The 451,450-nt window shown below is 60.2% G+C and carries 436 protein-coding genes, 3 tRNA genes and 1 pseudogene (2 of these 440 cut by a window edge); 256 read left to right on the top strand and 184 right to left on the bottom strand.

Translation table 11 applies throughout. The features are described 5' to 3' along the window. Together carB and carA are read right to left on the bottom strand one after the other, a co-directional pair. On the bottom strand, positions 1-911 hold the beginning of the coding sequence (gene carB / locus GbCGDNIH8_RS11820) for a carbamoyl-phosphate synthase large subunit (protein ID WP_072573341.1). It extends 2,368 nt beyond the left edge of the window; only the first 911 of its 3,279 coding nucleotides appear in the window; the start codon lies at positions 909-911; its stop codon lies off the left edge, out of view. A gap of 95 nt (positions 912-1,006) precedes the next feature. Beyond that, positions 1,007-2,353: a glutamine-hydrolyzing carbamoyl-phosphate synthase small subunit gene (gene carA / locus GbCGDNIH8_RS11815; protein ID WP_072573340.1), complete on the bottom strand. Its 1,347-nt coding sequence runs from the start codon at positions 2,351-2,353 to the stop codon at positions 1,007-1,009. A 110-nt stretch (positions 2,354-2,463) separates the two neighbouring features. On the opposite strand from carA, the gene GbCGDNIH8_RS11810 reads away from it, so the two are divergent. The 11 genes from GbCGDNIH8_RS11810 (at position 2,464) to GbCGDNIH8_RS11760 (ending at position 14,294) form a co-directional block, all read left to right on the top strand. Then, positions 2,464-2,919 (top strand): GatB/YqeY domain-containing protein, encoded by a 456-nt coding sequence (locus GbCGDNIH8_RS11810; protein ID WP_072573339.1) that lies wholly within the window; start codon positions 2,464-2,466, stop codon positions 2,917-2,919. Positions 2,920-2,951: 32 nt separating this feature from the next. After that, positions 2,952-4,802: a DNA primase gene (gene dnaG / locus GbCGDNIH8_RS11805; RefSeq protein ID WP_072573338.1), complete on the top strand. Its 1,851-nt coding sequence runs from the start codon at positions 2,952-2,954 to the stop codon at positions 4,800-4,802. 54 nt (positions 4,803-4,856) lie between these two features. Next, positions 4,857-6,818, top strand: a complete 1,962-nt coding sequence (gene rpoD / locus GbCGDNIH8_RS11800) for an RNA polymerase sigma factor RpoD (protein ID WP_072573337.1) — start codon at positions 4,857-4,859, stop codon at positions 6,816-6,818. 37 nt (positions 6,819-6,855) lie between these two features. After that, entirely contained in the window at positions 6,856-7,428 is a 573-nt protein-coding gene (locus GbCGDNIH8_RS11795; RefSeq protein WP_072573336.1) for a GNAT family N-acetyltransferase, read from the top strand. 60 nt (positions 7,429-7,488) lie between these two features. Then, positions 7,489-7,926: a pore-forming ESAT-6 family protein gene (locus GbCGDNIH8_RS11790; protein ID WP_081369004.1), complete on the top strand. Its 438-nt coding sequence runs from the start codon at positions 7,489-7,491 to the stop codon at positions 7,924-7,926. A 174-nt stretch (positions 7,927-8,100) separates the two neighbouring features. Further along, positions 8,101-9,540, top strand: coding sequence for a UbiA family prenyltransferase (locus GbCGDNIH8_RS11785; protein WP_253736042.1), 1,440 nt, complete (start codon positions 8,101-8,103; stop codon positions 9,538-9,540). Positions 9,541-9,542: 2 nt separating this feature from the next. Further along, positions 9,543-10,880 carry an FAD-binding oxidoreductase gene (locus tag GbCGDNIH8_RS11780; RefSeq protein WP_072573860.1) on the top strand — a complete coding sequence of 446 codons (1,338 nt, stop codon included), beginning with the start codon at positions 9,543-9,545 and terminating at the stop codon, positions 10,878-10,880. Next, positions 10,877-11,620, top strand: a complete 744-nt coding sequence (locus GbCGDNIH8_RS11775; RefSeq protein ID WP_072573334.1) for an SDR family NAD(P)-dependent oxidoreductase — start codon at positions 10,877-10,879, stop codon at positions 11,618-11,620. Before GbCGDNIH8_RS11780 ends, GbCGDNIH8_RS11775 begins: the two co-directional genes overlap by 4 nt. Positions 11,621-11,637: 17 nt before the next feature. After that, on the top strand, positions 11,638-12,573 hold the full coding sequence (locus tag GbCGDNIH8_RS11770) for an NAD-dependent epimerase/dehydratase family protein (RefSeq protein ID WP_072573333.1): 936 nt from the start codon (positions 11,638-11,640) through the stop codon (positions 12,571-12,573). A 3-nt stretch (positions 12,574-12,576) separates the two neighbouring features. Then, on the top strand, positions 12,577-13,881 hold the full coding sequence (locus GbCGDNIH8_RS11765) for an NAD(P)/FAD-dependent oxidoreductase (RefSeq protein ID WP_072573332.1): 1,305 nt from the start codon (positions 12,577-12,579) through the stop codon (positions 13,879-13,881). Further along, positions 13,878-14,294, top strand: a complete 417-nt coding sequence (locus GbCGDNIH8_RS11760) for a GtrA family protein (protein WP_072573331.1) — start codon at positions 13,878-13,880, stop codon at positions 14,292-14,294. Before GbCGDNIH8_RS11765 ends, GbCGDNIH8_RS11760 begins: the two co-directional genes overlap by 4 nt. Before the next feature lie 75 nt (positions 14,295-14,369). Here GbCGDNIH8_RS11760 and GbCGDNIH8_RS11755 read toward each other — a convergent pair whose 3' ends face one another. Next, positions 14,370-14,954 carry a regulatory protein RecX gene (locus GbCGDNIH8_RS11755; protein WP_072573330.1) on the bottom strand — a complete coding sequence of 195 codons (585 nt, stop codon included), beginning with the start codon at positions 14,952-14,954 and terminating at the stop codon, positions 14,370-14,372. A gap of 116 nt (positions 14,955-15,070) precedes the next feature. Between GbCGDNIH8_RS11755 and GbCGDNIH8_RS11750 the strand changes: the two genes are divergently transcribed. The 3 genes from GbCGDNIH8_RS11750 to cysE all read left to right on the top strand — a co-directional run bounded on the left by GbCGDNIH8_RS11750 (position 15,071) and on the right by cysE (position 18,138). Continuing rightward, entirely contained in the window at positions 15,071-16,267 is a 1,197-nt protein-coding gene (locus GbCGDNIH8_RS11750) for an aspartate aminotransferase family protein (RefSeq protein ID WP_095206460.1), read from the top strand. A gap of 2 nt (positions 16,268-16,269) precedes the next feature. After that, a complete protein-coding gene (argF, locus tag GbCGDNIH8_RS11745) occupies positions 16,270-17,214 on the top strand; it encodes an ornithine carbamoyltransferase (protein WP_072573329.1) in 945 nt (314 codons plus the stop codon). 81 nt (positions 17,215-17,295) lie between these two features. Continuing rightward, positions 17,296-18,138: a serine O-acetyltransferase gene (gene cysE / locus GbCGDNIH8_RS11740; protein WP_072573858.1), complete on the top strand. Its 843-nt coding sequence runs from the start codon at positions 17,296-17,298 to the stop codon at positions 18,136-18,138. A gap of 59 nt (positions 18,139-18,197) precedes the next feature. On the opposite strand, the gene GbCGDNIH8_RS11735 is transcribed toward cysE, so the two are convergent. Then, complete coding sequence (locus tag GbCGDNIH8_RS11735; RefSeq protein WP_157692646.1) at positions 18,198-18,383, bottom strand: hypothetical protein; 186 nt, start codon at positions 18,381-18,383, stop codon at positions 18,198-18,200. A 329-nt stretch (positions 18,384-18,712) separates the two neighbouring features. On the opposite strand from GbCGDNIH8_RS11735, the gene GbCGDNIH8_RS11730 reads away from it, so the two are divergent. The 3 genes from GbCGDNIH8_RS11730 to GbCGDNIH8_RS11720 all read left to right on the top strand — a co-directional run bounded on the left by GbCGDNIH8_RS11730 (position 18,713) and on the right by GbCGDNIH8_RS11720 (position 20,966). Continuing rightward, the gene (locus GbCGDNIH8_RS11730) at positions 18,713-19,015 is read left to right on the top strand and encodes a metal/formaldehyde-sensitive transcriptional repressor (protein WP_072573327.1); all 303 of its coding nucleotides are present in this window, start codon (positions 18,713-18,715) and stop codon (positions 19,013-19,015) included. A gap of 157 nt (positions 19,016-19,172) precedes the next feature. Then, positions 19,173-20,126 carry an Hsp33 family molecular chaperone HslO gene (gene hslO / locus GbCGDNIH8_RS11725; protein ID WP_072573326.1) on the top strand — a complete coding sequence of 318 codons (954 nt, stop codon included), beginning with the start codon at positions 19,173-19,175 and terminating at the stop codon, positions 20,124-20,126. 120 nt (positions 20,127-20,246) lie between these two features. Next, positions 20,247-20,966 carry a hypothetical protein gene (locus GbCGDNIH8_RS11720; RefSeq protein WP_072573325.1) on the top strand — a complete coding sequence of 240 codons (720 nt, stop codon included), beginning with the start codon at positions 20,247-20,249 and terminating at the stop codon, positions 20,964-20,966. 24 nt (positions 20,967-20,990) lie between these two features. Here GbCGDNIH8_RS11720 and mtnC read toward each other — a convergent pair whose 3' ends face one another. From mtnC to GbCGDNIH8_RS11695, 5 genes are all read right to left on the bottom strand, one after another. Beyond that, a complete protein-coding gene (gene mtnC, locus GbCGDNIH8_RS11715) occupies positions 20,991-21,686 on the bottom strand; it encodes an acireductone synthase (protein ID WP_072573324.1) in 696 nt (231 codons plus the stop codon). Positions 21,687-21,719: 33 nt separating this feature from the next. Continuing rightward, positions 21,720-22,259, bottom strand: a complete 540-nt coding sequence (locus tag GbCGDNIH8_RS11710) for a 1,2-dihydroxy-3-keto-5-methylthiopentene dioxygenase (RefSeq protein ID WP_072573323.1) — start codon at positions 22,257-22,259, stop codon at positions 21,720-21,722. Positions 22,260-22,288: 29 nt separating this feature from the next. Next, positions 22,289-22,933 (bottom strand): methylthioribulose 1-phosphate dehydratase, encoded by a 645-nt coding sequence (locus GbCGDNIH8_RS11705; protein ID WP_072573322.1) that lies wholly within the window; start codon positions 22,931-22,933, stop codon positions 22,289-22,291. Positions 22,934-22,969: 36 nt separating this feature from the next. Beyond that, complete coding sequence (locus GbCGDNIH8_RS11700) at positions 22,970-23,236, bottom strand: twin-arginine translocase TatA/TatE family subunit (protein ID WP_072573857.1); 267 nt, start codon at positions 23,234-23,236, stop codon at positions 22,970-22,972. Between the two features lie 178 nt (positions 23,237-23,414). Next, positions 23,415-23,909, bottom strand: a complete 495-nt coding sequence (locus tag GbCGDNIH8_RS11695) for a CHAP domain-containing protein (RefSeq protein WP_253736040.1) — start codon at positions 23,907-23,909, stop codon at positions 23,415-23,417. Between the two features lie 385 nt (positions 23,910-24,294). On the opposite strand from GbCGDNIH8_RS11695, the gene GbCGDNIH8_RS11690 reads away from it, so the two are divergent. The 7 genes from GbCGDNIH8_RS11690 to GbCGDNIH8_RS11660 all read left to right on the top strand — a co-directional run bounded on the left by GbCGDNIH8_RS11690 (position 24,295) and on the right by GbCGDNIH8_RS11660 (position 30,246). Then, entirely contained in the window at positions 24,295-25,020 is a 726-nt protein-coding gene (locus GbCGDNIH8_RS11690; protein ID WP_072573320.1) for a GcrA family cell cycle regulator, read from the top strand. Positions 25,021-25,226: 206 nt separating this feature from the next. Continuing rightward, a complete protein-coding gene (locus tag GbCGDNIH8_RS11685; protein WP_025318397.1) occupies positions 25,227-25,436 on the top strand; it encodes a cold-shock protein in 210 nt (69 codons plus the stop codon). Positions 25,437-25,663: 227 nt separating this feature from the next. Then, the gene (locus GbCGDNIH8_RS11680; protein ID WP_081369002.1) at positions 25,664-26,374 is read left to right on the top strand and encodes a class I SAM-dependent methyltransferase; all 711 of its coding nucleotides are present in this window, start codon (positions 25,664-25,666) and stop codon (positions 26,372-26,374) included. A gap of 146 nt (positions 26,375-26,520) precedes the next feature. Then, entirely contained in the window at positions 26,521-27,423 is a 903-nt protein-coding gene (gene coxB, locus GbCGDNIH8_RS11675; protein WP_072573855.1) for a cytochrome c oxidase subunit II, read from the top strand. Positions 27,424-27,458: 35 nt separating this feature from the next. After that, entirely contained in the window at positions 27,459-29,054 is a 1,596-nt protein-coding gene (ctaD, locus tag GbCGDNIH8_RS11670; RefSeq protein ID WP_072573319.1) for a cytochrome c oxidase subunit I, read from the top strand. A gap of 32 nt (positions 29,055-29,086) precedes the next feature. Then, a complete protein-coding gene (locus GbCGDNIH8_RS11665) occupies positions 29,087-30,040 on the top strand; it encodes a heme o synthase (RefSeq protein WP_072573318.1) in 954 nt (317 codons plus the stop codon). A 5-nt stretch (positions 30,041-30,045) separates the two neighbouring features. Then, entirely contained in the window at positions 30,046-30,246 is a 201-nt protein-coding gene (locus GbCGDNIH8_RS11660) for a hypothetical protein (RefSeq protein WP_157692645.1), read from the top strand. 71 nt (positions 30,247-30,317) lie between these two features. Here GbCGDNIH8_RS11660 and GbCGDNIH8_RS11655 read toward each other — a convergent pair whose 3' ends face one another. The 8 genes from GbCGDNIH8_RS11655 to GbCGDNIH8_RS11620 all read right to left on the bottom strand — a co-directional run bounded on the left by GbCGDNIH8_RS11655 (position 30,318) and on the right by GbCGDNIH8_RS11620 (position 39,698). Beyond that, positions 30,318-31,244 (bottom strand): Tim44 domain-containing protein, encoded by a 927-nt coding sequence (locus tag GbCGDNIH8_RS11655; RefSeq protein WP_072573316.1) that lies wholly within the window; start codon positions 31,242-31,244, stop codon positions 30,318-30,320. A 116-nt stretch (positions 31,245-31,360) separates the two neighbouring features. Next, positions 31,361-32,692: a TldD/PmbA family protein gene (locus GbCGDNIH8_RS11650; protein ID WP_072573315.1), complete on the bottom strand. Its 1,332-nt coding sequence runs from the start codon at positions 32,690-32,692 to the stop codon at positions 31,361-31,363. Further along, entirely contained in the window at positions 32,689-33,969 is a 1,281-nt protein-coding gene (locus tag GbCGDNIH8_RS11645; RefSeq protein WP_072573314.1) for a M16 family metallopeptidase, read from the bottom strand. The genes GbCGDNIH8_RS11650 and GbCGDNIH8_RS11645 overlap by 4 nt, the downstream gene beginning before the upstream one ends. Then, positions 33,969-35,417: a threonine synthase gene (gene thrC, locus GbCGDNIH8_RS11640; protein ID WP_072573313.1), complete on the bottom strand. Its 1,449-nt coding sequence runs from the start codon at positions 35,415-35,417 to the stop codon at positions 33,969-33,971. The genes GbCGDNIH8_RS11645 and thrC overlap by 1 nt, the downstream gene beginning before the upstream one ends. A 92-nt stretch (positions 35,418-35,509) precedes the next feature. After that, positions 35,510-37,018 carry a carboxypeptidase M32 gene (locus tag GbCGDNIH8_RS11635; RefSeq protein ID WP_072573312.1) on the bottom strand — a complete coding sequence of 503 codons (1,509 nt, stop codon included), beginning with the start codon at positions 37,016-37,018 and terminating at the stop codon, positions 35,510-35,512. Next, on the bottom strand, positions 37,015-37,722 hold the full coding sequence (locus tag GbCGDNIH8_RS11630; protein ID WP_157692644.1) for an SURF1 family protein: 708 nt from the start codon (positions 37,720-37,722) through the stop codon (positions 37,015-37,017). The genes GbCGDNIH8_RS11635 and GbCGDNIH8_RS11630 overlap by 4 nt, the downstream gene beginning before the upstream one ends. Before the next feature lie 62 nt (positions 37,723-37,784). Further along, positions 37,785-38,630 carry a cytochrome c oxidase subunit 3 gene (locus GbCGDNIH8_RS11625; RefSeq protein ID WP_072573310.1) on the bottom strand — a complete coding sequence of 282 codons (846 nt, stop codon included), beginning with the start codon at positions 38,628-38,630 and terminating at the stop codon, positions 37,785-37,787. Positions 38,631-38,828: 198 nt separating this feature from the next. Further along, complete coding sequence (locus GbCGDNIH8_RS11620) at positions 38,829-39,698, bottom strand: diacylglycerol/lipid kinase family protein (protein WP_072573309.1); 870 nt, start codon at positions 39,696-39,698, stop codon at positions 38,829-38,831. Between the two features lie 200 nt (positions 39,699-39,898). Between GbCGDNIH8_RS11620 and GbCGDNIH8_RS11615 the strand changes: the two genes are divergently transcribed. The 6 genes from GbCGDNIH8_RS11615 (at position 39,899) to GbCGDNIH8_RS11590 (ending at position 45,841) form a co-directional block, all read left to right on the top strand. Continuing rightward, entirely contained in the window at positions 39,899-40,711 is an 813-nt protein-coding gene (locus GbCGDNIH8_RS11615) for a UDP-2,3-diacylglucosamine diphosphatase (RefSeq protein ID WP_072564000.1), read from the top strand. Between the two features lie 79 nt (positions 40,712-40,790). Further along, positions 40,791-41,861, top strand: a complete 1,071-nt coding sequence (locus GbCGDNIH8_RS11610) for a glycosyltransferase family 4 protein (protein ID WP_081369001.1) — start codon at positions 40,791-40,793, stop codon at positions 41,859-41,861. A gap of 45 nt (positions 41,862-41,906) precedes the next feature. Next, on the top strand, positions 41,907-42,620 hold the full coding sequence (locus GbCGDNIH8_RS11605; protein WP_072573307.1) for a lysophospholipid acyltransferase family protein: 714 nt from the start codon (positions 41,907-41,909) through the stop codon (positions 42,618-42,620). Beyond that, positions 42,620-43,888 carry a 3-deoxy-D-manno-octulosonic acid transferase gene (locus GbCGDNIH8_RS11600; RefSeq protein WP_072573854.1) on the top strand — a complete coding sequence of 423 codons (1,269 nt, stop codon included), beginning with the start codon at positions 42,620-42,622 and terminating at the stop codon, positions 43,886-43,888. Before GbCGDNIH8_RS11605 ends, GbCGDNIH8_RS11600 begins: the two co-directional genes overlap by 1 nt. Continuing rightward, positions 43,888-44,910 (top strand): tetraacyldisaccharide 4'-kinase, encoded by a 1,023-nt coding sequence (gene lpxK / locus GbCGDNIH8_RS11595; protein WP_408874711.1) that lies wholly within the window; start codon positions 43,888-43,890, stop codon positions 44,908-44,910. The genes GbCGDNIH8_RS11600 and lpxK overlap by 1 nt, the downstream gene beginning before the upstream one ends. Before the next feature lie 10 nt (positions 44,911-44,920). Beyond that, positions 44,921-45,841 (top strand): lysophospholipid acyltransferase family protein, encoded by a 921-nt coding sequence (locus GbCGDNIH8_RS11590; protein WP_072573305.1) that lies wholly within the window; start codon positions 44,921-44,923, stop codon positions 45,839-45,841. On the opposite strand, the gene GbCGDNIH8_RS11585 is transcribed toward GbCGDNIH8_RS11590, so the two are convergent. From GbCGDNIH8_RS11585 to hslV, 7 genes are all read right to left on the bottom strand, one after another. Next, on the bottom strand, positions 45,825-47,240 hold the full coding sequence (locus GbCGDNIH8_RS11585; protein ID WP_253736038.1) for an ATP-binding protein: 1,416 nt from the start codon (positions 47,238-47,240) through the stop codon (positions 45,825-45,827). The genes GbCGDNIH8_RS11590 and GbCGDNIH8_RS11585 overlap by 17 nt on opposite strands. Then, complete coding sequence (locus GbCGDNIH8_RS11580; protein ID WP_072573304.1) at positions 47,237-47,956, bottom strand: response regulator; 720 nt, start codon at positions 47,954-47,956, stop codon at positions 47,237-47,239. Before GbCGDNIH8_RS11580 ends, GbCGDNIH8_RS11585 begins: the two co-directional genes overlap by 4 nt. Then, positions 47,956-48,498 carry a MarR family winged helix-turn-helix transcriptional regulator gene (locus tag GbCGDNIH8_RS11575; protein WP_072573303.1) on the bottom strand — a complete coding sequence of 181 codons (543 nt, stop codon included), beginning with the start codon at positions 48,496-48,498 and terminating at the stop codon, positions 47,956-47,958. Before GbCGDNIH8_RS11575 ends, GbCGDNIH8_RS11580 begins: the two co-directional genes overlap by 1 nt. Before the next feature lie 216 nt (positions 48,499-48,714). Continuing rightward, entirely contained in the window at positions 48,715-49,539 is an 825-nt protein-coding gene (locus tag GbCGDNIH8_RS11570; RefSeq protein WP_072573302.1) for a TIGR01459 family HAD-type hydrolase, read from the bottom strand. Between the two features lie 22 nt (positions 49,540-49,561). Further along, positions 49,562-50,020, bottom strand: a complete 459-nt coding sequence (locus GbCGDNIH8_RS11565) for a SufE family protein (RefSeq protein WP_072573301.1) — start codon at positions 50,018-50,020, stop codon at positions 49,562-49,564. Positions 50,021-50,086: 66 nt separating this feature from the next. Next, complete coding sequence (hslU, locus tag GbCGDNIH8_RS11560; RefSeq protein WP_072573300.1) at positions 50,087-51,403, bottom strand: ATP-dependent protease ATPase subunit HslU; 1,317 nt, start codon at positions 51,401-51,403, stop codon at positions 50,087-50,089. A 6-nt stretch (positions 51,404-51,409) separates the two neighbouring features. Continuing rightward, the gene (gene hslV, locus GbCGDNIH8_RS11555; RefSeq protein ID WP_072573299.1) at positions 51,410-52,000 is read right to left on the bottom strand and encodes an ATP-dependent protease subunit HslV; all 591 of its coding nucleotides are present in this window, start codon (positions 51,998-52,000) and stop codon (positions 51,410-51,412) included. 102 nt (positions 52,001-52,102) lie between these two features. On the opposite strand from hslV, the gene hisB reads away from it, so the two are divergent. The 8 genes from hisB (at position 52,103) to GbCGDNIH8_RS11515 (ending at position 56,939) form a co-directional block, all read left to right on the top strand. Next, positions 52,103-52,693, top strand: coding sequence for an imidazoleglycerol-phosphate dehydratase HisB (gene hisB / locus GbCGDNIH8_RS11550; RefSeq protein WP_072573298.1), 591 nt, complete (start codon positions 52,103-52,105; stop codon positions 52,691-52,693). Between the two features lie 13 nt (positions 52,694-52,706). Continuing rightward, positions 52,707-53,114, top strand: a complete 408-nt coding sequence (locus GbCGDNIH8_RS11545) for a hypothetical protein (RefSeq protein WP_072573297.1) — start codon at positions 52,707-52,709, stop codon at positions 53,112-53,114. Further along, on the top strand, positions 53,111-53,770 hold the full coding sequence (hisH, locus tag GbCGDNIH8_RS11540) for an imidazole glycerol phosphate synthase subunit HisH (protein ID WP_072573296.1): 660 nt from the start codon (positions 53,111-53,113) through the stop codon (positions 53,768-53,770). The genes GbCGDNIH8_RS11545 and hisH overlap by 4 nt, the downstream gene beginning before the upstream one ends. Next, positions 53,767-54,348, top strand: coding sequence for a GNAT family N-acetyltransferase (locus tag GbCGDNIH8_RS11535; RefSeq protein WP_072573295.1), 582 nt, complete (start codon positions 53,767-53,769; stop codon positions 54,346-54,348). Before hisH ends, GbCGDNIH8_RS11535 begins: the two co-directional genes overlap by 4 nt. 16 nt (positions 54,349-54,364) lie before the next feature. After that, positions 54,365-55,093, top strand: coding sequence for a 1-(5-phosphoribosyl)-5-[(5-phosphoribosylamino)methylideneamino]imidazole-4-carboxamide isomerase (gene hisA / locus GbCGDNIH8_RS11530; RefSeq protein WP_072573294.1), 729 nt, complete (start codon positions 54,365-54,367; stop codon positions 55,091-55,093). Between the two features lie 138 nt (positions 55,094-55,231). Next, positions 55,232-56,008, top strand: coding sequence for an imidazole glycerol phosphate synthase subunit HisF (gene hisF / locus GbCGDNIH8_RS11525; protein ID WP_072573293.1), 777 nt, complete (start codon positions 55,232-55,234; stop codon positions 56,006-56,008). A 6-nt stretch (positions 56,009-56,014) separates the two neighbouring features. Then, entirely contained in the window at positions 56,015-56,497 is a 483-nt protein-coding gene (locus tag GbCGDNIH8_RS11520; RefSeq protein ID WP_072573292.1) for a phosphoribosyl-ATP diphosphatase, read from the top strand. Between the two features lie 55 nt (positions 56,498-56,552). Beyond that, entirely contained in the window at positions 56,553-56,939 is a 387-nt protein-coding gene (locus tag GbCGDNIH8_RS11515; protein WP_072573291.1) for a histidine triad nucleotide-binding protein, read from the top strand. A 21-nt stretch (positions 56,940-56,960) separates the two neighbouring features. Here the strand turns inward: GbCGDNIH8_RS11515 and uvrC are convergent, their stop codons facing one another. From uvrC to GbCGDNIH8_RS11495, 4 genes are all read right to left on the bottom strand, one after another. Next, complete coding sequence (gene uvrC, locus GbCGDNIH8_RS11510; protein ID WP_172822953.1) at positions 56,961-58,895, bottom strand: excinuclease ABC subunit UvrC; 1,935 nt, start codon at positions 58,893-58,895, stop codon at positions 56,961-56,963. A 392-nt stretch (positions 58,896-59,287) separates the two neighbouring features. Further along, the gene (locus GbCGDNIH8_RS11505; protein ID WP_072573290.1) at positions 59,288-60,067 is read right to left on the bottom strand and encodes an SDR family oxidoreductase; all 780 of its coding nucleotides are present in this window, start codon (positions 60,065-60,067) and stop codon (positions 59,288-59,290) included. 135 nt (positions 60,068-60,202) lie between these two features. Further along, positions 60,203-62,404 (bottom strand): excinuclease ABC subunit UvrB, encoded by a 2,202-nt coding sequence (uvrB, locus tag GbCGDNIH8_RS11500; RefSeq protein WP_072573851.1) that lies wholly within the window; start codon positions 62,402-62,404, stop codon positions 60,203-60,205. Positions 62,405-62,464: 60 nt separating this feature from the next. Beyond that, the gene (locus GbCGDNIH8_RS11495) at positions 62,465-63,133 is read right to left on the bottom strand and encodes a phosphatase PAP2 family protein (protein ID WP_072573289.1); all 669 of its coding nucleotides are present in this window, start codon (positions 63,131-63,133) and stop codon (positions 62,465-62,467) included. 92 nt (positions 63,134-63,225) lie between these two features. On the opposite strand from GbCGDNIH8_RS11495, the gene GbCGDNIH8_RS11490 reads away from it, so the two are divergent. After that, positions 63,226-64,209, top strand: coding sequence for an alpha/beta hydrolase (locus GbCGDNIH8_RS11490; RefSeq protein WP_072573288.1), 984 nt, complete (start codon positions 63,226-63,228; stop codon positions 64,207-64,209). Here GbCGDNIH8_RS11490 and GbCGDNIH8_RS11485 read toward each other — a convergent pair. From GbCGDNIH8_RS11485 to rpsF, 9 genes are all read right to left on the bottom strand, one after another. Next, positions 64,195-65,910, bottom strand: a complete 1,716-nt coding sequence (locus tag GbCGDNIH8_RS11485; protein WP_072573287.1) for a methyltransferase domain-containing protein — start codon at positions 65,908-65,910, stop codon at positions 64,195-64,197. The genes GbCGDNIH8_RS11490 and GbCGDNIH8_RS11485 overlap by 15 nt on opposite strands. Continuing rightward, positions 65,907-67,235 carry a UDP-glucose dehydrogenase family protein gene (locus GbCGDNIH8_RS11480; protein ID WP_172822989.1) on the bottom strand — a complete coding sequence of 443 codons (1,329 nt, stop codon included), beginning with the start codon at positions 67,233-67,235 and terminating at the stop codon, positions 65,907-65,909. The genes GbCGDNIH8_RS11485 and GbCGDNIH8_RS11480 overlap by 4 nt, the downstream gene beginning before the upstream one ends. A 217-nt stretch (positions 67,236-67,452) precedes the next feature. After that, positions 67,453-68,247: an ABC transporter ATP-binding protein gene (locus GbCGDNIH8_RS11475; RefSeq protein ID WP_072573286.1), complete on the bottom strand. Its 795-nt coding sequence runs from the start codon at positions 68,245-68,247 to the stop codon at positions 67,453-67,455. After that, positions 68,244-69,023 carry an MlaE family ABC transporter permease gene (locus GbCGDNIH8_RS11470; RefSeq protein ID WP_072573285.1) on the bottom strand — a complete coding sequence of 260 codons (780 nt, stop codon included), beginning with the start codon at positions 69,021-69,023 and terminating at the stop codon, positions 68,244-68,246. Before GbCGDNIH8_RS11470 ends, GbCGDNIH8_RS11475 begins: the two co-directional genes overlap by 4 nt. Then, a complete protein-coding gene (gene alr / locus GbCGDNIH8_RS11465) occupies positions 69,020-70,225 on the bottom strand; it encodes an alanine racemase (RefSeq protein ID WP_253736037.1) in 1,206 nt (401 codons plus the stop codon). The genes GbCGDNIH8_RS11470 and alr overlap by 4 nt, the downstream gene beginning before the upstream one ends. After that, entirely contained in the window at positions 70,209-71,732 is a 1,524-nt protein-coding gene (locus tag GbCGDNIH8_RS11460; RefSeq protein WP_072573284.1) for a replicative DNA helicase, read from the bottom strand. Before GbCGDNIH8_RS11460 ends, alr begins: the two co-directional genes overlap by 17 nt. Positions 71,733-71,899: 167 nt before the next feature. Next, entirely contained in the window at positions 71,900-72,472 is a 573-nt protein-coding gene (rplI, locus tag GbCGDNIH8_RS11455) for a 50S ribosomal protein L9 (protein ID WP_072573283.1), read from the bottom strand. 10 nt (positions 72,473-72,482) lie between these two features. Then, the gene (gene rpsR / locus GbCGDNIH8_RS11450) at positions 72,483-72,758 is read right to left on the bottom strand and encodes a 30S ribosomal protein S18 (protein WP_011632915.1); all 276 of its coding nucleotides are present in this window, start codon (positions 72,756-72,758) and stop codon (positions 72,483-72,485) included. A gap of 6 nt (positions 72,759-72,764) precedes the next feature. Then, the gene (gene rpsF / locus GbCGDNIH8_RS11445; protein WP_072573282.1) at positions 72,765-73,229 is read right to left on the bottom strand and encodes a 30S ribosomal protein S6; all 465 of its coding nucleotides are present in this window, start codon (positions 73,227-73,229) and stop codon (positions 72,765-72,767) included. Positions 73,230-73,548: 319 nt separating this feature from the next. Between rpsF and fabD the strand changes: the two genes are divergently transcribed. From fabD to mltG, 5 genes are all read left to right on the top strand, one after another. Beyond that, entirely contained in the window at positions 73,549-74,511 is a 963-nt protein-coding gene (fabD, locus tag GbCGDNIH8_RS11440; RefSeq protein WP_072573281.1) for an ACP S-malonyltransferase, read from the top strand. A gap of 84 nt (positions 74,512-74,595) precedes the next feature. Continuing rightward, positions 74,596-75,333, top strand: a complete 738-nt coding sequence (fabG, locus tag GbCGDNIH8_RS11435) for a 3-oxoacyl-[acyl-carrier-protein] reductase (protein ID WP_072573280.1) — start codon at positions 74,596-74,598, stop codon at positions 75,331-75,333. A 239-nt stretch (positions 75,334-75,572) separates the two neighbouring features. Continuing rightward, complete coding sequence (locus GbCGDNIH8_RS11430; protein WP_011632909.1) at positions 75,573-75,812, top strand: acyl carrier protein; 240 nt, start codon at positions 75,573-75,575, stop codon at positions 75,810-75,812. A gap of 58 nt (positions 75,813-75,870) precedes the next feature. After that, positions 75,871-77,166, top strand: coding sequence for a beta-ketoacyl-ACP synthase II (fabF, locus tag GbCGDNIH8_RS11425; protein ID WP_072573279.1), 1,296 nt, complete (start codon positions 75,871-75,873; stop codon positions 77,164-77,166). Beyond that, positions 77,129-78,418, top strand: coding sequence for an endolytic transglycosylase MltG (gene mltG, locus GbCGDNIH8_RS11420; protein ID WP_081370207.1), 1,290 nt, complete (start codon positions 77,129-77,131; stop codon positions 78,416-78,418). Before fabF ends, mltG begins: the two co-directional genes overlap by 38 nt. Before the next feature lie 12 nt (positions 78,419-78,430). Here mltG and GbCGDNIH8_RS11415 read toward each other — a convergent pair whose 3' ends face one another. Continuing rightward, a complete protein-coding gene (locus tag GbCGDNIH8_RS11415) occupies positions 78,431-79,270 on the bottom strand; it encodes an SDR family NAD(P)-dependent oxidoreductase (protein WP_081368999.1) in 840 nt (279 codons plus the stop codon). A 135-nt stretch (positions 79,271-79,405) separates the two neighbouring features. Between GbCGDNIH8_RS11415 and gmk the strand changes: the two genes are divergently transcribed. After that, a complete protein-coding gene (gmk, locus tag GbCGDNIH8_RS11410; RefSeq protein WP_072573278.1) occupies positions 79,406-80,047 on the top strand; it encodes a guanylate kinase in 642 nt (213 codons plus the stop codon). A 14-nt stretch (positions 80,048-80,061) separates the two neighbouring features. Then, entirely contained in the window at positions 80,062-80,526 is a 465-nt protein-coding gene (locus tag GbCGDNIH8_RS11405; protein WP_072573846.1) for a GNAT family N-acetyltransferase, read from the top strand. 110 nt (positions 80,527-80,636) lie between these two features. Here GbCGDNIH8_RS11405 and GbCGDNIH8_RS11400 read toward each other — a convergent pair whose 3' ends face one another. From GbCGDNIH8_RS11400 to GbCGDNIH8_RS11385, 4 genes are all read right to left on the bottom strand, one after another. Next, positions 80,637-81,227 (bottom strand): hypothetical protein, encoded by a 591-nt coding sequence (locus GbCGDNIH8_RS11400; protein ID WP_157692643.1) that lies wholly within the window; start codon positions 81,225-81,227, stop codon positions 80,637-80,639. An 11-nt stretch (positions 81,228-81,238) separates the two neighbouring features. After that, a complete protein-coding gene (locus GbCGDNIH8_RS13000) occupies positions 81,239-85,102 on the bottom strand; it encodes a beta strand repeat-containing protein (RefSeq protein ID WP_157692642.1) in 3,864 nt (1,287 codons plus the stop codon). Between the two features lie 160 nt (positions 85,103-85,262). After that, a complete protein-coding gene (locus tag GbCGDNIH8_RS11390) occupies positions 85,263-85,712 on the bottom strand; it encodes a DNA polymerase III subunit chi (protein ID WP_072573275.1) in 450 nt (149 codons plus the stop codon). Then, positions 85,712-87,181, bottom strand: a complete 1,470-nt coding sequence (locus tag GbCGDNIH8_RS11385) for a leucyl aminopeptidase (RefSeq protein WP_072573845.1) — start codon at positions 87,179-87,181, stop codon at positions 85,712-85,714. The genes GbCGDNIH8_RS11390 and GbCGDNIH8_RS11385 overlap by 1 nt, the downstream gene beginning before the upstream one ends. 226 nt (positions 87,182-87,407) lie before the next feature. Here GbCGDNIH8_RS11385 and cysQ point away from each other — a divergent pair, with 226 nt between their 5' ends. The 7 genes from cysQ to rsmA all read left to right on the top strand — a co-directional run bounded on the left by cysQ (position 87,408) and on the right by rsmA (position 96,321). Beyond that, the gene (gene cysQ, locus GbCGDNIH8_RS11380) at positions 87,408-88,172 is read left to right on the top strand and encodes a 3'(2'),5'-bisphosphate nucleotidase CysQ (RefSeq protein WP_072573274.1); all 765 of its coding nucleotides are present in this window, start codon (positions 87,408-87,410) and stop codon (positions 88,170-88,172) included. Continuing rightward, positions 88,165-89,178 (top strand): L-threonylcarbamoyladenylate synthase, encoded by a 1,014-nt coding sequence (locus GbCGDNIH8_RS11375; RefSeq protein WP_072573273.1) that lies wholly within the window; start codon positions 88,165-88,167, stop codon positions 89,176-89,178. The genes cysQ and GbCGDNIH8_RS11375 overlap by 8 nt, the downstream gene beginning before the upstream one ends. A gap of 85 nt (positions 89,179-89,263) precedes the next feature. Next, complete coding sequence (gene lptF, locus GbCGDNIH8_RS11370; protein ID WP_253736036.1) at positions 89,264-90,427, top strand: LPS export ABC transporter permease LptF; 1,164 nt, start codon at positions 89,264-89,266, stop codon at positions 90,425-90,427. Then, the gene (gene lptG / locus GbCGDNIH8_RS11365) at positions 90,428-91,540 is read left to right on the top strand and encodes an LPS export ABC transporter permease LptG (protein WP_072573272.1); all 1,113 of its coding nucleotides are present in this window, start codon (positions 90,428-90,430) and stop codon (positions 91,538-91,540) included. Positions 91,541-91,585: 45 nt separating this feature from the next. Beyond that, positions 91,586-94,060: an LPS-assembly protein LptD gene (locus GbCGDNIH8_RS11360; protein ID WP_172822952.1), complete on the top strand. Its 2,475-nt coding sequence runs from the start codon at positions 91,586-91,588 to the stop codon at positions 94,058-94,060. Between the two features lie 55 nt (positions 94,061-94,115). Continuing rightward, a complete protein-coding gene (locus GbCGDNIH8_RS11355; protein WP_072573271.1) occupies positions 94,116-95,468 on the top strand; it encodes a peptidylprolyl isomerase in 1,353 nt (450 codons plus the stop codon). Further along, complete coding sequence (rsmA, locus tag GbCGDNIH8_RS11350) at positions 95,461-96,321, top strand: 16S rRNA (adenine(1518)-N(6)/adenine(1519)-N(6))-dimethyltransferase RsmA (protein WP_072573270.1); 861 nt, start codon at positions 95,461-95,463, stop codon at positions 96,319-96,321. Before GbCGDNIH8_RS11355 ends, rsmA begins: the two co-directional genes overlap by 8 nt. A gap of 58 nt (positions 96,322-96,379) precedes the next feature. Here rsmA and GbCGDNIH8_RS11345 read toward each other — a convergent pair whose 3' ends face one another. Further along, positions 96,380-96,616 (bottom strand): DUF1127 domain-containing protein, encoded by a 237-nt coding sequence (locus GbCGDNIH8_RS11345; RefSeq protein WP_072573269.1) that lies wholly within the window; start codon positions 96,614-96,616, stop codon positions 96,380-96,382. 161 nt (positions 96,617-96,777) lie between these two features. Between GbCGDNIH8_RS11345 and GbCGDNIH8_RS11340 the strand changes: the two genes are divergently transcribed. From GbCGDNIH8_RS11340 to GbCGDNIH8_RS11330, 3 genes are read left to right on the top strand one after another with little or no spacing between them, the layout of a single operon-like run. After that, positions 96,778-98,580, top strand: a complete 1,803-nt coding sequence (locus tag GbCGDNIH8_RS11340) for an aminopeptidase P family protein (RefSeq protein ID WP_072573268.1) — start codon at positions 96,778-96,780, stop codon at positions 98,578-98,580. 1 nt (position 98,581) lies between these two features. Continuing rightward, a complete protein-coding gene (locus GbCGDNIH8_RS11335) occupies positions 98,582-98,908 on the top strand; it encodes a DUF952 domain-containing protein (RefSeq protein ID WP_081368994.1) in 327 nt (108 codons plus the stop codon). Positions 98,909-98,960: 52 nt separating this feature from the next. Next, positions 98,961-99,797: a universal stress protein gene (locus GbCGDNIH8_RS11330; RefSeq protein WP_072573267.1), complete on the top strand. Its 837-nt coding sequence runs from the start codon at positions 98,961-98,963 to the stop codon at positions 99,795-99,797. Between the two features lie 3 nt (positions 99,798-99,800). On the opposite strand, the gene GbCGDNIH8_RS11325 is transcribed toward GbCGDNIH8_RS11330, so the two are convergent. After that, positions 99,801-100,439 (bottom strand): class I SAM-dependent methyltransferase, encoded by a 639-nt coding sequence (locus GbCGDNIH8_RS11325; RefSeq protein WP_072573841.1) that lies wholly within the window; start codon positions 100,437-100,439, stop codon positions 99,801-99,803. Beyond that, entirely contained in the window at positions 100,436-101,404 is a 969-nt protein-coding gene (gene ubiA / locus GbCGDNIH8_RS11320; protein WP_081368993.1) for a 4-hydroxybenzoate octaprenyltransferase, read from the bottom strand. Before ubiA ends, GbCGDNIH8_RS11325 begins: the two co-directional genes overlap by 4 nt. Between ubiA and GbCGDNIH8_RS11315 the strand changes: the two genes are divergently transcribed. Further along, complete coding sequence (locus GbCGDNIH8_RS11315; protein WP_072573266.1) at positions 101,403-102,152, top strand: 16S rRNA (uracil(1498)-N(3))-methyltransferase; 750 nt, start codon at positions 101,403-101,405, stop codon at positions 102,150-102,152. The genes ubiA and GbCGDNIH8_RS11315 overlap by 2 nt on opposite strands. A gap of 49 nt (positions 102,153-102,201) precedes the next feature. Continuing rightward, positions 102,202-103,590, top strand: coding sequence for a glutamate--cysteine ligase (locus tag GbCGDNIH8_RS11310; protein WP_072573265.1), 1,389 nt, complete (start codon positions 102,202-102,204; stop codon positions 103,588-103,590). Here the strand turns inward: GbCGDNIH8_RS11310 and GbCGDNIH8_RS11305 are convergent. The 3 genes from GbCGDNIH8_RS11305 to GbCGDNIH8_RS11295 all read right to left on the bottom strand — a co-directional run bounded on the left by GbCGDNIH8_RS11305 (position 103,587) and on the right by GbCGDNIH8_RS11295 (position 107,334). Then, positions 103,587-104,519, bottom strand: coding sequence for an SGNH/GDSL hydrolase family protein (locus tag GbCGDNIH8_RS11305; RefSeq protein ID WP_157692641.1), 933 nt, complete (start codon positions 104,517-104,519; stop codon positions 103,587-103,589). The two genes, GbCGDNIH8_RS11310 and GbCGDNIH8_RS11305, sit on opposite strands and share 4 nt — an antisense overlap. 237 nt (positions 104,520-104,756) lie before the next feature. Beyond that, positions 104,757-106,205 (bottom strand): metalloprotease TldD, encoded by a 1,449-nt coding sequence (tldD, locus tag GbCGDNIH8_RS11300; protein ID WP_095206457.1) that lies wholly within the window; start codon positions 106,203-106,205, stop codon positions 104,757-104,759. A 16-nt stretch (positions 106,206-106,221) separates the two neighbouring features. Beyond that, positions 106,222-107,334 (bottom strand): COX15/CtaA family protein, encoded by a 1,113-nt coding sequence (locus tag GbCGDNIH8_RS11295; RefSeq protein WP_081368992.1) that lies wholly within the window; start codon positions 107,332-107,334, stop codon positions 106,222-106,224. 151 nt (positions 107,335-107,485) lie between these two features. On the opposite strand from GbCGDNIH8_RS11295, the gene GbCGDNIH8_RS11290 reads away from it, so the two are divergent. Then, positions 107,486-108,241: a TVP38/TMEM64 family protein gene (locus GbCGDNIH8_RS11290; protein WP_081368991.1), complete on the top strand. Its 756-nt coding sequence runs from the start codon at positions 107,486-107,488 to the stop codon at positions 108,239-108,241. Here the strand turns inward: GbCGDNIH8_RS11290 and GbCGDNIH8_RS11285 are convergent. After that, the gene (locus GbCGDNIH8_RS11285; protein WP_072573262.1) at positions 108,192-108,452 is read right to left on the bottom strand and encodes an usg protein; all 261 of its coding nucleotides are present in this window, start codon (positions 108,450-108,452) and stop codon (positions 108,192-108,194) included. The genes GbCGDNIH8_RS11290 and GbCGDNIH8_RS11285 overlap by 50 nt on opposite strands. Positions 108,453-108,740: 288 nt before the next feature. Here GbCGDNIH8_RS11285 and groES point away from each other — a divergent pair, with 288 nt between their 5' ends. From groES to GbCGDNIH8_RS11270, 3 genes are all read left to right on the top strand, one after another. Continuing rightward, complete coding sequence (groES, locus tag GbCGDNIH8_RS11280) at positions 108,741-109,031, top strand: co-chaperone GroES (RefSeq protein ID WP_025287479.1); 291 nt, start codon at positions 108,741-108,743, stop codon at positions 109,029-109,031. A gap of 85 nt (positions 109,032-109,116) precedes the next feature. After that, positions 109,117-110,751 carry a chaperonin GroEL gene (groL, locus tag GbCGDNIH8_RS11275; RefSeq protein ID WP_072573261.1) on the top strand — a complete coding sequence of 545 codons (1,635 nt, stop codon included), beginning with the start codon at positions 109,117-109,119 and terminating at the stop codon, positions 110,749-110,751. Between the two features lie 332 nt (positions 110,752-111,083). Beyond that, positions 111,084-111,287 (top strand): cold-shock protein, encoded by a 204-nt coding sequence (locus GbCGDNIH8_RS11270; protein WP_011632878.1) that lies wholly within the window; start codon positions 111,084-111,086, stop codon positions 111,285-111,287. 122 nt (positions 111,288-111,409) lie between these two features. On the opposite strand, the gene GbCGDNIH8_RS12995 is transcribed toward GbCGDNIH8_RS11270, so the two are convergent. The 3 genes from GbCGDNIH8_RS12995 to GbCGDNIH8_RS11255 form a co-directional block, all read right to left on the bottom strand. Further along, entirely contained in the window at positions 111,410-111,940 is a 531-nt protein-coding gene (locus GbCGDNIH8_RS12995) for a hypothetical protein (RefSeq protein ID WP_157692640.1), read from the bottom strand. A gap of 92 nt (positions 111,941-112,032) precedes the next feature. Continuing rightward, a complete protein-coding gene (locus tag GbCGDNIH8_RS11260; protein ID WP_072573259.1) occupies positions 112,033-112,452 on the bottom strand; it encodes a tellurite resistance TerB family protein in 420 nt (139 codons plus the stop codon). Between the two features lie 46 nt (positions 112,453-112,498). Beyond that, positions 112,499-115,405: an ATP-dependent DNA helicase gene (locus GbCGDNIH8_RS11255; protein ID WP_072573258.1), complete on the bottom strand. Its 2,907-nt coding sequence runs from the start codon at positions 115,403-115,405 to the stop codon at positions 112,499-112,501. Between the two features lie 150 nt (positions 115,406-115,555). Here GbCGDNIH8_RS11255 and GbCGDNIH8_RS11250 point away from each other — a divergent pair, with 150 nt between their 5' ends. The 4 genes from GbCGDNIH8_RS11250 (at position 115,556) to GbCGDNIH8_RS11235 (ending at position 123,186) form a co-directional block, all read left to right on the top strand. Further along, positions 115,556-117,172, top strand: coding sequence for a lysine--tRNA ligase (locus tag GbCGDNIH8_RS11250; protein ID WP_072573257.1), 1,617 nt, complete (start codon positions 115,556-115,558; stop codon positions 117,170-117,172). Further along, on the top strand, positions 117,144-119,216 hold the full coding sequence (locus tag GbCGDNIH8_RS11245) for a putative bifunctional lysylphosphatidylglycerol flippase/synthetase (protein WP_081368990.1): 2,073 nt from the start codon (positions 117,144-117,146) through the stop codon (positions 119,214-119,216). Before GbCGDNIH8_RS11250 ends, GbCGDNIH8_RS11245 begins: the two co-directional genes overlap by 29 nt. Before the next feature lie 149 nt (positions 119,217-119,365). Continuing rightward, positions 119,366-121,465 (top strand): glycogen debranching protein GlgX, encoded by a 2,100-nt coding sequence (gene glgX, locus GbCGDNIH8_RS11240; RefSeq protein WP_072573256.1) that lies wholly within the window; start codon positions 119,366-119,368, stop codon positions 121,463-121,465. Between the two features lie 137 nt (positions 121,466-121,602). Further along, positions 121,603-123,186 (top strand): APC family permease, encoded by a 1,584-nt coding sequence (locus GbCGDNIH8_RS11235; RefSeq protein ID WP_072573255.1) that lies wholly within the window; start codon positions 121,603-121,605, stop codon positions 123,184-123,186. Between the two features lie 4 nt (positions 123,187-123,190). Here the strand turns inward: GbCGDNIH8_RS11235 and GbCGDNIH8_RS11230 are convergent, their stop codons facing one another. Continuing rightward, positions 123,191-124,426: an MFS transporter gene (locus GbCGDNIH8_RS11230; protein WP_072573254.1), complete on the bottom strand. Its 1,236-nt coding sequence runs from the start codon at positions 124,424-124,426 to the stop codon at positions 123,191-123,193. Positions 124,427-124,479: 53 nt separating this feature from the next. On the opposite strand from GbCGDNIH8_RS11230, the gene GbCGDNIH8_RS11225 reads away from it, so the two are divergent. Beyond that, a complete protein-coding gene (locus GbCGDNIH8_RS11225; protein WP_072573253.1) occupies positions 124,480-125,772 on the top strand; it encodes a DNA recombination protein RmuC in 1,293 nt (430 codons plus the stop codon). Positions 125,773-125,916: 144 nt separating this feature from the next. On the opposite strand, the gene GbCGDNIH8_RS11220 is transcribed toward GbCGDNIH8_RS11225, so the two are convergent. The 9 genes from GbCGDNIH8_RS11220 to cysC all read right to left on the bottom strand — a co-directional run bounded on the left by GbCGDNIH8_RS11220 (position 125,917) and on the right by cysC (position 133,832). Next, positions 125,917-126,681 (bottom strand): AraC family transcriptional regulator, encoded by a 765-nt coding sequence (locus GbCGDNIH8_RS11220; protein WP_253736033.1) that lies wholly within the window; start codon positions 126,679-126,681, stop codon positions 125,917-125,919. Positions 126,682-126,770: 89 nt separating this feature from the next. After that, on the bottom strand, positions 126,771-127,421 hold the full coding sequence (gene ureG / locus GbCGDNIH8_RS11215) for an urease accessory protein UreG (protein WP_072573252.1): 651 nt from the start codon (positions 127,419-127,421) through the stop codon (positions 126,771-126,773). Then, complete coding sequence (locus GbCGDNIH8_RS11210; RefSeq protein ID WP_072573251.1) at positions 127,418-128,128, bottom strand: urease accessory protein UreF; 711 nt, start codon at positions 128,126-128,128, stop codon at positions 127,418-127,420. The genes ureG and GbCGDNIH8_RS11210 overlap by 4 nt, the downstream gene beginning before the upstream one ends. Beyond that, complete coding sequence (locus GbCGDNIH8_RS11205; RefSeq protein ID WP_072573250.1) at positions 128,121-128,657, bottom strand: urease accessory protein UreE; 537 nt, start codon at positions 128,655-128,657, stop codon at positions 128,121-128,123. Before GbCGDNIH8_RS11205 ends, GbCGDNIH8_RS11210 begins: the two co-directional genes overlap by 8 nt. A gap of 31 nt (positions 128,658-128,688) precedes the next feature. Then, positions 128,689-130,398 (bottom strand): urease subunit alpha, encoded by a 1,710-nt coding sequence (gene ureC / locus GbCGDNIH8_RS11200; RefSeq protein WP_172822951.1) that lies wholly within the window; start codon positions 130,396-130,398, stop codon positions 128,689-128,691. After that, the gene (locus tag GbCGDNIH8_RS11195; RefSeq protein ID WP_072573248.1) at positions 130,398-130,703 is read right to left on the bottom strand and encodes an urease subunit beta; all 306 of its coding nucleotides are present in this window, start codon (positions 130,701-130,703) and stop codon (positions 130,398-130,400) included. The genes ureC and GbCGDNIH8_RS11195 overlap by 1 nt, the downstream gene beginning before the upstream one ends. 19 nt (positions 130,704-130,722) lie before the next feature. Next, positions 130,723-131,025: an urease subunit gamma gene (locus GbCGDNIH8_RS11190; RefSeq protein ID WP_072573247.1), complete on the bottom strand. Its 303-nt coding sequence runs from the start codon at positions 131,023-131,025 to the stop codon at positions 130,723-130,725. A gap of 75 nt (positions 131,026-131,100) precedes the next feature. After that, positions 131,101-131,823, bottom strand: coding sequence for an urease accessory protein UreD (locus GbCGDNIH8_RS11185; protein ID WP_081368989.1), 723 nt, complete (start codon positions 131,821-131,823; stop codon positions 131,101-131,103). Between the two features lie 131 nt (positions 131,824-131,954). Then, a complete protein-coding gene (cysC, locus tag GbCGDNIH8_RS11180; protein WP_081368988.1) occupies positions 131,955-133,832 on the bottom strand; it encodes an adenylyl-sulfate kinase in 1,878 nt (625 codons plus the stop codon). Positions 133,833-134,042: 210 nt separating this feature from the next. Here cysC and msrB point away from each other — a divergent pair, with 210 nt between their 5' ends. The 16 genes from msrB to dnaQ all read left to right on the top strand — a co-directional run bounded on the left by msrB (position 134,043) and on the right by dnaQ (position 153,049). Beyond that, the gene (gene msrB / locus GbCGDNIH8_RS11175; protein ID WP_072573245.1) at positions 134,043-134,471 is read left to right on the top strand and encodes a peptide-methionine (R)-S-oxide reductase MsrB; all 429 of its coding nucleotides are present in this window, start codon (positions 134,043-134,045) and stop codon (positions 134,469-134,471) included. A gap of 100 nt (positions 134,472-134,571) precedes the next feature. Further along, positions 134,572-136,773: an amylo-alpha-1,6-glucosidase gene (locus tag GbCGDNIH8_RS11170; protein WP_072573244.1), complete on the top strand. Its 2,202-nt coding sequence runs from the start codon at positions 134,572-134,574 to the stop codon at positions 136,771-136,773. A gap of 22 nt (positions 136,774-136,795) precedes the next feature. Next, the gene (locus GbCGDNIH8_RS11165; RefSeq protein ID WP_072573243.1) at positions 136,796-137,458 is read left to right on the top strand and encodes a class II aldolase/adducin family protein; all 663 of its coding nucleotides are present in this window, start codon (positions 136,796-136,798) and stop codon (positions 137,456-137,458) included. Between the two features lie 79 nt (positions 137,459-137,537). Further along, positions 137,538-137,759, top strand: coding sequence for a hypothetical protein (locus GbCGDNIH8_RS11160; protein ID WP_011632856.1), 222 nt, complete (start codon positions 137,538-137,540; stop codon positions 137,757-137,759). A gap of 526 nt (positions 137,760-138,285) precedes the next feature. Further along, positions 138,286-140,082, top strand: coding sequence for a tetratricopeptide repeat protein (locus GbCGDNIH8_RS11155; RefSeq protein WP_081368987.1), 1,797 nt, complete (start codon positions 138,286-138,288; stop codon positions 140,080-140,082). Further along, complete coding sequence (locus GbCGDNIH8_RS11150) at positions 140,075-141,478, top strand: tetratricopeptide repeat protein (protein WP_072573241.1); 1,404 nt, start codon at positions 140,075-140,077, stop codon at positions 141,476-141,478. The genes GbCGDNIH8_RS11155 and GbCGDNIH8_RS11150 overlap by 8 nt, the downstream gene beginning before the upstream one ends. 27 nt (positions 141,479-141,505) lie before the next feature. Continuing rightward, positions 141,506-144,070: a glycosyltransferase family 2 protein gene (locus tag GbCGDNIH8_RS11145; protein ID WP_081368985.1), complete on the top strand. Its 2,565-nt coding sequence runs from the start codon at positions 141,506-141,508 to the stop codon at positions 144,068-144,070. Positions 144,071-144,112: 42 nt separating this feature from the next. Then, the gene (locus tag GbCGDNIH8_RS11140; protein ID WP_157692639.1) at positions 144,113-144,805 is read left to right on the top strand and encodes a response regulator transcription factor; all 693 of its coding nucleotides are present in this window, start codon (positions 144,113-144,115) and stop codon (positions 144,803-144,805) included. 263 nt (positions 144,806-145,068) lie between these two features. Continuing rightward, on the top strand, positions 145,069-145,986 hold the full coding sequence (locus GbCGDNIH8_RS11135) for a YihY/virulence factor BrkB family protein (protein ID WP_072573238.1): 918 nt from the start codon (positions 145,069-145,071) through the stop codon (positions 145,984-145,986). Positions 145,987-146,016: 30 nt separating this feature from the next. After that, positions 146,017-147,381 (top strand): MFS transporter, encoded by a 1,365-nt coding sequence (locus GbCGDNIH8_RS11130; protein WP_072573237.1) that lies wholly within the window; start codon positions 146,017-146,019, stop codon positions 147,379-147,381. Beyond that, positions 147,381-148,637 carry an arsenic transporter gene (locus tag GbCGDNIH8_RS11125; protein WP_072573236.1) on the top strand — a complete coding sequence of 419 codons (1,257 nt, stop codon included), beginning with the start codon at positions 147,381-147,383 and terminating at the stop codon, positions 148,635-148,637. Before GbCGDNIH8_RS11130 ends, GbCGDNIH8_RS11125 begins: the two co-directional genes overlap by 1 nt. Before the next feature lie 134 nt (positions 148,638-148,771). Then, entirely contained in the window at positions 148,772-149,518 is a 747-nt protein-coding gene (locus GbCGDNIH8_RS11120; RefSeq protein ID WP_072573235.1) for a PRC-barrel domain-containing protein, read from the top strand. Between the two features lie 20 nt (positions 149,519-149,538). After that, a complete protein-coding gene (locus tag GbCGDNIH8_RS11115) occupies positions 149,539-150,810 on the top strand; it encodes an MFS transporter (RefSeq protein ID WP_081368982.1) in 1,272 nt (423 codons plus the stop codon). Positions 150,811-150,840: 30 nt separating this feature from the next. Continuing rightward, positions 150,841-151,695 carry a shikimate dehydrogenase gene (locus GbCGDNIH8_RS11110; protein WP_072573234.1) on the top strand — a complete coding sequence of 285 codons (855 nt, stop codon included), beginning with the start codon at positions 150,841-150,843 and terminating at the stop codon, positions 151,693-151,695. Between the two features lie 40 nt (positions 151,696-151,735). Next, a complete protein-coding gene (gene coaE, locus GbCGDNIH8_RS11105; RefSeq protein ID WP_367593386.1) occupies positions 151,736-152,359 on the top strand; it encodes a dephospho-CoA kinase in 624 nt (207 codons plus the stop codon). A 12-nt stretch (positions 152,360-152,371) separates the two neighbouring features. After that, complete coding sequence (gene dnaQ / locus GbCGDNIH8_RS11100; protein WP_072573233.1) at positions 152,372-153,049, top strand: DNA polymerase III subunit epsilon; 678 nt, start codon at positions 152,372-152,374, stop codon at positions 153,047-153,049. 11 nt (positions 153,050-153,060) lie between these two features. On the opposite strand, the gene rpe is transcribed toward dnaQ, so the two are convergent. From rpe to GbCGDNIH8_RS11085, 3 genes are all read right to left on the bottom strand, one after another. Then, complete coding sequence (rpe, locus tag GbCGDNIH8_RS11095) at positions 153,061-153,735, bottom strand: ribulose-phosphate 3-epimerase (RefSeq protein WP_072573833.1); 675 nt, start codon at positions 153,733-153,735, stop codon at positions 153,061-153,063. 38 nt (positions 153,736-153,773) lie between these two features. Then, complete coding sequence (locus tag GbCGDNIH8_RS11090; RefSeq protein ID WP_253736031.1) at positions 153,774-154,682, bottom strand: AAA family ATPase; 909 nt, start codon at positions 154,680-154,682, stop codon at positions 153,774-153,776. Between the two features lie 93 nt (positions 154,683-154,775). Then, the gene (locus tag GbCGDNIH8_RS11085) at positions 154,776-155,651 is read right to left on the bottom strand and encodes a phosphoribulokinase (RefSeq protein WP_072573831.1); all 876 of its coding nucleotides are present in this window, start codon (positions 155,649-155,651) and stop codon (positions 154,776-154,778) included. Positions 155,652-155,960: 309 nt separating this feature from the next. Between GbCGDNIH8_RS11085 and GbCGDNIH8_RS12990 the strand changes: the two genes are divergently transcribed. After that, complete coding sequence (locus GbCGDNIH8_RS12990; protein ID WP_157692638.1) at positions 155,961-156,242, top strand: hypothetical protein; 282 nt, start codon at positions 155,961-155,963, stop codon at positions 156,240-156,242. Positions 156,243-156,270: 28 nt separating this feature from the next. Here the strand turns inward: GbCGDNIH8_RS12990 and GbCGDNIH8_RS11080 are convergent, their stop codons facing one another. Beyond that, positions 156,271-157,515, bottom strand: coding sequence for a UbiH/UbiF/VisC/COQ6 family ubiquinone biosynthesis hydroxylase (locus tag GbCGDNIH8_RS11080; protein ID WP_253805629.1), 1,245 nt, complete (start codon positions 157,513-157,515; stop codon positions 156,271-156,273). Positions 157,516-157,800: 285 nt separating this feature from the next. Between GbCGDNIH8_RS11080 and GbCGDNIH8_RS11075 the strand changes: the two genes are divergently transcribed. The 7 genes from GbCGDNIH8_RS11075 (at position 157,801) to GbCGDNIH8_RS11045 (ending at position 164,910) form a co-directional block, all read left to right on the top strand. Continuing rightward, complete coding sequence (locus GbCGDNIH8_RS11075) at positions 157,801-158,139, top strand: P-II family nitrogen regulator (protein WP_025287441.1); 339 nt, start codon at positions 157,801-157,803, stop codon at positions 158,137-158,139. 183 nt (positions 158,140-158,322) lie between these two features. Further along, on the top strand, positions 158,323-159,645 hold the full coding sequence (locus GbCGDNIH8_RS11070; protein ID WP_095206456.1) for an ammonium transporter: 1,323 nt from the start codon (positions 158,323-158,325) through the stop codon (positions 159,643-159,645). Between the two features lie 124 nt (positions 159,646-159,769). Further along, on the top strand, positions 159,770-160,252 hold the full coding sequence (locus tag GbCGDNIH8_RS11065) for a MarR family winged helix-turn-helix transcriptional regulator (RefSeq protein ID WP_072573230.1): 483 nt from the start codon (positions 159,770-159,772) through the stop codon (positions 160,250-160,252). Positions 160,253-160,258: 6 nt separating this feature from the next. Then, the gene (locus tag GbCGDNIH8_RS11060; protein WP_072573229.1) at positions 160,259-162,283 is read left to right on the top strand and encodes an FUSC family protein; all 2,025 of its coding nucleotides are present in this window, start codon (positions 160,259-160,261) and stop codon (positions 162,281-162,283) included. Then, positions 162,280-162,474 (top strand): DUF1656 domain-containing protein, encoded by a 195-nt coding sequence (locus tag GbCGDNIH8_RS11055; RefSeq protein ID WP_072573228.1) that lies wholly within the window; start codon positions 162,280-162,282, stop codon positions 162,472-162,474. The genes GbCGDNIH8_RS11060 and GbCGDNIH8_RS11055 overlap by 4 nt, the downstream gene beginning before the upstream one ends. 16 nt (positions 162,475-162,490) lie before the next feature. Next, the gene (locus tag GbCGDNIH8_RS11050; protein WP_072573227.1) at positions 162,491-163,411 is read left to right on the top strand and encodes an efflux RND transporter periplasmic adaptor subunit; all 921 of its coding nucleotides are present in this window, start codon (positions 162,491-162,493) and stop codon (positions 163,409-163,411) included. Next, on the top strand, positions 163,408-164,910 hold the full coding sequence (locus GbCGDNIH8_RS11045) for an efflux transporter outer membrane subunit (RefSeq protein ID WP_072573226.1): 1,503 nt from the start codon (positions 163,408-163,410) through the stop codon (positions 164,908-164,910). Before GbCGDNIH8_RS11050 ends, GbCGDNIH8_RS11045 begins: the two co-directional genes overlap by 4 nt. A 33-nt stretch (positions 164,911-164,943) precedes the next feature. On the opposite strand, the gene GbCGDNIH8_RS11040 is transcribed toward GbCGDNIH8_RS11045, so the two are convergent. Then, positions 164,944-166,041, bottom strand: a complete 1,098-nt coding sequence (locus GbCGDNIH8_RS11040) for an alkene reductase (protein WP_072573830.1) — start codon at positions 166,039-166,041, stop codon at positions 164,944-164,946. A 270-nt stretch (positions 166,042-166,311) separates the two neighbouring features. On the opposite strand from GbCGDNIH8_RS11040, the gene GbCGDNIH8_RS11035 reads away from it, so the two are divergent. The 5 genes from GbCGDNIH8_RS11035 to modC all read left to right on the top strand — a co-directional run bounded on the left by GbCGDNIH8_RS11035 (position 166,312) and on the right by modC (position 173,090). Next, positions 166,312-168,972, top strand: coding sequence for a DNA translocase FtsK (locus tag GbCGDNIH8_RS11035; protein ID WP_072573829.1), 2,661 nt, complete (start codon positions 166,312-166,314; stop codon positions 168,970-168,972). Beyond that, the gene (locus tag GbCGDNIH8_RS11030; protein WP_072573225.1) at positions 168,965-170,404 is read left to right on the top strand and encodes an MFS transporter; all 1,440 of its coding nucleotides are present in this window, start codon (positions 168,965-168,967) and stop codon (positions 170,402-170,404) included. Before GbCGDNIH8_RS11035 ends, GbCGDNIH8_RS11030 begins: the two co-directional genes overlap by 8 nt. A gap of 116 nt (positions 170,405-170,520) precedes the next feature. After that, positions 170,521-171,270 carry a molybdate ABC transporter substrate-binding protein gene (gene modA / locus GbCGDNIH8_RS11025; RefSeq protein WP_072573828.1) on the top strand — a complete coding sequence of 250 codons (750 nt, stop codon included), beginning with the start codon at positions 170,521-170,523 and terminating at the stop codon, positions 171,268-171,270. A 33-nt stretch (positions 171,271-171,303) separates the two neighbouring features. Further along, entirely contained in the window at positions 171,304-172,005 is a 702-nt protein-coding gene (gene modB, locus GbCGDNIH8_RS11020; RefSeq protein ID WP_072573224.1) for a molybdate ABC transporter permease subunit, read from the top strand. Continuing rightward, positions 172,005-173,090 (top strand): molybdenum ABC transporter ATP-binding protein, encoded by a 1,086-nt coding sequence (gene modC / locus GbCGDNIH8_RS11015; RefSeq protein WP_072573223.1) that lies wholly within the window; start codon positions 172,005-172,007, stop codon positions 173,088-173,090. The genes modB and modC overlap by 1 nt, the downstream gene beginning before the upstream one ends. Positions 173,091-173,166: 76 nt before the next feature. On the opposite strand, the gene GbCGDNIH8_RS11010 is transcribed toward modC, so the two are convergent. Then, positions 173,167-173,340 (bottom strand): DUF1328 domain-containing protein, encoded by a 174-nt coding sequence (locus GbCGDNIH8_RS11010; RefSeq protein ID WP_025287430.1) that lies wholly within the window; start codon positions 173,338-173,340, stop codon positions 173,167-173,169. 155 nt (positions 173,341-173,495) lie between these two features. Between GbCGDNIH8_RS11010 and GbCGDNIH8_RS11005 the strand changes: the two genes are divergently transcribed. Together GbCGDNIH8_RS11005 and typA are read left to right on the top strand one after the other, a co-directional pair. Continuing rightward, positions 173,496-174,005 carry a hypothetical protein gene (locus GbCGDNIH8_RS11005; protein ID WP_157692637.1) on the top strand — a complete coding sequence of 170 codons (510 nt, stop codon included), beginning with the start codon at positions 173,496-173,498 and terminating at the stop codon, positions 174,003-174,005. A gap of 226 nt (positions 174,006-174,231) precedes the next feature. After that, positions 174,232-176,049: a translational GTPase TypA gene (gene typA, locus GbCGDNIH8_RS10995; RefSeq protein ID WP_072573220.1), complete on the top strand. Its 1,818-nt coding sequence runs from the start codon at positions 174,232-174,234 to the stop codon at positions 176,047-176,049. Here typA and GbCGDNIH8_RS12985 read toward each other — a convergent pair whose 3' ends face one another. Further along, positions 176,050-176,199 (bottom strand): hypothetical protein, encoded by a 150-nt coding sequence (locus GbCGDNIH8_RS12985; protein WP_157692636.1) that lies wholly within the window; start codon positions 176,197-176,199, stop codon positions 176,050-176,052. A 163-nt stretch (positions 176,200-176,362) separates the two neighbouring features. Here GbCGDNIH8_RS12985 and GbCGDNIH8_RS10990 point away from each other — a divergent pair, with 163 nt between their 5' ends. Beyond that, positions 176,363-176,611, top strand: a complete 249-nt coding sequence (locus GbCGDNIH8_RS10990) for a hypothetical protein (RefSeq protein ID WP_072573827.1) — start codon at positions 176,363-176,365, stop codon at positions 176,609-176,611. 85 nt (positions 176,612-176,696) lie between these two features. Continuing rightward, entirely contained in the window at positions 176,697-178,115 is a 1,419-nt protein-coding gene (locus GbCGDNIH8_RS10985) for an AmpG family muropeptide MFS transporter (RefSeq protein ID WP_072573219.1), read from the top strand. On the opposite strand, the gene queC is transcribed toward GbCGDNIH8_RS10985, so the two are convergent. After that, a complete protein-coding gene (queC, locus tag GbCGDNIH8_RS10980; RefSeq protein WP_072573218.1) occupies positions 178,037-178,795 on the bottom strand; it encodes a 7-cyano-7-deazaguanine synthase QueC in 759 nt (252 codons plus the stop codon). The genes GbCGDNIH8_RS10985 and queC overlap by 79 nt on opposite strands. 40 nt (positions 178,796-178,835) lie before the next feature. Between queC and GbCGDNIH8_RS10975 the strand changes: the two genes are divergently transcribed. The 7 genes from GbCGDNIH8_RS10975 to glnT all read left to right on the top strand — a co-directional run bounded on the left by GbCGDNIH8_RS10975 (position 178,836) and on the right by glnT (position 185,435). After that, positions 178,836-179,615: a HesA/MoeB/ThiF family protein gene (locus GbCGDNIH8_RS10975; protein ID WP_072573217.1), complete on the top strand. Its 780-nt coding sequence runs from the start codon at positions 178,836-178,838 to the stop codon at positions 179,613-179,615. Beyond that, on the top strand, positions 179,602-180,000 hold the full coding sequence (locus GbCGDNIH8_RS10970; RefSeq protein ID WP_072573216.1) for a hypothetical protein: 399 nt from the start codon (positions 179,602-179,604) through the stop codon (positions 179,998-180,000). Before GbCGDNIH8_RS10975 ends, GbCGDNIH8_RS10970 begins: the two co-directional genes overlap by 14 nt. 11 nt (positions 180,001-180,011) lie before the next feature. Beyond that, positions 180,012-180,845 carry an SH3 domain-containing protein gene (locus tag GbCGDNIH8_RS10965; RefSeq protein WP_253736030.1) on the top strand — a complete coding sequence of 278 codons (834 nt, stop codon included), beginning with the start codon at positions 180,012-180,014 and terminating at the stop codon, positions 180,843-180,845. Positions 180,846-180,961: 116 nt separating this feature from the next. Then, the gene (locus GbCGDNIH8_RS10960) at positions 180,962-181,855 is read left to right on the top strand and encodes a class II glutamine amidotransferase (RefSeq protein ID WP_072573215.1); all 894 of its coding nucleotides are present in this window, start codon (positions 180,962-180,964) and stop codon (positions 181,853-181,855) included. Beyond that, positions 181,855-182,544, top strand: a complete 690-nt coding sequence (locus GbCGDNIH8_RS10955; protein ID WP_072573214.1) for a protein glxC — start codon at positions 181,855-181,857, stop codon at positions 182,542-182,544. Before GbCGDNIH8_RS10960 ends, GbCGDNIH8_RS10955 begins: the two co-directional genes overlap by 1 nt. A gap of 1 nt (position 182,545) precedes the next feature. Continuing rightward, entirely contained in the window at positions 182,546-183,892 is a 1,347-nt protein-coding gene (locus GbCGDNIH8_RS10950; protein WP_072573213.1) for an FMN-binding glutamate synthase family protein, read from the top strand. A 235-nt stretch (positions 183,893-184,127) separates the two neighbouring features. After that, positions 184,128-185,435, top strand: coding sequence for a type III glutamate--ammonia ligase (gene glnT, locus GbCGDNIH8_RS10945; protein ID WP_072573212.1), 1,308 nt, complete (start codon positions 184,128-184,130; stop codon positions 185,433-185,435). 57 nt (positions 185,436-185,492) lie between these two features. Here the strand turns inward: glnT and GbCGDNIH8_RS10940 are convergent, their stop codons facing one another. From GbCGDNIH8_RS10940 to GbCGDNIH8_RS10910, 7 genes are all read right to left on the bottom strand, one after another. Then, positions 185,493-186,443: an MYG1 family protein gene (locus GbCGDNIH8_RS10940; RefSeq protein ID WP_072573211.1), complete on the bottom strand. Its 951-nt coding sequence runs from the start codon at positions 186,441-186,443 to the stop codon at positions 185,493-185,495. A gap of 59 nt (positions 186,444-186,502) precedes the next feature. Next, positions 186,503-189,247: a hybrid sensor histidine kinase/response regulator gene (locus GbCGDNIH8_RS10935; protein ID WP_157692635.1), complete on the bottom strand. Its 2,745-nt coding sequence runs from the start codon at positions 189,245-189,247 to the stop codon at positions 186,503-186,505. A gap of 257 nt (positions 189,248-189,504) precedes the next feature. Beyond that, positions 189,505-191,460, bottom strand: a complete 1,956-nt coding sequence (gene shc / locus GbCGDNIH8_RS10930; protein ID WP_072573209.1) for a squalene--hopene cyclase — start codon at positions 191,458-191,460, stop codon at positions 189,505-189,507. Positions 191,461-191,464: 4 nt separating this feature from the next. Further along, on the bottom strand, positions 191,465-192,709 hold the full coding sequence (gene hpnE / locus GbCGDNIH8_RS10925) for a hydroxysqualene dehydroxylase HpnE (RefSeq protein ID WP_072573208.1): 1,245 nt from the start codon (positions 192,707-192,709) through the stop codon (positions 191,465-191,467). A 66-nt stretch (positions 192,710-192,775) separates the two neighbouring features. Next, positions 192,776-193,654, bottom strand: coding sequence for a LysR family transcriptional regulator (locus tag GbCGDNIH8_RS10920; protein ID WP_253736029.1), 879 nt, complete (start codon positions 193,652-193,654; stop codon positions 192,776-192,778). A gap of 141 nt (positions 193,655-193,795) precedes the next feature. After that, complete coding sequence (locus GbCGDNIH8_RS10915; protein WP_072573206.1) at positions 193,796-194,542, bottom strand: DUF2076 domain-containing protein; 747 nt, start codon at positions 194,540-194,542, stop codon at positions 193,796-193,798. A gap of 140 nt (positions 194,543-194,682) precedes the next feature. Further along, positions 194,683-195,105 (bottom strand): ketosteroid isomerase-related protein, encoded by a 423-nt coding sequence (locus GbCGDNIH8_RS10910; protein ID WP_072573205.1) that lies wholly within the window; start codon positions 195,103-195,105, stop codon positions 194,683-194,685. 87 nt (positions 195,106-195,192) lie between these two features. On the opposite strand from GbCGDNIH8_RS10910, the gene GbCGDNIH8_RS10905 reads away from it, so the two are divergent. The 6 genes from GbCGDNIH8_RS10905 to GbCGDNIH8_RS10880 all read left to right on the top strand — a co-directional run bounded on the left by GbCGDNIH8_RS10905 (position 195,193) and on the right by GbCGDNIH8_RS10880 (position 202,069). Next, positions 195,193-196,050 (top strand): glycine--tRNA ligase subunit alpha, encoded by an 858-nt coding sequence (locus GbCGDNIH8_RS10905; protein ID WP_011632802.1) that lies wholly within the window; start codon positions 195,193-195,195, stop codon positions 196,048-196,050. 131 nt (positions 196,051-196,181) lie between these two features. Next, positions 196,182-196,436 (top strand): type II toxin-antitoxin system VapB family antitoxin, encoded by a 255-nt coding sequence (locus tag GbCGDNIH8_RS10900; protein ID WP_072573825.1) that lies wholly within the window; start codon positions 196,182-196,184, stop codon positions 196,434-196,436. Further along, complete coding sequence (locus GbCGDNIH8_RS10895) at positions 196,433-196,858, top strand: type II toxin-antitoxin system VapC family toxin (protein ID WP_072573204.1); 426 nt, start codon at positions 196,433-196,435, stop codon at positions 196,856-196,858. The genes GbCGDNIH8_RS10900 and GbCGDNIH8_RS10895 overlap by 4 nt, the downstream gene beginning before the upstream one ends. A 5-nt stretch (positions 196,859-196,863) precedes the next feature. Further along, complete coding sequence (glyS, locus tag GbCGDNIH8_RS10890) at positions 196,864-198,918, top strand: glycine--tRNA ligase subunit beta (protein ID WP_072573203.1); 2,055 nt, start codon at positions 196,864-196,866, stop codon at positions 198,916-198,918. Between the two features lie 13 nt (positions 198,919-198,931). After that, positions 198,932-201,601, top strand: a complete 2,670-nt coding sequence (gene ppdK, locus GbCGDNIH8_RS10885; RefSeq protein ID WP_072573202.1) for a pyruvate, phosphate dikinase — start codon at positions 198,932-198,934, stop codon at positions 201,599-201,601. 147 nt (positions 201,602-201,748) lie between these two features. Then, positions 201,749-202,069, top strand: a complete 321-nt coding sequence (locus GbCGDNIH8_RS10880) for a hypothetical protein (protein ID WP_157692634.1) — start codon at positions 201,749-201,751, stop codon at positions 202,067-202,069. Positions 202,070-202,079: 10 nt separating this feature from the next. Here the strand turns inward: GbCGDNIH8_RS10880 and GbCGDNIH8_RS10875 are convergent, their stop codons facing one another. Further along, positions 202,080-202,799, bottom strand: a complete 720-nt coding sequence (locus GbCGDNIH8_RS10875) for a 2OG-Fe dioxygenase family protein (RefSeq protein ID WP_072573200.1) — start codon at positions 202,797-202,799, stop codon at positions 202,080-202,082. A 172-nt stretch (positions 202,800-202,971) separates the two neighbouring features. Between GbCGDNIH8_RS10875 and GbCGDNIH8_RS10870 the strand changes: the two genes are divergently transcribed. The 5 genes from GbCGDNIH8_RS10870 (at position 202,972) to GbCGDNIH8_RS10850 (ending at position 206,670) form a co-directional block, all read left to right on the top strand. Next, positions 202,972-203,160: a twin transmembrane helix small protein gene (locus GbCGDNIH8_RS10870; protein WP_011632795.1), complete on the top strand. Its 189-nt coding sequence runs from the start codon at positions 202,972-202,974 to the stop codon at positions 203,158-203,160. Between the two features lie 212 nt (positions 203,161-203,372). Continuing rightward, positions 203,373-204,122, top strand: a complete 750-nt coding sequence (locus GbCGDNIH8_RS10865) for an electron transfer flavoprotein subunit beta/FixA family protein (protein WP_072573199.1) — start codon at positions 203,373-203,375, stop codon at positions 204,120-204,122. 3 nt (positions 204,123-204,125) lie between these two features. After that, the gene (locus tag GbCGDNIH8_RS10860) at positions 204,126-205,055 is read left to right on the top strand and encodes an electron transfer flavoprotein subunit alpha/FixB family protein (RefSeq protein WP_072573198.1); all 930 of its coding nucleotides are present in this window, start codon (positions 204,126-204,128) and stop codon (positions 205,053-205,055) included. A 124-nt stretch (positions 205,056-205,179) separates the two neighbouring features. Continuing rightward, entirely contained in the window at positions 205,180-206,094 is a 915-nt protein-coding gene (locus GbCGDNIH8_RS10855) for a 3-hydroxybutyryl-CoA dehydrogenase (protein ID WP_072573824.1), read from the top strand. Positions 206,095-206,238: 144 nt separating this feature from the next. Continuing rightward, the gene (locus GbCGDNIH8_RS10850) at positions 206,239-206,670 is read left to right on the top strand and encodes an EF-hand domain-containing protein (RefSeq protein ID WP_216634451.1); all 432 of its coding nucleotides are present in this window, start codon (positions 206,239-206,241) and stop codon (positions 206,668-206,670) included. Between the two features lie 62 nt (positions 206,671-206,732). Here GbCGDNIH8_RS10850 and GbCGDNIH8_RS10845 read toward each other — a convergent pair whose 3' ends face one another. The 9 genes from GbCGDNIH8_RS10845 to GbCGDNIH8_RS10805 all read right to left on the bottom strand — a co-directional run bounded on the left by GbCGDNIH8_RS10845 (position 206,733) and on the right by GbCGDNIH8_RS10805 (position 212,912). After that, on the bottom strand, positions 206,733-207,182 hold the full coding sequence (locus tag GbCGDNIH8_RS10845; protein ID WP_253736028.1) for a Cu(I)-responsive transcriptional regulator: 450 nt from the start codon (positions 207,180-207,182) through the stop codon (positions 206,733-206,735). A 20-nt stretch (positions 207,183-207,202) separates the two neighbouring features. Continuing rightward, positions 207,203-209,389, bottom strand: coding sequence for a heavy metal translocating P-type ATPase (locus tag GbCGDNIH8_RS10840; protein ID WP_072573197.1), 2,187 nt, complete (start codon positions 209,387-209,389; stop codon positions 207,203-207,205). A 5-nt stretch (positions 209,390-209,394) separates the two neighbouring features. Beyond that, positions 209,395-209,601, bottom strand: a complete 207-nt coding sequence (locus tag GbCGDNIH8_RS10835) for a heavy-metal-associated domain-containing protein (protein WP_072573196.1) — start codon at positions 209,599-209,601, stop codon at positions 209,395-209,397. 143 nt (positions 209,602-209,744) lie between these two features. Then, positions 209,745-210,233, bottom strand: a complete 489-nt coding sequence (locus tag GbCGDNIH8_RS10830; RefSeq protein WP_072573195.1) for a molybdenum cofactor biosynthesis protein MoaE — start codon at positions 210,231-210,233, stop codon at positions 209,745-209,747. Between the two features lie 6 nt (positions 210,234-210,239). After that, positions 210,240-210,503, bottom strand: coding sequence for a molybdopterin converting factor subunit 1 (gene moaD, locus GbCGDNIH8_RS10825; protein ID WP_011632786.1), 264 nt, complete (start codon positions 210,501-210,503; stop codon positions 210,240-210,242). A gap of 65 nt (positions 210,504-210,568) precedes the next feature. Beyond that, positions 210,569-211,063 carry a hypothetical protein gene (locus tag GbCGDNIH8_RS10820; protein WP_081368975.1) on the bottom strand — a complete coding sequence of 165 codons (495 nt, stop codon included), beginning with the start codon at positions 211,061-211,063 and terminating at the stop codon, positions 210,569-210,571. Between the two features lie 91 nt (positions 211,064-211,154). Further along, positions 211,155-211,730, bottom strand: a complete 576-nt coding sequence (gene mobB, locus GbCGDNIH8_RS10815; protein ID WP_072573193.1) for a molybdopterin-guanine dinucleotide biosynthesis protein B — start codon at positions 211,728-211,730, stop codon at positions 211,155-211,157. After that, on the bottom strand, positions 211,727-212,350 hold the full coding sequence (gene pgsA / locus GbCGDNIH8_RS10810; protein WP_072573192.1) for a CDP-diacylglycerol--glycerol-3-phosphate 3-phosphatidyltransferase: 624 nt from the start codon (positions 212,348-212,350) through the stop codon (positions 211,727-211,729). The genes mobB and pgsA overlap by 4 nt, the downstream gene beginning before the upstream one ends. Positions 212,351-212,408: 58 nt before the next feature. Then, complete coding sequence (locus GbCGDNIH8_RS10805) at positions 212,409-212,912, bottom strand: MarR family winged helix-turn-helix transcriptional regulator (RefSeq protein ID WP_253736027.1); 504 nt, start codon at positions 212,910-212,912, stop codon at positions 212,409-212,411. 341 nt (positions 212,913-213,253) lie between these two features. On the opposite strand from GbCGDNIH8_RS10805, the gene GbCGDNIH8_RS10800 reads away from it, so the two are divergent. The 7 genes from GbCGDNIH8_RS10800 (at position 213,254) to GbCGDNIH8_RS10770 (ending at position 220,189) form a co-directional block, all read left to right on the top strand. Next, positions 213,254-214,276, top strand: a complete 1,023-nt coding sequence (locus tag GbCGDNIH8_RS10800; protein ID WP_072573190.1) for an aspartate-semialdehyde dehydrogenase — start codon at positions 213,254-213,256, stop codon at positions 214,274-214,276. Between the two features lie 204 nt (positions 214,277-214,480). Further along, a complete protein-coding gene (gene sdhC, locus GbCGDNIH8_RS10795) occupies positions 214,481-214,912 on the top strand; it encodes a succinate dehydrogenase, cytochrome b556 subunit (RefSeq protein ID WP_072573189.1) in 432 nt (143 codons plus the stop codon). Between the two features lie 28 nt (positions 214,913-214,940). Continuing rightward, positions 214,941-215,339, top strand: a complete 399-nt coding sequence (gene sdhD, locus GbCGDNIH8_RS10790; RefSeq protein ID WP_072573188.1) for a succinate dehydrogenase, hydrophobic membrane anchor protein — start codon at positions 214,941-214,943, stop codon at positions 215,337-215,339. Positions 215,340-215,449: 110 nt separating this feature from the next. Continuing rightward, entirely contained in the window at positions 215,450-217,261 is a 1,812-nt protein-coding gene (sdhA, locus tag GbCGDNIH8_RS10785; RefSeq protein WP_072573187.1) for a succinate dehydrogenase flavoprotein subunit, read from the top strand. A 20-nt stretch (positions 217,262-217,281) separates the two neighbouring features. After that, entirely contained in the window at positions 217,282-218,064 is a 783-nt protein-coding gene (locus GbCGDNIH8_RS10780; RefSeq protein ID WP_072573186.1) for a succinate dehydrogenase iron-sulfur subunit, read from the top strand. A gap of 75 nt (positions 218,065-218,139) precedes the next feature. Next, the gene (locus GbCGDNIH8_RS10775) at positions 218,140-218,799 is read left to right on the top strand and encodes a fused DSP-PTPase phosphatase/NAD kinase-like protein (protein WP_072573185.1); all 660 of its coding nucleotides are present in this window, start codon (positions 218,140-218,142) and stop codon (positions 218,797-218,799) included. A gap of 88 nt (positions 218,800-218,887) precedes the next feature. After that, complete coding sequence (locus GbCGDNIH8_RS10770) at positions 218,888-220,189, top strand: MFS transporter (RefSeq protein ID WP_072573184.1); 1,302 nt, start codon at positions 218,888-218,890, stop codon at positions 220,187-220,189. A 65-nt stretch (positions 220,190-220,254) separates the two neighbouring features. Here GbCGDNIH8_RS10770 and GbCGDNIH8_RS10765 read toward each other — a convergent pair whose 3' ends face one another. Both GbCGDNIH8_RS10765 and GbCGDNIH8_RS10760 read right to left on the bottom strand, forming a co-directional pair. Then, on the bottom strand, positions 220,255-220,884 hold the full coding sequence (locus GbCGDNIH8_RS10765) for a 2OG-Fe(II) oxygenase family protein (protein ID WP_072573183.1): 630 nt from the start codon (positions 220,882-220,884) through the stop codon (positions 220,255-220,257). 136 nt (positions 220,885-221,020) lie between these two features. Further along, entirely contained in the window at positions 221,021-221,293 is a 273-nt protein-coding gene (locus GbCGDNIH8_RS10760) for a hypothetical protein (RefSeq protein WP_072573182.1), read from the bottom strand. A gap of 102 nt (positions 221,294-221,395) precedes the next feature. Here GbCGDNIH8_RS10760 and zapE point away from each other — a divergent pair, with 102 nt between their 5' ends. From zapE to GbCGDNIH8_RS10710, 10 genes are all read left to right on the top strand, one after another. Then, entirely contained in the window at positions 221,396-222,535 is a 1,140-nt protein-coding gene (gene zapE / locus GbCGDNIH8_RS10755) for a cell division protein ZapE (RefSeq protein ID WP_072573181.1), read from the top strand. Between the two features lie 196 nt (positions 222,536-222,731). Next, a complete protein-coding gene (gene mdh, locus GbCGDNIH8_RS10750) occupies positions 222,732-223,685 on the top strand; it encodes a malate dehydrogenase (RefSeq protein ID WP_072573180.1) in 954 nt (317 codons plus the stop codon). A 160-nt stretch (positions 223,686-223,845) separates the two neighbouring features. Next, positions 223,846-225,042: an ADP-forming succinate--CoA ligase subunit beta gene (gene sucC, locus GbCGDNIH8_RS10745; protein ID WP_072573179.1), complete on the top strand. Its 1,197-nt coding sequence runs from the start codon at positions 223,846-223,848 to the stop codon at positions 225,040-225,042. After that, the gene (gene sucD, locus GbCGDNIH8_RS10740) at positions 225,042-225,917 is read left to right on the top strand and encodes a succinate--CoA ligase subunit alpha (RefSeq protein WP_011632769.1); all 876 of its coding nucleotides are present in this window, start codon (positions 225,042-225,044) and stop codon (positions 225,915-225,917) included. The genes sucC and sucD overlap by 1 nt, the downstream gene beginning before the upstream one ends. Positions 225,918-226,081: 164 nt before the next feature. Next, the gene (locus GbCGDNIH8_RS10735; RefSeq protein WP_072573178.1) at positions 226,082-228,973 is read left to right on the top strand and encodes a 2-oxoglutarate dehydrogenase E1 component; all 2,892 of its coding nucleotides are present in this window, start codon (positions 226,082-226,084) and stop codon (positions 228,971-228,973) included. Between the two features lie 166 nt (positions 228,974-229,139). Beyond that, positions 229,140-230,471, top strand: coding sequence for a 2-oxoglutarate dehydrogenase complex dihydrolipoyllysine-residue succinyltransferase (gene odhB / locus GbCGDNIH8_RS10730; RefSeq protein ID WP_072573821.1), 1,332 nt, complete (start codon positions 229,140-229,142; stop codon positions 230,469-230,471). Between the two features lie 12 nt (positions 230,472-230,483). Further along, positions 230,484-231,875 carry a dihydrolipoyl dehydrogenase gene (lpdA, locus tag GbCGDNIH8_RS10725; protein ID WP_072573177.1) on the top strand — a complete coding sequence of 464 codons (1,392 nt, stop codon included), beginning with the start codon at positions 230,484-230,486 and terminating at the stop codon, positions 231,873-231,875. A 32-nt stretch (positions 231,876-231,907) separates the two neighbouring features. Further along, positions 231,908-232,867, top strand: coding sequence for a 4-hydroxythreonine-4-phosphate dehydrogenase PdxA (gene pdxA, locus GbCGDNIH8_RS10720; RefSeq protein ID WP_072573176.1), 960 nt, complete (start codon positions 231,908-231,910; stop codon positions 232,865-232,867). A 54-nt stretch (positions 232,868-232,921) separates the two neighbouring features. Beyond that, the gene (locus GbCGDNIH8_RS10715; protein ID WP_072573175.1) at positions 232,922-233,668 is read left to right on the top strand and encodes a pyridoxine 5'-phosphate synthase; all 747 of its coding nucleotides are present in this window, start codon (positions 232,922-232,924) and stop codon (positions 233,666-233,668) included. Between the two features lie 43 nt (positions 233,669-233,711). Continuing rightward, entirely contained in the window at positions 233,712-234,503 is a 792-nt protein-coding gene (locus tag GbCGDNIH8_RS10710; protein WP_072573174.1) for an SIMPL domain-containing protein, read from the top strand. 32 nt (positions 234,504-234,535) lie between these two features. Here GbCGDNIH8_RS10710 and GbCGDNIH8_RS10705 read toward each other — a convergent pair whose 3' ends face one another. Continuing rightward, positions 234,536-235,438 (bottom strand): tyrosine recombinase XerC, encoded by a 903-nt coding sequence (locus GbCGDNIH8_RS10705; RefSeq protein WP_072573173.1) that lies wholly within the window; start codon positions 235,436-235,438, stop codon positions 234,536-234,538. Between the two features lie 2 nt (positions 235,439-235,440). After that, positions 235,441-236,118, bottom strand: coding sequence for a hypothetical protein (locus tag GbCGDNIH8_RS10700; RefSeq protein WP_157692633.1), 678 nt, complete (start codon positions 236,116-236,118; stop codon positions 235,441-235,443). A gap of 130 nt (positions 236,119-236,248) precedes the next feature. On the opposite strand from GbCGDNIH8_RS10700, the gene GbCGDNIH8_RS10690 reads away from it, so the two are divergent. From GbCGDNIH8_RS10690 to GbCGDNIH8_RS10645, 11 genes are all read left to right on the top strand, one after another. Beyond that, positions 236,249-238,477: a primosomal protein N' gene (locus GbCGDNIH8_RS10690; protein WP_072573170.1), complete on the top strand. Its 2,229-nt coding sequence runs from the start codon at positions 236,249-236,251 to the stop codon at positions 238,475-238,477. 214 nt (positions 238,478-238,691) lie between these two features. Further along, positions 238,692-239,315 carry a F0F1 ATP synthase subunit delta gene (locus GbCGDNIH8_RS10685; protein WP_408874710.1) on the top strand — a complete coding sequence of 208 codons (624 nt, stop codon included), beginning with the start codon at positions 238,692-238,694 and terminating at the stop codon, positions 239,313-239,315. Continuing rightward, complete coding sequence (gene atpA / locus GbCGDNIH8_RS10680) at positions 239,315-240,850, top strand: F0F1 ATP synthase subunit alpha (protein WP_072573169.1); 1,536 nt, start codon at positions 239,315-239,317, stop codon at positions 240,848-240,850. The genes GbCGDNIH8_RS10685 and atpA overlap by 1 nt, the downstream gene beginning before the upstream one ends. A 19-nt stretch (positions 240,851-240,869) precedes the next feature. Continuing rightward, a complete protein-coding gene (locus tag GbCGDNIH8_RS12760; RefSeq protein ID WP_095206454.1) occupies positions 240,870-241,766 on the top strand; it encodes a F0F1 ATP synthase subunit gamma in 897 nt (298 codons plus the stop codon). A 27-nt stretch (positions 241,767-241,793) separates the two neighbouring features. After that, on the top strand, positions 241,794-243,224 hold the full coding sequence (gene atpD, locus GbCGDNIH8_RS12755; protein ID WP_095206453.1) for a F0F1 ATP synthase subunit beta: 1,431 nt from the start codon (positions 241,794-241,796) through the stop codon (positions 243,222-243,224). 4 nt (positions 243,225-243,228) lie between these two features. Then, positions 243,229-243,636: an ATP synthase F1 subunit epsilon gene (gene atpC, locus GbCGDNIH8_RS10670; RefSeq protein ID WP_072573168.1), complete on the top strand. Its 408-nt coding sequence runs from the start codon at positions 243,229-243,231 to the stop codon at positions 243,634-243,636. 232 nt (positions 243,637-243,868) lie between these two features. Then, the gene (locus GbCGDNIH8_RS10665; protein WP_072573167.1) at positions 243,869-244,732 is read left to right on the top strand and encodes a rubrerythrin family protein; all 864 of its coding nucleotides are present in this window, start codon (positions 243,869-243,871) and stop codon (positions 244,730-244,732) included. Between the two features lie 3 nt (positions 244,733-244,735). Continuing rightward, a complete protein-coding gene (locus GbCGDNIH8_RS10660; protein WP_253736026.1) occupies positions 244,736-244,972 on the top strand; it encodes a DUF3311 domain-containing protein in 237 nt (78 codons plus the stop codon). Positions 244,973-244,987: 15 nt separating this feature from the next. Beyond that, positions 244,988-246,493, top strand: coding sequence for a monocarboxylate uptake permease MctP (gene mctP, locus GbCGDNIH8_RS10655; protein ID WP_072573166.1), 1,506 nt, complete (start codon positions 244,988-244,990; stop codon positions 246,491-246,493). A 75-nt stretch (positions 246,494-246,568) separates the two neighbouring features. Beyond that, complete coding sequence (locus GbCGDNIH8_RS10650) at positions 246,569-247,597, top strand: isocitrate/isopropylmalate dehydrogenase family protein (protein WP_072573165.1); 1,029 nt, start codon at positions 246,569-246,571, stop codon at positions 247,595-247,597. A 76-nt stretch (positions 247,598-247,673) separates the two neighbouring features. Then, on the top strand, positions 247,674-248,144 hold the full coding sequence (locus GbCGDNIH8_RS10645; RefSeq protein WP_072573164.1) for an MmcB family DNA repair protein: 471 nt from the start codon (positions 247,674-247,676) through the stop codon (positions 248,142-248,144). A gap of 13 nt (positions 248,145-248,157) precedes the next feature. Here GbCGDNIH8_RS10645 and GbCGDNIH8_RS10640 read toward each other — a convergent pair whose 3' ends face one another. After that, positions 248,158-249,228, bottom strand: coding sequence for a bifunctional heptose 7-phosphate kinase/heptose 1-phosphate adenyltransferase (locus GbCGDNIH8_RS10640; RefSeq protein WP_157692632.1), 1,071 nt, complete (start codon positions 249,226-249,228; stop codon positions 248,158-248,160). Positions 249,229-249,503: 275 nt separating this feature from the next. On the opposite strand from GbCGDNIH8_RS10640, the gene GbCGDNIH8_RS10635 reads away from it, so the two are divergent. The 8 genes from GbCGDNIH8_RS10635 to nusG all read left to right on the top strand — a co-directional run bounded on the left by GbCGDNIH8_RS10635 (position 249,504) and on the right by nusG (position 255,391). Further along, positions 249,504-250,319: a lipid-binding SYLF domain-containing protein gene (locus GbCGDNIH8_RS10635; protein ID WP_072573162.1), complete on the top strand. Its 816-nt coding sequence runs from the start codon at positions 249,504-249,506 to the stop codon at positions 250,317-250,319. Between the two features lie 85 nt (positions 250,320-250,404). Beyond that, entirely contained in the window at positions 250,405-250,905 is a 501-nt protein-coding gene (locus GbCGDNIH8_RS10630; protein ID WP_072573161.1) for a YcgN family cysteine cluster protein, read from the top strand. Then, positions 250,902-251,678 (top strand): M48 family metallopeptidase, encoded by a 777-nt coding sequence (locus GbCGDNIH8_RS10625; RefSeq protein WP_081368973.1) that lies wholly within the window; start codon positions 250,902-250,904, stop codon positions 251,676-251,678. Before GbCGDNIH8_RS10630 ends, GbCGDNIH8_RS10625 begins: the two co-directional genes overlap by 4 nt. Positions 251,679-251,827: 149 nt before the next feature. Further along, entirely contained in the window at positions 251,828-252,487 is a 660-nt protein-coding gene (gene eda, locus GbCGDNIH8_RS10620) for a bifunctional 4-hydroxy-2-oxoglutarate aldolase/2-dehydro-3-deoxy-phosphogluconate aldolase (protein ID WP_072573160.1), read from the top strand. Positions 252,488-252,491: 4 nt separating this feature from the next. Next, a complete protein-coding gene (edd, locus tag GbCGDNIH8_RS10615; protein ID WP_072573159.1) occupies positions 252,492-254,321 on the top strand; it encodes a phosphogluconate dehydratase in 1,830 nt (609 codons plus the stop codon). Between the two features lie 201 nt (positions 254,322-254,522). After that, a tRNA-Trp gene (locus GbCGDNIH8_RS10610) sits at positions 254,523-254,599 on the top strand. A gap of 56 nt (positions 254,600-254,655) precedes the next feature. After that, positions 254,656-254,850 (top strand): preprotein translocase subunit SecE, encoded by a 195-nt coding sequence (gene secE / locus GbCGDNIH8_RS10605; protein WP_025287364.1) that lies wholly within the window; start codon positions 254,656-254,658, stop codon positions 254,848-254,850. Between the two features lie 10 nt (positions 254,851-254,860). Continuing rightward, the gene (nusG, locus tag GbCGDNIH8_RS10600) at positions 254,861-255,391 is read left to right on the top strand and encodes a transcription termination/antitermination protein NusG (RefSeq protein ID WP_072563791.1); all 531 of its coding nucleotides are present in this window, start codon (positions 254,861-254,863) and stop codon (positions 255,389-255,391) included. 64 nt (positions 255,392-255,455) lie between these two features. Here the strand turns inward: nusG and GbCGDNIH8_RS10595 are convergent, their stop codons facing one another. Beyond that, positions 255,456-257,321, bottom strand: coding sequence for an ABC-F family ATP-binding cassette domain-containing protein (locus GbCGDNIH8_RS10595; protein ID WP_072573158.1), 1,866 nt, complete (start codon positions 257,319-257,321; stop codon positions 255,456-255,458). A gap of 179 nt (positions 257,322-257,500) precedes the next feature. Here GbCGDNIH8_RS10595 and ndk point away from each other — a divergent pair, with 179 nt between their 5' ends. Then, positions 257,501-257,923: a nucleoside-diphosphate kinase gene (ndk, locus tag GbCGDNIH8_RS10590; RefSeq protein WP_025287362.1), complete on the top strand. Its 423-nt coding sequence runs from the start codon at positions 257,501-257,503 to the stop codon at positions 257,921-257,923. A 128-nt stretch (positions 257,924-258,051) separates the two neighbouring features. Here the strand turns inward: ndk and GbCGDNIH8_RS12980 are convergent, their stop codons facing one another. From GbCGDNIH8_RS12980 to purM, 3 genes are all read right to left on the bottom strand, one after another. Next, positions 258,052-258,213: a hypothetical protein gene (locus GbCGDNIH8_RS12980; protein WP_157692631.1), complete on the bottom strand. Its 162-nt coding sequence runs from the start codon at positions 258,211-258,213 to the stop codon at positions 258,052-258,054. A 118-nt stretch (positions 258,214-258,331) separates the two neighbouring features. Continuing rightward, complete coding sequence (gene purN, locus GbCGDNIH8_RS10585) at positions 258,332-258,955, bottom strand: phosphoribosylglycinamide formyltransferase (protein WP_072573157.1); 624 nt, start codon at positions 258,953-258,955, stop codon at positions 258,332-258,334. Beyond that, positions 258,952-259,995: a phosphoribosylformylglycinamidine cyclo-ligase gene (gene purM / locus GbCGDNIH8_RS10580; RefSeq protein WP_072573156.1), complete on the bottom strand. Its 1,044-nt coding sequence runs from the start codon at positions 259,993-259,995 to the stop codon at positions 258,952-258,954. Before purM ends, purN begins: the two co-directional genes overlap by 4 nt. A gap of 170 nt (positions 259,996-260,165) precedes the next feature. Here purM and GbCGDNIH8_RS10575 point away from each other — a divergent pair, with 170 nt between their 5' ends. The 8 genes from GbCGDNIH8_RS10575 to GbCGDNIH8_RS10540 all read left to right on the top strand — a co-directional run bounded on the left by GbCGDNIH8_RS10575 (position 260,166) and on the right by GbCGDNIH8_RS10540 (position 269,556). Then, the gene (locus tag GbCGDNIH8_RS10575; protein WP_081368972.1) at positions 260,166-260,780 is read left to right on the top strand and encodes a CDP-alcohol phosphatidyltransferase family protein; all 615 of its coding nucleotides are present in this window, start codon (positions 260,166-260,168) and stop codon (positions 260,778-260,780) included. A gap of 127 nt (positions 260,781-260,907) precedes the next feature. Continuing rightward, positions 260,908-262,104, top strand: a complete 1,197-nt coding sequence (locus GbCGDNIH8_RS10570; RefSeq protein WP_253736025.1) for an AI-2E family transporter — start codon at positions 260,908-260,910, stop codon at positions 262,102-262,104. Positions 262,105-262,150: 46 nt separating this feature from the next. Continuing rightward, positions 262,151-262,891: a P-loop NTPase family protein gene (locus GbCGDNIH8_RS10565; protein WP_072573155.1), complete on the top strand. Its 741-nt coding sequence runs from the start codon at positions 262,151-262,153 to the stop codon at positions 262,889-262,891. Between the two features lie 10 nt (positions 262,892-262,901). Continuing rightward, positions 262,902-265,184, top strand: a complete 2,283-nt coding sequence (locus tag GbCGDNIH8_RS10560) for an RNA degradosome polyphosphate kinase (RefSeq protein ID WP_072573154.1) — start codon at positions 262,902-262,904, stop codon at positions 265,182-265,184. Positions 265,185-265,450: 266 nt separating this feature from the next. Then, a complete protein-coding gene (locus GbCGDNIH8_RS10555; protein ID WP_072573153.1) occupies positions 265,451-266,155 on the top strand; it encodes a TetR/AcrR family transcriptional regulator in 705 nt (234 codons plus the stop codon). 86 nt (positions 266,156-266,241) lie between these two features. Further along, positions 266,242-266,613 carry a hypothetical protein gene (locus GbCGDNIH8_RS10550; protein ID WP_072573152.1) on the top strand — a complete coding sequence of 124 codons (372 nt, stop codon included), beginning with the start codon at positions 266,242-266,244 and terminating at the stop codon, positions 266,611-266,613. A gap of 133 nt (positions 266,614-266,746) precedes the next feature. Then, complete coding sequence (locus tag GbCGDNIH8_RS10545) at positions 266,747-268,774, top strand: copper resistance system multicopper oxidase (protein WP_072573151.1); 2,028 nt, start codon at positions 266,747-266,749, stop codon at positions 268,772-268,774. Then, positions 268,771-269,556 carry a copper resistance protein B gene (locus GbCGDNIH8_RS10540; protein ID WP_081368971.1) on the top strand — a complete coding sequence of 262 codons (786 nt, stop codon included), beginning with the start codon at positions 268,771-268,773 and terminating at the stop codon, positions 269,554-269,556. The genes GbCGDNIH8_RS10545 and GbCGDNIH8_RS10540 overlap by 4 nt, the downstream gene beginning before the upstream one ends. 71 nt (positions 269,557-269,627) lie before the next feature. Here the strand turns inward: GbCGDNIH8_RS10540 and GbCGDNIH8_RS10535 are convergent, their stop codons facing one another. Beyond that, entirely contained in the window at positions 269,628-270,110 is a 483-nt protein-coding gene (locus GbCGDNIH8_RS10535) for a glycine zipper domain-containing protein (RefSeq protein WP_072573814.1), read from the bottom strand. Between the two features lie 220 nt (positions 270,111-270,330). On the opposite strand from GbCGDNIH8_RS10535, the gene GbCGDNIH8_RS10530 reads away from it, so the two are divergent. Beyond that, positions 270,331-270,849 carry an SRPBCC family protein gene (locus GbCGDNIH8_RS10530; protein ID WP_072573150.1) on the top strand — a complete coding sequence of 173 codons (519 nt, stop codon included), beginning with the start codon at positions 270,331-270,333 and terminating at the stop codon, positions 270,847-270,849. A gap of 87 nt (positions 270,850-270,936) precedes the next feature. Here GbCGDNIH8_RS10530 and GbCGDNIH8_RS10525 read toward each other — a convergent pair whose 3' ends face one another. Beyond that, on the bottom strand, positions 270,937-271,257 hold the full coding sequence (locus GbCGDNIH8_RS10525) for a TIGR02300 family protein (protein ID WP_072573149.1): 321 nt from the start codon (positions 271,255-271,257) through the stop codon (positions 270,937-270,939). 121 nt (positions 271,258-271,378) lie between these two features. Here GbCGDNIH8_RS10525 and aroA point away from each other — a divergent pair, with 121 nt between their 5' ends. From aroA to GbCGDNIH8_RS10460, 13 genes are all read left to right on the top strand, one after another. Beyond that, positions 271,379-272,737 carry a 3-phosphoshikimate 1-carboxyvinyltransferase gene (gene aroA, locus GbCGDNIH8_RS10520; protein ID WP_072573148.1) on the top strand — a complete coding sequence of 453 codons (1,359 nt, stop codon included), beginning with the start codon at positions 271,379-271,381 and terminating at the stop codon, positions 272,735-272,737. Continuing rightward, a complete protein-coding gene (cmk, locus tag GbCGDNIH8_RS10515; RefSeq protein WP_072573147.1) occupies positions 272,734-273,363 on the top strand; it encodes a (d)CMP kinase in 630 nt (209 codons plus the stop codon). The genes aroA and cmk overlap by 4 nt, the downstream gene beginning before the upstream one ends. Positions 273,364-273,617: 254 nt before the next feature. Beyond that, positions 273,618-275,333 (top strand): 30S ribosomal protein S1, encoded by a 1,716-nt coding sequence (rpsA, locus tag GbCGDNIH8_RS10510; protein ID WP_072573146.1) that lies wholly within the window; start codon positions 273,618-273,620, stop codon positions 275,331-275,333. A 150-nt stretch (positions 275,334-275,483) separates the two neighbouring features. Next, positions 275,484-276,434, top strand: coding sequence for a signal peptide peptidase SppA (gene sppA, locus GbCGDNIH8_RS10505; protein WP_072573145.1), 951 nt, complete (start codon positions 275,484-275,486; stop codon positions 276,432-276,434). Between the two features lie 65 nt (positions 276,435-276,499). Then, complete coding sequence (locus GbCGDNIH8_RS10500) at positions 276,500-276,823, top strand: integration host factor subunit beta (RefSeq protein ID WP_072573144.1); 324 nt, start codon at positions 276,500-276,502, stop codon at positions 276,821-276,823. A 50-nt stretch (positions 276,824-276,873) separates the two neighbouring features. Continuing rightward, the gene (locus GbCGDNIH8_RS10495) at positions 276,874-277,209 is read left to right on the top strand and encodes a LapA family protein (protein ID WP_072573143.1); all 336 of its coding nucleotides are present in this window, start codon (positions 276,874-276,876) and stop codon (positions 277,207-277,209) included. A gap of 56 nt (positions 277,210-277,265) precedes the next feature. Continuing rightward, a complete protein-coding gene (gene pyrF / locus GbCGDNIH8_RS10490) occupies positions 277,266-277,988 on the top strand; it encodes an orotidine-5'-phosphate decarboxylase (RefSeq protein WP_072573142.1) in 723 nt (240 codons plus the stop codon). A gap of 6 nt (positions 277,989-277,994) precedes the next feature. Beyond that, positions 277,995-278,624 carry a phosphoribosylanthranilate isomerase gene (locus tag GbCGDNIH8_RS10485; protein WP_072573141.1) on the top strand — a complete coding sequence of 210 codons (630 nt, stop codon included), beginning with the start codon at positions 277,995-277,997 and terminating at the stop codon, positions 278,622-278,624. Between the two features lie 44 nt (positions 278,625-278,668). Then, on the top strand, positions 278,669-280,390 hold the full coding sequence (locus GbCGDNIH8_RS10480) for an NAD-dependent malic enzyme (RefSeq protein ID WP_072573140.1): 1,722 nt from the start codon (positions 278,669-278,671) through the stop codon (positions 280,388-280,390). 150 nt (positions 280,391-280,540) lie between these two features. Continuing rightward, entirely contained in the window at positions 280,541-281,764 is a 1,224-nt protein-coding gene (gene trpB / locus GbCGDNIH8_RS10475; RefSeq protein ID WP_408874678.1) for a tryptophan synthase subunit beta, read from the top strand. Beyond that, positions 281,761-282,597 (top strand): tryptophan synthase subunit alpha, encoded by an 837-nt coding sequence (gene trpA, locus GbCGDNIH8_RS10470; RefSeq protein WP_072573138.1) that lies wholly within the window; start codon positions 281,761-281,763, stop codon positions 282,595-282,597. The genes trpB and trpA overlap by 4 nt, the downstream gene beginning before the upstream one ends. Before the next feature lies 1 nt (position 282,598). Next, on the top strand, positions 282,599-283,516 hold the full coding sequence (gene accD / locus GbCGDNIH8_RS10465) for an acetyl-CoA carboxylase, carboxyltransferase subunit beta (protein WP_072573137.1): 918 nt from the start codon (positions 282,599-282,601) through the stop codon (positions 283,514-283,516). A 45-nt stretch (positions 283,517-283,561) separates the two neighbouring features. Continuing rightward, positions 283,562-284,854, top strand: a complete 1,293-nt coding sequence (locus tag GbCGDNIH8_RS10460) for a bifunctional folylpolyglutamate synthase/dihydrofolate synthase (RefSeq protein WP_072573136.1) — start codon at positions 283,562-283,564, stop codon at positions 284,852-284,854. Between the two features lie 57 nt (positions 284,855-284,911). On the opposite strand, the gene trxA is transcribed toward GbCGDNIH8_RS10460, so the two are convergent. The 6 genes from trxA to tsaE all read right to left on the bottom strand — a co-directional run bounded on the left by trxA (position 284,912) and on the right by tsaE (position 294,060). Continuing rightward, positions 284,912-285,238, bottom strand: coding sequence for a thioredoxin TrxA (gene trxA, locus GbCGDNIH8_RS10455; RefSeq protein ID WP_072564527.1), 327 nt, complete (start codon positions 285,236-285,238; stop codon positions 284,912-284,914). A 104-nt stretch (positions 285,239-285,342) separates the two neighbouring features. Then, a complete protein-coding gene (addA, locus tag GbCGDNIH8_RS10450; RefSeq protein WP_072573135.1) occupies positions 285,343-288,822 on the bottom strand; it encodes a double-strand break repair helicase AddA in 3,480 nt (1,159 codons plus the stop codon). Next, positions 288,819-291,746 carry a double-strand break repair protein AddB gene (gene addB, locus GbCGDNIH8_RS10445; protein ID WP_072573134.1) on the bottom strand — a complete coding sequence of 976 codons (2,928 nt, stop codon included), beginning with the start codon at positions 291,744-291,746 and terminating at the stop codon, positions 288,819-288,821. Before addB ends, addA begins: the two co-directional genes overlap by 4 nt. Before the next feature lie 8 nt (positions 291,747-291,754). Continuing rightward, the gene (locus GbCGDNIH8_RS10440) at positions 291,755-292,501 is read right to left on the bottom strand and encodes a nucleotidyltransferase family protein (RefSeq protein WP_072573133.1); all 747 of its coding nucleotides are present in this window, start codon (positions 292,499-292,501) and stop codon (positions 291,755-291,757) included. A gap of 9 nt (positions 292,502-292,510) precedes the next feature. Beyond that, positions 292,511-293,569 (bottom strand): aminoglycoside phosphotransferase family protein, encoded by a 1,059-nt coding sequence (locus GbCGDNIH8_RS10435; protein WP_081368969.1) that lies wholly within the window; start codon positions 293,567-293,569, stop codon positions 292,511-292,513. Further along, entirely contained in the window at positions 293,566-294,060 is a 495-nt protein-coding gene (tsaE, locus tag GbCGDNIH8_RS10430) for a tRNA (adenosine(37)-N6)-threonylcarbamoyltransferase complex ATPase subunit type 1 TsaE (RefSeq protein WP_072573812.1), read from the bottom strand. The genes GbCGDNIH8_RS10435 and tsaE overlap by 4 nt, the downstream gene beginning before the upstream one ends. A gap of 145 nt (positions 294,061-294,205) precedes the next feature. Between tsaE and GbCGDNIH8_RS10425 the strand changes: the two genes are divergently transcribed. Genes GbCGDNIH8_RS10425 through GbCGDNIH8_RS10410 form a run of 4 tightly spaced genes read left to right on the top strand, consistent with a single transcriptional unit; the run spans position 294,206 to position 297,712 of the window. After that, entirely contained in the window at positions 294,206-295,258 is a 1,053-nt protein-coding gene (locus GbCGDNIH8_RS10425) for an NAD(P)/FAD-dependent oxidoreductase (protein WP_072573811.1), read from the top strand. A gap of 59 nt (positions 295,259-295,317) precedes the next feature. Continuing rightward, on the top strand, positions 295,318-296,175 hold the full coding sequence (locus tag GbCGDNIH8_RS10420) for a gamma-glutamyl-gamma-aminobutyrate hydrolase family protein (protein WP_253736024.1): 858 nt from the start codon (positions 295,318-295,320) through the stop codon (positions 296,173-296,175). Between the two features lie 12 nt (positions 296,176-296,187). Next, entirely contained in the window at positions 296,188-296,880 is a 693-nt protein-coding gene (locus tag GbCGDNIH8_RS10415) for a fumarylacetoacetate hydrolase family protein (RefSeq protein WP_072573132.1), read from the top strand. 19 nt (positions 296,881-296,899) lie between these two features. Beyond that, the gene (locus GbCGDNIH8_RS10410) at positions 296,900-297,712 is read left to right on the top strand and encodes an exodeoxyribonuclease III (RefSeq protein ID WP_072573810.1); all 813 of its coding nucleotides are present in this window, start codon (positions 296,900-296,902) and stop codon (positions 297,710-297,712) included. 69 nt (positions 297,713-297,781) lie between these two features. Here the strand turns inward: GbCGDNIH8_RS10410 and GbCGDNIH8_RS10405 are convergent, their stop codons facing one another. Continuing rightward, entirely contained in the window at positions 297,782-298,474 is a 693-nt protein-coding gene (locus tag GbCGDNIH8_RS10405; protein WP_072573131.1) for a response regulator transcription factor, read from the bottom strand. 307 nt (positions 298,475-298,781) lie between these two features. On the opposite strand from GbCGDNIH8_RS10405, the gene GbCGDNIH8_RS10400 reads away from it, so the two are divergent. Further along, positions 298,782-299,282 carry a L,D-transpeptidase family protein gene (locus GbCGDNIH8_RS10400; protein WP_072573130.1) on the top strand — a complete coding sequence of 167 codons (501 nt, stop codon included), beginning with the start codon at positions 298,782-298,784 and terminating at the stop codon, positions 299,280-299,282. 144 nt (positions 299,283-299,426) lie between these two features. On the opposite strand, the gene GbCGDNIH8_RS10395 is transcribed toward GbCGDNIH8_RS10400, so the two are convergent. Together GbCGDNIH8_RS10395 and phaR are read right to left on the bottom strand one after the other, a co-directional pair. After that, positions 299,427-299,981, bottom strand: a complete 555-nt coding sequence (locus tag GbCGDNIH8_RS10395) for a helix-turn-helix domain-containing protein (RefSeq protein WP_081368968.1) — start codon at positions 299,979-299,981, stop codon at positions 299,427-299,429. A 206-nt stretch (positions 299,982-300,187) separates the two neighbouring features. Next, positions 300,188-300,916, bottom strand: a complete 729-nt coding sequence (gene phaR / locus GbCGDNIH8_RS10390) for a polyhydroxyalkanoate synthesis repressor PhaR (protein ID WP_081368967.1) — start codon at positions 300,914-300,916, stop codon at positions 300,188-300,190. Between the two features lie 207 nt (positions 300,917-301,123). Between phaR and GbCGDNIH8_RS13230 the strand changes: the two genes are divergently transcribed. Beyond that, a complete protein-coding gene (locus tag GbCGDNIH8_RS13230) occupies positions 301,124-301,663 on the top strand; it encodes a hypothetical protein (protein ID WP_253736023.1) in 540 nt (179 codons plus the stop codon). Then, positions 301,593-302,708: an alpha/beta fold hydrolase gene (locus GbCGDNIH8_RS10385; protein WP_253736022.1), complete on the top strand. Its 1,116-nt coding sequence runs from the start codon at positions 301,593-301,595 to the stop codon at positions 302,706-302,708. Before GbCGDNIH8_RS13230 ends, GbCGDNIH8_RS10385 begins: the two co-directional genes overlap by 71 nt. A 9-nt stretch (positions 302,709-302,717) precedes the next feature. Here the strand turns inward: GbCGDNIH8_RS10385 and GbCGDNIH8_RS10380 are convergent, their stop codons facing one another. Then, the gene (locus GbCGDNIH8_RS10380) at positions 302,718-303,605 is read right to left on the bottom strand and encodes a prephenate dehydratase (RefSeq protein ID WP_072573129.1); all 888 of its coding nucleotides are present in this window, start codon (positions 303,603-303,605) and stop codon (positions 302,718-302,720) included. Beyond that, entirely contained in the window at positions 303,602-304,366 is a 765-nt protein-coding gene (locus GbCGDNIH8_RS10375; RefSeq protein ID WP_072573128.1) for a 3-deoxy-manno-octulosonate cytidylyltransferase, read from the bottom strand. The genes GbCGDNIH8_RS10380 and GbCGDNIH8_RS10375 overlap by 4 nt, the downstream gene beginning before the upstream one ends. A gap of 169 nt (positions 304,367-304,535) precedes the next feature. On the opposite strand from GbCGDNIH8_RS10375, the gene GbCGDNIH8_RS10370 reads away from it, so the two are divergent. Genes GbCGDNIH8_RS10370 through GbCGDNIH8_RS10345 form a run of 6 tightly spaced genes read left to right on the top strand, consistent with a single transcriptional unit; the run spans position 304,536 to position 311,510 of the window. Continuing rightward, complete coding sequence (locus GbCGDNIH8_RS10370) at positions 304,536-305,009, top strand: c-type cytochrome (protein ID WP_157692630.1); 474 nt, start codon at positions 304,536-304,538, stop codon at positions 305,007-305,009. Positions 305,010-305,016: 7 nt separating this feature from the next. Continuing rightward, positions 305,017-305,859 (top strand): inositol monophosphatase family protein, encoded by an 843-nt coding sequence (locus GbCGDNIH8_RS10365; protein ID WP_072573126.1) that lies wholly within the window; start codon positions 305,017-305,019, stop codon positions 305,857-305,859. A 12-nt stretch (positions 305,860-305,871) separates the two neighbouring features. Then, positions 305,872-307,719, top strand: coding sequence for an extracellular solute-binding protein (locus tag GbCGDNIH8_RS10360; RefSeq protein WP_072573125.1), 1,848 nt, complete (start codon positions 305,872-305,874; stop codon positions 307,717-307,719). Between the two features lie 7 nt (positions 307,720-307,726). Then, on the top strand, positions 307,727-308,812 hold the full coding sequence (locus GbCGDNIH8_RS10355) for a microcin C ABC transporter permease YejB (protein WP_072573124.1): 1,086 nt from the start codon (positions 307,727-307,729) through the stop codon (positions 308,810-308,812). After that, positions 308,812-309,900, top strand: coding sequence for an ABC transporter permease (locus tag GbCGDNIH8_RS10350; RefSeq protein ID WP_072573123.1), 1,089 nt, complete (start codon positions 308,812-308,814; stop codon positions 309,898-309,900). The genes GbCGDNIH8_RS10355 and GbCGDNIH8_RS10350 overlap by 1 nt, the downstream gene beginning before the upstream one ends. Further along, the gene (locus GbCGDNIH8_RS10345) at positions 309,897-311,510 is read left to right on the top strand and encodes an ABC transporter ATP-binding protein (protein ID WP_072573122.1); all 1,614 of its coding nucleotides are present in this window, start codon (positions 309,897-309,899) and stop codon (positions 311,508-311,510) included. Before GbCGDNIH8_RS10350 ends, GbCGDNIH8_RS10345 begins: the two co-directional genes overlap by 4 nt. On the opposite strand, the gene ygfZ is transcribed toward GbCGDNIH8_RS10345, so the two are convergent. Next, positions 311,498-312,328, bottom strand: coding sequence for a CAF17-like 4Fe-4S cluster assembly/insertion protein YgfZ (gene ygfZ / locus GbCGDNIH8_RS10340; RefSeq protein ID WP_072573121.1), 831 nt, complete (start codon positions 312,326-312,328; stop codon positions 311,498-311,500). The two genes, GbCGDNIH8_RS10345 and ygfZ, sit on opposite strands and share 13 nt — an antisense overlap. 93 nt (positions 312,329-312,421) lie before the next feature. Here ygfZ and GbCGDNIH8_RS10335 point away from each other — a divergent pair, with 93 nt between their 5' ends. From GbCGDNIH8_RS10335 to GbCGDNIH8_RS10320, 4 genes are read left to right on the top strand one after another with little or no spacing between them, the layout of a single operon-like run. Next, positions 312,422-313,372, top strand: coding sequence for a glycosyltransferase family 9 protein (locus tag GbCGDNIH8_RS10335; protein WP_072573120.1), 951 nt, complete (start codon positions 312,422-312,424; stop codon positions 313,370-313,372). Then, on the top strand, positions 313,372-314,415 hold the full coding sequence (locus GbCGDNIH8_RS10330; protein ID WP_072573119.1) for a glycosyltransferase: 1,044 nt from the start codon (positions 313,372-313,374) through the stop codon (positions 314,413-314,415). Before GbCGDNIH8_RS10335 ends, GbCGDNIH8_RS10330 begins: the two co-directional genes overlap by 1 nt. Then, on the top strand, positions 314,415-316,172 hold the full coding sequence (gene asnB / locus GbCGDNIH8_RS10325; protein WP_072573118.1) for an asparagine synthase (glutamine-hydrolyzing): 1,758 nt from the start codon (positions 314,415-314,417) through the stop codon (positions 316,170-316,172). The genes GbCGDNIH8_RS10330 and asnB overlap by 1 nt, the downstream gene beginning before the upstream one ends. A gap of 58 nt (positions 316,173-316,230) precedes the next feature. Next, entirely contained in the window at positions 316,231-316,485 is a 255-nt protein-coding gene (locus GbCGDNIH8_RS10320) for a hypothetical protein (protein WP_072573117.1), read from the top strand. Here GbCGDNIH8_RS10320 and hpnD read toward each other — a convergent pair. The 4 genes from hpnD to hpnA are packed head-to-tail and all read right to left on the bottom strand — an operon-like array spanning position 316,482 to position 320,330. After that, complete coding sequence (gene hpnD / locus GbCGDNIH8_RS10315) at positions 316,482-317,330, bottom strand: presqualene diphosphate synthase HpnD (RefSeq protein ID WP_072573116.1); 849 nt, start codon at positions 317,328-317,330, stop codon at positions 316,482-316,484. The two genes, GbCGDNIH8_RS10320 and hpnD, sit on opposite strands and share 4 nt — an antisense overlap. Then, on the bottom strand, positions 317,327-318,169 hold the full coding sequence (gene hpnC / locus GbCGDNIH8_RS10310) for a squalene synthase HpnC (protein WP_072573115.1): 843 nt from the start codon (positions 318,167-318,169) through the stop codon (positions 317,327-317,329). Before hpnC ends, hpnD begins: the two co-directional genes overlap by 4 nt. Further along, entirely contained in the window at positions 318,166-319,299 is a 1,134-nt protein-coding gene (locus tag GbCGDNIH8_RS10305; protein WP_072573114.1) for a glycosyltransferase, read from the bottom strand. The genes hpnC and GbCGDNIH8_RS10305 overlap by 4 nt, the downstream gene beginning before the upstream one ends. Beyond that, positions 319,296-320,330, bottom strand: a complete 1,035-nt coding sequence (hpnA, locus tag GbCGDNIH8_RS10300; RefSeq protein ID WP_072573113.1) for a hopanoid-associated sugar epimerase — start codon at positions 320,328-320,330, stop codon at positions 319,296-319,298. The genes GbCGDNIH8_RS10305 and hpnA overlap by 4 nt, the downstream gene beginning before the upstream one ends. Before the next feature lie 248 nt (positions 320,331-320,578). On the opposite strand from hpnA, the gene GbCGDNIH8_RS10295 reads away from it, so the two are divergent. Together GbCGDNIH8_RS10295 and mmuM are read left to right on the top strand one after the other, a co-directional pair. Then, a complete protein-coding gene (locus tag GbCGDNIH8_RS10295; RefSeq protein ID WP_301335564.1) occupies positions 320,579-321,529 on the top strand; it encodes a lysylphosphatidylglycerol synthase domain-containing protein in 951 nt (316 codons plus the stop codon). 33 nt (positions 321,530-321,562) lie between these two features. Next, positions 321,563-322,501 carry a homocysteine S-methyltransferase gene (mmuM, locus tag GbCGDNIH8_RS10290; RefSeq protein ID WP_253736021.1) on the top strand — a complete coding sequence of 313 codons (939 nt, stop codon included), beginning with the start codon at positions 321,563-321,565 and terminating at the stop codon, positions 322,499-322,501. Here the strand turns inward: mmuM and GbCGDNIH8_RS10285 are convergent. Further along, positions 322,492-325,098 carry an MMPL family transporter gene (locus GbCGDNIH8_RS10285; RefSeq protein WP_253736020.1) on the bottom strand — a complete coding sequence of 869 codons (2,607 nt, stop codon included), beginning with the start codon at positions 325,096-325,098 and terminating at the stop codon, positions 322,492-322,494. The genes mmuM and GbCGDNIH8_RS10285 overlap by 10 nt on opposite strands. 308 nt (positions 325,099-325,406) lie before the next feature. Between GbCGDNIH8_RS10285 and GbCGDNIH8_RS10280 the strand changes: the two genes are divergently transcribed. Next, positions 325,407-326,678 (top strand): OpgC domain-containing protein, encoded by a 1,272-nt coding sequence (locus tag GbCGDNIH8_RS10280; protein WP_072573110.1) that lies wholly within the window; start codon positions 325,407-325,409, stop codon positions 326,676-326,678. 21 nt (positions 326,679-326,699) lie between these two features. On the opposite strand, the gene GbCGDNIH8_RS10275 is transcribed toward GbCGDNIH8_RS10280, so the two are convergent. Then, entirely contained in the window at positions 326,700-328,373 is a 1,674-nt protein-coding gene (locus GbCGDNIH8_RS10275; protein ID WP_072573805.1) for a stimulus-sensing domain-containing protein, read from the bottom strand. Between the two features lie 83 nt (positions 328,374-328,456). Beyond that, positions 328,457-329,158: a response regulator transcription factor gene (locus GbCGDNIH8_RS10270; RefSeq protein WP_072573109.1), complete on the bottom strand. Its 702-nt coding sequence runs from the start codon at positions 329,156-329,158 to the stop codon at positions 328,457-328,459. A gap of 80 nt (positions 329,159-329,238) precedes the next feature. Between GbCGDNIH8_RS10270 and GbCGDNIH8_RS10265 the strand changes: the two genes are divergently transcribed. After that, entirely contained in the window at positions 329,239-329,961 is a 723-nt protein-coding gene (locus GbCGDNIH8_RS10265; RefSeq protein WP_072573108.1) for a HugZ family pyridoxamine 5'-phosphate oxidase, read from the top strand. 85 nt (positions 329,962-330,046) lie between these two features. Here GbCGDNIH8_RS10265 and GbCGDNIH8_RS10260 read toward each other — a convergent pair whose 3' ends face one another. Further along, positions 330,047-331,567 (bottom strand): catalase, encoded by a 1,521-nt coding sequence (locus tag GbCGDNIH8_RS10260; RefSeq protein WP_072573804.1) that lies wholly within the window; start codon positions 331,565-331,567, stop codon positions 330,047-330,049. Positions 331,568-331,663: 96 nt separating this feature from the next. Between GbCGDNIH8_RS10260 and GbCGDNIH8_RS10255 the strand changes: the two genes are divergently transcribed. The 3 genes from GbCGDNIH8_RS10255 to GbCGDNIH8_RS10245 all read left to right on the top strand — a co-directional run bounded on the left by GbCGDNIH8_RS10255 (position 331,664) and on the right by GbCGDNIH8_RS10245 (position 334,192). Continuing rightward, a complete protein-coding gene (locus GbCGDNIH8_RS10255; protein ID WP_095206451.1) occupies positions 331,664-332,617 on the top strand; it encodes a LysR substrate-binding domain-containing protein in 954 nt (317 codons plus the stop codon). A gap of 92 nt (positions 332,618-332,709) precedes the next feature. After that, on the top strand, positions 332,710-333,300 hold the full coding sequence (locus tag GbCGDNIH8_RS10250; RefSeq protein WP_072573106.1) for a DUF4412 domain-containing protein: 591 nt from the start codon (positions 332,710-332,712) through the stop codon (positions 333,298-333,300). 196 nt (positions 333,301-333,496) lie between these two features. Further along, complete coding sequence (locus GbCGDNIH8_RS10245) at positions 333,497-334,192, top strand: pirin family protein (protein ID WP_072573105.1); 696 nt, start codon at positions 333,497-333,499, stop codon at positions 334,190-334,192. A 69-nt stretch (positions 334,193-334,261) separates the two neighbouring features. On the opposite strand, the gene polA is transcribed toward GbCGDNIH8_RS10245, so the two are convergent. Genes polA through GbCGDNIH8_RS12975 form a run of 3 tightly spaced genes read right to left on the bottom strand, consistent with a single transcriptional unit; the run spans position 334,262 to position 337,615 of the window. After that, positions 334,262-337,081: a DNA polymerase I gene (gene polA / locus GbCGDNIH8_RS10240; protein WP_072612697.1), complete on the bottom strand. Its 2,820-nt coding sequence runs from the start codon at positions 337,079-337,081 to the stop codon at positions 334,262-334,264. 22 nt (positions 337,082-337,103) lie between these two features. Beyond that, positions 337,104-337,361 carry a zinc-finger domain-containing protein gene (locus GbCGDNIH8_RS10235; RefSeq protein WP_081369058.1) on the bottom strand — a complete coding sequence of 86 codons (258 nt, stop codon included), beginning with the start codon at positions 337,359-337,361 and terminating at the stop codon, positions 337,104-337,106. Next, positions 337,358-337,615, bottom strand: coding sequence for a hypothetical protein (locus GbCGDNIH8_RS12975; RefSeq protein ID WP_072573103.1), 258 nt, complete (start codon positions 337,613-337,615; stop codon positions 337,358-337,360). Before GbCGDNIH8_RS12975 ends, GbCGDNIH8_RS10235 begins: the two co-directional genes overlap by 4 nt. Between GbCGDNIH8_RS12975 and GbCGDNIH8_RS10225 the strand changes: the two genes are divergently transcribed. The 4 genes from GbCGDNIH8_RS10225 to GbCGDNIH8_RS10210 all read left to right on the top strand — a co-directional run bounded on the left by GbCGDNIH8_RS10225 (position 337,614) and on the right by GbCGDNIH8_RS10210 (position 339,577). Further along, a complete protein-coding gene (locus tag GbCGDNIH8_RS10225) occupies positions 337,614-338,621 on the top strand; it encodes an alpha/beta fold hydrolase (protein WP_072573102.1) in 1,008 nt (335 codons plus the stop codon). The two genes, GbCGDNIH8_RS12975 and GbCGDNIH8_RS10225, sit on opposite strands and share 2 nt — an antisense overlap. Before the next feature lie 76 nt (positions 338,622-338,697). Further along, positions 338,698-338,774 (top strand) — tRNA-Arg (locus GbCGDNIH8_RS10220). 143 nt (positions 338,775-338,917) lie between these two features. Next, complete coding sequence (locus GbCGDNIH8_RS10215; protein WP_072573101.1) at positions 338,918-339,211, top strand: hypothetical protein; 294 nt, start codon at positions 338,918-338,920, stop codon at positions 339,209-339,211. Between the two features lie 111 nt (positions 339,212-339,322). Further along, on the top strand, positions 339,323-339,577 hold the full coding sequence (locus GbCGDNIH8_RS10210; RefSeq protein ID WP_025320086.1) for a DUF3297 family protein: 255 nt from the start codon (positions 339,323-339,325) through the stop codon (positions 339,575-339,577). 37 nt (positions 339,578-339,614) lie between these two features. On the opposite strand, the gene GbCGDNIH8_RS10205 is transcribed toward GbCGDNIH8_RS10210, so the two are convergent. Together GbCGDNIH8_RS10205 and thiS are read right to left on the bottom strand one after the other, a co-directional pair. After that, positions 339,615-340,448, bottom strand: coding sequence for a thiazole synthase (locus tag GbCGDNIH8_RS10205; protein ID WP_081368962.1), 834 nt, complete (start codon positions 340,446-340,448; stop codon positions 339,615-339,617). 68 nt (positions 340,449-340,516) lie between these two features. Then, positions 340,517-340,729 carry a sulfur carrier protein ThiS gene (gene thiS, locus GbCGDNIH8_RS10200; protein ID WP_072573801.1) on the bottom strand — a complete coding sequence of 71 codons (213 nt, stop codon included), beginning with the start codon at positions 340,727-340,729 and terminating at the stop codon, positions 340,517-340,519. Between the two features lie 145 nt (positions 340,730-340,874). On the opposite strand from thiS, the gene aroQ reads away from it, so the two are divergent. The 8 genes from aroQ (at position 340,875) to GbCGDNIH8_RS10160 (ending at position 347,646) form a co-directional block, all read left to right on the top strand. Continuing rightward, positions 340,875-341,390 carry a type II 3-dehydroquinate dehydratase gene (gene aroQ, locus GbCGDNIH8_RS10195; RefSeq protein ID WP_072573800.1) on the top strand — a complete coding sequence of 172 codons (516 nt, stop codon included), beginning with the start codon at positions 340,875-340,877 and terminating at the stop codon, positions 341,388-341,390. After that, positions 341,387-341,872 (top strand): acetyl-CoA carboxylase biotin carboxyl carrier protein, encoded by a 486-nt coding sequence (gene accB / locus GbCGDNIH8_RS10190; RefSeq protein WP_072573100.1) that lies wholly within the window; start codon positions 341,387-341,389, stop codon positions 341,870-341,872. The genes aroQ and accB overlap by 4 nt, the downstream gene beginning before the upstream one ends. 10 nt (positions 341,873-341,882) lie before the next feature. Next, the gene (accC, locus tag GbCGDNIH8_RS10185; RefSeq protein ID WP_072573099.1) at positions 341,883-343,235 is read left to right on the top strand and encodes an acetyl-CoA carboxylase biotin carboxylase subunit; all 1,353 of its coding nucleotides are present in this window, start codon (positions 341,883-341,885) and stop codon (positions 343,233-343,235) included. A gap of 79 nt (positions 343,236-343,314) precedes the next feature. Further along, positions 343,315-343,995, top strand: a complete 681-nt coding sequence (gene aat, locus GbCGDNIH8_RS10180; protein WP_072573098.1) for a leucyl/phenylalanyl-tRNA--protein transferase — start codon at positions 343,315-343,317, stop codon at positions 343,993-343,995. Further along, positions 343,985-344,695 (top strand): hypothetical protein, encoded by a 711-nt coding sequence (locus GbCGDNIH8_RS10175; RefSeq protein ID WP_072573097.1) that lies wholly within the window; start codon positions 343,985-343,987, stop codon positions 344,693-344,695. Before aat ends, GbCGDNIH8_RS10175 begins: the two co-directional genes overlap by 11 nt. After that, complete coding sequence (locus GbCGDNIH8_RS10170; RefSeq protein ID WP_072573096.1) at positions 344,692-345,324, top strand: hypothetical protein; 633 nt, start codon at positions 344,692-344,694, stop codon at positions 345,322-345,324. Before GbCGDNIH8_RS10175 ends, GbCGDNIH8_RS10170 begins: the two co-directional genes overlap by 4 nt. Beyond that, the gene (locus GbCGDNIH8_RS10165; protein WP_157692627.1) at positions 345,321-346,199 is read left to right on the top strand and encodes a protein-methionine-sulfoxide reductase heme-binding subunit MsrQ; all 879 of its coding nucleotides are present in this window, start codon (positions 345,321-345,323) and stop codon (positions 346,197-346,199) included. The genes GbCGDNIH8_RS10170 and GbCGDNIH8_RS10165 overlap by 4 nt, the downstream gene beginning before the upstream one ends. Next, positions 346,192-347,646 (top strand): APC family permease, encoded by a 1,455-nt coding sequence (locus GbCGDNIH8_RS10160; RefSeq protein ID WP_072573095.1) that lies wholly within the window; start codon positions 346,192-346,194, stop codon positions 347,644-347,646. Before GbCGDNIH8_RS10165 ends, GbCGDNIH8_RS10160 begins: the two co-directional genes overlap by 8 nt. Here GbCGDNIH8_RS10160 and bcp read toward each other — a convergent pair. Together bcp and GbCGDNIH8_RS10150 are read right to left on the bottom strand one after the other, a co-directional pair. Then, positions 347,612-348,079, bottom strand: coding sequence for a thioredoxin-dependent thiol peroxidase (bcp, locus tag GbCGDNIH8_RS10155; protein WP_072573094.1), 468 nt, complete (start codon positions 348,077-348,079; stop codon positions 347,612-347,614). The genes GbCGDNIH8_RS10160 and bcp overlap by 35 nt on opposite strands. A 96-nt stretch (positions 348,080-348,175) precedes the next feature. Continuing rightward, positions 348,176-351,211: a bifunctional [glutamine synthetase] adenylyltransferase/[glutamine synthetase]-adenylyl-L-tyrosine phosphorylase gene (locus GbCGDNIH8_RS10150; protein ID WP_253736019.1), complete on the bottom strand. Its 3,036-nt coding sequence runs from the start codon at positions 351,209-351,211 to the stop codon at positions 348,176-348,178. Between the two features lie 44 nt (positions 351,212-351,255). On the opposite strand from GbCGDNIH8_RS10150, the gene GbCGDNIH8_RS10145 reads away from it, so the two are divergent. From GbCGDNIH8_RS10145 to rocD, 3 genes are all read left to right on the top strand, one after another. Next, entirely contained in the window at positions 351,256-354,555 is a 3,300-nt protein-coding gene (locus tag GbCGDNIH8_RS10145) for a YhdP family protein (RefSeq protein ID WP_172822948.1), read from the top strand. A 52-nt stretch (positions 354,556-354,607) separates the two neighbouring features. Continuing rightward, a complete protein-coding gene (locus tag GbCGDNIH8_RS10140; protein ID WP_253736018.1) occupies positions 354,608-355,159 on the top strand; it encodes a nucleoside 2-deoxyribosyltransferase in 552 nt (183 codons plus the stop codon). A gap of 110 nt (positions 355,160-355,269) precedes the next feature. Beyond that, positions 355,270-356,505: an ornithine--oxo-acid transaminase gene (rocD, locus tag GbCGDNIH8_RS10135; RefSeq protein WP_072573092.1), complete on the top strand. Its 1,236-nt coding sequence runs from the start codon at positions 355,270-355,272 to the stop codon at positions 356,503-356,505. Between the two features lie 46 nt (positions 356,506-356,551). Here the strand turns inward: rocD and tyrS are convergent, their stop codons facing one another. Continuing rightward, positions 356,552-357,796, bottom strand: a complete 1,245-nt coding sequence (gene tyrS / locus GbCGDNIH8_RS10130) for a tyrosine--tRNA ligase (protein ID WP_072573091.1) — start codon at positions 357,794-357,796, stop codon at positions 356,552-356,554. A gap of 35 nt (positions 357,797-357,831) precedes the next feature. Here tyrS and GbCGDNIH8_RS10125 point away from each other — a divergent pair, with 35 nt between their 5' ends. Next, positions 357,832-359,037: an anhydro-N-acetylmuramic acid kinase gene (locus tag GbCGDNIH8_RS10125; protein ID WP_072573090.1), complete on the top strand. Its 1,206-nt coding sequence runs from the start codon at positions 357,832-357,834 to the stop codon at positions 359,035-359,037. Here GbCGDNIH8_RS10125 and GbCGDNIH8_RS10120 read toward each other — a convergent pair whose 3' ends face one another. Further along, positions 359,038-359,703 carry an alpha/beta hydrolase gene (locus GbCGDNIH8_RS10120; protein WP_072573089.1) on the bottom strand — a complete coding sequence of 222 codons (666 nt, stop codon included), beginning with the start codon at positions 359,701-359,703 and terminating at the stop codon, positions 359,038-359,040. 226 nt (positions 359,704-359,929) lie between these two features. Here GbCGDNIH8_RS10120 and GbCGDNIH8_RS12970 point away from each other — a divergent pair, with 226 nt between their 5' ends. The 7 genes from GbCGDNIH8_RS12970 (at position 359,930) to GbCGDNIH8_RS10090 (ending at position 366,521) form a co-directional block, all read left to right on the top strand. After that, complete coding sequence (locus GbCGDNIH8_RS12970) at positions 359,930-360,133, top strand: hypothetical protein (protein WP_157692626.1); 204 nt, start codon at positions 359,930-359,932, stop codon at positions 360,131-360,133. Positions 360,134-360,171: 38 nt separating this feature from the next. Continuing rightward, complete coding sequence (locus tag GbCGDNIH8_RS10115) at positions 360,172-361,353, top strand: cysteine desulfurase family protein (protein ID WP_072573088.1); 1,182 nt, start codon at positions 360,172-360,174, stop codon at positions 361,351-361,353. Further along, positions 361,353-362,564 carry a cysteine desulfurase family protein gene (locus GbCGDNIH8_RS10110; protein ID WP_072573087.1) on the top strand — a complete coding sequence of 404 codons (1,212 nt, stop codon included), beginning with the start codon at positions 361,353-361,355 and terminating at the stop codon, positions 362,562-362,564. Before GbCGDNIH8_RS10115 ends, GbCGDNIH8_RS10110 begins: the two co-directional genes overlap by 1 nt. A 54-nt stretch (positions 362,565-362,618) precedes the next feature. After that, positions 362,619-362,948, top strand: a complete 330-nt coding sequence (locus GbCGDNIH8_RS10105; RefSeq protein WP_025318566.1) for a ferredoxin family 2Fe-2S iron-sulfur cluster binding protein — start codon at positions 362,619-362,621, stop codon at positions 362,946-362,948. 6 nt (positions 362,949-362,954) lie between these two features. Beyond that, complete coding sequence (mnmA, locus tag GbCGDNIH8_RS10100; RefSeq protein WP_072573086.1) at positions 362,955-364,082, top strand: tRNA 2-thiouridine(34) synthase MnmA; 1,128 nt, start codon at positions 362,955-362,957, stop codon at positions 364,080-364,082. Beyond that, positions 364,073-364,147, top strand: a tRNA-Met gene (locus GbCGDNIH8_RS10095). The genes mnmA and GbCGDNIH8_RS10095 overlap by 10 nt, the downstream gene beginning before the upstream one ends. A gap of 235 nt (positions 364,148-364,382) precedes the next feature. Further along, a complete protein-coding gene (locus GbCGDNIH8_RS10090) occupies positions 364,383-366,521 on the top strand; it encodes a TonB-dependent siderophore receptor (protein WP_072573085.1) in 2,139 nt (712 codons plus the stop codon). Here the strand turns inward: GbCGDNIH8_RS10090 and GbCGDNIH8_RS10085 are convergent. Then, positions 366,499-367,503: a LysR family transcriptional regulator gene (locus GbCGDNIH8_RS10085; RefSeq protein ID WP_253736017.1), complete on the bottom strand. Its 1,005-nt coding sequence runs from the start codon at positions 367,501-367,503 to the stop codon at positions 366,499-366,501. The two genes, GbCGDNIH8_RS10090 and GbCGDNIH8_RS10085, sit on opposite strands and share 23 nt — an antisense overlap. Here GbCGDNIH8_RS10085 and ilvD point away from each other — a divergent pair. Next, on the top strand, positions 367,497-369,353 hold the full coding sequence (ilvD, locus tag GbCGDNIH8_RS10080; protein WP_072573083.1) for a dihydroxy-acid dehydratase: 1,857 nt from the start codon (positions 367,497-367,499) through the stop codon (positions 369,351-369,353). The genes GbCGDNIH8_RS10085 and ilvD overlap by 7 nt on opposite strands. Before the next feature lie 88 nt (positions 369,354-369,441). Here the strand turns inward: ilvD and GbCGDNIH8_RS10075 are convergent, their stop codons facing one another. From GbCGDNIH8_RS10075 to GbCGDNIH8_RS10045, 7 genes are all read right to left on the bottom strand, one after another. After that, positions 369,442-371,094, bottom strand: coding sequence for an OFA family MFS transporter (locus tag GbCGDNIH8_RS10075; RefSeq protein WP_072573082.1), 1,653 nt, complete (start codon positions 371,092-371,094; stop codon positions 369,442-369,444). Next, positions 371,060-371,389, bottom strand: coding sequence for a formate dehydrogenase subunit delta (locus GbCGDNIH8_RS10070; RefSeq protein WP_072612695.1), 330 nt, complete (start codon positions 371,387-371,389; stop codon positions 371,060-371,062). Before GbCGDNIH8_RS10070 ends, GbCGDNIH8_RS10075 begins: the two co-directional genes overlap by 35 nt. A 91-nt stretch (positions 371,390-371,480) precedes the next feature. Then, positions 371,481-372,350 carry a formate dehydrogenase accessory sulfurtransferase FdhD gene (gene fdhD / locus GbCGDNIH8_RS10065; protein WP_072573080.1) on the bottom strand — a complete coding sequence of 290 codons (870 nt, stop codon included), beginning with the start codon at positions 372,348-372,350 and terminating at the stop codon, positions 371,481-371,483. A gap of 57 nt (positions 372,351-372,407) precedes the next feature. Continuing rightward, entirely contained in the window at positions 372,408-375,251 is a 2,844-nt protein-coding gene (gene fdhF, locus GbCGDNIH8_RS10060) for a formate dehydrogenase subunit alpha (RefSeq protein ID WP_072573079.1), read from the bottom strand. 17 nt (positions 375,252-375,268) lie between these two features. Next, complete coding sequence (locus tag GbCGDNIH8_RS10055) at positions 375,269-376,825, bottom strand: formate dehydrogenase beta subunit (protein ID WP_072573078.1); 1,557 nt, start codon at positions 376,823-376,825, stop codon at positions 375,269-375,271. Further along, complete coding sequence (locus GbCGDNIH8_RS10050; protein ID WP_072573077.1) at positions 376,822-377,289, bottom strand: formate dehydrogenase subunit gamma; 468 nt, start codon at positions 377,287-377,289, stop codon at positions 376,822-376,824. The genes GbCGDNIH8_RS10055 and GbCGDNIH8_RS10050 overlap by 4 nt, the downstream gene beginning before the upstream one ends. Before the next feature lie 233 nt (positions 377,290-377,522). Further along, positions 377,523-378,437 carry a LysR family transcriptional regulator gene (locus GbCGDNIH8_RS10045; RefSeq protein WP_072573076.1) on the bottom strand — a complete coding sequence of 305 codons (915 nt, stop codon included), beginning with the start codon at positions 378,435-378,437 and terminating at the stop codon, positions 377,523-377,525. A 51-nt stretch (positions 378,438-378,488) separates the two neighbouring features. On the opposite strand from GbCGDNIH8_RS10045, the gene pqqA reads away from it, so the two are divergent. From pqqA to pqqE, 5 genes are all read left to right on the top strand, one after another. Then, positions 378,489-378,674 (top strand): pyrroloquinoline quinone precursor peptide PqqA, encoded by a 186-nt coding sequence (gene pqqA, locus GbCGDNIH8_RS13150; protein ID WP_072573075.1) that lies wholly within the window; start codon positions 378,489-378,491, stop codon positions 378,672-378,674. A gap of 135 nt (positions 378,675-378,809) precedes the next feature. Continuing rightward, entirely contained in the window at positions 378,810-379,742 is a 933-nt protein-coding gene (gene pqqB, locus GbCGDNIH8_RS10035) for a pyrroloquinoline quinone biosynthesis protein PqqB (RefSeq protein WP_072573074.1), read from the top strand. 44 nt (positions 379,743-379,786) lie between these two features. Next, the gene (gene pqqC / locus GbCGDNIH8_RS10030) at positions 379,787-380,506 is read left to right on the top strand and encodes a pyrroloquinoline-quinone synthase PqqC (RefSeq protein ID WP_253736016.1); all 720 of its coding nucleotides are present in this window, start codon (positions 379,787-379,789) and stop codon (positions 380,504-380,506) included. 5 nt (positions 380,507-380,511) lie between these two features. After that, a complete protein-coding gene (pqqD, locus tag GbCGDNIH8_RS10025; protein WP_072573072.1) occupies positions 380,512-380,829 on the top strand; it encodes a pyrroloquinoline quinone biosynthesis peptide chaperone PqqD in 318 nt (105 codons plus the stop codon). Further along, positions 380,826-381,950 (top strand): pyrroloquinoline quinone biosynthesis protein PqqE, encoded by a 1,125-nt coding sequence (gene pqqE, locus GbCGDNIH8_RS10020; RefSeq protein WP_072573071.1) that lies wholly within the window; start codon positions 380,826-380,828, stop codon positions 381,948-381,950. The genes pqqD and pqqE overlap by 4 nt, the downstream gene beginning before the upstream one ends. 78 nt (positions 381,951-382,028) lie before the next feature. Here the strand turns inward: pqqE and GbCGDNIH8_RS10015 are convergent, their stop codons facing one another. Beyond that, on the bottom strand, positions 382,029-382,382 hold the full coding sequence (locus GbCGDNIH8_RS10015) for a hypothetical protein (protein ID WP_216634450.1): 354 nt from the start codon (positions 382,380-382,382) through the stop codon (positions 382,029-382,031). Positions 382,383-382,446: 64 nt separating this feature from the next. Beyond that, complete coding sequence (locus GbCGDNIH8_RS10010; RefSeq protein ID WP_072573069.1) at positions 382,447-383,121, bottom strand: hypothetical protein; 675 nt, start codon at positions 383,119-383,121, stop codon at positions 382,447-382,449. A 414-nt stretch (positions 383,122-383,535) separates the two neighbouring features. On the opposite strand from GbCGDNIH8_RS10010, the gene GbCGDNIH8_RS10005 reads away from it, so the two are divergent. From GbCGDNIH8_RS10005 to GbCGDNIH8_RS09990, 4 genes are all read left to right on the top strand, one after another. After that, positions 383,536-385,338: a methanol/ethanol family PQQ-dependent dehydrogenase gene (locus GbCGDNIH8_RS10005; protein WP_072573068.1), complete on the top strand. Its 1,803-nt coding sequence runs from the start codon at positions 383,536-383,538 to the stop codon at positions 385,336-385,338. Between the two features lie 205 nt (positions 385,339-385,543). Next, entirely contained in the window at positions 385,544-385,975 is a 432-nt protein-coding gene (locus GbCGDNIH8_RS10000) for a c-type cytochrome (protein ID WP_072573067.1), read from the top strand. A 66-nt stretch (positions 385,976-386,041) separates the two neighbouring features. Further along, entirely contained in the window at positions 386,042-386,905 is an 864-nt protein-coding gene (locus GbCGDNIH8_RS09995) for a substrate-binding domain-containing protein (RefSeq protein ID WP_081368955.1), read from the top strand. A gap of 33 nt (positions 386,906-386,938) precedes the next feature. Then, positions 386,939-387,490 (top strand): PQQ-dependent catabolism-associated CXXCW motif protein, encoded by a 552-nt coding sequence (locus tag GbCGDNIH8_RS09990; RefSeq protein ID WP_072573066.1) that lies wholly within the window; start codon positions 386,939-386,941, stop codon positions 387,488-387,490. Positions 387,491-387,516: 26 nt separating this feature from the next. Here the strand turns inward: GbCGDNIH8_RS09990 and GbCGDNIH8_RS09985 are convergent, their stop codons facing one another. From GbCGDNIH8_RS09985 to GbCGDNIH8_RS09965, 5 genes are read right to left on the bottom strand one after another with little or no spacing between them, the layout of a single operon-like run. Further along, on the bottom strand, positions 387,517-388,155 hold the full coding sequence (locus GbCGDNIH8_RS09985) for a hypothetical protein (RefSeq protein ID WP_072573065.1): 639 nt from the start codon (positions 388,153-388,155) through the stop codon (positions 387,517-387,519). Positions 388,156-388,169: 14 nt separating this feature from the next. After that, a complete protein-coding gene (locus GbCGDNIH8_RS09980; RefSeq protein WP_072573064.1) occupies positions 388,170-388,991 on the bottom strand; it encodes an ABC transporter permease in 822 nt (273 codons plus the stop codon). Continuing rightward, on the bottom strand, positions 388,988-389,788 hold the full coding sequence (locus GbCGDNIH8_RS09975) for an ABC transporter ATP-binding protein (RefSeq protein ID WP_253736015.1): 801 nt from the start codon (positions 389,786-389,788) through the stop codon (positions 388,988-388,990). Before GbCGDNIH8_RS09975 ends, GbCGDNIH8_RS09980 begins: the two co-directional genes overlap by 4 nt. After that, on the bottom strand, positions 389,764-390,756 hold the full coding sequence (locus GbCGDNIH8_RS09970; protein WP_172822947.1) for a YVTN family beta-propeller repeat protein: 993 nt from the start codon (positions 390,754-390,756) through the stop codon (positions 389,764-389,766). The genes GbCGDNIH8_RS09975 and GbCGDNIH8_RS09970 overlap by 25 nt, the downstream gene beginning before the upstream one ends. Next, entirely contained in the window at positions 390,741-391,988 is a 1,248-nt protein-coding gene (locus GbCGDNIH8_RS09965) for an ABC transporter substrate-binding protein (protein ID WP_253736014.1), read from the bottom strand. Before GbCGDNIH8_RS09965 ends, GbCGDNIH8_RS09970 begins: the two co-directional genes overlap by 16 nt. Before the next feature lie 222 nt (positions 391,989-392,210). Between GbCGDNIH8_RS09965 and GbCGDNIH8_RS09960 the strand changes: the two genes are divergently transcribed. From GbCGDNIH8_RS09960 to GbCGDNIH8_RS09950, 3 genes are all read left to right on the top strand, one after another. Beyond that, complete coding sequence (locus GbCGDNIH8_RS09960; RefSeq protein ID WP_157692625.1) at positions 392,211-393,242, top strand: ABC transporter substrate-binding protein; 1,032 nt, start codon at positions 392,211-392,213, stop codon at positions 393,240-393,242. A gap of 68 nt (positions 393,243-393,310) precedes the next feature. Continuing rightward, a complete protein-coding gene (locus GbCGDNIH8_RS09955; RefSeq protein WP_072573060.1) occupies positions 393,311-394,018 on the top strand; it encodes an ABC transporter permease in 708 nt (235 codons plus the stop codon). Beyond that, positions 394,009-394,773: an ABC transporter ATP-binding protein gene (locus tag GbCGDNIH8_RS09950; protein ID WP_072573059.1), complete on the top strand. Its 765-nt coding sequence runs from the start codon at positions 394,009-394,011 to the stop codon at positions 394,771-394,773. Before GbCGDNIH8_RS09955 ends, GbCGDNIH8_RS09950 begins: the two co-directional genes overlap by 10 nt. Here the strand turns inward: GbCGDNIH8_RS09950 and GbCGDNIH8_RS09945 are convergent. Further along, positions 394,766-395,143 (bottom strand): c-type cytochrome, encoded by a 378-nt coding sequence (locus tag GbCGDNIH8_RS09945; RefSeq protein ID WP_072573794.1) that lies wholly within the window; start codon positions 395,141-395,143, stop codon positions 394,766-394,768. The two genes, GbCGDNIH8_RS09950 and GbCGDNIH8_RS09945, sit on opposite strands and share 8 nt — an antisense overlap. A 195-nt stretch (positions 395,144-395,338) precedes the next feature. Between GbCGDNIH8_RS09945 and GbCGDNIH8_RS09940 the strand changes: the two genes are divergently transcribed. Further along, entirely contained in the window at positions 395,339-395,776 is a 438-nt protein-coding gene (locus GbCGDNIH8_RS09940; RefSeq protein ID WP_216634449.1) for a hypothetical protein, read from the top strand. Between the two features lie 72 nt (positions 395,777-395,848). Here the strand turns inward: GbCGDNIH8_RS09940 and GbCGDNIH8_RS09935 are convergent, their stop codons facing one another. Next, positions 395,849-398,254, bottom strand: a complete 2,406-nt coding sequence (locus GbCGDNIH8_RS09935) for a TonB-dependent receptor (RefSeq protein WP_072573058.1) — start codon at positions 398,252-398,254, stop codon at positions 395,849-395,851. Between the two features lie 216 nt (positions 398,255-398,470). Here GbCGDNIH8_RS09935 and GbCGDNIH8_RS09930 point away from each other — a divergent pair, with 216 nt between their 5' ends. Both GbCGDNIH8_RS09930 and GbCGDNIH8_RS09925 read left to right on the top strand, forming a co-directional pair. Further along, complete coding sequence (locus GbCGDNIH8_RS09930; RefSeq protein WP_072573057.1) at positions 398,471-400,018, top strand: HAMP domain-containing protein; 1,548 nt, start codon at positions 398,471-398,473, stop codon at positions 400,016-400,018. Positions 400,019-400,126: 108 nt separating this feature from the next. Continuing rightward, a complete protein-coding gene (locus GbCGDNIH8_RS09925) occupies positions 400,127-400,831 on the top strand; it encodes a response regulator transcription factor (RefSeq protein WP_081368953.1) in 705 nt (234 codons plus the stop codon). An 18-nt stretch (positions 400,832-400,849) separates the two neighbouring features. Here the strand turns inward: GbCGDNIH8_RS09925 and GbCGDNIH8_RS09920 are convergent, their stop codons facing one another. Next, positions 400,850-401,953, bottom strand: coding sequence for a S1C family serine protease (locus GbCGDNIH8_RS09920; protein ID WP_157692623.1), 1,104 nt, complete (start codon positions 401,951-401,953; stop codon positions 400,850-400,852). Positions 401,954-402,171: 218 nt separating this feature from the next. Between GbCGDNIH8_RS09920 and GbCGDNIH8_RS09915 the strand changes: the two genes are divergently transcribed. After that, complete coding sequence (locus GbCGDNIH8_RS09915) at positions 402,172-402,702, top strand: hypothetical protein (protein ID WP_072573054.1); 531 nt, start codon at positions 402,172-402,174, stop codon at positions 402,700-402,702. Between the two features lie 171 nt (positions 402,703-402,873). On the opposite strand, the gene GbCGDNIH8_RS09910 is transcribed toward GbCGDNIH8_RS09915, so the two are convergent. The 8 genes from GbCGDNIH8_RS09910 to GbCGDNIH8_RS09875 all read right to left on the bottom strand — a co-directional run bounded on the left by GbCGDNIH8_RS09910 (position 402,874) and on the right by GbCGDNIH8_RS09875 (position 410,721). Beyond that, on the bottom strand, positions 402,874-403,392 hold the full coding sequence (locus GbCGDNIH8_RS09910; protein ID WP_157692622.1) for a hypothetical protein: 519 nt from the start codon (positions 403,390-403,392) through the stop codon (positions 402,874-402,876). Positions 403,393-403,674: 282 nt separating this feature from the next. Beyond that, entirely contained in the window at positions 403,675-404,376 is a 702-nt protein-coding gene (locus GbCGDNIH8_RS09905; protein ID WP_072573052.1) for a carbonic anhydrase, read from the bottom strand. A 152-nt stretch (positions 404,377-404,528) separates the two neighbouring features. Continuing rightward, complete coding sequence (locus GbCGDNIH8_RS09900) at positions 404,529-405,974, bottom strand: ATP-binding protein (protein ID WP_072573051.1); 1,446 nt, start codon at positions 405,972-405,974, stop codon at positions 404,529-404,531. Beyond that, positions 405,971-406,726 carry a response regulator transcription factor gene (locus GbCGDNIH8_RS09895; protein ID WP_072573050.1) on the bottom strand — a complete coding sequence of 252 codons (756 nt, stop codon included), beginning with the start codon at positions 406,724-406,726 and terminating at the stop codon, positions 405,971-405,973. Before GbCGDNIH8_RS09895 ends, GbCGDNIH8_RS09900 begins: the two co-directional genes overlap by 4 nt. Positions 406,727-406,806: 80 nt before the next feature. Further along, entirely contained in the window at positions 406,807-407,904 is a 1,098-nt protein-coding gene (locus GbCGDNIH8_RS09890; RefSeq protein ID WP_072573049.1) for a sulfate/molybdate ABC transporter ATP-binding protein, read from the bottom strand. A gap of 49 nt (positions 407,905-407,953) precedes the next feature. Beyond that, positions 407,954-408,763 carry a sulfate ABC transporter permease gene (locus GbCGDNIH8_RS09885; RefSeq protein WP_072573048.1) on the bottom strand — a complete coding sequence of 270 codons (810 nt, stop codon included), beginning with the start codon at positions 408,761-408,763 and terminating at the stop codon, positions 407,954-407,956. Continuing rightward, positions 408,760-409,686, bottom strand: a complete 927-nt coding sequence (gene cysT, locus GbCGDNIH8_RS09880) for a sulfate ABC transporter permease subunit CysT (RefSeq protein ID WP_072573047.1) — start codon at positions 409,684-409,686, stop codon at positions 408,760-408,762. Before cysT ends, GbCGDNIH8_RS09885 begins: the two co-directional genes overlap by 4 nt. Positions 409,687-409,695: 9 nt before the next feature. Beyond that, positions 409,696-410,721, bottom strand: coding sequence for a sulfate ABC transporter substrate-binding protein (locus GbCGDNIH8_RS09875; protein ID WP_072573046.1), 1,026 nt, complete (start codon positions 410,719-410,721; stop codon positions 409,696-409,698). A 79-nt stretch (positions 410,722-410,800) separates the two neighbouring features. Between GbCGDNIH8_RS09875 and GbCGDNIH8_RS13075 the strand changes: the two genes are divergently transcribed. Together GbCGDNIH8_RS13075 and GbCGDNIH8_RS09865 are read left to right on the top strand one after the other, a co-directional pair. Next, positions 410,801-411,022 carry a hypothetical protein gene (locus GbCGDNIH8_RS13075; protein WP_072573045.1) on the top strand — a complete coding sequence of 74 codons (222 nt, stop codon included), beginning with the start codon at positions 410,801-410,803 and terminating at the stop codon, positions 411,020-411,022. A 48-nt stretch (positions 411,023-411,070) separates the two neighbouring features. Continuing rightward, complete coding sequence (locus tag GbCGDNIH8_RS09865) at positions 411,071-411,814, top strand: hypothetical protein (protein WP_157692621.1); 744 nt, start codon at positions 411,071-411,073, stop codon at positions 411,812-411,814. Positions 411,815-411,897: 83 nt separating this feature from the next. Here the strand turns inward: GbCGDNIH8_RS09865 and eat are convergent, their stop codons facing one another. The 11 genes from eat to GbCGDNIH8_RS09805 all read right to left on the bottom strand — a co-directional run bounded on the left by eat (position 411,898) and on the right by GbCGDNIH8_RS09805 (position 422,808). Further along, complete coding sequence (eat, locus tag GbCGDNIH8_RS09860; RefSeq protein WP_072573043.1) at positions 411,898-413,277, bottom strand: ethanolamine permease; 1,380 nt, start codon at positions 413,275-413,277, stop codon at positions 411,898-411,900. Between the two features lie 142 nt (positions 413,278-413,419). Continuing rightward, on the bottom strand, positions 413,420-414,220 hold the full coding sequence (gene eutC / locus GbCGDNIH8_RS09855) for an ethanolamine ammonia-lyase subunit EutC (RefSeq protein ID WP_072573042.1): 801 nt from the start codon (positions 414,218-414,220) through the stop codon (positions 413,420-413,422). Continuing rightward, entirely contained in the window at positions 414,213-415,613 is a 1,401-nt protein-coding gene (locus GbCGDNIH8_RS09850) for an ethanolamine ammonia-lyase subunit EutB (protein ID WP_072573041.1), read from the bottom strand. The genes eutC and GbCGDNIH8_RS09850 overlap by 8 nt, the downstream gene beginning before the upstream one ends. 138 nt (positions 415,614-415,751) lie before the next feature. Then, on the bottom strand, positions 415,752-416,732 hold the full coding sequence (locus GbCGDNIH8_RS09845; protein ID WP_072573040.1) for a bile acid:sodium symporter family protein: 981 nt from the start codon (positions 416,730-416,732) through the stop codon (positions 415,752-415,754). A 373-nt stretch (positions 416,733-417,105) separates the two neighbouring features. After that, complete coding sequence (locus GbCGDNIH8_RS09835) at positions 417,106-417,582, bottom strand: hypothetical protein (RefSeq protein ID WP_072573038.1); 477 nt, start codon at positions 417,580-417,582, stop codon at positions 417,106-417,108. A gap of 21 nt (positions 417,583-417,603) precedes the next feature. Next, positions 417,604-418,209, bottom strand: coding sequence for a septal ring lytic transglycosylase RlpA family protein (locus GbCGDNIH8_RS09830; RefSeq protein ID WP_072573037.1), 606 nt, complete (start codon positions 418,207-418,209; stop codon positions 417,604-417,606). Positions 418,210-418,691: 482 nt separating this feature from the next. Beyond that, positions 418,692-419,489, bottom strand: a complete 798-nt coding sequence (locus GbCGDNIH8_RS09825; RefSeq protein WP_072573036.1) for a mutator mutT family protein — start codon at positions 419,487-419,489, stop codon at positions 418,692-418,694. Positions 419,490-419,492: 3 nt separating this feature from the next. Beyond that, positions 419,493-420,779, bottom strand: coding sequence for a class I SAM-dependent methyltransferase (locus GbCGDNIH8_RS09820; RefSeq protein WP_072573035.1), 1,287 nt, complete (start codon positions 420,777-420,779; stop codon positions 419,493-419,495). Beyond that, on the bottom strand, positions 420,776-421,744 hold the full coding sequence (locus tag GbCGDNIH8_RS09815; RefSeq protein ID WP_072573034.1) for a glutathione S-transferase family protein: 969 nt from the start codon (positions 421,742-421,744) through the stop codon (positions 420,776-420,778). The genes GbCGDNIH8_RS09820 and GbCGDNIH8_RS09815 overlap by 4 nt, the downstream gene beginning before the upstream one ends. 58 nt (positions 421,745-421,802) lie before the next feature. After that, positions 421,803-422,468: a S24 family peptidase gene (locus GbCGDNIH8_RS09810; RefSeq protein WP_072573033.1), complete on the bottom strand. Its 666-nt coding sequence runs from the start codon at positions 422,466-422,468 to the stop codon at positions 421,803-421,805. A 91-nt stretch (positions 422,469-422,559) separates the two neighbouring features. Next, positions 422,560-422,808, bottom strand: coding sequence for a hypothetical protein (locus GbCGDNIH8_RS09805; RefSeq protein ID WP_072573032.1), 249 nt, complete (start codon positions 422,806-422,808; stop codon positions 422,560-422,562). A gap of 155 nt (positions 422,809-422,963) precedes the next feature. On the opposite strand from GbCGDNIH8_RS09805, the gene GbCGDNIH8_RS09800 reads away from it, so the two are divergent. Together GbCGDNIH8_RS09800 and GbCGDNIH8_RS09795 are read left to right on the top strand one after the other, a co-directional pair. Further along, on the top strand, positions 422,964-424,040 hold the full coding sequence (locus GbCGDNIH8_RS09800; protein WP_072573031.1) for a quinone-dependent dihydroorotate dehydrogenase: 1,077 nt from the start codon (positions 422,964-422,966) through the stop codon (positions 424,038-424,040). Beyond that, complete coding sequence (locus GbCGDNIH8_RS09795; RefSeq protein ID WP_072573030.1) at positions 424,037-424,903, top strand: TIGR01459 family HAD-type hydrolase; 867 nt, start codon at positions 424,037-424,039, stop codon at positions 424,901-424,903. The genes GbCGDNIH8_RS09800 and GbCGDNIH8_RS09795 overlap by 4 nt, the downstream gene beginning before the upstream one ends. Positions 424,904-424,932: 29 nt before the next feature. Here the strand turns inward: GbCGDNIH8_RS09795 and GbCGDNIH8_RS09790 are convergent, their stop codons facing one another. Continuing rightward, the gene (locus tag GbCGDNIH8_RS09790) at positions 424,933-425,547 is read right to left on the bottom strand and encodes a YqgE/AlgH family protein (protein WP_172822946.1); all 615 of its coding nucleotides are present in this window, start codon (positions 425,545-425,547) and stop codon (positions 424,933-424,935) included. Positions 425,548-425,762: 215 nt separating this feature from the next. Here GbCGDNIH8_RS09790 and GbCGDNIH8_RS09785 point away from each other — a divergent pair, with 215 nt between their 5' ends. Then, on the top strand, positions 425,763-426,245 hold the full coding sequence (locus GbCGDNIH8_RS09785) for a peroxiredoxin (RefSeq protein WP_072573029.1): 483 nt from the start codon (positions 425,763-425,765) through the stop codon (positions 426,243-426,245). Positions 426,246-426,254: 9 nt separating this feature from the next. Here GbCGDNIH8_RS09785 and rnhA read toward each other — a convergent pair whose 3' ends face one another. The 3 genes from rnhA to ispH form a co-directional block, all read right to left on the bottom strand. Beyond that, positions 426,255-426,728, bottom strand: coding sequence for a ribonuclease HI (gene rnhA, locus GbCGDNIH8_RS09780; protein ID WP_072573028.1), 474 nt, complete (start codon positions 426,726-426,728; stop codon positions 426,255-426,257). Then, positions 426,718-427,677, bottom strand: a complete 960-nt coding sequence (locus GbCGDNIH8_RS09775) for a homoserine kinase (RefSeq protein WP_072573791.1) — start codon at positions 427,675-427,677, stop codon at positions 426,718-426,720. Before GbCGDNIH8_RS09775 ends, rnhA begins: the two co-directional genes overlap by 11 nt. A 104-nt stretch (positions 427,678-427,781) precedes the next feature. Beyond that, entirely contained in the window at positions 427,782-428,747 is a 966-nt protein-coding gene (gene ispH, locus GbCGDNIH8_RS09770; RefSeq protein WP_072573027.1) for a 4-hydroxy-3-methylbut-2-enyl diphosphate reductase, read from the bottom strand. A 417-nt stretch (positions 428,748-429,164) separates the two neighbouring features. Between ispH and GbCGDNIH8_RS09765 the strand changes: the two genes are divergently transcribed. From GbCGDNIH8_RS09765 to GbCGDNIH8_RS09755, 3 genes are all read left to right on the top strand, one after another. Then, positions 429,165-429,476: a hypothetical protein gene (locus GbCGDNIH8_RS09765; protein WP_157692620.1), complete on the top strand. Its 312-nt coding sequence runs from the start codon at positions 429,165-429,167 to the stop codon at positions 429,474-429,476. Positions 429,477-429,599: 123 nt separating this feature from the next. Further along, on the top strand, positions 429,600-430,436 hold the full coding sequence (locus GbCGDNIH8_RS09760) for a pentapeptide repeat-containing protein (protein ID WP_172822944.1): 837 nt from the start codon (positions 429,600-429,602) through the stop codon (positions 430,434-430,436). Positions 430,437-430,471: 35 nt separating this feature from the next. Further along, positions 430,472-431,284 carry a DUF1194 domain-containing protein gene (locus GbCGDNIH8_RS09755; protein ID WP_072573789.1) on the top strand — a complete coding sequence of 271 codons (813 nt, stop codon included), beginning with the start codon at positions 430,472-430,474 and terminating at the stop codon, positions 431,282-431,284. Here GbCGDNIH8_RS09755 and GbCGDNIH8_RS09750 read toward each other — a convergent pair. From GbCGDNIH8_RS09750 to GbCGDNIH8_RS09725, 6 genes are all read right to left on the bottom strand, one after another. Further along, positions 431,192-431,716, bottom strand: coding sequence for a hypothetical protein (locus GbCGDNIH8_RS09750; protein WP_072573025.1), 525 nt, complete (start codon positions 431,714-431,716; stop codon positions 431,192-431,194). The genes GbCGDNIH8_RS09755 and GbCGDNIH8_RS09750 overlap by 93 nt on opposite strands. A 137-nt stretch (positions 431,717-431,853) precedes the next feature. Then, positions 431,854-432,369, bottom strand: a complete 516-nt coding sequence (locus GbCGDNIH8_RS09745; RefSeq protein WP_072573024.1) for a F0F1 ATP synthase subunit B family protein — start codon at positions 432,367-432,369, stop codon at positions 431,854-431,856. Positions 432,370-432,384: 15 nt separating this feature from the next. Beyond that, entirely contained in the window at positions 432,385-433,023 is a 639-nt protein-coding gene (locus tag GbCGDNIH8_RS09740; RefSeq protein WP_172822943.1) for a F0F1 ATP synthase subunit B family protein, read from the bottom strand. 25 nt (positions 433,024-433,048) lie between these two features. Further along, positions 433,049-433,273: an ATP synthase subunit C family protein gene (locus GbCGDNIH8_RS09735; RefSeq protein WP_011632568.1), complete on the bottom strand. Its 225-nt coding sequence runs from the start codon at positions 433,271-433,273 to the stop codon at positions 433,049-433,051. A gap of 53 nt (positions 433,274-433,326) precedes the next feature. Then, positions 433,327-434,082, bottom strand: coding sequence for a F0F1 ATP synthase subunit A (locus tag GbCGDNIH8_RS09730; RefSeq protein WP_072573022.1), 756 nt, complete (start codon positions 434,080-434,082; stop codon positions 433,327-433,329). 16 nt (positions 434,083-434,098) lie between these two features. Continuing rightward, positions 434,099-434,509 (bottom strand): AtpZ/AtpI family protein, encoded by a 411-nt coding sequence (locus tag GbCGDNIH8_RS09725; protein ID WP_072573788.1) that lies wholly within the window; start codon positions 434,507-434,509, stop codon positions 434,099-434,101. Between the two features lie 180 nt (positions 434,510-434,689). Here GbCGDNIH8_RS09725 and GbCGDNIH8_RS09720 point away from each other — a divergent pair, with 180 nt between their 5' ends. Beyond that, positions 434,690-435,250: an ankyrin repeat domain-containing protein gene (locus GbCGDNIH8_RS09720; RefSeq protein ID WP_367593384.1), complete on the top strand. Its 561-nt coding sequence runs from the start codon at positions 434,690-434,692 to the stop codon at positions 435,248-435,250. Between the two features lie 39 nt (positions 435,251-435,289). Here the strand turns inward: GbCGDNIH8_RS09720 and GbCGDNIH8_RS09715 are convergent, their stop codons facing one another. From GbCGDNIH8_RS09715 to GbCGDNIH8_RS09705, 3 genes are all read right to left on the bottom strand, one after another. Continuing rightward, positions 435,290-439,861, bottom strand: a complete 4,572-nt coding sequence (locus GbCGDNIH8_RS09715; RefSeq protein WP_072573021.1) for an AAA family ATPase — start codon at positions 439,859-439,861, stop codon at positions 435,290-435,292. Between the two features lie 13 nt (positions 439,862-439,874). Further along, the gene (locus GbCGDNIH8_RS09710; RefSeq protein WP_072573020.1) at positions 439,875-440,501 is read right to left on the bottom strand and encodes a DsbA family protein; all 627 of its coding nucleotides are present in this window, start codon (positions 440,499-440,501) and stop codon (positions 439,875-439,877) included. Positions 440,502-440,608: 107 nt separating this feature from the next. Next, on the bottom strand, positions 440,609-441,160 hold the full coding sequence (locus GbCGDNIH8_RS09705) for a DUF721 domain-containing protein (protein ID WP_081369056.1): 552 nt from the start codon (positions 441,158-441,160) through the stop codon (positions 440,609-440,611). On the opposite strand from GbCGDNIH8_RS09705, the gene GbCGDNIH8_RS09700 reads away from it, so the two are divergent. Then, positions 441,159-442,313: an A/G-specific adenine glycosylase gene (locus GbCGDNIH8_RS09700; RefSeq protein WP_367593398.1), complete on the top strand. Its 1,155-nt coding sequence runs from the start codon at positions 441,159-441,161 to the stop codon at positions 442,311-442,313. The two genes, GbCGDNIH8_RS09705 and GbCGDNIH8_RS09700, sit on opposite strands and share 2 nt — an antisense overlap. Here GbCGDNIH8_RS09700 and GbCGDNIH8_RS13145 read toward each other — a convergent pair. From GbCGDNIH8_RS13145 to GbCGDNIH8_RS09670, 6 genes and pseudogenes are all read right to left on the bottom strand, one after another. After that, positions 442,291-443,610: pseudogene (locus tag GbCGDNIH8_RS13145) on the bottom strand (peptide MFS transporter); the annotation flags it as partial. The gene GbCGDNIH8_RS09700 and the pseudogene GbCGDNIH8_RS13145 sit on opposite strands and share 23 nt — an antisense overlap. Positions 443,611-443,775: 165 nt before the next feature. Next, positions 443,776-444,186: a hypothetical protein gene (locus GbCGDNIH8_RS13070; RefSeq protein WP_172822942.1), complete on the bottom strand. Its 411-nt coding sequence runs from the start codon at positions 444,184-444,186 to the stop codon at positions 443,776-443,778. Between the two features lie 104 nt (positions 444,187-444,290). Then, on the bottom strand, positions 444,291-445,430 hold the full coding sequence (locus GbCGDNIH8_RS09685; RefSeq protein ID WP_072573017.1) for a site-specific DNA-methyltransferase: 1,140 nt from the start codon (positions 445,428-445,430) through the stop codon (positions 444,291-444,293). 70 nt (positions 445,431-445,500) lie between these two features. Further along, the gene (locus GbCGDNIH8_RS09680) at positions 445,501-446,130 is read right to left on the bottom strand and encodes a ribonuclease HII (RefSeq protein ID WP_072573785.1); all 630 of its coding nucleotides are present in this window, start codon (positions 446,128-446,130) and stop codon (positions 445,501-445,503) included. A gap of 196 nt (positions 446,131-446,326) precedes the next feature. After that, positions 446,327-446,842 carry a DUF1697 domain-containing protein gene (locus GbCGDNIH8_RS09675; RefSeq protein WP_072573016.1) on the bottom strand — a complete coding sequence of 172 codons (516 nt, stop codon included), beginning with the start codon at positions 446,840-446,842 and terminating at the stop codon, positions 446,327-446,329. A gap of 130 nt (positions 446,843-446,972) precedes the next feature. Further along, positions 446,973-448,172, bottom strand: a complete 1,200-nt coding sequence (locus GbCGDNIH8_RS09670; protein ID WP_253805628.1) for a PA0069 family radical SAM protein — start codon at positions 448,170-448,172, stop codon at positions 446,973-446,975. 111 nt (positions 448,173-448,283) lie between these two features. Between GbCGDNIH8_RS09670 and GbCGDNIH8_RS09665 the strand changes: the two genes are divergently transcribed. Both GbCGDNIH8_RS09665 and GbCGDNIH8_RS09660 read left to right on the top strand, forming a co-directional pair. Beyond that, positions 448,284-449,723 (top strand): chloride channel protein, encoded by a 1,440-nt coding sequence (locus GbCGDNIH8_RS09665; protein WP_072573014.1) that lies wholly within the window; start codon positions 448,284-448,286, stop codon positions 449,721-449,723. Continuing rightward, positions 449,720-450,406 (top strand): DJ-1/PfpI family protein, encoded by a 687-nt coding sequence (locus tag GbCGDNIH8_RS09660; protein ID WP_072573013.1) that lies wholly within the window; start codon positions 449,720-449,722, stop codon positions 450,404-450,406. Before GbCGDNIH8_RS09665 ends, GbCGDNIH8_RS09660 begins: the two co-directional genes overlap by 4 nt. A 4-nt stretch (positions 450,407-450,410) precedes the next feature. Here GbCGDNIH8_RS09660 and moaB read toward each other — a convergent pair whose 3' ends face one another. After that, on the bottom strand, positions 450,411-450,941 hold the full coding sequence (gene moaB / locus GbCGDNIH8_RS09655; RefSeq protein ID WP_072573012.1) for a molybdenum cofactor biosynthesis protein B: 531 nt from the start codon (positions 450,939-450,941) through the stop codon (positions 450,411-450,413). A 193-nt stretch (positions 450,942-451,134) separates the two neighbouring features. Between moaB and GbCGDNIH8_RS13310 the strand changes: the two genes are divergently transcribed. The 3 genes in view from GbCGDNIH8_RS13310 to GbCGDNIH8_RS13220 are tightly spaced (at most 9 nt apart) and all read left to right on the top strand, a layout consistent with a single transcriptional unit that may run on beyond the window. Continuing rightward, a complete protein-coding gene (locus tag GbCGDNIH8_RS13310; RefSeq protein ID WP_072573011.1) occupies positions 451,135-451,329 on the top strand; it encodes an oleate hydratase in 195 nt (64 codons plus the stop codon). Then, the gene (locus tag GbCGDNIH8_RS13225; RefSeq protein WP_072573010.1) at positions 451,239-451,433 is read left to right on the top strand and encodes an oleate hydratase; all 195 of its coding nucleotides are present in this window, start codon (positions 451,239-451,241) and stop codon (positions 451,431-451,433) included. The genes GbCGDNIH8_RS13310 and GbCGDNIH8_RS13225 overlap by 91 nt, the downstream gene beginning before the upstream one ends. A 9-nt stretch (positions 451,434-451,442) precedes the next feature. Then, positions 451,443-451,450: the start of an oleate hydratase gene (locus GbCGDNIH8_RS13220; protein ID WP_253736010.1), read on the top strand. The gene runs 139 nt beyond the window's last position; 8 of the gene's 147 nt are visible here — the first part of the coding sequence; its start codon is at positions 451,443-451,445; its stop codon lies beyond the right edge, outside the window.

Here is a 451,450-nt window from a genome sequence, read left to right as displayed (position 1 = left end):
ACGCGGGGGTTCATTTCGATGACCACCATGCGTCCGTCAGCCGGGTTTACACCGAACTGGACGTTGGAGCCGCCCGTATCGACGCCGATCTTGCGCAGACAGGCGATGGAGGCATCGCGCATGCGCTGGTATTCGCGGTCGGTCAGGGTCAGGGCCGGGGCTACCGTCACGCTGTCGCCGGTATGCACGCCCATCGGGTCGATATTCTCGATGGAGCAGATGATGATGCAGTTATCCGCGCTGTCGCGGACCACTTCCATCTCATACTCTTTCCAGCCGAGCACGCTTTCCTCGATCAGCACCTCGGTGGTGGGGGAGGCATCGAGGCCGGAGGTGACGATCTGTTCGAACTCCTCCTTGTTATAGGCGATGCCGCCGCCCGTGCCGCCGAGTGTGAAGCTGGGGCGGATCACCGCCGGCAGGCCAACATGGGCCAGCCCCGCACGGGCTTCTTCCAGCGTGTGGGCGATGACACTGCGTGGGCTTTCAATGCCGATTTCATCCATGGCATCGCGGAATTTCAGCCGGTCCTCGGCACGGTCGATCACATCGGCCTTCGCGCCGATCAGTTCCACCCCATGCCGCTCCAGCGCGCCGTTGGCATGCAGCTGCATCGCGGTGTTCAGCGCAGTTTGTCCACCCATGGTGGGCAGAATCGCGTCCGGCTTTTCCTTGGCGATGATGCGCTCGACCACATCCGGGGTGATCGGCTCGATATAGGTGGCATCGGCCAGATCGGGGTCGGTCATGATCGTGGCGGGGTTCGAATTCACCAGAATCACCCGGTAGCCTTCTTCGCGCAGCGCCTTGCAGGCCTGTGCGCCGGAATAGTCGAACTCGCAGGCCTGACCGATCACGATCGGCCCGGCGCCGACGATCAGGATGGAGCGGATATCTGTACGTTTCGGCATGGCCGGAATTCTCCTTTCCGCCCGCTTCGGAGCCGGGCGGCGAACCCGGCAGGCAGGGCCGGGCTATCCTGAAAAAAGGGGCGCAGGCTCGGGTCTTACGACCCCAGCATGTCCACGAAACGATGGAACAGATGATGGCTGTCGCTGGGGCCGGGGCTGGCTTCCGGATGATATTGCACGCTGAAGCAACGCTTCGACGGCGCGGCGATACCCTCGTTCGATCCGTCGAACAGGCTGACATGCGTGACCTCCACCCCCTCAGGCAGGGAGGACGCATCCACGGCGAAACCATGATTCTGGCTGGTGATCTCCACGCGACCGGTTGCCAGTTCCTTGACCGGCTGGTTGGCCCCGCGATGCCCGAGATCGAGCTTGTAGGTTTTGGCCCCCAGCGCCAGAGACAGCAGCTGGTGGCCAAGGCAGATGCCGAAAACCGGCTTGCCAGCGTCCAGCACGCCACGAATGGCAGGCACGGCATAGGCGGCTGTTGCGGCCGGATCGCCAGGGCCGTTGGACAGGAACACGCCATCCGGATTGTGCCGCAGGATATCCTCGGCGGAGGCGGTGGCCGGCACGACCGTCACCCGGCATCCGGCATTGGCGAGGCTGCGCAGGATGTTGCGCTTCGCTCCGTAATCCACCGCCACGACATGATGCTTCGGCGTGGGCGCGGAGAAGGCTCCGGGCCAGGACCAGGTGCCTTCGGACCATTCATAGCTCTGGGTGCAGGAGACGTCCTTCGCCAGATCCAGCCCTTCCAGTCCGGGCCATGCGGCGGCGGCTTCTACCAGGGCGGCAATGTCGAAATGCCCGTCCGCAGGAAAGGAGATGATGCCATGCGGCGCGCCCAGATCACGGATGCGCAATGTCAGCGCGCGCGTATCCACACCTGAAATGCCGGTGATGCCGCGATGCTGAAGCCAGGCGTCAAGGCTGCTTTCCGCCCGCCAGTTCGAGGCGGCGGTAATGTCTTCCTTCACCACCAGCCCGCGTGCGGCGATGGTGGCGGCCTCCATATCATCCTTGTTGGCGCCGACATTGCCGATATGCGGGAAGGTGAAGGTGATGATCTGTCCGGCGAAAGACGGGTCGGTCAGGGTTTCCTGATATCCGGTCAGCCCGGTGCTGAAGCAGATTTCAGCCGGCTGCGTCGCCTGTGTCGGCGCGCCGAAGCCGCGTCCCCAGAACAGCGTGCCATCGCTGAGCGCCAGCACGGCGGTGGCCCCTTCCGGAGGCGCTTCCATCAGCGTGGTGCGGGCCGGGGCGCCGGGAATATCCTCCAGCGTAATGCCGAGCGACTCGATCAGTGCGGGCCAGTGGCGCGCGGGGATCGAGCGGGACTGACGCCACTTGCGAAGGGCTTCCGTGCCCACGCCAAGCCTGCGTGCAGCGCCGTCCGCGCCGCCCAGGCGTTCGATGATATCGTCTACACTGGTTGTCATGCGTGCTAATATAGGGCACCCAAAGGCGCTTGGGAAATAATTTCCCACTTTCGACATAATTTTTCTCACTTCCCGATTTCGGGAAATCAAATACCAGATGGAGGCCCGCCATGGCCCTGCGCGATGACTTCATGGACCAGATGAAAACCGCGATGAAAAGCGGCGATACGGCGCGTGTCGCGGCCATCCGGCTGATCATCGCCAAAATGAAGGAGCAGGATATCGAGGCACGGGCCAAAGGGGAAACAGTAGATGATACCGCGCTTCAGGTGATGATGCGCGGCATGATCAAATCCCGGCGGGAGAGCGTGACCCTCTATCTTCAGGGAAATCGCCCGGAACTGGCGGAAAAGGAAGAGGCAGAGATCGCGGTGATCGAAAGCTTCCTGCCGCAGGCCATGGATGAAGCCGCGACGGCGGCGGCTGTCGATGCGGCGATCGCGGAAAGCGGCGCAAGCGGTGTAAAGGATATGGGGAAAGTCATGGCGGTGCTGCGGGGGAAATATGCGGCGACCATCGACATGGCGTCCGCCGGGGCGCTGGTGAAAGCACGTCTGAACGGCTAAAGCCGGAACCTCCTGCAAGGGGGCGTGCCGGAATGGCTTTGTCGCCTGATTTTCTGGATGAGTTGCGGGCGCGGACGCCGATTGCTTCGGTGATCGGTCGTCGCGTCCGGCTGAGCAAAGCCGGACGCAACTGGAAAGGCTGCTGCCCTTTCCATGGTGAGAAAACGCCCTCTTTTTACGTGTATGACGACCATTTCCACTGCTTTGGCTGTGGTGTGCATGGGGATGTCGTCAGTTTCGTCATGCAGTCGCAGGGGGCCGGTTTTCTGGAGGCGGTGGAGCAGCTTGCCGCCGAGGCCGGGCTGGATATGCCAAAGCCGAGCCGGGAAGAAGCCCGGCAGGCCGAGGCCCGTGCCGGGGTGCATGAGGTTCTGGCGCAGGCCGGTGACTATTATGCGACGTTGTTATTACAGCCGGAGGGTCAGCGTGGCCTGACCTATCTGCTGGAGCGGGGATTGAGCGAGGCGACGATCCGCCGCTTCGGTCTGGGCTGGGCGCCCGCGCGGGGTAGTCTGACGGCGGCGATGGCCGGAAAGGGGATCACCCCGGAGCAACTCGCCGAGGCCGGGTTGCTCCGGCTGGATGAGGATGGTCCGACTCGCCGTCCGTGGGACCAGTTTCATGAGCGGGTCATGTTCCCGATCCGTGACCGGCGCGGCCGGATTATCAGCTTCGGGGGCCGTATTCTGGGCGATGGACAGCCCAAATATGTGAATGGCCCTGAAACGGCGGTCTTTTCCAAGCGGCGGTCACTTTATGCGCTGGATCTGGCGCGGGAGGCAGTGCGTGGCGGCGCGGCATTGCTGGCTGTCGAAGGCTATATGGATGTCATCGCCCTGCATCAGGCCGGGTTCAGCGGCGCCGTGGCCCCGCTCGGCACGGCGCTGACGGAGGAGCAGCTTGATGCGTTGTGGCAGCTTTCCCCGGCGCCGATCCTGTGCTTCGACGGGGATGCGGCTGGTGCGCGGGCCGCGCTGCGGGTGGCGGAACTGGCGCTGCCTTTGCTGACGACCGAACGCACCCTGTCTGTGGCGAGGCTGCCCCCCGGCGAAGATCCTGACAGCCTGATCCGCGCGCGTGGGTCGGATGCATTCTCCGCTGTGCTGGACGATGCACGCAGACGCAGCTTTGCCGATGCGCTGTTCGCCATGCTGCGGGAAGGGCAGGCGCTGGACACGCCGGAGCAGCGGGCCGTGTTTCAGCGCCGCCTGAACGATGCCGCTGCCCGCATTGCAGACAAGACGCTGGCGGCTGAATACCGCTCGGCCCTGCGTGAAAAATTTTACGCGCTGCGCCGCCCTGCCGCAGGTGCTCGCAGAGGGGGAAACTATGGCGGAGGAAGCCGGTGGAGCGGCTGGCAGTTCACTCAGCCCGCGCCGAACCGTCTGGACCCGGCTCTGGCTGCGGAAATGGCCGGGATCGAACGTTTGCGTATTCTGACCGCCATTCTGCTCAGCCATCCGTCGCTGCTGCATGATGTGGAGGAAGCTTTCGCCACGCTCGACCTGCCGGACTGGCTGGACAGGCTGCGCCGGGCGATCCTTGCGATCCCGGATCATACGGACCCGCTTGACTCGGAGGGGCTGATAGACCACCTGCAACGCTCGGGGCTTGGTCGGGAGGTGGAGCGTGTTTTCGCGCCTCATCCTTTTCCGCTTCCAAACTGTGCGGTTTCCGGCGGCGCGGTGATGCCGGCGGAGGCCGAGGCGGCATGGTGGCACATTTTTGGCTTTCTGCATCAGGATCGTCTGGATCAGGAAGTCATGGCGGCGCAGCGTGCGTGGGATGAACATGGGGACGAGCAGAGCCAGCGGCGGCTGACGGCGCTGGTTCAGGCACGTGATAAGATAAGGCGAGGCGAATCGGATGATCCCGAGGCATAAGCCGCGGTTTCCGTGTCGGGCTCGCCTGTGATGTGTTGAGGAGTGGTTTGATCGATGGCAACGAAGCAGGCTGCTACCGCGGAGAGCGCGTCGTCAGAACAGGATGTGGAAACGACCCTGCTCGACACGCAGTCCGCATCGGTGAAACGCCTGATCGCGCGTGGCAAGGAGCGGGGGTACATCACCTTTGACGAGCTGAACGCTGTCCTGCCATCGGAGCAGAACAGCTCCGAACAGATCGAGGACGTGATGGCCAATCTCAGTGAGATGGGCATTCAGGTCGTCGAGGGTGAAGAGACCGAGGAAAGTGGCGAGCCCGCCGCCCGTGCCGAACGGGCGGAAGAAACCGAGGATGAGGAACGCTCCGGCAATGTGGACGAGGAAAGCCTCGGCCGCACGGATGACCCTGTCCGCATGTATCTGCGCGAGATGGGCAGCGTGGAGCTGCTGTCGCGTGAGGGCGAAATCGCCATCGCCAAGCGTATCGAGGCCGGTCGCGACATGATGATCGGCGGGTTGTGCGAAAGCCCGCTGACATTCCGCGCCATCATCACCTGGCATGAACGTCTCAAGGCCGGTGAGATGCTGCTGCGTGACATCATCGATCTGGAAGCCACCCAGGGCGGTCCGCCGCCCGGTGTGGAAGGCGGAGAAGAAGGGGCCGAGGAAGGCGAGGCAGATGCCGAAGCCTTCGCCCCGCCGCCCCCGCCTGAAGAATCCGAGGATGGAGACGATGCCGACGGTATCGGCATGTCCCTCTCTGCGCTTGAGGAAAAGCTGAAGCCGGAGACGCTCCAGCGGTTCGAGGAAATCGAGGCGATCTATAAAAAATTGTCCAAGATGCAGTCAAAGCGTCTCGACAGCTTTACCTCCGGTGAGGAGGTGACCGCCCGCTCGGAAAAAACCTATGAGAAAATGCGTGATGAACTGGTCGCCAAGGTCAGTGAGGTCAGGCTGCATAACGGACGGGTGGAGGAGCTGGTCCTTCAGCTCAAGCAGCTCAACCAGCGTCTGACCGGATTGGAAGGACAGCTGCTGCGTCTGGCGGAAAGCTGCAAAGTGCCGCGTGACTCCTTCCTGGAACAGCACCGTAATCATGAGCTGGAGCCAAACTGGCTGGAGCGTGTCTCCACCCTGCCCGGCAAGGCATGGAAGAATTTTTCGGCCCGTTACCCGCAGGAAGTGGGCCTGATTCGTGGCCGGATCGGTGAGGTGGCGGCAGATGCCGGACTGCCGATCCCCGAATTCCTGCGTGTTTACAAGACCGTCAATCGCGGTGAACGCGATAGCGCCCGCGCCAAGAAGGAGATGATCGAGGCCAATCTGCGTCTGGTGATCTCTATTGCCAAGAAATACACCAATCGCGGCTTGCAGTTCCTTGATCTGATTCAGGAAGGCAATATCGGCCTGATGAAGGCGGTGGACAAATTCGAATATCGCCGTGGCTATAAGTTCAGCACCTATGCGACATGGTGGATCCGTCAGGCGATCACACGTTCCATCGCCGATCAGGCCCGCACCATCCGTATCCCGGTGCATATGATCGAGACGATCAACAAGCTGGTGCGCACCAGCCGCCAGATGCTGCACGAGATCGGGCGTGAGCCGCAGCCGGAGGAACTGGCTGAAAAACTCGGCATGCCGCTGGAGAAAGTGCGGAAAGTTCTGAAGATCGCCAAGGAACCGATCAGCCTGGAAACCCCGATCGGTGACGAGGAAGACAGCCATCTGGGTGATTTCATCGAGGACAAGGCGGCGATCATTCCACTGGATGCTGCGATTCAGGCCAATCTGCGTGAAGCAACCACCCGCGTTCTGTCCAGCCTGACCCCGCGTGAGGAACGTGTGCTGCGCATGCGCTTCGGGATCGGCATGAATACAGATCACACGCTTGAAGAAGTCGGCCAGCAGTTCAACGTGACCCGTGAACGCATCCGTCAGATCGAGGCCAAGGCGCTCCGCAAGCTGAAACACCCCAGCCGGAGCCGCAAGCTGCGCTCCTTCCTGGACGATTGATCGGCTGGAGGGTGTCCTGTGGCGGGGGCATGGCCGGATGAGCGGTTCCGAACCCGTCATCCGCGCGCATGTGACGGTGACGTTTCTGCGGATGGACCGCCCGCCTGCCGTCCCGGCGCCTGCATTGCCTGAGGGGGTGCGCGTCGTTCGGGTCATTTCACCCGACCTTGCATTCTACCGCTTTCTCTATGCGACGGTGGGGGCGCCCTATCTGTGGTGGTTGCGGCGGGTCATGCCGGACCGGGATCTGGCGGCGCTGTTGTCCGATCCGCATGTCGGGGTGTTCGTCCTGGAAGCAGACGGGCAGACAGCCGGCTTTTATGAGCTGGATGCGCGCTATGCGCCTGCTGTCAATCTGAGCTATTTCGGCTTGATGCCGGGCTGGGTGGGGCGTGGGCTGGGCCATGCTTTTCTGCGGCATGCGGTGGATATGGCCTGGGCGAGCGGTTCCACGCGCTATGTCACGGTGAATACCTGTAACGCTGATCATCCACGGGCATTACCGTTGTATCGCCGGGTCGGATTTCACCCCTACCGCCAGATGGTCGAGCGCTGGAACATTCCCGTCCGATTGGGCATGGTGGTCCCGGAGCATCTGCAACAGGGCTGACCGAGAGGGCGTTAGACTTTATCGTCAGGACTGGAAAATAACATCAGGGAGACGCCGACCATGACTCTGACCCGTCATGTCCTGCCCGCTTTTGTCGCAGGACTGTTCAGCATCGGTGTGGCACAGGCCGCTGATGCCCCTTCCGCTGCCCCTGCCGCGCCTGCCCCCGTGGCTGATATGAAAGTCGTGCGTCTGGCTGCGGCCAATCAGCTCGGTGTGTTGGAATATTGCCAGTCACGGGGGGATATCGGTGCGGAGACCCTGGATATTCAACGAAAAATCATCGCCATGCTGCCTCCCCCTGCCGATGCGGGTGAAGCTGCCGCTGAACAGACCGGGAAGGCTGGCACTGTTTCCATGGGTGGTCAGACAATCTCGATAGAGGATGCGGCAAAGCGGCAGCAGACCACGCCAACAGCTTTGTGTAAGCAGATGGAGATAATGCTGAAACAGAATATGGCCCAGATGAACAGTCAGATGAACGGGCTGAAAAAATGAAAATGCAGGCTGGCAGGCGGGGTATCCTGCCCCCAGCCTGCCATAATGCGTGGCATGCGGCGGTTTCTGTGACAGGCGTCGCTTCCACTGGATAACGGGCAGGTTTAGAATGCTGCCGGACAGGTTTGCCTGAAAAATTCCGTGGGTTCGTATATTTCAATGCAAGAGGCTTACTTGGATCAGGATATTTCAATTCCTCTTGTACTTGACCTTGATGGAACACTCATTGCCACTGATTCACTGCATGAATCTCTGCTGCAACATCTGAAAAATACCCCTTCTGATCTTGTCAGGCTTCCGCTGTGGGTGATGGCCGGTCGTGCGCAGTTCAAGCAGCGCTTTGCCGAGGTACTGACCCAGGAGGATATCGATGCGCTTCCTGCGACGCCCGGTATCATTGAGCTGGCGGAGCGGGAGGCGGCGAGGGGACGTAAAATTGTCCTGGCAACGGCTGCCAATCGGGCTATCGCGGAGAAAATAAGCGCCCGGTTTCCTTTTATTTCGGAGATTCTGGCCTCTGATGATCGGGGCAACCTCAAGGGAGCGGCCAAGGCTGCTGCTCTGACAAGCCATTATCCCAATGGTTTCATCTATGCGGGTGATTCCGAAGCGGATCTGCATGTGTGGCGCTCTGCCCGGGCTGCTGTCATCGTTGAACGCGGCAAGCGCCTCAGAAGCAAGGTTCAGCCTGATACGCCCGTGCTAGCCCATATCCGCCCTTCCGGCCAACGCGCGAATGTGCTCCGGCGGGCGGCGCGGCTTCATCAATGGGCCAAAAACGCACTGGTTTTTGTGCCGCTGGTGCTGGGGGGACAAATTTTTTCGGCCCATGCGTGGGGGGCGGCAATACTGGCCTTCATAGCGATGGGGCTGCTTGCTTCAGGCACATATATTGCCAATGACATGTGGGATCTGGCTGAGGACCGTCGCCACTGGTCAAAGAAAAAGCGTCCGCTCGCCAGTGGGCAATTGCCCCTGGATGACGGCCTGTTCCTGCTGATGCTCTGTGGATTGGCCGCTCTGCTGTTTGCCGCTGCCGACGGTGTCGGTGCTATCGTGACTCTTGCCATTTATCTGGCCCTGAGCCTTGCTTATTCCTATAAATTCAAGCGTGAGCCGATCGTCGATGTGCTGCTACTGGCTGGCATGTTTACAATGAGGCTTGTGCTGGGGCAGGTGGTGACCGGTGTTGCATTGGCACCATGGCTGCTGGTGTTTTCCATGTTTATTTTCCTCTCCCTGTCGCTGGTGAAGCGACATACCGAGGTGATGCGCATGGTGCAGCATGGTCACCGGAAAGTGCTCGGACGTGGCTACCTGGCCGGGGATGCGCCGCTGATTCTGGCGCTCGGTGTGGCTTCCAGCATGGGGGCGGTCGCGATCATGGTGCTGTATCTGATCGACGAAGCGTTTCAGGCCAGTTTTTATCGTCACCCCGCCATGTTATGGGGTTTTCCCATGATCATTTTTCTGTTCCTGGGCCGCATCTGGCTGTTGTGCCAACGTCAGGAACTGCAGGATGATCCTGTCGCCTTTGCTTTGAAGGATCGTGTGTCACTATTCTATGGCGCGACCGCAATAGCCCTGTTTGTGGCTGCCATTGTGCCGGTCTGATGATGGCTGCTTCCCCTTTCACGCTTCGGACGGATATCTGCTCCTGGGGGCGTGTGGTTCGTGAGCCGCATTATGTCGCCCGACCGGCCTTTCCTGCCGATTTGTCCGGTCTGACAGGACCGGAAAGTGACAGTTCCAGTCTGCTGGCGATCGGGTTACGCCGCTCCTATGGTGATACGCCGCTGAATGCGGGCGGTCGCCTGATCGATATGACCGGGCTGAACCGGTTTATCCATTTCGATGCACAAAACGGGATTGTGCGGGCTGATGCCGGCATGAGTCTGTCCGATCTGCTACGCTTCATTGTGCCAAAGGGCTGGTTTACCGCGACCAGCCCCGGCACGCGGTTCGTGACGCTCGGTGGCGCGGTTGCCAATGATGTGCATGGCAAAAATCACCATTCTGCCGGTTCTTTCGGTTGCTCTGTGCGTGCGCTCGGTCTTTTGCGAGGCAACGGAGAGCGGCGTGTGCTCGATGCCAGAGGTGATAATGGGCTGTTTGCGGCGACGCTCGGGGGGCTTGGCCTGACAGGGGTGATCGAATGGGTGGAATTGCAGCTCTCCCCGATTGCCAGCGCGTGGCTGGATGTGGAAACCATCCCTTATGAGAATATCGATGCTTTCTGGGATCTGGCGTCCGAGAGCGCAGGCGGTTTCGAACATACTGTGGCCTGGATTGATTGCCTGGCACGTGGCCCGCATGCAGGCCGCGGCATCTTCACGCGCGCCAACTGGCGGCGGGATGGACGGCTTGACCCGCATGATGATCGCAGCTGGAAATCCATTCCGCTGGATGCACCCGGTTTCGCCCTGAATCGCTTCAGCGTGCATGCCTTCAACGCATTGTACTACCGCGCCCATCAACGCAAAGCCGGAAAACAGGTCCAGCATTACAGCCAGCATTTTTATCCGCTTGATGCCATCCGCAACTGGAACCGGCTGTATGGCGCGCGCGGCATGCTGCAATATCAATGCGTCATTCCGTTCGAGACCGCCCGTGCGGCTATGCCCGTGCTGCTGGATGCCATCGCAAGCAGCGGGGAGGCGTCTTTTCTCGCCGTGCTCAAGACGTTCGGTGAGAAAGTCTCACCAGGGCTGTTATCGTTTCCTCGCCCCGGTGCCACTCTGGCGCTGGATTTTCCCTTCCGTGGCGCCGGGACTTTGGCCACTTTGCTGCGGCTGGATGAGATCGTCCGGGAAGCGGGCGGGGCGCTCTACCCGGCGAAAGACGGGCGGATGAGCGCCAGCATGTTCAGACAGTCTTTTCCCCGGCTCGATCAATTTCTTCCTCACAAGGATCCGGTCATGACGTCCAGTTTCTGGCAGCGTGTGTCGCAATGAGAGCGCCCAAGCGGATTCTGATTTTGGGCGCAACCTCTGCCATGGCACAGGAAGCGGCGCGTCTCTGGGCGGCGCAGGGCGCCCGTATCGGGCTGCTTGCCCGTGATGAGGGGCGTCTGGCCGTGATTGCCGATGATCTGGCCACGCGGGGAGCCTCCGAAATCGTGACGGTTTCCTGCGACTGTGCAAAGGCGGAGTCTGTTGCCGCGCTCGATGACATTGCGGCCCGGTTTGGTGGGCTGGATATCGTGCTGCTCGCTTATGGAGTGCTCGGTGATCAGACAATGCTGGAGCGGAACCCGACTGCTTTGGTCGATCTGCTGCAGGTGAATTTTGTCAGTGCTGCCTTGTGGTGTCAGGCAGCGTCCAATCTGCTTGAGAAGCAGACATTCGGTAGCCTGGTTGTCATCGGCTCGGTGGCTGGGGATCGGGGACGGCAGTCGAACTATGTCTATGGCGCTGCGAAAGCAGGGCTTGGGGTGCTGGTGCAGGGTATTGCCCATCGGCTTGCTCGCAGCGGTGCCCGCGCTGTTCTCATCAAACCGGGTTTTGTTGATACGCCAATGACGGCAGGCTTTTCCAAAGGACCGCTCTGGGCCAGTGCAGAGCAGCTTGGAAAAATCATTGCAGGTGCTGCAGAAAACGGCAGGACCATTGTTTATGCACCGGGATTCTGGCGTTTGATCATGTTGGTTATCCGTTCGGTACCTGCCCGTATTTTCCACAAGACCCGCCTGTAAAGGGACGACCCTTGAATATGACACGGACGATTATCGTCACCGGAGCCGCCGGTCTGGTGGGACAAAATCTGATTCAGCGTCTGGTGGCCCGCCAGGCTGGCCGGATCATTGCCATCGACAAGCATCCGTCCAATACCGCGTTGCTGCGCAAGCTGCATCCCGGGATCGACGTCATTGAGGCTGATCTTTCAAAAGATGGGCCGTGGCAGGATGCTTTTTCAGGTGCGGATGCGCTGGTGCTGAATCATGCTCAGATCGGTGCCCTGACGGAGGAGCCTTTTATCGCCAATAATATCACGGCGACAGAGAAGGTCATTGCTGCCGCTCAAAAAGCAGGAATCAGCAATGTCGTGCATATTTCCTCGTCGGTGGTGAATTCCGCCGCACGGGATTTTTACACGGAATCGAAAAAGGCACAGGAAAAGCTGGTTGTCGAAAGCGGCCTGCCTGTCACTATTTTGCGCCCGACCCTGATGTTCGGCTGGTTCGATCGGAAGCATCTGGGCTGGCTGGCCCGTTTCATGAAAAAAGTGCCGGTTTTCCCGATTCCGGGGAATGGGCGCTATCTGCGCCAACCGCTATTTGTCGGTGATTTTTGTGACATCATCAGTGCCTGTCTTGAGAAACCGCATCATGGCTCTGCTTTCAACATCACCGGGCTGGAGCGTATCGACTATATCGACCTGATGCGTGCCGTAAAAACAGCTACGGGCGCAAAGGCGCGGATCGTGACGATTCCTTATGGCCTGTTCTGGCTGTTGCTCAAGATCTATGCGCTGGTGAACAGCAATCCGCCTTTTACCGCCAGCCAGTTGAAGGCTCTGGTGACGCCGGATATTTTTGAAGTCATCGACTGGCCCGGTATTTTCGGGGTGCATCCAACGCCCTTGAGCAAGGCGTTGGAGGTGACCTTCCGCGATCCGACCTATGCGCAGATTGCTCTGGAGTTCTGAGAGATGGCACGTGTTGCAGTTGTCGGTGCAGGTGCCATGGGATTGGCGGCGGCCTATCATGCGGTCAAAGCCGGTCATGATGTTACCGTCTATGAAGCGGATGCGGTGCCGGGCGGTATGGCGGCGCATTTCGATTTCGGCGGCTTGTCTCTGGAGCGCTACTATCATTTTGTTTGTAAATCGGATCAACCGACTTTCGATCTGATGCAGGAGCTGGGTATCGGCGATCAAATGCGTTGGATGCCGACCAGCATGGGCTATTTTTTTGAGGGCAAACTGAGCGAATGGGGTACCCCCGTCGCCCTGCTCAAATTTCCCGGCCTCACGCTGATTGAAAAATTCCGCTACGGCCTGATGATGTTTCTGGCAACCAGGCGAAAAGCGGCCGGATCACTGGAAAACATTTCTGCGAAGACATGGATTGAGGCATGGTGCGGCCGGAGTGTTTATCAAAAACTGTGGCGCTCCCTGTTTGATTTGAAATTCTATCAGTACGCTGACCCTGTTTCTGCGGCATGGATCTGGACACGCATCAAGCGTGTCGGCACATCCCGTCGTTCCATCATGCAGGAGGAGCTTGGCTATATCGAGGGCGGCTCCGAAACGCTGATTGCAAGGCTGGTGCAGGCCATAGAGACAGGCGGCGGCAAAATCCGCCTGCGTGCCCCGGTGGGGAAGGTTCTGACCGAGCAGGGCCGGGTACGCGGTGTGGTCGTTGCGGGTGAGGAAATAGCATGTGATGCCGCCATTCTCACTGTGCCCACGCCGTTAATCCCGGAGATGGTGCCTGATCTGCCGGACCGGCAACGGTACGCGGATATTCTGAATATTGGCGTGGCCTGCCTGATCTTTAAATTGCGCAAACAGGTCACGCCTCATTTCTGGGTCAATGTCGTCGATCCGGAGATGGGTATTCCCGGCTTTGTGGAGTTCTCCAATCTGCGTCCGACCGGTGATACGATTGTGTATGTGCCTTACTACATGCCGGTTGATCAGCCCAACTGGGCGCGCGCGGATGATGATCTGCTGAACGAGGCGTTTTCCTATCTCAAGCGGGTTAACCCTGCACTGACGGACAGTGACCGCATTGATGCGCGTGTTGGCCGTCTGCGCCATGCCCAGCCTGTTTGCCCGCCCGGCTTTGCCAGCCGGATTCCGCCTGTCCAGACACAGGTGAAGGGGCTTCAGATTGCGGATACCTGTTTCTATTACCCGGAAGATCGCGGCATTTCGGAAAGCGTCCGCTATGGCAGGCTGATGGCGCAATCTATCGAGGCCTCCATCGAGGGACAAAAAGGCGCGCTATGAGCCAGCAATTCCTGCGCTTCCTGTTGACGGGTGGCGTCGCGGCCCTGGTTAATCTTGGTTGTCGCTATCTTCTGAATCTCGTGATGCCGTTCTGGGTGGCCGTGCCGATTGCCTATCTGTTCGGCATGATCACGGCCTATGTTCTGGCACGAATGTACGTGTTCGATGAGTCGGGACGCTCCCGCGCTTCAGAGTTCAGGCGGTTTGCGGTCGTGAATGGATTTGCGTTGTTTGTTGTCTGGGGTGTGAGCCTTGCTCTGGCAAAGGTTTTGTTTCCCTGGGTGGGGCTGACATGGCATGCGGATGATATTGCCCATTTCATCGGCGTGCTGTCGCCTGTTGCGATTTCGTATGTTGGGCACAGGCACTATACGTTTTCGAAGAAGGCTGTTGCCACTTCTGACGGAGTATAACAGCACATGGTAAGTGCAGTTATGCTGCATCAGATGGGTATTGTGCACTCAAGTGATTTCCTGTCGACGCATTCTTTAAATCCCTGAGCGCAACGCATCCAGTAAAGCCTCCGCTTCATCGCGTTCCATACCCAAAGCCTGTTGGGCAGTCCTTCCATCGAACCCGGCTCTGGCCATGGCGGCCAGCGCACGTTGCCGGGCCTGCGGTGTCGGTCCCTCTGCCGCAAATGGCCCCAGTTTTCTGCGTTTCGTCAGTCGCACCGCAGCAGCAAGTTCAAGCGCAGGATCATCCGGCAGGCTTTGTGCCACCAGCTCTGACGGCACTCCCTTTGCTACCAGATGAGCGGCGACGGCGCGGCGGGAGCGGCCGGCGCGGGTCAGGCTGCTGGTGCGGGCGGCGGCAAAGGCGGCGTCATCCAGCACGCCGCTGCGTTCCAGACGCTCAATGACCTTCCGGGCCGCCTGTTGCGCCTGATGGATGGCGTCGGGCAGCGCGGAATGATCCATATCCGTCCCCTCCATCATGCGCGCCCATCGCTTGATCCGGCGTTCCAGCATGCGGGCTACCCCCGTTCGCGTGGCCGCGAACCGGCTGAGATAGCGCAGAGCCGCTTCATATAACGCAGCTTCGTCAGGCAGCAGAGGAGCATGTAAGGACATTGGCTTTATTGGCTTGCGAAGGGTTCGGCATCCGATATGCGGTCAGAATAATTGACTTACCCACTCAAGGTGCGGAAAATCGGAGTTTAAAAACCGAAATATCAAGGACTCTGTTGGTGACCTCCGCCCTGATGCCGAATTACAACCGTGCCGATCTCGCTTTCGAGCGGGGAGAAGGCGCATGGCTGACGGCAGTGAATGGCCGACGATACCTCGATTTCGGAGCGGGGATTGCTACTTCTTCGCTCGGACATGCGCATCCCGGCCTGACCGGTGCTATCGCGGCGCAGGCGGCGAAGGTCATGCATGTCTCCAACCTCTATCGCGTGCCGGAGGCCGAACGTCTGGCCGAGCGTCTGACGGCGCATTCCTTCGCGGAGGCCGCATTTTTCTGCAATTCCGGGGCCGAGGCCAATGAAGGGCTGGTCAAGCTGATCCGTCGCACCCAGAGCGAGACCGGGCATCCGGAACGCTGGCGGATGATCTGCTTTCAGGGAGCATTCCATGGTCGGACTCTGGCCATGCTCTCTGCCACCGGCAATCCGAAATATCAGGCGGGTTTCGGTCCGGCGGTCGATGGGTTTGATCAGGTTCCTCCCGGCGATATCGCCGCGGTGCGGGCGGCCATCACGCCGGAAACGGCGGGTATCCTGATTGAGCCTATTCAGGGTGAGGGCGGTATCCGTGTGATCGCGCTCGATTTCCTGCGTCAGCTTCGGGCGCTGTGCGATGAGCATGGGCTGTTGCTTGGTTATGACGAAATTCAATGTGGCATGGGGCGCACCGGTCGGCTCTGGGCGCATGAATGGGCGCATGATGCCGCGCCGGATGTCATGTCCTCCGCCAAGGGGATTGCGGGCGGTTTCCCGATGGGGGCCGTGCTGGCGCGCCACGAACTGGCGCGTCATCTGACGCCCGGCACGCATGGCACTACCTATGGTGGCAACCCGCTGGCCTGTGCTGCGGCCAATGCCGTGCTGGATGTAGTGTTGGCTCCCGGATTTCTGGATGCTGTCCAGCAACGCGGGCAGCAGCTGCGCACCGGGCTGGAGGCCATTGTTCTGGATTACCCACAGATCTTCAAGGATGTGCGCGGCAAGGGCCTGTTGCTTGGCCTGCTCTGCGGTCCCGCCAATACGGCCGTACAGGAAGCGTTGCGTAAAAATGGTTTGCTGAGTGTGGCAGCCGGAGAAAATGTGCTCCGTCTGGCGCCTCCGCTGGTTGTGACGGAAGCAGATTGCGATGCGGCCCTTTCGATCATTCGTGAGACGGCCGCAACACTTGCGCGTGAAATGGTGGGGGCTGCATCATGAGCATGTCCGCCAGAATTGCTGCCGGAGCCGGTCCGGACGCTTCCTGTGTCCGGCATTTTCTGGATCTGAAAGACATTGAGCCGGATGCACTGCGCCGCATGCTGGATGCTGCCGCCGGGTTCAAGCGCGCCGATACGTCCTCCCGCCCGCTGGCAGGGCGCACGCTGGCGTTGATTTTCGAAAAACCCAGCACCCGGACCCGCATCAGCTTTGAACTGGCCATGCGTCAGCTTGGCGGTGATGTCATCATGCTCTCGGGCAAGGAAATGCAGCTCGGTCGTGGTGAGACGCTGGCCGATACGGCACGGGTGCTGTCCCGCTATGTTGATGCGGTGATGCTGCGTACCGGATCAAGCACGAAACTGCATGAGCTGGCGCGCCATGCTGCTGTTCCGGTCATCAATGGCCTGACGGAGCTGTCTCATCCCTGTCAGATCATGGCCGATATCCTGACATTCGAGGAGCATCGCGGCCCGATTGCCGGTAAGACCGTTGCCTGGATCGGGGATGGCAATAATGTGGCTCATAGCTGGATCGAGGCCACGGCGCGGTTCGGGTTCAGCCTGCGTCTGGCCTGCCCTGATACACTCCAGCCGCACGCTGATATCGTTGCCTGGGCGCGGGATAATGGCGGGGATGTGACGCTGGTGGCTGATCCGAAAGAGGCGGTCGCCGGTGTGCAATGTGTGGTGACGGATTGTTGGGTCAGCATGTCCGACGATCCTGCAGGCCGTCATGAAAAGCTGCGCCCCTATCAGGTGGATGAAGCGCTGATGGCGCTGGCGGCGCCGGATGCGTTGTTCATGCATTGCCTGCCCGCCCATCGGGGGGAGGAAGTCACGGATGGCGTGATTGATGGCCCTCATTCCGTGGTGTTCGATGAGGCTGAGAACCGTCTTCACGCCCAGAAAGGCGTGCTGGTCTGGGCCATGGGAATGCTACGATAGTATGAAGGCACGCCGTAGGCTCTGGCAGGAAAAGGGTAGGCTTCCTACGTTCCCTGCAACGATAGCATCCAGTGAGACATGATGTCCTCAGCCACTGCCGCCTTATGCCGCCGGGTTGCCGCCGGTTCGATCCATGTCGAGGAGGCGTGGTTCAACCTGTGTCGTGAAGCGCGGGAAATTGCCCTGGCCGATCCGGCTATGTCAGCCGGGCTGGAACGTGCCTTGCTGGTGCATGGATGTTTCCCGGCGGCACTCAGTGCCCTGATCGCGCATAAGCTCGGCAATGAATGGATGCCGGCGGCCCAGTTGCTGGGGCCGATCGGCGATGCGTATGAGACCGATCCCGCTCTGGTGGAAAGCGCGATCATTGACCTGACGGCAATCCGGGATCGCGATCCCGCCTGTCCGGACCTTCTCACCCCGTTCATGTTTTTCAAGGGGTTTCAGGCCTTGCAGGCGTATCGCATCAGCCATCATCTCTGGGCCCATGGCCGGGAGCATATGGCGCGGGTGTTTCAAAGCCGTATGTCGGAATGCTTCGCAGTTGATATCCATCCCGCGGCCCGGCTGGGTCATGGTATTCTGATCGACCATGCGACCGGTCTGGTGATCGGTGAGACAGCCGTTGTGGAGGATGATGTTTCCATCCTGCAGGAGGTCACGCTGGGCGGAACCGGTAAGGAAATCGGGGATCGCCATCCCAAGGTCATGCGCGGCGTACTGATCGGTGCCGGTGCCAAGATACTCGGCAATGTGACGATCGGTGAGGGGGCGAAGGTTGGTGCGGGCAGTATCGTGCTGGACCCGGTTCCTCCCTATACCACGGTGGTGGGCGTTCCGGCGCGGCCGGTAGGTCCGCCCAACAAGGGCATGCCCGCACTGACCATGGATCAGACTCTGCCCCCTCCCGAATACGTCATCTGACAGTCTCTCCGGGCCTGAACGGAAATTATCAGGCCCGGAGCCAGCCGGAGGCTCGTTTTTTAGCGGGTTGCGTGAGATGTGGGCGGGGTGGCTGCTACCCACCTGCAGGCCGGGCGGCCATCTTCCCCTACATGCCATTGAGCGCGCAGGATGGGACGGGATATCGTCTGCCCGGTTTGGAAAAGCGTTTCCGGCAGCAGCGTCAGGTGACGGTGCAGATCGTCGATATGAAGAAGGGTGCTCATCACAGACACCTCCTTTTTGCTCAAGCGGTTGCTGAAGCTCGGGAGTGTCTGGCCGCCGAAAGATCGGCGGCGCATGGTCTCAGCCCTGCGGACGCCTTGCTATCGGTGTTCCATGCACACCCGGGCATGATGTCCAGCCCGTCGGAATCGTCAGTGCAGGCGTGAAACGCCTACTGTCGCCTTCCGGGGGCTGGCTGCTGGATCGCGGGTTCATGGTGATCCCTGACTGGTTGCACATGACCGGTGAAGGCCGGTCGCGAAGTCGTGGCTGATTGCGCGACAGGAAAGCCTCGCATTCATCACGGCCTTTGGCGTATACCCATGGGGGTATGAGATCAACCCCCGAAAATATCCAGATCCCCTCCAGGGCCGATGAAAAAACCAGACTCCTGAAGCGGCTCAAGCGTATTCGCGGGCAGGTCGATGCGTTGCATCGCGCGGTTCTGGAGCAGGGTGCCGCCAGTACCAAACTGATCCAGCAGGCGACAGCCTGTCGCGGAGCGATGGATGGATTCATCGCGGAAATCATCGAGGATCATATCCGGGAGCAGATTGTCGATGCCCGGAACGCACGGGATTCATCTCGGGCGGCTGAGGAACTGATCAGGCTGGTGCATTCCTATCTCACCTGAGCCTCCTGTCTCGCCTGAGAATGGCTGATGTGCCTGCATTTCCCGTCCATGATCGTGTGTATCAGCCTCCCTGCGCTGATCGTATGGGTCGGTCGGGTGCAGAAATGCCATCACAAGACAGTAGCGGTAAGGGCAGGCAGCGCCTATTTAGCGTCTCATGTCCGATACACCCGCATTTCTGGATGGTGGACGTCCAGACGTCCCCGATATCGTCGTGCCGCGTGGTATGACGCCTTTTTTCATTCCCGATCGTCCGGTCCGTGGCCGTCTTGTACGTCTTGGCCCGTTGGCGGATGCCTTGCTGAACCGCCATGATCATCCGCCCGTTGTGGCGGAGCTGGTCGGTCAGGTGCTGGCTCTGGCTGCCGCCATGGCCGGAGCGTTGAAATTCCGCGGCTCCTTCAGCGTGCAGATCAAGGGTGACGGCCCGTTGCGTCTGCTGCTGGCGGACTGCACCGATACCGGTGCGCTGCGTGGCTATGCCCGTACTGACGGTGAAGCGCTTGAAGCCCTTCTGGCAGAGACGCCCCAACCCACTGCCGCCCAATTGCTGGGGCAGGGATATTTCGCCTTTCTGGTCGATCAGGGACCGGACAGGGAGCCTCATCAGGGGATCGTCGGCATTGAGGGGGAGACGCTCGCTGCCATGGCGCTGCATTATTTCCAGACCAGCGAGCAGATGCAGTGTCATGTGCAACTGGCCTGTCGCCAGACAGAAAATGGCTGGCGGGCTGGCGCCCTTGTGCTGGAGCAGGTGGCACGGGAAGGCGGCACGGGCGCACTGCCGGAGATAACGGAGGATCATCAGGAAAGCTGGCGCGCCGCTCTGGCGCTGGCCGGGACGCTGCGTGATTCGGAACTGCTGGATGATGAGCTGCCGCCGGAGCGTCTGCTGTATCAACTGTTCCATTCCGAAGGTGTCGCGGCGGATCGCCCGCGAGCGCTGGCCTTCGGTTGCCGGTGCAGCCGGGCACGGCTGGCAGGTGTTCTGGAAACTTTCAGCACCGACGATCTGGATCATATGACGGTTGAGCAGGATATCGTCATGACCTGTGAATTCTGTAACCTTGATTTCCGGTTCGCGCGTGAAGAGGTCCGGGGTAAAGCCTGAATAAGGATGCGCCTGGGCAGAGTGGCTGAAGCAAGTGGAAGAGATCGAATGAACGTGCAGTGTGAGACTCCGGCGATGACATCCTTCCCCCCATCTGCCTGGCGCGTGCGGAGGTATCCGATGGCGGCGCATGTTCTGCGCCTCACCGCCATGGCCGTCATGGCCGCACTGGCAGCCTGCTCCAGCGATGATGAGCCGCGCAGTTTCGCACCGCTCAATTATTCCTATCTCACCAAGCTGCGTCTGAATGTGGGTGATGTGCAGGTGACACCGGATTTCCTGCCGAAGGCGGGTGATCTTGGTCCGCAATCGCCGGTTCCTCCCGCGCAGGCGCTGGCGGAGGATCTGAGAGAGCGCATCGTGCCGGGCGGCAGCAGCGGCCGGGCCGAGGTGAAGATTCTGGATGCCTCGATTGTTCCGTCACATGGCATGCTGAACGGGGCGATGGCGGTGCATGTCGATGTCTATACTGGCAGCGGCACACGCAGCGGCTTTGCCGAGGCCCGCGTTACCAGAGCGCTGACGGATCCCGATCGTGGCCCAAATGCGTTGCAGGCGGCGCTCTACGATGTCACCAAAGGTATGATGAACGATATGAATGTCGAACTGGAATATCAGATTCGGCATTCACTGAAGGACTGGTTGCAGGATACGTCAATGATCTCGGTGCCGGGGGCTGTGCAGCAACAGACCTTGCAGGCTCCTCCCGGCGTCAAGACGGCACCTTTGCCTGAGCCTGTGGTGCCTGAGCCTCCGGCGACACCCGGTTCAGCCGCAACGGGCCCTTCTCCGACAAATTTGTCTCCGCCTGCAGGAGTCCTGACCCTGCCCAAACGTTGAAAGAGAAAGGGCGATCATCCCGCATCAGGGATGGGGCAGACCAAACTGGTGTGCGACGGCGATAAAATCCGGGGCATGGGGGTGGCGCAGGGTGGGTGCCCCCCCGTTATCTCCGGCACGGACGAGCTGGCAGGTGCGCAAACCCGCATCCAGCGCTGCGTCCAGCTCTTCTTCGATATCAGAGAGGAACAGCATGCTCTGCGGTTGCATGCCGGTATTGGCGATAATATGTCGATAGCTGTCTGCTTCGCGCTTGCCACCGATTCTGGTATCGAAAAAGCCGCCGAACAACAGCGACAGATCACCCTGATCGGAATAGGAAAACAGCAATTGCTGGGCTTCGACCGAGCCGGATGAATAGACGAACAGGTTGAGACCGGCCTCATGCCATGCGCGCAGGGTCTGTGCGGCATCCGGGTGTACCTGCGCCTGCAGGGCGCCACTGCGATATCCTTCCCGCCAGATCATGCCTTGCAGTGCTTTCAGCGGGGTGATTTTCGCATCCTCATCCATCCAGCCCAGCAATGTTTCCAGCGCCGGACGGCCCGGATATTGCGTCTCTATATCGGCCAGGATGGCGGCAACTGCTTCATCATCCGAATAGGCTGCCAGAAATCCGGCTATATTGGCTTTGGCATAGGGAAACAGAACCTGATGCACGAAGGCGATTGGTGTGGTTGTGCCTTCGATATCGGTCAGAATGGCCTTGGGAGGATTCATGGCGGGCCTTATGCAGGAGAAAAGGCAGAGCTATCAGGCAGCCGGGAAGCGGTCGGCAATCTGATCGCCCGTATAATGGGCCACCCAGCCTGTCGTATCGGTGAACACACGCAGGGCAGTGACGAAAGGGGTTTCGCCCGCATCGAACCAGTGTTTGATGCCAGTGGGAACGGAAATGAGATCACCCTGTGTGCAGTGTGCGTCATAAACCCGGTCATCGACATGGAGAATGAAATTGCCACTGCCATGCACAAAGAAACGGACTTCATCCTCGGTATGGGTATGCTCGGACAGGAATTTCTGCCGTAACGCGGGCAGGTTCGGTGTATCGGGTCGCAGGCGGATCACATCCGCACTGCCGGCACCCGTTTCGCCCATCAGCGCATTCAGATAAGGACGATAGGCGGCGAGAATGGTCGCTTCGTCATCATCGGGGGACGGGGTAACAGCACTGGCCCAGCGTTCGAAGCGAACACCGATGTTGCTCAGCTCCTGTGCAATCTGTCCTGGATCTTCGGTCCGGAGCAGCGGTGTATCCGGTATGGAGTCTGTGTAGATAGTCAGACGGCTCATCTCGTATGCCCCCGGTCAATCCAGATGTCTCAGCGCAGGCGACGGCGTTCCAGCTCACAAGCCAGCAGGAATTCGAGACCTTCCAGCCGTGCCAGAGCGGCTGCCATATCGCCCCCCCATACATAGACGCCATGGCCACGGATTAAATATCCGAGCGGTGCGCCACGAAGAAGTATCGGTTCGGCAACGCTGGCCAGTCTTTCCATATCCTGATCATTGTCCAGAATGGGTAAATCCAGCGTGATCTGGTGGGTTTTCACGCCGAATACTTTCAGCACCTCATACCCTTCCAGCCGAATGAAATCGGGCGGGGCGTCGTTTTGTCCCGGTGCCATCGACAGCACGGTGGCGGCAACGGAATGGCCATGCACGACTGCACCGGCCTGGTTGTCCAGACGATAGATCTGGCAATGCAGCAGGGTCTCCGCGCTGGGTTTAAGCCCGGGGGTCAAAGGCTTACCGGCCTGATCGACCACCATGATGTCGGAGGTCTTCAGGAAGCCCTTGTGGTTGCCGCTGCTGGTAATGGCGATGGTATCATCGGGCAGACGGACGCTGATATTCCCGGCGGTTGCCGGCACCCAGCCGCGTGCATCCATCCGTTGTCCGGCTGCAACAATGGTGACAGCAGCCCATTCCGGCGGCTGTCCGACCGACGCGACTGTCTCGGTCATGTCTATCCTCAACCCTGCCGATATAAAGCGATGTTGTCAGACATGAGATTGTGGACGAGGGGTCGTCTCATGCTGTGTGGGCTGCTGGTTCCCCAGGGATGCATTCGGGGCAGGTGGCGGCACCGCGGGATTTTTCGGATCATGCTCCATGGAAGCATCGTCCTCTTCCGCCATGCTCCGCTTGAAGGATTTGATCCCTTTGCCGAGATCGCCCATGAGACCGCTGATTTTGCCCCCACCCCCGAACAGGATGGCGACAACCGCCAGCAGAATCAGCCAATGCCAGATGCTCAGACTACCCATGATCTCTCCGAGGCGCGAACCGGTTACCGAACAGGAGATGGCGCGGACATGGCGATAACGCAAGCCATTAACCAGCGCTATATCCTTTGGGTCACTACCCAGTCGGGAAGGATCACATCATACGACAACCCTGCGTCATGCGCTATTGGACGTATGGAATGATGCGCGTGATGATGGTTCAATAGGCACTGGAGTGTGCTGTCAGCTCTGCCATCGTCATGATCTGCGCTGGATCGGCTCCACGACCATCACGGGAGAGAAAGCCGCGTACCGGATAGGGGGTGGTACCCATTGTCCCGGCCGGTGGCCACCAGACGCGCACAAGAGACCAGTCATTGTGGGGGGAGATGTCAACCACGGTCTGGCTGGTATTGACAACGCCATGAACCCAATTGGCATGTGCCACGGTGATGGTGCGGCTGCCGAGAACATCCTCGACCACCGATGCGTGGCCATGCGGCAGGCGGCGGGAGCGTGCGAAAATCATGACGGCGCCGCGCGATGGTTGATGGCTGGAAAGGTAACGGCCACCATTCTGATCCCACCAATCCGCGGCATCCCCGGATAATGCGATGCCGGAGACGGCGCGTGCAAAAGGGGCGCACTGCCATTGACTGGCCGCAATTCCGCCCCCCGGTGGCGAGCCGCCGCACGCAGTGAGCAGCAGGAGCATCGGCAACAGATAAAAAGCCGACAGCCGACCACCTGCGTCGTGCTGTCGGCTTTCCGGACACTGATCCCCTGTATTCCGGCAGGGTACTCTGTGGTGTGAGTACAATGGCTTGGTCCCCACCTGCGCCATGACATGAGGAAAGGCCGACAAGTCACGTCATGTAAAGAGAAAAACTTTCCAGAAAGCCTGTTTGCCACAGGAGGGAAAAAGTATGTCGCCAATCTGCCACAATTCTGATCCGGTTTCGTTGTGTGGCCAGGATCACCATTCTGTGTGTAGACAGAGTCGTTTAATGGAGTTTTCCACAACTTATGGCGTATGTCCCCGTTGAGAAAAACGGCAAACATACTGTATTTAGTGGCATCGAAGATCAGGAGCGCACGATATGGAGTGGAGCGACGAGGCAATCACCCTGCTCCGCGCATTTTGGGATGAAGGGCTTTCAACCGCCGAAATCGGACGGCGCATGGGTATTTCCAAAAATGCCGTGGTGGGTAAGGCGCATCGTCTCAATCTGGCGGCCCGCCCCTCGCCGATCCGGCGGGATGGGGTGGCATCCCGCCCCTCACCCGGCAGCCGGCGCTCCAGTACCGTGACGCTACCCTCCATGGCTGATCCCTCACTCGGGCATGAGCCTGCCGCTGTCCCTGCCTTGGCAGTGCAGGAAAAAACCGTTGCCGTTGTGGCGGATGAACCCGTCATCGCGATTGATGCTGCCTCTGGGCCGGTGGAACCTGCTTCTGCGCCAGTCTCTGCCGCTCCGGCGGAAGAGGTGCGTGAACCGGCAGAGGGGTCTGTGCCGGTCGTTGCAGCCGGGAGTGTTGCCAGGGAAGACAAAGTGCTTCCGTCAGTGCAGCCTGCCGCCGTTGCGGCCTCTTCTACCCCGTCTGCGCCTGCTCTTCGCCCCGCTCCGCGTGCGGTCTCCAAAGTGGCGGCCCCGGCTTTTCCCGCTGGTGGGCGGCTGGTTTCCTGTTGCTGGCCGATCGGGGAGCCGGGTACGAAAGAGTTCCGCTTCTGCGATGCGCCCGCTATGGCCGGGAAGCCGTATTGTGCAGAACATGCCGCTCTGGCCTACGTAAAAGTGCGTGACCGGCGGGATGATGCTGCCTGATAGGCAGAAAAAATCACCTCATAACATTGTTGCAGATACCGAGAGACCGACGTATCGTTTCCTCCGGCTGGTGAAGGCGTTCGATAGAAACGCTTCTGGCCAAAGAGGAAAATACGGCGTCTGTTCGGAAAATTCCGGCCCGGCGTTGACGTCAATTTCGGCGCCAGGTCCATGTGCGGGCGCCGTCTAAAGAAAGGCAGCGCGCCATGCTACACGGCACGGTCAAATGGTTTAATCCGACCAAGGGTTATGGCTTTATTGCCCCCTCCACGGGTGAAAAAGATGTTTTCGTCCATATCAGTGCGGTTCAGAGAGCCGGACTGCGGAGCCTGAATGAAGGCCAGCAACTGGATTTCGAAATCGAGCAGCAACAGAATGGTCGTGCGGCGGCTGTCAATCTGACACGCGCCGACTGATTGCGGTGGATAGATCGCGTCTGTCTTGTTCTGTCAGTGATCAGGGCATTGGCAGACGGATCTTTCCTCATACGCCTTCGGAGTAGCAGGGGGCAGGGGGGAGGCGTCCGGCAGATGGGCTGAGGGCGGTGTTTCTGTTCGGGCTTGCGCAGTTGGAGCGTGTCGCCTACCCACATCAGCACTTTTGTGGCTTACATCCGGAGCGGTGCCGCTTGTCGACCTCTCATATGAAGATTCCGCAGACCTCTGCCCAGAATGCGTCTTCCAGCTCTGGTGCCGCGGAGAATGCACGTGGGCCTCAGGCTGTGCCCCATACCAGCCTGAATGCGGATGCGGTGAGAGATGCCTACCGGCGCTGGGCCAAGGTGTACGACTCGGTGTTTGGCGGCGTGTCCGCCTATGGACGCCGCCGCGCTGTGGAGGCCGTGAACCGGCTGCCCGGTCAGCAGGTGCTGGAGGTGGGGGTTGGAACCGGCCTTGCTTTACCCCGCTATCGCCGGGACAAGCGGATTACCGGCATTGATCTTTCAACCGATATGCTGGCGTTGGGCCGGGAACGTGTGCGTGAGCAGCAGCTTGCCCATGTCGAGACGCTGCTGGAAATGGACGCGGAGGCAATGTCCTTCGCGGATAATTCCTTTGATATCGCGGTGGCGATGTTTGTCGCTTCAGTTGTGCCACATCCGGTACAGCTGATGGCGGAGATGCGCCGTGTGGTCCGTCCTGGTGGCTGGCTGCTGTTCGTCAATCATTTTGCTGCGGAAAAAGGCCCGCGCTGGTGGATCGAACGCGCCATGGCGCCTGCTTCCCATGCGCTGGGCTGGCATCCTGATTTTGCGTTCGAGGCCCTTCTGTCGCCGGAGGATCGTGCCCGTGCGGAAATTACGCCGGTGCAACCATTCGGTATCTTTACGCTCGTACAGCTCCAAAACGACTGATTTCCGGTAATAAATTGTCGTTCAACAACGGTGCTGCGGCATTTTTCTCACAAACGCTTGATCTTGGGCGGGGAGTCCTGTAGCCGATTGGCGCAAAGATGCGGCTCTCTCCGGCCGTATCCTCCAGAACCGGGATGAAACGGCCGATGGTGTCCTTCTTGCGGCGCGTTGCCGCCAATTCATTTTTAAGAAAGTCTCTCGCTGCCAGCGTGCTGGTGGCGCTTGCCCAGATCATGGCCAGTTCGGCCCATGCCCAGTCCGGCGAGACCGGTCTTGGTGTGCCGAAGCCGTGGGAAATCGGCATGCAGACCGCATACGGCCCGCTGAAAGAGCGGATCGATTCCCTGCATGATCTGATCATGGTGATCATCACCGCCATCGTCTTATTCGTGGCGGCCCTGCTTGGCTGGTGCGCATATCGCTTCTCCGCGAAACGCAATCCGGTTCCCAGCCGTACCAGCCACCATACCTGGCTGGAAATCGCCTGGACCCTGATCCCCGCCCTGATTCTGGCGGTGATTGCCATTCCGTCTTTCCGTCTGGTCTATTATGAAGACCGGACCCATAACCCTGATGTCACTCTGAAAGTGACCGCGCATCAGTGGTACTGGGAATACGGTTATCCTGATAATGGCATCGACAGCATCGAAAGCCGGGTCATTCAGGATGAAGACCTGAAGCCGGGTCAGATTCGTCTGTTGTCCGTGGATAATCAGGTTGTCGTCCCCTACGGCAAGAATGTCCGCGTCCTGGTCACCAGTGCCGACGTGATCCATAGCTTCTTTATTCCCAGCCTTGGCGTGCAGCGTTATGCTATTCCGGGCCGTACCATTGAAACATGGTTCCGTGCGGACAAGCCGGGCGTCTATTATGGCGAATGCAACCAGATCTGCGGGGCTTTCCACAGCCAGATGCCCATCGCGGTGAAGGCGGTGTCTCCGGAAGAGTTCCAGAAATGGGCGGAAAGCCAGAAGACGAAAAAAACGTCGCTCAATAATACGCCGGCCGGGCAGACCATCCCGCGGCAGTTCGCAGAAGGGGGGCGCTGATCCGTCAAGGATCGGTGTCTGAGGGAGCTAACGAAATGGCGACTGCAACATCTCATACCCATGCCGGTGATCATCACGATCACAAGCCGGGCTTTATTTCCCGCTGGCTGTTCAGCACGAATCACAAGGATATCGGGACGCTGTACCTGATTTTCTCCGTGCTGGCATCGTTTCTTGGAGCTGGGCTGTCCATGCTGATGCGTGCGCAGCTGATGCATCCGCACAGCACCCTGATCGGTGATGGGCAGCAGTGGAATGCCATCGTTACGGCGCATGGTCTGATCATGATCTTCTTCGTGGTCATGCCTGCGCTGATCGGTGGTTTCGGCAACTGGTTCGTGCCGCTGATGATCGGCGCGCCGGATATGGCTTTTCCGCGTCTGAACAATATCAGCTTCTGGCTGCTGGTGCCTTCTTTCGCCCTGCTGAGCTACGCGCTCTATCTGGGGGAAGCCGGTCCGGGCTGGACACTGTATCCGCCGCTGTCCAACAGCACGTTCCAGAGCGGTATCGGCATGGACTGCGCGCTGTTTGCGCTGCATCTGTCCGGTATTTCGTCACTGCTGGCGGCGATCAACTTCATTACCACCATCTTCAACATGCGCGCTCCTGGCATGACGCTGCACAAGATGCCGCTGTTCGTCTGGGCGCAGCTTGTGACCGCGTTCCTGCTGCTGCTGTCCCTGCCGGTGCTGGCGGGTGCGATCACCATGCTGATTACCGACCGTGATTTCGGCACAGCGTTCTTCGCCCCCGAAGGCGGTGGTGATCCGGTGCTGTTCCAGCATCTGTTCTGGTTCTTCGGTCACCCTGAAGTGTACATCATGATCCTGCCCGCGTTCGGGATCATCAGCCACATCGTCTCCACCTTCTCCCGCAAGCCGGTCTTCGGTTATCTGGGTATGGCCTATGCCATGGTGGCGATCGGCGTGGTGGGCTTTGTCGTGTGGGCGCACCACATGTTCGTCTCCGGCATCAGCGTCGATACCCGCGCCTACTTCATGGCGGCGACGATGATCATCGCCGTGCCGACGGGCATCAAGATCTTCTCCTGGATCGCCACCATGTGGGGCGGTTCCATCGAGATGAAGACCCCCATGCTCTGGGCCGTTGGCTTCATCTTCCTCTTCACCGTCGGTGGCGTTACGGGTGTGATGCTCTCCAATGCCGGTGTCGATCAGATGCTGCACAACACTTATTATGTGATCGCGCATTTCCACTATGTGCTTTCACTGGGCGCTGTGTTCTCCATGTTTGCCGGCTTCTACTACTGGATCGGCAAGATGACGGGCCGTCCCTATCCGGAATTCTGGGGCAAGGTGCATTTCTGGGTGACGTTCATCGGTGTGAACCTGACCTTCTTCCCGATGCACTTCCTGGGCCTGGCCGGTATGCCGCGCCGTTATCCGGATTATCCGGATGCCTTCGCGGGCTGGAACTATGTGGCCTCGATCGGCGCCTATATTTCCGGTTTTTCCGTGCTGATCTTCCTGTTCGTGGTGTACAAGACCTTCACCTCGAAGGAACATCTGCCTGCGAATTACTGGGGTGAGGGTGCGACGACCCTGGAATGGACCGTCAGCTCTCCGCCGCCCTTCCACACCTTTGAGGAACTGCCGCGCGTCAATTGACGCACGGTTCCCTCGGGACGGATGAAAGACGTATGAGCGACAGTGCGTTTGTCAATGGCGGCAGGGAGGTATCCTCCCTGCCGCTTTCCGCTCCACTGCCTGGCATGGCCTCGGCAGCGGATTGGGTGACCCTGCTCAAGCCGCGGGTGATGAGTCTGGTCGTGTTTACCGGGCTGATCGGCATGCTGGTGGCCCCGGGCTCACTGCACCCGGTTCTGGGTGCCATTGCGATCCTGTGCATCGCGGTTGCGACCGGAGCCTCCGGTGCGATCAACATGTGGTACGACCGCGATATCGACGCGGTGATGCGCCGGACCAAAAACCGTCCGATTCCGGCAGGCCGGATCGAGCCGGGCGAGGCTCTGGGCTACGGTATCGTGCTGGCGGTCGGGTCGGTGCTGGTGATGTGGCTGGCAACCAATGTTGTTGCCGCTGCGGTTCTGGCCTTCGCGATCTTTTTCTATTCTGTGATCTACACGATGTGGCTGAAGCGGAGCACGCCGCAGAATATCGTCATTGGGGGCGCCGCAGGTGCCTTTCCGCCGGTGATCGGCTGGGCGGCGGTGACCGGCACGATTGATCTGATGCCAGTGATGATGTTCGCCATTGTCTTTTTCTGGACGCCTCCGCATTTCTGGTCGCTCTCTCTCTGGGCGCAGATGGATTATGAGCGGGCCGGGGTGCCGATGCTGCCGGTGGTGGCGGGGGCACGTAAAACCCGTCAGCATATCATGGCGTATACTGTGCTGCTGTCAGTGATCGCGGTGCTGCCCTGGGCGCTTGGTGATACCGGACGCGTTTACGGACTCTCCGCCGTCGTGCTGAGCATCGGCTTTCTGGTGCAGAGCTGGCGGGTGCTGCGGGACAGGCAGGATGAGGCCGGGCTGAGCCTGACCAAGGATGCGCCTGCCCGTGCCGCGTTCAAATACTCCCTGATCTATCTGGCGGTGCTGTTTTTGGCACTGGCCGTTGATCGTTTCGTGTGATCGGCATGGTGAATTTTCCCCCGCGTCTGACGCAGGAGCAGTCTGATGAGCTTCGTCGGAAACGGCGGGGCCGTAATCTGGCGATGCTGATCGTGCTGTTCGGGATGTCCTTCCTGTTTTACGCGATGGCGATGGTGAAGATTGCGCATCAGACGCCGCATGAGTCAGGCAAGGTTCCGGCCGGAATGGCTTCTCCGGCAGGCTGACAGAAAGCGGAACTCTCCGGCTGATAAAAAAAGCGCCCTCGACGGGGCGCTTTTTCTTTTTTTCCGCGCTGTTATCGCGTCTGTTGAATGGCAGAGAGAATCCATGGTCCACCCGGGCTGCGCACGAAGGTCCAGAACTCCGTCGCAATCTGCGGCTGCGAAGCATCACCTTCTACCACCCGGCCACTGGAATCGTAGGTCGCGTCGATCATGGAGAAACGCATCGCGACGGTCGCGTATTCCAGCGCGCCTTCCCGCCACGCTTCCGACAGGTCGCCCTTCTGCAAGGTGACGTTGGTAACGGTATTATGCAGGCCACGGCTGGCAAGGGCGGTCAGTTGCTCGTTGAAATAGCCCACCATTTCCGGCGTGCTGATATTGCCGAGCTGCTGAAGATTGCGATCAGTCCAGGCCGCCTGGACCTCTTTCAGCAGGGATTCGAAGCGCTGGTAATCTGCCTGGGAAAGCTGGATCGGCTGGATGCTGCCTTGTCCTCCACCCATCGGGCCACGATCAGCCTGATTGCCGGTGAAGGGGTTGGTCAAGCCGGCACCTGCCGGCGCCATGGCAGGTGCATTCCCACCAGCGAAGCGGCGCCACAGGAAACGCACCACTACCACGATCAGGAAGATCTGCAACAACAGGCCGAAGAAGCTGAAAATCCCGCTTATACCGCCGAACAGCCCATGGCCCATCAGCAATCCACCGATCCCTGCGCCGATCAGCCCGCCAAGCAGGCCGGAGGTGAAGGCAGAGCGCCGGGACATAGCAGGCTGCATGGGCCGTATGCCGGGAGGACTGTTATAGGAGGGGCGACTGGGGGCAGTGTAGCTGCGCTCCATCGGCGCGGCATAAGGTGCCACCGGGGTAGAGCGGGGCGCAGAATAGGTCCGGCTCCCCCTGCTGCCCATTGATGACCCTCCCCCGGCCCTCGCCTGTGCCAGAACAGGCGAGAGGATCAGCGTGGCGGCCAGAAAAACCGGCAAAGCTTTGCGCATCGTAGGTCCGTTCCGAATCATCATGTCCCTAATATAGGGGCATTTTCCCGAAACTGTAGCGGAGGCACGAAAATCGCTACGGATTCAGGATGAAGGCCGCGTGCACGGGCTTTTTTTCAGGCTCCGGCGACCATCATGCCGTCGATACGGACCGTCGGCGCATCGACCGAGCCACGGAAGCGCAGATCATCCGCCGGCGTCAGCTCCGCAAACATGGAGAGCAGATGTCCGGCAATAGTAATCTCCGCCACCGGTTCGGCGAGTGCGCCGTTGCGGATCATGAAACCGGCACAGCCACGGCTGTAATCACCGGTGGTCAGGTTGACGCCCGGCCCCATGGTTTCAGTGATGTACAGCCCCTCGCTGATATCGGCCATCAGCGCCATCGGGCTGAGCATGCCGGCTTCCAGATAGAAATTGCTGACCGCAGGGGAGGGGCCGCCACCAGTACCACGCGCGGCATGGCCGGTAGTATGCAGCCCAAGCTGGCGGGCGCTGCGCAGATCGAGAATCCAGCTTGTCAGCACACCATCCTCAATCACTGACAGCGGCTGCACGGGCTGGCCTTCTCCATCGAAAGGCCGGGACCGCAGCCCGCGTCGGCGGGATGGGTCGTCACGAATGACGATGCCGGGACGGAACAGGCGCTGCCCCAGACGATCCTGCAAAAAGCTGCCGCCACGGGCCACTGAGGCGCCATTGATGGCGCCGGCGAGATGACCGATCAGCCCGTTTGAAACCCGTGGATCGAAAATCACCGGCATCCGCGCTGTCTTGACGCGGCCCGGATTCAGACGGGCGACGGCTTTTTCTCCGGCGGTCCGGCCGATCAGTTCCGGCTGCTCCAGATCGCTGAAATGCACGGCTGTGCTGTAATCGTAATCCCTCTCCATTCCGGTTCCGGTGCCAGCCAGAGCGGTGGCGGAGAAGGAAAAGCTGGTGCGGGCATAAGCACCACGAAAACCGGCGGAGGTGCCCAGGGCAATGTCCGTCTTGCCATAGCCAGCCTCGCAGCCTTCGGAATTTGTGACACCGTTGACGGCCAGCGCGGCTTCCTCGGCCCGACCCGCCAGTGCGCCGAGCGTATCGGCATCCGGTTCGGACGGATCATAGAGATCGAGCAGGCTGGCATCCGCCGGAGAAAACGCCTCGCCCAGACCAAGATAGGGATCTTCCGGCACAACCCTTGCCATGGCAACGGCCTGTTCCGCCAGCCGTGCAAATCCGGATGGGTCGAGTGCGCTGGAGGATACGACCGCCGCACGTTGCCCCACCATGACGCGCAGCCCCAGATCCCGGCCTTCCGAGCGTTCCACATGCTCGGTTTTCCCGAGACGCCGCTGGACGGAAAGCGAGGTGCCCGCTGCGATCAGCGCATCCGCGGCGTCTGCACCCGCGCGTTTCGCATGGGTCAGAAGCTGATCGATCAAATCCAGATAAGTAATCATGCTGCCAGCGATCCAGTGATACGGGTCAGGTCAGGAACATGGCCCGCTGGTCCAAGCGTGGCCAGAGTAGGACTGGCGCGGAACAGGGAGGCTGCGACACGCCGGACATCGTCCAGCGTCACGGCGTCGATTTTCGCCACGGTTTCGGAGGTTGGCACCAGCCGTCCGAAAATCTGGTACTGGCGGGCAATCTGTTCACAGCGGCTGCCGGTGCTTTCCAGTGACATCAGCACGGATGCCTTCACCTGCGCACGGGCACGCTGAAGCTCCTGCTCGGTCACATCGTTCTGCACGCGCAGCAGCTCGGCGAGCGTGACTGGCATCAGCTCTTTCGCTTCCTGCTCGCCCGTGCCGGCATAGATGCCGAACAGGCCGCCATCGAGGAAAGGCAGGCTGAACGTATAGACGGAATAAACCAGCCCCCGTTTTTCACGGATTTCCTGAAACAGGCGCGATGACATGCCGCCACCCAGCAGGGTGGAGAGAAGCATGGTCGGGAAATAATCAGGATCGGCATAGCTCACGCTGGGGAAGCCCAGCACGATATGGACCTGATCCAGATCACGGTTTTCCCGGAATTCTCCCCCTTTGTAATCAGCAGGGGAGGCGTCCAGCGCCGTTGAGGCGGGCAGATCGGCGAAATGCTGCTGTACCAGATCGACGATGCGATCATGCTCCAGCGCGCCGGCTGCCGCGACCACCATGTTGGAGGCCGCATAGTGGCGCCGCATATAGCCGGCCACCACGTCCCGTTCCAGGCCGCGGATAATCGTTTCGGTTCCCAGTGTCGGACGGCCCATCGGCTGACCGGGGAAAGCTGTTTCCTGAAAATGGTCGAAGATGATGTCGTCCGGCGTATCGTTGGCCTGACCGATTTCCTGAAGAATCACGCCCCGCTCACGCTCGAACTCCGCCGTGTCGAAGGTGGAGTGGGTCAGGATGTCGCCGATGATATCGGCGGCGAGATCGGTGTTCTCCTTCAGAACCTTGACGTAATAGGCAGTCTGTTCCCGGGCGGTGTAGGCGTTGATATGGCCACCCACCGCCTCGATTTCCTCGGCGATCTGCGCGGCGCTGCGGCGCTCCGTGCCCTTGAACGCCATGTGTTCGAGGAAATGGGAAACGCCGTTTTCCGCGGCGGTTTCATGGCGTGTGCCGACGCCGACATAGGCCCCGAACGAGACCGTTTCCACCCGCTCCATGCGCTCGGTCACAACGGTCAGACCGGATGGCAGGCGGGTGAGGCGCACTGCGCCCCCATCGAGGGTTTCGGACATCAGGCAGGCACTCCGGTTACGGGGGAGGATGCCGGGCTTGTATTGCGGTGGGCGATGTTGCGCACCAGAGCCTCGATATCCGCCAGATTATTGTCGGCGACGGTGAACCGCTCCTCGCGGTCGTACAGATCGTTCAGATGAGGGGGCAGGGCAGGGCGCTCACCGGTGGCGCGTTCCATCGCATCGGGGAATTTGGCCGGATGGGCCGTCGCCATGGCGATGACGGGGCGATCTGCCGACAGGCTGCCTGCCTTACGCAGGCTCCGTGCCGCTGCAATGCCGATGACGCTATGGGGATCGGCCAGATAGCCGGTTTCCTGCCGCAAGGCGCGAATCGCGGCTTCAGTGTCGGTGTCGTCCATGCGGAAGCCCTGAAACAGGGATCTCGCTTTCTGCCATGTGGCCTCGGCCACCGGCATGTGGCCTGTCTCCCGGAAAGCGCGAATCGTGGCGGCGGTGGCAGCAGGATCACGATCCAGCAATTCGAACAGCACGCGCTCGAAATTGGAGCTGACCTGAATATCCATGCTCGGCGACAGGCTGGGCTCGACCGGGCGTGCCGACATGTCGTTCGCGCTCAGGAAGCGGTAGAGAATGTCGTTCCGGTTGGAGGCAACAACCAGCCTGCCCACAGGCAGCCCCATGCGATGGGCGGCGTAAGCGGCCAGCACATTGCCGAAATTTCCGGTGGGCACGCTGAATGCCACCTCCCGGTCCGGCGCACCAAGTTGAAGGGCGGCGTAGACGTAATAGGGAATCTGCGCCGCGATCCGCGCCCAGTTGATGGAGTTGACGGCAGACAGGCTCATTTCCTGCCGGAAAGGAGCATCGGCGAACATCGCCTTGACCAGATCCTGGCAGTCATCAAACGTGCCGCGTACGGCGACATTGCCGATATTCGGGGCGATGGCGGTGGTCATCTGCCGCCGCTGCACGACGCTGGTGCGGCCTTCGGGGTGGAGAATGACAATATCCACCCGGTCCCGTCCCCGCACGGCCTCAATAGCGGCGGAGCCGGTATCGCCGGAGGTCGCGCCGACAATGGTGATGCGGCGGTCGCTCTGGCTCAGTACGTAATCGAACAGCCGTCCCAGCAGCTGCATGGCCATATCTTTGAACGCAAGGGTCGGGCCGTGAAACAGCTCCTGCGTATAGACGTCGTGATCAAGCTGTACCAGCGGCACGATGGCCGGATGGGTAAAGCCCGCATAGGCATCGCGGCACAGTGTCAGCAGGGTTTCGGGCGGGATACAGTTGCCGACGAAAGGCTGAATGATCCGTGCCGCCAGATCCGGATAGGGCAGGCCGCGCATCGCGCGCCACTCATCGCGGGAAAGCTGCGGCCAGGATTCCGGCATATACAACCCGCCATCCTCGGCGAGACCGGCGAGCAGAACGCCTGAAAAATCACGGATCGGGGCCTCGCCCCGTGTGGAGATATAACGCATGGATTCAATCTATGGCGGTGCGAGGGCTGGTAAAAGGGAGGTTTCGGGCTTTGCCGCCCTGCCTGAAGCGCGGGGCACGTCCTGACAGGCGTTCAATCAAGGTAACGTTGACGCAGATGGGTAAGAAAGGCCGCCGGATCAAGCGGTTTGCCGGTTGCGGCGCGCAACAGATCATTGAAACCCAGCAGATTGCCGCGTTCATGCACTTCGGTCCGCAGCCACGTGATCAGCGGTGACAGATCGCCGCGCCCCAACGCTTCATCCAGTCCTGGCGTGGTATCGCGGGCTGTTTCCATCAGTTGCGCCGCAGCCATGGCCCCGAGCGTGTAGCTGGGGAAATAGCCGAACGCGCCATCATACCAGTGAATGTCCTGCAAACAGCCATGCCGGTCATCCGGCGGCACGATGCCGAGGAGCGCTTTCAGCCCCTCATTCCAGGCGGCAGGGAGATCAGACACAGCTAGACTGCCATCAATCAGCGCCTGTTCCAGACGGAATCGCAGGATGACATGCGCCGGATAGGTCATTTCATCGGCATCGACCCGGATGAAGCCCCGCTCCACGCGCCGCCAGAGCGCCGCGAGATTGCCGGGGCTGTAAAGTTCCGCATCCCCACCAAACCGCTCTTTCAATACCGGGCCGAGCCAGGAGAGATAAGGGTCGGAACGGCAGGCCTGCATCTCAACGATCAGGGACTGGCTTTCATGGGCGGCCATGCCGGCTGCTTCCCCGATCGGTTGCCTGTTCCATGCATCCGGCAGACCTGCTTCGTACAGCGCATGCCCCGTTTCGTGCATTACCCCCATCATGGCTGACGACACATTGGCGGTATCATAACGGGTGGTGATCCGCAGATCGGTATGCGTCCCGCCGGAGAAAGGATGGGTGGAGCGATCCAGCCTTGCTCTGGTGAAATCCAGCCCTGCCCGTTCCGCCAGAAAACGACAGAGGCTTTCCTGATCCGCTTCCGGAAATGGTCCGCCGAGTGGGATGGGGGCAGGGCGGCTGTTCTGAAGCTCCTCCGCACGGGGCAGCGCCTCGGCGATGAAGGTTTCGTAGGCAGTGAAAACCGGGGCTACGTCAGCGGCGCCGATTCCCTGCTGAAACCCGTCCATCAGCGCATCATACGGGGACAGGCCCAGCACGGGCGCCAGCGCGTTCGCAGAGTGACGGGTGAGGTTGATCACCTCCTCCAATGCTGGACGCACGCGGGCGAAATCGTTCTGCGCCCGTGCCTCCCGCCAGATTTTCTCGCAGGAGGAGCAGGTGCTGCTGAGGGCCATGACCAGATCGCCCGGCAAGGCTGTGGCGCGGATATGGGCATGCTGCATCAGTTGCAGGTTGCGTCGGTCCCACAGATCGGCAGGCGGTGTCTGCGCGGCGGATGCCAGCGCATCCCCTGTGGCAGGATCGACCAGTAATTCATGCGCCATTCCGGCGAGCAGGGCCAATTGATCACCCCGTGCCGCAGCACCACCCGGCGGCATCATGACGGATGCATCCCAGCCCAGCATGCTGGACGCTTCCTGAAGTGTGGCGATGCGGTTGAAACGGTCCTTCAACCACGCATAAGGGGCAGAGGCTGCGGCAGAATTGGTCATGAGCGGAGCGCCTTTTTCAGCCAGTTCGCATAGAGCAGGGCTAGCGTGATCGCCAGACCGAACCAGGTCAGCGCATACCCCAGATGATTGTTCTGCGGGCGAGGCAACCCCTCCGCCGGGATTGGATGTCCGTTGTCCTGCGAAAGGGGGGACAGCGCGACCAGCGTATAGGGTTCAATATCACCGGCATGGCTCAGGGCGGCGATGGTGGCGGAATCATGCAGATAGACATGGTGATGAGCCAAATCGGCCGGGGGCGTAAACCAACCCTTTTTCTGATCCGGCAGGATGTAACCCGTGATGGTGACAGGCCCGGCAGGCACGGGCGTATTCCGTCCGGGGGGATCGGCCACCCAGCCGAGCTGCACCATCACCGCTTTATGGCCGGGACGTGACAGGGGCATCAGAAGCTGTGCCCCCATTGGCTCCCCTAGTTGGGTCACGTGGGCTTCTGCGCCGAACAATACGCTTTCCGAGGGGACGAGTGTGCCCGTCACGACGACTTTCTGGAACGGCAAGGGTGTGTCAGGCAGTGGCGTCGGCGGTGCGGCCTCGGCCGCGTCAAGCTGGGCCAGAATACCGGTTTTCCAGTGCAGACGCTGGACCTGCCAGCAGCCGAGGAAGATCAGCACCGCCATCAGCAGGACGGTGATTGCGGTGGGAATCAGAAAACGGCGATAGGTGGACATAGGTCTGATATTCACGAAAAAAGGCGCCCCCGCCAGAGGGGCGCCTTCATATCGGCGTTTCGGTCTCCAGAGGGGGATCAGCCCCGATAACCCAGCCAGTAGATCGCGACGAACAGGAACAGCCACACCACGTCCACAAAATGCCAGTACCAGGCGGCTGCCTCGAACCCGAAATGACGCTCCGCGGTGAAGCCGCCACGCAGGGCGCGGATCAGGCACACGGTCAGGAAGATGGTGCCGACGATGACATGGAAGCCGTGGAACCCGGTCGCCATGTAGAACACGGACTGATAGACGCCATCGGTGAACTTGAAGGGCGCTTCCGAATATTCCCGTGCCTGACAGATCGTGAAGGACATACCCAGCACGATGGTCAGAAGCAGCCCTACAATCAGGGTGCGGCGGTTGCCATGGGCAATCCCGTGATGCGCCCAGGTGAGGGTCAGGGCGGATGTCAGCAGGATCAGGGTATTGACCAGCGGCAGATGCAGCGGATTGAAGGTATGCACCCCGGCCGGCGGCCAGACAGCGGCGGCTGCGCTGGTCAGGTTGCCCATATTGGTCGGGAAAATCGAGAAATTGAAATATGCCCAGAAAAACGCGGCGAAGAACATCACTTCCGACGCGATGAACATCAGCATCGCATAACGCAGGCTGAGGCGCGTCAGCGGGCTGTGCAGACCGGGGGTGTTGCTTTCTTTCAGAACCTGGCGCCACCAGCCGAACATGCACAGCAGAACGGCAGCGATGCCTGCGGGCAGAACCAGCTTGCTGTGGTGGTTGGCATATTCGGCGACCCCGAACAGCAGCAGGCCGCCTGAAAAGGCGGAAATAATGGGCCAGGGGCTTGGATCAACAAGGTGATAAGGCTGCCTGATGCCAGAACTCACCGGGATCGCGGCGCTGTGCGTGTCGGTGCTCATGTCGTTTCCATCAACATATCACAGGGAAGAACGCCAACCACCGCGTGCGGTCAGCCTGATTTCAATCCCGCATTATTGCCGCGCATCATCATTAAAAAATCCGTCATATCAAGGGCTGATATGATACTTTTATCGTATTCATGCTGGAATTTTCTGTCAGATGCCGTTCCGGTGTCATCAAAACCCGGTTTTCCGGCCTTACGGCACCACCACGCGCAGGGGGGATGGAGCATCGCCGATATGAAGCGGCGTATGCCCGACTGCGTCGCCATCAGCCTGTGCCGGCAGGATGGGGCCGCCCGGAAATGCGATCTCTCTGCCGCGCAGGAACGTCAGACCGGCGCAGGAGGGCAACTGTCCGAACAGCAGTTGCAGCCCGTATCTGATAATGTCGCGTGTTGAATCCTGTTGAAACATGGCGATGGAGAAGCCGGGGCTGTCGGATGCCGCATCAGGGGCCAGCAGGAACGGGCCACCGTAATAGCGGCCTTTGGCGACGATCACGGTGGCGGCCTCATGGTGCTGCCCATCGATGATCACCGGAAAGCGGGTGCTGCGGTAGCGGCCGATCTCCCGAATGCCTTGCACGGCATAGGCAGTGCGGCCGGTAAAACGTTTCAAGGGGAGGGGCAGGTGATGAACAACCTGGGCATCGAATCCAACCCCCAGCATCTGAACGAACAGGCGCTGACTCTGCCCGGCCTGCACCAGACCAGGCCAGAGTGGGCGTGTGCGGCGGAAGGCGAGGGTGGAGGCGATGGCCTTGGCCCTGACCGGTAATGTCAGTTCATGCGCCAGTACATTGGCGGAACCAAGCGGTAGAATGCCGAGTCGGGCGGGGCTTCCCATCATGCCCTGTGCTATTTCGGCGATGGTGCCGTCGCCTCCGGCGGCGACGATCATGTCGGTACCGCTGGCGGCAGCCTGTCGTGCCAGCTCTGTGGCGTGGCCGGGATGGCGCGTTTCCGCAAGCTCGACCTTGATCCCGTGCTCAATCAGCAGATCCAGCACGGCCCAAAGCCGGCCGGGTCGACGTTGCCCTGCCGCCGGATTGAAAATGACGATCAAGATCGGCTTGCCTGCGCTGTCGTATGCCAAAAGGGAGAATGTCAGATTATGATGCTCAAGTGTGACATTGGTATTTCGACAATATTTCAGATATATTATATTTGGAGTAATTTTATCATCACTTCCAAGTCACATAATATTCATGATTCTTGACTGATAAATCGGCCTATCCGGCATGCGGAAAGCAAGGAGGCCATCGGATGGACCTGCCGGTCAGCGTCGAACACTACCGAACCGTTTTCATATCCGACCTTCACCTTGGCACGCGTGGTTGCAGGGGGGAGTTTCTGGCGGATTTTCTGCGGCGGGTGAGGTGCGACCGGCTTTATCTGGTCGGCGACATCATTGATGGCTGGCGGCTGCGCAAAGCCTGGTACTGGGATCAGCAGCATGATGAGGTATTAAGGCTGATCCTGCGCCACGCCCGTTCCGGTACCGAAGTCATCTACATCCCCGGTAATCATGATGAGATGTTCCGCGCCTGGCTTCAGCCGGACGGGCTGGAAGTGGCGGGGATCAGATTGATGCGGGAAGCCGTGCATGAAACGGCGGATGGCCGCCAGTTTCTGGTGATGCATGGCGATGAGTTCGACAGCGTGGTCCGTTACGCGAAGTTCCTCGCTGTGCTGGGGGACTGGGCCTACACGCTGGCGCTGGAGATCAATCGCTGGTTCAACGCGGTGCGTCGCCGGATGGGCTATCCGTACTGGTCCCTGTCCGCCTGGCTGAAGCGTCAGGTAAAAGAAGCGGTGAAGGCGATCGACCGGTTCGAGAACGCTCTGGCCGGCGAAGCGCGTCGCCGTGGTCTGGACGGGGTTGTCTGCGGCCACATTCACCATGCGGAAATGCGTGAGGTGAATGGCGTTCTGTACATCAATGACGGTGATTGGGTGGAAAGCTGTACGGCGCTGGTCGAGCATGCGGACGGTCAACTGGAGCTGATCGACTGGGCGGCCAGAAACCAGTTATCATTCTTCGCGGGCCGCCGGTCGGAGGTACTGCAAACTGCCTGACGACAGTGCTTTCCGACCGGGCAGTTTCGGGCGGATCGCCCGTGATTCCGATCGCGTATGGCCTCCAACGGGGGCAGGTTTGCGCATCCTGATTATCTCTGATGCCTGGCAGCCGCAGGTGAACGGTGTCGTGCGTACCTTGACCATGCTGGAGCGCGAACTGCGAGAGCAGGGCCATGTGGCCGAAGTGATCGGCCCGGATCGGTTCCGCACCATTGCATGCCCGACCTATCCGGAGATCAGGTTGTCCCTGTTCCCTTCGGCCGGCCTCCGGCGGATGATCGCGGCGTTTGGTCCGGATGCGCTGCATATTGCGACCGAGGGACCGCTGGGACTGGCCGCTGCACGGTGGGCGCGGCGGAATGGCTTCCCTTTCACCACCGCCTTCCACACCCGGTTTCCAGATTATATCAAGGCCCGCACCGGTCTGCCGGCTGCGCCTTTCTACCGATGGCTCAGACGTTTTCACGCCGCCGGAGAAGGGATGATGGTGGCGACGGAAAGCCTGCGCCGGGAGCTTGCCGAACGCGGGTTCAATCGGCTGCTGCCATGGTCACGCGGGGTCGATCTCGACATTTTCCATCCCGGCGCTGATGCGGAGGATGTTTTCGCGAATCTGCCGCGCCCGGTTTTTCTGTATGTCGGGCGTGTGGCGGTCGAGAAAAATATTGAAGCTTTCCTGAGCGCTGATCTGCCGGGCAGCAAGGTTGTGGTCGGGGAAGGCCCGCATGCCGCCCTGCTGAAGCGGCAATGGCCCTCTGCGCATTATATGGGTGCACGTCATGGCGCGGCGCTGGCGGCGTGCTTTGCCGGGGCTGATGTCATGGTTTTCCCCTCTCTGACCGATACGTTCGGGTTGGTGACGCTGGAGGCGCTGGCCTCAGGCACGCCAGTCGCGGCTTTTCCCGTGACCGGCCCCGGTGATCTGCTGCGCAATGCCGGAGAGGTCGGTGTGCTGGCGGAGGATCTGACCCCGCAGGCACTGGGCCGGGCGGCCATGCAGGCGTTGAATGCCGATCGGGCGCAATGCCGCCGGTTCGCGGAGCAGTTCAGCTGGGCGCAATGTGCCCGCGTTTTCGTCAGCAATCTTCGCCCGGTCTGGGGGTTGCAGCAGAAAACCGGTCGCCCCCACGCTGTGGAGGAAAGATAGGTTGCGCCTTTCGCTTTGACTGTGTGCGTGCTACCGGCGCGAGCCATGCTCAAACGCCTTTCCCGTCATCCCGGAATACAGAGTGCCGGTGCCTGGTTGCTCCGGGCATGGCTGTATTTCGCTCTGACGACGACGCGCTGGCAGTGGGAGGGAGAGGAGCATGTGGCGGCTTTTCTGGGCGGAGACTCCCTGATCTGCGCTTTCTGGCATGAGCAACTGGCCCTGATGCCGAAGGTCTGGCTGAGGTTCCGCAAGGTTAATCCGGAGCCGTGCCATGTGATTATCAGCCAGCATCGGGATGGGCGTCTGGTCGCGACCTTGATGCGCCTGCTGGGGGCGAAAACGCTCAACGGGTCGTCCAGCCGGGGCGGCGTCACGGTGTTGCGGGATACGCTGCGCATTCTGGATCAGGGCGGACGGATCATCATCACGCCGGATGGCCCGCGCGGCCCGCGGCGGCAGGCGGCGCCCGGTGCCACGGCGATTGCGGCGATGAGTGGCCGCCCCCTGCTGCCGGTTGCCGCGCAGATCAGCCGTCGTCTGGTGCTGAAAAGCTGGGACCGGATGGTGGTGCCGATGCCGTTCGGGCGCGGTGCCGTGGTGGTTGCTGCGCCGATCCTGGTAGAGCGGGATGACATGCGCGATGCCACCACCCTGTTGGAGGAAACGTTGAACCGCGCCTCGGATCAGGCGAACCGGCTGTGCGGTCTGGCTCCGGATGTGATGACGGGGCCGCCGGCACGCGCGGCGAAGCGGTGATGCGCTCTTTGGCCGGATGGCTGTACGCAGGTGCGGCCAGTGTGGCGGTCCCGCTGCTGAACCGGCATCTGGCCAGACGGGCGCGGAAGGGCAAGGAACAGGTTGCCCGTCTGCCGGAACGTCGCGGGTTGGGGGCTGCCCGTCCAGAGGGACGTCTGCTCTGGCTGCATGCGGCAAGTATCGGGGAAAGCGTTTCAGTGCTGCCATTACTGGCTGCTTTGCATCGTCTTGATCCCGCACTCCATGTGTTGTTGACGACCGGAACGGTCACCTCTGCCACGCTGATGGAAACGAGGCTTGCTGACATGGGGCTGGCGGCAGCGGTCACGCATCGTTTCGTGCCGCTGGATGTGCCGCTCTGGGCGGCGCGTTTTCTGGACGGGTGGAAGCCCGATGCCGCGGTGTTCGTGGAAAGCGAACTCTGGCCCAATCTGCTGGCGGCGTGCCGGAGCCGGGGGATACCTCACGCCCTGCTGAATGGCCGTTTATCGGCGCGCAGTGCCCGAAGCTGGCGCCGCTCACCCGGTCTGGTACGGGAGATGCTGGCCGGAATGCAATTCATCATGGCCCGTTCGGAGGAGGATGCCGCCCGGTTTCAGGCGCTGGGCGGCATGAAGGTGCAAGCGGCAGGCGATCTGAAATTTGCGGCCCTTCCTTTGCCTGCCGATCCCGCTGCCTTGCGGCTTCTGCAGGAGCAGATTGGGGGCCGTGCGGTTTTTCTCGCCGCCAGCACGCATCCGGGAGAGGACCAAACCGTTCTGGCTGTGCATGCCCGTCTTGCCGGGGAGTCTGTTGTCCCTCTGCTGACCGTGATCGTGCCGCGCCATCCGGAGCGGGGTGCCATGATTGCCCCCGGTTCTCCACGCAGATCGCTGCAACAGATGCTTCCGCCTGCTGGCCAATCCGGGATTTATGTCGCGGATACGATCGGGGAGCTGGGGCTGTTTTATCGCGTGGCTGACTGCGCCTTTATCGGTGGCAGCCTTATCCCGCATGGCGGGCAAAATCCGTTGGAAGCCGCGCGGCTTGCCTGTCCCTGTGCGGCTGGGCCGCATATGGAGAATTTCGCCGATGCTGTGGAGGCTCTGGAGGCGGTGGGTGGGTTGATACGGGTTGATCATGAAGCCGGATTGACTGATTTCGTCCGGCATATGGTGACTGATCCTGATGAAGCTGCCGCGCGTGGGCAGCGGGCTTGCGCGGCGGTGCAGGGATGGGATGATCTGCCACGGCGTTTGGCTGTTATGGTGTCGGAGATGACGAAATGATACGCACCCCCGGATTCTGGCTCCGCAATGGCCCAACCGCCAGGTTGCTGGCCCCGGCTTCAGCCCTGACGGCGGCTTTCACGGCGCATCGCGTGGCGCGACCGGGCTGGCGGGCTCCGGTGCCGGTGGTGTGCTGCGGTAATGCCACGGTTGGCGGGGCAGGCAAGACCACGATTGCGCTGGATCTGATTGCAAGGCTGACAAAGCGCGGTTTCACACCGCATGCCCTGACACGCGGGTATCGGGGGCGTGTGAAGGGTGTAGTGCAGGTTCAGCCCGGCGATACTGTGTTTCAGGTCGGCGATGAGGCATTGTTGTTGGCGGCGGCTGCCCCTTGCTGGGTCGCTCCGGATCGCGCTGCTGCGGCACGGGAGGCGATTGCCGCCGGAGCCTCGGTGCTGGTGATGGATGACGGGTTGCAGAATCCCGGTCTTGCCCGCGATCTGTCCCTGCTGATTATCGATGGCGCTGTCGGGTTTGGTAACGGGCGCGTCCTGCCGGCCGGTCCGCTGCGGGAGCCGGTTGCGGCCGCTGCGGCACGCTGTCGGGCGGCGGTGATCGTGGGGGATGACGTGACCGGCGCAGCGCGTCAGTTGCCTGCCGGTTTGCAGATTCTGCGAGCGCGCCTGACGGCCACCGGGACGGAAGCTCTGACGGGTCGCCGGGTGCTGGCTTTTGCCGGAATCGGCCGTCCGGCCAAATTCGCCGACACTCTGACGCGGGCCGGGGTGGAGGTCGTCGAACTGCGTGGTTTCCCGGATCATCACGTCTTTACCGAGCGTGACCTGACTCTTCTCGCGCAGGATGCGGCTGCAATGGGGGTCATTCTGGTCACGACACCGAAAGATGCTGTCCGGTTGAGTTCTGACTGGCAGAAGCGGGTCACCGTATCGGGCGTCCGCATCGCCTGGGAGGACGAACAGGCGCTGGATCGTCTGCTGGATACACTGCCGACCCGGCATGACCGCACCTCTGCGGCTGCTCTTCGACAGCCGCACGACTCTGCCCCCATGCTGGCATGAGCTTTTGCCGATGAAGGTCTGGCACGCGATGCAGGGCCAGGCGCTGCGTCTGGTACTGGCATTGCTGAAGGGATTGGGCGCCGAGCGGGCTTCTGATCTCGGGGGTGCTGTGGCGCGCAGGATCGGGCCATATCTGCCGGTCAGCCGTGTCGCGGACAGGAATCTGCGTCTGGCCATGCCGGAACTGGATGCAGCAGCCAGACGGCGGATTATTGCCGGGGTATGGGATAATCTGGGCCGTACAGTAGCCGAATATCCACATCTGCCGTCGCTGAAGCGTACGCAGTCCGGACCGGGCTGGGAAATCGAGGGCGAGGACATTCTGCGTGCGCAGGCGGCGCGGGGAGGAGCCTGTATTTTCGTCTCCGGCCATATCGGCAACTGGGAAGTGCTGCCGCCTGCCGTGGCGACGTTCGGGATGTTCATGTCGAGCATCTATCGTGCGCCCGCCAATCCGGTGGTGGACGAAATCCTGCTTTCCTTGCGTCGTCGCGCCATCGGGGCGGAGATTCCGCTGTTTCCAAAGGGGGCGGCGGGGGCGCGGCAAAGTGTTGCGCATCTGCGGGCCGGTGGTTGTCTGGGGATGCTGATCGATCAGAAGATGAATGATGGTATCGAATCGTCGCTGTTCGGCTATCCGGCGATGACCGCCCCGGCGGCGGCGGCTCTGGCGCTGAAATTTAACTGTCCGGTGATCCCCGGTTATATGCGGCGTATCGGTCCGGCGCGGTTCCGCCTGATTGTGGAGCCGCCTTTGCCCCTGCCGGAGACCGGTCAGCGGGTCGAGGATATTGCGACGCTGACTTTCGCCATGAATCAGGTTCTGGAACACTGGATACGGGTGGTGCCGGAGCAATGGCTATGGCTGCACCGGCGCTGGCCGAAGCCGGTGATGGCGGCCCTTGAGGACGGTATCACACGGGCAGCATGATCCGTGCGCGCAGGCCGCCCAGCGGGCTGTCTTCCAGCGTGATGTCCCCGCCATGACTGCGGATGATGTCGCGGCTGATCGCCAGACCAAGCCCGGTCCCGCCTGCGGAGCCGGACTGGAACGGCCTGAAAGCGGCTTCCCGCCACTCCTGGGCCAGTCCCGGCCCATCATCATCCACCGTGACATGTACGGCCCGGGACCATGCGTTGATGCTCACTACCACCCGTTTCCCATGACGGCAGGCATTATCAACCAGATTGGCCACGGCGCGGCGGCATGCATCCGGGCGCAACGGCAGCATCAGCTCCGGCGGGGCTGAAAGCGTGATATCGGCTCCGGCGCGGCGGGCGCCGTTTACGACCCCCTGCACCAGCCGGACGAGGTCAGAGGGCTGGGTCTGCTCGGTTCCTTCACCGCGTGCAAACGCCAGATAGGCTTTGATCATCCGCTCCATATCTTCCAGATCGGCGATCATGGCCCGGCTTTCCTCCGGTAGTTCTTCCGGAGGTACAGTGGGCAACATGGCCACGGCCAGACGCAGGCGGGTCAGCGGCGTGCGCAGATCGTGGGAAACACCGGCCAGCATCTCTGTGCGTTGCGTGATGAAGCGGCGGATACGTTCCTGCATGCGGTTGAAGGCGGTGGCGGCACGGCGGACCTCGATAGCACCCTCCGGTTTGATCGGTCCGCGATCCCGTCCCATGCCGAAGGCTTCCGCTGCCCCGGCCAGACGTCGGATGGCCCGGACCTGATTGCGCATGAACAGGGCGGCGACGGCGAACAACAGCAGGGCGGAGCCCACGGTCCAGAACAGAAACAGATAGATAGTCGCCGTATAAAGCCGTTTGCGGGGTGCCTTCACATCCAGCACACCCTGCGGCAATTGCACATGGATCAGGACGGATTGGGTGTCGGAAATCCAGTCCATGGTGAAGGGCAGCTTGACCATTTCTTCCAGTGCGGCCCGGAGATCGTCATCCATCGGGCCAAGAATATTGTGGGGTTCCCGGGGGCTGAGGGTGGCTCCAGGCCGAATGGTGGCCATGATCGCGAACTGCCCCCATGCATGGCGCAGGATCCAGTCCTGATCGGCCGTGTCTGGAAAGCGGCGCAGCAGGTCGATCGTGTAGGCGATTTCTCCGGCTACCGAGGATGACAGGCGGCGGGAGATGACATCCAGATGGCTGCCGTAGAAAATCTTGAGCGAGATAGCCTGCACCAGTACCAGCGGCAGCAGGATGATCAGCAGGGAGCGACCCAGCAGGGAGCGAGGCAGAAATTTTTTAATGACCCGGCGCAGCCCGGCGCGTTGCATCCGACCAACCAGCTGGAAGCGGTGCGATGTGTCCTGCGCTTCCGGCAGGGCCGGGTCAGAGATGTGATCCTGCGGGCCGCTCATGGACCCGGTTTTAGCACATAGCCACGTCCTCGCACCGTGTGCAGGTAGCGGGGTTCCCTTGGATCGGTCTCGATCTTGCGGCGCAGGCGGGTAACCTGCACGTCAATGGCGCGCTCACTGGCCTCGTCCATGCTCAGTACCGCTGCCAGCTCTTCCCTGGAAAGAACTTCATTGGCCCGTCCGGCGAGGGCGGCCAGCAGGGCGGTTTCGCCGCCGGTCAGACGGGTTGTTCCATCCGGTCCCCGCAATTCGCTGCGATCGGGGTCGAAGATGATCTGCCCCAGCTTGACCGGCCCGGTCGGTGCGGGCGGTGTTGCCGGAATGGAGGTGCGCCGCAGCACTGCACGGATGCGTGCCACCAGCTCATCAGGTTCGAACGGTTTGGCCAGATAATCATCCGCCCCGGCTTCCAGCCCGGCAATCCGGTCTTCTGGGCCGCCGCGTGCCGTCAGCAGGATCACGGGCACGTCCTGCCCGTCCCGACGCAGACTTTCGGTGAGGCTCAGACCGTCTTCTCCTGCCATCATCACGTCCAGCACCATCAGATCGGGCTGAAGAAAGCCCATGGTCTGCCGCGCTACAGCGGCATTTTCAGCCGTGGTGACACGAAATCCGCGCTCGGCCAGAAAGCGGGACAGCAGGCGGCGCAGGCGGTCATCATCATCGACCACCAGGATCATGGTGGCTTCTCCGCCGCCCTGATCCGATAGCGCCATCAGATTTTCCTCCGATTCCGGAACGCCGGGTCCGCCTGATCAATGCAGGCGCGGGCATCGTTCCCGGCGAGGCTGTAGAGCACGCGGCGAAAACCCTCCACCGCATGGCCACCGGACTCGCGATAGGCGGCGGTCAGAATGGCTTTCTGACCTTCGAACAGACGGCGTTCCAGCGCCTCCCCGCTTTCGGTCAGACGCAGCAGGCGTTGACGACGATCTTCATGGCCGGGGGACTGCATGACATAGCCACGATCCACCAGACTACCCAGCACACGGGCCAGACTCTGTTTGGTAATCCGCAGGATCGACAGCAAATCGCTGACTGTCAGGCCGGGATTGCGGGCAATGAAATGCAGGGCGCGATGATGGGCGCGACCGAAGCCCAGCTCCTCCAGCGCAGCATCGGCGGAAGCAGTGAAGTCGCGATAGGCGAAGAACAGCAGATCCTGAGCCAGCCGCAATTCCTCCTCACGCAGGAATAACTGGTGGGTACCGGCCCCGTGAGAGGCTTCCGCAGGCCAGGACACTCGTTCTGATTGCATGATGACGTCGCCATCCCTGTTTTATCGAGGACTCCGGTTGCCGGGCGGTCAATGCAAGACCGTGATCGTGACCGTGCCGCTGTTCAAGTCATGAGGGTAGGAGGATTTCCTTGCTCTGTCCTCTTTCTCTCTGTGCTCCAATGGGGCATCCCAGTTGGCCTTTCAGATGGCGGATTCATGGCGAAAGAATGGCTGATACGCTGTCCGGTATCAGGATCAATGCTCCCGTACGGCGCGGGCATCCCATCTTAGCCCCGGCAGGATCATATCGGGATGGAGTTCATCATCCAGCACGGCCGGACCGGCAATCCCGGTCAGCACCAGGACGGCATGGCATCCAGCGGCGCGGGCGCCCTTGATGTCGTGTCTGACGCTGTCCCCGATGGCCACCACCCGTTCCCGTGGCGGATCGCCCAGCAGACGCAGGGTGTAATCATAGATCGAGGGAAAAGGTTTCCCGATCCAGCGGACCAGCCCGCCCAACTCGATATACATCTCGGCGATGCGCCCGGCCCCGAAAGCCTGTCCGCGCGGTGTCAGCATCACCAGATCAGGATTGACGCATAAAGCGGGCACACGCCGCGAGGCGGCGGGGGCAAGCAGGGTGCGATAATCGGCCAGCGGCACTTTCTCCCCCTCGCTGCCGCCGATGATGACCAGATCGCATTCCTGCGGGTCGCTGGTCATCGTCAGCCCATTGCCTTCCAGCATGGAGCAATCATGATCGCGGGAGATCAGCAGGCAGCGTGACGCGCCGGAGGTTTCCGGCAGAATCCCCGCGGCCAGCATATGCCACGCAACCTCGCCGGAGGAGATGTTCAGATCATAGGCGTCGTCCGGTACACCGATTTTGGCCAGCCGTTCCGCGTTCGGTCCGGCGCGGCGACCGGAGTTGGACAGCAGCGCCACCTGTTTGCCCATGGCGCGCAGCTGGTACAGCGCATCCAGTGCTCCCGGATAGGGATGGGTGCCGTCATGGACCGTGCCAAACTGGTCGATCAGAAAAACATCATGGTTTGCGGCAAGGTTCTGCAGGCTCATCCGCCGCACCTTTGATATCGGATCAGGCGCGGGACTGTGTCCGCACCGAAGCCGCCAGTTCATGAATTTTTCGCGCCATCGCTTCCAGCCCGCTACCCCGGTTGATGGAGAGCGATCCGGTCAGGCCAAGAGTTTTAAGCCAGACCGGATCGGTGGCAAGAATTTCCGCAGGTGTTCGGCCGGAATAGACCCGCAGCAGCAGCGCAATCAGCCCGCCGACGATCTGGGCATCGGATTTGCCGGCCAGATACAGCGCACCATTCTCGACCTGTGCCTCCATCCAGACCTGACTCTGACATCCCGGCACCTTGTGCGCGTCATTCATCCAGTCAGCAGGAAAAGGCGGCAGGGTTTTGCCCATATCGATGATGAACTGGTACCGATCCCAATCCTCATCGAACACGGACAACTCGTCCGCGATGGCCTCGATGGCGGCCTCTGCGCTGTCTTCGGGCGGATGGTAGAACGGATCGTCTGTCATGGCTGCGATGTGCGACCTGCCCGCCGCGCCGTCAAGCAGGCAGGTCGCAACGAAATCACAGGCCGGTCACAGAATGAAGCGGCTGAGATCGGCCTTGCCCGCCAGCGGGGCCACGCGGTCCCTGACCAGCGCCGCGTCGACGGTGACCAGTTCCCCCGCACGATCGGGGGCGGTGAAGCTGATATCTTCCAGCAGTTTCTCCAGCACCGTATGCAGGCGGCGGGCGCCAATATTTTCGACCCGGTCATTGATCTCCGCCGCGAGATCGGCCAGCGCGTCGATCGCATCGTCGGTGATGTCCAGATCGACCTGCTCGGTCCCCAGCAGAGCCTGATACTGTTTCAGCAGGGAATGTTCGGGTTCCACCAGAATCCGGCGCATATCGGCGCGTGACAGGGGTTGCAGCTCCACCCGAATCGGCAGTCGGCCCTGAAGCTCCGGCAGCAGATCGGACGGCTTGGCCAGATGGAACGCGCCGGAGGCGATGAACAGGATATGGTCGGTCTTCACCGGACCATATTTGGTATTCACGGTGGTGCCTTCGATGATCGGCAGCAGATCACGCTGTACGCCCTCGCGGGAGATATCGCCACCGCGCATGCCGCCTTCGGTGCTGCGGGCGCAAACCTTGTCGATCTCATCGATGAAGACGATGCCGTTGTTTTCGGCATGCTCCACCGCATCGCGCCCGAGCTTCTCATTATCCAGCAGCCGGTCGGCTTCCTCCCGTTGAAGCAGTTGCCGTGCGGCGGCGACGGTGAGTTTCTTCTGCTGCTGGCGATTGCCGAACATGCCCTTCATCATCTCGGTCAGATTGATCGCCTGACCGGGCGGGACGCCGGGAATATCGACCGATGGCGGTGCTGAGGGGGCGGAAGAGACCGAGATTTCGATTTCCTTGTCTTCCAGCTCCCCATTGCGCAGCATGCGGCGGAAATGGGAGCGTGTATCGGCCCCAGCCCCTTCACCGACCAGCGCGGTGAGCAGACGTTCTTCGGCGGCCAGCTCCGCCTGGGCCTGCACGTTCCGGCGGCTGGTGTCGCGCAGCATGGTCAGCGAGGCCTCGACCAGATCGCGCACGATGCTTTCGACGTCACGGCCGACATAACCGACTTCGGTAAATTTTGTGGCCTCGACCTTCAGGAACGGGGCCTGCGCCAGTTTGGCCAGACGGCGGGCGATTTCGGTCTTGCCGCAGCCGGTGGGGCCGATCATCAGAATATTCTTGGGGACGACTTCTTCCCGCATCGCTTCCGGCAGTTGCTGCCTGCGCCAGCGGTTGCGCAGGGCGATGGCCACGGCCCGCTTGGCATCGGTCTGGCCGACGATGAAGCGATCCAGTTCGGAGACGATTTCGCGGGGTGAATAGGTAGGGATGTCCATGATGCGTTATTCCGCCTCGCCACGGAGGGTTTCGACGATGACGTTACCATTGGTGTAGACACAGATATCGGCGGCGATGCGCATGGCGCGGCGGGCGATTTCCTCTGCTTCCAGCCCATCCACCGTCATCAGGGCGCGGGCCGCCGACAGCGCGTAATTCCCGCCGGAGCCGATGGCGATGATACCGTCTTCCGGTTCCAGCACGTCGCCATTGCCGGTCAGGGTGAAGCTGCGGCTTTGATCGGCCACCGCCATCATCGCTTCCAGCCGACGCAGATAGCGGTCGGTGCGCCAGTCTTTCGCCAGCTCCACGCAGGCGCGTTCCAGCTGGTTGGGAAAGCGTTCCAGCTTGGCTTCCAGTCGCTCCAGCAGGGTGAAGGCATCGGCGGTCGCGCCGGCGAAGCCCGCCAGAACCTGACCGCCCGCGCCGATGCGCCGGACCTTGCGGGCATTGCCCTTCACGACCGTTTGGCCGAGGCTGACCTGTCCGTCCCCGGCCATGGTAACAGTGTTTCCGCGACGGATGCAGAGAATGGTGGTGCCGTGCCAGCCCACAGGATCATGGGATGATGCGGCGGGATAGGGGGAGATGCTCATGATCGCCTCACATGGCGCTTCGACCGCATGGCGGCAAGGCCGGATCAACGGATTGATGTCTCAAAGCTGGTGTTTCGGAACAGGAGGCGCTAGCACTCCGCCATGACGCGCCAAGCCACCATCGACCGTACGACGTCGGAAACATCCATCCGGTTGAGCATCGACCTGGATGGAACCGGACAGACCGATATCGCCACCGGTATCGGGTTTCTGGATCATATGCTGACCGCTCTGGCACGCCATGCGCTGCTGGATCTGACGATCCGCGCCACAGGCGATCTGCATATTGATGATCACCACATGACCGAGGATGTCGGGATCGTGCTGGGGCAGGCGTTGCGACAGGCGCTGGGCGATAAAAAAGGCATTCGCCGCTTCGGCCATGCCATCGTGCCGATGGATGAGGCACTGGCCGAGGCCGCGATCGACCTGTCCGGTCGGGCGCATGTGGCATGGTCGGTTCCGTTCCTTCAGCCCAAGGTCGGCACGATGGATACCGAGCTGTTCGAGGAATTTTTCCGCGCTTTCGGGGGCAATGCGCTGATGACGCTGCATGTGACGCTCAAGGCCGGCACCAATACGCATCATGTGGCGGAGGCGTGTTTCAAGGCGGTGGCCCGGGCGCTGCGCATGGCAGTGGAGCGCGATCCCCGCGTCGGGGATGCCATTCCTTCCACCAAGGGCGCCCTGTAGAGCCTGTGCTGCAATGACGATCTGGACCGTTCATCTTCCCGATCCGGCGACAAAGGGCAGCGGATTGCCACGGGTCATTCCGGAGCAGTTCAGCATTCCGGCGACCTTGCTTGGGCCGCTCTGGCTGGGGATGCGGCAGGCGGTACTGCCGGCAATGATCCTGCTGGCCGGCTGGATACTGCTGGTCGCTTTTCTGCCTCCGCTTTGGCAGGGACCGATCTGTGCCGGGCTGATGGTGGCACAGGGATTGTTTGCTCAGGATCTGCGGCGCTGGTCACTGACACTGTCAGGATACAGGCTGGCAGGTGTCGTGGCGGCCGCCGATGCTGATACCGCGCTCAGTATGGCGCTGGCCCGGATGCACCGGATGGAGGAAAAACAGCAGGCCGCTCATCCGGCCCTGTGGGAGCAGACGGTATGAAAGTGGTGGTGATCGATTCCGGTACCGGCAATCTGGCCTCTGCACGTCGTGGGCTGGAGATTGCGGCCGGGCGCGCCGGGCTGGATGCAAAGGTCATTGCCTCCGCCGATCCGCTGGATGTCCGTACTGCCGACCGGATTGTACTGCCGGGACAGGGTGCTTTCGCCGATTGCGCGCGTGGCATTGCCGCAATCGAGGGTATGCGTGGCGCGATCGAGGAGGGCGTTGCAGCGGGCAAGCCTTTTCTGGGCATCTGTGTCGGCATGCAATTGATGGCCGAACGAGGTCTGGAGCATGAAGGCGCGCCGGGCTTTGGCTGGATCAAGGGCGAGATCGCACCGATAAGCTGCCCAGGTCTGCGTCTGCCGCAGATGGGCTGGAATGGATTGGATTTTACTTCTGCCGGCTGTGTGCATCCGCTGCTGAATGGATTGCAGCCGGATGATCATGCCTATTTCGTGCATGGATATGCATTGCGTGATGGAGATCATACCCAGATCCTCGCCACCACGGAGTATGGTGGTCCGGTGGTTGCGATGGTTGCCTCCGGCAACCGTGCCGGAACCCAGTTTCATGTGGAGAAAAGTCAGGAAGTCGGTTTGCGTATCCTGCAGAATTTCATGCTCTGGAATCCTGATGGAGTAAGCGGTTCATGACGGGCTCCCAACCGCCGGATGATCGTCATGGCGAGCAGCCTGCGCAGGATGTCGAGCGCGTCGAGACGCTGAGCGATGACGATATGGCCAGCCTGTGTGAAGCCGCGCATGCCGCCATTCTGGACGGTGGCGGCTCCGGCTGGATCATGCCGCCGGGGCATCAGGCACTGGAGCGATATTTTCGTGGCGTTCTGCTGGTGCCGGAGCGGGAATTGTTCATTGCCCGTCAGGGTGGTGCGGTGGTGGGTGCCGCACAGTTTATCCGCCCCGCCAAGAACGAGGAAGCCAGAGCATTCGGAGCGATGCTGGCGCATAGTTTCGTGGCTCCCTTCGCCCGTGGTTTCGGTCTGGCCCGTACGTTGACGGAACGGGTCGAGGATTGTGCGCGGGCGCTTGGATTTCAGGTGCTGAATCTCGATTTGCGGGAAGATCAGGAAGCAGCAAAAAAGCTTTACGAATCCATGGGCTATATTTGCTGGGGCACCCACCCGGTCTATGCCCGTGCGCGGGGGCAGACCCTGCGCGGATATTACTATTACAAGCTGTTGCAGGCTGACAGCCGCATCATGACGGCGTGACACGGACCGGAAGAACATGCGTTTCACACTTTACCCTGCCATTGACCTGAAAGATGGCCAGTGCGTTCGCCTTCGTCGTGGTGAAATGGAGGACGCAACCATCTATGGCAACGATCCTGCCGCCCGCGCCCGGCAATGGCAGGATGCAGGGTTTGCCTGGCTGCATGTGGTTGATCTGAACGGCGCCTTTGCCGGCCGTTCGGAAAATGCCGAGGCGATTACCGCCATTCTCGGCGCTGTTTCCGTCCCTGTTCAGCTGGGTGGTGGCATTCGTGACATGGCGGCCGTGGAGCGATGGATAGAGGCGGGTATTTCCCGTGTCATTCTCGGCAGTGCTGCCGTCAAAACGCCACAACTGGTCAAGGATGCTTGCCGGGCTTTTCCAGGGCGGATCGCGGTCGGGATTGATGCGCGTGACGGGTTTGTGGCCACTGAAGGCTGGGCTGAAACATCCTCGGTGGCGGCCGTTGAACTGGCTGCACGGTTCGAGGATGCAGGTGTGGCCGCGATCATCTACACCGATATTGGCCGTGATGGCATGCTGACGGGCCCGAATGTCGAACAGACGCTTGCTTTGGCGCGTGCCACGACGATCCCGGTGATTGCCAGTGGTGGTGTCGGGGATCTGTCGCATATTGTTGATGTTTATGACGCAGGAACAATTACAGGTGTCATACTTGGGCGTGCTTTATACGATGGTCGGGTAGACCCGGCAGCAGCCTTGCAGGCCGTCTCTTTGCGTTAACAAACCAAGGTGTGAAAACGGCGCACGAAGTTCTTGCATTTCCCCGGCTTTTAGCTGCAAAACCCCGCCACTTTTGGTGGCTGGCGCAGGCCAGTCCTGATCTTTAATTGTGCCGGTCGCCGGTGAACGGATTGCGCCGTGTTGAAGCTTCGTGTGATTCCCTGTCTGGACGTCAAGGACGGGCGTGTCGTCAAAGGCGTGAATTTCGTATCCCTGCGTGACGCAGGTGATCCGGTCGAGCAGGCAGCCCTGTATGATGCGGCTGGTGCGGATGAGTTGACCTTTCTGGATATTACGGCCAGCTCCGACAATCGTGATACTATTCTCGATGTGGTTGCCCGCACCGCCGAGCGGGTCTTTCTGCCGCTTACAGTTGGCGGCGGGGTCCGCACCGTGATGGATATGCGGCGCCTGCTGCTGGCGGGGGCTGATAAATGCAGCATGAATTCAGCCGCTGTGGCGCGTCCTGAGTTGATCAGGGAAGGGGCTGAAAAATTCGGCAGCCAGGCCATCGTGGTGGCCGTTGATGTCAAGAAAACGTTATCAGGCTGGGAAGTGTTTACCCATGGTGGTCGTACAGGAACCGGGCTTGATGCCATAGAATGGTGCCGTCAGGTGGCGTCTCTGGGCGCCGGGGAGATCCTGCTGACGAGTATGGATCGGGATGGAACGGGGCAGGGCTTCGACACCGAATTGTTGCGCCGGGTTTGTGCGGCTGTGTCGGTGCCGGTGGTCGCTTCTGGTGGCATCGGCACATTGCAGCATTTTGTCGAGGGTGCAGAAGCGGGGGCGACAGGGTTGCTCGCTGCATCAGTTTTTCATTTTGGCACGTTCACAATCGAACAGGTCAAAAATGCGTTGCATGCAGCGGGACAACCCGTTCGTTTCACCCGGCCTGCCATGCAGGCTGCCTGAGGGATCATGATGGTCAAAACCGTTAAGAAAAAAACAGTCACGAAGACGAATAAGAAAACGTCTGTTCCGTCTGCCGTAAAGAACAAAGCCAGGATACTTTCACCTCTGACTGATATTGATCCTGATAATGCGGTGCAGGTACTGAACCGGCTTTGGGAAGTGGTTATGCAGCGCCGGGATGCTGATCCTGCGGTCAGCCATTCTGCACGCCTGCTGTCCCGTGGTATCGGCAAGGTTGCGCAGAAATTCGGCGAGGAAGCCGTCGAATGTCTGATTGAGGCGGTGAGCGGCGACAAGGAAGCCCTGATCGGTGAAAGCGCTGATGTGCTGTATCACCTTCTGGTTTTATGGGTCGCGGTCGGGGTCGAGCCTGCCGAGGTATGGCGGGAACTTGCCAAGCGCGAAGGCATCAGCGGCATTGCCGAAAAAGCATCCCGTGCCAAAATATTGCCGCGCACTGCAGGGTTGAAGACGACTAAAATTCCCTGATCATACTGATCTGGTCATCAGACAGAAGATTTGGAAACAGAAAAGGCACAAGACAATGCCGGTCAGCGCCATCGGGGCTTATGACCCTGACAATATCTTTGCTCTTATTCTGCGAGGCGAAATCCCATGCCGCAAGGTGATGGAGAATGATCATGCGCTGGCCTTTCTGGACATCAATCCGCAGGCCCCTACCCATGTGCTGATTATTCCCAAAAAACCGTATATTTCTTTTGCGGATTTTACGGAGCGCGCTTCCGCGGAGGAAGTCGGGACGTTTTTCCTGACGGTTGGCAAGCTGGCGCGTGACATGGGGCTGGAAGTGCCGGGATACAGGCTGCTGGCCAATAGTGGTCAGGATGCCGGGCAGGAGGTGCCACATTTCCATGTGCATCTGTTTGCCGGGCGTCCGCTTGGTCCGATGCTGTTGAAAATTGAGGACTGAAAGACTCAGGGCCGCGCAGGCTTAGTCTGCGCGCGCACCCGGATGGAAATGGGCGTAGATGCGCATCGCGATTTCTTTCGAGATGCCCGGCGTGGCTTCCAGCGCCGCGAGCCCGGCCTGTTTGACACCGCGTGCCGAACCGAAATGATTAAGCAGGGCGCGTTTGCGGGCGGCTCCGATGCCGTCAATATCATCCAGTTCACTGCGGACCAGTGTTTTTGACCGCCCTGCCCGATGGGTGGTGATAGCGAAGCGATGCGCCTCGTCACGCAGACGCTGGAGGTAATAAAGCACCGGATCACGGGGTGGCAGCTGGAACGGTGCCTTGCCTTCGGTATGAAACCATTCGCGGCCTGCATCGCGATCAGGGCCTTTGGCAATGGCGACCAGTTTCACATCCGTGACACCGATCTCGTCCAGGATTCCGCGCACGGCTGATAACTGGCCAGCCCCGCCATCGATCAGCACCAGATCGGGCCAGTTGGCTTCCCCCTCTGGTCCTTCGGCGCGTTCCTTCAGGCCACGGCTGAAACGACGCTCCAGCATTTCGCGCATCATGGCGAAATCGTCGCCGGGCGTGATCGGGCCACGGATGGAAAATTTGCGGTAGGCCGATTTATTCCAGCCTTCCGGCCCTGCCACCACCATGACACCGTACGGGTTGGTCCCCATGATATGGCTGTTATCGTAAATCTCGATCCGGTTCGGGCGGGTGGGCAGGTCGAACAGCTCTGCCACGCCGTCCAGAAGCCGGTTCTGGCCAGCACTTTCGGCCAGTTTGCGTTCCAGTGCCTCTCTTGCATTGGTCTCCGCATGGGCGACCACGGCGCGTTTTTCTCCCCGTACCGGCACATGCAGCTCCACCCGGCGTCCTGCTTTCAGGCTGAGGGCTTCCGAGACCAGCCCTTCCTCTGCGATGGCATGATTGAGCAACAGTAAAGGCGGCGGGGGCTTGTCGTCATAGAACTGGGCGATAAAGGCTCCCAATACATCCTGTGCTGTCTCGGCACTGGTATGGGCAGGATAGAAGGCACGGTTGCCGTTATTATGGCCGCCACGGATGAAGAAAACCTGCACACAGCTCTGCCCCGCATCCTGCCAGACGGCGATGACATCCGCATTGCCGATGGAGGCCGGATTGACCACGGCGGTGCCCTGCACATGGGTCAGGCCACGGATACGGTCGCGGATGGCGGCGGCGCGCTCGAATTCCAGGGCTTCGGCGGCTTCTTCCATCTGGCGGGCGAGATCACGTTGGATGTCCGTGCCGCGCCCGGACAGGAAGGCCCGTGCCTGATCGACCAGCTCAGCATAATCCTCCTGACTGATACGGTCCACGCAGGGGGCAGAGCAGCGGCGGATCTGGAACAGCAGGCAGGGGCGGGAGCGGTTGGCGAACACACTGTCCGAGCAGGAGCGCAGCAGGAAAATACGCTGCATGGCGGTCACGGTCTGGTTCACGGCCCAGGCCGAGGCAAACGGCCCCCAGTAGCTGGCGGCTTTTCTTGTCTGTGCGCCGCGATGTTTCATGATCTGAGGAAAGGCATGATCCTCGGTCAGCATCAGCCATGGATAGGATTTGTCATCCCGCAGCACGATGTTGAAGCGCGGCTTGAGCCGCTTGATCAGATTGGCTTCCAGCAGCAGGGCTTCGGCTTCGGTATGGGTGGTGACGATCTCCATGGAAACCGTCTCGCTCACCATGCGACGCAGCCGCTCGGGCAGGCGGTGGATCTGGGTGTAGCTCGCCACACGTTTTTTCAGGCTGCGCGCTTTGCCGACATACAGGGCTTCGCCTTGTCCATCGAGCATCCGGTATACGCCCGGCCTGTCCGGCAACAGTTTCAGCATTGCCTCAATGACAGTCACCCCTTTGCCTGGGAGTGCCTCGACAATTGGCAGGGAGGGATTTTCAGCCTCTTTCGGCGGGCTGGCGGGAGTATCGGGCATAGTCATGGATTAGGGGTTGCCCCGTACTTCCTCAAGGGTTGACCGCCCTGATGTCGGGGCAGGAAGGGGATCAGAGACAGGATAAAATTCATCCACCAAAGCTGTGGATAACATTGTGGAATAAGCTGCGCACATTTGCGTCAAACCCGCAGTACACAAGGGTTACACGCCGATTGCACAGATTCGAAGCAACAGTATAAGTCATTGAATTATATAGTTTTATTCTTTGTGGAGAACCCAGGCGCTGTCATCATACTGAAAAATATGATTCTCTTGCGCCGCAGGTGGACAAGTCTGGCCGGAACCCGCTTTGGGAAGAGAGTGTCAAGCATAAGAATCTGTGAGTCTGCCAATTTTATGGCTTGACCGGTTTTCAGATCGCGACAGCAAAAAAGGTCTTATTCAACCAGAGTCGTAATCCCGGCCCCTTGCAGATGCTGCCCGCCATCCAGTGCCAACATCTGACCGGTCACGGAGGGCAGGGCCAGCAGAAACAGGACGGCGCGGGCGATTTCATCGGGATTGGTGCCATGGCCGAGCGGGACGCTGCGGCATTGTTCCGCGAACTGGTCCGGGGTCTGCCGTTTGCTGGGGGCTGCCGGACCGGGGCCGATGGCATTCACACGGATGCGGGGCGCCAGAGCCAGAGCCAGCGTGCGGGTCAGGGTCCACAAGCCGCTTTTCGCCACCGTATAGGAGATGAAACCCGCTCCCGGCGCCCAGACGCGCTGATCGATCATATTGATCACAGCCCCCTGTGCCGTTGCGGGCAGCAGACGGGCAAAGGACTGGGCCAGAACCAGCGGTGCGCGGAGATTGGTCTCCATATGCCGATCCCAACTGTCGCGGGTCGCGTCATGCCAGGCATCGAATTCGAAAATGGCGGCGTTGTTGATCAGCACGCCGATCGGTCCCAGCGCATCAGTCGCGTCCTGCATCAGCCGATGGGTATCCTGTTCGCGCCCGAGATCAGCTTGCAGGGAGACGGCATTCCGCCCGCTCTGGCGCAGGGTGGTGACGACCTCTTCGGCCTCGGTGCGGCTGGTTCCGTAATGCACGGCGACTGAAAACCTGGCCTCTCCCAGCGCCAGAGCAATGGCGCGCCCGATACGGCGGCCGGCCCCGGTGACCAGGGCGGTGCGCGGCATGGCTTCAGACAGGGGCAGTAAATGCAGCATGGGACGATGGTTCCACGATGAGATAATCCTGTGAGGCCGGCACCCAGTGAGTGCAAGGCCCAACCAGTGCAAGCATGCCATACCGGGCAGACGGCTCCTGCCACGGTTCGATGTCAGTATGCCAGCGGGCTGGTCTTATCCCCTCCGTCGCCGACCTCTGACCTTGGAGGGGTCATAACCTCCGCCGCCGGGGCCAAGCGGTTGCGGCGTGCGGTCCTTGCGGGTCCGTCCGCCATCTTTCTGCGCACCGGCCCGCATGGAGGAAGCCGGGGCCGGTACAGGGGGCAGGCCCATTTCCAGTGCTTCCAGACGGCGTATTTCGTCGCGCAGGCGTCCGGCTTCCTCGAACTCAAGATCGGCGGCAGCGGCGCGCATCCTGCGTTCCAGCTCGGTGATGGAGGCGCGCAGATCCTTGCCCACGAACTCGGCGGCCGAGGTGGCGGAGGTCGGGGCGACCGTGACGTAATCCTGTTCGAATACGCTTTCCAGCATTTTGCCGATCTGCTTGCGCACCGTGGTCGGGGTGATGCCGTGGGCTTCGTTCCATGCTTTCTGCCGCTCCCGACGGCGGGCGGTTTCCTCCACCGCGAAGGTCAGGGAGCGCGTCATGGTATCTGCATACAGGATCACACGCCCCTCCACATTGCGTGCGGCGCGGCCGATGGTCTGGATCAGCGAGGTCTGGCTGCGCAGGAACCCTTCTTTATCCGCATCCAGAATGGCAACCAGTGAGCATTCCGGAATATCCAGCCCCTCCCGCAGCAGGTTGATGCCGATCAGCACATCGAAGACGCCGACGCGCAGATCGCGAATGATCTCGATCCGTTCCAGCGTGTCCACGTCGGAGTGGAGGTAGCGGACCTTCACCCCGTGCTCGGTGAGATATTCGGTCAGATCCTCTGCCATGCGCTTGGTCAGCGTGGTGACCAGCACGCGATTTCCTTTGGCAGTGACGAGGCGTATTTCCGCCAGCAGGTCATCCACCTGATGTTCCACCGGGCGGATCTCCGTGATCGGATCGATCAGCCCGGTCGGGCGGATCACCTGTTCGGCAAACACCCCGCCGGTCTGTTCCATTTCCCACGGTCCGGGTGTTGCGCTGACGAACACGGTTTCCGGTCGGAAACGCTCCCATTCATCGAATTTCAGCGGCCTGTTATCAATGCAGGAGGGCAGGCGGAAACCGAACTCCGACAGAATGGATTTCCGGGCATGGTCGCCCCGCTCCATGCCGCCGATCTGCGGCACGGTGACATGGCTTTCATCGACGATCAGAATGGCGTTGTCCGGCAGATATTCAAACAGGGTCGGCGGCGGGTCTCCCGGCGCGCGCCCGGAAAGATAGCGGGAGTAATTCTCGATTCCCTTGCAGGAGCCAGTGGTCTCCATCATCTCGATGTCGAACGTCACGCGCTGACGCAGGCGCTCGGCTTCCAGCACCTTGCCTTCGGCGTCGAATTCGGCCAGCCGCTGTTGCAGCTCCTGTTTGATTTCCTTGATCGCCTGGCTGAGCGTGGGGCGAGGTGTGACATAGTGGCTGTTGGCGTAGACGACAGCCTCTTCCAGTTTTGCAGTTACATTGCCGGTCAGGGGATCGAATTCGCTGATCGCGTCGATCTCGTCACCGAACAGGCTGATGCGCCAGGCCCGGTCCTCATGGCTGGCGGGGAAGATATCGACCGTCTCTCCACGCATTCTGAACGTGCCGCGCTGGAAGGCGGCATCGTTGCGGCGATATTGCAGATCAACCAGCGCCCGGGCCAGCGCATCCCGGTCGATCTGGCCGCCCACCTGCAACCGTACCACCATTTTCGCGTAGGTCTCGACCGAGCCGATACCGTAAATGCAGGAGACGGAGGCGACGATGATGACATCGTTCCGCTCCAGCAGGGCCTGGGTGGCGGCGTGACGCATCCGGTCGATCTGCTCGTTGATCTGGGCGTCTTTTTCAATATAGGTGTCGGTGCGCGGAACGTAGGCTTCCGGCTGATAGTAGTCGTAATAGCTGACGAAATATTCGACCGCGTTATTGGGAAAGAACGACTTCATCTCCCCATAGAGCTGGGCTGCCAGAGTCTTGTTCGGCGCCAGAATCAGGGCTGGACGCTGCATTTCCTCGATCACCTTGGCCATGGTGAAGGTTTTGCCGGAGCCGGTGACGCCCAGCAGCACCTGATTGCGCTCCCCTTGCCGGAGTCCGTTGACCAGCTCCCTGATCGCGGTTGGCTGATCACCATCGGGCTTGTAGTCAGAGACGACTTCCAGCGCCTTTGTGACGGGTTTCGCGGGCTGTTTTTGCGGCATGAACAGCATGGGATGGGCGGCGATCTGGGACATGACGGGAAGATGGGCGGCCACACGCCCCGCTGCAAGCAAAACTGCCTGTCCTGATCTTTCTCAGGATCGTTCAGAAGAGCGTATGATGGTGGACAGGCCCGCTCCACAGGTGATGCCGGTGAGCATGCCCGCTGTCACATCACTGATGAAGTGAAAATCGGCCCCCAGCAACCCGATTGCGACACAGGCGACTGGCAGCAGCCAAAAGCCGCGCAGTTCCGGAAGCCTGTCGCGCAGTGCCGCCATGGGGGCGGTGATCATCGTCGTATGGCCGGAGGGGAAAGAGGCCCAGCCCCGCCCGCCATGCAGCGGGAAAAAACCGAAGATACCGTTGCCAATCCAGGACGGGTTGTTGTCGATCCATGTTTCCGGCCATGGACGACCGAACAGGTATTTGAGTTCATCCTTCACAGGCACGGCCACCAGCGCGGCCAGAGCGGCTGCGATCAGCGCCCATCCCATCCTGCCGGGCCGCCAGCGCCCGGATGCCGCCGCCAGTGCCGCCAGCAACAGATAGAGCGCACCGAGGGGCGCCGCCATTTCGGCCGGGCGTGTCATCCAGATGAAAACCGGTTTCCATGGCGGCAGGATGGCATGTGCCCAGCTCGACCAGCCCCGATCGAGCAAGGGAATGGCCAGCATGGTCATAATTGTCGCCAGTCCCGTCAGTGGCCACCAGACAGGGCGGGATGAAGTTGTATCATCGCTGCTATGACGGAGACTGTACATGCGGGTCTTCCATAAAGCTGGCTTTTTGGGCGTGGATTGGATAGCGGAAGCGTCTTTGCTTCGAAACAGACGAGAGAGAGACAAAACAAGCCGTGTCGAGTCTCCGTCTTCGTACCCTGCTGCCAATCCTTCGCTGGAAGGTGAAACGCCGTTTGTCCCGTGTGCAGGATGTGCGGGAACTGCGTCGTGATTTTGCGCTGACCATTCGCCGCCTGCCGGGTGACATGCAAATCAGCATGAAAGACATGGGCGGGGTGGATACCGAGCATCTGTGTACCCGCTCTGTCGGAGGGGTGACCAAGGCTCTGCCGACCACCCTGTTGTATTTGCACGGGGGCGCTTATCTGGGCTGCTCTCCGGCCACACACCGCCCGATTACCTCGTTTTTCGCGCGGGCCGGGTTTGAAGTCTATGCGCCTGCCTATCGTCTGGCTCCGGAAAATCCGTTCCCGGCTGCGGTAGAGGATGCGCTGGCGGTGTATCGGGCATTGCTGGACTCTGGCATTCCGCCCGCCCGTTTGGCCATTGCCGGAGATTCGGCGGGGGGCGGTCTGGCGCTGTCCCTGATGCTGGCGGCGAAACAGGCCGGGCTGCCATTGCCGGTGGCGGCGGCGCTGTTTTCTCCCTGGACAGATCTGGCGGCAACCGGAGCGTCCCTGAAATATAACGCCCATCGGGACGTGATGCTGGATGGTGATGTGTCTCGGGCGGCGGCGCTCTATCTTCAGGGGGCAGACCCGTACCATCCGCTGGCCTCGCCGCTTTATGGTGCGCTTGACAGGCTTCCCCCGCTGCTGATCGAGGTCGGGGCGGACGAGGTTCTGCTGGATGATGCCTTCAGGCTCACGGAGCGCGTGCGGAGCACCGGTGGCACTGTCGATCTGCGTATCTGGCCGAAAGTGCCGCATGCGTTCCAGATTTTCGCGGCTTTCGTACCGGAAAGCCGTGAATCGCTCCGTCGGACCTCCCGCTTCCTGCATCGCGTGGCAGGCGACCGGGATCGACATGTGCCCCAGGCCGCTTTCCCCTCACCGGCAAAAGATGAGGTACTGGGGAAGGCGTTATCCTTCCCGTAATGCGGGCATACGCTCCAGCAGGGCGGCATTGAGCACATCCTTGCGCGCCCACAGGCTGCGATACCATGCGGCGCGTGCCGCCATCTGATAGGCCAGCATCCGTTCGGAGGCGACATACCGCCGGGCCGTGGTGGCGATCTGCAGAACGGCGTCAGGATTATTGACCAGAGTCACGAGCTTTTCCTGAAGCTCGGCCCCGGTGCGGAACAGAATGCCGGTCTTGCCGTCCTGAATGCTGTTCTCATACGCCACGGGGGTGGCCAGGGCGCAGACGCGATGAGAAGCGGCCTCGATGAATTTCAGGTCGCTTTTGACACGGTTGAAGGGCGTGTCCTGCAAAGGCATGAAGGACAGCTCGCAATCCGACAGTTTCTGATGATAGGCCGCATAGTCCAGCGTATCTGAGAAGGATTTGTGCGGCGTGTCCAGCGCATCGAAAAATCCCCGGTCCCGCACGACCTCGAAATGCAGCCGCTCTCCGCAGAGCCGCGCCGCTGTGTTGAGGGCATCGATATAGGGGGGCCAGTCGTTTTCACGATTGATCCCCGCGAACAGCATCCTCATCTGCGGGCGTTTTGCATGATTGTGCGGCACGGGCAGGGCGCGGATGCCATTGGGGAATATGGCGACTTCCGGATTGTCTTTACGGAACACATCCGCCAACCCCATGGTGGTGGTCTGGATTGCGTGCACGCCACGGAAATTCCACATATCCGGGCGTTGCAGAACAGGGATGTAATCCGGATGATCGTCGAACTCTGTAACGATCAGAAATCCTTGCCGGAGGATTCCCCGCAGCACGGACAGCCCTTCCTCTCCGGCCAGAGCAGGGCGATGGAAAATCCAGATTTTCGGCAAGGACGGATCGGGCGGAGGCAGTTCGCCACCCTTGATGATCGCCGCCCGGATGCCCGGCTCGGCAGCCAGAGCACGCATCGGTTCGATCACCCTGACATCGCTGACACCGCCAACCGGCGCCAGGATGGTGGAATAGACCTGAACAGTGGCAGGCCCCCCGGCACGGGCACGCCAGACATATTGCATCGGCAGGGCGCGCCGCGCATAGGCGTCCGGATCAACCTGCATCGTCTGAAGCACCGGTTTCAGGGCATTGATGACCTGTCGTCCCTGCTCGGCCTCGAAAATACGCGGCAGACAGTCGATGGGCTGCAACCCTGCGGCACGGATGCAGCTTTCCATCATGGCCTGTGAGAAAAAACGCAGATGCGTGCGGTCCAGCAGGCCGGTATCGCTGTAGTCGAACGTCCCGGTCAGAAGGCGTGCGGTGATGCTCCAATGCTCGACATTGGGCATGCAGATGATGACGACACCACCTGGAGCCAGCAATGTCTCCACATGATTTTTCAGGAGCGCCCAGGGATCCTGAAGATGCTCCAGCACATCGCCATAGATCAGGCAGTCGACGCGCCCAAGCAGCTCGTCAGGAAAAATGGCGGTTTCCACATCGCTGTTGATCACCGTCTCCAGCCGGGATGAGGCGAGGCGGGCGGCCTGTTGGTTGGTCTCTATTCCGAAGACCCGGGCGGCTGGATTGATCTGCTTGTAGGCAGCCCCCAGCGCCCCACTGCCGCAGCCCACATCAAGCACGATGCGGGCTGATAATGGAATCCGGTCCAGAATGTCAGGATTGGGAATATCGGGATATTTCCATGCCTCATCTACAGCAGGCGCAGTGGTCACGCGTCTTGATGCCTTTGCTCTGGGCGCCCGATGGAGGAGTAGGAGAAGCCGGCCTCTCGCATCGCGGCAGGGTCGAAGACATTACGCAGATCAACAACCACTCGTCCATTCATCTCCGAAAGCAGTTTTTCGGGAGAAAGAGCACGGAATTCGTTCCATTCGGTGATGACCACCAGAGCATCGGCGCCGGAGAGCGCCTCGATGGCACTGCTCACATACGTAATGGCATCCGGCAACAGGGGGCGGGCCTGCTCCATCCCTTCCGGATCATAGGCAATGATCGAGGCTCCCGCCTGATGCAGCAGGGTCAGGATGGGAATGGAAGGGCTGTCTCGCATATCGTCGGTTTCGGGTTTGAATGTCAGGCCCAGCACGGCGATTCGTTTGCCGTTCACGCTGCCTCCGCAGGCGGTGATGATGCGTTCTGCCATCTGTGCCTTGCGGGCATTGTTGATATCGACCACCGTCTCGATCAGCCTTGTCGGCGCACCCGCATCATGGGCGATCCGCACCAGGGCCAGAGTATCCTTCGGGAAGCAGGATCCGCCAAAGCCCGGACCGGGATGCAGGAATTTTCTGCCGATCCGGCCATCCAGACCGATGCCTTTCGCAACATCGTGCACATCCGCACCCGTTGCCTCGCAAAGATTGGCCATCTCGTTGATGAAGGTGACCTTCATCGCCAGAAACGCATTGGCGGCATATTTGGTCAGTTCTGCTGTTTCCAGCCCGGTATGCAGGATCGGAGTCTCGATCAGGTTCAGCGGGCGGTAAAGACGGCTCAGCACTTCTCTGGCGTGGGGGGTGGAACTGCCAACCACCACGCGGTCTGGGCGCATGAAGTCGCCGATCGCGTTCCCCTCACGCAGGAATTCGGGGTTGGAGGCAACGTCAATCTCCAGATCGGGACGAATTTCGCGCACCAGCGCTTCCAGCCTGCGGCCAGTGCCGACCGGGACGGTTGATTTGGTCACCAGGACACAGGGGGCGGTCAGTGCCTTTGCAACCTGTTCGGCGGCGGCGAAAACATAGGTCAGATCGGCATGGCCGTCACCGCGCCGGGTCGGCGTGCCGACGGCGATGAACACAGCCTCCACATCCTTGACGGCCGCCGGCAGATCATTGCCGAAAGACAGGCGGCCTGCGGCGACATTGTCGGCAACCAGCTTGTCCAGTCCCGGCTCGTAGATCGGCATCCGGCCGTCCAGCAAAGCCGCCAGCTTGGCCGGATCGGATTCCACGACCGCGACCTCAACCCCGAATTCGGCAAAACAGGCCGCGGAGACCAGCCCGACATATCCGCCTCCGATCATGGCAATGCGCATTGATCCAGTGATCTCCTCTTCATCAGGATGATGGGTCGTTGAAGTGGGGGCAAGATAATGATTATTTTTTATCATTCATATCATCTGAGTATCGAAATAAAATAGATACTGGGAAAAAACTCTTTTTAAAAAATCAGAGGAGATACAACAAATCAAAATAAATATTTTTTACAGGAGAAATGCAGGCATGTTTTTCAACTCCTGACTGTATTATTTTCTAACGACGCAACTGCATCTGGATCGGGCCTTCGCGCCGGCCATGGGTAAACTGGTCGACATAGGGGTTGTCGCTGTCCATCAGCCTGTCGGCTTTGCCGGTCCAGACGATGCGGCCCTCAAACAGCATGGCCGCTTCATGGCCGATCCGTCTTGCACTGGCCATATCGTGGGTGATGGCTATGGCTGTGCTGCCACCTGACCGGCTGCCATCTGCTTGGCTTGCAGTGACGCACTCAACGATCAGCCCGTCGATCACCGCGCCCATGATGGGATCGAGGCCGGTGGTCGGCTCATCGAAAAACAGGATATCCGGCTGCATGGCGATGGCACGGGCCAGAGCCACCCGCTTCTGCATGCCGCCGGACAGCTCCGCCGGGGACATATGCCCGATCTCTGCGCCGAGTCCGACTTTGGCCAGGTATCTGGTTGCGATTTCCTTCGCCTCCGAGCGGGCGATACGGTTACGCGCCAGCAAACCGAAGGTCACATTTTCCCAGACCGGCAGGCTGTCGAACAATGCGCCGTTCTGAAACAGCATGCCGATCCGTTGCCGCTGGGCGGACCGTTCATCGGCAGACATGGTCAGAATGTCGCGTCCGTCAAATTCGATCCGACCGTCATCCGGTTCTATCAGACCCAGAATACATTTCAGCAGCACTGATTTGCCGGAGCCGGAGCCGCCGATCACGACCATGGAGGTGCCGGCTGGAACATCCAGATCGACACCATCGAGAATCCGGCGTTCGCCGAACGTCTTGCGCAGCCCGGTGATGCGGATGGAGGGTGCTGTCATCGTGAGAAAAACAGTTCGGTCAGGACATAATCGAACGCCAGAATCAGCACGGAAGCGGTCACCACGGCGGATGTCGTGGCCGACCCGACCCCCTGAGCACCACCACGGCTGTTATAGCCGTGATAGCAGCCCTGAAGCGCGATCAGGAACCCGAATACGGCGGCTTTGGTCAGGCCCGACATGACATCGTCCATGTGGATGGAGGCGATGGTGTTGGCCAGATAAGTATGTGAGTTGAAACCCAGTTTGATTGAGGCCACCAGCCATCCGCCCATCACGCCCAGAATATCGGCAATGACAACCAGCAGCGGCAGGGCGATGGTGCCTGCCAGCAATCTCGGCGCGACCAGATATTTCATCGGATGGGTGGACAGGGTGGTCAGCGCATCGATCTGGTCGGTCACGCGCATCGTGCCCAGCTCGGCCGCCATAGCGGCGCCGACTCGTCCGGCGACCATCAGCCCGGCCAGCACCGGCCCCAGTTCCCGCGTGACGGAGAGCGAGACCAGCGATGCAATGGCGCTTTCAGCCGAAAAACGGGCAAAGCCGGTATAGGATTGCAGCGCGAGCACCATCCCGGTGAAAATGGCGGTGAGTGCCACCACCGGCAGGCTGAAATAGCCGATTTCCACCAGGGCACGCAGAAACATACGGCCGTAAAAAGGCGGTCGCAGCAGATGCGATAGAGCGGTAAGACCGAACACCCCCATCCGGCCCGTGCTGGTACAGGCCGAGAAAAAGGCTCTGCCCAGCCATGCAAGCGGGTTGAGGATCATGGAGTCAAAGGCCGGTAAATCCGCTCATAGCGCCGCCCGAGGGAGGTCAGCACCTCATACCCGTTCGTGCTGGCGCGTGCGGCGACTTCATCGGGGGATACATCAGGCCCGATAAGCTCCAGCCAGGAGCCTACCGTGATGCGGGGATCGTCAGTGACGTCATAGGTCGTCAGGTCCATGGAGACACGGCCTACCAGTGGAATGCGTGTCCCGTCAAAAGCGGCCTCTGCCCGGCTGCTCAGGGCACGCTGGAAACCATCTGCATATCCGACTGAACACACCGCAATCCGGGAGGGGCGCTGGGCGGCCCAGATACCATTATAGCCTACAATCTCGCCCGGCTCGACCGGTCTGATCTGAAGCACTCTGGCAGAGAGCCGCAACACGGGGCGCATCGGGTTCGGGCGGCCGGGAAGCGGGTTGATGCCGTACAGCGCGGCACCTGGCCGGGCGATGTCGCTGGCAAAGTCTGGCCCCAGAAAAATACCGGAGGAATTGGCGATGCTGCGCGGGGCAGGTGGCAGGCGGCTGCACGCGGCAGCAAAACGCTGACGTTGCAGTGTATTGCTGTCATGGTCCGGAATTTCTGCGCTGATCAGATGGGTCATGATGGCCCGTAACGTGATGCCGTCCAGCAGATCGGGATGTTCGGCAATCCGGTCATGTTCCTGCTGGTTCAGCCCCAGCCGGTTGATGCCGGTATCCACATGCAGGAAAGCGGGCAGGGCCTGTTCGCGGCGGCCTGCCTCCTGCCGCCATGCCTCGATTTCGCCGAGGGAGCCGAGGGCCGGGATCAGCCCATGATCCGCATAAACAGCTTCCCATCCGGGCCATAGGCCATTCAGCACGATCAACGTGGCGGAGGGGATCAGCGGACGAAGCGTCAGGGCTTCCTGCGGATGGGCCACGAAAATGTGATTGCATCCCTCCTGCACCAGACGCTGTGCAATGACGGCGGCCCCCAGCCCGTACCCGTCCGCCTTGACCACGGCCCCGGTGATGCGATTCGCACCATGGGTCGTACGCAGAAAGCGCCAGTTGGCGGCGATTGCATCCAGATCAATTTCCAGCCGGGCAACACCCGGGCCGTTCCGGTGCGCCTCGCCTTCAAGGGATGGTGAAATGTCAACCGGACCGGGGGATGCTCCCGCTGCTGTCAGGGGCATTGCGCACGGCCCGGTATCGTCAGATGTCCTCGCCATGGACGACATCAAGATCGCCGAAGCGGGTGAACTCAGCCTCGAAGAACAGATCGATTTTTCCGGTCGGCCCATGACGCTGCTTCGCGATGTAGAGTTCGGCTTTATTGTGCGCGGACTCCATATCCTGTGTCCATTTCTCCATGGCCGAGTGGAATTTCTCGTCATTCTCGAAGGCAATATCCTTCGGCATGCGTTGTTGCAGGTAATATTCGTCGCGATACACGAACATCACGCAGTCGGCGTCCTGTTCGATCGATCCCGATTCGCGCAAATCGGAGAGCTGGGGGCGCTTATCCTCCCGGCTTTCAACCGCGCGGGAGAGCTGGGACAGGGCGATGACCGGCACGGCCAGTTCCTTGGCGATGGCCTTCAGCCCCTGCGTGATCTGGCTGATTTCCAGCACGCGGCTTTCCGGGCGTGTGCCGGCGGCAGGGCGCATCAGCTGAAGATAGTCGACCACGATCAGCGCCAGTCCCTTGGTCCGTTTCAACCGGCGGCAGCGTGTGCGCAGGGCGGAGAGCGTGATGGCCGGCGTATCGTCAATATAGAGCGGCATGACCGCCAGTTCCCGGCTGACTTCCACGAAGCGGTCGAAATCACGCTGACCGATATCACCGCGCCTGATGCGGTCGCCGGAGATGCGGGCCTCTTCGGAGAGGAGACGGGTGGCAAGCTGCTCCGCGCTCATTTCAAGGGAGAAAATGGCCACTGTGCCGGATGGCACCGCATTGGGATCTTTTTCCCGCGCCTCGACCAGCAGGGAGCGGGCTGCGCCGAAGGCGATTTTCGTTGCCAGCGCGGTTTTGCCCATACCGGGACGACCAGCGAGGATCAGCAGGTCAGAGGGGTGCAGACCGCCGCTGCGCTTGTCCAGATCACGCAGCCCGGTGGACAGGCCGGACACGCCACCCGGTGTCCTGAAGGACCGCTCGGCCCCCGCAATGGCGGCGGTCAGCGCGACTTCAAAGCTGACGAATCCGCCTTCACTGCCGCCACGTTCGGCCAGATCGAACAGAGTCTGCTCGGCGGTTTCCAGCTGTTCACGTGCGGACAGGGCCTGTGCCGCATCATCAGCCGCCCCGAACGCCCGGTTCACCACCTGCTCGCCAAGGTCGATCAACTGGCGGCGCAGCCATGCATCATGGATGGCGCGACCGTATTCTCCGGCATTGATGATGCCGACCATGGCACTCATCAGCTTACCCAGATAGGCGCTGCCGCCGACCGGATCCAGCAGGCCGGAATGCTCGTATTCCGCTTTCAGCGTGATGGCATCCGCCAATTGTCCGGTTTCGATCCGGCGGGCAATGGAGTGATACAGACGGCCATGAATCGGGTCGGCAAAATGCTCCGGCGCCAGAAACTCGCTGACCCGTTCATAGGCTTTGTTGTTGGTCAGCAAGGCGCCCAGCAGCGCCTGTTCCGCCTGATGGTTGGAGGGCGGCAGGCGCTGTGACAGGCCGAGCAGCGCGGGTTCGGACGGGGATGTGGTCACCAGATTATTCATTGCCAGCGATCATAAGACAGGCTGGGGCGCCCGTCGCTGTGGAAGAATACTAATAACGGGGATAACTTGGATAGGATTGGCCATGTCTTTGAAACAAAACAGAAAAAAGGCGCGGACCGAAACCGGTGCCGCGCCTTGATTCATAGTCTCGGGATCGGGATGACCGCTCAGGCGGAGATCTCGACCTCTTCTTCGTCCACAACCTCGATGAGGGCTTCCGCGGCAGCGGCGGCTTCCTCGGCGGCAAGGCCGACAGCCTCGCCACGGGCCTGACGTTCGGCTTCTTCAACGCTGCGGGCGACGTTGACCGTCACCGGCAGCACGACTTCCGGATGCAGCACGACGCGCACCTCGGTCAGGCCCAGCATCTTGATCGGCTGATCAAGCTGGATCTGCTGACGGTTTACGCTCAGGCCGGATTCCGTGACGGCAACCGCGATGTCGCGGCTGCTGACGGAGCCGTACAGGCCACCGGATTCGCCCGCCTGACGGATGATGACGACCGACAGGCCGCTCACGCGTTCGGCGATGCGCTCGGCTTCTTCGCGGCGCTTCAGGTTCTGGGCTTCCAGCTGGGCGCGCTGCTGTTCGAAGCGCTCCATATTCGCCTTGGTCGCGCGGATGGCGCGGCCGCCAGGCAGCAGGAAGTTACGGGCATAGCCGGGTTTCACGCGGACCAGATCACCCATCTGGCCCAGCTTTTCGACCCGCTGCAGCAGGATCAGTTCAACAGCAGCCATGGGTCCCTCCTCAGGTCAGGATATAGGGCAGAAGGGCGAGGAAGCGGGCGCGCTTGATAGCCTGCGCCAGTTCACGCTGCTTCTTGGCCGAAACGGCGGTGATGCGGCTCGGCACGATCTTGCCGCGCTCGGACAGAAAGCGGCTCAGCAGGCGCACGTCCTTGTAGTCGATCTTCGGCGCGTTCGGGCCGCTGAACGGGCAGGATTTGCGGCGACGATAGAAGGGGCGACGCGCACCGACCGCAGCGCGGCGGGTGGCGGGGTTCACATCCTGGGTATCGGACATATCAGCTTACTCCTGATCCAGACCGCGGTCGTCATCGTCGCCGCCGGCGCGGGCGCGGAATTCCTCGCGGTCGTCATAACCACGCTTGCGACCCGACTCGAAACGGCCGGGCGGCTTCGGGCCGCGGAAACCGCGTTCGCGGTCATCGGATTTGCGGGACAGGACCGCGGACGGAACGTCGTCGATCTCCTCGACGCGGATGGTCATGAAGCGCAGAACGTCTTCGTTCAGGCGCAGCTGACGCTCGACTTCCGTGATCGTGGCGGGCTTCGCGTCCAGGCCCAGCAGCATGTAATGGCCCTTCCGGTTCTTCTTGATCCGGTAGGCCAGTGTGCGCAGACCCCAGTACTCACGCTTCTTGATCGCGCCGCCCTCGGCCTCGATCAGGGACGCAACATGGTCGGCAACGCTTTCGACCTGCTGCTGGGTCACATCGTTACGTGCAATCAGCACGCTCTCATAAAGCGGCATTTCATTCCCCCTCTGGCTGTTCGGCCCCGACCGGTATGGTCCATGCAGGGGATCACCGGAAAACCGGGCCATACATGTGGGCATAGCCGGGACGATGCCGTCGCCCCGGCAGGGAAGGGCGGGGTAACATCATGAAACCTGTTTCGTTTCAAGGAAAAACCGCGCAGCGGAGGCAGGATCGCAGCACATGGCAGCCTGTCTGCCATCTGTCTGGCCCCGATCCGGGGCAGGCTGGCCAGTCTGAGAGTGCCTGGCATTGACTTATCGGCGTGTGAAAGTTACGCGGCGTTCCTCCAACAGTTCGGAATGATTGCGTCGAATGACCGTTCGCGCCTTTTTGTTTCCAGGCCAGGGCAGCCAGTTCGTCGGCATGGGCCGCGATCTGGCCGATGCGTTCCCCATCGCTCGTGAAGTGTTCGAGGAGGTGGATGATACGCTGGGTCAGAAACTGTCCCGCCTGATGTTCGATGGTCCCGCCGAGGATCTGACCCTCACCGAAAACGCCCAGCCTGCCCTGATGGCCATGTCGATGGCCGTACTGCGCGTGCTGGAAAAGGAAGGTGGCTTCATTCTGCCTGCCAGGGCTGCGGTGGTGGCCGGGCATTCTCTGGGTGAATATTCGGCCCTGTCTGCCGCCAGTGCGCTGTCTGTGCCCGAAGCGGCCTTGCTGCTGCGGCTGCGTGGTCAGGCGATGCAGCGTGCGGTACCACCCGGTGAGGGCGGCATGGCGGCGCTGATTGGCGTCGATATGGATCAGGCGGCTTCCATCTGTGAGGAGGCGACCACTGATCCGGAGACCGGTCGGCATGAGGTGATCCAGCCCGCCAACGATAATGGCGGCGGCCAGGTGGTGATTTCCGGCCATCGCGGTGCGATCGATCGTGCGCTGGAGGTGGCGCGTGCGCGGGGCGTGAAACGGGCGGTTCTGCTGCCGGTCTCTGCTCCATTCCATTCGGCGCTGATGGCGCCTGCGGCGGATGCGATGGCGCAGGCCCTGGCGGAACATCCGCTGCATGCGCCGCTGGTGCCGTTGATCGCCAATGTCACGGCGGCCAAGGCCACGGATCCGGTGGAACTGCGCGATCTGCTGGTCCGTCAGGTGACCGGTACGGTGCGGTGGCGTGAAAGCGTGGCGGCAATGCTGGATCTTGGCGTCGATACGTTTGTCGAGCTTGGTGCGGGTAAGGTGCTGAGTGGTCTGGTGAGGCGGATTGCACCGGATGCAACGACCCTGTCTGCCGGAACCCCGGCAGAGATTGAGGCGCTGCTCAAGACATTTTGACGGATCAGACTGGTCGCGGGCGGCCTCCCCGGAGGGGGCGGGTTTCATACCGGACAACGAATAAAAAGATGAGGGGATACGCCGATGTTCCGGCTGGATGGTAAAGCGGCTCTGGTAACCGGGGCTTCTGGCGGGATCGGAGCCGCCATCGCTCGTGCCCTGCATGCGCAGGGTGCGATCGTGGTTCTGTCCGGCACACGCCGTCCGGCTCTCGAGTCGCTGGCGGACTCTCTGGGCGAGCGCACCCATATCGTGACTGCCGATCTGTCCGATCCCACAGCCGCGGAAGGGCTGGTTGCAGCGGCGGAGGAAGCCGCTGGCCCGCTTCACATTCTGGTCAATAACGCAGGTCTGACCCGCGATATGCTGGCTCTGCGCATGAAGGACGAGGACTGGCAGACGGTTCTGGATGTCGATCTGACAGCACCTTTCCGTCTGGTGCGGGCCGCGCTGAAAGGCATGCTGCGCCGCCGGGCCGGCCGGATCATCCAGATTTCCTCGGTTGTCGGTGCAACCGGCAATGCAGGACAATCGAATTATGCGGCAGCAAAGGCCGGGCTGGTGGGTATGAGCAAGGCTCTGGCCCAGGAAGTCGGTTCACGTGGCGTCACGGTGAATGTTGTGGCCCCCGGTTTCGTGGAAACCGCAATGACCGATGTTCTTCCCGAAGCCAGCCGTGAAAAGCTGTTGCAGTCTATTCCTCTCGGCCGCATGGGGCGGCCGGAGGATATTGCCTCGTCCGTGGTCTATCTGGCCTCTGACGAAGCCGGATGGGTCACCGGTGCCACACTGCATATAAATGGCGGTATGGCGATGATCTGAACTATGGCAGGATGGTGGCGGTGTGCGAAAAACCATGCTATCGCGCAGCCGTCAGCCTGATGGCCGGAATGTTCCGGCCTTTTGGGTCACAGTCTATCTGGCCTCGTTCTGCCCGGTTTCGGACAGGATTCGAAAAAAGCCAGAGGGCGAAACATCTTTGGGGATAATATCCGGTGGACCAGACAAGGAAGCCGGATCAGGCCACAGCAAGTATGCTGCAAGCAGGAGATAGAGATCCGATGAGCGAAGTCGCCGACAAGGTGAAGAAGATCGTCGTCGAGCACCTGGGCGTCGAGGAGTCCAAGGTGACCCCCGAAGCGTCGTTCATCGACGATCTGGGTGCCGACAGCCTCGATACGGTCGAGCTGGTGATGGCGTTCGAAGAAGCGTTCGGGGTGGAAATCCCGGAAGATGCGGCTGAGAAGATCAGCACCGTCAAGGACGCGGTCGAATATATTGAAAAGCAGAAGGCGGCCTGAGGCTTCGGCCTGGCCCTCTTTTCCAAATTTGACGCACAAGACACCAGGATCGAGCGGGATGAGCATTTCCGACTCTGCTAACAGCCGTGGACGCCGTGTCGTCGTTACCGGCATGGGGATTGTCAGCCCACTCGGGCTTGGTGTCGAACACGTCTGGAAGCGCCTGATCGCCGGGGAATCCGGCATCGGCGCAATCCAGTCTTTCGATGCATCGGCTCTGCCTGCCCGCATCGCGGGGGAGGTGCCTGTCGGTACCAAAGCCGAAGGCAGGCTGGATCTGGCCGAATGGATCCCGGTCAAGGATCAGAAGAAGATGGATCGCTTTATCCATCTGGGTCTGGTCGCCGCCACGCAGGCGGTCGAGGATTCCGGCTGGATGCCCGGTGAGGACGATCAGGAAGGCCGTGAACGTACCGGCGTGATGATCGGTTCCGGTATTGGCGGTCTCCAGACCATTTACGAGACCTCCATCAAGATTCATGAAGGCAAGGCGGCGCGTATCTCGCCCTTCTTCATTCCCGCAGCGCTGATTAATCTCGTCTCGGGCCATCTGTCGATCAGATATGGCTTCAAGGGACCGAACCATTCCGCCGTCACGGCTTGCGCCACCGGTGTTCATGCCATTGGCGATGCTGCCCGGCTGATCACCATCGGTGATGCCGATGTGATGGTGGCGGGTGGTGCGGAAGCGGCGGTGTGTGAACTCGGCATTGCCGGGTTCTGTGCTTCCCGTGCCCTTTCCACCGGCTTCAATGACACGCCCACTGAGGCATCCCGCCCGTGGGACAAGGACCGTGATGGCTTTGTCATGGGTGAAGGCTCCGGTGTGCTGGTGCTTGAGGAATACGAGCACGCGAAAAAGCGCGGCGCGAAAATCTATGCTGAAGTGTCTGGCTATGGCCTGTCGGGTGATGCCCATCACATCACTGCCCCGGCAGAAGGCCACGATGGCGCGTTCCGGGCGATGAAGGCCGCGTTCCGCAATGGCGGCATGACGCCTGCCGATATTCAGTATGTCAATGCGCATGGTACCTCCACGCCGCTGGGCGATGATCTGGAACTGGAGGCGGTCGAGCGTTTCTTCGGGGATGCGGCACGCACCTTGGCCATGTCCTCCACCAAATCCGCCACCGGGCATCTGCTGGGTGCGGCGGGCGCGATTGAGGCCGTGTTCTCCATCCTCGCCATCCGCGATGGCGTGGTGCCGCCGACCCTCAATCTGCACACGCCGAGCCGCGAAAGCGTAATCAATCGTGTGGCACTTGAAGCCCAGCGCCGTCCGGTGAAAGCTGCGCTCTCCAACAGTTTCGGTTTCGGTGGAACCAACGCCAGCATCATCTTCCGCGCCGTCTGATCATACGCCGCTCTCCGCGGGCGATGTTGCCCGCATGCAGAACGGAGACGATCAGACTGCACGCCGCCATGGGCTGGTGCGGCCTTCCGCCGATACGGAGGCTGCGTCCACGCATGATGGGGCCGAAGATGACACCGATCACCCTGTTATGGATGAAGCCTCACCCCAACCGGTGAGCGGTGATGCACCTTCAGAGTCGGACGGGGATGATGCATCCGCAGCCGGCACTTCCTCTCCGCCTGACCAGACAGCGCCGCCTTCTCCTTCGGCACAGCGCCGTCACTGGCGGTGGTGGCTGGGGGGCGGTGTGGTGGCTCTGCTTGCTGTTCTGGGTGGGATTGCCGGATATGGCTGGCTGACGGCCCATGCTGATGGCCCCTCCGAAACCCGTACGATTGTGATCGTGCCGCGTGGTGGTCTGGTTCATGTGACGCAGGCACTGCGTCAGGCGGGCGTCATCGATTCTCCATTGTTGTTCCATGCAGCGGTCGAGATCACGCGCTGGCAGGGGGCCGGTAGCCTGCACGCGGCGGAGTTCGAATTTCCGGCGCATGCCTCGATCATGACCGTGCTGCATATCCTGCGCACGGCACGGCCGGTGCAGCATACGATTACGCTGCCTGAAGGCATTACCGCATTCCGTGTGGCCGAGATTCTGTCCCGCGATGCCGTGCTGACCGGCGATGCGCCGGTACCGCCGGAGGGAAGCATTCTGCCGCAGACCTATGCTTTCGAACGGGGGGCCACGCGTCAGCAGATCGTGGAGCGGGCGACCGATGCCAGCCGTCACTGGCTTGAGAAAGCATGGCAGGGTCGGGATCGCTCTATCGGTTTGACCAGTCCGGAGCAGGCGGTGATTCTGGCCAGCATCGTGGAGCGGGAAACAGCACGACCACAGGAGCGCCCGCATGTGGCAGCGGTTTTCCTCAATCGTCTGAAGCATGGGATGAAGCTTCAGGCGGACAGCACGCTGGTCTATGCCGCCAGCGGTGGCAGTGGTCAGATGGAGCGGCCTTTGTCTCATGCCGATCTGGCTTTTGACGAGCCATACAACACCTACCGCATCCATGGCCTGCCGCCGGGTCCGATTGGCAATCCCGGCCAGGCGGCGCTGGAAGCCGTGCTTCATCCGATGCACAGTGATGATCTCTATTTCGTTGCCGATGGAAATGGCGGTCATAATTTCGCACGCGATCTCGGCCAGCATGAGGCCAATGTGCGCAAATGGCGGGACGGCAAAAAAAGCCGCTGAACCTGACGGTCTCTAGTGCGGCATCAGCCGTGCCGTGAGCGCGGGGGGCAGCAGGGCAGTCAGATGCGCGAGGGCTGCCATCTGCCATGGGAAGGCGTAGCGTATTTTCCCCTGTGCAATCGCAAAAAGGATCCGGGACGCTCCTTCCTCGACTTCCATCAGAAACGGCATCCGGAAGTGGTTTTTATCGGTCATCGGGGTGCGGATGAAGCCCGGACAGATGGCGCTGAGCCTGATCCCGTCTTTCCACGCACGTGAGGCGGCGGCAGTGGCCCAGCCTTGTGCGGCGGCTTTGCTGGCGGAATAGCTGGGCGCATAGGGAAGCGGCGCCAGCCCGGCGATGGAGGCGATCACCGCGATCCGGCCATGGAGAGCGCCATCAATGGCGTCCTGCCCCTGCATCAGGGTCATGGCAGGCAGGACGCTGTTCAGCATGCCGGTGACATTGGTTTCGAACACAGCGCGGGTGATGGCGGGTGTTTCCAGACCGCTGCCTGTTGTCGCGCCGCTCATGGCGGGGGAGATGCCTGCATTGGCGATCAGGGTTCCAAGCCTTTGCCCGTCTGCCGCGATCCCGTTGATCCAGCCAGTCATGGCGGCCTCATCCCTGACATCGGCACTGAAGCCGTGCACCTGCGCTCCCTGATCCCGGCATTGCTGCACGGTTGCTTCCAGCCGTTGTGGATCACGCCCGTTCAGATACAGGCGTGCGCCGGGAAAGGCGCAGAGAATGGCCAGTGCGGCGCCGATCCCGCTGGAGGCGCCGGTGATGGCGATGGCCCCTTCCTGAACCAGATGATGGGCGGCGATCTGCCCCTTTTGACGTATTCTCTGTTTGTCACGCTGGCCCATTGCCTGCCCCCGCTGGTATACGGCGCGCGAGGGGAGACGAACTCAGATGGTGCCCAGCCCGACCGTACGAATCGATTTCAGCCAGACTATACCCCGTCAAACCGTTTGCCATGCCGCCTTGCGGGAGCAGAGGGTATGATGCGTCCACTGCCTGAAACCGGACGCAGGGGGCTGTGTCTGGTGGTGGCGGCACCCTCTGGAGCGGGCAAAAGCTCCATCACCCGCGCCCTGCTGGCGGAAGATCCCGGCCTGCGTCTTTCTGTCAGCGTGACCACCCGTGCTCCCCGTGCCGGGGAGCAGGAGGGCGTGCATTACTACTTCCGTACGCAGGAAGAGTTCGATGCGATGGCCGCAGAGGGCCAACTGCTGGAATATGCCCGTGTGTTCGGGCGCAGCTATGGCACGCCACGCGGTCCGGTGCAGAAGGCCCTGTCAGAGGGCAGCGATGTTCTGTTTGATGTGGACTGGCAGGGTTATCACCAGCTCCGCTCTGCATTACCGGGTGATGTGGTGGGTATTTTCGTGCTGCCACCTTCGCTTGATGATCTCGCCAGCCGGCTGCAGGGGCGCGGCGATGCGCCGGATATCATCGCCCAGCGTATGGCCGCGGCCAGGGATGAGATCGCCCATGTAGGAGAGTTCCCCTATGTCGTGGTGAACACCCATCTGCCGGAGGCGATTGATCAGGTGCGGACCATTCTTCATGCGGCCCGCACGGAGACGAAACGGCAGGGCTGGCTTCGTCACTGGCTGGGCGGACTCGGCCTGTCGGAGTGAAAAATGAGGATGCCATGACCGAAAGCACGCAGCGTCTGATTGTCCCGGTGACTGATCTGCCAGCGGAGCAAGCTGCTGCATGGCTGGACGCTGCGCAGGCGGTGCATCGTCAGCTACGCCCTGCGATCCCTGATCCTTATGCGACGCATATGCGGGCGATGATCGCGCAAGGCGCAGAAATAGCAGTGCTGGCGGAAGGCGGCCTCGTGCGGGCCGTGGCGGTGTACCGGTGTTACCTGACCACCTATCGCGGTTTCCGGTTTTACGTGGATGATCTGGTGACTGATGAAGCCAGCCGCTCCTGTGGCCATGGTGAGACCTTGCTCGGCTGGTTACGGCAGCGAGCAAAGGAGAGAGGCTGTCAGGCGCTGGATCTGGATTCCGGCGTACAGCGTACCCGGGCACACCGGTTTTACTTCCGGGAAGGCATGTGGATTGCTGCGTACAGCTTCACGCAGACGCTGGCGGAGACTGGTTAGAGTGTTTTTGTCCCTGATTTAAGACTCTGCGTGCATCCTGCTCTGTTCTGTACCAGTGGATGCACGCGACTCGATGATATGCAAACGCTTATCAGGAGTAAGGTAAACAATTACTCTGATACTTTTTCCTCAGCCTGCGGTTGTAATGGCTGAACACCATTCTTGAAGGCAGCTTCAATCATGGAGTGAGGAATACGGACGATGTTTGATTTTGCAGAAAATGGCATGCTCAGAATTGTAACATAAAAGCAAACATCGCGGGTATCTGTTTTTAAATCGTATGTTTCAAAATCGTTGAATTTAAATTCACCTTTTGAATAAAAATATTTAATGCCTAAAAAAAAGAAATATTCATAAAGATTATTAGAATAAGACGATTTATTATCTGTATATAGTGCTTCGTTTTTTTGTTTATTGTTAGCCTCAATTGAAATTAACTTTTCTTTATAAATATCATCGCAAAATTTCAATATTGTATAATCTGATGTATTTTCATTCATGTCAAAATTTGACTTAAATTGAACCATTAAAGCGACAGGTCCTAGTAAATCCTGTGATTCCTTTGACAGTCGTTTAAAGGATGGAAAAGAGCTTCTATCGACCAGTGTTACAGATGCTAAGGTTACATCACTTGGGGCATGAACGCATGCTGATACAAGTAGAAACAAACAGATGCTTGTAATGATTTTAATGACATTCACCTGTCTATTCCTTAGGAGAAATTTAAAAGATTATGGATTAAAGGATCTGCAATAGATCCATGGTCGAGATTAATAGGTATGACTGCGGTAGCATGTCCCAAGGGTTCATTATTCCATGCTCCCCCTACGCCTGCGATAATATTTGGTATTGTGATACCAGTGTTTGAAGAAGTAAAATCGTACCATTTCTGAGAATTTTCGGCAACTTTTGAAAAATCTGGGCTATAATACCCTACTGGATCAATGGTAACGAGTGTATTGACATGTATTCCACTTGCAACAACCGATGCTGCTGTCGATCCACCATAACTATGGGCTATGATAGTTGCATTTCCCCCAGCGTTTTTAGCCCAAGCTGCAAGTTCTTTACTTTGATCCCATGTAAAATATTTTACATCGGCATTTGGATTTTGGTGTTCGTAACTACCTTCTGCATTTCTAACAAGACCAGAAATACTAGAATCTCCTGCTCCTCCAACAAAAGCAATATGCTCTGGCTTGCCCAACATGCCGGGGGTAATCTGAGCGACCTGGAGCGCATAGTGGGAGGCTGCCCGATAGTTGGCGTAATTATTGGCCATGTTAGTGAGCACAAGAGACAGGCTCTGCACCAAACCGGTCGTGATTTCCCCATTTGCAAATGCGGTTGAAAGGCTTGTGCTTGCAGACAGTATATTCAGGCCGGACGCGATCTTGGCATAAAATGCCTGGGAACTGGCGTCGGAAGATGCCAGGCTTGTCCCGCTTGCGATGGCGGCAGCCGACATCAGAATACTGCCCAGCGTCCCGCCTGCATCACCGTTTTCAGCCCCCTGAACAGCACCATACACGCCACCAACCGCCTGCGAGGCCGTATAAATAACATTCGATGCCCCTTTGAATGTTTGGGCGGAAATGCCCGTTGTGCTTCCTAACGCGCCAGCATATGCCCCGAGGCCGCCCGCTGCTGCTGTGGCAAGATTGAGAAAACCCCCTAAAATATTATCATTTGCAAATTCTTTTCCAGCCTCTGCAAGATCAACAGCAATAGCTGCGGGCATAACCACTGGAAAAGCTATGGCTGCAACATTGATGGCAGCAACACCTACTAATTCTACAATATCCCATGCATCAGTACCAATATCATGGAATTTATTGCCCGCCCCAATGAGACTGAGGTCCGGGTTGGCGTATACAGTAACATCTGTGGCGTGATCACCAACCTTGATGCGGGTCGTCAAATCTTTACGCTCTGCTGGATCCTGAGCGGCTATGCGAAGGGCAAGCTGCGCCGCTGTATTCCATAGGAGCGCTTGTTGGTCATTGCCTTTTGCAGTATCGGCTGATGCAACTTCTGACCAGTGTACAGCTTTGTTCAACAGAGATTGGTCTATTTTAACAAGCCAGTTAACATCATTGTCGAGCAAATTGCGCGTATAATCAGTCGCCTGTTGTTGCTGTACTGAAACAGCATATAAAAAATTTGCCAATCGTGCGGTTGTCGGAAATTGTAATACGGTACCATCGGCAAGTTGCAAAGAAAGATTACGGCCTGCTACCTCTGTTTCCAGGATAGGAAGTTCCGTGATAAGATTATTGGCGCTTGTATTGGCCAATAGTTGTTGATTTCCAGTGACTTGATCAATGCATACGATGCCAATGGGTGTGTCACTCGTCTGAGACATGATAGACGAGAATCCGGAAAGCTCTGCTTGGGTTGGAGCATCGATTCCCAGTGTCTTTGTAAAGATATTTGTCAGATCGGTCTGAAGTTCAGCCGAATGTGCAAGAGTATATCTCAGCTGATTGAGAGAATATGCCCCTGGTGTTGCAGACATGACATTAGCCAAGGCCTGGCGGTCGATGCTGTGCCCCAGAACCTGCTGATATATCATATTGGCTTTTTCTGGATCTAAAATAATATTTCCAGAGCCGCTTTGAACATTTGTAGTGTCATTTGAGCCATTATGATAGTCAATATTCCCATTTCCATTAATGGTTATATTACTATTATTTCCCTGATTAATGGTATTTCCACTACCATTTATTGTATTTGTTGCTGAAGCATTGTTTGCATCACTATTCTGAATATTGACAGTTGTATTATTGCCTGTTAGAAGGTTACTATTTCCAGTTATATTTATTGTATCTCCTGCTGAAGCAGTGATGTTATTATTGTTTCCTAAAATATTTGTAGAATTGGCGCTCCCACTTTGTATAATATTATTATTTCCTGAGATACTGGTGGTGTCTCCTGATCCCGTTGAGATGCTATCATTGGTTGCAGAGATATTTCCGCTGCTATTATTGCCTACAAGAATTGAAACATTTGCCGAGGCAGAGGCAGAAAAATTGTTTCCAATTAAATTTACTGTACTTCCGGACCCAATTGTATTCAGATGGCTTCCATCTCCAGAGAGGACGAGTTGGTTGTCCGTTCCTCCTGTAACAGTGTTATTGTTACCCCATACACCAGCAATGCTGGAGTTCTTGAGATAAATATTTTCATTATTTCCGGTTACAGAAACAGTATCTTTATTTCCACCAACAACAGTTTCATTATCGCCCCATATTCTGGATGTGGACGAATCCCCTAATTGAAGAGTATTTTTATTGCCGGAAATATCTACAGAACTGCCTGATCCAGCCGAAATATTATCATTATTTCCATAAATAGAGCCGTGGCTGTTATTATCCACAAGGATATTAACAAGAGAAGATGCGGTTGCGTGGAAATTGTCACCAGAAATATTGACAGTGCTCACTGGTCCCACAGAATTCAGATTATTATTTTGTCCAGAAAGCACAATGTGTTCATTTATTCCGCTAGAAACAGAGTTATTGTCCCCCCAAATGCCTGCTGTCGTAGAGTCTCCCAAATAAATATTTTCATTGCTACCATTTACAGATATATTATCCCATTGTCCTCCAGTAAGATTATTTTTATTACCAAATAATTTTGCCGTACTATAGGATCCAATTTGATTATTATTATTATCTCCAATTATATTGATATTATCATTGTCCCCTGCTGAAATAGTGTCATTGCTTCCATTAATTGTTCCATTACTATTATTTCCAATAAGAATAGAAACATTATTGGATATATTTGCAGAAAAATCGTTTCCGGTCAAATTGGCAGTGCTGTTACTGCCAAGGGCATTAATCTTGTTGCTGCTTCCGGACAAAACTATTTTGTTATTCAAGTTCGCACTGGAAGAATTATTGTTGCCCCATATGCCAATTGTATTGTTATTTGCCATCGAGACATGATTGCTATCACCAGCAACAGCCAGAGAATTGTTGCCTCCGCCAGAAATGGTATTATTGCTTCCCCACACCTTTACAGAGTTCAGGTCATTCATGTTTATTTTATTGGTACTTCCTATTACGTTGAGTGTGTCATTGTAATTAGAAGTAATAGACATACCATTTCCAGAAATTGTTCCTGAGGTATTTTTTCCTAATGTGATGTTGTCAGAATATGAACCATTAGCATAAAAATTTTGTCCACTAATATTTACAGTGCTACTAACGCCTAATGAATTTATATGATCATTGTTCCCAGAAATTGAGATAGTATTCAAAAATCCAGATGAAATTGATTCATTGTCACCTTTTATGCTTAAATATGAGACATTTCCAGATATAATTGTATTGTTATTCCCTGAAATTGCCGTGGTACTAAAATCACCATTATTTATGTTATTTGATTCTCCTGCGATGCTTAGATTTGTCTTATATCCACAATTTAGAGAATTATGATCTCCTATAACTGCAATACTATCTTCTGTTCCAGATACAATTGTATTGCCTGAACCATATACAACGTATGATTGGCCGTTTCCAAAGTGGAATGTGGTATTGTTTGCATATATGACTTGAGGATTTGGCATATTTCATTCTACTGAAGAATTTTTCATTGCATTTTTGCAATGAAAAATTCTAGAGAAACTGAATAAAATTTCAACGGATTTTTTACCTATAAAAGCTATTTTCGCCAGCAAGCGTAATAGTATCGTGGCCCGTGCTGATTAAAAAAGGCATCAGATGCGCCTACCGTTTCTTCTCCCACCCCCGTGGCCCCTGCTGCCAGTAGGTGAGTGTGTGGCCCGCGCTTTGCGCCTTTTTCCAGCGCAGGCGGGCTGCGGTGACGGCATCTTCGTTGCTGCCATCGAACAGATCGAACACACGGGTATAGTCATGCAGTCGCTCGCTGACGGTGCCGTCAATCAGGAACAGGAAGCGGGCGCCGTTAGGGGCAGCTTCATCCTGGGCGGTCAGCCAGATTGGCTGAAGCGTTGCATCGCCACTGCGGGCGGTGCCGTGGGGAAGCCAGTCCGGGTTAGGGCATAGCCAGAGCGTGGTATCCAGGGCGGCCACCCGCTCCGGGCCGCCGCACAGAACGATTGCCCGTTCGCCCGCCGCCAGAGTGCGGCCGAGCAATTGCGGCAGGGCCTGTTCGGGCCCTGTCCGCGTCAGGTGATAGAAGCCGATCTCCGTCATCAGCCCTCGTAATATTCGGCGACCAGACGGTCGAGCAGGCGCACGCCATATCCGGCAGCGCCTTTTTCGGCGAGGCTGGTATCGTGGTTCAGCCATGCCATCCCGGCGATGTCCAGATGCGCCCAGGGCTTGCCGTTGACGAAGCGTTGCAGGAACTGGGCGGCGGTGATGGAGCCTGCCGGACGACCACCCACATTCTTCACATCGGCAATGTCGGAGCGGATCTGGCGGTCATAAGCGGGATGCATCGGCATCCGCCACACTTTCTCCCCGGTTGCTGCACCGGCTTTGGCGATCTGTTCGGCCAGTGCGTCATCATTGCTGAACAGCCCGGCATATTCATGGCCAAGCCCGATGATGATCGCGCCGGTCAGCGTGGCGAGGTCGATCATGATGCGCGGATCGTATTTCTGCTGAGCGTACCACAGCACATCCGCCAGCACGAGGCGGCCTTCCGCATCGGTGTTGATAACCTCGATGGTCTGGCCGGAATAGCTGGTGACCACATCACCCGGGCGCTGCGCGGTGCCGGAGGGCATGTTTTCCACCAGTCCGATGATCCCGATCGCATTGACCTTCGCCTTGCGGGCGGCGAGCGCTGCCATCAGCCCGGTGACGGTCCCGGCCCCGCCCATATCCCATTTCATATCTTCCATGCCGGCGGCTGGCTTGATGCTGATCCCGCCCGTATCGAAGGTGACGCCTTTGCCGATGAAGCAGACCGGTTTTTCCTTGCTGCGGGCCCCGGCTCCGTTCCACTGCATTGTTACGACGCGGGCTTCCCGTTCGCTGCCCTGAGCGACACCCAGCAGGGCGCCGAAGCCGAGCTTGGTCAGTTCCTTCGGCCCAAGAATTTCGACTTTCAGGCCGAGCGTGGACAGCTTGCGGCAGCGTTCCGCGAATTCCGCTGGATAGAGTATGTTGGCAGGTTCGCTCACCAGATCGCGGGTCAGGAACACGCCTTCGGCAATGGCGCGTAGCGGAGCCAGAGCGTTGCGGGCGCTGGCAGCGTCAGTAGTCAGAACGGTCAGTTTGGTCAGTGTCGGCTTGGCCTCCGCTTTTTCATCCGTGCGATAGCGATCGAAGCGGTAGGAACGCAACGTGGCCCCATGCGCGATGAACGCAATCTGTTCGCCGGACAGGGTGGGGGCTGCGATGGCGGCCGTGTTTTCCTTTGCAATGGCAGGCCATGCAGCGCCACCGGCTTCTTCCAGAGATGTCTGGGTCGGCGTATCCTTGCCCAGACCGATCAGCACGATGCGGGACAGGCCTGCGCCGGGGGCGAGCAGAGTAAGGCTTTTGCCATGCTCTGCCTTGAAACTGGCGATGGAGATGGCGCGGGTAATGGCCCCCCCTGTGGCCTTGTCCGCTGCTTCGACAAGTCCGGATGGGGTTTCATCGGGAGCAAGGAACAGAACCAGCGCCCCGTTTTTGGGTAGGGCGGCTTTGGCAAAAGCGATATCGAGCATACAGGCTCCCACAGGCTTGGATCGGGACGGGAACGCCGTTCCGGAACGGATGAGCAGTCAGACTGCCCCGACGCTAAAGCAGATTGGCTGAGGATGAAAACCGGCTGCACCGCGTGGCCGTCATGTCGTGGTGATGAGAGACGGGATGCGCCCGGATCGAAAAAGCAGGAGGGAGGAGGTTATTCCACCGCTTTAACTCTGGCCCGTTACACCGCATGATAAGCGCATGAATGACATTGAAGCATTGGCCCTGGCGGCTGAACTGGCACAGCAGGCGGCCTCGATTATCATGACGATCCGCTCCCGCGGGTTCGACGTGATCCATAAATCCGATCACAGCCCGGTCACCGAGGCTGATCATGCAGCGGAAAAGGCGATCCTCGCCGGTCTGCGCGCCGCCACACCGCAATGGCCGGTGGTGGCGGAGGAGGAGGTCGCAGCCGGTCTGATGACCGCCCCCGCTGATACGTTCTGGCTGGTCGATCCGCTGGACGGTACCCGGGAGTTCACCGCCGGAACACGGGATTTCACGGTCAATGTCGGCCTGATCAGTCATGGCCGACCGGTTCTGGGAGCCGTGGCGCTGCCTGCCTACGGGGAGCTGTTTCTGGGCATTCCCGGGCAGGGCGCATGGAAGCGCGATGCAGATGGGGAAAGGCCGATCCATGTCCGTACACCGCCGGAGGAAGGGCTGACCGTCATGGCTTCCCGCCATTATGCCGACGATCCGCGTCTGGCGGAGTTCCTGGGGCAGCGCAAGGTTGCAGCCCTCAGCAATATCGGCTCGGCGGCCAAATTCTGTCGGCTGGCGGAAGGCGAGGCCGATCTGTATCCGCGTCTGGGCCGCACCATGGAATGGGATACGGCCGCACCGCAGGCGGTTCTGGAAGCCGCGGGAGGGGCAGTTCTCACTTTCGATGGCCAGCGGCTTGGCTACGGCAAGCCGGGATGGGAAAATCCGCATTTCATCTGTACCGGCGCGCATGTCTGACGTTTTGCCCTGTAAGACCGTCTTGCTGACAGAGCCGGAGCAGGCGGGCAGGCTGTTGCGTCAGGGCGCGCTGGTGGCGTTTCCGACCGAAACGGTGTGGGGATTGGGGGGGGATGCAACCTGTGCTGATGCCGTGGCGCGGATTTTTGCCGCCAAGGATCGGCCGCGTTTCAATCCGCTGATCTGCCACCTGCCGGATGCGGAATCTGCTTTTGCGCATGGTATCGCGGATGACAGGGCGCGGGCGCTGGCAGCCGCGTTCTGGCCGGGGCCGCTTACCATGGTCTTGCAACGGAAGCCTGACAGCCCTGTGAGCCTGCTGGCCAGTGCAGGGCAGGAGACGCTGGCATTGCGTGTGCCCGGCCTCGATCTGGCCCGCCGGATGCTGGTGGCGGCAGGATGTCCGGTGGCAGCGCCTTCCGCTAACCGGTCGGGCAGGGTTTCTCCCACCAGCCGTGATCACGTCATGGAGGGGCTGGGCGGACGTATCGACGCCGTTCTGGATGGGCCGGATTGCAGGGTGGGGGTCGAGTCGACCGTGATTGATCTCAGCGGTCCTTCAGCGATCCTGTTGCGTCCGGGCGGTGTGTCCAGCGATGCGTTGCGGGAGGTGATCGGAGATGTGACATTTATATCCGCCCCCGAAGAAGGGGAGGAACAGGTGTTTCTCTCTCCCGGTATGATGCGTTCTCACTATGCGCCCTCCCTGACCGTGCGGCTTGATGCGGTGTCGGTTGCCGCTGATGAGGCGTTGCTGGCTTTTGGGCCGCCTTTGCCCGGGGCGGGGCTGGTGTGGAATTTGAGCGCTGTCGGAGATGTGATCGAGGCCGCGACGCGCCTGTTCTCAGGGCTGAGAACCCTTGATACGGAGGGGAGACGACTGGGGTTGCGAGGGATCGCCTGTATGCGCGTGCCGATGCAAGGGCTGGGCGAGGCTATCAATGACCGTCTGGCCCGCGCGGCGGCCCCGCGTGAGATGCCATCTGATGCGGCGCAGGAGCCATAAGACGTTCTGATGACGGCGCTGTGCGTCCCTTGTGATGTCGCTGCCTGTGGTTGCTTTCCTTTCGTTCCTGTCCCAGACAATGCCCATGAACCTGAGACTGACCACACTCGATCGATATGTGATGCGCCAGTTGCTGGTTGCGCTGATCGCCTGCACCTGTGGGCTGGTTGCGCTGATCTGGCTCACCCAGTCGCTGCGTTTCATCGAACTTGTGGTCAATCGCGGCCTGTCCGTTTTTGTGTTCCTGAAACTGACCGGCCTGCTGATCCCGAGTTTTGTGGCGGTGATCATCCCCATCACGACGTATGTTGTGGTCCAGTTCGTGTATCAGCGTCTGGCAGGGGATCGGGAACTGACGGTCATGAGGGCGGCCGGGCTGTCCAGCTGGGTCATGGCGCGTCCGGCGCTGCTGGTCGCGTTGCTGACAATGCTGCTGTCCTTCGTCCTGAATCTTTGGATTGTGCCGTCGGCTTTCAGTGCGTTCCGTGAGTATCAGTGGGAAATCCGCAACAAGATGGCGGCTTTCCTGTTGCAGGATGGCGTGTTCACCCCCGTTTCCGATGACATGATCGTCTACATCCGCAAACGCGATGCGGATGGAACGCTGCATGGCATTCTGATTGATGATGCCCGCAAGGCTGACAGCCATGCGACCATCATCGCCCAGCGGGGCCGGATGGAGCAGGGGAGCAATGGCGCCCCGCAGGTCGTGCTGGAAAGCGGCAGCCGGCAGGAGCTGGATCGCCATACCGGGCGGCTGAATATTCTGACTTTCAACGAGAACACGATCAGCCTCGAACAATCCGGCAAGGATGAGCAGCGGTCCCGGGATGCCAATGAGATGTCGCTGACCGAGCTTTTCCATCCTGATCCTTCGCAGGTGATGGCGCGGGATATTCCAAAGCTCAGGGTCGAGGCGCACAGGCGTCTGTCTGGTCCGCTCAATGTTCTGTCTTTCGCGGTGGTGGCGCTCGTTTCAGTGCTGAATGGTGCTTTTCGTCGGCATGGTGGCCTGTTGCGCCCGGGTCTGGCTGCGCTGGTGGTGGTGGCTCTGCTGGCTGTGGGACTGGCCGTGGCGAATGCTGCGGCAAAACTGCCGCAATTGATTCCCCTGATCTGGGTTGCGGCTATTGCGCCCGGTATGGCCGGGGCCTGGATCATGTTCTGGCCGGAATGGCGCGGGAGGATGTCTTCCAGCGAGGCTGTTTCCAACAGACTTGTCAGTATTCCTCCGTCAGGGGCGCGTTAAATGATCCGCGCCTTGACCCTGTCATCCTATATCACGCGGGTTTTTCTGGCTGCTGCGCTGGTTGTTCTCGTTGCCCTCACCCTGCTGGTCGGGTTGTTTGATTTCATCGAATTGCTGCGTCGGGCGGCCACGAAGCCGGATGTCTCATTCGGGCTTGTTTCGACCATCGCGGCGCTACGCCTGCCGTGGATGAGCATCACCATCCTGCCTTTCGCGGTTTTGCTGGGGGGAATTGGCGCATTCTGGCGGCTTACCCGATCCTCGGAACTGGTGGTGGCCCGGGCTGCGGGTATCTCCGCCTGGCAGTTTCTGGCGCTGCCGGTCGGGGCCGCTGCCCTGCTGGGGATTCTGGCCATGACGGTGATCAGTCCGCTTTCATCAGTTATGCTGTCGCGGGCAGAGCTGCTCGACAACACCTATCTGCGTACCACCGGTGGCCCGATGCGGCTGGCGGGCGGCCAGCTCTGGCTGCGTCAGTCCGATCCCGGGCTGGACCCGCATGGTGTGTCGATTATCCATGCGATGCAGGTGGCGGCGCATAAAAACAGTCTGCAGGCTTCCTCTATCAGTGTTTTCCGGCTGGATTCCGAGGATCGTCTGGTCCAGCGGATCGAGGCGGCAACAGCGAGGCTGGTCGCCGGCCAATGGGTGCTGGACAATGCCAGAGTCCTGCGTCCCAGCCATCTGCCTGACCCGCCGCATACTGTGCAGATCCCGACCGATCTGACCGTGCGGCGTATTCAGGAAAGCTTTGCCTCCCCTGATACGCTGTCCTTCTGGAGCCTGCCGGATTTCATCCGCCTGCTGGACCGGTCGGGGTTCTCCTCGTTGCGGCATCGTCTGCGCTTTCAGTCCCTGCTGGCCCTTCCTTTGCTATGTGCCACCATGGCGCTGGTGGCGGCGGGGTTTTCCATGCGACCTTCCCGTCGGGGCGGGGTCGCCAAGATGATTGGCAGCGGCGTGGCGGCCGGATTCTGTCTGTTCGTTGTCTCCAAGGTCGCGGAGGAATTCGGGCAGTCCGGCACTGTTCCCGTGGTCCTGGCGGCGTGGGCGCCCTCGGTTGCGGGATTGATGCTGGCAGTGGCGCTGCTGCTGCATCTGGAAGACGGCTGATATGCTGACAGATCGTGCGCGGGCAGGCTAAGGACACGCATGCACATGAAACGAAACGGCACCGGAAGAGTGAAGACGCGGCTGGTCCTGTCAGGGCTGACGGCTTCTGGTCATGATCACCGCATATCGTTGTTTCTGGGCGTGATGTCTGTCTGCGTACTGACCGGTGGGGTTTCGGCCCTTGCCCAGGTCAGTTCCCTGCAGGCGAATGACAGCCTGTTCAACCAGTTCAACCAGACATCCTCTCCCGGTGCCAGCGGTTCATCAGCGCTGGAGCCTGCCATGGTAGGCAGCGATCCGAACGGAGCTTCCGCTCCTCCGCCCGTGGCGACCCCCTCACCGCGCAGAAAAGGCTCCACGGTCAGCGGGCAGACGCCGGTCACCTTCACTGCCGATCATCTGACATATGATCGTGATGGCTCGCTGGTCAGTGCGGAGGGGCATGTAGAAGCGTGGCAGGGCGATCATGTACTGCGCGCCGACAAGGTCACGTATGACCGTAACACCAATATTGCCGCCGCATCCGGCAATGTGGTGCTGCTGGAGCCGGATGGCGAGGTGCTGTTCAGTGATTACGCCGAACTCAGTCAGGGCATGAAAGACGGCGTGATGAAAAACATGCGCGCCCTGCTGAAATTCAATGGTCGGCTGGTTGCCAACGGCATGCGTCGCACCGACGGTAAGGTCAATGACATGAGCCGTGTGCTCTACACGACCTGCAACCTGTGTCTGGATGACCCGAAAAAGCCGCCTTTCTGGCAGATACGCGCTTTTACCGGCACGCAGGATCTGGAGGAGAAAAAAATCGAATATCAGGATGCGGTGATGGAGATTTACGGCATTCCCGTGCTGTACCTCCCTTACATGTCGCATCCCGATCCTTCGGTAAAGCGCAAGAGCGGCTTCATGGTGCCCGGGATCGGTCAGTCCGGCTATCTGGGTGTTTTTGCCCGGGTTCCGTACTATCTGGTGATCGATGATTCATCCGATGTCACCCTGACCGCGACCCTGCCCTCGCAGACCGGTCCGCAGTTGCAGGCCTATTACCGGAAAAAATTCAACAGCGGGGACATGCAGATCAATGTGGCGGCGGCCTATGTGGCGTCGTCCAGCCGCACCGACAGGAATGCCTATTACGACCCGATCCGGCCCGGTTTTCAGGGATTGATCTTTGCGAAGGGCGAGTTCGTCTATGACGATACATGGCGTTACGGCTTCAACCTGAACAATGCGACCTCGGCTGCCTATCTGCGCGATTATCATATCTCCGGCGTCGGCACGAACGTCCTGTCGAACAATATCTATCTGGAGGGTTTTGGTCAGGGTTCCTATACGCGCCTGAACGCGCTGTCCTATCAGGGGATCAGCGGTTCTTTCGCCAATTCGACGGTTCCTTATGTCCTGCCTCATTATGTCTATGAATATGCGGGGCAGCCGGATTCACTGGGAGGACATTTCTCGCTCAGGACTGATGATTTCAGCGTCCTGCGCGAGAAAGGCGTTTCGGATCAGAGAGCCTCGCTCAGCCTGAACTGGGACCGGCCTGCCATCGGGCGTTTCGGCGATCTTTGGAAATTCACGCTGCATGGTGATACGGTCGCCTATAATGCGACGGGACTGAACCAGCAGCCGGTCTATGCACCCTATACCAGTACAACCGATGCGCGTGCTCTGCCGCAGGCGGCGGTCGAGGTCCGGTTGCCGCTGACACGCAGCGCGGGACAGTGGGGCACGCAGGTGGTCGAGCCGATTGCCCAGCTGATCGTGGCCCCCAATACGGGGGGAGGCGGGTATCGCTATTTCCCTAATGAAGACAGTCTGGTGACGCAGTTTACCGACGCCAATCTGTTTTCGCTCAACCGTTTCAACGGCCTTGACCGTATGGAAGGCGGCATCCGGGCCAATGTCGGTCTTCATGCCTCCTGGAAATACAGGACCACCATGCTGGATGGGCTGGTCGGTCAGTCCTACCGGACCCATCGGGATGACACATTCATGCCCGGGCTGGGCCTGTCAGACCGTGCCTCGGATATTGTGGGGCGGGTCAGCCTGAGCGGCATCGGATATGATCTGACGACACGTGGCCGTTTCGATCACAGGAGCGGTCGGATCCATTATGGGGAGGCCGTGGCATCCTTCGGGCCGTCATGGCTGCGCGCCAATGTCGGATATCTGTATACGGCCGAGAATAGTTTTTACGATCTGACCTATGCGCCCGGTACGGTGCTGCCTGTCTCTACGCCCGCCTATCAGCTGGTCACGACACCGCGTAACGAAGTCATGCTCGGCCTGTCGACGCATTATGAGCACTGGCGCCTCAGCGCCTATGCGCGTCGCAATATGGAAGCTGAGCAGATGGTGGCGCTGGGTGGCGACATTGCTTACGAGAATGAGTGCTTCATTTTGGCGATGCGTTTGTACAAACGCTATACCTCGATCCTGAACGATACCGGGAACGAGACCATCATGTTCTCTCTGACGTTTAAAACGCTGGGATCATTTGGTTTCCGGGCTTTCTAAGCGGGCTGCCGCTGGCTATCAGAGATATCAGGATCAGGACAGGACGCTTACCCTCATGGCTGTTGACCGTTTCCGCGCCCTTCTTCTTGCTGGTTTGGCATTGTCGGGCTCCGGCATGTCGATGCTTTTCCCTCATTCAGGGCTGGCCGCAACACATGGCGGTAATGCCATGGGAAAGGCAAAGGCGCCGGCACCTTCTCCGGATGCGACCAGTATTGTTGCGGTTGTGAATGGTGACGTCATCAGCAAAGGGGATGTTGATGCCCGCAGGCGTCTGTTCGCCATGTCCACCGGTCTGCCGATGTCGAAAGAGGTGCTTGATCGCCTGACCCCTCAGGTCCTGCGCCAATTGGTGGACGAAAAATTGCGGCTCCAGGAAATACAGCGCCGCGGCATCGTGATCACAGACAGTGATATCGCCCATTCCATTCAGGGGATGGAGCAGCGGAACGGCATGCAGCCGGATGCGCTGCGCCACAAACTGGCTGCGGATGGTGTCAGCATGCGTACACTGATTGACCAGATTCGTGTTCAGTTGGGCTGGACACGTGTGCTGCGTCAGCAGCTGGGTGAGCGTGTCAGGATCAGCGACAAGGAAATTCAGGACGAGGAAGAACTGCTGGCATCCCAGAAGGGCCAGACGGAATATCGCGTTTCGGAAATTTTTATTCCCGTCGATGATCCTTCCCGTGCGCAGGCGGCCCATGATTTTGCCGATACGGTCATCCAGCAGCTGCGCAACGGAGCGCCTTTTCCTGTTGTCGCCGCCCAGTTCAGCCAGAGCCAGACCGCGCTTGAAGGCGGTGATCTGGGATGGGTGCAACCCAATCAGCTCGATCCGCAGGTTGTCTCGGTGCTGAAGGAAATGCCTCCGGGGGCGATCAGCAACCCGATCGACGTGGCGGGGGGTATCGAGATCGTGGCCCTGCACGGCAAGCGGATCATCGGTAATGATCAGGGGACTGCCTTATCGATCCGACAGGTTTTCTATCCGTTTACGACCCCGCTCAATCCGGCAGCCCCCACGGATCAGCAGCGGAAAACGCTTGAGCATGCGAAGGCCGCTGCTGCCGGTATGCATGATTGCGCCGCAGTCGAGGCCGCCAGCAAGGCAATGGGCGGATCCCGGCCCTCCAATCCCGGTGAGCTTCGTCTGGAAAGCATTAATCCGCCACAGTTCCGTGCCCTTCTGGCTTCGCTGCCGGTGGGTCAGCCCAGCCAGCCGATCGTCTCTCAGGACGGTATTGCCATCATGATGGTGTGTAGCCGGACCCAGAAGAATTTCGGTCTGCCGGGCAAGGAAGATATTTCGAACCAGATTCTGGGCGAACGTGTTGAAACTGCCAGCCGTCAGCTCCAGCGTGAACTGCGCCGTCGTGCCCTGATTGATATGCGGGGCCATGACTGAGGAGGCTGTCGGGACGGTGCCTGGCTTCCCTCCGGCGCTTCCGCCCTTACGCGAGGTTATTGCCCGCCATGGGCTGGAAGCCCGTAAGGCGCTGGGTCAGCATTTTCTGCTCGATCCGCATCTGATGGCGCGAATCGTGCGGGAGGCCGGCCCGATGCAGGGCCGTACCGCGATCGAGATCGGGCCGGGACCGGGTGGGCTGACCCGTGCATTGCTTGAAACCGCCGTGGAGCGGGTGGTGGCAATTGAACTGGACCATCGGGCAATTCCGGCGCTGGAGGAGCTTGCCGGCTTCTACCCTGATCGTCTGACGGTGCTGGAAGCGGATGCGATGCGGGTCGATCTTGGCACGCTGACCACAGCTCCGAGACGCATCGTCGCCAACCTGCCTTATAATGTCGGCACGCCCCTTCTGGTTGGCTGGCTGCGTCAGGCAGCGCTGTTCGAGAGCATGACCCTGATGTTCCAGCAGGAGGTGGCGGAACGAATCTGTGCTGCACCGGGTAGCGATGCTTACGGTCGTCTGGGGGTGCTGGCCCAGTGGACCTGTCGGGTGGACATGCTGATGTCGGTTCCGCCCGGAGCCTTTCATCCGCCCCCGAAAGTGTATTCCTCTGTGGCTGCGCTGTGGCCGCGTGAGGCGCAACCCTCCCCGGCCCTGTTCACGGCGATGGAACGGGTCACGGCGGCCGCATTCGGTCAGCGGCGCAAGATGTTGCGTGGTGCTCTGAAATCACTGGGGGGGGAAGCATTGCTGTCCCGTGCGGGCATTGCCGGTGATCGCAGGGCGGAGACCTTGACGATCGAGGAATTTGACCGTCTGGCCCGCACCAGCCTCGGCGGCGACCAATAAAAAAGCGCGATCCCGAAAGGATCGCGCCCATTTCTATCCGATCAGCTCGGCGAAAGGATCAGTCGAACAGACCGGTGCGTTCGATGCGCAGCTGACCACGATGCAGACCCAGATCGTCCAGTTCCTGATCCGTGCGGGCTGCCAGAATGCGGGCTGTACAACGACGGGCGCGTTCGTTCTGAAGGCGCTGGTGAACAGCCTTCAACTGCTGACATAGGGAGCCATGGACGGCAACTATTTGTGCGGGCAGGCTGCGGGAGGAAAGCAAACCCTGATTGAAGGTCGTGGTGGTCATGTGATCAGTTCCCTGAGGCGCTGCCGGGCCTCCTTGGCATTCATCAGAAAGGCAGCGTCCTTGTGGCGATTATATGATCTATTTGCCTTCAAAAGCGGCGAGTAAAGACTAAAAGACAGGCATGCATATGTTGCAGTGCAAAAAGAGATAAGGGCGGCAGGATGGCAACGCTGGGGACGGAGCAAAATGGTCAGGCAGCTTCGCGTCTGGCAGCCTTCAGGGCGGTGATCGAAGGGCAGGCGCTGGACGGGTTCATTATTCCGCGTGCTGACGAACATCTGGGCGAATATGTGCCGGCCTGTGCGGAAAGGCTGGCCTTTTTGACGGGCTTCACGGGAAGTGCGGGTCTTGCGGTGGTGTTGCAGCAGCGTGCGGCCCTGTTCACGGATGGGCGCTACACGCTTCAGGCCACTCAGGAAACGGATTCCTCTCTCTGGGAGCAGTGCCATATCATCGAGACACCTCCTCCGCTCTGGCTGGTGAGCGCAGCGGGGAGAGGGGCGCGGATCGGCTATGATCCGCTGCTGATCAGCGAGGATGGGCTGGGTCGCTTTACCGCGGCCGGGCTGGATATGGTGCCGGTTGCCGCCAATCCGGTCGATGCGGTTTGGCCGGACCGCCCCGCGCCGCCTCTGGCTCCGGCCGTGCCGCATCCGCTGGAGAGGGCTGGGCAGGATTCTGCCTCCAGACGGGCGGAAATCGGACATGCTCTGGTCGAGTCTGGCGAGGATGCGGTGGTGCTGACGGACCCTGCTTCTCTGGCATGGCTGCTGAATATTCGGGGGCAGGATGTGCCTTTCACGCCCTATGCGCTGGGATTTGCCGTGCTGTTCGCCGATGGCAAGGTGACGTTGTTCATGGCGCCGGAGAAAATTCCCGCGGCCACCGCGCAATGGCTTGGCGCTGACGTGACCTTGCGCTCCCGGACGGAGCTGGAAGCAGGCCTGAAGGCGCTGGGGGGCCGGATTGTTCGACTCGATCCTGCTACGGCCCCCGTCTGGTTTGCGCAGGTGTTGCGGCAGGCAGGGGCTGTATTAAGTCCAGGCGCTGATCCCTGTGCCTTGCCACGTGCCTGCAAGAATAAGGTCGAGCAGGCGGGAGCCAGACGTGCCCATCAGCGTGATGCCGTGGCGCTGTGCCGTTTCCTGTACAGCCTGAATCCGCTGCGGGAGGGCGAAACCGAGGCCAGTGCCGCTGCCCGTCTGCTGGCATTCCGTCAGGAGGCTGAGGAATTCAGGGGAGAAAGCTTTCCTGCCATTTCAGGGGCCGCTGAACATGGTGCAGTGATCCATTACCGCGTCACGGCGGAAACAGACCGGCCCTTGCGACCAAACGAGGTCTATCTGATCGATTCCGGCGGCCAGTATCTGGATGGCACGACGGATGTGACCCGCACGATCTGGATCGGCCCGGATGCGCCGCCTGCGCTGCTGCGGGATCGTTTCACACGGGTTCTCAAGGGGCATATCGCCGTGGCGACGCTGCAATTTCCGCAAGGAGTGGCCGGACCGCATATCGATGCAATGGCGCGCCGGTCTTTGTGGGATGTGGGGCTTGATTACGATCATGGCACCGGTCATGGCGTCGGCAGCTATTTGTCGGTGCATGAGGGACCGGCCTCTATCTCACGTGCGGCACGTCCCGTCGCGCTGTGTCCCGGCATGATTCTGTCTGATGAGCCGGGCTACTATCAGCCCGGAGAATATGGCATCCGGCTGGAAAATCTGCTGCTGGTGCAGTCACGGGACATCCCCGATGCCACCCGGCCTTTCCTCGGCTTCGAGACTTTGACGCTGGCCCCGTTTGATCGCACCCTGATTGAGCCCGATTTACTGACAGAGGCTGAAAAGGTCTGGCTCGATACCTATCACGCCCGCGTGCTGGCAGAGATCGGCCCGCTGCTGCCCCCGGCGGAGCAGGCATGGCTGGAAGCCGCCTGTGCCCCATTTTTTCGGGAAGTATGAGATGAGCACATCCCCGACATTGCTGCACATCATCAGCCCCGAAGACTGGCAGAATGCTCTAAAGTCGGGTTACTATGCGCCGCCTGGTCTGGAGCGGGAGGGATTCATCCATCTCTGCACGCCGGAGCAACTCTCTTTCGTGCTGCGGCTTCATTACTCTGAGCAGGACGGTTTGCTGCTGCTGGTTCTGTCGGCTGACGGCCTGTCCGCGCCATTACGTTGGGAGGTGTCGGAGCCGGACCAGCCGCCTTTCCCGCATCTGTATGGTGCGATCAGGACCGATCAGGTTCTCTCGATAAGGCCGGTAACGCCGGAGGATCGGGTGTAGACAGATCCCTGCGCGGCAGGACAGGCGGGTATTATCGGAAAAGGAAGCTGCCATGGCCATTCGCAAGCTTTTATTGCCGCTCCGTTGCCCAAGCCGTGGCCGCTCCGCACTGGCGGTCGCGATACAGGCCGCTGTCAGATGGGATGCCCAGATTCTGGCCGTTTACATCCGTACCGCTGGCAGTGACATAGCCCCTCTGGCTGCCGAAGGCCTGTCCGGCGCGATGGTGCAGGACATGATCGAGGCGGTGGAGAAAGAAGCACGGGAACGGGGCGTGGCCATTCAGGCGATGATTGATGCCGTCACCGGTGATCGGCATCCCCCCGTTTCCATCCGGCTGGAGGAAAAGACAGGGCAGGAGGAGGACATCGTGGCATGGCAGGCCCGTGTGGCCGATCTCACCGTCATTGCCCGCCCGTCTGGAGACGACGATCTGTCCTCGACCGAGGCGCTGCATGCGGTGCTTTTTGACGGGGGACGCCCTTTGCTGATGGCGCCGGAGCAGCCGGGGGATACGCTTGGCAACCGGGTCTGTATTGCCTGGAACGGTACGGTCGAAAGTGCGTCGGCTGTGCGTGCGGCTTTGGCATGGGCGCAGAAGGCAGAGGCAGTACGTATTCTGACGGCTCATTCCTATTACCGTCAGGGACCGGAGGCGGAGGAACTGGTGGATTACCTCGGCTGTCACGGTATTCGGGCAGAGATAGCCTATTTCAATCCGGTCGATGGGAATGTCGGAGCCGGGTTGTTACAGGCGGCAGAGGATTTTTCCTGCGATCTTCTGGCGATGGGGGCGTATTCCCATTCTCGCCTGCGGCAGATGATTCTGGGCGGGGTGACGCGGCATGTGATGGAACATGCGCGCATTCCGGTACTGATGAAGCGGTAGTGATCAGGGAGAAAGACGAAACAGGCGCACATGCCGTTCCGTGCGATCTTCCAGTTCCAGCGTGGTCGGAACGGTGTATTCGGCAAAGGCGGTCATACCCTCTTGCGGCAGATAGCTGCGCCCGGGATCAGCGATCCAGACCTCTGCCGTTTCCGCCATGCGCCGCAGCCACGGCATGATGTGGCGGGTCATGGGGGCTTCGTAACAGACATCGCCGCAGAGGATCAGATCCCAGCGGCATGGGCTGCCCACCACATCGCCGTCGGCCAGACGGACGGCAAGGCCGTTTTCAGTCGCGTTCAGCGTGGTGGCGGCCAGAGCCAGCGCATCTATCTCTGCTGCCTCCGCCTCCTGGGCCCCGCTGCGGGCGCAGGCCAGAGCCGCCAGCCCGCATCCTGCCGCGAAATCCAGCACCCGGCGGCCCTTCACCAGTTCGGGATGATCCAGCACATGGCGGGCGATGGCCTGACTGCCCGGCCATGCAAAGGCCCAGAAAGGCGGCTCGACATTCCGCTGCGCCAGCCAGTCTTCTGTGGCCTGCCAGATCGGGGTGATGGCGGTGGCCAGAAACAGCCCGAGCTCCGGCACCAGAGGCGCGCGGGACCATGCCGTATTCTCGCGGATGAAGGCGATGTCTTTCATGGCAACAATCCGATCCAGCCCCACAGGAAAGCTCCCGCTACTGCCAGCCCGATTCGGGTATTGGCCCGAAAAGCCCCCAGACAGGCTGCGGGATTGAGAATATCCAGCCTGTGTACCTGCCATAGCAGCAGGGCGGCGGGCAGCGTCAGCGCAAGGTCATACAGCCATGGCAGCCCGGCCCTGATCCCGGCAAGAATCAGGAAAACCACCATCAAGGCGTAGCTTGCGCCGACGAAACGCCGCGGCATATGCGCGAAACGGCGGGAGGTGGATTTGACGCCGATCACGGCATCATCCTCGATATCCTGAAACCCGTAGATCGTATCGAAGCCCAGATCCCAGACGATAGCCGCGGCATAAAGCAGCCCGACCAGCCACCAGTCCGGCCCCGTCTCCGCCCCTGCGGCGATGGCGCCTGCCGGAGCGCCGAAGCCGAACGTGAATCCCATCACCAGTTGCGGCCACCATGTCACGCGCTTGGCGAGCGGATAGACCGCCACCAGCAGCAGGGATGAAGCGGCGGCTATTTGTGCTATCCTCGGAAGCTGGAGCAGAACCAGTAATCCCGCCAGCAACAGCAGGCCGAGAAACACAGTCGCCTGACGCATCCCCAGCACTCCGGCGGCCAGTGGCCGGCCCGCGGTGCGCGCGACGCTGCGGTCCAGATCACGGTCCCACATATCGTTGACGACGCAGCCCGCTGACCGCATCACCGCGCTGCCGATCAGAAACAGTACGATCAGGCGCAGGCTTTCCTGGTCCGGCGGCCGTGCCGCCAGAATCCCCCACACGCCCGGCAGAAACAGCAGCCAGATACCGACAGGCCGGTCAAGACGGGCCAACAGGGCATAAGGCTGTATCCGCCGGGGCAGGCGGGCAATCCAGCCATCGGGGCGGAGATCGGTGTGAGGCCTTGGCATCTTCTCTGCCGTGCTGGCAGCGTTTGTGGCAGGATGCCGCGTCATGACAGCCTCGAATCGTTTTTCATCCGCCCGTGCCCCTTCCATCCGGCTGCATATGGACCATGCCCTGCGTGGGGGCGAGCATTTAACACTGGATGCCGCGCGCGCCCATTACCTAGGCACCGTGATGCGGCGCGGGGTAGGGGATGCGCTGAGCCTGTTTAATGCCACGGATGGCGAATGGCGGGCGGTGATTGAGAGGATCGACCGCAAGGGGGCCACACTCAGCCTGAGGGAGCAGCTTCGTGCCCCCGTGCCGGAAGAGGGGCCATGGCTGGTTTTTGCCCTGCTGAAGCGCACGAATACCGAACTGGTGGTGCAGAAAGCGACCGAGCTCGGGGTCTCCCGCCTGATTCCGGTGATGACCACCCGCACGAATGCCGAACGCATCAATACGGCGAGGCTGGAAGCCATCGCGGTCGAAGCCGCAGAGCAGTGTGAACGCCTGACCATTCCGGTGCTGCAGGCGCCTCAGCCATTGCCGGCCCTGTTGCGTGACTGGCCGGAGGATCGGCAACTCTATGCGGCAATCGAACGGTCCGAAGCGGCGCATGCCAGAGGGGTGGCCGGGCCATCTGCCCTGCTGACCGGCCCGGAAGGCGGATTTTCAGAACAGGAACTGATTCTGTTGCGTTCCCATGCGCATGTTATTCCGGTCTCTCTCGGCCGAACGGTGTTGCGTGCGGAGACGGCCGTCATTGCCGGGCTGGCCTTGCTGACAGCTCCGCCTGTGTCTGATATTGCCGATTGAGTAACCACAGGGATGCAACCCTGTAACGTTCCAGTTAGTCAGGAAGCCGATGTCCAATCCAGGCGATGCCGATATCACTCCGGCGACCACGACCCGTCAGCTTGCAGATTATCTTGCCAGCGGCTGCCGTGAGCGTTCCGACTGGCGTATCGGCACCGAGCACGAGAAATTCGGCTTTTCCCTGACCGATCTTGCTGCTCCGCCCTATGATGGCCCTGCCGGAATTTCGGCGCTCCTGGAAGGTCTGCACGCTGTCAAGGCGGCAGAGGGCTGGGCGCCGATTCTGGACCGTGGCCACGCAATCGGGCTGAAAGGTCCGGCTTCTTCCCTCGGCGCTTCCCTGTCGCTGGAGCCGGGCGGGCAGTTTGAGCTGTCCGGCGGGGCGCTGACGAACCTGCACCAGACAAGGCAGGAGTTTCAAATCCATTTCGCCGAGCTGCATCGTGTCGCGGCTCCGCTGGGTCTGGGGTTCGCGCCGCTGGGGTTCCAGCCGTTGCACAGCCGCGCCGCGATGCCATGGATGCCCAAGGGCCGGTACGAAATCATGCGGGCCTACATGCCCAAAGTCGGGACGCTCGGGCTGGACATGATGCTGCGCACCTGCACCGTGCAGGTGAATCTGGATACGCAATCAGAGGCGGATATGGTCCGCAAATTCCGGGTTGCGCTGGCCTTCCAGCCGGTGGCCACGGCGCTGTTCGCGAACTCTCCCTTCACGGAGGGAAAGCCGAATGGTTACCTGTCCTATCGCGCCCATATCTGGACGGATACCGACCCTGATCGCACGGGATTGCCGGGCATTGTGTTCGAGGACGGGTTCGGCTTCGAACGCTGGACAGAGTGGCTGCTGGATGTGCCGATGTATTTCGTGCATCGCCCTGGTGAGGGCTATGGCGGATATGTCGATGTCGCCGGAGCCAGTTTCCGTGATTTCATGGCCGGGCGTCTGCCGGGCCGGGAAGGGGAGTGTCCGACCATCGGTGATTTCGCCGATCACACCACGACGGCTTTTCCGGAAGTCCGACTGAAGCGTTTTCTGGAAATGCGGGGCGCTGATGCCGGCAGTATGGCGATGATGCTGGCTCAGTCGGCGCTCTGGGTTGGTCTGCTTTACGACGATGCGGCGCTGGAGGCTGCCACCGCGCTGATGAACCGCCATGGATGGCAGAGTCTGGTCGGGCTGCGATCCGAGGTCGCAAGGCAGGCGGTGAACACGCCTTTCGCGGGTGGCACGGTACGCGATCTGGCCCGCGATCTGGTCGCCATCGCCGCTGACGGTCTGCGTGCCCGTGGGCAGGAGGAAGAAGTATACCTCGATCCGCTGCGGGACATCGTGGAAGGCGGCGCTCCCACACAGGCGGAGCACTGGCTGAACCGCTATCAGAGCGTTTGGGCAGGGGATGTGAGCCGGATTTTCAACGAGGCTCAGGTTGCCTAACTGCCATCATCATCTCCATCATCATCCCCGTCCGGTCCCTGAGCATTACCGGGCGAGGCTTTTCTGACCGCCGGATGGGCGGCGTGATGGGGAAGGCCGGAGGTGGTGTCCTGTTTGGCCCCGGTTTCCTTGAGCCCCGCCAGAATCGCCTGTGCCAGGGCATGCGCCACGCAGCGATAACCCAGATCGTTATGATGCAGCCCGTCTGAGGCGATGAAATCAGCATATGGGTGGCCCATATCCCGCCAGTGATCCATCAATTGCCCACGCTGGAACAGCGCTGCGCCGGTCTTCTGGGCAATGGAGGCCATGGTGCTGTCCAGTAATGTGCCTTCCTTGGTTGCGATGATACGGGGCGCACGCTGATTATCCATCAGCACCACATCGACGGAAGCTTTGTGCATCCGGATGACCCCGGCCATGACCATCTTGCGGAATACGTCAGGGCTGATATTGCGCATCGCCCCATTGGCTCCGACCTGCCAGATCACGACCTGAGGATGAACATCCAGCGCGTCACTTTGCAGGCGCGGGGTTTCCTCGGTCACGTCTTCCCCGCCGATGCCCCGGTTGATCACGGCGATATGGGCATGCGGCAGAGCCTCTGACAGCTCCTTCTGCAACAACGCGGGGTAGGAGGCGCCAATATCTGACGACATCCATCCTTGCGTGGAAGAGGAACCGATGGCGACGATCACCACCTCCTCGTTATCCTCCAGCGCATCCCGCAGATTTTTGAGATGCAGGGGCGGCACCTCATAAGCCGGGCAGTTCGGCGGTGGGGAGGATGTTTCCACATGGATGGAAGAGGAAGATGCAGAATGACTCTCCTGCATGGCATGGGCCATGAAAGGAACCGTGAGCATACCAATGGCCGGAGCGGCGAATGCCAATAAGGCGCCGGTTTTCCAGAAAATGCGATCTATCATGCTACGTTTGATCATTGGATGCTCTCAAGCCTGATGCAGGCTTACCCTGAAACAGGAAGTATCGCTGGCATGGAGAGAGCCGGGAGAAAACCCTGAATCTGTTTAAATCTCATTCATCTTCAGAGTGCGGCGGCGGTGTGGCTGCCCGGATAGACCCCCCAGATTTCCGGATGCTATCGGAAAAGATACACCGCAGGCCGGAATGAAAAAATTCGTTCCGGCACTGCGTCAACTGTTTCAGTCAGCTGTACCGCCGATGGTCAGGCCGGTCAGTTTCAGCGTCGGCTGCCCGACACCGACCGGAACGCCCTGACCGCTTTTGCCGCAGGTGCCGATTCCAGGGTCCAGCGCCACATCCGGCCCGATCATCTCGACTTTCGTCAGACTGTCTGGCCCATTGCCGATCAGCGTCGCCCCCTTGACGGGGGCGGTGATGCGGCCATCCTCAATCAGATAGGCCTCGCTGGCGGAAAACACGAACTTGCCGGAGGTGATGTCTACGCTGCCGCCGCCGAAATTCGCTGCGTACAGGCCGCGTTTTACCGAGCGGATCATTTCTTCCTTCTCATGCCTGCCGCCCAGCATGACTGTGTTGGTCATACGCGGCATCGGTGCATAGGCATAGGACTGGCGGCGGCCATTGCCGGTGGGGCGGACGCCCATCAGCCGGGCATTGAGCCGATCCTGCATATAGCCGGTGAGAATCCCATCCTCGATCAGCACGGTACGGGAGGAAGGCGTGCCTTCATCATCCACGGTCAGGCTGCCACGCCGGTCTGGCAGGGTGCCGTCATCGACCACAGTGACGCCCGGCGCTGCGACCCGCTGTCCCATCAGCCCGGCAAAGGCGGAGGTTTTCTTGCGGTTGAAATCTCCTTCCAGACCATGGCCGATGGCTTCATGCAGCAGGATGCCGGGCCAGCCGGAGCCGAGCACGACGGGCATTTCCCCGGCTGGCGCCGGGCGGCTGTCGAGGTTGATCAGCGCCTGACGCAGGGCTTCGTCGATCCCGTTTTTCCATGTTTCCTCGGTCAGCAGGCGATCATAGCCATAGCGGCCACCTGTGCCGAAGCTGCCGCTTTCCCGGCGGCCATCCTGTTCGACGATGACGGCGATATTCAGCCTGACCAGCGGACGCAGATCAGCGACGCGCAGTCCGTCAGCGCGGATGATCTGCACGGCCTGCCATTCCCCGACGATCGAGGCCGTCACCTGACGCACGCGGGAGTCTTTTTCCCGCGCATAGGCGTCGATGGTGGCGAGCAGGGCGGTGCGGGTGGCGAAATCGACGCTCGGCAGCGGGTTGGCGTCGCTGTACAGCCGTGCGTTGGTCGCCCGCGGTGGCTCGGCGAGGGTACCGCCATGGCCGGCCGCGACGGAGGCGACTGTGGTGGCGGCACGGCGCAAGGCGGCTTCGCTGACCTCCCCGGCATGGGCATAGCCGGTGGCTTCACCGGCGACGGCGCGCAGGCCAAAACCCGTCGCGGTGTCGAAATTCGCACCGCGAATACGGCCATCATCCAGACTGACAACCTCGCTTTCCCGATATTCCAGGAACAGCTCACCATCCTCGGCCCCATGCAGGGCACCCTGCGTGATTTTCAGGGCGCTGTCCTGATCGAGGGCCGCATCCGCGCGCTCGAAGAACAGGTTATCGGTGGCGGCGAGGGCGGTATCGAGACTCATGAGAACTCCTGCCCGGCTAGTGAGAAGAGGCCGGGGCATTGATGGAAGCGGTGCGGCCGGCACCACGCAGACTATGCAGGGTGACGATCGCGGCAGTCAGCAGCAGAACAGCCATACCCTGATGGGCCACGGCCACTGGTATGGCGACGACACTCAGAAGCGTGGCGACGCCAAGCGCATATTGCAAGATCACCGCGACCATCAGCGGCAAAACGGCACGTCGGGCATTGCCGCCTCTGCGGAATCCGATCAGCCCGGTCAGCAGCGCTGTCAGGCCCGTCAGTGTGGCCAGCAGGCGGTGGTCGAACTGGACGGTGGGGATGTTTTCGAACATGGCACGGGGGCCTTCGCCGTACCCTTCCGGGACCAGTCGTCCATCCATCAGGGGGAAGGTATTGTAATCCAGCCCGGCATGGATACCGGCGACGAAGCCGCCGGCAATGATGGTGATGCAGACCAGCACCAGCGTAACCATGCTCATCCGGCGCAGTCCCACCGTGCCGGGGAGCGGGCGCGGCTCAGGATTGAGGACCGAGAGCGCAGTCCAGAGCAGGGCGCTGTAAAGCAGCAGTGCAAAGGAGAGATGGACCACCAGACGGTAGGGCGAAACCGCTGTGCTGTCCGGAAAAAAACCGGAGGCGACCATGAACCAGCCGACTGCCCCCTGCAGGCCACCCAGTACGAAAATCAGGATCAGGCGGGGGATCAGGGTGCGCTCGATCCGGCGCGTCACTGCCAGAAAGATCAGCGGCACCAACAGAACCAGCCCGATCAGGCGTCCCCATAGCCGATGGGTCCATTCCAGCCAGAAAATATGCTTGAACCCGTCCAGCCCGAAGCCATGATTGACCAGCGCGTATTGCGGGATCTTCTGATACAGCGCGTATAGCCGCTCCCATTCAGCCTGGGAGGTCGGTGGCAGCGTGCCCATCAGCGGCGCCCATTCCATGATGGACAGGCCGGAACCGGTCAGCCGGGTCGCCCCTCCGAGCATGACCATCACCAAAATCATGAAGCAGAGCGTGAACATCCATGTTGCAACCAGAATGCGGTTACGCTGCTGCGGAGTCACAGCATACTGGCGGCCATGGCGGGAGGGAGAGGATGCGGCACGGATATGGTCTGACATGCCCGCTCTATACCGGTTTCAGCGACAGCCGAACAGCAGGCACGATGATGCCTGTATGGGGCAGCGACATGGGGGCAGCGACATGGGGGCAGTGACATGGGGCTCCTGTATGGCTTGATGCTGCCCGGTCATGACGCTAACCGGGACGGCCATGGTCACAACCGAGCCTCCCGAGGCTGCTCCGTCCGTATCGCTGCGTGTCGTACCCCCTTTGTGGAAAAGTGTCGGCAAGCCGCTCCTGCTGATCGCCGGTCTGGTTGCGGCCGGGCTGATCATGCGCGGCCTGTCGGTTGAAAGACTGCGCAGCACGGGCGGCTGGACGTCCTATCTGCTGCTGGCCGCCCTGTCCTGTGCGGTCGGAATGCCGCGTCAGGTGGTGGCATTTGCGGGCGGATACAGTTTCGGGGCGGCAGAAGGATTTGGTCTGGCCTTGTCCGCCACCGTGCTGGGCTGCGGTGCCGATTTTCTCTGGGCACGGCTGCTGGCGCGCGCCTGGATGCGGCGTTTTCTGGCAAGACGCGATCAGGGTGGGCGTCTGGTCAGGCTCAGCCGGCTCCTGGCCGTGCATCCATTCAGCGCCACCCTGACCCTGCGTCTGCTGCCGGTCGGCAGTAATCTGCTGCTCAATATTCTGGCCGGCGTGCTGGATATCCGGCCGATCCCTTTTGTGGCGGCCAGTATCGTCGGATTTATCCCTCAAACCCTGGTGTTCGTGCTGCTGGGCGGGGGTACCCGAATCGGTCATGGCGTTCAGCTGGCCGTGGCCATCCTGCTGTTCTGTATGTCCATGATGCTTGGGTTCTGGCTGTATCGCCGCACCCGGCTGGGACGGGAGGCGATACAGCCGGATGAGACCGTCAGTGCAGAGTGGCCACCAGCGCCGGATGACGAATCTCGCCGGGCGTGATCAGACCGGCAGCGGTCACGCGCACTGAATGGAGCCTGCCCTCAAGCTCGCGACTCCAGAAATCCAGAAATTTATGGAGTTCCGGAAAGCGGGGGGCGATGTCCAGCTCCTGCCAGATATAGCTCTGCAACAGGGCGGGATGGTCGGGCAGGTGATAAAGAATTTCAGCGGTGGTCAGACGATAGTCCTGCAACTGACGGCCAAGATTCATAAGGGTGCCTCCTGACGGTAAAAAATCCGGGCCTGCGCCCGTCTGACCGCAGCCCGTTTCAGAAACGTGACATTGCGGTTGGGGCGATTTCAAGAAAAATGTTTCTTATCAATGCATTAGCACTCGCGCTGTACTGTGGCTGCCAAAAATTCACAAAGTCTGCGCGCCGATTGCTTGAAAAATGAAATGAGCTGCCATACATGGCTGGCACTCTCCGCGTGGGAGTGCTAACAAACGAGCCCATCAAGCGCCGGACAGAGGCGCACGAGTTTTATGGAGCGTTTTCCGATGGCAAGTTTCCGTCCCCTGCACGACCGCGTCGTGGTCCGTCGCCTGAACGCTGAGGAAAAAACCTCTGGCGGCATCATCATTCCTGACACCGCCAAGGAAAAGCCGATGGAAGGCGAAATCGTCGCCGTCGGCGCCGGCGCGCGTAACGAGCAGGGTCAGATTCAGCCGCTCGATGTCAAGGCTGGTGATCGCGTGCTGTTCGGCAAGTGGTCCGGCACGGAAGTGAAGATCGACGGCGAAGAGCTGCTGATCATGAAGGAAAGCGACATCATGGGCATCATCGGATAAGGCTGCGCACGGCAAAAAGCCTGCGCCTTTATTCTGAATGAAGTCCTGTTTTCCTCCCCACAGACTGTAATCGAGAGAAACGACAATGGCAGCCAAGGACGTAAAATTCGGTGGCGACGCCCGTCAGCGTATGCTGCGCGGCGTGGACATTCTGGCCGATGCGGTGAAGGTGACCCTGGGTCCGAAAGGCCGCAACGTGGTCATCGACAAGAGCTTCGGCGCACCGCGCATCACCAAGGACGGCGTGAGCGTCGCCAAGGAAATCGAGCTGGCCGACAAGTTCGAGAACATGGGCGCCCAGATGGTGCGCGAAGTGGCCTCGAAAACCAACGACAAGGCCGGTGACGGCACCACCACCGCGACCGTCTTGACCCAGGCGATCGTGCGTGAAGGCGCCAAGGCCGTGGCCGCTGGCCTGAACCCGATGGATCTGAAGCGCGGCATCGACAAGGCCGTCGCCGTGGTGATCGAGGATCTGAAGGCCAACAGCCGCAAGATCACCAACCCCTCCGAGACCGCTCAGGTCGGCACCATCTCCGCCAATGGCGAAAGCGAGATCGGTCGCATGATCTCCGAGGCCATGCAGAAGGTCGGCAATGAAGGCGTCATCACGGTCGAGGAAGCCAAGGGCATCCAGACCGAGCTGGACGTCGTTGAAGGCATGCAGTTCGACCGCGGTTATGTCTCTCCGTATTTCATCACGAACCCGGAGAAGATGATCGCCGAGCTGGATAACCCCTACATCCTGATCCACGAAAAGAAGCTGGCCCAGCTGCAGCCGCTGCTGCCGCTGCTGGAAAGCGTCGTGCAGTCCGGCCGTCCGCTGCTGATCATCGCCGAGGATGTCGAGGGCGAAGCCCTGGCCACCCTGGTCGTGAACAAGCTGCGTGGTGGTCTGAAGATCGCGGCCGTGAAGGCTCCGGGCTTCGGTGATCGTCGCAAGGCGATGCTGGAAGACATCGCGATCCTGACCGGCGGCACGGTGATCAGCGAAGATCTGGGCATCAAGCTGGAAACCGTCACCCTTCAGCAGCTCGGCACCGCGAAGCGCGTGCTGATCGAGAAGGAAAACACCACGATCGTCGAAGGCGCCGGTTCTGCCGACGACATCAAGGGCCGTTGCAGCCAGATCCGCGCGCAGGCAGAGGAAACCACCTCTGACTACGACCGTGAAAAGCTGCAGGAACGTCTGGCGAAGCTGGCAGGCGGCGTCGCGGTCATCCGCGTCGGCGGCTCCACCGAGGTCGAGGTGAAGGAGCGCAAGGATCGCGTCGATGACGCGCTGCATGCGACCCGCGCCGCGGTCGAGGAAGGCATCGTTCCGGGTGGTGGCGTGGCTCTGGCCCGCGCGTCCCTGAAGCTGGCCGATCTCGGCTATGACAATGGCGATCAGAAGGTCGGTATTGAAATCATCCGCCGCGCCCTGCAGGCGCCGCTGCGTCAGATCTCCGAAAATGCGGGTGAGGACGGTGCGGTGATCGCCGGCAAGGTTCTGGAAAACGGCACCTACAATTTCGGCTTCGATGCCCAGACCGGCGAGTTCAAGGATCTGGTTTCGGCCGGTATCATCGACCCGGCGAAGGTCGTTCGCACGGCTCTGCAGGATGCGGCTTCCGTCGCGGCCCTGCTGATCACCACCGAGGCGATGATTGCCGAGAAGCCGGAAAAGAAAGCGCCGGCTGGTGCGCCTCCGGGCGGCATGGGCGATATGGATTTCTGATCCATCCGTTCAACCGACGATGGAAGGGCGGCCCTGGTGGCCGCCCTTTTTCTGTGAGCCGTGTTGAATCACCAGACCAGAGGCCGGTTTTTGGTCGATCCCTGATGTGGTTTGTCATTGATCCACAATTGACATCTGCAGTGCTTTCTGTCCCACTACAAACTGTCAATCGTACTTTTGCTTGCCTTGCTGCGCGTCCGTTCCCGGTGAGAGTGTTTTTCGGAACACATGCACCGGTGCCCCACCGGGGGGAGCCTTCAAGTAATACAAAAGGCTCGGTTGTCGATCACCGCACAATGTGTGTGGTGTTAACGACGGAGAAGTGACGCGCTATGGCTACGGGTACAGTTAAGTGGTTCAATGCTACAAAGGGCTTCGGATTCATCATGCCGCAGGATGGCGGTAAGGATGTGTTCGTGCATATCACCGCTGTTCAGGCGGCTGGTCTGCGTGGCCTGGACGAAGGTCAGAAGGTGACATACGAAGTTGCGATGGAACGCGGCAAGGCCGCTGCCACCAACCTTCGCGTGGCCTGATTGATTGCTCAGCCAGCCTGATGCTTCACAGCATCGTGCTGATCTGATCATGAGACCATGAAAACCGGTCGTTCCTGATGGGGCGACCGGTTTTTTTGTGTTCAGACATGGATCGGGAGGGGTCAGACCTTCTCAATCCGGTGAATTGAGGTTCCACCTGCCTCTGACAAGGCCCGTTCGGCACGATATTGCTGGTTCGCATCCTGCACGGAGACTGACAGAATCAGCGCATTGGACTCTGCAGCTGTTTCACGTTTTTCGTGCCCGGCCTGGCTTGCCGCCTGCCCGATGCCTTCTGCTGCACCGCCTGCCACCATACCGCCTGCCAGCGCAGCCCCTATCACCGGGGCGGCCGCACCGCCTGTCGCCACGACGGCACCAGCAGCAGCCATAGCGCCTGCCGCCGCTGCAACGCCCGCCCCGAGTGTGCGCAACTGGCGGTGATCGGTTTCTGTCGTGGGTGCATCGACACTGTCATCGGGACCAGCCGGGACATTGTCACGATGGGTCAGGGAAATGGCGCCCCGGTCGATCCCGGTCTGCATGACACGATCAATGGCCGCCTGCACGGCTTCATCGCTGTCGAAATTGGCCTGAATCAGGGTGACGGAGGACTGAAAATCCGGGCCTTGCTTACTATGATTGTGGCTCATGATGTCCATCTCCCATGCTTTTGTTGTCATGGAAGGCGAACGCTCTCTGACGGTACATGTTCCGTCAGGGCAGGTTCCGGCAGGGTAAAGAATCAAACCCGCTGGTGGCGTGCGCGGGTACAGCGTTCGATGGCGGTAATGACAAGCGGGTCCAGATGCAGTTCGTGGGCCACCATCTCCAGCATACGCAATGAAGGCTGCTGGGCTTCACTGCTGGCGGCGATGACTTCGCAGGCAAGAGCATAGGCGGTTTCGCGCAGCCGGTTCGGCAAGGCGTTTCGAATCAGACGGGAGGCATGGGCCAGTCCGTTTTCATCCCGCAGCAGATTGACCGTGGCATCGGTGGCGGTGGCCAGTTCCTGAGCTGTGAAACCGTGGAAAACCGGCAGAAACTGGACCAATCCGGCCATCGTGCCGATTTCGCGGTCGGTGATACCGCCATCAGCGGCCGCCACCAGCACCATCGTGCACACAAGGGCTTCCTGGGGAGTCAGTGTTTCACGGGTCAACATAGGAAAAAACTCGCTGATACTGGCAAAGGGCGCAAGCCGAAACGTATCAAATTCTGAATGGGTCAGCGCTGATCACGTTTTTGTGTTCAGGTCCCAAAAAATCGGCTGCTTCTGACGCGGCTTCCGCCAGCCCGACGCGTCTGATTGTGACGCCAGGGGGAAAGGCGGTGAGAAGGCGGCTGGGTGTCCGGCGGTCCAGCAATACGAACACTCCACGATCGGAAGCGCTGCGCACAAGTCGCCCGAAAGCCTGTCGCAATCTCATGCGCGTGATGCGCTCGTCATAAGCTGACGGCATGCCGCCAGAAAGATGAATGCGGCGTTCCCGATGCAGAATGTCCGGACGCGGCCAAGGCACACGTTCGAACGCAACAAGCCGTAGAGCACGGCCCGGCACATCCACACCGTCACGCATTGCATCGGTCCCGAGCAGACAGGAATCGATTTCGGTACGGAAGACATCAACCAGCGTGGTGTTGTCCATGGCATCCACATGCTGGGCGAGGACTTGTATCCCCTCCGCTTCCAGTGCGGGTGCAATCCGTGCATGGACGGCGCGCAGCCGGGTAATAGCGGTGAACAACCCCAGCCCTCCTCCGCCTGCCGCCAGAAACAGGGTGCGGTAGGCAGCGGCGAGGGCCGCAATATCGTATCCCACATCGGTGATGATGAAGGCCCGCGTCTGCGCTGCATAGTCGAATGGGCTGGCCAGTGCGGCACGGATGGCGGGGGAGGGCAGATGCGGCGCGCCGACCTGTGCTTCTGCCGCTTCCCATGCAGCGGCCTGATCTTCCATGCCGCCGTCACGCAGCGTCGCGGAGGTGATCAGCAATCCATGTGCGGGTGAAGCCAGTGTGGCGGTAAAAGGAATGGTCGGGTCCAGCCAGTGCCGGTGCAGTCCGACATCCCGGTCGCCGGTATCGCCGCGTTGCAGGCGGATGAAATGCACATGCTCCGGCCGGAGTCCTGCTTCCGGGGGCGGCGACTGGATCGCCAGCAACATGGTGCGCCATGCGGAAAGCGGGTCGATGGCCCGCCGACCAAGGGAGCGGCAGGTGGCCTCGATCCGGCTGCGGGTTGGCTGATCGAGCGTGTCGGATTCGCTTTCCAGCCGGTCGGCCAGACGCTGGCGAAGGGTTTTCAGCGGCTGGAGGATACGGTCCAGCGCCCGATCCAGCACGGCGGCGGCTTCAGGCAGTTCGGGCAGAACCGGATGCAGATCGGCCTCAATGGCTGTGCGGGGCAGGTCTGCCCTGTCATTCGATCGGGCCAGAGCCTGACGCCGCAGCAGATGCAGCAGGGCTTCCGCCGGATTTTGTCGTCCGGCCTCGATCCCGCCGAGATCGGGCAGCAGACCATTGCCGGGTGAAGAATCCGGGTGTTCCGGTGCATCGTGGGCCGCTTCGGCCAGACGCATCTGCCAGCCTTGCGAAGGCAGGGCGGTGGCCGCGGTCAGGGCTGCTTCCAGCGGGGTCTGAAGGTCGGGATCATCGGCCACCAACTCCTCCAGCCTGCGACGCAGCCCGCGGGCGCGGGAACGGCCGCCTTCTGCTCCGCGCAGCCAGCGGCGGAGTTCTGCCGTTTCCATCCCTGACAGGATAGCGGAAAACGCACTATCTGCGGCATCGAAGACATGATGCCCTTCGTCAAAAACATAGCGCGTGGGCACTGTCGTATCGTCCAGCCCGCCCCACACGGCCTGCGCCATGACCAGCGCGTGATTGGCCACCACCAGATCGGCCCCGCGTGCCCGGCGGATGCTGTGTTCCACGAAGCATTTCTTCCAGTGGCCGCATCCGGCGTGGATGCACTCACCGCGCCTGTCCGCAAGGGCCGGCAGCAGGCCGCCGCCGAACAGTTCCGGCAGCCAGCCGGGGAGATCGCCACCTTGGAGGTCCCCATCTTCTGTCACCAGTGCCCAGCGTGCCAGCAGCGCAAGCGGAATGGTGCGGGCATGCGCCAGCCCGGCTACGCTGGCCACGGCATCCTCGAAATTCAGCAGGCAGAGATAGTTCTCCCGTCCTTTGCGCAGCACGGTTTTCTGCCGCCTGATGAGGGGATCGGGAAACAGCCGGGCCAACTCACCCTCGATCTGCCGTTGCAGATGGCGGGTATAGGTGCTGATCCAGACGGAACCGTGATTACGCTCGGCCCACAGGCTGGCAGGGGCGATATAGCCCAGCGTTTTGCCGGTGCCGGTGCCCGCCTCGGCCAGCACCAGATGGGGATCGCCCTGGCTTTGTCTCGGTGCAAAGGCGGCGCTGGCGGCACCTGCATAATCCGCCTGTCCTGGTCTTTGCTCTGCCTCGGTGCCGAGAATGCTGCGCAGGCGGCTTCTTGCCTCGGTATCGCTGACCGGGTGGGAGGAGGGCGGCGGCGGGGGCGGCAGGTCTTCCCATTCCGGCAGCCGGTTCCAGATTCTCAGCGTATTGGCCTGTGCGGCGGCATCGGGCTGCCCCAGCGCCTGCATCACATAAGGCGCCCATGCCCAGCCGCTTTGCCCCATCCGTGCGGCGAGTGCAGCGGCATCCCGGTTCAGCGGGGTCATGCGTCCGGCCTGCAACCGGGTCAGCAGAGTGGAGGCCAGCCGGGACAGGCTGGTGACCTGTTCCTCCAGCAAAGGTCCTGGTGGTGGCAGGTCGAGCGCCAGCGCCAGCCCGCGCGGGGTGGGGGAGGCGGTTTTGCCGGGCAGCACGAAAGCGAACAGCTCCAGCAGATCGAGGCACGGCATGGCATGACCATGCAGAGCAAGCCGGTTCAGTGTGGCGGGCGCATGAATAACCAGCACAGGCGGCAGTGTACGGAGCATGGTGGCGGCTCTGGCGCTGCTGGTCTGGTGCAGCACGCCGTCCTGATCAATGATCGCGGCCTGTCCGTATCCGGCGACAAGGGCGGCATACCCTGCCTGTGAAGAAGACTCCTGCCGGATGACGCTGGGGGGGCGGGACTGCATCAGACCTTTATAGGGCTAACCAGACCAGCCGCCAGAGCGTATCTGCGCATCGGGCCGGTGTGTGCATCCGGCAGCATTTCCTGCCGGTCAGCGGAGCCATGTTCACGGCTCCGATTGACCGGACGCGCTGCCGTTTCTAGCTTGCGCCGCATGGTGACGTCTTTATCGGCTTCTTCCCCCTCTGATCCCTCCTCTTCCGGCCAGACGCCGGATGTTCCCAAGGCATGGCCTTTTGAGGAAGCGCAGCGCGTTTCCGCGCGTCTGGCCGCGACCGGAAAGCGGGAGGCGCTGTTCGAGACCGGCTATGGCCCCTCCGGCCTGCCGCATATTGGCACATTCGGGGAAGTGGCGCGCACCTCCTGGGTGCGGAACGCCTTTACGGAGTTGACCGGCCTGCCATCCCGCCTGCTGGCTTTCAGCGATGATATGGACGGGCTGCGCAAGGTGCCGGACAACGTCCCGAACAAGGAAATGCTGGCGGAATTCATCGGCCGTCCGCTGACCAGCGTGCCTGATCCGTTTGGCACCCATGACAGTTTCGGCGCCCATAACAATGCCCGGCTGCGCAGCTTTCTGGACGGGTTCGGCTTTTCCTATGAATTCGCGTCCTCCACCGAATATTACCGGTCGGGCCGGTTCGATGCGGCCCTTCGCCGTCTGCTGGAAGTGTATGACGAGGTGACCGCCGTCATCCTGCCGACGCTGGGGCCGGAACGTCGGGCGACCTACTCTCCCTTCCTGCCGCTGCATCCGGAAACCGGTATCGTGATGCAGGTGCCGATCGAGCATCGCGATGTGGAGGCTGGAACGATCGTCTGGCGGGATGAGAACGGCAAACGCTTCGAGACGCTGGTCACCGGTGGTGCTGCCAAGTTGCAGTGGAAGGCCGACTGGGCGATGCGCTGGTATGCTCTGGGCGTCGATTATGAAATGTCAGGCAAGGATCTGATTGACAGTGTGCGGCTGTCCTCCCGCATCTGCTCCATTCTCGGTGGCCAGCCGCCGGTAACGCTGACCTACGAGCTGTTTCTGGACGAGCATGGCCAGAAGATCAGCAAGTCGAAGGGCAATGGCCTGTCCGTCGAGGAATGGTTGCGCTATGCCCCGCCGGAAAGTCTGGCGCAATACATGTATAATGCGCCGCAGCGGGCCAAGCGCCTGTATTTTGACGTCATCCCGCGTGCTGCCGATGAATATCTCGCCCATGCTGATAAGGCCGCGACTCAGGATGAGGCCGCGCTGAAGACCAATCCCTCCTGGCATATTGCCGGACGGCAGGTGCCGGAACAGCGCAGTCCGCTCAGTTTCGCGATGCTGCTCAATCTGGCCAGCGTGGTGAATGCAGAGAATGCCGATATTCTGTGGGGCTTCATCCGCCGCTACTGCCCCGGTGCTACCCCGGAGACGCAGCCTTTTCTGGCACGGCTGGCCGATCATGCGGTGATGTATTACCGAGATTTCGTGCTGCCGCAGAAAAACTATCGCGACCCGACAGAGACCGAGCGGGCTGCCCTTGTTGATCTGCGCGATGTGCTGCGGGCTATGGAACCCGATACGTCCGAAACCGTCCTGCAGAATGCAGTGTTCGAGGTCGGCAAGAGACATGAATTTGCAGAATTACGCGCCTGGTTCGGCTGTCTTTATCAGGTGCTGTTGGGGCAGGCGGAGGGGCCGCGCTTCGGTAACTTTGTTGCCGTCTATGGCGTTGCTGAAACCGCTTCTCTGATCGAGGCCGCCCTTGCGCGCCAAAACACTCCAACGACTTGACGCAAAGCGGATCCGCCAGCTGAGGCTGCTGGTCCGCGGCAAGCGGATCCTGCGGCGGGCTCCCGCTTTTCTGGGAATTCTGCTGCTGATCGGTGCGATCTATGTGGTGCAGAGGGAATTCCACCATCTGAAGGTGGATGACATTAAACGCGCCTTGGAGGAGATCCCCAATCGCGTGCTTTGGATCTCTGCCGGATATACGGTGGTTTCCTATGCCGTGCTGACTTTGTACGACAGGCTCGGCACGATTTATGCCGGACGGCGGGTCAGTTACTGGAAGGTCTCTCTGGCGTCTTTCTGTGCCTATTCACTGGCGCATAATCTGGGGTTTGCGGCGGTTTCCGGCGCTGCCGTGCGATATCGGTTGTACGCGCACTGGGGCCTGACACCGGTCCAGATTGGAAAGGTCATTGCCTTTTGCAGCCTGACCTTTGGCCTGGGGGGCATGGTGCTGGGCGGGGCGATTCTGCTGTGGGAGCCGGAATCCGTTCCCTTCTTCGGTCAGTGGCTGCCTGGCTGGGGCATGCATCTGCTCGGTGTGGGGATGTGGGCCGTGGTCGCTGGTTATGTCACTCTGGCCCGTATGTTCGGTACGTTCCGGATGTTCGGCCATGAAATATCGCTGCCCGGCGCACGAATGGCGGTCTTGCAGGTTCTGCTGGCAACGGCGGATGTGGCGGTGACGGCGGCAATTTTCTACGCGTTGCTGCCGGAAGCGGAGGGGCTGACCTATCTGCGTTTTCTCGGGGTCTATCTGTCATCCTACACAGCCGGTCTGGCGGCCAATCTTCCCGGAGGACTGGGTGTATTCGACAGCGCCATCTTGATTGGGCTGTCCGGCTGGCTGCCCCCGCCTCAGATCGTTAGTGCGATTCTGGTTTTCCGTCTCTATTATTACATCATCCCGCTTTTCATATCCGGCGCTCTTTTTGCAGGGAACGAGCTTCTGCTGCGCGGCCGTAAAGCCATTTCGTCAGCGGATCAGGGGCAGGATGCGTTGCCCGCTCCATCGCGCTGGAACGCGCCTGATCTGGCCGTGGGGGCGGCAACCGGGGCTGTGGCCCTGAGCGGCTCCCTGTTGCTCGGTCTGAATTTCGTCGATCCTAATCCGGATCTGTCCTGGCTCGGTATTGATACATTCGGGGCAGCGAGAGAGGTGGAAATGTTTTTCCCTTCCCTGCTCGGAACCGGTCTGCTGGTCATGGCGGTCGGTCTGGCGCAGCGTGTGCGTCTGGCGTGGGGGATGACCATTCTGCTGCTGCTCAGTGGGGCTGCGGTCTCTCTGGCGCGAGGAGAAGGGGTATGGGTTTCAGCCGTCCTGATTCTGACCGGGCTGCTGCTGGCTCCGTTCAGGGAGGCGTTTTACCGTCAGGCCCGTTGTCTCCGTGATCGGATGCAGGCCGAAACGATGGTACCGCTTTTTGCCCTGGTGATTTGCCTGCTGATGCTGGCAGGGTTCGAGCGGCATGTGAGTGGACTGGCCGGGGCATCCTGGTGGAGTATTGTACTGTCAGCGGATGTGCCTAATGCAATCCGTGCCAGTGTGGCTGGGGCGGTACTCGCCGGACTTGCGGCGATATGGGGGCTGATTCGTCCGGCGCATGTTACTTTTCAACCATGGACGCCCGAATGGCGGATGCGTTGTGCCCGTATGAACGGTCTCAGCATTCCCAAGGCTGATGGCGTCGTTCTGGGGGAGGCAGCGCATGCGGGGATTCCGTTCTGTCGCGTCGGATCGCTGCTGCTTGGTCTGGGTGACCCCACAGGGCCAGAGGCAGACCGTGTCTCTGCCGTGTGGCATCTCCGCGATCTGGCGAGCCAGGAGGGGCGGGAGACTGCTTTATGGGGTGTAGGGGAGACCTACCTTCAGGTTTATGCTGATCTCGGGCTTCATGCTGTGCCGCTGGATAAGGACGGGTTGCCGCTCTCCGGGGGGCAGGGAAGGCTTGAGGGTCTCTATCTGGTGTGCAGGGCCGAGCGTGATCTGCAAACGATTCTGCCGGCCTTGTCCGGACTGATGAGGCCTTCTCTACTGGCAGAATAAGTTGTTTTTCGTGTTATATCGGTATTCTCCCCACCCATATCCCGTTCCGGCATGATCAAAGGCTGGATTGGCCCTGTTCTGAAGCCCCTCAACTGGGGCAGCATAGTTTCCCTGTTGCCGAACCCCATCGTCGAGGTCTGATTGCAATCATGAGAACGCGCATCAGTGAGGGTCTGCCCTATCCACTGGGGGCAACCTGGGATGGGCTGGGCGTTAATTTCGCGCTGTTTTCCGCCAATGCGACAAAAGTCGAGCTCTGCCTGTTCGATTCTTCAGGCATGCGGGAATTACAGCGGATTGAATTGCCCGAATATACCGATGAGGTCTGGCACGGCTATTTGCCGGATGCCCGGCCTGGGCAGGTCTATGCCTATCGCGTACACGGCCCGTATGCGCCGGAGGTCGGGCACCGATTCAATCCGCACAAGCTGCTGCTTGATCCTTATGCCAAGGCTCTGGTGGGCGATCTGCATTGGGATGATGCCTGCCACGGCTATATCATCGGCAATGAGAATGAAGATCTTTCATTCGATACACGTGATAGCGCCCGATTCATGCCGAAATGCCGGGTGATCGATTCCGCTTTCACCTGGGGTAGAGATCATCCCCCCAGCGTGCCATGGGAAAAAACGGTTTTCTACGAAACCCATCTGCGCGGCTACACCATGCGCCATCCCATGGTGCCGGAGCCTCTGCGCGGTACTTTCGCCGGTATGTCGGTGAAGGAGGTGGTGAAGCATATCAGATCGCTCGGTGTGACCTCCATCGAGTTTCTGCCGGTTCATTACTTCATTAATGATCGTTTCCTGATCGAACAGAATCTTTCCAATTACTGGGGCTACAATACGATCAGCTTTTTCGCACCTCATCCGCGTTATTCTGCCACCGGTGCAGTGGCGGAGTTCAAGGAGATGGTTGCGCATCTGCATGATGCCGGTCTCGAGGTCATTCTGGATGTCGTCTATAACCATACTGCCGAGGGAAATGAGCGTGGCCCGACCCTGTCTTTCCGCGGTATCGACAATGCCAGTTATTACCGGCTGGCCCCTGATCCACGTTACTATATCAACGATACCGGCACCGGAAACACGCTGAACCTGTCTCATCCCCGGGTGTTACAGATGGTGACTGACAGCCTCCGCTATTGGGTGGAGGAAATGCATGTTGATGGTTTCCGCTTCGACCTCGCAACTATTCTCGCCCGTGAAGAGTACGGATTCGATGAAGGAGGCGGCTTTCTGGACAGCTGCCGGCAGGATCCTGTTCTCTCCCGCGTGAAACTGGTGGCGGAACCGTGGGATCTGGGGCCTGGCGGCTATCAGGTCGGCGGCTTTCCGCCCGGTTGGGCCGAGTGGAACGACCGGTTCCGTGATACGGTGCGTGGTTTCTGGAAAGGAGAGGAAACGGCCTCTGCCATGGCTGCGCGGCTATGCGCCTCGGCCGATATTTATAACCGTCGTGGCCGCAAGCCATGGGCCAGCGTGAATTTCGTCACTGCGCATGACGGGTTCACCATGCAGGATGTTGTCACCTACAACGACAAGCACAATGAAGCGAATGGCGAGAATAACAAGGACGGCCATTCTCATAACCGCTCCTGGAATTGTGGAGTGGAGGGGCCGAGCGACGATCCGGCGATCTGTGCATTGCGGGAGCGGCAGAAGCGGAATCTTATGGCAACGCTGTTCCTTGCGAAGGGAACGCCGATGCTGCTGGCGGGCGATGAGTTCGGACGCACGCAGCAGGGCAATAACAATGCCTATTGTCAGGATAACGAGATTTCCTGGGTCGACTGGGACATCGATGCGGATGGTCATGCCCTGATAGCTTTTGTACGGGCACTGATTTCTTTGCGGGACCGGTTTCCCATCCTGCGGCGTGGACGCTTTTTGACTGGCGCGTATGATGAGGAACTCGGCGTTCAGGATGTCACCTGGATCGCTGCCAGTGGCGACACGATGGAAGCTGCCGACTGGGAAAACGGCACACGGTGCTTCGGCATGCTGATGGATGGACGTGCACAGGCCAGCGGTGTCAGGCGGGCGGGAACCGACACCACGTTGCTGGTGATTTACAATGCCCATCATGAGGAAGTTCCGTTTCATCTGCCACCCTGTGCCGGGGCACGGCGATGGGAACTGACATTTGACACCAGCCAGCCGGAAAGTGCCAAAACCCGTGCCTACCGGATCGGACAGGTTTATGCGGTAACGGCACGATCAGTGGTTCTGTTCGCACTTCAACCCTGACGGTTATTTAAGCGTTCGGCAAGCAGATTGGGGATTACAGCAGGGCTGGGATGTGCTGATATCATAATAATAAATGACTTTAGCTTTCAGTATGCAAAGAAAAAAAAGGAACATCCCTTGAAAGCAGCGATACGCTGATGGCTGGGCGATTGAAGCGGGATGTGGGTCCCTGGGCTTTGATGTTTACTGGTCTTGGATCAATTATCGGTTCAGGATGGTTATTTGGTGCGGCGCGAGCAGCCAATCTTGCCGGGCCAGGCGCAATTTTTGCGTGGCTGCTGGGAATGGGCATCGTGCTGCTTTTTGCGCTGCTGGGTACCGAACTTGGTACGATGATGCCGGAATCCGGTGGCATGGTGCGTTATGCACGCTACAGCCATGGTTCCCTGCTTGGGTTTCTGACAGCATGGGCCAACTGGATTTCCATTGTCAGCGTTATTCCGATCGAGGCTGAAGCCTCGGTTCAGTATATGAGTTCATGGCCCTATCCATGGGCGCAGCATCTCATGGTGAACGGGGAACTGACAGGTTTTGCGCTGATGTTGTCGGCCGGCCTGGTGATTATTTACTTTTTGCTGAATTACTGGGGCGTCAAACTGTTTGCACGGGCCAATTCAGCCATTACCGTTTTCAAAATCATTATTCCGGCGGCAACGGCAGTGGCGTTGATGGCATCCTCTTTTCATGCCCCCAATGTCAGCGGGGCTGGAAGTGGTGGCATGCTGCCTTACGGCCTGGCCGGTGTACTGACCGCCATTGCCACATCCGGTATTGTCTTTGCTTTCAACGGGTTTCAAAGTCCGCTGAATTTGGCAGGGGAAGCGCGTAATCCATCACGCAGCGTCCCGTTTGCAGTGGTCGGTTCCGTGTTGTTGTCCGGTGCGATTTATGTGTTGCTTCAGGTGGCTTATCTGGGTGTCGTCGACCCTGCGCAGATTGTGAATGGCTGGGCGCATGTAACCTTTGATTCGCCTTTTGCGCAGCTTGCTCTGGCTCTCAACCTGAACTGGCTGGCGATGCTGCTGTATCTGGACGCATTCGTCAGCCCCAGCGGCACCGGTACAACCTATATGGCCAGTACCACGCGTATGCTGCACGGAATGCAGCGCAATGGCACGGCACCGGATGCGCTGGGTGTCGTGCATCCTGTTTATGGGATTCCGCGTGGGGCATTGTGGTGCAATCTCGGTGTCTCGTTTATTTTTCTGTATTTCTTTCGTGGCTGGGGATCACTGGCAGCAGCCATTTCAGTGGCAACGATCATCAGCTATGTGATGATACCGATCTGTGCCATGAGCCTGCGTCGTACCGCACGTGATATGAATCGCCCGGTGCGTTTGCCGGGGATTTATGTCATTGGCCATTTCGCTTTCATGTGCGCGTCGCTGTTGTTGTACTGGGCGCGCTGGCCTTTGACCGGTTACATCATCCTGCTGCTGATCGCCGCCTTGCCCATCTATATCTACTACCAGAGCAAAAAAGGCTGGGTTGGGGCCGGTGATGATGTGCGGGCTGCAAGATGGTTCGTATTGTATCTTCTCGTTATGGCGGCCCTGTCATGGGCAGGCAGTGCCGCGTTCGGAGGGCATGATTACCTGCCTTATGGATGGGACATGGTGATTGTGTCGGTGATTTCGCTGGTCTTCAGCAATTGGGGTGTGCGCAGCGGCTGGCGCACGGATGCACTGGAGATTGCGGAGCAGGAGCACGCGGCAAAATAGGCTTTTATGACCGCCTTTGCGATCGGGCTGCCGTTACATGCACGCCCATGGCAAGTGCAGTGATGGTGGCCCCCAGCAGGCACAGCAGAGTCCAGCCACCGCTGTGCCATGCGAGGTTGCCCAGCATCGATCCGGCCGCCCCGCCCAAAAACATCAAGCACATGTAGATCGTGTTGATTCGGGAGCGCGCTTCTGCCCGCAGGGCATAGATACGGTGCTGATTGGAGATCTGTGTGGCCTGCACCCCCAGATCCAGCAGCACAACCCCCGCGGCAAGTCCGGCGATGCCTGGTACGGCGTAGAATACACTCCAGCTTGCCAGCACCAGAATCAGGCCAACCCCGATCATCAGCTCCGGCCCTCGCCGATCCGCCAGACGTCCGGCCACGGGGGCGATCAGAATGCCGGCAATGCCGAGGACACCGAATAATCCGGCTGCGCCCGCCCCCAGTTCAAAAGGAGGTTGTTCCAGGCGTAATGCCAGAATGGACCAGAAAATACTGAACGCGGCGAACTGTCCGATCTGGATAAAGGCTGAGCGTCGCAGGACTGGTTCCTGCTTCCACAATGTGCCGAGCGACAGCAGTAACGCGCCATAGCGGGTGCGTGTCACCGGGGGCAGAGAGGGCAGCGTGATCGCCAGAGCCAGTGCCGCCAGAAGATCGAGCACGGCGCCTCCCTCAAAAGCGGCGTGCCAGCCGAACATGTCGGTGATCCAGCCTGACAGGGTGCGACTGAGCAGAGTGCCGCAGAACAGCCCGCTCATCACCATGCCGACAGCGGCACCCCGGCGTGATGGTGCGGCCAGAGCGGCGGCCAGCGGAACGATCTGCTGGGTGACAGACGCCCCCACCCCGACCAGCACTGAAACAGCCGCCAGTCCGGCGGCGCTCTGCACCAGCCCGGCGAATATCAGCGTCAGCGCTGCTGCCACAGTCTGGATCAGGATCAGACGGCGTCTCGGCAACATATCGCCGAGCGGAACCAGCAGCAGCAAACCCAGCGCATAGCCGAGCTGGGTTGCTGTGGGGATCATGCCGATGGCGACAGGATGATCGGGGAACTGTTTGCTGATCGCCCCCAGCATCGGCTGATTGTAGTAAATGGCTCCGACCGTGCAGGCGACACAGACGGACAGAACCCATTGGATGAAGGCCGGTGCTGCCGCAGAACTATCCGACGACGGGGGAGGCTGGCCAGCGCTTGTCGAGGATTGCAGGGAATGCGAATCTTGGGACATGGGGTTAGCCATAGCGGATAGCGGGCGCTCTTCAAAGGGTAGGGTAAGCATTCATGACATTGGATATGCTGGCATTGGCTTTATCCGCTCTGACCCTGCTGGCGGTTCTGTGGCTTGTGCTGTCGCTGCCTTCCCGTCTGGCGGCGATGGTGGAGCAGTCCGATGCGCGGGGTCGTGATGAGACGGAAGCGATGCGTCGGCATTTGCTGGATATGGAACGTGCGCTGTCGGCGGCATTGCGCGATGCGAACACGGAAGCCATGGGCCGTATTTTCTCGGAGGTTGGTACGGCAACCGGGGCGCTGCGCCAGGATGTCACCGGTTCTCTGGGGGCATTGCGGGATGCGCAGGGCCGTGCCATCGGGGATCTGCATACCGCCCTGCGGGAAGGTCTGGACCGGCTCCGTGAAAGCAACGAGACCAGACTGGCGGAAATCCGCACGGCGGTGAACGAGCAGCTTCACGCCGCAGTTGAAAAGCAGATGACCGAGAGTTTTGCCCGCGTTATCGACCAGTTCGCAGCGGTTCAGAAGGCAATGGGCGATGTGCAGGCTGTTACGGCCCAGATCGGCGACATCAAGCGCCTGTTCAGCAATGTGAAGACCCGTGGCGGCTGGGGGGAGGCACAGGTGCGCGCCATGCTGGACGATGTTCTTCCGCCGGGCAGTTATGAAACCAATAAACGCCTGCGTGATGACAGTGATGAGGTGGTGGAATTCGCCGTCATCATGCCGATGAAAGGGGATCGACCGGTTTACCTGCCGATTGATGCCAAATTCCCGGTGGAGGATTACGAACGTCTGCTTGCTGCCTCGGAAGCGGGAGATGTGGAGGCGGAGCGGATGGCAGTGGCCGGTCTGACCCGTCGCATCAGGGATGAGGCGCGCAAGATCGCGACGAAATATGTGCTGCCGCCGCGTACGGTGGAATTTGCTGTACTGTATGTGCCGACTGATGCGCTCTATGCGGAAATAGCCCGTGTTCCCGGCCTGATTGACGAGGTAGGGCGTCTGCACCGCGTGTTGGTGCTTGGGCCGAGCGTGTTTCCGGCTTTGTTGCGCACCATTCATCTTGGCCATGTCACGCTGGCGCTGGAACAGAAGGCCGATCAGATCAGAACACTGCTGGGTGCGACCAAAACCGAGATGGAGCGCATGGATAAGGTGCTGGAGCGTCTGGCCAAACAGGCTGGTACCTTCAGCAACACGATCGAAAGTGCCCGTGTCCGCACCCGCGCTGTTGCCCGCACCCTGCGCAGTGTCGAGGGACGGGAGCCGGAAGAGGCCGAAAATCTGCTCGCCACCCGGGGGGACGGAGCGGAAGAGGCGGAGGGAGAACTGTTTTAACAGGCGATGCTATTGTGCCGCGCTGATTTATTGGAGCGGCAGGAACAGATCGGTAACGGCCTCATGTTCTGCGACATCAGGGAACAGGGTGATACGCTGACGGTACAGCGGAAAATCTCCCGGTGTTTCATTGCTGATGGGTAACTATACACGGTAAAGATAAGCGGCAGCCTGTTCCAGATTGTCGCTATGCCCCGTGGCACGCAGGACGGCGCAGCGTCCACCGGGGATAATGCCCTGCTCAAGCTTTTCGCCGTTTGCTTCACGTCTTCTGGCTGTGCCAACGCACAGATCAAGCCGGTATTCCTCTGGTGATGTTGTGTGTGGATCGGAGTGAAAGATGTTGAAGGTCGGGCTGATTCTTGGTGTCAGCCCCGTTGTCTTGCGCCATGCGATGAAGCGTTGAATCGTTGCGCCAATCATCGCCGGATCGCCGCGATGCGTCATGATAGCAACCGGTATGGGGTCCGTTTCGCGGATGGTGATATCCGCTGTTGTGAAGCGTGGCTGTATACGTCTGCTTCTGGCCTGGTCGAGTGGTTCAAATGTTTCCAGCAATTGTTGCCAGTCCGGATATGCCCTGAATGCGGAAGGGGATTGTCGGAACTGTTTCCGGAAGGCTCGGGCGAAAGCATCCGGTGCATCGTACCCGGCATCCAGCGCAATATTGGTAATCCGCTCGGCATTGCGATAGGCCAGTCGGAAAGAAGCCCGCTTCAAGCGAGTGAGCTGAATATAGTCGTGAACGGACAGGCCAAACAGCGCCGTGAATTGCCGGTGAAAATGATATTTCGAAAAAGCCGCCACATTGCTCAGTCTCTCGACGCTCAGCTCATCATCGAGATGGTGGTCAATGTAATCGAGCACCCTCTGCATGCGTGTATGATAATGTTGAAGCGGTACCTTCATGGCTGGTCCTCCGTGAAGGTACCATTGTGGACGCGCACAGTGACGGCGCGCACGACCGATCTTGCGGTTTGGGAGAAGATCACTCCGGATCAGATGGTATCCGGAGTGACAAACCCACCACTTTGCAGGATGAAATCAGCGATTTCCTGCACACCCTGCTGATCTTTCAGATTGGTGAACAGAAACGGGCGTGTCCCGCGCATCTTGTGGGCATCGCGGTCCATCACACCCAGATCGGCCCCCACCAGAGGGGCGAGATCAATCTTGTTGATGACCAGCAGATCGGATCGCGTAATGCCGGGGCCGCCTTTGCGGGGGATTTTATCACCGGCCGAGACGTCGATGACATACAGCGTAAGATCAGCCAGTTCCGGTGAGAAAGTGGCTGCCAGATTATCGCCGCCGCTCTCGATGAACAGGATATCGAGGCCGGGGAAACGCTGGCTCAGATCACGCACGGCGGCGAGGTTGATGGAAGCATCCTCGCGAATGGCAGTATGCGGGCAGCCGCCTGTTTCCACGCCCACGATTCGTTCAGGGGCCAGCGCGCCGGAGCGCGTCAGGAATTCCGCATCTTCCCGCGTATAGATGTCATTGGTGATGACGGCGATGTTGTAGGAATCACGAAGGGTTTTGCAAAGACGGTCTGTCAGCGCGGTTTTACCGGAGCCAACCGGGCCGCCGATCCCCACCCGGAACGGGCCATGCGTGGAGCGGTCGGAAGAAGAGGGGGCGGTCATGATCGGAACAGCCTCGTATATTGCGTTTCGTGACGGATAGAGAACAGATCGAGCATCAGGGTGGCCGAGCCTGCGTCTTCCAGTGAGGTGTTCAGCCCGTAATCGGTGGCGCGCTGAAGATCATCCAGCAGTGCGGCCTGTGCCCGCTGACCGTCCGTCTGGCCCAGCGGAATCAACCTGACACCGGCAGAGACCAGATTGGCGGCAAAAGCAGACAGATACCCGAACAAAGCAGCCCGCAGCGGAATCTCCTGCCAGCAACTGGCAACTCCGAAGGCGACGGGATGGACGATGCTGTCCTCATGACGGGCGCAGAAAGCGGCAAAGCTTGGATCAGGCCATGCCGCCTGCGTGACATCACAAAAAGCCCGCCCCTGTGCAGAAGTTTCCAGAGCGGTTTCCGCACTGCTGCGCCATGCAGCCCCCAGCGCAGCCAGTTCATCAAGCTGTGCATGATCTTCTGCCTGTGCTGCCCGCCATGCAGCGGCGAGTAACGGACCGTCAATTGCTCCCGCTCCGTCATGCAGCACGGTGGCGACATAATCGGCCAGGCTCTGCCGATGACGCACCAGACCATCCTCCACTGCGGTTTCAAGCCCGTGGCTGTAAGTATAGGCCCCGACCGGATAGGCCGGAGACAGCCAGCTCAGCAGCCGGTACAGCGCGGCATCGCCAGTGGAAGGGAGAGAGGCAGAATCGTCAGTCATGCGTGTGGGTATGATCGTTCCCATGATCGTGTGAATGCGTATGCGCATGTGGATGACCATGGGTATGCGCGTGATGCCGGTTATGCTCGCCATAGGCGCCGCCTTCAGGATCGAACGGCATGGTCACGGAACGCACATGCGCACCCAGTCCACGCAGCATGGCGACAATCACATGATCATCACGGATCAGAATCCGGTTCTCGCTGATCTGTGCTGGAAGATGGCGGTTGCCCAGATGCCAGGCCAGCCGCGCCAGTTCGCCTGTACCATGCGCGGTAATCTCGATCAGAGGTTCCGGTGCGGCCCTCACGGCGATCAATGTGCCATCTTCGGCCTGCATGGCGTCACCATCCCGCAGGACGGTTGCTTCGGTCAGATCGAGCAGAATCCGGCGTCCTTGTTCGGTGGTGTAGACCCTGCGGCGGCGATGCCGGTCATCATAATCCAGTCTCACGCTGTCATCGGCGTGGGAGGCATTCCATTCGCCGCTGCGGCGGATGTGACGGGCGACAGGCACGATTTCAGTCATTATGGATCAATTCCTGCAACAGCACGGATAGTCAGAACAGAAAATACCGTTGCGCCATCGGTAATATTTCCGCTGGTTCACAGATCAGCAGTTCACCGTCGGCCCTGACTTCATAGGTTTCCGGGTCGATTTCGATATGCGGACAGTAATCATTCAGCACCATATCCCGTTTCGACAGGCCGGACCGGGTGTTCTTCACCGGCAGCAGGGCGCGGCGGCTTTGCAGGCGCTCCGCCAGACCGTGTGCAAGAGAAACCCCGGAGACGAAAATCAGGCCGCATTCCGGCAGAGCTGCTCCGTAAGCGCCGAACATAGGCCGGTAATGTACCGGCTGCGGTGTGGGGATGGAGGCGTTGGGATCGCCCATCGGGGCCATCACGATGGTGCCATTCTTCAGCACCATATCGGGTTTGACGCCGAAAAATGCCGGAGACCACAGTACAAGATCGGCAAACCGGCCCACCGCCACGCTGCCGACATGATCGGCGATCCCCTGCGCAAGCGCGGGATTGATGGTGTATTTCGCAATATAGCGCCGCACCCGCAGATTGTCGTTATCGCCTGTCTCACCGGGCAGGCTGCCGCGTTGCTGCTTCATCTTATGCGCGGTCTGCCAGGTGCGGATGATGACTTCTCCTACCCGCCCCATTGCCTGACTGTCGGAGCTGATGATCGAAATGGCCCCCAGATCGTGCAGAATATCCTCGGCGGCGATGGTTTCACGCCGGATGCGGCTTTCCGCGAAGGCGACGTCCTCGGGAATGCGTGAATCCAGATGGTGGCAGACCATCAGCATATCCAGATGCTCGTCGGCTGTGTTCACCGTATAGGGCATGGTGGGGTTGGTGGAGCTGGGCAGCACATTGGCTTCCCCCACCAACCGCAGAATATCCGGTGCGTGGCCACCACCTGCGCCTTCCGTGTGGAAGGCCTGAATGGTGCGCCCCCGCAGCGCGGCGATGGTGCTTTCCACGAAGCCTGCCTCGTTCAGCGTATCCGAGTGCAATGCAACCTGAACATCCAGCGCATCGGCGACAGACAGGCAGTTATCGATTGCGGCAGGCGTGGAGCCCCAATCTTCATGCAGTTTCAGCCCTGCGGCGCCTGCCAGGATCTGCTCTTCCAGTGCGGCGGGGAGGGCGGCATTCCCCTTGCCGAGAAAACCGAGATTGATCGGAAATCCTTCCGCGGCCTTCAGCATCCGGTGCAGATGAAAGGGGCCGGGCGTTACGGTGGTGGCCAGCGTGCCATGGGCCGGACCCGTGCCGCCGCCGAACAGGGTGGTCATGCCTGCGGACAGCGCTTCCTCGATCTGCTGCGGGCAGATGAAATGGATATGCACGTCGATCCCGCCCGCAGTGAGAATGCGTCCCTCTCCGGCGATGATCTCCGTGCCGGGGCCAATCACGATATCCACGCCGGGCTGGGTGTCGGGATTGCCGGCTTTGCCAATGGCGGCGATGCGGCCTGCTTTCAGCCCGATATCCGCCTTCACGATACCCCAGTGATCGACGATCAGGGCATTGGTGATGACCGTATCCATCGCACCGGCGGCGTTGGTCATCTGCGACTGGCCCATGCCGTCACGGATTACTTTGCCACCGCCGAATTTGACCTCCTCGCCATAGGTGGTCAGGTCGCGCTCGACCTCGATGATCAGATCGGTATCAGCCAGACGCAGGCGGTCCCCGGTGGTGGGGCCATACATGCCGGCATAGGCGGCGCGGGACAGGCGGGCCATCAGAGTGCTCCTCCGGTTTCGTTCCGGAAACCATGCACGATTCGGGCCCCGCGATAGGGGATCAGGGGAACCTCCCGGCTTTGCCCCGGTTCGAAGCGGATCGCGGTCCCGGCGGGAATATCCAGCCTCTGTCCACGCGCCGCTTCCCGGTCGAAATGCAACAACGGATTGGCTTCGGCGAAATGATAATGGCTGCCGACCTGAACCGGACGGTCGCCGGTATTGGCGACGACCAGTTTCGTCACGGGCAGACCATCATTCAGAACGATCTCGCCGGGGGCTGAAAAAACTTCACCTGGGATCATCGCCGAATGTCCTTTCCGCTCAACGGATGGGATTGTGAACGGTGACCAGTTTTGTGCCGTCAGGGAAGGTTGCTTCCACCTGCACGTCGTGAATCATCTCCGCCACACCTTCCATCACCTGTTCGCGGGTCAGGATGGTGGCGCCATCGCGCATCATTTCCGCCACGCTGCGGCCATCGCGTGCGCCTTCCACGACGAAATCGGTGATCAGGGCGATGGCTTCGGGGTGGTTCAGCTTCACGCCGCGTTCCAGACGACGCCTGGCAACCTGCGCTGCCATGGCGATCAGCAGCTTGTCTTTTTCGCGGGGAGTCAGATGCATCGGCGTGGCCTGCGTGCGGTCGTTGAGAATGGAGGATGAATTATGGGTGGTGTTGCTGGTTGTGGTCCAGCCGGATCAGCTCAGCCAGAGGCGGGGCAGCCGCGTCGGGCCATGCATCGCGGTGGCGCGCAGGATGGTGATTGCTTCTTCCACCCCCTGTCTGACGGCTGTGGCAGAGCCGATCAGACGGCCCAGCAGAAGGCCGGGACGCGTAACAGTGGCGCCCTTGCCGGTATCGTCCTGCCATTTTTCACGCAACAGATCCCGATAGGCGGCGGCATCAGGGACTGCCAGCACGACTGTGGCCATAGCCGGATGATGGTTCAGACCGAATGGGTGGTCCAGCACCCGTGCAGGCTGGTCCGGAAGACGGAAACTGTCTGCCCAGAGCAGTCTGCCATCACGCCATAGCCGCCAGTGATCGGAAAAATGGCCGCTCAGAAATATTTCCTGATGCGCGGTCCGCCCGAAAATGATGGTTTCGGTGGCCAATAATCGGGCATCGGCGGCCAGCGAGATATTCATCCGGCGGCGCAGTCTGGCCCCGTTGAACAGGATGGTCTCCTGCGGCAGCCACTCCAGCGCTGCTTCCGGTCCGACAGTCAGGGTGTTGCTGATGTCGGTATCCGGGCCGAGCGAGCGGTAGACTTTCTCAGCCGCTGCCGTGCAGAGCGTGGCGCGGGCCTGCGTATCCAGGGTCATGGCGAAAGACAGCCGGTCGCCTCCGGCCAGCCCTCCGGCGATGTTTACCAGCGCTGCGACCGGCGCTTCATCCGGTTCCGGCATGGGCAGCAGCACGCGCAGAGGGGCTGCCTGATCCAGGTCGGCCAGCCGGGTACGGCCATCATGATGGCGAAACCGGATTGCGGCATGACCATCAGCCCGCTGGTGGCGGGGGGAATCTGCCTGATCAGGGCGCTCCCCGTCCGTCAGCGGAGCAGCCCGCTATCCCGCAGATGGCTGATGACCTGCTCGGCCAGCAGTTCCGGATCCTTGCCGAAGGCTTCCAGATGCACCTCTGGATTTTCCGGCGTTTCATAAGGGGCGTCGATGCCGGTGAAGCCGGTGATTTCCCCTGCCTTGGCCCGTGCATACAGTCCTTTCGGATCGCGGCGGGCGCATTCGTCGATCGGCGCATCCACGAAGACCTCGATAAACCCGCCTTCCGGCACCAGCGCCCGCGCCGCCGCACGATCGGCGGCATAGGGAGAGATGGCGGAAACCAGCACGATCAGCCCTGAATCATGGAACAGACGCGCTACCTCAGAGATGCGGCGGATATTCTCGCGCCGATCGCTCTGGGAGAAGGAGAGATCCTTGTTCAGCCCGTGCCGCAGGTTATCGCCATCCAGCAGATAGGTGTGGCACCCCTGGGTCAGCAGCTTCTGTTCCACCAGATTGGCGACGGTGGATTTCCCGGCGCCGGACAGACCGGTGAACCATAGCACAGCGGGGCTGTGCGCTTTCAGCGAGGAACGGGCTGCGGTATCCACGGTATGACGATGCCAGACCGCGCCTTCCGTGGCGGCGGCGGCACGGACCATTCCGGCTCCGGCTGTTGCATTGGTGATGCGGTCGATCAGGATGAAGCCGCCCAGATGGCGGGTAAGATCATAGGATTCAAACGGTACAGGCCGGTCGAGAACCAGCTCGATCTTTGCGACCTCGTTTTGCAGCAGGCGCTCGCCGGGTTCTTCTTCCAGCGTGTCCACATCGATTTTCGCGCGGATCGCAGCAACCCGTCCGCCCAGGGTCAGGGTGCCGATTTTTACCAGAAAAGCAGCACCGGGCAGTAACGGGGCTTCCTGCATCCAGACCAGATCGGCTTCCAGCCGGTCGGCACTGGGAGGAATGGAATCAGAAGCGCTCAGCACATCCCCGCGCGAGGCGTCGATTTCGTCTTCCAGAAACACGGCGACGGCATCACCGGTGCGGGCTTCGGTCAGATCGCCGCTCATGGTGGCGATCCGGGCCACCCGGCTGGAGGCCGCACCGGTGACGTTGGTGATCTGATCACCGGGGCGCAGCACGCCGCTGGCAATGGTGCCGCCGAAGCAACGTCCGCCACCCTGCGGGCGCAGAACGATCTGTACCGGCATGCGGAAAGGATGGCTGGTTTCTTCCGGCTCGATCTCGACGGTTTCCAGATATTCGATCAGGGCCGGACCAGTGTACCAGGGCGTGTTTTCGCTCGGGCCGGTGATATTGTCGCCAGCACGGGCAGAGAGAGGGATCGCCACCACATTCCTGAAATTCAGACGGTCGGCGAAAGTGCGGAACTCGTTTTCAAGTTCGCGGAAACGCTCCTGATCGTAGCCGACCAGATCAATCTTGTTGACCGCCAGCACGACGTGACGAATCCCGAGCAGGGAAGCGATGGTGGCATGACGCCGTGTCTGCACACGCAGCCCGCGCCGTGCATCACACAGCATCACGGCGACCTGTGCGGTGGAAGCGCCGGTCGCCATGTTCCTGGTGTATTGCTCGTGGCCGGGGGTATCGGCGACGATGAAATGACGGCGGGGGGTAGAGAAAAACCGGTAGGCAACGTCGATGGTGATGCCCTGTTCACGCTCGGCCAGCAGCCCGTCCAGCAACAGGGAGTAATCAGGATCATCCGCTGCGCGTCCGCGACGGATGCTGTCGCGCACCATCGTCTCGATCTGATCCGGCGGAACACTGCGTGTATCATGCAAAAGACGCCCGATCAGCGTCGATTTGCCATCATCCACACTGCCGCAGGTTAAAAACCGCAGCAGACCGCTGGAGCGGGCCGAAGAAGCGGGGGAGGTCGGGGGCTGGCTCAAGTCATCTCTCCGGGCGGATCAGCGTGTGGATGGCGGATTGATCCGGTCATCCCGTCAGGTGGCGCGTGTTATCGCTGGAATCACCAGCTTGTCTAGGGATACGAACAGGCTTTGCGTGTGGGGCAAGGCCTCCCATATTGCATGGCATCCTTCAGGGCGCCCCGATAGGGGGGTGTGTCATAAGAGTCTACAGGGGAGGAGACAGGCAGAATGGCCGATCAGAACACTGGCTGCGGCTGTGGCAATCATGCCCCGTCATGCGGCGATGACCGCTGGCAGGAAACGTTGACCCCGGAGCAATATCGTATCCTGCGCCAGCATGGCACGGAACGTCCCGGTACCAGTCCGCTCAATGATGAAAAACGGCCCGGCCTGTATGCCTGTGCCGGTTGCGGGCAGGTGTTGTTCGATGCCGCGGCGAAGTATGACAGCGGCTCTGGCTGGCCCAGCTTTTTCCAGCCGCGGGAGGGCGCGGTTGCCACCACGACGGATACCAGCCACGGCATGGTTCGTACCGAAGTCCATTGCAGTCAGTGTAACGGGCATCTCGGCCATGTTTTCCCCGATGGACCGCGTCCTACCGGCCTGCGCTACTGCATGAACGGGCTTGCCCTGAGTTTTGAGCCTGCATCAGGCTGAAAAGCACAGGGACTGGCTGAATTCCTGTGCACAGGGTTGCGAAATATGTCGTCTCGCGGTGTCCTGACCCTTCTGCGATGGTTGAGGACACTGCCTTCCCATGACCGATTCCCCCAATACCGACCCCGCTTGCCCGCCCCTGACCGAGACAGATCCGTGGCCGGCCCATCCTTCCCATGAAAGCGAAGAGGAAGGCGGCGGAGCAAAAGGGATCAGCCGTCAACTGGCGCTGAAACATGGCGACTGCTTTCTGGTGGCGGACCAGATGGGCGACATGCATGGCGACGATGACGGGTTTTTCGACAACGATACCCGTGTTCTGTCGCGCTTCCGCCTGATGATCGGGGAGCGTTCTCCTTCCTTGCTCGGGGCGGCGGTCAGCTATGACAATGTCTATGCCACCACCAATATGACCAACCGGCCTCTGCCGCCACTGGGTGGGCAGTCCCTGCCGGAAGGGGTCATTCTGGTGGAACGCCGCCGGTTTCTGTGGGACCATTGTCTCTACGAGCGCATCACGCTGGTCAATTTCGGGCAAACGCCTGCCACGGTTCCGATCGAACTGCGTTTTGCAGCTGATTTCCGTGATATGTTCGAGGTACGTGGATTACAGCGTGTTTCACGCGGGCGTGTGATGCCTCCGGAAATCCGTAACGGTATGGTTCGCCTCGCCTATCAGGGCCTGGATAAGATCAACCGGGTGACGCTGATCAGTTTCTCGATTCCTCCCGCCAGACTGGAGCCGGGGCTGGCGGCGTTTCTCTTTCATCTGGAGCGGGAAGGGCGGATCGAGCTCTTTATGGAAATCGGTCCGCAGGCCGATGCTTCTCCCTCGCGGGAAAGGTTTCGCAAGGCGGCTGCACGCGCGCGTTGGGCCATGCGGACGAAGCGCCGTCGTGCGGCCGAAATCGACACGCCCAGCCGGATGTACCGCCAATGGATTGATCGGTCGGCCGCTGATCTGGCGCTGCTGACGACTGATCTGCCGACCGGCCCCTATCCTTATGCCGGGATTCCATGGTTCTCCACGCCATTCGGGCGTGATGCGGTCATTACTTCCCTGCAAAGGCTCTGGCTTGATCCGGGCATGGCGCGGGGTGTGCTGACTTTTCTGGCCAGCCATCAGGCCACAGATACATCCAGTTTTCAGGATTCCGCGCCAGGCAAGATCGTGCACGAGATGCGGCATGGGGAGATGACGGCGCTCAAGGAAATACCGTTTGGTCAATATTATGGTGGTGTTGATACCACGCCCCTGTTTGTGGTGCTGGCAGGTTCCTATGCCGATCGGACCGGAGACATGGCGCTGATCGACACTTTGTGGCCCGCGCTGATGGCGGCCATCGCCTGGGTTGAAGGGCCGGGAGATTCCAATGGCGACGGATTCCTGGACTATGCCCGCGGTGAGGAAAGCGGACTGGCCAATCAGGGCTGGAAAGACAGTTTCGACAGCGTGTTCGGGGCTGATGCCAAATTCCCCCAGGGGCCGGTGGCATTGGTGGAGGTGCAGGGCTATGTGCATGCCGCCTATCTCGCCCTTGCCAGCCTGAGCGAACGGCGTGGCCTGACCGAAGATGCCGTGCGCTGGCGCACCAAGGCGACCCGTCTGAGGGCAGCCATTGAAGACAAATTCTGGATGGAGGATCTCGGCTGCTACGGCATCGCCTTGGACGGGAATGGGGAGTTGTGCCGGGTTCCGGCTTCCAATGCCGGGCATCTGCTGTACACGGGGGTTCCATCGCCCGAGCGGGCGGCCCGGCTGACCCGCTTGCTGTCCTCGCCTTCTTTTAACAGCGGCTGGGGTATTCGGACCCTCGGCACGACGGCGCCGCGATATAATCCCATGTCCTATCACAATGGTTCGGTCTGGCCGCATGATACGGCGTTGTGTGTGGCCGGGATGGCCTTTTATGGCGAGCGTGACGTTGTTTCCCATATCACACGCGATATGTTCGAATCTGCCGTTCATCTGGGAATGCGGCTGCCGGAATTGTACTGTGGTTTCCCCCGCAGCCCCGGAGAAGCGCCCATCAGCTATCCGGTGGCCTGCCTGCCGCAGGCCTGGGCCGCGGGATCGGTGTTCATGATGTTGCAGGCGTGTCTCGGGCTGCGGATCAATGGCTGGAAGAAGGAAATTACGGTGGACCGGCCCACTCTGCCCTATGGTCTTGATGTCCTGCATCTGAAGCGTTTGCAACTGGGGGATAGCTTCGTCGATCTGACCTTCCAGCGGGTAGGCGATCGCGTGGTTTGTCTGCCGGGTGCGAACAGCCGTGCTGTCGTCAGCATCGTGACCCGATAACAAAGTGGCAGGTGCGGACGGAATGCATGATGAATCCTCGGCCCGGCGCGCGCTGGTGGATGCGTGCCGGGCTATGACTTCTCTGGGAATCAATCAGGGAACGGCCGGAAATATCAGCCTGCGTTGGGGAAACCGGATGCTGATTTCCCCCTCAGCAATTCCTTATGACGAAATGATGCCCGATATGGTCGCTTCCATGCCACTGGAGGATGACACTGGCAGGTGGGAGGGGCCATGCAAGCCATCGACAGAATGGCGTTTCCATCATGGCATCCTGTGCTCACGGCCGGAAGTCGGGGCCGTCCTGCACGCGCATCCGGTATTCTGCACCGCGCTGGCTATGGCGAGACGGTCCATTCCATCCTGTCATTATATGATCACCTGCTTCGGCGGAGATGACATACGGTGCGCTCCCTATGCAACATTCGGTACGGCAGAATTGGCTGAGCTGGCCCTCTCCGCACTGGATGGACGCAAGGCTTGTCTGCTGGCCAATCATGGAATGGTGGTCTGTGGCACGGATCTGCGTCAGGCGTTGTGGCTGGGGGTGGAGCTGGAAACGCTGGCCAGGCAATATTGGCACAGCCTTCAAATCGGTGGGCCGGTTCTGCTTTCGCCGCGAGAACTGGCAGAAACACGCGCTCGTTTCCAAGGGTACGGGCTTCAGGAAAAACAGAAGCCCTAAGCTGTAAGAACAGTTTCCGCCAAGCGGGAAGTCTGTATGATTCTGACTTCAGCTGAACACGCATAAGGAGTGAAAAGTCATGGCGTCATCCCCTGAACTGACCCTTGAACCCCTACCCCCCCATCTTCAGGATGATTATCTCCGTCTGGCTGTGCGGGAGATCGGGGAATGCCTTGCTGATCTGGGACGTGTGCTGGCGCAGGGTGCGCGGGAAGATAATGTCGGCACCCGTGGATCAATTGCGGCCGGCCTGGAGCGGGCTGCACGGCATATTCGAGGGGAACGGGAGGTCGTTCGTTAAAAAGCTCTGATGGCCCTGTATTGATCCCAAACTAATATAAAATTATTAAGCAGGGCCAAAAGGTTATTTTTTAGATTTTCTTGGGTATCGATTTTTAAAACTATTATGTTACCAAGATTAAAATTTCATCTATTTAAATAATATTTTGTAACGCTTTTGGTCGGTTTGAAGTTAATCTTACTGGAATAAAAACCTAATTTTAAAGATGTGAATAAAGTAACAAATATAATTAATTATAACAAAAATCAATTTACCTAACAAAACTCAATTTAAGGTTGCAAAAGCTATTATGTTTCCTTTAATCGGAATATCAAATGCGGTTACAGATAACTCTGAAGCTATCGTAACGCGGTCGTTTCCTGATAGGATATAATATGTCGAAGTAAATAATTTTTCCTCATTTTTAATAGTTTATAGAATCATATAAATAAATAAATTTATAATTTTAAAATGATTGGATATATTCGCAAAACCAATTTCACATAAACAAAATGCGGTAAAGATTTTTATTTTTTGAGGTATTGCTATGTCGATTGATCCTTCTGTTATGTGCCATTGTGGTAGTGGGTTGCGGGCGGTTCGCTGCTGTTTGGTTGAGCCGGTTTCAATGGTGGCAGCCAATAGCGCGGTTTATCTGGCCCCCACGACCGAGCGGGCGCGTCAGGCATTTAAAATAGGTAATGCCGCCGTTGCTGAAGAACTCAGCCTGGCCGTTCTGGATCTGTCTCCTTATGATCCGGATGCTCTGTTAATGTTAAGCCAGATCCGTCTGGCACAGAATAATCACAGCGCTGCAAAGGCGCTGCTCTCACGTCTGGTGAAGGCCAATCCCAATCTGGCCGTCCAGCTGACACAGTTGGCCAGGCTGCATATGGAAGCCCGTGAACTGAAAGATGCAGAGCGGGTTGCACGCATGGCGATCCGTGCGGATCCCGCCCTTGCTGACGCCCATAACGTGCTTGGGATGATCCTGAGCGAAGCAGGTGAGTTGATTGGTGGTGAGGCATGCTATCGGCATACGATAGCCATGATCGACCAGCCCGATGCGATCATTCTGGCCAATCTCGGATGGAATCTGACGTTGCAGGGGCGGTTTGAGGAAGCTGCCAGTTCATATGAGCAATCGCTCAGCCTTGCGCCTGATGTTCCACAAACCGTAATCGGTCATGCTTTACTGGAAAAAAAAGCGGGACGGCTGGAAAAAGCTCGGGAAATCTTGTCTCAGGCTTATGAAAAAGCAGGAGAAAACCGTTTTCTGGCTATCCAATATGCATCTGTTCTCAATGAACTTGGTCTTGCAGCCCAGGCTCTGGAAGTTTTGGATGCCCTTCCTGGTGAAGATATCACCCGCAGCTTCTTTGAATGGAAGGAGCGCGGTCATATTCTTTACGGGTTGGCTCGTTATGAAGACGCTTTTGCAGCCTGGCAGGAAGGTGGCCGTGCCCCGGACGCGCCGGTGGGTGTCGGCCCGGTCGGCTTGGGCGGTTATGTTGAACGGCTTAAAAACTTTTTTACTGCTACCAAACTTGGGCTGATGAGTGCTGTTGAAAAAGAATTCAGCGGCGGTATACAGCCGATCTTTGTGGTGGGAGCCTCTTCTCAGGTAACTGCTCCGTTCGGAAAATGGATTGCCTCAGCTATCTCTGCGCCAACCATTGCATTGGGGCCAGTGCTCTCAAGTCTGGTAGAGCGTTTGCCAGAGATGATGGCATCGCCTTATGCCTATCCTGAGGCCCTGGCTGATCTCTGGATGGCTGATCGTGTTTCAAGCCTGAGAACAATCAGGGAAAAGCTGCAGGAGTATTTCCAGTCAGTCCAGGCGCAGGGACAGGATAAGAGCAACTGGATCGTGAATATTGATCCACTTGATGAAACGCAAATCGGCCTGATCGCCCTTCTTTTTCCTTATGCGCCGATCATTCATCTTATTGATCACCCTCTGTCCTCTGCGGTGCGGAAATTTGCTTCCAGCACGCCGGTATTGCTGGAATATGACGGGACGATTGAAGGGGCCGCTGAATATGTCAAAGCAATGTCAGACATTGTTGAACATATGCGCAGCAATTTTGTCCTGAAATATCTGCCGGTCAAAATTTCGGATCTGCTGCAGAACCAATCCATGGCTTGTGAGCGGATCACGAATTTCGTCAGCTTCGAGCCTGTCTATGGTCGACAGCATTCCCTTACTCTGCCTCAGATGATGGGATATGAACCATTTTCTGCTTATCTGGCTGAAGCATCCAAAATCCTTTCCAACCTGATCCAGGCGAGAGGATTTGAGGCTCTCGTGAGCGAACCCAGCATTGAAAATGCCAATGTCTGATTTATCTATAGCGCCGGATCAGGTTTCGCTGGGCGTCGGCGAGATCTTCGAGGCTGCAATCCGGCATGATGAAGCCGGCCGGATTGACAGAGCTGAAAGCCTTTTGCAGACAATTCTGAAGCAGCATCCGCACCATGCGGATGCCCTGCATCTGATGGCTGTTATTTCCTATAAAAAAGGAAATATGCAGCAGGCATTGGCTTATGCAGAGCAGTCCATTCTTTGTGGGGTTAATACGCCCCTTTATATTCGCAATATATGCGAGTTCTACCGGCTCTGCGGAAAGCTGGATGAGGCGCTGGTAACCGCCAGACGGGCAGTCGAACTGAATCCGGGAGATGGCGAAGCACTTCATAATCTGGCGATTGTGGAAATGGATGCCGGACTGAACGCAGAGGCGCAGAAGAGCTTTCGGGCGGCCCTGTCAATCGTGCCTGATATGGCAGGCGCTCATTTCGGTCTTTCTGAAGCCCTGCTCCAGAATGGAGAATTCAGGGAAGGATGGGAGGAATACGAATGGAGATTCCGTATTCCTGATGCAGCGCCGCCTATTCCTTATACAGATAAACCTCAATGGGACGGATCGCGGTTCGAAGAAGATGAGACACTTCTGCTGGTCGCAGATCAGGGATTTGGGGATGCCATCCAGTTTGGTCGGCTCATTCCCCGTGTTCTGGAGAGGTGCTCAAAAGTATCTGTAGGATGCAGTCCTGAACTCAAGCCTCTGCTGCAAATGATATGCCCGGAAGCACGTTGTTTCGTTAACTGGAACGATATCGGTGACTATAAAGCTTGGCTTCCTATTACGGGATTGCCACGTATTTTTGATATCACGCTTGATAATATTCCAAATCGCGTTCCCTATCTGTATGTGGATGAAGAAAAAAAAGCAGCCTGGTCAGCAAAGCTGGATAAAATACTGCCCTCTCGTTTCAAAAGAATTGGCATTGTATGGGCTGGTCGACCCACGCATAAAAATGACTGGAAGCGTTCTGTACAGCTGAAGGAATTCGAGGCTCTGGCTAACTGCCCGGATGTTGCCTTCGTGATTCTGCAGAAGGGGCCATCGCAGTCGCAGGTGGGTGAATTTTATGGGGTTGCGCCTGTGGTGCATCTCAGCCTCGAAGTCAAAAGCTTTGAAGACACCATGGCGATTATGGCCGGGTTGGATCTGGTCATCAGTATCGACACTTCGGTGGCCCACCTGGCTGGTGCGATCGGTGTACCTTTATGGTTGATATTACCTCATGTCGCTGAATGGAGATGGTTGATTGGTCGGGATACATCCCCTTGGTATCCGACTGCGCGTTTGTTTCGTCAGTCAGATTCCGGCGACTGGAAAAATGTTTTTGAACAAATGCGCCTTGAACTTGGCTCACTGAAAAGAAAAACGTAATTCAACCATGTCAAAAAGCAATATTTCATGATCAAGAATAATCTATCCTGTATTATAGATTCTATTGAAGGTGGCCTTATAAAGGGGTGGGCTCATGATCCTGCTACCCCTAATTCTTCATTGAAGGCTATTATTGTTTTGGATGGTCAGGAAATACAGCGTATTACCTGTGATGAATCGCGCCCCGACGTTTCTGCTGCCGGTTTCCCTCATGCACTGGTCGGATTCACGATTAGTGTTCCAGGCCGTTTCAGAGATGGCGAAACACATTATTTTGAAATGATGACAGAGGGAGGAATTTCAGTCCCGCTGTTATGGAACAATGTACTGAACGCTTCTGTTTCTTTTCAGATGAGTTGGGTTCCCGAATTCAGAAGCTCCATTGATGGGTATCAGCGCGGTGCTTTCCGGGGCTGGATTCTGGAAAATACAGCGGAAGATCCGCAACAATTTGCCGGGAACTGCCAATTGCGTGTGGAATGTGAGGGCCAGACAGTGGCCCTGCTGCGTGCCAATCGCTATCGCAGTGATGTCGGACGTGCGCTCAGTGCGGATCCACGCTGCGGTTTTGAATACAGGCCTGTTTTTCCGGTTGCCAAACCATTCAGCCAGACATTCCGCTTTTTTAAAATGCCGGAAAATATCGAACTGGATGGCAGCCCCTATGTGACGTCTATTCTGACTGATAAACAGGAAGCAAATATTGTCGAAATATCTGATATGGTTGCAACGTTACACCGTCAGCTGACGGCGTTACGGTCTCAAATTGAAGATCTGCTGCCAACATATCGATATAATATCGATGATTACGATACCTGGGCAAGAAAATATACGAAGGCTCTTAATGATTCTTCGATGATCCGTCTGGATTCAAGGCGTAAAACTGCTCCTTTGGTCAGTATAATCTGCCCTGTATACAAGCCGCGCCTGTCTGATTTTATTCTGGCTGTTGAGTCTGTCATAGCGCAGACATATCAGAATTGGGAACTGATACTGATTGATGATTGCAGTGGACAAGAAGATTTAAAGGATTTGTTGCAACAATTTGCGCAGGCTGATTCCCGTATTCAGCATCTGACCACCCGTAAAAACAGTGGGATCAGCGAAGCCAGTAATCTGGGCCTAAAAGCTGCTAATGGCAGCTGGATCGCATTTCTTGACCATGATGATCTTCTTGAGCCCAGCGCTCTGGATATCATGATTGCTTCCGCAGAGGCCACGGGCGCAAAACTGCTTTACAGTGATGAAGATAAAATTGACGATAGTGGCTTTTTCAGGGATCCGGCCTTCAAGCCGGACTGGAATTATCGTCTTTTACTTGAGGTAAACTATATATGCCATTTCGTTCTTGTGCAGCGAGATGTCATTAATAGTGTAGGTCCGTTCAACAAGCAGTTCGATGGTGCGCAGGATCATGACATGCTGTTGCGGATTGCGGAACGTCTGGAACCATCCGAAGTATTCCATGTTCCTGAAATTCTGTACCATTGGCGTATTACGCCTGGGTCAACTGCTGGCGATATCGGTGCAAAGCCATATGCGATTGAAGCCGGGCTTCAATGTGTGTCGCGACATCTGGAGCGCCGAGGCCTTAAGGCAGATGTGTCAACAAGATATGGGATGACCCTTTATAAGATTGATTGGAAAACGAATAACACCCCGAGTGTTAGTATCGTCATTCCTTTCAAGGATCAGATTGACGTTACGCTCACATGTGTCAAAAACATTATCGAAAAAACGAATTATACCAATTATCAGATTGTTTTGGTTGATAACTGGTCTACCGACCCGAATGTATCGCTTTTGCAGGATTATGCCGCGCTGCATTCCAATATTAAAATAATTCGGCAAGAAATACCGTTTAATTATTCCTTGCTCAATAATATTGCCTGTGGGTCATATCCTGCTGATTATTATGTATTTTTAAACAACGATTTATTTGTCCTTACTCCTGACTGGCTTTATCGTCTTGTCGCAGAGGCAGAGGTTGATCCTCGGGTCGGGGCAGTTGGTGGAAAATTTGTTTATCCGAATGGCACTATTCAACATGGCGGCGTTGTACTGGGTATAGGTGGTGTGGCCGGGCATGTGCATACCGGCTTACCCGGCGATCAGGGCGGATATGGTGGAAGGGCCAATTTTACACAGGAAATGTCTGCCGTGACAGCAGCCGGCATGCTGGTCAGAGCCACGGCATTTAATGAAATTGGCTGTTTTGACGAAGCAAAGTTGGCTGTTGCGTTCAACGATATTGATCTTTGTCTTAGATTAAGGGCGGCCGGATACACCATTATCTACACGCCTGAGTTTTTTGCAGAGCACCATGAGTCTCTGAGCAGAGGAGATGATGTCCGCCCTGCTCAGGAGCGCAGATTTTTCAAGGAAACCCAGATCATGTTGGAAAGGTGGGGAGAGGTTCTAAGTCATGATCCATTCTTTAATCCGCATTTTTCGACCAGCATGCAGCCATTTCATGCGCTGAATGATCCGGAACCTGTGATCTGGCACTGGCTTGAGAGTATTTCGGCCAGAGATATTATGAAAAAACGTTCTGTTCTCACTGATTATTCTAAACTTGCTATTAATATTTAGTTTGGGTCGACAATGACTTCTTATTCTGGCGAGATTGTTTCAATGAAAGCGCTTGTCCTTGGTAATGTAAGCAATCTTGTCAATGAGTTGCTTAGTAGTATGCCTGGCGGCAAATGGGATATTTCTTCGACACAGGATCCTCCGGAACTGGTCAAGAACCTTCAGGATAATGATTGCAATCTCGTTATCATTGAGGGTGCAGCCTTATCTTTGCCTCCGGATGTTGCGGTAGGTCAGGTGCGACTGGTCGACGAGACAATTCCCATTATTGTCCTGGGCGTGGGAGAGGTGGAGGCACGGGTCAGGTGTCTGACGGAAGGGGCCGATGAGGTTTTCCCGAAGGATGTCGTCGCCAAAGAGCTTCAGGCGCGCATTATGGTGCGTATGAAAGTTCCCAGCCGCTGGACTCTGCACCGGGAATTGCAGGTTGGGCAGGTTCTGCTGGATGTGCAGCGTCGTACAGCCAGGGTCGGACAGGAATACCTGACTCTGACGCCGCAGGAGTTCTCATTATTGCATATTCTGGCGCAGAACGCGGGTGACGCCTGTTCCATTGCATTGATCATGAGACATCTCAGCCCCAATACGACGGTGCGTGATCCTACTTTGGTTCGGGTCAATGTCTGCCGTTTGAGACAGAAACTATCAGCCGTGCATTCTGGCTTGACAATTTTCTCCGTAAGAAAGCAGGGCTATCGTCTGGTTGCAGAGGAAAAAGAAGAGGCTGCAGCCTGAAGCCGCTATAAAGTGCAATATTAAAAATAGAAAATTTTTATTTTAATATGTGAAAATTAAAAGAAATTTTTTATATTATTTTATACTATATTTTCTGTTTTCACTAAAATCCTCGACAAATATTGTTTTTTGATCATCCGCCCCGGTTTTTGCTTGGCAGGCGGGGGTATTTTGCGATTTGTCGGGGAAGGATATGCATAAGCGATACAGAAATCTGCTATTGGGCAGAACTCTGTATCGTATGGTGAGAATGGAAGGGCCAGGTGACAAAACCGCCTCGTGCTTTCTGGAGTAACTGGCGCACTGTTATCATTGGAACAGGGCGGAAAATGATCGGCGACCAGATGTCGCTGATCGCGGCTGGCTGCGCATTTTATGCCACGCTGGCATTGTTCCCGACCATGACCATGTTGATTTTTGTGTATGGCCTGTTGCTCGATCCCGCCACGATCAGGCCGCAGCTTGATCATCTGCCGGAGCTGTTGCCCCCTGGTGCCTTTGAACTGGTTGAAAACCGGATTGACTGGCTGGTTGCTCAATCTCGGAAGACACTGGGTTTCGGTGCGCTGTTCAGTGCGGGCTTTGCATTCTGGTCGTCCTCGACCGGCATCAAGGCCATGATGTCTGCCCTGAATATTGCGTATGAGGAAAAAGAAAGTCGCTCGTTCCTGCGTGTCCAGTTGGTCGGCTTGCTGATGACACTGGCGGCCCTGCTGGCGGGGGTTATTTCGTTGGCTCTGCTGGTGGCTCTGCCCGCCATTATCTCCTTTACGGGCATGTCGGGATACGGGGAGTATCTGACCAGAGCAGCGGGCATAGGTCTGCTGTTGCTGTTTCTGCTGTTCTCGATATCCCTGCTTTATCGGTATGGCCCAAGCCGGATGAAGGTAACATGGCGCTGGATCACGGCAGGTTCGGTGATTGCGTCCCTGCTGTTTGTCATCGTTTCTTTGTTGGTGAGCCTGTATATTGCCCGTCTGGCGCCTTATGATGCCACTTATGGGCCGTTAAGTGCGGTTGTCGGTGTCATGATATGGTTCTGGTCTGTTATTTACGCGATTTTGCTGGGGGCGGAGTTGAATCGTGTGCTTGAGTTGCGGGGCAACGAAAAAAAAGCTGAACGATCAGTGTATCCATGTACTCAGCCAGATGTTTGCTCTCCCGGTATGAATGGGGAGTAAGGGCGTGGGTTGCCTTCGGATACGGGCCCAATGAGCGGGGCGATCGTGGTTGATACGGTCTTGTCAGATGGTCAGCCGCCGTCTGACAGCCGGCAGAAGCAGAGAGAATCTGCCCTGCTCGACAGGTTGAATTTTTTTCTGGCTGATGTGCGGGATGGGCTGGGGCCTTACCTTGCCGTGTACTTGTTGTCGGCTTCGGGCAGGGACGGGCGCTGGGATGAGTCCAGTGTCGGCCTGGTGCTGACCATCAGCGGGCTTGTCGGGCTGGTTGCACAAACCCCTGCCGGTGCGTTGGTGGATCGCAGCCGGAATAAGCCCCGCCTTCTGGCTATAGCGATCTTGCTGGTAACGCTCAGCACTTTGTTGCTGCCCAGCATGTCTGGCCTGCTGCTGGTGACGCTGACCCAGTCTGTGGCCGCTGTCGCGGGGGTGATTTTCGCGCCTGCTATTGCGGCGATGACGCTGGGTCTGGTGGGAACGGACGGTTTTGCGCGGCGGATCGGGCGCAACGAGTCCTTCAATCATCTTGGGAATGCGGTATCGGCGGCAGTGGCCGGGCTGCTGGCGTGGCATTACGGCCCGGTCGTGGTGTTCTGGCTGATGGGTCTTCTGGCCATTGCCGGGCTGGTAACGGTGCTGAGAATTGATAACCGGCATATCGACAATGATCTGGCCAGAGGGGGGAAAGCCCAGGGGGGGAAAGCCCAGGGGGGGAAAGCCCAGGGGGGGAAAGCCCAGGGGGGGAAAGTCCAAGGGGGGAAAGCCAGCGATATGGATGAGGCCGCGGCGAAGGAGGAGGCATCGCCCGGCCTCTGGCGGGTTCTGGCGGAGCATCCAGGATTGATGACTTTTGCCGTGCTGGTGTTTTTGTTCCATCTGGCCAATGCGGCCATGCTCACCTCGGTCAGTCAGCTTCTGATGCGGGAGGTCGGGAAAGATATGGCGACCTCTCTGGCGGCAGCCTGTATTGTCGCAGCCCAGATGGTGATGGTGCCGGTGGCGATGCTGGTGGGGCGGTCTGTTGACCGTATCGGCACCCGCCCGATTTTCCTGTTGGCATTCGGTATTCTGGCGCTGCGCGGGATGCTGTATCCGCTGTCGGATAATCCGTGGTGGCTGTTGGGGGTGCAGTTGCTGGACGGAGTCGGCGCCGGAATATTCGGGGCCTTGTTCCCGGTGGTGGTGGCGGATCTGACGAAGGGAACCGGGCGGTTCAATATCAGCCAGGGGGCCGTGGCGACCGCTCAGGGCATTGGGGCTGCCCTGAGCGCTGGTATCGCGGGCCTGATCATTGTCAAAGCCGGTTATTCGGTTGCGTTTTTCTCTCTGGCCGGAGTCGCCGGGCTGGGCTTTGTCCTCTATGCCCTGCTGATGCCTGAAACCCGACGCCTGTGATGAACGGTTCTGTTTTGGCCACGCTGGCCCTGTGCGTGGCCGTGACTGCAGGGATCGTTGTGCGACCGTTTCGCCTGCCGGAGGCGGTCTGGGCCGCGCTGGGGGCATGTATTCTTGCCGTTACGGGTCTGCTGCCACTGTCTGAGGTGGGGAAGGGTGTCATCAGGGGCGCGGATGTTTACGGGTTTCTGATCGGTATGATGCTGCTGTCAGAGGTGGCGCGGCGGGAAGGGGTGTTCGACTGGATCGCTGTTAACGCCGTCAATCATGCCCGTGGATCACCCGTCAGATTGTTTGCGCTGGTGTATGTGGCCGGTGTGATCGTGACGACTTTTCTCTCCAACGATGCGACAGCGGTGGTGATGACTCCTGCCGTCTATGCAGTGGCAAAGCGGGCGGGCGCCAGACCGCTGCCTCTGCTGTTCTGCTGTGTCACGGTGGCCAATGCGGCCAGTTTCGTGCTGCCGATTTCCAATCCGGCCAATCTGGTGTTTTTCAATGGCGCGATGCCGTTTTTGTCGGTCTGGCTGGCCTCTTTTGGTCTGCCCGCGCTGGGGGCCGTGCTGGCAGGATATGGTGGATTATATATTATTTTCCGCCGTACGCTGGCCGAGGCCGAAAGTGAAAGCAATGTCCCGCAGGAGCCTTTATCGACCGGTGGACGGACAGCTTTATGCGCCCTGATCCTGACGGCTTTCGGGCTGGTGACGGTCTCGGCACTTGATCTGCCGCTGGGGCTGCCGACCCTGATCGCTGGATTTGCGAGCATGGGTCTGGTGTCTGCCATCACCGGTACCTCGCCGTTGTCTTTCCTCAGGCATGTTTCGTGGAGTGCCATTCTCCTGGTCGCCGGGCTGTTTGTGCTGGTGCAGGCCTTGAGTCATATCGGGGCCGTTGCAGCGATTGCCGATCTGCTGAGTCGTGGAGCCCACGCGAATACACCGGTAACGGCGATGATCTCGGGGGTGGTGCTGGCCCTGATCTGCAATGCCACCAACAATCTGCCTGCCGGACTGATCGCTGGTACGGCGGCATTGCAGGCTCAGCCGCCCCAACTGATCTCCGATGCGTTGCTGATCGGGGGTGATCTTGGACCGAGTCTGGCGATCACCGGTTCCCTGGCCAGTCTGCTCTGGCTGAATGCGATCCGGCGTGAGGGGGAGGAAGTCACGTTTGGTGCTTTTCTGCGGGTGGGGCTGGTGGTGATGCCCGCGATGCTGTTGGTGGCGCTTGGCTTACGTCTGGCACTCGGATAGCGCCTTGGGGCGATGGCCCATGCTGATAATAGGGGAGCTGGATTTGCGATCCGGGCCAGACCCTGCTTCAACAGACAAAAGCGACCGGCGAGGCGCACAGCCTGGTATCGTCAATGAGGTAGTCCGAGGGCAGGATGAAAGGTCTGAATGCTGCGATCATGGGGGTGATGGTGCTGCTGTGGCAGGCCGCCCCGGTCAGGGGGGAGACGACGCAGGATGCGGCATCCCCCCCCACCCCCGCTGCCATGCCTCAGCCGAGTTCAGGTCAGGCTGATTCACCCTCTGTCCCGTGGCCGCATCCCGACCCTCAGCCCGAGCTGCCGAAGGGGTTGGCGTTATCTCCCCTGGAGCCGGAGCCCACTGCGCCGGAGGCCATTGTCATGCCGAAAGCGCCGACCCGTCATGTATCCTCGAAAGTGGCGCAGGGCGTACTGGGGCAGGAGGTGCATGACACGGATGGCAAAAGCATTGGCCGTATGGCGGATGTGATTGTCGATGCGAAAGGCGTGCCTGTCGCGGCGCTGATTGATGTCGGCGGATTTCTGGGGGTGGGAGACCGGCGGATTGCTATTGAGTGGAAGCAGCTTGCCTTTGCACCGGACAATCCGCAGCGCAGCATTGTGCTGAAGATGACGACGGATGAGCTGAAATCTGCCCCGGAATACAAGGATGGTGAAGGGGGTGCGGTGCTGACGCCCAGTGAAACCGTACCGCCTGCTGCACAGAAAGATCATCCGGATGGACCGGGTGATTCATCTGCACCCGACCAGAATGGGCGCAGCTCTGATCAGTCCGGCCAGCCACCGCCAGCGTCGTCTGCATCTCCGCCCGCTTCTTCTTCTGCACCGCCTGCGGCGGGTGATGCGGCTGGCCATCCCTGAACGATCCAGAGCAGCATCTTGTGACGGTTTTTCAGCATATCTCTGATGATGGGGAGGCTGCCGGGGCATCGTCTCCGGCAGATCGGCGCAGCCGGATCGGCCTGGATCTGTTTGTTTTTTTCGTGGCCAATCTCCAGACCGGGTTCGGGCCGTTCATTGCGGTGTATCTGGCGTCGCATCGCTGGACCCAGACTGATATCGGGCTGGCATTGAGTGTCGGTACATTTGCCTCGATGCTCAGCCAGCTGCCGGGGGGATGGGCGGTGGATGCCATGCCGCAGAAACGGCTGGCTGCCTTCCTGCCGACCATCGCGATGACCTTTTGCGCCCTTCTGTTCGCGTTTTTTCCCGGACGCCTGCCGATCATGCTGGCCGAGTTGCTGCATGGTTTTGCCACCTGCATGCTGGTGCCTGCGATTGCGGCAATGTCACTGGCGATGGTGCCTGCATCGCGAATCGGCGAGCGGTTCGGGCGCAACGCCCGCTGGGGGTCGATCGGTAACGGGCTGGCGGCCGGGGCGATGGGGTTGATCGGTACCTACATCTCCAATCGCGCGGTGTTTATCCTGACGGCGTTGCTGACCCTGCCTGCCTTGCTCTCCCTGTCGATGATCCGTCCTGCCCGGGAGCGTGCGGAAGGGGTGCAGGCCACCGAAAAGACACGTGGTGTGCCGCTGCGCGTTGTGTTCACCGACCGGCGGCTGCTGATTTTTGCGGCATGCTCTGCCTTGTTTCAGCTTTCCAATGCGGCCTTGTTGCCGCTGGTTGGCGGTTCCGCTACCGAGCGCAACGGCCCTGATGCCAGCATGATTATTGCCGCCTGTATTGTGGTGCCACAGATCGTGGTGGCGCTGTTCTCGCCCTGGGTTGGCCGGGCGGCAGATCGGGTTGGTCGTCGGGCGGTGCTGCTGATCGGATTTCTGGCGCTGCCCATACGGGCCCTGCTTTTTGCCGGGATCAGCAATGACTGGTTTATCGTGCCGCTTCAGATGCTGGATGGGGTGAGCGCCGCGGTGTTCGGTGTGCTGATGCCGTTGATTGTAGCGGACATCACCTATGGTTCGGGACGGTTCAATCTGAGTGTCGGAATGGTCGGGCTGGCCGGAGGAATCGGTGCTACGATCAGCACCACGATGGCTGGCGCCGTCTCGGACCGTTTTGGCTTGTCGGCGGCTTTTCTGGTGCTGTCGCTGGCGGGGGCTGCCGGTGCGGCACTGGTGCGGTTCGGCATGCCGGAAACCGGAAAGCCGGTCGGGAAGAATGCGCAGGCCGCTGCAAAACCTGTCGCTTGAAAGCGGTTGGCAGGCGTGGTTTCTGACAGAATGACATCCTCGATCGTTTCTGCCTCTCCCTGCTTTGGCCTGAGCGGATCAGCCCGTCTGGCCGGTGTGATCGGCTGGCCGGTCCGGCACAGCCGGTCTCCGAAACTTCATGGGCACTGGCTGGCGCGCTATCGCATTGACGGAGCCTATGTACCGCTGGCCGTGGCGCCGGAGCGGTTTGAAACCGCGGTGCGGGGGCTGGTCGCCTGTGGTTTTCGTGGGGCCAATGTCACTATTCCTCACAAGCAGGCGGCGCTTGCCCTGTGTGATGAGGTAGAGGATCAGGCGCGCCTGGCTGGTGCGGTCAATACGCTGGTGTTCGAAAATGACCGTATTATCGGCAGCAATACGGACGGGTACGGGTTTGTCGCCAATCTGTTTGATCACGGTATCGATCCCGCAGCCGGGCCTGCCCTGCTGTTCGGTGCCGGGGGGGCGGCACGTGGCATTGCTGCGGCTCTGAGTGCATTGGTGCCGGTGGCACTCTGTGCTCGCCGTGATGAGGCGGCCGCAGAACTGGCGGCGTTGCTGCCCAATACGTCTGCCGTGCCGTGGTCCCGGCGGCAGGATGTGCTGAAGGAATATACGCTGGTGGTGAATACCACCGCGGCGGGTATGGATGGGCATCCGGCGCTGGAGATCGATCTGTCACGCGCACCGGACGGGCTGGCCGTGGCGGACATCGTTTATACGCCGCTGGAAACGCCCTTGCTGCATGCGGCCCGTTTGCGTGGATTGCCTGTCGCTGAGGGGCTGGGCATGCTGCTGCATCAGGCGAGGCCGGGTTTCCGGTCCTGGTTCGGCGTGGAACCGGAGGTCGATGATGCGCTCCGCACGGCGGTACTGGCCGGCTAGGCTGGTGAGGAGCCCGTTGGCATGCCAATGGACATGCCCAATGGAAATGAGGGTGATCGGACTGACGGGCGGCATGGGGGCCGGGAAATCGACCGTTGCCCATATGATGCGCCGTATGGGAATGCCGGTTTTCGATGCCGATGCCGCCGTGCATCGGCTTCAGGCACCGGGAGGGGCCGCCCTGCCAGCGATTGCCGCCCGGTTTCCTCAGGCAGTGCGGCAGGATAGCGCCACCGGTCATGCGCGGTTGGTGCTGGACCGGCCCGCCTTGCGGCGGATCGTTTCGGCATCTCCGGATGCGCTTTCAGTATTGGAAGCGATCATGCATCCGCTGCTGAGGAAACAGGCGCAGCGTTTTCTGCATCAGGCTCGGCGGCGGCAGAAACGGGCAGTGGTGCTGGATGTGCCCCTGCTGTTCGAGGCCGGATGGGATCGGCTATGTGATGCGGTGATCGTGGTCACAGCGCCGCCCCCTGTGCAGATTGCCCGTATCCGGGCGCGGCGTGCCATGAGTGCGGAGGAGGTACGCGCCTTGCTGCGGCGTCAGATGCCGGATCAGGAGCGTCGCCGCCGCGCCGATCACATCATCCGCACCGGGCTGAACCGCCATGAAACCCGCCGCCAATTGTTGTCTGTCCTGAGAAAGATGAAAGCCCATGATTGAAGGAAACAGGACATGAGCCGGTCCGTTCTGTTCGATACGGAGACAACCGGCTTCGACCCCCTCACCGGGGATCGCATCCTGGAAATCGCCGCGCTGGAACTGTTCAATGATCTGCCGACCGGTAACACCTTTCATACCTTGATTGATCCGTGCCGTGACGTGCCGGAGGAAGCGACGCGGGTGCATGGCTTTACGGCCGAGATGCTGCGGGGAAAGCCTCTGTTCGCTGATATCGTGGAGGATCTGCTGGCTTTTTTCGGCCATGATCCGTTGATTGCGCATAATGCGCCGTTCGACTTCAACTTTCTGAACGCCGAATTTGCGCGGCTGGGGAAGCCGAAGCTCGATCCTGCCCGGATGATCGATACGCTGGTCATGGCAAAAGCCCGTTTTCCGGGCATGCCGAACAGTCTGGATGCGCTCTGCCGCCGCTTCAGCATCGACCTGTCCCAGCGCACCACCCATAACGCGCTGCTCGACTGCAAGCTACTGGCGGAGGTCTATATAGAGCTGACCGGAGGCCGTCAGCGCGGGCTGGGGCTGACGGAGGCCGAGCGTGCGGCAGCCGTTGCGGAGTATGAGCATTCCGCCAGTCGTGTGCCGCGTCCGATTATACCGGATGAGGCAACGCTGGCGGCCCATGAAGCCTTTATCGACCGGCTGAAAGACCCGGTCTGGCGGATGGAGTAACGCTGCGTGGATCAGCCGCGTGCGTTGGCCCGTAAGGCGGTGATGGCGCTGGCATAAGCGTCGCGGTTGCCCTTGAACACCGCCGATCCGGCGACAAAAGTGTCGGCCCCGGCCTCCACACAGGCGCGGATCGTATCGGGGGTGATGCCGCCATCAACCTCCAGCCGGATCGGGCGGTGGCCGATCATGGCGCGGACGCGGCGGATTTTCTCGACCATGGCCGGGATGAAGCTCTGTCCCCCGAAGCCAGGTTCGACTGTCATCACCAGAATCAGGTCCAACCGGTCCAGCACGTATTCAATGGCGCTTTCCGGTGTGCCGGGGCAGATCGCAACCCCGGCCTGCTTGCCGAGCTGGCGGATATGCGCCAGCGAACGATCCACATGCGGACCGGCTTCGGCATGGATGGTGATAATGTCGGAGCCTGCCTTGGCAAACGCCTCCAGATACGGATCGGCGGGGGCGATCATCAGATGTGTATCCAGCACGCGATCAGTCAGTGGCCGCAATGCCTGGACCACCGCGGGGCCGATCGTGATGTTCGGTACAAAATGCCCGTCCATCACATCCACATGAATCCAGTCAGCACCTGCATCGATGACATCGCTCACCTCCGCCCCAAGCCGGGCGAAATCGGCGGACAGGATCGAGGGGGCGATGATGATCTCGGAAGAAGTGGTCGTCATGGTCATGGGTCCGGCGGCTGGAAGGAAGGGAAGCGTTCTCAGGCCCGGTTATCAGAACCGGAGAGGGAGGAAGGCGCGGGATGGGCAAACAGCCGTTCCCCCAGCACGTCCGGGGCTTCAAGGGTCTGAAGCTGGGCGGGAGTAACCTGCCCGCCAATGGCAACCAGACGGTTGGCCTGCCGCAGACGGGCGATATCCAGCGCGTTACGGATGGTGCGGCCGTTGCCGAAGAACGGTTCTGTGCGTCGTTGAGCGATGAAGCGGATCATGGCCTCCCGTCCGCTGTCGCTGAAACGGTAATTCTGGCGCATCAGCATTGCTTCGGCGATGTCCAGTAATTCTTCCTCATCGTAATCGGGGAATTCGATATGATGGGCGATACGGCTGCGGATGCCCGCCATGCTGGAATACAGAAGCTGCATTTCTCTGGTGTATCCGGTCAGGATGAACACCACCTCGGCTTCCGGGCGCTCCATCACCTGTAACAGGATTTCCAGCGCTTCCTGGCCGAAACCGTTATCACCCCGCAACAGGAAATGCGCCTGATCGATCAGCAGCACGCCGCCGGCTGCGCGGGTGATGGCATCCTTGGTTCTCTGGGCGGTCTGGCCGATCGTGTCTGACAGCAGATCATCCGGCGTCACACTGACCAGGCGATCGCGGCTGGTGAAACCCAGACGATACAGCACCCCCGCCATTCGGGCGGCGACAGTGGTCTTGCCGGTGCCGGGATTGCCGGTGAACGCCATGTTCAGGCTCGGCGCTTCGCTCATCAGCCCATGACGGCGACGGACATTATCGACCAGCAGCAGGGCGCAGATTTCCCGCAGGCGACTTTTCACTGGTGCCAGGCCGATCATTTCCTGATCGAGTGCTTCCAGCACCTCCCGCACACCGGCGTTTTCCAGTTCCTTTTGCAGATCGATGATCGGCTCGATTTCAGACACGGATGAAATAGCGGTTGCTCCAGCTTTGAAACAGGCAACTCTTTTCAACAGCTTTGCGGCACCGAGTGCAATCCCCTGTGGTAGGGATCGGTCTTATCGCGCCTGCCGACCCCGATCCACCAGTTGCAGGATGATCGGTGTCAGAATCAATTGCATCGCCAGTTCCAGCTTGGCGCCGGGTATGGTGATGGAATTGGCCCGCGACATGGAACTGCCCGCGATCATCGATAATAAATAGGGAAAGTCGATTCCGCGCGGATCGCGGAACCGGATGACCACGATGGATTCATCGGCGCTTGGAATGGCGCGGGCGATGAACGGGTTGGAGGTATCAACTGTTGGTACGCGCTGAAAGTTGATGTCCGTATGCGTGAATTGCGGGCAGATATAATGCACGTAATCCGGCATGCGTCGCAGGATTGTCTCCATGACCTGTTCGGTGGAGTATTTCCGGGCCGAGCGGTCGCGGTGAATTTTCTGGATCCATTCCAGATTGATGACCGGCACCACACCGATCTTGAGGTCGGCGGGGGCAGCTGTATTGACGCCATCCGACACCAGCGCGCCATGCAGCCCTTCATAGAACAGCAGATCGGTGTCTTCCGGCAGTGGCTCCCATTCCGTAAATGTGCCGGGGGGCTGGCCGAACTGGGCGGCCTCATCGAAATCATGGATATAGTGCCGGGTTTGCCCGGTACCGGTCGTCCCATATTGGTGAAACAGGTTTTCAAGCTGTTTCAGCAGGTTTGCTTCCGGGCCGAAATGACTGAAATGCGGGTTGCCCTGACGCATGGCGCGGTCTGCCTGCCGCTTCATTTCGTCCCGGTCATAACGGTGGAACGCATCCCCTTCGACATAGGCAGCGTGAATGCCTTCCCGACGGAAAATATGGTCGAAAATATTGCGCACGGAGGTCGTGCCAGCGCCGGAGGAGCCGGTGACGGAAATGATGGGATGACGTTCAGACATATGCGATGGCAGACATGGATAACGGGTTTTAAACCTCTCCTGACAGGGACAGTCTCGGTCGCCGGAACCTTCCTGTAAATGTTGCTTCATCACAAGCTGTTGAAAAAACATGGCCTGTGGTCTTTTTCGGTCCAGAACGGCGCAGAAGTGGCTTCCCTATAAGAGGTATTTATTTCCTGTTATGGTACCATAAAGAAATTTTTGGAAAGATTTTATAGGGAAGGATGAAAAAATCTCTTCCCAAATGCAACGCAACCGCAAATAATTCGTTCTGTCTCCAATGCAGAAGACGGGAAGGGAGGATAAGCGATGACGACTTTGCCCTCTGGTCGCCCGGGCCGTTCAAGGCACGTGACTGACCGTTCGGCCGAGCGTGCCCGTGCTGCCTCTGCCGTTCCTGCCCCCACTACCAGTTCCGAGGCTTTGTCCCCCCGTGTCTGTGGGGAGGCGGCAATGAGTGGTGGTCGCTCCTGGTTCACTGTTCAGGGACCACGCAGCCAGCTGCGCACACGGATGGAGCAGCGGATCGAGGAACTGGAACGCTGCGTCGCGGAACTGCGGCAGGAGCTGGAGGCGCTGCGTTCCTCCTGAAAGGCTTGCCGGCTGCCTGTCGGGACCTTTATCCCATCGCCTGCCGCATGAAAAACTGCTTCAGCGGGCGCAGGCGGTGTACCGCTGCAATCCCGAGATCGCGTGCCAGCCGGACTGGACGTCGATCAGTGCTGAATAAGCGGTCCAGCGCGTCGGTTGCCAGCAGCATGGCAAGATTGGCGGGGCGACGTGCCGCCTGATAGGCGGTGAGCAGGAGCGTATTCCCCAAATCCTGCCCGGTTTGATGTGCCTCGATCAGCATATCGGCCAGTGTCATCGCATCCCGAAAGCCGAGATTCAGGCCCTGCCCGGCAATAGGATGAATACCGTGAGCGGCGTCGCCCACCAGCAGCAGGCGCGTATCATAGTAACGATGTGCATGCAGAGCACTGAGTGGATAGCTCCAGCGGCGGCCCAGCAGTCTGATGGTGCCCAGATGGTTGCCCAGCCGACGCTGTAATTCCCTCGTGTAACGCTCGTCATCCAGTACAGCGAGACGCTGTGCAACGGCCCCCCGTTCGGTCCAGACGATGGCCGAAATATGGGGGGTGTCAGCCAGGCCGCTCATCGGTAGCTGGGCGAAGGGGCCGCCGGGCAGAAAATGCTCCAGAGCAATGTTGTTGTGCGGATGCTCGTGTGCCACGGCGCAGACCATGCCGATCTGGTCATATCCCAGCTTCGTGACCCGGATACCGGCTTGCTGTCGCAGCGGGCTTTGCCGCCCTTCCGCGGCGATGACCAGCGCACAGCGAAGCTGCACGGGCGTTTGGCCTTGTGGGGTGATATGGATGCTCACACCTTCTTCCGTGCGCTGTATGTCATATTCGGCAGGGGCAAACAGATGGATCGACGGGTCATCATGCAGCCGCTGGTTCAGCGCGCGGCGCAGGGCGCGGGCTTCCACCATCCAGCCGAAGGCCTGATCGCTGGTGCTGTCCTGTCCTGTTTCCGCATGGTCGAAATGCAGATGCAGCGGTGAGGCCGGGCGTCCAACCTTGCCATCCGATACACGTATGCCGTGAATGGGGCAGGGTACATCCGGCAGAAGATCCCAGAGTCCTGCCTCAGCCAGAAAATTCCTGACCCCGGCAGCAATCGCATAGGCTCGGCCATCAAAGGCCGGATGCTCCATGGGCGGCAAGGACGCTTTGTCAATGATCGCAACACGCAGGCCGGCAGCCGCCAGCCGACAGGCGAGAGTCCCACCCACCGGACCAGCCCCTACGATGCAGAGATCGGCTTCCAGCAGGGTGTCTTCAGAAGAAGGCGGCATGTCAGGCAGGGCGTGGACCATCAGATATATCGTTTCCCGTTCAAACCGGATCGTTCGTAAAACGAGCGATCAGGGTCTTGAATTGCGTACAAAATGGGCAGCCTGTTGCAGTTCTCTGATCATTATAGGCTCATCCGTCGATAAATGCAGGGATGCAACGTCCCGGCACGGTTTTTGATTATACAGATTTCGCATGCAGTGCGTTGTACATCACGGGGCCTGCCCGTGTAGGACACGCCCCGCAAATCGCAGTGGCGTATTCGCCAAGGGAAGGAGAGCACCGGGATGAAGCTGATTGTGGCTGTTATCAAGCCCTTCAAGCTCGACGATGTGCGGGAAGCACTGACGCCGCTTGGCGTGCAGGGGCTGACCGTGACGGAGGTCAAAGGATTTGGCCGTCAGAAAGGCCAGACTGAAATCTATCGTGGGGCGGAATATCACGTAAGTTTTCTGCCGAAGGTAAAGATTGAGGTTGCTGTTCCTGCCAGCCTTGCCGAACAGGTGGTCGAAGCCATCATGAAAGCGGCGAATACCGGCAAGATCGGTGACGGCAAGATCTTTGTGCTCGATATCGAACGCGCAGTTCGCATCCGCACCGGAGAACTGGATGCGGACGCGCTGTAAAGCCGTTTCGCGACATCATTGAAGACCCAGAGCAGTCAAAAAAGCGCCACAAGGCGGGGATGCAAAGAATGCTGGCCCACGCATGCGCGGCGTATGTGTTTCATTGGGGGACACCAAAGAATGAAAGCTGATCTTCCTTGCCCGGAAAACTGCCGGGCACAGGCGCGGTTACCAGGCCGCAGGATGGGGAGCCGCAAGCTGGGGCTGGGTGCCGCCGCTGCGGCACTGCCACTTTTCGCGGCTATGCCCGCCTGGGCTGATACGCCGAAGATCGACAGCGGTGATACCGCGTGGATGCTGATCAGCAGTGTGATCGTGCTGATGATGACCGTTCCGGGTCTTGGCCTGTTCTATGCCGGCATGGTGCGCAAGAAGAACATTCTGGCGACGATGATGCAGGCCTTTTCCGCGGCCGCCGTGCTGTCCATTGTGTGGATGGTGGCTGGCTACAGCATCGCTTTCGGTACGGGCAATGCCTATGTCGGTGACATGTCCCGCTTCCTGCTGAACGGCATTGCCGACCATATCGTCAAGGGCAGTGATGCGCCTATGGCAGGCATGACGATCCCGGAATCTCTTTTTATGTTCTTCCAGATGACCTTCGCGATCATCACGCCAGCGCTGATCGCCGGTGCGTTTGCGGATCGTATGAAGTTCAGTGCCTATCTGGTGTTCATCGTCCTGTGGTCGCTGATCGTCTACAGCCCTGTTGCACACTGGGTCTGGGCGTCGAATGGCTGGCTGGCCGGCATGGGGGCGGCTGACTTCGCCGGCGGGACGGTCGTGCATATCAATGCCGGTGTGGCCGGTCTGGTCTGTGCGCTCGTGCTTGGCAAGCGCTATGGCTATGGCCGTGATGATATGTCACCGCACGATCTCTCCTACGCTCTGATCGGTGCCTCCCTGCTGTGGGTGGGCTGGTTCGGCTTCAATGCCGGTTCTGCCGGCAGCGCAGGTGGTCGTGCTGCGATGGCGGCTGTTGCTACCCAGTTGGGTGCCGCCGGTGCGGCGATTGGCTGGATCGTGGTGGAATGGATTGTCCGTGGCAAACCGACCGTGCTGGGCGCGCTTTCCGGTGCTGTGGCCGGTCTGGTCGCCATCACCCCGGCCGCTGGCTTCGTGCTGCCTGGCCCGGCTGTGCTGATCGGCCTGATCGCTGGTGCCATCTGCTTCTGGGGCGCTACCAGCCTGAAGCACATGCTCGGCTATGATGACAGCCTTGATGCCTGGGGTGTCCATGGTATCGGTGGCATTACCGGCGCCCTGCTGACCGGTATTTTCGCCTACGGCCCGCTTTCGGCGACGGATGCGTCTCCCACCGGTGTGGTCGGCGGCATTCCGCAGCTGATCATTCAGGCCAAGGCTGTTGGTATCACTCTGGTCTGGAGTGGCGTGATGACCTTCATCCTGCTCAAGATCATTGATGTCGTCATCGGCCTGCGTGTAACGCAGGAAGAGGAAGTCGAAGGTCTCGACGTTACGCTCCATGGCGAACGTCTGGGCTGATTGCTTTAAGCCTCGTTCTTCATATCAACTTTCAGGGGGAAGCTTCGGCTTCCCCTTTTTTTTGTATGGGCAGCTAGGTATAATATTCATAGCCTTCTAAAAAATAGTATTCTAATGAATTGTTATGGACAGTCCCCCCGGAGAATTCTGCCGCCTGATGCATCGCGTCACGACTGCGTGGCGGCGTGAGATCACGCGGAATGTGAGCCATTTCGGACTGACCGAAGCAACCTGGCGCCCGCTTTTTTATCTGGGCCGGGCTGGCGGGGATGGGGTGCGGCAGGTGGAACTGGCGCGCATGCTGGATATAGAAAGCCCTTCTCTGGTGCGTTTGCTTGATCTGCTGGAAGGGCAATCCCTGATCGAGCGTTATGAAGATCCGGCAGATCGCCGTTCCAAACTGCTGCGCATGACGACGGAGGGAAAGCGCGTCCTCGATCAGGTTCTGACAATCTGTCGCAGGACTGACCAGGCTCTGATGGCGCTGATAGAGCCAAAGCAATTGACTGTTTGCATCAAGACCCTTTCTGATCTGGAACAAGTTTTGACAGAGGATCGGATAGGGGATGTGGCGGGTGCCTTGTCGCAGATGAAAGAAGGCTGCTGACAGGGCATGGCGGTGGTATCACATACAGTCGTCGGCCAGGATGCGTCGGATACGGGTGCCTGGTTGCCCGGCTTTCTAAGATCATCGGCCTTTTTTTATGCGTTGAGGTTGGCCCTAAGTGGGTCGCTTGCCCTGTATGCCGCTTATTTTCTGCAATTTGACAATCCTTCGTCAGCCCTTGTTACCACGATTATTGTCGCAAGCCCGATGCGGGGTGCGATTCTGTCCAAAAGCCTGTGGCGTTTTCTGGGGACGATTTTGGGTTGCGTGGCCAGTATTATGGCTGTCGCGCTGTTTGTACAGTCACCGCTGCTGTATCTGTCTGCTTTTGCCGTCTGGACAGGATGTTGCAGCTATATCTCCAACCTTTTGCGCTATTTTCGTGCTTATAGTGCGGCGCTGGCAGGGTATACCATTGCATTGATAGGCTTCGGCGACGTGCTGGCCCACCCGGATACGATTTTCAGTGTCGCACTGGACCGGCTGTCCGTGGTGTCGCTGGGGATTTTATGCAGCGCATTGGTGACGATGCTGCTTCAGCCGGCTACTTCTGAGAACAGGCTTCAGGCAGATGCCATGCAGTCCCTGCGGGATCTGCTGGGATTGCTGGCGATAGTCAGGGATGGGGCCTCTGAAGAAAAGATTCTTGACACGCGCCGTCACCTGCTGTTCCGCATTGCCTCCTACGATCAGGCGGTGGAGTTCGGCGCGGCGGAGAGCAGTGAGGTCGCCCGTCGCGCCAATGCGTTCCGGCAGCTATTTGGTCTCATGACATCCGTGACGGTAAGCTGCATGCGGATCGGAGAGAGATTGCAGGCACTGTCGGATGACCCGCAGACCGCACAGGCTGCAGCCTGTTTACGCCGCATGTTGTCCGGTCTGATTCAGCACATGCCAGATAATGCTCAGGAGTTGCGACGCCTGGTTGCCGCATCCTCCAACATGCGTGTGGAACTGGGGCAATTTGCCGATCATACGGATTGTCTGAAATCGCTTGGGCTGGTCAATCTTCTTGATGACACTGCACGGCAGTTGCGGATGATTGCACGGCTTGCTGATCCACGGGTGCAGAAAATTCGACGTGTCAGGCTACCGTTATGGCGCGATCATGCGACTGCTTTGCGCAGTGGATTGCGTGCATTTCTGGCTGCTGAATTGCTGGGATTGTTCTGGATTTATACGGAATGGCCCGGCGGGGGCAGCGCAATTGTGATGACCGCGATTATCGTTGCTCTGGCAGCAACGGCCGATAATCCATCCGGAATGATGAAAGCATTCCTGCAAGGAACATTGATCGCCAGTGTCCTGTCTTTCGTGCTGGTATATGGCATTCTGGTGCGTATGGACGGATTTCCGCTGCTGCTGATGGCCTATATGCCTGTCGTGATGTTATGCGGCTATATGCAGGCAAGCGGGCGACATGCGGCGCTCGCTGTGTCGGTCATGCTGTTCTATGCCGTGCTGAGTCCGATCGCCAATCCCATTCACTATAATCTGACTGGATTTCTGAATTCGGTTTTCAGCAGTATGATTGGTGCTCTGGCGGCCAATATAGCCTTTATGATTCTGGTGCCTCCCAGTTTCGATATGTCCATTCGGTTGGCGACCCTGTCCCTATGGAGAGGAGTATCGGATGCTGCCCGTAAAAAAGTGCCTGCCTCCCACCTGACCTGGGAATATCCGCAATATCAGAAACTGATGCGTATTTCCGCCCGCTTGCCTCCCGCAGGGCCGGAGCGGCGGCGGATAGGCCGGGGATCAGCCGCACTGGTGCTGACAGGGCGGGAGATATTCAAGATCAGGCATGCTATCGAGCATGGCATTATTCCGGTTTCCGCCCGTCCTGCCGTGCAAAGGCTGCTGTCCGTCCTGCGCCGTCAGCCGCAATGTGCTGCCGACTTTGCTGACCATGCATGCAGGGAGGTGACGGCAGTCGGGGGGCATGATCCGCATTTGCTCCGGACTGCGGCATCGCTGGCCGAGCTTCATATGCTTCTGCTGGAAGGAAGCAGGCAGGTTCCGCAGTCATGATACATGAAGTCAATATTTGGGGTGTTCTGGTGGCCCCCATCACTGTGTACGGCGTGATGGCACTGGTGCTGTTTGCGTTTCTGCGCACTTTCTGGCGACTGACCGGGCTGTTGCAATTCATCTGGCACCCGCCGCTGTTTGAGCTGGCGGTTTATGTGTCGATCCTGTCCCTGCTTGTTCTCTACGCATAGGGTTGAAGTCCTGATCATGCGATTTCTGAAATATGTTGTTCGCGTCATGATCACGCTGACAGCGGTTGCTGTGGCAATATGGCTGGGTGCCATGCTGTGGCGTGTCTACATGCTGGCACCCTGGACGCGTGACGGGCGTGTCCGCGCTTATGTCGTTTCCATAGGCCCGGAGGTGCCTGGATATGTGACCAGGGTTGCCGTCAGGGACAATCAGTTTGTGCATAAGGGGGAGGTGCTGTTCGAACTCGATCCGATCCGCTTTCGTCTGGCCATTGCGCAGGCTCAGGCTGCGCTGGACAGTGCCCAGGCACGGTACCGGAACCATCAGGCCGATGTGAAGAGGCGGCAGGGTTTGACGGGGATTGTCTCCCCTGAAGAACAGGAACAGTTCCGTACTACGGCTACCGTATCAGCAGCAGAGGTAGAAAAAGCGAAAGCCGATCTGGATGTTGCCAAGCTGAATCTGGAGCGGTCTGTCCTGTATGCCCCGGTCAATGGCTATGTGACGAATCTTCAACTCCGGGTTGGAGATTATGCAACGGCTGGCCATCCTTTGCTCGCAATGATCGATGCGGACAGCTTTTATATTTATGGCTATTTCGAAGAAACGAAACTGCATCATATCAAGCCCGGTGATCCTGCGCGCATCAAGCTGATGGGGTATGCGGAACTTCTGTCCGGCCATGTCGACAGTATCGGTCGCGGGGTCAACGACAAGAATCAGGCATTGGATAATCTCGGTCTGCCGGATGTGGACCCCGTGTTCACCTGGGTCCGTCTGGCGCAGCGTATTCCGGTCAGGGTTCATATCGATAAGGTTCCGAAATCGATTACGCTGGCAGCCGGCATGACCTGCTCTGTGGCGCTCGGCAATGAAGCCGATCAGGACCAGACCGCTGCCGGACGTGCCGTTCAGTGGCTGGAAGATCATCTGTGAGTCGTTTTATCCTTCCCCTGGGCCTCGCGGTATTTTTCTCGGCTTGCACAGTCGGTCCCGATTTCAGGAAACCAAAAACTGATATCCCGCCTGACTGGACGGAGAAGCATGAGCACGCGACATCGCGGGATCGCATCAACCTGGCAGAATGGTGGCGCTCATTTGATGATCCGGTACTGGATCGGCTGGTTGATGATGCTATTGCTAATAATCACAGTCTGGCCATTGCCCAGCAACGCATCATCATGGCCCGTGCGGAGCGGGAAAATGCGGTGGCCGGCTGGTATCCCCAGATCAATCTGAGTGGTACCAAGCAAAGCCGTGGATATTCAGGCACGATGCAATGGCCGGGGCTGCCGCAGATTGCTTACCGTTACTGGGATACGACTTTTGATTCCAGTTGGGAGCTGGATATTTTCGGAGGCACCAGACGAATGGTGGAGGCTGCCAAGGCCAGTGCCGATGCGCTGGTGGAGGGCAGACGCGCCATATTGGTCAGCCTGATTTCCGAGCTGGCGAGCCAGTATGCAGTGTTGCGGGCCAGTCAGCTCCGGCTGGAGATCGTACGGAAAAACGAAGCCACCGCACAGCATATTGTTGATCTGGTCTCGAAAGAGGTCGGTCAGGGAATACGCTCGACCCTCGATCTGTCACAGGCCAGGGCGGAGCTGGAGACGATCAAGGCAACCGAGCCACCTTTGCATGCGATGATTGCCATGGCTGCGCATGCGATCGGTGTGCTGATTGGCAAGCCGCCCGGCGGCGCGCTGGAGGCGGAGTTACTGCAACCGACCCCTGTTCTGCCGGTGCCGCCCGCCCTGCCGGTTCTGCTGCCCGCGCAGGTGATCGCTGATCGCCCTGATCTCAGGCGGGTGGAGCGGGAGTATGCAATGGCTCTTGCCCAGGTCGGTGTTGCAAAGGCCCAGCTTTATCCGCGTTTCACGATCCCGATTGAGGTGCAGCCGATGAGCTCGACACTGCACCGGCTGTTCAGCGCGGCGAGCATGACCTGGATGATGGGGGTCGGCATTGCACAACCTCTGTTTGACGGGGGCCGTCGTCATGCCCGCCTGACGGCAGCCCAGGCCGAAGCGGAAGCGGCGCGGATCACGTATGAACAATCAGTGCTGATCGCGTTGCGTGAGGTTGAGGATGCGCTGGTCAATTTCTCCACAGCGCAGGAGCGGGATAAAAATCTGCTGGAGGCGCAGGCACAGAGCCAGAAGGCACTTGTTCAGTCCCGCACTCTCTATGAACATGGACTGACCGGTTATATGAGGGTGCTGGATGCGCAGCGTTCTGCACTGGCTGCAGAAGATGCTGTTGCCATCAGCAAACTCGACCGCATCCGCAATACGATCCAGCTTTACAAGGCGCTGGGTGGTGGATGGCAGAATGTGACTTTCAACGATCCGAAGGTTGAAACCGGGCTGCTCCAGAGAACCGGATTGCCGTTGGGAATGGGCAATCCGGTCAAGGAAGAAAAAGCCCCGAACTAAGACGTCAAAAGGGGGGAGGAGGAGACTCCTCCGTCAGTTTCCAGTACCGGTCAGGGTCGGGAAATCCGTGTATCCTTCTGCGCCGCCACCGTAGAAAACGTCCTGAGATGCTGTGGCGAGCGGTGTATTGCGATGGAGCCGCTCCACCAGATCAGGATTGGCGATAAAGGGCCGCCCGAATGCCACCATGTCGGCATGCCCGGATGCAATCACATCCAGCGCCAGATCGCGATCATAACTGTTATTGGCGATGTAGGCGCCACCGAAGGCACGATGCAGGGCCTGATAATCGAAAGCATCCTTGGCGTTGGTCTCACGCGTATTGCCTTCGATGCAGTGCAGATAGGCCAGGCCCAGCGTGCCGAGCCGCTCTGCCAGAAATCCGTATGTTTCTGCCGGAGTACTGTCGAGCGGGGTATCACCCGCGGAATGTGTCATGGGAGACAGACGGATGCCGACGCGGTCTGCGCCCCATATTTCGGCAACAGCCTGTGTGACCTCGAAAGACAGGCGGGTTCTGTTTTCGATTGAGCCACCATAGGCGTCGTCGCGATGATTGGTGCTGTCACGGATGAATTGTTCCAGCAGATAGCAATTGGCGGAATGCACTTCCACGCCATCAAAGCCTGCATCTTTGGCCAGACGTGCGGCATGACGATAATCGTCGATGATGCCGGGGATTTCATCGATATGGAGCGCACGGGGCATGGAGGGCCGGGCCGGGCCTGATTCGGTGAACGTCGTCTGCCCCGCCTGAATGGCGGAGGGTGCGACAGGGGGCTGTCCGTTTTCCTGCAGGCTGGTGTGAGAAATGCGCCCGACATGCCATAGCTGTATGACGATGCGTCCCCCTGCTTCATGCACGGCATCAACAATCGGACGCCAGGCGGCGACATGAGCATCGGTATATATGCCGGGGGTGAAGGCATAGCCGCGTCCCTGCCGCGAAATATTGGTGGCTTCGCTGATGATCAAGCCGGCAGAGGCGCGTTGGCGATAGTAAGCAATTGCCAGCGGTGTATGCACCCCGTCCATGCCTGCACGGGCGCGTGTCAGGGGAGCCATGGCAACACGGTTTGCAACCGGTATGGCGCCAATCCGACCAGCAGAGAAAAGGGTAGTGGACGACATGGATAAAAATCCTTCCGGATCGTGGGATAAAAATGCCCGTGCTGCTGACGGGGCAATGATATTGGTAGTGGGGATGCTGTCTGCCGGTCGCAACCCTGCCAAAGTCCAGCGTGAACATTCCTGATGATGGACCGGTTCGATACCATGTGCGAACCGGCTGTTTTCCTTGTCACACATCTCATCACGGTACGGATAGATGCGGTATCAGCCCTTTGCTGATCAGGGACTTGTCGGGTAAGATTAAAACATTTGCTGAACAGTGGAGACCAGATGGCCGTCGTGACCTCGCCACGTCAGAGGCAGGCAAAACGTTTCCTGTCCCCCGCCCTGAAAGCGCTTGCTCACCGCCGTATGGCGGAGATGGGCGGATTATTGCTGGGCTTCGTTGCGCTGGCGCTGCTGATTGCGCTGGCAACCTATAACCCGCACGATCCCTCCTTCGACACTGCGACAGGGCAGGAGCCAACCAATCTGGCAGGCCGTGCCGGGGCCATGCTGGCCGATGTGTTGTTGCAGGGGTTTGGTGTGGCGGCGATCCTGCCAGTGCTGGCGATGCTGATCTGGGCATGGCGGATTGCGTCCCATCGCGGACTGGGCAGTGTGATCTTGCGGTTCGGCAGTCTGATTGCTGCCATGCCGGTTGTGTCTGCCGTGGTGGCGGCCGTGGGACAACTGGTTCCTGCCTTGCATCGGAACTGGCCAAGTTCCGCTGGCCTGGGCGGATTGAGCGGCGATCTGCTGGCCGGTACTTCGCTCCGGGCCGGGCATGCAGTGCTGGGGCCGCTGGGGGATGGATTGATCTGGGTGGCAGGGCTTGGCCTGGCCATCCTGCTGGTCTTTCTGGCGTTTGGCCTTTCTGCGGGGGAATGGCGGGCGGCAGGGCGTGGAGCGGCGTCCCTGTCATCGGTTTATGGTGACCATATCGGTCCGGCCATGTCTCGCTCACGCAGCCTGTTCGGTTGGGGTGGCGGTCTGCTGGGGCGGCTGAAACAGCGTGCGGTCCGGCTGGTGGATGATGAGGACGATGCGGAGGGGCATCTCCGCTATGATATGACGGTGATGGAACAGGGTGTGCGGGAGGAAACCCGTTCCTCCCGCACCGTCCGTGCCCGCCAGAAGGCGCAGGAACGCACGCCATCCGGGAGTGGGCCCGCCAGGGGTGGGGCCGCCGGGGGGAAGCCTGCCGATGACGCCCTGCGGGATGATGAGGACGACCTCTATTTCTCCGACGAGGACTTTGACGAGCGGCAGAGGCAGGCAGCGTTGCCTCCCGAACCGGTCGGGGTGCCTGCACCGCCGCGGATCAGGCCGGATCCGCGCATCATGGCGGCTCCGCCTGTGCGGGCATCATCCCTGTCAGCGCAGAGTGCTGCACCGTCCGGTCGTTCGGGGCGGCATGTTGTGGAGGAAGAGCCAGGCTGGCAGTTGCCGCCGCTCGACCTGCTGACGCAGCCTCCCCCCCGTGGCGGTCATCGCCCGAGTGACGAGATGTTGCAGGAAAATGCCCGGTTGCTGGAAACGGTGCTGGGCGAATACGGGGTGCAGGGGGCGATCCGCGATATCCGCCCCGGCCCGGTGGTGACGCTGTATGAGCTGGAACCGGCCCCCGGCATCCGCAGCGCCCGTGTGATCGGCCTGGCGGAGGATGTCGCCCGCAGCCTGTCGGTGCTGGCGGTGCGTATCGCCACGGTACCGGGACGAAACGTCATCGGTATCGAGGTGCCGAACGATAAACGGGAGACGGTGTATCTTGCCGAATTGCTCGGCGCGGATGAGGCGATGCGTCATCCGGGCCGTCTGGCACTGGCGCTCGGCAAGGATATTGGCGGTGCGCCGGTTGTGGCCGACCTGGCCCGCATGCCGCATCTGCTGATTGCCGGCACGACTGGGTCCGGCAAGTCGGTCGGGGTCAATGCGATGATCCTGTCGCTGCTGTATCGCCTGTCGCCCGATCAGTGCCGTCTGATCCTGATCGATCCGAAAATGCTGGAACTGTCGGTCTATGATGGCATCCCGCATCTGATGTCCCCGGTGGTGACCGAACCGGCCAAGGCGGTGACGGCGCTGAAATGGGTCGTGCGGGAAATGGAGCGCCGCTATCGCTCGATGAGCCAGCTCAGCGTGCGTAACGTCACTGGCTATAACGAGCGTGTGGCTGAAGCCAGAGCGCGGGGGGAGGTCGTGACCCGTCGGGTGCAGACCGGCTTCGACCCCGAAACAGGCCGCCCGACTTTCGAGGAGCAGCAGCTGGCGCTGGAGCCGCTGCCTTTCATCGTCGTGGTGATCGATGAAATGGCCGATCTGATGATGGTCGCAGGCAAGGAGATCGAGGCCGCAGTACAGCGTCTGGCGCAGATGGCCCGCGCCGCCGGTATTCATGTCATCATGGCGACGCAGCGCCCGTCCGTGGATGTTATCACGGGCACCATCAAGGCCAATTTCCCGACGCGTATTTCCTTCCAGGTGATCAGCAAGTTCGACAGCCGCACGATTCTGGGCGAGCAGGGAGCAGAGCAGCTGCTGGGTCAGGGCGACATGCTCTATATGGCTGGTGGCGGACGCATTCTGCGCACGCATGGTCCGTTTGTCTCGGATGGCGAGGTGGAGAAGGTGGTCGACTTTCTCCGTGCGCAGGGCGAGCCTCATTATGTCGAGGAAGTCACCGAGGGCAGCGATGAGGATGGTGGCTCCATGCTTCCCGGCATAGGCGGGGCTGGAGACGGGGAGAAAGGTCTGTTCGATCAGGCCGTTGCGCTGGTGGCACGGGAAGGCAAGGCCAGTACAAGCTTCATCCAGCGCCATCTGTCCATCGGTTATAACCGCGCCGCGAAGCTGATCGAGCAGATGGAGAAAGAAGGCATCGTCGGCCCCGCCAACCATGTCGGCAAACGTGAGGTGCTGGTCCGCCGTACCCCGCGTGAGGATGACTGAAGACAGCGCCCGCAATGGGACAAGCGGCGGGGAGCGTGTGGTCACGACGTCCAGCCGCGTGACGGCAATGATCGTTGCCTGTGCGCTGTTCATGCAGAATCTGGATGGCACCGTGATTGCCACCGCCCTGCCCGCCATGGCGCGGCAATTTGGTGTACCGGTGGTTCATATGAGCATGGCCCTGACGGCCTATCTGTTGAGCCTCGCGGTTTTTATCCCTGCTTCCGGTTGGGTGGCGGATCGGTTCGGGGCACGCAATGTGTTTCGCGCTGCAATCGGAATTTTTACGCTTGGCTCAGTGCTGTGCGGGTATTCCACCACGCTCGGCATGCTGGTCGCTTCCCGTGTCCTGCAGGGGCTGGGGGGTGCGATGATGGTGCCGGTCGGGCGACTGGTGCTGCTGCGTACCGTTCCCAGGCAACAGTTGGTCAATGCCATGGCATGGGTGACAATCCCGGCTTTGGTCGGGCCGGTGGTGGGGCCGCCGCTCGGCGGGCTGATCGTGCAATATGCCTCCTGGCCATGGGTGTTCGATATCAACATTCCGGTTGGCCTGCTCGGTATCGTCATGGTGACGCTGCGTGTGCCGGATGTGCGCGCCCCTGATCCCGGCCCGTTCGATGCCCGCGGCCTGATGCTGTCCGGTGGCGCAGTGGCATTGCTGATGGCGGCCATGGAGACGGTCGGGCGGGGTGTGGTGCCGCCATGGGTCACGGTGTTGCTGGCCATGGCCGGTCTGCTTTGTGCCGTCCTCTATCTCGGCCATGCGCGTGGCAGGGAGAGGCCGGTGTTGGATCCGGGCTTGCTGCGTTTGCCGACATTCCGGGTTTCAGTAATCTCCGGAACCTTATTCAGGATTTCAGCGGGTGCTTTTCCCTTCCTGCTCCCGCTGATGCTTCAGGTGGGTTTCGAGATGACGCCCCTGAAAAGCGGTGCCATTACGCTGGCCAGCGCCGTGGGAGCGCTGGCGATGAAAGCTGTGGCGGCGCGGGTGCTGCGGCAATGGGGTTTCCGCGATACGCTGTTCTGGAACGGGATTGGCTCGGCGGTGCTGGTGGCGTTGGTGGCGGCGTTGCGTCCTTCCTGGCCGCTGGTGTTGGTCTATGGCTTGCTGGTTCCGGCAGGGTTTCTGCGCTCATTGCAATTCACCGCCTATAATGCACTTGCCTATGCCGAGGTCGGGCCGGCCCGGATGAGTGCCGCGACCAGCCTATATTCAACGATCCAGCAGCTTTCCCTGACAATTGGCGTATCAGCAGGGGCGGGAGCACTGGAAATGGCCATGGCCATTCATGACCGTACTCAACCGGGTCTCGCGGATTTTTCGGTCGCTTTTCTGCTGATCGGCGGGATTGCCTTGTTGGCCGCCCCGACAGCTCTGGGTATGGGGCGCACGGCAGGCGCGGAAATGTCGGGGGCTGGAAAGCGTTAAGGCAGGCAGTCTTGTTGGCTGGCAGCAGCAATGACAAGGCGATATATTGACAAGGTCATAACGATGGGAAGCGTATGATGCTCATATCACGCCGTCGCCTGGGTACTGGTCTGCTCATGAGCGCCGCCCTGGGTCCAATGATCCTGAAATCATCGCGGGCGTCGGCAGACAGTGCGACTGTGACGGTTTTTGCGGCGGCAAGCCTGACCGATGTGCTGAAAGAGGCTGATGCGGTTCTCCGAGGGGAGGGAGAAACTGGCCTGACCCTGTCTTTTGCATCCTCCTCCACCCTTGCAAGGCAGATCGAGAAAGGGGCGCCCGCCAATATTTTCATCTCCGCCGATGAGAAATGGATGGATGTGCTGGCGGCTAAAAACCTGCTCGCCCGCAATACGCGGGTTGATCTGCTGGCCAATACGCTGGTGCTGGTGGTCCCGCGTGCGAAAGCGCAGACGGTTGATCTCAGCCGGAAAGAGGCACTGAAGGCTCTGCTGGGGGATGGGCGGCTGGCAGTGGGGGATCCATCCCATGTGCCGGCCGGAATTTATGCCCGTCAGGCTCTGACCAGTCTGGGATTGTGGGATAGTGTGGCGGATCACCTGGCGGTGGCGGCAGATGTGCGGGGTGCGTTGCAACTGGTGGCGCGGGGTGAGGCTGCGGCCGGGATCGTCTATGCCACTGATGTGTCAGCAGCCCAGGGCGTGACGGTTGCGGCGACATTTCCGGCGAAAACCCATGATCCGATCATCTATCCCATGGCTGTTCTGGCCAATGGGAATACATCGGCTGCGCAAGCCGTATGGAACTGGTTGCGCGGAGAGCAGGCGCTTGCGATTTTTGCCCGCTATGGCTTCCGGGGGCTTTGAGACGGGTATCGCTGTTATGCAGATGCGGTCGGCATGATCTGGCCGTTTCCGCTCTCCGGTGATGAATGGGTGGCGCTGCGGCTGACCTTGTCGGTGGCAGCGCGGGCATTGTGCATGGGTCTGCCGGTCGCGCTGCTGCTGGCGACAGTGTTGGCGCGCTGGCGGTTTCCCGGTCGTGCAATGCTGGATCTGCTGGTGCATGTGCCGCTGGTTTTGCCCCCGGTGGTCACAGGCTGGCTGCTGTTGGTGGTATTCGGCGTGCAGGGACCGGTCGGGAGCCTTCTGCATCACTGGTTCGGTATCCGGCTTGCTTTTACCCCGGCGGGCGCCAGTCTGGCCTGCGCGGTCATGACATTGCCTATTCTGATCCGGGCTATCCGTCAGTCGCTGGAAGCAGTTGATCCGGGTCTGGAACAGGCTGCGCGTTCTCTGGGGGCCGGAGCATGGGACCGGTTCGTGACGGTGACCCTGCCGCTGGCAGCCCCCGGTTTATTGAGCGGGGCCATCACCGCCTATGCCGCCTGCCTTGGGGAGTTTGGGGCGGTGATCACCTTTGCGGCGAATATTCCCGGCCAGACCCAGACCTTGCCGCTTGCGATCTACAGCGCCTTGCAGTCGCCGGAGGGGGATGTGACCGCGGCGCGCCTCTCCCTGTTGTCGCTGCTGCTGGCGCTGGGCGGATTGGGGCTGGCGGAATATGTGAACCGCCATATGCGGCGACGGTTGGGAAGCTGATGTCATCGGCCCGGCTGGAAGTCCGGCTGCATCACCAGTTTCCCGGAACAGCAATCGACATCTGCTTTGCAGGCAGTGGATGCACTGTGCTGTTTGGTCCTTCCGGGGCGGGAAAGTCGACCATTGCCATGGCGGTGGCCGGTCTGATGCGGCCTGACCATCTGCATCTGCGGGTCGGTGGCCTTGATCTACATGATTTACCGCCAGAGCGACGCAGGATCGGAGTGGTTTTTCAGGATGCTCGCCTGTTTCCGCACCTTTCGGTGCTGGGCAATCTCGAATACGGCGCACGCCGTGCTCCACCCGGAGATTTCCCCCTGTCGTGGGACGACATCATGACCATGCTCGGTATCGGTGCTCTGCTGAAGCGTCGTCCCGCCACGTTGTCGGGTGGAGAACGTCAGCGTGTGGCGATTGGTCGGGCGTTGTTGTCCCGTCCCCATATGCTGGTGATGGATGAGCCGCTGGCGAGTCTTGATCAGGCGCGCAAGCAGGACATTCTGCCGGTCCTGCGCCGTTTGAAAGCAGCAGGATTGCCGATCCTGTATGTGACGCATGCTCTGCCGGAAATGGCGTATCTGGCGGATCATGTGGTGGTGCTGGAAACGGGCCGCGTGCGGGCGAGCGGATTGCTGGACTCTATTTCATCCGATCCGGCGTTGTCGGGCTGTTTCGGCCATGAGGCCGGTGCGGTTCTGGAAGCAGTGGTATCCGGCCATATGCCCGATCGTGGTTTGACCGTGCTGTCCTGTGCCGGGACGGAGGTGCTGGTGCCGTTACAGGCTCTGCCGCCGGGAACGGGCCTGCGGGTCAGGATACCGGCCGCCGATGTGATTGTTGCAGCAGAGGCACCCGGTCATATCAGCCTGCACAATATTCTGCCCGTTGTGATGACCGACTGGCAGCCTGCCAATCTCCAGGGCAGGACCGGAACGACACAGGAAGCATTGGTGAGGCTGGCTTTGCCAGGGGGCCATCTTCTGGCCCGGGTGACTCGTGATGCGGTTCAGCGGCTTGGTCTTGAACCCGGTCGACATGTGCTGGCCCTGATCAAATCGGTGGCGGTGGATGTCCTGGGCCCCTGATGGAGGCGGCCACGAAAAAAGGCTCCCTGTCGGTTGGGACAGAGAGCCGTTGTTTCGCCTGAGTGTGAAATGACCGCTATAGAATGGCTTTTCCGGCCGCCAATGCCATGACCAGCAGCACCACGAACACAATCAGGAAGATAACGAACAGGATTTTGGCGATTCCGGCGGAGGCCGCCGAGATCCCGGTAAATCCGAACAGGCCCGCAATCAGCGAAACCACAAGGAAAAACAGCGCCAGCTTGAGCATCGTTACCCCCTATTTATAAACCCATACACCATACGAAACGTTCAGAATCCGGACATGGTTGCGCTATAATCGTGTTGGCAAACTGAATACGTCTCTGGATTGTGACCTGGGGCGGCCCGTCAGAGGGGGCCGCAGATTTAATGGGGAACGAGGCCATGCACGAACATAACCATGATCGACTGTCTCATAACCGCTCTGCCGGTGTGGCGGCGCTGGTGGCCGCCATGCTACTGCTGGGATCGGTTCAGTGTGCGCATGCGGATAGCAGCACATCTGATGGTGCCCGTCCGGGGAACGTGATCGGCACCGGCAGTTCACTGCCGCGCTCCGACAAGGCCAGCAATATTGATCCGGCCGATACCCGCTCGACCATTGCTCCCAGCCTGCCGGTGCCGGAGGATGCGAACGGGCCTGTTGCTCTCCTGCGGGTGGCGCTGAAGGCGCTGCAACAGAAGCAGAGCGGATTGGCGCAGGAATCGATGGAGCGTGCCCAGACCCGTTTGCTCGATCGTTCCGTCCTGGCGACTGATACGCATCCGGTCGATCAGTCTCCGGTGATCCAGACGATCAACTCAGCCCTGACAGCACTGGCCCAGAAGGATTTTGCCGGTGCAAGGGTACAGGTTGATGCCGCATTACAGGTGCTTTCCACCCAGCATCCGTGATTGGCGGCAGTGACCTGAATGCGCCGGCGGGATGAAAAAAACGCCGGGAAGGGGAGCTATGCGGCTTTTTGTCTCGCAACGGACGGGACAAGCCTTTATCTGTGCGCCGCAACGCAACAGGTCTGGTGGGCGGCCAGTCTTTTTCTTCTGCTGAAACGCAGAAGGGGATGGCCCTCTGCCTCGCCGCCGCGCGGCTCCCTGGGCTGCGCTCAGCCTCGGATTATGCATGGACATCCGTAATATCGCCATTATCGCGCACGTCGACCATGGCAAGACCACCCTCGTCGATCAGCTGTTGAAGCAGTCCGGCGCCTTCCGTGAGAACCAGCAGGTCGCTGAACGCGCCATGGACAGCAATGACCTGGAGCGGGAGCGGGGGATTACCATCCTCGCCAAATGCACCAGCGTGATGTGGAACGATGTCCGCATCAACATTGTCGACACCCCGGGCCACGCCGATTTCGGCGGTGAGGTCGAGCGTATCCTGAACATGGTGGATGGTGCGCTGGTGCTGGTCGATGCCGCGGAAAGCGTGCTGCCCCAGACCAAATTCGTGGTCGGCAAGGCGCTGGCCCGCGGCCTGCGTCCCATCGTCGTGGTGAACAAGGTCGATCGCGGCGACGCCCGCCCGGATGAAGTGCTGAACGAGGTGTTCGACCTGTTCGCCTCTCTCGACGCGGATGAAAAGCAGCTCGATTTCCCGGTTCTGTATGCGTCGGGCCGTCAGGGCTGGGCTGACGAGTCTCTGGAAGGCGCGCGCGAAAACCTGAATCCGATGTTCGACCTGATCCTGCGTCATGTGGCCGCGCCGCAGCTGGACAAGGAAGCGCCCTTCGCCATGGTCGCGTCAATTCTGGAATACGACAACTTCCTGGGTCGTATCCTGACCGGTCGTGTCGAGCAGGGCCGCGCGAAGCTGAACATGCCGGTCAAGGCGCTCCGTGCTGATGGCTCGGTGGTGGAAACCGGTCGCCTGACGAAGCTGATGAGCTTCCGTGGCCTGGATCGTGTGCCGGTGGACGAAGCCGAGGCAGGCGACATCATCGCCATTGCCGGTCTGTCCGACACGACGGTGCCGGAAACCATCGGTGCGCCGGAACTGGAAGCGCCGCTGGTGGCGATCCCGGTTGATCCGCCGACCCTGGCGATGACCTTCCGCGTCAATGATGGTCCTCTGGCGGGCCGTGAGGGCAAGAAGGTGACCTCCCGCCAGATTCGTGACCGTCTGATGCGCGAGGCTGAAGGCAATATCGCGATTCGCATCTCCGAAAGCGCTGAAAGCGATGCGTTCGAGGTTGCGGGCCGTGGTGAACTTCAGCTCGGCGTGCTGATCGAGACCATGCGTCGCGAAGGCTTTGAACTGGCGATCGGCCGCCCCCGTGTGCTGTTCCGGGAGACCGAGAATGGTCGTGAGGAGCCGATGGAGGAAGTGCTGGTCGATGTGGACGAGCCTTACTCCGGCGTCGTGGTCGAGAAAATGTCCCGCCGCAAGGGCGAACTGCGTGAGATGCGTCCCTCCGGCGGCGGAAAGGTGCGTCTGACCTTCCTGATCCCCAGCCGTGGCCTGATCGGCTATCACGGGGAATTCCTGACCGATACGCGTGGCACCGGGATCATGAACCGGTTGTTCTCCGGCTATGGCCCCTACAAGGGCACGCTGGAAGGGCGCCGCAATGGCTCGCTGATTTCCAATTCCGATGGTGAAGCCGTGCAGTATGCGCTGTTCGCGCTGCAGGATCGTGGCGTGCTGTTCGTCGATCCCGGCGAGAAAGTCTATGTCGGCATGATCATCGGCGAGCATTCCCGTGAGAACGATCTGGATGTGAATCCGATCAAGGAAAAGAAGCTGACCAACATCCGTGCTGCCGGCAAGGACGAGGCCCTGCTGCTGGTTCCGCCGCGCAAGATGAGCCTGGAACAGGCCATCGCCTATATTGAGGATGATGAACTGGTCGAGGTGACGCCGAGTGCTGTGCGTCTGCGCAAGCGCCATCTTGATCCGAATGAGCGCAAAAAAGCCCAGCGCTCGGGTGATGCGGCCTGATCAGGCTGCGCCACCTGTCCAATATGTCATCATTTGGCCAAGAACACCCGCCTTAACCAAGGCGGGTGTTTTGTTATGACAGTAATACAAGAATGTAACAGAAATTTGTTTTTGTGCTGTTTTTGCAGGCGTTTCTAACCATAATTTCATCTTCCTGTTAAGCTTCATCCCATAGTCGGAACAAAGCTTGTGTGCTTAAGCTAGATGCTGTGCGGTGCGGACGGTCAGTCTCGGTGAGGGACGCGTCGGCTTCATATGCTCCCACCGGGTGTACCGCATGTTTCGTTCTTTCCAGTTTTCGATGGAGACAGACATGACCATTCAGCGCCATGCGATCCTGACCGCCACCCTGCTGGCTGGTTTCGCTTTTGCCGCCCCCGCTTTCGCTCAGTCCGCCGAAACCGCTGCTCCGGCTGCGGCGGCTCCTGCTGCTGCTGCTCCGGCCACCACCGAAGCCGCTCCGGCGAAGGCCCACGGCAAGAAGCACCATGCCAAGCACGCTGGTCATCACAGCAAGGCCGCGAAGTCTTCTGACGCCGCTGCTCCGGCTGCCGCGCAGTAATTCGCGCTTCTGCTGACAGGCGACGCCGGGTCCGGTCTTGTACCGGGGCCGGCGTTTTGCTGTACAGCGTTCGGACTGGTGGAGGATGAGGCTGCGTCTTGCCGTGTTCTTCCAGGCAGGGCATGACGCATGGATGACCGGATTGCCAACCCCTGCTGATGCGGCAGCCGCGCCGGGTGCTGCCATGATTTCCCTGACAGATCGTCGCCTCTGGTTGATTGGTCTGTACGGACTTGCAAGTGGTCTGCCCTTCCCGCTGTGCCACTTCACGCTGGGCCAGTGGATGAGCGATAGCGGCCTGTCCTTGCAGGCAATTGGTCTGTCTTCCCTGATCACCTTGGCCTATTCGCTCAAATTTCTCTGGTCGCCGGTTGCGGATTATGTCCGCCCGCCTGGCCCGTTGCGACGTCTGGGACGTCGGCGTGGATGGCTGCTGTTTGTGCAGGCGGTGCTGACAGCCAGCATCCTCGCCATGGCCATGACCGATCCCCATGCGACGCCTTTCCTCACCATCGGTCTGGCTGCCTCCATGGCGTTTTTTTCTGCCAGTCAGGACATTGTCATTGATGCATGGCGGATTGAGACTTTTGGCCGTCGCGGGCAAGGCCCTGCTTTGGCAGGCTATGTCTGGGGTTATCGCATGGCGCTGCTGATCGGCAATGCCGGGGTGATCGGGCTGGCCAGTCTGGCAGGCTGGCATGTGGCCCTGCTTGCCGTGGGTGCGCTGAGTGCGCTTGGCATGGTGGTGACGCTGCTGGCGACGGAACCGGCGATCCCGCCTATCCCTGAGACCGTGACGCTTGAGACAGGCTGGCAGCGGCGTCTGCATGCCATGAAAGCGCCGCTGGTGGACATGTTGCGCAAGCCATACAGCATCGCGGCGCTATGCTTCGTGACGCTGTTCCATCTGGGGGAGGCGCTGGCAGGAAAGATGTTGCCTCCTTATTACCGGGCCATGGGATATCAGAAGGCGGATGTGGCTCTTGCCAATACGCCATCCCTGTTCGCCGGTCTGGCGGGCGTGGCGGCGGGAGGCTGGCTTCAGCAGCGTCTGGGCACCATGCGGGCCCTGGTTCTGACCGGATGTATCCAGACCCTGGCGATCCTGATCTATCTGGCGCTTGGCTATGCGCAGGGCAGCCGGATGGCGTTGGTCGGCACAGTGGCGGTGGAGGCCTTTGTCGGTGGTCTGGCCAGCGCTTCTTTCCTGTCCTACCTGTCCGGCCTGTGCACACCCCGGCATAGCGCGACGCAATATGCCCTGCTGTCTTCGCTGTCCGCCCTGCCGTTGAATACGGTGGCGGGTGCGTCCGGATTTCTGGCGGTTTGGTTAGGCTGGCATGGTTTTTATGCCGCCTGCACGCTGTCGGCCTTGCCGGCGATGGCCATCATGATCTGGCTTGCAACCCGGCCGGATGCGGAGGATCAGGCAGAAGAAGCCGCCTGCCATTCGCGCCAGCCTTCCGCTCTCAGCGCGCAGGCCGGGCATTCCCCGCACCCATAACCCCATGGATGGCGCTGGCTGCGATCCCCCAGATAGCAGGTATGGGTTTCTTCCTCGATCAGGGCGACAAGGGTTGGTCCGCCCAGTGAGTGGGCCAGCGACCATGTCTCGGCCTTGGTCAGCCACATCAGCGGTGTTTCCAGCACGAAATGCGCCTCCATGCCGGTATTCAGCGCCAGTTGCATGGCCTTGATCGTATCGTCGCGGCAATCGGGGTAACCGGAGTAATCCGTTTCGCACATGCCCCCGACAATCCGGCGCAGCCCGCGCCGCCAGCCCAGAGCGGCGGCATAGGTCAGGAAAATCAGGTTGCGGCCCGGCACAAAGCTGGTTGGCAAGCCGCCCTGACCAATCTCGATCGGTGAACGTCCGGTTAGGGCGCTCTGCCCGACATGGTGCAGGGCATTGCCCAGATCCAGCACATGATCCTCACCCAGACGGCTGCCCCATTCAGCGCCGGAAAGGCCGCTCATTTGCGCGAGTGCCTTCCGCACCTGGCCCCGGCATTCCATTTCGACGCTGTGTCGCTGGCCGTAGGTGAAGCCGATCGTCTCCACATGGGCGAAGCGCTCCAGCGCCCAGGCGAGGCAGGTGGTGGAATCCTGCCCGCCGGAAAACAGCACCAGCGCATGGTCGTTGCGGGGCAGGGCGAGGCCGGGAATCGGTTTTGTCTCGGTCATACTCTCCCTCTGCCCGATTGCAGTGCCTATGATAAGCATTATGACGATTGATCTGACTGAACCGGAAATCCATCGCTATTCGCGGCACATCCTGTTGCCCGAAATGGGGGCGACAGGGCAGGCGCGCCTGAAAGCGGCCCGCGTGCTGGTTGTCGGGGCTGGCGGGCTGGGATCACCCCTGCTGCTGTATCTGGCGGCGGCGGGGGTTGGTACGATTGGGATCATCGACGATGACCGGGTCGAATTGTCCAACCTGCAACGCCAGATTGCGCACAGTACCGATCGGATCGGCATGCTGAAAGTCGATTCGGCCCGTCAGGCGACGGAGGCGATCAACCCGGAGGTCCGGATTGAAACGCATGTCGCTCGTCTCGACGAATCGAACGCGGCCTCGCTGATCGGTGCCTATGATCTGGTCTGTGATGGCAGCGACAATTTCCAGACCCGTTTTATCGTGGCGGATGCGGCTTTGCAGGCGCGGCGTACTCTTGTTTCTGCCGCAGTACTGCGTTTCGAGGGGCAGCTTTCCACGTTTCGCCCGCATCTCGATCCGGAAGGGCCGTGCTATCGCTGTCTGACGCCGGAGATTCCGCCGCGTGGAGCAGTGCCGAGCTGTGCGGAGGCCGGGATTCTCGGCGCCGTCACCGGTGTTCTCGGCAGTTTGCAGGCGACGGAGGTGATCAAGGAACTCTGCGGCATGGGCGAGAGCCTGTCAGGACGGCTGTTGATCTGGGAGGCTCTGGCCGGTCGTTTCCGCACAATACGCCTGCCGCGTGATCCCCATTGCCCGTCCTGCGGGGGGCTGCATGGCCGTGGATGAAACGCAGCAGACTCAGGGGTTTGGGCTGATCCTGCTCTCCGGCGATTACGCACGGGTTCATTTCGGGTTGAGCCTTGCCGCGGGTGCGGCGGCGCTGGGACGGAAGGTGGTGGTCTTTGCCAGCGCGGCTGCCTGCCCTGCCCTGATGCGGGACTGGAGCGCGCTTGAAGGTGCGGGCCGCGATGAGAATACCTGTGCGAAAGGCGTGGCCGGGCTGGAGGAGTTGCGGGACGCGCTGTCATTATTCAACATCCCGATGATCCTGTGCGAAGCGGGGCTGAAAATGGCTGATCTCATGCCGGAGGATGTGTTGCCCGGCGTGCGGATTGGTGGAATTGCCGGATTTCTGGAGGCCAGCCGGGGCTGCCAGATCGTGTCGATATGAGCGGAGACTGCATGCATAGCCGTTTGATGAGTTTTGATCTCCCCGTTCTGAAGCGGTCTGCCCGGGATGTCCTGTTGGCGGCATTCTACGCCGGTTCTGTGCTGGGTGTTGGGGACGCAGCCTATGCGCAGGGCAGTCCGGCAGTGAAGCATACCCCCCCAAGCCATCATCACAAGGCGACGACCCACAAAACGCCGGTGGTGTCTCCTCCGCATCATGGGGCGTCAGGGGATAAGGTCAAAGCTTCACCTTCTGCCAATGCCCATGCGACCGGCAAACATGTCCCCAAAACCGCCGCTGCTGCTGCGGCCGGAGCTGCGACAGCGGGCGCTGCTGCCGCAACGGCTGCGGCCCCGGCGGCGGAGGACAAGAACGCCAAACCCAAACCAACGCCGCCTGATCCGCACAAGGGATCGGCCACTGGTCTGCCGATTCCGCGCTTTGCTGCGTTGCGGGCCGATGAGGTCAATATGCGCGTGGGACCGGATACGCGTTATCCGATCGAGTGGGTTTATAAACGCCGCGAACTGCCGGTTGAGATCGTGCGTGAATTTCAGGTCTGGCGTCTGGTGCAGGATCAGGAAGGCGTCAAGGGCTGGGTGCATCAGGCGACACTGACTGGCCGCCGCACGTTCCTCACCCTCGGACAGAACCCGGTGACACTGCGCCGCCGGGCCGATGATGAATCCTCAGCCGTTGCCATTCTGAAGCCCGGCGTGGTGGGGCGGATACAGGACTGTGAAGCCAAATCGGAGTGGTGTCAGGTGCAGGTGAAATCCTATCGCGGCTATCTGCGCCGTTCCACGATGTGGGGGCTGCTGCCCGATGAGGTGATTACGCATTAAGCCCTCACCAAACTGAGCAAATGTTTCTTCTGATGATATTTATTTTCATATGAGTTGACATTCTGTCTGCTATGTTGTTTCATTCTTGACAGGATGAAGGCCGGGTGGATGGAAAGATGTGTGGCATTGTCGGGCTTTTTTTAAAGGATAAGGGGCTTCAACCGCTTCTCGGGCGGATGACAGCCGATATGCTGGGCACCATGACTGATCGCGGGCCGGACAGTGCCGGGATCGCGATTTATGGTGGCGGCAGTGCGGAGACGGTGAAATTCTCTCTCCGGGCCGAGGATGGATATGATTTCGCGGCGCTGGCCGCGCAGATGCAGGATGCGCTGAAAGTGAAGGTCGGTGTGAACCGACATGACACGCATGCGGTGTTCGTCATCCCAGCGTCCCGCGCCGATGAAGCAGCCATCTGGCTGCATGACGTTCCCGGTGTGGATGTGTTCGCACAGGGGCACCGGATCGAGCTGTATAAGGAAGTTGGTCTGCCCCGCAATGTCGCGCAGCGTTTCGGCATCGGCGACATGACCGGCACCCATGCGGTGGGTCATACCCGCATGGCGACGGAGTCCGCAGTCACAACCTGTGGTGCGCATCCGTTTTCGACCGGGATGGATCAGTGCCTGGTGCATAATGGTTCCCTGTCGAACCATGCTGGTCTGCGTCGTATGCTGAAGCGCGAAGGCATTCGCATCACAACCGAGAATGACTCGGAAGTGGCAGCGGGTTATCTCAGCCTGCGCATGCGGCAGGGCCTGTCGCTCGGGGATGCGCTGAAGTCATCTTTGAATGATCTTGACGGGTTCTTCACTTTTGTCGTTGGCACCGAGAACGGCTTTGCAGTTCTGCGCGATCCGGTGGCCTGCAAGCCAGCCGTGATGGCGGAAACCGATCAGTATGTCGCATTCGGATCAGAGTATCGCGCTCTTGCAGGGCTGCCGGGCATCAGGCAGGCCCGCGTGTGGGAGCCGGAACCAGCGACCGTCTATTTCTGGGAGCATCAGTGATGCCGTCCTTTGATCTGGCCACCACGCCATTACGTGAGCTGAACAGTGCGTTGCATGCACTTCATGAAACCACCAATGAAACCCACTGGACGGTTGCCAACCCGGAAGGCGCGCATGCCATTGCCGTTGGCCTGGATGCGCCGGTCTCTGTGGAGATTGACGGTAACGCCGGATATTACTGTGCCGGCATGAACAAGCAGGCTCATGTCGTTGTCAACGGTAATGTCGGCGTGGGTATAGCGGAAAACATGTTATCCGGCTTTGTGCATGTGAAAGGTGATGCCTCGGCTTCGGCGGGCGCGACTGCATGGGGCGGCATTCTGCGCATTGACGGTAATGCATCGTCCCGCTGCGGTATTTCCATGAAAGGTGTGGAGATCGTTGTCGGTGGCAGCATTGGCCATATGAGCGCCTTCATGGGACAGGCCGGTCGTCTGGTCGTGTTCGGTGATGCCGGAGAAGCCTTGGGCGACAGCCTTTATGAGGCACGTCTGTTCGTGCGCGGATCAGTGAAAAGCCTTGGCACTGACTGTATCGAAAAAGAAATGCGTGACGAGCACAAGCAGGAATTATTCGACCTGTTCAAGCGTGCCGGACTGGAAGGGCAGGTCGATCCTGCTGAATTCCGTCGCTATGGATCGGCGCGCCGTCTTTATAATTTCCATCTCGATAACGCGGGAGCTTACTGACATGACCGCATCCCCGCCCAGACAGGATGACGCCCTGTGGACCCCGCCGCGTGCATCCTCGACATTTGATGAATATACGATTGGCCAGATTCGTCGCGCCGCCGCCACCGGCATCTACGACATACGCGGTGGCGGCGCGAAACGCCGGGTTCCGCATTTCGATGATCTGCTGTTCGTGGGTGCTTCGATCAGCCGCTATCCGCTGGAAGGGTATCGCGAGAAATGCGGTACGGATGTGTGGCTTGGCACGCGGTATGCCAAAAAGCCGATTCACCTGAAAATTCCTGTCACCATCGCAGGCATGAGTTTTGGTGCGCTGTCCGGTGCAGCGAAGGAAGCTCTGGGACGCGGTGCGACAACTGTCGGTACCTCCACCACCACGGGTGATGGTGGTATGACACAGGAGGAGCGGGGACACAGCCAGACACTGGTCTACCAGTATCTGCCCAGTCGCTATGGTATGAATCCCGATGATCTGCGCCGCGCCGATGCGATCGAGATTGTGATTGGTCAGGGTGCCAAACCGGGCGGTGGCGGTATGTTGCTCGGCCAGAAAATTACTGATCGCGTTGCGAAGATGCGCTGCCTGCCGCCCGGCATCGACCAGCGTTCGGCCTGTCGCCATCCTGACTGGACTGGCCCGGATGATCTGGAAATCAAAATTCTGGAACTTCGCGAGATTACCGGTTGGGAAAAGCCGATTTACGTAAAGGTCGGTGCGTCCCGCCCGTATTACGACACAGCGTTGGCTGTGAAAGCTGGTGCCGATGTCGTGGTGCTGGACGGTATGCAGGGCGGCACGGCGGCGACGCAGGAAGTGTTCATCGAAAATGTCGGCCTGCCTATTCTGGCCGCCATCCGTCCGGCAGTGCAGGCGTTGCAGGATCTGGACATGCATCGCAAGGTGCAACTGATCGTCTCTGGCGGTATCCGCATGGGGGCCGATGTCGCGAAAGCGCTGGCGTTGGGTGCTGATGCGGTGGCGGTCGGAACCGGTGCACTGATTGCGCTGGGTGATAATGATCCTGCGCTGGAAGAGGAATATGCCAAGCTCGGCACCACTGCCGGGGCTTATGATGACTGGCATGAGGGGCGCGACCCGGCTGGTATCACCACGCAGGATCCGGCTCTGTCAGCGCGGCTTGATCCGGTGTTGGGTGGCCGGCGTATCGCCAACTATCTTTCTGTGTTGACGCTGGAAGCGCAGACGATTGCCCGGGCTTGCGGTAAGAGCCATGTGCATAATCTGGAACCGGAAGACCTCGTTGCCCTGACTATGGAGGCCGCTGCGATGGCACGGGTTCCACTGGCTGGCACGAACTGGATTCCCGGCCTTCAGCCGGGCTGAGACACGATGATGGACTGAAATGGCTGGCACAGTTCCTTGTGCCAGCCATCACAAAATCATAACCGGTACAAAACAGCCGGGAAACGCCGATTACAGGGTTGATCATGTCGCCCGTTGCCACATTTCATGGCCCCGTTTTCTGCCTGCATGAAACGGGCGTGAAATCATCATTGGTAACGGGTCCGGGTGCATTGACAGCCGCATGAAGCAGGCCGTCCTGGAGAGGAAAACGCCAATGGCGACCATCTTGTCAGAGGAAGCGAAACAAAGGGGTATTCGCTATTTCCTTATATCCTATGTCGATCTTTTTGGTACCAACCGGGCAAAACTGGTACCAGCCGCGGCGATTGATGGCATGGCTAAATCAGGCGCGGGTTTCGCGGGTTTCGCAAGCTGGCTTGATCTGACGCCTGCTCATCCCGACGTGAATGCGGTTCCTGATCCGGACAGCCTGATCCAGCTGCCGTGGAAGCCGGAAGTCGGTTGGCTGGCCGCCGATTTGCATATGGATGGCAAGATTCTGCCACAGGGGCCACGCAACGTTCTGAAGAAAATGAAACAGGATGCTGCGGAAAAAGGAATTACACTGAAAACCGGTGTAGAGCCTGAATTTTTCCTGCTGGATCCATCCGGCACGTCCATCGGCGACATGCTCGATACCTCCAGCAAACCTTGTTATGATCAGGGTGCTTTGATGCGCCGTTATGATGTGATCAGCGAGATATGCGATTACATGACAGCACTTGGCTGGGGACCATATCAGAACGATCATGAGGATGGAAACGGCCAGTTCGAGATGAACTGGAATTATGCTGATGCTCTGGTAACCGCTGACCGCACCACCTTTTTTAAATATATGGTGCGTACCATTGCAGAAAAGCACGGTCTGCGGGCCACCTTCATGCCGAAACCGTTCCTGAACCGTACCGGAAGCGGCTGCCATATGCATATGTCGCTGTGGAACGGGGAGAGCAATCTTCTGTCTGATCCAGGCGATTCACGCGGGCTTGGTCTGTCTGCGCTGGGGTATCATTTTATCTCCGGCCTGATGGAATGTTCTGACGCGCTATGTGCGATTACCAATCCGACGGTGAATTCCTTCAAGCGGATTATCGCACCGCCCGGCCTGTCAGGATCAACCTGGGCGCCGAATACGGTGACCTATGCCGGTGACAACCGCACGCACATGATCCGTGTGCCAGCGGGGGGGCGGATGGAAATCAGGCTGCCTGATAATGCGTCCAATCCCTATCTGCTGCCTGCCGCTATTCTGGCTGCGGGATTGTACGGGATCGAGACGAAAGGCGACCCCGGAGAACCGCTGGATATCGACATGTATCGGGATGCCGCGACGCTCGATAATGTGCGCAGGCTGCCGGGTAATCTGCTGGATGCGTTGCGCGCCCTGAAAAATTCGGAAGTTATCCGTGCGGCGTTCGGTCCTGATGTGGTAGACAGTTATGTCAAGCTGCGGCAGCGGGAATGGGATGAATACATGTATCACCTCACCGATTGGGAGCGGCAGCAGACACTGGATTGCTGAGTCCTGAGCGGGTGCAGATAAAGGGGAGCTGAAGCTCCCCTTTTTTGATGGAGCGGGTCAGCCTGCTAGCGCCAAAGTCTTTTGTGCCAGTGCAATAGCCCCTTCACGGGTTTTGGCACCACCGACAAAGCGGCGTACATGCACGAAGACGGCATCTGCCACACCGCTGACGGCAGCGAGATCAGTACCCTGTAGACCGGCCCAGCTTTCCGGCAAAGGCAGGCGCTGGGCAAAGGAACCGGGTTCTGGCGGCACGGTATCGACCATCCAGTTGCCATTGGAGGCAGGCGAGACAGCCAGTAATACCGGCAGATCATGGCTGAACACGACATTTTTCCACGGCATGCCGTTCTCCAGCACCAGCAGGCGTTTATCATCAGCCGCCGCATGCGCCGCCAGCACCAATGCTTCAGCCTGAAGCTTGGAGCGCTGGATATCGACCTGGCGTGCCAGCACACCAGCCACCATGGCGGTTGCATGCTGGAAAGCTTCATCTCCGGCCGTGGGTCCGTTGGCTTCCGCGCTGTCCCAAGGCGGGTTGAAATCGCCGACGAGCGCTGCAAGATCGAAAGAGTTACGAACAACCGGGCCTGACGCTGAAACACCATTGTCGATTTCGTCAATGCGCTTCACCAGTTTTCCATCCAGGGCCGTGGCGATGGCAGGGGCGAAGGCAGCATCCTGCGGCGTGAGCAGGGAGGTGACGGCACGTTCCCCATATATCTGCCAGACCAGCCCGGCAGAGGAAAAAGGCGTGCCATCCGCCCGCACAGGTGCGCCGATCTGATGATGATCAAACCGGTTATTGGAAGGATCCGAGATCAGCCCGACATCAAAAACGATATCGCCGGTTTCGATCAGCTCCGGCTTGCGAGTGCGTAGAAGAACATGGTCCTCACCCGGTCTGGAAAGACCGAGCGCAAAACGCAATACGGCGTAGGCGAATACCTCGTCGCAATGGAACTTGCCGCTATGGGTAATCAGCAGCGGGGTTATCTTATCGGTCATGAAAGTCCTGAAAATCTTCAGATGTTAAACATCGCGCGGCTTGTGCGCTGTTGAAAAGATTACACCAGCACGGAGCTCAGTTTTTGCAACAGCGTATCCATGCTGAACGGCTTGGCCAGAATATCCAGATTTTCCTGTAAGGATGTGCTTGGCCTGTCTGTAGCGTGAGAGGTGCAGTCATATCCCGTCATCAAAAGGACGGGCAGGTCAGGGATGAGTGACAGGGCCTCTGCCACCAGTTCCCGACCATTCATGCTACCGGGCAGGCCAATATCGGTAATCAGACCGTCAATCCTGTCTCCATTCTGCAGAGTGGTTTTCAGCAGCATCAGTGCTGCTGCGGCATGATCGGCCAACACGGTTTTATATCCCTGATCCTGAAGAGTTTCCTTGATCAGGTGTCGGATGGACTCTTCATCATCCACGACCATGATTGTACCGCTGGCTGTATGACCTGATGAAGTCGAGGTGGATGCAGGAAAACCTGTCATCTGTCCGGTATGCTGGGCAGTGGAAAGATCACCGTGATAACAGGGAAAATAAAGACGGATCGTTGTTCCTGAGCCGGGGGACGATTTCAGTCGCACATGGCCGCCCGTCTGTTTGATGAAACCGTAAATCATCGACAGGCCAAGTCCGGTTCCCTGACCAATCGGTTTTGTCGTGAAGAACGGATCGAAAGCGCGCCTCATGACATCCTCAGTCATTCCTATGCCGGTATCCTGCACGGTGATGACCACGTAATCACCGGGCTGAAAATTGGAGAGTGCGCTGTCAAGCCATGTTTCATTTACTTCGCTGACATGCCGCTCCGGTATCTTTATTATGCCTGTTTCCATGATCAGGGTTCCACCCTGCGGCATGGCATCGCGTGCATTGATCACCAGATTCAGCAATCCGTTTTCCAGCTGATTGGGATCACATTGAATCAATGCAGGCATTGACTGAAAAATGGTCTGAACCTGAATGGAAGGGCCACAGATGCTCCTGATCAGTTCAGCCATGCCCGTCATCAGGGTTGCCGGATCAAGCGTGCGTGGTGACAGGGTCTGGCGACGTGAAAAAGCCAGAAGACGGTGAGTCAGGGATGCGCCTCGTTCCACCGCTTTATGGGCTGTGGCAATATAGCGGGGCAGGGATTGCAGACGTCCACGATCCAGATTGGTCTGCATCAGTTCCAGACTGCCGCTGAGGGCTGTCAGCAGATTATTGAAATCATGTGCAATGCCACCTGTCAGTTGCCCGACCGCCTCCATTTTTTGTGACTGGTGCAACTGGGCTTCCAGTTCCTTGCGGTGTTCTTCGGCTGAGATGAGGTCTGTAACATCGCGTCCTGTTGCATAGATCAGCCCGTCAAATGGCACGGCATTCCATGAAATCCAGCGATAGCTGCCATCGACATGCAGAATACGGACAGGCTGGCTGACAACCGTCTGTCCTTGCCGCATCTGTTCCATTGAGTGTTCAACTTCCGGCAGATCATCCGGGTGGCACAATGTATCAATGGGGTTTTCGATATCCTTGATGTTGTCCCAGCCCAATATTGCTTCCCAGGCCGGATTGATGCTCAGGATGCCGCCATCGTACCGGAGGATGGCCAGAAGATCGCGGGACAGGCACCAGATGCGTTCCAGTTCCTGCACCTGGTGGGCGATTTCCTGTTCCAGTCCCTGGCTGCGGACAGCGAGGGCCTCCCGGATGTTCCGTTCCACATCGATATCCGTGCAGCTGCCGAACCAGCGGAGTGGTTCACCTGTGGGATCGGGTTCCGGTTGTGCCGTGAGCAGAAACCAGCGATAGACCCCGCTGCGATGACGCATGCGGTACTCACATTTCAGGCTGCCCTCCTGCCTTGCCGCAGCCCAGGCGGTGAGGAGAGTCTGGCGGTCATCCGGATGGACGAAACTCATCCACCGGCCTTTCTGAAGAAGATGTCGGGTCGACCGACCGCTGAAATGCTCCCATTTCTCGCTGACGTATAAAATATCTCCCTGCTGATCGGTCATCCAGATGATTTGCGGCAGGGTTTCCGTCATCAGCCGGAAACGGGCTTCACTGTATTTCAGGGCCTGCTGGGCCTCCCGTGCTTCAGTAATGTCGCGGGAGACGGCCATCAGGCGCGTTATGCTGCCTTTTTGATCCAGCAGGGGCGTGATGGTTATGTCCCAGTGTGAGGCTTTCCCCTGGCTGTTGAGGGTGGTTCCTTCCAGACGGCCGACACCGCCTGACCGTGCTTTCGCAATGGCCGTCAAGGCCTGGGAGCGCACAGGATCGTCCCATAAATGCGGCCAGGATTGGCCAATGATATGGGAAGGATCGGAGATGCCCAGCGCCTTGAGGCCAGCATTGCTGATGAACAGCAGTTTCCCGTCTGTCGTCAGAATTTTCATACAGTCGGGAGACGTGCCCAGCAGTTCCAGAAAGTCGCCCTGTTCGGGGACACGCCCGTTATGGTCGGATTGATCGTCGGGGGGATCGCTCTGCATGCCCGCCAGCCGGGCGAGGGCGAGCAGCCGGTCAGTCTGTGCAGGGGAGAGCGTGCGGGCTGTCGCCCCCATGACGCATAATGCGCCCTGCTTACGTCCAGAAGGGGTTATAACGGGGTGGCCGGCGAAAAAAGCAGGCCGGATCATATCAGAGGGCAGCGCCTCATCCCGAAGATGGGTGACCAGTTCTTCACCTGCCATAACGGCCTTTGCCAGTGCAGGCAGAGAGGTATGAGGAAGAAAAGGCAGGTTCCCCTGTTCTGCGCCATGAATGTCCAGGAACGGGGCCTGGCCGGGGATGGTGTTGATAGAGAGCACTGCACACTCTGCATCGCAGGCCAATGCGGCCAGTGCGGCAATGCCTGCACAGCCTTTATGACGGTCAGGTGTCAGTGTTTCCGGATCCGGCTTGATGGCCCCTTCACCGGATGAGGTGTCCTTGATGACGTTCAGGAAAAAGACCCTTCTTCAAGCCCTGCCATGAAACATAGCGTATCATAAGGAGAATAATGGGTAGTCTGATTGTGACGCCTGACTGAGTAAGCGCATCATCGCGGAAACGAAAGCTTTATAAATCAGAATCCGAACGAAACTTTTTTCGTATTGCTGCTACGGAGATTTTTATACCGGGACAGAGCCAGCAATGGGAAAAACTGTCTGTAACCGTGATATTTCAGGTAGAAGACCCGTGGGAAGCCAACCGCCGTATAGGCTGCTTCATCCCATTCCCCATCCGGCTTCTGGGTAGCTTGCAGATAAGCAATGCCGCGCTGTGTCGCCTCATGTTCGGCTTCCCCTGCGGCCATGAGACCGATCAGCGCCCATGCGGTCTGGCTGGGGGTGCTTTCCTTGTAACGGCCGGGCTGCGCGCCGGAGGCAGGATCATAGGTTTCCTCATCCTCGCCCCAGCCGCCATCCTCGCGCTGTGTTGCCAACAGGAAATTGACCGCGCGCCTGATGGCCGGGTCATCATGTGGCACGCCGGCAGCATTCATGGCGCAGAGTACGGACCATGTGCCATAGATATAGTTGGTCCCCCAGCGGCCGAACCAGCTTCCATCGGCTTCCTGCTCCTTGCGCAGCCAGGCCATGGCACGGTCGATCACGGGTTTGTCTTCCGGATTACCCAGTTGGGCGAGGAAGGAAATGCAGCGTGCCGTCACATCGGCGGTCGGCGGATCAAGCAAGGCGCCATGATCGGCGAAGGGGATGTGGTTCAGATAATCCTTGTCATTATCGGCATCGAACGCCCCCCAGCCGCCGTCGCGGCATTGCAGCCCGATGATCCAGTGACGCGCTTTCCGGATGCTCTCCTCATGTGCCGGATCACCCTGCCGGTGCAGCAGCATGGCCACGACCGCGGTATCGTCCACATCGGGGTAATGAGCATTGTTGTACTGGAAGGCCCAGCCACCTGGCTGGACACCAGGGCGGATTTCGGCCCAGTCGCCGACCACATCGGTGATCTGACGGTTCCGCAGCCAGTCACAGGCGGCTGCCACCCCCGGCGAGATGGCACCTTCCGCCTCCGCCATGGCATGGCCGGACAGGCCGGTGTCCCAGATAGGGGAGAGGCAGGGCTGGCAATAGGCCTCATCATCCTTGATGACCAGCAGCTTGCGGACGCTTTCCCATGCGATTGCAGCTTCCGGATGGTCGGGGCTGTAGCCCAGCACATCATACATCATCACGCTGTTGGCCATGGCAGGGTAGATCGCGCCCAGCCCGTCCTCTCCGTTCAGGCGTTCTCTCACGAAATCCACCGCCAGACGGATGCTGCGCGGGCGCAGGGGTTTCAGCGCCACCGGCTCCACAACACGAAGTATGCTGTCCAGATATTTGAAGACATATCCCCATCCGGACCGGAACGGACCGCGGATCCAGTCCCTGATATGCTCAGGATCATTCAGGAACAGCTCCCGCACATGCACATTGCGCGGATTGCGGGCCTGCGGCTTGCGGTCCATCAGCACCAGCAGCGGCGCGATCACGGTGCGCGACCAGTAGCTGACTTTCCACATATTGATGGGAAACCATTTGGGCGCGATCATCAGCTCGGCGGGCATGACCGGTACACCGCGCCAGGGAATTTGCCCGAACAGCGCCAGTTGAATCCGGGTGAAGACATTGCTGCGCTCTGCCCCGCCTGCGGCCAGAATGGCTTCGCGGGCGCGGCGCATATGCGGCGCATCCGGATTGTCACCAATCGCTTTCAGCGCGTAATACGCCTTGACGCTGGCTGAAAGATTGAAGGCTCCTTCGTGAAAGAGCGGCCAGCCGCCATGATCGCCCTGAATCCGCCGCAGATACACACCGATCTTGTGCTCCAGATCGGTGTCGATCCGATCCAGAAAATGTTCGAGCAGCACATATTCCGCCGGAATAGTGGCGTCGGCCTCCAGTTCAAAAACCCAATGTCCGTCGGTTTGCTGCTTGCGATGCAGGGCCATGCTGGCACGCAGCACAGCCTGTTCCAGCATATCGCCAGAGATGGCTTCAGAAGCCAGATCGGCAGGAATGTCTTTTGGCATTGGGTCAGTCCGGTAGTAGCATTTTGACAGCTATCGAACCGGACCTGATGGCACCTTCAATTGTTGCAGGCAAGCCGGTTGCGGTCCAGTCCCCTGCGAGAGCCAGATTGGTGATGCCGCGTTGCAACATGAAGCCAGCCTGCGGCCGGCGTGCATTCTGTTCGGGGGAGGCCAGGAAGGTCGCGCGTTTTTCGCGTACGATACGCAGCTTCGGCATGGGTCCCTGCTGACCGGTGGCGCGCCGTATGTCGTCCCAGACGCGCGCTGGCACGTCCGGATCATCCAACAGATGATTGGCCGCGCTGATGGTGACAGAGATCACCTCGGGCCGCCGGAAAATCCATTCTGCCGTGCCGCCGACCACGCCGATGAACCCTGCTCTGACAAAAGCAGGGTTGGTGGATGGAGCAGCCGGCGTGCGGAAATGCAGATTGATAATGGCTTCATGCTGGTCCGGCACGGTCAGTTCAGGCAGCAGATCGGCAGCTACCCAGGCCGGAACAGCCAGAATGACCTTGTCAGCCGGTCCCAGCCTGATATCCCCCAGCGTGGCGACGCGCCCATTCTCGATGGTGAGGGATGGGATGCGGTGGCCCAGCCGGATTTCCGCCCCCAATGCGGACAGACGGGTCAGCGCGGGATCAACGAAACTTTCTGACATACCCTCCCGCGGAATGGCGGGAATGCAGGCGGAACCACCTTCAGCGAGGGTTTCGCGGATGATGGCTCCGAACAGGCTGGCGCTGGCTTCATGCGGGCGGGTATTCAGGGCAGACACCGAAAGAGGCTCCAGCAACCGCCGAAACAGAGGTTCCGGCAGGGTCAGATCCTGCACTGTTGCGATTTCCGGAGCGCCTATGATGCGCAGCAGGGAGAGATAGTCCCGCACTCTTGTGCCCGCGACACGGGCTTGACGCTTCAGCAGCCATAGCGGCAGGCGGCCACGGCCCGGCTGCACGGCCCAGAATGAGCCATCAGAAAGATCGGCGAAGGGAAACAGGGGTTTTCCCGGGCCACTAAGACTGTCACCCGCACCGATCCGTTTCAGGAAACCATGCGCCGCCCGGTTGCCGGACAGCAGCAGATGGTTGCCATTGTCGATCCTGCAACCCAGCTCCTTGTCGAAATAGGAGCGACAGCGCCCGCCTGCCTGACGGCTTGATTCATACAGCGTGACACGCAGACCGCGCTCGGCGAGGTCGAGGGCTGCGGACAGTCCGGCCAGACCGCCACCGACAATATGGAACATGGGTGATGAACAGGTTGAATGTGACACGCGCACACGGATGCGCGGAGAGACGCGTAAAGTAAAGTCTCAGGGTGAGGGGCTGATTTTCCGGCCAGAGCCGAGATCGTCACGGAACAGGTCAATCAGAGGCTGCACCAGTTCGAGATTCTTGTCAGAAGTATTACCAAATACGGCAATCTCGGCATTCCCCAGGGCAGGCAGCGAGTCGATCTCTTTCAGCCCGTTCGGGACATTGGAGCGACCGATGGGGATAATGCACAGCCCTTCCTGCACAAAGGCAATGATGCCCAGCAGGCTGGTTGAGGTATAGCGCAGCTCATGTGGAATACGCGCACGGGACAAAACATCCAGTGCCCGTTCCCGGAACATGCATCCTGTCGAGAGGGTTGCCAGCGGTAGCGGCTTGTCCCGCTCCGGCATCCGGAAATCGTGAGCGGCGACCCAGACCATGGTTTCGGTCCAGATCGGCATCCCCATTGTGTCACCGGCGCGGCGTCTGCCGATCACCAGATCGAAGCGCCCTTCATCGCAGGCGGTGCGGAGTTCAGTGCAGCGGCCTACCTCCACTTCCAGCCTGACTTCGGGATAGGTGCGATGAAAGCGCCCCACAATCTGCGCCAGATGATGGGGCAGGAAATGATCTGCGACACCCAGCCGTAAATGCCCTTTGATCGGGCTGGCCACCAGCCGCCGTACGGCCTCATCATTCAGGGATAGCAAGCGGTGCGTGTAAGCCAGCAGTATGTCCCCATCCGGCGTCAGGGCCAGGTGGCGGCTGGAGCGATCGAAAACCCGGCGATTGATCAGGTCTTCCAGCCGTTTGATTTTCAGGCTGATTGCGGATTGCGTGAGTCCCATCACCTGACCGGCGGCGGTAAAGCCCCGTTCCGCCGCCACGCAGGCAAAGCAGCGGAGAAGATCAAGATCGAGATCAGGATAATTCACTTCAGGCTGCTCCTGCGGCAGCACTGATCTCCGGTGTGAAGAAAGAACTGCCTGATGCAACGGATGGGTAGAACCATAAGAAATGCAAATGATTCTACCCGCGTCAATCAGGAAATTTTATCTTTCTTGCCCGGTATGGCCTTAAAGATCGTCCCATCCACCGCCGGAATCGGACCATCCTGAATCGCCGCTGTCACCCCAGCCGCCCTGATCAGCACCAGTGTCGTTCTGAAGACTGCCCCAGTCATCTCCGCCGGGGGCTGCGCCACCTGCATCGCCACCCGTGCCCCAGACGCCGCTGTCACCCCCGGCACCGAATCCGGCCCCCGGATCGGCATGTTCATGGCCGGAGAACAGGCCGGTCAGCATATTGCCGACCACCATACCGCCCGCCACGCCCGCGGCGGTGGTCAGGGCTGAGCCAAGGAATCCGCTTCCGCCGCGTTGAAAGGGAGGCTGGGCATATCCTGGTTGGGCATAGCCCGGCTGGGTATATCCGGGTTGGGCGTAACCTTGCGGCGGCGGAGGCTGGAAGGCTGGCCGCTGTGGGGCGGAGGGTTGGCCGCCACCGAACAGAGAGCTGAAAAACCCGCCACGAGACTGACCGCTCTGCTGCTGAAGCGCCTGCACCTGTTGTTGCAGTTGCTGAACCTGCTGTTGGAGGGCCTGAATTTTTTTACCGGCCTCGGCCAATGCGTAATCCTGCACATAGGCGGTCTGGGTCAGTCGGTAGCGGGCTTCGGGATAGCGGGTGAAAAGCTGGCCGATCAACGCATCGGCATCGCGATCGACGGGCGGCAGCGTTTGTACCGCTGTTCCCGGCGCAGTCTGTGCGCCGCTGACCCGCTCGATGAAGCGGGTGATGATCTCGCGTTCCTGGTCGTTCATGTCCGGCCGCTCTCCTGACGATGTCCCCTCAATGCCTGGCATGAGGGTGCTGGACGAAACATGGCGCGGCATCAGGCGGCGATCAAGACGCCCCCGTCAGGATGGGCAGGACAAGCGCCATCCTGACGGGCCAGACGGGATCAGCCTTCGTTCACCTGACGGATCCACTCACCGAGATTGTAGTGGTTGGAAATCCGGGCCACCTTGCCGTCACGGATGGTGAAGAAAGCACCGGCGGGCAGGGTGTAACGCTGGCCACGGGCCGGCGCGGTGCCTTCCGGCACACCGGGATCCGTCTTCAAATATTCACCGTGCACGATGAATTCGGAGGCCGCGAACTGGCCGGTCGATTCGGTCATCACGCGCAGCAGCTCGATCCGCTCGCGGTAGCAATTGTTCATGTGGGCGAGGAAGCGGGAGAAGGCTTCCTTGCCGACTTCCTTGTCGCCCTGACTGATATCGTGTTCCACATCATCGGTCAGCAGGGCCAGGAAAGCGGCCTCGTCACCGGCGTTGAAAGCTTCGTAATACGCGCGGATCAGCGCGTCGGCGGTCTGGGTCATGGTTGATCCTCACTCGTTACGGATTGCCGTCGGGAGCGACAGCTTATAGCGTGCGCGGCTTCTCGCTTCTCGGAACCATGCCCGTCAATGCCTGACAAACCCAGCTTCCAGGATCTGATCCTCCGCCTGCATGCTTTCTGGTCGAAAGCAGGCTGCGTTATCTTGCAGCCTTACGACGTCGAGATGGGTGCAGGCACATTTCATCCAGCCACGACACTGCGCTCGTTGGGCCGCAAACCCTGGCGTGCCGCTTATGTGCAGCCCAGCCGCCGCCCGACCGATGGCCGTTATGGCGAAAATCCGAACCGGCTTCAGCATTATTACCAATATCAGGTCATCATGAAACCCAGCCCGGAAACTGCGCAGTCCATGTTGCTGGACAGCTATCGTGCCATCGGAATCGACCCGGCGCTGCATGACATCCGCTTTGTCGAGGATGACTGGGAAAGCCCGACGCTTGGCGCATGGGGGCTGGGCTGGGAAGTCTGGTGCGACGGGATGGAGGTCGGCCAGTTCACTTATTTCCAGCAGGTTGGCGGCATTCCGGTCGATCTGCCCAGTTTCGAGATGACATACGGGCTGGAGCGTCTGGCCATGTATGTGCAGGACGTGGAAAACGTCTACGATCTTGATTTCAACGGGCAGGGCGTCACCTATGGCGACGTGTTCCTGCGGGCGGAGCGTGAATACAGCGCGCATAATTTCGAGCATGCGAATACCGAGATGCTCTCCCGCCATTTCATCGACGCGGAAAAGGAATGTGCCGCGCTGGTAGGGCAGGGGCTGGCCTTGCCAGCCTATGACCAGTGCATCAAGGCCAGCCATCTGTTCAATCTGCTGGATGCGCGCGGTGTCATCAGCGTGACGGAGCGGGCTGCCTATATTGCCCGTGTGCGCAGCCTGGCGAAAAGCTGTGCCGAAGCGTGGCTGGCGGGTGGAGGTTAGGGCGTTTCGGCCCTGATGTCCGGCTTTCTTCCATAGCTGAAAAATTTTCTACCATTCCTTTGGCATTCCCTCTGGACGATGGTAGAAGAGGTGAGGTAGCGTCTACCTGCAACGGCGGGATGTCTACCATCATGGCGCAGCTCAATATCAAAAGTGAGGATGCCTACGTGCTGGCAACCGAGCTTGCTGCGCTGACCGGCGAAAGCATGACCATGGCGGTGACGGAGGCGCTGCGGGAGCGTCTGGAGCGTGAGCGCCGCCTGCGTGACCGTGTGTCCCGTCTCCAGCGCCTTACCGTCCTTGCGGCGGATATCCGCGCCCATATGCGCGGTCGGGTCAGTTCCGATCATAGCGCGCTGTATGCCGAGGGCGGATTGCCGCTGTGATCATCGATACCTCCGCATTGCTGGCGATTGTGCTGGGGGAGCCTGATGGCCAACGCTATCTGGAGGCGTTGGTCTCGGCCGAGCGCCCCCGCATGTCGGCCGCCAACTGGCTGGAGGCGAGTATGATGGTCGAGGAAAAAGGCGGTCGCCTTGCCGGCCTCCGCTTTGATGAATTCATCCGCGCCGCCGGGATCGAGATCGTCCCCGTCAGCGCTGAACAGGCAACGGTGGCGCGCGGTGCGTGGCGTTATTTCGGCCGATTCCGTCATGCACACCGGCTGAATTACGGTGACTGCCTGGCCTATGCTCTCGCCAAGACCGAAGGTGACAGGCTGCTCTATAAAGGGCGGGATTTCGATCATACCGACATCGAGCCAGCCACCCAGCCCGAAGAAACCGTATTGCAAGATATCCAGGACTGATCCCGATGCCCGAATTACTGCTGGAATTGTTCAGCGAGGAAATCCCCGCCCGTATGCAGGTCAAGGCTGGCGAGGATCTGGTGCGGCTGGCCGGAGAGGCGCTGGCTGATCTGTCGCCGCGTGATCTGCGCTGGCATGTCGGTCCCCGGCGTCTTGCTTTGACCGCGACGGTGGAGGCAGGTGTGCCCGCCCGCTCCGGCAATGAGCGCGGTCCACGGATCGGTGCGCCTGAACAGGCTCTGGCCGGGTTTCTGCGCAAACATGGCGCGGATCGGTCAGCCCTGCGTGAAGAGGGCGATTACTGGGTGCTCGATACGTCCAGCCCGGGCCGTGAAGCGGCGGCCCTGATTGCCGAGGTGATTCCGGCGCTGCTGTGGAAATTTCCCTGGCCGAAATCCATGCGCTGGGGTGGGTCGAGCCTGTTTACATGGGTTCGTCCTCTCCGCCGTATTCTCTGCCAGCTGGATGGTGTGGTGGTGCCGTTTTCGCTCGTTCAGGGTGATGATGACGGGCATGGGCTGCGCTCCGGCGATGAGACGGAAGGGCATCGCTTCCTGTCTCCCGGTGCCGTGAAGGTCCGTGGTGTCGCTGAATGGCAGGCGGCGCTGGCCGAACGGCATGTAGTACTGGATGTTGAGGAACGCCGCCGTCGTGTGGCGGAGGGCATCGCCCGCGTTGCCGCCGCTCATGGGCTGAGTGTGGTGGATGATCCCGGGCTGGTCGATGAGGTGGCCGGGCTGGTGGAATGGCCGGTGCCGCTGCTGGGCCGGATCGACGATCAGTATATGTCTCTGCCTGCGGAGGTGATGCAGGTCTCCATGCGGGTCAACCAGCGTTATTTCGCGCTGCGCGATGCCGAGGGCAAAGCCGCCCCTTATTTCGCCTTCATCGCCAATATCGAGGCCACCGATCAGGGCCGCGCCATTATTGCTGGTAATGAGCGTGTGCTGCGCGCCCGCTTTGCCGATGCACGCCATTTCTGGGATCAGGACCGCAAGGAACCGCTGGCCTCCCGGCTGTCTGTGCTGGAGCGTGTGACCTATCACGCGAAGCTCGGCAGTCAGGCCGCTCTGGTGGCGCGTCTGCGGCGGCTGGCGCGGGAAATCGCGCCGCTGGTAGGGGCGGATGCACGCGATGCGGACGGGGCGGCGCTGCTGGCGAAGGCTGATCTGACCACCGGCATGGTGGGGGAATTTCCGGAATTGCAGGGCGTCATGGGCCGCTATTACGCGCTGCATGACGGGGAGTCGCCGTGGATCGCCGATGCCATCCGTGATCATTACGCGCCGAAAGGCCCGTCCGATCCGGTGCCGGATGCGCCGGTCTCGATCGCGGTCGCTCTGGCGGACAAGATCGACCGGCTGGCGATGTTTTTTTCCATCGGGGAGGCTCCGACCGGCTCCGGCGATCCGTTCGCGCTGCGGCGTGCGGCGCTGGGGATCATCCGCATCATCCGTGAAAACGGGTTGCGGCTGCCGCTGGGTCGTCTGTTCGCCTTTGCCTCCGATCAGGCGCCGGTGGCCGATCTGCTGGCGTTCATGGCTGAGCGTCTGCGCGTGCAGTTGCGCTCCGAAGGGGCGCGCCATGACGTGCTGGCGGCGGTGTTCGCGGTGCATGCCGATGATACGGCGGAAGGGGCGGGCGATATTGTGCGCCTGCTGGCGCGCGCCGATGCGGTTGCGGCCCTGTTGGGCAGTGAAGATGGCGCAAATCTTCTAGCGGCCTACAAACGGGCCGCCAATATTCTGCGTATCGAGGATCGGAAGGATGGGCCCCATACCGGCGCCCCTGACGATACTCTGCTGGCAATGCCGGAAGAGCATGCTCTGGCCGGCGCGTTGAAAGAGGCGGAGCCGGCGGTCATCGCTGCACTGGATGCGGAAGATGACGCCACCGCCATGGCATCCCTCGCCCGCCTGCGTGGAGCGCTGGATGCGTTTTTCGATCAGGTCACCGTCAATGCGGAGGAGCCAGCGCTCCGTCGTAACCGGCTGCGCCTGTTGTCCCGTTTGCGTGACACGATGAACCGTGTTGCCGACTTCTCCCGTATCGAAGGCTGAAGGAGCCTGATCCATGACACAATGGGTTTACGGTTTTGGTGCTGGTCGCAATGAAGGACGCGCGGATATGCGCAACCTTCTGGGTGGCAAGGGCGCCAATCTCGCGGAAATGGCCAGTATCGGCCTGCCGGTGCCCCCCGGCTTTACCATCACCACCGAGCTGTGTACCGAGTTCTACCGGAATGATCGTCGCTACCCCGACGATCTGGCAGCCCAGGTCAAGGAAGGGTTGCAGCGGGTCGAACAGGCTGTCGGCCTGACCTTCGGCGACCGGACCAATCCGCTGTTGGTCTCCGTTCGCTCCGGTGCGCGGGTTTCCATGCCGGGTATGATGGATACGGTGCTGAATCTCGGCCTGAATGATCAGACGGTCGAGGGGCTGGCGCGGGCTTCCGGGGATGACCGGTTCGCATGGGACAGCTATCGCCGTTTCATCCAGATGTTCGGCAGCGTCGTGCTCGGTGTCGATCATCACCGGTTCGAGGAAATCATCGAGCACATCAAGCTCGACCGCAACGTGATTGAGGATACGGCTCTTGATGCCGCTGACTGGCGCAAGGTCGTGGCCGGTTACAAGGACATGGTGCTGTCCGAGACCGGCAAGCCCTTCCCTCAGGATCCGGAAGAGCAGCTTTGGGGTGCGATCGGTGCGGTGTTCGGCAGCTGGATGAACCCGCGTGCCATCACCTATCGCCGCCTGCACGAGATCCCTGCCGATTGGGGCACCGCCGTGAATGTACAGGCGATGGTGTTCGGTAATATGGGCGAGGATTGCGCCACCGGCGTGTGCTTTACGCGGGATCCATCCACCGGCGAGAATATTTTCTACGGTGAGTTCCTGGTGAATGCGCAGGGCGAGGACGTAGTGGCCGGCATCCGTACCCCGCAGCCGCTGTCGAAGGCCCGTGCCAAGCCCGGCGAGCGCAGCATGGAAGAAGCGCTGCCCAAGGCGTACGAAGAACTCTGTCAGGTCCGCGAAACGCTGGAAAAGCATTACAAGGACATGCAGGACATCGAATTTACGGTGCAGCGGAACACGCTGTACATGTTGCAGACCCGCAGCGGCAAGCGTACTGCCGCAGCATCCCTGCGCATCGCCGTGGAGATGGCGAATGAAGGCCTGATCGACCGGAATGAGGCGGTCAAGCGCGTCAATCCGGCATCGCTGGACCAGCTTCTGCATCCGACGCTTGATCCGAAAGCACCGCGCACAGTGTTCTCCCGTGGCCTGCCGGCCAGCCCTGGTGCGGCTTGCGGTGCGGTGGTGTTCAATGCTGATGAAGCGGAGATGCGCGCTGCCAAGGGCGAGGCGGTGATTCTGGTCCGGATCGAGACCTCGCCGGAAGATATTCACGGTATGCATGCCGCCAAGGGCATTCTCACCACGCGCGGCGGTATGACCAGCCACGCGGCGGTGGTGGCGCGCGGCATGGGCCGTCCCTGTGTCGCCGGTGCAGGCGGTATTCAGGTTGATTATGGCACTCAGGAACTGTCGGCCAACGGCATCACTATCCGCGAGGGTGAGATCGTGACCCTCGATGGTGCGACGGGCGAGGTGTTTGTCGGCCCGGTGGCGATGATCGAGCCGTCTCTGTCCGGTGATTTCGCCACGCTGATGGAATGGGCGGACAGCGCCCGCCGCATGAAGGTGCGGGCCAATGCGGAAACGCCGCTGGATGCGGAAACGGCCCGTAAATTCGGCGCGGAAGGCATCGGATTGTGCCGGACGGAGCATATGTTCTTTGATCCGGAGAGAATCGGTGCCGTCCGTCAGATGATCATGGCCGCCGATGAGCGTGGCCGCCGTCTGGCGCTGGAGAAGCTGCTGCCGTTCCAGCGCAAGGATTTCACGGATCTGTTCCGCATCATGCAGGGCCTGCCGGTGACGATCCGTCTGCTCGATCCGCCGCTGCATGAATTCCTGCCGCATAACGAGGAAGATCTGGCCGAGGTTGGTGCCGCGCTGGGGGTTGATCTGGACACCATTCGTCGTCGTGCTGCCGAACTGGCGGAAGCCAACCCGATGCTGGGTCATCGTGGCTGCCGTCTCGGTATTTCCTTCCCGGAAATCTACGAGATGCAGGCACGGGCGATTTTCGAGGGTGCCCTGGCCATCGCCGAGGAGACTGGTAATGCACCGGTGCCGGAAGTGATGGTGCCGCTGGTGGGTATCAAGCGTGAGATCGAGATCGTGCGTGCTCAGATCGAAAAGGTTGCGGCGGAGGTATTTTCCCGTGCAGGCCGGACGCTGGATTATACGATCGGCACGATGATCGAGCTGCCGCGTGCGGCCCTGTCGGCTGATACGATTGCCAACAGCGCTGATTTCTTCAGCTTTGGTACCAACGATCTGACGCAGACCGTGTTCGGTCTGTCGCGTGACGATGCCGGCAAGTTCCTGCCGCATTACGTAGAAGCGGGCATTCTGCCGAAAGACCCGTTCATCTCACTGGATGAGGAAGGGGTCGGCTATCTGATCGAGATTGCCGCAAAAAAAGGCCGCGTGGCCAAGCATGGTCTGAAGCTTGGCATTTGCGGTGAGCATGGTGGCGACCCGTCCTCGATCGCGTTCTGCGAAAAGGTTGGTCTGGATTATGTCTCCTGCAGCCCCTATCGCGTACCGGTGGCACGGCTGGCCGCGGCTCAGGCGGCGCTGGGCGCAGGTGGTGATCGCACGGCCTGATCACTCTGCGTGTTCAGTCTGAAACGGATCCGGCGGGGCCTTTGGGCCTCGCCGTTTTTGTTTCGTTGGGCAATCGGTAAAGGGAGATTAAAACCCTGTCATCAAGCCACCATTCCACGGTCATGTGGAATGGGGCATGATATGATCATGAACAGCCGCATACCATCATGTATCTGTACCTGGATGGGTTCCGCCCTGCTTGCGGTGGTGCTGGGAAGTGGCGTGACACCCGGGCTGGCGGATGCGCCTCAGTTGATTACCTCCGATACACTGGATTACTGCCAGCAGTTGCAGCATAAGGTGGCCCGACAGGAAGCGCATTTTGTGCTCGGCGCTCCCCCGTCTGATGTGACGCAACTGGCCGATCAGGGGCGGCATCTGTGTGATCAGGGGCATGTACGCGGGGGTATTCTGCGTCTGCGTAAGGCCCTGCTGATTCTTCGCCATGCAGAGAAGGCGGCCCGCTGACGACGCGCTTTCAGCGTTTGCGGAAGGTTACGACCAGGACATCGCGATAGGCAGGCAGGGCAGGGTCGATCGCCTGCACGGCCGTGACCCCATGATAGACGCGCCGGTCATGCACCAGCGCCATGTCCAGTGGTTCGGTCAGCGTGAAACTGCCCAGCAGGGTTCCGTCATCGCCATGGATCGAGGTTTCACCGCTGGCGATGTTGTCCCGCCGCACCATCAGCACCAGCACGTAATCCACACCATCCCGGTGCAGTCCTTCCGGTGTCGGCTTGCCACCCTCTGCGGTGGCCTCAATGCGGAACTGATGGGTTTCAACATGCCATCCCGTCTCCGGCATCAGGCTGTCGAACAGGCTGCGACAGAAATCCAGTATACAGGTCATGGTAGGGCCGGATGCGACCGCATCTTCCATCGGTTCGAACCACCGCTCGATACCGCCATTCAGGCGGTTATATTCCAGCCCCTGATAATGCGGCTGATGCGGCCCGCGTTCGGGCGCCTGGCCGGGCACAATGTTGAAAACGGCATGACGGCGGCGGCGATAACGGCCTCCATCGGCCATATATGTATCCATGGCCAGCCTGTTCCAGCTATCGGCGAAGGCTGCCCAGTCGGAGAGTCCGGCTTTGTTGCCATTGGTAAAGGCCGATAGCAGGGATGTAGCATGCTCTGAGCGGACGAAGGCGTATCCGGATTCATGCAGCTGGGTCGTCAGGGCATCGAACATGGCGGGCACTCGGCTGGTCTGGCGCTGACAGGTTGTCTGCGCCGTGTCACAATAAAAACCGGGCTGGTGCTGGCACATAGTGGAGCGCCGCCGTCAAGGGCATGTGTTTATTTCCCGATGTGCATGCAAGTCCTGTATGGGCAGCCAGGCCGAGTCGCGGTAAGAAGGCCGGATGCATACCATCGCTCTGATCCTGCTTGTCATCTCCATGGCTCTGGTTGTGGGAACGCTTGTGGCCGGTATCGGCTCCGTCGGTTCCGGCGGCAGCCCGGAGCGTTCCAACAAGCTGATGCGCTATCGTATTTTGTTTCAGGGCATCGCGATCCTGTTATGTGTGCTGGCCTTCAATGTCTGGCGCTGAGGCCGACGAAAGCGGTTTTTCCGGAACAGGGCTGCACGGAAGCGGTTTGACAGTCTTGTGACCCGCTTGCATATCCAGAGCGCCGTTTCGGGAAGTAATGCCGTGCCGCCTTGTCTGGTCGCCGGTTTATGCGCCGGGCGGTCAGCTCGGCATGGTGGCGGTCGATACGGCCTCATCATGGCTCCGGACATTCAAACGCAGCAGGAACCGCCATGAAAATCCTCGTCCCGGTCAAACGGGTAGTCGATTACAACGTCCAGGTTCGGGTTAAGGCCGATGGCACCGGGGTTGAAACGGCCGGTGTGAAAATGTCGATGAATCCGTTCGATGAAATCGCGGTCGAGGAAGCCGTGCGCCTGAAGGAAAAAGGCGTGGCCACCGAAATCATCGTCGTTTCCGTCGGTCCGGCACAGGCACAGGATACGCTGCGCACCGGTATGGCGATGGGTGCTGACCGTGGCATCCTGGTACAGGTCGAAGAGACGGTGGAGCCACTGGGCGTCGCCAAGATCCTCCGTGCTCTGGTGCAGCAGGAACAGCCGGGACTGGTCATCATGGGCAAGCAGGCCATTGATGATGATATGAACGCCACCGGCCAGATGCTGGCGGCATTGCTCGGCTGGCCGCAGGGCACGTTTGCCAGCGCCGTCGTGGTCGAGAATGGCGGGATCATCGTGACCCGTGAGGTTGATGGCGGGGCGCAGACCGTGCAGCTTTCCCTGCCGGCCGTCGTGACGGCTGATCTGCGGCTGAATGAGCCGCGCTATGCCAGCCTCCCGAACATTATGAAGGCGAAAAAGAAACCGATTCAGACAGTGACCCCGGCTGATCTCGGGGTCGATGCGTCTCCGCGCCTGACCGTGTTGCGCGTGGCGGAACCGCCGCCGCGTCAGGGAGGGGTGAAAGTCGGCTCTGTCGATGAACTGGTGTCGAAGCTGAAGACCGAAGCGAAGGTGATCTGACTCATGACCGCACTGGTTCTTGCTGAACATGACGGGCGCGCGCTGAAACAGGCGACCCGCAGCGCCATTGCCGCCGCGCAGAAGCTGGGCGGAGACCTCCATATTCTGGTCGCCGGGCAGGATGTCGGGTCGGTCGCTGCCCAGGCTGCTGCCATTCCCGGCGTGTCGCGTGTCGTGACTGCCGATGCTCCTTCCTATGCCCATGCGCTGGCGGAGCCACTGGCGGCTCTGCTGGTGGCGCTGGCGCCGCATTATTCCCATATCCTTGCCCCGGCTTCCGCCACCGGCAAGAACGTGCTGCCCCGTGCGGCGGCGCTGCTGGATGTGCAGCCGATCAGCGATATTTGCGGTGTCGAATCGGCCGATACCTTTGTGCGACCGATCTATGCCGGGAATGCGCTGGCAACCGTGCGTTCGGCTGACCCGGTGAAGGTCATCACTGTACGGGCCGCCAGTTTCGAACCGGTTCCCTCCGAGGGTGGCGCTGCCGAAATCGTTCCCGCTTCTGCCGTGCCGGTGGAGGGTGGCTCCCGCTTCGTGTCGGAGGCGCTGACGGCCAGCGAACGACCGGAACTCGGCTCCGCCCGGATCGTGATTTCCGGCGGCAAGGGAATGCAGAGCGCCGAGAATTTCGAGCTGCTGGACCGGGTTGCGCGGAAGCTGAATGCTGCGGTCGGTGCATCCCGTGCCGCTGTGGATGCGGGGTATGCGCCAAACGATTATCAGGTCGGGCAGACCGGCAAGATTGTCGCGCCGGAACTGTATATCGCAGTTGGTATCTCCGGCGCCATCCAGCATCTGGCGGGGATGAAGGACAGCCGGGTCATCGTCGCCATCAACAAAGACCCGGATGCGCCGATTTTTCAGGTGGCTGATTACGGTTATGTCGGCGATCTGTTCGAGGCGCTTCCCGCCCTTGAAAAAGCGCTCTGAGCAAAGCTTCTTTGCGTCCCGTGTTGAATCGTGCCTTGCTGCGTGGTGATGATACCGTTGCCGGTCCATGCTCCCCTTTGCATGGATTGGCGGGCATCATGATCCGCGACAGGAATATATCGTCATGAGTGTCGAGCCTTTGCCTCTTTCTGAAGCCGCATCTTATGCCATCCGGAAAATCGGTGTGGTTGGTGCGGGGTTGATGGGCAACGGAATTGCTCATGTCTGTGCCCTGGCAGGGATCGACGTGGTGCTGACCGATACCAGAGCGGAAGCGCTGGATCGCGCCATGACGACGATTCGCGTCAATCTGGATCGACAGATCAAGGCTGGATTAACCACAGAGCAGCAGAAAGCTGCGGCGCTGGCGCGTATCGCCACGGCGGTCGGTTATGATCGACTCAGTGAGTGCGATCTGGTGGTCGAGGCTATTACCGAAAAGGAAGAGGCCAAAAAAGCGCTGTACAAGCTTCTGGCGCCTCATATGAAGCCGGATTGTATTCTGGCCACCAATACCTCCTCCATTTCGATCACCCGGTTGGGGGCGAGCACGGATCGGCCGGAGAAATTCATCGGGCTGCATTTCATGAACCCGGTGCCGGTGATGAAGCTGGTGGAGATCATCCGCGGCATTGCGACGGATGATGCAACCTTTGCTGCTGTCAGCGGTCTGGCGCAGCGGCTGGGTAAAACGATTTCAGTGGCCGAGGATTTCCCTGCCTTCATCGTCAACCGTATTCTGGTACCGATGATCAACGAGGCGGTTTTTGCGCTTTACGAGGGCGTGGCCACTGTCAGCGGAATTGATACCGCGATGCGGCTGGGGGCCAGCCACAGAATGGGGCCGCTGGAACTGGCGGATTTTATCGGCCTCGATACGTGCCTTTCCATCATGCAGGTTTTGTATGATGGTCTTTCCGACAGTAAATATCGTCCTTGCCCGCTGCTGGTAAAATATGTCGAAGCCGGGTGGCTGGGCCGTAAGACAGGCCGCGGTTTCTACGATTACGCCCATATGCCGCCGCGTCCCACGCGCTGACGGATCTTGCTGCTTTTTCCTGCTCATCCTGCTGCTGCATAAGTCGTATGCGCGACCTTTTTTAAAGGCTCGCGCATTATCTGCTTGCATGTTCTGCATTTATAGGTCCTATTCTTTGCAGAAAGTGCAATCGGAGCTCACATAATGCGTAAAAATGTTCTGATGACCGCCGTGTTCGGTCTGTCCATCCTGACTTCCCAGGGCCTGTCCCATGTTGCCATGGCCGCTGTTGATGCAACCCCGCATGACACCAGCCTGGTGATGAGCCGCCTCGACCCCGACAATGATGGCACTGTCAGCCTGGAAGAGGCCCATAAGGCCGCTGAAGCGAAGTTTGAGGCTCTGGACACTGATCACGAAGGCACGCTGGATGCGTCCGAGCTGACCGGTATCGTCGGCAAGAAGGCTGTGGCTGCCTTCGATCCCGACCATGATGGCTCTCTGGACAAGGCCGAATGGCTGAAGCTGGTTGATGCCTATTTCAAGAAGGCCGACCCGGATCACGACGGCACGCTGAGCCCGGCTGAGCTGAGCACCGAGAATGGCCGCGCTCTGGTGGCGCTGCTGGCCTACTGATTGTTCCGGTTTTCCGGCTCAGTCTGACAGAACGGTGCGGGTGCTTTGGTGCCCGCACCGTTTTACGTATGGGTACCTGCACTGTTGAGCGCATCCAGAATTGTGCAGGCGGGGCAGTCATCGCCCGGGCAAGCAGCAGCCAGCCCCTGCAACGTGTCCCGCATGGCCTGAAGCCGAGCGATATCACTCTCCAGACGATCAATATGTTTCAGGGCCAGTGATTTGACCTCGCGACTCGCGCGATGCGGGTCTGAGCGCAGGGCCAGCAGCATTTTCAGCTCCTGCAATGGAAAGCCAAGCCCCCGTGCGGCGGATAGAAAACGCAGACGCTCCAGCACCTCGTGGTGATAGCGGCGATACTGATTATCGCTGCGAGACGGAGGGGGCAGCAGCCCGGCCTGTTCGTAGTAACGGATGGTTTTCGCAGGCAGGCCGGACAGGCGTGAGACCTCGCCGATCGCAAGACTACCATGATGATCGTTTGTGTGATCCGGTTCCTGTGCGTCAGGCAAGGGGGTGATCCTCCGGTAGCTTAAGGAGAGGAGGGCTTCCAGCGTTTCAGCAGCAGCGCATTGACCACCACACTGACCGATGAGAAAGCCATGGCCGCTCCCGCGATCACGGGGTTGAGCAGGCCCAGAGCCGCAAAAGGCAGACCGACGGCATTATAGATAAAGGCCCAGAACAGATTCTGCCGGATTTTACGCCGTGTGGCGCGGCTGAGTGAAATGGCGTCGGCAATCAGGCCCGGCTCCGGTCGCATCAGGATAACGCCGGCTGCATGACGGGCTGCATCGGCTCCGGTGCCAATGGCGATACCGAGATCGGCCTGCGCCAGAGACGGGGCATCATTGACGCCATCGCCGACCATGGCGACCACATGGCCTTTGGCTTGCCATGCGGCGATCCGGGCGGCCTTGTCTTCGGGGCGCAATCTGGTTTCGACCAGGTCAATGCCCGCGGCTTTTGCCGCCTTATGGCCGGAAGCTTCGGTATCGCCGGTCAGCAGCATCACCGTGCAGCCGGTGGCGTGAATGCGTTGGATCGCGACATCTGCACCGGGACGGAGCGTATCTTCAACCAGTAACAGCGCAGCAGGACTGCGATCGATCGCAACCCGCAGGATGGCGGACGGTGTCTCCTGTTCCAGTGCTACTGCTTGCGGGCTGTCGGGGATGTCCAGATGAATGAACAGCGCCGCATTGCCGATGGCGATTTCATGACCGGAGACATGGGCGATCACGCCTTCCCCTGGTCGCTCCTGCAGGAAATCCGGCACCGGAAGAGTTGTTTCCCTGGTCAGGGCCGATTCGCGGACGGCATGCGCCAGCGGGTGGGTACTGCCCGACTCGGCGGCAGCGGCCAGACGCAGGATCATAGCTTTGTCCATGTCGACCGGAGCGGAGGGCAGCAGAATGATCTCATGCAGCACCGGCTTGCCTTCCGTGATTGTGCCGGTTTTATCCAGTGCCACGGTATCAATGCTGCCTGCCCGCTCCAGGCTGGCGGCATCGCGGATCAGAATACCGCGTCTGGCCGCGATTCCGGTGCCGGTGACGAGGGCAGCGGGCGTGGCCAGCCCCAGCGCGCAGGGGCAGGCGATGACAAGCACGGAGACGGCAGCGCGGAACCCGTTCGCAACGTCATGGCCGATCATCCACCATCCCAGAAATGTCAGCACGGCGATCGTCACCACGGCCGGTACAAAAATGGCGGCAACCTGATCCACCAGCCGCTGTACGGGGGCCCGGCTGGCTTCCGCCTCCCGCACCAGTGAGATTACGCGGGCCAGTGTGCCATCATTGACCGTGGCCGTGACACGCACCCGCAACAGGCCGGAACCGTTAATAGCGCCGCCGATGACGGACTCACCGGGGTGTTTGGGAACCGGATGGCTTTCCCCGGTCAGCAGGCTTTCATCCGCATCGGACTGGCCGGAAACGACCTCCCCATCGGCGGCGAAGCGCTCGCCGGGGCGGATGATCACGATATCTTCCGGCATCAGATGGCTCGCGGGAACGATGCGCTCTCCATCGCCATCCTGCAGCCGTGCGGTGTCGGGGCGGAGGGCCGAAAGGGCGCGCGTGGCGGAGCCGGTGGCCTGCCGCGCCCGGCTTTCCAGCCAGCGCCCGAACAGGATCAGGCTGATGACGACAGCGGAGGCATCGAAATAGCCGTGTTCACTGTCCCCGCACAGGACGGCGGTAGCACTGTAAAGAAAAGCAGCGCTGGTGCCGATGGCGACAAGCTGGTCCATATTGCCGGCCCCGGCCCGCAAGCCTCGCCATGCAGCAATATAGAAACGGTATCCGAACCCAATCTGGACGATGCCCGCCAGCACCAGCATCAGCGACCCCGGCAGAGGCAATCCGAGCATGGGCAGCAGCAAAGGCGCCGTAAACAGCGCGGAGAGCAGCACACGCAGCCCTTCCTGTCGGGTTGCCTTGCGTGCCTGTTGCTCGATCCGTTCTTCCTGTTCGCGCTCTCCCGTCAGCGGAGTGGCGGTAAAGCCGGAGCGGGTCACGGCCGCCACCAGCGTATCGATCCGGGCCGAGCCTTCGACCAGGGCACGGTGGCTGACAAGGGAAACCACCGCCCGGCTGACGCCCTCGACATTCCGCAGCGCTCGCTCCACACGACCGGAGCAACTGGCGCAGGTCATGCCGGTGATGTCCAGCTCCTGCCGGGTGAACCCTGCTGGCATCGTTTCAACCGGCATCGGGGTTACTCCGTTGCGAGAATCTCGGCACCGAAACCCGCGTCGCGCACGGCTTCCATCAGCCTTGCGGCCTCGCCGCCGCTGATCTCGGCCCGCCCAAGGGTTACGGAAGCATCGGAAACCCCCGGCACAGCCAGCAGGATGCGGCGCACGGCATTGACGCAGCCTTCACAGGTCATGCCCTTGATCGAGAGAATGGTGGTGGGGGTCATCGGCCGTTTCCTTCCTTGCCAAATGGGTTTTGCCAAATGGGTTTTGCCAGATGGGGCTTGCCAGATGGGTTTTCTCAGACCGGCATCACGGCCCTGTGTGATCTGGAACGGAATGAGAAATGGAAGGTTCCAGCACTGGAAGGTCAAGAGGCGTTGAGGATATTCCAGCGATCGGCGGCGATTTCGTCCTCATCCCTTGCCGCGACCCAGCGTATGGTGCCGTCTTCCAGATGCTCCTGTTTCCAGAACGGGGCTTTGGTCTTCAGCCAGTCGATCAGAAAGGAGGTCGATTCCAGCGCAGCCTCACGGTGCGGTGCGGCGGTCATCACCAGAACGATAGGGGCACCGGCAGGGAGGTAGCCGATCCGGTGGATAATGGTGCAGCCCAGCAGAGACCAGCGCCGGATGGCTTCTTCGGCAATGCGGCGGATCTGCTTTTCGGTCATGCCGGGATAATGTTCCAGGGTCATGCCCTGTAACTGTTCGCTCTGCCCGGCGCTTTCACCGCGCACCACGCCGATAAAGCTGCCGATCCCCCCGATCCGGCGCTGTCCTGCGGTCAGGGCTTCATATTCCCTTGTCAGATCAAAGGGACCAGCCTGAACCGCAATACGCGGGAGCGGGGGGATCATAAGGGGTTATCCGCCTGTGATCGGGGGGAAAAACCCGACTTCATCCCCCGGAGAGATGGGTGTGTCGAGCGCCGCAACCTCATGATTGACGGCACAGCGGATGCGATTTTCAGTGGCGAGCGCTGATTTATAATCCCTGCCGCGTCCACGCAGCCAGGTGATCAGTCCACCGACATTCGCGACACCCGGAGGTAACGGCACGTGTTCCTCATTACGACCGATACGGTCGCGAAGCCACGCGAAATAAACGATATGTAGCCCCTCCTTCATTGGTGTTCCGATCAGCCTCCACGTCGTGCAATCAATAAAAAACGATATCCCCGGGCAGCAACACGTCAGTGTGTCTTGTCCTTGGGGGTTGGAATGGTCCGAACCGTTCCGTCAGGCTCGATCACCGTGCTGGTGCCGTTTCCGTTCGGGACGATGATCTGCCCGTCGGTATTCCTGCCTGTGCTGCCCGGTTCCGCGCCTTTGGCGGCTCCATTACCTTCCGGCATCGGCTTATAGGGTGCGGGAGACGGCATGACACCTGTGCCAAGTGGCATATTGGGTGTGCGTCGTACGCCGCCCAGCTCTGGCGCGATGCTATTCTGCTGTTTCTGAAGGTCGGACAAGGTGGGGGTCGGCGGGATCGGCCCCGGCCAGACATCTCCCGGCTCGGTGGTCAGCGGCGTGGTGACGGTGCGTTCACCCTGCACCCGCAGCATATTCGGGCTGGAGCCGATCGGCCCATTCGGGTTGCTGCGGAAAGTGTGGGTATCCGACAGAAAATCGCCAAAGCCGCAGCCTGACAGAGACAGCATGATACCCAGCAAGGTCAGACGACGCATGACGAGCTTCCTTGAACGATAGCAACCGGAATGACCGGAAAGAGACGACGAAACAGCAATCATATTGTAATGGAACGCAAGACCGGAACGATCAAGCCGGGGCTACATAGCGATAGCGGCTGAGAAAGCCAATCGTCCAGTTGGCAACGGCCTGGACATCATCCAGCGGTAGAAAACACGGCTTATTCATGCCGTTTTCCTGTGTTTCCAGCGGGAACGGGGAGGCTGCCACCGCCACGATGTCACGCTGGTCCGGCCAGAGTGGTGGTTTCCCGGTGACGGGCCGGTAGACCTCGATCTTGGGGTGAGGGTAGGTACGAAAGCCCTCGACCAGAATGACATCCACGGGCGCCATGCGTTGTACCAACCGGTCCAGATCGGGCGCTTCCTCATCTGCACGGGGCTCATGCAGCAAGGCCCAGCGTGCCTCACCCATCAGCATCACCTCATGCGCTCCGGCTTCCCTGTGCCGCCAGCTATCCTTGCCGGGACGATCAAGGTCAAAGCCATGATGGGCGTGTTTGATGGTGGAGACACGCAGCCCGGATGCGATCAGGCGCGGAATCAGGGACGTAAGGAGGGTGGTCTTGCCGCTGCCTGACCAGCCTGCAATGCCAAGAATTTTCGGCTTTGCCAGGGCAGGATCGGGTGAAGTCCCGGGCGTCATGGTGTGCGACTGGGTGTGGAAGAGGAATGTCCCGGTTTTGTGATGCCGGTTGGAGGGGAAACATGGCGCAGTCCGGCCATCAGGTAATCCCAGCCGGTTACCAATGTGAGTCCGGCGGCGACCCATAACTGAATCTCCCCGATCAACTGCACCGGCAGAAATCCGAGTCCAATGAGATGGGCGGCTGAATCGCCCCCCAGCAGAGTGCCGAGTGCCCCCATTTGCACGCCGGTTTTCCATTTTGCCAGCCGGGTTACTGGCAGGCTGACCTGTAATCCGGCCAGATATTCGCGCAGCCCGCTGACGAGGATTTCCCGCAACATAATGACGATAGCGGGGAACAGGCCATGGTTGCCGACCCGGCCATACCCGACCAGCATCATCAGGGAGGCCCCGACCAGCAGTTTGTCGGCAATCGGGTCCAGCATGCGGCCCAGATCGGAAATCTGGCGACGGTCGCGGGCAATTTTACCGTCAAAATAATCGGTGATGGCGGCGGCGGAGAAAATGATGCAGGCGGCCAGATCGCCTCCGGGGCTGCCAAGCACGATCAGGGCCACCATCAGAGGGATGGCGGCAATGCGCGACAAGGTCAGCAGATTGGGAAGATCGGTTGGCACGATGCTGTCTTAGCCGTTTCCGTGCCCGGATGAAAACCGTCCCCGGCGGCAAAGCGCGTTATTCTCCTCCAGAGGGAGACGCTGAGGAGGTGGAAACACCCTGTATCCGATCCTGATCATCCTGATCACGTTTTCTTGGGCGAAGTTCTGAACAGAGCGTATGCTTCATGCGCATAAGGCCGGTTTGCATTGGTTCCAGCAGAGAAGGATCCAGATCACGGGTAGCCAACTGCAGAATTTCGGCACGTCCGGCATTGATGTCCGAGATCAGGGGACGGGCGGCAGGCAGCAGGTGCAGCCGCCAGATACGCCGGTCTGCCGGATCGGGACGGCGCTCCACCATGCCGCGCTGCTCCAGCCGGTCCACCAGCCGGGCGACGGTGATGGGTTCGACCTCAAGTTTTTCGGCCAGATGTTTCTGGGAGATGCCGGGCATCTGATCCAGCCACAGCAGCATGATCCACTGGGCGCGGGTCATATCATGCAGCCGCGCACGCTTGTCGGCAGCAATGCGGAGCAGACGGGCAACGTCGTTCAGCAGCAGCAGCAGATCGAGATTCAACTCGGATGGGTCAGGGTTTTCGCACCTCATACGCTGCTTATGGGAGAAGTCCGGAGAGATTTCCAGATAAAGCCTTCTGTCATGACGGAAGGCAGAAAAACGACAGGCATGATTCGATACGAAAACGTTATTTCCGCGTTGCTCTGCAATCCTTGCGCGGCTGATGGTCTTCGTGCTCGTGGCTGGGAGTGGGTGATGAGCTTGTTCCGGAGGCAACTGGCGTATAGGCATTTTCCATTGATGGCTGTCCCCCCTCTGGCAAGCCCGCTCTGGCCGTCGCATTCCTGTCGGCGGCTGGTGACGGTGCGCATGGCGGGCTGACACAGGATGGAGCGAAAGACATGGGTTACAGGGTAGCGGTGGTTGGCGCGACGGGCGCAGTGGGCCGCGAGATTTTGAAAACCCTGGCCGAGCGTGACTTCCCTGTCTCGGAAGTGGCGGCGCTGGCGTCCGGCCGTTCGGCCGGGCAGGAGATTTCCTTTGGTGAAGACAAGGTCCTGAAGGTCCGGAACCTGGAGACGTTCGATTTCACCGGCTGGGATATCGGCCTGTTCAGCCCCGGTGCTTCCGTCTCCGCTGTGCATGCCCCGCGTGCCGCGGCGGCGGGTTGCATCGTGGTCGATAATACCAGCCAGTTCCGTATGGAGCCGGATGTTCCGCTGGTGGTGCCGGAGGTCAATCCGCAGGCGCTTGATTCCATCAAGCGCGGGATCATTGCCAATCCGAACTGCTCGACCATCCAGATGGTTGTGGCGCTGAAGCCGCTGCATACGCGCTGGGGCGTGAAGCGCGTTTCCGTCGCGACCTATCAGTCGGTATCCGGCGCGGGAAAGGAAGGAATGGACGAGCTGTTCAGCCATACCAAGGCCGGTTTTGTGAACGATCCCACCAGGCCGGAGCAGTTCACCAAGGAAATCGCCTTCAACTGCATTCCGCATATCGACAAGTTCATGGATGACGGCGCCACCAAGGAAGAGTGGAAAATGGCGGTCGAGACCCGCAAAATTCTCGATCCGGATATCGCTGTTTTTGCCACCTGCGTGCGCGTGCCGGTGTTCATTGGCCATGGCGAGGCAGTGCATGTCGAATTCGAAAAGCCGGTGACGGCATCGGAAGCGCGTGCGGCCCTGAGGGAGGCGCCCGGCATCACTGTGGTCGATCATCGTGAGGATGGGGGCTACATCACCCAGCTGGAATGTCAGGGTGAGGATGCAGTCTATGTCAGCCGCATCCGGCAGGACCCCACGGTTCCGAACGGGCTGGCTTTCTGGTGTGTCTCCGACAATCTCCGTAAGGGGGCCGCCCTGAATGCGGTGCAGATCGCGGAGCTTCTGGTCCAGCAGAAGCGGCTTCGGATGCGTTGATCGACATGAAACGGGCGGCCCTCAAGCCGCCCGTTATCATTGTGGCGTCTGATCCGTTGATGCGGCAAGCCTTCCTTTGCCGGCAGATCAGGGTTGCCGGGAGCATTTTATTGCTTCTTTCGCGTTGACCGCGCTGCGGCGCACAAGTATGAAAGACGCGCGCTGGTTTTGTGAAATTAAAGTGCGCAGAGGCAGGCCCCTATCATGACTGACACACGTGAGGCTCTGGCGGTTGGACGGACGAGCGATGGCCGCCTGATCCATCGCCCGCTGTCACCCCATCTTCAGGTCTATCGCTGGCCCATTACGATGGCGTTGTCCATCCTGCACCGGGTCACCGGTGTGGCGGCTGCGATCGGCACCTTGCTGCTGACCTGGTGGCTGGTGGCGGCTGCGACCTCTGATCACGCTTACGACATCGTGTCCGGCTTCATGCGCTCCGGGTTTGGATTGCTGCTGCTGTTCGGCTGGACGGTGGCATTGGTGTACCATTTCATCAACGGTATCCGCCATCTGGTATGGGATGCGGGCTATGGCTTCGACAAGCACGAAGCCACCAGAAGCTCCTATGTCGTTCTGGGGCTGACGGCCTTGTTTACCGTGGCGATCTGGATCGCCGCCGCCGTGGTTCTGTAACCGGCATCTGTGCAGCAGGAGCAGAGAAATGGCTCAATCATCACCCCGTATCCGCGTCATGCGCAGCCATCTGGGCCGTGCGCGTGGCCTTGGTTCCGCAAAACACGGTCTGGCGCACTGGTGGGCGGAGCGTGTGACATCGGTCGCGCTGGTGCCGCTGACCATCTGGTTCATCTTCGCCGCGCTGCATCTGACCGGTCATAGCCGGGCCGAGGTCGCGCAATGGGTGGGGCATCCCGTCCATGCCGTGCTGCTGCTGAGCCTGGTTCTCGCCACCTTTCATCATGTCCAGCTCGGCCTGCAGGTCATCATCGAGGATTACGTGCATACGGAATACGTAAAAATCGCCAGCCTTCTTGCCGCAAGGGCAGCCTGCTTCCTGTTGGGGCTGGCCTGTGCGGTTTCCATCCTGAAGCTGACTCTCTGACGCTGGCGGCCACACCGCCAGCCTCCTTGGTTTTCTCGCCTGCCGGTTTTCCGGCACTCCTCCCCTTACGGTCAGACACCGGCTCGAATGCCCCAGCGGATCGGTAAAGAATGAACGCGATAACGTCTCCCTCCACCGGCGCTTACAGAATCGTCGATCACACTTACGATGTCGTTGTTGTCGGCGCCGGCGGCGCCGGCCTGCGTGCGACGCTGGGTATGGGTGCTGCCGGGCTGAAAACCGCCTGCGTCACCAAGGTTTTCCCGACCCGCAGCCATACCGTGGCGGCGCAGGGCGGCATCAGTGCGGCGCTGGGCAATATCACGCCCGATGACTGGCGCTGGCATATGTACGATACGGTGAAAGGCTCCGACTGGCTCGGGGATCAGGACGCCATCGAATATATGTGCCGCGAGGCTATTCCTGCGATTTATGAGCTGGAACATTTCGGTGTGCCGTTCAGCCGCACCGAGGATGGACGCATTTATCAGCGCCCGTTCGGCGGCCATATGCGGGATTACGGCAAGGAGCCGGTGCAGCGCGCCTGCGCCGCAGCCGACCGGACCGGCCATGCGATGCTGCACACGCTGTATCAGCAGAGCCTGAAGCATCATTGCGAATTCTTCGTCGAATATTTTGCGCTCGACCTGATCATGGACGAGGAAGGCGCCTGCCGCGGCGTCATCGCCTGGAATCTGGAAGACGGCACCATGCACCGCTTTCGGGCGCATATGGTGGTGCTGGCGACGGGTGGTTACGGACGCGCCTACCAGTCCTGCACCTCTGCCCATACCTGCACCGGCGATGGTGGCGGCATGGTGTTGCGCGCCGGTCTGCCGACCCAGGATATGGAGTTCGTGCAGTTCCATCCGACCGGTATTTTCCCCGCCGGATGCCTGATCACTGAAGGTGCGCGCGGTGAAGGCGGTTACCTGACCAATGCGGCAGGTGAGCGTTTCATGGAACGCTATGCGCCGACCGCGAAAGATCTGGCGAGCCGCGATGTGGTCAGCCGCTCCATGACCATCGAAATCAATGAAGGGCGGGGCGTGGGTCCAAACAAGGATCACATCCTGTTGCATCTGGAGCATCTCGGGGCCGAGATCCTCGCCGAGCGCCTGCCCGGCATTTCCGAAACCGCCAAGGTGTTCGCCGGTGTGGATGTGACGAAGGAGCCGATTCCGGTTCTGCCGACCGTTCACTACAATATGGGCGGTATTCCCACGAATTATCGCGCTGAGGTGCTGCGTCCGACCGCGGAAAACCCCGATGCGGTGGTGCCGGGACTGATGGCGGTGGGTGAGGCGGCCTGCGTGTCCGTGCATGGTGCAAATCGTCTCGGTACCAATTCCCTGCTCGATCTGGTGGTGTTTGGCCGTGCCGCGGCGCATCGCGCGGCAGAGATCGTCAAGCCGGGCGCGCAGCACGCACCGCTGCCAGCGCGTGCGGGAGAAGCGGCGCTGGATCGCCTCGATTCCCGTCGCCATGCCAAGGGCGGTTCCCGCGTGGCCGATCTGCGCGCCGAATTGCAGCGCACGATGCAGCGTCATGCTGCCGTGTTCCGCAACAGCGCCAGCCTGACCGAGGGCGTGAAGAAGATGAAGACGGTGTGGGGTGGTCTGTCGGATGTATCCGTCACTGATCGCAGCCTGATCTGGAACACCGATCTGGTGGAAGCGCTGGAACTGGACAACCTGATGGGCAACGCGGCCGCCACCATGGTCAGCGCCGAGGCCCGTCCGGAAAGCCGTGGCGCCCATGCCCATGATGATTATCCGGATCGGAATGATCAGGACTGGATGAAGCACACCCTGTCCTGGGTGGACGCGAGTGGCGATGTGCAGCTGGGCTATCGCCCCGTTAAAATGCAGACCCTGACCAACGAGGTCTCGGTCTTCCCGCCCAAAAAGCGCGTGTACTGAGAGCAGGGAGGATACGGACAATGGTCGAATTCGCGCTGCCCAAAAACAGCAAAATTGGCAAAGGCCGCACGTTCAAGGCGCCTCCGGGTGCGACGCGGGTCAAGGAATTCAAGATCTATCGCTGGAACCCGGATGACGGGAACAATCCGGTGGTCGATACCTACGAGATCGATCTGGATCAGTGCGGGCCGATGGTTCTGGATGCGCTGATCAAGATCAAGAACGAGGTCGACACGACCCTCGCCTTCCGTCGTTCCTGCCGCGAGGGCATTTGCGGCTCCTGCGCCATGAACATCGATGGTGGCAATACGCTGGCCTGTCTGAAACCGATCGAGGATGTGAAGGGAGCCTGCAACGTCAATCCGCTGCCGCATATGGCGGTGGTACGCGATCTGATCCCTGATCTGACGCAGGCCTATGCGCAGTTGCGCAGCATCGAGCCATGGCTGAAATCCGATACGCCCCCGCCGCCCGATGCCGAGCGCCGCCAGAGCCGTGAGGAAAGGGCCGAACTGGATGGCATGTGGGAGTGCATTCTGTGCTTCTGCTGCACCACATCCTGCCCCAGCTATTGGTGGAATGGCGATCGCTATCTGGGTCCGGCCACGCTGCTGGCCGCGTATCGCTGGATTGCTGACAGCCGTGACGAGGCGACCGGTGAGCGTCTGGATGCGCTGGAAGATCCGTTCAAGCTGTATCGCTGCCACACTATCATGAACTGTGCGCAGACCTGCCCGAAAGGGCTGAACCCCGCCAAGGCGATTGGCGAGATCAAGAAGCTGCTGGCCGAACGTCAGGCCTGATCAACCTTTTCTGAGCTGAAACGTTACGGAGCGGTGGGCATTTCCCTCCGCTCCGTCGTCCCGCTATAAGGCGGCATGTTCACCGGTGATCTTTCCAGTCCAGCGACGCGCCGTCGTGCATGGACAGACAGTCTGTTCGTCGATCATGCCGTTTTCAGGCTCGTCTGGGATAACTGGGCCGAGGTTCTGCCCGGCCTGTACCGCTCCAACCATCCTACACCAGGTCGTCTGGCCGCTGCCGTCAGGCGGCATGGCATTCACACGCTGATCAATCTGCGTGGCCACCGGCAATGTGGCTCCGATGCGTTGTCCCGGGATGCGGCACAACGGCTGGGGATGGCTCATGTCGATATGGCGTTCGAAAGCCGGGGCGCACCGCATCGGGACCGCATCCTGCGCTTTGCCTCCATCCTGAAGCAGATCGAATATCCTGCCCTGATGCACTGTAAATCGGGGGCGGATCGGGCCGGTCTGGCATCGGGACTGGCTATTGTTCTGGCCGGCGGTACCGCGGCACAGGCCTTGCGGCAGTTGTCATGGCGGTTTGGACATTTCAATCGCTCCCGCACCGGGATTCTGGACGCATTCTTTGTGCGATATGCAACGGAGGCAGAGGGAAAGAAGAATTTTCTGGATTGGGTCAAGCACGATTACGACGAAGTCGCGCTCAAGCAGGAATTCGTCGCAGGCGGATTATCCAGTTTTATGACGGATACGGTGCTCCGTCGGGAATGATCGGTGATGATCATCCTGTCTGATGCACTGAATAATGAAGTGGCAGCACACAAGATTTGCCAGTGCTGGTGGGGGAAATACCAAGATTATGGCCTGGAATACGGATTCGCAGGAACGCAAACGCAGGTTAAAATCCATTCTCGGTGGTTCTGCCGGAAATCTCGTCGAATGGTATGATTGGTACGCCTATTCAGCTTTTACGGTTTATTTCGCCAAATCTTTTTTCCCTTCGGCAGATCATACTGCGCAGCTTCTGAGTGCGGCGGCGATTTTCGCGGTTGGTTTTCTGATGCGCCCGATCGGGGCATGGATCATGGGAACCTATACGGATCGCCATGGCCGCAAGGCGGGTCTGGCATTGTCAGTGACGCTGATGTGCCTCGGTTCGCTGATCATTGCGCTAGCGCCCTCCTATCATCAGATCGGTCTGGCCGCGCCCGGTCTGCTGGTATTGGCGCGTCTGATTCAGGGTGTCAGTGTCGGTGGGGAATACGGTGCCAGCGCCACCTATCTCAGTGAGATGGCCGGGCGGGATCACCGGGGATTTTACTCCAGCTTTCAATACGTCACGCTGGTGGGTGGCCAGTTGACCGCGCTGGCGGTGCAACTGGTTCTGCAGGCGTTCATGAGTGAGCAGACGCTGGAGCAATGGGGCTGGCGTATTCCGTTTGCCATTGGTGGCGTGCTGGCGCTGGCAGTCTATTACATGCGGCGCGGGCTGGCGGAGACGGAAGCTTTCACCAAAGCCCATCAGGATCAGGCCGAGCCTCGCCGTTCCAGCGGGCTGGCGCTGTTCCGTTTCTATCCCGGACAGGCCTTCATGGTGATGGCGCTGACGGCGGGTGGCACGGTCGCTTTCTATACCTATACGATTTATCTGCAGAAATTTCTGGTCAATTCTGCTGGCTTCAGCCGTCCGGAAAGTACGCGCATCACGGCTCTGGCCCTGTTTATCTATATGCTGTTACAGCCTTTGTACGGCGCGTTGTCTGACCGGATCGGCCGCAAGCCACTGATGATCGGGTTCGGTCTGCTCGGAAGTGCATTCACCATTCCGATTTTCAGCGCCCTTGCAACCACCGATGATATGCTGCCCGCATTTCTGTTGTCGCTGGCGGCATTGCTGATCGTGTCCGGCTATACCTCCATCAATGCGCTGGTGAAGGCGGAACTGTTTCCGGCGCATATCCGTGCTCTGGGTGTGGCGCTGCCTTATGCGCTGGCCAATACGATCTTTGGCGGCACCGCAGAATATGTCGCGCTCTGGTTCAAGCAGAACGGTCATGAGCCTTATTTCTTCTGGTATGTGACCATGATGATTATGCTGTCATTGGTCGTTTACATCATGATGCCAGAGACAAAGCGTCAGAGCATGATTGAGGAAGACTGATGCCTGTTGCTGCACAGGGCCGGGTTTTCTGGTAGCCGGCCCTGTGACAATGCCGCATGACACTGTCAGGCGGCTCTGGTCAGCCGTTTGACCAGTGCAGAGAAACGGTGGCGGCGAAGTTCAGAGCGTGCCGCCTTATCGTCGGCCATATAGTTCAACTGCACCACATAGCGTCGCCCCACAAACTGGCGGTGGCCGTGCCATGTGGTGGGGCCGTTCGGGAAGACCAGCAGCGTGCCATTCACTGGCGGAACCTCGACGGCATAGTTCTCGATATCATCCGGGCTACGCAGCAGACGCAGGCAGCCTTCCTGTTTGGCCCAGGCTTCTGTTTCGGGGTTCAGATACAGCAAAATCGTCACGCGCTTGGCGATGCTGTCGCAGTGGATGCGTCCGTCTTTTTCCCGAGACCAGCCGCGCAATGTGACCATGGTGGCGGCATCATCCAGATCGAGGGAAAATTTCCGTGCGATCGCGGCCTTGAGACGGGGGCCGGAGAGCTCCGCGAAAAGGTCTTTGCCGATCGGTCCCAGCCGCAGGGCTTCGGCGGGAAAAGACCCGCCTTTTTCCAACAGCGGTAGTTCCGGAATCAATCTGGAGAGAACAGGGCCGGGCACAAAATTCCGGACCAGCACGTGGTTGAACGGGTCTGATGAAACAGGGGTTTCATCCAGCGCGGTGTAGTTCAGATCCATGATGTTTTCGCTGCTCCCAAACCCTGACCCGCATATCGGGCAGGAAACGTGGCGGAGACATTAAAGCCAGCCTCCGTTTTCTCCACTGTATTCCTAGCATGCCGGCAGTATCGGGAAATCCTCTCTCCGGCTCCGGTCAGGTCCGCAGGAGACGCTTGGGTTTGTCGAGGCTCATGGTGGAAAGCGGCTGCGCATCCAGCACCGGTCGCATACAGGCATGGTTGACCAGGGCGATTGCTTCCGGGGTAGCCTGTTGAGGGTTGGCCGCTCCATCGGACCGGATACAGGGGCTGCGATAGGGCCACGCCGCGGAGAAACCTGTGTGCACGCACAGTTCCAGCGGAGTCCCCGCCTGTGCAGAGGGCGCAAGGGAGGCTATCAGCACGCCTGTCAGCAGAAGATGTTTCACCGCTTTTCTCCGGGAGTTCCGGTGATGCAATTCTGCAACGTCAACGGATAAAGCGGTGATCGGCTGCCTTGATCACGCTTTGTTGATCAAAAGGAGCCGTCCATGACTGGTGATGATTTGAGCCGTGGCCCGCTGCCCGCCTACCGCGCCCGCGCCGAGGCCGGGATCATTACGCCTGATCAGGGGCAACTTGCGGTGGCGGAGAAATTGCAAGCCTTATGGCAGGCCCTGCAAGGGTATGAGCCATCACCCGCCCCTGCCCGGAAAGGCTGGCTGGGCCGTCTGCTGGGTGGTCAGATACAGGGCGCAGAACCGCCACGTGGCGTATACATGGTCGGGGATGTCGGGCGGGGCAAATCCATGTTGATGGATCTGTTCCACGGCGCAGTCGGGCTGACGCGCAAGAAACGCGTGCATTTTCATCGTTTCATGCAGGATGCTCATGCCCGCGTCCATCGCTGGCGGACGGAGAATCCCGGGGGCGCCGATCCGATCCCGCCTCTGGCTGACAGTATTGCAGCTGAGAGCATCCTGCTTTGTTTCGACGAGTTTCAGGTGAACGATATTGCCGACGCCATGCTGTTAGGCCGTCTGTTTGAGGCGCTGTTTGCGCGCGGCGTGGTGATTGTAGCGACCTCGAATACGGAGCCGGACAATCTGTTTGCGGGCAAGCCGGGACGGGATGCATTCCTGCCCTTCATCGCCCTGATCCGGCAGAAGCTGGATCTGGTCACGCTGAACGGAGCGCGTGACTGGCGGCGGGATCGGCTGCGCGTCACGCCGCGCTGGCATGTCCCGGTCGATGCACGGGCCGATGCCGCGCTCGACCGGGCCTTTGCGGAGCTGAGTGATGGGGTGTCCGCTGGCCCCGTCTCCTTATCTGTATCAGGGCGGACGCTGACTATTCCGCTGGCTGCAAACGGGGTGGCACGGGCCGATTTCGACCATCTGTGCAACACCAATCTTGGACCAGGCGATTATCTGGCCATTGCCACGCATTTTGAAGTGTTGGTGCTGGATGGTGTGCCGCGTCTTTCCCCTGACAATCATGATGCGGCCAGACGTTTCATCACGTTGATAGACGCCCTGTATGATCACCGGGTCAAACTGATTGCCTCTGCTGCGACCCAGCCGGATGCGCTGTATCAGGCCGGGGAGGGGGCTGAGGCTTTCCGTCGCACGGCCTCCCGGCTGGAGGAAATGCAAAGCGAGGATTATGTCGAGACCGCTTGCATTCCCTGACCCATAAATTTTTTTTATGGGTCAGTATGAAGCCTTTATCAAAACGAGGGTCTGGCATAAACGGAGCGGGTAGCCGGGTTTCTTGCCGCAATGCGGCAAAACAGGATACCCAGCTTGTGCCGGACGGCTCCCGGGCAGTTGTCTGGCATAGCGGCACGAGACGGGCCGTTTTCCATTGCCCTCGGAAGGACACCCTATGGCGCGCAACAAAATTGCCTTGATCGGTGCCGGTCATATTGGCGGAACGCTGGCGCATCTGATTGGCCTCAAGGAATTGGGCGATGTCGTGTTGTTCGACGTGTTCGGTGGTGTCGCCGCCGGAAAGGCGTTGGACATCATGCAGTCCGCCCCGGTGGACGGATTTGACAGCACCATGGTTGGCGGCTCCGACTATGCCGCGATTGCCGGGGCGGATGTCGTGATTGTAACCGCCGGTTTCCCGCGGATGCCGGGCATGTCCCGCGACGATCTGGTCGCTAAAAATGCCGAAGTGATTGCTCAGGTGGCCGAGGGTATCCGGACGCATGCCCCTGATGCGTTCGTGATCGTCATCACCAATCCGCTGGATGCAATGGTCTGGGTGATGCAGCAGAAAAGCGGTCTGCCCCCGCACAAGGTGGTCGGCATGGCCGGGGTGCTGGACAGCGCGCGTTTCCGTCTGTTCCTGGCGCATGAATTCAATGTCTCGGTCGAGGATGTGACGGCCTTCGTGCTTGGCGGCCATGGCGATACGATGGTACCGCTGATCCGCTACTCCACGGTGGCGGGTATTCCGGTGCCGGACCTGATCCGCATGGGCTGGACCACGCAGGAAAAAATCGACGCCATTGTCAGCCGTACGGCCAATGGTGGCGGCGAGATTGTCAAGCTGCTGGAAAAAGGCAGTGCTTTCTACGCCCCTGCGGCCTCTGCCATTGCGATGACGGAAGCCTATCTGAAAGACAAGAAGCGCGTGATGCCCTGCGCTGCCCATCTTTCCGGTCAGTATGGCATTGACGGTCTGTATGTCGGCGTGCCCGTGGTCATCGGCGCTGGCGGGGTGGAGCGCGTGGTCGAAATCTCCCTGAATGAGCAGGAACAGGCTGCCTTCGACAAATCCTGCGACTCAGTGAAGGAGCTGATTGCAGCCTCCCGGAAACTGATCGGCTGATCAGGGTTTCGTAATCCGCATTGCCGGAAGGCATGGACATGATTGCCGGAAGGCATGGACATGCGGCAAGCATGTCATCTTCCTGTTATGAAGGACGGCCCTCCTCCGGATGAAACCCGGATGGGGCCGTTCCTGTTTTCCGGATTAGGCGGCTGCATCTGTGAACATTCATGAATATCAGGCCAAGGAACTCCTGAAGGAGTTTGGCATTCCGGTGCTGGAAGGCCATGTGGCCTGGACCCCGGACGAGGCAAGAGAAGCAGCGCGGCGGCTGCCGGGGCCACGCTATGTGATCAAGGCGCAGATCCATGCGGGCGGGCGCGGAGCGGGGCATTTCCTGCACAGCCAGTCCGGGCGCGGCGGTGTGCGTCTGGCGGCCTCCGTCGAGGAAGCTGGTGAGCATGCGGCAGCGATGCTCGGCCAGATTCTGGTGACGAAGCAGACCGGCCCGGCCGGGCGCCGCGTCCATCGTGTCTATGTCGAGGCCGGTTGCGAGATCGAGCGGGAGCTGTACCTCTCCCTGCTGGTCGACCGGGATACGTCCCGTGTCACCATCGTCGCCTCAGCCGAGGGTGGCATGGATATTGAGGACGTCGCCGCCTCGCGTCCGGAGCGAATCGTGCGCGTAACGGTCGATCCGGCCATGGGTCTGTCCGAGTTTCATGCACGGCGGATTGCGTTCCGGCTGGGCTTGAGCGGGGTGCAACTGGCCTCGTTCGGCCGGTTGGTAAAGGCGCTTTACAAGGCCTATATCGCGCTCGATTGCGCAGTGGTTGAAATCAATCCGCTGGTCGTCACAAAAGCCGGTGACATGCTGGCGCTGGATGCCAAGGTCATTTTTGACGACAACGCGCTCTATCGCCATCCGGAGCTGGAACGGCTGCGCGATCCGGCGGAAGAAGACCCTAAGGAGCTGGAAGCCGCACGCCACAAGCTGAGCTATATCGCGCTTGATGGCACGATCGGCTGCATGGTCAATGGCGCCGGTCTGGCCATGGCGACCATGGACATTATCCGGCTGTATGGCGCAAAGCCCGCGAATTTTCTGGATGTCGGCGGTGGCGCGACCAAGGAGCGTGTGGCGGCGGCCTTCAAGATCATTCTGGCCGATCCGAATGTTGAAGGCATCCTGATCAATATTTTCGGCGGCATCATGCGCTGTGACGTGATTGCGGAAGGCGTGGTGGCCGCGGCGCGGGAGGTCAGCCTGTCTGTACCTCTGGTGGTGCGTCTGGAAGGCACCAATGTCGAGCCGGGAAGGGCGATCCTGAGCCAGTCCGGCTTGTCGATCGTGGCGGCGGATGATCTGGACGATGCCGCACGCAAGATTGTCGCGGCTGTGGCGGAGGCAGGCTGATGTCCATTCTGATTGGATCGCATACACGCCTGCTGGTGCAGGGGCTGACCGGTGCGCAGGGCACGTTTCACACCGAACAGGCCATTGCCTACGGTACTCAGGTCGTGGGTGGGGTGACACCGGGCAAAGGCGGCTCCCGCCATCTCGACCTGCCGGTGTTTGACACGGTGATGGAGGCGCGGGAGCGCACCGGGGCGGATGCCTCGGTGATCTATGTGCCGCCGCCGCATGCGGCGGATGCCATTCTGGAAGCCATTGATGCGGGCATGCCTCTGGTCGTCTGCATTACCGAGGGTATTCCGGTGCTGGATATGGTGCGCGTGCGCCGCGCGCTGGAGGGCACACATACACGGCTGATCGGTCCCAACTGTCCGGGTGTCATCACGCCGGGTGCGTGCAAGATCGGCATCATGCCGGGCCATATCCACAAGCGCGGTCGCATTGGCATTGTCAGCCGCTCCGGGACGTTGACCTATGAGGCGGTGGCACAGACCACGGCGGCGGGGCTGGGTCAGAGTACCTGTGTCGGCATTGGCGGTGATCCGGTCAAGGGAACAGATTTCATCGAGGTACTGGAGATGTTCCTGAAAGATCCGGAAACCGAGGCTATTGTCATGATCGGTGAAATCGGCGGCCAGAGCGAAATCCACGCTGCCGAATATTTGATCGCCAGTGGTGCAGATAAGCCGGTGGTCGGCTTCATCGCCGGCAGCAGTGCGCCGCCTGGTCGGCGGATGGGCCATGCCGGGGCAGTGATCAGCGGTGGCAGGGACACGGCGGAGGCAAAGTATAACGCGTTGCGCGCGGCAGGTGTGCATATAGCGCAAAGTCCCTCAACATTGGGGGAGACAATGTTGAAAGCCTTGAAGCGATAAGGATTTTTTTTGCGGCGCGGTAATCCATCACCGCGCCGCATGCGTATTGGACAATGCTGTCCTTTCTCTGCGCCTGAACGACGCCGGATGAATGTCATCATATAAATTGATCGAGTCATAAGCCGATCAGGGGGATCGGTTTGTTGAAATGGAAAGAGTGATCCATGGCAGGCGTGGATGTGTTGGCTTCTGCCTTCAGCGGCGCAAATGCAGCTTTCATTGCGGATATGTATGCGCGATGGGCCTCTGATCCCGGTTCTGTTGATCCAAGTTTTGCGCGTCTGTTTGAAGCCCTTGGTGATGAGGAACGGGCTGTTCTGGCTGAGACGGAGGGTGCTTCATGGGCCCCTCGTCCACACAAGGTTGCCTCGGTCTATGAAGGCAGTGCTGCGGCAGAGTCTGTCACGGAAGCAGCCACCAGCACGATCACGGAAGAATCTCCGCGCGACAACGTGCGGGCGGCCACGCTGGACAGTATCCGTGCCCTGATGATGATCCGCGCCTATCGTGTGCGCGGCCATCTGGAGGCGAGGCTTGATCCGCTGGGATTACAGGTTCCTGCTCCGCACCCGGAGCTTGATCCACGCAGCTATGGTTTTACTGAAACCGATCTTGATCACCCGGTTTTTATCGACGGCCTGCTGGGGCGTGAAACCGCGACCGTGCGGGAAATTGTCGATATTCTGCGCCGTTCCTATTGCGGCCCGATCGGCGTCGAGTTCATGCATATTCAGGATCCCCGCCAGAAAAGCTGGATCCAGCGCAGGATGGAGGGTGGATACTGGCGCCGCACCATCACCGATCAGGATCGTCGCACTCTGTTGCAGCAATTGACGGAAGCCGAAGGGTTCGAGGTTTTCTGTCAGAAGAAATATGTCGGTACCAAGCGGTTCGGTCTGGAAGGGGGCGAGTCACTGATTCCGGCCCTGCATGCGATCATTGCCAATGCCGCTGCCCAGGGCGTGAATGAAATCGCGATCGGTATGCCGCATCGCGGCCGGTTGAATACGCTGGTCAATATCGTGCGCAAGCCGTACACGCAGGTGTTCAGCGAATTTGCAGGCGCGGCCTCGAAACCTGACGACGTGCAGGGATCGGGGGATGTGAAATATCATCTCGGTACGTCAGCGGATATCGAGAGTGCCGGTCATACGGTTCATCTGTCCCTGCAGCCCAACCCGTCCCATCTGGAAGCGGTTGATCCGGTGGTTGTCGGCAAGGTGCGCGCCCGGCAGGATATGGCAGGGGATACCAGACAGCGGCGTTCAGTGATGGGCATCCTGATGCATGGCGATGCGGCCTTCGCCGGTCAGGGGCTGGTGTATGAAACATTGGCGATGAGCCAGCTCATCGGCTACCGCACGGGCGGCACGGTGCATGTGGTGGTCAATAACCAGATCGGATTTACCACTGTCCCGGCGCATGCCTATTCCGGACTTTATTGTACTGATGTAGCGAAAGCCATTCAGTCACCGATACTGCATGTCAATGCGGATGATCCGGAGGCGGTTGCTTTCTGTGCGCGGATGGTCACGGATTTCCGGATGGAGTTCGGTGTCGATACCGTGCTGGATATCGTTTGTTATCGCCGCCACGGGCATAATGAAACCGACGAGCCTGCCTTCACACAACCGCTGATGTATAATGCCATTCGCGCCCGCAAGACCACCCGCACTCTGTATGCGGAAGCCCTGGTGGAGCGGGGGGTCGTTTCTGCCGATGAAGCCCGCCGGATGTGGGATTCTTTTAACGATACTCTGGAACAGGCTTTCAGCACTGCGAAATCCTATGTGCCCAACAAGGCGGACTGGCTGGAAGGCCATTGGGCCGGGATGCAGCAGGATGTTGCAAAAGATGATCGCGTTGATGAAGCGACCGCCCTGCCGCATGAAACGCTGGAAATGGTCGGCGATGCGCTGAGCCATATCCCGGAAGGTTTTGCAGTCAATCCGAAAATTGCCCGTCAGCTCGAAGCGAAACAGAAAATGATCGAGAGCGGCGAGGGAATCGACTGGGCCACCGGGGAGGCACTTGCCTTTGGCTCCCTGCTGCTGGAGGGGCACCGGGTTCGTCTTTCAGGTGAAGACTGTCAGCGTGGCACGTTCAGCCATCGTCATGCGGTTCTGATTGATCAGGTGAACCAGAACGAATATGTGCCGCTGAACAATATCGCCCCGCAGCAGGCACGGATCGAGATCTATAATTCGCTGCTTTCGGAAGCCGGTGTGCTGGGCTTCGAATATGGCTATACCCTTGCCGATCCACGCACGCTGGTGTTGTGGGAAGCGCAGTTCGGTGATTTCGCCAATGGCGCGCAGGTCATTATCGATCAGTTCCTGGCCAGTGGCGAGACGAAATGGTTGCGCATGTCTGGTCTCACCCTGTTGTTGCCTCATGGTATGGAGGGGCAGGGGCCGGAACATTCCTCGGCCCGTCTGGAGCGTTATCTTCAGCTTTGTGCCGAGCGGAACATGGCGGTGTGTAATCTGACCACTCCCGCGAATTACTTCCACGCCCTGCGCCGCCAGTTGAAGCGGAATTTCCGCAAGCCGCTGGTGATCATGACGCCGAAATCACTGTTGCGTCACAAGCTGGCGGTCTCCAGCCTGTCGGAGATGACCGGCGATACGGCGTTCCAGACCGTGATCCCCGAGATCGATACGCTGGTCGCGCCGGAGAAAGTGCGTCGCGTGGTGATGTGCTCTGGCAAAGTCTATTACGATCTGCTGGCCCAGCGTCGTGAAGCCGGGATCGATGACATTGCCATCATCCGTCTGGAGCAGCTTTATCCATTCCCCAGAAACAGCCTCTCGCGCGTGATGAGCCGCTACAGCAATGCGGACGTGATCTGGTGTCAGGAAGAAGCCGCCAATAACGGTGCGTGGACTTTCGTCGATCGCAAAATCGAGGCGGTGCTGACCAGCATCGGCGGCAAGGCGACCCGTCCCTCCTATGTCGGACGCGCCGAGGCGGCCAGCCCTGCGACCGGACTCGCCAAGGTGCATCAGGCCCAGCAGGACAGGCTGGTGCGTGAAGCGCTGGGGTTGATCTCCTGACGATGATGAAAGCCTGATGACGGGTGAAAAAATCTTTATCCGTCATCGGCGCTGCCGCTTTTTTCCTATGATTTGATCGGCTATCCGGATTAACCGACACGCGTCCTGTAACGCGCCCCCAGTGGCCGATGCTGCCGCACCCGTTTTTGACAAGGATCAGACAGGCATGCCGACGGATATCAAGGTTCCTTCTCTTGGCGAAAGCGTCACCACCGCTGTTGTCGCGAAATGGCTGAAAAAGGCTGGAGAAGCCGTGGCCGCCGACGAAGCGGTTGTGGAGCTGGAAACCGACAAGGTCACGGTTGAGGTGAATGCGCCTGCCGCTGGCGTGCTGTCGGCCCAGTTCGCGGCAGAGGGGGATGAGGTGTCGGTTGGTGCCGTGCTGGGTGAGCTGGGTGCTGAAGGGGAGGCCACCTCTGCCCCCGCACCGTCTGCTTCCGCGCCAGCAAAGGAAGAACCGGTGAAGATGGAGGCTGCGGCCAATCCGAAAAGCGGTATCAATCCGCCGCCACGCCCGTCCGGCCCGGTTTCACGTCCGGCAACACCCCCTGCTGATATTGCCGCGCATCCGCCTGCGGTCAGTGATCCCAGCATTCGTGAAAATGGCCCTGCTCCCTTGCCTGCGGCGCAGAAAATGCTGACTGAAAACCGTGTTGATGCGTCTGCGCTGGGTTCTGGCAGCGGCAAGGATGGCCGTATCACCAAGGGGGATGTGCTGGATTTCCTCAGCCGTCCTGCGGCGGCACCGTCCACCTCGGTTTCAGCCCAGCGTGCCCCGGTGGTGGCCGAGGATGCGGCGCGTGAGGAACGGGTGAAAATGACGCGCCTGCGCCGGACTATCGCGCAGCGTCTGAAGGAAGCGCAGAACACGGCGGCAATGCTGACCACCTTCAATGAGGTGGATATGTCGGCGGTCATGGCGCTGCGCAAGGAATACAAGGAACTTTTTGAAAAGAAGCATTCCGGTGTGCGGCTGGGCTTCATGTCTTTCTTCGTGCGTGCCTGTGTCAGCGCACTGAAGGAATTTCCGGCTGTCAACGCGGAGATTGACGGTGATGAGGTCGTCTACAAGAACTTTGTCCATATGGGCATTGCGGTGGGTGGCTCCAACGGTCTCGTTGTGCCGGTGCTGCGGGATGCGGATCGTCTGGATTTCGCTCAGATTGAGCAGCGCGTGGCCGATTTCGGCAAGCGTGCGCGGGATGGGGCGCTGAAACTGGAAGAGCTGACCGGTGGCACGTTCAGCATCACGAATGGTGGCGTGTATGGCTCCCTGATGTCCACGCCGATTTTGAATCCGCCTCAATCCGGTATTCTCGGCATGCACAAGATTCAGGATCGTCCTGTGGTGGTCGATGGAAAAATCGAGATCAGGCCGATGATGTATCTGGCGTTGTCCTATGATCACCGGATCGTCGATGGCAAGGAGGCCGTCAGCTTCCTTGTCCGGGTCAAGGAAGGGATCGAGGATCCGCGCCGTCTGCTGCTGGGTCTGTAGGATTGTTGTGACATGAGCGATGCATTCGATCTGATCGTCATCGGCGCTGGTCCAGGTGGCTATGTCTGTGCGGTGCGTGCGGCGCAGCTTGGGCTGAAAGTGGCCTGCGTTGAAAAGCGCGAGACGCTGGGCGGCACATGTCTGAATATCGGCTGTATTCCATCCAAGGCGCTGTTGCAGTCGAGCGAGAATTATCACGCCCTGCTGCATCAGTTTGCGGAGCATGGGATTCAGGCGAAAGACGTTGCCCTCGATCTGGATCGGATGCAGGCACGGAAGGCGGAAGTTGTCTCCGCCAACGTGAAGGGCATCGAGTTCCTGTTCCGCAAGAACGGGGTCACCTGGCTGAAAGGGGCCGCCCGTATCAGCGCGCCCGGCAAGGTCGAGGTCGGCGGCCAGAGCTATGAGGCACGACATATTGTTATCGCCACCGGCAGCGAGAGCGTGCCACTGCCGGGGGTTCCGGTGGATGAAGTGCGGATCGTTACCTCGACCGGTGCGCTGTCCCTGCCTGCGGTGCCGAAGCATCTGGTGGTGATCGGGGGTGGTGTGATCGGCCTTGAACTCGGCAGCGTCTGGCGCAGGCTGGGTGCTGAGGTCACAGTGATCGAGTATCTTGATCGCATCGTGCCGGGTATGGATCAGGAAGTTACCAAAGCCTTCCAGCGGATTTTGGAAAAGCAGGGTCTGGCCTTCCGCCTCGGCACCAAAGTGACCGGTGCGCAGGTGGATGAGGGTGGTGTGACCCTGTCACTGGAACCGGCCAAAGGCGGTGAGGCTGATACGCTGCATGCCGATATTGTGCTGGTGGCGATCGGGCGTCGACCTTATCTGGATGGGCTTGGGTTGGATGAAATCGGTGTCGCGCGTGATGAGCGTGGCCGGGTAAAGACGGATTCGTATTTTGCCACCAATATTGATGGTCTCTATGCAATCGGCGATGCCATTGCCGGGCCAATGCTGGCACACAAGGCTGAGGATGAAGGCGTGGCGGTGGCGGAAATGCTTGCCGGACAGGCCGGGCATGTGAATTACGATGTGATTCCCGCCGTTGTGTATACATGGCCGGAAGTCGCCTCGCTCGGCAGAACCGAGGAAGAGCTGAAAGCCGCAGGGATTGCCTATAAGGTTGGCAAATTTCCCTTCACTGCGAATGGCCGCGCCCGCGCGATAGGCGATACGGACGGGTTCGTCAAAATCCTTGCTGATGCCAGAACGGATCGTCTGCTGGGCGCGCATATTCTGGGCCCGGATGCGGGCACGCTGATTGCCGAGCTGGCAACAGCCATGGAGTTCGGCGCCAGCAGCGAAGATGTGGCCCGTATCTGCCATGCTCACCCCAGTCTGAGCGAAGCAGTCAAGGAAGCGGCGCTGGCGGTCGATGGTCGTGCGATTCATATCTGATTTTTGCTGATCAGATCATAAAGAGTCATAAAATGGTCCTGCCGCTTGCGCTGACGATGGGAGACCCTGCCGGGATCGGCCCGGAGATCACGCAGACGGCATGGCAGCGCCTGCGTCAGACCGGCCCTGTTTTCTATGTGATCGGCGATCCCACTCTGTTTGGCATGCAGACACTGTGCGTGATTGACAAACCCGCTGATGCGGCGGGCTGTTTTGCCGATGCATTGCCGGTTCTGCCATTATCGCTTTCCGCTTCTGTCGTGCCGGGACACCCTGATCAGGCCAATGCTCCGGCGGTCATTGCTTCTATTGAGCAGGCGGTCCGGCATGTGCAGGCCGGGCAGGCAGCGGCCGTGGTGACGAATCCGATCAGCAAGGCAGTGCTGTATAGCAGCGGTTTTGCTTTTCCCGGTCATACCGAGTTTCTGGGCGCACTGACAGGAGGCACGCCGGTGATGATGCTGGCCTCCCCTCTGCTGCGCGTGGTTCCTGTGACTGTGCATGTTTCGTTACGGCATGCGCTGGACATGCTCACGACCGATCTGATCGTGCAAACGGCCCGGATTACGATTGATGATCTCAAGAGCCGTTTTGGCCTGACCTCTCCCCGTCTGGCGATGGCCGGCCTCAACCCGCATGCGGGAGAAGGCGGGGCGATGGGGGAAGAAGAGCAGACGATCATTGCTCCCGCCATGGCGCGTCTGCGACAGGAAGGCCATACAATCCTCGGGCCTTATCCGCCGGATACGATGTTCACCGATACGGCGCGCCGGAATTATGATGCCGCTCTCTGCATGTATCACGATCAGGCTCTGATTCCGCTCAAGACGCTGGATATGCGTCACGGGGTGAATGTCACGCTGGGTCTGCCGATCATTCGTACCTCGCCGGATCATGGCACGGCATTTGATATTGCCGGGCGTGGCATCGCCGAGGCAGACAGCCTGACTGCTGCGCTGCGTCTGGCGGCGGAGATGGCGACGGATTCTTAGCAGGCTGCTATAACGCTGCTTCATCCCGGCTGATCGTTACGGAGAAAACACGCGATGCCCGATACAGGCCCTGGCTCCCGTTCTTTGCGCCTTGGCGTCAATATCGATCACGTGGCCACGATCCGTAACGCGCGTGGCGGTACGGAGCCAGATCCGGTGCGCGCCGCATTGCTGGCGCTGGAAGCCGGAGCAGACGGGATCACCATGCATCTGCGGGAAGATCGCCGTCATATTCGTGATGCCGATCTGACACAGGTGATGGCGGTGATTCGTGCCCCGCTCAATCTGGAAATGGCAGCGACGGAGGAAATGGTCGGCATTGCCCGTCACCTGCGTCCCCATGCCTGCTGTCTGGTGCCGGAGCGGCGAGAGGAAGTGACAACGGAAGGTGGGCTGGATGCGGCCGGTCATATCGTCTCGCTGATGCCGAAAGTCGCAGCCTTGCGTGAGGCTGGCATCCGCGTGTCATTGTTCATCGATCCGGATCCGCAGCAGCTTCGTGCCGCGGTGGCACTTGGTGCACCAGTCGTGGAACTGCATACCGGGGCTTATGCGTTGGAGGTTGATGCATCCCATGAGCTGGCACGGTTGCAGGAGGCTGCATCAATGGCGCGCGATCTCGGGCTGGAATGCCATGCCGGCCACGGTTTGACGGTAGCCAATGTCACGCCGGTCGCACAACTTCCGGGGGTGAGGGAGTTGAATATCGGCCACGCCCTGATTGCTGAAGCCGTATTTGTCGGTCTGGGGCAGGCCATTCGTGATATGCGTCTGGCAATGGATCGTGCCATTGCCGCATGAGTAGCCCTGACCGGGTCAGTTCTTCAGGAAGGAGCAAGTTGGCATGACGACTTTGGTGTCTTCTCTACGCAAAAGAGCACATTTTTACTCTGTTGCGGCATTGCTTCCTGTTGTTCTGGCGGCCCAGCCCGCTCTGGCGGATAAAAAGCCGCCGCAGGTGATGGCGACCGGCCACTGTACCATGGTGATGACGCCTGATCAGGCATCGACCTCTGTAACTGTTGCTGCCTCCGGCAATGATGTGAATGCCGTGTTGGGGGATGCAACCAAACGGTTCAATGCGTTTCTGGAGGCAGTGAAGGCCTTGAATCTGCCGGATGTGAAACTCAGCGGCAGTGGGGTCTCTGTTGCGCCGGAATATGATTATGATCACGGCAAGCGCATTTTGCGTGATTACCGTGCGCAGGGTGCGCTGCATATCGTGACCACGAATATCGCCCGTCTGGCGGAGGTTGCTCCTTTAGCCGCCAAAAACGGGATTGATGAGGTCGGGGCGATTGATCCCGGCATTTCCGACACGACATGGCAGGCCGCGATCATGGAATGTTTGCCCAAGGCGGCTGCTGATGCAAAGGAACGGGCGGCAGCGATGGCCTCTGGTGTCGGTATGACGATCGGGGCGCCTCTGATGATCAGTGATCATGTCATCAACGCTCCCCCCCATGCGCCCGTGCCCATGATGCGGACTATGGCGGTGGCTCCGGATGCTACGGCCCATGTTCCGGTGACTGAACTGCGCAGGGTGCTGGCTGTGTCCGCTTCGTTTGCCCTTGTCGATCCGCATGAGAAATCGGGTGAAGGCAGCAAAGAAGGCAGCAAACAGGATGATGACTGAGCAGAATGGCGGTCAGATTTCCTGAAGGAGGCTTATCCGGCCCGCGGATGAGCTTTCTGCCAGACGGCCAGTAACTGGGCCTGATCCACCTGGGTGTAGCGCTGAGTGGTGGACAGGCTGGCATGGCCCAGCAGATCCTGAATGGCGCGTAAATCTGCCCCGGCCGCCAGAAGATGCGTTGCAAAGCTGTGCCGCAGGGCATGCGGGGTCGCGTGCTCCGGCAGGTTATACAGGGTGCGGAATTGCCGCAGGGTTCTCTGTGCAACGCCTGGATTCAGCCGTGCGCCCCGCACACCGACAAAAAGTGGCGCGGATGCTTCCGGGACAGGATGAAACCGCAGCCAGTCGGACAGGGATATTCGGACCGAGGGGATGACCGGCACCATGCGTTGTCGGCCGCCTTTTCCCGTGATGCGGAGTGTGTCGCGTTGGCTGTCCCCCACACTCAGGCCCAGCGCCTCGCCCAGACGTAGGCCGCAGCCATAGAGAAGGGCGAACAGCGCGGTATCCCGTGCCTGTGTGAACGGTGTGTCGCTGGCCTCCCCGATGTCACGGGCTGTCGCCAATGCCTGGGCCTGATCAAGCGCCCGCGGCAAAGGGGGCTTGGCTTTCGGGGTGCGCAACAGGGTCAGCGCGCTGTTCTCAAGGCCGTGGCGCTGGCGCAGAAACCGGAAAAAACTGCGGATTGAGGCCAGATGCCGCGCTCTGGTCGCGTTTCCGGCTCCGTTTGCCGCCTCTGCAGCCAGCCAGGCCCGGAAATCAGACAGACCCAGCCGACCAAGCATTGCCATATCTGGCTCGGCCCCGTGATGCGTGGCCAGAAAGCCCAGAAATGCGGCGACATCATCCCCGTAGGCGCGGCAGGTGAGGGGGGCAGCGCGTTTCTCATCCCGCATCCAGTCGATCCAGTCGAGTCTGGCCTGCTCTGCCGTCATTGCTAGTGCTGATCTGTCTGGACAGCACTGTCCCGATCCAGGGCAGAGGCAGCGGCCTCAGCAAGAAAGCGCAGCGCCTGACGAACATTGGGGGCGGCCAGTTCCTCCTTGTTCCGCGCCGCCAGTACCATCAGCCAGGGGGATGCTGATGATATGCGAGGCAGAAGCAGCAGCGCATCATGCCGGATCAGGGGGGCTGTTTCCCGATGCAGTGTCAGGTCGGGGATTGTCAGGCTGCGGATATGGACATCCTTATCCCCCAGCAAGGCACCCATGGCAGATCGGGCCATTGGCTCAACCCCTGCCCGTTCGCAGATCATAGTGGTCAGAAGGGGGGGAGAAGTCGGATAATACAGGCGGGTATATTCAATCCCCAGCAGGCTGGGCAGTTCCTGAAGAATACAGTCAATGGCATCTGACGCCCGCAGCAGAGCCAGCACCGAGCGTTGGATACGTGTTGTCAGACAGGCAGAGGCACGGCTGGCCTGAAGAATATCGCGGGCTGCCTTGCAGGCGACCTCGCAACGGACGCGCTCGGCATCAATACGTGCCTGCATGTGATCGGCCAGCGTGTCTCCATGTACTCGTCGTGGCGGTGACAGGCTGGCGTACAGGTCCGGCCGCGCTGCCAGCCAATCGGGATGAGCACGAAGAAAAGCATCGATGCAATCAGAATCCATTGGCTTTCGCTACGGAAGGAGGATCGGATGGCTTTGCCATCCGCCAGTATGCGCCATCAGCCGATAAGCTGTCTCTGCAAACAGATAACACCCATATATTCAGCCTCGTCACGCTGTGAGATGTTACAGGATGAACAGCGCCGACCGGAAGAGACGTTTACGGGTTATGTTGCCCTATCCATTTCCGGGGCCGTTTGATTATGCGGTCCCGCCGGATTTGGCGCCGCAGCCGGGTGATATCGTGTTGGTGCCGCTCAATCGGCGGGAAGAAGTGGGCGTGGTCTGGGATGAGGCAGGCTCATCTTCTGAGGCGGCTGCCACGCACTCATCCGCCGGTTCTGGCCGGCCTGTCCCGGATCATCGCCTGAAGCCGCTGCTGGCGGTGCTGGATGCGCCGCCTTTGCCTGCTCCCTTGCGTCGTTTCATCGATTGGGTTGCAGGCTATACGCTGTCTCCGCCGGGTGAGGTGATGGCGATGGCGCTGAGGATCAACGCGCTGCGTCCCGAACGGGCCGTAACAGGGCTGCAACTGGCAGCCTCCCCGCCGGAGGGGATCAGGCTGACCGAGGCAAGACGGCAGGTGATGGCCCTGCTGGCGGATGGCACCCCCATGACGTCCCGGACCGTGCGGGAGCACTTGCCGGAGATCACCAGTGCCGTGCTGAGGAACATGGTCTCGCAGGGTTTGCTGGAACAGGTGCCGATGGCCCGGCCGAACCGCTATGGTGTGCCGGAGCCTGCCTTCACAGTGCCCGATCTGTCACCGGATCAGGCAGAGGTTGCTGAGTCCCTGCGGGAAGCGGTCAGGGCACACGCTTTTTCGGTGACGTTGCTGGAGGGGGTGACTGGCTCCGGCAAAACCGAGGTTTATCTGGAAGCCATTGCCGAGGCTCTGGCCTGCGGTCGCCAGACCCTGATTCTGCTGCCGGAAATTGCGCTTTCCACCCAGTGGCTGGACCGTTTCCGTCGCCGTTTCGGTGTGGAGCCTGCCATCTGGCATTCCGATCTCAGCAGCATGACGCGCCGCCAGTGCTGGCGGGCAGTGGCGTCCGGAGAGGCGAAGGTGGTGGTTGGCGCGCGCTCCGCCCTGTTTTTGCCCTTCTTTGATCTGGGACTGGTGGTGGTGGATGAGGAGCATGAGACCGCTTTCAAGCAGGAGGATGGCATCATCTATCATGCCCGGGACATGGCGGTGGTGCGGGCGCGGTTCGAGCAGGCGGCTTCTCTTCTGGTCTCGGCAACGCCGAGTCTGGAGACATTGGCGAATGTCGAGTCGGGGCGCTATCGCCGCCTGAGCCTGCGGGCGCGGCATGGGGTGGCGCGGCTGCCTTCGGTTACGGCGATCGATCTGCGCAGCCATCCGCCGGAGCGCAATCATTTCCTGTCCCCTCCTCTGATAACGGCGATCAGGCAGGCATTTGAGCGGGGGGAGCAGGCCATGCTGTTCCTGAACCGGCGTGGCTATGCCCCTCTGACCCTGTGCCGGACCTGCGGGACGCGGATGCAGTGCCCGCATTGCACGGCATGGCTGGTGGAACACCGTCTGCGCCGTCAGCTTATCTGTCATCATTGCGGGCATGAGGAGCCGGTCCCACGATCCTGCCCATCATGTGGCGCGGAACATGCTCTGACGGCGATCGGTCCCGGTGTGGAACGAATCACCGAGGAAGCCGCCACATTATTTCCGGAGGCAAGGGTGCTGGTTATGGCCAGCGACACTCTGCCCGGCCCAGCCGCAGCGGCCGAGGCAGCCGGACGGGTGGCCGCGCGGGAGGTTGATCTGCTGATCGGCACGCAGATTGTCGCGAAAGGCTGGAATTTTCCGCATCTGACCTGTGTCGGTGTGGTGGATGCTGATCTCGGGCTTGGCGGTGGTGATCTGCGTGCCTCGGAACGCACCGTCCAGTTGCTGCATCAGGTGGCCGGGCGGGCCGGACGGGCAGAGGCGCCCGGGCATGTGTTTCTCCAAAGCTGGAATCCGGATCACCCGGCCATTCAGGCGCTCCTGAACAATGATTTCGCAGCGTTCATGGAGGGAGAATCGGAGATGCGGCGCGTAGGGCACTGGCCACCCCATGGCAGGCTGGCGGCCCTGATCGTCAGTGCTGACGATGCGGCCACAGCCGATCGGATCGCGCTGGAAATTGCACGTAACGCGCCGGATGGCGACGGTATATGGGTTCTGGGGCCCGCTCCGGCACCGCTTGCCGTGCTGCGCGGGCGTCATCGCCGCCGGCTGCTGCTGCGGACCCGCCGGACTATTGCAGTCCAACCCATCCTGCGCCGCTGGCTTCAGGAGGTGACTGTGCCCCGTGGGGCACGCATCGACATTGATGTCGATCCCGTGTCGTTTTTGTAACGGGTTACAAAGACTGGGTTTTTTCTTGGTGGCCTGGGTAAGGTGACAAAATTCAGGACACAACGGGGCATTTTTCGGTCGTAAAACTGTCATTCAGAGCACGATCATTCCGGTTATGTCTGTTGCGCCGGTGTTATCTGCATGCTAGACGGCCACCGCCGGAGCCGGGAGGTTGGGTCCGGTTCCAGAGGAACACCAGCGAGAAAGCGAGACCGTGGCCTCGAATGGCGCAAATGAAAGCGGCGCGGCCGTAACCGGCACCCCGCAGCGGGAAGCGAAGCATGTGTCCGGCACCGCTGTGTCCGGCTTGGCGAAGCGTTATGCCTCCGCACTTTATTCTTATGCCGAGGATAGCGGCGATCTGGATGGCGTTATCGCCCGGATCGACGCCCTGGGGCGGCTGATCGATCAAAGCGCCGATCTGCAAAGCCTGCTCGGCAGCCCTCTTGTCGATGTCAACCGTGCTCGGGATGCCGTTCTGGCTGTGCTCGACCGGCAGGGCTTTACCCGCATCGAACGCAATTTTGTCGGTACGGTGGCCAATAACCGCCGCCTCGGCTCACTGCGCTCCATCATCAGCGCCTTTGCGGTGCTGGTGGCAGAGAAGCGTGGCGAGTCTGTGGCCCTGGTCGAATCGGCCCACCCGCTGACCGAGGTGCAGGAGCATCAGCTCCGCGCCAGTCTGATTGAAGCCGGTTACGGCAATGTGCGCATCGAAAAGCACGTGGACCCCAGCCTGCTGGGTGGTCTGGTCGTGCGGATCGGTACGCGCCTGTATGACACAAGCCTGAAATCCCGGCTGCAGCGCCTGCAGTACGCCATGAAGGGAGCCGCCTGATGGACATCCGTCCTGCCGAGATCTCGGAAATCCTTAAATCTCAGATTGCTTCCTTCGACAGCGAAGCGAATGTGGCCGAAACGGGCCAGGTTCTGAGCGTCGGCGATGGTATCGCCCGCGTCTATGGCCTGCAGAACGTGATGGCCGGTGAGCTGGTGGAATTTCCCTCCGCCGGGTTGAAGGGCATGGCCCTGAACCTGGAAAATGACAATGTCGGTGTCGTGATCTTCGGCGATGATCGCCAGATCCGTGAAGGCGATACTGTCGCCCGTACCCGCGAAATCGTGGACGTCCCGGTCGGTCGTGGCCTGCTGGGCCGCGTGGTCGATGCGCTGGGTAATCCGATCGATGGCAAGGGTCCGCTGACCGATGTGACGCGCACCCGTGTCGAGGTGAAGGCCCCGGGCATCATTCCCCGCAAGTCCGTGCATGAGCCGATGCAGACCGGCCTGAAGTCGGTTGACGCGCTCATCCCCATCGGACGTGGCCAGCGCGAACTGGTGATCGGTGACCGCCAGACCGGCAAGACCACCGTTATTCTCGACACCTTTATCAATCAGAAGCCGATCAATCAGGGCACGGATGAGAGCAAGAAGCTCTACTGCATCTATGTCGCGATTGGTCAGAAACGCTCCACCGTTGCGCAGATCGTGCGCACATTGGAAGAGCAGGGCGCGATGGAATATTCCATCGTGGTCGCCGCTACCGCTTCCGATCCGGCGCCGATGCAGTTCCTGGCCCCCTATACCGGCTGCGCCATGGGCGAATTCTTCCGCGACAACGCGATGCATGCCGTGATCGCTTATGACGATCTGTCCAAGCAGGCTGTTGCGTATCGCCAGATGTCCCTGCTGCTGCGTCGTCCGCCGGGACGTGAAGCCTATCCGGGTGACGTGTTCTACCTGCATTCCCGTCTGCTGGAACGTGCCGCGAAGATGAACGATGCGCATGGCGCGGGTTCTCTGACGGCCCTGCCGGTGATCGAGACACAGGCCGGTGACGTGTCTGCCTATATTCCGACCAACGTGATCTCCATCACCGATGGTCAGATTTTCCTTGAGACCGAACTGTTCTTCAAGGGCATCCGCCCGGCGGTGAATGTCGGTCTGTCCGTCTCCCGCGTCGGGTCTTCGGCCCAGATCAAAGCGATGAAGCAGGTTGCCGGCTCCATCAAGCTGGAACTGGCCCAGTATCGTGAAATGGCGGCATTCGCCCAGTTTGCTTCCGATCTGGATGCCTCCACCCAGAAGCTGCTGGCCCGTGGCGCCCGTCTGACCGAGCTGCTGAAGCAGCCGCAGTTCACACCGTATCCGGTGGAATTGCAGGTTGCGGTGATCTTCGCCGGTGTGAAGGGTTATCTGGACACGATTCCGACCGACAAGGTCGTGGAGTTCGAGCGCCGTCTGGTGGCTGAGCTGCGTGGTGCGCAGAAAGACATTCTGGACGCCATCCGTAACGACCGGGAAGTCAAGAGCGAAACCGAGGCGAAGCTGCGCAGCTTCCTCGAAGGCTTCGTGAAAAACTTCACCGCCTGATCGAAGGGAAGCCCAGGACATGGCGAGCCTGAAGGCGCTTCGGGGACGGATCACCAGCGTCAAATCGACGCAAAAGATCACCAGCGCCATGAAAATGGTGGCCGCGTCCAAGCTGCGACGTGCTCAGCAGGCAGCGGAGGCCGCGCGCCCCTATGCCGAGCTGATGCAGCGCATGCTGGCGGCGCTGGCCGATAACGTGGCGGGCAGTCCTTCTGCTCCGCGTATTCTGGTTGGAACCGGTCAGGACAAGGTCCACCTGCTGGTGGTCATTTCCGCTGACCGTGGTCTGGCCGGTGCATTCAACACCAATGTGGGCCGTGCGGCGCGCACGCTGGCCAACAGGCTGGAATCCGAAGGCAAGACAGTGAAAATTCTCACTGTCGGTCGCAAGGCGCGTGATTATCTGCGCCGCGATCTGGAAACCCGTCTGCTGCCGGAAACCTCGCTGGCCGGGAAGAAGGTGCTCGCTTTTGCGGATGCGCTGGCCCTCTCGCAGCAGATTACGGCGCTGCTGGATGCGGGTGAATTCGATGTCTGCACGCTGGTCTATAATCACTTTAACTCCGTGATCAGCCAGACTCCCGGCGAAACACAGCTTATTCCGGCACAGGTGCCGCAGGCGGCTCAGGCCAATGCGGGTGCATCCAACCATGGCGCCAAGGCGGTGTATGAGTTCGAGCCGGATGAAGAAACCCTGCTGGCCAAGCTGCTGCCGCAGAATCTGGCCATTCAGATCTACCGTGCGATTCTGGAAAGCGCTGCTGGTGAACATGCGGCGCGGATGACAGCGATGGATAATGCCACCCGTAATGCCGGTGACATGATCAAGCGCCTGTCGCTGACCTACAACCGCACGCGCCAAGCCAATATTACACGTGAACTGATCGAGATCATCTCCGGCGCCGAAGCGCTGTAGCCGATCCGCGAAAGAGGAGAGCCGCAGATGGCAAGCAACAATGTCGGGCGGGTCACCCAGATTCTGGGCGCCGTGGTTGACGTGCAGTTCGATGGCGAACTGCCCTTCATTCAGAATGCGCTGCAGACCCGGATCGGTGATCGCAGCCTGATTCTTGAAGTCGCACAGGAGCTTGGCGAGCGCACAGTCCGTGCCATTGCCATGGACAGCACCGATGGTCTGGTGCGTGGCGCCGAGGTTGAAGACCTTGGTCGTCCGATTACCGTGCCGGTGGGCCCGGGTACGCTCGGCCGCATCCTGAACGTCATCGGTGAGCCGATCGACGAGCGCGGTCCGGTCAATGCAACGAAGACCTATTCCATCCACCGCGCAGCCCCGTCTTTCGAAGACCAGGCGGCTTCTGCCGAGATTCTTGTCACGGGCATCAAGGTGGTCGATCTGCTCGCCCCTTACCTGAAGGGTGGCAAGATCGGTCTGTTCGGTGGTGCAGGCGTCGGCAAGACCGTGCTGATCCAGGAACTGATCAACAACATCGCCAAGGCGCATGGGGGCGTGTCGGTCTTTGCCGGTGTGGGTGAGCGTACCCGTGAAGGCAACGATCTGTATCACGAAATGATTGATGCGGGCGTCATCAAGCTCGGTGAGAACACCACCGAAGGCTCCAAGGTGGCGCTGGTCTATGGCCAGATGAACGAGCCGCCGGGCGCCCGTGCGCGCGTGGCTCTGTCCGGCCTGTCCATCGCGGAATACTTCCGTGATGAAGAAGGTCAGGACGTGCTGTTCTTCGTGGACAACATCTTCCGCTTCACCCAGGCCGGTGCCGAAGTGTCCGCTCTGCTGGGGCGTATCCCCTCCGCTGTGGGTTATCAGCCGACATTGGCGACCGATATGGGCGCGCTGCAGGAACGTATTACCTCCACCAAGAAGGGGTCTATTACCTCGGTGCAGGCCATTTACGTTCCGGCCGATGACCTGACCGACCCGGCGCCTGCGACCTCCTTCGCCCATCTTGATGCGACGACCGTGCTGAACCGCGCGATCTCTGAAAAGGGCATTTACCCGGCGGTGGATCCTTTGGACTCCACCTCCCGCTCCCTCGATCCGCGTATCGTCGGTGAAGAACACTACAAGGTGGCGCGCGATGTGCAGCGTATCCTGCAGACCTACAAGTCATTGCAGGACATCATCGCCATTCTGGGTATGGATGAACTGTCCGAAGAGGACAAACTCACCGTGGCCCGCGCCCGCAAGATCGAGCGCTTCATGTCCCAGCCTTTCCATGTCGCGGAAGTCTTCACTGGCTCCCCCGGCGTGTTCGTGAGCATTGAGGATACGGTCCGCTCCTTCAAGGAAATCGTCGAAGGCAAGCATGATGATCTGCCGGAAGCAGCGTTCCTGATGGTTGGCACCATCGAGGATGCCCGCAAGAAGGCCGAGGCGCTGAAGGCGAAGGCCTGATCCCATGGCCCAGACCAGCCTTGAAATTGTCAGCCCGGAAAAGCGTCTCCTGTCCAGATCCGTGGACATGGTCGTGATCCCGGCTGCAGAGGGTGAACTGGGCGTACTGCCCGGCCATGCCCCGATGATTGTGCTGCTTCAGGGTGGCACTATCCGGCTTTACCAGAATGGTCAGGTGACGGACCGGCTTTATGTTGCGGGCGGCTTCGCGGAAATTACGCCGGAGCGTTGCACGGTTCTGGCCGATCAGGCATTGCCGGTCGCTGAGATTTCAGCAGCCGATGCTGAAAAGCGTCTGGCAGATGCGGAAGCAGCTTATGCCACAGTCGACAAGCTTGATATCAAGGCATTGGATGCAGCCATGGAGTCCATCCAGGCGGCCCGTGCCATGGTTGAGGCTGTCAGACACTGAGCCATCAGGCTGGGTGTTTACACATAGCGTTCAGAGAAAGCCCCGGCCATTTGGTCGGGGCTTTCTTGCCTTTTCATGCTGTGGTGTCCTGCCGATGGTGCGGCCTTCATGCCACAGGCGGAGACCGTATTGGCCGAAAGGCCATTGCAGCGGGCAGAGGCCGCTATAATTTCGGTCTGCTGTGCGTTGTTGAAGAAACACTGACGGCAAAGCTGGTTGAGCGGATATCTCTATGAAGCATTGGCGTATCGAAGACGTGCCCTGGTCGGATTTCGACCCGGCTCTGGTTGATCCGGCGATTGTGCCGCTGGTCAAGGCGGCGGCAATGGTCGAGCGCAATGGCACTGACTATGCCGTCTATCTGAACGGTGTATTCCATGATGATCCGGACTTTTCAGGAGCGGCGGATCGTTGGGCGGTGGAAGAGGTACAGCATGGAGATGCGCTGGGAAAATGGGCCAGCCTCGCCGACCCGGATTGGGATTATGAGGCTGCCTTCGCCCGCTATAAGGCTGGCTATCAGATTGATCTCAGCGCGCATGCCTCAATTCGGGGTTCCCGTACTGGCGAACTGATCGCCCGTTGCATGGTGGAGACGGGGACCTCCTCCTATTACACCGCGCTCGGTGATGCGACAAAGGAGCCGGTTCTGAAGCATATCTGCAAGTTGATCGCGGCTGACGAGTATCGCCATTTCAAGCTGTTCTACGACCATATGCGGCGTTATCTGGAGCGGGAGAAAATCGGCTTTCTGAACCGCCTGCGCATTGCCGCCGGGCGTATCGGTGAGAGCGAGGATGATGAACTTGCCTTCGCCTATCATTGCGGGAACGAGGCCGAGACTATCCCCTACAGCCATGAGCGCTGTATTGCCGCTTATATGACTCAGGCAATGGGCTATTACCGTTATCATCATATTCAGCGGGCCACCGGAATGGTGTTCAAATCGGTGGGGTTAATGCCGCATGGGCGGTTGTCCACCTGGTCGACCAAACTGGCATGGGCGTTGATGCAGCGTCGCCGCAAGCATTTTCTCCGGCAGCCTGTTGGCAAGGACGCGGGCTTGCAGATGCAGAGCGTTGCAAAGGCTGCCTGATCCATGACCACACCCTCTGCCCCCACCCCGTCGAGCAAGCGTATCCGGCATCGTATGCATCCTGCTCGTCTTCTGTTTCTGTTGCCCTTTGTCGCCATGCTGGCGGTTCCGTTTTACAACCGGATCGAGCCATCCCTTGGTGGGGTGCCGTTTTTTTACTGGTACCAGACGGCTTGGGTGTTCATCACCGCGATTTTGGCCGCCATCGTTTATCGTGCCGAGCATAAGGCTGATTACTGAGAAAGATGCCGTAAGATGGATTGGGTTGCGACAGGCATTTTCATAGGCCTGTTTATGTTCGTGACGCTGCTGGGATTTGCCGCGGCACGCTGGCGGGCGGGGGATCTCAATCAGCTTCATGAATGGAGCCTGGGGGGGAGGCGTTTTGGAACCTTCATAACCTGGTTTCTGCTGGGGGGTGATCTCTATACGGCTTATACTTTCATTGCGGTCCCGGCCTTTATGTATGGCAAGGGTGCGATGGGCTTTTTCGCCATTCCCTACACTATTCTGATCTACCCGATCCTTTATGTGGTCTTCCCACGGCTTTGGACGGTGGCGCACCGACAGGGCTACACCACCGCTGCTGATTTCGTGCGGGGACGTTTCGGTAATCGATGGCTGTCTCTGGCGGTCGCGATAACCGGCTTGCTGGCCACCATGCCTTATATCGCTCTTCAGCTTGTCGGTATGGAGGTCGTGATCGGTGCGCTCGGTTTTCATGGCACCGGCGTGTGGGGCGATATGCCTCTGATCATCGCCTTTCTGATTCTGGCCGCCTTCACATACACATCGGGTCTGCGTGCCCCGGCGATGATCGCGGTGGTGAAGGATCTGCTGATCTACATCACAGTCTTTGCGGCCGCGATTATCGTGCCGATGCATCTGGGTGGGTTTGGGCAGATTTTTGCGCATATTCCGTCGCAGAAGCTGCTGCTGGCAACGCCGGGACCGGATTCATGGGGGGATTGGAGTGTCTATGCCACTCTGGCGCTCGGTTCGGCGATCGCCCTGTTCCTGTATCCGCATTCTCTGACCGGGGTGCTCAGTGCCAGCAGTCCGGATGCTATCCGGCGCAATGCAGCGATCCTGCCGGCCTATTCCTTTACGCTGGCGCTGCTGGCTTTGCTCGGTTTCATGGCGATTGCCGTCGGACTGACTGTTTCACCCCAGCTTTCGGTGCCGGAACTGTTCAAGGCATCTTTTCCATCCTGGTTTGTCGGTGTGGCGTTTGCGGCTATCGCCATTGGGGCATTGGTGCCGGCAGCGATCATGTCCATCGCGACGGCGGCCATTTTCACGCGCAATGTCTGGCGGGAGTTCCTGCGCCCCAATTGCACTGATGCCGAGGAAGCAGGGATCGCGAAATTCGTTTCCATGCTGGTGAAGCTTGGCGCGCTGGTGTTCATCATTTTCATGCCGAAAGATTACGCGATCCAGTTGCAACTGCTGGGTGGGGTCTGGATCATTCAGACGGCCCCCCCGATCTTTCTGGGGCTTTACAGTCGTTTCTTCCGCTCCTGGCCTTTGCTGGCCGGATGGGCTGTAGGAATCGCATCCGGTACATGGATGGTGGCGGAAACCGGATTTAAAGGCGCCACATACGGATTACATCTGGGTAACTGGACGATTCCGGGCTATGCGGCGGTCTATGCATTGATTTTGAATATTGCGGTATCAACCCTGCTTTCCGCAATCTTCGCCTTGAAAGGGCCCGAGCGCACGCAGGATTTGAGCGTCTTGGAGGAAGAGGCGGTCTAGATGACCTCCCGGTCATTCCCCTTTGCCTGCCTTCTGGTAAAATCGCCTGTAACGGACGTGCAGGAGAGCAGGCGAATGAGCCAGAGTACCAAGATCCCGGCCACCCTCATTCCGGGCGATGGCATTGGTCCCGAGATTGTCGAGTCTGTTGTCAGCGTGCTGGACGCGCTCGGTTCTCCGTTTGAATGGGACTCTCAATATGCCGGTATGGCGGCTATCGCCCGGGTGGGTGATCCGCTGCCCCGTGAAACGATCCAGAGTATTCATCATAACAAGCTGGCGCTTAAAGGACCGCTGACGACCCCCACCGGGGGTGGATACCGCTCGGTCAACGTGCAGCTCCGCAAGGAATTCGAACTGTTCGCCAATGTGCGCCCCGCGCTGACCCTGATCCCGGGTGGACGGTTCGAGGATGTCGATATCACCCTGATCCGCGAGAATCTCGACGGTTTCTATGCCGCGTTCGAACATTACATGCCGATCGGTGACGACCCTCATGCTGTGGCGATGTGTGCGGGCTTCAACACCCGCACGGGCTGTCACCGGATTATTCGCTACGCTTTTGAATACGCGGTGCAGAATGGCCGCAAGAAGGTCACGCTGGTCCACAAGGCGAATATCCTGAAGGCGCTGACCGGTATCTTTCTGGAGGCGGGCAAGGAAATCGCCAAGGAATATGAGGGCCGTATCGCTTTTGAGGAAAGAATCGTCGATGCCTGCGCGATGCAGCTGGTACTCGATCCGGGTCGCTTTGATGTCATCGTCACGACCAACCTGTTCGGCGATATTCTGTCTGATCTGATTGCCGGGCTGATCGGTGGGCTTGGTCTTGCTCCGGGTGGCAATATTGGCAAGCAGGCAGCGATTTTCGAAGCCGTCCATGGCTCGGCCCCTGATATCGCCGGTAAAGGGATCGCCAATCCTCTGGCGCTGATGCTGGCGGCGGCCATGATGCTGGACCATGTCGGCAAGATTGATCTGGCAACCAGATTGCGTAATGCCATCCGTATCACGACCCTGGAGGATGGCATCCGTACCCCTGATCTGGGGGGAACCGCCAAAACCAGGGAACTGACACAGGCTTTGATTAGCCGCATCGGATAAAACAGGCGGTTCTTCGGTCTGAGGAACAAAAAAAAACCCTCTTCTCTCTATCAGGGAAGGGGGGTATTTTTGCCGGGTGGAGTTAAGCTTTCCTTTACGGGCTGCGCATATTCGTCGTCAGTTGGGACGGCTTTGCGCTATGTTGGGTTGGGCCGCCCTGCATGAGGTTCCGTTACCCAATGGCCGCCGGGCCGATATTCTGGCCCTGCGCGGTGACGGCAGCTTTGTCTGTATTGAAATCAAGTCCGGCAGCCGCGATTTCATGACGGATCGCAAGTGGCGGGAATATCACGCTTATGCGGATGCCCTGTTTTTTGCGGTCGATCTCGATTTTCCGCTTTCTTTGCTGCCGGATGATGTCGGCATTATCGTGGCTGACAGCCATGGTGCGGAGATCATCCGGCCTGCACAGGAAGGCGGGGCCATGGCGCCGGCCAGGCGTCGCAGCCTGACATTGACCTATGCGCGTCTGGCTGCCGGCAGGCTGGCAGCAGCACTGGACCCCGATTTGCGCGCGTCCCTTATGGCCGCCCATCTGGTGGAATAAGCGGGTGCCGCGGTCAGGCTATGGCAGCGGCCAGCTCGGCAGGTTGTGGCACGGTGGTGGGACGGAGGCGTGTGGCAGTCAGACCGGCGGCGACATTGCCCAGCTCTGCTGCGCGTTCGATGGGGCAGCCAGTGGCCAGCGCCGCACTGACGGTTGCCACGACGGCCTCTGTCACGCCTGACAGGCGTGCTTTTTCCTGTGCAATGGTGGCATGGGTCCGGGTTCCGTTTTCATCTGCCAAAGTCAGGCCGCCATCCTGTCGCAGAGCCATAACGGCGCGATGCCCGAACCGTGCCCGCAATTCGGCCGCGGCAATTTCGATCTGCTCGGGCGTTTCGCAGGCCAGCCCGGTGGCGTGAGATAATTCGCGTTTGCCGGGGACGATAATATCAGCCCCGGCAAACAGCACAGAGCGGCCAAGGCTGGGGGCAACCACCAGCGGACGGCCCGCCGCGCGGGCGGCCAGCGAAATGCCGGAAATCACCGGACCGGACAGCAGGCCGTTTCCGTAATCCGCCAGCACTGTGATGGAGGTTGCGGCCATGGCATCGCGGGCAATCCGTAGAAGCCTGTCACTCAGGCGATCCTGAATATCCTCGCGGATTTCACGGTCAACGCGCAGAATTTGCTGGCCATCCGCCATATAGCGGGTTTTGCGCGTGGTGATGCGCCCGCCCTCAACCAGCAGCCACGGCTCTACACCGGGTTGGCTGCCGACCAGCCCGGTCAGGTCAGAGCCGGTCTGGTCATCACCGACCAGCGATACGAAGGCGACAGCGGTCCCCAGCGCGGTCAGGCAGCGCAGCACAGTTCCGGCTCCTCCCGGAACAGCCATTTCCTCATCAGCGCGCAGTACGCGCAGTGACGGTTCCTGTAAGCCATCCCGCACCGGTCCACTGATGTATTCATCCATCATGACATCGCCGACAACCAGCAGGCTGGCCTGATGGAATTTCGGCAGTCCGGGCAGGGCCGGGACAGCAGGTTCAGAACCGTTGCTGCCGGACCAGTCGTCCCGCATGGCGGCGTGCGCGCGTCGCAGAAAGGCCCGTTGCGGATCAGGCATAGGGATACTGTCTGGCATGGTTGCCTGCATCGGCAACAACGTGCCGCCCGACGGAGAATAAAAAGTTCATTGCAGCCAGATTAAAACAGATTTCTCGCTCTTGGAATTATTACTGCACGCGATAGCATCACATTTTAAGCGAAACCCTGTCCCTTTCCGCCATGCGTGGTTTTACCCTCCCGATGACAGCGAGGGTTGAAAATTGCAGGGCGCTGGGTGCAGATTTGGCCCAACCTTGCCAAAAAGATGCGAAACTGCTGCAATTTCGTCTCTTAAGATGCGGAGATTGCTTGATGTTACGCTATGTGCTTGCGGCTTTTCTGGGTATGGCTTCTCTTGGTTTGTCCGCTGAAGCGCACGCGCAGTCCGAGCAGCAGGCGATTGTCGATCGTGCGACATTGACGGTGCAGGACATGCTGGGACCGGCTCATTCCAGTGATCGTATCAATACACTGAAACGGGCACGGGCTGTGATGATCTGCCCGCAATCCTTCCGGGCGGCCTTTATTTTCGGCGGGGCCGGCGCAAGCTGCGTCCTGTCGGCGCGCGATGGGGCCGGGTCATGGTCTGCCCCTGCTTTCTTTTCAATGTCCAGCGTCAGCTTTGGGCTTCAGATCGGGATTCAGGACAGCCAGATCATGCTCATGATCATGAATGACAAGGCCCTCAGCGCAATCATGGACAAGCAGTTCAAGTTCGGCGGCGATGCTTCCATGTCTGTGGCGACATTCGGAGCAGGAGTGGAGGGTGATGTTACCGCGGCATTGCGGGCGGATATTATCGGGTTCTCCAAATCCCGTGGCCTGTTCGGAAGTGTCGCGCTGAACGGGACTTTCCTGACCACCGATACGGATGCCAACCGTGCCTATTACGGACAGGCTCTGGCCGCCCGGCAGATTGTTATCCAGATGCAGGTCAATAATCCCGGAGCCGACCCGCTGCGCACCATCCTGGCGCGTTACGGTACACCCGGTCAGGCAGCCGCAGCACCTGCTGCGGCCGGACAGCCGACCCAGACGCAGGAACCAGCCTATACGCCTGCGCCAGTGACAGGTGGCCCTACCAGACTGGCGCCGGTTCAGCAGCAGCCCCTGTCCCCTCCGCGCTGATAAAAGAAGGCGCGCAGGGGGCGATAACGAAGCTCAGCTTCTTTTGGCTACCGGTGCGGGGCGGAAGGCTTTATCACTGGTCTTCATGACTGAGGCCCCTCCCTTCTGGAAAACCAAACGCCTGACCGAGCTGACCCGTGAGGAATGGGAAAGCCTGTGTGACGGTTGCGGGCGCTGCTGCCTGCATAAACTCCGTGATGAGGAGACGGAGGAGCTGGCCTTCACCAATGTATCCTGCCGCCTGCTGGATACACAAAGCTGCCGCTGCACCAGCTATGCCACCCGATTTCGCAAGGTGCCGGACTGCATCAGCCTGACCCCCGCTCTGGTCGAGGAGATCGACTGGCTGCCGCCGAGCTGTGCCTATCGGATTGTGCTGGACGGCAAGGATCTGCCCTGGTGGCATCCTCTTGTCTCCGGCGATCCGGAAACGGTGCATCAGGCTGGCATTTCAGTACGTGGTCGGGCGATTGATGAACGGCAGGCCGGGCCGCTGGAGAATTACATCGTCTCCTGGCCCGGTCGTTTTCCCCGTCCGCGCCGCCCCCGGCAGGAGGCGGCAGGCAAGACGGCCGACGAGTCATGAAGCTGCCTCTGTTTCGGGCGAAACCGGCTGGCCCGGTGGCGACACCGGAACGGCTGGATGCCTCGTCTGCGGCCATTGTGGTGACCGAAACCCTGCCGGGCGGCCTGCCTGTGCCTGTCTTATGGCGCCGCAATGCGCGGGCGCGGCGGATCAGCCTGCGTATTGATGCACGGCGCGGCCATGCGGTGCTGACCCTGCCGGGCCGGGTCGGGCGTAAGGCGGGCCTGGAACTGCTCTATCGCCATGCAGAGTGGGTGGAAGAAAAACTGGCGATGCTTCCGCCGCCTCTTTTGTTTCAGGACGGGGCGACAATACCGTTCGATGGCAGGGAGGTGGTCATCTGTCATGACGGGCAGGCGCGTGGCGTGGTGCGGCTGGAGGGAGAAACGCTGCATGTCAGCGGCGATCCTGCGTTTCTGAAGCGCCGTGTGCAGGACTGGTTGCGGCGGGAGGCACAGAAGCGTTTCTCGACCCTGACTCTGGCCAAGGCGGCCTCTGCCGGGCTGAAGCCGCGGCGTGTCTCCATCAAGGACACGGTGTCGCGCTGGGGCAGTTGTGCGCCGGATGGCAGCATCGCTTATAGCTGGCGGCTGATCATGGCACCGCCCTATGTTCAGGATTATGTAGCGGGCCATGAGACCGCACATCTGAAACATATGAATCACAGCGCTGATTTCTGGGCGCTTTGTATACAACTGACCCCCTATCGTGCGCAGGCGACGGCCTGGTTGCGGCAGGAGGGGGGCAGGCTGATGCGGGTCGGCGTGGGATGATCCCGTCAGGATCAGGCGGAGTCGCCAGACGATGCAAATGGGTGATGCGTGCGGGGGCAGCATGATCCTTGCATGGTCTGTATCGGAGCCGGTCCGCCAGCCGCAGGAAACGGTGCTTTAAACTGGGTATTTCTGGAGGGGAAGAAATCATGACACGGGAAACACCTGCATCCCTGATGCAAACAGCCGGCATTATTCCTGTTCTGATGATTGGCCGTGTTGCGGATGCGGTTCCGCTGGCCCGGGCTCTGGTGGCGGGCGGGATCAGGATGCTGGAGGTCACCTTGCGTACAAAAGCGGGCCTCGATGCTGCCCGTGTGATCGCGCAGGAAGTGCCGGAAGCGGTGGTGGGTCTCGGCACCGTTACCACCCCGGCCGAGCTGGAAACGGCCCGTAAACTGGGGTTGCGCTTTGCGTTCAGCCCCGGTGCGACGCCGGTTCTGCTGGATGCGGCGGCAGAGACCGACCTCCCCTTTGTTCCTGGTATCCGTACAGCGTCCGAACTGATGGCCTGTATCGAGCGCGGCTTCAGTGCCGCCAAGCTGTTTCCGGCCGAGCCGGGCGGGATGGCGACGCTCAAGGCGCTGGGCGGTCCGTTCCCCGATGCACGTTTCTGCCCCACGGGTGGCATTTCCGAGGACGGGATCGAGGCATGGCTGTCGCTGCCCAATGTCGTGGCAATTGGCGGCTCATGGCTGGCCACGCCGGCTGAAATCGAGGCCGGTGCGTGGGATGCGATCACTGCGAAAGCATCCCGCAGCGCGGCCCGTGTCAGCGCGTTGAGAAGCCCTGGCGGGCAGGGAGCATAGAAATATGGAGATCGGCACCCCGAATCCGCGTCTGCTGGAGATCACGGCGCGCATCGTCGAACGGAGCCGTGAGACACGCAGGGCCTATCTGGACCGTCTTGCCGATGCGGCGCGGAAACGGCCTCGCCACAAGATGGGCTGTGCCAATCTGGCGCATGCCTATGCGGCCTGCACGCATACTGACAAGCAAGTGATGACGCAGGGGCAGGCGCCGAATCTCGGTATCGTGACGGCTTATAACGACATGCTGTCCGCGCATCAGCCTTACGAGACCTATCCGGATCTGATCCGGGAGGCTGCACGGATGGCCGGAGCGACGGCTCAGGTGGCGGGTGGTGTGCCGGCCATGTGTGATGGCGTGACGCAGGGGGAGGACGGGATGGAGCTGTCCCTGTTTTCCCGCGACGTGATCGCGCTTTCCACGGCGATTGCGCTGTCGCACCAGACCTTCGATGCGGCGGTCTGTCTGGGGGTGTGTGACAAGATCGTGCCGGGCTTGCTGATCGGGGCATTGTCCTTCGGTCATCTGCCGGTGGTGTTCATTCCGGCAGGTCCGATGACCACGGGACTTCCCAACAGTGAAAAGGCCCGGGTGCGGCAGCTTTATGCCGAGGGCAAGGTGGGACGCGATGCGCTGCTGGTTTCGGAGAGTGAGTCGTATCATGGCCCCGGCACCTGCACTTTCTATGGCACGGCCAACACCAACCAGATGCTGATGGAGATCATGGGGCTGCATTTGCCCGGCGCCTCCTTTGTCAATCCCGGCACGAAGCTGCGGGACGGGCTGACGCGGGAGGCTGTGACGCGGGCGCTGGCTCTGACGGCTGATGGCGACAACTGGACACCGCTCGGGCGGATGCTGGATGAGCGTGTGTTCGTCAACGGAATCGTCGGGCTGCATGCCACAGGCGGCTCTACCAATCACACGATTCATCTGCTGGCGATGGCGCGGGCGGCGGGTATCATCCTGACCTGGGATGATTTGTCCGATCTGGCTGAAATCGTGCCGCTGCTGTGCCGGGTTTATCCGAACGGGCAGGCGGATGTGAACCATTTCCACGCGGCAGGCGGCATGGCGTTCCTGATCTCCACCCTGTTGCGGGGCGGATTGCTGCATGAAGATGTGGAGACGGTCTGGGGTCGGGGCCTGCGGCACTACGTGGCGGAGCCATGGCTGAATCCGGAGACCGGCACGGTCACATGGCAGGATGGCCCGCAGGTCAGCGGCGATCCCGCCGTGCTGCGCGGGATGGAGGAGCCGTTCGCGCAGACGGGCGGCCTGCGTGTGCTGGAAGGGCCGTTGGGGCGAGCGGTGATCAAGACCTCGGCCGTGCATCCGGAGCGTTACGTGATCGAGGCGCCCGCCATGGTGTTCCACACGCAGGAAGCCATGCAGCAGGCGTTCAAAAATGGGGAACTGGATCGGGATGTCATCGTGGTGGTGCGGTTTCAGGGGCCCCGGGCCAATGGTATGCCGGAGCTGCATAAGCTGATGCCTGCTCTGGGCGTGTTGCAGGATCGTGGTCATCGCGTGGCGCTGGTGACGGATGGGCGGCTGTCGGGCGCATCCGGCAAAGTGCCTGCCGCGATCCATGTCACTCCTGAAGCGGCGGCGGAGGGCCCGATCGCCCTGATCCGGGATGGTGACCGCCTGCGGCTGGATGCCGTGCATGGCCGCTTGGAGGTGCTGGAAGACCCCGTGACGTTCATGGCGCGGGAGCCGGTGCGGGATGATCTGTCCACCAGCGCATACGGCACTGGAAGAGAGTTGTTCGGCAATTTCCGGAGTCTGGTCAGCCGTGCGGATGAGGGGGCCTGTACGGTTCTGACTTGAAATCACGGGATAACCGGGTTGCACTGATGGCGTGGTTTCAATGCAAATCCGTACTTATGACGCGCTTTGCGGCGGATAAAGACGGGTGTTTTATCAACTAGGCCCTTGACATAAGGGCGCTGTCATTGTGTCTAGCGCGTCTGCCCCGCACGGGGTGGCCGGACCTGTCCGGTCGCCACATGTGGTGCCTGCATGCGATGCAGGGGTGTAGCTCAATTGGCTAGAGCGCCGGTCTCCAAAACCGGAGGCTGGGGGTTCGAGACCCTCCACCCCTGCCAGCAGCAGCATGGTATTGACCCGTAATTCTGCGGCGTTCCTGAGGAGCAAACCAAGCGTGGCGACCAGTCCGGCGAAATTCCTGCGCGATGTGCGCAGCGAGGTGTCGAAGGTCACCTGGCCCTCCCGCAAGGAGACGCTGGTGACGACCGGTCTGGTGTTCGCAATGGCGACCCTGGCGGCGGCGTTTTTTTTCGTGATCGATCAGCTTGCCGGACTTGGTATCAGCCTGACATTCGCGAGCGGGGGTTGAGAGGTTTCCGATGGCCAAGCGTTGGTACGTGGTCCACGTCTATTCCGGTTTTGAAAAAAAGATCGCCCAGCAGATCCGGGAAACAGCCGTTCAGAACGGCCTGATCGATCATTTCGACGAAATTCTGGTGCCGTCGGAGGAAGTGGTCGAGCTTCGCCGTGGCCAGAAGGTCAATGCCGAGCGCAAATTCTTCCCCGGCTATGTGCTGGTGAAAATGGAGCTGACCGACGACACCTGGCATCTGGTGCGCGATACGCCGCGCGTCACGGGGTTCCTCGGCAGCAGAACCCGCCCGTCCCCGATTTCGGAGGCCGAAGCGGACCGCATCCTGCGGCAGGCCCAGGAAGGGGTGGAGCGTCCCCGTCCCGCCGTGCTGTTCGAGGTCGGCGAGCAGATTCGCGTGGCCGATGGTCCCTTCACCAGCTTCAACGGCGTGGTCGAGGAAGTGGACGAGGAAAAGGGCCGCGTGAAGGTCAGCGTCTCCATCTTCGGTCGTTCGACGCCGGTGGAGCTGGAATACGGGCAGGTCGAGAAGATCTGATCCACCCGGTGACACAACAGAGTCTGAAGGGGCGGCTTTCCGGGAGGAAGGCCGCCTTTTTGTTTCAGCCTTCTGCGGCGGCCAGTGCTTCTTCTGCTTCCAGCCAGATGGCCTCGGCTGAGTCGATCTCTTTGGCGATCGCGGCCAGCCGGGCATTGGCGGCGGTGACTTCCGCCACGCGCGACTCGGCATAGATCGCCGGATCAGCCAGTTTTTCCTCTATTTTTGTGCGCTCGGTGGTCAATTTCGCGATCAGCGCCTCTGCATCTCTGGCCTTCCTGCGCAGCGGCGCGTTGGCGGCGCGGGCCTCGGCCCGTTCGCGGCGCTCATCCTTGCGGGAGGAAGCCTCCGCCTTCACCACCGGACGGGCGCGCTCCGCCAGATAGGTGCGGTAATCATCCATCGATCCGTCGAATTGTTTGACGGTACCGTCGGCCACCAGCCAGAGCCGGTCGGCGATCATCTCCACCAGATCGGGATCATGGGTGATCAGCAGCACCGCACCCTGAAAATCCGCCAGCGCTCTGGTCAGGGCGTCACGGGCGTCGATATCCAGATGGTTGGTGGGTTCGTCCAGAATCAGCATCTGCGGCGCGTCGCGGGTGGTCAGAGCCAGCAGCAGGCGCGCCTTTTCGCCGCCTGACAGTTTGCCGACCTGTGTTTCGGCGCGATCCGCATCCAGACCGAATCGGGCCAGATGCGCCCGCAGCTGGGGCGGCAGGGCGCGGGGCAGGGCCCGCGCCATGTGATCGACCGGCGTGTCGGACAGGACCAGCTCCTCCGCCTGATGCTGGGCGAAATAACCGACGCGGAGTTTGGCGCTATGTTTGACCTCTCCCTCCAGCGGAGGCAGGCGCATGGCCAGCAGCTTGGCAAGAGTGGATTTGCCGTTGCCATTGGCCCCCAGCAGTGCGATGCGGTCATCCATATCCACGCGCAGATTGATGCCGCCCAGAATACGCTTGTCGCCATAGCCGGCACTGACACGCTCCAGCGTCAGGATGGGTGGGGCGAGACGGGCTGGCTCCGGAAAATCGAAGCGGATCGGCGTTTCCTCGATCACGCTTTCAATCTGCGGCAGTTTTTCCAGCGCCTTGAGCCGGGATTGAGCCTGCCTTGCCTTGGTGGCCTGTGCGCGGAACCGGTCGACGAAAGCCTGCATATGGGCGCGCTGGGCGGCGATTTTTTCGGCGGCGCGGGCCTGTTGCTCCATCTGCTCCGTACGGATGCGGACGAACTCGCTATAGCCGCCGGGGGTCAGGGAGAGGCCACCACGATCGAGATGGGCGATGGCATGCACCGCCCGGTCCAGCAGCCCGCGATCATGAGAGACGATCAGCGCCGCGCCGGAGAATTTCAGCAGCCAGTTTTCCAGCCACAGCGTCGCCTCCAGATCCAGATGGTTGGTCGGCTCGTCCAGCAGCAGCAGATCGGGTTGCAGAAACAGCGCGGAGGCCAGCGCCACGCGCATCCGCCAGCCGCCGGAGAAGGAGGAAACAGGACGGCCCTGTGCCTCCGCATCGAAGCCCAGCCCGGCCAGAATGGCAGCGGCGCGGGCCGGGGCGGAGTCTGCGCCGATCGCCAGCAGCCGGTCATGAATATCGGCCAGCCGCTCCGGCGGGGCGGTTTCAGATTCCGCCAGCAGTTTCGTGCGCTCGGTATCCGATGCCAGCACAGTCTCCACCAGTCCGGCGGGACCGTCCGGCGCTTCCTGCGACACCACTCCCATTCTGGCGCGGGAGGACAGGCGGATGCTGCCGCCATCCGGCGTCAGATCACCGGCAATAGTCCGCAGCAGGGTGGATTTCCCGGCTCCATTCCGGCCGACCAACCCGATGCGCCGCCCGGCTTCCACGGTCAGGCTGGCATGATCGAACAGGACGCGGCCGCCCATGCGGAGGGTGAGGGAGTCGATGATCAGAAGGCTCATAGGATGTGCTTATCCGGTCAGGCGGGGCCGAGGGCAAGCTATCCTCTGCCAGGACGGGGGAGAGTTGCCGGTGCGCGGGTTGCAAGCCGTGCGGCTTGCGGCTATGGCCGCGTCAGAAATAACCGGCTGTCTGGCTGGATTTCACCTTCTTGTTCTATCTGACCCAGGGGCAGATCATCATGGCGATCGAGCGTACGTTTTCCATCATTAAGCCCGACGCGACCCGTCGGAACCTGACCGGCCGCATCAATGCGGTGTTTGAGGAGAACGGCCTGCGCATCGTCGCCCAGAAGCGCGTTCAGCTGTCCCAGGCCCAGGCCGAGGCGTTCTATGGTGTGCATCGCGAGCGTCCGTTCTTCAACGATCTGGTCAGCTTCATGATCTCTGGCCCGGTTGTGGTGCAGGTGCTGGAAGGCGAGAACGCCGTGGCCCGCAACCGCGAGCTGATGGGTGCCACCGATCCGAAGAAGGCCGATGCCGGCACCATTCGCGCCCAGTTCGCCGAGAGCATTGAAGCCAACTCCGTGCATGGTTCTGACAGTGCCGAGAACGCGGCGATCGAGATCGCCTATTTCTTCGCAGGCAGCGAAATCGTCGCCTGATCACACTTCGCCGCATGTTCCTGCCCTGCGCCTTGGTGCCGGGTGGGAATAGGCTGGGGAACTAAAAAAGGCCGGTCCACCCGGAAGGTGGAACCGGCCTTTTTGATGGGATGAATTCCCAAAAACACTCAGGTGAGGAAGATGCCCATCAACGCCAGAATGATGGCGACCGCAGCGATAGCGACCTTGGCACCGGTCACAAAATGCGCATAGACGCGCTTGCGGTCGGCCAGCAGGTCATCGACGGTGGTGATCGGCGCCCGGGCATAAGTGGCTGAAGGCTGCGACATGACGGTCCTCTTGCAAGGCTGGCCTTTTGTAAGGCCAGTTTTGTTTTATCGGCTATGACTGGCTGTGTTTCTAGAAGTGCTGTTGCCTGACTGCAAGAGCCTGTCTGCAAGAGTGAAGTCAGGCTGACGGCAAGGGATTGAGCAGGGCAGCATCCGCAGGTGCGGCTTTCCGGTCCTGTTCCAGCCAGTTCCGCAGGGCCATGGGATACAAAACGTGTTCCTGAGCCAGCACCCGGTCTGCCAGAGTGTCCTCTGTATCGTCCGGCAGTACCGGCACAGCGGCCTGGGCAAGGATCGGCCCCTCATCCATGATCTGCGTGACCAGATGCACGGTGCAGCCATGCAGTTTGACCCCTGTTTCCAGTGCCCGGCGATGTGTGTGCAGGCCGGGGAAGGCGGGCAGCAGGCTGGGATGGATATTCAGCATCTTGCCCTGCCAGCGATCCACCAGACAGGGCGTCAGCAGGCGCATGTAACCGGCCAGACAGATCAGCTCGATTCTCCGGGCGCGCAGGGCTTCGTCGATAGCTTGCTCATGCGCCTGCCGGTCCTTGCCGAAGGGGCGGTGATCGATGCATAGCGCCTCGATCCCGGCTTCACGGGCGAAATCCAGTCCGGCGGCGGCAGGATCGTTGGACAGGACCAGCGCCACCTGTCCCGGAAAACCGGGAGCACGTGCAGCAGAGACCAGGGAGCGCATGTTGCTGCCCCGGCCGCTGATGAAAATCGCGATCCGCGTCATTCTGGAATGACGAGCAGGTCGGGGGTGGAGGCCGCACCTTGCTGCGTATCAATACGACCGAGGCGATAGACGGTTTCGCCCGCTCCGCTCAGCAGTGCGGTGGCAGCATCCGGATCGGATGTGACGACGATCATGCCGATGCCGCAATTGAAAACGCGCAGCATTTCATCATCCGCGACATTGCCCTGCGCGGCCAGCCAGTTGAACACCGGGGGGCGGGGCCATGCGGCGGTGTCAATTACTGCATGCAACCCGTCCGGCAGAACGCGATGCACATTGCCCGGCAGACCGCCGCCCGTGATATGCGCGGCAGCTTTCAGCAGGCCCGCGCGATGCAGGGCCAGCACCGGGGAGACATAGATCCGGGTCGGGGTCAGCAAAGCTTCTGCCAGCGTCCTGCCTTCGGCAAAGGGGCAGGGCGCATCCCAGGCCAGCCCGGAGGCTTCCACAACCCGCCGCACCAGAGAATAACCATTGGAATGGACACCGCTGCTGGCCAGACCGAGCACGGTATCACCGGCGGCAACACCTGCGGGCAGCAGCGCCTCCCGCTCTGCCGCGCCGACCGAGAAACCGGCCAGATCGTAATCGCCATCGGCATACATGCCCGGCATTTCCGCGGTCTCCCCGCCGACCAGCGCACTGCCCGCCTGACGGCAGCCTTCTGCGATTCCGGCCAGAACGGTCCGTGCCGCCTCCACCGATAATTTGCCGGTTGCGAAATAATCGAGGAAGAACAGCGGCTCTGCCCCCTGCACCACCAGATCGTTCACGCACATGGCCACCAGATCGATGCCGACGGTCTCATGACGCCCGGCCTCGATGGCGACGCGCAGCTTGGTGCCGACGCCATCCGTCGTGCTGACCAGAACCGGATCCTTGAATCCGGCGGCTTTCAGGTCGAACAGTGCTCCGAACCCGCCCAGCCCGCCCATCACGCCGGAACGGCTGGTGGCGCGGGCCAGCGGCTTGATGGCTTCGACCAGGGCATCGCCAGCGTCGATGTCGACGCCTGCATCCCGGTATGTCATGCTGCTCATGGCTTGTCCTCTCGGGCGGCTTCCCGCGCAACGCGGGAAGATCGCGGACTGCGTCGGGACGTTTGGTGCGAGTGGACAGAAACCATAGCCGCGTGGCGCGCGCAACGGTGACATATGGCGCGGAGCCATGCGGTGGAATGAGGGCATTTTTCTTTTGCTGATCGTTTTCCATGCCTGAAGGCAGTTTCCCCCCCGATCGGCACACCCCCGGTCATGGCGGCAACATGCTTCCGCCCCCGGATCATGCCCTGTTTACCCTGCCCAACATCATCACCTTCGGGCGGCTCTGTGCCGTACCGTTCGCGGTGTGGCTGGTGCTGCGGCATGATTTCGCAGCGGCATTCTGGCTGTTCGTGGCAGCCGGCCTGTCGGATGCGATTGATGGCTGGCTGGCCCGGCGTCGCGGCCCGACCGTGGTGGGGGCGGCGCTTGATCCGGTGGCGGACAAGGCTTTGCTGGTCGGTATGTATGTGATGCTGTCCATTGTAGGCTTGCTGCCGGACTGGCTGGCCATTCTGGTTGTGTTCCGCGATATCCTGATCCTTGGTGGCATCGTGGTGCTGACCACAATCGGGCAGGATGTCGCGATCAGCCCGCTCTATGTGTCCAAGCTGAATACGACCTTACAGATCATTCTTGTCGCTTTTCTGCTGGCAACAGCGGCCTTTGCCCCGCCGGAGGCCAGTCTGGTGGCGGCCACAAATACCGTTCTGGTGGTTCTGGTTGCGCTCAGCACGCTGGCAAGCGGGGCGGCTTATGTCTGGACAGCCTGCCATCCGCGTTGATCGCATGTGTCCGGTGTCAAAAGCAGCTATGCTGCCATAAGCGGACACGGGATGAAGGGGATGGTCGGATCATCCCTGCGGCAACAATCCTGTGGTCGGGTTCTGGCAACCATGGAGCATAGGCTGGATGACAGGCGATTCCGGCGAGGTCACGACGACGATGGAGGATCGGACTGCGCTCCATAGGGTGGCGGAAGAGGTTTCTGTGCCGGTCACTCCCCTGCGTGCTGATCCTTCACCGCCGGCCCGACACGGCGCCACGCGAATGCAGCGTGTGGCCCTGATCGGCGGCGTGCTGTTTGCTGTATGGCTGACCCTGCATCTGTTTGCCTCGATTCTGCTGCCTTTCGTGATGGCGGGGGGGATCGCCTATTTTCTTGATCCTCTGGCGGGACGGCTGGAGCGGCTGGGTTTGCCGCGTGGCGTGGCGGCGGGTCTGCTGATCGCGGCCATGATCCTGTTCGGGTTGCTGTTCGCCCTGTTGCTCTATCCGCTGATCGTGGCCCAGCTCGGCATTCTGCTGTCCCGTCTGCCTGCCTATGTCGCGTTGGTGCGGGATATCGCGATCGACTGGCTTGGCAGGGTGCAGGAGAGGCTGGGCCCCGGTTTCGTCGATGCGAAGCTTCAGGATGTGGTGTCAGTGCAGGCCGGTACCCTGCTCGCCATGGTTGGGCGGGCGCTGAGCCGGGTGATCGGCGGCGGTTTCGCGCTGTTCAATGTGCTGACCGTGCTGGTGGTGACGCCGGTGGTGGCGTTTTACCTGCTGCGTGACTGGCCCAAGGCCGTGGCGCGTGTGGATTTATGGCTCCCGCGCCGTTATGCGGGCGTGGTGAGGGCGCAGGCGCGGGAGATCAACCGTATCCTGTCAGCATGGCTGCGCGGGCAGGCTCTGTGCTGCCTGATGCTTGGTGTGTTCTATGCGGTGGGGCTGTCTTTTGTGGGGCTTGATCTTGGCCTGCTGCTGGGGCTTGCCACCGGAATCGTTTCCTTTATCCCCTATGTCGGGACGGTGCTGGGGGGTGCGGGATCATTTGCGCTTGCCATGGCCCAGTTCCACGACTGGAACCGGGTGGCTCTGGTGGCAGGCGTTTTCCTGGCCGGTCAGATTTTGGAAAATTATGTGATTTACCCCCGTTTTCTGGGTGACAGGGTTGAACTGCATGCCGTGTGGGTGATTTTCGCCCTGTTCGCGGGTGGGGCGGCGTTCGGCTTTCTGGGCGTCTTGCTGGCGGTTCCCATGGCGGCCGTCATCGGTGTGCTGTCGCGTTTCTGGCTGCGACGTTATCTGGCCAGTCCGCTCTATCTGGAGCCGCCGGGGGCATAATGCACTCGTTGATCCTGATCAGGGCGATGGTGGTGGGGGTTGCACCATGAGTGCGGCCTTGCAACTCGGCCTCCCCTTTGCTTACGAGCCTGCTTATCGGCCCTCAAATTTTCTGGAAGCCCCCTCCAACCGGGCGGCGCGGGCCTGGCTGGCTCGCACGGCAGAGTGGCCGCAGGGAAGGCTCGGCCTGTTCGGTGATGAGGGTACCGGCAAGACCCATCTGTTGAGTATCTGGGCTGATTTACACGGGGCGGAGAGACGGCCCGGCCCTTCCCTGCGTGGATTGCCCCGGGCACCTTTGGCGCCGGTTGCGGTTGATGATGCGGATGCGACCCCGGATGAAGCCGCCTTGCTGCATCTGATCAATGCTGCCGCCGAGGCGGGCGTGCCGCTGTTGCTGGCGTCCCGGCTGCCTCCGGCGCGTTGGCGCGTGACGTTGCCTGATCTTGCCTCCCGCCTGCGGGCGACATCATCGGTTGGAATTCTGCCCCCGGACGACGCGCTGCTCCGCGCACTGCTGGAGCGCCTGCTGACGGAGCGTCAGTTGAGCGTGCCGCCCAGCCTGCAATCCTGGTTGCTATTGCGGCTGCCGCGCACTGCCTGGGCTGTGCGGGAAGTGGCCGCGAGGCTCGATCGTGCCGCATTGGCGGAGGGAGGCAGGGTGACAAAAATACTGGCGGCGCGCATCCTGAGCGGACTGTGTGAATCGGATGTTGATGAGGCTTGCCGTGACAGTTTCGCGTCAGACGCAGACGAAATCTTATCGAATCCCCCGGCGCTCCTCTAAAACGGCGGCCATGGACGCGCGCGCTGATCTTTCCCCCCGCATTGCCACTCAACCGGAGACGGAGGTGGCATCAATCGTTCCGGACAGTCCCGACCGTTTCATCAATCGGGAGCTGTCATGGCTGGATTTCAACCAGCGTGTACTGGAGGAAGCTGATAATCCCCTGCATCCCTTGCTGGAGCGTGTGCGCTTCCTGTCCATCAGCGCTTCCAATATCGACGAGTTCTTCTCGGTCCGGGTGGCCGGGCTGATCGGGCAGGCAAAAGCAGGTCTGGCGGAGCTATCGCCGGATGGTCGTTCGCCGTCCCAGCAACTGGCGGAGATTCGTACACGGTCCCGGAAATTGTTCAATGACCAGCAGGCTTGCTGGAACACGCTGCGGAATTTGCTGAGGGAGGCCGGGATTGATGTCCTGAAACTGCCTTCCCATGGCAATGCCGCGGCAGCGATGGCGGAAACCCTGTTCGACGAAGCCGATATGCGGTTTCTCGCCAACTGGTTCATGGAGCGGGTTTTCCCCGTTCTGACGCCACTTGCGGTTGATCCGGCGCATCCGTTTCCGTTCATTCCGAATATGGGTCTGGTCATGGTCCTGCATCTGGTGCGGGATGCGGACGGGCAGGGTATGCGTGGCCTGATTCCCCTGCCGACCCAGACAGACCGTTTCATTCGGCTGCCGGCGCGCTCCGCTGCGGCTGATGGCAGGGGGGAGGAAAAACCCGATCCCCGCATCCGCTTCCTGATGCTGGAAGACCTGCTGACCCTGTTCCTCGACCGCCTGTTCCCCGGTTTCCATGTAGATGGGCAGGGCATGTTCCGTCTGATCCGCGATACCGATGTGGAGTTCGAGGAAGAGGCCGAGGATCTGGTGCGCTCCTACGAGAGTGCGCTGAAACGCCGTCGCCGGGGCGTGGTCATTGACCTGACCCTGAGCGGGGAGACGCCGCTGCCCCTGCGGGAGATGGTGATCGATGAACTCGATGTCTCCCCGGATGAAGCATCGGTGCTCGACGGTATTCTGGCGGTGTCCGATGTCCGGCAGTTGATCGTGGATGATCGGACTGATTTGCTGTTCCCGCCCTATACGCCGCGTTTTCCGGAGCGTATCCGCGATTTCGGCGGGGATTGCTTTGCCGCGATCAGGGCCAAGGACATCATCGTCCATCACCCGTTTGAGAGCTTCGACGTGGTGGTTCAGTTCCTGCGGCAGGCTGCCAGCGATCCGGCCACGGTCGCGATCAAGCAGACATTGTACCGCACCAGCCGCGACAGCCCGATCGTCAAGGCGCTGATAGAGGCCGCAGAAGGCGGTAAATCCGTGACCGCGATGGTCGAACTGCGCGCGCGCTTCGATGAGGAGGCGAATATCCGCCTCGCCCGGACCATGGAGGCAGCCGGTGTGCAGGTTGTGTTCGGATTTGCCGAACTCAAAACCCATGCCAAGCTCAGCCTCGTTGTAAGGCGGGAAGGCAATTCCATGCGCAGCTACGCGCATTTTGGCACCGGGAATTATCACCCGATCACGGCGCGGATTTATACGGATCTCAGCTTCTTCACCAGCGACCCGGCTTTGACGCGCGATGCGGCCCGGCTGTTCAACTACATGACCGGTTATGCCCGTCCTGCGAAGATGGAGGCTCTGGCATTCAGCCCGCTGACCACCCGCGACACGCTGATGGAATTGATTCAGGACGAGATCGAGCATGTGCAGGGCGGACGACCCGGCACGATCTGGCTGAAAATGAACAGCCTTGTCGATTCCGTGCTGATCGACAAACTGTACGAGGCCAGTAATGCAGGCGTGAAGATCATGGCTGTGATCCGCGGTATCTGCTGCCTGCGGCCCGGTGTGCCGGGCCTGTCCGAGAATATCCGCGTCAAGTCGATTGTCGGGCGCTTTCTGGAACACAGTCGCATCTGCGTGTTCGGGAACGGCCATGCCGTGCCCAGCCGTCATGCCAAAGTGTTCATCAGCAGTGCTGACTGGATGGCCCGCAATATGGACTGGCGCGTGGAAACGCTGGTGCCGATTTATAACCCGACCGTGCATGCACAGGTGCTGGATCAGATCATGGTCATCAATCTGAAGGACACGGCCCAGTCATGGGAACTGAAGCCTTCAGGGGCATGGCACCGGGTACCTGCCAAAACCGTGGCGGGACGTAAACCTGTGTCAGCACATCATTATTTCATGACCAACCCATCCCTCTCCGGTCGGGGATCAGCGCTGCATGGGCCGATGCTGGGGCCGCTGGTGGCCAGCCGTCGTCCGGACAGAGTCAGCGAGGACTGATCAAAAATTCGCGTCCTGATTGAAAATCACGCCCCCTTTAATACAAAGAATTTGTATAGAAATTTTGGCAAATCTGCATAAAAATGCGGGTTTGCCTTTTTTGTTTTAGTGATAAGTGGAAAATGATCTGCTTTGTCTGTTGCCAGGGTGCTAAATACACAAGAACAGAGCTGTAATTATCTGTTTTCACAATCACTTTGGCCCCGTAACGTTACTGCGAGTGGGGTTCAATCAGCGTCTACACATTGCCGGGAAACATAGATTTTATGCATAATTTCTCCTGGAGCGGCTTGGAAATGATGATGCAGACCGCAGTCAAGGGAAAAACAAAGTTAAAAATTCTGAAAAATGCATTGGATATTTTGAACGTAGAAGGTGTCGATGCAATGACGACATCTCATCTTGCTGCGGTCTGTAATATTAACGAAGGAAATTTATACTATCATTTTCGTACAAAGCAGATTCTGGTAACGGCATTATACGATATTTTCTATCACCATATGACGCGACTTGTCTCGACCAGCCCGGATAAAATTGTTGCCCGGCCAGATTCGGACATGCTGCATCCGATCGAGCTCTACAGTGACTATTTGAGGGCCTGGTTCTGGCTGATCTGGCGATATCGGTTTCTGTTTCGTGATGGCCCTGTCATCCTGACCCAGATTCCGGATCTGGCCGTGAAACTCAGGACCATGCACCGTGAGGGAGAGCAGGTTGCCATGAATGTTCTGCAGCATATGCGCCAGGTGGGTTATCTGATTATTGAAGATGCCGAGCTGGAGGCGCTGGCTGCCAATGTCTGCATCATCATGTCTTACTGGATGTCCTTTCTGATCATGCACCGCGGCAGCAAGGTGCTTCCGCTGAGGGATATGGAGTGGGGCATCTATCAGGTAAGGGCGCTTTATCTTCCTTATGCGTCGCCCTACGTCCACCAGTATCTGAAGAGACAGATGGAACTGGTCCAATAAACGTCGGACATGCTGCTCAGGATCTGTGGGAGCATGATCCCATTTGATTGCATGCGTGCGCGAGGGTGTTTACGATAAGGCCCGACATGCGATGTGTTCTGACATTCCTGTTGATGGTGCTGATTGCCTGCGGCCTGCCTTTGCATGTGCGGGCGATGGGGACCGCCCATGTCATGAATATGTCGATGGCTGATGTTGCTGCGGGTGACGATGATGTTATGGCACCGTCGCTGATGATCGGGCAGTATATGCCGCCCTGCCATGACCATTCTGCCGCACCATCCTGTGATGGTGTGGTGTGCTGTATAGGGGCCATGGTGCCAGATGCGCCGGGAGTGGCGGATTCGGTACGCGTCCGGCTGGTCCGTTTTGTGGCTTCCATGCCCTATCATGGACATGGAGCATCCCCCACACCGGAGCCTTTTCCCCCTCGCTCAGGCCATTTTGTGCCCGTCTGAAAGCGGGCTGACCGTTCGGGTGAAGCCTGTCTGATCTGCTGTGTCTGGCGGAATGAGCCGGCTGGCCCGCGTAAGTGGTTTTGACTTGCCTGCATCATGCGGGCTTGTCTCCTGACAGAGCGACCATAGCATTATGAGGAACACTGAAGGTTCTGGCCTGATTCGGCCGGATCGTCGGCGCGTGCTGCGTGCCTGCGGCGCTGCATTGCTGACGGCGGCGGCAGGAGGATGCGCCGTGCCTCCGCCCGTGCCGGAAGCAACTGCCGAGGGTATGCCGGAGCTGCGTGGCAGCCGTTTTGCCCTGAACGTAGCCCGCTATTCCATCCGCCGTGGCGGAAGACGTGCGTCGGCGACATTGGTGAATGCTGCCCTGCCGGGGCCGGTGTTGCGCATGCGGGAGGGTGACGAGGTTGCCATTGCCGTCACCAATACGCTGGATGAGCCGACCTCCATTCACTGGCATGGTCTGCGAGTCCCTGCCTCCATGGATGGTGTGCCTGGGCTGAGCTTCGGGGGGATTCCGGCGGGAGAGACGTTTACGTATCGCTTTCCGCTGAAGCAGTCCGGCACGTACTGGTACCATAGTCATTCCGGCTTTCAGGAGGCGACCGGCCTGTATGGCGCGTTGATTATCGCGCCGCGTGACGAGGTGCCGGATTATGACCGCGACTATGTCATCATGTTGAATGACTGGTCCGATCTGGCTCCCGAGACCATTGTCAGCACGCTGAAATTCCAGAGCGACGCCTATAATTTCCGTCAGCGTACGCTGGGCACCTTTATCGCCGATGCACGCCGGAAGGGCTTGCATCAGGCTGTGTCGGACCGCCTCGCCTGGGGAAAGATGCGGATGGCGCCCACCGATATTTCCGATGTCAGCAGCAATGCCTATGCCTATCTGCTGAATGGCCATGCAGCGGATAATCACTGGCACGGGCTGTTCAGACCGGGTGAGCGGGTGCGTCTGCGCTTCATCAATGCCGCGTCGATGACGAATTTTGACATCCGGATTCCGGGTCTGACGATGACAGTGGTGGAGGCGGACGGGAATGCGGTACGTCCGGTCACGGTCGATGAGTTCCGCATCGGCGTGGCCGAGACCTACGATGTGCTGATCCAGCCCGGTAACGCCGCCTATACGATTTTCGCGCAAAGTCAGGATCGCACCGGCTATGCGCGTGGCACGCTCGCACCGCATCCCGATATGGACGGGGTGGTGCCGCCAATGGATCCCCGCCCGCTGCGCACCATGAAGGATATGGGCATGGGCGACATGGACATGAACACTATGGACATGGGGGACATGGGCGCAGGAATGGAGCAGCACGGCATGCCGGCCCATGGTGCTGAGAATCCCGGCACGGACGGTATGGCTCATCCGCCGCCGGAGGTTGTGTCTTCTCCTGCTTCTTCTGCCCCAGCCCCTCACCATGCTCACGGCATGGAGGGGATGGAAAGTATGGAGGACATGGACGGTATGGATATGCCGGACATGCCCATGCATCACATGCCCATGCATCACAGGCCCATGCATCACATGCCGATGCCTCATGGGGGGTCCGTCCATCACGGCGCCATGCATGGAGACCATGCCACGCCGGTCAGCGCGCCCCGGAATACCGCACCGCCTCCTGTGCCCGTGACGGTATACCGGATACCGCAGGTCGGAGAGCTGGGGGTTGGCAGTCTTGCCCCGATGCCGGTACCACGACTCCATGAGGCAGGCAGCGGGCTGGACGATAACGGACGCCGCGTCCTGCGCTACACTGATCTGAGGGCCGCGCGACCGGCCCCGCCGGGGCGGGAGCCGGATCGGGAGATCCTGTTGCATCTGACCGGCAACATGGAGCGCTATATCTGGGGCTTTAACGGCCAGAAATTTTCTCACGCGCCTTCGATCCGTCTGCGGCTGGGGGAGCGTGTCCGTTTCATCCTGATCAACGACACGATGATGGAGCATCCGATCCATCTTCACGGTCTGTGGAGCGAACTGGAGAACGGCGCTGGCGCGGATCGTCCTTTCAAACACACCGTTCTGGTCAAGCCGGGTGAGAGGCTGACCACCTGCGTCGATGCCGATACGCCGGGTTTATGGGCGTTTCATTGCCACCTGCTCTATCACATGGAACTCGGCATGTTCCGCACGGTGGTGGTGTCATGAACGGCCTGAGGCGTATCCCTCATGCAGTGCTGTTGCTGTCACTGATTCTGCTCACAGGTGGAACGGCAGCCGGGGCGGGGATGGAAATGCAGGCTACGGGCAGGGATGGCCCTGTCTACTTGCCGGGCGGGCCGATGCCGGCGATGGATGATCAGGTCTATCTCCATGCCCTGCTGGAACAGGCTGAGCATCGTATGGCCGGTACGAATCAGGTTTTCACCTATGAGGGGGAAGCCTGGCTCGGCACGGATGAGAACAAGCTCTGGCTGAAATCGGAAGGGACGGTCGGCAAAGGTGGCGGTTTTCAGGATGCGCGGCATGAGGTGCTGTATGATCGCCCTTTTTCGGCCTATTTCGACTGGCAGGCGGGATGGCGGATCGATCTTGATAACGGTCCGACGCGGCAATGGGCCGCTTTCGGGGTGCAGGGACTGACCCTGTATTTCTTCGATCTGGAGGCTACAGCCTATCTGGGGACAGATGGCCGAGTCGCGGCGCGGGTGGAGGCCTCCTACGACCTTCTGCTCACCAACCGGCTGATCCTCCAGCCCCGTATGGAGACGAACTGGTATGGTCAGTCCGACCCTGCGCGGGGGCTGGGGGCCGGGGTGTCGAATCTGGAGGCCGGGGTCAGGCTGCGATACGAATTTGCCCGCACTTTTGCCCCGTATCTGGGGGTAGTGTATCAGGAGGCTTTCGGGCGCACCGGGACATTCCAGCAGCAGCAGGGACAGGCTGCGGACAGCGTGCGATTCCTGTTTGGTCTGCGTCTCTGGTTCTGATCGTGGGGGGCTGATCTGGATGGCCCCCTGCGTTCTCCCCCCCTGTGTCCCCCCTTGGCCTGTTCCACTGCTCAATAAGTATAGGCGGGTGCCATCTGCATCCTTGGCTGGGGCGGGAATGTATTGCCGCGGGCAATCATGCATTGCCCGTAATTCATGTCGTAATTCTGCTGTAGCGAGGCCGAGGACTGCCGCGCATTCGAACTGCCGAGCAGACCTCCTCCCGCAAGGCCCGCTCCTGCGCCGATTGCAGCCCCCATACCGGCATTGCCTGCGGCCACACCAATCAATGCACCGGTCGCTGCTCCCAGCGCCGTGCCAATGGCGGCCGTGCCGACGGCGCTGTTGGCGGCGCCCTTTTGTGGGGAGACGAAGCCGTTCCGCTGAGAGGCGTAATAGCGGCATGTCATATCGTCATTCTGGAACTGCTCCAGCGTTTTTCCCTTGCCGGGCAGGGCGGCAATACTTGGTCCTTCCGGCGGAGAGACGGTGCAGGCGCATAGCGCAGTGACAGCAAGCAGGCCCAGGGACTGTAAAAGCGGCTGGCGGGACATTCCATCCTTCTCCTCATTTTGGCGAAGCCGTGGCTTCCGTTCCATTTTTTAACGCATAGGGGCTCTATTACGGTATCCTGATGGCAGAAAAACAGAGACCGCTCCGGTTCGAAAAGATATGGGCGGCGCAATATTGTCTTCGACCGCGATCAATGGCCTGCTACGCAGTGCGCCGGGGGCGATCTCTTCCGGCGAGGGACAATCAAACAGGACAGCATCAATGAAAGAACTGTTCCCGGGTGCCGTTTATACCCCTGCAGGGGAAGGGGGCCAGACCGGGCCGAAGCCCCTCACGCTCACCAAAACGATCGACATTGCCGCGCCGGCGGATGCGGTGTGGGAAATCATCTCTGAATTCGGGGACATCACCTGGCTGCCGCTGGTGAAGTCCAGCAGTGCTGACCGGGGTAACAACCCCGGCTCGATCCGGGTGCTGGATCTTGGTGGCCCTAAAATCACGGAAGAGCTGACAGCGTATAACGCGGCTGCCCGCAGCTACAGTTACAAATTCACACCAGATGCAGAAAATACGCAGATCGTGCCTGCGGGCGACTACCGTTCGACCATCACGGTCGAGGCAGCCGGGGCCGGAGCGCGAATCGTATGGCAGGGATTTTTCACCCGCCTGTCGCCGTTCGACACCCTGCCAGCCGGACAGGGAGACGAGGATGCGATCGCAGCCGTGACCGGGGTATATGATGCGGGTCTGATTGCACTGAAGCAGAAGGCAGAAGGCTGAAAAGTCTGATATTCCGGCAGTCAGCTTATCAAAAAGGGGGCCATCTGGCCCCCTTTTTTCATACTGAATTTATCAGACGGGCGCTGATCAGTGCTCGTCGTCGTTGCCGTCGGTCTCGACTTCCACTTCGATGGTGTCATCGTCGCCGTCTTCGAGGTCGGAGGTATCCTCCAGCACATCCTCGTCAGTGTCGTCGGCATCGACGGCATCTGTATCGGCATCGTCAACAACCCCGATTTTCTTGGGTTTGTCATCCAGCAGCGCACCTGGCACGCGGCGGGGGCGGGGCTGATCCAGCGGCTGTTCTGCGCCGCATTTCGGGCAGATGGCGGGGGATTTCAGCAGATCGTAGAAACGGGTTCCGCATGAAACGCAGACCCGCTTGGTGCCAAGTTCGGGTTTTACCATGGGAAATGCGGCCTCGTGATCGTGGGGAGGGATAAAATTGGGCTGACGCGCAGGACAGGGCGCGCCCCATGCCACCGCTTCGCCCTTCTGTCAAACCGTTCTGTCATGCTATCGCGCAGGGATGAGCGAAAATCACAGCGAAGGGGCCTCCTGCCCCGTCACCAGCCGCCGCCCTGCCGCCGGGTTGCGGGCTGATCATCCGGTCCGGGTTCCCGGGGATAAATCCATCAGCCATCGCGCATTGATGATCGGCGCGCTGGCGGTCGGGGAGACGCGTATATCCGGCCTGCTGGAAGGTGAGGACGTGCTGCGCACGGCTGCCGCCATGCGGGCGTTGGGGGCTGAGGTGGTGCGGGATGCGCCCGGTTCATGGCGCGTCGCCGGTCGCGGCATTGGCGGCCTGACCGAGCCTGCGGATGTGCTGGATATGGGCAATTCGGGAACGGCGGCGCGGCTGCTGACCGGTGTGCTGGCCAGTCATGATCTGTTTGCGGTGATGACGGGCGATGCCAGCCTGCGTAAACGCCCGATGCGCCGGGTGACTGATCCGCTTGCGGCTTGCGGGGCCGGTTTTCACACCCGCTCCGGCGGCCGGTTGCCGATGGCGGTGCGTGGCACGGGCGAGGCTCTGCCGCTGCATTACCGTCTGCCGGTCGCCTCTGCCCAGGTGAAGTCGGCCATTCTGCTGGCCGGGCTGAATACACGCGGGGAGACGGTGGTGGAAGAACCGCATGCCACCCGTGATCACAGCGAGAATATGCTGCGCCATTTTGGTGCGAATGTGCAGGTGGAGCCGACCGGGGATGGTGCAGGCCGTATCGTCCGCCTGCAGGGACAGCCGGAATTACGGGCTGCCGATATCGTGGTGCCTGCCGATCCGTCCTCGGCGGCTTTTCCGCTGGTGGCGGCCTTGCTGGTGCCGGGATCGGAGATCACTCTGGCCGGGGTGGGCCTCAACCCGCTGCGCACCGGGCTGTTCGATACGCTGGTGGAGATGGGGGCTGCGCTGACCATCGCCAATCGCCGGATCGAGGGGGGGGAGCCGGTCGGCGACATCACCGTCCGGGCGTCCGCCCTGCATGGGGGGGAGGTGCCGCCGGAGCGTGCGCCGAGCATGATCGACGAATTCCCCATTCTCTCGGTTGCGGCGGCGGTGGCCTCCGGCACCACGCGTATGCGCGGTCTGGCAGAGCTGCGGGTCAAGGAGAGTGACCGGCTGGCGGCGACGGCGGCGCTGCTGTCGGTGAATGGTGTGCAGGTGAAGATCGAGGGCGATGATCTGATCGTCATCGGGTGTGGTGGTCCGCCGCCGGGGGGCGGGCTGGTCACCACGCATATGGATCATCGGCTGGCCATGTCTGCGCTGGTGCTGGGCCTGACCACGCAGGCCCCGGTGACGGCTGATGACGCAGCCTTCATCGACACGTCTTTCCCCGGTTTCGCCACGCTGATGACCGGGCTGGGAGCGGATTTCTCGTGAGCCTGATTATCGCGGTGGATGGTCCGGCTGCGGCAGGCAAGGGCACGTTGGCGCGTCGATTGGCATTGGCTTTCGGATTGCCGCATCTGGATACAGGCTTGCTCTATCGCGCGGTGGGGCGGCTGGTGCTGGATGCGGGCGGTGATCCGGCCAGCACTGCCGATGCGGCGCGGGCGGTATCGGTTCTGGTGCCGGAGACAGTGCAGCGCGGCGATCTGAGGGTGCCGGAGGTAGACCGTGCTGCCAGTCTGGTCGCTGCCGATCCGGCTGTACGGGCGGCGCTGCTGGATTTCCAGCGTGATTTCGCGGCGCGGGAAGGGGCGGTGCTGGATGGGCGCGATATCGGCACGGTCGTGTGTCCCGATGCGCCGGTGAAGCTGTTCGTCACCGCCAGCGCCGAAGCGCGTCTGCAACGTCGCCTGCTGGAGTTGCGCAACCGGGGCGTAGCGGTGGAAGAACAGGCGCTGCGGGCCGAGATGCAGGCCCGGGATGAGCGGGATGCGGCCCGCGACATCGCCCCCTTGCGTCCGGCAGAGGATGCGGAGGTGCTGGACACCACCCATCTGGACGCCGATCAGGCGTTTCAACGGGCGGAGCAGATCGTCCTCCGGAAATGGCCGCGATAAAACCGGCTGTCTCCCCTGCATGGGAGTCGGGGCAGCGGAGGCGGAATTTCCTTGACTTGCGGGCATCAGTGGGCGTTGTTGCCGGCTGATTTCCGCCATGGCCCGACCTGTCCCGCCGCGGAAACCGGGACGCGCGATGATCGCGTGTGCAAGGTCCGGCAAGCCGTGATCCCCGACGCGTAATCCGCGCCCGGTGGTGTAGCGCCTTCCTTGATAGCCTGCGGGCTGTCAGTTCAAGGACATAGTTTTCCCACATGGCATCTTCCGCCACTGCTATCCAACAACAGGGTGACGAGGATTTCGCCGCCCTGCTCGACGAGACCCTGGGCCGTGACAGCGGCTTTGATGGCTCCGTCGTCAGCGGCCGCGTGCTGCGCATCGACCCCGAATATGTGATCGTCGATGTGGGCCTGAAGTCTGAAGGCCGCGTCGCCCTGAAAGAATTCGGCCCTCCGGGTCAGAAGCCCGATGTGAAGCCCGGCGATGTTGTCGAGCTGTATGTCGAGCGTTACGAGGACCGTGACGGTTCCATCGTCCTGTCGCGCGAGAAGGCTCGCCGCGAGGAAGCATGGACCACTCTGGAAAAGGCTTTCGAAAGCGCCCAGCGCGTTCAGGGCACGATCTATGGTCGCGTGAAGGGTGGCTTCACCGTTGATCTCGGCGGCGCGGTCGCGTTCCTGCCGGGCAGCCAGGTCGATATCCGCCCCGTGCGCGATGTCGGCCCGCTGATGGGCACGCCGCAGCCGTTCCAGATCCTGAAGATGGACCGCGCGCGCGGTAACATCGTGGTCAGCCGCCGTGCGGTGCTGGAAGAGACTCGCGCCGAACAGCGCAGCGAGCTGATCCAGGGCCTGAAGGAAGGCATGATTCTGGATGGCGTGGTGAAGAACATCACCGATTACGGCGCGTTCGTGGATCTGGGTGGCGTCGATGGCCTGCTGCATGTCACGGACATTGCCTGGAAGCGCATCAATCACCCCAGCGAGGCCCTGCAGATTGGCCAGACCGTGAAGGTGCAGGTGATCCGCTTCAATTCCGACACGCAGCGTATCAGCCTGGGCATGAAGCAGCTTGAGGCCGATCCGTGGGAAGGTGTGGCGGCGAAGTATCCGCCGGGCGCGAAATACAGCGGCCGCGTGACCAACATCACCGATTACGGCGCATTCGTGGAACTGGAACCGGGCGTCGAAGGCCTGGTGCATGTCAGCGAAATGTCCTGGACGAAGAAGAACGTCCATCCGGGCAAGATCGTCGCGACCTCGCAGGAAGTCGACGTGGTGGTGCTGGATGTGGACAGCTCCAAGCGCCGCATCTCCCTGGGCCTGAAGCAGGTGCAGGGCAACCCGTGGGAGCAGTTCCTGGAACAGCACCCGGTCGGGTCCGAGTTGGAAGGCGAGATCCGGAACATCACCGAATTCGGTCTGTTCATCGGCATCACCGCCGATATCGACGGCATGGTTCACATGTCCGATATCTCCTGGGACGATCAGAGCGAAACCGCCATGGCCGCCTACGAGAAGGGTCAGGTCGTGCGCGCCCGCGTGCTGGATGTGGATGTGGAGAAAGAGCGTATCTCCCTCGGCATCAAGCAGATGCATGAAGATCCCGCCGCCGGTCAGCTGGATGCGGTCCATCGCGGTGATGTCGTCACCTGCGTGGTGACGGCTGTGCAGGCCAACGGCATCGAAGTGAAGGTGGGCGACGTTCTGTCCGGCTTCATCCGTCGTGCGGAACTGTCCCGTGACAAGGCCGACCAGCGTCCTGACCGCTTTGCGGTCGGTGAGAAGGTGGATGCGAAGGTGACCGCGGTTGACCGTGCCGCCCGCAAGCTGCAGCTCACCATCAAGGGCAAGGAAGTCGAGGAAGACAAGGCGGCGATCGCCGAGTTCGGCTCCTCCGACAGCGGTGCGTCCCTGGGCGATATCCTGGGTGCCGCGATCCGTCGCCGGAATCTGCAGACCGACGCCTGATTGGCTTCGGCCATAATGGATACAGTGTCCTGACTTTCGCCGGTCAGGACACAACCTGAAAGCCGGGGGTTACGCCTCCGGCTTTTTTGTTGTCTGAAAACGACCATATTCCCCTTTTGCTGGCGCTATGATTTCGCCATTTTGGTGGTTATGACATCTGACCTTGCTTCCCGCCCGCCCGTCCCCCCCGATCAGGACTGGCTGATAGACCGCCATCATCTGAAGCGGCGTTTGCTGCTGTGGAGGCTGGTGGCGATTGGCCTGCTGGTGCTGGGTGGTCTGGCGCTGGTGCGGGCATCCCATGTGGTGGCATCCGGGCCGCATCTCACCCGGATCAGGATCAGCGGGATTATCACCTATGACCGCCCCTTGCTGGAGGCGATCAGCCATGCGGCAGATGATTCCTCGGTGAAGGCGGTGCTGCTGGAGATCAACAGCCCTGGTGGCACTGTGGCAGGGGGTGAGGCCTTGCACGATGCGCTGGCACGGCTGGCAGCGCGCAAGCCGCTGGTGACGACCATGGAAAGTGTTGCGGCCTCGGCCGGTTATATGATCGCGGCACCATCGGCACGGATTTTCGCGCGGCAGGCGACCTTGACAGGTTCCATTGGTGTGCTGATGCAATCCGCCGAATTGTCCGGCCTGCTTGGAAAACTGGGGGTCGGGTCCAACACCATTGTCTCCGGCCCGATGAAAGATCAGCCGAGCCTGACCGCGCCGCTCTCCCCGGAAGGGAGGCAGATGCTTCAGGGGATCGTCAACGATATGTACGACCAGTTCGTCACCATGGTTGCTCAGGGGCGGCATATGACGCCGGAACATGTGCGCGCCTTGGCGGATGGGCGCCCTTACACCGGACGGCAGGCGCTGGCGCTCGGGCTGGTCGATCAGATCGGCGGCGAGCATGAGGCAAGGCTTTGGCTGGCGAAAGAACGCCATGTTGCGGAAGACCTGCCGGTCAGGCCGCTCCATGAGCCGGACGGTCTGAGTAGGCGCTGGTTCGGGGGCTGGCTGGGCAGTCTGGAAAATTTTGTAGAAAGCAAGTTATCTCAAGGTGTTAGCATTGACGGAGCCTGGGCGCTCTGGCAGCCTCGGCTTTAATGCGGTGATCGGTCCGGACCTGCTGGCGGGATTCGGTATCTCCGAACGGGCAAGGGGAAGCTGACATGACCAAATCGGAACTGATCGCGAGCCTGAAGGCCGATAATCCGCATCTGACGGAGCGCGATGTGGAAACCATCGTCTCCACGATTTTTGAAGAGATTTCCAATGCTCTTGCCCGTGGTGCGAGGGTGGAGCTGCGTGGCTTCGGCGCTTTTACCATCAAGCGACGGGATGCCCGGGTGGGGCGCAACCCGCGCACCGGAGAAACCGTTTCCGTCGATGAAAAGGTTGTCCCTTTCTTCAAGGCCGGAAAAGAACTGCGGGAGCGGGTGAATAACGGTACCCGCAAGAATGGCGGGTCTGCCGACGCCGTTTCCGGAGGCTGAGAGCCCCCTGTTTCTGACTTTCGCGAGCCATCCGTGACGGGAAAAAATTGATGCGTCTGTTGATCGCCTTGCCGTTTCTGATCCTGCTGGTGCTGTTCACGCTCTCGAACACCACCACGGTTCATATTGGCTTATGGCCGACCGATTACGGGGCTGATCTGCCGTTTTCCATTGCTGTGCTCAGTGCGATGGCGATCGCTTTTATTGCCGGTGGCTTGCTGACCTGGTTCTCCGCACTGGGACAGAGTCGCCGTGCCCGCCGGGCGGAAGCTCAGGTCAAGGCGCTGGAGGAACAGCTTGAAACCCTGCGCGAGACCCTGCGCCGTCAGGAGGCCGTTCTCGCAACCCCTGTCACCGCCAGCGCCCCTTTGCCCGCCATTCAGTAACCTGGCCTGTCCTGTGAAACGGTCAGCCCATTTCATTTCATAAAGACAGTCACGTCATGTCGTCTGATCGTATCGCGCCCGCCCGCTCTCGTCCCTCGCGGCGTGTTATTGTTTCTCTCGATACACCAGACCCCGCCACCGCACGCGCATGGAATCAGGCTTTTGCGCCGTATAGCGGGATGAGCAAGCTGGGGTTGGAATATTACCTGGCCAATGGTCCACAGGGCATGACGGGGTTTGAGGGGCCGATTTTTCTGGATCTGAAGCTGCACGATATTCCCAACACGGTCGCGGCCGGGGTGCGTTCGGTCCTGCCGCTGAAGCCCGCTTTGCTGACCGTTCATGCGGGTGGAGGCTCGGCGATGGTTGCCGCGGCGCGGAATGCGACAGGCGACGCGACGGACCGGACCAGGATTCTGGCTGTTACCATTCTGACCAGTCTGGATGCGGAGGCCGTTTCCGCGATCGGCTTTGCGGAAGACCCGGCGCTTCAGGTTCTCAGACTGGCAAAGCTGGCCGTAGCGGCGGGGGCGGACGGGCTGGTGTGCAGTGCGCATGAAGCAGCACTGTTAAGGGCGGAACTGGGGCCAGAGCCTTTACTGGTCGTACCGGGCATCCGCCCGGCGGGGAGCGAAACAGGTGATCAGTCCCGCACCATGACCCCGCGTGCTGCCATTGAGGCCGGGGCGGATTACATTGTGGTTGGTCGTCCCATTACGCAGGCGCCTGATCCGGTGGCGGCGGCCTCTTCCATTGCGGCAGATATTGCGGGGCTTTGAAGAATCATGGTCGCTCAGGTCAAAATCTGCGGGTTGAACACCGCAGCGTCTGTCGCGGCCTCCATCGCGGGGGGCGCTGATTATCTGGGATTCGTGTTCTTTCCGCCCTCTCCACGGGCTGTGACGGCGCAGGAGGCGGCTTCCCTTGCGGCTCCCATTGCCCAGCCGTTGCGGAAAGTGGGGCTGTTCGTCAATCCGCGTGATGGAGAGATCGAGGCGGTCCTGAGTGAGCTGCCGCTGGATATCATCCAGCTTCATGATGTCCCTGTGGCGCGTGCCCTCCAGTTGCGCGAACGGCTTGCCTTACCCGTCTGGCGGTCTGTGGGAATTGCGACAGCGGATGATCTGCCACGCGATTCCGGGGGTGTGGATGCCCTGCTGCTGGATGCTAAGCCGAGGCCCGACGCTGCTCTGCCGGGTGGAAACGGACAGGCTTTCGACTGGTCTATCCTTGCGGATTTTGCGCCATCCTTTGCGTGGATTCTCGCGGGTGGGTTGACCCCCGATACGGTCGCTGATGCGGTGCGCCGGACAGGTGCACCTATTGTCGATGTTTCGTCAGGGGTTGAACAGTCACGTGGATGCAAGGATCCGGCGCTGATCCGCTCCTTCCTCTCGGCAGTGCGTAACGCCTGAGCCGGCAACCCGCGCAGGGGTCGGCCATTGAACGGACGGATCAGATGGGTACGACACCAGGAACGGAACTTCCTAACGCCGCTGGCGAGCATGTGGTGGAGGTTTCCCGCACCGGATATGAACTTTTGTCCGATCCATTGCTGAACAAGGGAATGGCGTTTTCCGAGGAGGAGCGCACCGCCTTCCATCTGCATGGCCTGCTGCCGCCGCATGTCGGTAATCTGGATGAACAGGTCAACCGCCGTCTGACAGCATTCAGGGAGCTTAAATCCCCGATCAACCGCTATATTTTTCTGCGTGATTTGCAGGATACCAACGAAACGCTGTTTTACGCGCTTTTGTCGCGTAACCTCGAAGAGATGATGCCGGTCGTCTATACGCCGACCGTCGGGCTGGGATGTCAGAAATTCTCCCGGCTGTTCCGCAAGCCGCGCGGGTTGTTTCTGTCACCGCCGCATCAGGATCAGATCGACGAGATTCTGTCCCATCCGCGTTTCGATCATGTCCAGGTGATCGTGGTCAGTGATGGAGAGCGTATTCTCGGGCTTGGCGATCAGGGTGCGGGCGGCATGGGTATCCCGATCGGGAAGCTGGCCCTGTATACCGCCTGCGGAGGTATTCCGCCCTGGGCGACGCTGCCGATCCTGCTGGATACCGGTACGGATAATAAGGAACGCCATGACGATCCGCTGTATATCGGCTGGCGGCATGAGCGTATCCGGGGCGAGGCGTATGATTCGTTCATTGATACTTTCGTGGGTGCAGTGCAGCGGCGCTGGCCGCATGTCCTGCTGCAATGGGAGGATTTCGCCCGTCCCAATGCGGGGCGGCTGCTAACGAAATATCGTGACCAGCTTTGCACCTTCAACGATGACATTCAGGGTACGGCCTCCGTGACGGTGGGCACCCTGATGGCGGCGGCCTCTGTGGCCGGTGTGCCGATGAAAGACCAGCGCATCGTCGTGGTCGGGGCTGGTTCCGCAGGTGTCGGTATTGCACGGATGCTGCGTCAGGCGATGATCGAGGAAGGGGTGCCGGAGCACGAAGCCCATCGCCGCTTCTTCCTGGTGGACCGCGATGGTTTGCTGAGGGAGGGTGATAATAATCTGGCGGCCTTCCAGCAGGAATTCGCCGTTCCTGCCGATGTGCTGAGCCATTGGGATGTTCGGGAAAAACCGGGGCTGGAAGCGGTCATCCGCAACGCGCACCCGACCACATTGATCGGTGTGTCCGGTCAGCCCGGCCTGTTTACCGAGGAAGCGATCCGGGAAATGGCGCAGCATGTTGCCCGCCCGGTGATTTTCCCTCTCTCCAACCCGACGGCCAATGCGGAAGCGACACCGGCCGATCTTCTGGCCTGGACCGATGGACAGGCAATCATCGGCACGGGCAGCCCGTTTGATCCGGTGCAGATCAATGGCCGTACTGTCATGATCGACCAGACCAATAATTCCTATATTTTCCCTGGCGTCGGACTGGGCGCCATCGCCTCCCGCGCCGTGCATGTGACGGATGCCATGTTTCTTGCAGCCGCCCGGGCACTGGCAGAGATGTCTCCGGCCCGCACCGATCCCGCGCTGACCTTATTGCCGCATCTGGCTAAAATGCGGGACGTGTCCCGGCATGTGGCCGTCGCGGTCGGGCTGTGCGCCATGCGTGATGGTCAGGCCGAGCCATGCGATGAACAAACTCTGCGCGCCAGAGTGGATGAACTGATGTGGGAGCCGCAGTATCCCACTTATCGCCGGGTTGAGCCGAAGCGCTGAAACAGGTCATAAAACGGCCATAAAGCGCCTTCAGGGGCGATCTCCTGATTTGCGTGAGCGCCGTTCTGCTTTAAGAGCGGCAGATTACTCCGCGCTGTAGACGATATGGCGCGGCTCTGAAATGCATCCCAGCCGGCGAGTGTAGCCATCGTGTCCATAGCCAGTTCCCTCCCGAACTCCTATCGCTCCGGTCCGGACGATCATGGGCGGTTCGGTCCGTTTGGCGGCCGCTTTGTCGCGGAAACGCTGATGCCTCTGATCCTTGAGGTGGAGAAGGCATGGCGGGCGGCACGGAATGATGCGGCGTTCAACGCGGAACTTGACCTGCTGCTGAAAAATTACGTGGGCCGTCCCAGCCCGCTCTGGTTCGCCAGACGCCTGACGGAGGAGCTGGGCGGTGCGCAGGTATGGCTCAAGCGGGAGGAGCTGAACCATACCGGCAGCCATAAGGTGAATAACTGCCTTGGCCAGATTCTGATCGCCCGCCGTATGGGCAAGACCCGTATCATCGCTGAGACGGGGGCGGGGCAGCATGGCGTGGCGACGGCGACGGTCTGTGCGCTGTTCGGTCTGCCCTGCACCATCTATATGGGCGCGGTCGATGTTGAACGGCAGAAGCCCAACGTGTTCCGCATGCGTCTGCTGGGGGCGGAGGTCAAGGCGGTAACCTCCGGTGCCGCGACGCTCAAGGATGCAATGAACGAGGCTTTGCGCGACTGGGTCGCCAATGTGTCGGATACGTATTACCTGATCGGCACGGTCGCCGGGCCGCATCCGTATCCGGCGATGGTGCGCGATTTCCAGAACATCATCGGTGAGGAAACCCGCGCGCAGATGCTGGCGGAGACCGGACGCCTGCCGGATGTGGCGACGGCCTGTATCGGCGGCGGCTCCAATGCGATGGGCCTGTTTCATCCGTTCCTGGATGATCCTTCCGTGCGGCTGATCGGGGTTGAGGCCGGCGGGCACGGCGTTGAAACCGGTGAACATGCCGCCAGCCTGACGGGTGGCCGCCCCGGCGTGCTGCACGGGAACCGAACCTATCTGTTGCAGGATGCGGAAGGGCAGATTCTGGAGGGCCATTCGATTTCCGCGGGTCTTGATTATCCGGGCATCGGGCCGGAGCATGCATGGCTGCACGAAACTGGCCGTGTCGAATATGTCTCTGCGACCGATCAGGAGGCGCTGGGTGCATTCCAGCTTCTGACCCGCACGGAAGGCATCATTCCGGCGCTGGAACCGAGCCATGCTTTGGCGTATGTCCGCAAGCTCGCCCCGACTCTGGGGAAGGACAAAACCATCGTGGTCAATCTGTCGGGCCGGGGGGATAAGGATATCTTCACTGTTGCCGAGCATCTGGGGGTCAAGCTGTGAGCCGTATCCAGACGCGTTTCGCAGCGCTGAAGCGTGAGGGACGCGGTGCGCTGATCCCGTTTATCGAGGCGGGTGACCCTGATGCCGAAACCAGCCTGGCATTGTTGCGTGGCCTGCCGGCAGCAGGAGCCGATCTGATCGAGATCGGTGTGCCGTTCACCGACCCGATGGCGGATGGCCCGACCATCCAGCGCGCCGGACGGCGTGCGCTTGAGGCTGGTGCCACGCTCGCCAAAACCCTGGCGATGGTCGAGACCTTCCGGCGGCAGGATCAGGAGACGCCGGTCATTCTGATGGGGTATCTCAACCCGGTTGAAACCTATGGCCATGAGCGGTTCTGCGTCGATGCCGCCGCGGTCGGTGTGGATGGGCTGATCATCGTCGATCTGCCGACCGAGGAAGCGGAGCTGATTCTGCCTTTTGCCGCTGCGAACGGGCTGGATGTGATCAGGCTGGTCGCGCCGACCACGGATGATGCGCGTCTGCCTCATGTGCTGAACGGCTCATCCGGTTTTGTCTATTACGTCAGTATCACCGGGATCACCGGCACTGTCACCGCGAGTGCGGAGCAGCTGGCGCAGAATATGCCGCGTTTGCGGCGGGTGACCGACCTGCCGGTCGCGATCGGTTTTGGTATCCGCAATCCGGCGCAGGCCGCGGAGGCAGTGCGGCAGGGAGATGCCGCCATCGTTGCCTCCGCACTGATCGATACGCTGGCTGAAACGCTGGATGATGGCCGCGCCACTGATCGCACCGTGCCTGCGGTGCTGGATCAGGTCCGCCAACTGGCGGAGGCTGTGCGCAGCGCCCGCCTCTCCGCCCGAGGAGCCTGACATGAGCTGGTTGACTGAATATGTGCGTCCGAAAATCCGTACCCTGCTGGGGCGCAGGGATGTGCCGGATAATCTCTGGGTACAGTGCCCTGCCTGTCAGCAGATGATCTTTGCCAGAGATCTGGAAAAGAACCAGCGCGTCTGCACCCATTGTGACCATCACATGCGCGGTACCGCGCTGGAGCGTCTGAAATGGACGCTGGATGAAGGCTATACACGGATCGAGCTGCCGAAAGCGCCACAGGATCCGCTGCGTTTCCGTGATTCCAAACGCTACACGGATCGTCTGCGTGAAGCGCGGGAAAAGACGCATCTCGATGATGCCATCGTCGTGGCCCATGGCACGATCGAGGGTCAGAAAGCAGTCGTCGCGGCCATGGCGTTTGAGTTCATGGGTGGCTCCATGGGGGCGGCGGTCGGCGAGGGCATTGTGGCAGCCGCTCAGCTGGCGGTGCTGCAGAAAGCGCCGTTTATTATTTTCACGGCTTCGGGTGGTGCCCGCATGCAGGAAGCGGCGATCAGCCTGATGCAGATGCCCCGCACCACCATCGCCACGCGCATGGTGAAGGAAGCCGGGCTGCCTTTCATCGTCGTGCTGACCGATCCCACCACCGGCGGCGTGACCGCCAGTTTTGCCATGCTCGGTGACATCCAGATTGCCGAGCCGAAAGCCCTGATCGGCTTTGCAGGGGCGCGGGTGATTGAGGATACGACCCGCGAAAAACTGCCGGAAGGCTTCCAGCGTGCTGAATTCCTGCTGGAACACGGGATCGTCGATATGGTGGTGCGCCGGGCGGATATGCGCGCGACCCTGTCCCGTGTGATCGCCTTGCTGACGGAGGGGGTGACCCTGCCGAAGGTGGAGAGCGCAGCCTCCCTCACGGAGGCGAAGCAGCCTGCCCGCACGGCGGATGCCTGATCAGGCCATTCGTCGCCAGCAATCCATTCCATTGAGGCCGAAGGCATGAGCAAAGGTCGCACCGAAGCGGTGATCGAGCGGCTGCACGGTTTGCACCCGAAGATGATCGACCTGTCGCTGGGTCGGCTTGAAGCTCTGCTGGAGAAGCTGGGCCATCCGGAGCGGTCGCTGCCGCCGGTCGTGCATGTTGCCGGGACCAATGGCAAAGGCAGCACCTGTGCTTTCCTGCGTGCTCTGGCCGAGGCGGCGGGGCAGCGTGTGCATGTCTATATTTCTCCCCATCTCGTCCAGTTCAACGAGCGTATCCGTCTGGCCGGAGAACTGGTGTCCGAGCCGGTTCTGGTCGAGGCCCTGGAGGAGGTGGAGCGCGTCAATGCCGGGGCTCCGATCACTGTTTTCGAGGTCATCACCGCGGTCGCCCTGCTGTTGTTCAGTCGTATTCCGGCGGATTTGTGTGTGGTGGAGGTCGGGCTTGGCGGCCGCTTTGATGCCACCAATGTCGTGACGCCGTTGGTCAGTGCGATTGCCTCCATCTCCATCGATCATCGTGAGTATCTGGGCGACGACATCAGGGGCATTGCAGCGGAGAAAGCCGGGATTCTCAAATCCGGTGCGCCGGGTGTGACCGGGCTGCAATTGCCGGACGTGCTGGAAGTGCTGGATCGGGAGGCGGCGAAGCAGGGTGTTCGTCTGCTGGCCCGTGATCGTGACTGGCATATCGCCCGGCATGGAAACGGCCTGCGCTATAGCGATGCGGATGGCGTGGTTGAGCTGCCGCTGCCAGCGTTGCCGGGTGAGCACCAGCTGGATAATGCCGGGATCGCAGTGGCGGCGATGCGGGCGGCGGCAAAAACCGCTACGCCGTTGTCGTGGCTGGCGGAAGGGTTGGCGCGGGCGGAATGGCCTGCACGGATGCAGCGTCTGACCGGTTTGTTGGCGAAGAATTTACCGGCAGGCTGGGAGCTATGGCTGGATGGCGGCCATAATCCGGGGGCTGGCGTGATGCTGGCGGGTCATCTGCGTGGCTGGAAAGATCGTCCGGCCCATGTGATCGTCGGCATGAAGCAGGCCAAGGATGCCGGGCAGTTTCTGGCCTCTGTCCTGCCGGAGGCCGATACGGTCTGGGCCATTGCCGAGCCGGGTCAGTATCTGGCCCTGCCGGTGGCGGCAATTGTCAGCGCTTCGGGTGGCAAGGCGATTCCCGGCCCGACGGTGCGGGAGGCCATGGCGGCTATCCTGAAGCAGGCGGAGGCAGGGGGTGTACCGGGCCGTATCCTGATTTGTGGCAGCCTGTATCTGGCGGGTGAAATCCTGAAACTGGATCAGGGTCTGGCCTGATTTCCACATCCTGATACGAACAGGGCCGGACTGAACAACCGGCCCTGTCGATACGGATCAGATATTCCCGCTGACCCATTGTTTCAGCGCGCTTTTCGGCAGGGCGCCGACCTGCTTGGCGATCGGCTGCCCGTCCTTGAACAGGATCAGGGTCGGAATGCCGGTGACGCCATAGCGATTGGGGCTGTCGGGGTTTTCGTCGATATTCACCTTGGCGACCGTCAGCTTGCCGGTATTCTCGGCCGCGACTTCTTCCAGAGCCGGAGCAATCATACGGCACGGGCCGCACCACTCCGCCCAGAAATCCACCAGCACCGGCCCGGATGCACCCAGCACATCGGTTTCGAAAGTGGCATCCGTGACGGGTTTTGTATGCTCGCTCATGGGCAGTCTCTTTTCGATCATTGATCCCGTGGCAGCCTTATCAGACGGGATCCTGTTTGTTGACGGGCAGCTAAGCAGGCAAGTGGGGCAGGTACCCGGTTTGATCAAGCCTTTTGATCAAACGCAGGCATAGATACGCCAGGTGCATGATGGTCCAGTAACTCTGATGGCAGTGTGTCGATCCGACCGGTTTCCGTCCATATCAATGCACACAGAACATCCCTGTCCGGATAGATTGAGGACAGTACTGCACGGTATGCTGCCATCTGCCGCAGATACAGCACCGGTGTGTCCGCGATGCTCGCAGGAGGGTGCCGGTTCGTCTTGTAATCCGCGATCAGGATACGCTCCGGCAGTACGGCCAGCCGGTCCACGATGCCGCCGATCACCTGGGGTTTGTCATCCGGGCCGATTACGCCGGTCAGCGGCACTTCGCCCCGCCCGTCAGAGCCGAACAATGCGGCAAGGCGGGGATGATCCAGAAGAGCGCCAATCTGTTTTGCCACATGATCAGCTTCCGAAGGCAGCGTCTGCATGAGGAACCGCTTCATGGCGGCATCACGTTCCTTTGCAGGCAGCAGCGGCAGATGTTGCAGCAGTTGATGAATCACCTGCCCGCGCCGGAACCGTGCGCGTCGGTCGGCGATCAGCGGGGAGTCGGCGGCCGGCACGGGGCCCAGATCGGCATTGTCGGGGCGGCTTGGCGCGAGCGGCTCGGGCCGTACAGGCTCCGCAGGACGGGGGGCAGGCTGCCAGTCCGGAGCCTGCCCCATCCATGAGGGTGGAGCCTGAATCGGGGCGGTGATGTCGGCGCGTGCCTGCTGTGCGGCACGTTGTTGCGGGGAGATCAGGCGGATGACCTCGCCATGATCGGTCTCGATAGTTTCGGCGTCCGGCAGGCGTTCCATCCCGCGCCGGATGGCGGCGTACCAGCTTTCCTCCGGTGGCGGCCTGTTCTCCTTGCCCAGCCAGCCGCAGACCAGCAGCCGGTCTCTGGCGCGGGTCAGCGCGACATAGAGAAGTCGATTGTATTCTTCCTGGCGGGCAGCCTGTTCCTTTGCCTCCAGCACGGCGAAGCTGTCACACTGGAAATCCTGATTGGGCTTCCATAATGGTACGGACAGGCCGGTTTCCGGATCCTCCGTCCAGAGAATGCTGTTCTCCATACGCGGGGTGGAGACGGTATCAGGCAGGATGACGATGGGGGCTTCCAAACCCTTGGATCCATGCACTGTCATGATACGCACGGCCTGGCCACCGGATGACATTTCGCGTTTGACCTCCGGCGCGGAGCGGCGCAGCCAGTGGACGAAACCCTGTAATGAGGGTGGATGAAGCTGGGCATAGCGCATGGCGGCGTTCAGCAACTCGTCGATCGGCTCGGCGGCTTCCGCGCCCAGACGCTTGAACAGCCGCGCCCGCCCGCGATGCCGGACCAGCGCCGCGCTGAGCAGGGCATGGGGCGTGGTGTAATCCACCTGCCCGAGCATGTCTTCGAGGAAACTGGCGGCCTGATCCCACTCTGTGCGTTCTGTCCGGCGTTTTCTCAGCGTGTCCCACAGGGTTTCCCGACGGCCCAGCGCCAGTGCCATCAGGGAGTCGTCGCTCAGTCCGCCCAGCGGGCTGGTGAGCAGACAGGCCAGCGCCATATCGTCATCAGGCAGCAGCAGCGTATCGCACAGGGCCAGCAGATCAGCCACGGCAGGCTGACTGGTCAGGGGCAGCCGGTCCAGCCCCGCCACCGGCACCCCCCGCAGCTTCAGGGCCCGCTCCAGCAGAGGGGCGAAAGGTTTGCGCCGCCGCAGCAGGATCAGATAATCTCCGGCATGGATCGGGCGGTTTTCACTCGGCAGGGTCTGGCCGATTTGGCTGGCGATCCAGTCCGCGAGCCGTCCCGCCAGCAGGCTGGCGGCGGTGGTGTGGGTGCCGTACTCCTCGGCAGGCTGCCATGCGGGGCGGGGAGGGATTTCCGGGGTCTGCACCGGCTCCCAGACCTCCACTGTGCCGGCATCTTCGGCGCGATCAGGCAGGTGGCGCAGGGTTTCTGCTGGCTCGATCACACCCTGACGGGCCAGTGGATCGGCGAATACCGCATCGGTCAGGGCCAGCACCGGGGCGGTGGAGCGGAACGAAACCGTCAGGGGACGGTCGCGCCATTCATAGCCGATCTGCTGCACACGTTGCGCCATGATGCTGCGCCAGTGCCGGAAAGCATGCGGGTCGGCCCCCTGAAACGAGTAGATCGACTGTTTCGGATCGCCCACAGCAAAGACAGTCCGGGGTTTCCCCTGTTCGGCGCGATCATCGAGGCCGGCAAAAAACTCCGCCGTCAGGGTTCCGGCGATCTCCCACTGTTCCGGAGCGGTATCCTGAACTTCATCCAGCAGTAGGTGGTCGATGCCGCCATCCAGCTTGTACAGCACCCAGGCAGCGCCGGGTTCTCTCAGCAGCGCGCGGGTGCGTCCGATCAGATCGGTGAAATCGACCAGCCCGCGTCGCGCTTTGTCCTTTGCGTAGGCGTCGGCCACCGGGATCGCCAGCCGGGTGAGGGCGGCGGAGAGGGAGGCCAGCCGGATCGCATGCAGAGTCTGGCGGATTGAGACGATCCGGTGCGACTCATCAACCAGACTCTCCCGGGAGGTATCGGCGCTGGTGCCGCGATTGGCCTTGTTTTCGTTGAACAGGGTTTTGGGGCTGGACGGTTCCCCTTTGGCGGTCAGGAACAGGCTGGCCCATTCCTCCCATCGTGCCTGACGTTCGGTATGCGACAGGGACAGCCAGGCGAGCATCTGGCCCGCCCTTTCCCGCACGGTGTTCGATCCGTTTTCGAACGCATCCCGCGCAGCCTCACGGACTTTGCCGATGGCGGGCCACTCGGTGGCGGCGGCCAGCAACGCTTCTTCTCCCTGACTGCCCGGCACGCCCAGCGCCCGGCGTTGGGCGGCTTCCAGCCCTGCCAGAGATGGGGTCAGCCGGTGCAGGCGGTCCGGTTCGATATGTAATCCGGCCGAGAGCATGCCGAATGTCTGAAGGCTGATCTGGCCTGAGAGCAGGGACAGGGAGGCATGATCCCCGGTCGCCGCGAGCATCGTCTCCTGCGCTTCCTGGCGGGTGACTTCCTGCTCGGCCGGTTCGATCATTTTGAAATGAGGACTCAGTGCGGCTTCCAGCGGAAAGCGCCGCAGCAGGGACTGGCAGAAAGCATGGATCGTCTCGATCCGCATGCCGCCGGGCAGATCCAGCACCTGTGCAAACAGGGCGCGCGCCCTCAGCCGGGCATCATCGTCCGGTTTGACGGCCAGCGCCGTCAGCGCCTGATCCAGCGCTGCATCGCTCATTGTCACCCATGCGCCCAGTCGCGACCGCAGACGGATCGCCATTTCCGCCGCACCGGCCTTGGTGAAGGTGAGGCACTGAATCCGCCCCGGATGAGCGCCGGAGAGCATCAGGCGCAGCAGCCGGTCGGTCAGCAGCTTGGTCTTGCCTGACCCGGCAGAGGCACTGACGAAAGCGGAGACAACGGGATCGGAGGCATCACGCTGATTGCGTTCCGCTTCGTCACGCGGGGAAAGCGTGGCGCTCATGCCTCGTCACCATCCGCCCATTCGGGCACGCGGGCCAGATGCGCATAAGCATCCATCGGCGCATGGCCGGGGGCGAAAGGCTGCGCCAGATAGGGGAAATCCGGATCGTCATAGCGTGTGACCAGATCGCGCAGCTTCTCGGCCGCCAGTTGCGCCTGTTCCTCGGCCCATGCAGCGGGGGTTTTTCTGCCGAGAATGACTTCCTCTCCGGCGACACGACCGCCGCTGAGCCGCCAGTACACCAGTTCGGACGGATATTGCGCCGGTACATCAGGGAAGGCCCCCGCCTTCATCATCGCGGCTTCCAGCGGAAGCTGTGGGGCCTCACCGCTGAGGATCGCCGGGGCGGAGGGAACCGTGCCGGTTTTGTAATCGAGCAGGCGGAGGCTGCCATCGCGCCTGATCTCGATCCGGTCGGCGCGGCCTTTCAGCCTGAAGGGGCCGCCCGGAAAATCCGACAGATGCCAGATGCCCGAGGTTTCGGTATGGATTTTTGTATCCCGTTGCTCCTGCGTAGCGACCCAGGCGGCGATCCGGTTGAGACGCGGCAGCCACCAGCTGCGCAGGGCAGGGCGAGGATTGTGGCGGTCCAGCGCGACCCGGAATGCCGTGCGCAGGGCGGTCAGCGGGTCGCCGGGCCATTGCCGGGCGGCCTCTTCCAGAAAACACTGCATGCCATCATGCACGATCATGCCGAAATCGGCGGCATCAGTATCCTGTTCCAGCGGATCGAGCGGTTTCAGCTTCAGGATACGCTCCGCATAGAGCCGGTAAGGATCGGTCAGCCAGCGCCCTATTTCCGTCACACTCAGGCTGCGGGGGCGTGACCTGCGTGGCGGACAGGGGCGGGGCGGCCTGACCGGGCTGGGTCGTTCCGGCTGATCCAGCATCCTTGCCCAAGCGGTGGCGGGATGGATCGGCAGGCGCTGCCCGTATCCTTTCAGCAGCGCGTCGATCCGTGCCAGCCAGCGTGCCGCAACGACAGGGGCCCCTTCCCGCCGGGCGGGGCAGGACAGGATCGCTACGGAGGCGCTGCATGCCGCCTGCACGAAATCATGGGCTGCCTGACCGATGGTCTGTTCGGCGCTCGGCAGCCCGGCCCGTCTGCGCATCGGTCGGCTCATCCATGGGCCGGGATCAGTGGCAGGGGGCCATACGCCCTCGCTCAGACCGCCCAGCACAGCCACATCCACATGCTGAAGCTGTGCTTCCAGCAGGCCCCAGATAAACAGGCGCGGATGTTCCGCATCATCCTCGCCGAAGCGGCGTATGGCACGGCGGCTGCGGACGGCGATGCCTTCCAGCATGGCGTCGAACAGGCCCGGCAGTGTGTCGGGCGGTTGCGGCGGCAGCACTGGCAGGGCGGGCAGCGTCTCAGCCAGCAGTACGGCCAGCGCCTCTCCTTCCTCCCGTGCCCAGAGACGCTCGGCACCGGAACGGGTATCGCTGGCGGCCAGCGCTTCCCCGGCGGTCAGCAGGGTGCGCAGGTAGTCATGCGGCGCGACTTTTTCCTGTGCTACGAGGTCGATCAGAGGGAGCAGCGCCTGTTCCAGCCGGTCGAGCAGGGCGGCGGCTTCCGTTTCTCCGGCTTCGAGCACCGCACGCAGCCCGGACAGGCCCGGCGGAGGACGGGGGCCGCGCAGGGCATGTTGTTCCAGCCCGCGGGCCGCATGGAGCGTCATCAGACGATCCATGCCCAACCCTGTCATCGGATGTTTCAGCAGGGATAGCAGCGCGACCGGGGAGAAACTGCTCCGCACTGCCTCCGCCAGCAGGCGCAGAAAGACGGCCGGGGGTGTTTCGGCGAGTGGTTCCCCGGCGCTGTCATCGGCGATGACGCCGAACCGGGCCAGTTCGGTGGATACTCTCACCGCCAGCCCGCGATCAGGCGTGATCAGCGCTGCCCGGTATCCCGGTGTCTCCAGCACATCCCGCAGGATCAGTGCGATGGCGACGGCTTCCTGCTGCTCATCCTCCGGTTCCAGGCGGAACATGGAATTGAGTGGCGGCAAGGCGGCCTCCCGCCAGAGCGTCAGGGCTTCGGCGGGCAGCAGCGCCTGATGCAGCAGTCGGGAGCGATCATCAGAGCGGGGTGGCGGGGGCGTCAGTCCCCATGGTGCCACGTCATCCCGCCTTGCATCCATCATGGTCAGCAGGTCACGCATGCCCGCCTGCGGGTGGGACGCCTCCAGCATGGCCCATGCTTCCTCCGGCATGGTCATGTCGAGGCCGGGCAGGATCACCAGGCCCTGCTTCAGTCTGGCGATGGTTTTCAGCAGCATCGCCTCGGCCGGGGCTGCGCCGGAAATCCCTGCCGCCCAGATACGTGTCGCAGGCGGATGATCCTGCCAGTGCGTTGCCTGACGCCTCAGCAGGGCGGCCTGTCGTGCGGCCGGATCGGTCAGCCCTTCTTCCGCCAGCCAGTCCGGCCACGCGCGGGTGACGATCTGAAGGAAGGTCAGGGTCGTCTGCCAATGTGCGGCAAAAGACGGATCGACCGCATCGGGCAGGGCGGTTGCAAGATCAATCCCGGCGCGGGCGGCTTCGTCCATGAGTTTGGCCAGTTCTCTGGCCAGCATCCATGCACTGTCCGCTGACAGGGCCGGGTCCGGTAATGCGAGGATCAGCCGTGTCAGCTCCGCCAGACGGCGCGGCGTGTCCACAGCGGGCGGAAGATCCAGCGCGCCATGCAGGGCCAGCGGTGTTTCATCCAGCGCGCCCAGTGCGGTGATGCGCGGCAACAGCAGCGGGCGACCGCCGGAGAGACGCAGAAACGCATCGGCCAGCGCCCGGGCAGCGCGGCGTGTCGGCAGCAGGATGATACCATCGGCTGTATCGAGCGGCCTTGCTTCCCCCTCTCCCAGCCAGGCAGCCGCGACAGTGTCGAGAAACGGCCAGTCCGGCGGGATGGAGGTGATATGCATGGCTAACTCTATCGTGTTTCGCCGGTTTCCGCCGCGTAGAGTTTCTGTTCCGCGACCTCCAGATCCTCCGGCGTGGACAGGTGGAACCACAGCCCGTCATGCACCAGGGCGCGCAGCCTTTCCGCCTCGATGGCCCGGTCCCATAGCAGGTTGGTGCTGAATGGCCCCTGTGGCGCATCGGTGAACAGGTGGGCTGATGCGATCTGAACTCCCGCAAACAGATAGGGGACGATTTCCATTTCCTTGCGACGGCGGACATGGCCCAGCGGATCAAGCACGAAATCGCCCGCGCCGACCTCGGCGGAAATCTGGAATGTGCGATGTACCAGCAGCAGCGCGTCCATCGCGTCCGCGCCACCCCATTGCGTCCAGGCTTCAGCCAGCCGGTCGAGCATCGGGGTGGGGCCGTTGAGCCAGAACGCATCGCCATTGACGACGTAGAACGGCTCGGCCTGATCCAGCAGCCCGTCTTTCAGTGCGGCGACGATGGCTCCGCCCGTGTCGAGCAGGGTTTCCTCCGCCCTGACGACGATGCGCGGGTCATGACGGGCAGCGATATGGGCTGCGACCAGATCGCCTTTCCAATGGGTGTTGACCACCACATGCTCCACCCCGGCCTCGAACAGGCGATCAAGTGCGTGGTCCAGCAAGGTGCGCCCGGCCAGTGGCACCAGCGGCTTGGCGGTGGTGTCTGTCAGGGGGCGCATGCGTGTGCCAAGGCCAGCCGCCAGCAGCATTGCGTTTCGTATCGTCATAATCGGTCTTTAATCCCTGGCAGAGCCTGTCTGTTCCGGCATCAAAAGCGCCGGGTTACCGCGCCGGGAGACCGGCACGTGATCGTTGAAGAAATCCATCAGCGCCTGATTGGCCGGATGCGTCAGAGCATGCAGCAGCCGACGCCAGGAGCGTGGTCCATGCGCCAGATAGCCGGTCTTGCCATCCCGTTGTGCCAGCCGCACCCACAGCCCGGCATGGCGCATATGGCGTTGCGCCGCGCAGACAGCGCAGGCGGCGGGCAGAGAATCCGGACCGGTTGGGTCGAGGCTCAGGCCGAGTGCTGTAGCATAGCGTGCGATCTGCTGTTCCGCGAAACCATCCGGCATCTCCCGGCGTGCATCCTGGGTCAGGGAGACCAGATCATAGGCGCCATGTCCGGCCCCGAGATCCTGAAAATCGATGATGCCGGTGCGCCGGAACCCGTCCCGCTGCGGCAGCCAGAGCAGGTTGCCACCCTCGAAATCACGATGCACCGGCACGGGAGGGGAGGCGGCCAGAATCGACAGTGTTTCATCCAGAGCAGCATGCAGTGCGGCGGTGATGCGGGCGGAAGGAACTTCTCCGAAAGTGGCGGGCCACCACCAGCCCAGAAACGTGTCGCAGGATGCATCCCGCATAGCCGCGCCATCCCAGCGCAGAGGATCGGGTGGCATGGGCATGCGGTGCAGGACCGTCAGCGCGTTGGCGGCGGCTTCGCCGAACGCATCCGCGTTGCTGTCATCCAGCAGGGTGCGATAGAGCGCATCGCCCAGATCTTCCAGCAGGACCAGCCCGTCCTCGACATTGACGGCCTCGATATGAGGGACAGACAGACCCGCGCCTTCCATGGCGGAGGCGATGCGCAGGAATGGCTCCACGGCTTCACGGGGAGGCGGCGCATCCATCAGCACCAGCGTAGCGCCTGCTTCGTCACGCAGCCGCCAGTAGCGGCGGAAGCTCGCATCCCCTGCCAGCGGCGTTCGCTGAAAATCCGCGCAGCCATGATCGGCCAGAAAACGGGCAATGGCGTCCTCGCGCATCGTTGTATCGGCGGAGGGGGTGCTCATCGGGGCAGTCGCTCCGCAGGCCAGCCGGACAGATGGGCATGGCGCGCGCCATCATTGTCGGGCAGGGCTTCAAGCCTGATGGTCAGCGCCTGATCCGGGCGTAAATCTTCCAGCCGGTCAGGCCATTCAACGATGACGATGTCTTTCAGCAAAGCGTCCCACCCCAGTTCATGCAGCGCATCAGGCCCGTCCAGACGCCATAGATCCAGATGGGCCACGGCTCCGCGCGGGGTATTGTAGCTTTGTACCAGCGTATAGGTAGGGCTCGGCACATCCAGTGCCGGATCATCCGCCAGATGACGCAGCAGGGCGCGCACCAGTGTGCTTTTCCCGGCTCCCAGAGAGCCTTCCAGCAGGACGGCATCACCGGGACGCAGGGCATCGGCGATATGGCGGCCAAGTGCCTCCGTCGCGGCCTGATCGGCCAGCAGGAGCGTGGAAGATGCCGACAGTGATGAAGCCGGCAGTGATGAAGAGGGTGTTAGGGACATGCGCCTCACTGATGCCTCATCCAGGGTGAGCAAACAGGCCCGGATCACGCGCATGTAGCCGGAGTGGCGCTTTTTGGGAATGCGGTGGCCCGGAGTAAAGGATAGGGAATTGTCGCGTTTTCGCGGGCGTCTTATGGTCCCGCTCATGACACAGATCGACCTTGCCCCGCCTGCTTCTTCGACCCAACCCCGGATAATCGATACCGATGTCGCTATTATCGGCGCCGGACCGGCCGGATTATTCGCGGCTTTCGAGCTGGGTATGCTGCGGTTACGCGCCGTGCTGATCGATGCATTGCAGGAGGTTGGTGGCCAGTGCGCGGCCCTGTATCCTGAAAAGCCGATCTACGACATTCCCGCCCATCCTGCGATTTCCGGTGGCGATCTGATCGCGGCGCTGGAACGGCAGATTGCTCCCTTTGATGTGCCGCGTCTGCTGTCCCGCCGGGTGGAGACGCTGAGCGGGGCACGGGGCGATTTCACGCTGACGACCAGTGCAGGCGATACGGTGCGTGCGCGTGCTGTGGTGCTGGCGGCAGGCGCGGGTGCGTTCGGACCGAACCGTCCTCCGTTGGACGGGCTTGAAACCTTCGAGGCTTCCGGTGCCGTGCAGTACTATGTGCGTCGTCGGGAGGATTTTCGGGGGCGTTCCGTCGTCATCGCCGGGGGTGGTGACAGTGCGGTGGACTGGGCACTGGCCCTGCGCGGGATTGCAGCGCGGATTTTCGTGGTGCACCGGCGCGCCAAATTCCGTGCCGCCCCGGAATCGCTTGCTCAGCTGGAGGAAGCCGCGGCGGCGGGGGAGGTCGAACTGGTGGTCCCTTATCAACTGCATGGTCTTCAGGGCGCAGACGGCGTGTTGTCCGCCGTGGAGGTTGCGACTCTGGATGGTGAGATACGCCGTCTGGAAGTTGATTGCCTGCTGCCTTTCTTCGGTCTGTCGATGGATCTGGGGCCCATTGCGGAATGGGGGCTGGCGCTGGAGCGTCATCACATCACGATCGATCCGTCGCGTTGCGAGACCAATGTGCCAGGTATTTTCGCCATCGGGGATGTTGCCACCTATCCGGGCAAGCTGAAGCTGATTCTGCAGGGATTCAGCGAAGCTGCGATGGCGGCGCATGCCATCCATCCGATCGTGCATCCCGATCAGGCGCTGCATTTTGAATATTCGACCAGCACCGGCGTTCCAGGCTGACCTGGCATGGCATGTATTCCTTCATTTTGCCGCAATGATCGCCTAAATGTGAAGGGATCATGAAACCGCTTATTGGCATTTCCTGCTGCACCAAGCCCTTCGGGGCTTTTTCGACGCCTAACCATGCCGCGTCGGATACGTATGTGCAGGTGACCGATGATGTGATCAGGGCTGTGCCGGTGCTGATTCCGGCGAATGGGGATCGTGCCGATCTCTCCGCCCTGCTGAGCCGTCTGGATGGTATTATTTTCACTGGTAGCCGATCCAACGTGCATCCCGATCAATATGGCGGTGCGCCGCATGCCGAGGGGACGCCCGAAGATGTGCGGCGTGATGCGGTGACATTGCCATTGATCCGGGCCGCTGTGGCATGTGGCGTGCCGATTCTGGCCATCTGCCGCGGGTTTCAGGAACTGAATGTCGCGCTGGGTGGCAGCCTGCATCAGGTTCTGCAGGACATGCCGGGTTATCTGGACCATTCCACTCCGATCGTGCCGCAATCCTCGCTGCGCAATGCCAAGGCGCATATGGTCACCGCCGTGACTGATGGCTGGCTGCACCGTCTGGCGGACACGGCCTCTTTTGCGGTGAACTCCCTGCATAATCAGGGCATCAACCGGCTGGCTCCCCAGTTGCGTGCCGATGCACATGCGCCTGATGGCGTGATTGAAGCTGTCCGGGCGGTTGATTGCCCGGGGTTTGTAGTAGGGGTGCAATGGCATCCTGAGTTCGATTATCTGACCGACACATTGTCACATCGTATTTTCGAGGATTTTGGTGCGGCGGTGGAAGCTCGCTATCGGGGGATCACCGGCGAGACGGCCATCCGTCCGGACGGATGGCCAGCGCGGCTGAATAAAATCCGTCTGCATCAGGTGTGTTCCAGGGACAGCACTGGTGTTTCTGGCGGGTTTTGATAAGCAGGATAGATGCAGAGCGTTTTTCCGCCCCCCTCTCCCGTAATCGTGCCCGTGACGGATGGAAGGGGCTTTCCTGTCCGCAGGGTGTTTTGTGTCGGCAGGAACTATGCTGCCCATGCACGTGAAATGGGGAGTGATCCGGCGCGTGAGCCGCCATTTTTCTTCTCCAAACCGGCGGATGCGGTGGTGCCGGGGGATGCGGATATTCCTTATCCGCCTGCGACCACCCTGCTGCATCACGAGGTTGAGCTGGTCGTGGCACTGCATTCCGGCGGACACGATATTCCGGTCGAGGCTGCGCTGTCCCGTGTGTTTGGCTATGCGGTCGGGCTGGATCTGACGCGGCGCGATCTCCAGTTTGCCGCGCGTGATGCGGGGCGTCCGTGGGATATGGCAAAGGGGTTCGACCACTCCGCCCCCGTCGGGCCGATTACGCCGGTGATGGATGGCGGGTTGCCCAATAGTGCGTCGGATGGGGATATCGTGCTGACGGTCAATGGCACGGAGCGCCAGCGCGGGCGGCTGAGCGACATGATCTGGTCAGTCAGTGAAGTCATCTCGGCCCTGTCGCAGTTAGTCACTCTTGCGGCTGGTGATCTGATCATGACCGGCACGCCGGATGGAGTCTCTCCCCTGTCGCGCGGTGATGTCCTGACTGCATCAGTGTCCGGCCTGCTCCCCCTGCATAATCGCATCGTCTGAGGAAAGAGTGCTCATGCGTATGCGTGTTGCGACCTGGAACATCAATTCCCTGCGCCTGCGTCTGCCCTTGCTGGAGAAAGTGCTGGCCGAGCTTGATCCCGACGTGCTGTGCCTGCAGGAAACCAAGGTGCCTGATCCTCTGTTTCCGGCAGATCTGTTTCCCGGTCGGGCGGCGGAGCATCATGGCTATGCCCATGTCGCCTATCGCGGGATGAAGGGATATAACGGGGTCGCCATTCTCTCCCGTATTCCTTTCACGGTGGATGACGCGGCACCGGACTGGTGCACCCGGGGGGACTGCCGTCACCTGGCAGTGTCTTTGGGGGTGCCGTCAGGGCCTGTGGTGCTGCATAATTTCTATGTCCCGGCCGGCGGTGATGAGCCGGACCCGGCTATCAACCCGAAATTTGCGCATAAGCTGGCGTTCGTGGAAGAAGCCACGGCCTATTTTGCGGCGCAGGCTCCTTTTACCCGTACCATGCTGGTCGGTGACCTCAATATCGCTCCGCTGGAGCATGATGTCTGGAGCCACAAGCAACTGCTGAACGTGGTCAGCCATACGCCGCCCGAGACCACACGGATGAGGCAATGGCTGGAAACCGGCTTTGTCGATGCGGTCCGCCATTTCGTTCCGTCAGACCGCAAGCATTATACATGGTGGTCATACCGTAATCGCGACTGGCGGGCATCTGATCGAGGGCGGAGGCTGGACCATGTCTGGGTCAGCCCTGATCTGGTTTCTTCATTGCAAGGCCAGATAACCCTTAAAGAGGCCCGCGACTGGGAGCGCACATCCGATCACGTTCCGGTGTGCGTAACCCTGTCGCTGTAGGTCTTGCCCTGATCTGCCGCAGGCTCATCCCGGAAAACAATCCTCTTTCTTTGTCCAGGGAGGGTTGCTTTACGGAAGCAGCCGGTATCCTCCACCTTCGGTGATAAGAAGCTGCGCGCTGGAAGGATCCTGCTCGATTTTCTGCCGCAGGCGGTAAATATGGGTTTCCAGCGTATGCGTGGTGACGGCGGCGTTGTAGCCCCATACCTCGTTCAACAGCACCTCCCGTGCCACGGGCTTGGTCCCGGCACGGTAGAGAAACTTCAGAATAGAGGCTTCTTTCTCGGTTAACCGTATGCGCTTGTTCTGTTCGGTTTCCAGCAGCTTTGCGGCGGGTTTGAAGATGTAGGGACCGATTTTGAATTTTGCATCCTCGCTGTTTTCGTAGCTGCGCAGCTGGTTGCGGACGCGGGCCAGCAACTCGGCCATGCGAAAAGGCTTGGCGATATAATCATTGGCACCGGCCTCAAGACCCCGCACGACATCGTGTTCTTCGTCGGAACCAGTCAGGATGATAATCGGCACCTTGACGCCCATGCGCCGCCAGCGCACGCACAAATCCCGCCCGTCCCCATCCGGCAGACCCACATCCAGAATGATGGCATCAAAGCGAGAGATGTTGTCGCTGAGAAAATCTTCGGCCTCTTTTCCGTTGATGGCCGGGATAGCGACGAACTCACCGTCGACCGACAACTGATCAGACAGGGTTTCCCGCAGCATTGTATCGTCATCAACGACCAGGATAGGGCGTGTGTGTGGCATACGGGTTGTCTCCAATGAGGCAGGCCTGCAGAGAGTGGTATGTTACGGCTGACAGGTAAAGTCAAAATGTCATCGTAATGATGGTAACTTAAGTCATAAAAATTATAGCAGACACTTTGTTATCACATAAATGTTTTGATGGCATTTTAATGCATTAATACATGTATGTAAAAATGAAATTTTCAGGTGCTTTTTTCGATCTTAACGGAGTTGAGCTTATCATCTCTTTTAAAAAGCCGACAATTTTTATAACCATTGTTTTATAAGCGGCGCATTGGCCTAAACGGAAAAGAATACGGCAGGACATATGGAAGCAATTGTAAGGCCGAATGGGCAGCTAATATATCGGAATACCATCTTTCGGGTTGCGCTGGGGCGAGCGGGTGTCACGACCTGCAAGCAGGAAGGCGACGGAGCTACTCCGGTCGGCAAACTTCCTCTCCGTCGGGTGTTTTACAGGGCTGATCGTCTGGCAATACCGGTTTGTGCCGGCCCGCTCCCGCTGGAGCCAATCTCTCCATCTGATGGCTGGTGTGATGATCCGGCGCACCCACAGTACAATTGCCGGATAACCCGACCATTTTCGGCCAGTCATGAAGAATTATGGCGCCAGGATTATCTCTACGACATTATCGGTGTGTTGGGATGGAATGATCAGCCCGTCGAAAAAGGGAGAGGCTCAGCCATTTTTCTGCATATCGCTGGCCAGGACTACCAGCCGACGGCGGGATGTCTTGCTCTTGCGGCCCCGGATGTTATCCGTCTGCTCAAGGACGGGATAACGTCATTCAGGGTGTTGCCTGCCTGAAGGCTGGATCAGAAAAAATCACCCTGCCAATATGGCGCAATGACGTGGCTATCAAAATCGATCGGAAGATGACCCGAAGAAGATGGCCAGAGCGGGTGGGTTGTTTTTGACTCTCCACCCTGCTTTGCCAGAGCCTCTATGCCATCAGGCGACTTCTTCGCGTGATTCTTCCAGATCCGAGGCATAACCATCCTGTGGCATTTTATTGGCAACAGACTGCGCGGCCAGTGCCCGCGCCATCTGGCTGAGAGCTTCCTGATGCTTCTCGTTGTCGATCGCTGCAAAGTTGCGTGCAAGTTCAAGGCACATGCGCTGCCGCGTCGTCAGATCGGCTGTTCTGTTCTCATTAGAGAAGCCGTCAAAGAACCAGGAAATCGGCACATTCAGCACATGCGATATCTGATAAAGCCGACCCGCTGAAATACGGTTCAGCCCGCGCTCGTATTTATGGGCTTGCTGATAGGTCACGCCGATCATTTGGGCCAGCTGCTGCTGGGACAGCCCGAGCATGACCCTGCGTTCCCTGATGCGATTGCCCACATGTCTGTCTGCATCACTGGCTCTGGCTGCGACACGGCCGCCTGAAGTCGTTCGGGAGGTTGCAGCAAGAATGCTTCCTTCATCAGCAACAGGATACTGCGCATTGGGTTGGGGCAGGTGTTCTGCATCCTGTGCGATATGATTAGTAGAAGACTGCATGTTTCAATTCCTGTCGGACACTACCGGATTTGACCCTTCATTATCTGGGAGGGGTTCAGAGAGGAGTTCAGTCAGTTACAGTATGGCTTGCAACCAGATCGATAAAAGCGGACGTAACAAAGTCAATAAATTGATAAATGTCCCGATTAATACAATCACGTTCCTGTGAATTTTGTCATTACATAAAGGTAGTCACCTTATAATAATTATTCAAAGGCATTTTTCTCTCTCTTTAATTGATCTTTGAGAGTTTTTATTTCTTCTTTTAGTTGAATGATCTCTTGCTCGGTGGAGGAAAGCTCTTCCTGTTTTTCCGAAACCGGAGTCGCTGGCCCTTTATAGAATGGATTGAAAAGACTCATGGCCTTTTCAATCATGGCCATATTCTGGCGGCTGACCTCTTCCAGGGTGCTGCTGGAAGCGAACGGGAAAAAGCTGCCCATGGTCTGTTGCACCGCGCTGCGCATCTGCTGTTGTTGATGGGCGAAGGTGCTCATGGCTTCCTCAAGGTACCGGGGAACAATGGATTGCAGGCTATCCCCGTAAAACCCGATCAACTGCCGGAGGAAGGTGGTGGGCAGCATGGCCCGCCCCTTGTTTTCTTCCTCGACGATAATCTGGGTCAGGACGCTTCTTGTGATGTCCTCGCCGCTTTTGGCATCGAAGACGGAGAATTCGCGTCCTGTGCGGACCATGTCGGCCAGATTTTCGAGCGTGATGTAACAGGATGTCTCGGTATTATAGAGACGTCGATTGGCGTATTTCTTGATAATAACAGGTGATGGAGCCGCATGGGTATTGTCCGGGTTATTATCCCGTTCCGGTGCTGCTTCCCCATTTGTCTGCGCCACGTGAGGTGTGGACGTGTTGCTGGCGGACCTGGACGGGCGTCCAGCAGCGCGGGAAGAGGCGGGACGCGGGTTGGGCATGGACATACTCTGCTCTGCGGGGCCTGCATCGACGTTACCGGGAGGACGTCAGCGGGGCCAGAGGTATATGCTGTGCTTATAGCACAGCCGGGAGGAACCATGGTTATCGGTTTCAAATCCTGAGCGAAACAAAAAGCATGGCAGGCCGGTATTCTCGCATCTGCCATATTGTGGCAAGCACGATCTTTCCTCATTGGAAGGAATGGGTGATTCATGGCGGGAAACGATAAGGGGCCAGGATCGTCGACTGAAGGAAGGGGATCCGGGACGACGCGCGATTCATCATCCACCGCTGATTTTGCCCGTGACTGGGTCGATCTGTGGCAGAGCGAATTATCGGCGCGTGCCAGTGATCCGGACTCTCTGTCTGCATGGCAGGCTCTGGCGCAGAACTGGTCGACGCTGGCAGCACAGTCGATGGAAACCATGCAGGCTGCTCTGAAAGCCTCTCAGGAGCATGGCTATCATCAGGGACAGGGAAAGGCGGGCGCAGAAGAAAGTGGATCACAACAGTCCCGACCAGCCGGACAGGCCGGAGCAGCCACGCCCGATGCACCGCAGCGGCCCTCGCCCGCTCGGGCTGCATCTGACCCTCGCGATGATGCGCTCCGGTTTCTCCTTGGCCGGGTTGCAGAGCTTGAAGAGCGGCTGGCCCGACTGGAAAACGCCCCATGCGGCGGAGATGACAGAAAAGTTGCTGCAAAACCTCGTGGCGGCAAGGCTCCATCGCGGGGTAGAGGCGGGGCGAACTGATCCCTCCCTGCTGTTGGAGCAGGCGGTCTGGACAGAAACAGTGCAGCGTGATGCCGCCCTGATCGCGGGTGTAGCGGCCTATCGTCGCCATCCCTATTATCGCCATGCTCCACCGAGGCATGTGGTCTGGCGTGAGGGGAGCAGCACAGTTCTGCTGCACCCTGCGCCGGTTTCCGGCCATCTGCCGCCTGTTTTGCTGGTCCCAAGTCTGATCAACCGCGGATATGTGCTTGATCTGGCGCCGGGTTATTCCCTGATGGATCGGCTGGCGCAGGCCGGGTATCCGGTGTTCCTGCTGGAATGGGGCAGGCCGGGGGAGCCTGAACAGTATTTTGGTCTGACCGACTATATTGCGGGGCGTCTGGATCGCGCTGTGCAGGCCATTGCCGATCTCACGGGGCAGGAAGTGGTCATGGCCGGATATTGCATGGGCGGCCTGCTGGCTCTTGCTGCGTCCCTGCGCCGTCCGGCGGCGGTGCGGGCGCTTGCCTTGCTGGCCACTCCGTGGGATTTCCATGCAGCCGGGCCGGAGCATCAGCGTCTGAGTACTGCGTTGCAGCCCGTTCTGGGGGGAGTGCTGAAACAGTACGGCTGCCTGCCGGTGGATATCCTTCAGATCATGTTTGCGTTGATCGAGCCGTTTGGCGTCGCGGATAAATACCGCGCTTTTGGTCGTCTGCCGCAGGATCATCCGCGCGCTGATCATTTCGTGGCGCTTGAGGACTGGCTCAATGACGGGATCTCTCTTGCAGCCCCGGTGGCTCAGGAGGTGGTGAATGGCTGGTATTGCGACAATTTGCCGGCACAAGGCAGGTGGAAAGTGGATGGGCATGTGGTTGATCCCGCCGCATTGCACTGCCCGGCTTTTGTGGCCGTGCCGTCGCGGGACCGGATCGTGCCGCCCGCCAGCGCATTGAAGCTGGCGCAGGTCATTCCCGGTGCGTTGCTGCACCGGATGGAGGCAGGGCATATCGGCATGACGGCGGGCCGCTCGGCAGAGGCTGTGCTGTGGCAGCCTCTGCTACGGTGGCTGGGGACTGTGTGAGTCTCCGGCTTATTCGGCTGGTTCGGTGATCCCGCGCTGGGCGGCCGAGGGGTAGACGCCCAGGATTTTCACTTCCCGGCTGAAAAAACCAAGTTCTTCAAGCGCCCGGCGGAGCGGCGGCTGGTCAGGATGACCGATCACGTCACACAGGAACTGTGTGGCGGTGAAGGCACCGTCCAGCATATAGCTTTCCAGCTTGATCAGATTGATGCCGTTGGTAGCGAACCCTCCCAGTGCCTTGTAAAGCGCGGCAGGGATATTGCGCACGCGAAAGACAAAGGTGGTCATGGTATCGGCGCGTTCCGGCTCGGGTGGGGCGGCCGTGGTGGAGACGACGTAAAAGCGGGTCGTATTATGGGCTGCGTCCTCGACATTCCGGCGCAGGATAGTCAGGCCGTAAATTTCGGCAGCGAGGGGGGAGGCGATGGCGGCATCCTCGGTACCGCCCAGTTCGGCAACCAGCTTTGCAGCGCCTGCGGTATCGGCTTCCACGACGGCTTCAAGCCCCAGATCGCGCAGGATGTTACGGACCTGCCCCAGCGCCACTGCGTGGGACCGGGCACGTTTCAGCGTTTCCAGTGTCGCGCCGGGTGGGGCCAGCAGGGCATGCTCCACGCGCTGGAAATGCTCGCCGACGATGAACAGCCCGCTGGCAGGCAACAGGGAATGGATATCCGGCACCCGGCCGGCCAGCGTGTTCTCGCAAGGCAGCATGGCCAGGTCGGCCTGTCCTTCGCGTACGGCCTCGATCACCGCCTCGAAAGTCGGGCAGGGCAGGGTTTTCAGATGCGGATAGGCGGCACGGCAGGCGAGGTCGGAATAGGCGCCCGGTTGCCCCTGAAATGCGATCGGACCGTGATAGGATGAGGCAGGTGGTGTGGGGGAGAAAGCGCTCATGCCGAAGGCTCCGTGACGGAGGATGACCAGTTGCGGAGCACCCCGCGGGCGCGTTCAAGATCCTCCGGTGTATCGACACCGAATGGCGCGTGCTCGACGCGGGCGCAGCCGATCCTCATGCCTGCTTCGAGCGCACGCAATTGCTCCAGTTTCTCGCGTTTTTCCAGCGGGCTTTCCGGCAGGGAGACAAAACGATCCAGTGCGGTACGGCGATAGGCATAGATGCCGATATGATGCCAGAGCGGCCCCGCCCCTGATGGTACGGCGGTACGGGAGAAATACAGTGCCGGAGCAACAGTACCGGCCGGGTCAGGAAAAGCGCAGACGGCCTTGACCACGGCGGGGGAGATACGCTCCTCCTCGGTGGTGATTTCCGCCACCAGCGTGGCGATGTCGAAAGTCGGGCTGCGCAGAGGCTTCAGCACGGCGCTGATCATATCCGGCAGGATGGTGGGCAGATCGCCCTGAAGATTGACCACCGCATTATATCGCATCTCCGGATCGAGCACGCCCAGTGCGGCATGCACACGGTCGGTCCCGGCGGGCAGGTCCGGATCGGTCAGGATGGCGGTTCCACCTGCGGCACGCACGGCGGCGGCAATTTCCTCCTCTGCGCAGGCGACGGCCACCGGCCCGATCCCGGCCTCCATCGCCCGGTCCAGCACATGCAGGATCATCGGGCGCCCGTTGAGATCGGCGAGAGGTTTGCCGGGCAGGCGGCTCGATCCCATGCGGCTGGGAATGACGATGAGAGGGGTCATGAGGTTGATCCTGACGCGTCGCCATGATCATGACCAGATGGCCTGCGACGATGCGATTATCCGTGTTAGACAGAAAACAGGCATTTAAGCCAGAAGCGGGACGCTGGGAATGACCCGTCGGGTGGAAAGGACGGGTTTGTACGATGTGGGGCGGCTTATGAAACCGGTCATGATCTGGGCAGCAGCGTTCGGCGTGGCGGCGCTTGCGCTCGCCGGATGGAGCCTGTTGCCGGGCATGTGGGGGGATGAACCCCCGGTTCCGGTGCCCTCAATCGCCTTGCTGATGGCCAGCGCTGATCCGGCAAGGGGGGAGGTAGCCGCCGAACGGCATTGTCACCGCTGCCACGCTTTGACAGGATCGCCCGATGCCCGCACCGTGGCGCCGCCTTTGCGTGGCGTGGTAGGGCGGGAGCGTGCGTCGGTTCCCGGTTTTCACTATTCCCATGCCTTGAAAGAGATGCACGGACAATGGGATACGGACTCCCTCAATGCCTGGCTTTTCCGACCGTCTGCCTTTGTTCCTGGCACCCGTATGTCTTTTGCCGGGGTGAAGGATGATCGGGAAAGAGCCGACATCATAGCCTATCTGCGTGTCATTTCCGGCCTGCCACCGGCTTCCTTACGGCAGTCCGGGCAACCATGAGTGCCCGATGAGTTCTCCCCTTGACCGTTCTCTGCGTGACCGTCTGACGGCCGTTGCCGAGGCCGCCGCCGATAAAGCGGCCTCCGTGATCAGGCCGTTGTTTCGTACCCGGCTGGATGCGGCGCTGAAATCCGATCAGTCCCCGGTCACCATCGCCGACCGCAAGGCGGAAGAGGTCATGCGGCGGCTGATTGCCGATGCTTTTCCCGATCACGGCATTCTGGGCGAGGAATACGGGCTTGAACGTGCAGAGGCTGATTTCCGCTGGGTGCTCGATCCCATCGACGGCACCCGCGCCTTTATCACCGGTCGCCCGACTTTCGGTACGCTGATCGGGCTGATGTGGCGGGGCGAACCTGTACTCGGCCTGATTGACCAGCCAGTCACCGGAGAACGCTGGATCGGCGAACGCGCCCTGACCTCGGATGATGTCGTGCATCCCACATATTTCACCGGTCCTTTCGGGGGGCAGGTCGGCATCCGACCCTGTCCCCGTCTGGAAGATGCCGAGCTGTCCGCCACCAGCCCGGAGATGTTCGGCGATGACCTGCCCCGCTGGCAGTCTTTCGCCCATCATGCCCGGCGGGTGAGCTGGGGCGGCGATTGCTATGCGTATGGGCTGCTGGCGTTGGGGCAGATTGACATCGTGGCCGAGGCGGATCTGAAAGTCTGGGACTGGGCTGCCCTGTTGCCGGTCGTGGAGGGGGCAGGTGGACGCATGACCTGCTGGTCCGGCCAGCCTCTCTCCGAGCATGGCTCGGGCCGTACGCTGGCAGTGGGCGATCCGGCCCTGCTGCCGCAGGCCGTTGCCGCCCTGTCCGAATCTTCTTCCGGCATTCGTACGAAATAAGGAACTGATGCCATGCGCCGCCGCAGTTTATTGACCACCGGCCTGACTGCCGGAGCTATCTCTCCGGCCCTGTTCCTGATGCCCGGCACCATGCGTCGGGCGGGGGCGCAGTTTCTGCGTGACCTGCCGCCGGGCGTGGTGCGCACTCATGCCGTGACCACGGTGGGAGCACCGCAACTGCCGGCGGATTTCAAAAACTTCCCCTATGCCAATCCTGATGCTCCCAAGGGCGGGGAGATCGTGCAGGCGGAAATAGGCAGTTTCGACAGTCTTAATCCGTTCATCCTGCGTGGTGTGGCCGGCCCGGTCGGTGCGGTGTGGGATACGTTGCTGGTCAGCACGGCGGACGAGCCGGAAACCGGCTATGCCCATCTCGCACAGGTGATCGAGATCGCGGCGGATCGCCGCTCGGTAGCGTTCGAGTTGAGGCCGGAGGCGCGTTTCCACGACGGACATAAGCTGACGGCGGAGGACGTGGCCTGGACGTTCGAGACACTGATGAAGCATGGCCGTCCGCAACAGCGTGCCTACTATGCCGATGTCGAGAAAGCGGAAGCACAGGGCCCCCATCGTGTGGTGTTTCATTTCCGTACGGATCAGAACCGCGAATTGCCGCTGATCATCGGGCAGCTTTCGGTGCTGCCGAAACATTGGTGGGAAAAGCGCGACTTTACCCAACCCCTGACGGAGCCGCCGCTCGGCTCCGGACCGTATCAGGTCGGGAAAGTGGATTTCGGCCGCAGCCTGACGCTGGAGCGGGTGAAGGACTGGTGGGCCGCCAACCTGCCGACAGGGCGGGGGCTTTATAATTTCGACCGTATGCGGACGGAATTTTTCCGCGACCCGACCATTGCGTTCGAGGCATTCAAGGCCGGGCAGGTGGATATCCGGGTCGAAAATATCGCTCGCCAATGGGCCACCGGCTATGATTTCCCGGCGGTGAAGGAAGGGCGGATCAAGCGGGAACAACTACCCTGGAATCTGCCCTTTGGCATGGTCGGGTTCGGGATGAATACGCGGCTGAGCAAGTTCAGCGACCCGCGTGTCCGCGAGGCCATTGTCTGTGCCTTTGATTTCGAGTGGGCGAACAAAAATCTGTTTTATGACCGTTATCAGCGGCTGAAATCCTATTACACCTTCACGGAATGCGCGTCCTCCGGATTGCCGTCGAAGGAGGAACTGGCTCTGCTGGAACCATTCCGGACTCAGCTTCCGCCACGTCTGTTCACGGAGCCATATACACTCCCGGTGACGGATGGCTCCGGCAATAATCGTGATGTCCTGCGCCGCTGTCTTGCCTTGCTGAAAGAGGCTGGCTGGACGGTCAGGGAGGGCAAGCTGGTCGATGCCAGCGGGCAGCAATTGTCTTTCGAGATTCTGCTGGACAATCCGCCTTTCGAGCGGGTGCTGCTGCCTTATACGCAGTCTCTCGCCAAACTTGGGATCGACGCGCGTATCCGCAGTGTGGACCCGGCGCAGGCGCAGCATTTGCAGGAAGAGTTCAATTTCGACATGGCGTTGATGCAGTTTCCTGAATCCGACAGTCCGGGCAACGAACAGATCGGTTTCTGGAGCAGTGCCAGTGCGAAGGAAAAAGGCAGCAACAATCTGATGGGTGTCTCCAGCCCGGTGGTGGATGCGCTGGTCGCAAAAGTCATCACCGCCCCGGATCGTGCCAGTCAGATTACCGCCTGTCGTGCGCTGGATCGGGTGTTGCTGTGGGGTTGGTACATCATGCCGAACTGGACGGCGGCGACCATGAACGTTGCATACTGGAACCGCTTCGCGCATGTCGACAAACCGGTGCGCAGCGGATTTGCGCTGGATTCATGGTGGGCTGTGTCCCCCACAAAAGGCTGATCGACGCATGACCGGCTATATCCTGCGGCGTCTGTTGCTGGTTCTACCGACCCTGTTCGGCATCATCGCCATCAATTTTGCCGTCGTGCAGCTGGCCCCCGGCGGACCGGTAGAGCAGGTGATTGCGGAACTGAAAGGCCGTGGTGGCGGGGGACCGATGGGCCGTCTGACCGGCGGTGGCGCGGAGGTCGCACAATCGACAAGCCTTGCCGGCCGTTATCGTGGTGATGCCGGGCTTGATCCGCATCTGTTGCAGGATATCAAAGGCATGTTCGGTTTCGACAAACCGCCTTTGACGCGCTTCTGGCTGATGCTGAAAGGCTATCTGCAATTCGATTTCGGGCAGAGTTTTTTCCGTGGGCAGAGCGTGCTGCATCTGGTGATGACGCGTCTGCCTGTCAGTATCTCGCTTGGATTATGGTCCACATTGCTGGTCTATCTGGTGTCTATCCCGCTGGGGATCGCCAAGGCCACGCGCGAGGGAACCCGCTTCGACGTGGTAACCTCTATGGTTGTTCTGATCGGATACGCAATTCCTGGTTTTCTGTTTGCCGTTTTGCTGGCGGTGCTGTTTGCAGGCGGTTCGTTCGTGCAGTGGTTTCCACTGCGTGGTCTCACCAGTGAAGGGGCAGAAAATTGGAGTTTTGTCAGCCGTGTGCTCGATTATGGCTGGCATATGGTTTTGCCGACGATCGCGCTGGTGGTGGGCGGTTTTGCCAGTCTGACCCTGCTGACGCGGAACTGCTTTATCGAGGAAATCAGGAAACAGTATGTCCTGACGGCACGCGCAAAGGGTGCCAGTGAAAATCGCGTGCTGTATGGCCATGTTTTTCGAAATGCGATGCTGCTGATCGTCTCCGGTTTTCCGGCGGCCTTCGTGAGTATCCTGTTTTCCTCCGCCCTGTTGATCGAGATTGTGTTCTCGCTGGACGGGCTGGGTCTGCTCGGCTTCGATGCTGCTATTCGCCGTGATTATCCGGTGATGTTCGGGACGCTGTATATCTTCACGCTGATCGGGCTGCTGATGCAGATTGTCGGTGATTTGATGTACACCGCGGTCGATCCCCGCATTGATTTCGAGGGTCGCTCCTGATGCAAAACGGCGAAGCGCCGGTGACGCAGGCTCAGCGCCGCTGGATGGCGTTCCGTGCCAACCGGCGGGGATACTGGTCGACATGGATTTTTGCCGTCCTGTTCACGATCTGCCTGTTTGCGGAGTTCGTCGCCAATGATCGCCCTCTTCTGCTGCGGTTCGATGGGCATTGGTATGTGCCGGTGTTGCAGAATCTGAATGAGGACACGTTCGGGTCTGATTTTCTGCCGACCGAAGCTGATTATACCGATCCGGAGGTCATGCGGGCCATCAATGCAAAAGGCTGGGCCATCTGGCCGCTGATTCCGTTTCGCTATGATACCACCATCAAGGATCTGAAGACCTCTGCGCCGACGCCACCGGATCGCCGTAACTGGCTGGGCACCGATGATCGTGCGCGGGATGTGCTGGCGAATGTGATTTACGGGTTTCGTCTGTCGGTTCTGTTCGGCTTCGTCCTGACGGCGGTTTCCAGCCTTGTCGGCATCGCGGCAGGCGCCGTGCAGGGATATTATGGCGGTCTGGTCGATCTGACATTCCAGCGTTTCATCGAAGTCTGGTCGGGGATGCCGCAGCTTTATCTGCTGATCATTCTGGGCAGCATTATCGAGCCTGGTTTCTGGATATTGCTGTTGTTCCTTTTGCTGTTCAGCTGGATGGCTCTGACCGGTGTGGTGCGCGCGGAGTTTCTACGCGGACGGGCCCTGGATTATGTGCGTGCCGCGCGGGCGCTGGGTGTGTCCGATGCGCGGATCATGGCGCGTCATATCCTGCCCAATGCGATGGTGGCGGTGCTGACCTTTCTGCCTTTCACGCTGTCCGGCTCCGTCACGGTGCTGGCCAGTCTGGATTTTCTGGGGTTCGGCATGCCGCCCGGATCACCCTCGCTGGGGGAGCTGGTGTTGCAGGGTAAAAACAATGTCAGTGCGCCCTGGCTTGGTCTGACGGCGTTTTTTGTGCTCGGCACGATCCTGACCCTGCTTGTGTTCATGGGGGAAGCGGTGCGGGATGCTTTTGATCCGCGCAAGCATATCGGTGCGCTGCCCGCTCCTCCCCTCTCCGCATCCCGCATGGAGGAGGCGGAATGAGACCGTCGCATGATCCGCGTCCTGATACCGGAGCACAGACCCTGCTGGAGATTGCCGATCTGTCGGTGCGGTTTGCGACGCGGGAGGTGGTCAGGCGCGTCTCCTTCTCGGTCCGGCGTGGCGAGACACTGGCGCTGGTGGGGGAGTCCGGCTCCGGCAAGTCGCTGACCGCACTGTCGATCCTGCAACTTCTGCCGGATGGGGCGCAGTGCTCCGGCCGGATCGCGCTGGATGGCGTGCCGATGATCGGAGCCCCTCCGGCGGTGCTGCGGCAGATGCGCGGTGGCGTGGCCGGGATGATCTTTCAGGAGCCGATGACGAGCCTGAACCCGCTTCACCGGATCGGGCGACAAGTGGGAGAGGCTCTGGCGCTGCATGGCCGCAAGCCGGATAAGGTGGCGGTCGCACATCTGCTGCGTCAGGCTGGTTTCGCTGATGCGGAAACGCGCCTGCATGCTTTTCCGCATCAGCTTTCAGGCGGTCAACGCCAGCGCGTCATGATTGCGATGGCGCTGGCCAACGATCCGGCTCTGCTGATTGCCGATGAGCCGACCACCGCGTTGGATGTCACGATTCAGGCCCAGATTCTTGACCTGCTGGCGGAGCAGAAACGGGCGCGTCAATTGGGCCTGCTGCTGATCACCCATGACCTGACCGTTGTACGCCGCCATGCCGACCGTGTCTGCGTCATGCGGCATGGAGAGATCGTCGAGCAGGGAGCGGTGAAGGATGTATTCTCTACCCCTGCGCATCCCTACACCAGGATGCTGCTGGATGCGGAGCCATCGGGGACGGCTTCTCCCCTGCCGGGATCACCGCCGGAACTGGCATCGGCGCGCAATCTGAAAGTGTATTTCCCGATCCGTGGCGGCCTGTTGCGGCGCGTTACCGGTCATGTCAGGGCGGTGGATGACGTGACACTGACGGTACGGGAAGGTGAAACGCTGGGGCTGGTCGGAGAATCCGGGTCGGGCAAATCGACCATTGGTCAGGCCCTGCTGCGCCTGCAACCTTCGGAAGGGGTGATCCGCTTTGCTGGGCGTGATCTGCAGGGGTTGGGCGAACGCAGCCTGCGTCCGTTACGGCGCGATATGCAGATCGTGTTTCAGGATCCGTTCGGCAGTCTTTCACCCCGCATGAGCGTACGGGAGATCATCGGTGAAGGTCTGGCCGTGCACGAACCTCACCAGAAACGCACGGAGCGGGAAGCCCGGGTTGCGCGGGCGCTGGAAGAAGTCGGCCTGCCGAAAGACGCGGTGGAACGCTATCCGCATGAGTTCAGCGGTGGCCAGCGCCAGCGCATCGCCATTGCCCGTGCGTTGGTGTTGCAGCCGCGCTTCATCGTGCTGGATGAGCCGACTAGCGCGCTGGATATGTCCGTGCAGGCGCAGATCGTCACCCTGCTGCGTGGATTACAGGCCCGCTATGGCATGGGATATCTGTTCATCAGCCATGATCTGCGTGTTGTGCGTGCACTGGCGCATCGGGTTGCGGTGTTGCGGCGCGGGGTCGTGGTGGAGGAAGGGGAAACGGCGGCGATTTTCGAGCGGCCCGCCGATCCTTACACGCGCAGCCTGATTGCGGCGGCTTTTCAGGTTCAGTCCGGCTGAGCAAGTTTCATCCAGTGCGCAGGGGCGGGGGTCAGACTCTGATCCCCAGCCTGAACGGGCGCATGCAGCGCTTCGAGCCGCAGGATCGCCAGGCCGGTATTTCCGCGGGAGGACCGCATCGTTCCGACCTCCTTGCCATCCTGCATCAGGGGGGTTTCCCGGGGGGGCAGGGGGGCATGGCCAGTGACCGGCACCAGCCTGCGTTTCAGCAGGCCGCGATAGCGGGTGCGGGCTGTCAGTTCCTGTCCCATATAGCAGCCTTTGGTCCAGGAAATGCCATTCAGCTCATCGAACCCGGCTTCAAGCAGCACGGTTTTTTCCGGCTCAAGATCGGCGCTGCCATCCGGCAGGCCCAGTGACAGACGATGCGAGTCATAGGAGGCCGCATCTCCTTCCGGTATTATTCCGGTCGGGGCAAGGGCACGCCAGCCGGCTTCGGGAAGTCTGGGGTCCGGGGCCACGCAGACCGTCCCGGCAGGGACGGGTGCGCTGTCCCATCCGGCATGGACCTCCAGATCAGGCTCTGCACTGATCGCGACCCGCGCACGCAGGCGGAACCGGCTGAGCTTCTGCGCCAGCATCGCGGCCTGTCCGGCTTCGACATCCAGTAACAGGCGCTGCCCGTCGGAGAAGATGAAGAAATCGGCGAGCCATTTCCCCTGCGGCGTCAGCATCGCCGCCCAGATAGCCTGTCCGGGGGTGGCCAACGTCATGTCGTTGGAGACCAGCCCCTGAAGGAAGGTCACACGATCTTCCCCTGTCACGGCCAGAACGGCGCGGTGGGGCAGCAGGGCGGAGCAGGCGTTTTTCTGTGTCATGCGGCAGATGTGGCGTGCCGTGCGATACGGGGCAAGAGAGCATTTTTCATGCGGATATGGTCGAGCCTGTACGATCTGGTGCTAAAAGGAGGCATGCGCATTCTTTTCGTCACGGCGACGCGAATCGGCGATGCCGTGCTCTCGACCGCGTTGCTCGATCATCTTGGCCGAGCCTTTCCGGAGGCCCGTTTCACCATTGCCTGCGGTCCTGCGGCTGAAGGCGTGTTTCTGCGCATGCCGCGTCGGGAGGCCACGATCATTGTCGAAAAGCGCCCCCGCAACGGGCACTGGTTCGCATTGTGGCGGCAGGTTGCGCCGCGCTGGTGGGACATGGTGGTCGATCTGCGCGGCTCGGCCCTGTCCCTGACGATTCCGGCACGGCGACGCTTTATCATGCGTGGCGGTCGCCGTCCCGGACACAGACTGGTGCATCTGGCCGGTGCCTTGGGGATCAGCACGCCGATTGCACCGGTGGCCTGGTACGGGCCGGAGGATGAGGCCCGGGCCGCCACGCTGATTCCGCAGGGTGCTCCGGTGCTGGCGCTTGGGCCGACAGCCAACTGGGATGGAAAGCTTTGGCCTGCCGACCGCTTTGTGGCTCTGGCTGACAGAATGCGTGCCGCGCAGCCGGCTCTGCGCATCGCTGTGCTGGCCGGTCCTGGGGAAAAGGAACGGGCACTTGCCCGGCCGGTGCTGACGGCAATACCGGATGCCATTGATCTTGCTGGTGCCGTGACTTTGCCGGAAGCCGCGGCCTGTCTGTCACGTTGTGCATTGTTCGTGGGGAATGATTCCGGCCTGATGCACCTGTCGGCGGCATCCGGTACACCTACGCTCGGCCTGTTTGGCCCCACCCCGGCCGCCGAATATGCGCCTGCAGGAAGGCATGCTGCAGCCGTCATGGCCGATGGTCCTCCGGGTGAAGCACCCATGGAGGCTCTGGCAGTGGATAGAGTAATCTCGGCGGCAGAGGATTTGCTCCGTCAGAGGGGCATGTACAATCCGGGGATGATGAAGGATGTCGTGAGGCGGGAGAGTGCGTGATGCGTGTGGCCCAGATCATGGCAGGTGCGCCTCAGGGTGGTGCCGAACTGTTTTTCGAGCGTCTGTGCATCGCTCTTCATCGCGCTGATGTGCAGGTTCTGCCCTGCATCCGCACTGAACCGGCGCGGGCCACCCGTTTGATGAAGGCAGGGCTGCATCCGGTACAGATGGCGTTTGGTGGTGTGTTTGACGTGCGCACCGGATTGCGGCTGCGCAGCCAGCTACGCGCCTTTGCGCCGCAGATCGCCATTGCGTGGATGAGCCGCGCCGCGCGCTTCGCCCCCACCGGTCACTGGACGCTGGCAGGGCGGCTGGGTGGTTACTATGACCTTGGTTATTACCGTCGCTGTCAGCATCTGATCGGCAATACGGTGGGCCTGACCCGTTGGATGGTGCAGCAGGGCTGGCCGGAGGATCGGGTGCATTACCTGCCGAATTTTGCCAATGATTTCAGCCGTATCCCGGCTGCTGACCGGGCGGAGATGAATATTCCTCCCCATGTGCCTTTGGTGCTGGCTTTGGGCAGGCTGCACAGCAACAAGGGGTTTGATACCCTTATTTCCGCCCTGCGCCATCTGCCCGGCGTCCACGCCCTGATTGCCGGCGAGGGGCCGGAACGTGAGGCCCTGACCGATCTGGCCCGTAAAATGGGGGTGCAGGATCGATTGCATATGCCCGGCTGGCGCAGCGATACGGGCGCATTGCTGGCCATGGCCGACATGCTGGTCTGTCCCTCCCGCCATGAGCCGCTCGGGAATGTGGTGATCGAGGGATGGTCGGCAACCTGCCCGGTTGTCGCCACCGCCGCCGATGGTCCGCGCGAATTGATTCAGACGGGCGAGGACGGGCTGCTCTCCCCTATCGAGGATGCCGATGCGCTGGCCTCCTCTATCGCCACTGTGCTGGAGGATTCGGCACTCGCCCATCGTCTGGCTGCGTCCGGGCGTCGCCGGTTTGAGCGGGATTATGCGGAGGGACCGGTGCTGGCGCGCTGGCTGGACTGGTTGCAGCGCCATGCGGCTCCGGAAAAGGCAGGACACTGATGTGCGGCATTGCGGGCGTTATTATGGCTTCCGGGCAGGCGGCGCCTGATCCTTCCCTGTTGGGCGATCTGGCCACAGCCTTGCATCATCGTGGTCCGGATGGCAGCGGCCATACCCAGATCGGTCGGGTGGCCATGGTGCATACCCGTCTGGCCATCGTCGATCCGGAAGGGGGTGATCAGCCGATTTTCGCCGGCTCCTCGGCTCTGGTGGCCAATGGCGAGATTTATAACGATCTGGCTCTGAGGGAAACGCTGCCGGACGTATCGTTCTCGACCGGCAGCGACTGCGAGCCGCCCTTGCATCTCTGGCTGCGGGAGGGGCCTGATTACGCTGCCAGACTACGCGGCATGTATGCCATTGCAATCCATGAGCGTGCCGCGCGTACAGTCACGCTGAGCCGCGATCCGTTCGGGATCAAGCCGCTTTATGTGGCCCGGCTGGCAGGGGGAGTGGCCTTTGCCTCCCAGCCCTCGGCTCTGCTCGATGCCGGTCTGGTCAAGCGCGACGTTGCCGAGGCCCAGCGTAACGAGCTGCTTCAGCTTCAGTTCACCACCGGGGCAGATACGATTTTTCCGGGCATTCAGCGTGTGTTGCCGGGCGAGACGCTGATCTGCCGCGACGGGCAGATTCTGGATCGCCGCCGCATCAGCGCCTTGCCTGAAGGCCCCGCCGAGGAGATCGGGGAGGAGGAGGCACTGGCGCGTCTGGATGCCGCACTGGAAGAAAGTGTAGCGCTGCATCAGCGTGCAGATGTGCCTTATGGCATGTTTCTGTCGGGGGGGATCGACAGCGCTACTGTGCTGAGCCTGATGGCACGGCTGAATGACAGCCCGGTCTTGGCCTTCACGGCCGGATTTGATGTGCCCGGCGCCGCTGATGAGCGTGCGTATGCTGCTGCATTGGCAGCGGCGGCAGGCGCACAGCACCGCACCGTGACGGTAACGGAATCAATGGTCTGGCGGCATCTGCCGGAGATCGTGGCCTGCATGGACGATCCCGCGGCGGATTATGCGATCATCCCCACCTGGTTTCTTGCGCGCCGGGCAAGGGAGGATGTGAAGGTTGTACTCTCCGGTGAGGGAGGGGACGAACTGTTCGGCGGTTACGGCCGGTATCGCAGCGCAATGCGCCCATGGTGGCGTGGCGGGCGGGTCATGCGCTCGAAAGGGCATTTCGATGGTCTGGATGTGCTGCATGCCATTCCGCCTGGCTGGCGGGATGGGATTGCGGCCGCTGAAAGCCGTGTTTCTCCATTGCGCTCTCGCCTTGCGGCGGCACAGGAGACCGACATGACAGACTGGCTGCCGCATGATCTGCTGCTGAAGCTGGATCGCTGTCTGATGGCGCATGGGGTGGAAGGACGCACTCCGCTGCTCGACCCCGGTGTTGCCGAAGCGGCTTTCCGCCTGCCGGACCGGTTGAAGGTTCAGGATGGCAAAGGCAAATATATTCTTCGTCGCTGGCTGGAGCGGCACAGTCCTCAGGCAAGACCTTTTGCAGCCAAGCAGGGCTTTACCGTGCCAGTCGCCGCCTGGATCGCTGCGCGGGGGCAGGAGCTGGGGCCGCTGGTGGCACGGCAGGGATGTATTCAGGCCATCGCCCGTCCTGATCGCGTGGTCAGTCTGTTCCGACATGCGAATGGTCGTCGGGAGGGATTCGCCGCCTGGATTCTGTTGTTCTATGCGCTCTGGCACCGCGCTCATATTGAAGCGAAATCGATGGACGGAGACGTCTTTTCGGTTCTGGCCGACTGATGAGCATCCGAACGGTGTTTCCCTGCGTTAGCCGTATCGGAAGCAGGAGGGAACAGTCATGGCTGCAAACAGGCGCTCTGATAATGAAGGCACGACTGGTACTCCCACGACCGGGAGTGCCTTGTCTCATCTCGCGTTGGTTCTGCCTGTTGGTATTGTGGCAGTACTGGCAATCTGGGGGCTGGTGTTTGGCTGGGTATGGATTCCAGGGACTGATCTTCCCGCCCATGACTGGATTGTCATGGCGGGTGGCTTTCTGCTGATTGTGGCGGTTGTGGCTTTCGTGGCCGCTCGGCTCAGATCGGGACGTTAACCAAGTCCATGCCGCAGAAGAACCCAGAGTTTTTCCCATGTGGGGAGGCTGACCCGGCGGGGAGGAGTCCATCCGGCCTGTTCCAGCCGGTTCAGGATGGCGCGATAGGTTGCGGCCATCAGCCGGGCGGGACGCATGGCGCGGCGGTCGCATTGTGCCATGAACGCGAAAGCATCAGCGTAATGGGATTTGGCGACCTGCACCACCCGGCGACAAACGCCCTCCAGCGCCGGGGAGACCATGGCGGCTCTCGCATCGAGGGGAACACCGGCTTCCACCAGCCACTCCCGCGGCAGATAAAGCCGCCCGCGTGCGGCATCTTCCTGAAGATCCCGCAGGATATTGGTCAATTGCAGGGCGCGGCCCAGATGATGGGCAACACTGTCCGCGGCTTCTGATTCATCGCCAAAAGCCCTGACAGACAGCCGCCCGACCGCAGAGGCCACCTGATCGCAATACAGATCAAGCTCTGCCCAGCTGGGGGCGACGACCTGCGTTTCGGCATCGGTCTGCATCCCGTCGATCACGGCGAGGAAATCATCCTGCCGCAGGCGGAAGGTCCGGATCGCCGGTAGCAGCACGCGGGTGACGGGATCATCCGCTTCTCCGCGATACAGGGCGGCGATACGGGCGCGCCATTCATTCAGCCCGGCGCGTTTTTCCTCCAGCGTGGCAGGTTCATCGGCGATGTCGTCCACGATGCGGCAGAAGGCATAAATTGCATACATTGCCAGACGGCGATCCGCAGGCAGCACCTTCATCCCCTGATAGAACGAGGTGCCGGAGGCACGGGTCAGTGCCTCGACACGGGCGAGATCGGCGGCATCAGCACTCAAGGCAGTCATAGGGCGCGCAATCCTTGAAACAGGCTCAAAGCGATGTCGATGCCACGCAGCTTCACACGCCGCGCCAGCGGGTCGCCATGCCGCAGCCTCTGCGCCAGACGTTCAGCCAACCGATGGATGATGGCAACATTTACCCGAAGCCAGCGGTCTGCGGTCAATCCAGGGAGGGGAGCCGCCTCGACATTCAGCCGTTCGGTACGATTCAGCAGGTCATCCAGCACCTGCCGCAAGGGGAGAGAACAACTGGAGCGGCGCAGATCGGCAATGCGGGCGCCATTTGCATCCAGAATGTCAGCAGGCAGGTAACAGCGATCCAGAGACGCCAGATCCTTTCCGCAATCCTGCAGATGGTTCAACACCTGAAGAGAGGCACAGAGCGCATCGGAAGACGGATATGTCTGCCGGGATTCGCCGTGCAGATCGAGCATATAGCGACCAACCGGCATGGCTGAGTAACGACAGTAATCAATCAGCTCGTCCCAGCTGTCATAGCGATGCTTGATGGCATCGCGGCGAAAGGCCACCAGCAGATCGGTGGCATGCGCCCGATTGATCCCGGTTTCGGCAAGGCTGTCGCGCAGGCGGCTGGCGGTGGGGGAGCCGTGATCGGCATGACCGAGCAGAACGGCTTCCATCAGGTCCAGCCGGCTGATTTTCTCATTGGCTGACAGATCAGGATTATCGGCAATATCGTCGGCATTGCGGGCGAAAGCATAGTATGCGTTCACATGCGGTCGCCATTTGCGGCGCACGATGCGGCTGACGGGGAAATTCTCGTCCCCCTGATCCTTGCCGGACCATGTCTCGACCGGCACGTCTTCAGTCAGGGAGGCGCTCATGCGGCATGCTCCGTATAGGCGCGGCTTTTCCAACGGACCCCGCGTCCGGTCGCGTGGTCGATGGCGGAGCCGATGGTGGCGGCAGTATAGAAACCCGCGATCGCAGGCAGTGCCAGCGCCCAGAGCGGGCTGAGGCTAAAGCGTTTCAGCGTTGGCAGATAGCTCGCCATGGCTCCGAGCCAGGCGGCAAGCCCGAGCCAGCGCGCCAGGCCATGGCCGAACAGGGCCAGGGCAGGCGGTGCGATCCAGACGATCAGCATACCAAGCACTGTCAGCACCAGCAGGGTCCAGGAGAATCGCAACTGCACGAAAGCGGTGCGGGCGATCATCCGCCATATATCAGCCGGGTGTGGATAGGGGCGGATGGAGCGGGCCAGTGCGGAATGACCCAGCCAGATCGGGCCGCCGATCTTGACTCGGCCGGCGAGGGTCACATCGTCGATCAAGGCGCCGCGCAGGCTTTCGATCCCGCCGATCCGTTCCAGCGCCCGGCGGCGGATCATGACCGTTCCGCCTGCCGCCGCTGCTGTGGCGCTGAGCGGATTATTCACCCGTGCAAAAGGATACAGCATCTGGAAAAAGAACACGAAGGCAGGCACCAACGCCCGTTCCGGCCAGCTTTCCACGTTCAGCGCCACCATTTCGCTGGTCATATCGAGGTCCTGGTTCTCCATCTGCGCAAGCAGGGAGGCGACATGGCCCGGTGCATGCTCGATATCCGCATCGGTCAGTAACAGAACATCATTCCGTGCGGCGGCAACACCCTGATGGACCGCCCAGAGTTTCCCGCTCCAGCCGGCCGGGCGTGGTTTGCCTGTGATGACCTGAAGCCAGCCGGGTAGCCGGTTGGGGAAAGTCTCGGCGGCAATGGCGCGGGCGATGTCACCAGTGCCGTCACTGCTGGCATCGTCGACCAGAATGACATGCAGCGCCCTATGATCCTGCAAGGCGAGGGAGCGCAGGCAGCGCGCGATGCTCTCCACCTCATCCCGCGCCGGGATGACCACCGTGACGGGTGTGGTGGATGCACGAGGGGAAAGGGGCAGGATCGGACCGGCTTGCCAGAATTGTCCGTGGAAAAACAGCAGATAGACCCAGATCATCGCGCTCAGGACGGCCAGCCAGATCATGCAGCGGTTCCTTTTCGGTTCCGCTGTGCGGTGAATGCAGGATCGTTCTCACGGAACCACGCAACGGCATCACGAATCGCCTCCTCTGCCGGGCGGGGCGACCAGCCGAAAGCGGTGCTGGCCTTGGCGGAGGAGAAAAACATTTTTTTGCGGGCCATGCGCAGGTGATCCCGCGTGACCAACGGTTCGATCCCGGTGAGGCGCGCCAGTGTTTCGCAGGCTGTTGCCACCGGCCATAGTACGGTTTCATTCAGCCGGATGCGCGGCGGTTTGCGTCCTGCCTCCCGCGCCACCATGGCCAGAATATCAGCAAGATGCATGTCGGTGCCGCCCAGAATATAGCGTTCGCCTGGCACGCCATGCTCCATGGCCAGAAGATGTCCCTCTGCGACGTCATCCACATGAACGACGTTCAGACCGGTATCAAGATAGGCGGGCATTTTACCCAGCGCTGCATCCCGGATCATGCGCCCGGTTGGTGTCGGCTTCACGTCACGCGGGCCGATCGGTGTGGAGGGATTGACGATTACTGCCCGCACCCCTTCCTCAGCCACCAGCCGCAGCACGGCCTGTTCGGCCCGGTATTTGGATTTTTTGTAAATACCGACAGTCTTGGCCTCGCTGTTCGGCGTATCCTCGGTGGAGGGGGTGCCGTCACCGATCAGACCCAGCGCTGCGACGGAGCTGCAATAGACGATTCGTTCGATTCCTGCTTTCTGCGCGGCACGCAGCAGAGCAACGGTGCCATCGACATTGGCGCGCATCATGGCTTCCGGGTCCGGCACCCAGATTCGGTAATCGGCGGCGACATGAAACAGGGCCTGACAGCCATCCAGATGCGGCGTGATGGTGTCCGGGCGTAACAGATCGCCCTCCACGATCTCTGCGCTGAGGCCGGCAAGGTTTCGCGTGTCGGAGCCGCGCCGTGTCAGCAATCTGACTTCCCAGCCTTGCCGCAGCAATGCGCGCGCGACGGCGGAACCGACAAAGCCGGTTGTTCCGGTTACGAAGGCCCGTCCCGGACTGATCATCCCTGTCTGCCCATCCGCTTTTGTGATCCTTGCCGCTGAAAGGGGTGAACACGCTGAATGGCTGGCGTGCGGATGCCCTTCTACAGCCGACCTTCGATTGGGGCAAAATTATGCTGCTTTGCCCTCTCTGGAGAAATATCTGCACCGTCCTGCCGGGTGTAGAGTTTCAACTTTCTTTCGTGTAGCACGGGCACCATTCTTTTTCCCCGCAGACTGGTCTGGCGGGCTGGTTTGGGCGGGCGGAGCGTTTGCGACGGATTTCGATTTTGGCGGCCCTGCTGGGTTTTGCCCTGGCAACGGGCCTGATCGGCTGGTTCGGGCTGGATCAGGTGCTGGGTGCCACGCTCCGTATCGGCTGGAAAGGGCTGGGCCTGCTGTGCCTGTTGCAGGTGCCGATTTTCCTGCTGCTGGGGCGGGCATGGCGGCAGATGCTGCCCGGCAATGTCTCGTTCTGGCTGCCGGTCTGGTGCAGGATGGTGAGGGATGCCGCCAGCACCTGTCTGCCATTTTCGCAAATCGGGGGTCTGGTGCTTGGCGCGCGCGCCGCGACACTTTGGGGGCTGCGCTGGCCGGTCGCGGCGGCCTCGACCATTGTGGATGTCACCTGTGAGTTTCTGGCCCAGCTGATTTTTGCCTTGCTCGGGCTGACGATCCTGCTGGCCAGCACGTCATCCGGCACTTTGCTGGTCCCGGCAGTGGCCGGGGTTGTGGTGGCCGGTCTGGCAGGGTGGGGCGCGGTATGGGTGCAGCGCCATGGGGTCGGCCCGATGATGCGGGCGCTGGCTGCCAAAGTGGCGGCTCCTGCTCTGGGTGATGGTCTTGACTGTCTGGAGATGGAGCTGACCCAGCTCTCTGCCAATCTGCCTGCCCTGCTGAGGGGGATTGGCTGGCATTTTCTGGCCTGGATGGGATCTGGCGTTGCAACCTGGCTCACGGCGCATCTGTTGGGTGTGCAATTGCCGTTCATCGACGCGTTGGCGGTGGAGGGGATGATGCACGGTCTGGTGGCGGGGGCTTTCATGGTGCCTGGTCTGCTGGGGGTGCAGGAAGCTGCCTATGTTGCGCTCGGCAGCGTCTTTGGTGTGCCACCGGATATTGCCATTGGTATTTCTCTGGTGCGGCGGGCGCGGGATCTGCTGGTTGGCGTGCCAATTCTGCTGGGATGGCAAGTAACGGAAGCAAGGGCCTTGCAACGCTGAAATTATGTGTGCCGACGATGACGGGAGGGTGTGGTGGCGTTGGTCTCTTCTCTCTTCCGGCATGCCCGACCCCTCATTCTCGATGGCGCGCTGGCGACGGAGCTGGAGCGTGCCGGGCATGATCTGCATGATCCGCTCTGGTCCGGTCGTTTACTGCTGGATGATCCTGCAGCGATTGCGGCGGTGCATCGGGCCTATCTGGAGGCCGGGGCGGATTGTATCGAAACCGCCAGTTATCAGCTGAGTCTGCCGGGGTTGCAGCGCAGGGGATTGTCAAGGCGGCAGGCTATGGCGGTCATGGCCAATGCGGCGCGGCTGGCCTGCTCGGTTCGGGATGATGTCTGGGCCAGTCTGACGGAGGAGCAGCGTCGCAACCGGATTCGTCCGTTGGTGGCTGGCTCGCTGGGACCATATGGCGCATGCCGGGCCGATGGATCGGAATATACCGGACGCTATACCCTGTCGCGATCGCGCTATCTGGCGTTCCATGGTCCCCGTATGCGTGCGCTTGCGGCGGGCGGGGCCGATCTCATTGCCTGCGAGACTGTACCACGTCTGGATGAGGCGCTGGCGTTTGCGGATTTGCTTCAGGCATTGAGTCTGCCGGGATGGATCAGCTTTTCCGTGCGGGATGCGACGCATATCGCCGATGGAACGCCATTGAGGCGCTGCGTGCAGGCAATGGCAGCCTGCCCTTCCGTGGCCGCCATCGGGATCAATTGTACCGATCCGGCGCTGGTGCCTGCCCTGATCCGCTGTTTACGCCGTGGCGGCCTGCCTGTGATCGTCTACCCCAATGCCGGAGAGCTATTTGATCCTGTGACCCGTTGCTGGGGACACAGGCGACCTGGTGACTGGGCAGAACAGGCAAGAAGCTGGCTCCGTCTCGGAGCACGGATCATCGGCGGATGCTGCCGCACCCGCCCGGATGATATACGCGCTTTGCGCCGTCTGATCCGTGCTCAGGCCTGACCCTGCCTTCGCAGGCCGGAAAGCAGGGCCGGGATATAGATCAGCGAGGCAACCAGGGTGCAGCCGAGGCTGATCATCAGCAGATTGCCCATGCTGGCCGTGCCCGGATGCTCGGACAATGCCAGTGATCCGAAGGCGGTCCCGGTGGTCAGCGCTGAGAAAATCACGGCGCGGGCTGTGGCGGTCGCCAGAAAGCCGCTGACTCCAGCCCGCCAGTTCATCACGAAATAGATGTTGAACGAGACGCCAACACCCAGCAGCAGCGGCAGGGCGATGATATTGGCGAAATTCAGCGTCATGGGCAGCAGGGTGATGACCACCACCGTCATCAGCGCCGAGAGTAGCAGCGCCGACATCACCAGTGCCGCATCCAGCATCCGCCGCAGGGCGAGGGCAAGGATCACCATGATGGCGGCAATGGCCCCCATCGCGGCATGACGGAAAGCGTTCACGATAGTCTGAGCCGTTTCCACGATGACGATGGCGGAGCCGCTTGCATCGGGGGCAACGGCCAGAACCTCGGCGGCGAAACGGTGCAGCCCGGCGCTGTCGGAGGCTTTGGGGCTGGTCATGGCCTGGACGCGTACCCGTCCATCTGGAAGCTGCCAGTCTTTCGCCAATGCGGGAGGAATATCCTTGACGCTGACTTTCTCGGCGCTCAGGGCCGTGCGCAGGCGCTCAAGCTGCATCGGCAGGAACCGCACCAGTGCTGCATTGGCGGCCAGAAGCGTTTCATCGGATGTGTGGGACAGCCGGTCGAGCGCTGCCGCGATTCCAGCCAGAGGATGATTGGCGGGCAGTTTGGCCAAAGCCGGGCGGATCTGCCCCAGCGCCGAGCCGATTGCCAGCCTGATTTGTTCCGCCGTCACGGAGGATGGGGGTGTGTGAGGGGTCAGGGTCGGCCCCAGCAGACTGGCGGCATCCGCGACCAGCGCCAGTTTTTCATCCTGATTGTCGGGCACGAAAGAGGAGAGCGTCAGAACCTCGGCGACGGTCGGCAGCTTTTCCAGTTTTTTGGCCAGCGCCTCGGCCTGCTCCCGGTTCGCCACCAGAATATCGGCGGAATAGGGGTTGGTCATGGGGTCGCCCATCATGCCGTAGAGCGTCCGCATGGCCTCCGTATTCGGGTTTTTGGTGTGCAGCGGATCGGAATCGAAAGTCAGCCGGGACAGCTGAGCGATCCCGGAAACGGCGATCAGGGCAAAGACCAGCAGAACAGGCCGCCGCCAGCGCAGCAGGGTGCGGTCGATCGGCATACCGACGGCAAAGCCGATTTCCCGTCCTTCAGCCCGCGGGCGGAACAGGCTCAGCATGGCTGGCAGGAAGGTCATGGTACAGAAAAAAGCAATCACCATACCTATCCCGGCAATCAGCCCCAGTTCGGCCACGCCTTCGAAGCTGGTCGGGACAAAAGCCAGAAACCCGGCGGCTGTTGCGGCGGCGGCCACCAGAATCTGTCCACCAACCCGGCGCGTGGTTTCTGGCAGGGAAATGGCCGGATCGGCGATTTCGTGCCTCACTTCACGGAAGCGCACACAGTACTGAATGGCGAAATCGACGGCGATCCCCACGAACAGGATCGCAAACGCGACCGAGACGAGATTCAGTGTACCAACCGCCACTGAGGCAAACCCGATCGTCAGTATCAAACCAAGCATCAGGGTAGCCAGCACCGGCAGGATCAGCCGCCAACTGCGCAGGGCCAGAAACAGCCAGAGCGTAATCAGGGCGATGCTGATGATGGTGCCTTCCACCATGCCATGGGCAACGGTGGAGAATTCTTCATCCGCGAGCGCCACAGGGCCGGTAATGCGCACATGCGCCTGCCCGGTGCGAACGAATTCCAGCCCGGCGGCGATGTGTCTCAGCACGGCAGTTGCAGCGCCACCGGGTTCCAGCGCGTCGTAATCCAGCCGCGGCTGGGCCAGCACGAAGCGGTATTTTCCTGCCTGTTGCGCCAGCGGACCGGCCAGCAGGTTCTCCCATGAAAGCGGTTTCGGGTGTCCGCCTGCCGCCTGACGCAATGCATCATCGAAACCTTGCAGCGCCGGCATGAAGGGCTGGAGGTTGGCCTCCCCGCGCGAGACACCCATCGCAACGAGGGAAAGCGCCGCGAACAGACCGCGAGCGCTGGGATCTGCCGTCAACTGGCCCAGAAAAGGCTGTGCGTCGATCGTCTGGTCCAGCAGGCTGGACAGGCTTTTCTGGTCGAGAAACAGCAGCCCCTCCTTCTGGAAATAAGGCAGCGCTCCTGGCTGCTGGACAGAAAGAAAATGCTCCTTGTCTTCAGACAGCGCCTTTGTAAGCGCATCGGCCGTGGCTTCGGCTTCCTCCGGGATGGAGCCATCGACCACAGCGACCAGCAGATCCTGATTCTGTGGAAAATTCTTCTCATAGGCGATCTGACGTTGCCGCCATGGAAGGGAGGAGGCAAACAGCTCATCTGTATTGGTGCTGACCCCCAGGTGATGGGCGGCATGGGTCAGGCTGAGTCCCGCCAGCACCATGGCTGCCAGCACCACCCACAGCGCGCGGCGGCGGCAGAAGCGCGTGGCTTCGGTCAGCAGGGCGGTCGACCCCATGATCTTGAGACCCATTCCGGCAGGCTCCCTCATCTAAGCGTCTTTTGTCCCTTCGGGATGTAGCGATCCCGTGCGGGAATTGTCGGGGTTACCCCATGGCGGCGGAGAGGGGTAGGCGTCCTGGCGCAGGGCAATGGAATGGTCTGTTACGTTTGGTCAAATTCTTTTTGCTGTGCGAACCGTTCGCATGGGCTAGTGTCCAATCGTCATTCTCGTTGGGTCAGCCATGTTGGCAGATCGGGCATTGTCTGGTCTGGCATGATCGGCTGATCTTTCTGCCGTCTGCGGCAGACGGCAGAAAGAGGAAAGGATCTGGCGCGGTTATGAGCGATTCCCTTTGTCAAGGAACGGTTTCCGGTTCGGCCAATCCGGTGGTGCAGCCTGTGCGTGTCCGCAAGGAGCGCGATCTGCGGATTGATTTTTTCCGGGGCGTATCCCTGTTCATCATCCTGATCGACCATATCCGGAACAACAGCTTCTCTCATCTGATGCCGGCCAGTTTCGGCTTCAGCGATGCGGCCTGTATTTTCTTTTTTGTCTCGGGTGCCTCCTGTGCCTACGCTTTTGGCAGCGTTTATCGCCGGGCAGGATGGGCGCTGGGAACTGCACGTGTGTCGCTGCGGGTCTGGCAGATTTATGCGGCCCAACTCGGGTTGGTGATGGCGGTGGCGGCCCTGCCAGGTCTGCTGGCCCATGTGACCGGTCATCGCCACTATAATTTTGTTGAACTGTTCGAACTGTATCATCTGTATGACGATCCGGTGCAGGCATTCCGAGGCATCGTGATGCTGAGCTACGTGCCGGGCTATCTCGATGTACTGCCGGTTTATGTCGTGATCATGGCGATGGTGCCGGTTGCGGTTCTGCTGGCGAAGCTGGATCGTCGCCTGCCTGTCGTCGCATCGGTTCTGCTGTGGGCAGGGGCCCTGCTGCTGGGCTGGAATTTGCCGGCCGATCCCAGTACGAAGCGTCACTGGTTTTTCGATCCCTTCAGCTGGCAACTGGTTTTCTTCACCGGTTATGCGCTGACAGCCGGATGGGTTTCGGTGCCGCCGGTTTTCCGTGACAAGGGCATGGGCCTGTTCCGCATCGGTGCCATTGGCCTGATTGTTTTCGGTTTCGTCGCCCGCACCGGCTTGTTGAGCCATGCGGGCGAGACGGGCGCGGCCATCGCTGAATGGGTGACGGCGAATACCAACAAGACCGTCCTGCCGCCCCTGATCTATCTGCATTTTCTGGCTGTTGCATGGCTGGTGGTGAGCATGGTCGGAAAGCGTCCGGCCTTTCTTCACCGCAGCTGGGCGCGTCCGTTCATCACCGCAGGAACCTATTCACTGCCTGTTTTTCTGTGCACCGTTGTGCTGGCCCAGCTTGGGACCGCTGCTCTGGATGGTGTGTCGCCATGGAGCATCCGCCAGATTGTGGTTAATGTCATGGCCATGGCTGTGCTGGCGCTGCTGGTCCGGATCATCGCCTGGTATCATTCCACGCCGTGGAAAAAGCCGGTCGTTGTTCCGGTTCAGGATCTGGGCTCCGAGCAAAAAATGGATCAAGGGCTGCTGCAGGTTCCGGCACAGAGTGTTATCCGTCCGTAATCCGGGCTGTTTCTGCCCGGTTCAGGTACCGGGCAGCTTGATGATGAACCGGGCGCCGATGATTTTGCACTCCGCATCGCGGCGATTGTCGGCGCTGATCTCCCCTGACAGGGCTTCGATAATCTGCCGGCTGATCGACAGGCCGAGCCCGGAATGCTTGCCGAACTGCTCCCGTTCAGGCCGCTCGGAGTAAAAGCGGTCAAAGATGTGTTCCAGTTTTGATTCGGGGATACCCGGTCCCTCATCCTCGACCGTGATCTGGATGAACGGCCCGTTACGCCCTGCGGAAAGCGTGATCACCCCGTTTGGCGGACTGAACGAGACCGCATTGCCGATCAGATTATGCAGAACCTGCACCAGCCGCGTTTCCACCGCGCGTACCACCAGCGGCTGATCGGAGATATGAACAGTCAGAACAGGGTCGCCATCTTCCTCATCCCGCGTCGCTTCGTGAATTTCTGCAAGGGTGGAGAGAATGGGGGCCACATCCACCTCCTCCGTTGGCTGGCGGGACAGTTCGGCATCAACGCGGCTGGCATCGGAAATATCTGTGATCAGGCGGTCCAGCCGCCCTACATCCTGTGCGATGATGCTCATCAGCCGTTTGTGCTGAGCCGGATCCTCGACCCGTCGCAGCGTCTCAATGGCGCTGTTGATGGAGGAAAGCGGGTTTTTGATCTCATGTGCCACATCGGCGGCGAAACGCTCGATCGCGTCCATACGGGCCCATAAAGCGACGGCGCTGTCGGAGAGAGCTTCCGCGAGCTCCCCGATTTCATCGCCGCGCCGCAGCAGCGCAGGTGGCAGATAGCTGCCGCGTACTCGTTCTTCCCGCATCTGTCCGGCAGCGACCGCAAGGCTCCGCATGGGACGGGCGATGGTCCGTGCCAGATAGCCGGACATGATCACCGTCAGCCCCAGCGCCAGCCCGAACAGAGCCAGAATGGAGACACGGATCGCAAACAGGCTGGCATCGACTTCCCGCGCTTCCCGTGTCACCTGAATGATGCCGATGGTGTGATTATCGTGCTGAACCGGTTCCGCCACCGTGACCAGCAACCGGGAATCAGCCGTGCGGCGGATATAGGCGGGCATTTCCAGTGCAGAATCGGTCGGAGTAAAGCCAGCGGACTTGCCCTTGCCTGTGTCGGACTGCCAGCGCGGTCTTGTCTCCAGCGCCTCATCCCGATCCGTGTTCATGATGGGGGAGTGGCTGGCATGCGGGAAATGGGTCTGCACCCAGTCGTAAAAAGTGCTGACCATATCGGTCAGCATGCTCCGCTCATGCGGGTTGGCGACCGGCTCCGTGCCGATATCCTCGCCCGGATCGTGCCGCATGGCCTGACTGTCGGCCACCAGACTGCCATCAGGCCCGTAGAGACGGGCGCGGGCATTGGGGGTCGGCTCGGTCAGTCGACGCAAGAGCGGTCGGGCAATCCCGGCGGAGAGATGCGGTGGCGCCTTGCCCGGCGGATCAATGGCGACTTCACCCAGCGCACCGGCAAAAATCCGCGCCTGTTCCCGCAGGGTGAGCACTTCGGCGCTCAGCAGCCCGTTCTGGTACTGATCCAGATAGAGCAATGCCGCCACCAGCAGCACCAGCGGCATGATATTGACCACCAGAATGCGCCGCAGCAGAGGTGATACCAGCCGATAGCGCCGGTTCGTTGCAAAAGGGTGGCGGTTATGCGTCATGATGACCGCTATGACATGGGATTGCGGCGCGTACATGGCCGGAATGCGTTTCCCGGATGGAGAAACAGCACATCCCGGTGGGGTCACTGCTCCTTATAGCGATAGCCAATGCCGTAGAGGGTTTCGATCTGGTTGAAATCATCATCCACGGAGCGGAATTTCTTGCGGACCCGTTTGACGTGGCTGTCGATGGTGCGGTCATCGACATAGATGTTTTCACCATAGGCAGCATCGATCAGCTGGTCACGGGATTTGACCACACCGGGACGGGCGGCCAGCGCCTTGACCAGCAGGAATTCCGTGACCGTCAACTGAATATCTTTGCCATGCCAAAGGCACTGGTGCTTGCTCTCATCCAGGGTCAGATCGCCACGGGTCAGCAGCCCTCCGCTGGCCGCACCCTGTCCGTCCGCCCGGCTGACCTCGTTCCGGCGCAGTAGGGCGCGGATGCGCTCGATCAGCAGACGCTGGCTGAAAGGTTTGGTGATGTAATCATCCGCCCCCAGCCGCAGGCCCATCAACTGATCGACCTCCTCATCCTTGCTGGTCAGGAAGATAACCGGCAAAGCGGTGCGGGCGCGCAGACGTTGCAGCAGCTCCATCCCGTCCATGCGGGGCATCTTGATGTCCAGCACCGCCAGATCCACCGGTCGGGTCGTCAGGCCCTGCAATGCGCTTTCTCCGTCGGTATAGGTGCGGACCTGAAATCCTTCCGCCTCCAGCGTCATGGAGACAGAGGTGAGGATATTGCGGTCATCATCCACGAGGGCGATGGTCTGTGTCATGGTGGATCCCGTTTCGTGGGCTTTAAACGACTGTAAAAGAATGCGGTCTGCTGAGGGCGTAATGGCAGGAAAAATAGATTATGGCACTGGATACGCATGACATGAAACAGGTTGCGTGGCAGGCACGTTCTCTGCTGCGCTCTAACCGGCAGGCGACACTGGCCACCGTGCAGGATGGTCAGCCTTATGCAGCGCTTGTCACCTATGCCTGCGCGGCTGATTTGTCGATTCTGCTGCTTTTGTCCAGCCTGTCGGAGCATATGCGGCATTTGCGGGTGGAGAAAAGGGTGGCCCTGATGGCCAGCGGGGAGGCAGAGACCGTCAATCCACAAACCGCACCGCGTGTCACTGTCACCGGATTGGCGGAAGTGGTGGAAGATCCGGCGCTGCGGCAGCGTTTTCTGGCTGTGCATCCCTATGCGGCACCCTATGCGGGATTCAGTGATTTTTCGTTGGTGAGGGTGAAGCCGCTGGGAGCGATGCTGGTGGGCGGCTTTGCAAGAGCCACCCGCCTTCCGGGCTCTGTGCTGTGTCCTGACGAAGCCTCCGTCACGGCACTGCTCGCGGCGGAGGAGGAGATTATCACGCATTGTAATGCGGATCATCCGGATGCGCTGGCACGGATTGCGCAGGGCGGTGGCGGCAAGGCTGCAAGCTGGCGCATGGTGACGGTGGATTGCGATGGTTGCGATCTGGCGCCTGATGATCCGATGTCAGAACCGGTGTTGCGGATAAACTGGTCAGCGCCGGTGAGTGATGTATCCAGTGTCAGACAGGAGCTGGTACGTCTGGCCCGCGCATAAAAAACCGCGCCTGTCAGAGACAGACGCGGTGGAGGTCAGGACAGGCATTGCGGCCTGTCCTGGGGAGTTGGAAAAATAAAGCTGTTCAGGCACGGGCCTCGGCATTGGTCGGGGCAGATTCCGGTTCCTGATACGCATCACCGAGCGCCCGCTTGACACCCTCCGCCCATTCCGGATCGGCGCGGCGGAAATGCTCCAGCTGACGGGCGATGATGAAGCCGGGAACACCCTGCATGGCGCCGGCTATGTTGTGGTAGAAGCGCTCCTTCTGTTCAGCCGTGAACATGCGGAACAGCGCGGCAGGCTGGGTGTAATCGTCGTTACCATCCCGATGATTATAACGGTCGGCATCGCCGGAAATACGCAGCGGCGGTTCCTGGGTCGTGCGATCCTGCACCGGACCGTTGAAGGAGTTCGGCTCATAATACGCATCGGTTCCCTGCGGTGCGTCGAACCGCATGGCGCCATCCGCGTGGTAGTGATGAACCGGGCATTTCGGCGCATTCACCGGTAACGCTTCGTAATGGGTGCCGACACGGTAGCGATGAGCATCGGCATAAGCGAACAGACGCCCCTGCAACACCTTGTCGGGGGAGAAACCAATCCCGGGCACGATATTGGATGGCGAGAACGAAGCCTGCTCGATCTCCGCGAAATAATGTGCCGGATTGCGATTCAGCTCCAGCACGCCGACATCGATCAGCGGGTAATCTGCATGCGGCCAGACTTTCGTCAGATCGAAGGGGTTGTAGGGGGTGTTGTTGGCCTCTGCCTCCGGCATGATCTGCACACAGACGCGCCAGCGCGGGAAATCGCCTTTTTCAATCGCTTCGTACAGGTCGCGCTGGGCGCTTTCCCGATCCTGAGCGATGACCTCATTGGCTTCTTCATTGGTCCAGGTACGGATGCCTTGCAGGGATTTGAAGTGGAACTTCACCCAGAAACGCTCGCCGGCATCATTCCAGAAGCTGTAGGTATGGCTGCCATAGCCGTTCATGAAACGGTAGCCTTGCGGCAGTCCGCGATCACTGAACAGAATCGCTACCTGATGCAGGCTTTCAGGACTGAGCGACCAGAAATCCCACATTGCGGTGGGGGAGCGCAGATTGGTGCGTGGATGACGCTTCTGCGTGCGGATAAAATCGGGGAACTTCATCGGGTCGCGGATGAAAAACACCGGCGTGTTATTGCCGACCAGATCCCAGTTGCCTTCATCGGTATAGAATTTCAGCGCAAATCCGCGCACATCGCGCTCTGCATCCGCAGCTCCACGCTCACCGGCGACGGTGGAGAAGCGCAGCAGCACATCAGTGGATTTGCCAATACGGGAAAAAATGCTGGCGCGTGTATAACGTGAAATATCCGCAGTGACGGTAAAAGTGCCGAAAGCGCCTGAGCCTTTGGCATGGACGACGCGTTCAGGAATACGTTCGCGATTTTGATGCGCCAGTTTTTCGATCAACTGATAATCCTGCAGCAGGATTGGACCGCGAGCACCCGCTGTAATGCTGTTCTGATTATCTGCAACCGGCGCGCCTGCCGTGGTGGTCAGAACAGGGCTGCCGGAGGAGCCGGACGGGGCAAAGGGGTATGAAGTATCGGGCATGGCTGTAATTTCCAATCCACGAGATCTATGGCATTGGGGTGACCCTGCCATGGGTTTACGTATAAGGAAAATCGTTCTTTCCTTAATGATGTTTCGGTGTTCCCTATGAACCTGGCCGGCCTGTCACTGCGCGATCTGGAATATGCTGTCGCCGTTAGCGAGTTGCGGCATTTCGGGCGTGCGGCCGAGCAATGCGGCGTCAGTCAGCCCGCCCTGAGCGAACAGGTCAGAAAACTTGAAGATCTGCTGGGTGTGACCTTGTTCGACCGCGGCAATCGTCAGGTCCGTCCTACCGAGCAGGGGGAAGCAATTCTCTCCCAGGCGCGCGGCATTTTGCAGCAGGCGCGGCTGTTGCTGGAAATGGCGCAGTCACAACAGGGCAGTCTGACCGGTACGCTGCGGCTGGGTGTGATCCCAACTTTGGGACCGTATTATCTGCCATCGGTGCTGCGGAGTGTGCTGGGCCGTCTGCCGGGCCTGTCGCTCCAGATCGAGGAACTTAAAACGGGCGATCTGCTGGATGCGCTGCGTGTCGGAAAACTCGATATCGGGTTGCTGGCCTGGCTCAGCCCGATGGACGGAATTGTGGCCGAGCCGATTCTGGATGAACCCTTTCTCCTGGCCTGCCCGACCGGTCATCCGCTGGCATTCCGGCGCGATGTCAATCTGGACGAATTGCCGGTTGATGGGCTGCTGCTGCTGGAGGAAGGGCATTGTCTGCGTGATCAGGCATTGTCGCTCTGTGCCCGACATGGAAGCAGAGCCGCGAATACGCAGAAACAGCGGTTTGCATGTAGTCTGGAAATGCTGCGGCATATGATAGCGGCCGGGGAGGGATATTCCCTGTTGCCTGCCCTCGCCGCACGGGGGAGGGAGGATTTGCACGGTCTGCTGTCCCTGTCTCCTCTGACTGAGGCCGCTGTCCGCCGGATCTGCCTGATCTGGCGTGGGTCCGATCCTCGCGGCGATGGCTACGGACGTCTGGCCGGGTTGCTGCGGGACAATATTCCCGAGGGTGCGCTGGCTGTCATGCCGGACCGCTTGAAATAAACCCTTTCTGCGTCATGATGGCGGGTGACCTTCCCCCCGGTATCCGTCCAAATGGGACAAGCCGCAGGGTGGGATAACAGGCGGATTGGATAATGATGATGACGTCAGGACTGAAATGGACGGCTATGGCCGGTATGCTGGCGTCCTTCATGACAGGGGGTGTCTGTCTGGCGGCAGAGACGGCGCCGCTCGTCATTCCCTCGAAAAACGTGCAGGTGCTGTATGATACGGTGGATCCTGATGGCTCCCGGCATCAGGCTATGGTGACGGTGCTGGCATCTGCCGGAAAGCTTCGGATCGAGACGCCAAATTCGAAGGATTACATCATTATCGACCGCAAGGCTGGCAATGGGGTGATGGTCCTTGATGGACAGAAATCGGTCATGCCGTTGCCTCCGGGCGCGGCGCAGAGCATGACTTTCGAACCGCCTAAAAATGCCCGCTTCAACAGGACCGGAACCGAGGTGATCGCAGGCCAGTCCTGTACAGTGTACGATGTGACTGAGCCGAACGCACAGGGCAGCATTGTCTGCCTGACTGCCGATGGCGTGCTGCTGAATGCGCATGAACGTGCACAGAACGGGGCCAGTCTGACGGCTGTGAAAGTATCGTACAGCAATATTACCCCGGCCTATTTCGACGTACCCAAAGGGTACAGGATGATGCGCCAACCCGGCCAATAATTCAGGCCAATAATTCAGGCCAGTAACCCAAATCAGTCATCATTGCGTCAGCAGGCCACGAGAGCATTGTGACCTGCTGGCGTCAAAACAGAAACAGTGTTGTTCTGATCTTGATCTTTCCCCGGGCATCCTTATGCTTCATCTCTGCTCCACCACGGAGGCTGTAAAGTTCTCCCCCTGATAGAGGAGCAGGACCATGATCGAGAAAAGGCCATTTCCCGGGCTGGGCCACGCCAATCATGGCTGGCTGAACGCAACGCATCATTTTTCGTTCGGGCATTACTACGACCCGACCCGGATGGGCTGGGGTGCGCTGCGCGTCTGGAACGATGACGAGATTGCGGCGGATTCCGGTTTTCCCATGCATCCTCACGCCAATATGGAAATCATTACCTATGTGCGGGAGGGGGCGATCACGCATCGTGATTCGCTGGGGAATCATGGCAGGACTGAAGCCGGGGATGTGCAGGTCATGTCCGCTGGCTCAGGGATTCGTCACTCCGAGCATAATAGGGAGAGCGGCAAGACCCGGTCGTTCCAGATATGGATCGAGCCTGCCACGGAAGGCGGCACGCCCTCATGGGGGCAGCGCCCGTTTCCAAGGGAGCAGCGAGAGGGCCGGTTTACGATCCTCGCCAGTGGCATAGCGGGAGATGACGCGCTGCCAATCCGTGCCAATGCGCGCGTAATGGCGGCAACGGTAGCGGCCGGGCAGACCCTGACGCTGGATACCGATCCGTCGCGGCATTTGTATCTGGTGCCCGCCACCGGCCGGATCAGCGTGAACGATATAGAGGTTGATGCGCGCGATGGTCTGGCGATCACGCAGGAGGAACGGCTGGAGATTACCGGAATCGAACAGGCCGAGCTTGTGCTGGTTGATTCCGAATAAGGCTCCGGTCATCTGAAAGACGCTGGTGTTTGCGCCGGTCAGGCAGGGATATGCCTGACCGGCGTGATATCAGTGAGCCTCGCCCCAGTTGGTGCCAATCCCGGTCTCCACCACCAGCGGCACTGAAATCCGGGCAGCATCCTGCATGGTTGTGGTGACCAGGCGGGCGACTGCTTCGGCTTCGGCCTCCGGGGCCTCGAACAGCAATTCGTCATGCACCTGAAGCAGCATGCGGGTCTGAAAACCGCTATCAGCCAGCACGGCAGGCAACCTGACCATGGCGCGTTTGATGATATCTGCGGCTCCGCCCTGAAGCGGAGCATTGATCGCCTGCCGTTCCGCATATCCGCGCCGGGCCGGGTTGCGGTCGGCGATGCCCGGTACCCAGCAGCGGCGCCCGAAGGGCGTGACCACGAAACCGTTGATTCGCGCTTCTTCCTTGGTCCGTTCCATGTAGTCCCGGATGCCGGGATAGCGGGCGAAATAGGCATCGATATACTGACGCGCCTCGCCCGGAGAAATGCCCAGCGACCGGGCCAGACCAAAGGCGCTGATGCCGTAAATAATGCCGAAATTGATCGCCTTTGCCCGTCTGCGGGTCAGGGAATCCATGCCTTGCATCGGCACGCCGAACACTTCGCTGGCGGTGCGGGCATGAATATCCTCGCCGTTGGCGAAGCTGTCCTTCAGCTGCGGAATATCGGCGACATGCGCCAGCAGACGCAACTCGATCTGGCTGTAATCGGCGCTGATCAGCACATGGCCGGGATCGGCGATGAAAGCCCGTCGGATGCGGCTGCCTTCCTTCGTGCGGATCGGGATATTTTGCAGATTCGGTTCGTTGGAGGACAGACGCCCTGTGGTGGTGATCGCCATCTGGAATGAGGTATGAACCCGCCCGGTCCGCGGATTGACATCCTCCACCAGCGCATCGGCATAGGTGGATTTCAGCTTGGCCAGTTGCCGCCAGTCCAGAATGCGGGCCGGCAGGGCATGGCCGCTTTCATCCGCGATCGCCTGCAACGTGGCCGCATCCGTGCCCCATGCGCCGGTTTTGGATCGTTTGCTGCCGGTCAGGCCGATCTCGTCGAACAGCACCTCCCCCAGCTGTTTCGGGCTTGCGAGGTTGAAGGGACGGCCGGCCAACTGATGAATTTCCGTCTCCATGTCTGCCATGCGCAGGGCGAAATCCGCTGACATGCGCCGTAATTCGGCTTCATCGACGCGAATGCCGGCTGCTTCCATCGCGCAGAGCACCGGGACTAGCGGCCGCTCCATCTGCTCATAGACGGTCAGGGATTTGGTCTCGCGCAGGCGGGGACGCAGCGCATGCCACAAACGCAGCGTGACATCGGCATCCTCGGCGGCATAGGCGGTGGCCTTGTCGATGGGAACCTGCGGGAAGGGCAGGCGGTTGCGTCCGGTGCCGGTCACCTGATCATAGGTAATCGGGCTGTGTCCCAGATGCAGGACGGAAAGTTCGTCCATGCCATGCCCGTGCGCACCGGCTTCCTGAGCGTAGGAAATCAGCATGGTGTCGTCGATCGGTGAGATCACCGGCATCTGATGACGGCGCAGCACGGCCAGATCGAACTTGCCGTTCTGGAAGATTTTCAGAACCGCCGGATCGGCCAGAAGCGGGTTGAGCGCGGCGGCAATCTCCGCAATGGCAGGCTGGCGTACCGGCTGATCCAGCGTGGTCTGGTGATCAAGCGGGATATAGCAGGCCTTCCCCGGTGCAATTGCGAGCGAAATACCAACGAGCCTGCATTGTTGTGCATCCAGCCCGTCGGTTTCGGTATCCATGGCGAACAGCCCGGTTTTCCGTGCTTCCGCCAGCCATGGCTCCAGAGCTTCGACGGTGGTGACGGTTTCATAAGGGCCGAACGGCGCGGAGGAGGCAGGAAGGGTAGAATGTATGGCAGCGGCGGCTGTTGAGGCTGTTGAGGCTGTTGAGGCTGTGCTGGCAGCGGGAGCAGAGGGGGAAGGGCTGCCACCTGTCTCAAGCCCGAGCCTTGCCGCGGTGCTGCGGAATCCCTGCGCATTCAGCCAGGCCTGAAGAACGGCAGCATCCGGCTGACGAACGCTCAGATCAGTGATCGGCACTGGCAGCGGGGCATCCTGACTCAATGCCACCAGTTGACGGGAAATCCGCGCATCTTCGGCATGGGCCGCGAGATTGTCCCGGCGCTTGCTGGGCTTCATCGTTTCCAGTGACGCGAGAACACCGTCGAGATCGCCATACTCGTTGATCAGCTGGGCAGCGGTTTTGGGACCAATCCCGGGAACACCCGGAACGTTATCGACGCTGTCCCCCATCAATGCCTGCACGTCGATCATTTTCTCCGGCGCAACGCCGAATTTTTCCATCACCTCGGCCGGGCCAATGGTTTTTTGTTTGATCGGATCCTGCATCTCCACACCGGGCTGGATCAATTGCATCAGATCCTTGTCGGAGGAGACGATGGTGACGCGCCCGCCCTGTGCCACCGTAGCACGGGCATAGGAGGCGATCAGGTCATCCGCTTCCCAGTCGGGCAGTTCGATTGCGGGGACGCCGAAGGCGGCCGTGGCCTCCCGGATCAGCGCAAATTGAGGGATCAGTTCCGGCGGCGGCTCCGGACGATGCGCCTTGTAGGCCGGATAGAGCCGATTGCGGAAAGTGGTCCGCCCTGCATCGAAAATCACGGCAAGATGCGTGCCGACGTGATCTTTCAGAAACCGCGCCAGCATGTTGGTAAAGCCGAAGACGGCATTGACCGGTGTTCCATCCGGTCTTGTCATCGGCGGCAAGGCGTGGAAGGCGCGGAAAATGAATCCCGATCCGTCGATCAGGATCAGATGGGTGCTGGCCGGAAGCGCTGCGTCCGGCGTCGGGGAGGTGCTCACGGAAAAATGGTCAGCTCAGGCGTCAGTGGGCCGCTACGGCAGGGGCGTCGGCCGCCAGCACATAGAGGCGGGAGCAATAAGGGCACATGACCCGTTGCCCGACGATCCTCAGCCACACGCGGGGATGCCCCAGCGGTGCATTCCCGCCATCGCAGGAGACGACGCGGCTGTCGACCAGAATGGTTTCACTGACCGGAGCATTCAGCCCGGCAGGAGCCACCGGGGTTGGTTCCCTCCTTTCCGCCGGGACGGAGGCATGGTCGGTGGGCTGTGTGGTCATGGTGCATCCTCCGTAGAGCCTCGCCTGTGCCGGGCATCTGGCAGAGGCAGTGTGGGGATGATAGCCATGCGGACGGTTCGTTCAACCGTCTCCGTTTCCCCGGAGCCTGTCATCTGGTTATTTCCGGTCCGAGGCCATCCCTTGACTTCCTGTTCCTGTGTATTGCGCTGGCTGATGATATGGATGTCACTGCTCCCCTGCGCCTGTGCATCCCGCCTCATGCCGCCGGGGTCTCCACGGGTTGCTGCATCCATGACGGGGGACAATGAACCGGGTCAAGCGGTCATGCAGGCGCCTTTTACAAAGTTGAATGCTCTGGTTCCTGCGTCCGGTCTGTTCAGGCTGGCAGATGGAACGGCATTGCCATATCGCGCATGGATGCCGGCCGATATGCCGAAAGATGGTCCCTGGGCCGTGGTGCTGGCCCTGCATGGAATGAACGACTCCCGTGATGCATGGGAGTATCCCGCTCCCGTTCTGGCGGCAGCGGGTATTGCCGTCATCGCGCCGGATCAGCGCGGCTTTGGTGCATCGCCATCCCGCGGTTACTGGTCGGGCGGGGAGGCTATGGCGCGAGATGCCGCCGCCATGCTGCGTCTGCTGCGTCAGCGTTATCCGCACAGCCGGATTTTTGCGATGGGCGAGAGCATGGGTGGTGCGGTGCTGATGCTGACTGCAACCCTGCATGATGCGCCGGCAGTTGACGGCTATATCCTGTCCGCCCCCGCTTTGTGGGGGCGTAGCAAAATGAATATCGCGCTGCGCAGCACGCTCTGGTTGGCGCTGCATACAATTCCGGGGGCTCGGCTTGGTCCCGGTCCTGTGCGGGTCAAGGCAAGCGATAACAGAATCGCGCTGATCCGGCTGGGGCATGATCCACTGACGATTCATAAAACGCGCGTCGATGTCATTGGCGGTGTGGTCGATCTGATGGATCAGGCGCTGGAATCGGCACCGTATGTAAAGGGACCGGCCCTGTTTCTGTATGGCGCCCATGATGAACTGGTGCCGAAACGCGCCATGCATACCGCCTGGGCGGCTCTGGCAAGAGAGAGGGGAGCAGACGATAACGTAGAGGTACGCTTTGCCTATTACCCGGATGGCTACCACCTGCTGCTCCGTGATCAGCGGCGGGACCTTCCCATGCAGGATGTGATCGCATGGATGATGGGGATTGCCGGCGGAAGAAACGACATTCCTCTGCCATCAGGGGCGGACCACGACGCAATAGCCCGGTTGCGTGCAGCGCAAGGCAGATGACATTTCCGGGTTTTGCAGCATGAGGAGTTGAGAGAAGGTTGTCTTCGAAGTCCGCGCAGGGTATTGAAGGCGCGCTGGACCCGTAGCTCAGCTGGATAGAGTGTCGCCCTCCGAAGGCGAAGGTCGCGCGTTCGAATCGCGCCGGGTCCGCCATTTCCCTTTTCCCCGGTCAGAAAGCCCCGCTGTCATGATGGCGCATGGGGGTTGTTTGCTAACCGCAGCTGTGAACCTTCCCAATACTGAAGCGTTACCGTAACGTTTTGGAGCGCAAATAGGCGCAAAGGGAGAATTGAAGCGTGCGCTATCCTGTTTCCATCGTTCTGGCATTCATTCTGGCTGCCTGCTCAGCACCTGCACCCAAGGAAGGTTCGGCTGCTCCGACACCTCCACCGCCGGAGAAAGCGCCGGTGGCCAATGTGGTTACGCCCACGCCTTCTGCGGCTCCGGATTCCGCCGCTGCCAATACGGTGCCTGCGGAGCCTGACCATTGTGATGCCAAGGCGTTGAGCCATGCAGATTACAAAGCCTGCCTCAAACATCTGCATATGGGGCAGTTTCATGGTCATCCCACTTATTACGGACTGCACTGATCAGCTTCGTGATGGTCGGTTTTTGGTGGTGAGCGCTGCGGGCACCATTTGTGGGGATGTCGATCAATCCGCTATGAGGCGGATTGATCTATGACGATGGAGCTGCCTCTCATGGCCGATACCCTTCCCGACCGGCTGTCCACCAATCCGGAGAGTCCCTATTTCAACGCCCCTTTGCTCGAACGCGGTGTCGGTATCCGGTTCAACGGCGAAGAAAAAAACAATGTCGATGAATACTGCGTCAGCGAAGGCTGGGTGCGTGTGATCGTTGGCAAGGCGCTGGACCGCAAGGGCCATCCGATGACCATCAAGCTGCAAGGTAAGGTGGAGCCTTACATCCGTGAGGCAGAGACAGAGGCCGAATAGCGGCCTCTTCACAACTGGCCTGACTGGTTTCTCCGGTTCAGGAAATCAGCCCGGTCAGGGGAGAGGACGGATCCGCCCCCATCCGGCGGGGCATGCGTCCCGCCAGATAGGCCAGACGTCCTGCCTGCACGGCATGCTTCATGGCCTGTGCCATGAGAATCGGATTTCCGGCATGAGCGATGGCGCTGTTCAGCAAAACTGCGTCACAGCCGATCTGCATGGCCACGGCGGCATCGCTGGCGGTGCCGATTCCCGCATCCACCAGCACCGGTACTTTCGCCTGTTCGATGATCAGGGACAGCATGGCCGGATTCTGTAATCCCAGCCCCGAGCCGATCGGTGCGCCGAGCGGCATGATCGCCACACAGCCCATGTCCTCCAGCCGTTTCGCGGCGACAGGATCGTCGGCGCAATAGACCATGACCTCGAATCCGTCCTCAATCAGGGCGGCGGCGGCTTCCATGGTTGCGGCCATATCGGGATAGAGATGCGGTGGTGGCCCCAGGACTTCCAGTTTCACCAGATTCCAGCCGCCTGCCTCTCGGGCCAGACGCAGGGTTCTCACTGCGTCTTTCGCCGTATGGCAGCCTGCGGTGTTGGGCAGATAGGTATAATCACGCGGGCTGACGTAATCCTGCAGCATCGGTGCGGAGGGATCGGACAGGTTCACACGCCTGACAGCGACGGTGACGATCTCGGCCCCCGATGCGGCAATGGCGGCGGCAGTTTCCGGCAGATCCTTGTAGCGGCCGGTGCCGACGATCAGGCGGGATGTGAAATGTCGTCCGGCGACGCTCCAGCGATCATCGCCCCCGGCCTCCACACCTGATGCGGCAAAGCCGGGGCCGTGTGTCGGTGAAACCGTCGTCATGATATATCCTGATTCCGTGTTGAGTAACACGCCTGATCAAAAAGGCCGCGCAAACCAGCCTGCCTGGCTTAGCCGCCGCCGATGAAATGAACGATTTCCAGTACGTCGCCAGCATCCAGCAGGGTTTGTTCATAGAGGGAGCGCGGTATGATGCTTTCATTGCGCTCCACCGCGATTTTTACCCGGTCCAGCCCGATTTCTTCCAGCAATGCCGCGACAGTGGTCGGGCGTCGCAGGGCATGCGGCAGGCCATTGACGGTGATGAAAGCGCCAGCTGTCATGGGCGTTTCAGAATGGGATATGGTCGGGGTGGACATGGGATGGACTATGGGGAGAGGCCTCACGCTACGCAAGCCGGAACCACCGAAAGGCTGAGTTCATGAAACAGATTGGACGTTCTCGTCTGTGCATGCTAACGCCCCGCTGATGACCAGACCTTTGATTGCCGTCCTGAACGGTCCGAATCTGAATATGCTCGGCGTGCGTCAGCCGGAGATGTATGGCTCCGTGACGCTCGACGATGTTGAGGCGCTGTGCGCCGAAACGGCGGAGGAGCTTGGGCTTGCCGTCGATTTCAGGCAGACCAATGGTGAGGGTGAGCTGATTTCCTGGGTACAGGAATGCCGCGGTCGTGCCGCCGGCATCGTCATCAACCCGGCTGGCTATACCCATACCTCGGTGGCTCTGATGGATGCACTGCTGTCGGTGGATCTGCCGGTGGTTGAAGTGCATATCAGTAATATTCACCGGCGCGAGACTTTCCGCCGCCGGTCTTACGTCAGCCAGGCGGCTGACGGAATCATCTGCGGTCTCGGCGTGCGCGGATATGCCCTGGCGTTGCGTGCCATGGCGGACCTGCTGGACGAACAGACTGATCTGCCCGATGATCATTCTGATCGGGATCAAGCTTTTCACCCTTATGAAGGAGAAGAGGGCGCATGAGCCGCGTTCTGTTCGACGCGGAGGCCATCCGCACCCTGGCGACAATCCTTGCGGATACAGGCCTGACGGAAATCGAGATCATCGATAACGAAAGCCGTATCCGTGTTGCGCGGACCCCAGCCCCCGTCACTTATGTCGGGGGTGCGCCTGCCATGGCGGCGCCTGCTGTGGCGGCGGCTCCGGCCCCGCAGGTGCAGGCTGATCCTGTGGCACAGGTATCTGCCCCCGCCGTGGATGATGCAAAGCACCCCGGTGCGGTGCTCAGCCCCATGGTCGGCATTGCCTATCTGTGTCCTGAGCCGGGCGCGCCTTCTTTCGTTTCTGTCGGTCAGCCGGTGACGGCCGGGCAGACGCTGTTGCTGATCGAGGCGATGAAGACTTTCAATCAGATCAAGGCCGCGAAAGCGGGCACGGTCTCGAAAATTCTCGTCGGCAATGGCGCGCCGGTCGAGTATGGCGAGCCGCTTGTGATCATTGAGTGACCGGGGCGGGATGTTCCACAAAATCCTGATCGCCAATCGCGGTGAAATCGCGCTGAGAATCCAGCGCGCCTGCCGTGAGCTTGGCATTCCGACCGTCGCCGTGCATTCCACCGCGGATGCCGATGCGATGCATGTCCGTCTGGCGGATGAGAGCGTTTGTATCGGTCCGCCCGCCGCTCGTGACAGCTATCTGAATACGGCCGCCATTCTCGGGGCGGCAACCATCACCGGCGCTGATGCGATTCATCCCGGTTATGGCTTCCTGTCGGAAAACGCGGATTTCGCTGAAATGGTCGAGGCGCATGGCCTGACCTTCATCGGTCCCAGCCCGTCCCATATCCGTATGATGGGCGACAAGATCGAGGCCAAACACGCCATGGCCTCGCTCAACGTCCCGCTGGTGCCGGGCTCGGCAGGCGTCGTGTCGGATGTGGAGGAAGCTCGCGCCGTGGCGGATCGGGTGAAATATCCGGTTCTGATCAAGGCGGCGGCAGGTGGCGGCGGGCGTGGCATGAAAGTCGCGCATGATGAAAGCGAACTGGCCGAAGCGTGGCGTCTGGCCCGTACCGAAGCCGCTGCCGCTTTCGGCAATGATGCCGTCTATATCGAAAAATACCTCGATAAACCGCGCCATATCGAATTACAGGTTCTGGCCGATTCACATGGCAATGTCGTGCATCTGGGTGAGCGTGACTGCTCTCTTCAGCGCAGACATCAGAAACTGCTGGAAGAGGCTGGTTCTCCGGCCCTGACGGCGGAAGAACGTGATCGGATTGGCGAGGTCGTGACCTCCGGCCTGCGCAAGCTCGGCTACCGCAATGCGGGCACGCTGGAGTTTTTGTATCAGGACGGACAATTCGCTTTCATCGAGATGAACACCCGCTTGCAGGTCGAGCATCCGGTGACGGAAGCCATCACAGGCATCGATCTGGTGCGGGAGCAGATTCGGATCGCTGCCGGTGAGCCTCTCGGCTATGAGCAGTCGGATATTCACTTCCAGGGTCATGCGATCGAATGCCGCATCAATGCGGAAGATCCGCTGACCTTCATGCCCACACCGGGCCGGATCGAGGCGTTCCATGCGCCGGGCGGGCTGGGCGTGCGTGTGGATAGCGCGCTGTACAGCGGCTATGTGGTGCCACCTTACTATGACAGCATGGTTGCCAAGCTGATCGTTCATGCTCCCACCCGTCCTGAAGCCATTGCGCGCATGAACCGGGCGCTGGAGGAAATGGCTGTGGTGGGGATCAGCACGACAGCGGAGCTGCATCAGCGCGTTCTGGCTGATCCGGAATTTCAGGCCGGTGAATACACCATTCACTGGCTGGAGAAATTTGTGGCGGCGCAGATTCCTGCAGCCTGATCTGGAGCGGGAGGATGGTTTTTCCAGACTGTCCTTCCGGCCGGATCTGCCGAGCGGTAACGCGGAAGGATAGGAAGGCATGTCGCGACGCGCCTTCGAGATCACTCCGGAGCTGATATTACAGGCCTATCGTGCAGGTCTGTTTCCCATGGCAGAAACCCGGGAGGGTGCGCGTCTTTACTGGCTGGACCCTGAAGAGCGCGGTATTCTGCCGCTGGACGGGTTTCATCTTCCGCGCCGTCTGTTGCGCACCGTCCTTGCCGACCGGTTCGAGGTGCGGATCGACAGTGATTTTCCCGCCGTGATCCATGCCTGTGCGGCACCACGCCAAGGGCGGATGGATAGCTGGATCAACGCTGAAATCAAGCGGCTTTTCATCGATCTTCATCAGATCGGTCATGCACACTCTGTCGAGGCATGGCAGGACGGAAAGCTGGTGGGTGGCCTGTATGGTATGGTGCTGGGCGCAGTGTTCTTCGGTGAAAGCATGTTCAGCACGGTGCGTGATGCATCGAAGGTTGCGTTGACACATCTGGTCGCACGTTTGCGGCTGGGTGGGTTCCGGCTGCTGGATACGCAGTTTGTCACCACGCATCTGACACAGTTTGGTGCCATGGAAATCCCCCGGGAAGCATACAGGCAGCGACTGGCGGCTTCCGTAGATATCCGGGCAGACTGGATCGCGAATCCGCCACACGCTTTGCTTGTTCATGCGTTCAGGGAATTGGCAGGCAAGGAAAGGAATGATCATGGCACATGACATCATGCAGCGGCATCGGATGAGGGCGCACCGTCTATGTGTCCTGGCACTGCTGGCTGGTATGCCATTCTCCAGTCACCCCGCCTTCGCCGATCAGCCCGCCCATCTGGTGCCGCAGAAAGATGTGTCCGTGGTTTATAGCCTGACTGGTGCAAAAGCCGGTGATACCGGGCGGCCACGTCAGGGCAGGCTGTTCTATTCGAGCACACTTAAAGAGGCGCGGGTCGAGGCGGACCGGCAGCCCGGCTTTCTGCTGCTTGATCTGCGGCAGGATCGTGCGACCCTGGTGCTGAACCAGATCAATATCTACATCACCAGTGCCATTTCCGGCACGCCGGTCAGTGCGCTGGTGCTCTCCCCGACCGAGAATTTCACCCGCATCGGGACCAGCCGGATCGCAGGCATTGCCTGCACCCTCTGGCATGTCACATCCCGGCAGGGACAGGGGACGATCTGCCTCAGTGACGATGGTATTCTGCTCAGCGGCGAGGGCACGGATGCAGACGGCCGCACTGGCAGCCTGCACGCAACCAGCGTGAAATATGCCCAGCAGCCGCAGGCTTTATTCAGGATTCCGGACGGATATCAGAAAATGGATCTGCCGCCGGGCATGGTGCAGGGCCTGCTCTCCGGGAATGGGCAGGGGGCGTTGCAGATGGGTGGCGCCATGCAAACAATGAGGAATTTGATCGGGCGATGAAATACGGCACTTTTCTGGCGCTGTTTGTGGCGCTTGGCCTGCTTGCAGCCTGTGCGCAGGCGGGTGAGCAGCCTGTGCTGCAATGCGCACATGATACCGATATCACCTATCGCATACAGCATGATGGGGCCATGACCACGGAGCGTGTGCGCTGGCTGGCCTCCCGCCAGATACAGCGGATCGATCCGCCGCAGGGCGGGCTTTATATGCTGATCAATCGGGCTGATATGCATATCGCGCTGGTCGATCCGCTTCGCCACGGAGTGCTGGATATCGAGGCGTCCGACCCAAGGCCGCAGGTGGTTGGCAAGTCGAAAATGCCGGAAATCGACCCTCTCTCTGGCCCCTCCACGCCTGAGATGCAGTATGAAAAAGCGGGATCGCGCATCGTCGACGGCCTGCCCTGCACAGAGTGGGTCGTCACGGCAGACGGCAAGACCGCAACACCGAAGACGGCGCCTGCCGCCATGTGCATGACCAGTGATGGCATGTTGTTACAAGTGAGGATCGGGGAGCAGATCATGGCGCAGGCAGTTTCCGTTTCCACGGAGAAGCTGGACCCGGATCTGTTCACGATCCCTGCCTCTTATGCCCATACCACGCCGGAGGCGCTGAAGGCATCTCCGTGACGGAACACATGCCCCGACAAGGCTGGGTGCCATGGCATGACCGGGCCGGGCATTTTTCTTTACTGCGCCTGATGGCCTTGCTGTTCCTGCTGTATCCGGCAGCCCATCTGCTGAAGAACGGCCTTTATCAGGAATTGGGGGCCGAGCCGTTGAAGGCGGCTCTGCATGAGACGGGGCGGTGGACTATCCGCTTCCTGCTGGTCTCGCTGGCGATCACCCCCTTGCGGGAGGCTCTATCCTGGCCCCGCCTGTTGATTGTGCGGCGTATGATCGGGGTGGGAACGGCGTGTTATGCGCTGCTGCATCTGGCGCTGTATGGGGCGTATGAGAATGGACGCATCTGGTTGATCCTCTCTGAAATCGGCAGCCATTTTTATCTGCTGATTGGTTTGGTGGCGCTGTGCGGGCTTGTCGTGCTGGCGGTGACATCCACGGATTCATGGATGCGCAGGCTGGGGCGGCGGTGGAAAAAACTGCATCGTACTGTGTATGTGCTGGTGATACTGGCGCTGGTGCATGGCTTTATTCAGGCCAAGGTCGACATCTCGCAGGAGGCTGTCTGGGGCGGGATATTTTGTGCGCTCATGGCATGGCGTTTATGGCCGCGTCAGAATCGAGGCGTGTGGGGCGTTATTATTCTGTCTCTGGCGGCCATTCTGGCCACAGCCCTGCTTGAAGCCGCATGGTATGGTCTGGTGCGTGGTTTGAACTGGCGTCTTGTGCTGAGCGCAAACTGGCCGCCCGATCTGGCGACGGCATGGCGCATGACCACCACGCTTGGCCCGCGTCCTGCCTGGGAAGTGGCAGTGCTGGCCTGCATGATGATTGCCGCCGTCTCATGGCAACAGTGGAAGGCGGCAGGAAGGAATGGCTGACAAAGCACCCTGGCTTCAGGCTGTCCTGAGATGTCGGAATATTGCCCTTGCCGGCGGTGAGATACCGTTAGACGCTGGCAAGGTGGGACTATCGCGCACGATTGGCCTGTGGCGTCTGGCGATGATTGGCGTTGGCTCAACCATTGGCACCGGTATTTTCGTCGCTCTGGCAACGGCGGTCCCGAAAGCCGGGCCGGGGACGATTCTGGCTTTTGCGATTGCGGGGCTGACGGCGGCCTTGACGGCGCTTTGCTATGCGGAAGTCGCTTCCACTGTGCCGGAGGCCGGCTCTTCCTATTCCTATACCTATGCAACGATGGGAGAGGTCGCTGCTTTTCTGGTCGGAGCCTGTCTGCTGCTGGAATATGGCGTAGCGGCCTCCGCCATTGCGGTGGGCTGGGCGCAGTATCTGAACCAGTTGCTGGGCGACACTATTGGCCTGACATTGCCGCATGCGATCACCGCGGCACCAGGCAATGGAGGTTATATCAACCTGCCTGCGCTTGTGCTGGTCATGCTCTGTGCGGGCCTTCTGTCACGTGGCGTTTCGGACTCCAGCACGATCAACGCCATTCTGGTGGGCATGAAGCTGCTGGTTCTGCTGCTGTTTGCGGGGATCGCACTCTGTGCCTTTCGTGTGCAGCATCTGACCCCGTTCATGCCTTTGGGGCTGGGCGGTGTCGGCAGTGCTGCCGCGACAGTGTTTTTCTCCTATGTCGGCATTGATACGATCTGCACCGCGGCCGAGGAGGTGAAAGATCCGGGGCGCACTTTGCCGCGGGCTATTCTGTTGTGTCTGGGCATCGTCTCGCTTGTGTATATCATGGTTGCCGTGGCGGCGATCGGCGCGCAACCATGGACGCGCTTTGCCGGTCAGGAAGCCGGACTGGCCGTGATACTGGAGCAGGTGACCGGCTCTGCCTGGCCTTCCGTGCTCTTATGCATCGGCGCCCTGGTGTCGATTTTCAGCGTGACGCTGGTGACGATATATGGCCAGACCCGCATTCTGTTCGTGATGAGCCGTGATGGTCTGATGCCGCCGGTGTTTCATCATGTTGATGCAGCCAGCCATGCCCCGCTGGCCAATACATGGATTGTGGCAGCGGCGGTTGCGGCGCTGGCGGCGATGTTTCCGCTTGATATGCTCGCCAATCTGACCAGCATGGGAACGCTGATCGCGTTTCTGGCCGTTTCGGCAGGGCTGATCGTCCTGAGGCGTCGTCATGGTGATCTGCCCTGCTGTTATCGTGTGCCTTTCTATCCATGGGTGCCACTGCTGAGCGCAGTATGCTGCCTCTATCTGATCGTGTTGTTGCCATCCATCACGCTGGTTTTCTTTGCGGTCTGGATCGCGGTGGCGCTGGTGTTCTACCTTACCTACGCCATGCATCATTCGGTGCTGGCGAGGCCGGTCAAAGCTCTGCCGCTGCCGCCGTCACCTGTTTGACATGGCCCGTGACTTTCACCTTGCGCCAGATGCGGGCAATACGTCCCTCCGCGTCGATCAGGAAAGTGGCGCGATCCAGGCCCATATAGCTGCGTCCATACATGGATTTTTCGATCCACGTTCCGTACGCCTCTGAAACTGCGCCGCTCTCATCAGAAGCCAACAGGAAATCGAGCGCGTATTTGTCGGCGAAGGCATCAATGGCCTTCATCTTGTCCCGCGATATGCCGATGACGGTCAGACCACTTGTCCCCAGTGCGGGCAGGGCTTCCTGAAAGGCGCAGGCTTCCTTGGTGCAACCTGACGTATCGGCCTTGGGATAGAAGTAGACCACGACCGGTTTGCCCCGCAGTGAGGAAAGGCTGGCGGTGCGGCCCCGGCTGGCGGGAAGGGTGAAGTCCGGGGCGGTATCGCCTTCGGCAAGAGTGCTCATGGCGCGAATCTCCCTGTCAGAGTGTTCGGTTGTCATGCGGCTGCATGGCACAGGGTACCGGGATCGGAAAAGTCATTCTCTTTGTCAGAGATTCTGCTAGGGCGGGGGAATATCACCGATATGGCGGATGAACGCCTCCCGCACGCGCTGGCCAATGTCATCGAGACGGGCCCTCAGTGTCTCTTCATCGGTGACTCCCGGCTCGGCCAGAGCCTCCACCAGCGCCTCGGCCGATGCCGTGGGCAGCCTGTCCCGCGCCGTTCGGCCCAGCGTGATCCGCAGCAGCCCCTGAACACCGCGACCCAGATGGTCGGCATGGATCAGCAGTCCCATATCCTCTTCGGACAGAAAACCGGCCTGATGCAGCTGTCTGACAGCATCACGCGTTGAGGTGGCACGCACCGATGGGTTGGCCGGACCGTGAATCAACTGCAGAACCTGAACGATGAACTCTACCTCCTGCTGCCCACCGGGCCGGGTACGGATATCCCACGGGCCGGGATTGGGATGTTCCCGCATGATCCTCGCGCGCATTGTGGCAGCATCGACACGGATCGTCTCGGCAGGGACAGGCCGGTTCAGTGCCGTTTCGATTGCCTCCCTCACCCGTTGGCACAGGGCTTCAGGGCCGGCAATGACGCGGGCGCGGGTCAGGGCCATCCGTTCCCAGGTCCACGCGCTTTCCCGGTGGTAACGCTGGAAGGAGGAGAGGGACACAGCCACCGGTCCCTGATTGCCGGAGGGGCGCAGGCGCATATCCACCGCGAAAGCCGGGCCGCCCGGTCCCTGTGCGGTCAACTTGGCGATAAAGCTCTGTGCCGCCCGTGTATAGTAAGCACTGGGTGGCAACGGACGCACGCCCGGATTGCCGCCGGGCTGACTTTCACTGACATCTTCCGGGTGATCATAGATCATCATCAGATCGAGATCGGAACCGGCCATCATCTCCCGCCCGCCAGCCTTGCCGAGGGCAATCACGGCGATCCCGCCATTCGGGATGATGCCGTGGCGGGACACGTGGTCCTCCATCACATGCGGCAGCAGGGTGCTGACGACGCCGTCCGCCATTGCGGTGCGGATGATTCCGGCCTCATCCACATCCATATCGCCGGTCATGGTGGCGACGGAAATACGGAAATCCTCCTGCCGCGCGGTTTCGCGCAGGGCACGGATTACCTCCTCCAGATCACGGCAGTCACTGAGCGCATCGGCAATCTGCCGGGAGGCAGGGGGAAGCGTTTCGCCTGGGATGATCAGCCCCTCCAGCGCGCTCGGCACTCTGGCCAGATGATCGGAGAGCGAGGGAGCAGCCCCCAGTACCCGTGCCACCCGCTCCAGCAAAGCGGGGTTGCGCTGGAACAGCGAGAGAATCTGCACGCCTGCGGGAAGCTGGGCCAGCAACCCGTCGAAACGGGCCAACACGGTATCGGGCTGGCTCTGACGGGCGAAGGCACACAGCAGACTGGGCAGCAGGGCGGTCAAAAGCTGCCGCGCCCGTTCCGAGCGCAGGGCACGAAGCCGTCCGCTATGCCAGGCACGGACGATCTCGACCACCTGTGCCGGCTGCGTATAGCCCATAGCGTGCAATGTCTCGATCGTGGTTGGCGGTTCGCCGTCGCCGCTGAAGTCGAGCTGGCCCGCATGATCAGGGTCATCCGTGACGCTCTCGAACAGGGTGCGGTAATGGGCTTGCACCCGGTCCACATGGTGCAGCAGGGTTGCAGCGAAGGCATTCGTGTCGGGAAAGCCAAGGAACAGGGCGATGGCGTGCATCTGCTCGGCCATATGTGGTCCGGGCGCGGGCAGGGAATGGGTCTGGCGATCATTGACCATCTGCACCCGGTGCTCGGCCATGCGCAGAAAGCGGTAAGCCTCTGCCAGTTCCTCTGCGACATCGGCGGCGATGTGTTGACGATCAGCCAGCAGGCGCAGGGCGATCAGGGTGCGTGGCTCGCGCAGTTCCGGATCGCGCCCGCCCCAGACCAGTTCGAGGGTCTGCACCAGAAACTCGATCTCGCGGATGCCGCCCTGGCCAAGCTTCAGATTGAACCCGGCCAGCCGGTCCATCATAGAGGTGGGGGGCGTACCGCGACCGTTCCCGCGATGGATATCGATCCGGTGCTTCATGGCGTGAATATCGGCTATGGCGGCGAAATCCAGATAGCGACGCCAGATGAAGGGCCGAATGGCGTCCAGAAACATCTGACCCAGTGCGAGGTCTCCTGCCACCGGTCGCGCCTTCGACATGGCGGCACGTTCCCAGTTCTGGCCCATGCTCTCGTAATAGCTGAGGGCAGCCGGGAGGGAGATGGCGGGGGCCGTAGCGCCGGGGTCGGGGCGCAGACGAAGATCGGTGCGGAACACGTATCCCCCGGCCGCGCCGCCTTCATTGCGACTTTCCATCAGGGTGACGATATTGCGGGCAATCCGTGTAAACAGGGCGCCCAACTCATCCCGCGACTCGGCCTGCGATCCGGCCTGGGAAGCGGGATCGTAAAGAAGAATGAGGTCGATATCACTGGAATAGTTCAATTCCCGCGCGCCGAGCTTGCCCATGCCCAGCACGGTGAAACCGCTGCCGACAGCAGCCTCGGACGGGTCTGGAAGATGAATGCGGCCGGCAGAGGCCGCTTCGTTCAGCAGATACGCCACGGCCTTGCGCAAGGTGCTTTCTGCAAGCGTGGAGAGGGCGGAGGTGACTTGTTCAAGAGTGAACAATCCCCCCGTATCGCCCAGCGCAATGATCAGCGCCGCCTGCCGTTTGGCTGTCCTCAGGGCTGTAGCCAGAGGCAGACGGGGTACTGTGGCCGGAACGGCGGCAAGACGAGCGAAAATCTGCTCCAGACTGGCTTCGGGACCGATCACCACGGCTTCCAGCAACAGGGCGGATTCTTTCAGGGCCAGTTCGGACAAATAGGGGCTGTTCCCTCCCAACGCCATCAGCATGGCACGGAAGGCGGGATGCATAAGCGCCTGAGCCTCGGCCTCCCCCAGTGCGGCAAACTGTTCCAGCAGCCGCTCGGCGGCATGGAGATTGGCGGGGGCAGGCCAACATGCCTCCAGCAGACCACCCGATCCCTGTCCCTGGGGCAGGGGAGTGTCGATCCTTGCGGGAGGCAGGCTGTCGGTCACGTGTCAGTTCCTTACGTATGCGCTGGCGGACTGGAAGCCTTCCCGTGAGGCGGTGGAGTGGTCAAGCCGGATGGCTGCTCGGCAGGGTTATCCGCCTGGCATTGCAGACTGCCATCGGGGCCGCTGTGCTGGTTTCAGTCGGCTTTGTGGCGCTGGGGTTGCGCCTGTCGCATGGTCCGCTTGATCTGACCGATATTCTGGGGCGCAGTCTACAGGGATTGGCCCGGACCGGCACCGATCTGCCCGGCGGGGCGGAGGCGGTCAGCAAAGCCGGGGGGCAAGGACTGGTTGTGCGTCTGCCGGGAAGGCTTGCGCCTTTCCGCATCGATATTCCGTATCTGGTGATGACATGGGATGGCTGGAAACACGGTCCCGATGCCATACTGGACGTGCAATTGCGTGGTGTGACCATTCGGGATGTGCGCCAGCCGGAGACTGCGCCTGATCTGGCCAGGATCGGGCTGCTCCGGGTTGGGGCGGTATCCGGGCTGCTGCTGTCCCGGCATCCGCGTGTGCAGACGGTGCTGATCGAGGACACCGCCATTGCGCTGCCACCATCCCGCTTGGGGACGGTCTCGGCCCCGTCACCTGACGATTTCGACCTTCAGCGTCATCTGGAGACTTTCAGAATTTGGGAGCGCCGTAGCTGGGCGCTTCTGCCCGATCATGCCGCGGTTCACCGGTTGATGGTATCCGGCCGCACGGAGGTTTCGGCATCGCCGTGGCGTCTGGAGGAGATAGAAGCCTCGCTCCATCGTGGACTTGCCCTATCGGTCGAGAGAAAGAAGGTGGATGATTCTTCGCCACCGCTGGATGGATCGGTTCGGGCCAGACTGGTGGCGGGAGGCGCTTCGACGCCCTTGCTGCTGAAGGTCGGTGATGCGACGCTGGCGCAAAACGGGCCGGATCGAAACGGGCTGGGGATCGTGTTCGAGGCCGGGATGATGCCGGTCTCGGCGCTGGCTGATTTGTCTTCACAGATAAAAATGCTGGCCGCGGCGGAGGTCCCGGTTGGTCTGCGTGCAACCGCCCTGATTGGTTCCGATCTTGCTTTCAAAAGGGCGAGCCTTGATGTGCAGAGCCAGCCCGGCACCGTAACGATAGACAATCAGACGGTGAAGATACGGGTTTTTGCCGCTCGTCTTGATGCTGACATGATCACCGGGCGCACTCTTCTGTCTTCCCTGACGCTGGGGCTGGAAGGGGATGCAGGGGCCGCACCGGTTTTCAAAGGGAGCGGCAGTCTGGAGCCGGTCTCGGAAGGGCGCCGCCATGCGCAGTTCCATCTGGATGTCGGGGTTCTGCCGCTGGACGGGCTGCCATCCCTGTGGCCTGCGCGTTTTGCGCATGGTGCGCATGAATGGATCACGCAGAACATGAAGGTGGGCCGGATCGAATCCGGCACGCTCACCTTGATGGCTTCGGTCAGTGAGGATTTCAGCCATCCGGCGCTGGACGGGATCGATGGTCTTCTGACGATACGGAACGCTTCCATTCACTGGCTGCGTCCGGTACCGCCCATTCAGGGGATGAACGGCACGGTACGGGTGACAGAGCCGCACCGGCTGACCATCGAGGCCGGAGGCGGTCGCGTGCCGGCATACGGCATCGCAGTCAGACATGCAGTGATGGAGATTGCCGGGCTGACAGAGAAAGACCAGCAATCCGCTATTCAGGGTGAACTTTCAGGTACCGTGCCGGGACTGGAGAAGCTTCTCTCGCATCCGAGACTGCACCTGCTCAGTGAGCATCCGATGGATCTGGGACAGCCGGAGGGGCAGTTCTCCGGCATTCTCAACGTGGCGCTGCCACTGAGAAAAAAAGTTGCAATGGAAGATGTCGCCATAGCCTCTGAAGGGCACATCAGTGCTTTGGTTCTGCATGACGTATTGGCCGGGCAAGATCTGGAAAACGGCGACTTCACCTATGACGTTTCGGAGAACGGTCTGTCATTGGCCGGGCATTGCGTGGTGGCGGATATTCCTGCCCGGATCAGGGCCGGCATGGATTTCCGTCATGGACCGCCGCAACAGGTGCTGGAGAAGGCGACCGTCCAGGCGCATGCGGCCGTGGCCGATCTGGAGCGCCTGGGGATCAGGAGCGGCAAGGTCAATCTGTCGGGTGCCACCGATCTCGATGTTGCCTACAACCGTTATCGCAGCGGGAAGGCAACGGTCGATCTGGCGGCCGATCTGACTGATCTGTCTGCCATGATCGATCGGCTGGGCTGGCAGAAAAGCGCAGGTCAGCCAGGGAGTGCCAGTGCCTCTATCACTCTTCAGGGCGATCATCTGTCCGTCGTGCAGAATCTTCAGGTGTCTGCTCCGAATTTGTCTCTGTCAGGCAGTGCCGCTGGTGCGGAGGGGGGCGGGACATTGCTTCAGTTCGATACGGTGCAGGTGGGTGACAGTCATCTTTCCGGCTCCATCCTGTTTCCGGGCAGGACGGGGGCACCCATTCAGGGCCGTCTTACGGGTGGGGTGATTGATCTCAGTCATCCGCTGAAACGTCAGGGATTGCGCCAGCCCTCCTATCGACGCCGAGATCAGGCGCAGGCTGAAACACCAGGTCAGCCGTTTCAGATCAGCGGAAAGCTCGACCGGCTGATCGCCGTGGATCAGGGCGCAGTGCTCGGCATCAGCATTGCCATTGTCAATGACGGCACGCTCTATCGCAATGTCACAGTGACGGGGCGAGATACGGCAGGTGGCCTGTTTTCCTTCGTCATCGTTCCGGATGGCAGTGGAAGAGTGCTGGATGCACAGGCGACCGATGCAGGAGCCCTGCTGAGTACGCTCGATCTGACGGATGAGATTATCAATGGCCGCCTGACCCTGCATGGCCGCTTTGACGATACCAGCCCGGATCACCGGCTCAGCGGCACCGCAAAACTGCATCAGTTCAGCGTGCGGGGCGCACCCGCGGCGGCAAAGGTATTGCAGGCGATGACGCTGTACGGGCTGGTCGATGCGCTGAGTGGTCCTGGTTTGCCGGTGAATGATCTGATTGCGCCGTTCAGCCTGACCGATGACGAGCTGACTTTTAACGATGCCCGTGCCTACACCATTTCGCTCGGGGGTACGATGAAAGGTCGTATTGACCTGTCCGGCCAGACGCTGGCGCTGGAGGGTACGATCGTGCCGGCTTATATGTTCAATACGCTGCCGGGCCATTTGCCGCTGGTAGGAAAATTGTTCAGTCCTGAAAAAGGCGGCGGCGTGTTTGCGGCAACCTATGCCCTGAGCGGCAGCTTGCAGGATCCACAGGTCAGCCTGAACCCGCTTGCTACTCTGACCCCAGGTTTTTTGCGCGGGATTTTCGACTATTTCAGACGACCGCAATGATGGATGGCTGAAATCGCCTTTGATGAGGCCGCCTGATCACGGAGTATTTCTGTTGCGCCGACCGATTGCCTATCTTGCCGGGCCTGATGTCTTCATGCCCGATGCGCCGGAGCGCGCGGCCCGCAAGATCGCCATTTGTGAGCATTACGGGTTGCATGCCCGCGCGCCGGTGGCCGAGAGTGGCACAATCAAGCTGCCACCATGGGAACGGATTTTTCAGGCCAATCTGGTGATGATGGAGGCCTGCGACATCGTGATCGCCAATCTGACCCCGTTTCGGGGCGCTTCGGCGGATGCAGGAACGCTGGTGGAACTGGGCTGGTTCGGTGGCAAAGGACGGCCTGTTTACGGTTACAGCAACGATGTCGCGTCCTTCGCATCCCGCAGCTACGCCCATATCACCCGCTGGCCCGATCCTGTAGCGGGTATGGAGGTAGAGGATTTCGGTCTGCCAGATAATCTGATGATACCGGGTCTGCTGGAAGAACAGGGTATCGCCCTGGTACTGCCGGAGGATGGGCAGAGTCGGGATTTCGCCTGTCTTGATATTTTCGAACGCTGTGTGGCGCTGGTCGCAGCGCGATATGGCATGGCTCCTGTCTGAGCAGCTCAGCGTATTTTTTGGTCGGCTTTTGCGGGAGGGGGGATTATGAAGCGTCCCCTTGAGGTGCGGTTGTTCTGTATAACCGTACTGTAAAACGGGGATCACCACCGATGAGCGACATTCTGGCGGCCACCGCCAGTTCCACACGGACCAATCAGGATTTTCTGGCCAGGGAAGCCGTCTATGGCGCGCGCAATTATAAGCCGCTGCCAGTGGTGCTGACCCGTGGGGAAGGCGTCTGGGTCTGGGATGTGGAGGGTAAGCGTTATCTGGACTGTCTCTCTGCCTATTCCGCCGTCAATCAGGGTCATTGCCACCCGAAAATTCTTGAGGCGATGACGGCTCAGGCTTCGGTTCTGACTCTGACGTCCCGTGCTTTCGGCAATGATCAGCTGGCTCCGTTTTATGAGGAGCTGTGCACGCTGACCCGCTCCCACCGGGTGCTGCCGATGAATTCCGGGGCCGAGGCGGTGGAAAGCGCTATCAAGGTAGCCCGCAAATGGGGCTATCAGATCAAGGGTGTGCCGGATGGTCAGGCGGAGATCATCGTCTGTGCCGAGAATTTCCATGGCCGCACCACGTCTATTGTCAGCTTCAGCACCGATGAGACGGCCCGACGCGAATTTGGACCGTTCACACCGGGTTTCCGGGTTGTGCCTTATGGCGATATCACCGCATTGGAAGCGGCGATCGGCCCGAATACGGTGGCCTTCATGGCCGAGCCAATTCAGGGTGAGGCCGGGGTGATCATTCCGCCGGACGGCTATCTGCGGGCTGCCCGCGCCCTTTGCACCCGCCATCGCGTGTTGATGATTCTGGACGAAATTCAGACCGGCCTCGGTCGCACCGGCAAGTTGCTGGCTGAGGAGCATGAAGGGGTCGAGGCGGATGTGACCCTGCTGGGCAAGGCATTGTCGGGCGGTTTTTATCCGGTTTCGGCTGTGCTTTCGACCGATGAGGTGCTGGGGGTTCTGCATCCTGGCGAGCATGGCAGCACGTTCGGTGGCAATCCGCTGGCTTGCGCGGTGGCCCGTGCGGCGCTGCGGGTGCTGACCGAGGAAGGCATGATCGAGAATGCCGCTGTGATCGGCGCGCATCTGCTGAGCGGTCTGCGCTCCATCGGTGGTGCGATCATCAGGGAGGTGCGCGGGCGTGGCCTGATGCTGGCGGTGGAGTTGCACCCCGATGCCGGGGGCGCGCGCCGCATCTGCGAGCAGTTGCAGACACGCGGCGTGCTCTGCAAGGAAACGCATGACCATACGATCCGTATCGCGCCGCCGCTGGTGCTGACACGGGATCAGGCGGACTGGGCGCTGGATCATTTCCACGCCGTGCTGGCGCGGTGATTGCCCGGCTCCGGTCAGGCAGAGGAGCCTGACCGGAGCCGGTGCTTCAGACCGGCTTCAGCAGGCGATGCTGTTTGCGCCCGGCTGAAAGCTTGATCGCCCCGTCCTGCAAATCCGATGGGGAGAGTTTCAGCATTTCATCCGTGACAGCCTCGTTATTGACGCGCGCGCCACCGCCACGGATCAGGCGACGAGCCTCGCCATTGGACTGAGCCAGGCCCGCGACCGTCAGGGCACGCAGGATCGGCAGCCCTTCCGCCAGCTCGGTGGCACTGATCTCGACGCCGGGCAGTGTGTCGGCGGCCTCGCCCTGCTCAAAGGCGCGGCGGGCAGTCTCCGCTGCGCCTTCTGCCGCCGCACGGCCATGCAGGATCGCCGTTGCTTCGGTGGCGAGGATTTTCTTGGCCTCGTTGATCTCCGCGCCTTGCAGGGCAGCGAGACGGTCGATCTCGTCCAGCGGCAGTTCGGTGAACAGGCGCAGGAAGCGGCCGACATCCGCATCCTCGGTATTGCGCCAGAACTGCCAGTAATCATACGGGCTGAGCTTTTCCGCCGTCAGCCAGACCGCGCCTTTCGCAGTCTTGCCCATTTTCGCACCTGATGCGGTGGTGACTAGGGGCGCGGTGAAGCCGAAAACCTGCTTGCCATCCGTGCGGCGGACCAGATCAACGCCGGAGATGATGTTGCTCCATTGATCGGAGCCACCGAATTGCAGCGTCACGCCGAGGCGACGGTTCAGTTCCCGGAAATCATAGCTTTGCAGGATGGAGTAGTTGAACTCCAGAAAGGTCAGTCCCTGTTCGCGCTCCAGCCGGGTGCGGACGCTGTCGAAGGACAGCATGCGGTTGATGCTGAAATGAACACCGACCTCCCGCAGGATCTCGATATAGCCGAGCGTGTCCAGCCAGTCGGCATTGTTCACCAGCGTGGCATCGGTGGGGCCGGTGCCGAAAGTCAGGAATGGCTCGATATTGGCGCGGATACCATCCATATTGGCGGTAATCTGCGCATCGGTCAGAAGCTGACGGGCTTCCTCGCGGAAGGAAGGATCGCCGATCCGCGTGGTGCCGCCGCCCAGCAGAACGACGGGCCGGTGTCCGTGCCGCTGCAACAGGCGCAGCAGCATGATCTGCATCATATGCCCGACATGCAGGCTGTCGGCGGTGCAGTCGAAGCCCGTATAGGCGCTGACCGTGCCGCTGCTGAGGGCGTTGTCCAGAGCCTCCTGATCGGTGCACTGGAACAGGAAACCGCGGGCCTCGGCCTCGCGAAGAAATGCGCTGCGTGACATGATGCGCGGGTTAGCACGGGAAAAGGCGCGGGTGAATGGCCGCTGATGCAACGCAGCCGCAGAATATGTCTCCTCCTCTCTGCGCCATCGGGCTGATGAGCGGGACGTCTCTCGACGGCGTCGATGCGGCGGTGATCGAGACAGACGGGGTGAGCATCACCGGCTATGGTCCCGCAGTGACCTTTCCTTATGATCCGGGATTACGGGCTGATCTGCGGCGTTTGCTGGATATTGCGCCGGGTCTCGTGAAGGGGGCGTATGACCCTTTTTTGCATGATGTCGAGCGCCGCCTGACGGAACGCCATGCCGATGCCGTGAAGGCACTGGGCGTCAGCGCGGATCTGATCGGGTTTCACGGCCAAACTGTTCTGCATCGTCCGCAGGAGGGGTGGACCTGGCAGATTGGCGATGCCGCCTTGCTGGCCCGGCTGACCGGGATTGATGTGGTCTATGATTTCCGCTCAGCCGATATGCAGGCAGGGGGGCAGGGTGCGCCGTTAGTGCCGCTGTTTCATCGTGCGCTGGCGCAGGATCTGCCGGAGGCGGCATGGCATGGTGCCGATTATATCGCGGTGCTGAATATCGGTGGTGTCAGCAATGTCACGTTGATCGGGCGGGATGGCACGTTGTTGGCTTCCGATGCAGGGCCGGGCAATGGCCCGCTGGATGACTGGGCCACCCTTCATACCGGGCAGGAATGCGATTGTGATGGAGCATTGGCGCGGTCGGGGCGTGTGGATCAGGCCGTGCTGGCCCGGCTGCTGACGGCTCCGTTTTTCCGCCAGTCTCCGCCGAAATCACTGGATCGGCTGGATTTTTCGCACAGTCTGACGGAAAGCGGTGTGCATGACCTTTCCGCCGGAGATGGCGCGGCAACGCTCACGGCCTTTATCGCGGCATCCATTGCGGCCCTGATCTGGCCGGGGCGGGAACCGGGCGGCTGGATCATTGTGGGGGGCGGGCGTCGCAATCCGGCGATCATGGAGGCCCTGCGGGAGCGGCTCGCTGCGCCTGTCTATGCGGGGGAGGCGTTCGGATGGGATGGGGATGCGCTGGAAGCGCAGTGCTTCGGCTATCTGGCGGTACGAAGCGTCCGGGGATTGCCATTGAGTGAACCGGCGACAACCGGTGTGAAAACGCCAATCAGCGGAGGCAGGCTGGTCAGTCTCTCCCCCGCCCAGACCAAGCTGAGCCAGCCCAGTCTGAGCCAGCCCAGTTTGACCGGGAAGCAGAATTTTTAATCAGTCAGCCGCCAGCGCCATGGGGCGTGCGCCGATGGAGCGACCGACATACTCCTCGACCGCTTCGGAGACTTTTTCGGCATGGGAGGCGAAAACGTGATCCGCACCTTTGAACACGCGGTAATCGACGTCTACATTTTTCTGGGTGTTCAGCTTGTCCACCAGCTTGCGCACGGCGGGTTCCGGCACCAGCTCGTCCGCATCGCCATGCAGCATCAGACCGCCGCAGGGGCAGGGGGCAAGGAAGCCGAAATCATAATGATTGGCAGGCGGGGCAACACTGACCCATCCGGAGATTTCCGGGCGGCGCATCAGCAACTGCATGCCAATGAAGGCACCGAAGGAGTAGCCGGCGATCCACAGCCTGCCGTGGTTCGGGTTGACAGACTGCATCCAGTCCAGCGCCCCGGCGGCATCACCAATTTCACCAATCCCGCCATCATACCGGCCCTGGCTGCGACCGACACCGCGGAAGTTGAAGCGCATCACGGAAAAGCCCAGTCGCTGAAACGACTGGTACATGCTATAGGTGATTCGGTTATTCATTGTCCCCCCGTGCAACGGATGGGGATGAAGTATCAGGGCGAGCGGCGCGCCCGCTTCCTTGCAATGGTGGTAACGACCTTCGAGCCGACCATCGGGGCCGGCGAACATTACCTCAGGCATGAGCAGTTTAATTCCGTTCTCTGATCGACTGCGTGCAACGGGCACGCGCCGAGGCCATCATTATCCGGTTGCTCCGGACATATGTTTGCTGGATATTAAGGCCAGCCGTCACATGACGGTGCCGTCACGTATCGGGGTCTGACCTAATATTTTTAGGATGCGATCGGGATATCTGGTTCTGTAGCGGTGCGAATGTCTGAACCGGAAGCGGACGTGAAGGACCAGGATGTCCCGCGAACCCGGCAACGGCGAGCGTTTCTGCGGCCACTGTACCGTCCCTTTTTCCTTTTGCTATTCTATTATCCTGCTGCAAGCAGCAGCCCTGTTTGACCATCATATTGTACCAGCAGTCACTTTTGCTAACAAAAAGCACATGAATAAGCCATTAAATTGTGGCCTGCCTGTCCTGCTATGGCTGCCTGATGACTGATTTTCCGTTCCGGCAGACCGCAAAGGGAGTCGAGAGTCGTGGTACCGCTGTCAGTTTATCTGGATGCGAATGCTTCTGAGCCGGTACGCCCGGAGGCAGTAACGGCATGGCAGGATGCGGTCCGGGAGCCGGGCAATCCATCTTCGCTGCATCGTGCAGGGCGGCGGGCGAGAGACCGGCAGGAAACGGCTCGTGAAACTCTGGCGATGCTCTATGGAGCCGGGCCTGATGAGGTGATTTTCACCTCCGGCGGTACGGAGGCGGACAGTCTTGCCGTGCATGTGCTGGGGGTCGGCCGTCGTTTGCTCCTCGGTGCGACGGAGCATCCTGCTTTGCTGTCCTGTCGCCCTGATGCGGAAATGATTGGTATTGATCACGAAGGTGTGACTGATCTGCATGATCTGGAAGCGCGGCTGGCGCAGGGCGGCCAGGCTCTGGTGTGCCTCATGCTCGCCAATAACGAGACGGGTGTCATCCAGCCGGTGGCGCAGGCTGCCGTGCTCTGCCGCCAGTATGGCGCATTTCTGCATGTTGATGCTGCGCAGGCGGCTGGTCGGATGGAGGTGTCGATGAGGACGCTGGATGCGGACAGCATGGCTTTGTCTGCGCATAAGCTGGGAGGCGTTCCGGGGGTTGGCGCACTGCTGCTGCGTGATGCGGCGCATCGGGATGTCAGGCCGCTGATGAAAGGGGGTGGTCAGGAGAGAGGCTGGCGCGGCGGCACTCCGGCCTTGCCGGCGATCAGCGCTTTTGCTGCGGCTGCCCGTGCGGCCATGCAGACTCTGTCTCCGGATGAGCAAAGAGGAGCGTCCGCCCGACTGATTGAATTGAGAGACAGGCTGGAACAGGCGGCCACCCTGGCAGGGGCGGTGGTGGCAGGTGGAGGCGCGAGGCTGGGACGTTTGCCCAACACCTCATGTCTGATCCTGCCCGGTGTGGCGGCACATCGTCAGGTCATGGCGCTTGATCTGGCCGGTATCCAGGTTTCAGCCGGCTCTGCGTGCAGTTCCGGCAAGGTATCACGCAGTCATGTGCTGGCGGCGATGGGGTTCGGGCAGCAGGCGGGGGAGGCAATCCGGGTCTCGTTGCCATGGAACGTGACAGAGGTGGAGGTGCAGGCATTTATGGATGCCTATGCCACCATGGCTGCCCGGTTGAGGGCAGAGCCGTCTTCTTCGCCCTTTCCTTTCTCTGTGTCTCATCCCATATCGGCCCGGTGATGAGTTTGCCGGACACGCCCCTTTATCTTGATTATCAGGCGACGACGCCCTGCGATCCACGTGTTGTGCAGGCGATGGTGCCCTTATGGACGGAGATGTCAGCCAATCCGCACAGCACCGCTCATGAATCCGGTCAGAAGGTCGCTGGCCTGGTAGAGCAGGCCCGGGACAGCGTGGCGGCGCTGATCGGCGCGGAGGCGAGGGAGATCGTGTTCACCTCCGGTGCGACCGAGGCCAATAATCTGGCAATCAAGGGTGCGGCCCGCTTTGCCCTGCATCATGCGCCATCTGCGCCTCGCCGCATCATCACCGTGGCCACCGAGCATAAATGCGTTCTGGAATCCGTTCATGATCTGGCGCGGGAAGGGTTCGAGCCGGTGATCCTGCCGGTCGGGGCTGACGGGCTGCTTGACCCGCAGGTATTGCGGGAGGCGCTGACGCTGCCTGCGTTGCTGGTCAGCGTGATGACGGTCAATAATGAGACGGGTGTGATTCAGGATATCGCCACCCTGTCCCGTCTGGCGCATGAGCGGGGGGCCCTGTTTCATACGGATGCGGCGCAGGCCGCCGGGAAAATCCCGTTTTCGGTCGGCAGTGGCGAGGCGCGGATCGATCTGATGTCGTTGAGCGCCCATAAAATGTATGGCCCGAAAGGGATCGGAGCGCTGTATGTGCGCCGCCGCCCGCGCATACGGTTGGAGCCGCTTTTCTCCGGCGGCGGGCAGGAGCGCGGCTTGCGCTCCGGCACCCTGCCCGCGCCGTTGATCGTGGGGTTCGGCGCGGCCTGCGCCATTGCCCGTCAGGAAGGGGAGGCCGAAGCCGTGCGTATCGCCGGGCTGCGGGATCGTCTGCTGTCCCTTCTGCGGCAGGCTGTGCCGGGGGTGAGCGTCAATGGTTCCCTCGAACAGCGGGTGGCGGGCAATCTGAACGTGGCTTTTCCCCCTGATATTGCGAGAGACAGGACAGCGCAGCAGGTTATGGCCGCGCTGCCATGGCTGGCGATGTCCACCGGTTCCGCCTGTACATCCGCGGAGGTTGAGCCATCCTATGTGCTTCGTGCAATGGGGGTGAGCGGGGCGCAGGCGGCACGAAGCTTGCGCCTTGGCATCGGACGCTATACCTCCGCCGCGGATGTGGATCGCGCGGTTGCCGCGCTGGCACAGGTGTGGCGGGATGGTCTCTCCATTTCTCTGTGTCAGGACGCCACTTGAGACCCAGCCGCCCGGCCTGTGCCGGGTGCGACAAGAATGCGGAAACGAGACGCAATGCCCAAGATGACTTTCGTCGAACAGGATGGCACGCACCGGGAAGTTGATGCCCCCGCTGGTTTGTCCGTGCTGGAGATCGCCCATAAGCATGGCGTGGATATTGAAGGCGCATGCGAAGGATCGCTGGCCTGTTCGACCTGCCATGTGATCGTTGATCCGGAATGGTTCGACCGTCTGGAACAGCCGACCGAGGATGAGGAAGACATGCTTGATCTGGCATTCGGCCTGCAGAAAACCTCCCGCCTCGGCTGCCAGCTGGTGATGACCGAGGCTCTGGACGGGCTGGTCGTGCGCCTGCCATCCGGCAGCCGTAACGCCGGAGGCTGATCACCGATGCGTGTCCTGGTCGCGATGTCCGGCGGGGTTGACAGCTCCGTCGTCGCCGGATTGCTTCAGGAGGCCGGGCACGAGGTGATCGGCGTGACGCTGCAACTCTATGATCACGGAGCGGCGGCGAAGCGGAAAGGAGCCTGCTGCGCCGGGCAGGATATTTACGATGCCAGGCGGGTCGCTGACCGGCTTGGCTTCCCGCATTACGTGATTGATGCGGAAGAACGCTTTCGCAATGCGGTGATGGCTGATTTTGCTGATGCCTATGCCGCAGGGGAAACCCCTGTTCCGTGCATCCGCTGCAACCAGACGGTCAAATTCGCCGATCTGACCACCCTGATGCGTGATCTGGGGGCGGAGCGTCTGGCGACCGGCCATTATGTGCGGCGTATTGACGGACCGGACGGAGCGGAACTGCATCGCGCGGTCGATCTTTCCCGCGATCAGAGCTGGTTTCTGTTCGCCACCACGCGGGATCAGCTGGATGTCAGCCTGTTCCCGCTGGGGGGAATGGAAAGCAAGGATGACGTGCGCGCCCATGCCGAGCGGTTGGGGCTGGCGGTGGCACGTAAGCCGGACAGTCAGGATATCTGCTTCGTTCCGGCTGGCACCTATGCCGATGTCGTGGCCCGTTTCCGCCCTGATGCGCTGGAGCCGGGAGAGATTGTGGACCGGGATGGCCATGTGCTGGGACAGCATGAAGGTGTGGGGCGCTATACGATCGGTCAGGCGAAGCGCCTCGGCAATGCGGCGATGATCGGTGGAGTGCGCCATGTGGTGGTATCACTGGATGCGGGCAGCCGCCGCGTGGTGGTGGGGCCTGCCGGCACAGCCCAGCGCCGCATCGTGCTTTCTGAAGTCAACTGGTTGATGACCCCGCCTGTTGCCCCCATCTCCTGCATGGTCAAGCTGAGGGCGCGGGAAACGCCGCATCCGGCGACAGTCCGGGTGATCGAGAGCGGTGTTGAGGTAATACTGGAAACCGAAGCTTTGCCCGCGCCGGGACAGGCCTGTGTATTCTATGATGGGGACCGGGTTCTGGGGGGTGGATTTATTCGTAAATCTGTCTCTCAGGTGATTGACGTACCAGCCGGTACGGCGGTATCAGCGGCCCCCAACCTGGCGGTGTAGCTCAGCGGTAGAGCAGGGGAATCATAATCCCTTGGTCGGCGGTTCAAATCCGTCCACCGCTACCAGGTTTCATGCATGGTCTTGCCGTGTTTCTGCGGTGGATGGCCCAATCCAGCATGTTATTGTCTGCATTGCTGCGCTTTTAGCGTCCTGCATGACTGTCTGTTTCCTAATGTGCGTCTGACAAGACAGGCGGTGATATAGCCATGTTTCAGATACATTGATGCGTTCTCAAAATAATTTATTGAGAATATTTCTCATTATCATTATGACCCGCCCGATCAATTCGGGAATGATGACATGAAACCGTTGTCTCAGCGCATCAGGATACGTAACGCGGGTTGTGTATTTGGATCTGTTTGCCTTGCGGTGGGGTTTCCATGGATTTCGGCGCATGCGCAGGAGGCAGGGGCACTGCCGCAGCTCAATGTATCGGGACAGCAGGAAACGGCGCTGGGACCGGTCAAGGGATTTCTGGCCCGCAAAAGTGTTGCGGCCACGAAAACCGATACGCCCCTGATGCAGACATCGCAGAATGTCACGGTCATCACGCGTGACAGGCTGGAAGATCTGAACATCCGCAGCATTGCCGAGGCAATGCGTTATACGGCCGGTGTTACGGATGTTGGTGGCCGGGACGATCCGCGTGGTTTCGGCGGCACGATCCGCGGCTTTACGCCTGATACCTACCTGGATGGGCTGAAACTGCCGCTGGCCAGTGCATCGCAGACTTTCGATCTGGAGCCGTACGGGTTGGAACGGATTGACGTGCTGCGGGGAGCCAATGCAGCGTTGTACGGTTCCGGCCAGCTGGGCGGTATCATCAATGCGGTCAGCAAACAGCCTCGTCTTGATCATACCAACGAGGTGCAGGTGCAGGGTGGTTCTTTCAACCGTATTCAGGGGGCTGCCGATCTGGGTGGCCGGCTGACTGACGATGGTTCCTGGCTGTGGCGGCTGAACGGGCTGATGCGCAAATCAGATACGTTTGTCGATAATATCCTGAACAACCGGATCTATGTTGCGCCGTCGGTGAAATGGGCCGGTGAGAAAACGACAGTCACCTTTCTGTCCAGTTATATGCAGATCGATGCCGGATCGGCGGCCCAGTTTCTGCCCGCTATTGGTACGGTGTTTCCAAGTCGCTACGGCTATATCCGGCAAAGTCTGAATACCGGCGATCCGAATTATGATGTCTATTCGAAGCGCGAGGTTTCGGTGGGGTATCTCGCCGAGCATCATGTGACGGATCGCTGGACCCTGCGGCAGAATCTCCGTTTCATGCATGAGGATCTGAATTATCGCACTGTGACCACCACCGGCCTTGCCGCCAATCAGCGCAGTATTACGCGGCAGGCGCAGCAGCAGTTGAACATGTTCAACACGCTGGCCGTCGATAATCAGTCAGAAGTGCATTTTGCGACCGGCCCTGTCACGCATGATCTGCTGACGGGTGTGAATATCACGACCCAGTTCATCTCCATACGCCGTGGGCAGGGAACGGGGCCATCGCTGGATCTTTATGCGCCTGTCTATCGCAGTGTGAAGGCTCCGGCCTATGCATCGACGATCAACACCAATGAGACCCAGATTCAGACCGGCGTTTATGTGCAGGATCAGATCGCCTGGCAGCACTGGCGCCTGACCCTGACAGGGCGTGAGGATTTTGTTTCTGACAGTCTGACCAACAACAAAAACCGCTCCACGCAGAACAGCGATCCGACGCATTTCAGCTATCGCGCCGGACTGCTGTATGCGGCCGATAATGGCCTGTCGCCGTATGTGACCTATGCCACTTCGTTCCAGCCGCAGACGGGGGTGGATCGGGTTGGTAACAGCTATGTGCCGACCACGGGTAATCAGGTAGAGGTCGGCATCAAATACAAGCCGGTGCATCGCGACATCATGTTCACGGTTGATGCATTTGATCTGACCCAGCAGAATGTTCTGACGCCTGATCCGAACAACGCCAATTTCTCGATCCAGACAGGAGAAATCCGCACGCGCGGTGCTGAAGCGGAGGCGACTGGCAATCTGACCCCAACCCTGCGGATGATTGCTGCCCTGACCTATCAGGAACCGCTGATCACCAGCAGCAACGAAAAAGGAGCGACCGGATCACGCCCTGTTTTCGTGCCGAGCCATATGGCGAGCCTGTATATGGAAAAGGAATTTCCGGTTTCTGAACGCTGGAATTTCGCGCTCGGCAGTGGTGTCCGCTATAATGGCGAGACATCGGGGGCTGTGCCGAATACGTTCAATGTCCCGAGTTCGGTGCAGTTCGACCTGACGGCGCGGGTGGAAATGGATCGCTGGCGGTTGCAGGTCAATGCGACCAATCTGGCGGATCGTCGTATCGTGGCTGGCTGTGTGCGGATGACGAGCTGCTACTATGCGACGGGCCGTGCCGTGTTCGCTACGCTTGGTTATCGCTGGTAGTCTGCTCTGACATGTCCTGCGCGACTTCCAGCAGGCGTGACAGGATCGGCGCTGTGTCATCACGGCGCCAGATCATGCCGGTTTCCAGGATCGGCGCATCCTCCTTCAGATCGACATAGCGCACACCTGTCCGGGCGAGGTGGCGCAGGGAGGCCGGCACGAGCGCGATCCCCATCCCTGCCGAGACGAGGCTGATGATCGTCTGCATCTGGATCGCCTCCTGAGCGATGGCGGCTCCTCCGCCATGTGTGGCGTGGTAGTGCGTGACCAGATCGTAGAAAGCCGGTGCGGAGTGTCGGGGAAAGATGATCAGCGGCGACTGCATGATGGCATGGGGCGAAAGGTCGGGACTGTTATCCGGTACAGCCGCGATCAGTTTTTCCCGCGTCAGGGGGTGATACGCCAGCGCGCCCGGTAATGTGCTGCGATCGGGATGGATGACGATCCCGGCATGACCTCTGCCGTTCAGCAGGGCATCGATCTGGACGTCACTGGTGGCCTCGGTGAGGACGATCTCCACATCCGGGTACAACGCCGCATACCGGCGCACCAGGGATGGCAGGATGCTGTAATCCGCTGTGCTGACGAAAGACAGTTCCAGCCGTCCGGCTTCTCCGTCCCGCAGGCGGCGCGCGATGCCGGGCAGTGCTTCCAGCGAGGCCAGCGCGGCGCGGACATGCGGCAGCCATTGCTGGCCGAACGGGCTTAACGCCACGCTGCGGCGGGAGCGGATGAACAGCGCCGCTCCCAATTGCCGTTCCAGCGCCAGAATGGACTGGCTCAGCGGTGGCTGTGTCATGTTCAGACGCTCGGCGGCCCGCCCGAAATGCAGCGTTTCCGCGACCGTCAGAAAATGCCGGAGCTGCCGGGCCTCCATCAGTGATATCTCCAGCGACTGAATGGAAGCAGAATAATAGATTTTTCCTACTCTGGAAAACGGCGTATGAGGGGCGGAACATTTCCAAGGTTCGAACCATGCCACAGTATCGATCCCGGACCACCACCCATGGCCGCAATATGGCGGGCGCACGCGGACTCTGGCGCGCGACCGGCATGAAGGATGGTGATTTCGGCAAGCCTATTATCGCGGTCGTCAACAGCTTCACCCAGTTTGTGCCGGGCCACGTGCATCTGAAGGATCTCGGCCAGCTGGTGGCGCGGGAAATCGAGGCCGCCGGCGGCGTCGCCAAGGAATTCAATACCATCGCGGTCGATGACGGGATCGCGATGGGACATGACGGTATGCTCTACTCCCTCCCGAGCCGCGAGCTGATTGCCGACAGTGTCGAATATATGGTGAACGCCCATTGTGCCGATGCGATGGTCTGCATCTCCAACTGTGACAAGATCACGCCCGGCATGCTGATGGCCGCCATGCGACTGAACATTCCGTCGGTGTTCGTCTCCGGTGGTCCGATGGAGGCCGGAAAGACCGTGGTGAAAGGGGCGAAGCGCGCGCTCGATCTGGTCGATGCCATGGTCGTGGCGGCGGATGAATCCTACACGGATGAAGAGGTTCAGGCTGTCGAGCGCTCGGCCTGTCCGACCTGCGGGTCATGTTCCGGTATGTTCACCGCCAATTCCATGAACTGCCTGACCGAGGCGCTGGGCCTGTCCCTGCCGGGCAATGGTTCCGTGCTCGCGACCCATGCCGACCGGGAAAAACTGTTCCGGGAGGCTGGCCATCTGATCGTTGATCTCGCCCGGCGGTGGTACGAGCAGGATGATGTCTCGGCCACGCCGCGCGGTATCGCCACCCATGCGGCGTTCGAGAATGCGATGAGCCTCGATATCGCCATGGGCGGCTCGACCAACACGGTGCTGCATCTGCTTGCGGCGGCTCAGGAAGCGGGCGTGGACTTCACCATGGCCGATATTGACCGTCTGTCGCGCCGGGTTCCCTGCCTGTGCAAGGTCGCGCCTGCCAAATCTGATGTGCATATGGAAGACGTGCATCGGGCCGGTGGCATTATGGCTATTCTGGGTGAGCTGGAGCGTGCCGGTCTGCTTGATGCCTCCCGCCCGACCGTGCATGCGCCGACGCTGAAAGATGCGTTGGAACGTTGGGATATTGGCCGTACCAGCAGCGAGGAAGTTCGCACCTTCTTCCGCGCTGCACCGGGGGGCGTGCCGACACAGGTCGCGTTCAGCCAGTCTGCACGGTGGGATAGCGTGGATGAGGACCGCCAGAATGGTGTGATCCGGTCCGCTGAGCATCCGTTCTCGCATGATGGCGGCTTGGCAGTGCTGTTCGGCAACCTCGCCCCGGAAGGCTGTATCGTCAAAACCGCCGGGGTGGATGAATCCATCCTGACATTCCGTGGCACGGCCCGGGTTTATGAGAGCCAGGATGCGGCGGTGTCCGGCATTCTCGGCGGTCAGGTGGTGGCGGGTGATGTGGTGGTGATCCGCTATGAAGGTCCGAAAGGTGGGCCGGGTATGCAGGAGATGCTGTATCCGACCAGCTATCTGAAATCCAAAGGTCTGGGCAAGCTTTGCGCGCTGGTGACGGATGGCCGTTTCTCGGGCGGCACCTCCGGCCTGTCGATCGGGCATGTCTCGCCGGAAGCGGCGGAAGGCGGTCTGATCGCGCTGGTGGAAACCGGCGATCCGGTTCTGATCGATATTCCGAACCGCATCATCAGCATCGAATTGCCGGATGAGGTGCTGGCCGCACGTCGCGCCGAGATGGAAGCGAAGGGGGAGGCGGCATGGAAGCCCGCCGAACGCCAGCGCAAGGTCTCGCCTGCCCTGCGGGCTTATGCAGCCATGACCACGAATGCTGCCCGTGGCGCGGTGCGTGACGTGTCGCAGGTCGAACGTAAACGCTGATCTGAAAAGCGGTCTCCTCCTCTTCCCATATAGCCGCGGAAAGGGGAGGAGAGCTTTATCGGGATACCCTGTTCAGTTGATCCGGTGATCAATGAAACAGCGGCGCTGCCTTAATGATGGTTTTCCAGATACCCCAGGCAATCGGCAGACCAACGATCAGCCATGGCAGAATCAAGGCGGCAGAAAATCCACCCACACCGATCCCGAAGGAGCCGGTGGCATAATGCCCTTTGCTGCCATCCGTTTGAAGGCTGGCCAGTTCCGCCTCTGACATGAACGCATAGGTGGGAAGAGGACGCACCAGCCAGTTTGCAATCAGACCGAGGATCAGCAGCCCGGCGAGAATGTGGAAGGTGGTATCATACAGATGCACCGGATCAGATGATCCGAACATGGCGGGCAGCACCGTGACCAGAGTTGGTCCGACCACTCCCGCTGTTGACCATGCCGTCAGCAGGCGACCATGGATGGCCCCCACAAAGCGGGTGCCGAAAATATCGGCCAGATAGGCAGGGATCGTGGAAAAACCACCCCCATACATGGACAGAATGACGCAGAACGCCAGCACGAACAGCGCCTTGTGTCCGGCATGCGCGGCAACGGGTGTCAGTGTGTAGAGCACCGCACCGAGGATGAAGAAAATCGTATAGGTCAGCTTGCGTCCGATCTTGTCGGAAATGGTCGCCCAGAAAAACCGGCCACCGATATTGAACAGGGACAACAAACTGACGAAACCGCCTGCCACACCTGCAACCGCTGTTTTCTGCGCAAGAGACAGATCAGCGAGTGTCATACCCGGCTGATCAATCAGGGCGCCGCCGAAAATACGCTGCAACATGGGGGAGGCGATGGACAGCACCGCGATCCCGGCGCTCACATTGAGCATCAGTACCGCCCAGAGCAGCCAGAATTGTGGCGTTTTCCATGCCCGGCCCAGATGCACGTGACCCTGTGCGATCATCCGCTTGGTGGTGGCGGTGCCGCTGAAGCCATCCGGTCTCCATCCATCCGGCGGAATGCGATAGGCGAAGGCACCGCCCAGCATGAACACCAGATAAATCAGTCCCATAGCGGTGAAGGTCTGCCACAGACCATGCTGCGTGATGGCATGGGTGGCCGGATCGACCACGCGGAAATGCTGCAACAGCATCAGGGCCAGCGGACTGCCGACGACGGCACCGCCGCCAAAGCCCATGATGGCCATGCCGGTTGCCATGCCCCGGCGATCAGGGAACCATTTGATCAGGGTTGAAACCGGAGAAATATAACCAATTCCCAGCCCGATCCCGCCAATCACACCGAGGCCCAGCCAGATCAGCCAGAGTTGGTGCTGATAAATCCCCAGTGCGGAGATCAGCCAGCCGCCCGACCAGCACAAAGCCGCCACGACGCCTGCACGGCGCGGGCCAACCCGTTCCAGCCATCCGCCCCAGATGGCGGCGGAAATACCGAGAAAAACGATGCCGAGTTTGAAGGCGGTGACCAGCGATCCTTCAGACCAGTCACAGTCTGTCGTGGTCAGTTGAGCCAGTTCGCCCATAGAGGCCGGGCAGGCAGTGCCGATGATTTTCTGCATCGGCAGCCAGAACACCGACAGGCCGTAGGCCATGCCGATGCAAAGGTGAATGGCCAGTGCCGCGGGCGGCACCAGCCAGCGATTGAAACCAGGCTGAGCGATGATGCGCGCCCGGTCCAGAATACCTGGATCAGCTTGAGGCGCGGTGATCTCCGTGCTGCTCATCTGTGTCGAATCCCCCCGGAGGTGTGTTTGGATCTTCTTTTGGATTGGATCCCGTCACCGCACGTGGCTGCATCCCGGCAAGGGGATCGTGGTCGGACGGTTTCACATCACGGGACATTAAATACTCTCCAGCTTTTTGCGCCAGAGGGCTCAGAGCCGGATTATGTGATTCTATGATGGCGTCGAAGGCGCGCCGCATACGCGGTTCCCAGTACAGCACAATGTGCTCGGCGATGCCGGAGACGGCTGTTTCTTCCGGCCGGTGGGAGAAAAAACCGGCAATCTGATTGGCCATTGTCACGAGGCGGTCATTGGTGGCGGTCACGGGACAATTTCCCTTGCGATGGTTGGGGTCGATCAGTCAGAGGTCAGGCGCACACACTGTTTTACGGTGGTGTTGATCCAGGATGCAGCCAGGTGACGTTGCCGGGCTGCTCACGGTTTGTATCCGCCTCATGGCAAGGAATGCGCCATGGATGGGTGAACAGCTCGAATCCGTCGCGCCGTGCTATAGCTGCAAGCGTGATATTGGCGGCTTCCGCAGTACGGATGGCCAGAGTGGTGGGGGCAGAGACAGCGACGACAATGCCAGCGCCCATATGGGCCGCTTTCTGCACCATCTCTACCGAAACGCGACTGGTCAGCAGCACAAGCCCGGAGGAAGCAGGGATACCGCTGCGGGCCAGAAAACCGGCCAGTTTATCAAGCGCGTTATGTCGACCGACATCTTCCCGGATGGCCAGCAGACCCTGCCCGGGCTGCCAGAAAGCTGCTGCATGAACAGCATGGGTGCGCAGATTCAGCGTCTGCACGGGGGAGAGGGCTTCCATCGCCGTGACGATGGTTTCAGCATCAATCACCAGATCAGCCGAGACGCGTGGCGGGGATTTTGCGGCCTCGTCCAGACTTTCCATGCCACACAGGCCGCAACCGGTGGCACCTGTGACGTGGCGTCGGCGGGCAATGAAGGCTGCATCACGGGTTTGCGTCAGATCCATGCGGAGTTCAACGCCATGCGTTACCTCCACGATCTCCAGAGTTTCAATGTCGTGAGGACTGTCGATCAGCCCCTCCGCCAGACTGAAACCGACCGCGAAATCTTCAAGATCGGCGGGTGTCGCCATCATCACCGCATGCGTGGCGCGGCCATAGGTGAGCGCGACGGGTGTTTCCTCAGGGATGATCCGCTCATGAGGCTGATAGGCGGATGTGCCGGTCGTGTAGCGATTGGGCCGGACTTTATGGCTGGTGCGCATGAGGAAAAAAGGATCAATCCCGCGCCCTCTGACCAGAAGGCGCGGGATTGAATATCCTTATTCCGCAGCCGCCGGGATAATCCGGCGGGCCTGCGTGGAGTGATCGCCGTACTCACGCTGCCACTCGGTGGGGCCGTTGCTGCGCTGTACCTGCACGGCCGTGACCTTGTATTCCGGGCAGTTGGTGGCCCAGTCGGAGTTGTCGGTGGTTACAACATTGGCCTGGCTCGCCGGGTGATGGAACGTGGTGTAGACCACGCCCGGCGGAACCTTTTCGGTGATGCGTGCCCGCAGCGATGTCGCGCCGGAGCGGCTTTCCAGTTTCACCCAGTCCCCATCACGCACGCCGCGATCTTCGGCGTCTTTCGGATGGATATCCAGCCGGTCTTCCTCATGCCACATGGAGTTATGGGTGCGGCGTGTCTGCGCCCCCACGTTATACTGGCTGAGAATACGACCGGTGGTGAGCAGAAGCGGAAAGAGCGGGCCGGTCTTTTCGTCAGTGGCGATATATTCAGTGACGACGAAATAGCCCTTGCCGCGGCTGAACTGGCCAATATGCATGATCGGCATGCCATCTGGATGCTCATCATTGCACGGCCACTGCACAGAGCCGACCTCATCGAGTTTCGCATAAGAAACAAGGGCGAAGTTCGGGGTGGTGGCGGCAATCTCGTCCATGATCTCGGACGGGTGGTTGTAGTGCATGGGATAGCCCATGGCCTTGGCCAGCATCTGGGTAATTTCCCAGTCACCATAACCATTTTTCGGCGACATCACCTTGCGCACGCGGTTGATGCGGCGTTCGGCATTGGTGAAGGTTCCGTCCTTCTCAAGGAAGGAGCAGCCCGGCAGGAACACATGGGCATAGTCGGCGGTTTCGTTCAGGAACAGGTCCTGAACGACAACGCATTCCATGTTCTTCAGACCGGCGATCATATGGGTGGTATCGGGGTCGGACTGAACAATGTCCTCACCCTGAATATAGATGCCTTTGTAAGTGCCATCGACGGCGGCATCGATCATGTTCGGGATGCGCAGCCCCGGCTCGGCATCCAGCGACACGCCCCACAGCGCTTCGAACTGGGTGCGGGCGGCATCGTTGGAAACGTGGCGGTAATCGGTGAATTCATGGGGGAAAGACCCCATGTCGCACGAACCCTGCACGTTGTTCTGACCACGCAGCGGGTTCACGCCTACGCCACGACGGCCCAGATTACCGGTTGCCATGGCGAGGTTGGCAATGGCCATCACCGTCGTCGTGCCCTGGCTGTGCTCGGTCACGCCCAGACCATAATAGATCGCGGCATTCCCGCCGGTCGCATAGAGACGGGCAGCGCCACGGATATCCTCGGCACTGACGCCGCAGATTTCGGCGACGGCTTCCGGGCTGTTTTCCGGGCGGGTCACGAACTGCACCCAGTCCTGAAAGGACTCCCAATCGGTGCGTTCACGCACGAAAGCCTCATCCAGCAGCCCCTCCGTCACAACCACATGGGCCAGTGCGGAGACAATGGCGACATTGGTTCCGGGGCGCAGCGGCAGATGGAAATCGGCCTTGATATGCGGAGATTTCACCAGATCGGTTTTACGCGGATCGATCACGATCAGCTTCGCGCCCTCCCGCAGGCGACGCTTCATCTGGCTGCCGAACACGGGGTGGGCATCGACCGGATTGGCACCAATCACCAGAATGACATCGCTTTCCTCGACGCTGTCAAAATCCTGTGTGCCTGCGGATGTGCCGTAGGTTGTTTTAAGCCCGTACCCGGTGGGAGAATGGCAGACCCGGGCGCAGGTGTCGACATTGTTATTGCCGAACACGGCGCGCACCAGCTTCTGCACCAGATAGGTTTCTTCATTGGTGCAGCGGGAGGAGGTAATACCGCCGATGGATGAACGGCCGTATTTTTCCTGAATCCGGCGGAATTCTTTTGCAGTGTACTGGATGGCTTCATCCCAGCTCACCACCCGCCACGGATCAGTGATTTTTTCACGGATCATCGGCTCAAGCTGACGATCCTTGTGCAGCGCGTAGCCGTAGGCGAAGCGGCCCTTGACGCAGCTATGGCCATGATTGGCCTTGCCGTCCTTGTAGGGAACCATGCGCACGATCTGTTCGCCGCGCATTTCCGCCTTGAAGCTGCACCCGACGCCGCAATAGGCGCAGGTGGTGACTTCGGAATGTTCCGGCTGGCCGATTTCGATGACGGATTTTTCCATCAGGGTTGCGGTCGGGCAGGCCTGCACACAGGCGCCGCAGGAAACGCATTCCGAGGAAAAGAAATTGTCATGCGCAGCACCGGGGGAGACGCGGCTTTCAAAGCCACGGCCCTCAATGGTCAGGGCGAACGTGCCCTGCACTTCCTCACAGGCGCGGACGCAGCGATTACAGACGATGCACTTGGACGGATCGTACTGGAAATAGGGGTTACTGACATCCTTGCTGTCATGCAGGTGGTTTTCACCCTCATAACCGTAGCGGACCTCACGCAGGCCGACCGCGCCGGCCATATCCTGAAGCTCGCAATCACCGTTCGCGGAGCAGGTCAGGCAGTCCAGCGGATGGTCGGAGATATACAGCTCCATCACGCCCTTGCGCAGGCGGGCCAGACGGTCAGTCTGGGTATGCACCACCATGCCTTCCATGGCTGGTGTGGTGCAGGAAGCCGGGGTGCCCGGACGCCCCTCGATTTCCACCAGACAGAGGCGGCAGGAACCGAAGGCCTTCAGATTGTCGGAGGCGCAGAGCTTGGGCACCGTAATGCCGGTATCCATGGCGGCGCGCATCAGGGAGGTACCTTCCGGCACCGTGACCTGGCGTCCGTCGATGGTCAGGGTGACGGATTTTTCACTGACGACTTTTGGCGTGCCATAGTCGATTTCTTCCACGAGCGGCATGGGAGGTCTCCTTTCGCTTATTCCGCTGCCACCGGGACGGTGCGGGGAGCGAAATCCTCGGGGAAATGGGTCATCGCGCTGACCACCGGATAGGGGGTGAAGCCGCCCAGCGCGCACAGGGAGCCAAACTTCATTGTGTTGCAGAGATCTTCCAGCACGGCATAGTTCTTGTCGTGCTGTTCCCCGCGCAGCAGCTTGTCGAGCGTCTCGACCCCGCGTGTGGAGCCGATACGGCATGGTGTGCACTTGCCGCAGCTTTCCTCGGCGCAGAATTCCATGGCGAAGCGGGCCATGTGGGCCATATCGACGGTGTCGTCGAAAATGACGATGCCACCATGGCCGATCAGCCCGTCCTTCGCTGCAAAGGCTTCGTAGTCGAATGGTGTGTCGAACAGGGCGCGTGGGAAATAGGCTCCCAGCGGACCACCGATCTGCACGGCGCGTACCGGACGGCCGGTCAGCGTGCCGCCACCGATCTCATCGACCAGTTCGCCCAGCGTGATACCGAAGGCGATCTCGAACAGGCCGCCCTGCTTGACGTTGCCAGCGATCTGGATCGGCATGGTCCCGCGGGAACGACCGAGGCCGAACGCCGCATAAGCCTCCCCGCCATGGGTCAGGATCCACGGCACGGAGGTCAGGGAGATCACGTTGTTGATGACGGTTGGCTGGCCGAACAGGCCGGACAGAGCGGGCAGAGGCGGTTTGGCACGGACCACGCCGCGCTTGCCTTCCAGACTGTCCAGCAGCGCGGTTTCCTCGCCACAGACATAGGCTCCGGCGCCCTGACGCACTTCCATGTCAAAGGAAATGCCTGAGCCGAGAATGTTATCGCCCAGCATGCCCGCTTCGCGTGCGGCGATAATGGCGCGGTTCATCGCGTCAATGGCATGAGGATATTCGGAGCGCGTATAGACATAGCCCTTGGTCGCGCCAACGGCATAACCGGCGATGGTCATGCCTTCGATCAGCACGAAGGGATCGCCTTCCATGATCATGCGGTCGGCAAAAGTGCCGCTGTCGCCTTCATCGGCATTGCAGACGATGTATTTCTGGGCGGCCTTCGCACCCAGCACGGTTTTCCATTTGATGCCGGTTGGGAAGCCTGCGCCACCACGACCACGCAAGCCGGATTTGGTCACATCCTCGACCACCGCTTCCGGCGTCATGGTCAGGGCACGGGCAAGGCCTTTATATCCGCCATGGGCCTGATAATCGCTCAGGGAGCGCGGATCGACGATGCCACAGCGCTCGAAAGTCAGACGGGTCTGCTTCCTGAACCAGGGCATTTCCTCGGTCAGGCCATGGTGCAGCGCGTGCGGCTTGCCTTCCAGCATACCGGCATCCAGCAGGCCGGGCAGATCGCGTGCACTGACAGGGCCGTAGGCGACACGGCCCTGGGGGGTTTCGACCTCGACCAGCGTTTCCAGCCATAGCATCCCGCGGGAGCCATTCCGGATGATGGTGATATCCAGCGACCGTTCCTGAGCAAGCTGCTCCAGTTTGCGGGCGACGGCGTCAGCGCCGACCGCAAGGGCGGCCGCATCGCGGGGAACGAATACCTTGATGGTCATGCCACGCTCTCCAGCAGCGTATCGACATGGTCCTGATCAAGACGGCCATGCAGCTCGTTATCCAGCATTGCCGCGGGTGCGCAGGCGCACAGGCCGAGGCAGAACACCGGTTCAAGCGTCACGGCGCCATTGACCGTGGTTTCATGCCAGTCCACGCGGAGCTTCTCACGAACATGGTCAGCCAGGGCGTTGGCGCCCATCGCCTGACATGCTTCCGCGCGGCACAGTTTCAGAACGTGCCGACCGGGGGGATGGTTCTTGAAATCGTGATAAAAGCTGATGACACCGTGCACTTCGGCGCGGGATACGTTCAACGCATCCGCGAGCATTGGCACGACTTCTTCCGGTACATAGCCGAATTCAGCCTGCAGATCATGCAGGATAGGCAGCATGGCGCCTTCCTGATCACGATGGATATCGATAATTCTTGCAGCGCGTTCCGCGCTGAAAGCGTCCTTGGCCATGATTTGGCTCACCACGCTTGATTCGGTTTCCTCTGGAACCTGTTATCTGCGCCCTTCATCTGCTCCCATCAAGATGCGAGTCGTTATGCTGCGATAGAACAATTCTATCATCCCAGCGAAAAAGCAATTCAAATGAGAATAGTTCGCATTATTAAATAATGAATGCACGCACTTGCTGCCTCCGGCTGCTGACAGAGCCGGAGGGGCAGAAATCGCCTGACTATGGACTGTTTTTAGCGTGTTGAGGCTGCCGCAGAACGATCCAGCTCGGCCGTCAGGTTTTCGGCTTCCGTGGCCAGTGCCGCGATCAGCGGCGTCAATGGATCACGGTGCGGAATCACCAGGCCAACAGTTGGGGCGGGTGGGCCTCCAACAATTGGAATGGCCCTTAATTCTGGATTCAGCCCCAGAATATCGATGAGTCTGGCGGGCATGATGCTGGCCCATGCGCCGGTGCGGAGGTGAGACCACAGACCGATCATGGAATTGGATTCCAGACTGACTTTCGGTTCCGCGCCGGCTGAGGACAACATCCTGTCGAGAATCCGGCGATTTTGCATGTCCGGTGTCAGCAGACAGAGCGGCAGACCGGACATATCCTGCCAGGCTACTTCCTCCCGGTCGCCCAGCGGTGCATGAGGGGCCGTCACCAGGCAATAATGTTCCCGATAGAGTGGAATCGCACGGACCCGGCCCAGCGGTTCGTTATCCAGATAGGAAATACCGGCATCCGCCTCGAAATTCTCGATCAGCGAGAGGGTTGCGATGGATGATTTTGAGACAATGGTAAAGGTGACATCCGGATGTTTGTTCCGGAATGGCGTGGTCAGGGTTGAGACGATCGGCATCGCGGTCGGGATGACGGCCAGACGGAGATTGCCATTCAGCCCGTATTTCAGCGCCTGAATTTCCTGACGCATGGCCTTGGTGTCGGTCGTGATGCGCCGTGCCCAGTCAAGCGCCCGCTCACCTTCCGGCGTGAAGCCGATAAACCGTGCGCCACGCTGTACCAGCAAAGCGCCAAGCTGCTCCTCAAGTTGTTTGAGGCCAGCTGAAAGGGTGGGTTGTGTGACGCCGCAGGTTTCAGCGGCCCGCCCAAAATGATGCTCCCGCGACAGGGCCAGGAGATACTCCAGCTTATCAATCACGAACTCTGTTCCAACTCTACTATCCGGCGCGAATCTGCCCGCAGGGCCATCATGGAGGTAAAACTTTCCATTGGCCAATTGATCCAGACGATTGACGGGCCGGGCAACACGCTTATATCGTCCGAATTGTCCAAAAACCAAAATACAGGAGGAACTTTAAAAATGGCCTGGAATACTCCGTCTGTGACTGAAATTGCTCTGGGTGCAGAAATCAACGCATACGCCTGCGCCGAGTAATTGGGTCTGCCCGCCTGATGTGACGCTTCCCAGCGTGGCAGGCCGGTTTTAATACAGTGAGGCGGCGGCTTCTTTTTGAATGGAGGTCGCCGCTATCCTGCTGTTTTTACAGTTCAAACATGGTCGGACCGTGCGATGAAAATCGTCGTTCTCGGGTCGGCTGCAGGTGGCGGCTTCCCTCAATGGAACTCGAACGCCGCCGGATGTCGCCGCGCCAGGGCCGGCGACCCAAAGGCGGCGCCGCGCACGCAGGCGTCCATTGCCGTCAGTCAGGACGGTGTTTTCTGGTTTGTTTTTAATGCTTCCCCCGATATCCGCCAGCAGATCGAGGCGAATGCGATGCTGCATCCGAACGGTGCCATCCGTTCGACCCCGATTGCGGGTGTCGTCCTCACCAATGGCGATGTCGATGCGCTTGCCGGGTTGCTGACCCTGCGGGAAAGGCAGGCTTTTACCGTGTATGCCACCAGCCGGGTGCACGGCATCCTCAATGACAATCCCATTTTCGAGGTTCTGGCCCGGGATGTGGTGGAGCGCCGGACCATTCCGGCCAGCGGCCCATTTGCTTTGACCCTGCCGGGCGGTGAGCCATCCGGCCTGACTGTCGAATTCTTCCCGGTTCCCGGCAAGGTGCCGCTCTATCTGGAGCAGGAGGGGCTGCTGATGAATGCCCCCGCGCCGGTCGAGGAAGGGGAGCAGACAGTGGGGGCGGCCATTTCCGACGGGCGACGCACCGTCTGTTTTATTCCAGCCTGCGCGATGATGACCGATTCCCTGAGGCAGCGTCTGGCCGGTGCCGATACGGTGTTTTTCGACGGGACATTATGGTCCGATGATGAGATGATCCGGGCCGGGCTGGTTCCCAAAACCGGCCGGCGCATGGGGCATATGAGCGTCAGCGGAGAAGATGGCACCATTGCCGCGTTCCGCGATCTGGGCGTACGGCAGAAAATTCTGATTCACATCAACAACTCCAATCCTGTTTTGCTGGAAGACAGTGCGGAGCGCGCTGAAGCGCTCGCGGCGGGATGGACCGTCGCCCATGATGGGATGCAGATCGAATTATGACACACACTCATAACCATGCAGACGGACAGGAAACGAACAGGGTCATGACGCCGGACGAACTGGAAGCCTCGCTTCGGGCGGTCGGAGCCGAGCGTTATCATAATCTCCACCCGTTTCACCGCTTGCTGCATGACGGTGCGCTGACGCGTGGTCAGGTGCAGGCCTGGGCGCTTAACCGATACCATTATCAGGCCAGCATCCCGGCCAAGGATGCGGCCTTGCTGTCACGTCTGCCGACGGCCGAGTTGCGGCGCGAATGGCGGCGGCGGCTGGTGGATCATGACGGCACCGAACCCGGCACTGGCGGGATCGCCCGCTGGCTGAAGCTGGCCGAGGGAGTCGGGCTGGATGCTGCCTATGTCGAGAGCAGGGAGGGCTTGCTGCCCACCACCCGCTTTGCCGTGGATGCCTATGTGACATTCTGCCGTGAGAAGCCAATTCTCGAGGCGATAGCGTCTTCTTTGACCGAGATGTTCTCGCCGACCATTATCCGGGAACGGGTTTCCGGCATGTTGGCAAATTATGACTGGGTGTCGGAGGAAACGCTGGCCTATTTCAAGCCGCGCCTGACCCAGGCTCCGCGCGATGTGGATTTTGCGCTGGCTTATGTGAAGGAGCATGCCCGCACAGCGGACCAGCAGCAGGCCGTGATTGCAGCCCTGCGGTTCAAGTGTGATGTGCTCTGGTCGCAGCTTGATGCGCTGTATTATTCCTATGTGGCCCCCGGCAATATCCCGCCCGGCGCCTTCGTACCTGAGGTCTAGAGACAATGTCCGCCCCCCAGGATCAGGCTCTGCCCCAGGTTCCGCTCCAGGCTCTGAATGAAGATGCGGTGCCGCGTTTCGGTCAGGGGATGAAGTTCCGGCATGACAAGGTGCGTGATGCATGGGTCATCCTTGGGCCGGAGCGACTGTTCCAGCCCGACCCTGTGGCGGCGGAAATTCTCAAGCTTGTGGATGGTCAGAAAACGATCGGCGCAATCATCGATGAGCTGGTATCCCGTTTTGCGGCACCCAGGGAGGTGATCGCGGCCGATGTCGTCACCATGTTTGCGGATATGTCGGCGAAGGGAGCCATCCGGTTATGAGCACCATCGAACCTCCTATGGGGCTTCTTGCGGAGCTGACGCATCGCTGTCCCCTGCAATGTCCGTACTGTTCCAATCCTCTTGAGCTGGAGCGCGCGGGGATTGAGCTGAAAACCGAGGAATGGCTGCGCATCATGGATGAGGCCGCCGAGCTTGGCGTGCTGCAGATGCATTTTTCCGGTGGCGAGCCGATGGTGCGGAAGGATCTGCCGGAGTTGATCGCGAGGGCGGTCGAGCGGCAGATGTACACGAATATCATCACCTCCGGCGTGCTGCTGGATGAGGCGATGATGGAGCGGCTGATGAAGGCCGGCATCGACCATATCCAGCTCAGTTTTCAGGATGTGGATGTCGAGAACGCCGAGCGTATCGGCGGTCTGGCCGGCGCACAGTCGAAAAAGCTGAAAGCAGCCCGTCTGATCAAGGAAGCAGGTCTGCCGCTGACCCTGAATTACGTAATTCATCGGCAGAACATGGAAAACCTGCCGCGTATGCTGGAAGCCGCGCAGGCAATGGGTGCGACTCGCACAGAGATTGCGAATGTCCAGTATTATGGCTGGGGTCTGGTCAACCGTGATGCGCTGTTGCCGAGTCGGGAGCAACTGGAAATCGCCACCGCGACGGTGGAAGAGGCGCGGGAGCGGCTCAAAGGCGTCATGGTCATTGATTACGTGACACCGGATTATTATGCGAAACGCCCGAAAGCCTGCATGGGCGGTTGGGCGCGCCGCTTCATCAATATTTCTCCCTCCGGCAAGGCTCTTCCCTGCCATGCGGCGGAGACCCTGACCGGCCTGGAATTTCCGTCCGTGCGCGAATGGTCGCTGGCGGATATCTGGAGCGGCGCACCGGCTTTCCAGAAATATCGTGGTACGGACTGGATGCCGGAACCGTGCCGTTCCTGTGACCGTCGGGAGATCGACTGGGGCGGCTGCCGTTGTCAGGCTTTTGCGCTGACCGGGGATATGGATATTACCGATCCGGCCTGCGCCCTGTCCCCTGCGCATCATGTCATGGAGGAAGCCGTTGCCGCCCGTGGCAATGTGGCGCCTGATTATGTGTATCGCCGGATCGGCAATGCGCCAGTTCCGAACGAGGTTCTGTCCCCTGTTGCCGAATAGCTGCTTTCTGATGATCTGCTGGCCATAGAGGCCGACCATAGAGGAATGTTTCCTCCGTGACCGGCCTCTCGCACCGGATCAGTGGCAGCGTAGATTGGCCTCGGCCTGCGCCTGCCGCAGCCTGTCCACCAGTTTTGTCAGCATGGCGGTGGATCGAAACTCCTCGGCCCGCTGACCGAGTGCGCCTTGCAGCATGCTGAGGACTGTTTCCGCATGCTGGTAGTCGTCATAGCTCATCTGATCGGCAATCGTGTCGATCCCGCAGGAGCATTTATCCAGAAACTCGTGCTTCATACCGTTGGAGGCAAGGCAGCCGATCACGTAATCAGCGCGGGCTGAGGTCGGATAATCATAGCGCGGCTTGTGAGATTGATTGGCGTCGGCGACCTCATCAGCCATTGCCATGGCAGGTAATGTCAGCAGACCTGTCAACAGAACCGCCGAGCGTATTGAGAATATCGGTAAGCGGGCCAGGATTTTTCGTGCATAAGCCATATCAGGGTTTCACCGTTTTGAACGTGAGGATCTGGCTGATCGGCGGAATACCGCCTTTCGGATCGCCGGGCTGTTCCGTTCTGATTTGAGCGATGCCCCCCGGCAACTGGTCGCACAGGATGATGGTGTATTTCTTGTGCTGAATGAACGGCACGTTCTGTAACCGGCTTTCAGTGGCGAACGGTTCCATCACGACCTGTCTGGCAGGCAGTGACTTGCCGTCATGGGTGAAGGTGGTGTCGGTAACGGCAGCTTTGAAAAAGCCTTCCTTGACGCGGGCACGGAAATAGGCGGCGGCCATGCCGATGGATTTTTTCATTTCCATGACATCATGTTCCAGAAAGATCATCACCAGCGGATTGCCGCGATAATCATCCAGCGATGGCGTGAACATGAATCGGTCGCCAGTCAGAAAGTGAAACCCGACCAGTTTGGTGCCATCCGGATGGATCTTGATGATCTGTTCTGACACCGTGTCCGTAAAAGACTGTGGACCTTTGTACTCATAGGAATAGATCAGCGTTTCCGGCTGGGTGATATTGGCCAGATGCGGTGATTCGAACACGGCATGGACGGCCGGATTGGTGGATGGTTCGGTGCCGGGCTGATCGGCGGCAAAGGCCGGAGCCGTCAGCAACATGGCGGAGAACAAGGCAGAGAGTGAGTAACGGAGCATTTCCTGAACCTGACGGCATTTAATGCCAGTTTATTTGCTTATAGTGATGCTTGCGCGCGCGTTTAGTCTACCATCCTTCCGACGTTCTGGAAGGAACAAAGTGCTCATGCAGATTCTCTAAAACGTAATTTAACTGACAAAGCATGACAGCAGAGATCGTCAGAAGGCGACAATGAGCCTGTGATATCGGAAATCATGTGCTGTTGTGACGCAAAATTTCCAATCATGTAACCTATTTTATGCATTTTATGCCATATTGCCTCTTGTGGTTGGAAGGTTGCGAGAGATAATCTCCCGCGCACCGCGTCAGCCAGTAACAGGCGGGGGCGGCTCCGACCGGCTTCTGCCAATGCCAGACCTGCCGGAAAGGTGGGCGTTTTTGGTGGATGTCGGCCAAACCCAGGGAGGATTTTTATGAAGTCCAGCAAGCGACTGCTTGCGATGTCCGTTGCCGTGTCAGCCTTTGTCGGCCTGACCGCGGTTGATGGCGCGCGTGCGAATGAAGATCTCGCGAAACTGTCCAAGAACCCGGCCAACTGGGCCATGCAGGCAGGTGATTTCGCCAATCAGCGCTACAGCGCCCTGAAGCAGATCACGGTGGCCAATGCCGGCAAGCTGCATCCGGTATGGAGCTTCTCCACCGGCGTTCTGCGCGGCCATGAAGGCGGCCCGCTGGTGATCGGCGATGTCATGTATGTGCACACGCCGTTTCCGAACAAGGTGTTCGCCCTTGATCTGAACGACAATGGTCGCGTGATCTGGTCGTACGAGCCGAAGCAGGATCCGGAAGTCATCCCGGTGATGTGCTGTGACACCGTGAACCGTGGTGTTGCCTATGGCGACGGCAAGATCATTCTGGCTCAGGCCGACACCAAGGTTGTCGCCCTCGATGCCAAGACTGGCAAGGAAGTCTGGAAAGTTACCAACGGCGATCCGAAGAAGGGTGAAACCTCCACCAGCGCCCCTTTCATTGTGAAGGACAAGGTGATCGTCGGTATCTCCGGCGGTGAATTCGGTGTGCAGGGCCGCCTGACCGCTTACAGCCTGAAAGACGGCAAGCTGGTCTGGAAGGCGTATTCTGTCGGCACGGATGACCAGATCCTGTTCGATGACAAGACCACCGCTCTCGGCAAGCCGGTTGGCAAGGACAGCTCCATCAAGACCTGGCAGGGCGATCAGTGGAAGACGGGTGGCGGTGCGACCTGGGGCTGGTATTCCTACGATCCGAAGCTGAACCTGATCTATTACGGGTCCGGCAACCCCAGCACCTGGAACCCGGTGCAGCGTCCTGGCGACAACAAGTGGTCCATGACCATTTTTGCCCGTGATGCAGATACCGGTGTCGCGAAGTGGGTCTATCAGATGACCCCGCACGATGAATGGGACTATGACGGCATCAACGAAATGATCCTCGCCGACACCAAGGTGAACGGCAAGGAAACCAAGGCGCTGGTGCATTTCGACCGTAATGGCTTCGCCTATGTGCTCGACCGCGTGACGGGTGAGCTGCTGCAGGCGAACAAGTTCGATCCGATCGTCAACTGGGCTACCGGCGTCGATCTGAAGACCGGTCTCCCGCAGCGTGTGAAGAAATACTCCACCGAAGCCGGTGGTGAAGACCACAACACGAAGGGCATCTGCCCGGCTGCGCTCGGCGTCAAGGACCAGCAGCCTGCCTCGTTCGACCCGCAGAACCACATGTTCTACGTGCCGACGAACCATATCTGCATGGACTATGAGCCGTTCAAGGTGTCCTACACCGCCGGTCAGCCTTTCGTTGGCTCCACCGTCAACATGTATCCGCCGCCGGGCGAAAACCATCTGGGCAACTTCATTGCCTATGATGTTAACAAGGGCAAAATCGCCTGGTCCGATCCGGAACTGTTCTCCGTGTGGTCCGGTGCGCTCTCCACGGCGGGTGGCGTTGTCTATTACGGCACGCTGGAAGGCTACCTGAAGGCAGTCGACGCCAAGACCGGCAAGCTGCTCTACAAGTACAAGACCCCGTCCGGCATCATCGGCAACGTCAATGCCTATGAGCACAAGGGCAAAGAGTACATTGCCGTTCTGTCCGGCCTTGGTGGCTGGGCCGGTATCGGTATGGCCGCTGGTCTGACCGGTGACGCCGATGGTCTGGGCGCGGTGGGTGCGTATCGCTCGCTCGCCAGCTACACGCAGCTTGGCGGCGTGCTGACGGTGTTCGGCATCGACAACTGATCGATGCCGGTCATCATCTGACAGACTGATTATTGGCCCCGGCGACATTGACGTGTCGCCGGGGTTCTTTATCTTGCTATCGCGTCCAAAATGCCTCGGATGCCGGAATTAGTCTGGGGCAAATATGCAGATAACGCGGAATTTGTCCCACAGCCGATGTCACCCCTGATAACGGCCTTTTGACCGAGGAAGGAAAAGACGATCCATGCCACACATCAAAACACGCCTTGCCGCTGTCCTGCTCAGCGTGGCTTTCGCTGGCGGTGCCGTTTCCGCAGCCCATGCGGATGATGCGCCGGATTACAAGAAGCATGTGAAAGACGGCAAGGGCGACAAGACCATTGCTCATGGCTACAATTTTTATGGCGATAACTGCCTGCGTTGCCATGGTCCCGATGGCTCCGGCAGCTCTTATGCCCCTAATCTGACCAACTCGCTCAAGACCATGAGCTATGACACGTTCACCCAGACTGTCATTAACGGTCGCAAGAACGTCTCCACCACCAGCGACAGTGTGATGCCCGCTTTTGGTGAAGTTGCCGACGTCGTTAATAACCTTGATGCTATTTACATGTACCTGAAGGCCCGTTCTGACGGGGCGCTGGGCCGCGGTCGTCCGAAGCGTTTCGACGACTGATTTAATCCCTCTTCCTTTCCGGCGGGGCGCTGTGCTTCGCCGGATCAGGATTCTGGAGCGCGTGCCATGCGTCGTGTCATGACTGGGCGGTTGCGGTTTCTGGCCGCTGTCTCGACCTTTCTGGCGTTTTGTGCGGCGCATGCGCCTGCTTTTGCCCAATATGACGTTGATCTGGTCAGCCGGTCCGCTTTCCGCGTCTGTGCCGATCCATCCGATATGCCTTTCTCCAATAAAAAGCGGGAAGGTTTTGAAAACAAGATCGCCACATTGCTGGCGAAAACCCTGTCGCTTCCAGTCAGCTACACATGGTTTCCGCAGACCGTTGGTTTTCTGCGCAACACGCTGATCGCTGAAAAATGTGATGTTGTGATCGGTGTTGTACCCGGTAATGGCATGATGGACAGCACCAGCGCCTATTATCACTCCGCCTATATGATCGTGACGCGGCAGGAGGATCATCTGACCGCGACATCCGTGACCGATCCTTCTCTGGCAGGCAAACGGTTCGGCCTGATCGCAGCGACCCCACCTTCCGATCTTCTGTTGCATGCGCATCTGATCGATCGTGCCACCGCCTATTCCTTACAGGTCGATACACGCGTCGAGTCGCCTCCGCGCCAGATGTTGCAGGATCTGCTGGATCACAAGATCGATGTGGCCCTGATCTGGGGGCCCTTTGCCGGCTATTTCATCGCCGAGGGCAAGCTGCCGCTGCATATGGATTTTTTGCAGTCGGATGGAAAGGTGCGGCTTGATTATCGTGTTGCGCTGGGTGTGCGCCCGAATGAAACCGAGTGGCGCCGTCGTCTGAATGCGGCCTTGCGCAAAAACCAGCCTGCTATCGACGATATTCTCATGGCATATCATGTCCCGTTGCTGGATGAACAAAATCATCCGATCATCCCGAAAGCTGCACCTGCCGCGCATTGAGCCGGCCTCACAGGGAAGATAGCGGAGGAAAGCATGAGAACGATGCGCCTTGTGGCTGGTCTGATGGCATCCTTGCTTGTGGCGGCTGCATCCCCTGCGCCAGAGCCTGAAGGCTACCGGATGCAGGATTTCAAGGCGCCGACCCCTGCTACGCTCAAAGGCGCCATCGTGCTGGATGCGGATGCGCTGCATACGGTGATCGAGCGGGGCCGGGTGGTTCTGATTGATGCCATGGCCGCTCCCCGCAAGCCGAAAGGAAGTGCGCCGGAAATACCGTGGATGCCTCCACCACGCCTCGATATTCCCGGTAGTCTGTGGCTGGCCGATATCGGGTTGGGAACGTTGCCGCCTGGCGTTGATACATGGTTCCGGCATCAGCTTGCCAACGCCACCATGGGCGACAAGGGCAAGTTGCTGGTGTTCTATTGCCTGCCCAATTGCTGGATGAGCTGGAACGCGGCAAAGCGTGCGTTGTCCTATGGCTATCCCCATGTCGCCTGGTTTCCCGGAGGAACCGAGGCATGGAAAGCGGCTGGTTACCGGCTTGTGCCGAACCAGCCAGTCTTCCCGCCAGAGCAGCCGTAACGGCCCGCTGTTACGCGCAGGATAGCTTAGTGAGCGGGCTGGATTTTGGCTTGTAACGTCCGGGCATAGGCTGCCAGACGTCCTTCCAGATCAGCCGGTGCCTCACAGACATAGCGCATGGTATGTTGGGTCTCCTGATAGCTGCGTACCAGCAATCCACGCTCACTATTCAGGTCGTTGAATTTAACCAGATCGGCACCCTGCGGCTCTTCCGGCAATTTGGACAGATCGCCATTGACCGCCTCCACCTGTCTGGCAAGCCCGCGCTGATGACGGCCCAGCTCCTTGATACGGGAAATCAGCGAGGAGCGTTCTGTATCGACCGCAGCGGTAATATCCGCGAACAGGGTTCCCAGCACCTTGCTGCGCTCTGCCTGAGGAATGGTATCGGCATAGGCGGCAAGCTTGGCCTGACCATCCGTCAGCGGAAGCGAGCGGTCGGAGACGGCAGCAATCACGTCGGCACGGGCCTTGTCCTGCGGCGCATCCCCGGGTGAGGGAACAGGCGCTTCCCCGGCCCAGTAGGTGGCTGCCGCGACATGCGGCACCAGCCTTTGCTGGCACGGCCAGTCAGGATCCTTGTCGAAAGAGGCGGCCCATGACGGTGTGGTGGCTGTTGTCAGCAGCAGCAGAGAGGTCAGGCGAAAGACGGTGTTGCGCAGCATGAGGTTCGACACTTTCAATCTGCCGCCGTACGACGGGCCATCAGCCCGCGACCGGGGTCGTAGCCCAGAATGGCGGCTGCCATGAACAAAATGGTATAGGTGAGGACGATCAACGCCGATTGCGTGGCGAACTTATCGTACAAAGCAAAGCGGATCAGCTCCACCGCATGGGTGAAGGGGTTGATCTGGCAGAACCACCATAGCGTGGTGCTGGCATCCTTGACCCGCCAGAGCGGATAAAGGGCAGAGGATGTGAAAAACATCGGAAAAATCACGAAGTTCATCACACCGGCAAAATTTTCGAGCTGTTTGATAAAGGAGGAAAGAACCAGCCCCAGCGCTCCCAGCATCAAGCCGGCCATGATCAGCGCAGGCAGTACGGCCAGATAGCCGGTCACAGGCGGCGTGATGTCCCAGAACCAGGCAATGGCCAGAAAAATATAGGCCTGCACAATGGAAACCGTCACACCTGCCAGCAGCTTGCACAATAGCAGGAACCAGCGGGGAAACGGGCTGATCAGCAGGGTTTTCATGCTGCCCATCTCCCGGTCATAAACCATGGAGAGGGACGATTGCATGCCGTTGAACAACTGGATCATCGCCACCAGACCCGGTGCGATATAAACCTCATAGGGAACATAGGTTTCGTAAGGCGGAATAATTGAGACGCCGAGTACGAAATGGAATCCTGCGGCAAACACGACCAGCCAGACCAGCGGTCGCACCAGGGCGGAGATAAAGCGTCCGCGTTGATGGACCCAGCGTAAAGCCTCCCGGCGGACAATCCCCGTCATGCAGCGCCCGTACTGGGCGGGTGATAAAAACGCTGTTGTCATGCGGCTTTTTCCCGCGTGGTATTCTGACCGTTGCGTGTCAGGCGATCAAACGCGGTGCCGAGATCGACGGCATCGGCGTCACGGACAATGGTATCGCGCGCACCCTGTGCCAGCACCTTTCCTTGATGCAGCACAATGATGCGGGCCTGCTCATCTGCTTCATCAATCAGATGGGTGGCCCACAACACGGCAAGACCGTGATCGCGGCACAATTCGCGCACATGCTGAAGCAGGAAGCGGCGGCTTTCGATATCAAGCCCCACGGTGGGTTCATCGAGCAACAGCAGTGAAGGCGCATGGACCAGCGCCCGTGCCAGCTCGACACGTCTGCGTTGTCCGCCGGAAAGCTGCCGAACCCGATCCCCCGCACGATCAGCAAGGCCGATCCGGCCAAGTTCCTCCAGGGCGCGTTCGCGGGCTTCTCGGGAGGGCATTCCATGCAAGGCGGCATGGTAGGTCAGGTTCTGCAACACGGTCAGATCGAGATCGAGCGTGGATTGTTGAAACACCGCCCCCATACGGGCAAGGGCGCGGCCTGGTTCCCGGCGCATATCATGACCGAGCACGGCGATATGGCCGCTTTTGCTGTGATAGAGTCTTGTGATCAGCCCGAATAATGTGGTCTTGCCGGCCCCGTTCAGTCCGAGCAGGACGGAGAAATCACCGGGTTGAATGCTGAATGTGACGTTATCCAGCACCCGACGCGCCCCGAAAGCATGGCTGAGGCTGCTTACGGCCAGCGCGGCGGATGAAGGGGCTGATGGTGTCGGCATCAGGGTGCCACCACCACGCCCCATGGCAGTTGCCCGACCGGCACCGATTTCAGAACCTTGAGGCTGGGCACGTCGATCACTGACATGTCGTTGCTGATTCCGTTGGCGGTATAAAGTGTTTTCTGATCCGGTGAAAAAGCAGCGTGCCAGACACGTTGCCCGACCAGCAGATATTTTTTCACCTCGTAGGTATGGGCATCCACCACCGCCACGCGATTGGCCGGGCCAAGGCAGATGAAGGCAGTGTTGCCGTCATCACTGAGGGCGATGCCAACAGCCTGGACTGCTTCTTTCGGTACGCCGGGGATCGCGAAGCTGATGGTCTTGATCACTTTATGGGTCTTGGTATCGATCACCGCGACCTGACCTGCAACTTCGGAAGAAACCCAGACCAGAGAGCCATCCTTGTTGTATTCCGCATAACGCGGGCGGGTGCCGACCAGCACATTGGCCACCGGCTTATGGCTTTTGGCGTCGATGAAATGCGCCATGCTGGTGGTTTCGGATGTGTTGACGATGGTTTTTCCATCCGGGCTGACCGCCATCCCTTCCGGCTCCACGCCGGTGGGAATTTCATCGACAATCCTGCTTTGCCCGATATCCAGCACAGAGACCATGTTGTCGTTTTCGTTGGAAATATAAAGCGTGTTTCCATCCGGGCTGAGGGCGAACAGCTCCGGATCCGGTCCGCTCGGCAGGGTTTTGCTGACGGTCAGACTGGCGAGATCGAGCACCTCGATATGATCAGCATCGGATGTGCAGATATAGAGGCTTTTTCCGTCTTTCGAGAGCACGATACCGCGCGGGCGCGCACCCACCGGAACGGTCTTGATGATTTTGAGAGAGTCTTGATCCAGCACCGTGATGGTGTTGTCTTTTTCATTGGAGACAAGAATTTTGCCCGCCATCGCACTGGTGGCGAAAAGCGGGATTGCCAGCGCAGCACTGACAATCGCGGCTGCCATGCGGTGGCGGATCATTGCATGTGACATGTGCTCTCCGGCCGGTCGATGCCGAGCGTATCTGTTTCGTAAAACTGGTGCAGAAATCCGGGCTGCGGCGAAATGGAAATCAGCGAACGATCATCCGCCAGCAGCACGGGCTGCCGTAACTGTCCGTCCCAGGGCCTGAAATTGAGCGGTGGCCCTTTATAGGCGGCCAGAGCAAAGGAATCGCCGCGTATATAGGCTGCCAGTTTGGCCGGATCGGACTGTCCGGTGCGGGTGGCGGCCTCACCAAAGCTGCGTACCGCCATCCATGCACCGTAATCCAGACTGGTCATCCAGCGATGGGCCAGTTTCAGAAAACGGCTTTGAAACTGTGTGCTGGCATATTCGTCGAATGGTCTGGCCCATGCTTCCGGCACCATCCCCTGCGTTCCGGCCACCGGGCGAGGCGTGTTGGTGCGGTAGGACAGGCTGTCGCCGAAATTGCCTGCCTCATCGGCAACGATCAGCACGTCGTAATCGACATCCTGTGTCAGACGGGAAACCTCGGTGTTGATCTGGAAATGTCCCGTATCAGCCTGCTGCGTCGCCGGGTTGAAGGTCCATGGGCGATCGGCGACGATGCGGATCTGGAATTTTTTGGCCGATCGGCGAATGGCCTCGGCATATAAGGCATCATCTGGTGTTTTGCCGCTTACCAGCATGACGTGGTGCCAGTTTTTGACGGTCAGATATTGCATCAGCGCATCCGCCAGCATGGCGCGGCTGGGCATGGTGTGCAGTACGTTGTGGCGGCAATCCGCGCCACGCAGCCGGTCATCCGGCAATTTCGCATCGATCAGCAGAGCGTCTTTCGCTTCCGGCAGATCTGCCAGACGCAGCAGCAGGTCAGGCGGCACACTGAGCACGAAATTCCGGTCGCCTGCTTTCAGCCTGTCCTTGAAGGCCTGTATCACGGCCTCGGGCGTTGGATGAATCTGCTCGTCCAGCACATAGTTCTGGTTCAGGAAGCGGCCCGTGGTCGCATTGTCGCGCAGGGCCAGACGTGCGCCTTCCACGCCTTCATCGGCGGGAGGCTGATCAAGCCATGTCGAAGGCCACCGGCGCGTTTCATGCAGCTCCAGATAGACGATACGGATCGTCTGTGCTGGCGTTGCTGCAGCGTCCTGTGCCATCGCTGCATGAGGCGTCAGCATTTCCCCGGCCGGCAGACCCGCCAGACAGGCAAGTACAGTCAGTGCCGGTGCCGCGTTTCTCGCGTGCTTGATCCAGCTCATATGTTTCCTCCGCATCCCCCGCCACACGGCCTCTCCGGATAAAGGGCCTGAAACATTGGCAGACGCTTCTGCCTTTATCTCATGTGCCTGCTGATGTGGCGATGGATAACAGGGATAAAAATGCGTTTAGGGTGAAAATATCCATGAAATATTGACAATTTATGCCGATATAGGCGGGATAGAACTCAAAACGCCTTGATCACAAGGCTTGAGGAAAACGCCGTGAGCTTATTGGAAACGGGCAGGAGACAGAATCCCTCGTTCTGGTCCCGCCGTCGCGTGCTGACGGGCGGCCTTGGGCTGTGCCTTGCCACTCGTGCGGTAGCCGCGCGGGCGGAGGACCCTTCCATGCCGGAGATCAGGGTCGCCAGCCTGCGTTTCGGCAGTCTTTCCTGGCTGCTGGATGTCATCCGCCGTCATGGCCTGGACCATGATGCTGGCTTTCGATTGGTGGAGCTGTCACTCGCCGGATCACAGGCTACACAGGTGGCGTTACAGGCTGGCTCGGCCGATCTTGCCGTGCAGGATTGGCTCTGGGCGGCCCGACAGCGAGAACAGGGCGGAGACTGGCTGTTTTCCCCTTTTTCCAGCGAATCCGGGGGCATTCTGGTCCGGGCGGACAGCAAGCTGCATGGGATTGATGATCTGAAGCAGGCCAGATTAGGGGTGGCCGGGGGCCCGATCGATAAAAGCTGGCTGATTTTCAGGGCTTTTGCCGCCCGCAAGCTGGGCTATGACCCGCAGAGCCTTACTCCGTTTTTTGCAGCCCCGCCGCTGTTGAACGAGCAGTTGACCCGGGGAAGACTGGACGCCGCCTTGACCTATTGGCCTTTCGTGGCACGGGGGGAGGCTCATGGTGGGCGCGTTCTGCTGCGTATTGGCGATGCTCTGGCGGGGCTGGGGCTGCCGGTGGATACGCCTCTTGTGGGTTATGTGTTCCGTTCCGCCTGGGCGGAAGGCCCGGCTCAGCCAGGACGGAGATTTCTGAAGGCCGCTGCGCAGGCACAGGCCATTCTCGCGACATCGGATACGGAGTGGCAGGCTATCCGCCCTCTGACCGGTGCGGGAGACGATCATGAGTTGATCCTACTGCGTGATGCATACCGGGCTGGCATTCCGCATCACTGGGGCCAGGCGCAGATCGATGCGGCCCAGAGCTTGCTGACGATCCTGCATGCCCTGCCCGGTGCAGAGACCTCCGGCCTGCCGACGCGGATACCGGTCGGACTGTTTCCGGCGGAGGTAGCGCTCTGACCGCATTTTCTGCCCGCAGAGAGGCCCCCCGCACTGGTCAGATCGGTTTCGGCTGGCGGGTCGCGTCGATGGTGTTGCTGCTGGCGATTTGGGAGGGCGCGGCAGTCTGGGCCCACGATCCCTTGCTGCCATCCGCCAGCACCGTCATCGCCGCCATGGTGCAGCAGGCAGTGCATGGGGCCTTGCTGCCAACATTGGCGATTACGCTGCGCCGTGTTGCCGAGTCTTTCGTGCTCGCACTGGTGGTCGGGACGGCGATTGGCGTGGCCTTGGGCAGGATGCCCCGTCTCAATGCGATCATGGACAGTCTGCTCACCGCCATGCTCAACCTGCCTGCCGTTGTGTTGATCGTGCTGATCTATATCTGGTTCGGGCTGACGGAGTGGGCCGCGGTGATGGCTGTGGCGCTGAACAAGTTGCCCAACACTGCTGTGACGGTGAGAGAAGGCGCGCGGGCGCTGAACCCGGCGCTGCTGGACATGGCGCGCAGCTTCCGCATGAGCCGTCTTGCCATTCTGCGCCACGCAATCCTGCCGCAATTGGCACCCTATATTTTTGCGGCTGCCCGCTCCGGGCTATCGATCATCTGGAAAATCGTGCTGGTGGTGGAGCTGCTGGGGCGTAGCGATGGGGTGGGGTTTCAGCTTCAGGTGTATTTCCAGCTTTTCGATGTGACCGGGATTCTGGTCTACACGCTGGCCTTTATTCTGGTGGTACAGGCGCTGGAATGGGGCGTGCTGCAATTGCTGGAACGGCGGGTATCTGCATGGCGATAGAGCAGGCACACGCTGCTGCCGCCCTGCTGCATGTGCGGATCGAGGCCAAAAATCATGGCGCAACACCTGTTTTAAGGGACATTGCGTTTGATCTGCACCGGGGGGATGTGCTGGCAGTCATGGGGCGCTCAGGCTGTGGCAAAACCAGTCTGTTGCGTATTCTGGCCGGACTGGATGATGCGTATTCCGGCCAGGTCAGGTGGGCAGGTTACAGCATCAGACAGCGCCGCAACCGGGCTTTCCCGCGAATCGGCACAGTGTTTCAGGAACCTTTATTGCTCCCGTGGAAAACGCTGCGTCAGAACGTCGCGCTGATGATGCCTGCCCCGGATGAGGCGTTGATAGAGCGTCTGTTCACAGAACTCGGACTGAAGGAAGTGGCTGACAGCCTTCCGGGCCGTGTGTCGTTGGGGATGGCACGGCGCGCTGCTCTGGTCAGGGCGCTGGCGTCCAGACCGGATATTCTGCTGCTGGATGAGCCGTTTGCCTCGCTGGACAAGGACAGCATCGGCAGCAGCATGGGTTTATTGCGGCGTTTCTGGCGTTCTGGCGCCATGGCGACGGTGATGGTGACGCATGAGGCGCTGGACGCGGCAAGGCTTGCGAATCGGGTCATGATGCTTGGTGGAAAGCCTGCCAGCATGATCAGGCAGGTTAATCTGCCCGGTGCAAACCCGTCAGCCCGCAGCCTGACGGCAGAGGAGGAGGCCCGCCTTGCGGCAGACCTCCAATCCCCGGAAGACCTGATTACTTGAGGGTCTTCAGATAGGCGATCAGGTTCTGGCGATCCTTTTCGTCCTTGATGCCGGGGAAGATCATCTTCGTGCCGGAAACCAGGCCCTTCGGATTTTCAACCCACTTGTTCAGAGTGGCTTCGTCCCAGGTCAGGCCGGAGCTTTTCAGGGCGTCGGAGTAGTTGAAGCCAGGCTCAACACCTGCCTTGCGACCGACGATGCCGGCCAGGGAGGGGCCGACCTTGTTCTTGCCGGCTTCGGTGGAGTGGCAGAAGCCGCACTTTTTGAAGAGGGTCTTACCTGCTTCGGCATCGCCATCCGCGCGCGCCTGGCCGGCGGCCAGCAGCGCAAAAGCGGAGAAAGCGAGAGCAGGAACCAGTTTGCTTTGCATCGTTTCGTCCCGTTGCAAGGTGGTTCGGAAAGGCACGGCCCCCAATGAGCCGCGCCGGGACATTATCTTGTTGACGCTCTTTCCGATAGCCGTTCGTCGAGGCATTCTTGAGGCAATTTTGCGGCACCGGCATGGCACCTTCGTCAACCGGCTCCAGATCGCAGTATGACGGGTTTCAGGAAGGAACAAAAGTCCATGATTATCTCTGTTGAAACAGGTGACTCACTTCTGGCAACCGCCCTTGCCACCTCGAAGCCTTCGGGTCGGAAATATCGCATGCTGTGGTTCGGCGGCCTGATCGGCATCGGCCTGACCATGGCTGCTGGTGGCAGCGCAATCGCTGCGGGTAAGGCGATGAGGTTCTGGAATACGACCTCTGACACCATCGTGAAACTTCAGATGGCCCCTGTCGGCACGACGGCATGGGGCAGTGATCAGTGCAAGAACGATAAGGATGGAGAGGTTGAGGCGGATGAGCGCCTGAAAATCCTCGGTATTCAGCCGGGCCGCTATGACGTGAAGCTGAAACTGAAGCGCGGGCGTAGTTGTGTGGTTCATGATGTCGAGGCGAAGGAAGACGGTCCCTATGCTTTTTCAATCGGCGATGCCGATTTGAAGGACTGCACACCCTGAGTCGGTAAGGCAGAGATCAAAAAAAGGGCGGTCCGGAGACCGCCCTTCATAATGATACAGGATCAAGCCGTTTCAGAAGGAAACGCGCACACCGCCATATCCGGCGATGGGAGCGCCCGGGCTGAGGCTTCTGGTATTGGTGGCATTGGGAGCCTGAAGCATCGGGACTTCACCAACCGGGGAGAATGTGCCGAAAGTGGCATAGTTCTGGTTGGTCAGGTTCCGCACCAGGCCGAACAGCTGCACATTTTTCGTGATCTGGTAGGCGGTGTTGAAATCCATCACGAAGTAATTGCCGGTCCGCTGGTTCTGGTTGCCTTCATCGCCGATCAGATACTGGCCGCTCGCGGCACGCCCGATCAGACCCACAACCCATTTGGGCGTTACCGACCACTGTACGCCGACCTTGAACACGTGGGCGGGAATCCCGGTGATGTAGTTGCCCTTGCGCACATTGACGAGCCCGTCATCAGCGTAAGGATTATCCTCGGAATTGAGCGTGAAATTGCTGCCATAGCGGGCATCGGTGAAAGAATAGTTGGCGAAGACCGACCATGCGCCGGCAATCAGATTGACGGAGGCTTCCACACCCTGACGTGTGGTGGGGCCAACATTCCGGAAATAGGCTCGCCCGGAGGTCTCGCTGGATACGAAGGCCAGATCGTCATCACTGCCGGTATGGAAATAGCCGGTATGCCAGTTGACGGTGGCGGTCTCGACCTTGTGATGGCCACGGAACCCGGCTTCCCAGGTATGGGCCACGACCTGCTTCAGGGGCGGATCACCGACGAAGAAATTGGTCAGGCTGCACGGGGCGGTCGGATCGGCGCAGGAAAGCTCCGCCGGGGTTGGCGCGCGGTTCGATTCGGCATAGCCGGCATAGGCGGAGACGGAGCGCGTGATCTTCCAGGTCAGGCCGGCTGCGGGATTGAAGCGGTTATAGGAATGCTGGCCGTTCAGGCTGGTGCCGATCTGGTCGTTCAGCGCGATCTGGGCGGAGTTGAAACGCCCCGAGACGGTGGCGGCCAGTTTTTCGGTGATGTCGAACGTATCCGTGAAGAAAACACCGTAATAGTCGTTGCTGGTATTCACCCGCACCGGCAGCACATTGGCGGTGGAGTCATCAACCTCAATGCTGGGGCCGCCAAAGCCGCGATCAAGGGTCAGCGGGCCGATCAAAGTGTTGGCGGTGAAAGTGCTGCGCCCGCCATCATAGCTGACACCGGCTACGAAATGGTTCTTGTGGCCGAACACCGTGGCGGTATTCACACCCTGTGCCGAGGCTCCGAACCCGTTGGTATCGGTCGCGGTGCGGTTCAGATAGGCGTAGGGACCGCCCTCGTCATAATCGAAGCCGTGCTGGTTATACGGGCTGTTCTGCACGAAATTGGGAACATATCCGCCGCGACGGGATTGCAGCGGGGGGCCATCCTCTGAACAGACCAGAGTGGGATCGTCATCGCACGGCTCAACCTCGGCTGCGTCGCCGTTGAAGGTGCGCTGGGACAGGTTGCTGTAATAGACATTGCCCTGCACTGACCACTCATCGGTCACTGTCACCGTGGTGCTGCCGACAACGCGGACATATTTGTTGCGGGTCTGATCGGGATAGGTGAACACCGCACTCCGGTCCGCTGCCAGCAGTTCAACCGGGGTTGTGCCGTTGCCGACCAGAATATTGTTGGCATAGGTCACGTTGACATGCGCTTCGGCACGGTCGCTGCGCCATCCGATATCGCCGTAAACCTGGCGCGCCTGAGATGGGGAATGCTGGCGCCAGCCATCCTCGTTCATCCCGCTGGCGGCAATATAGGCGGACATCGTGCCGTCTTTGGACTTCACACCATATTGTCCGGACAGGGTGATGTTGCCGAACGACCCCCCCGATACCTCGACCTGACCGCCCTGATAGTTAAAGCCGTCCTTCATCCGCACGGACAGGGCACCGCCCAGCGCATTCAGACCGAAAGCCGGATTGGCGCCGACCAGCTGTGTTTCATCAATGGCGATGCTGGGGATCAGATCCCAGTTCACCGTATCGCCAAAGGACTGGTTGAAGCGTGTGCCGTTGACATAGACCGCAAGGCCCTGGGGATCACCGGCCAGTGGAGAAGCGGAAAAGCCGCGATAGATCAGATTGGGCTGAAGGGAATTGCCCACCGCCTGATTGAAGGAAATACCGGTGCCCTGTTGTTCCAGCGAACGCAGCAGGTCTGCCGGGCCGGTTTTCTGGGTATCAAGCCCGGTATAAACCTGAGTGGCTGCGGGTACTTCTTCCCGGTTCAGTCCCGACCCCTGAAGTGGGGTCGTTCCCACCACCTGCAGGGAAGGCAGCGTGAAATTGGGTGTGCTGTTTTCAGCGGGAGACGAAGCCGCTGGCTGATTGCCTTGGCTCGCTGCATTCTTCATCGTTCCCTGTGCCTGGGCGACGACGGGAAGAAAAGGCGCAACGGCGGCAAGTATAATTCTTTTTCTCATTATAAACCCCCCGAGTAACTCGTTGCGTCCTACAAATTATTTTTTGGTAATGTCCATGGTATTTTGAATTTTGGAAGTACTTTGTTGTACATTGTGGCACATAAAATGAATATGTATTTGCTTTATATGATATAGAATATGCATAAAATGCAGAAAATAGTCTTCAGAATACCATTCTGGCCTTGTTTAACACGCTCTTTACAAGGGCGTCTGGTCTTGCTGCCGGCCCTTATCCTGCTGGTTGGTCTGATTGTTTCTCTGGCGCTGAGCCTTCACCGGGCCAATCACCGCATCCGGAATGAAATGGAGTCAGGTTTCCGCCTGGGGCGTGTGCTGGTGGAGGCCGTGCTGGTAACAGCCCGCGCCATGCCGACGCAGCAGGATGCGCTGACGATGGTGGCGCAACAGTTGCCGCGTGTCCGGCATCTGGACCTGTTACTGCTGCCTGCGCCTGAGATGATGGCGATGGGGATGCCGCCTCTGCTGGTCGGGCAGCGTCCGCGTGTGCCGCACTGGTTTGTCGATCTGCTGCCCCAGCCGATCGTCGCCCGGTCGTTTCCGGTGCTCTATCACGGTGCGATCATTGGCCAGATTATCCTGATCGCCAATCCGTTCGACGAAATGAAGGAAGTCTGGGGAGAGCTGTGCCTGATCGCGGTGGAGCTTGCCGCGATCTCGGTTGCCATCGTGCTGCTGATCATGTTGGCCACGTCCCTGTCGCTGCGTCCGCTCCAGCGCCTGGCGGAAGGGTTCGAGGCTTTGGAGGCGGGGGAATATGCCACCCGTCTCGGCCCGGTGACGGTGGAGGAGTTGCAGCCGATTGCAGTTCGCTTTGACAGTCTGGCCGCCCGGCTGCAACGCATCACGCAGGATAACCATCATCTGATCGACCGTTTGATCTCCATGCAGGAAGCGGAGCGGCGTGATGTCGCGCATGAGCTGCATGACGAGTTCGGCCCGGCTTTTTTCGCAATCAGGGCCGAACTGGCCTCCCTGACCCGGTGGTGCCGGGATCGGTATCAGAGTGATGGGCAGGATGGTTTATCGATCCGCGAGGTGGAGAAGATCGAGTCGCGGGTCGTGTCGGTCGGGTCTCTGGTCGATGCCATCCAGAACATAAACGCGGCCATGCTGGAGCGTCTGCGCCCGATGGTGCTGGAGGAAATGGGCCTGCCTGACGCGCTGGAGCGTCTGGTGGAGGACTGGCGGCGGCGCGTTCCCCAAACGCAGTGGGATATCATGCTCTGTGCCGGGCTGGAGCAGACACAGACGGATCTGGCTCTGACCCTGTTTCGTCTGGTGCAGGAATGTCTGACCAACATTGCCCGTCATGCCGGCGCCAGACATGTGGAGGTTGGTTTTTTCTGGCTGCCTCCCCGGCGGGAACCAGTCGGAGCCCTGCAGGATGGCAAGACGGAGCCTCCATGGCTGGGCGTCTATGTGCGCGATGATGGCGCCGGATTTTCGGGGAGCCCTTCCTATGGGTACGGTCTGCTGGGCATGACGGAGCGTGTCCGTGCCGCGGGAGGCAAGCTTTATATCGGCGATAACGGCCAGCCCGGTGCCGCGGACAAGCTGGCGGAAATGATGATGGCCTCGCAGAAGGCCGGGTTATCCGCTGAGGGATGGGGGGAGGATGAGCCGGATGATGGTCACGATGCCTGGCTGCATGGCGGTGCAGTGATTTTTGCCAGAATTCCATGGCAGGCAAAGAGCGGGGGAGTCGCTTCCCGCAGCCAATCGGCTAATATCCACGGCCTATAAGCCACGGCCTATAAGCCAAGGCCTGTAAGAAGGTATCCCGCTGAGGGTGCCGTCCGGTGGTGCAGTTCGGTCTGCCGGTGACGGTGCTGACGGTCTGAAGGATGCCGTATGAACGCGGGGAAGGAATACAGGATGAAGGTGCTGCTGATCGAGGATCATCCGATTGTTCGTGCCGGATGCCGACGTTTGCTGACGGATTATACCCCTGCGCGCAAAGTGGTTGCCGGTTCTGCTCAGGATCATGCTGAGGAGCGGGTTGAGGTGATCGAGGCCAGCACGGGTGCTGAAGGCGTGCGTCTGAACCGGGAGCACAGCCCTGCGGTCGTTGTGCTCGACCTCAATCTGCCTGACATGCCGGGGCTGGAGGTTCTGGCCGCCATGAAGGCGGACGTGCCTTCCCTGAAGGTCATTGTGTTCAGCATGTATGAGGATCCCGCTTTTGTCTCCCGCGCGCTGGAGGGTGGTGCCTCCGCCTATCTGACCAAGAATGATGATCCGTTCAGCATGCTGGAGGCATTGGACAAGGTGCTCGCGGGTGGGATGCATCTCGGTCCACGGGTTGCCGAGAAAATCGCTCTCCACACGCTGCGGGAGCCGGATGACCCCCTGCGCCCGTTATCCCGACGGGAGCGGGAGGTGTTCGATCTGCTCGGTCAGGGACGCAGCCTGAACGAGATTGCCGTGATCCTTGGCGTCAGCTACCGCACGGCGGCGCATGCGGCGCTGCAGATCCGCAGCAAGCTGGGCTATAATTCCGCGGCGGCGCTGATCAAATATGCGGTCGAACGGGCCAAGGGCAGCGTTCCTGCCTGACGGAGTAAGGCAGGGAGGTCAATGTATCCGGGGGGTTTTGTCATACAGATAGCGGTCAATGGCATGAACCTGCGTATGCATGGTCTGGCCATCCCGCCGGATGGTGATAGCAACCTCCACGGGTGGCGCCCCGCTTTGCCATAACAACCGCCACAGCGTTGCCAGATCACCCGGCTCCTTGCCATTGATAGCGGTGATCTGGTCGCCTTGTCGCAGACCGGCGGCTTCGGCCGGACCGTGTGGAACAACATCGCTGATGAGGATTCCCGCTTCCTGTTCAGCCGCCAGCAGGCCCAGCCATGGCCGACTGGCCAGCCGTCTGCCATGGGTCAGCAGCTCTGGCAGAATGGCTTGCAGGTGAGAGACCGGAATGATCAGGTTGATGTCGAGCTGTCCCGCGCCGACATCGCCCTGCTGCAACACGACGGCGGCAATTCCCAGCAGGCGACCGTCCATGCCGATCAGGGCGCAGCCACCCCAGACGGGATGCGGTGGAGTGACCAGCAGCGCATCGGGGATATGGTATTCCCAGTATCCGGCAAATTCCTGACGGGCAATGATCCGCGTTTCCACCGCATGGGTGATGCCGCCGGAGGCCGCCAGAATAGCGCTGCTTTCGCTGGCGACGTTGGAGGGATCGCCGATCTGTATGGTGGGGCAGGCCAATGCGTCAGCGGGGCGGATCAGTGCAAAGCCGCTTTCATGATCCAGCGCGATGATATGGCCCGGCGTGACCTGACCGGCCTGTGTCGTGATCCAGATCGCATCGGCGTCGTTCACCAGATAGGTCATGGTGATGACCATTTTTGTCTGGCTGGAACCGACCTCGATCACGACACCGCTCCCGGTCCGCTGCGCGCCCTGATCGTCAGCGCCATCGGGATCAAACCCATCCGGGCCAATACAACGCAGGAAGACAATTCCTTGCAGGACAGCCTCCAGATCGAAGCTGTAATCCGAAGGATGAGGCTGCATGTTTTGCGGTATTTGCCACCGGTCTTCCGACATTGTCTGCCGCTTGCTCCTTCGATCCGCCTGCGCCACTGTCGCTGTAGCCAGCGGGACTGAAAATCGCCAGCCCTCCCGCACACTCTGCCTGCCAGAGGCAGGAAATATTTTCATGACGGTGGTATTGTCCCCAGGCTGCGGACTTGATTCTTTCGGGTTTCGCTTTATCAAAACCTTCCTAAACTCTGATCCCCAAGGCATTTTTGGTCAGAGATGAAGACTTGCCACGATTACTCGTCCCGCCGGTCGTAAGGATCGTGCAGGGGGGAGGCTCGGGAGTATCCGCACGCTGGCTCCTGAGCCGGTGTAAACAGATGCAAGGGATGATATCCATGCGCGCCGTCCTTTACGGATTTTGCTTTTCCGCAAGCCTTGCCGCCGCAGCGATGGGGGGGGCAGCCCCGGCTATGGCCGCTTCGGGATGCTCCAGCCAGGCAGAGCAGGCGGCCTTTGATACAGTCGCCCTCCAGAGCGAATTGCAGGTGATCGCCAAGGCCTGCCATACCGAAGATGCGTATAACAGCTTCGTGACCCGTTACCGCCCCGCTCTGGCTGCGGCGCATGAGGATGTCAGCGCCTGGTTTAAGAAGGCTGCCGGGAAGTCTGCTCAGAAGGTCCACGATATTTTCATCACCGGCCTTGCCAATGGGCAGTCCACAAACTCCCTCAAGGAAGGCAGCGATTTCTGCGTGCTTGGCACGCCGCTGTTTACGGAAGTGATGGCGCTGCCGAAAGACAGCATGCTGGCCAGCTATGCAGCCGGTAAGGATACTTATCCCGCGACTGCACCTGCCTGTCGTGTATTGCAGGATGGACCTGCCGTGTCCGCCCCTTCTTCTTCCCGCCGCAGCAGGAAGCACTGAGCTGATTCGAGCGGGGCGCGCGGAACGTTTTCCCGTTCCCCTCCTCCCTGAGCGACGGCATTAAAAAAAACCGCCGGGCTGTTGTCCGGCGGTTTTTTCTTTCGGGGTGCGTCTTTACGGATCACACATGCCTTCCCTGATGGAGGAAAGGCATGTGCACAACAGGGTCGTTCAGTGTTTCTTGCTCTTGCTGCTGCTGCGCTTATGCGTGGCCGTTGCCTTGGAAGGCTTCGGAGCGGTGACGGCGGGGGTGATATTGGTCTTGCCCGGGGTCACGGTCACGTTCACGCGCAGGATGGCATCACCCGGCAGCAGCTGGACCGCATAGCTGTCAGCGCCCTGATAGCCCGGATCGGGGGTGTAATCGGTGCGGGTGTCATAGCCGACACTGTGCACAACCACCTTGCCGTGAGCCGGACGGGCGATCAGCAGCCCGGCCGTATAGGGGGAGCGATCGGGCTGCGTGACTTTGGCCGCGCACCAGCCGCCGTCATTCTGGACGGTCATGGTGATGGCGCTTTCCTTGCCCGGGGTCAGGGTGACTTCCTGTGCGGAGCAGGACGGGGCTGCGCCGACTGTATCAGCTTCATAAATATAGGCTGGTTTGGATGGGGCTTCCGGCGGCTTCTGACAGGCCGACAGGGCAAGCGCCATACATGCGATTGCAGGTCCGGTATAACGAAGAGTCATCAAAATCCTCCGCCGCATTGTGGCGCTTGTGCCGATCTGTGCGGTGACACTGCCATTCGGCCGCACCGTGGCATGCTTTATCGTCTGATTCCGTAAGGGGGAAGGCTGTCCGGGTATAATCTGTGCGGTTTTTCAAAAAAATAGCGATGATAGATGACAGATTGTACGAAGCTCGCCGGGCTGCATAAAAAAAACCGCGAGAAAAGAGGATTCTTTTCTCGCGGTCGGGGGCAACGGCACTGTTTCAACCTGTCGGGGGCAGGAAGGGAAGGAAAACGGTCTTTATTCAGCGGCCATTGGAATAATCGACGCTGCATCCTCATTGGCCGCATGAATGGCAACCGGCAGGCGGTGATCCATGACTTCGTGATAGCGCCCGGTCTCGCCATCCAGCGCATAGACGCCGCCGGATTCGATGTTGAACACCCAGCCATGGAGCCTCAGCCGACCATGCGCGACAGCTTCCCGCACGACGGGGTAGCTGCGCAGATTGTTCAGTTGCAAGGCAACATTGCGCATGGCCAGGGTTCGAACCGGATCGCCGCCGGTTTCGGTGGAGGGCAGGCCCTCGCACAGGCGCTGGTGATCCCCGCAGCCATGACGCAGCCAGGATTTGACATGCGGCAGCGGTTCCAGCGCGGACGGGTTCATGATGGCCTTCATCGCACCGCAATCGGAATGGCCGCATACGACAATGTCACTGACGCCCAGCACGGCCACGGCATATTCGATCGCGGAGCCGACTTCGCCGCTCAGAGAGGATTCATCCACATAAGGCGGCACGATGTTGCCGACATTGCGGGAAACAAACAGCTCGCCCGGACCACATTGGGCGATCATTTCAGGAATGACGCGGCTGTCCGCGCAGGAAATCATCAGCGCTTTCGGCTGTTGGCCTTCACGCGCAAGCTTCTCATACAGGGCCCGGTTCTGGGGAAAGACCTCGCCCCGGAATCGGGCCATACCGCTGATGAATGTATCCATGGGACGGTCTCCTGTACTGTCCTGAACGATCCTCCGCAGGAGGAAGCGACCACCCGGCCGCCCCAATGTTATGGCGCATGGATTTTTCGCAGTTGCAAAAACGCCGTGACAAAATATGGCTGGGACAAAATATGGCTGCCTGAAAAAACGCTTCAGCCGGTTTGTTGATCTTTGGTCTGCGGGGGATGCAGCGGCAGCACGATTTTGGCCCGTAACCCGCCGCCTGTGCGGTTGGACAGGGTGATGCTGCCGCCTTCCCGCTCCACGACCTGCCTTACGATGGCAAGGCCCAGCCCCATACCGCCCGTGTCACGGTTGCGGGATGCCTCGATGCGGCGGAATGGCTCCAGCACGTTTTCCAGCTCCGCCTCCGGAATACCGGGACCGTTATCCTCGATGAGGATCTGTACGTTGTGGTCGGTCGAGAACAGGGTCACATCGGCCCGGCTGGCATATTTCAATGCATTGCCGATCAGATTGGCGAAGGCCCGCTTCATGGCGACGGGGCGCACCGTATGGATACAATGTTCAGGCCCGGAATAGGTGGCAAGCTGTCCGGCATCACTGGCATCATCCACCAGCGTTTCCAGCATGGTGGCCAGATCGGCGGGGCGGCGTTTTTCAGGATCCGTATCCCCCGCCAGAAAAGCCAGCACGGAGGAGACCATGGCCTCCATCTCGTCCAGATCGTCCTCAATGGCGGCCTGAGCCTCCCTATCATCCAGAAAGCTGGCGCGCAGCCGCAGGCGTTGGATGGGGGTGCGCAAATCATGCGAGACCGCCGCCAGAGCCTGAGTACGGTCATTGATGAGATGGGAGATGCGGGTCTGCATGGCATTGAAGGCCTGTGCCACCTGCCGCACCTCACGCGGGCCGCTGGGCTTGATCTGGACCGGGGGGCCATGGCCGATCGCATCTGCTGCCTGAGCCAGTGTCCGCAGTGGCAGACCCAGCGTCCGTACCAGCATGGCGGCAGCGGCCAGTACGCAGCAGGCCAGAATCGCCGCAGAGAGCAGACCACCATAAAATCCCGGCAATCTGCCCAGAACGCCGGTTGCGAAAAACACGATGAAGCTGTCACGGGGGCCATCCTTGTCGACATGGCCCGGCAGCCGCATGGTGCCGATCAGATCACGTCTGGTGCCGATCAGGCTGCGGCCGCCCCGGCTGAGACGCAGCTCCACATTTTCGAGCAGATCCTGACTGTTGATCAGCAGCCCCTGCATCCGCAGCAGCCCCGCATCCCGGGGAGATGTCGGTGGCAGGGACAGGGCATTCCCAGGCAGGCTGAAACTGCCGATCTGAACCGGATTGGTCGGAGATGTGCCAGCTCCAGAGTCAAACCACCCGATCTGAAGGTCAGGAGAGGACAGGCGTTTCGCAAGGGCCGGCCGTTCTTCCTCCTCGGCTGCCATCAGCACGCGATAGCTCAGCGCCAGACGTTCGGCCACACGCTGAACGGCAAGGTCATCGGCATAATAGATCTCGGTCTGTTCATAGACGATAGTGCTGCCCAGAAATTCCAGCAGCGTGGCCAGCAGCAGCACCAGCGTCACGCGACCGATCAGTCCGCGTGGCCAGAGATGAAACCGCTTCATTCCCGTTCAACATCGGCGGCGAACATATAGCCGACCCCGCGAATGGTGCGGATCAACGGGCGTTCCCCTACGCGATTGCCGATCTTGCGGCGCAGGCGGCTGACCAGTACGTCAATACTGCGGTCGGAAACATCGCCAAGCCGGGTGCGTGACAGTTCCAGCAGACGGTCGCGCCCGATCACCCGTTGGGCGTTTTCCAGAAAACTCAACAGCAGATCATATTCCGCACCGGACAGATCGACGACGGCTCCGCTGGGATCGGTCAGTTCGCGGCGCTTCATGTCGATCTGCCAGCCCGCGAAGCATATTGTCTCGCTCTTGCCTTTTGCGGTTGGTTCGTTCACCGGACCGCGTCGCAGGACGGCACGAACGCGGGCGAGAAGCTCCTGTTTACCGAACGGTTTGGCAATATAATCATCCGCGCCGAGTTCCAGTCCCAGCACGCGGTCCATTTCCTCGCCCCGTGCACTGACCATGATGATCGGTACCTGACTGGACTGACGCAGTGCCTTGCAGAGGTCGAAACCGCTGCCACCCGGCAGCATGACATCCATCAGAATCAGATCCGGCATCAGCTGTTCGATGGAGGGCCACATCTCCCGTCCATCCCTTACGGCACTGGTCCGGAAACCGTTTTCACGCAGCACGCGCATGATCAGCACACGCATGCCGGGATCATCCTCGACCACGAGAATATAGGGGGCTCCGGCATTCTCTGCCGTCATGGCATTCGGTGTAGTCTGATCAACCATGAACAAGGTGCCCTGAATGACGAAAAAAGAATGATTAAACTATCATTCCGTTTATTGAGCGCCATAGGGCAGGGGACGGTTCAGGCGGCTTCAGCAAAATTATGTAATAAATTGGTTGCCCCGGTCCTGATATGCGGCATGTCTGCGGGGTGGTTGTCAGGAAAATGATGGCCCAGGCTGACATCCAGCCCGTGTACGCTGCCCCGTTCCGGAACCTCTGCCCCTGGCGGCAGCAGCACATCGACCATGCGCCCTTGAAGGGACAGCACAACCCGTGTGAATGGTCCGGCCAGCGCAATATCCTCGACGCGGGCCAGATGACCCTCGGTCAAGCGGATATGATAGGGACGTACGGAGAGCAAAGCCTTGCCATCCGGAAGGGCGGTTGCAAGAGGCTGGTGATCGGGCAGCTCGGGCAGTGACAGATGGCTGTCGCGGCTTTCCGCGATGAAAGTCACTGTCTCGCCCAGAAAACGGTGCACGAAGGCGGTGTCGGGATGCGCTTCCAGCTGCTGGGGACTGCCGACCTGCTGCAACTGTCCGGCCCGCAGGACGGCGACCCGATCGGCCATTTCCATGGCCTCCCCCTGATCATGTGTGACAAAGATGCTGGTCAGCCCGAGTTGACGATGCAGCCCCCGCAGCCATGTGCGGATATCCTTGCGCACCAGCGGGTCCAGCGCGCCGAAAGGCTCATCCAGCAACAGGGTTTGCGGCTCGGTCGCCAGGGCGCGCGCAAGAGCGATGCGTTGTTTTTGCCCGCCGGAGAGCTGATCCGGCATGCGACCAGCCAGTTCCGGCACCTGCACCAGATGAAGCAGTTCCTCTACCCGGCGGCCAATCGCGGCACGCGACGGGCGGCGTGAGCGTGGCAGAACAGTCAGGCCGAAGGCGATATTGTCGGCGACGCTCATATGGCGGAACAACGCGTAGTTCTGAAAGACGAAGCCGATATTACGTTCCTTGGCGGGGGCATGCGTCACATCCCGCCCGTTGATCAGGATCTGCCCGGTCTGCGGTTGCAACAACCCGGCGATCAGACGCAGCAATGTCGTCTTGCCCGCGCCGGAGGGGCCCACCAGAGCCAGGAATTCGCCGCTTTCAATGGGCAGGGATATGTCCCGGACCCCTGCCTCTCCCTCGAAACCAAGGCTGATATGGCGCAGTTCGATGCTCATGGCGCGGCGTCTCCATACTGGGCAGCCAGAAAGGGGAAGAGGATGAGGTTCATCGGTTGACCACCGAGATCAGACGGCGCAAGGCCAGAAAAGCAATCGAGGACAGGGCCAGCACGGCTGCCATGGCGAAAGCGGCCGTACTTTGGTAGCCATCATACAGGGTCTGGATATGCACGGGCATGGTTTCAGAGACGCCTGGAATATGGCCGGAAATCACAGAGACCGCTCCGAACTCCCCCATCGCCCGGGCGGTGCACAGCAGCACGCCTGACAGCAGCGCCCAGCCAATATCCGGCACCACGATACGGCGCAGCATAGTGCCGAACCCGGCCCCCAGCATGACGGCAGCTTCCTCCTGTTCTGTGCCCTGTGACTGCATCAGCGGCAGAATGGTGCGGGCGACATAGGGGAAGGTGACGAACAGCGTGGCCAGCACGATACCCGGTGTGGCGAAGGCAATGTGGATCCCATGCTGTTGAAGGGCCTCCCCCCACCAGCCTCGGGTGCCGAACAGCAGGATCCACACCAGACCCGCCACGACCGGGGAGATACTGAGCGGCAGGTCGATCAGGATGGAGAGCAGCTTCTGGCCGGGGAAGGAGAATTTGCTCAGCACCCAGGCGGCGGCGATCCCGCACAGCGTATTGACCGGCACAGCAATGGCCGTCACCAGCAAGGTCAGTCTGATGGCCGAGAGCGCATCCGGATCGCTCAGGGAACTGAGAGCAACATACACCCCCGCGCGCAATGCTTCGGCAAACACCGCAATCAGCGGCAGCAGCAGGAAGCCGATCACGATCAGTAATCCTGCAAGCAGGCAGAGAAGATTGCCACCGCGGAGATATTTTTTCCCGGTCATGTCTGACCTCCGGCGATAAGGCGGCGCTTGCGGGAGGTAGGGGCTGCCCAGCGCCGTTGCAGTGTTGCAACCAGCACAAGGCTGAGGGCGGAACCGGCCAGCATGAACAATCCTATGCAGGAGGCCGAGGCGTAGTGGAATTCCTGTAATTCGGAGACGATCAGGGTTGGTGCGATTTCGCTGACCATCGGGATATTGCTTGAAATGAAAATGACGGATCCGTACTCGCCAATTCCGCGTGCGAAAGCCAGCCCGAAGCCGGAGATCAAAGCAGGCAGCAGAGCGGGCAGTATAACCCGCCGGAAGCTCTGCCACGGTGATGCGCCGAGCGTGGTGGCCGCTTCCTCCTGCTCGGCGGGAAAATCAGCGAGCACGGGAGCGACGCTGCGCACCACGAAAGGCAGGCCGATGAAAATCAGCGCCAGCACAATACCGAGACGGGTGAAGGCAATCTGGATACCGAGGGATGCCAGCGGCGCACCGATCCAGCCGGACGGGCCATACAGCGTGGCCAGTGTGATACCGGCCACGGCTGTTGGCAGGGCAAAGGGCAGATCAACAATCGCATCTGCCAGAGAGCGACCGGGAAAAGGGATACGCACCAGTACCCATGCCAGCAGCAGGCCGAGCGGAAGGTTGATGAGGGCGGCCAGTGCTGCCACGCCAAAGCTGAGCTCCAGCGCGGCCAGAGCGCGTGGAGCCAGCACGGCATGCAGCATCTGCTCCACGCCGGCACTGGATGCTTTTGCAAACAGCGCCAGAAGAGGTAACAGCACCAGTGAAGAAACCCAGCCCATGGTCACACCGAAAGACAGCCAGAAACCGGGCAGGACATGATGGTCCGGAAACCGGAAGATGGCGCGGCTGAGGCTCAGGCCGGGCCGGACCGGGTCCGGTATGGTCAGGCTTTCAGGGTGACTCATCGGGCAATCTTACTGTTTTGAGGGTGTATAGATACTATCGAACACACCTCCTTCGGCAAAATGTATCTTTTGAACAGTGGCCCAGCCACCCAGGCTGCGAATATCGAACAGCTTGAGCGGTTTGAATGTAGCGCTGTAGCGGGCCAGAACGGCAGGATCAGACGGGCGGAAATAATGTTTTGCGATCAGCTCCTGTGCCTCAGGCGTGTAAAGCGCGTTCAGATACGCTGTGGCGGCTTCCCGCGTATGATGCCTGTCAACCACGGAATCAACGACGGCAACCGGTGGCTCCGCCAGAATGGATTCCGAAGGATAGACGATCTCGAACTCTCCCTTTCCCAGGTCACGCTGTGCCAGCAGGGCTTCGTTCTCCCAAGCGATCAGTACATCGCCGACATGGCGTTGAATAAAAGTATTGGTTGAGCCACGGGCGCCGGAATCAAGCACAGGCACATGCTTGTACAAAGCCGTGATAAACTCTCTGGCCTTCTGTTCATTGCCGCCCGGCTGATGCAGGGCCCATCCATAAGCGGCCAGATAATTCCAGCGCGCCCCACCACCGGTCTTGGGATTGGCGGTGATCACCTGAACGCCCGGTTTGATCAGATCAGACCAGTCATGGATTTGTTTGGGATTTCCTTTTCTTACCAGCAGGATGATCGTGCTGGTATAGGGGGATGAGAAATGCGGAAAACGGTTTGCCCAGTCTTTTGCCAGAAGGCCATGGGTAGCCAGAGCATCGATGTCGATCGACAGGGCCAGCGTCACGACATCCGCCTGCACCCCATCCAGCACCGAGCGCGCCTGTGCCCCTGAACCGCCATGCGATGTCTTGACGCTGATATCCGGATGGCCTTCCGCGTGCCATTTCTTTTCGAACAGGCGGTTGAAGTCCTTATAAAACTCTCGTGTCGGATCGTATGATACATTAAGAAGAGTGGTTGTTTCCTCTGCATGGGCTCTGGCGGGTATGCATGTGCTGACTGCACCCAGTCCCAGCATAGCAGTCAAGGAAAGACTTATGGTGCGTTTCATGGAGGCAACGATCCTTAAATTACAATTTTAGTTCGTTAATTGTATAATTTTCTTATATCTTCTGTTGAATATGACCGCAATGGATGGTGTGAATTTTTTTTCACAAATTTTTTTGGTTGAATTTTTGCGGGCTTGTTTCGAAGGAACTCTGTTGCGCTACAAAATTCATGAAATAAAACAAGTATTGAAGGATAATAAGGTTGCATTCTGTGAAAATATGGCGCATTCCATTCAAAGGAATGATGCTGAAATATGCTATGAAATCGAAAAACAGCGTCATAGTTTTATTAACTATCAATAGCTATTCAATGTTTTGTAAATCTATAAGTTTATAGAGATCTAATTAAACATGCGTTTTATGGTTCAGTCTGGTTCAGTTTTATCCAACGAGACAGAAGAAGAAAGCTTTTCCGCTTCCGCATTGGATGAGGCTGAGGCGCGCGCTCGTCGGGCGTTGGGGATCGGTGAAGGTGACGCGGCGCGATCGCATGCTGCACGGGATGCGGTTGGGGCGACTACGCCGGAGGCATTCGCGCCAACGTCGATAGAAATTCACCAGACACGTCATGAGCGCGGACAAGATCGTGGCTCTGCTGCGACGGGCCAAGGCGCTGCACTGCGTGGATGGCGGCCTGTGGCACCGCAGGTAAAGGCCGGTACCCACCAGCAGGCCAGACGCGCACGATTTGTACGTGACGGTGAAGTGCCGGTGCAGACAATCAATCGTGTGCGCCGGGATCCTGTTCCCGATGAGCGTTCAGCCAGTAACGAGCCTAATCTGGCGGCGGTCAATCTGCTGGAACAGGCACGGTCTGAAATTGATCGTCTGTTGCGGGCGCTGAAAGAGGCTCAGCAGACGATTGAAAATCAGAAAACGCGTCTCTACCACGCCGAACAGGCGAGAGATGAAGCTGTTGCTGCTTTGAAGGATATGCGCGATCAGGCACTAAAGCCGCGTCCTGTTCCGGCTGAACGGATGACTGCATCTTCTTTGGAAGATGAGCCTGTCCGGACACGGCAGCCAAGAACATATGTAAAGCGGGCCAAGCGTGAAAAAGAGCCTCAGCCTGTGAAATGGTGGATCAAGGGCTGATCCTCATATTTTTGATCCGGTTTTTTTATGAGACTTTGTCAGGCGGCGCATCATGCGCCGCCTGAATCGTCACCGGGATAGCCTCAGCGGAGTGCTGCCGCTACGGTCGGGCGGGCAAGGACGAAAAACAGCCCGGTTGCGAGCAGCATGATCGCGGCAAAGATCATGAAAATCTCGATATTATAGAAAATCATGACAGCCAGCGCCAGAATTGCCAGCCCCAAAGCCAGTGCGGGCAGGACAGGATAAAACGGTGCCGTATAGCTGCGTGGCATATCCGGTTCCGTGCGACGCAAGCGGAACAGGCTGGCCATGCTCATGATATACATGGTCAGGGCGCCAAAAGCTGACATGGTTACAATGGTGGTGGTCAGGGACTGACCCGCAATCACAATCAGATTATCGCTGTAGATTGCAGCCACGCCGACGATACCCCCGGCGATGGTGGCGATATAAGGGGTGTGGAAGCGGGGATGCACCCGACCGAGAAAATGCGGCAGGAACCCCGCGCGGGCCAGTGCAAAAATCTGTCGTGCATAGCCCATGATGATTCCATGGAACGATGCGATCAGGCCGAACAGACCCAGCCAGACCAGCATATGCAGCCAGCCGCTGTGATCCCCGACCACGAAACGCATGGCTTCCGGCAGAGGGTCATTCAGATTACTGAGCTTGCTCCAGTCGCCGCTGGCACCTGCGAACAGCATGACGCCGAAAGCAAGCAGGACCAGCGTCACGATCCCGGCAATATAGGCGACGGGAATGGTACGGCGAGGGTTTTTGGCTTCCTCGGCAGCCATGGCCACGCCTTCAATGGCCAGAAAAAACCAGATGGCGAAGGGTGTTGCCGCAAAGATGCCGCCGAGCGTGGCGCTGGAAAAATAATCACTTCCTGCCCAGCCATGATGGGTGAAATTGCTCCATGAGAAACCGGGTGAGACGACACCCATGAATACCAGCAGCTCGCCAATGGCGAGGAGGGTAATGACCAGCTCGAATGTTGCCGCAATGGTGACGCCGATCACGTTCAGCGCGATGAAGACCGCATAGGCACCAAGCGCGGCTATTTTCGGATCCAGGGTCGGGAACTGCACATGCAGATAGGCGCCGATGGCCAGTGAAATGGCCGGAGGGGCGAACAGGAATTCAATCAGGGTTGCAAAACCGGCAATGAACCCGCCCGTGGGGCCGAAAGCGCGATAGCTGTAAGCAAACGGGCCGCCTGCCTGCGGAATGGCGGTGGTCAGTTCAGTAAAACTGAAGATGAAGGCGGTATACATGGTGGCGATCACCAGCGTGGTGATCAGAAAGCCCAGCGTTCCGGCGGCGGCCCAACCATAGCTCCAGCCGAAATACTCACCGGAAATAACCAGCCCGACAGCAATGCCCCATAAGTGGAAAACATTCAGGCTTTTGTTGAGGGTGGGGGCGGAGGGGGGAGGCGAAGAGGAGGGAGAAGCCATGGATGATTCTTTCTTGGGTGGAACGTTTCATGAAACGGCTGTTTGAAATCGTCGGCGTGATGACGTTTTAAAAACGGGCGCTTTCTGCGCTGTTCTTGCGGATCATAGTGACGAGGGCACTATCATCCGGGCAGGCAAACAGTCAGCCGGGCGGATCGGCGCACAGGCTGGTGGGGACGGCTGCTCCCGGCAGAAGGGGGTCATCCTTCAGCGCTACCCCGGTCAGCTTGCGGCTTCGCGCCTCGCTCATCAACCAGGTGAGCTTGTCCGCGGCGGTCGTATAAGACAGGCCGCCGCCATGGATGTTGGAGATGCAGTTGCGTTCGGAATCGCGCCGTCCCCGCTTGGGATCATAGGTCAGATAAACCCCGAGACTGTCGGCCGCGGTCAGGCCCGGTCGCTCCCCGACCAGCAGCGCGCAGAGCTTTGCGCCGAGCCGTTCGCCGATATCATCACCCAGCGCTACCCGTGCCTGCGTGGCGATCACAATGGGGGCGATGCGCCATCCAGGCAGAAGCCCGATCACCTGATGCAGAAACGGGGCCGCATGCACCTGCACGGCGGTGGAGGAAAGACCATCGGCAATGACGAACACCACATCCCAATCCCCTTTCTGCAACATATCCGTACAGTGGGGTGAAAGGCGCCGCCCGAGATCGGGGCGACGGAGATAGGTGCTGCGGCTGTCTACATCGGCCTGCACCAGAATAGTTTCGCGCGGGGCCAGCGCCGCCTGAAGGGCTGTGGTATCCAGCGGCGTATGCACGGCATCTCTGGCGCGCGCGTGGGCGAGCTGAAAATCCAGCACATCCTGTGTGCGCATGGCGTCCCCGGCCCGGCCCAGTCCAATTCTGGCGCTGGTGGCGGCCCGCAGCCTCGCCCATGGGTCGATGATGGGCGAGGCCGTGTGGTCAGGCGGGTTCCCGGCCGATTTTTCAACCATGGGAGGTGGCCTCCGCGATCAGGCGCAGCACGCGATCATCCTGCGGGGGCAGGGCGCGAATGCGTCCGCTCCGGTCTTTCAGATCCATCTGTTCCAGCCATGTCTCGAATTCCGGTGCGGCTTTCACGCCCAGCACGGAGCGCAGATACAGCGCGTCATGAAAGGAGAGGCTCTGATAGTTCAGCATCACATCATCTGCGCCCGGCACGGCGATCAGGAAGGTGACACCCGCCACGGTCAGCAGGGTCATCAGCGTATCCATATCATCCTGATCAGCTTCGGCATGGTTGGTGTAGCAAACGTCGCATCCCATCGGCAGACCGAGCAGCTTGCCGCAGAAATGATCCTCCAGACCGGCGCGAATGATCTGCTTGCCGTCATACAGATATTCGGGGCCGATAAAGCCGACCACGGTGTTGACCAGCAACGGGTTGAAGGCGCGGGCCACGGCATAGGCCCGGGTTTCCACCGTCTGCTGATCCAGCCCGTGATGCGCGTCGGCAGAGAGCGCAGCCCCCTGTCCGGTTTCGAAATACATCACGTTCTGACCGACCGTGCCGCGTTTCAGGGACAGGGCGGCATCATGGGATTCCCGCAGGATGGCAAGGTCTATTCCGAAGCCGCGATTGGCGGCTTCGGTCCCGGCGATGGACTGGAACACCAGATCGACCGGCGCACCGCGTTTCATGATTTCCAGTGCGTTGGTAACGTGCGTCAGCACGCAGCTTTGTGTGGGGATGCTGTAGCGTTGGCGCAGTTCGTCCAGCATTTCCAGCAGGGCGATGCAGTTCGGTACATTGTCGCTGGCAGGGTTGATGCCGATCACAGCATCGCCAGTGCCATAGAGCAGTCCGTCCAATGTGGCAGCGGCGATACCGCGCAGATCGTCGGTGGGATGATTGGGTTGCAGTCTTGTCGCCAGCCGCCCCTCCAGCCCCAATGTATTGCGGAATCCGGCGATGACGCGGCATTTACGTGCGACGGCGATCAGATCCTGATTGCGCATCAGTTTACAGACGGCGGCGGCCATTTCCGGTGTGATGCCGGGCGCGACGGCGGCCAGGGCAGCGGCATCGGCTTCATGGGAAAGCAGCCATTCACGAAATCCGCCTACAGTCAGATGCGCAATTGGAGCAAAGGCGGCTGCATCATGCGTGTCGATGATCAGGCGGGTGATTTCATCACTCTCATACGGCACGACGGCTTCGTTCAGAAAACTGCGCAGCGGCAGATCAGCCAGAACAAACCGCGCCGCCACACGCTGCGCATCACTTGCAGCAGCCAATCCGGCCAGTTCATCGCCCGAGCGGCGGGGGGAGGCAGCGGCGAGAACGGATTTCAGATCATCGAAATGATGCCGCTCCCCGCCTGCGGTCGCTGTATGGCTTGCCACGGTGTATGTCCTTCCCTGCCGTTTCTGTCATGGAGGGCTGTATGACGCTCAGGGGAGAACGTCTCCCATGGTGCAGACCTTCTTCCAGAACGCATCGTCTGTCGGATTGATGCGACCGTGCAATGTAAAAACCGACATTCATCTTTCAGAAAACGACGTGTGCTGCGCTGCATGCTTCTGCCGGGTTGAGAGTGAGGCAGGATGCCGGGACCAGTATCCAGCCAGCAGGGAACCGGACAGGTTGTGCCAGATTGAGAAAAAAACAGCCGGAATGGCGGCGCTGGAGGAAATGTAAAGCCGCGCCAGAGTCGCTGCGAGGCCGGAATTCTGCATGCCGACCTCCAGAGCCAGCGTCCGGCAGACGGCTTCATTGAAACCGAGCAGGCGGCCTCCGAAATAGCCGCCGAGCAACCCGGTGGTATTATGCATGGCGACAGCCAGAATCATCGGTGCGGCCTCGGTCAGGGTATTGTCGGGCACTGCGGAGACGATTGCACCGATAATGATGATCACGGCTGCCATACACAGGATCGGCAGGCCCGGCTCCACCCGTGTGATCATGGTGGGCACAGTGTGCCGCAGCAGCAGCCCGAGCCCGACCGGCAACAGCACGATCTCCACGATGCTGAGCAACATCGCTCCATAATCAATCGGAATCGTCGAGGAGGTATAAAGCCAGGTCAGCAGCGGCGTCATGGCAACCCCGACAATGGTTGAGCAGGCGCTGATCGTGACGGAGAGAGCGACTTCTCCGCCTGACAGATAGACCATGACCGTAGAGGCGGTTCCGCTGGCGACACTGCCGGTCAGGATCATGCCTGCTGTCAGATCAGGTGGCAGGTGCAGCAGCCGGGCAATCCCCAGTGCGGCCAACGGCATGATCAGATAATGCAGCCCAAGCCCTGCCAGAACCGGGGCGGGGCGGGTGGCAAGCCTGCGGAAATCATCAAGGGTGAGCGTAATCCCCATGGCCAGCATGACCAGCGCGAGCAACGGGCTGATCCAGGGCAGGGCTATGGCAAAAGGCTCCGGCCAGAACCAGGCGAGGACAGAAACAAGGATCGCAAGCACGGGGAAAATCTGTAATCCCGGTGAGGCATTCAGTGGGGCGAGGCTCATGGCGATCCTTCAATGAAAATAGCCTGATTATGCTATCAAACAATAATCTGTTTACGACTTAACGCATGAAGGCTGCCTGATGCGCGGTATTTCGGGAAATTGGCAATCGATCAGCATCCTGTCCGTTTTGTGCGGATGCGTGGATTATACGTATGGATGGGATGTGCCCGTTGTGGCCGTCTGCGTGCTTTATGCCGGCATTGTCATGTGCGGCATGACCAGCCACTCAGTTCCGATGGTCTGCAAAGGATGTTTTGGGGGCGCTTACGGTGTTCACGGACCTGTCATCCGCTGCATGCCGGGTCATGAAAAACCCTCTTTTCGTCACGACATCTGCTGAATGTGGAGCAGCTGCTCCAAGGGAGATGTCCCGTCAGAGGCCCAGCGCATTGTCCGGAGCAGCCAGTATGATGCCAAGCCCGTCACTGGTTTTCAGGGCGACGGCAGACAGACAGAGCGGCGTTTCATAGGTGCCGTTGAAGCTGTCTTTTCCCAACACGCCATGCAGCGTCACGATATAGGGCGTTTTGCCCGGCGGCTGGGTATTGGTGCTTGCCTGAATGGTCCCGTTTGCACCGACAAGACCTGACAGGCGCAGGGCGCCATCGGCCGGAGCAAAGGTAAAGCGGCGGGATGAGCGATCAATGACCAGCGTTGCACTGGAAGGGCCGGTGCAGCGATCCCCTGCATGACCGGGGCCTGTCGGCACGGTCTGGCCGGTCAGACGTTTGGTATATCCCCCTCCAGCCGTGCTTGCACAGGCTGACAGAACGAGGAGAAACAGTGAGAGAGAAGGTCTGGTGACCTGAAAGCGGCAGAACATACTGGTGAACAGGCTGGAAGGCCGCATGGATGCAGGAATCGCAGATGCTTAGAGCTGGCTTAAAGTAACTTTGGCCGTGCCCTGGCTGATAATGCCCAGTTCTGCGGCGGCACCCCTGGAAAGGTCGATGACACGTTTGCGTGTGCCAGGGCGATCAGTAATAGTGACATCGACGTAGCGACCGCTATCGGCCAGGGTGACACGGACCTTGGAGCCAAGCGGCAGCCAGCGATGCGCGGCGGTCAGACCATGTTCGTCAAAAATGGTCCCATCGGCGGAAACGCGGCCCCGGAACTTCTTGCCGTACCAGGAGGCAACTCCGGTCTCAATCGGTTTGGGTTGCACATCCTTCCCGGCGATGGTGCCTTGCAGAGAAATGGCATGATGGGTCTGGGCCGTGGAAGGCTGAATGCTGCCGGAAGCAGAAAAACCGCTGGCTGCGTTGAACTTGCTCAGCTCACCACTGTTAAGGTCATCGGCAGTCACGGTTTCGGCAGCATAAACCGAATGATGCGCGCTGACATGATGGGAAATATGCCGCTTTGAAACGTGATGGGCCGGCCCATGGGTTGTCGCGAAAGCCTGACTGGTAGTCCCAAAGACCAAAGCTGAACTTAACAAGGCATGGAAGCCTCGTTTACGTAGGTGGCGCATTGCCTGCTCCTGATCGGGACGCCCCGGAACACCGTACCGAAACGCCAAACACAAAGAACGCGCACGCCACAGACGTGCACAATGGTGCTCGGCAGGATAAAAACCTGACCGGAGGGTAGGGATATAATCTATCCCTTCATCGTGATGAAGCCTGACTAGCAGACGCAGAGACATCGTGTCCAGTCCAAATGACTCATCATTGGAAATATGGCAGGAATTAGGGCGGGTTTGTGGCGGCTATATTTTTATCAATATTTATCGACTGCTTTTTCTTATTTGAGGATGATGTTTTATTTGCTTCCCAAGATGCCATCGCAGTGAGGACTGGATAGGTGTGATAAGTCAGGGAACAGGGAAAAGAAAAAATAAAGGACTAAAAACCTAAAAATCTGGGATTTTGACCCTAAAATTTTGTTTCATTGCCAGAGTGATCTTAATATAGCGAGATATAATCTCGATTTTTTTGAACAGATCAAAAAAATTCAGATTTTTCCACCAAGCCAGTGGCTGACCTGCATTATGGCACGGGATGGTGGCGACAGAACGCCGCCCAGACCACGCAGGGCCGCTTCCAGTTCCGGCAGTTTAAGGATCAGGACCGGATCATATTCATCATTGGCCAGAAACCGGTGGGTTTCCTGCACCTGGGATGCAGTCAGATTGACCACCATGCGGTGGCCTATATCCAGTACATGGCTGTCCGGATGCTCGATCATCAACAGGGGAACGCACTCGGTCACGGCCTCAGGAAGGATTCCCAGTTCCTCCTGTAGCTCCTTCATCAACTGCCCGCGCAGATCCAGGCTGCCATCAGGCAGCAAGGCCCCTGCATCAACACTCCCGGCGGGAGGCGTCTGCCAGTATCCGGCCTGATAGACCGAATGGCCTGCCCGTCGTCCGATGATGATGCCGCCTTCTTCCGGGCTGGCTTCAGGACGGGCCAGAACGGAACCGCATACCGCCAGCGGTCTGACATGCAGTGCCTCATACAGATCAGGCCGCTCCATCTGGGCGACGATACGGCGAAATTCCGTCATATGCCCGGTCAGCAGGGCAGGCGTCAGTTCATCGGCGCTGAACACCTGCCCATTGAACAGTCTGCCGCCGGTGCGCTGAAGGGCTGCCTGCCATATCCGTTCGACTTCCCGATCCAGCGAGGAGGCCAGATCGGGCATGGCGCTTGTGACACGCGCCTTGATCTCTGGCTCCACGGGGTAAACCGGCCATGCTGCCTGCTCTGCATGAGGCAGGGCAGGAGGCAGTGTGGACCGGGCCGGCATAGGTCAGGTTATATCCGCTATCAGATGGCCCAGCCTGAGGCAGGCCGACTGGCCCGGAGCCGAATCCGCTGCGGTCTCCAGTGAAAACCGGATGTCGTGCAGACCCTGCATCAGAGGGGTGGTGGCCTTCCATGTGGTTTGCTGTCCGGCAGGCAGACGCAACTCGCTTTCCAGCAGAACGGCCTGATCCCTGACGCGCCTGATGATCATGGACAACTGGGCCAGACTATCAGGATCACCCGACGATGTGATGACACCGCCAAGGCGGCTTTGGCCGCTGAAATCGCGTCTGATCGTCAGGGTGGTCGGGGTGGTTCCAATGGGACCGGCCTGGATCAGAACAGCCTGATCATCCAGAAAGCAGCTCTGAGACAGAGCGGGTTCTGTGCCATCCCATAGGACGGGTCGAAGGGTTCCCACCTCAATCAGCGTGAGCGGAGCCGGGCGGGAGTCAGAATGTCCGGCCCCCAGCCGTCGGAGCATTGTGACGCCCTCTCCCTGAACGGGTTCAAAGAGTTCAGCATCTGCCATGGCATTCAGAACATCCAGGGGTGCGTCGGCCTTGTGGCGCGAAATCAGCAGGGTGGTCACTGAATCAAGCCATTCGGATGTGGACGCGGAAAACAGGGCGGCCTCATCTCCTGACAGGGCGCATTTGATGGTGTCGGCGCTTTTCCATCCAAACTGATTCAGGATCTGCATGACGCCATAGGCGCGCAGCTTCCCACCGGCTGGCTGGCCTCCGACCGAGAGAGTCTCCCCCTCAACCGTGAAACGTTGCCCCCCATCGCGGGACTGACGGTCCTTGCCGATATCCAGGGGGCTGGCCCAGCCGGACGTTGCGGAAACTGCGCCATGCAGATGCGCAATCCTGGGATAAGGCAATGTGTTCATCAGCAGGGCGCGATAATGGGCTGTATCGGCCTCAACACAGAGAATATGTGCATCCGGGTAACGGTTCGCGAAATAGATCGCTGCGAAGCCTGCATGCGCACCCAGATCCAGAATATGGCGCGGGGAGGCAGGCAGGGCATGGTCGTACCAGCCATCAAGGAAAATCCCCCGACAAATGGCGCTGTCATCCGTTCCGCACCGGATACGGATTGCGTGGGCAATGCCCGGCAGATGGACCGTCAGTGGCCCCTGATATGTTGCTGAAATCTCGCCCAGTACATCGAAATAGCGGCGGAGAAGGGTTTTGTCCGCCGGTGCTGCGTGAATGGCGCTTTCAAGCGCGTCTTTCAGGACAAGTTTGTCAGTCTGGTCCGCCCCGATGCCGGTCCCTGTCACGGTCTGATGGCTCCCGCCACATCGCGCCGGGCTGGGACCGTCAGTTGCAGATCAGGCCCGACCGGTACTATGCCGGCGGGGTTAATGGTTCGGTGGCTCATGTAATAATGCCGCTTGATGTGGGTGAAGTTTACCGTATCGGCAATGCCCGGCACTTGGTAGAGCGCCCGCGTATAATCCAGAAGTTCCGGATAGTCGCTCAGGCGACGAATATTGCACTTGAAATGTCCCACATAGACGGAATCGAAACGGATCAGTGTGGTAAACAGCCGCCAGTCTGCTTCCGTGACGCGGTTGCCGCAGAGAAAATTCTGTCGGGATAGACGGTCTTCCAGCCAGTCCAGTGTGGCGAACAGGGGATATACGGCTTCTTCATAGGCGTGCTGGGTCGTAGCAAATCCGGCCTTGTACACACCATTATTGACCGTGTCATAGATACGCGCATTCAGCGCATCAATGTCATCCCTGTATTCAGGCGGGTAGAAATGAACATGGTGTTTTGCAACCGAATCAAAGGCGTCATCAAAAAATCTGATGATCTCCGCTGATTCGTTGTTCACGATGGTTTCGCGCTGTTTGTCCCATAACACCGGCACCGTGACCCGGCCTGAGTAATCCGGTTTCGCGCGTGTGTAGATCTGGTGCAGATAGTTTGCACCGTAAAGCGTATCCGGTATGGTTCCTTCGCCCGGCTCGAAAGTCCAACCGTGATCTTCCATCAGCCAGTTTGTAACTGAAACGGAAATAACCTCCGTCAACCCCTTCAACACACGGTAGATCAGTGTACGGTGTGCCCAGGGACAGGCAAGAGAAACATAGAGGTGATAACGCCCCGTTTCAGGGGGAAAAGGACCAGCCGGATCAATGCTGTTTCTGAAGGATGATGCATCGCGTTTGAAGCGTCCATCATGGGAGGCGGTATCATACCAGTCTGTTTTCCAGACCCCGTCTAGCAGCAAACCCATGCCCCTGCCTTTGGTTCAAGACACCCCTTGTGAAAGGGTGTCATTCTGTAACCATTTCCTATTGGCTGGCCCACACGATTCTGTGTATCCACACCAGTGCAGTTAAAGAAATACTCCGCTCAGGTTTTTCGCCATTCAGCGAAGAAATGTCCACCCAGCGTGCCGAGCGTCGGTGAAAATGACCAAAAACAGTTTCGGATGGTGCCCCGTCATGGGCTGCCAGGCGAACAATGACCCTGTCGCTGCGGCGTAGCGGAGCATTGGGAGAGACGATCAGGATCGTACCCTCTCGAAAAAGTGGCGCCAGCGAGGTGTCGTGGATTTCGATGCCATATGCTTCACGGTCTGCGACATCTGGCAGGCTGGTTTCATCCCGGGCGGAAGGAAAGGTGGTTGCTTCACCTCTGATCGGAATGTTCTGTAATTCGGACAGAGAGAACAGCGGAATACGCCTGCCATAGTGGGTGTCTTGTCGGCTGGCTGCGGAAAGGGTCTCGGCGCCATTAACCAGAGACGTGAAGGTACCCAGCGATTCACCGGTCGCAACAAGAATTTTGGAAATACTTTCCGTGCTTGGCCAGCGTTGCCGTCCATCCGGCATCTGCCGTTTGGACAAGTTGAATGTTGTCGCGTCCAGCCCTGCCCGTCTGGCGAGGCCGGAGGTCGACAGGCCTTTGATGGCGGCCAGGGTATCTATGGCGCGCCAGATATCCTCATGCTTCATATAGGAAATCCTGCTCTGGACAGGGATTTTCCACCAGATTGTGTCTGGAGAAAGAATTCAAAAGTCCGGTTACTGATAAAATCAGAACGCATTACGGTCTGCGTCGTTTCAGCACTTCACTATTATGCCGGGTGACGCCTTCGTGAGTGATCCGGAACTGCCCATCCTTTTCCTGCCGTGCCAGGCCCATTGCCTGCAGTCGATGGAGACAGGCGCCATCTTTCAGCCCGTCCGGCCGGCCCGCTGCTCCGCTCAGGCTCAGCCGGTGAAGCGCGGAACGGCAGCAGGTTTCCAGATAGGGTTCATCATAGACGAAGGAAGAGGAAGCGGTCTGGCTCATGACCCTGAATAGCCACTTCTACGCAGGTCAATGCAAGTGTGTTAATGATGAAAACATGTCATCAGACATATGATGCAAAAGGTCTTTCGGCTGGGCAGGCAGCCTCGCCGCATGTTCCTCTTTCCTGACAGGCCGCTTTCCGGCAGAAGCGGACCATGTTGACCGATCTTCTCCGCCAGGCCGGATTTGCAGCATTGCGTCGTATGGATGCGGAGCATGCCCATGAATGGGGGCTGAGTGCCCTGTCGCTTGGTCTGGCCGGGCGGCAGAGCATGCCGGATGATCCGCGACTGGCTGTGTCCGCATTCGGCCAGCGTTTTGCCCATCCGCTTGGTCTGGCGGCAGGATTTGATAAAAACGCCCGTGCCGTCCTGCCGTTGTTGCGTCTGGGTTTTGCCTGGGTGGAAGCAGGGACTGTCACCCCACGTCCGCAATCAGGCAATCCCCGCCCACGTTTATTTCGTTTGCGCGAAGATCAGGCGGTTATCAATCGCATGGGTTTCAACAATGACGGTATTGCGGTTTTTCTGGACCGCCTGAAGCGGTTGAAACACCATCCGGCGCCGATCGGTGCGAATATCGGCATCAACAAGGAAGGGGCCAAACCGGAGACTGATTACGCAGACCTGGTGGCAGCAGTCGCCCCTTATGCCGATACGATCACTATCAATATCTCCTCCCCCAACACGCCTGGTCTGCGAGACCTGCAGGGAGAGGAAAAGCTGGCCGCCATTCTGGCCTCCATCGCCCGTGCCGTGCCGCAGAGGCCACCTCTGCTGGTCAAGATCGCGCCCGATCTGGCTGATGAGGGGCTGGAGGGGGTGGTGCGATGCTGTATCGCGGCCGGGGTTGATGGTCTGATCATCTCCAATACGACGATTGCCCGTCCCGCAGGCTTGCGCAGCCCGCATGCAGGGGAGGCTGGCGGTTTATCCGGCAGGCCGTTGCTGGCAGCTTCCACCAGAATGCTGGGCCGTGCCGCGCTGCTGAGCGAGCAACTGGCCCCCGGTCGTCTGACACTGGTGGGATGCGGGGGCGTTGCCAGCGGTGCCGATCTGCTCGCCAAGATCGAGCATGGGGCGACCATGGTGCAGCTTTATTCCGCTTTTGCCTTGCAGGGGCCCTCTCTGTTGCCGCGTATCCTGAAGGAAACGCAGGCATTGCTGGAGGAGCGAGGCTATCAGGATATTGCCGCAGCCAGAGGCGCTGCCTTGCGGAGTATGACCCTGTGACGATCCCTCTGGACGGTATCGCGCCGCTGGCGGAGCGCTATCAGGGGTTTATCGTCGATCTGTGGGGCGTGATCCATGATGGCATGGCCCCTTACCCAGGGGCACTGGAGGCACTGAGCCGGCTGAAACAGGCGGGCAAGCGGGTTGTGCTGCTGTCCAATGCGCCGCGCCGTGCCGCGTCTGCCGCCGCCGCGCTGCGTGTGTTGGGGGTGGAGGATGGTCTCTATGACGGGATCGTGACCAGCGGAGAGGTCACCTATGATCTGCTCGTGACCCGGCGTGATCCGTTTTTCGCTTCTCTCGGCAGGCGTGTCTATCATCTGGGGCCGGAGCGGGATCGCAACCTGTTGGAGGGAAGCGGGCTTGATCCGGTTTCATCGCCTGCCCAGGCTGAATTCTGTCTGAATACTGGGCCGGATGATCACCGTGACCCGACCAGTCTCGAACCGTTCGAGGCCGAGCTTGCCGCCTGTTTTGAGGCAGGGCTGCCGATGGTCTGTGCCAACCCGGATATGAAAGTCATCAAAGGTGGCGTCGCCATTCTTTGCGCCGGTGCGCTGGCCAGGCGCTATACGGAGATTGGCGGAATCGTGCGCTCCGTCGGCAAGCCGGATGCAACTGTCTATGAGCCGGTCATGACTGCGCTTGGCTGTGAGAGGAAAGATACCGTGGCCATCGGGGACTCACTGGCTACGGATATGGCAGGCGCCCGTGCCGCCGGGCTGGATGCGTGCTGGATTCTGGGCGGCATCCATTGGCAGGAGGCTGCTGCCCATAGCCACGGCCCGCAGGAAGGTGCCGTTTCAATCCTCAGGCAGGCTGAACACGCACCGCATTATATGGCGGCGCGCTTCATCTGGTAAGAGAGCTTGGGCTTTGCGCCAAGATCACTTCAGGCGTGCCCGGCCTCGGTAGAGAGAAGGTTGGGATCAATTTTCAGCTGAGCCATGGCGCCTTTCCATCTGTCCCCCGGACCAGTCTCGAAAATCAGCGTCTGGTTGGCTGGCGCGGACAGCCATGCATTCTGTTGCAATTCACGCTCAAGCTGTCCTGCGGTCCAGCTGGCATAGCCCAGCGCCAGAAAACCTTGACTCGGCCCGTCGCCGGTGGCGATGGCTTTCAGTACATCGAGGCTGGCGGTCAGGGACAGGCCATTCTGGACTGGCAACGTGCCTTCGCCCGACCAGTCAGCAGTATGGAGTACAAAGCCGCGTCCGCTTTCCATCGGGCCGCCCTCCATGATCTCGATCCGGCGGATCGGCGGGGAAGGTGGCATATCCAGTTGGCTGAGCAGATCATCAAAACGCGGTTTGTCGACCGGGCGATTGATGATGATGCCCATCGCCCCCTCACCGGAATGGGCGCAGAGATAGATCACACTCCGCATAAAGCGCTCATCTTCCATGCCCGGCATAGCGATCAGAAGCTGTCCGGCCAAAGAAAGCGTATCCGCCGTCGCGACGGATGGCGTGGTGTTGTCATCAGGAGAGGGCTGTTCGTCTTTCATGCCCTATAGATTGTCAATCTTGGCCGATCCTGCAAGCGACAGGTTGAGATGTATTGTTTATCATTCTCCGACCTGACGGGGCTGAAGCCGATTTTGCTGGCGGACGGGCTGCTTGTGCGCTTCTGTAGACCGGGAGTAATGCGGAGATTCTGCAAGGCCAAGGGCCCCGGGATTTCTTGTCGCATTGATCAATAAGCATGGGATTGAAAGCAGGTATGACGGTCAAAACGGGTGATGTCTTTCCGGCCATCAAAATCATGGCGGCAACGCCGGATGGCCCCAGGGAAGTGGAGACCGGATCGCTGTTCGCAGATAAGAAAGTGATTCTGTTCGCTGTGCCGGGTGCCTTTACGCCGACATGCAGTGCGAAACATCTGCCCGGTTACCTCAATGCCCTTGAAGCCTTCCAGCAGAAGGGCGTCGATATCATTGCCTGCCTGTCCGTCAATGATCCATTCGTCATGAGCGCATGGGCCAGAGAGCAGGGCGTTGAGGAGCGTATCCTGATGCTTGCCGATGGCAGCGCCGTGCTGACCAGGGCGCTGGGGCTGGAGCTGGACCTGACGGCACGGGGGTTCGGAGTGCGCAGTCAGCGTTTCGCGATGGTGGTGGAGAATGGGATTGTCACCCATCTGGCCATTGAACCACCGGGCGGCTTTGATGTCAGCCGGGCCGAGCAAATTCTGGCGGTGCTGTAGCCGCTGCGATCAGCCTTCCATACGGGCCTTGGTCGCCAGCTGATCGGCACGTTCGTTCATCGGGTTGCCGGCATGGCCCCGTACCCAGCGCCAGTCGATCTCATGGCGGGCCGCGGCATCCAGCAAGCGTCGCCACAGATCCATGTTGGCGACGGGATCGCCCGACGCATTGCGCCAGTTACGACGTACCCAGCCATCTTTCCAGCGGGTAATGCCGTTGCGCACATATTCGCTGTCGGTGTTCAGCACCACCTTGCAGGGCCGGGTCAGGGCCTCCAGCGCGGCGGCTGCGGCGGTCAACTCCATCCGGTTATTGGTGGTCTCGGGGTCGAAACCTGAGAGTTCCTTCTCTGTGCCACGATAGAGCAGGATCGCCGCCCAACCGCCGGGACCGGGATTGGGCTTGCAGCCCCCATCCGTCCATATTTCGACGATGTTGCTATCGCCCTGCGTTGTATCCATGACGGTTTGGTCAGAGGCCATAAGCGCCTGCATTCGGAGCAGAGAGATGGAAACGCAGGCGGTGGACGTAATCCATCGGGTCTTTACGCGTCACCATTGCGCCCGGAGGCGTGTTCAGCCAGTCGAACAGACGCGTCAATGCGAAACGAAGTGCGGCTCCCTGACACAGGACCGGTAAAGCCGCTTTTTCTGCCTCCGTCAGCGTGCGTATGGCATTATAGCCACGCAACAGGGCGCTGCCTTTGGTGATATTGTAGGCGTGATCGCTTTCGAAGCACCAGGCGTTCAGGGCAATCGCTATGTCGTATGCCAGAGCATCCGTGGCGGCGAAATAAAAGTCGATCACGCCTGAAAGCTTATCATCCAGAAAAAACACGTTGTCGGGAAAGAGATCGGCATGGATATGGCCGGTTGGCAGATCAGAGGGCCATGCCGCCAGCACGTGGTCCAGCGCCTTCTGTAATTCCTCGCCCAGACCGGGGGAGATTTCATCGGCACGGCTGCGGCATATAGCCAGCAGGGGAGGCCAGCCTTCAGGCCCCAGCGCATTGGGACGAGTCGGCGCATAATCTGCTCCGGCTTCATGCAGCTTCGCCAGCACCTCTCCGACCGGATGGCAATGTGCCACCTGCACCTTGCGTGGCCAAACACCGGGCAGGAAGCCGGTAATAGCGGCATGGCGGTCACACAACATGCGCAGCGCTTGCCCATCCCGGCCCCGCACTGGCTGTGGGCAGGTGATGCCGCGTGCGGCCAGATGTTCCATCAGCCCGAGGAACCACGGCAGATCGTTCGGGTCCACCCGCTTTTCGTACAGCGTCAGGATGTAGTCGCCACCTGTGGTACGCAGCACGTAATTGCTGTTCTCCACCCCTTCCGCGATTCCACGAAATGCCACGGCAGTGCCGATATCGTATTCAGCCAGAAACGCGGCCAGCGCCTCATCGGTGACTTCAGTATAGACGGCCATGGGTGCGGTGCGGCCTGTAACAGGAGAGAAATAGGAAGGATGCAGGGTATGGCATGCCATACCCGCAGGAGAAGGGTTTTAATGCAGGCGGGATCAGATGCTGTTCAGTCGCACAGGGGGGCAGGCAGTTTGAACACAACATCTTCACGGGTGACGCGGCGTTCCTCGATATCCAGATGATAGCGTTCGCTCAGCCGATCCAGCAGCTCGTCAACCAGAAGCTCAGGCGCAGAAGCCCCGGCGCTGATCCCGACGCAGTTGACGCCGTTCAGTACGGTCCAGTCCAGCGCGCTGGCATTGGGCAGCAGAATGGCGCGCGGCGCACCGGCGCGCTCCGCCACTTCCCGCAGACGCTGGCTGTTGGAGGAGTTGGGGCTGCCGATGACCAGCACCAGATCGGAATCTTCGGCGATTGCCTTGACGGCAGCCTGCCGGTTGGTGGTGGCGTAGCAGATATCCTCGCGCTTCGGCCCCTCGATATCCGGGAAGCGGCGGCGCAGCACGGCGACGATCTCGGCCGTATCATCTACGGACAGGGTCGTCTGGGTGATAAAGGCCAGCTTGTGAGGGTCCTGCGGCTGAACGGCTTCGGCCTCTTCCGCATTCTGCACCAGTGTCATGGCGCCGGGGGGAAGCTGGCCCATTGTGCCGACCACTTCCGGATGTCCAGCATGGCCGATCATCAGGATATGCAGGGAATCGGGACCGCCCCCGGCATAGTGGCGCTCGGCCTCCCGATGGACTTTGCTGACCAGCGGGCAGGTGGCATCCAGATAGGACAGATCGCGCGCCTCGGCATCGGCGGGAACAGATTTCGGCACGCCATGGGCGGAGAAAACCACATGCGCATGCGGTGGCACTTCCTCCAGCTCCTCGACGAAGATGGCGCCTTTCTTTTCAAGGTTTTCGACCACATAGCGGTTATGGACGATTTCATGACGGACATAAACCGGCGCGCCATAGCGCTTCAGGGCTTCCTCCACCACGCGGATGGCGCGGTCGACACCGGCGCAGAAGCCGCGCGGGCCAGCCAGCAGGATGCGCAGGGAGGGTTTATCAGTCATGAGCATTCACCGGCATGAGTCCAAGGAAAAGCCGCAAGCCCATCACGGACCGCAGACCGAGAGATAGAGAAGCTGCCGTTGCATCGCAACTCCGCCGGACCGGGGTAGAGAACATCCCTTGTTTGCGTACCGACTTATCCTGTCACCGTTGCAGTCGCGCCACCCGCCTTGTTCCTATGGGCATGTGCCTTTGGACGCCTTACCCGCGCGAAAGCGTATCAGGGATGGCCTTGGTGATCTTTCAGTAATTCCCTTGCAACAGAAGGAGGGATCGTTGCGTTATGCGATATGATCGCTCCTGTCCCGCTCAATGTGGCCAATTGCACCTTGGGGATGGATGGGCTGAAAATGTTCCCGGCCTGTAGGATCGGGTTCTCTTCCAGTCGGATTCTCTGACCGGTTGCTTACAAGGAGATGGTTTCCATGCTGAATCGTCTGACGAAAGCGTTCATTTTTGCTGGTGGCATGACTGCCGGTGTGGCGATGCTGGGTCTGCCGGCACAGGCCCATGATGCTGCAAAGCATGATGGCGCCAAGGCAGCTGCCCATCATGCGCACAAGGATTTCAAGCATGCCGGCACTTATGGCACTGCCAAAGAAACTGAAGTTGATCGCCTGAACCAGCAGAGCCTGCAGGCTGCCCAGAAGGGTGTCGCCGATGTTCCGGCTGGCACCACGCCTCCGGCCGCTGCCGGCGTTCCGGACACCGGCACCAGCACGGGCGTTACAAAGTAAGACGCCGCTGGATCAGAACAGGAAAAACCCGGTAGGCTGTTCCTGCCGGGTTTTTCTATTTTCAGGCCCGCCGGTTTTGGGGTCGGTGACGGACTTGGCCGTCTTTCCACCGGAACAATGGCAATGGGCAGAAGTCGATTATCAAGATATGGCCTGAATGTCTGTCTGGCGCTGGGTGTGATGCTCCTGTCTGCTCTGCCCTGTCATGCCGCTTCCCTGACTGAAAATTCCAGGGACCCGTTGCAGGCTGACATGACCGTTCGGCAGATAGTGCGTGCGCTGCTGCACGCCACCGATGCCCATCCGGCCCAGTTGAACAACCGGGTGCTTTTCGAGCTGGATCTGTCAGGGCTGGATTTCCATCATGCCCAATTGTCCGGCAGCAATCTGTATGGTGTGAATCTGACGGATTCCAATCTCAGCGGCGCCGATCTGCGTGGGGCCGTGCTGGATCACAGCGTCATTACCCGCGCCCGCTTCAGTCATGCCGATTTACGCGGGGCGAGCCTGTTTATGTTGGCCGCATTCTCGACCCTTGATCCGCTGGCGTCGGAAAGTCCCCGATTCGATGGGGCCGATCTGTCAGGGGCTCGGCTGATCGGGCGGCTGAATCGGGGGGATTGGCGTGGGGCGAAGCTCGTCGGGGCACAGTTTCAGCTCGATAATCGTATGATCGGGGCTTTTCCAACCGATCTTTCCGGCTGCCGGATGGATGGGGCTGATCTGAGCCGTGCCAATCTCAATGGTGTGATTCTGGAATTTACCCATTTTCAGGGCGCCAGACTGGTGAATACTTCCCTGCGCCATGCCCATCTGGCCGGGGCCGATTTTTCCGGCGCGGATGTGACGGGTGCGGATTTTTCAGGGGCGCACCTGGAGGGCGCGCGTTTTGACGGCGTGCATGGCCTCGATTCGGCAAAAGGGCTGCCCTCCCAATTCCGGGCCGTCTCCTATCCATGAAACAATCTTTGCTCTCCCGCTTCTTTTTGCGGAGCATGATAGCTGGCGTGATGCTGGGCGCTGTGGCCTTGCTGCCATCATCATCATTGCCTCGACACGTTTGGGCCGCGACACTAAAGGCTGACCTGGCTCTGGTCCTGGCGGTGGATGTCTCCGGCTCAATGGATACCAGCCGCTATGTCCTGCAAATGGAGGGCATCGCCCGGGCTCTGGAAGACCCGGCTGTTGTAACCGCAATGCTGTCTGGGCGGCATCGTTCGATGTTGCTGGCGGTTGTCGAATGGGCGGACAGGCCGGTTCTGTCTGTGCCGTGGACATTGGTCACCGGTCAGGCAGACGCCAATGCAGTGGCTGCCCGTATTCGTATGCTGCCTCGTGTTCCAGGCGACTTTACCTGTATGGCGCAGGCCCTGCGGATGATTTCCGACAAGACGCTTCCCTCCATGCCGGCGCAGGTGGAGCGCGTTGTGATTGACGTTTCCGGCGATGGCCATGACAACTGCAACAGCAGCCCTGATGTTCCCTCCATGCGTGATATGCTGGCTGGCGATGGTGTGACCATCAACGGCCTGCCTATTCTGGAGGGAGATGAGGCCGCGACCCTGAAAGGCTGGTATGCCAGCCATGTCGTCGGAGGGCCGGGAGGGTTTCTGGTGCCTGCGGAAAGCTTCCAGGAATTCGGCGATGCTTTCCGGCGGAAATTTACCCGCGAAGTCAGCGCCCTGCCTGTACCCGAATCATTGGCTCTGGCGGCTCTAGAAAAACAGAAAATGGTGCGGCGGCTCGGCGCAGGCTTTCATGAAAGCCTGCTGGCTGAGCAGTTTTCCCATCGCATCCTGCACCAGTAAGCCTTCATTGGCGCCCAGCGTGCCGGGATTGAGCAGAACAGGCCCATCCATGTTGGTGGCCGCACTCTGCCCTTCATAAAGCTTTTTCCCGGTTGCACGGTCGAACAGGGACATGCCCAGTGCGATCCGCCCACCGGCTGCGGTGACATCCCATTGCAGGACGGCAAGCCGCATGACCAGCCGTGCCGAGTCTGGCTTGGCCTCGGACAACAGATTACGTGCCCCGAGCGCCTGCAGAGCGGCTTTTTCCACGGTTGCGGCCTGTGAGGGTGTGGCACCGCTGATGGGAGGCATCATCGCTATATCGGCGGGACCTTCAACCGCCAGTGGTGCTCCGGGCGGATGATAGGGCCCCTCGAAAGGATTGAGCGTATCGCACCCTGCACAGCAGAGTGTCAGGAGCAGGGCGATAAAAAGTCCGATGCATTTCATATCGGCTATCGTTCACAGCCAGCGTTTATTGTCGAGTAACCGAGCTTAACAGAGTCTGGCGGCCATGCTGCGGACATGAAAAAGGCCACCGGTGAGGATGGCCTTTTTCAGCATCAATACTGTGCAGAACCCTGCAATCAGGCTGCGCGCAGAGCCTGCGGCAGTTTGCTGATGGCGGAGTCGATCAGTGCTGCATCGGCTTGAGGGCCGAATTCACGTGTCAGAATGTCCTTGGCGGCACGGCTGGCAATGTCGGCGGCGGCAAAGCGGACTTCATCGACGGCAGCCTTTTCGGCCGCGGCAATGCGGTCATTGGCCATTTTCTCGCGGCGACGGATGCTGGCTTCTGCATCGTCACTCAGTGCCTTGGCAGCCCTTGCTGCTTCTGCATGAGCGGATTCCAGCAGACGTTTGGCTTCGGCCAGAGCCTGTTCCTTGCGGCGGCGGGCATCTTCCAGCATGGCCTCGGCCTCACGGCGGAGCTTGCGCGCTTCGTCGAGATTCTGGCGCACTTCGTCAGCGTAGCTGTCGAGCTTGGAGGTCAGAACCCCCCAGATTTTCCGACCGAACAGAACGAAGAACAGAACAAAGGCAACGGCCACCCAGAAAACCGGGTGGTGCCAGGGAGCGCCGCTGAGTTCATGAGCCTGCATGGCGATCCTCCGATATTAGCTGCGAGCTGCCAGCGCCTGACCAACAGCCTGCTCCACCGTATCCTGGGCGGGAGACTGACCGGTCAGCCGGGCGATCAGGGCCTGTGTCGTGCCGGTTGCAACGTCACGCAACGCGCTCATGGCGGTATCGCGGGAGGAAGCAATGCGGGCTTCCGCATCGGCAAGCTGCCGTTCCAGACGCGCATGCGCCTCAGCGGCTTCCTGCTGTGCCTTGGCTTTGGCGGTAGATACGGCTTTTTCGATTTCGGCCTGGCCTTCAAGATTGGCACGCCGGATGGCGTCGTTCATCTCTTCCACGGCGGCGTTGGCTTCTGCCTTTGCCAGATGGGCGGAATCGAGGTCACCCATGATGGAGGCATTGCGATCGTCCACCACCTGGCTGACCTGGGGCAATGCCCATTTGGACAGCAACAGATAGAACGCAAGCAGAATAAGGGCCATCCACACCACCTGACTGGTGGTCAGCGGATTGGCAAAATTCAGCTGAGGCATACCCTCATGCTCGGGACTTTCAGGGTCCATGGCATAAGCGATAGCTGGCAGTGTGCTCAGGACTGTTACGACAGTCCCGAGCAACACTTGACGGTACCCGGCGCGGCAGGCGCGAAGGGCGCCGTCGCGCGCGGTCGTCACGATCCCGCCCCGGGTCATCACTGGATCAGGCGAACAGGATCAGGAAGGCGATCAGCAGCGCGAACAGCGCCACGGCTTCCGTCAGGGCGAAGCCGAGAATGCCGATGCTGAAGACCTGGTCGCGGGAAGAGGGATTGCGTGCGACGCTGGCGATCAGAGAGGCGAAGATGTTGCCGATGCCGAGGCCGACGCCGGCGAGGGCGATAACAGAGATACCGGCACCGAGGGCCTTGGCGGCTGCGACGTCCATGGGTTCAGTTCCTTGCTTGATATGAAGGGGCAGAGATCAATCTGCGCGTCTTGTTAGTGCAGATGCACTGCGTCGTGCAGATAGATACAGGTGAGGATGGCGAACACATAAGCCTGAAGGAACGCCACCAGCAATTCGAAGCCAACGAGGGTCACGTTCAGTGCCATCGGCAGGAGTGCGGCGAAATAGCCGAACGTGCCCAGAGCGCCGATCAACAGAAACATGAACGTGGCGAACACCTCGAACATCACATGTCCGGCCACCATGTTGGCGAACAGACGGATGGACAGGCTGACCGGACGAGACAGATAGGAGATGATTTCAATCGGCACGATGATGGGTGCCAGCGCCTTCGGTGCGCCCGGGGGAAAGAAGTAGGAGAAGAAGTGCAGGCCGTGATAGCGCAGGGCCACCGCCGTCACCAGCACGATCACCAGAGCCGCCAGACCGCCGGTCACGGCAACATGGCTGGTATAGGTGAAGAAATAGGGGAACAGGCCGAGCAGATTGCCCATCAGGATGAAGAAAAACAGCGTGAAGATGAAGGGAAAGAACTTCTTTCCCTCATGCCCGATCTGTTCGATGCACAGGCTCATGATGAAATTATAGGACATTTCGACCAGAGATTGCAGACGTCCCGGCACCACGGCGCGCTGACGCATGCCCAGGGCGATGATGCCCAGGACGATGGCGGTACCCAGAACCATGATTTCATTGGACTGGGTAAAGTTCACCAGGCCGCCAATCGGGCCAAGGCCGTGATGCAGCCTGAACTGGCCGAGCGCGTCGATCGTGGGTTCTGCCGCCACCTTAATGCTCCATCACCTACCGCCGCCCGTGGGTGGCGTCATCTGCTTCGCTTTGGCCCTGACCGGCTGGCATACGGCGCAGGGTGCGCCATACGTTGAGAATACCGGCCGCGCCTCCCATCAGGATGAACAGGATCAGGAACAGGGGCATCGTACCCAGCCAGCGATCCAGACCATATCCAATGGCGACCCCGACAATCAGCGCGGACACGAGGTCAGCACCGATTCGCAGGCCAATACCCATGGCGGAAGGGCCAGGGCTGCCATCAGGGGCCTGAAGCACGGAAGTCGGGTTCTGCCCGTCCGTCCCAAGGCCCTGCCTGTTTCGCGCCGCATTCAGTCGTTGCTGGAAGGAAAATCCCTGGGATGATACCCTGGTAGACGTTTCCTGACCCGGCTGCGGCTGAAGCTGCCTGTTCTCTTTCATATCCATCCTCGACAAGTCGCCTTGCCGAAAGGCGACGGCTAGCTACCGGTGGGTAGGGGGAGTGTCAAGAAGCATGGGCTTTTTAGATGACGATTGCATCACCAGAACGGTCTTTTTATCCACTTTTCTTTCTCAATGTGCCTTATAAGCATTCACGATTGTAATCCGGACCCGTATTTCATGACTCAGCTGCGGCCGCCCTTTCCCATTTCATCTATTCGCATTCCTGATCAAAAGGAGGAGGGCACGTCCCTGTCCCAGGAGCAGCTGGAAGCATTGTTCTATGGTGCGGTGCGGGAAGGCCGTGCCGATATGATCGAGGCATTTCTCGAGTCCGGTATGGACCCCAACCGCCCGGATGCGCGGGGTTTCCCCCCTCTGATTCTGGCCACTTATAACGGGCAGATCGACGCAGGAGCCTTGCTGTTACGGCGTGGTGCGGCGGTGAATGCCGTGGATGCCAATGGCGATACGGCGCTGTCCGGCGTGGCGTTCAAGGGTGACGAGGCAGCGGCCCGGATGCTGCTGGATGCCGGGGCTACGGTCGATCATCGCAATGCTGCTGGCCGTACCCCGCTGATGTTCGCGGTGATGTTCGGGCGTGAAATGATGGTGCGCCTGCTGATGGCGCATGGCGCTGATCCTGACCTGACGGATGCGGAAGGCAATTCAGCGCGCGGTATTGCCGAGGCGCAGGGTGGTCAGGCCATGCTTGCCGCGCTGGAACGACGGGATTCCTGAAGCGGAACCAGTCGAGGAAGGGGAGGGAGGCTGCGGAGATTATTCCGCGGCGGCCGCTTCTTCTCCCTCGACCATAGCGGTGGCGCGATGCAGATCGACGCTCAGCAGGCGGGAGATGCCTCTTTCCTGCATTGTGACACCATAGAGCCGGTCCATCCGAGCCATGGTCAGATGGTGGTGCGTGACGACCAGAAAGCGCGTGCCGGTTTCCTGTACCATATCGACCAGCAGCATGCAGAACCGCTCCACATTGGCGTCGTCCAGCGGAGCATCCACCTCGTCCAGCACGCAGACAGGGGCGGGGTTGCAACGGAACACTGCGAAAATCAGAGACAGGGCGGTCAGCGCCTGTTCTCCGCCGGACAGCAGTGACAGCGTGGCCAGTTTCTTGCCCGGCGGCTGGGCATAAATCTCCAGCCCGGCTTTCAGAGGATCATCATCGCCAACCATGGCGAGATAGGCCTTGCCACCCTCGAACATGCGGTTGAACAGCGCCTGAAAATGCGTGTTTACCTGGGTGAAGGTGGCATTCAGGCGCTCCCGTCCCTCCCGGTTCAGATGCCCGATCGAGCCGCGCAGCTTGGCGATGGCGGTGCCGAGTTCTTCTTTTTCCCGATCGATTCCGCCGATGCGGGTTTCTACATCCTGCGCCTCGATCTCGGCGCGCAGGTTGACCGGCCCCATCTCTTCCCGTTCCCGCGACAGCCGTTCCAGCTTGCGGCGGGCCTTGTCCTCCGCCACGTCGGACAGTTCGGCGGGAATGGCTATGTCTGACGGCAGTGATGCCCCCGCGCCGAGCCGCTCCTCGATCCGCTCCTGCACCGCATCACGGGCGGTTTCAGCCTGTGCGCATTGCCCGTCCAGACGCAGAATCGCTTCCCGCGCCGTGGCGAAATCCGCATCCGCCTGCCGTCTGGCCTCGCCTGCTGCCCTGTGTGCGTCCTCCGCCTGACGCAGCCTGTCGGCGGCCTGTCTGTGGGTTGTTTCTGCTTCTTCCAGCGCTGTGCGCGTGTCCTGCATCAGGCGTGCGGCCTGTTCGGGACGGTCTGCCAGCGTGTTGGCTTCTGTCAGCAGGATCTGATGGCGTGTACGCAGTTCCTCGACATGGCGGGCGGCAGTATCGGCCCGCATCTGCCAGTCCGCACGTTCCCGGAGCAGGGTTTCCTGACGGGACGCAATCCTGTCCGCTTCGTTCCTTGCCATGTCCAGTCTGACGCGGGCGGCAGCAAGGCTGCTCTGGGCCGTGGCTGCTGCCTGCCGTGCGGTCTCCGCGGCTTCCTGAAGGCTGGCCGGATCGTCCATGGCATCACGTCGCTGGCGGTGCAGGATCAGGGCGGCTTCGGCTTCCTGCCGGTCCGTTTCGGCCCGTTCGGCCTGCGGCTGGATAGCAGCCAGACTGGCTTTCGCATCTGCGGCGCGCGCTTCCAGCGCGGCGAGGGCGGCTGTGGCTTGGTCGCTGGCGCTTTCGGCCTCCTGCCTTGCCGCACGCAGGCGGTTTTCTTCGGCCAGTGTCTGATCCAGAGCGGCCTTTGCAGCATCCCTTTCCGCCGTCAGGGCCGCAATGTCCGCGCAGGACTCAACAGCAAGCCGGGCATCCTGCAAGGCAGCCTGCGCGGCCTCCCGCTCGGCGCGCAGCCGGTCGAGTTGTGGAGACAGCGCGCCCAGACGGCTTTCTGCCTCCATGGCCCGGGCGGACAGGCGGGCGGCTTCTTCCCGTGTGGTCTGTACGATGCGATCGGCATCGCGCCGTCTTGCAGCGGCATCGTCCAGCGCTGCCCGTGCCTGTTGGAGGGTCGCTGCCGCCGCCTGAGTCTGTTGTCGCATCTGTTCCAGCGGTGGCAGGGAAGCCAGCAGAGCGGCAGCTTCCTGCGCGGCCTGCGTTGCCTCCTGATGCTCCGTTTCCAGACGGGCGCGACGGCTGGCGAGGGCGGTCAGATGGCTTTCGACACGCTCCATGGCAGCTGTCATGGTGGAATGTGCGGCACGGGCTTCGGCAGCCTGTTTCTCGGCCTGCTGGCGGTTGCTGCGGGCAATCTGTTCGGCGCTGACGGAGGCGGCTTCCTGCTGCTGTGCAAGGGTGTAGGCCTGGGCCGCTGCCTCAGCCGCCTGTTTGGCCTGTGCCAGAGCATCCTGAGCCGCCAGCATGCGATTGCGTTGGGTCAGACGCATGGCGGCGGCACCGGGCGCCCCTGCGGCCATGCAATGCCCGTCCCAGCGCCAGAGTGCGCCATCGCGGGAAACAAGGCATTGACCGGGATGTAATCCGGATTGCAGGGCGGGACCTGTCGCCGGATCATTGATGATACCAATATGGTCACAGGCAAGGCGCAGTGCGGCTGGTGGGTCCATCAATGAGGACAATGGCACTGTGCCGGCCGGTAAAGGCTGCATCCGGTCTGGCGCTGCCGGCAGGATACGCCAGAAACGATCGGCGGCTTCATCCAGTGCGCTGTCCAGCGTATCCCCCAGCGCGGCACCGACGGCGCGTTCCAGCCCTTCCGGCACACGCAAAAGATCGGAGACGGGCTGAAAACCACCTTTGGCCGTGTCATCGTGCCGCAGCAGGGCCGCAAGCCCATCAACCTCTGCCTGCAACCGACCGAGATCGGCCTGGGCGGTAGCGTGGGTCTCACGCGCTTGCTCATGCGCGGCGCGGGCAGCGATCCGGGCAGTTTCGGCGGATGCCAGGGCCTGCTCGCTGATGGCCAGAGCCTGCTCAGCCTGTGCCAATGCTGTTTCTGCCGCGATACGTTGCTCCGCGGACGGCAGGGAGGCTTCTGCTCTGGCCTGTTCTTCCAGAACGGATTGAAGTTCTTCTTCAATCTGTGCAGCGCGCCGGGTGCTCTGTCCGGCGGCGAGGGTGGCACGTTCCCGGTCGCTGCTTGCGGTTTCCATGGCACGCTGCGCTTCGGCATGGCCTGCTGACGCCTGTGCCAGTGCGGTTTCTGCCTCTTCCTGTCTGATCCGTGCAGTTTCAAGCGCGGCGGCGGCAGCTTCAGCGGTCTGTCTGGCGCCCTTCAGCGCGGTATCTTCAATACGCTGGCTCTGAGCCGCGGCGTGATCGCGTTCCAGCGCCTCAGTCTGGGCGGCGATGCTTTCGGCCCGGCTGCCTGCATCTTTCAGAACCATGTCTGCCTGGCTGCGCAGGGCCTGTGCATCGGCCAGCGTGCGGCGTGCGGCTTCGTAGCGTTCCGCCAGCGGTGGACGGGCGGCTTCCACCTGCTCCAGAGCGCGGCGGGCCTCTTCTACAGCCAGTCTTGCTATGGCGGCGCTTTGCTGCGCGGCGGTGAGGGCGGATTCTTCCACCAGATGGGCACGAGCCTCCGTCAGAGCGGCGGAGAGACGGGCATGATCCGCATTGACCGCCTGCAGGCGCTGTTCGGCGGCGGCGCGATCAGCCTCGGCGCTTCGGGCCTGAGCCATACCCTCTGCGGCCCGGGCGGTGGCCTGATCGGCGGCCTGCGCCAGTCGGCCTGCTTCTTCCTCCAGAGAGGTTACGTCCCGTTCTGCCTCTTCCTGCCGGGCAGGCAGGGCAATCAGCGCATCACGCAGCGCCTGTTCTTCTGCGGCCAGCCGTTCGAGGGCTTCAGTCGCATCTTTCAGACCGGTTTCGCCGTGATGCAGATCCTGTTCCGCCTGATGCAGACGCGCCTGCGCCTGATCGAGTGCGTTACGAGCCTGTTCTTCGGCCTGCATCTGCCCTTCCATGGCGATGCGGCGGCGTTCAAGGGCCGTACGGGCCATGGCTTCGGCTTCGCGCAGAGCCGGCAGAGTCTTGTCAGCCTCGAAAGCTGCAATCGTGGCGGCTTCTGCCTGCTGTTCGGCCTGCCGGAGCGTGGCGCGGGCTTCCTCACGCGCTGTAGAGGCCTGATCCAGCGCCGCCATGGCCCGCGCCTGAAGCAGGCCCAGCCATTCCAGCTCCGCCTGTCTGACAAGGCCGGAGATATTGCGATACCGGCTGGCCTGTCGCGCCTGTTTTTGCAGGCCGCCGAGTTGGTCCTGCAACTGACCGCGCAGTTCTTCGGCCCGTTCCAGATTGGTCTCGGCCTGCCGCAGCTTCAGCTCCGCCTCATGCCGTCTGGCATGCAGGCCGGTGATGCCGGCGGCTTCTTCCAGAATGGCCCTGCGTTCTTCCGGCTTGGCATTGACGATGCTGCCGACCCGTCCCTGACTGACCATCGCGGAGGAACGGGCGCCGCTGGCCAGATCGGCAAACAGGGTTTGCACATCTCTGGCCCGGACTTCGCGACCGTTGATGCGATAGGTACTGCCGCCTCCGCGTTCGATCCGGCGGCTGATTTCCAGTTCCGGAACCTCTCCAAAGGGGGGCGGAGCCTGACCGGCGACATCTTCCAGCGACAGCACCACCTCTGCCAGATTACGGCTGGAGCGATGGGCAGTCCCGGCAAAGATGACGTCGTCCATTTCTCCGCCGCGCAGGGCGCGGGCCGAGTTCTCCCCCATGGCCCAGCGCAGCGCTTCCACCACATTGGATTTCCCGCATCCGTTCGGCCCCACAACCCCTGTCAGACCCGGCAGGATCTCAATGGATTGTGGATCGGCGAAGCTTTTGAAGCCGGCAATACGCAGGCGGGAGAAGCTGACAGGCATGGGGGGCTGAAACTCAGGACAGGCCGGCGAAGGACACGAAATCGCTGTAGGACAGCGCGCCGGACTGCGTTTTCCCGTTGGTCAGAGCAAAGGTCGGCGTGCTGTTGATGTTATATTTGATGGAATCCTGCTGCTGCCGCTCCAGCATCGCGCGCTTCAGAGCCTCATTATTGATGACGGCATCGAATTTGGCGCGGGACAGTCCAGCCAGCAGAGCCATCTGCGCCAGAGACTCCGTGACATTGCCATCGCGGTTGAAGGCCCAGCGATCCTGACTGGCGAACAGTGCGGAGATAAACGGCTCATAACGCTCCGGCGGCAGGGCGCGGGCGACCATCGCGGCGCTGAGGGCAACCTGATCCAGCGGGAAGTCACGGAACACGATGCGGAGATGCCCGGTATCGATCTGCTTCTTGATCAGTTCCGGCAAGGTGTTCTGGGAGAAAGCCGCGCAATGGGTGCAGGTCAGGGAGAAGAACTCCATCACCGTTACCTTGGCATCGGCTTTGCCGATAGAGCGCTCTGACAGGAAACTGGACAGATCGCCGCTTGGGGCGGCGGGTGATTCAGCGCGGGCGGTCTGAATCAGCGGAAGGGAGAACAGAGCGGCAGTGCAGAAAGAGCGGCGGGTGATGGACATGGTGTTCCTCGTCAATATCTTCTTTACCCAATAACGGGGTTTTGCCGCCAATGCGCGTCGCCGTCACCCCATGAGATGTGAGGGGACGAGTCGTGGCATTATCTGCGTCAGCGTTTGCTCAGCATGGCAGTGCCCAGTGCCGCAAGCGCATCGCGTAATCCCCCTTCCGGCAGACCATCGAGACGACGCTCCACAGCGGCACGCATAGCAGGTGTTTCGGCCCGGGCCGGTTTTTTCCGCAGCGTGGGAGGTGCTGGCGGGGCTTCCTGTGTCAGACGGATACGCTCGACCACCTTGTTGCCCAGAAAGAAATTGATGCGTTGGATCAGTTGCGGCGTGCTGTGCTGCAATTCCATTGCGGCTGGACCGGTACAGCCCAGCACCAGCGTGCCATTGGCCAGCTTGCGCGGGGTGGCGGTGGAGGACAAAACCGGCCCGGCAATGGTCGTCCATTCGGACAGAAGCGTGGCGAGGCCCGGAGCAGTTTTACGAAACACCGGTCGGGTAATGGCGGGCAGCAGGGCTGAGACGGCACGCGGGCCGCGCTGAAAATAAGATTGCGGCATGCCGCTATGGGGCTGGCGCGAGGGATCAGCTTGCCGCATATCGGCATCCGTACCGCCCTTGATCCCGGATTTTTCCTTGGAACGATCGCCCATTCCGCCTGCCTCTGCGCTTCTGGAGTGGTATGCCCGGCATCGCCGTTCCTTGCCATGGCGTGCTCTGCCGGGGGAAACGCCCGATCCTTACCGCGTCTGGCTCAGTGAGGTGATGCTCCAGCAGACCACCGTTGCAGCCGTCATACCCTATTTCGAGCGTTTCATCACCCGTTTCCCCACCGTGCAGGCGCTGGCCGCAGCCCCGGATGAAGCGGTGATGGCCGCCTGGGCCGGGCTTGGTTATTACGCGCGGGCGCGCAATCTGCTGGCCTGCGCGCGCAGGGTTGCCGGGATGGGGGCCTTTCCGAAAGATATCGAGGCTCTGCGGAGCCTGCCCGGGATTGGCGTGTATACCTCCGCGGCGGTGGGTGCGATCGCGTTCGGTATTCCCGCAGTGCCGGTGGATGGCAATGTGGAGCGCGTCACCAGCCGCCTGTTCGCCATTGAGGCGCCGCTGCCTCAATCCAGACCGCTGATTGCAGCGCAGGCCGCGCAACTGGGGACCGATCCGGCGGCGATGGAACAGCCTTCCGATTTCGCGCAGGCTTTGTTCGATCTTGGGGCGACGATCTGTACGCCGCTCGATCCCGCCTGCGCGCTCTGCCCGTGGATGCGGCATTGCGAGGGGCGGAAGCAGGGCATTGCCGCCTCTCTTCCCCGCAAGGCACCGAAGAAGCTCAGGCCGCAGCGATACGGGGTGCATTTCTGGCTGACTGATGCAAAGGGCAACGTCCTGCTGCGGCGACGGGCGGAGCGGGGATTGCTCGGTGGGATGATGGAACTGCCGGGAACGCCATGGCAGGACACCGCATGGCAGGAAGAGGATGCTTTATGCCTCGCCCCCAAAGCGGAAACCGCCTGGCGAAAGCTCGGTGTGGCTACGCATGTGTTCACGCATTTCGCACTACACCTTACCGTCTATGCGGCGGAGGTCAGGCATCTGTGTGCTGATCCGGCGCGGCAGGAGAAAAGTGCCTCCGTCGCCTTTCTGAATGAGGAGGCGCTGCCCTCTGTCATGATGAAATGTGTGGCGCTGGGTCGGGGAGGGCAAATGCCCGGTGCTGCCGGTCCAGTCTCCGCAGCCATGGTGCCATCGTCAGACACACCAAAGCGGCGAGGAAGGCCGCGACGGACAGACCGCCAAACAGGCTGATGAACGCGGCAGGGGTCTGTGCTGTCTGGCTTGAGAAGGAGGGGGTGGCGACGCTGGCGATCCTGCTGCCCGCATACATCGACAAGCCCATGGTCAGAAGATAACTGCCCATCATCAGGCTGTTCAGCCGCTGCGGCACATAGCGTGCGACCATGGCCAGACCGAGACCGCCGATCAGTAATTCACCCAATGCCAGCGCGCCATATCCGGCCACCATGATCCATGGCGAGACCAGCCCGTCCGGTGCTGCGATACGGGCAGCACCCCACCAGATCAGAAATGCGGTGCCAACGCTCACGAAACCGGCCGTGAATTTGGCTGCGATTCTGACATCGCGGCCTCGCTGCGCCAGAGTCGTATACAAACCGGCCAGAACCGGGCCAAGCAGCATGATCCAGATCGGGTCGAGCGCCTGAAACTGCGCCGGTGTCCATGTCATCAGCGTGTGGCCGCCGAGGCGCAGCGCCGGAGAGACACCATGCACGGTAAACAGCGTCAGGGATGTCGACATCTGCTGATAGAATATGAAAAACATCAATGATTGCCCGGCCAGCGCATACATGATCGCCAGCCCCGGTCGCTCCCGTGGTGCCGCGCGACCATAGCAGACGATCCAGAGCATCAGCACGCCAAGGGCGGCCGCCATGTTGCACCACATCGCGAGCGATGCAGAGTGCAGGAGCAGGGCGATGCCGATGATCAGGAATGCACAGCCAGCACTCACCGCCATGAGATGCAGGCGCGGAACCGGATGGTGGTCCTTCTCGGTTCCTGTCTGGCCCAGCCATGACCGCATCATGCCATAACCGGTGATCCCCAGGGCCAGACCGAAAAAAGAGACTGCAAAAGCACTGTGCCAGCCCGCCTGTTGCTGCACCCATGGTGTCAGCAGCATGGAAACAGAGGAGCCGACATTCACCGCCATGTAGTACAGCGTGAAAGCGGCATCCAGACGCTGGTCCTGCCCCTCGTGAATGACCCGCACCAACGCCGCGGCATTGGGCTTGAACAGACCATTGCCAACAGAAATCATGCCCAGTGCGGCAAAAGCCAGCGATGTTTCGTCAAGAACAGGGTCGGACCATGCGGTGGGCAGACCCAGCAGGCTGTACCCTGCGGCAAGGATCACGGCGCCACTCAGAGTGCAGCGTCGCGCCCCCAGTACCCGATCCCCCAGCCATCCCCCCAGTACCGGTGTCGCATAGACGCTGGCGGCGAAGGCCCCGGCCAGAAGCACCGCATCATGGCTGGAAAAATGCAGCTTCTGGATCAGAAACAGCAGCAGGATCGCCTGCATGGCGTAATAGCCAAAGCGTTCCCACAGCTCGATAGACAGAACGACGATAAAGGCGCGGGTCCGGTTATCCGGCTGTGGCAGGTGAGTGTTCACGATGGCGCTATGACAGTCTGTGGCATGGCAAGACTGCCATACTGCCAGCAGTGTCCTGCTTCGTCAGCCGCCTTAATAGCCGGGAAAAAACGGATAGAGCGGTGCAGGTGCATAAACGACCGGCGGCGGTGCATAGATGACCGGTGGGGGAGGTGGCGCATAAACAACTGGTGGAGGCGGTGCAAAATACGGGCGCTCCATCCCACCGATGACAGTTCCCAATGCCAGCCCGGCTATCGCACCGGCGGCGACGCCACCCCAACCGGGGCCATGCCAGTGATGGCGAGGGCCATACCAGCCCGGCCCAGGTCCCGGAGGACCCCAGCCCGGAGGCCCTGGAGGTCCCGGAGGGCCTGGAGGCCCCGGAGGTCCCCAACCCGGGCCGCCACGCCACCATGCATGGGCGGTTGCCGGTGTCAGCAACGTCCCTGTCAAAGCGGCGGCAACCGCAAGCGCGGTAAAAGTCCGCACCATGGTTCTCATATCGGGTGTCCTTTTCAGACTAACGCCTGCTCAGGGAACGCCTGGATTGTAACATCTTTGTGGCAGAATCCGTACGATTTCATGACCGCCGGATCAACGGTCTTTCAGGAATGCTCCTGTGCCGCCTCTGGCTGATCATCGTCCTGCTCCTCGGCCGGAGGGGGCACTTGGGTATCACGCAGCACATCAATCGGCACCCATTCTCCGCGGAGTTCGAAAAACCAGAAGGTCCAGCCATTGCAGCTCGGTGCATTCTGCACGGCGGCCCCGACCTGATGGATCGAGCCGCGATGCGCCCCGCTGGCGATGGAGCCATCCGCCTGCACCAGAGCTGAGACCCGACGCAGGCGGTCCATCAGGATGCTGCCCATTGGCAGCAGTCCCTGCTCTACCAGACTGCCGAACGGAACCCTTTTCTGCTCCCGGCGGGAGGGCATGATGTTCAGATTATCCAGCGGTGCCGGCTCGACAGAACGAAGGCGTCCAATGGCGGCCTCCGCATAGGCCGGGTGGCGCTCGATCCCGATGAAGCTGCGTTGCAGACGTTTTGCAACGGCGGCAGAGGTGCCGGTTCCGAGGAATGGGTCCAGCACGACATCCCCTGGAGCCGTGCTGGACAGCAGCACACGATACAACAGGCTTTCCGGTTTCTGTGTCGGATGCAGTTTCAGCCCGTGATCGTTGCGCAACCGCTCGGAGCCGGTGCAGAGCGGCAGAAACCAGTCGCTGCGCATCTGTACATCATCGTTCAGGGTTTTCATGGCCTGATAGTTGAAGCGATGGCGGCTATTCTGGCCGCGTGCGGCCCAGATCAGGGTCTCATGGGCGTTGGTGAAGCGGCGACCCCGGAAATTCGGCATGGGATTGGCCTTTCTCCACACCACATCGTTCAGAATCCAGAAGCCGAGATCCTGTAGAATAGTGCCGAGGCGGAAAATATTGTGATACGCACCGATCACCCAGATCGTGCCATCCTTGCGCAGCAGGCGGCGGCATTCGGTCAGCCAGGCCCGGCTGAACGCATCATAGGCCGCATAATCGGTAAAGCGGTCCCAGTCATCATCGACACCATCGACGATGCTTTCATCAGGACGCCGTAATTCTCCCCGCAATTGCAGGTTGTAGGGCGGATCGGCAAAAATGCAGTCCACTGAGCCGGCGGGCAGCATCTGCATCAACTGCACACAGTCGCCCAGCAGCACCTGATCGATTGGCAGTTCGCTGACGGTGTTCAAACGTCGCATTCCAGAAACCCCGCTCAATCGTGCCGAGGCGCCCTGCAGGGCGTCAATGCTGATGGTATGAAATATAATGTCACGCGGCGGTCTCCATCCGTATGGCGAGCAACTGGCGAACCAGTCCGAATGCAGTGCGATGATGCGGGGTAGGGCCGAATTCCGTCAGACCGGCACGATGGGCCGGGGTTGGATAACCCGCATTGCGTTCCCAGCCATAGACGGGATAGCGCCGGGCGAGGCGCGCCATGGCACGGTCCCGCACCACCTTCGCGATGATGGAGGCCGCGGCGATGGAGAGGCATTTTGCGTCTCCCCCGACCACGCAGCGGGCGGCGCAGGGCAGCGCTGGTGCGCGGTTGCCATCGACCAGCGCCAGATCAGGCGTCGTCGGCAGACGTTCAACGGCGCGCCGCATGGCCAGCATGCTGGCATGCAGAATGTTCAGCCGGCCGATTTCAGTGACGGAGGCTGCGCCGATGCCGATTGTGATCCCCGGTTCAGCTAGCAGGGCCGCAAAAGCCCGATTCCGTGCGGCAGCATCGAGTTTTTTGGAATCGTCGATGATCCCGGCCAGATGAGCCGGAAAACCAGAGGCAGGCAGCAGCACGGCGGCAGCGACCACGGGCCCGGCCAGAGGTCCGCGACCGACTTCATCGACCCCTGCGACAAGCCCGCCTGCTTCTCTTTCCAGCCTGTCATCCGGCATCTGCATCCGCCCCCTGTCAGCCCCCCCTGCACGCGGGAGCGGCAGGAGATGCAAAGCCTCTGGCGGAGCCTTGAAACTCTGTTGAACCGCCGAGTCGCATCTTTGCCTTACCAGACGGATTCCGCGTCGTGGAATCCCGGACGCCATAAAAACATGCGGTGCTGTTGAAAAAGTTGGGTGAGGGGATGCGGCCGGATCACATGATTGCTGCCGCCATCTCCGCAAGCTTCGCAACCGTGTTCATATTCCGTGCTGTTCCCGATTTTTCGAGCGGTATGCGAAGGCGAGTGTTCGCCATCCCGTCCGGGTAGAGGACGAAAAGCTCGCGTTTTCCCAATCGTACCTGCTCATTCCTGAGCCCGGTGACGTGATCGAGTGGATCGGTTGGGAGCACCCCATCGACGAACAGCACCATGACACGGTTGCCGGGTGAGTCCGTAAAAGGGTTGCGGGCCAGTGTGTCTGCGATCTCGTCTGCGGTCCGCACGATCACGCCCACGCTCTTGCCAGCGTACATATAGAGCTGCTCTTCAAGGGCGGATCGCACCTGCTGCTCGGTATTCTCGCTTTGAAAGACGACATTGCCGCTGGCGATATAGGTTTTGACTTTTTCGAATCCAATCATCTCGCACATCAGCGTCAGCGCCGTCATCGGCAGTTTGCCGGTGCCGCCGACATTCACAGCGCGAAGCAAGGCTACATATCCGGTCAACTACACACTCCGCGTTTCATGACTGCTGACATGAGGGGGATGCGACTGCTTTTTCTGAAAAGGGTATGGCTTTCCAAGGTAGCCGAATCACCGGGCTGCCAGATATTGTCCAACACCTTACTTGCTGATTTTAGAATAAAGAAAGTTGCCGCTCCTGTCCGTCGGCTTGTTGCCTGCTTTGTCTGGTAACCGGGGACGGTGATGGACTGGCTGGATTGGAGACTGCTTCATTCCTTCCCGATGGGCTTTGTGCGGCATATGAGAACCGGGTCACGTCAAGCGGCTCCATGGCCGTATTAAGCCTGTAAGCCTTGACCGCCCGCTGAAACCGGCTGCGCAGCATGGCGGCATAGGGACCATCTCCACGGAAGCGGCTGTGAAATTCCGCGTCGTTCAGCTTTCCGCCGCGCATGCCCCGGATCAGGTTCAGGACTTTACGGGCTTTGGCAGGGAAATGATGCTCCAGCCAGTCCCGGAACAGGGGGGCGACCTCCTGCGGCAGGCGCAGCAGAATATAGCCTGCCTGTCTGGCCCCGGCTTTGGCGGCCTGCTCCAGAATGGCTTCCAGTTCGGCATCGTTCAGGCCGGGAATCATGGGGGCTGCCAGCACACCGGTCGGAATGCCCGCCTGTTGCAAGGCTTCGATGGTCTGAATACGTCTGGACGGGCTGGCCGCCCGCGGTTCCATCAGGCGGGACAGAGCGGGGTCCAGCGTTGTCACGGAGAGATACACCCTGACCAGTTTTCGCTCCGCCAGCCGTGCCAGAATATCACGATCTCGCAGCACCCCTGCTGATTTGGTGACGATGGTGACGGGGTGTTCGAACCGCTCCAGCACGTCAAGAATCGAGCGGGTCAGGCGCAGGCGGCGTTCCACCGGCTGATAAGGATCGGTATTGCTGCCCAGCGCGATGGGGCGTGGCACGTAGGAAGGGCGACTGAGCGCCTTGCTCAGCAGGGATGCGATCTCCGGCTTGAACAGAAGCTTGGTTTCGAAATCCAGCCCCGGCGAGTAGCCGAGATAGGCATGGGTCGGGCGCGCGAAGCAATAAATGCAGCCATGTTCACAGCCGCGATACGGGTTGATGGCACGATCAAAACCGATATCAGGGCTGTCATTCCAACTGATGGCCGTGCGGCTGCTGTCGCGGATCAGGGTCGTCGGCAGGGCGCCGGGAGCATCTTCCAGACTGCCCCAGCCATCATCACATGGAACGGGTTGGTAACGGTCATAGCGGATACCAGGTTCTGACACGGCTCCACGCCCTTTTCTGGCCAGAGATGGCATTGCCTCCGGCAGTTCCATCGGGGCATGAGAGGGGCATGTCATGGCGGTGTCACAGGCATGGTCTGAATGGGGGGAGGACGATTGGCGGCCCATCGCTTGTTCCCTTTATGTTCTTTTGCAGATTAGGGTGATCCGAGCAAGGAGTCCAGAACAATGTATGAACAACCGGATGCGCCCCACTCGCAGGGGATGGAGCAGGACAGCACGTCATCCCTGTCTGATTCAGTGCGCCGTATGACACGCTCGGCCCGGGCGCGACGGCTGAGGCGCTCGCCGATGATGTCCACACGGCTCTGGTTTCGGCGGATGGTGTTCTGGGGTGGTGCCGTCGCGGTTTCTCTGACCGCTATCGCTTTCGCAAAACTGGCAGACCGGGCGCAGGATGTGTTCAGCGCGGTGATCGCCCATGGCGCCTGGATCATTCTGATTCTGGCGCCCGGCGGGCTGGTTGTCTCGTTTCTGATGGCGCGATACGTCTTTCCCGGTTCAGAGGGAAGCGGGATCCCGCAGGTGATTGCTTCGCTCGATCTGGCAGACGTGCGCCAGGTCGACAGGATTTTGTCCCTGCGCATCGCCGTCGGTAAAGTACTGCTGACCCTGTTGGGCCTTGCCTGCGGTGCATCCATCGGCAGGGAGGGACCAACCGTGCAGGTGGGGGCTTCCGTGATGAATGCGCTGGGTCGCTTGCTGCATCTGCCGACGCCGGAATTACGACGCAGCGTTGTGCTGGCAGGGGGAGCGGCCGGGATCGCTGCTGCCTTCAACACGCCACTCGCCGGGATCGTGTTTGCGATCGAAGAGTTGAGCCATTCCTATGAGGCCAGAACCTCCGGTAATACGCTGGCGGCGGTGGTGATTTCCGGCGTTGTGACGATCGCTCTGGTCGGGAATTACAGTTATTTCGGCCATATCGATGCGACGATGAAGTTCGGACCATCGGAAGTGATGGCCATGGTGCTCTGTGCGGCACTGGGGGGATTGCTGGGAGGTTCTTTCAGCGCCTTGCTCATCCGTGCCGCCAAGGGCTTTCCTGGTGCGCTCGGGAGGTTGGTGAAACAGTATCCGGTGCTGTTTGCGGCATTGTGCGGCCTGATCGTGGCTATCACCGGCCTGCTATCTCATGGTGAGACATACGGCACGGGATATGAGCAGGCGCGTGATATGGTGACCGGCATTCCGGGCGATACTGAAGGGCTGAAATTTGCGCTGTTGAAACTGGTGGCCTCGGCCGCATCCTACCTCAGCGGCATTCCGGGCGGGATTTTCGCACCCTCCCTCGCCATTGGGGCCGGGCTTGGGGAATGGGTGGCGCGGCTGGTACCGGGGCTGGCTGCCGGATCGGTGGTGTTGCTGGGCATGGTGGCGTATTTTTCCGGAGTGGTGCAGGCCCCGATTACGGCGGCGGTTATCGTGATGGAGATGGCGGATAATCAGTCGATGCTGATACCGCTGATGGCGACCTCCATGATGGCATTCGCAGTGTCACGTTTTGTGTGCCGCCGCGCCTTGTATGGCGCACTGGCGCGGCGTTTCGCCATGACGATCCCCTTGCCGTCTCCGGTCAGGGAGACCGCACAGGGGGGAGGCAAATGACCATCCATATCGGGTTACTGCTGTTTCCGGCGATCACGCAGCTCGACCTGACGGCCCCGTGGGAGGCCTTCTGCCATGTGCCCGATGCGCAGGTGCATCTGCTGTGGAAAGAAACAGGTCCGGTCATGGCGGAAGGCGGTATGCGTATAGAGGCCGATACGAAGCTTTCCGAATCTCCCCAACTGGATGTGATCTGTGTTCCCGGCGGCAGGGGGATCAATGCCCTGCTGGAAGATCAGGAGGTGCTGACCTGGCTTGTGAAACAGGCGGAGACGGCGCGCTTTGTCTGCTCCGTTTGCACGGGGGCGCTGGTGTTGGGGGCGGCGGGTCTGCTGCGCGGGAAGCAAGCCACCACCTACTGGGCGGCGCATGACTTTCTGAGCGATTTCGGGGCGGAGCCGGTGCAGGCGCGCGTTGTGCGGGATGGAAAGCTGCTGACCGGCGGTGGCGTGACAGCCGGGCTTGATCTTGCACTCAGTGTCATCGCGGCCATGAGCGGGGAGGCGCTGGCCCAGTCCATTCAGCTTCAGATGGAATATGCGCCGGCACCGCCATTCCAGTCGGGGCATCCGGAGCAGGCGCCTCCTGCCATACGTGCCGCGGTGGAGGAGATGCTGGCAGGGGGACGTGCCGCAAGACGGCAGATCATTGACCGTATCACGGCACAAAAACTGACAGAGTGATGGCTCAGCGTTCTTTCAGGCGTGGCATCAGTTCCACGAAATTGCAGGGGCGGTGACGGATATCCAGTTGCCAACGCAGAATGTCCTGCCAGGCATCTTTTACCGCGCAGGTGCTGCCGGGCAGCGCAAAGATATAGGTTCCGTTGGCAACCCCGGCCAGAGCGCGTGACTGGATCGTCGAGGTGCCGATTTTCTGGTAACTCAGCATACGGAACAGCTCCCCGAACCCCTCGATTTTCTTTTCCAGCACGCGGTCGAGCGCTTCCGGCGTGACATCGCGCCCGGTGACGCCAGTGCCGCCGGAGGAAATGATCACGTCGATTTCGGGGGTGGCGATCCAGCCGCGGAAAGTGGCCTCCAGCGCATCCGCATCATCCTTGATGATTTCCCGCGTCACTACAGTGTGGCCTGCCTCTCCAATCATCGTGGCAAGCGCATCTCCGGACGTATCGTTGGCCAGCGTACGGGTATCGGAGACCGTCAGGATGGCGATGTTGACCGGGATGAAGGCTCTGGTCTCATCAATGCGCGACATGCCGCAAGCTCCCCTGATACATCTGAAGGATGCTTTCTTAGAGCAGTCTGCCGTCGCTGTGAAACACAGCATTCAATATCTGCACAGGCCGGGTTGATAAGGCGCAAAATCATTTGATGACGGATACGCCTGGCGGCCCTGCCTGCCGGTGTGATCCCGCGCGACGCGCAAGCGGTCCTTCCCTGCGCAGCAGGTGGAAGGGCGCAAGGCATGGATCATCGGCAATGGTATCGCCGGGCGTGCGGCGGCTTGTTACCTGGTTCGTGATGGTGGGATGCGAGGGGGGACATCGCCATCGTGCAGTATTTCAGAGAGGCATTTCTGCAAACCAGTGCCTGGTTTTTCTGGTTTCCCATATTTGCTTTTGAAAACTGGCACAGCCTGCTGAAAATGAAATTTTACATGCACCGCTTCCTTGGTGTGATCAGGGCTACAATCGATGGCAAAGACAGCATTCTTCCTGTCAGTGCCAAAGATGTTGTGTTTGCATAGATGGGATCAATGACGGA

Origin of the sequence: Granulibacter bethesdensis (genome assembly GCF_001889545.1) — a bacterium.
Taxonomy (GTDB): domain Bacteria; phylum Pseudomonadota; class Alphaproteobacteria; order Acetobacterales; family Acetobacteraceae; genus Granulibacter; species Granulibacter bethesdensis_B.
The sequence above is the reverse complement of the archived record's forward strand: the minus strand, read 5'-3'. Positions and strand labels throughout refer to the sequence as shown.

Coding starts and splice junctions, on each gene's coding strand:
- carA (WP_072573340.1), bottom strand. CDS start 2,353: ATGACAACCAGTGTAGACGATATCATCGAACGCCTGGGCGGCGCGGAC.
- GbCGDNIH8_RS11810 (WP_072573339.1), top strand. CDS start 2,464: ATGGCCCTGCGCGATGACTTCATGGACCAGATGAAAACCGCGATGAAA.
- dnaG (WP_072573338.1), top strand. CDS start 2,952: ATGGCTTTGTCGCCTGATTTTCTGGATGAGTTGCGGGCGCGGACGCCG.
- rpoD (WP_072573337.1), top strand. CDS start 4,857: ATGGCAACGAAGCAGGCTGCTACCGCGGAGAGCGCGTCGTCAGAACAG.
- GbCGDNIH8_RS11795 (WP_072573336.1), top strand. CDS start 6,856: ATGAGCGGTTCCGAACCCGTCATCCGCGCGCATGTGACGGTGACGTTT.
- GbCGDNIH8_RS11790 (WP_081369004.1), top strand. CDS start 7,489: ATGACTCTGACCCGTCATGTCCTGCCCGCTTTTGTCGCAGGACTGTTC.
- GbCGDNIH8_RS11780 (WP_072573860.1), top strand. CDS start 9,543: ATGGCTGCTTCCCCTTTCACGCTTCGGACGGATATCTGCTCCTGGGGG.
- GbCGDNIH8_RS11775 (WP_072573334.1), top strand. CDS start 10,877: ATGAGAGCGCCCAAGCGGATTCTGATTTTGGGCGCAACCTCTGCCATG.
- GbCGDNIH8_RS11770 (WP_072573333.1), top strand. CDS start 11,638: ATGACACGGACGATTATCGTCACCGGAGCCGCCGGTCTGGTGGGACAA.
- GbCGDNIH8_RS11765 (WP_072573332.1), top strand. CDS start 12,577: ATGGCACGTGTTGCAGTTGTCGGTGCAGGTGCCATGGGATTGGCGGCG.
- GbCGDNIH8_RS11760 (WP_072573331.1), top strand. CDS start 13,878: ATGAGCCAGCAATTCCTGCGCTTCCTGTTGACGGGTGGCGTCGCGGCC.
- GbCGDNIH8_RS11755 (WP_072573330.1), bottom strand. CDS start 14,954: ATGTCCTTACATGCTCCTCTGCTGCCTGACGAAGCTGCGTTATATGAA.
- argF (WP_072573329.1), top strand. CDS start 16,270: ATGTCCGCCAGAATTGCTGCCGGAGCCGGTCCGGACGCTTCCTGTGTC.
- cysE (WP_072573858.1), top strand. CDS start 17,296: ATGTCCTCAGCCACTGCCGCCTTATGCCGCCGGGTTGCCGCCGGTTCG.
- GbCGDNIH8_RS11735 (WP_157692646.1), bottom strand. CDS start 18,383: ATGAGCACCCTTCTTCATATCGACGATCTGCACCGTCACCTGACGCTG.
- GbCGDNIH8_RS11730 (WP_072573327.1), top strand. CDS start 18,713: ATGAGATCAACCCCCGAAAATATCCAGATCCCCTCCAGGGCCGATGAA.
- hslO (WP_072573326.1), top strand. CDS start 19,173: ATGTCCGATACACCCGCATTTCTGGATGGTGGACGTCCAGACGTCCCC.
- GbCGDNIH8_RS11720 (WP_072573325.1), top strand. CDS start 20,247: ATGGCGGCGCATGTTCTGCGCCTCACCGCCATGGCCGTCATGGCCGCA.
- mtnC (WP_072573324.1), bottom strand. CDS start 21,686: ATGAATCCTCCCAAGGCCATTCTGACCGATATCGAAGGCACAACCACA.
- GbCGDNIH8_RS11710 (WP_072573323.1), bottom strand. CDS start 22,259: ATGAGCCGTCTGACTATCTACACAGACTCCATACCGGATACACCGCTG.
- GbCGDNIH8_RS11705 (WP_072573322.1), bottom strand. CDS start 22,933: ATGACCGAGACAGTCGCGTCGGTCGGACAGCCGCCGGAATGGGCTGCT.
- GbCGDNIH8_RS11700 (WP_072573857.1), bottom strand. CDS start 23,236: ATGGGTAGTCTGAGCATCTGGCATTGGCTGATTCTGCTGGCGGTTGTC.
- GbCGDNIH8_RS11695 (WP_253736040.1), bottom strand. CDS start 23,909: ATGCTCCTGCTGCTCACTGCGTGCGGCGGCTCGCCACCGGGGGGCGGA.
- GbCGDNIH8_RS11690 (WP_072573320.1), top strand. CDS start 24,295: ATGGAGTGGAGCGACGAGGCAATCACCCTGCTCCGCGCATTTTGGGAT.
- GbCGDNIH8_RS11685 (WP_025318397.1), top strand. CDS start 25,227: ATGCTACACGGCACGGTCAAATGGTTTAATCCGACCAAGGGTTATGGC.
- GbCGDNIH8_RS11680 (WP_081369002.1), top strand. CDS start 25,664: ATGAAGATTCCGCAGACCTCTGCCCAGAATGCGTCTTCCAGCTCTGGT.
- coxB (WP_072573855.1), top strand. CDS start 26,521: ATGGTGTCCTTCTTGCGGCGCGTTGCCGCCAATTCATTTTTAAGAAAG.
- ctaD (WP_072573319.1), top strand. CDS start 27,459: ATGGCGACTGCAACATCTCATACCCATGCCGGTGATCATCACGATCAC.
- GbCGDNIH8_RS11665 (WP_072573318.1), top strand. CDS start 29,087: ATGAGCGACAGTGCGTTTGTCAATGGCGGCAGGGAGGTATCCTCCCTG.
- GbCGDNIH8_RS11660 (WP_157692645.1), top strand. CDS start 30,046: ATGGTGAATTTTCCCCCGCGTCTGACGCAGGAGCAGTCTGATGAGCTT.
- GbCGDNIH8_RS11655 (WP_072573316.1), bottom strand. CDS start 31,244: ATGCGCAAAGCTTTGCCGGTTTTTCTGGCCGCCACGCTGATCCTCTCG.
- GbCGDNIH8_RS11650 (WP_072573315.1), bottom strand. CDS start 32,692: ATGATTACTTATCTGGATTTGATCGATCAGCTTCTGACCCATGCGAAA.
- GbCGDNIH8_RS11645 (WP_072573314.1), bottom strand. CDS start 33,969: ATGTCCGAAACCCTCGATGGGGGCGCAGTGCGCCTCACCCGCCTGCCA.
- thrC (WP_072573313.1), bottom strand. CDS start 35,417: ATGCGTTATATCTCCACACGGGGCGAGGCCCCGATCCGTGATTTTTCA.
- GbCGDNIH8_RS11635 (WP_072573312.1), bottom strand. CDS start 37,018: ATGACCAATTCTGCCGCAGCCTCTGCCCCTTATGCGTGGTTGAAGGAC.
- GbCGDNIH8_RS11625 (WP_072573310.1), bottom strand. CDS start 38,630: ATGAGCACCGACACGCACAGCGCCGCGATCCCGGTGAGTTCTGGCATC.
- GbCGDNIH8_RS11615 (WP_072564000.1), top strand. CDS start 39,899: ATGGACCTGCCGGTCAGCGTCGAACACTACCGAACCGTTTTCATATCC.
- GbCGDNIH8_RS11605 (WP_072573307.1), top strand. CDS start 41,907: ATGCTCAAACGCCTTTCCCGTCATCCCGGAATACAGAGTGCCGGTGCC.
- GbCGDNIH8_RS11600 (WP_072573854.1), top strand. CDS start 42,620: ATGCGCTCTTTGGCCGGATGGCTGTACGCAGGTGCGGCCAGTGTGGCG.
- GbCGDNIH8_RS11590 (WP_072573305.1), top strand. CDS start 44,921: ATGAAGGTCTGGCACGCGATGCAGGGCCAGGCGCTGCGTCTGGTACTG.
- GbCGDNIH8_RS11585 (WP_253736038.1), bottom strand. CDS start 47,240: ATGAGCGGCCCGCAGGATCACATCTCTGACCCGGCCCTGCCGGAAGCG.
- GbCGDNIH8_RS11580 (WP_072573304.1), bottom strand. CDS start 47,956: ATGGCGCTATCGGATCAGGGCGGCGGAGAAGCCACCATGATCCTGGTG.
- GbCGDNIH8_RS11575 (WP_072573303.1), bottom strand. CDS start 48,498: ATGCAATCAGAACGAGTGTCCTGGCCTGCGGAAGCCTCTCACGGGGCC.
- GbCGDNIH8_RS11570 (WP_072573302.1), bottom strand. CDS start 49,539: ATGAGCCTGCAGAACCTTGCCGCAAACCATGATGTTTTTCTGATCGAC.
- GbCGDNIH8_RS11565 (WP_072573301.1), bottom strand. CDS start 50,020: ATGACAGACGATCCGTTCTACCATCCGCCCGAAGACAGCGCAGAGGCC.
- hslU (WP_072573300.1), bottom strand. CDS start 51,403: ATGGACATCCCTACCTATTCACCCCGCGAAATCGTCTCCGAACTGGAT.
- hslV (WP_072573299.1), bottom strand. CDS start 52,000: ATGAGCATCTCCCCCTATCCCGCCGCATCATCCCATGATCCTGTGGGC.
- hisB (WP_072573298.1), top strand. CDS start 52,103: ATGACGCGCCAAGCCACCATCGACCGTACGACGTCGGAAACATCCATC.
- GbCGDNIH8_RS11545 (WP_072573297.1), top strand. CDS start 52,707: ATGACGATCTGGACCGTTCATCTTCCCGATCCGGCGACAAAGGGCAGC.
- hisH (WP_072573296.1), top strand. CDS start 53,111: ATGAAAGTGGTGGTGATCGATTCCGGTACCGGCAATCTGGCCTCTGCA.
- GbCGDNIH8_RS11535 (WP_072573295.1), top strand. CDS start 53,767: ATGACGGGCTCCCAACCGCCGGATGATCGTCATGGCGAGCAGCCTGCG.
- hisA (WP_072573294.1), top strand. CDS start 54,365: ATGCGTTTCACACTTTACCCTGCCATTGACCTGAAAGATGGCCAGTGC.
- GbCGDNIH8_RS11520 (WP_072573292.1), top strand. CDS start 56,015: ATGATGGTCAAAACCGTTAAGAAAAAAACAGTCACGAAGACGAATAAG.
- GbCGDNIH8_RS11515 (WP_072573291.1), top strand. CDS start 56,553: ATGCCGGTCAGCGCCATCGGGGCTTATGACCCTGACAATATCTTTGCT.
- uvrC (WP_172822953.1), bottom strand. CDS start 58,895: ATGACTATGCCCGATACTCCCGCCAGCCCGCCGAAAGAGGCTGAAAAT.
- GbCGDNIH8_RS11505 (WP_072573290.1), bottom strand. CDS start 60,067: ATGCTGCATTTACTGCCCCTGTCTGAAGCCATGCCGCGCACCGCCCTG.
- uvrB (WP_072573851.1), bottom strand. CDS start 62,404: ATGTCCCAGATCGCCGCCCATCCCATGCTGTTCATGCCGCAAAAACAG.
- GbCGDNIH8_RS11495 (WP_072573289.1), bottom strand. CDS start 63,133: ATGTACAGTCTCCGTCATAGCAGCGATGATACAACTTCATCCCGCCCT.
- GbCGDNIH8_RS11480 (WP_172822989.1), bottom strand. CDS start 67,235: ATGCGCATTGCCATGATCGGAGGCGGATATGTCGGGCTGGTCTCCGCG.
- GbCGDNIH8_RS11475 (WP_072573286.1), bottom strand. CDS start 68,247: ATGACAGCACCCTCCATCCGCATCACCGGGCTGCGCAAGACGTTCGGC.
- GbCGDNIH8_RS11470 (WP_072573285.1), bottom strand. CDS start 69,023: ATGATCCTCAACCCGCTTGCATGGCTGGGCAGAGCCTTTTTCTCGGCC.
- alr (WP_253736037.1), bottom strand. CDS start 70,225: ATGGCGAGGACATCTGACGATACCGGGCCGTGCGCAATGCCCCTGACA.
- GbCGDNIH8_RS11460 (WP_072573284.1), bottom strand. CDS start 71,732: ATGAATAATCTGGTGACCACATCCCCGTCCGAACCCGCGCTGCTCGGC.
- rplI (WP_072573283.1), bottom strand. CDS start 72,472: ATGGCTGCTGTTGAACTGATCCTGCTGCAGCGGGTCGAAAAGCTGGGC.
- rpsR (WP_011632915.1), bottom strand. CDS start 72,758: ATGTCCGATACCCAGGATGTGAACCCCGCCACCCGCCGCGCTGCGGTC.
- rpsF (WP_072573282.1), bottom strand. CDS start 73,229: ATGCCGCTTTATGAGAGCGTGCTGATTGCACGTAACGATGTGACCCAG.
- fabD (WP_072573281.1), top strand. CDS start 73,549: ATGACCGTTCGCGCCTTTTTGTTTCCAGGCCAGGGCAGCCAGTTCGTC.
- fabG (WP_072573280.1), top strand. CDS start 74,596: ATGTTCCGGCTGGATGGTAAAGCGGCTCTGGTAACCGGGGCTTCTGGC.
- GbCGDNIH8_RS11430 (WP_011632909.1), top strand. CDS start 75,573: ATGAGCGAAGTCGCCGACAAGGTGAAGAAGATCGTCGTCGAGCACCTG.
- fabF (WP_072573279.1), top strand. CDS start 75,871: ATGAGCATTTCCGACTCTGCTAACAGCCGTGGACGCCGTGTCGTCGTT.
- GbCGDNIH8_RS11415 (WP_081368999.1), bottom strand. CDS start 79,270: ATGGGCCAGCGTGACAAACAGAGAATACGTCAAAAGGGGCAGATCGCC.
- gmk (WP_072573278.1), top strand. CDS start 79,406: ATGATGCGTCCACTGCCTGAAACCGGACGCAGGGGGCTGTGTCTGGTG.
- GbCGDNIH8_RS11405 (WP_072573846.1), top strand. CDS start 80,062: ATGACCGAAAGCACGCAGCGTCTGATTGTCCCGGTGACTGATCTGCCA.
- GbCGDNIH8_RS13000 (WP_157692642.1), bottom strand. CDS start 85,102: ATGCCAAATCCTCAAGTCATATATGCAAACAATACCACATTCCACTTT.
- GbCGDNIH8_RS11390 (WP_072573275.1), bottom strand. CDS start 85,712: ATGACGGAGATCGGCTTCTATCACCTGACGCGGACAGGGCCCGAACAG.
- GbCGDNIH8_RS11385 (WP_072573845.1), bottom strand. CDS start 87,181: ATGCTCGATATCGCTTTTGCCAAAGCCGCCCTACCCAAAAACGGGGCG.
- cysQ (WP_072573274.1), top strand. CDS start 87,408: ATGAATGACATTGAAGCATTGGCCCTGGCGGCTGAACTGGCACAGCAG.
- GbCGDNIH8_RS11375 (WP_072573273.1), top strand. CDS start 88,165: ATGTCTGACGTTTTGCCCTGTAAGACCGTCTTGCTGACAGAGCCGGAG.
- lptF (WP_253736036.1), top strand. CDS start 89,264: ATGAACCTGAGACTGACCACACTCGATCGATATGTGATGCGCCAGTTG.
- lptG (WP_072573272.1), top strand. CDS start 90,428: ATGATCCGCGCCTTGACCCTGTCATCCTATATCACGCGGGTTTTTCTG.
- GbCGDNIH8_RS11360 (WP_172822952.1), top strand. CDS start 91,586: ATGAAACGAAACGGCACCGGAAGAGTGAAGACGCGGCTGGTCCTGTCA.
- GbCGDNIH8_RS11355 (WP_072573271.1), top strand. CDS start 94,116: ATGGCTGTTGACCGTTTCCGCGCCCTTCTTCTTGCTGGTTTGGCATTG.
- rsmA (WP_072573270.1), top strand. CDS start 95,461: ATGACTGAGGAGGCTGTCGGGACGGTGCCTGGCTTCCCTCCGGCGCTT.
- GbCGDNIH8_RS11345 (WP_072573269.1), bottom strand. CDS start 96,616: ATGACCACCACGACCTTCAATCAGGGTTTGCTTTCCTCCCGCAGCCTG.
- GbCGDNIH8_RS11340 (WP_072573268.1), top strand. CDS start 96,778: ATGGCAACGCTGGGGACGGAGCAAAATGGTCAGGCAGCTTCGCGTCTG.
- GbCGDNIH8_RS11335 (WP_081368994.1), top strand. CDS start 98,582: ATGAGCACATCCCCGACATTGCTGCACATCATCAGCCCCGAAGACTGG.
- GbCGDNIH8_RS11330 (WP_072573267.1), top strand. CDS start 98,961: ATGGCCATTCGCAAGCTTTTATTGCCGCTCCGTTGCCCAAGCCGTGGC.
- GbCGDNIH8_RS11325 (WP_072573841.1), bottom strand. CDS start 100,439: ATGAAAGACATCGCCTTCATCCGCGAGAATACGGCATGGTCCCGCGCG.
- GbCGDNIH8_RS11315 (WP_072573266.1), top strand. CDS start 101,403: ATGACAGCCTCGAATCGTTTTTCATCCGCCCGTGCCCCTTCCATCCGG.
- ubiA (WP_081368993.1), bottom strand. CDS start 101,404: ATGACGCGGCATCCTGCCACAAACGCTGCCAGCACGGCAGAGAAGATG.
- GbCGDNIH8_RS11310 (WP_072573265.1), top strand. CDS start 102,202: ATGTCCAATCCAGGCGATGCCGATATCACTCCGGCGACCACGACCCGT.
- GbCGDNIH8_RS11305 (WP_157692641.1), bottom strand. CDS start 104,519: ATGATAGATCGCATTTTCTGGAAAACCGGCGCCTTATTGGCATTCGCC.
- tldD (WP_095206457.1), bottom strand. CDS start 106,205: ATGAGTCTCGATACCGCCCTCGCCGCCACCGATAACCTGTTCTTCGAG.
- GbCGDNIH8_RS11295 (WP_081368992.1), bottom strand. CDS start 107,334: ATGTCAGACCATATCCGTGCCGCATCCTCTCCCTCCCGCCATGGCCGC.
- GbCGDNIH8_RS11290 (WP_081368991.1), top strand. CDS start 107,486: ATGGTCACAACCGAGCCTCCCGAGGCTGCTCCGTCCGTATCGCTGCGT.
- GbCGDNIH8_RS11285 (WP_072573262.1), bottom strand. CDS start 108,452: ATGAATCTTGGCCGTCAGTTGCAGGACTATCGTCTGACCACCGCTGAA.
- groES (WP_025287479.1), top strand. CDS start 108,741: ATGGCAAGTTTCCGTCCCCTGCACGACCGCGTCGTGGTCCGTCGCCTG.
- groL (WP_072573261.1), top strand. CDS start 109,117: ATGGCAGCCAAGGACGTAAAATTCGGTGGCGACGCCCGTCAGCGTATG.
- GbCGDNIH8_RS11270 (WP_011632878.1), top strand. CDS start 111,084: ATGGCTACGGGTACAGTTAAGTGGTTCAATGCTACAAAGGGCTTCGGA.
- GbCGDNIH8_RS12995 (WP_157692640.1), bottom strand. CDS start 111,940: ATGAGCCACAATCATAGTAAGCAAGGCCCGGATTTTCAGTCCTCCGTC.
- GbCGDNIH8_RS11260 (WP_072573259.1), bottom strand. CDS start 112,452: ATGTTGACCCGTGAAACACTGACTCCCCAGGAAGCCCTTGTGTGCACG.
- GbCGDNIH8_RS11255 (WP_072573258.1), bottom strand. CDS start 115,405: ATGCAGTCCCGCCCCCCCAGCGTCATCCGGCAGGAGTCTTCTTCACAG.
- GbCGDNIH8_RS11250 (WP_072573257.1), top strand. CDS start 115,556: ATGGTGACGTCTTTATCGGCTTCTTCCCCCTCTGATCCCTCCTCTTCC.
- glgX (WP_072573256.1), top strand. CDS start 119,366: ATGAGAACGCGCATCAGTGAGGGTCTGCCCTATCCACTGGGGGCAACC.
- GbCGDNIH8_RS11235 (WP_072573255.1), top strand. CDS start 121,603: ATGGCTGGGCGATTGAAGCGGGATGTGGGTCCCTGGGCTTTGATGTTT.
- GbCGDNIH8_RS11230 (WP_072573254.1), bottom strand. CDS start 124,426: ATGTCCCAAGATTCGCATTCCCTGCAATCCTCGACAAGCGCTGGCCAG.
- GbCGDNIH8_RS11225 (WP_072573253.1), top strand. CDS start 124,480: ATGACATTGGATATGCTGGCATTGGCTTTATCCGCTCTGACCCTGCTG.
- GbCGDNIH8_RS11220 (WP_253736033.1), bottom strand. CDS start 126,681: ATGAAGGTACCGCTTCAACATTATCATACACGCATGCAGAGGGTGCTC.
- ureG (WP_072573252.1), bottom strand. CDS start 127,421: ATGACCGCCCCCTCTTCTTCCGACCGCTCCACGCATGGCCCGTTCCGG.
- GbCGDNIH8_RS11210 (WP_072573251.1), bottom strand. CDS start 128,128: ATGACTGACGATTCTGCCTCTCTCCCTTCCACTGGCGATGCCGCGCTG.
- GbCGDNIH8_RS11205 (WP_072573250.1), bottom strand. CDS start 128,657: ATGACTGAAATCGTGCCTGTCGCCCGTCACATCCGCCGCAGCGGCGAA.
- ureC (WP_172822951.1), bottom strand. CDS start 130,398: ATGGCCCGCCTGTCCCGCGCCGCCTATGCCGGCATGTATGGCCCCACC.
- GbCGDNIH8_RS11195 (WP_072573248.1), bottom strand. CDS start 130,703: ATGATCCCAGGTGAAGTTTTTTCAGCCCCCGGCGAGATCGTTCTGAAT.
- GbCGDNIH8_RS11190 (WP_072573247.1), bottom strand. CDS start 131,025: ATGCATCTGACTCCCCGCGAAAAAGACAAGCTGCTGATCGCCATGGCA.
- msrB (WP_072573245.1), top strand. CDS start 134,043: ATGGCCGATCAGAACACTGGCTGCGGCTGTGGCAATCATGCCCCGTCA.
- GbCGDNIH8_RS11170 (WP_072573244.1), top strand. CDS start 134,572: ATGACCGATTCCCCCAATACCGACCCCGCTTGCCCGCCCCTGACCGAG.
- GbCGDNIH8_RS11165 (WP_072573243.1), top strand. CDS start 136,796: ATGCATGATGAATCCTCGGCCCGGCGCGCGCTGGTGGATGCGTGCCGG.
- GbCGDNIH8_RS11160 (WP_011632856.1), top strand. CDS start 137,538: ATGGCGTCATCCCCTGAACTGACCCTTGAACCCCTACCCCCCCATCTT.
- GbCGDNIH8_RS11155 (WP_081368987.1), top strand. CDS start 138,286: ATGTCGATTGATCCTTCTGTTATGTGCCATTGTGGTAGTGGGTTGCGG.
- GbCGDNIH8_RS11150 (WP_072573241.1), top strand. CDS start 140,075: ATGTCTGATTTATCTATAGCGCCGGATCAGGTTTCGCTGGGCGTCGGC.
- GbCGDNIH8_RS11145 (WP_081368985.1), top strand. CDS start 141,506: ATGATCAAGAATAATCTATCCTGTATTATAGATTCTATTGAAGGTGGC.
- GbCGDNIH8_RS11140 (WP_157692639.1), top strand. CDS start 144,113: ATGAAAGCGCTTGTCCTTGGTAATGTAAGCAATCTTGTCAATGAGTTG.
- GbCGDNIH8_RS11130 (WP_072573237.1), top strand. CDS start 146,017: ATGAGCGGGGCGATCGTGGTTGATACGGTCTTGTCAGATGGTCAGCCG.
- GbCGDNIH8_RS11125 (WP_072573236.1), top strand. CDS start 147,381: ATGAACGGTTCTGTTTTGGCCACGCTGGCCCTGTGCGTGGCCGTGACT.
- GbCGDNIH8_RS11120 (WP_072573235.1), top strand. CDS start 148,772: ATGAAAGGTCTGAATGCTGCGATCATGGGGGTGATGGTGCTGCTGTGG.
- GbCGDNIH8_RS11110 (WP_072573234.1), top strand. CDS start 150,841: ATGACATCCTCGATCGTTTCTGCCTCTCCCTGCTTTGGCCTGAGCGGA.
- coaE (WP_367593386.1), top strand. CDS start 151,736: ATGGAAATGAGGGTGATCGGACTGACGGGCGGCATGGGGGCCGGGAAA.
- dnaQ (WP_072573233.1), top strand. CDS start 152,372: ATGAGCCGGTCCGTTCTGTTCGATACGGAGACAACCGGCTTCGACCCC.
- rpe (WP_072573833.1), bottom strand. CDS start 153,735: ATGACGACCACTTCTTCCGAGATCATCATCGCCCCCTCGATCCTGTCC.
- GbCGDNIH8_RS11085 (WP_072573831.1), bottom strand. CDS start 155,651: ATGTCTGAACGTCATCCCATCATTTCCGTCACCGGCTCCTCCGGCGCT.
- GbCGDNIH8_RS12990 (WP_157692638.1), top strand. CDS start 155,961: ATGACGACTTTGCCCTCTGGTCGCCCGGGCCGTTCAAGGCACGTGACT.
- GbCGDNIH8_RS11080 (WP_253805629.1), bottom strand. CDS start 157,515: ATGCCGCCTTCTTCTGAAGACACCCTGCTGGAAGCCGATCTCTGCATC.
- GbCGDNIH8_RS11075 (WP_025287441.1), top strand. CDS start 157,801: ATGAAGCTGATTGTGGCTGTTATCAAGCCCTTCAAGCTCGACGATGTG.
- GbCGDNIH8_RS11070 (WP_095206456.1), top strand. CDS start 158,323: ATGGGGAGCCGCAAGCTGGGGCTGGGTGCCGCCGCTGCGGCACTGCCA.
- GbCGDNIH8_RS11065 (WP_072573230.1), top strand. CDS start 159,770: ATGGACAGTCCCCCCGGAGAATTCTGCCGCCTGATGCATCGCGTCACG.
- GbCGDNIH8_RS11060 (WP_072573229.1), top strand. CDS start 160,259: ATGGCGGTGGTATCACATACAGTCGTCGGCCAGGATGCGTCGGATACG.
- GbCGDNIH8_RS11055 (WP_072573228.1), top strand. CDS start 162,280: ATGATACATGAAGTCAATATTTGGGGTGTTCTGGTGGCCCCCATCACT.
- GbCGDNIH8_RS11050 (WP_072573227.1), top strand. CDS start 162,491: ATGCGATTTCTGAAATATGTTGTTCGCGTCATGATCACGCTGACAGCG.
- GbCGDNIH8_RS11040 (WP_072573830.1), bottom strand. CDS start 166,041: ATGTCGTCCACTACCCTTTTCTCTGCTGGTCGGATTGGCGCCATACCG.
- GbCGDNIH8_RS11035 (WP_072573829.1), top strand. CDS start 166,312: ATGGCCGTCGTGACCTCGCCACGTCAGAGGCAGGCAAAACGTTTCCTG.
- GbCGDNIH8_RS11030 (WP_072573225.1), top strand. CDS start 168,965: ATGACTGAAGACAGCGCCCGCAATGGGACAAGCGGCGGGGAGCGTGTG.
- modA (WP_072573828.1), top strand. CDS start 170,521: ATGAGCGCCGCCCTGGGTCCAATGATCCTGAAATCATCGCGGGCGTCG.
- modB (WP_072573224.1), top strand. CDS start 171,304: ATGATCTGGCCGTTTCCGCTCTCCGGTGATGAATGGGTGGCGCTGCGG.
- modC (WP_072573223.1), top strand. CDS start 172,005: ATGTCATCGGCCCGGCTGGAAGTCCGGCTGCATCACCAGTTTCCCGGA.
- GbCGDNIH8_RS11010 (WP_025287430.1), bottom strand. CDS start 173,340: ATGCTCAAGCTGGCGCTGTTTTTCCTTGTGGTTTCGCTGATTGCGGGC.
- GbCGDNIH8_RS11005 (WP_157692637.1), top strand. CDS start 173,496: ATGCACGAACATAACCATGATCGACTGTCTCATAACCGCTCTGCCGGT.
- typA (WP_072573220.1), top strand. CDS start 174,232: ATGGACATCCGTAATATCGCCATTATCGCGCACGTCGACCATGGCAAG.
- GbCGDNIH8_RS12985 (WP_157692636.1), bottom strand. CDS start 176,199: ATGAAATTATGGTTAGAAACGCCTGCAAAAACAGCACAAAAACAAATT.
- GbCGDNIH8_RS10990 (WP_072573827.1), top strand. CDS start 176,363: ATGACCATTCAGCGCCATGCGATCCTGACCGCCACCCTGCTGGCTGGT.
- GbCGDNIH8_RS10985 (WP_072573219.1), top strand. CDS start 176,697: ATGAGGCTGCGTCTTGCCGTGTTCTTCCAGGCAGGGCATGACGCATGG.
- queC (WP_072573218.1), bottom strand. CDS start 178,795: ATGACCGAGACAAAACCGATTCCCGGCCTCGCCCTGCCCCGCAACGAC.
- GbCGDNIH8_RS10975 (WP_072573217.1), top strand. CDS start 178,836: ATGACGATTGATCTGACTGAACCGGAAATCCATCGCTATTCGCGGCAC.
- GbCGDNIH8_RS10970 (WP_072573216.1), top strand. CDS start 179,602: ATGGCCGTGGATGAAACGCAGCAGACTCAGGGGTTTGGGCTGATCCTG.
- GbCGDNIH8_RS10965 (WP_253736030.1), top strand. CDS start 180,012: ATGCATAGCCGTTTGATGAGTTTTGATCTCCCCGTTCTGAAGCGGTCT.
- GbCGDNIH8_RS10960 (WP_072573215.1), top strand. CDS start 180,962: ATGTGTGGCATTGTCGGGCTTTTTTTAAAGGATAAGGGGCTTCAACCG.
- GbCGDNIH8_RS10955 (WP_072573214.1), top strand. CDS start 181,855: ATGCCGTCCTTTGATCTGGCCACCACGCCATTACGTGAGCTGAACAGT.
- GbCGDNIH8_RS10950 (WP_072573213.1), top strand. CDS start 182,546: ATGACCGCATCCCCGCCCAGACAGGATGACGCCCTGTGGACCCCGCCG.
- glnT (WP_072573212.1), top strand. CDS start 184,128: ATGGCGACCATCTTGTCAGAGGAAGCGAAACAAAGGGGTATTCGCTAT.
- GbCGDNIH8_RS10940 (WP_072573211.1), bottom strand. CDS start 186,443: ATGACCGATAAGATAACCCCGCTGCTGATTACCCATAGCGGCAAGTTC.
- shc (WP_072573209.1), bottom strand. CDS start 191,460: ATGCCAAAAGACATTCCTGCCGATCTGGCTTCTGAAGCCATCTCTGGC.
- hpnE (WP_072573208.1), bottom strand. CDS start 192,709: ATGTTCCATATTGTCGGTGGCGGTCTGGCCGGACTGTCCGCAGCCCTC.
- GbCGDNIH8_RS10915 (WP_072573206.1), bottom strand. CDS start 194,542: ATGAACGACCAGGAACGCGAGATCATCACCCGCTTCATCGAGCGGGTC.
- GbCGDNIH8_RS10910 (WP_072573205.1), bottom strand. CDS start 195,105: ATGACCCAGACCGCCGACGCGCTGATCCGCGCGTATTACGAAGCTTTC.
- GbCGDNIH8_RS10905 (WP_011632802.1), top strand. CDS start 195,193: ATGCCTGACAAACCCAGCTTCCAGGATCTGATCCTCCGCCTGCATGCT.
- GbCGDNIH8_RS10900 (WP_072573825.1), top strand. CDS start 196,182: ATGGCGCAGCTCAATATCAAAAGTGAGGATGCCTACGTGCTGGCAACC.
- glyS (WP_072573203.1), top strand. CDS start 196,864: ATGCCCGAATTACTGCTGGAATTGTTCAGCGAGGAAATCCCCGCCCGT.
- ppdK (WP_072573202.1), top strand. CDS start 198,932: ATGACACAATGGGTTTACGGTTTTGGTGCTGGTCGCAATGAAGGACGC.
- GbCGDNIH8_RS10880 (WP_157692634.1), top strand. CDS start 201,749: ATGAACAGCCGCATACCATCATGTATCTGTACCTGGATGGGTTCCGCC.
- GbCGDNIH8_RS10875 (WP_072573200.1), bottom strand. CDS start 202,799: ATGTTCGATGCCCTGACGACCCAGCTGCATGAATCCGGATACGCCTTC.
- GbCGDNIH8_RS10870 (WP_011632795.1), top strand. CDS start 202,972: ATGCATACCATCGCTCTGATCCTGCTTGTCATCTCCATGGCTCTGGTT.
- GbCGDNIH8_RS10865 (WP_072573199.1), top strand. CDS start 203,373: ATGAAAATCCTCGTCCCGGTCAAACGGGTAGTCGATTACAACGTCCAG.
- GbCGDNIH8_RS10860 (WP_072573198.1), top strand. CDS start 204,126: ATGACCGCACTGGTTCTTGCTGAACATGACGGGCGCGCGCTGAAACAG.
- GbCGDNIH8_RS10855 (WP_072573824.1), top strand. CDS start 205,180: ATGAGTGTCGAGCCTTTGCCTCTTTCTGAAGCCGCATCTTATGCCATC.
- GbCGDNIH8_RS10850 (WP_216634451.1), top strand. CDS start 206,239: ATGCGTAAAAATGTTCTGATGACCGCCGTGTTCGGTCTGTCCATCCTG.
- GbCGDNIH8_RS10840 (WP_072573197.1), bottom strand. CDS start 209,389: ATGCCGGTTGAAACGATGCCAGCAGGGTTCACCCGGCAGGAGCTGGAC.
- GbCGDNIH8_RS10835 (WP_072573196.1), bottom strand. CDS start 209,601: ATGACCCCCACCACCATTCTCTCGATCAAGGGCATGACCTGTGAAGGC.
- GbCGDNIH8_RS10830 (WP_072573195.1), bottom strand. CDS start 210,233: ATGATCCCCCCGCTCCCGCGTATTGCGGTTCAGGCTGGTCCCTTTGAT.
- moaD (WP_011632786.1), bottom strand. CDS start 210,503: ATGAAGGAGGGGCTACATATCGTTTATTTCGCGTGGCTTCGCGACCGT.
- GbCGDNIH8_RS10820 (WP_081368975.1), bottom strand. CDS start 211,063: ATGCGTCGTCTGACCTTGCTGGGTATCATGCTGTCTCTGTCAGGCTGC.
- mobB (WP_072573193.1), bottom strand. CDS start 211,730: ATGACGCCCGGGACTTCACCCGATCCTGCCCTGGCAAAGCCGAAAATT.
- GbCGDNIH8_RS10800 (WP_072573190.1), top strand. CDS start 213,254: ATGGGTTACAGGGTAGCGGTGGTTGGCGCGACGGGCGCAGTGGGCCGC.
- sdhC (WP_072573189.1), top strand. CDS start 214,481: ATGACTGACACACGTGAGGCTCTGGCGGTTGGACGGACGAGCGATGGC.
- sdhD (WP_072573188.1), top strand. CDS start 214,941: ATGGCTCAATCATCACCCCGTATCCGCGTCATGCGCAGCCATCTGGGC.
- sdhA (WP_072573187.1), top strand. CDS start 215,450: ATGAACGCGATAACGTCTCCCTCCACCGGCGCTTACAGAATCGTCGAT.
- GbCGDNIH8_RS10780 (WP_072573186.1), top strand. CDS start 217,282: ATGGTCGAATTCGCGCTGCCCAAAAACAGCAAAATTGGCAAAGGCCGC.
- GbCGDNIH8_RS10775 (WP_072573185.1), top strand. CDS start 218,140: ATGTTCACCGGTGATCTTTCCAGTCCAGCGACGCGCCGTCGTGCATGG.
- GbCGDNIH8_RS10770 (WP_072573184.1), top strand. CDS start 218,888: ATGGCCTGGAATACGGATTCGCAGGAACGCAAACGCAGGTTAAAATCC.
- GbCGDNIH8_RS10765 (WP_072573183.1), bottom strand. CDS start 220,884: ATGGATCTGAACTACACCGCGCTGGATGAAACCCCTGTTTCATCAGAC.
- zapE (WP_072573181.1), top strand. CDS start 221,396: ATGACTGGTGATGATTTGAGCCGTGGCCCGCTGCCCGCCTACCGCGCC.
- mdh (WP_072573180.1), top strand. CDS start 222,732: ATGGCGCGCAACAAAATTGCCTTGATCGGTGCCGGTCATATTGGCGGA.
- sucD (WP_011632769.1), top strand. CDS start 225,042: ATGTCCATTCTGATTGGATCGCATACACGCCTGCTGGTGCAGGGGCTG.
- GbCGDNIH8_RS10735 (WP_072573178.1), top strand. CDS start 226,082: ATGGCAGGCGTGGATGTGTTGGCTTCTGCCTTCAGCGGCGCAAATGCA.
- odhB (WP_072573821.1), top strand. CDS start 229,140: ATGCCGACGGATATCAAGGTTCCTTCTCTTGGCGAAAGCGTCACCACC.
- lpdA (WP_072573177.1), top strand. CDS start 230,484: ATGAGCGATGCATTCGATCTGATCGTCATCGGCGCTGGTCCAGGTGGC.
- pdxA (WP_072573176.1), top strand. CDS start 231,908: ATGGTCCTGCCGCTTGCGCTGACGATGGGAGACCCTGCCGGGATCGGC.
- GbCGDNIH8_RS10715 (WP_072573175.1), top strand. CDS start 232,922: ATGCCCGATACAGGCCCTGGCTCCCGTTCTTTGCGCCTTGGCGTCAAT.
- GbCGDNIH8_RS10710 (WP_072573174.1), top strand. CDS start 233,712: ATGACGACTTTGGTGTCTTCTCTACGCAAAAGAGCACATTTTTACTCT.
- GbCGDNIH8_RS10705 (WP_072573173.1), bottom strand. CDS start 235,438: ATGACGGCAGAGCAGGCCAGACTCGACTGGATCGACTGGATGCGGGAT.
- GbCGDNIH8_RS10700 (WP_157692633.1), bottom strand. CDS start 236,118: ATGGATTCTGATTGCATCGATGCTTTTCTTCGTGCTCATCCCGATTGG.
- GbCGDNIH8_RS10690 (WP_072573170.1), top strand. CDS start 236,249: ATGAACAGCGCCGACCGGAAGAGACGTTTACGGGTTATGTTGCCCTAT.
- atpA (WP_072573169.1), top strand. CDS start 239,315: ATGGACATCCGTCCTGCCGAGATCTCGGAAATCCTTAAATCTCAGATT.
- GbCGDNIH8_RS12760 (WP_095206454.1), top strand. CDS start 240,870: ATGGCGAGCCTGAAGGCGCTTCGGGGACGGATCACCAGCGTCAAATCG.
- atpD (WP_095206453.1), top strand. CDS start 241,794: ATGGCAAGCAACAATGTCGGGCGGGTCACCCAGATTCTGGGCGCCGTG.
- atpC (WP_072573168.1), top strand. CDS start 243,229: ATGGCCCAGACCAGCCTTGAAATTGTCAGCCCGGAAAAGCGTCTCCTG.
- GbCGDNIH8_RS10665 (WP_072573167.1), top strand. CDS start 243,869: ATGAAGCATTGGCGTATCGAAGACGTGCCCTGGTCGGATTTCGACCCG.
- GbCGDNIH8_RS10660 (WP_253736026.1), top strand. CDS start 244,736: ATGACCACACCCTCTGCCCCCACCCCGTCGAGCAAGCGTATCCGGCAT.
- mctP (WP_072573166.1), top strand. CDS start 244,988: ATGGATTGGGTTGCGACAGGCATTTTCATAGGCCTGTTTATGTTCGTG.
- GbCGDNIH8_RS10650 (WP_072573165.1), top strand. CDS start 246,569: ATGAGCCAGAGTACCAAGATCCCGGCCACCCTCATTCCGGGCGATGGC.
- GbCGDNIH8_RS10640 (WP_157692632.1), bottom strand. CDS start 249,228: ATGCCAGACAGTATCCCTATGCCTGATCCGCAACGGGCCTTTCTGCGA.
- GbCGDNIH8_RS10635 (WP_072573162.1), top strand. CDS start 249,504: ATGTTACGCTATGTGCTTGCGGCTTTTCTGGGTATGGCTTCTCTTGGT.
- GbCGDNIH8_RS10630 (WP_072573161.1), top strand. CDS start 250,405: ATGACTGAGGCCCCTCCCTTCTGGAAAACCAAACGCCTGACCGAGCTG.
- GbCGDNIH8_RS10625 (WP_081368973.1), top strand. CDS start 250,902: ATGAAGCTGCCTCTGTTTCGGGCGAAACCGGCTGGCCCGGTGGCGACA.
- eda (WP_072573160.1), top strand. CDS start 251,828: ATGACACGGGAAACACCTGCATCCCTGATGCAAACAGCCGGCATTATT.
- edd (WP_072573159.1), top strand. CDS start 252,492: ATGGAGATCGGCACCCCGAATCCGCGTCTGCTGGAGATCACGGCGCGC.
- nusG (WP_072563791.1), top strand. CDS start 254,861: ATGGCCAAGCGTTGGTACGTGGTCCACGTCTATTCCGGTTTTGAAAAA.
- GbCGDNIH8_RS10595 (WP_072573158.1), bottom strand. CDS start 257,321: ATGAGCCTTCTGATCATCGACTCCCTCACCCTCCGCATGGGCGGCCGC.
- ndk (WP_025287362.1), top strand. CDS start 257,501: ATGGCGATCGAGCGTACGTTTTCCATCATTAAGCCCGACGCGACCCGT.
- GbCGDNIH8_RS12980 (WP_157692631.1), bottom strand. CDS start 258,213: ATGTCGCAGCCTTCAGCCACTTATGCCCGGGCGCCGATCACCACCGTC.
- purN (WP_072573157.1), bottom strand. CDS start 258,955: ATGACGCGGATCGCGATTTTCATCAGCGGCCGGGGCAGCAACATGCGC.
- purM (WP_072573156.1), bottom strand. CDS start 259,995: ATGAGCAGCATGACATACCGGGATGCAGGCGTCGACATCGACGCTGGC.
- GbCGDNIH8_RS10575 (WP_081368972.1), top strand. CDS start 260,166: ATGCCTGAAGGCAGTTTCCCCCCCGATCGGCACACCCCCGGTCATGGC.
- GbCGDNIH8_RS10570 (WP_253736025.1), top strand. CDS start 260,908: ATGACAGGCGATTCCGGCGAGGTCACGACGACGATGGAGGATCGGACT.
- GbCGDNIH8_RS10565 (WP_072573155.1), top strand. CDS start 262,151: ATGAGTGCGGCCTTGCAACTCGGCCTCCCCTTTGCTTACGAGCCTGCT.
- GbCGDNIH8_RS10560 (WP_072573154.1), top strand. CDS start 262,902: ATGGACGCGCGCGCTGATCTTTCCCCCCGCATTGCCACTCAACCGGAG.
- GbCGDNIH8_RS10555 (WP_072573153.1), top strand. CDS start 265,451: ATGCATAATTTCTCCTGGAGCGGCTTGGAAATGATGATGCAGACCGCA.
- GbCGDNIH8_RS10550 (WP_072573152.1), top strand. CDS start 266,242: ATGCGATGTGTTCTGACATTCCTGTTGATGGTGCTGATTGCCTGCGGC.
- GbCGDNIH8_RS10545 (WP_072573151.1), top strand. CDS start 266,747: ATGAGGAACACTGAAGGTTCTGGCCTGATTCGGCCGGATCGTCGGCGC.
- GbCGDNIH8_RS10540 (WP_081368971.1), top strand. CDS start 268,771: ATGAACGGCCTGAGGCGTATCCCTCATGCAGTGCTGTTGCTGTCACTG.
- GbCGDNIH8_RS10535 (WP_072573814.1), bottom strand. CDS start 270,110: ATGTCCCGCCAGCCGCTTTTACAGTCCCTGGGCCTGCTTGCTGTCACT.
- GbCGDNIH8_RS10530 (WP_072573150.1), top strand. CDS start 270,331: ATGAAAGAACTGTTCCCGGGTGCCGTTTATACCCCTGCAGGGGAAGGG.
- GbCGDNIH8_RS10525 (WP_072573149.1), bottom strand. CDS start 271,257: ATGGTAAAACCCGAACTTGGCACCAAGCGGGTCTGCGTTTCATGCGGA.
- aroA (WP_072573148.1), top strand. CDS start 271,379: ATGAGCGAAAATCACAGCGAAGGGGCCTCCTGCCCCGTCACCAGCCGC.
- rpsA (WP_072573146.1), top strand. CDS start 273,618: ATGGCATCTTCCGCCACTGCTATCCAACAACAGGGTGACGAGGATTTC.
- sppA (WP_072573145.1), top strand. CDS start 275,484: ATGACATCTGACCTTGCTTCCCGCCCGCCCGTCCCCCCCGATCAGGAC.
- GbCGDNIH8_RS10500 (WP_072573144.1), top strand. CDS start 276,500: ATGACCAAATCGGAACTGATCGCGAGCCTGAAGGCCGATAATCCGCAT.
- GbCGDNIH8_RS10495 (WP_072573143.1), top strand. CDS start 276,874: ATGCGTCTGTTGATCGCCTTGCCGTTTCTGATCCTGCTGGTGCTGTTC.
- pyrF (WP_072573142.1), top strand. CDS start 277,266: ATGTCGTCTGATCGTATCGCGCCCGCCCGCTCTCGTCCCTCGCGGCGT.
- GbCGDNIH8_RS10485 (WP_072573141.1), top strand. CDS start 277,995: ATGGTCGCTCAGGTCAAAATCTGCGGGTTGAACACCGCAGCGTCTGTC.
- GbCGDNIH8_RS10480 (WP_072573140.1), top strand. CDS start 278,669: ATGGGTACGACACCAGGAACGGAACTTCCTAACGCCGCTGGCGAGCAT.
- accD (WP_072573137.1), top strand. CDS start 282,599: ATGAGCTGGTTGACTGAATATGTGCGTCCGAAAATCCGTACCCTGCTG.
- GbCGDNIH8_RS10460 (WP_072573136.1), top strand. CDS start 283,562: ATGAGCAAAGGTCGCACCGAAGCGGTGATCGAGCGGCTGCACGGTTTG.
- trxA (WP_072564527.1), bottom strand. CDS start 285,238: ATGAGCGAGCATACAAAACCCGTCACGGATGCCACTTTCGAAACCGAT.
- addA (WP_072573135.1), bottom strand. CDS start 288,822: ATGAGCGCCACGCTTTCCCCGCGTGACGAAGCGGAACGCAATCAGCGT.
- addB (WP_072573134.1), bottom strand. CDS start 291,746: ATGCATATCACCTCCATCCCGCCGGACTGGCCGTTTCTCGACACTGTC.
- GbCGDNIH8_RS10440 (WP_072573133.1), bottom strand. CDS start 292,501: ATGACGATACGAAACGCAATGCTGCTGGCGGCTGGCCTTGGCACACGC.
- GbCGDNIH8_RS10435 (WP_081368969.1), bottom strand. CDS start 293,569: ATGAGCACCCCCTCCGCCGATACAACGATGCGCGAGGACGCCATTGCC.
- tsaE (WP_072573812.1), bottom strand. CDS start 294,060: ATGTCCCTAACACCCTCTTCATCACTGCCGGCTTCATCACTGTCGGCA.
- GbCGDNIH8_RS10425 (WP_072573811.1), top strand. CDS start 294,206: ATGACACAGATCGACCTTGCCCCGCCTGCTTCTTCGACCCAACCCCGG.
- GbCGDNIH8_RS10420 (WP_253736024.1), top strand. CDS start 295,318: ATGAAACCGCTTATTGGCATTTCCTGCTGCACCAAGCCCTTCGGGGCT.
- GbCGDNIH8_RS10415 (WP_072573132.1), top strand. CDS start 296,188: ATGCAGAGCGTTTTTCCGCCCCCCTCTCCCGTAATCGTGCCCGTGACG.
- GbCGDNIH8_RS10410 (WP_072573810.1), top strand. CDS start 296,900: ATGCGTGTTGCGACCTGGAACATCAATTCCCTGCGCCTGCGTCTGCCC.
- GbCGDNIH8_RS10405 (WP_072573131.1), bottom strand. CDS start 298,474: ATGCCACACACACGCCCTATCCTGGTCGTTGATGACGATACAATGCTG.
- GbCGDNIH8_RS10400 (WP_072573130.1), top strand. CDS start 298,782: ATGGAAGCAATTGTAAGGCCGAATGGGCAGCTAATATATCGGAATACC.
- GbCGDNIH8_RS10395 (WP_081368968.1), bottom strand. CDS start 299,981: ATGCAGTCTTCTACTAATCATATCGCACAGGATGCAGAACACCTGCCC.
- phaR (WP_081368967.1), bottom strand. CDS start 300,916: ATGTCCATGCCCAACCCGCGTCCCGCCTCTTCCCGCGCTGCTGGACGC.
- GbCGDNIH8_RS13230 (WP_253736023.1), top strand. CDS start 301,124: ATGGCGGGAAACGATAAGGGGCCAGGATCGTCGACTGAAGGAAGGGGA.
- GbCGDNIH8_RS10385 (WP_253736022.1), top strand. CDS start 301,593: ATGACAGAAAAGTTGCTGCAAAACCTCGTGGCGGCAAGGCTCCATCGC.
- GbCGDNIH8_RS10380 (WP_072573129.1), bottom strand. CDS start 303,605: ATGAGCGCTTTCTCCCCCACACCACCTGCCTCATCCTATCACGGTCCG.
- GbCGDNIH8_RS10375 (WP_072573128.1), bottom strand. CDS start 304,366: ATGACCCCTCTCATCGTCATTCCCAGCCGCATGGGATCGAGCCGCCTG.
- GbCGDNIH8_RS10370 (WP_157692630.1), top strand. CDS start 304,536: ATGATCTGGGCAGCAGCGTTCGGCGTGGCGGCGCTTGCGCTCGCCGGA.
- GbCGDNIH8_RS10365 (WP_072573126.1), top strand. CDS start 305,017: ATGAGTTCTCCCCTTGACCGTTCTCTGCGTGACCGTCTGACGGCCGTT.
- GbCGDNIH8_RS10360 (WP_072573125.1), top strand. CDS start 305,872: ATGCGCCGCCGCAGTTTATTGACCACCGGCCTGACTGCCGGAGCTATC.
- GbCGDNIH8_RS10355 (WP_072573124.1), top strand. CDS start 307,727: ATGACCGGCTATATCCTGCGGCGTCTGTTGCTGGTTCTACCGACCCTG.
- GbCGDNIH8_RS10350 (WP_072573123.1), top strand. CDS start 308,812: ATGCAAAACGGCGAAGCGCCGGTGACGCAGGCTCAGCGCCGCTGGATG.
- GbCGDNIH8_RS10345 (WP_072573122.1), top strand. CDS start 309,897: ATGAGACCGTCGCATGATCCGCGTCCTGATACCGGAGCACAGACCCTG.
- ygfZ (WP_072573121.1), bottom strand. CDS start 312,328: ATGACACAGAAAAACGCCTGCTCCGCCCTGCTGCCCCACCGCGCCGTT.
- GbCGDNIH8_RS10335 (WP_072573120.1), top strand. CDS start 312,422: ATGCGCATTCTTTTCGTCACGGCGACGCGAATCGGCGATGCCGTGCTC.
- GbCGDNIH8_RS10330 (WP_072573119.1), top strand. CDS start 313,372: ATGCGTGTGGCCCAGATCATGGCAGGTGCGCCTCAGGGTGGTGCCGAA.
- asnB (WP_072573118.1), top strand. CDS start 314,415: ATGTGCGGCATTGCGGGCGTTATTATGGCTTCCGGGCAGGCGGCGCCT.
- GbCGDNIH8_RS10320 (WP_072573117.1), top strand. CDS start 316,231: ATGGCTGCAAACAGGCGCTCTGATAATGAAGGCACGACTGGTACTCCC.
- hpnD (WP_072573116.1), bottom strand. CDS start 317,330: ATGACTGCCTTGAGTGCTGATGCCGCCGATCTCGCCCGTGTCGAGGCA.
- hpnC (WP_072573115.1), bottom strand. CDS start 318,169: ATGAGCGCCTCCCTGACTGAAGACGTGCCGGTCGAGACATGGTCCGGC.
- GbCGDNIH8_RS10305 (WP_072573114.1), bottom strand. CDS start 319,299: ATGATCTGGCTGGCCGTCCTGAGCGCGATGATCTGGGTCTATCTGCTG.
- hpnA (WP_072573113.1), bottom strand. CDS start 320,330: ATGATCAGTCCGGGACGGGCCTTCGTAACCGGAACAACCGGCTTTGTC.
- GbCGDNIH8_RS10285 (WP_253736020.1), bottom strand. CDS start 325,098: ATGGGTCTCAAGATCATGGGGTCGACCGCCCTGCTGACCGAAGCCACG.
- GbCGDNIH8_RS10280 (WP_072573110.1), top strand. CDS start 325,407: ATGAGCGATTCCCTTTGTCAAGGAACGGTTTCCGGTTCGGCCAATCCG.
- GbCGDNIH8_RS10275 (WP_072573805.1), bottom strand. CDS start 328,373: ATGACGCATAACCGCCACCCTTTTGCAACGAACCGGCGCTATCGGCTG.
- GbCGDNIH8_RS10270 (WP_072573109.1), bottom strand. CDS start 329,158: ATGACACAGACCATCGCCCTCGTGGATGATGACCGCAATATCCTCACC.
- GbCGDNIH8_RS10265 (WP_072573108.1), top strand. CDS start 329,239: ATGGCACTGGATACGCATGACATGAAACAGGTTGCGTGGCAGGCACGT.
- GbCGDNIH8_RS10260 (WP_072573804.1), bottom strand. CDS start 331,567: ATGCCCGATACTTCATACCCCTTTGCCCCGTCCGGCTCCTCCGGCAGC.
- GbCGDNIH8_RS10250 (WP_072573106.1), top strand. CDS start 332,710: ATGATGATGACGTCAGGACTGAAATGGACGGCTATGGCCGGTATGCTG.
- GbCGDNIH8_RS10245 (WP_072573105.1), top strand. CDS start 333,497: ATGATCGAGAAAAGGCCATTTCCCGGGCTGGGCCACGCCAATCATGGC.
- GbCGDNIH8_RS10235 (WP_081369058.1), bottom strand. CDS start 337,361: ATGACCACACAGCCCACCGACCATGCCTCCGTCCCGGCGGAAAGGAGG.
- GbCGDNIH8_RS10225 (WP_072573102.1), top strand. CDS start 337,614: ATGACGGGGGACAATGAACCGGGTCAAGCGGTCATGCAGGCGCCTTTT.
- GbCGDNIH8_RS12975 (WP_072573103.1), bottom strand. CDS start 337,615: ATGGATGCAGCAACCCGTGGAGACCCCGGCGGCATGAGGCGGGATGCA.
- GbCGDNIH8_RS10210 (WP_025320086.1), top strand. CDS start 339,323: ATGGCCGATACCCTTCCCGACCGGCTGTCCACCAATCCGGAGAGTCCC.
- GbCGDNIH8_RS10205 (WP_081368962.1), bottom strand. CDS start 340,448: ATGACGACGGTTTCACCGACACACGGCCCCGGCTTTGCCGCATCAGGT.
- thiS (WP_072573801.1), bottom strand. CDS start 340,729: ATGACAGCTGGCGCTTTCATCACCGTCAATGGCCTGCCGCATGCCCTG.
- aroQ (WP_072573800.1), top strand. CDS start 340,875: ATGACCAGACCTTTGATTGCCGTCCTGAACGGTCCGAATCTGAATATG.
- accB (WP_072573100.1), top strand. CDS start 341,387: ATGAGCCGCGTTCTGTTCGACGCGGAGGCCATCCGCACCCTGGCGACA.
- accC (WP_072573099.1), top strand. CDS start 341,883: ATGTTCCACAAAATCCTGATCGCCAATCGCGGTGAAATCGCGCTGAGA.
- aat (WP_072573098.1), top strand. CDS start 343,315: ATGTCGCGACGCGCCTTCGAGATCACTCCGGAGCTGATATTACAGGCC.
- GbCGDNIH8_RS10175 (WP_072573097.1), top strand. CDS start 343,985: ATGGCACATGACATCATGCAGCGGCATCGGATGAGGGCGCACCGTCTA.
- GbCGDNIH8_RS10170 (WP_072573096.1), top strand. CDS start 344,692: ATGAAATACGGCACTTTTCTGGCGCTGTTTGTGGCGCTTGGCCTGCTT.
- GbCGDNIH8_RS10160 (WP_072573095.1), top strand. CDS start 346,192: ATGGCTGACAAAGCACCCTGGCTTCAGGCTGTCCTGAGATGTCGGAAT.
- bcp (WP_072573094.1), bottom strand. CDS start 348,079: ATGAGCACTCTTGCCGAAGGCGATACCGCCCCGGACTTCACCCTTCCC.
- rocD (WP_072573092.1), top strand. CDS start 355,270: ATGAGCGACATTCTGGCGGCCACCGCCAGTTCCACACGGACCAATCAG.
- tyrS (WP_072573091.1), bottom strand. CDS start 357,796: ATGTCACGCAGCGCATTTCTTCGCGAGGCCGAGGCCCGCGGTTTCCTG.
- GbCGDNIH8_RS10125 (WP_072573090.1), top strand. CDS start 357,832: ATGGCCGCTGATGCAACGCAGCCGCAGAATATGTCTCCTCCTCTCTGC.
- GbCGDNIH8_RS10120 (WP_072573089.1), bottom strand. CDS start 359,703: ATGCCTGAGGTAATGTTCGCCGGCCCCGATGGTCGGCTCGAAGGTCGT.
- GbCGDNIH8_RS12970 (WP_157692626.1), top strand. CDS start 359,930: ATGTCCCGCGAACCCGGCAACGGCGAGCGTTTCTGCGGCCACTGTACC.
- GbCGDNIH8_RS10110 (WP_072573087.1), top strand. CDS start 361,353: ATGAGTTTGCCGGACACGCCCCTTTATCTTGATTATCAGGCGACGACG.
- GbCGDNIH8_RS10105 (WP_025318566.1), top strand. CDS start 362,619: ATGCCCAAGATGACTTTCGTCGAACAGGATGGCACGCACCGGGAAGTT.
- mnmA (WP_072573086.1), top strand. CDS start 362,955: ATGCGTGTCCTGGTCGCGATGTCCGGCGGGGTTGACAGCTCCGTCGTC.
- GbCGDNIH8_RS10090 (WP_072573085.1), top strand. CDS start 364,383: ATGAAACCGTTGTCTCAGCGCATCAGGATACGTAACGCGGGTTGTGTA.
- ilvD (WP_072573083.1), top strand. CDS start 367,497: ATGCCACAGTATCGATCCCGGACCACCACCCATGGCCGCAATATGGCG.
- GbCGDNIH8_RS10075 (WP_072573082.1), bottom strand. CDS start 371,094: ATGAGCAGCACGGAGATCACCGCGCCTCAAGCTGATCCAGGTATTCTG.
- GbCGDNIH8_RS10070 (WP_072612695.1), bottom strand. CDS start 371,389: ATGGCCAATCAGATTGCCGGTTTTTTCTCCCACCGGCCGGAAGAAACA.
- fdhD (WP_072573080.1), bottom strand. CDS start 372,350: ATGCGCACCAGCCATAAAGTCCGGCCCAATCGCTACACGACCGGCACA.
- fdhF (WP_072573079.1), bottom strand. CDS start 375,251: ATGCCGCTCGTGGAAGAAATCGACTATGGCACGCCAAAAGTCGTCAGT.
- GbCGDNIH8_RS10055 (WP_072573078.1), bottom strand. CDS start 376,825: ATGACCATCAAGGTATTCGTTCCCCGCGATGCGGCCGCCCTTGCGGTC.
- GbCGDNIH8_RS10050 (WP_072573077.1), bottom strand. CDS start 377,289: ATGGCCAAGGACGCTTTCAGCGCGGAACGCGCTGCAAGAATTATCGAT.
- pqqA (WP_072573075.1), top strand. CDS start 378,489: ATGGAGGTAAAACTTTCCATTGGCCAATTGATCCAGACGATTGACGGG.
- pqqB (WP_072573074.1), top strand. CDS start 378,810: ATGAAAATCGTCGTTCTCGGGTCGGCTGCAGGTGGCGGCTTCCCTCAA.
- pqqC (WP_253736016.1), top strand. CDS start 379,787: ATGACGCCGGACGAACTGGAAGCCTCGCTTCGGGCGGTCGGAGCCGAG.
- pqqD (WP_072573072.1), top strand. CDS start 380,512: ATGTCCGCCCCCCAGGATCAGGCTCTGCCCCAGGTTCCGCTCCAGGCT.
- pqqE (WP_072573071.1), top strand. CDS start 380,826: ATGAGCACCATCGAACCTCCTATGGGGCTTCTTGCGGAGCTGACGCAT.
- GbCGDNIH8_RS10010 (WP_072573069.1), bottom strand. CDS start 383,121: ATGCTCCGTTACTCACTCTCTGCCTTGTTCTCCGCCATGTTGCTGACG.
- GbCGDNIH8_RS10005 (WP_072573068.1), top strand. CDS start 383,536: ATGAAGTCCAGCAAGCGACTGCTTGCGATGTCCGTTGCCGTGTCAGCC.
- GbCGDNIH8_RS10000 (WP_072573067.1), top strand. CDS start 385,544: ATGCCACACATCAAAACACGCCTTGCCGCTGTCCTGCTCAGCGTGGCT.
- GbCGDNIH8_RS09995 (WP_081368955.1), top strand. CDS start 386,042: ATGCGTCGTGTCATGACTGGGCGGTTGCGGTTTCTGGCCGCTGTCTCG.
- GbCGDNIH8_RS09990 (WP_072573066.1), top strand. CDS start 386,939: ATGAGAACGATGCGCCTTGTGGCTGGTCTGATGGCATCCTTGCTTGTG.
- GbCGDNIH8_RS09985 (WP_072573065.1), bottom strand. CDS start 388,155: ATGCTGCGCAACACCGTCTTTCGCCTGACCTCTCTGCTGCTGCTGACA.
- GbCGDNIH8_RS09980 (WP_072573064.1), bottom strand. CDS start 388,991: ATGACAACAGCGTTTTTATCACCCGCCCAGTACGGGCGCTGCATGACG.
- GbCGDNIH8_RS09975 (WP_253736015.1), bottom strand. CDS start 389,788: ATGGGGCGTGGTGGTGGCACCCTGATGCCGACACCATCAGCCCCTTCA.
- GbCGDNIH8_RS09970 (WP_172822947.1), bottom strand. CDS start 390,756: ATGTCACATGCAATGATCCGCCACCGCATGGCAGCCGCGATTGTCAGT.
- GbCGDNIH8_RS09965 (WP_253736014.1), bottom strand. CDS start 391,988: ATGAGCTGGATCAAGCACGCGAGAAACGCGGCACCGGCACTGACTGTA.
- GbCGDNIH8_RS09955 (WP_072573060.1), top strand. CDS start 393,311: ATGGTGTTGCTGCTGGCGATTTGGGAGGGCGCGGCAGTCTGGGCCCAC.
- GbCGDNIH8_RS09950 (WP_072573059.1), top strand. CDS start 394,009: ATGGCGATAGAGCAGGCACACGCTGCTGCCGCCCTGCTGCATGTGCGG.
- GbCGDNIH8_RS09945 (WP_072573794.1), bottom strand. CDS start 395,143: ATGCAAAGCAAACTGGTTCCTGCTCTCGCTTTCTCCGCTTTTGCGCTG.
- GbCGDNIH8_RS09940 (WP_216634449.1), top strand. CDS start 395,339: ATGATTATCTCTGTTGAAACAGGTGACTCACTTCTGGCAACCGCCCTT.
- GbCGDNIH8_RS09935 (WP_072573058.1), bottom strand. CDS start 398,254: ATGAGAAAAAGAATTATACTTGCCGCCGTTGCGCCTTTTCTTCCCGTC.
- GbCGDNIH8_RS09925 (WP_081368953.1), top strand. CDS start 400,127: ATGAACGCGGGGAAGGAATACAGGATGAAGGTGCTGCTGATCGAGGAT.
- GbCGDNIH8_RS09920 (WP_157692623.1), bottom strand. CDS start 401,953: ATGAAAATATTTCCTGCCTCTGGCAGGCAGAGTGTGCGGGAGGGCTGG.
- GbCGDNIH8_RS09915 (WP_072573054.1), top strand. CDS start 402,172: ATGCGCGCCGTCCTTTACGGATTTTGCTTTTCCGCAAGCCTTGCCGCC.
- GbCGDNIH8_RS09910 (WP_157692622.1), bottom strand. CDS start 403,392: ATGACTCTTCGTTATACCGGACCTGCAATCGCATGTATGGCGCTTGCC.
- GbCGDNIH8_RS09905 (WP_072573052.1), bottom strand. CDS start 404,376: ATGGATACATTCATCAGCGGTATGGCCCGATTCCGGGGCGAGGTCTTT.
- GbCGDNIH8_RS09900 (WP_072573051.1), bottom strand. CDS start 405,974: ATGAAGCGGTTTCATCTCTGGCCACGCGGACTGATCGGTCGCGTGACG.
- GbCGDNIH8_RS09895 (WP_072573050.1), bottom strand. CDS start 406,726: ATGGTTGATCAGACTACACCGAATGCCATGACGGCAGAGAATGCCGGA.
- GbCGDNIH8_RS09890 (WP_072573049.1), bottom strand. CDS start 407,904: ATGAGCATCGAACTGCGCCATATCAGCCTTGGTTTCGAGGGAGAGGCA.
- GbCGDNIH8_RS09885 (WP_072573048.1), bottom strand. CDS start 408,763: ATGACCGGGAAAAAATATCTCCGCGGTGGCAATCTTCTCTGCCTGCTT.
- cysT (WP_072573047.1), bottom strand. CDS start 409,686: ATGAGTCACCCTGAAAGCCTGACCATACCGGACCCGGTCCGGCCCGGC.
- GbCGDNIH8_RS09875 (WP_072573046.1), bottom strand. CDS start 410,721: ATGAAACGCACCATAAGTCTTTCCTTGACTGCTATGCTGGGACTGGGT.
- GbCGDNIH8_RS13075 (WP_072573045.1), top strand. CDS start 410,801: ATGGATGGTGTGAATTTTTTTTCACAAATTTTTTTGGTTGAATTTTTG.
- GbCGDNIH8_RS09865 (WP_157692621.1), top strand. CDS start 411,071: ATGCGTTTTATGGTTCAGTCTGGTTCAGTTTTATCCAACGAGACAGAA.
- eat (WP_072573043.1), bottom strand. CDS start 413,277: ATGGCTTCTCCCTCCTCTTCGCCTCCCCCCTCCGCCCCCACCCTCAAC.
- eutC (WP_072573042.1), bottom strand. CDS start 414,220: ATGGTTGAAAAATCGGCCGGGAACCCGCCTGACCACACGGCCTCGCCC.
- GbCGDNIH8_RS09845 (WP_072573040.1), bottom strand. CDS start 416,732: ATGAGCCTCGCCCCACTGAATGCCTCACCGGGATTACAGATTTTCCCC.
- GbCGDNIH8_RS09835 (WP_072573038.1), bottom strand. CDS start 417,582: ATGCGGCCTTCCAGCCTGTTCACCAGTATGTTCTGCCGCTTTCAGGTC.
- GbCGDNIH8_RS09830 (WP_072573037.1), bottom strand. CDS start 418,209: ATGCGCCACCTACGTAAACGAGGCTTCCATGCCTTGTTAAGTTCAGCT.
- GbCGDNIH8_RS09825 (WP_072573036.1), bottom strand. CDS start 419,489: ATGCCGGCCCGGTCCACACTGCCTCCTGCCCTGCCTCATGCAGAGCAG.
- GbCGDNIH8_RS09815 (WP_072573034.1), bottom strand. CDS start 421,744: ATGGGTTTGCTGCTAGACGGGGTCTGGAAAACAGACTGGTATGATACC.
- GbCGDNIH8_RS09810 (WP_072573033.1), bottom strand. CDS start 422,468: ATGAAGCATGAGGATATCTGGCGCGCCATAGATACCCTGGCCGCCATC.
- GbCGDNIH8_RS09805 (WP_072573032.1), bottom strand. CDS start 422,808: ATGAGCCAGACCGCTTCCTCTTCCTTCGTCTATGATGAACCCTATCTG.
- GbCGDNIH8_RS09800 (WP_072573031.1), top strand. CDS start 422,964: ATGTTGACCGATCTTCTCCGCCAGGCCGGATTTGCAGCATTGCGTCGT.
- GbCGDNIH8_RS09790 (WP_172822946.1), bottom strand. CDS start 425,547: ATGAAAGACGAACAGCCCTCTCCTGATGACAACACCACGCCATCCGTC.
- GbCGDNIH8_RS09785 (WP_072573029.1), top strand. CDS start 425,763: ATGACGGTCAAAACGGGTGATGTCTTTCCGGCCATCAAAATCATGGCG.
- rnhA (WP_072573028.1), bottom strand. CDS start 426,728: ATGGCCTCTGACCAAACCGTCATGGATACAACGCAGGGCGATAGCAAC.
- GbCGDNIH8_RS09775 (WP_072573791.1), bottom strand. CDS start 427,677: ATGGCCGTCTATACTGAAGTCACCGATGAGGCGCTGGCCGCGTTTCTG.
- ispH (WP_072573027.1), bottom strand. CDS start 428,747: ATGCTCATGACTGATAAACCCTCCCTGCGCATCCTGCTGGCTGGCCCG.
- GbCGDNIH8_RS09765 (WP_157692620.1), top strand. CDS start 429,165: ATGCTGAATCGTCTGACGAAAGCGTTCATTTTTGCTGGTGGCATGACT.
- GbCGDNIH8_RS09760 (WP_172822944.1), top strand. CDS start 429,600: ATGGGCAGAAGTCGATTATCAAGATATGGCCTGAATGTCTGTCTGGCG.
- GbCGDNIH8_RS09755 (WP_072573789.1), top strand. CDS start 430,472: ATGATAGCTGGCGTGATGCTGGGCGCTGTGGCCTTGCTGCCATCATCA.
- GbCGDNIH8_RS09750 (WP_072573025.1), bottom strand. CDS start 431,716: ATGAAATGCATCGGACTTTTTATCGCCCTGCTCCTGACACTCTGCTGT.
- GbCGDNIH8_RS09745 (WP_072573024.1), bottom strand. CDS start 432,369: ATGCAGGCTCATGAACTCAGCGGCGCTCCCTGGCACCACCCGGTTTTC.
- GbCGDNIH8_RS09735 (WP_011632568.1), bottom strand. CDS start 433,273: ATGGACGTCGCAGCCGCCAAGGCCCTCGGTGCCGGTATCTCTGTTATC.
- GbCGDNIH8_RS09725 (WP_072573788.1), bottom strand. CDS start 434,509: ATGAAAGAGAACAGGCAGCTTCAGCCGCAGCCGGGTCAGGAAACGTCT.
- GbCGDNIH8_RS09720 (WP_367593384.1), top strand. CDS start 434,690: ATGACTCAGCTGCGGCCGCCCTTTCCCATTTCATCTATTCGCATTCCT.
- GbCGDNIH8_RS09715 (WP_072573021.1), bottom strand. CDS start 439,861: ATGCCTGTCAGCTTCTCCCGCCTGCGTATTGCCGGCTTCAAAAGCTTC.
- GbCGDNIH8_RS09710 (WP_072573020.1), bottom strand. CDS start 440,501: ATGTCCATCACCCGCCGCTCTTTCTGCACTGCCGCTCTGTTCTCCCTT.
- GbCGDNIH8_RS09705 (WP_081369056.1), bottom strand. CDS start 441,160: ATGGGCGATCGTTCCAAGGAAAAATCCGGGATCAAGGGCGGTACGGAT.
- GbCGDNIH8_RS13070 (WP_172822942.1), bottom strand. CDS start 444,186: ATGAGAACCATGGTGCGGACTTTTACCGCGCTTGCGGTTGCCGCCGCT.
- GbCGDNIH8_RS09685 (WP_072573017.1), bottom strand. CDS start 445,430: ATGCGACGTTTGAACACCGTCAGCGAACTGCCAATCGATCAGGTGCTG.
- GbCGDNIH8_RS09680 (WP_072573785.1), bottom strand. CDS start 446,130: ATGCCGGATGACAGGCTGGAAAGAGAAGCAGGCGGGCTTGTCGCAGGG.
- GbCGDNIH8_RS09670 (WP_253805628.1), bottom strand. CDS start 448,172: ATGACATGCCCCTCTCATGCCCCGATGGAACTGCCGGAGGCAATGCCA.
- GbCGDNIH8_RS09665 (WP_072573014.1), top strand. CDS start 448,284: ATGTATGAACAACCGGATGCGCCCCACTCGCAGGGGATGGAGCAGGAC.
- GbCGDNIH8_RS09660 (WP_072573013.1), top strand. CDS start 449,720: ATGACCATCCATATCGGGTTACTGCTGTTTCCGGCGATCACGCAGCTC.
- moaB (WP_072573012.1), bottom strand. CDS start 450,941: ATGTCGCGCATTGATGAGACCAGAGCCTTCATCCCGGTCAACATCGCC.